The organism is Sorangium sp. So ce131 (assembly GCF_051519095.1).
Taxonomy (GTDB): domain Bacteria; phylum Myxococcota_A; class Polyangia; order Polyangiales; family Polyangiaceae; genus Sorangium.
Window position 1 is genome coordinate 12,126,888 of record NZ_CP150455.1, and the last position, 461,373, is coordinate 12,588,260.

At 72.3% G+C, this 461,373-nt stretch carries 375 protein-coding genes and 3 tRNA genes (2 of these 378 running past the window's edge); 168 read left to right on the top strand and 210 right to left on the bottom strand.

What is annotated here, in order from left to right:
• Together WMF43_RS43990 and rho are read right to left on the bottom strand one after the other, a co-directional pair.
• Positions 1–357 carry the 5' portion of a GAF domain-containing protein gene (locus WMF43_RS43990; protein ID WP_437674290.1) on the bottom strand. The gene continues 1,731 nt to the left of window position 1, outside the view, so the window shows 357 of its 2,088 coding nt (coding positions 1–357); the start codon lies at positions 355–357; its stop codon lies beyond the left edge, outside the window.
• A 114-nt stretch (positions 358–471) separates the two neighbouring features.
• Complete coding sequence (rho, locus tag WMF43_RS43995; protein WP_012240541.1) at positions 472–1,719, bottom strand: transcription termination factor Rho; 1,248 nt, start codon at positions 1,717–1,719, stop codon at positions 472–474.
• A gap of 375 nt (positions 1,720–2,094) precedes the next feature.
• Here rho and yccX point away from each other — a divergent pair, with 375 nt between their 5' ends.
• Positions 2,095–2,373, top strand: a complete 279-nt coding sequence (gene yccX, locus WMF43_RS44000) for an acylphosphatase (RefSeq protein WP_104985806.1) — start codon at positions 2,095–2,097, stop codon at positions 2,371–2,373.
• Positions 2,374–2,501: 128 nt separating this feature from the next.
• Positions 2,502–4,577, top strand: coding sequence for a hypothetical protein (locus WMF43_RS44005; protein ID WP_437674292.1), 2,076 nt, complete (start codon positions 2,502–2,504; stop codon positions 4,575–4,577).
• 111 nt (positions 4,578–4,688) lie between these two features.
• On the opposite strand, the gene rplQ is transcribed toward WMF43_RS44005, so the two are convergent.
• The 24 genes from rplQ to rplV form a co-directional block, all read right to left on the bottom strand.
• Positions 4,689–5,207, bottom strand: coding sequence for a 50S ribosomal protein L17 (gene rplQ / locus WMF43_RS44010; protein WP_437674294.1), 519 nt, complete (start codon positions 5,205–5,207; stop codon positions 4,689–4,691).
• Between the two features lie 20 nt (positions 5,208–5,227).
• The gene (locus WMF43_RS44015; protein WP_437674296.1) at positions 5,228–6,268 is read right to left on the bottom strand and encodes a DNA-directed RNA polymerase subunit alpha; all 1,041 of its coding nucleotides are present in this window, start codon (positions 6,266–6,268) and stop codon (positions 5,228–5,230) included.
• A 206-nt stretch (positions 6,269–6,474) separates the two neighbouring features.
• Positions 6,475–7,104 carry a 30S ribosomal protein S4 gene (gene rpsD / locus WMF43_RS44020; RefSeq protein WP_437674298.1) on the bottom strand — a complete coding sequence of 210 codons (630 nt, stop codon included), beginning with the start codon at positions 7,102–7,104 and terminating at the stop codon, positions 6,475–6,477.
• Between the two features lie 11 nt (positions 7,105–7,115).
• Positions 7,116–7,526: a 30S ribosomal protein S11 gene (rpsK, locus tag WMF43_RS44025; protein WP_437674300.1), complete on the bottom strand. Its 411-nt coding sequence runs from the start codon at positions 7,524–7,526 to the stop codon at positions 7,116–7,118.
• A gap of 20 nt (positions 7,527–7,546) precedes the next feature.
• Positions 7,547–7,927 carry a 30S ribosomal protein S13 gene (gene rpsM, locus WMF43_RS44030; RefSeq protein WP_104985812.1) on the bottom strand — a complete coding sequence of 127 codons (381 nt, stop codon included), beginning with the start codon at positions 7,925–7,927 and terminating at the stop codon, positions 7,547–7,549.
• 42 nt (positions 7,928–7,969) lie between these two features.
• A complete protein-coding gene (gene rpmJ / locus WMF43_RS44035) occupies positions 7,970–8,086 on the bottom strand; it encodes a 50S ribosomal protein L36 (RefSeq protein ID WP_012240549.1) in 117 nt (38 codons plus the stop codon).
• 28 nt (positions 8,087–8,114) lie between these two features.
• Positions 8,115–8,366 carry a translation initiation factor IF-1 gene (gene infA / locus WMF43_RS44040; RefSeq protein WP_104985813.1) on the bottom strand — a complete coding sequence of 84 codons (252 nt, stop codon included), beginning with the start codon at positions 8,364–8,366 and terminating at the stop codon, positions 8,115–8,117.
• Entirely contained in the window at positions 8,363–9,004 is a 642-nt protein-coding gene (locus WMF43_RS44045; protein WP_437684209.1) for an adenylate kinase, read from the bottom strand. Before WMF43_RS44045 ends, infA begins: the two co-directional genes overlap by 4 nt.
• Before the next feature lie 10 nt (positions 9,005–9,014).
• Positions 9,015–10,343 (bottom strand): preprotein translocase subunit SecY, encoded by a 1,329-nt coding sequence (secY, locus tag WMF43_RS44050; protein WP_437674303.1) that lies wholly within the window; start codon positions 10,341–10,343, stop codon positions 9,015–9,017.
• Between the two features lie 45 nt (positions 10,344–10,388).
• Entirely contained in the window at positions 10,389–10,880 is a 492-nt protein-coding gene (rplO, locus tag WMF43_RS44055; protein WP_437674304.1) for a 50S ribosomal protein L15, read from the bottom strand.
• Positions 10,881–10,930: 50 nt separating this feature from the next.
• Positions 10,931–11,134 (bottom strand): 50S ribosomal protein L30, encoded by a 204-nt coding sequence (rpmD, locus tag WMF43_RS44060; protein ID WP_437674306.1) that lies wholly within the window; start codon positions 11,132–11,134, stop codon positions 10,931–10,933.
• Entirely contained in the window at positions 11,131–11,730 is a 600-nt protein-coding gene (rpsE, locus tag WMF43_RS44065) for a 30S ribosomal protein S5 (RefSeq protein WP_437674308.1), read from the bottom strand. Before rpsE ends, rpmD begins: the two co-directional genes overlap by 4 nt.
• Before the next feature lie 79 nt (positions 11,731–11,809).
• Positions 11,810–12,169: a 50S ribosomal protein L18 gene (gene rplR, locus WMF43_RS44070; protein WP_104985818.1), complete on the bottom strand. Its 360-nt coding sequence runs from the start codon at positions 12,167–12,169 to the stop codon at positions 11,810–11,812.
• A gap of 47 nt (positions 12,170–12,216) precedes the next feature.
• Entirely contained in the window at positions 12,217–12,834 is a 618-nt protein-coding gene (gene rplF / locus WMF43_RS44075; protein WP_437674310.1) for a 50S ribosomal protein L6, read from the bottom strand.
• Positions 12,834–13,229, bottom strand: a complete 396-nt coding sequence (gene rpsH, locus WMF43_RS44080) for a 30S ribosomal protein S8 (protein ID WP_061609602.1) — start codon at positions 13,227–13,229, stop codon at positions 12,834–12,836. Before rpsH ends, rplF begins: the two co-directional genes overlap by 1 nt.
• Positions 13,230–13,233: 4 nt before the next feature.
• The gene (locus WMF43_RS44085; RefSeq protein WP_104985820.1) at positions 13,234–13,419 is read right to left on the bottom strand and encodes a type Z 30S ribosomal protein S14; all 186 of its coding nucleotides are present in this window, start codon (positions 13,417–13,419) and stop codon (positions 13,234–13,236) included.
• A 10-nt stretch (positions 13,420–13,429) separates the two neighbouring features.
• Positions 13,430–14,158 (bottom strand): 50S ribosomal protein L5, encoded by a 729-nt coding sequence (gene rplE / locus WMF43_RS44090; protein ID WP_437674312.1) that lies wholly within the window; start codon positions 14,156–14,158, stop codon positions 13,430–13,432.
• A gap of 2 nt (positions 14,159–14,160) precedes the next feature.
• The gene (gene rplX / locus WMF43_RS44095) at positions 14,161–14,478 is read right to left on the bottom strand and encodes a 50S ribosomal protein L24 (protein WP_437674314.1); all 318 of its coding nucleotides are present in this window, start codon (positions 14,476–14,478) and stop codon (positions 14,161–14,163) included.
• Positions 14,478–14,846: a 50S ribosomal protein L14 gene (gene rplN / locus WMF43_RS44100; protein WP_104985822.1), complete on the bottom strand. Its 369-nt coding sequence runs from the start codon at positions 14,844–14,846 to the stop codon at positions 14,478–14,480. The genes rplX and rplN overlap by 1 nt, the downstream gene beginning before the upstream one ends.
• 4 nt (positions 14,847–14,850) lie before the next feature.
• Positions 14,851–15,150 carry a 30S ribosomal protein S17 gene (gene rpsQ, locus WMF43_RS44105; protein ID WP_104987841.1) on the bottom strand — a complete coding sequence of 100 codons (300 nt, stop codon included), beginning with the start codon at positions 15,148–15,150 and terminating at the stop codon, positions 14,851–14,853.
• A gap of 53 nt (positions 15,151–15,203) precedes the next feature.
• The gene (gene rpmC, locus WMF43_RS44110) at positions 15,204–15,407 is read right to left on the bottom strand and encodes a 50S ribosomal protein L29 (protein ID WP_012240564.1); all 204 of its coding nucleotides are present in this window, start codon (positions 15,405–15,407) and stop codon (positions 15,204–15,206) included.
• Between the two features lie 8 nt (positions 15,408–15,415).
• The gene (gene rplP / locus WMF43_RS44115; RefSeq protein ID WP_104985823.1) at positions 15,416–15,829 is read right to left on the bottom strand and encodes a 50S ribosomal protein L16; all 414 of its coding nucleotides are present in this window, start codon (positions 15,827–15,829) and stop codon (positions 15,416–15,418) included.
• A gap of 12 nt (positions 15,830–15,841) precedes the next feature.
• Positions 15,842–16,534 carry a 30S ribosomal protein S3 gene (rpsC, locus tag WMF43_RS44120; protein WP_104985824.1) on the bottom strand — a complete coding sequence of 231 codons (693 nt, stop codon included), beginning with the start codon at positions 16,532–16,534 and terminating at the stop codon, positions 15,842–15,844.
• Positions 16,535–16,551: 17 nt separating this feature from the next.
• Complete coding sequence (gene rplV / locus WMF43_RS44125) at positions 16,552–16,890, bottom strand: 50S ribosomal protein L22 (RefSeq protein ID WP_012240567.1); 339 nt, start codon at positions 16,888–16,890, stop codon at positions 16,552–16,554.
• A gap of 628 nt (positions 16,891–17,518) precedes the next feature.
• Between rplV and WMF43_RS44130 the strand changes: the two genes are divergently transcribed.
• The 3 genes from WMF43_RS44130 (at position 17,519) to WMF43_RS44140 (ending at position 20,953) form a co-directional block, all read left to right on the top strand.
• Positions 17,519–18,256, top strand: coding sequence for a hypothetical protein (locus WMF43_RS44130; protein WP_437674317.1), 738 nt, complete (start codon positions 17,519–17,521; stop codon positions 18,254–18,256).
• A 203-nt stretch (positions 18,257–18,459) separates the two neighbouring features.
• Positions 18,460–19,482: an SUMF1/EgtB/PvdO family nonheme iron enzyme gene (locus tag WMF43_RS44135; protein WP_437674319.1), complete on the top strand. Its 1,023-nt coding sequence runs from the start codon at positions 18,460–18,462 to the stop codon at positions 19,480–19,482.
• 49 nt (positions 19,483–19,531) lie between these two features.
• Positions 19,532–20,953: a hypothetical protein gene (locus WMF43_RS44140; protein ID WP_437674321.1), complete on the top strand. Its 1,422-nt coding sequence runs from the start codon at positions 19,532–19,534 to the stop codon at positions 20,951–20,953.
• 88 nt (positions 20,954–21,041) lie between these two features.
• Here the strand turns inward: WMF43_RS44140 and WMF43_RS44145 are convergent, their stop codons facing one another.
• Positions 21,042–21,614: a hypothetical protein gene (locus WMF43_RS44145; protein ID WP_437674323.1), complete on the bottom strand. Its 573-nt coding sequence runs from the start codon at positions 21,612–21,614 to the stop codon at positions 21,042–21,044.
• 1,072 nt (positions 21,615–22,686) lie between these two features.
• Between WMF43_RS44145 and WMF43_RS44150 the strand changes: the two genes are divergently transcribed.
• The gene (locus tag WMF43_RS44150) at positions 22,687–23,352 is read left to right on the top strand and encodes a class I SAM-dependent methyltransferase (protein ID WP_437674324.1); all 666 of its coding nucleotides are present in this window, start codon (positions 22,687–22,689) and stop codon (positions 23,350–23,352) included.
• A gap of 79 nt (positions 23,353–23,431) precedes the next feature.
• A complete protein-coding gene (locus WMF43_RS44155; RefSeq protein ID WP_437674326.1) occupies positions 23,432–24,058 on the top strand; it encodes a hypothetical protein in 627 nt (208 codons plus the stop codon).
• Between the two features lie 64 nt (positions 24,059–24,122).
• Here the strand turns inward: WMF43_RS44155 and WMF43_RS44160 are convergent, their stop codons facing one another.
• Positions 24,123–25,223 (bottom strand): PhoH family protein, encoded by a 1,101-nt coding sequence (locus tag WMF43_RS44160; RefSeq protein WP_437674328.1) that lies wholly within the window; start codon positions 25,221–25,223, stop codon positions 24,123–24,125.
• A 242-nt stretch (positions 25,224–25,465) separates the two neighbouring features.
• On the opposite strand from WMF43_RS44160, the gene WMF43_RS44165 reads away from it, so the two are divergent.
• The 4 genes from WMF43_RS44165 to WMF43_RS44180 all read left to right on the top strand — a co-directional run bounded on the left by WMF43_RS44165 (position 25,466) and on the right by WMF43_RS44180 (position 29,799).
• Positions 25,466–27,217 carry a porin gene (locus WMF43_RS44165; protein WP_437674330.1) on the top strand — a complete coding sequence of 584 codons (1,752 nt, stop codon included), beginning with the start codon at positions 25,466–25,468 and terminating at the stop codon, positions 27,215–27,217.
• 205 nt (positions 27,218–27,422) lie between these two features.
• Positions 27,423–28,706, top strand: coding sequence for a penicillin-binding transpeptidase domain-containing protein (locus WMF43_RS44170; protein WP_437674332.1), 1,284 nt, complete (start codon positions 27,423–27,425; stop codon positions 28,704–28,706).
• A gap of 435 nt (positions 28,707–29,141) precedes the next feature.
• Entirely contained in the window at positions 29,142–29,393 is a 252-nt protein-coding gene (locus WMF43_RS44175) for a hypothetical protein (protein ID WP_159397938.1), read from the top strand.
• A 226-nt stretch (positions 29,394–29,619) separates the two neighbouring features.
• Positions 29,620–29,799: a hypothetical protein gene (locus tag WMF43_RS44180; protein WP_437674334.1), complete on the top strand. Its 180-nt coding sequence runs from the start codon at positions 29,620–29,622 to the stop codon at positions 29,797–29,799.
• 183 nt (positions 29,800–29,982) lie between these two features.
• Here the strand turns inward: WMF43_RS44180 and WMF43_RS44185 are convergent, their stop codons facing one another.
• The 4 genes from WMF43_RS44185 to WMF43_RS44200 form a co-directional block, all read right to left on the bottom strand.
• Positions 29,983–30,396 carry a hypothetical protein gene (locus WMF43_RS44185; RefSeq protein WP_437674336.1) on the bottom strand — a complete coding sequence of 138 codons (414 nt, stop codon included), beginning with the start codon at positions 30,394–30,396 and terminating at the stop codon, positions 29,983–29,985.
• 155 nt (positions 30,397–30,551) lie between these two features.
• The gene (locus tag WMF43_RS44190) at positions 30,552–33,608 is read right to left on the bottom strand and encodes a BamA/TamA family outer membrane protein (RefSeq protein ID WP_437674338.1); all 3,057 of its coding nucleotides are present in this window, start codon (positions 33,606–33,608) and stop codon (positions 30,552–30,554) included.
• A gap of 23 nt (positions 33,609–33,631) precedes the next feature.
• A complete protein-coding gene (locus WMF43_RS44195; protein WP_437674340.1) occupies positions 33,632–34,846 on the bottom strand; it encodes a hypothetical protein in 1,215 nt (404 codons plus the stop codon).
• 128 nt (positions 34,847–34,974) lie between these two features.
• Positions 34,975–35,829 (bottom strand): methionyl-tRNA formyltransferase, encoded by an 855-nt coding sequence (locus WMF43_RS44200; RefSeq protein ID WP_437674342.1) that lies wholly within the window; start codon positions 35,827–35,829, stop codon positions 34,975–34,977.
• Positions 35,830–35,933: 104 nt separating this feature from the next.
• Here WMF43_RS44200 and WMF43_RS44205 point away from each other — a divergent pair, with 104 nt between their 5' ends.
• The 9 genes from WMF43_RS44205 to WMF43_RS44245 all read left to right on the top strand — a co-directional run bounded on the left by WMF43_RS44205 (position 35,934) and on the right by WMF43_RS44245 (position 42,739).
• Positions 35,934–36,767: a cell division ATP-binding protein FtsE gene (locus WMF43_RS44205; protein WP_437674344.1), complete on the top strand. Its 834-nt coding sequence runs from the start codon at positions 35,934–35,936 to the stop codon at positions 36,765–36,767.
• Between the two features lie 38 nt (positions 36,768–36,805).
• Complete coding sequence (locus WMF43_RS44210; RefSeq protein ID WP_437674346.1) at positions 36,806–37,699, top strand: cell division protein FtsX; 894 nt, start codon at positions 36,806–36,808, stop codon at positions 37,697–37,699.
• Positions 37,696–38,721 (top strand): murein hydrolase activator EnvC family protein, encoded by a 1,026-nt coding sequence (locus WMF43_RS44215; protein ID WP_437674348.1) that lies wholly within the window; start codon positions 37,696–37,698, stop codon positions 38,719–38,721. The genes WMF43_RS44210 and WMF43_RS44215 overlap by 4 nt, the downstream gene beginning before the upstream one ends.
• A gap of 83 nt (positions 38,722–38,804) precedes the next feature.
• Positions 38,805–39,578, top strand: a complete 774-nt coding sequence (gene rph, locus WMF43_RS44220; protein ID WP_437674350.1) for a ribonuclease PH — start codon at positions 38,805–38,807, stop codon at positions 39,576–39,578.
• On the top strand, positions 39,575–40,213 hold the full coding sequence (rdgB, locus tag WMF43_RS44225; RefSeq protein WP_437674352.1) for an RdgB/HAM1 family non-canonical purine NTP pyrophosphatase: 639 nt from the start codon (positions 39,575–39,577) through the stop codon (positions 40,211–40,213). Before rph ends, rdgB begins: the two co-directional genes overlap by 4 nt.
• Before the next feature lie 110 nt (positions 40,214–40,323).
• The gene (locus WMF43_RS44230; protein ID WP_437674354.1) at positions 40,324–40,692 is read left to right on the top strand and encodes an AtpZ/AtpI family protein; all 369 of its coding nucleotides are present in this window, start codon (positions 40,324–40,326) and stop codon (positions 40,690–40,692) included.
• A complete protein-coding gene (locus tag WMF43_RS44235) occupies positions 40,682–41,125 on the top strand; it encodes an ATP synthase subunit I (protein ID WP_437674356.1) in 444 nt (147 codons plus the stop codon). The genes WMF43_RS44230 and WMF43_RS44235 overlap by 11 nt, the downstream gene beginning before the upstream one ends.
• 209 nt (positions 41,126–41,334) lie before the next feature.
• Positions 41,335–42,105, top strand: coding sequence for a F0F1 ATP synthase subunit A (atpB, locus tag WMF43_RS44240; protein ID WP_437674358.1), 771 nt, complete (start codon positions 41,335–41,337; stop codon positions 42,103–42,105).
• Between the two features lie 298 nt (positions 42,106–42,403).
• A complete protein-coding gene (locus WMF43_RS44245; protein WP_104985843.1) occupies positions 42,404–42,739 on the top strand; it encodes an ATP synthase F0 subunit C in 336 nt (111 codons plus the stop codon).
• Positions 42,740–42,934: 195 nt separating this feature from the next.
• Here the strand turns inward: WMF43_RS44245 and WMF43_RS44250 are convergent, their stop codons facing one another.
• The 3 genes from WMF43_RS44250 to WMF43_RS44260 all read right to left on the bottom strand — a co-directional run bounded on the left by WMF43_RS44250 (position 42,935) and on the right by WMF43_RS44260 (position 47,138).
• Positions 42,935–44,278 carry a L,D-transpeptidase gene (locus WMF43_RS44250; protein ID WP_437674360.1) on the bottom strand — a complete coding sequence of 448 codons (1,344 nt, stop codon included), beginning with the start codon at positions 44,276–44,278 and terminating at the stop codon, positions 42,935–42,937.
• Between the two features lie 72 nt (positions 44,279–44,350).
• Complete coding sequence (locus WMF43_RS44255) at positions 44,351–45,424, bottom strand: FHA domain-containing protein (RefSeq protein WP_437674362.1); 1,074 nt, start codon at positions 45,422–45,424, stop codon at positions 44,351–44,353.
• A 178-nt stretch (positions 45,425–45,602) separates the two neighbouring features.
• Positions 45,603–47,138, bottom strand: coding sequence for a hypothetical protein (locus WMF43_RS44260; protein WP_437674364.1), 1,536 nt, complete (start codon positions 47,136–47,138; stop codon positions 45,603–45,605).
• Between the two features lie 420 nt (positions 47,139–47,558).
• Between WMF43_RS44260 and WMF43_RS44265 the strand changes: the two genes are divergently transcribed.
• Positions 47,559–50,960 (top strand): DNA translocase FtsK 4TM domain-containing protein, encoded by a 3,402-nt coding sequence (locus WMF43_RS44265; protein WP_437674366.1) that lies wholly within the window; start codon positions 47,559–47,561, stop codon positions 50,958–50,960.
• Positions 50,961–51,141: 181 nt separating this feature from the next.
• Complete coding sequence (locus tag WMF43_RS44270; protein ID WP_437674368.1) at positions 51,142–51,369, top strand: hypothetical protein; 228 nt, start codon at positions 51,142–51,144, stop codon at positions 51,367–51,369.
• A gap of 1,453 nt (positions 51,370–52,822) precedes the next feature.
• Here WMF43_RS44270 and WMF43_RS44275 read toward each other — a convergent pair.
• Positions 52,823–53,560, bottom strand: coding sequence for a hypothetical protein (locus WMF43_RS44275; RefSeq protein WP_437674370.1), 738 nt, complete (start codon positions 53,558–53,560; stop codon positions 52,823–52,825).
• 516 nt (positions 53,561–54,076) lie between these two features.
• Positions 54,077–54,490: a hypothetical protein gene (locus tag WMF43_RS44280; RefSeq protein ID WP_437674371.1), complete on the bottom strand. Its 414-nt coding sequence runs from the start codon at positions 54,488–54,490 to the stop codon at positions 54,077–54,079.
• Positions 54,491–54,614: 124 nt separating this feature from the next.
• Here WMF43_RS44280 and WMF43_RS44285 point away from each other — a divergent pair, with 124 nt between their 5' ends.
• The gene (locus WMF43_RS44285) at positions 54,615–56,369 is read left to right on the top strand and encodes a hypothetical protein (RefSeq protein WP_437674373.1); all 1,755 of its coding nucleotides are present in this window, start codon (positions 54,615–54,617) and stop codon (positions 56,367–56,369) included.
• 83 nt (positions 56,370–56,452) lie between these two features.
• Here WMF43_RS44285 and WMF43_RS44290 read toward each other — a convergent pair whose 3' ends face one another.
• The 4 genes from WMF43_RS44290 to WMF43_RS44305 form a co-directional block, all read right to left on the bottom strand.
• Complete coding sequence (locus WMF43_RS44290; RefSeq protein ID WP_437674375.1) at positions 56,453–57,178, bottom strand: hypothetical protein; 726 nt, start codon at positions 57,176–57,178, stop codon at positions 56,453–56,455.
• Positions 57,179–57,282: 104 nt separating this feature from the next.
• A complete protein-coding gene (locus WMF43_RS44295; protein WP_437674376.1) occupies positions 57,283–58,278 on the bottom strand; it encodes a hypothetical protein in 996 nt (331 codons plus the stop codon).
• 10 nt (positions 58,279–58,288) lie between these two features.
• Positions 58,289–59,395, bottom strand: a complete 1,107-nt coding sequence (locus tag WMF43_RS44300; RefSeq protein ID WP_437674378.1) for a M50 family metallopeptidase — start codon at positions 59,393–59,395, stop codon at positions 58,289–58,291.
• A 227-nt stretch (positions 59,396–59,622) separates the two neighbouring features.
• The gene (locus WMF43_RS44305; protein ID WP_437674380.1) at positions 59,623–60,180 is read right to left on the bottom strand and encodes a hypothetical protein; all 558 of its coding nucleotides are present in this window, start codon (positions 60,178–60,180) and stop codon (positions 59,623–59,625) included.
• Between the two features lie 285 nt (positions 60,181–60,465).
• Here WMF43_RS44305 and WMF43_RS44310 point away from each other — a divergent pair, with 285 nt between their 5' ends.
• The 5 genes from WMF43_RS44310 (at position 60,466) to WMF43_RS44330 (ending at position 67,376) form a co-directional block, all read left to right on the top strand.
• On the top strand, positions 60,466–62,283 hold the full coding sequence (locus WMF43_RS44310; protein ID WP_437674382.1) for a right-handed parallel beta-helix repeat-containing protein: 1,818 nt from the start codon (positions 60,466–60,468) through the stop codon (positions 62,281–62,283).
• A gap of 231 nt (positions 62,284–62,514) precedes the next feature.
• On the top strand, positions 62,515–63,222 hold the full coding sequence (locus tag WMF43_RS44315; protein WP_437674384.1) for a hypothetical protein: 708 nt from the start codon (positions 62,515–62,517) through the stop codon (positions 63,220–63,222).
• Positions 63,223–63,433: 211 nt separating this feature from the next.
• On the top strand, positions 63,434–64,507 hold the full coding sequence (locus WMF43_RS44320; protein ID WP_437674386.1) for an SUMF1/EgtB/PvdO family nonheme iron enzyme: 1,074 nt from the start codon (positions 63,434–63,436) through the stop codon (positions 64,505–64,507).
• 131 nt (positions 64,508–64,638) lie between these two features.
• Positions 64,639–65,745 (top strand): PEGA domain-containing protein, encoded by a 1,107-nt coding sequence (locus tag WMF43_RS44325; RefSeq protein ID WP_437674388.1) that lies wholly within the window; start codon positions 64,639–64,641, stop codon positions 65,743–65,745.
• An 11-nt stretch (positions 65,746–65,756) separates the two neighbouring features.
• Positions 65,757–67,376 carry a hypothetical protein gene (locus tag WMF43_RS44330; RefSeq protein ID WP_437674390.1) on the top strand — a complete coding sequence of 540 codons (1,620 nt, stop codon included), beginning with the start codon at positions 65,757–65,759 and terminating at the stop codon, positions 67,374–67,376.
• A gap of 93 nt (positions 67,377–67,469) precedes the next feature.
• On the opposite strand, the gene WMF43_RS44335 is transcribed toward WMF43_RS44330, so the two are convergent.
• A complete protein-coding gene (locus WMF43_RS44335; protein WP_437674392.1) occupies positions 67,470–68,651 on the bottom strand; it encodes an RNA polymerase sigma factor in 1,182 nt (393 codons plus the stop codon).
• Positions 68,652–68,891: 240 nt separating this feature from the next.
• On the opposite strand from WMF43_RS44335, the gene WMF43_RS44340 reads away from it, so the two are divergent.
• From WMF43_RS44340 to WMF43_RS44355, 4 genes are all read left to right on the top strand, one after another.
• Positions 68,892–69,854, top strand: coding sequence for an Rpn family recombination-promoting nuclease/putative transposase (locus WMF43_RS44340; RefSeq protein WP_437674393.1), 963 nt, complete (start codon positions 68,892–68,894; stop codon positions 69,852–69,854).
• 70 nt (positions 69,855–69,924) lie between these two features.
• Positions 69,925–70,956, top strand: coding sequence for a M28 family peptidase (locus WMF43_RS44345; RefSeq protein ID WP_437674395.1), 1,032 nt, complete (start codon positions 69,925–69,927; stop codon positions 70,954–70,956).
• Positions 70,957–71,245: 289 nt separating this feature from the next.
• Positions 71,246–72,112 carry a hypothetical protein gene (locus WMF43_RS44350; protein WP_437674397.1) on the top strand — a complete coding sequence of 289 codons (867 nt, stop codon included), beginning with the start codon at positions 71,246–71,248 and terminating at the stop codon, positions 72,110–72,112.
• A gap of 718 nt (positions 72,113–72,830) precedes the next feature.
• Positions 72,831–73,511 carry a hypothetical protein gene (locus tag WMF43_RS44355; RefSeq protein ID WP_437674399.1) on the top strand — a complete coding sequence of 227 codons (681 nt, stop codon included), beginning with the start codon at positions 72,831–72,833 and terminating at the stop codon, positions 73,509–73,511.
• A 160-nt stretch (positions 73,512–73,671) separates the two neighbouring features.
• On the opposite strand, the gene WMF43_RS44360 is transcribed toward WMF43_RS44355, so the two are convergent.
• From WMF43_RS44360 to WMF43_RS44375, 4 genes are all read right to left on the bottom strand, one after another.
• A complete protein-coding gene (locus WMF43_RS44360) occupies positions 73,672–74,604 on the bottom strand; it encodes an NAD(P)-binding domain-containing protein (protein WP_437674401.1) in 933 nt (310 codons plus the stop codon).
• Positions 74,601–76,370, bottom strand: coding sequence for a 1-acyl-sn-glycerol-3-phosphate acyltransferase (locus tag WMF43_RS44365; RefSeq protein ID WP_437674403.1), 1,770 nt, complete (start codon positions 76,368–76,370; stop codon positions 74,601–74,603). The genes WMF43_RS44360 and WMF43_RS44365 overlap by 4 nt, the downstream gene beginning before the upstream one ends.
• A 76-nt stretch (positions 76,371–76,446) precedes the next feature.
• On the bottom strand, positions 76,447–77,202 hold the full coding sequence (gene gloB, locus WMF43_RS44370; protein WP_437674405.1) for a hydroxyacylglutathione hydrolase: 756 nt from the start codon (positions 77,200–77,202) through the stop codon (positions 76,447–76,449).
• A 136-nt stretch (positions 77,203–77,338) separates the two neighbouring features.
• Complete coding sequence (locus WMF43_RS44375; protein WP_437674406.1) at positions 77,339–78,607, bottom strand: hypothetical protein; 1,269 nt, start codon at positions 78,605–78,607, stop codon at positions 77,339–77,341.
• 266 nt (positions 78,608–78,873) lie between these two features.
• On the opposite strand from WMF43_RS44375, the gene WMF43_RS44380 reads away from it, so the two are divergent.
• The gene (locus tag WMF43_RS44380; protein ID WP_437674407.1) at positions 78,874–79,869 is read left to right on the top strand and encodes a hypothetical protein; all 996 of its coding nucleotides are present in this window, start codon (positions 78,874–78,876) and stop codon (positions 79,867–79,869) included.
• A gap of 275 nt (positions 79,870–80,144) precedes the next feature.
• Positions 80,145–81,185 carry a bifunctional methionine sulfoxide reductase B/A protein gene (locus WMF43_RS44385; protein WP_437674409.1) on the top strand — a complete coding sequence of 347 codons (1,041 nt, stop codon included), beginning with the start codon at positions 80,145–80,147 and terminating at the stop codon, positions 81,183–81,185.
• 230 nt (positions 81,186–81,415) lie between these two features.
• Here the strand turns inward: WMF43_RS44385 and lpdA are convergent, their stop codons facing one another.
• The 6 genes from lpdA to WMF43_RS44415 all read right to left on the bottom strand — a co-directional run bounded on the left by lpdA (position 81,416) and on the right by WMF43_RS44415 (position 87,103).
• Entirely contained in the window at positions 81,416–82,822 is a 1,407-nt protein-coding gene (gene lpdA / locus WMF43_RS44390; protein WP_437674410.1) for a dihydrolipoyl dehydrogenase, read from the bottom strand.
• Between the two features lie 171 nt (positions 82,823–82,993).
• Entirely contained in the window at positions 82,994–84,187 is a 1,194-nt protein-coding gene (locus WMF43_RS44395; protein WP_437674412.1) for a thiamine pyrophosphate-dependent dehydrogenase E1 component subunit alpha, read from the bottom strand.
• A gap of 156 nt (positions 84,188–84,343) precedes the next feature.
• On the bottom strand, positions 84,344–84,619 hold the full coding sequence (locus WMF43_RS44400) for a hypothetical protein (RefSeq protein WP_437674414.1): 276 nt from the start codon (positions 84,617–84,619) through the stop codon (positions 84,344–84,346).
• 16 nt (positions 84,620–84,635) lie between these two features.
• Positions 84,636–85,244 carry a DUF4149 domain-containing protein gene (locus WMF43_RS44405; protein WP_437674416.1) on the bottom strand — a complete coding sequence of 203 codons (609 nt, stop codon included), beginning with the start codon at positions 85,242–85,244 and terminating at the stop codon, positions 84,636–84,638.
• Between the two features lie 14 nt (positions 85,245–85,258).
• Positions 85,259–86,245, bottom strand: a complete 987-nt coding sequence (locus WMF43_RS44410) for a HEAT repeat domain-containing protein (RefSeq protein ID WP_437674418.1) — start codon at positions 86,243–86,245, stop codon at positions 85,259–85,261.
• Positions 86,246–86,371: 126 nt separating this feature from the next.
• Positions 86,372–87,103 (bottom strand): hypothetical protein, encoded by a 732-nt coding sequence (locus WMF43_RS44415; protein ID WP_437674420.1) that lies wholly within the window; start codon positions 87,101–87,103, stop codon positions 86,372–86,374.
• 159 nt (positions 87,104–87,262) lie between these two features.
• Here WMF43_RS44415 and WMF43_RS44420 point away from each other — a divergent pair, with 159 nt between their 5' ends.
• The 4 genes from WMF43_RS44420 to WMF43_RS44435 all read left to right on the top strand — a co-directional run bounded on the left by WMF43_RS44420 (position 87,263) and on the right by WMF43_RS44435 (position 91,711).
• A complete protein-coding gene (locus tag WMF43_RS44420) occupies positions 87,263–87,568 on the top strand; it encodes a YfhL family 4Fe-4S dicluster ferredoxin (RefSeq protein ID WP_104985869.1) in 306 nt (101 codons plus the stop codon).
• A 91-nt stretch (positions 87,569–87,659) separates the two neighbouring features.
• Positions 87,660–88,436, top strand: coding sequence for a hypothetical protein (locus WMF43_RS44425; protein ID WP_437674422.1), 777 nt, complete (start codon positions 87,660–87,662; stop codon positions 88,434–88,436).
• A gap of 229 nt (positions 88,437–88,665) precedes the next feature.
• Positions 88,666–89,535, top strand: a complete 870-nt coding sequence (locus WMF43_RS44430) for a hypothetical protein (protein ID WP_437674424.1) — start codon at positions 88,666–88,668, stop codon at positions 89,533–89,535.
• A 4-nt stretch (positions 89,536–89,539) separates the two neighbouring features.
• On the top strand, positions 89,540–91,711 hold the full coding sequence (locus tag WMF43_RS44435) for a protein kinase domain-containing protein (protein ID WP_437674426.1): 2,172 nt from the start codon (positions 89,540–89,542) through the stop codon (positions 91,709–91,711).
• 33 nt (positions 91,712–91,744) lie between these two features.
• On the opposite strand, the gene WMF43_RS44440 is transcribed toward WMF43_RS44435, so the two are convergent.
• Positions 91,745–92,032 carry a hypothetical protein gene (locus tag WMF43_RS44440; RefSeq protein WP_437674427.1) on the bottom strand — a complete coding sequence of 96 codons (288 nt, stop codon included), beginning with the start codon at positions 92,030–92,032 and terminating at the stop codon, positions 91,745–91,747.
• Positions 92,033–92,223: 191 nt separating this feature from the next.
• Between WMF43_RS44440 and hutU the strand changes: the two genes are divergently transcribed.
• Positions 92,224–93,903, top strand: a complete 1,680-nt coding sequence (gene hutU, locus WMF43_RS44445) for a urocanate hydratase (protein WP_437674429.1) — start codon at positions 92,224–92,226, stop codon at positions 93,901–93,903.
• A gap of 3 nt (positions 93,904–93,906) precedes the next feature.
• On the opposite strand, the gene WMF43_RS44450 is transcribed toward hutU, so the two are convergent.
• Entirely contained in the window at positions 93,907–94,839 is a 933-nt protein-coding gene (locus WMF43_RS44450; protein WP_437674431.1) for a deoxyribonuclease IV, read from the bottom strand.
• A 271-nt stretch (positions 94,840–95,110) separates the two neighbouring features.
• On the opposite strand from WMF43_RS44450, the gene WMF43_RS44455 reads away from it, so the two are divergent.
• The 5 genes from WMF43_RS44455 (at position 95,111) to WMF43_RS44475 (ending at position 104,168) form a co-directional block, all read left to right on the top strand.
• Complete coding sequence (locus WMF43_RS44455; protein WP_437674433.1) at positions 95,111–99,697, top strand: AMP-binding protein; 4,587 nt, start codon at positions 95,111–95,113, stop codon at positions 99,695–99,697.
• The gene (locus tag WMF43_RS44460) at positions 99,694–100,695 is read left to right on the top strand and encodes an NAD-dependent epimerase/dehydratase family protein (protein WP_437674435.1); all 1,002 of its coding nucleotides are present in this window, start codon (positions 99,694–99,696) and stop codon (positions 100,693–100,695) included. The genes WMF43_RS44455 and WMF43_RS44460 overlap by 4 nt, the downstream gene beginning before the upstream one ends.
• Before the next feature lie 472 nt (positions 100,696–101,167).
• Complete coding sequence (locus WMF43_RS44465) at positions 101,168–102,250, top strand: sensor histidine kinase (RefSeq protein ID WP_437674437.1); 1,083 nt, start codon at positions 101,168–101,170, stop codon at positions 102,248–102,250.
• Positions 102,247–103,791 (top strand): RAD55 family ATPase, encoded by a 1,545-nt coding sequence (locus WMF43_RS44470; protein WP_437674439.1) that lies wholly within the window; start codon positions 102,247–102,249, stop codon positions 103,789–103,791. The genes WMF43_RS44465 and WMF43_RS44470 overlap by 4 nt, the downstream gene beginning before the upstream one ends.
• Positions 103,788–104,168: a response regulator gene (locus tag WMF43_RS44475; protein WP_437674441.1), complete on the top strand. Its 381-nt coding sequence runs from the start codon at positions 103,788–103,790 to the stop codon at positions 104,166–104,168. Before WMF43_RS44470 ends, WMF43_RS44475 begins: the two co-directional genes overlap by 4 nt.
• Before the next feature lie 81 nt (positions 104,169–104,249).
• On the opposite strand, the gene WMF43_RS44480 is transcribed toward WMF43_RS44475, so the two are convergent.
• The 4 genes from WMF43_RS44480 to WMF43_RS44495 all read right to left on the bottom strand — a co-directional run bounded on the left by WMF43_RS44480 (position 104,250) and on the right by WMF43_RS44495 (position 111,212).
• On the bottom strand, positions 104,250–105,170 hold the full coding sequence (locus tag WMF43_RS44480) for a DUF2267 domain-containing protein (RefSeq protein ID WP_437674443.1): 921 nt from the start codon (positions 105,168–105,170) through the stop codon (positions 104,250–104,252).
• Between the two features lie 218 nt (positions 105,171–105,388).
• Positions 105,389–106,342, bottom strand: a complete 954-nt coding sequence (locus WMF43_RS44485) for a quinone oxidoreductase family protein (protein ID WP_437674445.1) — start codon at positions 106,340–106,342, stop codon at positions 105,389–105,391.
• Positions 106,343–106,498: 156 nt separating this feature from the next.
• Positions 106,499–107,113, bottom strand: coding sequence for a LysE family translocator (locus tag WMF43_RS44490; RefSeq protein WP_437674447.1), 615 nt, complete (start codon positions 107,111–107,113; stop codon positions 106,499–106,501).
• Between the two features lie 136 nt (positions 107,114–107,249).
• The gene (locus tag WMF43_RS44495) at positions 107,250–111,212 is read right to left on the bottom strand and encodes a transglutaminase domain-containing protein (RefSeq protein ID WP_437674449.1); all 3,963 of its coding nucleotides are present in this window, start codon (positions 111,210–111,212) and stop codon (positions 107,250–107,252) included.
• A 311-nt stretch (positions 111,213–111,523) separates the two neighbouring features.
• Between WMF43_RS44495 and WMF43_RS44500 the strand changes: the two genes are divergently transcribed.
• The 6 genes from WMF43_RS44500 to WMF43_RS44525 all read left to right on the top strand — a co-directional run bounded on the left by WMF43_RS44500 (position 111,524) and on the right by WMF43_RS44525 (position 119,741).
• Positions 111,524–111,973 (top strand): hypothetical protein, encoded by a 450-nt coding sequence (locus WMF43_RS44500; protein ID WP_437674451.1) that lies wholly within the window; start codon positions 111,524–111,526, stop codon positions 111,971–111,973.
• 58 nt (positions 111,974–112,031) lie between these two features.
• A complete protein-coding gene (locus WMF43_RS44505) occupies positions 112,032–112,463 on the top strand; it encodes a hemerythrin domain-containing protein (protein ID WP_437674453.1) in 432 nt (143 codons plus the stop codon).
• Between the two features lie 54 nt (positions 112,464–112,517).
• Positions 112,518–115,253 (top strand): protein kinase domain-containing protein, encoded by a 2,736-nt coding sequence (locus WMF43_RS44510; RefSeq protein WP_437674455.1) that lies wholly within the window; start codon positions 112,518–112,520, stop codon positions 115,251–115,253.
• 6 nt (positions 115,254–115,259) lie between these two features.
• Positions 115,260–116,003, top strand: coding sequence for a class I SAM-dependent methyltransferase (locus WMF43_RS44515; protein ID WP_437674457.1), 744 nt, complete (start codon positions 115,260–115,262; stop codon positions 116,001–116,003).
• Positions 116,004–116,072: 69 nt separating this feature from the next.
• Positions 116,073–117,143: a lysylphosphatidylglycerol synthase domain-containing protein gene (locus WMF43_RS44520; RefSeq protein WP_437674459.1), complete on the top strand. Its 1,071-nt coding sequence runs from the start codon at positions 116,073–116,075 to the stop codon at positions 117,141–117,143.
• A gap of 15 nt (positions 117,144–117,158) precedes the next feature.
• Positions 117,159–119,741, top strand: a complete 2,583-nt coding sequence (locus WMF43_RS44525) for a hypothetical protein (RefSeq protein ID WP_437674461.1) — start codon at positions 117,159–117,161, stop codon at positions 119,739–119,741.
• A gap of 179 nt (positions 119,742–119,920) precedes the next feature.
• On the opposite strand, the gene WMF43_RS44530 is transcribed toward WMF43_RS44525, so the two are convergent.
• From WMF43_RS44530 to WMF43_RS44555, 6 genes are all read right to left on the bottom strand, one after another.
• Positions 119,921–120,517 (bottom strand): class I SAM-dependent methyltransferase, encoded by a 597-nt coding sequence (locus WMF43_RS44530; protein ID WP_437674463.1) that lies wholly within the window; start codon positions 120,515–120,517, stop codon positions 119,921–119,923.
• Positions 120,518–120,522: 5 nt separating this feature from the next.
• Positions 120,523–121,557, bottom strand: a complete 1,035-nt coding sequence (locus tag WMF43_RS44535; protein WP_437674465.1) for a glycosyltransferase family 2 protein — start codon at positions 121,555–121,557, stop codon at positions 120,523–120,525.
• Positions 121,558–121,727: 170 nt separating this feature from the next.
• A complete protein-coding gene (locus WMF43_RS44540) occupies positions 121,728–121,973 on the bottom strand; it encodes a hypothetical protein (protein ID WP_104985891.1) in 246 nt (81 codons plus the stop codon).
• Between the two features lie 216 nt (positions 121,974–122,189).
• Complete coding sequence (gene nuoK / locus WMF43_RS44545) at positions 122,190–122,498, bottom strand: NADH-quinone oxidoreductase subunit NuoK (protein WP_437674467.1); 309 nt, start codon at positions 122,496–122,498, stop codon at positions 122,190–122,192.
• Positions 122,499–122,503: 5 nt separating this feature from the next.
• The gene (locus tag WMF43_RS44550) at positions 122,504–123,019 is read right to left on the bottom strand and encodes an NADH-quinone oxidoreductase subunit J family protein (RefSeq protein ID WP_437674468.1); all 516 of its coding nucleotides are present in this window, start codon (positions 123,017–123,019) and stop codon (positions 122,504–122,506) included.
• Positions 123,020–123,078: 59 nt separating this feature from the next.
• Positions 123,079–123,831, bottom strand: coding sequence for a NuoI/complex I 23 kDa subunit family protein (locus WMF43_RS44555; RefSeq protein WP_437674470.1), 753 nt, complete (start codon positions 123,829–123,831; stop codon positions 123,079–123,081).
• 360 nt (positions 123,832–124,191) lie between these two features.
• On the opposite strand from WMF43_RS44555, the gene dapA reads away from it, so the two are divergent.
• From dapA to glyS, 4 genes are all read left to right on the top strand, one after another.
• Positions 124,192–125,097 carry a 4-hydroxy-tetrahydrodipicolinate synthase gene (gene dapA / locus WMF43_RS44560; RefSeq protein ID WP_437674472.1) on the top strand — a complete coding sequence of 302 codons (906 nt, stop codon included), beginning with the start codon at positions 124,192–124,194 and terminating at the stop codon, positions 125,095–125,097.
• A 71-nt stretch (positions 125,098–125,168) separates the two neighbouring features.
• Complete coding sequence (dapB, locus tag WMF43_RS44565) at positions 125,169–125,981, top strand: 4-hydroxy-tetrahydrodipicolinate reductase (RefSeq protein ID WP_437684211.1); 813 nt, start codon at positions 125,169–125,171, stop codon at positions 125,979–125,981.
• Between the two features lie 113 nt (positions 125,982–126,094).
• On the top strand, positions 126,095–128,365 hold the full coding sequence (locus WMF43_RS44570; RefSeq protein WP_437674474.1) for a hypothetical protein: 2,271 nt from the start codon (positions 126,095–126,097) through the stop codon (positions 128,363–128,365).
• Between the two features lie 168 nt (positions 128,366–128,533).
• A complete protein-coding gene (gene glyS, locus WMF43_RS44575) occupies positions 128,534–130,636 on the top strand; it encodes a glycine--tRNA ligase subunit beta (protein WP_437674475.1) in 2,103 nt (700 codons plus the stop codon).
• A gap of 5 nt (positions 130,637–130,641) precedes the next feature.
• On the opposite strand, the gene WMF43_RS44580 is transcribed toward glyS, so the two are convergent.
• Positions 130,642–131,532, bottom strand: a complete 891-nt coding sequence (locus tag WMF43_RS44580) for a hypothetical protein (protein WP_437674477.1) — start codon at positions 131,530–131,532, stop codon at positions 130,642–130,644.
• A 763-nt stretch (positions 131,533–132,295) separates the two neighbouring features.
• On the opposite strand from WMF43_RS44580, the gene WMF43_RS44585 reads away from it, so the two are divergent.
• Both WMF43_RS44585 and WMF43_RS44590 read left to right on the top strand, forming a co-directional pair.
• Positions 132,296–132,727 (top strand): ester cyclase, encoded by a 432-nt coding sequence (locus WMF43_RS44585; protein ID WP_437674479.1) that lies wholly within the window; start codon positions 132,296–132,298, stop codon positions 132,725–132,727.
• Between the two features lie 187 nt (positions 132,728–132,914).
• The gene (locus WMF43_RS44590; protein ID WP_437674481.1) at positions 132,915–139,367 is read left to right on the top strand and encodes an SIR2 family protein; all 6,453 of its coding nucleotides are present in this window, start codon (positions 132,915–132,917) and stop codon (positions 139,365–139,367) included.
• A gap of 108 nt (positions 139,368–139,475) precedes the next feature.
• Here the strand turns inward: WMF43_RS44590 and WMF43_RS44595 are convergent, their stop codons facing one another.
• The 4 genes from WMF43_RS44595 to WMF43_RS44610 all read right to left on the bottom strand — a co-directional run bounded on the left by WMF43_RS44595 (position 139,476) and on the right by WMF43_RS44610 (position 143,798).
• Positions 139,476–140,387 (bottom strand): Rpn family recombination-promoting nuclease/putative transposase, encoded by a 912-nt coding sequence (locus WMF43_RS44595; RefSeq protein WP_437674483.1) that lies wholly within the window; start codon positions 140,385–140,387, stop codon positions 139,476–139,478.
• 98 nt (positions 140,388–140,485) lie between these two features.
• Positions 140,486–141,835 carry a twin-arginine translocation signal domain-containing protein gene (locus WMF43_RS44600; protein WP_437674485.1) on the bottom strand — a complete coding sequence of 450 codons (1,350 nt, stop codon included), beginning with the start codon at positions 141,833–141,835 and terminating at the stop codon, positions 140,486–140,488.
• 298 nt (positions 141,836–142,133) lie between these two features.
• Positions 142,134–142,628, bottom strand: a complete 495-nt coding sequence (locus tag WMF43_RS44605) for a hypothetical protein (protein ID WP_437674487.1) — start codon at positions 142,626–142,628, stop codon at positions 142,134–142,136.
• A gap of 285 nt (positions 142,629–142,913) precedes the next feature.
• Complete coding sequence (locus tag WMF43_RS44610; protein ID WP_437674489.1) at positions 142,914–143,798, bottom strand: zinc metalloprotease HtpX; 885 nt, start codon at positions 143,796–143,798, stop codon at positions 142,914–142,916.
• Between the two features lie 641 nt (positions 143,799–144,439).
• Between WMF43_RS44610 and WMF43_RS44615 the strand changes: the two genes are divergently transcribed.
• Complete coding sequence (locus tag WMF43_RS44615; protein ID WP_437674491.1) at positions 144,440–145,480, top strand: Gfo/Idh/MocA family protein; 1,041 nt, start codon at positions 144,440–144,442, stop codon at positions 145,478–145,480.
• 214 nt (positions 145,481–145,694) lie between these two features.
• Here WMF43_RS44615 and WMF43_RS44620 read toward each other — a convergent pair whose 3' ends face one another.
• From WMF43_RS44620 to WMF43_RS44640, 5 genes are all read right to left on the bottom strand, one after another.
• On the bottom strand, positions 145,695–147,257 hold the full coding sequence (locus WMF43_RS44620) for an endo-1,4-beta-xylanase (protein ID WP_437674493.1): 1,563 nt from the start codon (positions 147,255–147,257) through the stop codon (positions 145,695–145,697).
• A 592-nt stretch (positions 147,258–147,849) separates the two neighbouring features.
• Positions 147,850–148,650, bottom strand: a complete 801-nt coding sequence (locus tag WMF43_RS44625; protein WP_437674495.1) for a hypothetical protein — start codon at positions 148,648–148,650, stop codon at positions 147,850–147,852.
• A gap of 516 nt (positions 148,651–149,166) precedes the next feature.
• Positions 149,167–149,820, bottom strand: a complete 654-nt coding sequence (locus WMF43_RS44630; RefSeq protein WP_437674497.1) for a hypothetical protein — start codon at positions 149,818–149,820, stop codon at positions 149,167–149,169.
• Positions 149,817–150,749: an ABC transporter permease gene (locus tag WMF43_RS44635; RefSeq protein ID WP_437674499.1), complete on the bottom strand. Its 933-nt coding sequence runs from the start codon at positions 150,747–150,749 to the stop codon at positions 149,817–149,819. Before WMF43_RS44635 ends, WMF43_RS44630 begins: the two co-directional genes overlap by 4 nt.
• A gap of 49 nt (positions 150,750–150,798) precedes the next feature.
• Complete coding sequence (locus tag WMF43_RS44640; protein WP_437674501.1) at positions 150,799–153,021, bottom strand: MopE-related protein; 2,223 nt, start codon at positions 153,019–153,021, stop codon at positions 150,799–150,801.
• 111 nt (positions 153,022–153,132) lie between these two features.
• On the opposite strand from WMF43_RS44640, the gene WMF43_RS44645 reads away from it, so the two are divergent.
• Complete coding sequence (locus WMF43_RS44645; RefSeq protein WP_437674503.1) at positions 153,133–154,554, top strand: sensor histidine kinase; 1,422 nt, start codon at positions 153,133–153,135, stop codon at positions 154,552–154,554.
• A 327-nt stretch (positions 154,555–154,881) separates the two neighbouring features.
• Here WMF43_RS44645 and WMF43_RS44650 read toward each other — a convergent pair whose 3' ends face one another.
• The 3 genes from WMF43_RS44650 to WMF43_RS44660 form a co-directional block, all read right to left on the bottom strand.
• A complete protein-coding gene (locus WMF43_RS44650) occupies positions 154,882–155,652 on the bottom strand; it encodes an SDR family NAD(P)-dependent oxidoreductase (RefSeq protein ID WP_437674505.1) in 771 nt (256 codons plus the stop codon).
• A 252-nt stretch (positions 155,653–155,904) separates the two neighbouring features.
• Positions 155,905–156,753 (bottom strand): ergot alkaloid biosynthesis protein, encoded by an 849-nt coding sequence (locus WMF43_RS44655; RefSeq protein WP_437674507.1) that lies wholly within the window; start codon positions 156,751–156,753, stop codon positions 155,905–155,907.
• Between the two features lies 1 nt (position 156,754).
• On the bottom strand, positions 156,755–157,219 hold the full coding sequence (locus WMF43_RS44660; RefSeq protein ID WP_437674509.1) for a nuclear transport factor 2 family protein: 465 nt from the start codon (positions 157,217–157,219) through the stop codon (positions 156,755–156,757).
• 107 nt (positions 157,220–157,326) lie between these two features.
• On the opposite strand from WMF43_RS44660, the gene WMF43_RS44665 reads away from it, so the two are divergent.
• Positions 157,327–157,941 carry a TetR/AcrR family transcriptional regulator gene (locus tag WMF43_RS44665; RefSeq protein ID WP_437674511.1) on the top strand — a complete coding sequence of 205 codons (615 nt, stop codon included), beginning with the start codon at positions 157,327–157,329 and terminating at the stop codon, positions 157,939–157,941.
• A gap of 9 nt (positions 157,942–157,950) precedes the next feature.
• Here the strand turns inward: WMF43_RS44665 and WMF43_RS44670 are convergent, their stop codons facing one another.
• Complete coding sequence (locus WMF43_RS44670; protein WP_437674513.1) at positions 157,951–158,976, bottom strand: NAD-dependent epimerase/dehydratase family protein; 1,026 nt, start codon at positions 158,974–158,976, stop codon at positions 157,951–157,953.
• 443 nt (positions 158,977–159,419) lie between these two features.
• Here WMF43_RS44670 and WMF43_RS44675 point away from each other — a divergent pair, with 443 nt between their 5' ends.
• A complete protein-coding gene (locus tag WMF43_RS44675; RefSeq protein ID WP_437674514.1) occupies positions 159,420–160,859 on the top strand; it encodes an FAD-binding oxidoreductase in 1,440 nt (479 codons plus the stop codon).
• Positions 160,856–161,455 carry an SRPBCC family protein gene (locus WMF43_RS44680; protein ID WP_437674516.1) on the top strand — a complete coding sequence of 200 codons (600 nt, stop codon included), beginning with the start codon at positions 160,856–160,858 and terminating at the stop codon, positions 161,453–161,455. The genes WMF43_RS44675 and WMF43_RS44680 overlap by 4 nt, the downstream gene beginning before the upstream one ends.
• Positions 161,456–161,550: 95 nt before the next feature.
• Here WMF43_RS44680 and WMF43_RS44685 read toward each other — a convergent pair whose 3' ends face one another.
• The gene (locus WMF43_RS44685) at positions 161,551–162,768 is read right to left on the bottom strand and encodes an alpha/beta hydrolase (RefSeq protein ID WP_437674518.1); all 1,218 of its coding nucleotides are present in this window, start codon (positions 162,766–162,768) and stop codon (positions 161,551–161,553) included.
• 570 nt (positions 162,769–163,338) lie between these two features.
• Here WMF43_RS44685 and WMF43_RS44690 point away from each other — a divergent pair.
• From WMF43_RS44690 to WMF43_RS44730, 9 genes are all read left to right on the top strand, one after another.
• On the top strand, positions 163,339–165,624 hold the full coding sequence (locus WMF43_RS44690; RefSeq protein ID WP_437674520.1) for a GMC oxidoreductase: 2,286 nt from the start codon (positions 163,339–163,341) through the stop codon (positions 165,622–165,624).
• A gap of 96 nt (positions 165,625–165,720) precedes the next feature.
• Complete coding sequence (locus tag WMF43_RS44695) at positions 165,721–166,920, top strand: esterase/lipase family protein (protein ID WP_437674522.1); 1,200 nt, start codon at positions 165,721–165,723, stop codon at positions 166,918–166,920.
• Positions 166,921–167,027: 107 nt separating this feature from the next.
• Complete coding sequence (locus WMF43_RS44700; protein ID WP_437674524.1) at positions 167,028–167,999, top strand: Rpn family recombination-promoting nuclease/putative transposase; 972 nt, start codon at positions 167,028–167,030, stop codon at positions 167,997–167,999.
• Between the two features lie 307 nt (positions 168,000–168,306).
• Positions 168,307–168,666 (top strand): ArsR/SmtB family transcription factor, encoded by a 360-nt coding sequence (locus WMF43_RS44705; RefSeq protein ID WP_437674525.1) that lies wholly within the window; start codon positions 168,307–168,309, stop codon positions 168,664–168,666.
• The gene (locus WMF43_RS44710; protein ID WP_437674527.1) at positions 168,641–169,141 is read left to right on the top strand and encodes an SRPBCC family protein; all 501 of its coding nucleotides are present in this window, start codon (positions 168,641–168,643) and stop codon (positions 169,139–169,141) included. Before WMF43_RS44705 ends, WMF43_RS44710 begins: the two co-directional genes overlap by 26 nt.
• A 209-nt stretch (positions 169,142–169,350) precedes the next feature.
• Entirely contained in the window at positions 169,351–169,752 is a 402-nt protein-coding gene (locus WMF43_RS44715; RefSeq protein ID WP_437674529.1) for a YciI family protein, read from the top strand.
• The gene (locus tag WMF43_RS44720) at positions 169,749–171,011 is read left to right on the top strand and encodes an RNA polymerase sigma factor (protein WP_437674531.1); all 1,263 of its coding nucleotides are present in this window, start codon (positions 169,749–169,751) and stop codon (positions 171,009–171,011) included. The genes WMF43_RS44715 and WMF43_RS44720 overlap by 4 nt, the downstream gene beginning before the upstream one ends.
• A gap of 433 nt (positions 171,012–171,444) precedes the next feature.
• Positions 171,445–172,785 (top strand): fibronectin type III domain-containing protein, encoded by a 1,341-nt coding sequence (locus WMF43_RS44725; protein ID WP_437674533.1) that lies wholly within the window; start codon positions 171,445–171,447, stop codon positions 172,783–172,785.
• A 150-nt stretch (positions 172,786–172,935) separates the two neighbouring features.
• Positions 172,936–174,081 (top strand): DUF5050 domain-containing protein, encoded by a 1,146-nt coding sequence (locus tag WMF43_RS44730; RefSeq protein ID WP_437674535.1) that lies wholly within the window; start codon positions 172,936–172,938, stop codon positions 174,079–174,081.
• Positions 174,082–174,109: 28 nt separating this feature from the next.
• Here the strand turns inward: WMF43_RS44730 and WMF43_RS44735 are convergent, their stop codons facing one another.
• The 4 genes from WMF43_RS44735 to WMF43_RS44750 form a co-directional block, all read right to left on the bottom strand.
• Positions 174,110–175,459 (bottom strand): MATE family efflux transporter, encoded by a 1,350-nt coding sequence (locus tag WMF43_RS44735; RefSeq protein WP_437674537.1) that lies wholly within the window; start codon positions 175,457–175,459, stop codon positions 174,110–174,112.
• The gene (locus WMF43_RS44740) at positions 175,456–176,091 is read right to left on the bottom strand and encodes a DUF2239 family protein (RefSeq protein WP_437674538.1); all 636 of its coding nucleotides are present in this window, start codon (positions 176,089–176,091) and stop codon (positions 175,456–175,458) included. Before WMF43_RS44740 ends, WMF43_RS44735 begins: the two co-directional genes overlap by 4 nt.
• A gap of 184 nt (positions 176,092–176,275) precedes the next feature.
• Positions 176,276–177,859 carry an MSCRAMM family protein gene (locus tag WMF43_RS44745; protein WP_437674540.1) on the bottom strand — a complete coding sequence of 528 codons (1,584 nt, stop codon included), beginning with the start codon at positions 177,857–177,859 and terminating at the stop codon, positions 176,276–176,278.
• 280 nt (positions 177,860–178,139) lie between these two features.
• Positions 178,140–178,634 carry a hypothetical protein gene (locus tag WMF43_RS44750; RefSeq protein ID WP_437674542.1) on the bottom strand — a complete coding sequence of 165 codons (495 nt, stop codon included), beginning with the start codon at positions 178,632–178,634 and terminating at the stop codon, positions 178,140–178,142.
• Positions 178,635–179,520: 886 nt separating this feature from the next.
• Here WMF43_RS44750 and WMF43_RS44755 point away from each other — a divergent pair.
• Positions 179,521–180,648, top strand: coding sequence for an anion permease (locus tag WMF43_RS44755; protein ID WP_437674544.1), 1,128 nt, complete (start codon positions 179,521–179,523; stop codon positions 180,646–180,648).
• A gap of 268 nt (positions 180,649–180,916) precedes the next feature.
• Here the strand turns inward: WMF43_RS44755 and WMF43_RS44760 are convergent, their stop codons facing one another.
• Both WMF43_RS44760 and WMF43_RS44765 read right to left on the bottom strand, forming a co-directional pair.
• Entirely contained in the window at positions 180,917–182,506 is a 1,590-nt protein-coding gene (locus WMF43_RS44760; protein WP_437674546.1) for a S28 family serine protease, read from the bottom strand.
• 40 nt (positions 182,507–182,546) lie between these two features.
• On the bottom strand, positions 182,547–183,461 hold the full coding sequence (locus WMF43_RS44765; protein WP_437674547.1) for a LysR family transcriptional regulator: 915 nt from the start codon (positions 183,459–183,461) through the stop codon (positions 182,547–182,549).
• 105 nt (positions 183,462–183,566) lie between these two features.
• Between WMF43_RS44765 and WMF43_RS44770 the strand changes: the two genes are divergently transcribed.
• The 5 genes from WMF43_RS44770 to WMF43_RS44790 all read left to right on the top strand — a co-directional run bounded on the left by WMF43_RS44770 (position 183,567) and on the right by WMF43_RS44790 (position 187,216).
• Positions 183,567–185,021, top strand: a complete 1,455-nt coding sequence (locus WMF43_RS44770; RefSeq protein ID WP_437674549.1) for an alpha/beta fold hydrolase — start codon at positions 183,567–183,569, stop codon at positions 185,019–185,021.
• 97 nt (positions 185,022–185,118) lie between these two features.
• Positions 185,119–185,748: a TetR/AcrR family transcriptional regulator gene (locus tag WMF43_RS44775; protein ID WP_437674551.1), complete on the top strand. Its 630-nt coding sequence runs from the start codon at positions 185,119–185,121 to the stop codon at positions 185,746–185,748.
• A gap of 195 nt (positions 185,749–185,943) precedes the next feature.
• Positions 185,944–186,348, top strand: coding sequence for a RidA family protein (locus WMF43_RS44780; protein WP_437674553.1), 405 nt, complete (start codon positions 185,944–185,946; stop codon positions 186,346–186,348).
• A 24-nt stretch (positions 186,349–186,372) separates the two neighbouring features.
• Positions 186,373–186,570, top strand: coding sequence for a hypothetical protein (locus WMF43_RS44785; RefSeq protein ID WP_437674555.1), 198 nt, complete (start codon positions 186,373–186,375; stop codon positions 186,568–186,570).
• 10 nt (positions 186,571–186,580) lie between these two features.
• Positions 186,581–187,216 carry a TetR/AcrR family transcriptional regulator gene (locus WMF43_RS44790; protein ID WP_437674557.1) on the top strand — a complete coding sequence of 212 codons (636 nt, stop codon included), beginning with the start codon at positions 186,581–186,583 and terminating at the stop codon, positions 187,214–187,216.
• A 245-nt stretch (positions 187,217–187,461) separates the two neighbouring features.
• Here WMF43_RS44790 and WMF43_RS44795 read toward each other — a convergent pair whose 3' ends face one another.
• The 4 genes from WMF43_RS44795 to WMF43_RS44810 form a co-directional block, all read right to left on the bottom strand.
• The gene (locus WMF43_RS44795) at positions 187,462–188,358 is read right to left on the bottom strand and encodes an alpha/beta fold hydrolase (protein ID WP_437674559.1); all 897 of its coding nucleotides are present in this window, start codon (positions 188,356–188,358) and stop codon (positions 187,462–187,464) included.
• Positions 188,359–188,438: 80 nt separating this feature from the next.
• Positions 188,439–188,876, bottom strand: a complete 438-nt coding sequence (locus WMF43_RS44800; RefSeq protein ID WP_437674561.1) for a hypothetical protein — start codon at positions 188,874–188,876, stop codon at positions 188,439–188,441.
• A gap of 38 nt (positions 188,877–188,914) precedes the next feature.
• Positions 188,915–189,340: a hypothetical protein gene (locus WMF43_RS44805; RefSeq protein ID WP_437674563.1), complete on the bottom strand. Its 426-nt coding sequence runs from the start codon at positions 189,338–189,340 to the stop codon at positions 188,915–188,917.
• A 129-nt stretch (positions 189,341–189,469) separates the two neighbouring features.
• Positions 189,470–190,603: a site-2 protease family protein gene (locus WMF43_RS44810; RefSeq protein ID WP_437674565.1), complete on the bottom strand. Its 1,134-nt coding sequence runs from the start codon at positions 190,601–190,603 to the stop codon at positions 189,470–189,472.
• A gap of 221 nt (positions 190,604–190,824) precedes the next feature.
• On the opposite strand from WMF43_RS44810, the gene WMF43_RS44815 reads away from it, so the two are divergent.
• On the top strand, positions 190,825–192,948 hold the full coding sequence (locus WMF43_RS44815; protein WP_437674566.1) for a carotenoid oxygenase family protein: 2,124 nt from the start codon (positions 190,825–190,827) through the stop codon (positions 192,946–192,948).
• A gap of 122 nt (positions 192,949–193,070) precedes the next feature.
• Here WMF43_RS44815 and WMF43_RS44820 read toward each other — a convergent pair whose 3' ends face one another.
• Positions 193,071–194,069, bottom strand: coding sequence for a 3-oxoacyl-[acyl-carrier-protein] synthase III C-terminal domain-containing protein (locus tag WMF43_RS44820; protein ID WP_437674567.1), 999 nt, complete (start codon positions 194,067–194,069; stop codon positions 193,071–193,073).
• Between the two features lie 441 nt (positions 194,070–194,510).
• Positions 194,511–195,737 carry an RCC1 domain-containing protein gene (locus tag WMF43_RS44825; protein ID WP_437674569.1) on the bottom strand — a complete coding sequence of 409 codons (1,227 nt, stop codon included), beginning with the start codon at positions 195,735–195,737 and terminating at the stop codon, positions 194,511–194,513.
• 759 nt (positions 195,738–196,496) lie between these two features.
• Here WMF43_RS44825 and WMF43_RS44830 point away from each other — a divergent pair.
• On the top strand, positions 196,497–197,225 hold the full coding sequence (locus WMF43_RS44830; RefSeq protein ID WP_437674571.1) for a hypothetical protein: 729 nt from the start codon (positions 196,497–196,499) through the stop codon (positions 197,223–197,225).
• Between the two features lie 255 nt (positions 197,226–197,480).
• Here the strand turns inward: WMF43_RS44830 and WMF43_RS44835 are convergent, their stop codons facing one another.
• The 8 genes from WMF43_RS44835 to WMF43_RS44870 form a co-directional block, all read right to left on the bottom strand.
• Positions 197,481–199,307 carry a glycoside hydrolase family 15 protein gene (locus WMF43_RS44835; protein ID WP_437674573.1) on the bottom strand — a complete coding sequence of 609 codons (1,827 nt, stop codon included), beginning with the start codon at positions 199,305–199,307 and terminating at the stop codon, positions 197,481–197,483.
• Positions 199,308–199,818: 511 nt separating this feature from the next.
• Positions 199,819–200,808, bottom strand: a complete 990-nt coding sequence (locus WMF43_RS44840) for a hypothetical protein (RefSeq protein ID WP_437674575.1) — start codon at positions 200,806–200,808, stop codon at positions 199,819–199,821.
• Between the two features lie 104 nt (positions 200,809–200,912).
• Positions 200,913–202,466, bottom strand: a complete 1,554-nt coding sequence (locus WMF43_RS44845) for an AAA family ATPase (RefSeq protein WP_437674577.1) — start codon at positions 202,464–202,466, stop codon at positions 200,913–200,915.
• A 122-nt stretch (positions 202,467–202,588) separates the two neighbouring features.
• The gene (locus WMF43_RS44850; protein ID WP_437674579.1) at positions 202,589–203,092 is read right to left on the bottom strand and encodes a beta-class carbonic anhydrase; all 504 of its coding nucleotides are present in this window, start codon (positions 203,090–203,092) and stop codon (positions 202,589–202,591) included.
• 133 nt (positions 203,093–203,225) lie between these two features.
• Entirely contained in the window at positions 203,226–204,980 is a 1,755-nt protein-coding gene (locus WMF43_RS44855; protein WP_437674580.1) for an N-acyl-D-amino-acid deacylase family protein, read from the bottom strand.
• A gap of 96 nt (positions 204,981–205,076) precedes the next feature.
• Entirely contained in the window at positions 205,077–205,637 is a 561-nt protein-coding gene (locus tag WMF43_RS44860) for a Uma2 family endonuclease (protein WP_437674582.1), read from the bottom strand.
• Between the two features lie 258 nt (positions 205,638–205,895).
• Complete coding sequence (locus WMF43_RS44865) at positions 205,896–206,444, bottom strand: response regulator transcription factor (RefSeq protein ID WP_437674584.1); 549 nt, start codon at positions 206,442–206,444, stop codon at positions 205,896–205,898.
• Positions 206,441–207,751, bottom strand: coding sequence for an ATP-binding protein (locus tag WMF43_RS44870; RefSeq protein WP_437684213.1), 1,311 nt, complete (start codon positions 207,749–207,751; stop codon positions 206,441–206,443). The genes WMF43_RS44865 and WMF43_RS44870 overlap by 4 nt, the downstream gene beginning before the upstream one ends.
• Positions 207,752–208,699: 948 nt before the next feature.
• Between WMF43_RS44870 and WMF43_RS44875 the strand changes: the two genes are divergently transcribed.
• Positions 208,700–209,989: an endo-1,4-beta-xylanase gene (locus tag WMF43_RS44875; RefSeq protein ID WP_437674586.1), complete on the top strand. Its 1,290-nt coding sequence runs from the start codon at positions 208,700–208,702 to the stop codon at positions 209,987–209,989.
• Positions 209,990–210,030: 41 nt separating this feature from the next.
• Here WMF43_RS44875 and WMF43_RS44880 read toward each other — a convergent pair whose 3' ends face one another.
• Positions 210,031–210,636, bottom strand: a complete 606-nt coding sequence (locus tag WMF43_RS44880) for a class I SAM-dependent methyltransferase (protein WP_437674587.1) — start codon at positions 210,634–210,636, stop codon at positions 210,031–210,033.
• A gap of 252 nt (positions 210,637–210,888) precedes the next feature.
• Here WMF43_RS44880 and WMF43_RS44885 point away from each other — a divergent pair, with 252 nt between their 5' ends.
• Both WMF43_RS44885 and WMF43_RS44890 read left to right on the top strand, forming a co-directional pair.
• A complete protein-coding gene (locus tag WMF43_RS44885; RefSeq protein ID WP_437674589.1) occupies positions 210,889–213,150 on the top strand; it encodes a bifunctional salicylyl-CoA 5-hydroxylase/oxidoreductase in 2,262 nt (753 codons plus the stop codon).
• A gap of 157 nt (positions 213,151–213,307) precedes the next feature.
• Positions 213,308–214,027, top strand: coding sequence for a MerR family transcriptional regulator (locus WMF43_RS44890; protein WP_437674591.1), 720 nt, complete (start codon positions 213,308–213,310; stop codon positions 214,025–214,027).
• A 210-nt stretch (positions 214,028–214,237) separates the two neighbouring features.
• Here WMF43_RS44890 and WMF43_RS44895 read toward each other — a convergent pair whose 3' ends face one another.
• From WMF43_RS44895 to WMF43_RS44925, 7 genes are all read right to left on the bottom strand, one after another.
• Positions 214,238–215,092, bottom strand: coding sequence for a ThiF family adenylyltransferase (locus tag WMF43_RS44895; protein WP_437674593.1), 855 nt, complete (start codon positions 215,090–215,092; stop codon positions 214,238–214,240).
• A gap of 17 nt (positions 215,093–215,109) precedes the next feature.
• Complete coding sequence (locus tag WMF43_RS44900) at positions 215,110–216,321, bottom strand: phenylacetate--CoA ligase family protein (protein ID WP_437674595.1); 1,212 nt, start codon at positions 216,319–216,321, stop codon at positions 215,110–215,112.
• A complete protein-coding gene (locus tag WMF43_RS44905) occupies positions 216,318–217,082 on the bottom strand; it encodes an amidohydrolase family protein (RefSeq protein ID WP_437674597.1) in 765 nt (254 codons plus the stop codon). The genes WMF43_RS44900 and WMF43_RS44905 overlap by 4 nt, the downstream gene beginning before the upstream one ends.
• Positions 217,079–218,437 (bottom strand): phenylacetate--CoA ligase family protein, encoded by a 1,359-nt coding sequence (locus tag WMF43_RS44910; protein WP_437674599.1) that lies wholly within the window; start codon positions 218,435–218,437, stop codon positions 217,079–217,081. Before WMF43_RS44910 ends, WMF43_RS44905 begins: the two co-directional genes overlap by 4 nt.
• A 16-nt stretch (positions 218,438–218,453) precedes the next feature.
• The gene (locus WMF43_RS44915) at positions 218,454–218,621 is read right to left on the bottom strand and encodes a hypothetical protein (protein WP_437674600.1); all 168 of its coding nucleotides are present in this window, start codon (positions 218,619–218,621) and stop codon (positions 218,454–218,456) included.
• 74 nt (positions 218,622–218,695) lie between these two features.
• Positions 218,696–219,844 carry a 3-dehydroquinate synthase II gene (locus WMF43_RS44920; protein ID WP_437674602.1) on the bottom strand — a complete coding sequence of 383 codons (1,149 nt, stop codon included), beginning with the start codon at positions 219,842–219,844 and terminating at the stop codon, positions 218,696–218,698.
• Positions 219,841–220,647: a 2-amino-3,7-dideoxy-D-threo-hept-6-ulosonate synthase gene (locus tag WMF43_RS44925; protein WP_437674604.1), complete on the bottom strand. Its 807-nt coding sequence runs from the start codon at positions 220,645–220,647 to the stop codon at positions 219,841–219,843. The genes WMF43_RS44920 and WMF43_RS44925 overlap by 4 nt, the downstream gene beginning before the upstream one ends.
• Positions 220,648–221,708: 1,061 nt before the next feature.
• Between WMF43_RS44925 and WMF43_RS44930 the strand changes: the two genes are divergently transcribed.
• From WMF43_RS44930 to WMF43_RS44980, 11 genes are all read left to right on the top strand, one after another.
• On the top strand, positions 221,709–222,716 hold the full coding sequence (locus WMF43_RS44930) for a YihY/virulence factor BrkB family protein (RefSeq protein ID WP_437674606.1): 1,008 nt from the start codon (positions 221,709–221,711) through the stop codon (positions 222,714–222,716).
• 45 nt (positions 222,717–222,761) lie between these two features.
• A complete protein-coding gene (locus WMF43_RS44935; protein ID WP_437674607.1) occupies positions 222,762–223,130 on the top strand; it encodes a hypothetical protein in 369 nt (122 codons plus the stop codon).
• 166 nt (positions 223,131–223,296) lie between these two features.
• Positions 223,297–224,247, top strand: a complete 951-nt coding sequence (locus tag WMF43_RS44940) for a diacylglycerol/lipid kinase family protein (protein WP_437674609.1) — start codon at positions 223,297–223,299, stop codon at positions 224,245–224,247.
• A gap of 279 nt (positions 224,248–224,526) precedes the next feature.
• Positions 224,527–224,601 (top strand) — tRNA-Gly (locus tag WMF43_RS44945).
• A gap of 193 nt (positions 224,602–224,794) precedes the next feature.
• Positions 224,795–225,967 carry an AAA family ATPase gene (locus tag WMF43_RS44950; RefSeq protein ID WP_437674611.1) on the top strand — a complete coding sequence of 391 codons (1,173 nt, stop codon included), beginning with the start codon at positions 224,795–224,797 and terminating at the stop codon, positions 225,965–225,967.
• Complete coding sequence (locus tag WMF43_RS44955) at positions 225,964–226,665, top strand: hypothetical protein (protein ID WP_437674613.1); 702 nt, start codon at positions 225,964–225,966, stop codon at positions 226,663–226,665. Before WMF43_RS44950 ends, WMF43_RS44955 begins: the two co-directional genes overlap by 4 nt.
• Before the next feature lie 231 nt (positions 226,666–226,896).
• Positions 226,897–228,135, top strand: a complete 1,239-nt coding sequence (locus WMF43_RS44960) for a ketopantoate reductase family protein (RefSeq protein ID WP_437674614.1) — start codon at positions 226,897–226,899, stop codon at positions 228,133–228,135.
• Between the two features lie 74 nt (positions 228,136–228,209).
• Positions 228,210–230,141: a hypothetical protein gene (locus WMF43_RS44965; RefSeq protein WP_437674616.1), complete on the top strand. Its 1,932-nt coding sequence runs from the start codon at positions 228,210–228,212 to the stop codon at positions 230,139–230,141.
• A gap of 2 nt (positions 230,142–230,143) precedes the next feature.
• Positions 230,144–231,982, top strand: coding sequence for an acetyltransferase (locus tag WMF43_RS44970; RefSeq protein WP_437674618.1), 1,839 nt, complete (start codon positions 230,144–230,146; stop codon positions 231,980–231,982).
• 29 nt (positions 231,983–232,011) lie between these two features.
• Positions 232,012–233,490: an OmpP1/FadL family transporter gene (locus tag WMF43_RS44975; protein ID WP_437674620.1), complete on the top strand. Its 1,479-nt coding sequence runs from the start codon at positions 232,012–232,014 to the stop codon at positions 233,488–233,490.
• Positions 233,491–233,586: 96 nt separating this feature from the next.
• The gene (locus tag WMF43_RS44980) at positions 233,587–234,069 is read left to right on the top strand and encodes a DUF1348 family protein (protein ID WP_437674622.1); all 483 of its coding nucleotides are present in this window, start codon (positions 233,587–233,589) and stop codon (positions 234,067–234,069) included.
• A 158-nt stretch (positions 234,070–234,227) separates the two neighbouring features.
• On the opposite strand, the gene WMF43_RS44985 is transcribed toward WMF43_RS44980, so the two are convergent.
• From WMF43_RS44985 to WMF43_RS44995, 3 genes are all read right to left on the bottom strand, one after another.
• Positions 234,228–235,175, bottom strand: a complete 948-nt coding sequence (locus tag WMF43_RS44985) for a DUF979 domain-containing protein (RefSeq protein WP_437674624.1) — start codon at positions 235,173–235,175, stop codon at positions 234,228–234,230.
• Positions 235,172–235,864, bottom strand: a complete 693-nt coding sequence (locus tag WMF43_RS44990) for a DUF969 domain-containing protein (protein ID WP_437674626.1) — start codon at positions 235,862–235,864, stop codon at positions 235,172–235,174. Before WMF43_RS44990 ends, WMF43_RS44985 begins: the two co-directional genes overlap by 4 nt.
• Before the next feature lie 89 nt (positions 235,865–235,953).
• The gene (locus tag WMF43_RS44995; protein WP_437674628.1) at positions 235,954–236,670 is read right to left on the bottom strand and encodes a transcriptional regulator; all 717 of its coding nucleotides are present in this window, start codon (positions 236,668–236,670) and stop codon (positions 235,954–235,956) included.
• A gap of 614 nt (positions 236,671–237,284) precedes the next feature.
• Here WMF43_RS44995 and WMF43_RS45000 point away from each other — a divergent pair.
• The 5 genes from WMF43_RS45000 to WMF43_RS45020 all read left to right on the top strand — a co-directional run bounded on the left by WMF43_RS45000 (position 237,285) and on the right by WMF43_RS45020 (position 245,958).
• Complete coding sequence (locus WMF43_RS45000; protein WP_437674630.1) at positions 237,285–239,792, top strand: MopE-related protein; 2,508 nt, start codon at positions 237,285–237,287, stop codon at positions 239,790–239,792.
• Positions 239,793–239,919: 127 nt separating this feature from the next.
• On the top strand, positions 239,920–240,666 hold the full coding sequence (locus WMF43_RS45005) for an ABC transporter ATP-binding protein (protein ID WP_437674632.1): 747 nt from the start codon (positions 239,920–239,922) through the stop codon (positions 240,664–240,666).
• A complete protein-coding gene (locus WMF43_RS45010) occupies positions 240,666–242,783 on the top strand; it encodes an FtsX-like permease family protein (protein WP_437674634.1) in 2,118 nt (705 codons plus the stop codon). The genes WMF43_RS45005 and WMF43_RS45010 overlap by 1 nt, the downstream gene beginning before the upstream one ends.
• Positions 242,784–243,065: 282 nt before the next feature.
• A complete protein-coding gene (locus tag WMF43_RS45015) occupies positions 243,066–244,091 on the top strand; it encodes a sulfate ABC transporter substrate-binding protein (RefSeq protein ID WP_437674636.1) in 1,026 nt (341 codons plus the stop codon).
• Between the two features lie 106 nt (positions 244,092–244,197).
• Positions 244,198–245,958, top strand: coding sequence for a SulP family inorganic anion transporter (locus tag WMF43_RS45020; protein WP_437674638.1), 1,761 nt, complete (start codon positions 244,198–244,200; stop codon positions 245,956–245,958).
• A gap of 5 nt (positions 245,959–245,963) precedes the next feature.
• Here the strand turns inward: WMF43_RS45020 and WMF43_RS45025 are convergent, their stop codons facing one another.
• Positions 245,964–246,740, bottom strand: a complete 777-nt coding sequence (locus WMF43_RS45025; protein WP_437674640.1) for an RNA polymerase sigma factor — start codon at positions 246,738–246,740, stop codon at positions 245,964–245,966.
• 470 nt (positions 246,741–247,210) lie between these two features.
• Between WMF43_RS45025 and WMF43_RS45030 the strand changes: the two genes are divergently transcribed.
• The 4 genes from WMF43_RS45030 (at position 247,211) to WMF43_RS45045 (ending at position 252,533) form a co-directional block, all read left to right on the top strand.
• Positions 247,211–249,157, top strand: coding sequence for a YgiQ family radical SAM protein (locus tag WMF43_RS45030; RefSeq protein WP_437674642.1), 1,947 nt, complete (start codon positions 247,211–247,213; stop codon positions 249,155–249,157).
• A complete protein-coding gene (locus tag WMF43_RS45035) occupies positions 249,132–250,358 on the top strand; it encodes an aminotransferase class V-fold PLP-dependent enzyme (RefSeq protein ID WP_437674644.1) in 1,227 nt (408 codons plus the stop codon). The genes WMF43_RS45030 and WMF43_RS45035 overlap by 26 nt, the downstream gene beginning before the upstream one ends.
• A 290-nt stretch (positions 250,359–250,648) precedes the next feature.
• Positions 250,649–252,106: a serine hydrolase domain-containing protein gene (locus WMF43_RS45040; protein WP_437674646.1), complete on the top strand. Its 1,458-nt coding sequence runs from the start codon at positions 250,649–250,651 to the stop codon at positions 252,104–252,106.
• A 124-nt stretch (positions 252,107–252,230) separates the two neighbouring features.
• Positions 252,231–252,533 (top strand): DUF3817 domain-containing protein, encoded by a 303-nt coding sequence (locus WMF43_RS45045; protein WP_437674648.1) that lies wholly within the window; start codon positions 252,231–252,233, stop codon positions 252,531–252,533.
• 81 nt (positions 252,534–252,614) lie between these two features.
• Here WMF43_RS45045 and WMF43_RS45050 read toward each other — a convergent pair whose 3' ends face one another.
• Both WMF43_RS45050 and WMF43_RS45055 read right to left on the bottom strand, forming a co-directional pair.
• Entirely contained in the window at positions 252,615–253,196 is a 582-nt protein-coding gene (locus WMF43_RS45050) for a hypothetical protein (protein WP_437674650.1), read from the bottom strand.
• 51 nt (positions 253,197–253,247) lie between these two features.
• On the bottom strand, positions 253,248–254,153 hold the full coding sequence (locus tag WMF43_RS45055; protein ID WP_437674652.1) for a hypothetical protein: 906 nt from the start codon (positions 254,151–254,153) through the stop codon (positions 253,248–253,250).
• Between the two features lie 107 nt (positions 254,154–254,260).
• Here WMF43_RS45055 and WMF43_RS45060 point away from each other — a divergent pair, with 107 nt between their 5' ends.
• The 4 genes from WMF43_RS45060 to WMF43_RS45075 all read left to right on the top strand — a co-directional run bounded on the left by WMF43_RS45060 (position 254,261) and on the right by WMF43_RS45075 (position 260,763).
• Positions 254,261–256,135 (top strand): bifunctional homocysteine S-methyltransferase/methylenetetrahydrofolate reductase, encoded by a 1,875-nt coding sequence (locus WMF43_RS45060; RefSeq protein ID WP_437674654.1) that lies wholly within the window; start codon positions 254,261–254,263, stop codon positions 256,133–256,135.
• 98 nt (positions 256,136–256,233) lie between these two features.
• The gene (locus tag WMF43_RS45065) at positions 256,234–258,891 is read left to right on the top strand and encodes a M1 family aminopeptidase (protein WP_437674656.1); all 2,658 of its coding nucleotides are present in this window, start codon (positions 256,234–256,236) and stop codon (positions 258,889–258,891) included.
• Between the two features lie 44 nt (positions 258,892–258,935).
• Positions 258,936–259,724, top strand: a complete 789-nt coding sequence (locus tag WMF43_RS45070) for an enoyl-CoA hydratase-related protein (protein ID WP_437674657.1) — start codon at positions 258,936–258,938, stop codon at positions 259,722–259,724.
• 115 nt (positions 259,725–259,839) lie between these two features.
• On the top strand, positions 259,840–260,763 hold the full coding sequence (locus WMF43_RS45075; protein ID WP_437674659.1) for a DUF4351 domain-containing protein: 924 nt from the start codon (positions 259,840–259,842) through the stop codon (positions 260,761–260,763).
• Positions 260,764–260,880: 117 nt separating this feature from the next.
• Here the strand turns inward: WMF43_RS45075 and WMF43_RS45080 are convergent, their stop codons facing one another.
• Positions 260,881–262,035: an FAD:protein FMN transferase gene (locus tag WMF43_RS45080; protein WP_437674660.1), complete on the bottom strand. Its 1,155-nt coding sequence runs from the start codon at positions 262,033–262,035 to the stop codon at positions 260,881–260,883.
• A 105-nt stretch (positions 262,036–262,140) separates the two neighbouring features.
• Between WMF43_RS45080 and WMF43_RS45085 the strand changes: the two genes are divergently transcribed.
• Positions 262,141–263,328: an amidohydrolase gene (locus WMF43_RS45085; protein ID WP_437674662.1), complete on the top strand. Its 1,188-nt coding sequence runs from the start codon at positions 262,141–262,143 to the stop codon at positions 263,326–263,328.
• A 110-nt stretch (positions 263,329–263,438) separates the two neighbouring features.
• On the opposite strand, the gene WMF43_RS45090 is transcribed toward WMF43_RS45085, so the two are convergent.
• Positions 263,439–264,023, bottom strand: coding sequence for a hypothetical protein (locus WMF43_RS45090; protein WP_437674664.1), 585 nt, complete (start codon positions 264,021–264,023; stop codon positions 263,439–263,441).
• Positions 264,024–264,304: 281 nt separating this feature from the next.
• On the opposite strand from WMF43_RS45090, the gene hemE reads away from it, so the two are divergent.
• The 7 genes from hemE (at position 264,305) to WMF43_RS45125 (ending at position 273,722) form a co-directional block, all read left to right on the top strand.
• Positions 264,305–265,354 carry a uroporphyrinogen decarboxylase gene (gene hemE, locus WMF43_RS45095; protein ID WP_437674666.1) on the top strand — a complete coding sequence of 350 codons (1,050 nt, stop codon included), beginning with the start codon at positions 264,305–264,307 and terminating at the stop codon, positions 265,352–265,354.
• Between the two features lie 129 nt (positions 265,355–265,483).
• On the top strand, positions 265,484–266,269 hold the full coding sequence (locus WMF43_RS45100; protein ID WP_437674668.1) for a class II glutamine amidotransferase: 786 nt from the start codon (positions 265,484–265,486) through the stop codon (positions 266,267–266,269).
• 1,022 nt (positions 266,270–267,291) lie between these two features.
• Positions 267,292–268,191: a GGDEF domain-containing protein gene (locus WMF43_RS45105; RefSeq protein ID WP_104986242.1), complete on the top strand. Its 900-nt coding sequence runs from the start codon at positions 267,292–267,294 to the stop codon at positions 268,189–268,191.
• Between the two features lie 41 nt (positions 268,192–268,232).
• On the top strand, positions 268,233–269,618 hold the full coding sequence (locus WMF43_RS45110) for an aspartate aminotransferase family protein (RefSeq protein WP_437674670.1): 1,386 nt from the start codon (positions 268,233–268,235) through the stop codon (positions 269,616–269,618).
• A gap of 95 nt (positions 269,619–269,713) precedes the next feature.
• Positions 269,714–270,958: an acyl-protein synthetase gene (locus tag WMF43_RS45115; RefSeq protein WP_437674672.1), complete on the top strand. Its 1,245-nt coding sequence runs from the start codon at positions 269,714–269,716 to the stop codon at positions 270,956–270,958.
• Entirely contained in the window at positions 270,958–272,100 is a 1,143-nt protein-coding gene (locus WMF43_RS45120) for an acyl-CoA reductase (protein WP_437684215.1), read from the top strand. Before WMF43_RS45115 ends, WMF43_RS45120 begins: the two co-directional genes overlap by 1 nt.
• 68 nt (positions 272,101–272,168) lie before the next feature.
• Positions 272,169–273,722: a GAF domain-containing protein gene (locus tag WMF43_RS45125; RefSeq protein WP_437674673.1), complete on the top strand. Its 1,554-nt coding sequence runs from the start codon at positions 272,169–272,171 to the stop codon at positions 273,720–273,722.
• 27 nt (positions 273,723–273,749) lie between these two features.
• On the opposite strand, the gene WMF43_RS45130 is transcribed toward WMF43_RS45125, so the two are convergent.
• Positions 273,750–273,893, bottom strand: coding sequence for a hypothetical protein (locus tag WMF43_RS45130; protein ID WP_437674675.1), 144 nt, complete (start codon positions 273,891–273,893; stop codon positions 273,750–273,752).
• 102 nt (positions 273,894–273,995) lie between these two features.
• On the opposite strand from WMF43_RS45130, the gene WMF43_RS45135 reads away from it, so the two are divergent.
• On the top strand, positions 273,996–274,283 hold the full coding sequence (locus tag WMF43_RS45135) for a (2Fe-2S)-binding protein (RefSeq protein WP_437674677.1): 288 nt from the start codon (positions 273,996–273,998) through the stop codon (positions 274,281–274,283).
• 18 nt (positions 274,284–274,301) lie between these two features.
• On the opposite strand, the gene WMF43_RS45140 is transcribed toward WMF43_RS45135, so the two are convergent.
• Together WMF43_RS45140 and WMF43_RS45145 are read right to left on the bottom strand one after the other, a co-directional pair.
• Positions 274,302–275,129 (bottom strand): class I SAM-dependent methyltransferase, encoded by an 828-nt coding sequence (locus WMF43_RS45140; RefSeq protein ID WP_437674679.1) that lies wholly within the window; start codon positions 275,127–275,129, stop codon positions 274,302–274,304.
• Positions 275,129–275,800, bottom strand: coding sequence for a HEAT repeat domain-containing protein (locus WMF43_RS45145; protein ID WP_437674681.1), 672 nt, complete (start codon positions 275,798–275,800; stop codon positions 275,129–275,131). Before WMF43_RS45145 ends, WMF43_RS45140 begins: the two co-directional genes overlap by 1 nt.
• Before the next feature lie 252 nt (positions 275,801–276,052).
• Between WMF43_RS45145 and WMF43_RS45150 the strand changes: the two genes are divergently transcribed.
• Positions 276,053–276,979 (top strand): M23 family metallopeptidase, encoded by a 927-nt coding sequence (locus WMF43_RS45150; protein ID WP_437674683.1) that lies wholly within the window; start codon positions 276,053–276,055, stop codon positions 276,977–276,979.
• A 3-nt stretch (positions 276,980–276,982) separates the two neighbouring features.
• Here the strand turns inward: WMF43_RS45150 and WMF43_RS45155 are convergent, their stop codons facing one another.
• Both WMF43_RS45155 and WMF43_RS45160 read right to left on the bottom strand, forming a co-directional pair.
• Positions 276,983–277,675 (bottom strand): response regulator transcription factor, encoded by a 693-nt coding sequence (locus WMF43_RS45155; RefSeq protein ID WP_437674685.1) that lies wholly within the window; start codon positions 277,673–277,675, stop codon positions 276,983–276,985.
• 135 nt (positions 277,676–277,810) lie between these two features.
• Entirely contained in the window at positions 277,811–280,249 is a 2,439-nt protein-coding gene (locus WMF43_RS45160; RefSeq protein ID WP_437674687.1) for a hypothetical protein, read from the bottom strand.
• 387 nt (positions 280,250–280,636) lie between these two features.
• Here WMF43_RS45160 and mgtE point away from each other — a divergent pair, with 387 nt between their 5' ends.
• The gene (gene mgtE / locus WMF43_RS45165; RefSeq protein WP_437674689.1) at positions 280,637–282,022 is read left to right on the top strand and encodes a magnesium transporter; all 1,386 of its coding nucleotides are present in this window, start codon (positions 280,637–280,639) and stop codon (positions 282,020–282,022) included.
• A 260-nt stretch (positions 282,023–282,282) separates the two neighbouring features.
• Positions 282,283–282,924, top strand: coding sequence for a single-stranded DNA-binding protein (locus tag WMF43_RS45170; RefSeq protein ID WP_437674690.1), 642 nt, complete (start codon positions 282,283–282,285; stop codon positions 282,922–282,924).
• 171 nt (positions 282,925–283,095) lie between these two features.
• Here WMF43_RS45170 and WMF43_RS45175 read toward each other — a convergent pair whose 3' ends face one another.
• The 4 genes from WMF43_RS45175 to WMF43_RS45190 form a co-directional block, all read right to left on the bottom strand.
• Positions 283,096–283,824 carry a hypothetical protein gene (locus WMF43_RS45175; protein WP_437674692.1) on the bottom strand — a complete coding sequence of 243 codons (729 nt, stop codon included), beginning with the start codon at positions 283,822–283,824 and terminating at the stop codon, positions 283,096–283,098.
• Positions 283,805–284,170 carry a MerR family transcriptional regulator gene (locus WMF43_RS45180; RefSeq protein ID WP_437674694.1) on the bottom strand — a complete coding sequence of 122 codons (366 nt, stop codon included), beginning with the start codon at positions 284,168–284,170 and terminating at the stop codon, positions 283,805–283,807. The genes WMF43_RS45175 and WMF43_RS45180 overlap by 20 nt, the downstream gene beginning before the upstream one ends.
• A gap of 11 nt (positions 284,171–284,181) precedes the next feature.
• Entirely contained in the window at positions 284,182–284,487 is a 306-nt protein-coding gene (locus WMF43_RS45185; protein WP_012241218.1) for an integration host factor subunit alpha, read from the bottom strand.
• A gap of 244 nt (positions 284,488–284,731) precedes the next feature.
• Positions 284,732–286,279 carry a glycosyltransferase family 2 protein gene (locus WMF43_RS45190; RefSeq protein ID WP_437674696.1) on the bottom strand — a complete coding sequence of 516 codons (1,548 nt, stop codon included), beginning with the start codon at positions 286,277–286,279 and terminating at the stop codon, positions 284,732–284,734.
• A 494-nt stretch (positions 286,280–286,773) separates the two neighbouring features.
• On the opposite strand from WMF43_RS45190, the gene WMF43_RS45195 reads away from it, so the two are divergent.
• Positions 286,774–287,826 carry a hypothetical protein gene (locus tag WMF43_RS45195; RefSeq protein WP_437674698.1) on the top strand — a complete coding sequence of 351 codons (1,053 nt, stop codon included), beginning with the start codon at positions 286,774–286,776 and terminating at the stop codon, positions 287,824–287,826.
• Positions 287,827–287,901: 75 nt separating this feature from the next.
• Here the strand turns inward: WMF43_RS45195 and WMF43_RS45200 are convergent, their stop codons facing one another.
• From WMF43_RS45200 to WMF43_RS45280, 17 genes are all read right to left on the bottom strand, one after another.
• The gene (locus WMF43_RS45200) at positions 287,902–288,276 is read right to left on the bottom strand and encodes a response regulator (RefSeq protein ID WP_437674700.1); all 375 of its coding nucleotides are present in this window, start codon (positions 288,274–288,276) and stop codon (positions 287,902–287,904) included.
• A gap of 200 nt (positions 288,277–288,476) precedes the next feature.
• Entirely contained in the window at positions 288,477–289,235 is a 759-nt protein-coding gene (locus WMF43_RS45205) for an ABC transporter ATP-binding protein (protein WP_437674701.1), read from the bottom strand.
• Positions 289,232–290,050, bottom strand: coding sequence for an ABC transporter ATP-binding protein (locus tag WMF43_RS45210; protein ID WP_437674703.1), 819 nt, complete (start codon positions 290,048–290,050; stop codon positions 289,232–289,234). The genes WMF43_RS45205 and WMF43_RS45210 overlap by 4 nt, the downstream gene beginning before the upstream one ends.
• The gene (locus WMF43_RS45215) at positions 290,047–291,273 is read right to left on the bottom strand and encodes a branched-chain amino acid ABC transporter permease (protein ID WP_437674705.1); all 1,227 of its coding nucleotides are present in this window, start codon (positions 291,271–291,273) and stop codon (positions 290,047–290,049) included. The genes WMF43_RS45210 and WMF43_RS45215 overlap by 4 nt, the downstream gene beginning before the upstream one ends.
• A gap of 47 nt (positions 291,274–291,320) precedes the next feature.
• The gene (locus WMF43_RS45220; protein ID WP_437674707.1) at positions 291,321–292,034 is read right to left on the bottom strand and encodes a ClpXP protease specificity-enhancing factor SspB; all 714 of its coding nucleotides are present in this window, start codon (positions 292,032–292,034) and stop codon (positions 291,321–291,323) included.
• A gap of 122 nt (positions 292,035–292,156) precedes the next feature.
• Positions 292,157–293,476: a phenylacetate--CoA ligase family protein gene (locus tag WMF43_RS45225; RefSeq protein ID WP_437674709.1), complete on the bottom strand. Its 1,320-nt coding sequence runs from the start codon at positions 293,474–293,476 to the stop codon at positions 292,157–292,159.
• Between the two features lie 115 nt (positions 293,477–293,591).
• The gene (locus WMF43_RS45230; protein WP_437674711.1) at positions 293,592–294,482 is read right to left on the bottom strand and encodes a DMT family transporter; all 891 of its coding nucleotides are present in this window, start codon (positions 294,480–294,482) and stop codon (positions 293,592–293,594) included.
• 75 nt (positions 294,483–294,557) lie between these two features.
• Entirely contained in the window at positions 294,558–296,270 is a 1,713-nt protein-coding gene (locus WMF43_RS45235; RefSeq protein WP_437674712.1) for an IgGFc-binding protein, read from the bottom strand.
• A 326-nt stretch (positions 296,271–296,596) separates the two neighbouring features.
• Positions 296,597–299,632 (bottom strand): excinuclease ABC subunit UvrA, encoded by a 3,036-nt coding sequence (gene uvrA / locus WMF43_RS45240; RefSeq protein ID WP_437674714.1) that lies wholly within the window; start codon positions 299,630–299,632, stop codon positions 296,597–296,599.
• A gap of 129 nt (positions 299,633–299,761) precedes the next feature.
• Positions 299,762–300,580 (bottom strand): Stp1/IreP family PP2C-type Ser/Thr phosphatase, encoded by an 819-nt coding sequence (locus WMF43_RS45245; RefSeq protein WP_437674716.1) that lies wholly within the window; start codon positions 300,578–300,580, stop codon positions 299,762–299,764.
• 20 nt (positions 300,581–300,600) lie between these two features.
• A complete protein-coding gene (locus WMF43_RS45250) occupies positions 300,601–300,804 on the bottom strand; it encodes a hypothetical protein (RefSeq protein WP_437674718.1) in 204 nt (67 codons plus the stop codon).
• A gap of 233 nt (positions 300,805–301,037) precedes the next feature.
• Positions 301,038–301,481: a hypothetical protein gene (locus WMF43_RS45255; RefSeq protein WP_437674720.1), complete on the bottom strand. Its 444-nt coding sequence runs from the start codon at positions 301,479–301,481 to the stop codon at positions 301,038–301,040.
• A gap of 13 nt (positions 301,482–301,494) precedes the next feature.
• A complete protein-coding gene (locus tag WMF43_RS45260) occupies positions 301,495–302,574 on the bottom strand; it encodes a DUF2894 domain-containing protein (RefSeq protein WP_437674722.1) in 1,080 nt (359 codons plus the stop codon).
• 62 nt (positions 302,575–302,636) lie between these two features.
• On the bottom strand, positions 302,637–303,269 hold the full coding sequence (locus WMF43_RS45265) for an OmpA family protein (protein WP_437674724.1): 633 nt from the start codon (positions 303,267–303,269) through the stop codon (positions 302,637–302,639).
• A gap of 100 nt (positions 303,270–303,369) precedes the next feature.
• The gene (locus WMF43_RS45270; RefSeq protein WP_437674726.1) at positions 303,370–306,729 is read right to left on the bottom strand and encodes a hypothetical protein; all 3,360 of its coding nucleotides are present in this window, start codon (positions 306,727–306,729) and stop codon (positions 303,370–303,372) included.
• A gap of 16 nt (positions 306,730–306,745) precedes the next feature.
• Positions 306,746–307,543, bottom strand: a complete 798-nt coding sequence (locus tag WMF43_RS45275) for a hypothetical protein (protein WP_437674727.1) — start codon at positions 307,541–307,543, stop codon at positions 306,746–306,748.
• A 216-nt stretch (positions 307,544–307,759) separates the two neighbouring features.
• Positions 307,760–309,895 (bottom strand): prolyl oligopeptidase family serine peptidase, encoded by a 2,136-nt coding sequence (locus tag WMF43_RS45280; protein ID WP_437684217.1) that lies wholly within the window; start codon positions 309,893–309,895, stop codon positions 307,760–307,762.
• A 657-nt stretch (positions 309,896–310,552) separates the two neighbouring features.
• Here WMF43_RS45280 and WMF43_RS45285 point away from each other — a divergent pair.
• Positions 310,553–311,323, top strand: a complete 771-nt coding sequence (locus WMF43_RS45285; protein ID WP_437674729.1) for a hypothetical protein — start codon at positions 310,553–310,555, stop codon at positions 311,321–311,323.
• 211 nt (positions 311,324–311,534) lie between these two features.
• Here WMF43_RS45285 and WMF43_RS45290 read toward each other — a convergent pair whose 3' ends face one another.
• From WMF43_RS45290 to WMF43_RS45305, 4 genes are all read right to left on the bottom strand, one after another.
• On the bottom strand, positions 311,535–311,999 hold the full coding sequence (locus WMF43_RS45290; protein WP_437674731.1) for a hypothetical protein: 465 nt from the start codon (positions 311,997–311,999) through the stop codon (positions 311,535–311,537).
• Positions 311,996–312,379 (bottom strand): phage holin family protein, encoded by a 384-nt coding sequence (locus WMF43_RS45295; protein ID WP_437674733.1) that lies wholly within the window; start codon positions 312,377–312,379, stop codon positions 311,996–311,998. Before WMF43_RS45295 ends, WMF43_RS45290 begins: the two co-directional genes overlap by 4 nt.
• Before the next feature lie 216 nt (positions 312,380–312,595).
• Positions 312,596–313,480 carry a peptide chain release factor N(5)-glutamine methyltransferase gene (prmC, locus tag WMF43_RS45300; RefSeq protein WP_437674734.1) on the bottom strand — a complete coding sequence of 295 codons (885 nt, stop codon included), beginning with the start codon at positions 313,478–313,480 and terminating at the stop codon, positions 312,596–312,598.
• A complete protein-coding gene (locus tag WMF43_RS45305) occupies positions 313,477–314,928 on the bottom strand; it encodes a phosphomannomutase/phosphoglucomutase (protein WP_437674736.1) in 1,452 nt (483 codons plus the stop codon). Before WMF43_RS45305 ends, prmC begins: the two co-directional genes overlap by 4 nt.
• A 210-nt stretch (positions 314,929–315,138) precedes the next feature.
• Here WMF43_RS45305 and WMF43_RS45310 point away from each other — a divergent pair, with 210 nt between their 5' ends.
• From WMF43_RS45310 to WMF43_RS45335, 6 genes are all read left to right on the top strand, one after another.
• Positions 315,139–316,257 carry a PEGA domain-containing protein gene (locus tag WMF43_RS45310; RefSeq protein ID WP_437674738.1) on the top strand — a complete coding sequence of 373 codons (1,119 nt, stop codon included), beginning with the start codon at positions 315,139–315,141 and terminating at the stop codon, positions 316,255–316,257.
• A 37-nt stretch (positions 316,258–316,294) separates the two neighbouring features.
• The gene (gene rsmD, locus WMF43_RS45315) at positions 316,295–316,840 is read left to right on the top strand and encodes a 16S rRNA (guanine(966)-N(2))-methyltransferase RsmD (RefSeq protein WP_437674740.1); all 546 of its coding nucleotides are present in this window, start codon (positions 316,295–316,297) and stop codon (positions 316,838–316,840) included.
• 331 nt (positions 316,841–317,171) lie between these two features.
• A complete protein-coding gene (locus WMF43_RS45320; protein WP_437674742.1) occupies positions 317,172–317,774 on the top strand; it encodes an AgmX/PglI C-terminal domain-containing protein in 603 nt (200 codons plus the stop codon).
• Between the two features lie 10 nt (positions 317,775–317,784).
• Positions 317,785–318,213 (top strand): hypothetical protein, encoded by a 429-nt coding sequence (locus tag WMF43_RS45325; RefSeq protein WP_437674744.1) that lies wholly within the window; start codon positions 317,785–317,787, stop codon positions 318,211–318,213.
• A 20-nt stretch (positions 318,214–318,233) separates the two neighbouring features.
• Entirely contained in the window at positions 318,234–319,124 is an 891-nt protein-coding gene (gene truA, locus WMF43_RS45330) for a tRNA pseudouridine(38-40) synthase TruA (RefSeq protein WP_437674746.1), read from the top strand.
• Positions 319,125–319,213: 89 nt separating this feature from the next.
• A complete protein-coding gene (locus tag WMF43_RS45335) occupies positions 319,214–320,416 on the top strand; it encodes an exo-beta-N-acetylmuramidase NamZ family protein (protein WP_437674748.1) in 1,203 nt (400 codons plus the stop codon).
• Positions 320,417–320,432: 16 nt separating this feature from the next.
• Here the strand turns inward: WMF43_RS45335 and WMF43_RS45340 are convergent, their stop codons facing one another.
• Together WMF43_RS45340 and WMF43_RS45345 are read right to left on the bottom strand one after the other, a co-directional pair.
• On the bottom strand, positions 320,433–320,819 hold the full coding sequence (locus tag WMF43_RS45340) for an SPW repeat domain-containing protein (RefSeq protein ID WP_437674750.1): 387 nt from the start codon (positions 320,817–320,819) through the stop codon (positions 320,433–320,435).
• 228 nt (positions 320,820–321,047) lie between these two features.
• A complete protein-coding gene (locus WMF43_RS45345; protein WP_437674751.1) occupies positions 321,048–321,596 on the bottom strand; it encodes an HD domain-containing protein in 549 nt (182 codons plus the stop codon).
• 529 nt (positions 321,597–322,125) lie between these two features.
• Here WMF43_RS45345 and WMF43_RS45350 point away from each other — a divergent pair.
• From WMF43_RS45350 to WMF43_RS45360, 3 genes are all read left to right on the top strand, one after another.
• The gene (locus WMF43_RS45350) at positions 322,126–323,859 is read left to right on the top strand and encodes an OmpA family protein (protein WP_437674753.1); all 1,734 of its coding nucleotides are present in this window, start codon (positions 322,126–322,128) and stop codon (positions 323,857–323,859) included.
• Positions 323,856–325,586 carry a DUF3344 domain-containing protein gene (locus WMF43_RS45355; protein WP_437674755.1) on the top strand — a complete coding sequence of 577 codons (1,731 nt, stop codon included), beginning with the start codon at positions 323,856–323,858 and terminating at the stop codon, positions 325,584–325,586. The genes WMF43_RS45350 and WMF43_RS45355 overlap by 4 nt, the downstream gene beginning before the upstream one ends.
• A gap of 148 nt (positions 325,587–325,734) precedes the next feature.
• Positions 325,735–328,494, top strand: a complete 2,760-nt coding sequence (locus WMF43_RS45360; protein WP_437674757.1) for an nSTAND1 domain-containing NTPase — start codon at positions 325,735–325,737, stop codon at positions 328,492–328,494.
• Positions 328,495–329,153: 659 nt separating this feature from the next.
• Here WMF43_RS45360 and WMF43_RS45365 read toward each other — a convergent pair.
• Positions 329,154–330,152: an Rpn family recombination-promoting nuclease/putative transposase gene (locus WMF43_RS45365; protein ID WP_437674759.1), complete on the bottom strand. Its 999-nt coding sequence runs from the start codon at positions 330,150–330,152 to the stop codon at positions 329,154–329,156.
• On the bottom strand, positions 330,149–331,147 hold the full coding sequence (locus WMF43_RS45370) for a hypothetical protein (protein WP_437674761.1): 999 nt from the start codon (positions 331,145–331,147) through the stop codon (positions 330,149–330,151). Before WMF43_RS45370 ends, WMF43_RS45365 begins: the two co-directional genes overlap by 4 nt.
• 464 nt (positions 331,148–331,611) lie before the next feature.
• Between WMF43_RS45370 and WMF43_RS45375 the strand changes: the two genes are divergently transcribed.
• The 8 genes from WMF43_RS45375 (at position 331,612) to WMF43_RS45410 (ending at position 337,462) form a co-directional block, all read left to right on the top strand.
• Positions 331,612–332,043, top strand: coding sequence for a hypothetical protein (locus tag WMF43_RS45375; RefSeq protein WP_437674763.1), 432 nt, complete (start codon positions 331,612–331,614; stop codon positions 332,041–332,043).
• A gap of 126 nt (positions 332,044–332,169) precedes the next feature.
• Positions 332,170–332,430, top strand: a complete 261-nt coding sequence (locus WMF43_RS45380) for a hypothetical protein (protein ID WP_437674765.1) — start codon at positions 332,170–332,172, stop codon at positions 332,428–332,430.
• 33 nt (positions 332,431–332,463) lie between these two features.
• Positions 332,464–332,622: a hypothetical protein gene (locus WMF43_RS45385; RefSeq protein ID WP_437674766.1), complete on the top strand. Its 159-nt coding sequence runs from the start codon at positions 332,464–332,466 to the stop codon at positions 332,620–332,622.
• 88 nt (positions 332,623–332,710) lie between these two features.
• Positions 332,711–334,198 (top strand): IS21 family transposase, encoded by a 1,488-nt coding sequence (gene istA / locus WMF43_RS45390; RefSeq protein ID WP_437668776.1) that lies wholly within the window; start codon positions 332,711–332,713, stop codon positions 334,196–334,198.
• On the top strand, positions 334,195–334,983 hold the full coding sequence (gene istB, locus WMF43_RS45395) for an IS21-like element helper ATPase IstB (RefSeq protein ID WP_437671251.1): 789 nt from the start codon (positions 334,195–334,197) through the stop codon (positions 334,981–334,983). The genes istA and istB overlap by 4 nt, the downstream gene beginning before the upstream one ends.
• 531 nt (positions 334,984–335,514) lie before the next feature.
• On the top strand, positions 335,515–336,396 hold the full coding sequence (locus WMF43_RS45400; protein WP_437674768.1) for a DDE-type integrase/transposase/recombinase: 882 nt from the start codon (positions 335,515–335,517) through the stop codon (positions 336,394–336,396).
• 2 nt (positions 336,397–336,398) lie between these two features.
• A complete protein-coding gene (locus WMF43_RS45405; RefSeq protein ID WP_437674770.1) occupies positions 336,399–337,208 on the top strand; it encodes an ExeA family protein in 810 nt (269 codons plus the stop codon).
• Entirely contained in the window at positions 337,205–337,462 is a 258-nt protein-coding gene (locus tag WMF43_RS45410; protein WP_437674772.1) for a hypothetical protein, read from the top strand. The genes WMF43_RS45405 and WMF43_RS45410 overlap by 4 nt, the downstream gene beginning before the upstream one ends.
• Positions 337,463–337,579: 117 nt before the next feature.
• Here the strand turns inward: WMF43_RS45410 and WMF43_RS45415 are convergent, their stop codons facing one another.
• Positions 337,580–338,362 (bottom strand): hypothetical protein, encoded by a 783-nt coding sequence (locus tag WMF43_RS45415; protein WP_437674774.1) that lies wholly within the window; start codon positions 338,360–338,362, stop codon positions 337,580–337,582.
• 425 nt (positions 338,363–338,787) lie between these two features.
• Here WMF43_RS45415 and WMF43_RS45420 point away from each other — a divergent pair, with 425 nt between their 5' ends.
• Positions 338,788–339,825, top strand: coding sequence for an FRG domain-containing protein (locus tag WMF43_RS45420; RefSeq protein ID WP_437674776.1), 1,038 nt, complete (start codon positions 338,788–338,790; stop codon positions 339,823–339,825).
• A 39-nt stretch (positions 339,826–339,864) separates the two neighbouring features.
• On the opposite strand, the gene WMF43_RS45425 is transcribed toward WMF43_RS45420, so the two are convergent.
• From WMF43_RS45425 to WMF43_RS45435, 3 genes are all read right to left on the bottom strand, one after another.
• Complete coding sequence (locus tag WMF43_RS45425; RefSeq protein ID WP_437674778.1) at positions 339,865–342,015, bottom strand: serine/threonine-protein kinase; 2,151 nt, start codon at positions 342,013–342,015, stop codon at positions 339,865–339,867.
• Between the two features lie 594 nt (positions 342,016–342,609).
• Positions 342,610–344,556 carry a zinc-ribbon domain-containing protein gene (locus WMF43_RS45430; RefSeq protein WP_437674780.1) on the bottom strand — a complete coding sequence of 649 codons (1,947 nt, stop codon included), beginning with the start codon at positions 344,554–344,556 and terminating at the stop codon, positions 342,610–342,612.
• A 338-nt stretch (positions 344,557–344,894) separates the two neighbouring features.
• The gene (locus WMF43_RS45435) at positions 344,895–346,313 is read right to left on the bottom strand and encodes a hypothetical protein (protein WP_437674782.1); all 1,419 of its coding nucleotides are present in this window, start codon (positions 346,311–346,313) and stop codon (positions 344,895–344,897) included.
• 951 nt (positions 346,314–347,264) lie between these two features.
• Between WMF43_RS45435 and WMF43_RS45440 the strand changes: the two genes are divergently transcribed.
• Both WMF43_RS45440 and WMF43_RS45445 read left to right on the top strand, forming a co-directional pair.
• The gene (locus WMF43_RS45440; RefSeq protein WP_437674784.1) at positions 347,265–349,526 is read left to right on the top strand and encodes an SdrD B-like domain-containing protein; all 2,262 of its coding nucleotides are present in this window, start codon (positions 347,265–347,267) and stop codon (positions 349,524–349,526) included.
• A gap of 479 nt (positions 349,527–350,005) precedes the next feature.
• On the top strand, positions 350,006–350,500 hold the full coding sequence (locus tag WMF43_RS45445; RefSeq protein ID WP_437674785.1) for a response regulator: 495 nt from the start codon (positions 350,006–350,008) through the stop codon (positions 350,498–350,500).
• A 129-nt stretch (positions 350,501–350,629) separates the two neighbouring features.
• On the opposite strand, the gene WMF43_RS45450 is transcribed toward WMF43_RS45445, so the two are convergent.
• On the bottom strand, positions 350,630–353,371 hold the full coding sequence (locus tag WMF43_RS45450) for an Eco57I restriction-modification methylase domain-containing protein (RefSeq protein WP_437674787.1): 2,742 nt from the start codon (positions 353,369–353,371) through the stop codon (positions 350,630–350,632).
• Positions 353,372–353,793: 422 nt separating this feature from the next.
• Here WMF43_RS45450 and WMF43_RS45455 point away from each other — a divergent pair, with 422 nt between their 5' ends.
• Positions 353,794–354,543: a DsbA family protein gene (locus WMF43_RS45455; RefSeq protein WP_437674789.1), complete on the top strand. Its 750-nt coding sequence runs from the start codon at positions 353,794–353,796 to the stop codon at positions 354,541–354,543.
• 107 nt (positions 354,544–354,650) lie between these two features.
• Positions 354,651–355,730, top strand: a complete 1,080-nt coding sequence (locus WMF43_RS45460) for a hypothetical protein (RefSeq protein WP_437674791.1) — start codon at positions 354,651–354,653, stop codon at positions 355,728–355,730.
• On the opposite strand, the gene WMF43_RS45465 is transcribed toward WMF43_RS45460, so the two are convergent.
• Positions 355,708–356,643 (bottom strand): LysR family transcriptional regulator, encoded by a 936-nt coding sequence (locus WMF43_RS45465; protein ID WP_437674792.1) that lies wholly within the window; start codon positions 356,641–356,643, stop codon positions 355,708–355,710. The genes WMF43_RS45460 and WMF43_RS45465 overlap by 23 nt on opposite strands.
• A 212-nt stretch (positions 356,644–356,855) precedes the next feature.
• A complete protein-coding gene (locus tag WMF43_RS45470) occupies positions 356,856–358,250 on the bottom strand; it encodes a glycoside hydrolase family 6 protein (RefSeq protein WP_437674794.1) in 1,395 nt (464 codons plus the stop codon).
• A 645-nt stretch (positions 358,251–358,895) separates the two neighbouring features.
• On the opposite strand from WMF43_RS45470, the gene WMF43_RS45475 reads away from it, so the two are divergent.
• A complete protein-coding gene (locus tag WMF43_RS45475) occupies positions 358,896–360,248 on the top strand; it encodes a metallophosphoesterase (protein WP_437674796.1) in 1,353 nt (450 codons plus the stop codon).
• A 1,168-nt stretch (positions 360,249–361,416) separates the two neighbouring features.
• Here WMF43_RS45475 and WMF43_RS45480 read toward each other — a convergent pair.
• From WMF43_RS45480 to WMF43_RS45500, 5 genes are all read right to left on the bottom strand, one after another.
• Positions 361,417–362,706 (bottom strand): Hsp70 family protein, encoded by a 1,290-nt coding sequence (locus WMF43_RS45480; protein WP_437674798.1) that lies wholly within the window; start codon positions 362,704–362,706, stop codon positions 361,417–361,419.
• A 275-nt stretch (positions 362,707–362,981) separates the two neighbouring features.
• Positions 362,982–364,586, bottom strand: coding sequence for a serine/threonine-protein kinase (locus WMF43_RS45485; RefSeq protein ID WP_437674800.1), 1,605 nt, complete (start codon positions 364,584–364,586; stop codon positions 362,982–362,984).
• A gap of 157 nt (positions 364,587–364,743) precedes the next feature.
• On the bottom strand, positions 364,744–366,327 hold the full coding sequence (locus WMF43_RS45490; RefSeq protein ID WP_437674802.1) for an ATP-binding protein: 1,584 nt from the start codon (positions 366,325–366,327) through the stop codon (positions 364,744–364,746).
• A 264-nt stretch (positions 366,328–366,591) separates the two neighbouring features.
• On the bottom strand, positions 366,592–367,602 hold the full coding sequence (locus WMF43_RS45495; RefSeq protein ID WP_437674804.1) for a hypothetical protein: 1,011 nt from the start codon (positions 367,600–367,602) through the stop codon (positions 366,592–366,594).
• 445 nt (positions 367,603–368,047) lie between these two features.
• Positions 368,048–368,266, bottom strand: coding sequence for a heavy-metal-associated domain-containing protein (locus WMF43_RS45500; RefSeq protein WP_437674806.1), 219 nt, complete (start codon positions 368,264–368,266; stop codon positions 368,048–368,050).
• Positions 368,267–368,566: 300 nt separating this feature from the next.
• Here WMF43_RS45500 and WMF43_RS45505 point away from each other — a divergent pair, with 300 nt between their 5' ends.
• The gene (locus tag WMF43_RS45505; RefSeq protein ID WP_437674808.1) at positions 368,567–369,898 is read left to right on the top strand and encodes a heavy metal translocating P-type ATPase; all 1,332 of its coding nucleotides are present in this window, start codon (positions 368,567–368,569) and stop codon (positions 369,896–369,898) included.
• Positions 369,899–370,118: 220 nt separating this feature from the next.
• Positions 370,119–370,475: an HAD-IC family P-type ATPase gene (locus WMF43_RS45510; protein ID WP_437674810.1), complete on the top strand. Its 357-nt coding sequence runs from the start codon at positions 370,119–370,121 to the stop codon at positions 370,473–370,475.
• A gap of 60 nt (positions 370,476–370,535) precedes the next feature.
• Here the strand turns inward: WMF43_RS45510 and WMF43_RS45515 are convergent, their stop codons facing one another.
• The 19 genes from WMF43_RS45515 to WMF43_RS45605 form a co-directional block, all read right to left on the bottom strand.
• Entirely contained in the window at positions 370,536–371,732 is a 1,197-nt protein-coding gene (locus WMF43_RS45515; protein ID WP_437674812.1) for a cytochrome P450, read from the bottom strand.
• A 158-nt stretch (positions 371,733–371,890) separates the two neighbouring features.
• Positions 371,891–372,817: a DUF6734 family protein gene (locus WMF43_RS45520; RefSeq protein ID WP_437674814.1), complete on the bottom strand. Its 927-nt coding sequence runs from the start codon at positions 372,815–372,817 to the stop codon at positions 371,891–371,893.
• A 10-nt stretch (positions 372,818–372,827) separates the two neighbouring features.
• Complete coding sequence (locus WMF43_RS45525) at positions 372,828–374,357, bottom strand: DUF6519 domain-containing protein (protein ID WP_437674816.1); 1,530 nt, start codon at positions 374,355–374,357, stop codon at positions 372,828–372,830.
• Between the two features lie 14 nt (positions 374,358–374,371).
• Positions 374,372–376,672, bottom strand: a complete 2,301-nt coding sequence (locus tag WMF43_RS45530) for a hypothetical protein (RefSeq protein ID WP_437674817.1) — start codon at positions 376,670–376,672, stop codon at positions 374,372–374,374.
• Positions 376,669–379,623: a putative baseplate assembly protein gene (locus WMF43_RS45535; protein WP_437674819.1), complete on the bottom strand. Its 2,955-nt coding sequence runs from the start codon at positions 379,621–379,623 to the stop codon at positions 376,669–376,671. Before WMF43_RS45535 ends, WMF43_RS45530 begins: the two co-directional genes overlap by 4 nt.
• Positions 379,620–382,229 carry a putative baseplate assembly protein gene (locus tag WMF43_RS45540; protein ID WP_437674821.1) on the bottom strand — a complete coding sequence of 870 codons (2,610 nt, stop codon included), beginning with the start codon at positions 382,227–382,229 and terminating at the stop codon, positions 379,620–379,622. Before WMF43_RS45540 ends, WMF43_RS45535 begins: the two co-directional genes overlap by 4 nt.
• The gene (locus tag WMF43_RS45545) at positions 382,229–382,588 is read right to left on the bottom strand and encodes a GPW/gp25 family protein (RefSeq protein ID WP_437674823.1); all 360 of its coding nucleotides are present in this window, start codon (positions 382,586–382,588) and stop codon (positions 382,229–382,231) included. Before WMF43_RS45545 ends, WMF43_RS45540 begins: the two co-directional genes overlap by 1 nt.
• Positions 382,589–382,595: 7 nt before the next feature.
• Positions 382,596–382,856 carry a hypothetical protein gene (locus tag WMF43_RS45550; RefSeq protein ID WP_437674825.1) on the bottom strand — a complete coding sequence of 87 codons (261 nt, stop codon included), beginning with the start codon at positions 382,854–382,856 and terminating at the stop codon, positions 382,596–382,598.
• A 77-nt stretch (positions 382,857–382,933) separates the two neighbouring features.
• The gene (locus WMF43_RS45555; RefSeq protein WP_437674827.1) at positions 382,934–383,458 is read right to left on the bottom strand and encodes a phage baseplate assembly protein V; all 525 of its coding nucleotides are present in this window, start codon (positions 383,456–383,458) and stop codon (positions 382,934–382,936) included.
• Positions 383,455–384,582: a hypothetical protein gene (locus WMF43_RS45560; protein ID WP_437674829.1), complete on the bottom strand. Its 1,128-nt coding sequence runs from the start codon at positions 384,580–384,582 to the stop codon at positions 383,455–383,457. The genes WMF43_RS45555 and WMF43_RS45560 overlap by 4 nt, the downstream gene beginning before the upstream one ends.
• Positions 384,579–384,935 carry a LysM domain-containing protein gene (locus WMF43_RS45565; protein WP_437674831.1) on the bottom strand — a complete coding sequence of 119 codons (357 nt, stop codon included), beginning with the start codon at positions 384,933–384,935 and terminating at the stop codon, positions 384,579–384,581. Before WMF43_RS45565 ends, WMF43_RS45560 begins: the two co-directional genes overlap by 4 nt.
• The gene (locus WMF43_RS45570; protein WP_437674833.1) at positions 384,935–385,576 is read right to left on the bottom strand and encodes a hypothetical protein; all 642 of its coding nucleotides are present in this window, start codon (positions 385,574–385,576) and stop codon (positions 384,935–384,937) included. The genes WMF43_RS45565 and WMF43_RS45570 overlap by 1 nt, the downstream gene beginning before the upstream one ends.
• 9 nt (positions 385,577–385,585) lie before the next feature.
• Complete coding sequence (locus tag WMF43_RS45575; RefSeq protein ID WP_437674835.1) at positions 385,586–385,963, bottom strand: hypothetical protein; 378 nt, start codon at positions 385,961–385,963, stop codon at positions 385,586–385,588.
• Complete coding sequence (locus WMF43_RS45580) at positions 385,960–388,107, bottom strand: ATP-binding protein (RefSeq protein ID WP_437674837.1); 2,148 nt, start codon at positions 388,105–388,107, stop codon at positions 385,960–385,962. The genes WMF43_RS45575 and WMF43_RS45580 overlap by 4 nt, the downstream gene beginning before the upstream one ends.
• Positions 388,104–389,351 carry a Pvc16 family protein gene (locus tag WMF43_RS45585; RefSeq protein ID WP_437674839.1) on the bottom strand — a complete coding sequence of 416 codons (1,248 nt, stop codon included), beginning with the start codon at positions 389,349–389,351 and terminating at the stop codon, positions 388,104–388,106. Before WMF43_RS45585 ends, WMF43_RS45580 begins: the two co-directional genes overlap by 4 nt.
• Positions 389,348–390,271, bottom strand: coding sequence for a hypothetical protein (locus WMF43_RS45590; protein ID WP_437674841.1), 924 nt, complete (start codon positions 390,269–390,271; stop codon positions 389,348–389,350). The genes WMF43_RS45585 and WMF43_RS45590 overlap by 4 nt, the downstream gene beginning before the upstream one ends.
• Positions 390,268–391,002 carry a phage baseplate protein gene (locus WMF43_RS45595; protein ID WP_437674842.1) on the bottom strand — a complete coding sequence of 245 codons (735 nt, stop codon included), beginning with the start codon at positions 391,000–391,002 and terminating at the stop codon, positions 390,268–390,270. The genes WMF43_RS45590 and WMF43_RS45595 overlap by 4 nt, the downstream gene beginning before the upstream one ends.
• 6 nt (positions 391,003–391,008) lie before the next feature.
• Positions 391,009–391,536 (bottom strand): phage tail protein, encoded by a 528-nt coding sequence (locus WMF43_RS45600; RefSeq protein WP_437674844.1) that lies wholly within the window; start codon positions 391,534–391,536, stop codon positions 391,009–391,011.
• A gap of 12 nt (positions 391,537–391,548) precedes the next feature.
• Positions 391,549–393,096 (bottom strand): phage tail sheath family protein, encoded by a 1,548-nt coding sequence (locus WMF43_RS45605; protein ID WP_437674845.1) that lies wholly within the window; start codon positions 393,094–393,096, stop codon positions 391,549–391,551.
• 1,028 nt (positions 393,097–394,124) lie between these two features.
• Here WMF43_RS45605 and WMF43_RS45610 point away from each other — a divergent pair.
• Entirely contained in the window at positions 394,125–394,865 is a 741-nt protein-coding gene (locus WMF43_RS45610) for a hypothetical protein (protein ID WP_437674847.1), read from the top strand.
• 39 nt (positions 394,866–394,904) lie between these two features.
• On the opposite strand, the gene WMF43_RS45615 is transcribed toward WMF43_RS45610, so the two are convergent.
• Both WMF43_RS45615 and WMF43_RS45620 read right to left on the bottom strand, forming a co-directional pair.
• The gene (locus tag WMF43_RS45615; protein ID WP_437674849.1) at positions 394,905–395,429 is read right to left on the bottom strand and encodes a hypothetical protein; all 525 of its coding nucleotides are present in this window, start codon (positions 395,427–395,429) and stop codon (positions 394,905–394,907) included.
• Entirely contained in the window at positions 395,426–396,433 is a 1,008-nt protein-coding gene (locus WMF43_RS45620) for a hypothetical protein (RefSeq protein ID WP_437674851.1), read from the bottom strand. Before WMF43_RS45620 ends, WMF43_RS45615 begins: the two co-directional genes overlap by 4 nt.
• Positions 396,434–396,752: 319 nt before the next feature.
• Here WMF43_RS45620 and WMF43_RS45625 point away from each other — a divergent pair, with 319 nt between their 5' ends.
• Entirely contained in the window at positions 396,753–397,298 is a 546-nt protein-coding gene (locus WMF43_RS45625) for a hypothetical protein (RefSeq protein ID WP_437674853.1), read from the top strand.
• 137 nt (positions 397,299–397,435) lie between these two features.
• Here WMF43_RS45625 and WMF43_RS45630 read toward each other — a convergent pair whose 3' ends face one another.
• Positions 397,436–398,422 carry a LysR family transcriptional regulator gene (locus tag WMF43_RS45630; RefSeq protein WP_437674854.1) on the bottom strand — a complete coding sequence of 329 codons (987 nt, stop codon included), beginning with the start codon at positions 398,420–398,422 and terminating at the stop codon, positions 397,436–397,438.
• Positions 398,423–398,499: 77 nt separating this feature from the next.
• Between WMF43_RS45630 and WMF43_RS45635 the strand changes: the two genes are divergently transcribed.
• Positions 398,500–398,928, top strand: a complete 429-nt coding sequence (locus WMF43_RS45635) for a DoxX family protein (RefSeq protein ID WP_437674856.1) — start codon at positions 398,500–398,502, stop codon at positions 398,926–398,928.
• A gap of 58 nt (positions 398,929–398,986) precedes the next feature.
• Positions 398,987–399,571, top strand: a complete 585-nt coding sequence (locus tag WMF43_RS45640) for a malonic semialdehyde reductase (protein WP_437674858.1) — start codon at positions 398,987–398,989, stop codon at positions 399,569–399,571.
• 10 nt (positions 399,572–399,581) lie between these two features.
• On the opposite strand, the gene WMF43_RS45645 is transcribed toward WMF43_RS45640, so the two are convergent.
• Positions 399,582–400,325 (bottom strand): SDR family oxidoreductase, encoded by a 744-nt coding sequence (locus WMF43_RS45645; RefSeq protein ID WP_437674860.1) that lies wholly within the window; start codon positions 400,323–400,325, stop codon positions 399,582–399,584.
• Positions 400,326–400,391: 66 nt separating this feature from the next.
• On the opposite strand from WMF43_RS45645, the gene sigJ reads away from it, so the two are divergent.
• Positions 400,392–401,294: an RNA polymerase sigma factor SigJ gene (gene sigJ, locus WMF43_RS45650; protein WP_437674862.1), complete on the top strand. Its 903-nt coding sequence runs from the start codon at positions 400,392–400,394 to the stop codon at positions 401,292–401,294.
• Between the two features lie 22 nt (positions 401,295–401,316).
• Here the strand turns inward: sigJ and WMF43_RS45655 are convergent, their stop codons facing one another.
• Entirely contained in the window at positions 401,317–402,264 is a 948-nt protein-coding gene (locus WMF43_RS45655) for a threonine/serine dehydratase (RefSeq protein WP_437674864.1), read from the bottom strand.
• Between the two features lie 281 nt (positions 402,265–402,545).
• Here WMF43_RS45655 and WMF43_RS45660 point away from each other — a divergent pair, with 281 nt between their 5' ends.
• The 4 genes from WMF43_RS45660 to WMF43_RS45675 all read left to right on the top strand — a co-directional run bounded on the left by WMF43_RS45660 (position 402,546) and on the right by WMF43_RS45675 (position 410,863).
• Complete coding sequence (locus WMF43_RS45660) at positions 402,546–404,159, top strand: hypothetical protein (RefSeq protein ID WP_437674865.1); 1,614 nt, start codon at positions 402,546–402,548, stop codon at positions 404,157–404,159.
• A 175-nt stretch (positions 404,160–404,334) separates the two neighbouring features.
• Complete coding sequence (locus tag WMF43_RS45665) at positions 404,335–406,122, top strand: thiamine pyrophosphate-requiring protein (RefSeq protein WP_437674867.1); 1,788 nt, start codon at positions 404,335–404,337, stop codon at positions 406,120–406,122.
• 2 nt (positions 406,123–406,124) lie between these two features.
• The gene (locus tag WMF43_RS45670) at positions 406,125–407,231 is read left to right on the top strand and encodes an enolase C-terminal domain-like protein (protein ID WP_437674869.1); all 1,107 of its coding nucleotides are present in this window, start codon (positions 406,125–406,127) and stop codon (positions 407,229–407,231) included.
• A 23-nt stretch (positions 407,232–407,254) separates the two neighbouring features.
• Positions 407,255–410,863 carry an FAD-binding and (Fe-S)-binding domain-containing protein gene (locus WMF43_RS45675; RefSeq protein WP_437674871.1) on the top strand — a complete coding sequence of 1,203 codons (3,609 nt, stop codon included), beginning with the start codon at positions 407,255–407,257 and terminating at the stop codon, positions 410,861–410,863.
• A gap of 291 nt (positions 410,864–411,154) precedes the next feature.
• Here WMF43_RS45675 and WMF43_RS45680 read toward each other — a convergent pair whose 3' ends face one another.
• Positions 411,155–412,072: a cation diffusion facilitator family transporter gene (locus WMF43_RS45680; protein ID WP_437674873.1), complete on the bottom strand. Its 918-nt coding sequence runs from the start codon at positions 412,070–412,072 to the stop codon at positions 411,155–411,157.
• Between the two features lie 394 nt (positions 412,073–412,466).
• On the opposite strand from WMF43_RS45680, the gene WMF43_RS45685 reads away from it, so the two are divergent.
• Positions 412,467–412,847 carry a sensory rhodopsin transducer gene (locus tag WMF43_RS45685; RefSeq protein ID WP_437674875.1) on the top strand — a complete coding sequence of 127 codons (381 nt, stop codon included), beginning with the start codon at positions 412,467–412,469 and terminating at the stop codon, positions 412,845–412,847.
• Between the two features lie 506 nt (positions 412,848–413,353).
• On the opposite strand, the gene WMF43_RS45690 is transcribed toward WMF43_RS45685, so the two are convergent.
• Both WMF43_RS45690 and WMF43_RS45695 read right to left on the bottom strand, forming a co-directional pair.
• Positions 413,354–413,429, bottom strand: a tRNA-Lys gene (locus tag WMF43_RS45690).
• A gap of 81 nt (positions 413,430–413,510) precedes the next feature.
• A tRNA-Arg gene (locus WMF43_RS45695) sits at positions 413,511–413,584 on the bottom strand.
• A 299-nt stretch (positions 413,585–413,883) separates the two neighbouring features.
• On the opposite strand from WMF43_RS45695, the gene WMF43_RS45700 reads away from it, so the two are divergent.
• Positions 413,884–414,993, top strand: a complete 1,110-nt coding sequence (locus WMF43_RS45700) for a penicillin-insensitive murein endopeptidase (protein ID WP_437674877.1) — start codon at positions 413,884–413,886, stop codon at positions 414,991–414,993.
• 103 nt (positions 414,994–415,096) lie between these two features.
• Here WMF43_RS45700 and xth read toward each other — a convergent pair whose 3' ends face one another.
• Both xth and WMF43_RS45710 read right to left on the bottom strand, forming a co-directional pair.
• Positions 415,097–415,906, bottom strand: coding sequence for an exodeoxyribonuclease III (xth, locus tag WMF43_RS45705; protein ID WP_437674879.1), 810 nt, complete (start codon positions 415,904–415,906; stop codon positions 415,097–415,099).
• A gap of 72 nt (positions 415,907–415,978) precedes the next feature.
• Complete coding sequence (locus WMF43_RS45710; RefSeq protein ID WP_437674881.1) at positions 415,979–416,848, bottom strand: alpha/beta fold hydrolase; 870 nt, start codon at positions 416,846–416,848, stop codon at positions 415,979–415,981.
• Between the two features lie 53 nt (positions 416,849–416,901).
• On the opposite strand from WMF43_RS45710, the gene WMF43_RS45715 reads away from it, so the two are divergent.
• Positions 416,902–417,537, top strand: a complete 636-nt coding sequence (locus tag WMF43_RS45715; protein WP_437674883.1) for a pentapeptide repeat-containing protein — start codon at positions 416,902–416,904, stop codon at positions 417,535–417,537.
• A 33-nt stretch (positions 417,538–417,570) separates the two neighbouring features.
• On the opposite strand, the gene WMF43_RS45720 is transcribed toward WMF43_RS45715, so the two are convergent.
• Positions 417,571–418,233, bottom strand: coding sequence for a response regulator (locus WMF43_RS45720; protein ID WP_044970202.1), 663 nt, complete (start codon positions 418,231–418,233; stop codon positions 417,571–417,573).
• A 329-nt stretch (positions 418,234–418,562) separates the two neighbouring features.
• Here WMF43_RS45720 and WMF43_RS45725 point away from each other — a divergent pair, with 329 nt between their 5' ends.
• From WMF43_RS45725 to WMF43_RS45745, 5 genes are all read left to right on the top strand, one after another.
• Positions 418,563–418,967: a response regulator gene (locus tag WMF43_RS45725; protein ID WP_437674885.1), complete on the top strand. Its 405-nt coding sequence runs from the start codon at positions 418,563–418,565 to the stop codon at positions 418,965–418,967.
• A gap of 140 nt (positions 418,968–419,107) precedes the next feature.
• Positions 419,108–421,471 carry a Lon protease family protein gene (locus tag WMF43_RS45730; RefSeq protein ID WP_437674887.1) on the top strand — a complete coding sequence of 788 codons (2,364 nt, stop codon included), beginning with the start codon at positions 419,108–419,110 and terminating at the stop codon, positions 421,469–421,471.
• A gap of 9 nt (positions 421,472–421,480) precedes the next feature.
• Positions 421,481–422,533, top strand: coding sequence for a chromosome partitioning protein ParB (locus WMF43_RS45735; protein WP_437674888.1), 1,053 nt, complete (start codon positions 421,481–421,483; stop codon positions 422,531–422,533).
• A gap of 61 nt (positions 422,534–422,594) precedes the next feature.
• Complete coding sequence (locus tag WMF43_RS45740) at positions 422,595–423,440, top strand: hypothetical protein (RefSeq protein ID WP_437674890.1); 846 nt, start codon at positions 422,595–422,597, stop codon at positions 423,438–423,440.
• Positions 423,441–424,036: 596 nt separating this feature from the next.
• On the top strand, positions 424,037–426,103 hold the full coding sequence (locus tag WMF43_RS45745) for an ATP-binding protein (RefSeq protein ID WP_437674891.1): 2,067 nt from the start codon (positions 424,037–424,039) through the stop codon (positions 426,101–426,103).
• A 34-nt stretch (positions 426,104–426,137) separates the two neighbouring features.
• Here the strand turns inward: WMF43_RS45745 and WMF43_RS45750 are convergent, their stop codons facing one another.
• A complete protein-coding gene (locus tag WMF43_RS45750; RefSeq protein WP_104986174.1) occupies positions 426,138–426,659 on the bottom strand; it encodes a M17 family peptidase N-terminal domain-containing protein in 522 nt (173 codons plus the stop codon).
• A gap of 4 nt (positions 426,660–426,663) precedes the next feature.
• On the bottom strand, positions 426,664–428,286 hold the full coding sequence (locus tag WMF43_RS45755) for a thiamine pyrophosphate-binding protein (RefSeq protein ID WP_437674894.1): 1,623 nt from the start codon (positions 428,284–428,286) through the stop codon (positions 426,664–426,666).
• 1,466 nt (positions 428,287–429,752) lie between these two features.
• Between WMF43_RS45755 and WMF43_RS45760 the strand changes: the two genes are divergently transcribed.
• Entirely contained in the window at positions 429,753–430,073 is a 321-nt protein-coding gene (locus WMF43_RS45760; protein WP_234023123.1) for a hypothetical protein, read from the top strand.
• Positions 430,074–430,133: 60 nt separating this feature from the next.
• Here WMF43_RS45760 and WMF43_RS45765 read toward each other — a convergent pair whose 3' ends face one another.
• The gene (locus WMF43_RS45765; protein WP_437674896.1) at positions 430,134–431,330 is read right to left on the bottom strand and encodes an aminotransferase class V-fold PLP-dependent enzyme; all 1,197 of its coding nucleotides are present in this window, start codon (positions 431,328–431,330) and stop codon (positions 430,134–430,136) included.
• A 264-nt stretch (positions 431,331–431,594) separates the two neighbouring features.
• The gene (locus WMF43_RS45770) at positions 431,595–433,094 is read right to left on the bottom strand and encodes a vWA domain-containing protein (protein WP_437674898.1); all 1,500 of its coding nucleotides are present in this window, start codon (positions 433,092–433,094) and stop codon (positions 431,595–431,597) included.
• A 276-nt stretch (positions 433,095–433,370) separates the two neighbouring features.
• On the opposite strand from WMF43_RS45770, the gene WMF43_RS45775 reads away from it, so the two are divergent.
• Positions 433,371–433,913, top strand: a complete 543-nt coding sequence (locus WMF43_RS45775) for a chalcone isomerase family protein (RefSeq protein ID WP_437674899.1) — start codon at positions 433,371–433,373, stop codon at positions 433,911–433,913.
• 15 nt (positions 433,914–433,928) lie between these two features.
• Here WMF43_RS45775 and WMF43_RS45780 read toward each other — a convergent pair whose 3' ends face one another.
• The 5 genes from WMF43_RS45780 to acnA form a co-directional block, all read right to left on the bottom strand.
• Positions 433,929–434,378 carry a universal stress protein gene (locus tag WMF43_RS45780; protein WP_437674901.1) on the bottom strand — a complete coding sequence of 150 codons (450 nt, stop codon included), beginning with the start codon at positions 434,376–434,378 and terminating at the stop codon, positions 433,929–433,931.
• Between the two features lie 53 nt (positions 434,379–434,431).
• Positions 434,432–435,460, bottom strand: a complete 1,029-nt coding sequence (locus tag WMF43_RS45785) for a hypothetical protein (RefSeq protein WP_437674902.1) — start codon at positions 435,458–435,460, stop codon at positions 434,432–434,434.
• Complete coding sequence (locus WMF43_RS45790; protein WP_437674904.1) at positions 435,460–437,541, bottom strand: hybrid sensor histidine kinase/response regulator; 2,082 nt, start codon at positions 437,539–437,541, stop codon at positions 435,460–435,462. The genes WMF43_RS45785 and WMF43_RS45790 overlap by 1 nt, the downstream gene beginning before the upstream one ends.
• A 6-nt stretch (positions 437,542–437,547) precedes the next feature.
• Positions 437,548–438,849 carry a serine--tRNA ligase gene (serS, locus tag WMF43_RS45795; RefSeq protein WP_437674906.1) on the bottom strand — a complete coding sequence of 434 codons (1,302 nt, stop codon included), beginning with the start codon at positions 438,847–438,849 and terminating at the stop codon, positions 437,548–437,550.
• Positions 438,850–438,981: 132 nt separating this feature from the next.
• Positions 438,982–441,735, bottom strand: coding sequence for an aconitate hydratase AcnA (gene acnA, locus WMF43_RS45800; RefSeq protein ID WP_437674907.1), 2,754 nt, complete (start codon positions 441,733–441,735; stop codon positions 438,982–438,984).
• Between the two features lie 61 nt (positions 441,736–441,796).
• On the opposite strand from acnA, the gene WMF43_RS45805 reads away from it, so the two are divergent.
• Positions 441,797–442,687, top strand: coding sequence for an SOS response-associated peptidase (locus WMF43_RS45805; protein WP_437674910.1), 891 nt, complete (start codon positions 441,797–441,799; stop codon positions 442,685–442,687).
• A 3-nt stretch (positions 442,688–442,690) separates the two neighbouring features.
• Here the strand turns inward: WMF43_RS45805 and WMF43_RS45810 are convergent, their stop codons facing one another.
• The 9 genes from WMF43_RS45810 to WMF43_RS45850 all read right to left on the bottom strand — a co-directional run bounded on the left by WMF43_RS45810 (position 442,691) and on the right by WMF43_RS45850 (position 457,482).
• Positions 442,691–443,557, bottom strand: coding sequence for a hemerythrin domain-containing protein (locus tag WMF43_RS45810; RefSeq protein ID WP_437674912.1), 867 nt, complete (start codon positions 443,555–443,557; stop codon positions 442,691–442,693).
• A gap of 441 nt (positions 443,558–443,998) precedes the next feature.
• Entirely contained in the window at positions 443,999–446,305 is a 2,307-nt protein-coding gene (locus WMF43_RS45815) for a sulfatase-like hydrolase/transferase (protein ID WP_437674914.1), read from the bottom strand.
• Positions 446,306–446,414: 109 nt separating this feature from the next.
• The gene (locus WMF43_RS45820) at positions 446,415–450,158 is read right to left on the bottom strand and encodes a response regulator (RefSeq protein ID WP_437674916.1); all 3,744 of its coding nucleotides are present in this window, start codon (positions 450,156–450,158) and stop codon (positions 446,415–446,417) included.
• 292 nt (positions 450,159–450,450) lie between these two features.
• Positions 450,451–451,533, bottom strand: coding sequence for an isocitrate/isopropylmalate dehydrogenase family protein (locus tag WMF43_RS45825; protein ID WP_437674917.1), 1,083 nt, complete (start codon positions 451,531–451,533; stop codon positions 450,451–450,453).
• A 19-nt stretch (positions 451,534–451,552) separates the two neighbouring features.
• On the bottom strand, positions 451,553–452,665 hold the full coding sequence (gene ald, locus WMF43_RS45830) for an alanine dehydrogenase (RefSeq protein WP_437674919.1): 1,113 nt from the start codon (positions 452,663–452,665) through the stop codon (positions 451,553–451,555).
• A 155-nt stretch (positions 452,666–452,820) separates the two neighbouring features.
• Positions 452,821–454,413: a DUF4388 domain-containing protein gene (locus WMF43_RS45835; protein ID WP_437674921.1), complete on the bottom strand. Its 1,593-nt coding sequence runs from the start codon at positions 454,411–454,413 to the stop codon at positions 452,821–452,823.
• 50 nt (positions 454,414–454,463) lie between these two features.
• A complete protein-coding gene (locus tag WMF43_RS45840; RefSeq protein WP_437674923.1) occupies positions 454,464–456,353 on the bottom strand; it encodes a diguanylate cyclase domain-containing protein in 1,890 nt (629 codons plus the stop codon).
• Complete coding sequence (gene dapF / locus WMF43_RS45845) at positions 456,350–457,147, bottom strand: diaminopimelate epimerase (RefSeq protein ID WP_437674925.1); 798 nt, start codon at positions 457,145–457,147, stop codon at positions 456,350–456,352. Before dapF ends, WMF43_RS45840 begins: the two co-directional genes overlap by 4 nt.
• Complete coding sequence (locus tag WMF43_RS45850) at positions 457,144–457,482, bottom strand: DUF167 domain-containing protein (RefSeq protein ID WP_437674927.1); 339 nt, start codon at positions 457,480–457,482, stop codon at positions 457,144–457,146. Before WMF43_RS45850 ends, dapF begins: the two co-directional genes overlap by 4 nt.
• A gap of 253 nt (positions 457,483–457,735) precedes the next feature.
• On the opposite strand from WMF43_RS45850, the gene WMF43_RS45855 reads away from it, so the two are divergent.
• On the top strand, positions 457,736–458,503 hold the full coding sequence (locus WMF43_RS45855) for a hypothetical protein (RefSeq protein ID WP_437674929.1): 768 nt from the start codon (positions 457,736–457,738) through the stop codon (positions 458,501–458,503).
• Positions 458,504–458,540: 37 nt separating this feature from the next.
• Here WMF43_RS45855 and WMF43_RS45860 read toward each other — a convergent pair whose 3' ends face one another.
• On the bottom strand, positions 458,541–459,155 hold the full coding sequence (locus WMF43_RS45860) for a hypothetical protein (protein WP_437674930.1): 615 nt from the start codon (positions 459,153–459,155) through the stop codon (positions 458,541–458,543).
• Positions 459,156–459,340: 185 nt separating this feature from the next.
• Here WMF43_RS45860 and zapA point away from each other — a divergent pair, with 185 nt between their 5' ends.
• The 3 genes from zapA to bioD all read left to right on the top strand — a co-directional run.
• Entirely contained in the window at positions 459,341–459,673 is a 333-nt protein-coding gene (gene zapA, locus WMF43_RS45865) for a cell division protein ZapA (protein WP_437674932.1), read from the top strand.
• Between the two features lie 183 nt (positions 459,674–459,856).
• The gene (locus tag WMF43_RS45870; protein ID WP_437674934.1) at positions 459,857–460,906 is read left to right on the top strand and encodes an aminotransferase class I/II-fold pyridoxal phosphate-dependent enzyme; all 1,050 of its coding nucleotides are present in this window, start codon (positions 459,857–459,859) and stop codon (positions 460,904–460,906) included.
• Positions 460,903–461,373, top strand: partial view of an ATP-dependent dethiobiotin synthetase BioD gene (gene bioD, locus WMF43_RS45875; protein ID WP_437674936.1) — the 5' portion only. The gene runs 225 nt beyond the window's last position; 471 of the gene's 696 nt are visible here — the first part of the coding sequence; the start codon lies at positions 460,903–460,905; its stop codon lies beyond the right edge, outside the window. The genes WMF43_RS45870 and bioD overlap by 4 nt, the downstream gene beginning before the upstream one ends.

Genomic DNA, 461,373 nt, shown 5'->3' on the forward strand with positions numbered 1-461,373 from the left:
GCGGTCCCGGTAGGCGTCCTTCACGCGGATGGTGCGCCCGATCTTGGCGACGTGCCCGGCGATCCCGGCGCCGACGGGCAGCTCGATGGCGCGCGCCTCGTCGCCGATGACGATGCGCGAGAAGAGCCGCTGGCGCTGCTCGTCGAGGAGGTACAGGGTGGCCCTGTCCGCGTCGAGCAGCTCGGTGATCTTGTTCAGGATGAGCGCGAGCAGCTGATCGAGATCCAGGGTGCTGCCGAGCGCGAGCCCGACGTCCCGGAGCGCCTGCACGGTCTTGTCAGCCTGGGCGAGCCGCGCCTCCAGCTCTTCGATGCGAGCCTGCAGCGCCCTCGTGCGTTGCTCCGCCTTCGCGGTCACCAGGGGACGCTAACACGACTTCGCCCGCGGAAGCGCGCGCGCGGCCGCTGCTCGACGCCTCGATCCGGAGGGAGCGCTCCCTGGGCGTACCGGGAGCGCCCCTAGGACGAGCGACTACTGGTTCATGCTCTCGAGGAATTCCTGGTTGGTCTCGGTGCGGCTGACCTTGTCCAGGAGGAATTCCATCGAGTCGATGACGTTGAGGGGGTGCAGGAGCTGGCGGAGCAGCCACACGCGCTGGAGGATCCACTCCGGGAGGAGCAGCTCTTCCTTGCGGGTCGCGCTCTTGTTGATGTCGAGGCAGGGGAAGATCCGCTTCTCCATCAGCTTGCGATCGAGGTGGATCTCGCTGTTACCGGTCCCCTTGAACTCCTCGAAGATGACCTCGTCCATGCGGGAGCCCGTGTCGACGAGCGCCGTCGCGACGATGGTCAGCGAGCCGCCCTCCTCGACGTTGCGCGCGGCGCCGAAGAACCGCTTCGGCTTGTGCAGCGCGTTCGAGTCCACGCCGCCGGAGAGGATCTTGCCGCTCGGGGGGACGACCGTGTTGTAGGCGCGGGCCAGGCGGGTGATCGAGTCGAGCAGGATCACGACGTCGTGCTTGTGCTCGACGAGGCGCTTGGCCTTCTCGATCACCATCTCGGCGACCTGCACGTGCCGCGTGGGCGGCTCGTCGAAGGTCGAGCTGATCACCTCGCCCTTCACGGTCCGCTGCATGTCGGTCACCTCTTCCGGGCGCTCGTCGATGAGCAGCACGATCAGCGTCGTGTCCGGGTGGTTCGCGGAGATCGCGTTGGCGATCTGCTGGAGCAGGACCGTCTTGCCCGCGCGGGGGGGCGAGACGATGAGGCAGCGCTGCCCTTTGCCGATCGGGCAGAGCATGTCGATGATGCGCGTCGAGAAGCTCTTCGTCCCGTTCTCGATGTTGAACTTCTGCTGCGGGTAGAGCGGCGTCAGGTTGTCGAACAGGATCTTGTCGCGGGCGACCTCGGGGGGCTCGCCGTTGATCTTGTCGACCTTGAGCAGCGCGAAGTACGCCTCGCGCTCCTTGGGCGGCCGGATGGAGCCGCTGACGCTGTCGCCGGTGCGGAGGTTGAAGCGCCGGATCTGCGAGGGCGAGACGTAGATGTCGTCCGGACCCGGCAGGTAGTTGTAGTCCGGGGCGCGCAGGAAGCCGAAGCCGTCCGGCAGGCATTCGAGGACGCCCTCGCCGTAGACGGGCTGGTCCTGGGCCGCGTGGGCCTGCAGGAGCGCGAAGATGACCTCCTGCTTGCGCAGCCCGGCAGCGCCCTCGATGTTGAGCCCCTTCGCCATCTGAACGAGCTCGGCCATCGGTTTCTGCTTCAGTTCCCTGAGGTGCATGAGTCGGAAAGCTCCAGGATACGACGGGCGCGCCCTGTCAAGGGCGCGGTGGCCGTCGGTCGATGGTTTCTGGTTGGGGGGGTCTAGCGGGTCGGGCCCGAGGCGGGGCCGACCATGTCGTCGATGTCGGCGGGTCGCCAGGGGGAAGAGGGCTCGCCTCGCGGCCGGCGCCCCTCGAGTTCATGTCGTTCGATCGGCGGGCTGCTCTTGCCGATGGGCGGCGACTCTATCAAGCGCGTTTGCTCTGTCAATGCGCGGGGAGACATGTCGCCCGGGCCGCGGCCGTGCGGAACGGCGGGGGCGAACCCCCCGGCGCCCCCGGGCGTTCCCCGAAGTTGCCTCCCTCGGGATGCGCGGCTAAGTCAAGCTGGTTCCATGGGGCTCAAACAGGTTCAGCTGTTCGTCCGCGGTCGCGTCCAGGGCGTCTTCTTTCGTGCCTCCACGCAGCGCGAGGCCAAGCGGCTCGGCCTCACCGGGTGGGTGAAGAACCGCACCGATGGCAGCGTCGAGGTCCTTGCCGAGGGGGAGGAGGACGAGCTCAAGGAGCTCATCGCCTGGGCGAACCGCGGCCCGAGCGCGGCGCGCGTCGAGCGCGTCGACGTCCGGTGGCGCGGCTTCTCCGGCGACTTCTTCGACTTCCGCATCACGGATTGAGGGACTTGGGACGCAGCCCGTTGGAACCGAGGGGCGCTGGCGCGCTGCGTTCGCGGCGAGGCACAGCGGCCAGCGCGTCGCTCGTATGGCTGAGCCTGCTGGCGGCGACGTCGCTCGCGCCGTCTCCGGTGCACGCCGCGGGAGAGCGCGCCGCGAGCGCCACGGTGAACGCGAGCGCCACGGCGAGCGCGAGCGCCGCGGGCGCTGCGACCGGCGCGGCAGCCGCCGGCGCTGCGGCGTCCGCTGCGCTCCCGCCGCTCCCGCGGCTCGCTCCGATCACCCGTCCAGAGCCTGACATCACCGCGATCCGCGAGCTCGATCGCGTGCTCGACCAGATCACCTCCCAGGACACCCGCGCGCGCGAGAGCGCCCGCGCAGCGCTCGACGAGCCGATCCCCGGCATCGTCGACGCGGTGCGGCTTCGCGTGCAGGACATCCGTGGCTCGCTCGATCGGGACGCGGCGCCGCGCGTGCTCGCCGAGGCGCGCCGCGAGGCGCGGAAGGCGCAGAAGGCGGACAAGGGCGACGACGAACGCGACGGCAAGAAGAAGGCGGCGGACGCGAAGGCCGACAGGGGGGCGAAGAAAGACGCCAAGGCCGATGGCGCCAAGAAGGACGCCAAGGCCGGCGACGCGAAGAAAGACGCCAAGGCCGATGGCGCCAAGAAGGACGCCAAGGCCGGCGACGCGAAGAAAGACGCCAAGGCCGGCGACGCGAGGAAAGACGCCAAGGCCGACGAGAAGGACGAGTCCGAGGGCGACTGGCTGGACTTCATGCTGGCGATGCCGCGGCCGCGCGACAGCGCGTGGCGCGACGTCGTGAAGCTGCTCGCCATGGAGCGGATGCTCGTCGCCGCGGGTACCACGCCGGCCGTGCGCGAGCTCATCGCGCTGCACGCCTACTTCGGCGAGCTGCTCCGCATCGACCTGCAGCGGCAGATCGCCAAGCTGCGCGACAAGGCCGTCCCGGCGTTGATCGAGGCGCGGCAGCACGACGCGAAGATCGTCCAGCGATGGGCGAGCAAGCAGCTCGACCTCCTCGGCCGGGCGATCCCCGGCGAGGCGATCGCGTCGAACGACACGCAGATCCTGGCCGACGTCCTCCGCGCTTACGGCCGCGTCCGCGATGTCGACGCCATGCGCGTGATCCTGAGCTTCTGCAACAGCGACCGCTCGCGGCTGCGAGACGCTGCCCGCGAGGCCATCTCGGCGATCGGGGAGCCCGGCATCTGGCAGCTCCGAGACGCCTACCTGAACCTGACCGGCGAGAAGCCGCCGCGCGACTGGACGTGGGACCGCGTCGCGCGCGAGCTCTTCGCGACGTACGACCGCGCGCGCCTCGCGGAGGTCTACAAGCTGATGGACGAGGGTGTCGCCGCGGCGAGCGCGGACAAGCTCGCCGAGGCGACCGACGCGTTCGACAAGGTGCTCGCGCGCGCGCCGCTCTTCGACAGGCGCAAAGAGATGGTCGGCGTCTACGTCGAGCGAGCGAGGTCGCTCGGCGCGGACCGGCGCGACGACGCGCTCGCGATGATGCGCAAGGCGTTGCGCCTCGACCCCACCGGCGAGCAGGCGAAGCAAATCGAGGCCGAGATCGCGTACCTCGAGGGCGTGCTCCTCATCGAGCGCGGCGCGCCGGACAAGTTCGTGCTCGAGCGCGCGCTGGAGCTCGACCCGACCCACGCCGGCGCGAGGGAGGCGCTGGCGTCGCTGGCGGACAAGGTCGCCGAGCGGAAGAGCCAGACCAACCGCCACGTCGCTGCAGGAGCGGTGGGCCTCGCGGCGCTGCTGGCGATGGTCTTCATCGCCCGCCGCCGGAGCGACCCTGCGTCCTCTGCAAGGCAGGCCAGCACCGCCCCCGCCAATCCACCGGCGTCTCCCGGACCGCTGCTGCCGGCGTCTCCCGGACCGCTGCCGGTCGCTGCGCCGGCGCCTCCCCTGCCAAGCGACGGCTCCGCCCCCGCAGCGCCGCACGCGGCGGCCGCGCCCACGCCGGCGCTCGACGTGCCGACCCGCCACGCCGCCACGGCCGAGCCGCCCGCGAACGCCGCGCCGGCAGAGCCGTCAACGAGCGCCGCGCCGGCAGAGCCGTCAACGAACGCCGCGCCGGCAGAGCCGCCGACAAACGCCGCACCGGCAGAGCCGCCGGTGCCTTCTGTGCCCGCGCCCGCGCCCGAACCTCCGAGGCAGGACGGCGCCTCCTGAGGGCGCGACGCACAAGGTGCGCGCACAAAAGCAAACACGCCGGGGGAGCACAGTGCTCTCCCGGCGTGTCTTCACACAGGCTGGCGCTACGGAGCGCCCGCCTGCGTCAGCTCAGCCAGCCGTGGTCGCCGGGGTGGCCGGCTCCGCCGCGGCGACCGGCTCTGCGGCCTGTGCGGGCTCGTCCGCCAGCGGAGGCGCGTCGATGAACTCGATGAGGCTCATCGGCGCGCTGTCGCCCCGACGCGGTCCGAGCTTGATGATCCGCGTGTAACCACCCGGCCGTCCCTCGAAGCGCTTGGAGAGGTCGATCATCACCTTGGCGATGATGTCGACCTTCTTGCCGTCGGTCGCGACCCCCCAGCGAGGGATGTAGCTGCCCACGAGCCGCTCGGCGTGGAGCCGGCGCGCGCGGTCGCTGGGGCTCAGCTCCCCGTGCTGGGTGTACGCGACCTTGCCGAGCCGCGTCGCCTTCGTGATGAGCCGCTCGGCGACGCGACGCAGCTCCTTCGCCTTGGCGTCGGTCGTCTCGATCCGCTCGTGGGTGATCAGGTTCGCCGTCAGGTTGCGAAGCATCGCCCTGCGGCTGGAGGTATCCCGACCAAACTGCCTGCCCGCTTTCTTGTGACGCATGACGTTCCCTCAGTACCGACTCACGCCTGCGCCTGCTGCGCCTTCCAGCGCTCGAGGAGCTGCGGCCAGTTGTCGATCTTCATCCCGAGCGAGAGCCCCATGTTCGCGAGGATCTCTTTGATTTCCTTCAGCGACTTGCGACCGAAGTTCTTGGTCTTGAGCATGTCCTGCTCCGTCCGCTGCACGAGCTCGCCGATGAGCGTGATGTTCGCGTTCTGCAGGCAGTTCGCGGAGCGGACGCTGAGCTCGAGCTCCTCGACGGAACGGAAGAGGTTCTCGTTGAGCGGCTCGTCGTCGCTCATCACCGCCTGGTAGCTCGTCTCCTCGCTCTCCTCGAAGTTGACCCAGATGGAGAGCTGCTCCTTCAAGATCTTCGCGGCGAAGGCGACGGCATCCGCCGGCGAGACGGAGCCGTTGGTCCAGACCTCGAGCGTGAGCTTGTCGTAGTCGGTCACCTGCCCGACGCGGGCGTTCTGCACGGTGTAGTTCACCTTGCGGATGGGCGAGAACAGCGCGTCGATGGGGATCGTCCCGATCGGCATCGTCGGCGTCTTGTTCCGCTCGGCGGGCACGTAGCCGCGGCCCACGTTGACCGTGAGCTCCATCGCGAGCGGCCCCTTCTTGTCGAGCACCGCGATGAGGTGGTCGGGGTTGAGCACCGACAGCCCGTCGACCAGCTGGATGTCGCGCGCGTACACGGGCCCGGGCCCCTCTTTGTCGATCCGCACCGAGTACGTCTTCGGCGTGGCCGCCTTGAAGACGACCTCCTTCACGTTGAGGATGATGTCGCTCACGTCCTCGACGACATCGGGCACGGTCGTGAACTCGTGGAGCGCGCCCTCGATGCGGATGGCCGTCGCGGCCGCCCCCTGGAGGGAGGAGAGCAGCACCCGGCGCAGCGAGTTGCCGATGGTGATGCCGAAGCCGCGCTCAAGCGGCTCGCACGTGAACTTGGCGTAGAACTGGGTCCCGCTCTCCGCGTCGACCGAGATGCCCTTGGGGCGGATGAGATCGCGCCAGTTCCGGGCGATCATCGTCAGGTTCGGGTTGCTCATCGTCATGACGATCTCCTTCCTTCATGAGGTTTGCGCGGAGGTCTCACGCCGCGGCCGCACTCGACCGGTCCGGCGCCGCCTCCTGCCCGCATCCTTGGCTCCCAACGCCTGCGCCGAGCGCAGGCCAGCGACGCAGAGGGGGAGCCCGCAACGAGCGAGCGCACCCCGAGAGGTGCGCCCGCGCGCCGCGGTCCTCCGCGCCGCCCTCGCGCTCAGCGCGAGTAGTACTCGACGACGAGCTGCTCGCGGATCTCCGGCTCGTTCAGATCCTCGCGGATCGGAGCGCCCTTGACCGCGCCAGTGAACGCCTGGCGATCCACGTCGATCCAGCTCGCGACCGGGCGCTTGTCTGCGCCCCCGACCGACGCGAGGACGCTCTTGAACTTGCGCGCCCCCTCGGTCAGCTCGACCCTGTCGCCGGTCCGAACCACGTAGCTCGGGATGTCCAGCCGCTTGCCGTTCACGTGGACGTGACCGTGCCGGACGAGCTGGCGCGCCTCGGCGCGGGACGAGCCGAAGCCCATCCGGTGCACCACGTTGTCGAGGCGCCGCTCGAGCAGCGCGAGCATCTCCTCGCCCGTCCGGCCCTTGCGCCGGTTGGCTTCCTGGAAGTACCCGCTGAACTGCCGCTCAAGCACGCCGTAGATGCGGCGCACCTTCTGCTTCTCGCGCAGGCGCACCGCGTACTCGCTCAGCTTGATGCGACCCTGGCCGTGCTGGCCGGGCGGATACGGGCGCCGCGTGTACGCGCACTTCTCGGTGTAGCAGCGCTCCCCCTTGAGGTAGAGCTTCATCCCCTCGCGGCGGCAGAGCTTGCAGACCGGACCAATGTAGCGAGCCATCGTGAATTACCTCAAACCCTGCGCCGCTTCGGCGGCCGGCAACCATTGTGGGGGATCGGCGTGACGTCGCGGATCAGCGTCACCTTGAAGCCAGCGGTCTGGAGCGCGCGCAGCGCGCTCTCGCGCCCGGCGCCTGGCCCCTTCACGAACACGGCGACCGAGCGCATCCCGTGCTCCTGAGCGCGCCGCGCCGCCTCTTCCGCGGCCAGCTGCGCGGCGAACGGCGTGGACTTGCGCGACCCCTTGAAGCCGCGGGCGCCAGCCGACGACCACGCGATCGCGTTGCCGTTGATGTCCGTGATCGTCACGACCGTGTTGTTGAAGGTCGACTGAATGTGCGCGATGCCCGCGGCGACATTCTTCTTGACCTTCTTCTTCTGCTTGGCCTTGGTGTTGGTGGCAGCCGTCTTCGCTTGCGCCATGGCGTCCTAATCCCCGCTCGTCACTTCGTCGCGGCTGGACGCCGCTGCAACATGCCCTTGCGCGGTCCCTTCCGGGTGCGCGCGTTCGTATGCGTCCTCTGCCCGTTCGCCGGGAGGCCGCGCCGGTGCCGGAGCCCCCGGTAGCAGCCGAGGTCCATGAGCCGCTTGATGTTGAGCTGCACCTCGCGCCGCAGGTCACCTTCGACCTTGTACTCGGTGTCCAGGAGGTCGCGGATCGCCTTCACCTCAGCGTCGCTGAGCTCCTCGACCCGCTTGTTCTCCGGGATGTTGGCCCGCTCGCAGATTTGCAAGGCGAGCGTGCGCCCGATGCCGTACAGGTACGGCAGGGCATAGGCGATATGCTTCCGACGCGGGAGATCGACACCAGCGATACGAGCCATGGTTACTCCAAACCAAACGGGGGCGGGCTTCCGCCGAAAGAGCTAGTTCCCCTGGCGCTGCTTGTGGCGGGGGTTCTCGCAGATGATCCGAACGACACCACGCCGCCGCACCACCTTGCACTTGTCGCAGATCTTCTTGACGCTCGGGCGCACCTTCACGGGGAGCCTCCAGATTCCTCTAAAGATGTTACTTGTGCCGGTACGTGATCCGGCCTCGGCTCGGGTCGTACGGCGAGACCTCGACGGTCACGCGATCGCCCGGCAGGATCTTGATGTAGTACTGCCGCATCCGGCCGCTGATGGTAGCGAGGACGCCCAGGCCGTTGTCCGCCTTGACGCGGAACATCGCATTCGGCAGGGCTTCCTGAACCACGCCGTCGAACTCGAGCTTGTCGCCCTTCGGTTCTTTCGGCGGTCTGGTCTGTTTCGTTCGCCTCATTCTCCACCCGAGCTCGGTCGGCCGAGGACCGACAGCACCCTCTGCGTGACTTCTTCCGGCTTCCCGACGCCGTCGACACGAAGGAGAAGCTTCTTCTCCTCGTAGAACGGCAGCAGGGCGGCCGTCATGGCCTCGTACGCGTCGAGACGCATGCCGACAGCTTCGGGCCGGTCGTCGGCCCGATGCTCAAGCTCCGCACCGGGGGGCGGGGGATTATAGACAAGGTGATAGATCTGTCCACTGCCTTTGTCGGTCCGGCGGTGGATCAGCCGCTCCTCGAGGAGCGAGCGCGGGACATCCAGCTGGATCACCGCGTCGATGCGCTTTCCGCCCTGGCTGGCAAGCAGCTGGTCGAGCGCCTCTGCCTGGGGCACGGTCCTTGGAAATCCGTCCAGAAGGAACCCGCGGCTGCAGTCGGGCTCGACCGTGCGACGGGCGATGAGCCCGATAACGGCCTCATCCGGCAGCAGCCCGCCGGAGTCCATGATGTCCAGGTACCGCTTCTCGAGCGTGCCGGCCCGCTTGGCGGCGCGCAGCATGTCACCGGTCGAGATCTGCGGGATGCCGTAGCGGTCGCACAGCAGCTTCGCCTGCGTACCCTTCCCGGCGCCAGGAGGACCCACGAGAACCAAGATCATCATGCCCTCCTCACGCCTCCGGAAGCCGGCGTCCCCGGATGCGGCTGGCGCCGGGGCCGGTCAGCCCCTCGTAGCTCCGCGTGATCAGGTGCGCCTCCAGCTGGTTCACGGTGTCGAGCGCGACGCCGACGACGATCATGAGCGACGTCCCTCCGAAGCCGAACGGAACCCGCAGCAGGTTGCCGACGATCGAGGGGACCACACACACCGCGGCGACGTAGAGCGCGCCGCCGAACGTGATCCGCTGGATCACCCGGTGGATGTAGTCCGCCGTCTGCTTGCCTGGGCGAATCCCGGGGATGTTTGCCTGCTGCTTCTTCAGGTTCTCCGCGACGTCCACCGGCTGGAACGTGACGTTCGTGTAGAAGAAGCAGAAGAAGACGATGAGCAGCGCGTAGCCGGTGTTGAAGACCCAGTCGCCGCGGTTGATGATCGCCTGGAGCTTGTCGGCGCCGGGCACCTCCATGTTCGCCAGCGTCGCCGGGAACATCAGGAGCGACGACGCGAAGATGGGCGGGATGGTCCCGGCGGTGTTCACCTTGAGCGGCAGGTGCGCGGTCTGGCCGCCGTAGACCCGGCGGCCGACCTGACGCCGAGAGTACACGATCGGGATCTGACGCCTGCCGTTCTCGAAGAACGCGATGACCCCGATGATGAGCACGATGAACGCGGCGATCGCGGCCATGTTGAGCGGCTGCAGATCGCCAGCGTTCGTCGAGAAGTAGTTCCCGACCTGCTGCGGGATGCCCGTGATGATGCTCGCGAAGATCAGGAGCGAGACGCCGTTCGAGACGCCGCGCTCGGTGATCTGCTCGCCGACCCACATCAGGAACGCGGTCCCGGTCGTCAGCGTGATGACCGTCATCAGCTGGAAGCCGATGCCGGGCGTGTTCACGATGCCGGCCCCCGTCTCACTGCTCGACAGGCCTTCCAGCATCTTCGCGATCGAGAAGGCCTGGAACAGGGACAGCGCGACCGTCCCGTACCGCGTGTACTGGTCGAGCCGGCGGCGCCCCTGCTCGCCTTCCTTCCGCAGCTCGTCGATGGGCTTATAGACCATGCCCATCAGCTGCATGATGATCGACGCCGAGATGTACGGCATGATCCCGAGCGCGAAGATCGACAGGTTCTCGAGCGCGCCGCCCGAGAACATGTTCAGGAAGCTCAGGAGCCCGCCCGACTGCTTCGCGACGTACTGTCGCATCGCGTTCCGGTCGACGCCGGGCGTCGTCACGAAGACTCCGACCCGGTAGACGGCGAGCATCACCAGCGTGAAGATCACGCGCCGCCGGAGCTCGGGGATCTTGTGGAAGTTGGTGATTCCCGCGAGGCTGGCCATGAGCGATCCTGGACTTTGGCTTGGGGGGGTGCGCCTGCGCGCTGGCTAGGACGACGAGGAGCCGGTCGAGCTGTCCTGAGCAGCGGGCGCCGTGAGCACGACCGCCTTGCCGCCCGCCTTCTCGATCTTCTCGATCGCTCCCTTGGAGAAGCGATGCGCGGTCACCGTGAGCTTCTTCGTGAGCTCGCCGCTGCCGAGGACCTTCAGGACGTCGAAGCGCCCCTGCACGAGGCGGCTCTCCCGGAGCGAGGTCACGTCGACCTGAGCGCCGTCGTCGAACGCCTCGAGGTCGCCGACGTTGACGTTGACCACAACGTCCGCGAGCGGGTTGCGGAAGCCGCGCTTCGGGAGGCGCCGCTGGATCGGCGTCTGTCCACCCTGGAAGTGCTTCTTGTTGATGTTGCCGCCCGCCCGCGCCTTCTGCCCTTTTTGTCCGCGTCCAGCGGTCTTGCCGACGCCGGACCCCACGCCGCGGCCAACGCGGAGTCTCTTCGTGACGGCGCCTTCGGGGGCCTGAAGCTTAGAGAGGATGTCCATGTTTCACACTTCCGTACGCGGCAACTCCGCTGGAATGACAGTCTTGCGTCTCAGGACTTGGCCGAGGCGGCCTCGTCGGCGACCTCCTCCACCTCGACGAGGTGGAGGACCTTCTTCACCATGCCACGGAACGAGGGCGTGTTCGCGACGACCACCTCGGAGCCCGGGCCGCGGAGGCCGAGCCCCTTGATGATCTTGCGCGTGTGCTCGACCGTGCCGATGGTGCTGGCCTTCTGGCGAACGCGGAGCTTCACTGCGAGCCTCCTTCACCGCCGCCCTGCGCGGCGCCGGGCGCCGGCGGAGCCACGCTCGCGCGCCGGCGGCCCGCGGTGATCGTGCCGCCGCGGCGCTGGTAGTCGAGCGAGTCGAGCTGCATCGACCGCTTGCCCGCGACGCTCTCCGGGCTCTTGAGGCCGCGGAGCGCCGCGACGGTCGCGTGCACGACGTTGTGCGGGTTGCTCGTGCCGAGCGACTTCGACAGCACGTCGTGGATCCCCGCCGACTCGACGACGGCGCGCACCGCGCCGCCGGCGATGACGCCCGTCCCGGGGCTGGCCGGCTTCAGCAGGACCTTGCCCGCCCCGACGTGGCCGAACGACTCGTGCGGGATGGTCACCCCGTCGAGCGGGATGCGGAACAGGTTCTTGCGAGCCTGATCGTTCCCCTTGCGGATCGCCTCCGGCACCTCGTTGGCCTTGCCCAGGCCCACGCCCACGTGCCCGGCTTCGTCGCCCACCACGACCAGCGCCGAGAAGCTGAAACGCCGGCCGCCCTTGACGACCTTGGCGACGCGGTTGATGTGGATGACTCGCTCTTTCAGCTTCTCTTCGTCGACATGATCGAACGCCATAACCGTCCTCTATCACGTTCTCCGCCGCGGCAGTTGACCGCGCCCGCCGCCCTCCCCTCGAGGGCCGCGGCTGTGGGAGTCAGAAATCGAGACCTGCCTCGCGCGCGGCCTGGGCCAGGGCGCTCACGCGCCCGTGATACAGGTAGCCGTTGCGATCGAAGACCACCTTGTCGATCTGCTTCGACTTGCAGATCTTCGCGATGAGCACCCCGACCTTCTTCGCCGCTTCGACCTTGTTGTCCTCGTCGAGCGAGCCCTTGAGGTCCTTCGACAGCGTCGAGGCGTGGGCGAGCGTCTGACCGCTCACGTCGTCGATGACCTGCGCGTAGATGTGCTTCGTGCTGCGGAAGACGCTGAGGCGCGGGCGCTCCGGCGTCCCCGAGACCTTCTTGCGGATGCGGAGCTTCCGGCGCTCCCGACCGACGATTTTCATGCCCATGACCGTCTCGTCCCTCAGTGCAGCGGCGCACCCGCCGCCGCCTGCCTTTACTTCTTGCCGCCCTTGCCGGCCTTGCCAGCCTTCTCCCGCACGCGCTCGCCGCGGTACCGGACGCCCTTGCCGCCGTACGGCTCCGGCGGCCGGAAGCCGCGGATGGTCGCGGCCGTCTGCCCGATGAGCTCCTTGTCGGCGCCGGTCAGGATCAGGACCGTGCCCTTCGAGTCCGCCGGGATCGTCGCGGTGAGGCCCGTGGGCACGGCGAACGTCACCGGATGGGAGAAGCCGAGCGCGAAGTTCAGCGTCGTCCCCTTGAGCTCGACGCGATAGCCGGTCCCCTTGAGCTCGAGCGTCCGCTCGTAGCCCTCGGCGACGCCCTTCACCATCGCGGCCACCAGGGCCCGCGTGAGCCCCTGGAGGCGCGACCCGTCGCGGCCGGGCGCGGCCGAGCTGACGTGGAGCTTCCCCGCGTCGAGCTTGAGCTCCACCTTGTCGGTGATCGCGCGGGACAGCTGGCCCTTCGGGCCCTTGATGTCGATCTTCCGCCCGTTGATCGTCGCGGTGACCCCCTTCGGGAGGTCGATCGGCCGCTTGCCGACGCGCGACGTCTTCGGCGCGAGCCGGCTGTCGCCGCCCGCGGTCTGCGCTGCGTTCGCCTGAGCTTCCATCACCACACCTCGCAGAGCAGCTCGCCGCCCACCTTCAGACGGCGCGCATCCCTGTCGCTCATGAGCCCGCGGGACGTGCTCAGGATCGAGATCCCGAGCCCGCTGAAGACGCGCGGGATCCTGTCGTGGCGCACGTACACGCGGCGCCCGGGGCGGGAGACGCGGCGCACGCCGTCGATCGCGCTCTGCCGGTCGCGCCCGTACTTGAGCACGATGGTGAGCTTCTTGGGACCCTCGCCCTCGGTCTCGCGCACGTCGGCGATGAAGCCCTCAGATTTGAGGATCTCCGCGACGGCCGCCTTGATGCGGCTGGCGGGGACCTCGGTCCGGTCGTGCCGCGCGAGCGCCGCGTTGCGAATGCGGGTCAGCATGTCGGCGATGGGATCGGTCATCATAGAATCACCAGCTGGCCTTGATCACACCAGGGAGCTCACCACGGAGCGCGAACAACCGAAGGCAGACGCGGCAGAGCTCGAAGTCGCGGTAGTAAGCGCGCGAGCGCCCGCACACCTTGCAACGGTTCTTGAGCCGCGTGGAAAACTTCGGCGGACGGTTCAGCTTCGCAAACTCTTTTGCACGGGCCATCGAAAATCCCTCAATGCCGGAACGGGATGCCAAGCTCGGTGAGGAGCGCGCGCCCTTCCTCGTCCGTCTTCGCGGTGGTCACGAACGAGATGTTGAGCCCCTTCACGACGTCGATCTTGTCGTAGTCGATCTCGGGGAAGATGATCTGCTCGCGCAGGCCCATCGTGAAGTTGCCCTTGCCGTCGAAGCCCTTCGGGCTGACGCCCTTGAAGTCGCGGACGCGCGGCAGGGAGAACGAGATCAGGCGATCCACGAACTCCCACATCCGCTCGGCGCGCAGGGTCACCATCACCCCGATGGGGAGGTTCTCGCGCAGCTTGAACGTCGCGATCGACTTCCGGGCCCGGGTCACCACCGGCTTCTGGCCGGAGATCGCCCGCATGTCCTCGACCGCCGAGTCGATGATCTTCGGGTTCTGCACCGCGGCGCCGAGCCCCATGTTGATCACCACCTTCTGCAGGCGGGGCACCATCATCGGGTTCTTGTAGCCGAACCGCTTCGACAGCGCGGCCGTGACGGACTTCTGGTAGTGCGTCCGGAGCCGCGGCGTGTAGTTCGGGTCGCGCGGGCGCGCCTCGGTCGGCTCGGAAGCCTCGGCCTCGGCGCCCTTCTTGGCGCCCCGGGCTTCCTTGCTCTTGGCGGGCGCCTGCGGCTTGGCCTGCTGCGGCTTGGGCTTGTCGGACTTCTCCTTGCCCTTGCCGTCCTTGGCCGCCTTGTCCTTGTCCTTCTTGTCCGCCATGGCTAGCCCACACCGATCGCGCTGCCGCTCTTGCCGACGCGCGTCTTCTTGCCGTCCTCACCGACGCGGACCTTCACGCGCGTCGGCTTGCCCGTCGCCGGATCGACCGGCATGACCTTCGAGGCGTGGATCGGCGCCTCCTTGGTGATCTTCCCACCCTCCTGGTTGCGCGGCGTGGGCCGCTGGTGGCGGGTCACCTGGTTCAGGCCTTCCACGACCACGCGGTCCTCGTCCGCGATGATCTTGGTGATCCGGCCCTGCTTGCCCTGCTCCTTGCCGCTGATGACCTGCACGAGGTCACCGACCTTGAGGCGCTTCATCAGAGGACCTCCGGCGCGAGCGAGATGATCTTCATGAACTTCTTGGCGCGGAGCTCACGGGCGACCGGCCCGAAGATGCGGGTGCCGATCGGCTCCTTCTCCTTGTTGATGAGGACCGCGCTGTTGCCGTCGAACTTGATGTAGCTGCCGTCCGAGCGGAGGTACTCGCGGGCGGTGCGGACGACGACGGCGCGCGCCGTCTCGCCCTTCTTCACCTTCGTCCCCGGGAGCGCCTCCTTGATCGACACGACGATGATGTCGCCGAGGCCGGCGTACTTGCGGCGCGAGCCGCCGAGCACCTTGATGCACTTCACGATGCGGGCGCCGGAGTTGTCCGCGACCTCGAGATGCGTCGACACCTGGATCATGGCGCTACTCCTCCACCGGCCGGGCAACGAGCTTCGTCACGAGCCACCGCTTGTCGCGGGAGATCGGCCGATGCTCCGTGATCTCGACGCGGTCGCCCACCTTGTACTGGTTCGTCTCGTCGTGCGCCTTGTAGCGCTCCCGCTGACGGACGTACTTCTTGTACACAGGGTCGAGCGCGTTCCGGATGACCTCGACGGTGACCGTCTTGTTCATCTTGTCGCTGGTCACCTTGCCGACCAGCTTGCGCCGGAAGCCGTGCGCCTTCGCCTCGGTCTCGGCCGCAGCAGGCGCAGCGGCCGCCAGCTCGGGCGCCGCAGCGACCGGCTGCTGGGGTTCTGCCTTCTTCTTCGCCATGGCTACGCCTTCTCCTCGGCACGCGCGCGCTGCGTGAGGATCGTCTTCACCCGCGCGAGATCCCGCTTCGCCTTGCGGATCGTCGCCGTGTCGTTCAGCCGATTCGTGAAATTCTTGAACCGCGCCTCGAACAGGCCCGCCGCCAGCGACTTCTCGAGCTCGCGCAGGTGCTCGGTGGTGCGTTCACGCAAATCCTTCGCCTTCATCGCTTACCTCACGTCAGCCCGCGGGCGAGGAACTTGCACTGCATCGGGAGCTTGTGCGCCGCGAGCCGGAAGGCCTCCTTGGCGGTCTCCTCGCTCACGCCGCTGATCTCGTACATCACGCGGCCGGGCAGCACGAGCGCGCACCACTCCTCGGGCGCGCCCTTGCCCCCGCCCATGCGGACCTCGAGCGGCTTCTTGGTCACCGGACGATCCGGGAAGATGCGGATCCAGAGCTTGCCGGCGCGCTTCACGTGCCGCTGGATCGCCATACGGGCCGCCTCGATCTGCCGGGCGGTCACGCGGGCAGGCTCGACGCACTGGAGCGCGAAGTCGCCGAAGGAGACGTCGCTGCCCGTCGTGGCCAGGCCGCGGTTGTTCCCCTTCTGCATCTTGCGGAACTTGGTTCGCTTCGGAGACAGCATTCTGCAATCCCTCTACTGGATCCGGCGCGCCTTACGCTGCAGGACCTCGCCCTTGAACATCCAGACCTTCACGCCGATGATGCCGACCTTCGTCCGCGCCTCGGCCAGGCCGAACTCGATGTCGGCGCGGAGCGTGTGCAGCGGCACCCGGCCCTCGCGGTAGGTCTCGACGCGGCTCATCTCGCTGCCGCCGAGCCTGCCGGCGCAGCGCACGCGGATGCCCTTCGCGCCGAACTTCATCGCGGTGGCGACCGCCTTCTTCATCGCCCGGCGGAACGCGATCCGGCGCTCGAGCTGCGTCGCGATGTTCTCGGCGACGAGCTGCGCGTTGGTCTCGGCCTTCCGGACCTCCTGCACGTCGATGAACACCTCGTTGTCGGTGAACGACGACACGCCGGGGAAGAGCGTCTCGCCCTTCGACGCGGTGCCGATGTTGCCGCTCTTCAGCGTCTCGATCCCCTTGCCGCCCTTGCCGATCACCATCCCCGGGCGAGCGGTGAAGACGATGACCTTCGCGCGGTTCGCCGCGCGCTCGATCTCCACGCCGGCGATGTTCGCGTTGTAGAGGTACTGCTTGATCGCCCGCTTGATGCGGATGTCCTGGTGGAGCCACTTCTGATACGCGGCGCCGTCCTCGTACCACTTGCTGCTCCACGTCTTGATGACACCGACGCGGAAGCCATACGGATGGGTCTTTTGTCCCATAGCGGCAGGTCCTCTACTTACTTTCTCTCGTCGACTTCGATGACGATGTGCGACACGCCCTTGGTGATCCGGGTCGCACGGCCCATCGCGCGCGGCCGCCAGCGGCGGTTGAACTTGTTCGGCCCCTTGTCGACGGTGGCCTTGCTGATGAAGAGCGCGTCGATGTCGGCGCCCGCCTGCTGGGCGTTCGCGACCGCGCTCTCGATGATCTTCCGCAGCACGGGGGCGCCGCTCTTCTGCGTGAACGAGAGCAGCTGGATCGCCTCGTCCGCGTCGCGACCCCGGACGAGATCGGCGATCATGCGTGCCTTCCGCGGGGCGATCCGCGAAAACATCGCACTGGCTTTGCTTACCATTCGAGACACCTCGCGACACCGGCGGGCGGAGTTTCTCCGTACCGGGTTTCGGTTCACTGCGAACCGGTTGCACCGTCGTACGCTTCCGGTCACAGCCCGACGTCCACGGGACGAGAACCTCCCCCGCGTCACCGGGGGGGTTCCCACGGCGGCCGAAGGAGCGGAGCTGAGATCGAAGCGCCGTTACGGCTCTTCTACTGGGAGACCGGGAGGACACCCGATCGCCCGGGAAAACGGAGCGCGGTGCTTACCAGCGGGGGCCACGGCACGCAAGCGCGATCCTTCCGGTACCTTTCAGTTTCTACGCCTGAGCCCGCTTCCCCTGCGCAGCTTTTCAGATTGTCCTGAACGCGCGTCGGGATCCCAGAGCGAGCTGGTCTCTCGCCCCGAGGCGCCCCGAGACCCGCGCGGGTTCCCGACATTTCGCTTGACACGCAGAAAAGCCTTTAGCAACGGCCACTTCCGAGCACGGCGGCGACGCGGCGCGCTCGCCGCACGGGGCGGGACGGGCCCCTCGCCGGCGCGCCGTGGAAAAGAACAGGATTGCGGCAGGAATAGGAGCGGCCCAGGTTCAGTCGAACGGTTCAAGCTGGGGAGCTCTCCCCGACATGTAGGAGGTAACGACACCATGCTTGCTCGTCATCGTCTTCTCGCGCTCACCTTGATCTTCCCGGCGGCGGCCTACGGCGGCTGCGTCATCACGTCCGACGGCCCCGACGACCCGATCGACCGGCCCACCACCAGCAGCACCACCTCCAGCGGCGGCGACGACGGCGACGGCGGCGACGACGGCGACGGCGACGGCGGTGACGATGGCAACGGCGGCTGGGGCGGCGACGACGGCGGCGACGGCGGCGGCGGCAGCGACGGCGGGGCATGTGTCGACGCGCGGGACAGCACCAACGTGGACGTGAGGGCGTGCGAGGATCTCGCCGTCGCGCCGGCGAGCGGCGCCCACAGCCAGTGCGGCGAAGACCGCGACGAGGAGCCCATCGGCTACCGGCTCTGCAAGCGCGCGTTCACCCTGTTCGCCCCGAGCCACGCGGCGGATCTCGCGGCCTGCCTGAGCGGCATCGGCGTGCAGTACGAGTGCGACATCGATCCCGTCCAGGAGTGCCTCAACGAGATGTACGAGAACGCCTGCCCCAACCAGGCGAATGACCTCTGCAACGGGATCACCGAGGAGTGCATCGCGCAGGAGGACGAGTCGTTCAACCCCGGGCAGTGCTCTGTCGATCTGAACCCCTTCAGCGAGGCCGGCGTGACCGAGCTCGCCGACTGCATGAACGAGGGCTTCGCGGCGGATAACAACCTCACCTGCCGCGCGGCCTACAGCGCGTGCTACCAGACCGTCATGAGCTTCTGAGCAGGTCCCACCCACGGAGGCAGGATGATGGGCGCAGCCAGCGCCCTCTCTGCTCTCGCGGTTCTTTTACCCTGACATCCGACCCGCTCCAGAGGAAGTCTGGGCTTCGCTGAAGCCGCCGCGCACCTCCAGCGCCACGGGGCGTGCGCGCCCTCTCCTGGGCGCGCATTCGGGGGATCCCTGAGCGCGGTATTCGGTTGCATTTGAGATGGCAGAAAGGGATCCTCGGCTCCTCCGTGGCCAAGGACCTCTCCCGACCGCCCCTGGCGACCTCCCGTCCCCGTTCGTCGGGGGCGCCTTCGTGCCGGGGCGGCGTCCTGCTTGGCCTGCTCGTCGCGTCGGCCGGCTGCGCGCCGGGCTCGTCGACGGCGGAGCAGGTCACGCCGCGGCTCCTGGTGCGCGCCTCGCTCGAGGCGGACGTCGCCGCCCTCGTGGAGCGGCCGCTGAAGGCCAAGGCGAGCGCGCTCGCCGCGATCAAGGACGACGTCACGCCCGAGCCCGCGGTACGCCGCGACGTCAACGCGGGCCAGGTGTTCGCCTCGACCGGCGGCAGCACGCGGTGCCCCGCCGAGATGGCCCTCGTCGAAGATCGCGTGTGCGTCGATCGCTGGGAGAGCTCCCTCGTCGAGCGGACCCCCGGCGGCGAGCGCCCCTGGTCGCCCTTCGAGCCGATCGACGGCCAGGAGCGCCGCGTGCGCGCGGTGTCCTGGCCGGGCGTGATCCCGCAGGGGTACATCAGCGGACGACAGGCCAAGATGGCGTGCGCGGCGTCGGGCAAGCGCCTCTGCTCCACCGACGAGTGGGTGAGCGCCTGCCGCGGGCCGGAGGACACGACGTTCCCCTACGGCGCGCTCCGCGAGCGCGCCGTGTGCAACGACGACGAGCGCCCCGTGCACCCCGTCGCCGAGATCGCGGCGCTGCTCGACTTGAAGTCCGAGGCGCTCTGGACGACGGCCATGAACAACCCGCTCGTCAACCAGCTGTCCCACGCGCTGCTGCCGACGGGCGAGCGGGAGCGCTGCACCAACGCCTACGGCGTGTACGACATGGTCGGCAACCTCCACGAGTGGGTCGACGACCCGAGCGGCACGTTCCGCGGCGGCTACTTCATGGACACGACGCGCAACGGCGAGGGCTGCAAGTATGCCACGACGGCGCACTCCTTCGGCTACCACGACTACTCGACGGGCTTCCGTTGCTGCATGGATCCGGAGCCGATCGAGTAACGGGCGCGCCTGTCCAGGGGAGCCCGACAACGCAGCGCAGGAGTCCAGGGTGGCACGAGCCAAGGGGGCGTCGATGCTCCGCGCCGGCGTGAGCGCGACCGCGATCGCACTGGCCGCATTGCTGTCGGTCGGGTGCAAGAAGAGGGAAAAAGAAGCGCCCATCCATGTCCCGCCGCCCCAGGGGGCGGCGTCCGCGGATGAGCTCACCACCGCCGTCGGCCAGGCGCGCGGCCTGAACTCGGCGCTCGCGCCGACGTCGACCCGGTGGCGCCGGGTGTTCGTGCTCGACGAGAAGCGCGCCGTCGTGGCGGGCGAGATCGAGACCGAGGCGATCGCGCTCGTGACCGAGAACGCGGGGAGGACCTGGCGCGCGCTGCGGCGCCCGCGCGAAGGGTGGTCCACCTGGTCGGTCGGACAGGACGGCACCACCGTGCTCGCCGTCGGACCGCGCCCTCCCGCCGCCCCCGCGGCGCGCGGCGCCGCCGGAGCGCAGCCCGCGATCGAGCCGCCGAGCCTGCTCTTCGCGCCGGTCGAGGCGGCCGACCTCCTGGCGCCGTCGCCGGTCGCGCTGCCCGCGCAGAGCCGCGGCGCGCGGCCGCCGGTGGACGCCGTGCCCGCGGTGCTGTCGGCCGAGAGCGCCGCGCTCCTCATCGAGCCGAAGCCCCGGCAAGCAGCCCTCGTCTACGCCGGCCCCCCCGGGGCCGCGCCGGCGCCGGTCGTCGCGCTCCCCCCGCAGGAGCAGGCGCTGCCCATACCGTATGGCCGCCCGCCGGCGCTGCTCTCCGTGCGCGGTCGCAACCTCCTCGCGCGCCCCGTACCCGCGCCGGGCAAGCCGCTCGAGGCACCTCGAAACATCGCCGGTCTCGTGATGAGCCCGGCCGTGACGGCGGCGCTCTCCGCGACACCGGCGTGTGATGTCGCCGAGTGGTCGATCCAGCTCGTGCCTCAGCCGCCGGACAGGAACGTCCTCGTCGCCGTCTCCGCGCAGCAGACCACCGTGATCAAGCTCCCGGCGAAGCTCGCCCCGCGGGCGGCGATCGGCTGTGGCGCCGACCGAGTCACGGTGGAAGTCATCTCACCCACAAATGGAGAGACCACCCTCGCCACGTGTGGTCTCGATGGCGCTTGCATCCTCGCCGAGAAAGCGCCGTTCCGCCCCTGGCTGGAGCCGCACGAGCGGTGGGTCGCCTCGGTCCCCACACGGACGGGGGTCGCGGCCGTGATGACCGCCCGCACCGCAACGCGGTGGGGCCTCTATCTCACGCACTCGACGGACGGGGGCAAGCTGTACGAGTTCCAGAGGACCATCGGCGAAGGTCAGAGCGAGCGCGGCCGGATCGAGCTGGGCGCACTCCTCTCTTTTGGAAATCGGCTCTTGATGCTGCTCCAGGCAGACGTCACCGGGACATCGCGTCGCGGCTGGTATGTGACCGTCTCGGAGGATAGCGGGCTCACATGGAGCCCGCCGTGATCTCCGTCTTGAACGGGACAGCGACGTAGGACGGAACGCACGACATCGCCTGTCCATGTGACCCTGGCGCGCAGAGTGGTTGCCAGACCTACTTCGCCGGCGCGGCAGCCTGAACGGCGCGCTTCTTTCCCCCCTTGGCGCTCGGCTTCTTGACGGGCGCGGGCCCCGCCGCGTTCTTGCGTGCGTTCGCGCTCGCCTGCTCGGCGGTCTTCGCGTCGCCCGCATAACGCGCAAAGCGACGGTCGCCCCCCTGAAAAATCCGCTTCTCCAGCTTGAGCTCCTTCAGCGCTGCGGCGGCGCGCGTCTGCGGGATACCCGCCTGCTTCGCCACCTCGCTCGCGCTCATGCCAGAGCTCGCTTTGACGAGGCGCTCGACGGCCTCGAGCGTCTCCTGCCGCTCCGCCGACGCGGCGGGCGACTTGCGCGGGCGACCAGGCCGACGCTTCGGCGCGGCGCCGCGCTTGGCCGCGACGGAAGACGTCTTGGACTGGACCGCTCCAGCGCGGGCGCGCGAACGGCTGCGGCGCGGCGCCGGAGGAGGAACCAACGGCGTCTCCCCGGTCACGGCGCCCAGCTGATTCTTGACGAGCGCGAGGATCGCCTCGTCCGGCATCTTCCGCACGAGGTTTACAATCTGCTGTGAAAAGGCGTCCGTTGCCATGTGCTCTCCCTGGTCGCCGAATCCAGCTCGGCGGCTCGATACGACTATGCCGTTGCCACTTGTCCGGTCAAGCGAATTGAGGCCGGAGGACCGTCTTTTCTTTCAATAGGCGCTGCGGGCGGGCTCAATCGGAGAGCTCATTGGACGGCCGCGAACGGCTGGGCTGCTTTGCTCGACAGGGGTCGAGCCGCCGAGAAAAGGCCCGGCGCGCCGGCGATCGTTGATTGATGGCCGAGACCCCTCCCCCGCACAGGACGGCCCGAGCCGAGTCAATCCCCCTCTCCGCTCCCGCTCACGCTGCACTGCGGCAATGGTTGTCTGGGGTGTTCGCTGCTCCGGTCGGGTAAGAGCTGTATGGAACCGAGCGGCCCCGCTCCCGGGATAAGCGCCCGTCGCGGGCGGCAATGAGAGCGCGCGCACAGCGGCGAGGAGCGTCGTCCCTCCCTCGCTGGGCCCGCCCAAACCATTGATGCACGCGGCCCAGGGGGTGAGAGCGCCCGGCCACCGCACACAGGCGGCCAGGCCCTGGCTACATTGCACGCCCTGGGCACACGACAGGCCCGCCGACGAGCGTCATAGGACGCCCCCTGGCAGGAGGAGACAGCCGGGGATCGCAGATATCGGCGCCCGACGGGCGGCGCGCGGCGGCGACTCGAGAGCGCTTCACGCGTCGCGCACCTCAAAGGCAGGGCGGCCGCGGGCGTCCGGCGCGGCTGCCCGCCACGACGCATGCATCCGGCGTTATTCCCGCGTCTCGGGGCAGGCCGTGGCCCGAGGCGGCGCCGGCAGGCGCGCGGCGGCGCGCGGTGGCCGCCGCGCCGCTGCGCGCCGCCGGTCGAGATCTCCGCATGTCATCCGATGCTCTGCCCGGGATTGCGCGGGCGTCTGCTCCGATGCTCCCCGGGCGGGCGCGGCGGCCGCCGAGCTCTTCGGAATCGCGGCGCCGGCGCTCACCCGCGCGCCTCGACGACCTCGGCTGCGACGACCTCATGGACAGCGGCCTGGCGGCCGGGAATGCCCTGAGATCGACTCCCCGTTGACACGCGCCTCGGGCGCGCCGAAGGATGCGCGCATGTCGCTGGCGCGCGCGCTCGAGCCGGAGGTCATGGATACCGAAGAGGACGCGCGCGCCTACGACAGCATGGATCACGCCGCGGTCAACGCGGCGTTCTGTGACGATCTGCTCTCCCACGCCCCTGATCTCGCGTACGCCCTCGACGTCGGCTCAGGGACGTGCCTGTTGCCCATCGCGCTTTGCATGCGCGTGTCCACGGCGCGGATCAAGGCGATCGACCTCTCGGCGTCGATGCTCGAGCTCGGGCGCAGCCACGTCGAGCGGGCCGGCCTCGCGGGCGCCATCGAGCTCGCGCTCGAGGACGCCAAGGCGCTGCCCGTGCCTGACAAGACGTTTTCCGCCGTCGTGTCGAACAGCGTCGTCCACCACATCCCGGAGCCCGCGGCGGTGCTGCGCGAGATGGTGCGCGTCCTCCGGCCCGGCGGGCTCCTGTTCGTGCGCGACCTGGTTCGCCCAGAGGACGAGGCGACGCTCGCGGCCCTCGTCCACACGTATGCTGCGAGCGACACCGCGTACCAGCGATCCCTCTTCGATGCGTCGTTACGGGCCGCGCTGTCGCTGGACGAGCTGCGGGAGATGCTGCGCTCGCTCGGAGTTCCCCCCGAATGCGCGCAGAAGACGAGCGACCGGCACTGGACCCTCGCGTTCCGCGAGCCCTCGTGACCGGGGCCGCCGGGCGTCGACGCCGCCGCCCCGTCAAATCGACGCGACGACGAGCCCGGCACGTAATAAAAGCCTTCGCGTGAATCCCACCAGAACACGAGCTCGCCGGGCGCGCGGCGGCGCCCGAGCGCTCCTCCTGTCCTTCGCCTTCGCCCTCGTCGCGGGGTGCGAGGAGGGACCGCCGCGCCCGAGTGAGCCGGAGCGGCCCGAGCCCCCGCCGCCTCAGCCCAGCGCCGCGGCCGCGCCGCCCCCGGAAGGCTCGGCCGCCGCGGGCGCGTCGAGCGCGGCCGCGCCCGCAGACGCGGGAGAGCCGCACGCGGCGGCGCCATGGCAGGGGACATGGGAGGGGAGCTACGACGCCAAGAAAGGGAACGTCGTGCTGCCGCCCAAGGTCAAGGACGCCGTGCGCACGAAGGACGACGGAAAGCTCGCCGCCGGCGCCGGGACGGTGACGCTGACGGTCGCGCCGAGCGGTGAGCTGAAGGGCACCGCGAAGGGGGCGCTCGGCGACGCGACCCTCGTCGGCAAGGTCGAAGACGGCATGGTCCGCGCCTCCGTCTTCCCGGAAGATCCACGCGCGCCGAACGCGATGACCGGCATTCTGGTCGGCGAGCTCAAGGAAAACGTGATCCAGGGGAAGATCCGGGTGACCGGGCCGGACGCGACGCTCGTGCGCGAGTCCCCCGTGGCGCTGCGAAAGAAATGACCGCGCGCTGAGAGGGCGCCGCGCGCCGGGCGAGGCGGCGGCGCCCCGACGGGCCGCCGCCGCGTCAGCGGTCCCCGCCGGTCTGTCCCGGCTCGCCCGCCTCCGCGCGCGCCGGCGCAGCTGCCTCGGCCTCGACGCCCGCGCCGCCGCGCGCGCCGCGCCCCGCCTCGCCGCGCCGCTCCTCGCGCTGGCGCGCCACGTCCGCGTCCCGCCGCTCGTACGCGACGATGATCCGCTGCACGAGCGGGTGGCGCACGACGTCGACCTCGGTGAACGAGCAGATCGCGATCCCCTCGATGCCGGCGAGCAGCTCGCGCGCCTCCGCGAGGCCGCTGCGCGCGCCGTGCGGGAGATCGACCTGCGTGACGTCGCCCGTCACCACGGCGCGGGACGCGTACCCGAGGCGGGTGAGGAACATGCGCATCTGATCGCTCGTCGCGTTCTGCGCCTCGTCGAGGATGACGAAGCAATCGTTGAGCGTGCGGCCGCGCATGAACGCGAGCGGCGCGACCTCGATCTGACCGCGCGTCACCAGGCCTTGCGCCTTGTCGGCGTCCATCATGTCGTGGAGCGCGTCGTAGAGCGGCCGCAGGTAGGGGTTCACCTTCTCGGCGAGATCGCCGGGCAGGAAGCCGAGCCGCTCCCCGGCCTCGACCGCCGGGCGCGTCAGGATGATCCGCTTCACGCGGCGCTCGAGCAGCGCGTGGACCGCCATCGCCATCGCGAGGTACGTCTTGCCGGTGCCCGCCGGGCCGATGCCGAACGTCAGGTCGTGGGATCGGATCGCCTGGATGTAACGCTTCTGCGCGAGCCCCTTCGCCGAGATCGGCCGGCGGCGCGCCGAGATGAGGACGACGTCCTCGAAGAGCTCACGCAGGGTCATCGCCGGGTCGTCGCGCAGCGCCTGCACCCCGCGCACGTAGTCCTGCGGGTCGAGGGTCACGCCGCTCCTCAACATCTGCGCGGCCTCGGCGAGGCAGCGCTCGGCGAGCGCGACCTTGTCCGCGTCCCCGGCGAGCCGGATGGTGTTGCCCCGGACGCCCGACTCGATGCCAAGCGTACGCGCAATCAGCTTGAGGTTCTCGTTCCCTGGCCCGGCGAGAGCCACCAAGGTGCCGCTGTCAAGCACCTCGACGTCCGCCGAGATCCGCACGCTGCTCGTCATCCAGCCGCCCTTCCGAGGTCTCGTCCCCCTGCTGCTCCGGCAACACTAGCCGGCCGCCTGCAAGAAGGACCTTGGTGCCGCTCACGTCGCATGCGACTGTCCCGCCCGCTCGTCCTGTGACCTACACGGGTCCGTAACGTCTTGGTCATAATTCTGCGATGGAATGCGTGGCGGAATGAACCACGCGGGCGTGCCGCGCAAGGGAGAGATGCATGAGGATAGCTACATCGGCGCTGGTGGGCATGACTGTTACGCTGTCGAGCCTGTCGGCGCTAGCACAGCCAGCGCCGCAAGGCCCGGCGCAGCCGCCTCCGGCGCAGCCCCCGGCTGCCGCCCCGGCGCCCGCGGGCGCGACGCCGCCCGCCGCCCCGGCGCCCGCGGGTGCGGCCGCGACTCCGCCCGCCGCCCCGGCGCCTGCGCCCGCTGACCCGCTGCTGCCGCCTGCGGAGCAGGTGCCCGCGCCGCCTCCCGCCGGAGCGGCCGCGACCACGGCAGCGCCGCCGCCGCCGGAGCAGGTCTTCGCGCCGACGGGCGAGGCCGCCGCGGTGACCGAGCAGCTGCCCCTCGCCGGCTGGCACGGCGGGTTCTTCCTCCGGGACGCCAACGACTACTTCCGGCTCTACCCGAAGGGGAGGATGAACCTCGACTTCTACAGCAGCTTCGGCGCCGGGGTATCGGACGTGACGGCGGTGAACGGCGGGAGCGCGCTCCAGCCGCGCTTCTTCGTCCGCCGCGCGCGGCTGGAGCTCGCCGGCGAGTTCCTGAAGAAGTGGTCGTTCGACCTCGACGTCGAGTTCGGCGGCCAGGGGCTCGCGAACACGAACGGCAGGACGCAGAACTCCGCCGGGGCGGTGGGCCAGGCGCCGACGGCCGGGAGCGCGCGCTTCGCCCCGGTCGAGGCCACGACCGCGAACGCCGTGCTTGTGGACGTCTGGATCAACTACTCGGTGCTGCCGGCGCTGAACTTCCTGTTCGGTCAGCACTCGCCGTTCTTCTCGCTGGAGAACCAGACGAGCGACACCAGCGCGACGTTCATGGAGCGCAGCATCGGCGTCCGGAGCTTCGCGTTCCCGGAGGGCAAGGACATCGGCCTGGCGATCTGGGGCGACGTCGCCGACAGGGCGCTCGTCTACGGCGTCGGCGTGCTCACCGGCGACGGGCAGAATCGGCCGGGCGTCGACGCCCCGCCGGACTTCGTCGCCCGCGTGGCCGCCCGTCCCTTCGCCTTCGGCGGCGACAAGAAGGCGCTGCTCGCGAAGGCGCACATCGGCCTCAGCGCGCGCCACGGGGAGCGCGACCAGGAGTTCGTGGGCTACGACTACACGCCCATCAGGACGGGGCAGGGCTACACGCTCTGGGGCGCCAGCTATACGGACTCGCAGGGTCGGCCGATCCACGTCATCCCGTCGGGCGCGCAGAACGCGATCGGCGGCGAGCTCCGGCTGCCCATCAGCATCGTCGAGCTGCGGGCCGAGGCGTACTACGTCGCGAACAACACCCGCGAGGCCGTCGAGGGGTATCAGCTCACCAACACCGAGCGGCTCGGTCAGGTGAAGGGTCTCGGCTGGTACGTGCAGCTCTCGGCGTGGCCGCTGGGTGACGCCTACGTCAACGGCGACCCCGGGTTCACCCCGCGCCCCACGAAGATCGATCTGTCGAAGCCGGTCGACAAGCCGAAGTCGGGGCTCGAGGTGGCGGCGCTGCTCTCGGGGATCAACGCGACGTACGACGGCGCGTCCCGCGAGGGCGCGTACGACGAGAAGACGCCGGGCGCCGACACCGGGCCGGGCACCGACATCGACGCTCTGCAGATCGGCCTCGCCGCCAACTACTGGCACACGAGAAACGTCCGGCTCGGCGTGAATTACAACGCCTACGTGACGCCGGGCAGCGGCTCCAACGAGAACATCCTCCGCGTGCCGGGCAACACCGTGCAGAGGGCCGAGGCGCACTCGCTCCACGAGCTCGGCGCCCGGCTCCACGTGGCCTTCTAGCTCCGGCGCTCGCCGCGCGCGTCCCCGGCGCGCGTCCCTCGTCGTCCCGGCCGGCGACCCGGCCGCGCCTCACGATCGTTTGCCCTCCAACGAACCGAACGCCTGCGTTGCTCCCGGTGGGCGCGCCGCGCCGCGGCCCGCGGGGAGCGAGCCAGGCGCGCCTCAATTTTGGCCCAGGACGCCGCGGCGGGGTACCCGTCGGGCCATGCGCGACATGCGTCAGTGGATCGCCGTCGGTGCAGCCGTGGGGCTCGTGGCCGTGACCCTCCCCATGCTGCGCGAGCACGACGTCCAGCTCGGGGGGCTGCTCGCCAAGAAGACGACCGCCGGCGGGCCGACGATCACGCGGACCGTGACGCCGCCGCCGCTCACGGACCTCGACCTCACGCGCATCGACGACCGCCGGGAGCCGCCGACCGCGCCGGCGCACGGCGACCGGATCGCGGAGCTGACCGTCAACCCGAAGTACCAGCGCGCGGCGCTCGGGTATCTCCGGGCAGGCCAGGTCCCGGAGGGCGCGGTCGTAATGACCGACATCCGCACCGGCAAGGTGCTGGTCTGGGCGAGCTACGTGAACGAGGGCGCGCTGCACGACGTCGCCGCCGAGGCCACCGCGCCGTCGGCGAGCATCTTCAAGGTCGTGACCGGGACCGCCCTGGTCGAGGCCGGCCTGAGCCCGAACACCAAGCAGTGCTACTCGGGCGGCGAGCACTCGATCCGGCCGGCCGATATGGTCGACAACAAGCGGCGCGACAAGTACTGCGCCACGCTCGCGCAGGCGATGGGCCGGAGCATCAACACCGTGTTCGCGCGGCTCGCCGCAAAGAACCTCGATCACGAGAAGCTCGGCGCCGTGGCCGCGAAGCTCGGCTGGGGGCAGGACACGCCGTTCGACGTGAAGGTCGCGCCGAGCACGATCTCGCTGCCCGAGGACGATCTCGGCTTCGCGCGCACCGCGGCGGGCTTCTGGAATACGACGCTGTCGCCGTTCCAGGGGGCGAACCTGGCGACCACGATCGCCAACGGCGGCGAGATGATCCGGCTCCACGTCGTCTCGAGCGTGAAGGACGAGCTCGGAGAGATCTACACGGGGGCGACGGAGCGGCAGGTGCTGAAGCGCGTGATGGATGAGAGCACGGCCAGCGCGGTGACCTCGATGATGGAGGCGACGGTGGATAACGGCACGAGCTACCGCTCGTTCCACGATCGCAACGGCCGCTCCTACCTCCCGGATATCCGCGTCGCCGGCAAGACGGGGACGCTCACGAAGCCGACGCCCGAGGGGCCGTTCTACACCTGGTTCGTCGGCTTCGCCCCGAGCCGGAAGCCGGAGGTCGCGATCTCGGTGATGGTCGCCAACGGCGCGAAGTGGCGGGTGAAGGCGACCAACGTCGCGTGCGACATGCTCCGCACCTATTTCGCCGACCAGGGCGCGCCCGGCGTGACCGATCCCAACGACCGGAGCGGCGCGACGGCCAAGCGCCGCTGACGCCGGGCGAGGCGCACGACACGCGCGCGCTGCACGTCACGAAGCGCCGCCGCGCCGGATCGCACTCGCCGGCAGGGGCAGGGCGGAGGGTCGACCCGACCGCGAGGAGGGGGGCGACGCTCGCCCACCCGCTGAGCGCGCCCGCCCATGGCTCCGGCCGTCCGGCGCTCCGGGCCGCCCGGCGCTCCAGCGCTGACGACGCACCGGGTCGATGGACTTGCATTGTAGGGCGAAGGACGCACTGCTGAAACAACGTATTTACAGAACTTTTCCGCCCTGGAGCAAGCGCCGCGCTGGCTGCGGCCGTCCGCGGCGCCGGAGGTCTGGACCGCTCCGAGGCAGCCGGACACCCTGGGCCGGGGTGGGACCTAGTTGCTCGAGGCCCTGCTTGTGCAGCTTGTGCTCGGCCGAGTTCTGCGTGCTAGCATCTCTGCTGTGCAGGTTGTGCTCCGCAAGCTCGGCCGGGGATCGCGCGCAGTCGTTGGCCGGCTCGTCCGTGCACCACGGAAAGGCTCGGTCATCGTCATCGAGTTTTCCGACGGAATGCATGAATACGTGACGACGCCGGTCAAGCGCGTGTTGCGTCTCGCTGGGCGCGAGATCTTCTACATCGAGACCGTCAACTCGCGGTACCGGCTGGAGGTGCGCGGCCGGGAGGTCGCGCTGGACGGCGCCGTCGGCGGCTGAGCTCATCGATACAACCGGAACAACCGGATACTGCGCACACGTCTAGGGCGAGAACTGCGCTTCCCAGCGCATTGGCCCTTGCGCTTCCCCCCGCTCTTGGGCACATTGCGCCTCCCTTTGAGGGGCCCCGCGGTAGGCCATCCACCGGTGCAGGATGGGGCTCGCCTGGCGAGCTGGTCTTCATCATGCCGCGCCCGCGCCCCTGACCTCGAGGAGATTGAAGCACATGGGCAAGCGCGATCGTCGCCAGTCGATGAAGATGAGGCGCCGCAAGGCGCAGGCTGCCAAGAAGGAGCGCGCGAAGCGCAACAAGGCGGCGAAGGCCACGCCGGAGGTCGCCGGCAAGACGAAGAAGCCGCGGGCGCCCAAGAGCGCCGCGCCGGCGAGCGCCGCGCCGGCTGCTTGACCGGGGTCGCGGCCGGCCCACCGGCCGGCTCGGGGGTCGCCGCGATGGCGCGGCCCCCGCCCTCACCGGCCCGGCGCTCGCCGCGGCTCGTCCGGTCGTGCGCCGCGCCCTGAGCGCACCTGCGCCGCGGCGCGGCCCCCCACACGCATCACGCGCGCTGCGCGCGGCCGCCTCTGGCCGCGTTCATTCATCCCGGATAACGCGCGTCTGGAAGCCCAGGCCGGGCTGCCGGACGCCGTCGCCCGCGCTCGCCGCCTCTCCTGCGGACTTTTCCGCGTCGGGCGGAGGCTCGCCGAGCAACCCCGTGTCGCCGTCGCGCCGCTCCTCGCCGACGAGCTGCCAGTGGCCACGTTCGTCGCGCCATCGCTGGGCGATCCTGGTGGCGCGCACCGTGGCCTCGTCCTGCCGCAACCAGAGGACGTCCAGATAGACGTCGGCCTCGTCGCGCTTCAGCATCTCGAAGCCGCCGAACTCCACATCGACGACGCGGAGGCGCGTGCCCCAGCCCTGGTGGCGGCGCATGAAATCCTGGCGCGCGCCCGAGCCGACGCGCTCCATCGCGACATCCATGCGGCCGAACCGCGCCGCCGTGTTCATTTCGAGCGCCGCCTCCGTGAGGCGCTGGGAGTTGCTCGGCGCGAGGCCGCAGCCGGCGAGGGCGAGGAGGCACGGGGCGAGGAGGGCGCGGCGCATGGCCGAGCACCCTCGACGATGCGCCGCGCGAGGGCAAAATTTCCGGCAGGAGAGCGCGGTCAAAACGAGTTCGTCGCGACGAAGTAGAGTTGGCCGCCGGGGAGCGCCAGCGGGCTCAGGCCGTAGGCATACCCGAAGCGCAGCTGCGACGAGAGGACGTAGCCGAGGTTCAGGCTCAGCCACAGCTCGCCGCCGATCGACGTGTGCAGCTGGGGCGAGTAGAGCAGGCTGCCGTTCTTGAAGAGCGCGACGTCGTCCGTATCGAAGCGGTTGAATGCGCCGCCGTGGTCGAGGAAGACGCTCGCGTCGACGCGGCGCAGGTAGATCGGCAGCGTCGAGAGGCCGCGATCGGGCTGCGCGATCGGCACGCGGTACTCGAATGTCTGCGTGAAATAGGAGCGGCCGGCGACGACCCCCGGCGCGTAGCCGCGGAGCGTGAACGAGCTGTTGGTGACGCCCGTGAGCAGGGTATCGGCGAGCGTGAGGCTCTCGAGATCGTACCCGCCGACCGCGTAGCTGGCGCCCCGCGGGTAACGGCCGCCGGAGACCGCCCCGGCGACGCGGTACGCGAGCGTGTGGTGGCCCGACCAGGGCATCGCGGCGTACGCGGTGAGGCCCGAGGAGAACGCATAAGTCGAGTAGCTGCTGCCCGTCTCCCGGCCGGCGTAATCGAGGCCGGCGCTCACCGAGATCCCGCGCGCCGCGCCGGCCGCGTCGGCCGAGCCCTCGGCGTTCGAGAACGCGTAGCCGATGTGCGCGACGTTCAGCGTGCCCTGCGGCGGGAGGACGGTCCGGGGCGCGTACGGATCGAGGCCGGCGCCGATGGGGAGCTTCCCTTTGAAGGCGATGGCGCTGAACGACGCGCTCAGGGTGTGCCGCGCGAACTCGCCGCGGATCGGGTACGAGATCCCGGAGACGATCCCGAGGGTGCGCTCGTCGTAGGGGACGTCGCGGCCGCCGATGCGATAGCCCCGGCGCGGCGCGATCGCGTGGTACGCGCGGAGGCCGAGATCGATCGGCAGGCGGCCGTAGTTGTACCCGAAGAGGATGTCCGGCGCCGGCGCGTCGGGCTGCACCGTTATCACCCCGTAAACCGCGTGGCGGCCGACGATGTCGGCGCCGCTCACGGACACGGTCAGCGCGTTCGATCCGTAGGTCCCAGGGGCGTAGTCGAGCGTGAGCGCGCGCGGCGCGAGCGTGGGAAGCGGGTTGTAGGGGTAGCGCTGCATGCGCGCCGGCGGGGCCGCGGCCGCGGGATCGGGGCGGTCGCTCGGGGGCGGCGGCGCCGGAAGGAAGCGCGCGCGATCGAGCGGCATGACGAAGAGGTCGTGGCCTAGCGAGGTGTATCCGACATAAATCAGAGTCTTCCCATCGGGGCTGATCGCCGGGTGGAAGGCCCCGAGTTTCACGTTCGTGACCTGCTGGAGCGTGCCCGCCGCGAGGTCGTGGGCGTAGACGTTGGAGATGCCGGTGCGATCGGAGCAGAAGTAGAGGGTGCCGCCGTCGGGCGACCAGACCGGGTTGGTGTCGAGGGCCCGGTCGCGGGTGATCTGGCGGAAGCTGCCGGTCGCGACGTCGACCACGCGGATGTCGCGGTAGCCGCCGGCGGTCCAGGCGCTGTACGCGAGGAGCTTGCCGTCGGGAGAGAACGACGGGGAGTACGCCTGCTCGAAGCGGGCGCTCGGCACGAGATCGCGCTGGTCGGAGAGGGCGCCGCCCGGGGAGAGCCGCGCGATCTCGAGGTAGCGGGTCCCCTTGCTGTTGAGCGAGAAGGCGATGTGGTCGCCGGTCGGGCTCACGTCCGGCGCCGAGGCCCTGAGGCCGCGCGTCATCCGGCGCCGCGCGGGCTCGTCGCCGTCCGGCGCCGCCTCGCCGCGCGGCAGGAAGACGAGGTCGTCGCGGTAGTACTCGTTGCGCCACGGCATGAGCGCCGTGAAGACCAGATCGCCGGCCGGCGTGAACGCCGGCCTCGAGGCCGAGCTGGTCCGCGCGACCAGCTCTTCCTCACGCTCGCGGCCGGGCGCGGGCGCGGCGAGCGAGAGGCGGTAGATGCCGCGGCGGTCGTGGCCGTCGTCGCGGAAGTAGACGATCTCGTCGCCGCCGCGCGCGGCCCCGCGCGCGGCGGGCGGGACGAACCGCGGGTAGAGGACGGTGCGGCCGTGGTGGGTGAGCCGCGCGCCCTCGCGGAGCCCGCGCGCCTCGACGGCCGCGATCTGCTCGGCGTAGAGCCGGCGGATGTGGTCCTTCCAGCCCTCGTACAGCGCGACGTACGTCTTGCCGGTCGCGCGGCGGATGGCGCGGTTGATCCCCCAGGGGACGAGCGACGCGCCGTAGTCCGCGGAGACGGCGCGCAGGGTGTCGGGGCCGTAGACGTCGAGGATCCAGCCGAGGAACCGCGATCCGTAGAGGTACCAGAGGTTGCCGTTCGGCCAGCGGAACGGGACGCTGGAGATCTGATCGAGCCCGGCGATGTTGTCCTCGAGGACGTCGGCGCGCAGGTACATGTCGAACATGCTCGAGCGCATGCGGCCCCCGCTCGAGTGGCGGCTCTCGCTCACGACGGCGAGCCCCTCGATGATCCACCGCGGCTGCACCTGGTTCGGCGCGAACGACTTGCCCACGATCGCGTTCAGGAGCGCGGGGATCCCGGAGGTGTTGTCGATGTGCGCGATGTGCGTGAACTCGTGCGTGACGAGGTCGAGGTACCAGTCGTCGTAGTCGCCGAGCGTCGACGTGTCCTCGGGCGCCGAGACGAGCAGGCGCATCGCGTTGTAGGGGAGCGTGCTGGCGGACCCGTTCGCGATCTCGGAGTCGTCGGTGATCACGATCTCGGTGCGCTCCGACGGGGCGTAGCCGAGCGAGTGCTCGACGCGCCCGTAGATCGCCTCGGCGAGCGAGGCGACGCGCGCCGCGATGGGCGCGAGGCCCTGCGGGTGGTGCACGCGGAAGTGATCGGTCTCGAAGGTCCAGAAGGCGAGGTCCGGGTCGCCGGTCGCCCGGGCGGGACGCGGCGCGAGGAGCGCCAGGAGGGCCAGGGAGACGGCCGCGACGAGGGGCGCGGCGCGATGGAGCGGCCGGCTCGCTCGCGAGCCGGCGCGCGCGGGGGGCAGGTTCACCGGGTGATGCGATGCTGAAGATGTCAGAGGTCGTCGTAAAAGAGCGGCTCCCGGTTGCGCGTGAACCGGGAGACGAGCTGGCGGCCCGCCGCCGAGATCTGCGTGATGCGGGCGCCGAAGCCGGGCTCCGCCGAGTCTCTGGAGCCGCCGGCCTCGCGCGTCCACCGGACCGTCGCCGACGCGGTGAACTCGTAGTTGCCCGGCAAACGGACGCGCAGGGTCACGGCGGAGCCGATCGGCGGGATCTTGTAGGTCGCGACGAAGATGCCCCCGTTGTCGATGACGTCGTTGCCAGCGAGCCCTTTGTAGAAATTCGATGGAGTCAAAGCGCCGAGCTCGACGTCGATGACCGTGGCGGGCGCGCGGTTCTCGCCGGCCTGCGGCGCGGCGTGGTGGGCCGCCGCGGGCGCCTCCGCGACCGGGAACGGCGCGGCGGGGTGCACGGGCTGCGCCGGCGCAGGTGCCGGTGCAGCCGGCGGGTGCTGGGGCGCGTGCTGCACCTGCGGGAAGGGCGGAGGGGCCGCCGCCGCCGGAGCGGGCGCGGCTGGGTGCTGCGGCGAGCGTTGCGTCTGCTGGAAGGCCGCGGGGGTCGCCGACGCGATGGGCGCGGCCACGGCGACCGGAGCGGGCGCGGCCACGGCGACCGGAGCGGGCGCGGCCACCGGAGCGGGCGCGGCCATCGGAGCGGGCGCGGCCATCAGAGCGGGCGCCGCAACAGCGACCCGAGCGGGCGCCGCTACGGCGACAGGCGCGGGCGCCGCAACAGGCGCGGGCGCCGCTACGGCGACAGGCGCGGGCGCCGCAACCGCGACAGGCGCGGGCGCCGCAACCGCGACAGGCGCGGGCGCCGCAACCGCGACCGGAGCGGGCGCCGCAACAGGCGCCGCCACCGCCACCGCCACGGGCGCGGTGGCGACGGAGGCCTGCATCCTGGTAAGCGCGTGCACTTTGCTCAGCGAGCTGGCGACGTGCTCCATCAGCACGTCGACCACCGGGTCGGGCACGGTGATCCTCTGCAGGCGGTTCAGGACGTCGCGCACGTGGCCCAGCGCGATGTCGCTGCCGTCGAGGGTCTGCCCCCCGGCGCGCTCGATGCGGTGCATGATGCCCATCGCCTGCGCTATCGGCTCGGCGAGCGCCTCGATCTCAGGCGACACAACCCCGTTCGACTGGAGCGCGTTGAGCGCCGCCGCGAGCAGTTCGCGGGCGCTTTTCGCAAGCTGCGCGGGTTCCGACATGAATCCTCCGAGGGGCGCATCCTACGCGGTCGCGCGCGCAGAGGTGCAGGATTCGATGGCCCACAAGCCGGCCAGGCGGCCGCGCCGGCGGCGCCACCCGGGACGCCGAGCGCGCCCCGACGCCTCGGTCACGCGCCGGCGGCGCGCGCGCCCGACGCCACCAGGGCCGCGAGCGCGCCCGCCGACGCCGGCTCGCCCTCGATCTCGCCCTCCAGCAGCACGATCGCGGCGTCGCCGGTCCGCACGAGGGCCACCCCGCCCTCCGCCACCGCCTCGCCCGGCGCGAGCGCCGAAGGGAAGCTCGCCGCCGGCGTCGCCCGCAGCACGATGACGCAGGCGCCCTCGATCTCGGTCCACGCCCCCGGCGCCGGCGCGAGGGCGCGGATGTGCCGGAGGACACGCTCCGTCGGCCACGACCAGCAGATGGCGCACGCCTCGTCGTCCGGCGCGGGCGCGCTCGTCGCGAGCGCCGGATCCTGGGCGGTGCCCGCCACCTCCTCGCCGCGCGCGAAACGCGCGACCGTGCGCCGGAGGACACGCAGGCTCGGGCGGTCCAGGGCGCGGGCGAGCTGCCAGGCGGTCCACCCCGGATCGATGGGCAGCCGCTCCTGATCCAGGATGTCCCCGGTGTCGTACTCCGCCTCGATGCGGTGCGCCGTCACGCCGCTCTCGACGTCGCCCGACGCGATCGCCCAGTACGTCGGGTCCGGCCCGCGGTGGCGCGGCAGCAGCGAGGGGTGCACGCCGATCCCCCCGAGCCGCGCCGCCTTGACGAGCGACATCGGCAGGCGCGTCGTCCAGAACCAGCTCACCAGCAGGTCGGGCGCGAGCGCCTCGACCCGGGACCTGAGCGCGGCGCTCCGGACGTCGGGCCGCAGCGCGAGGCGCTCGCCGAAGACGCGGCGGGCCCGCCGGAGCCCCGCCGCGTCGGCGCGCGAGATCGCGGCGAAGGCGATCTCGTGGCCGTCGTGGTGGAGCAGCAACGCCGCCAGCGGGAGGCCGAAGAAGGCGATCCGGAGCGGGCGCTCGCCCCGGCCTCGGCCGAAAAGTTTTCCGTGTCCGCGCGGGCTGATAGGTGAAGGGTCCGATGGCGGCGCCCCCCCCGCAAGGCACATTTCGTCCGGCGCTCCGGCCCGGTCACCGCTACGACGCGTCCGCCGCGCGCCGGCCGATCCTCGTGTTCGAGGACGTATATAAGTCGTACCGCGCGGACCAGCCGGTGCTCCGCGGCATGTCGCTCTCCATAGAGCGCGGGGAGTTCGTGTTCATCACCGGGCCGAGCGGCTCCGGCAAGAGCACGCTCCTCCGGCTCGTGCACCGCACCGAGCGCGTCGACGACGGCCGGATCCTGTTCCTCGGCCGGGACATCGCGCGCCTGACGGACACGTCGATCCCCGCGCTCCGGCGCAACATCGGCTTCGTGTTCCAGGATTTCAAGCTGGTCCCGAGCTGGACGGTGTTCGACAACGTGGCGATCGCGCTGGAGGTGCTCGGCCTGCCGTCGCGCCTGCTCCGGACCCGGGTCGGCGAGGCGCTCGAGCGCGTCGGCCTCTCCGGGCGCGGCGGCGACCGGGCGCAGGTGCTGAGCGGCGGCGAGCAGCAGCGCGTCGCGATCGCGCGGGCGATCGTCGGCGAGCCGGCGCTCATCCTCGCGGACGAGCCCACGGGCAACCTCGACCCGCAGCTCGCGATCGATCTGCTGGGGCTCTTCGAGGACATCCACGAGACCGGCACGACGGTCCTGTTCGCGACGCACGATCGGACGCTGCTCGACGTGCGCCCGCGGCGGGTGGTGGTGCTCGACGACGGCAAGGCGACCGACGTGCCCCACGGGCTCGGCCACGGCCCGCTCGAGGACGAGGGCGGCGTCGACGTGGACCTCGGCGACGACATGGACAGCGGCGTGCGCGGCGCGGCGTAGCGCCGGGCGCGGCCTCAAGGGACGGATGAGGGAAGCGGATGCAGACGAGCGAGCGTGACGATCGGCGGAGGTGGCTTCGCACCTGGCGGGCCGGGAGGAGCGACTGGCGCCTGCAGGCGCTGTCGATCTTCTCGCTCGCCGTGGCGTTCGTGTGCCTCGCCTCGGCCCTCCTCGTGGTCACGAACCTCGTGACGGTGCGCGATCGCTGGTCGCGCGCCGGCCGCGCCACGATCTACCTGCGCGACGACGCGACCGAGGCCGAGACCGCGGAGCTCACCCGCGCGCTCGAGGGCACGGCGGGCGTGAAGAAGGTCCGGCTCGTGACGAGCGCCGAGGCGCGCCGCGAGGTGGTCCGCGACGACGGCGACAAGGCCCTCGCCGCGCTCCCGCCGAGCGCGTTCCCCGCGTCGCTCGAGGTCGGCTTCACCGACGAGATCTCCGACGACGCCCTCGCCTCGATGACCGTGAAGCTGCGCGCCCTGCCGGCCGTGGACACGGTGGAGACCTACGAGCGCTGGACGGAGCGGCTCTCGTCGCTCCTCGGCGGCGGCGTGGCCGCGAGCGCCTGCCTCGCCGCGATCGTCCTCTGCGCGGTCGTCAGCGTCATCGGCTCGACGATGCGCCTCCTCTTGCACCGGCGGAAGATCGAGGTCGAGGTGCTGAAGCTGGTCGGCGCGACCGACGGCTTCGTGCGCCGGCCGTTCATCGTCGAGGGCGCCACGCAGGGCGCCGCCGGCGCGGCCGCGGCGCTGCTCATGCTGGGCGCCCTCTTCCTGATCGTGCGCGGCCGCTTCGATCACGAGCTCGCCAACCTGCTCGGCGTCTCGCCCTCGTTCCTGCCGTGGCCGGTCGCGCTGGGGATGGTCACCCTCGGCGCCGCGCTCGGCGCCGCGACCGCGCTGCTCACGCTGCGCAAGATGGTGGCGGTGTGAGGCGCCGCGCCCGGATCGCGCCGCTCGCGCTGGCGCTGCTCACCGGCGCCGCCACGAGCGGCGCGGAGGTCCCGGCGCTCGGCCCGACGCCCCCGCCGGCGCCGGCCTCGCCGGACGGACGCGCCGCGCGCGCCCCGGCGTCGCGCCCGAGCTCCGCCCTGGCGGAGAACGATCTCGATCGGCTGCTCGCGAAGCTCGACGCCGAGGAGAAGGCGCTGCGCGCGGAGATCGAGTCCATCGGCCCCGCGCTCGAGCTGACCCGCCGGCGCATGCTCGCGCGCGGCCGCGCGTACTACCGCCACGTCCGGGCCGGCTTCCTCCCGGTGGGCGGCGGCTTCGACGCGCTCGTGGATCACGCCGCCCGGGTCGAGCGCACCCGGCTCGCCCTGGAGCGCGACCTCGCCCGCGAGGCGGAGCTGACCCGGCGCAGCGCCGAGCTCGCGGACCGCCTCACGCGCCTCGGCGCGGAGCGCGCGCCGCTCGAGGTGCACCGCGAGGCGATGAACCGCGCCCGGATCGCGCTGGCCCAGGAGGAGGAGCGCCGCGCCGCGTTCTCGCGCGCGTTCGAGACGAGCGTGCGCCCCGACTACCTCGCGATCTACGGCGCGGACGTGGGGCCCGCCGAGCTCGACCGCCGCGCCGGCTTCCGCTCGCTCCTCGGGCGGCTCCCCTTCCCGATCGCCGGGCGCGCCGAGGTGCGCAAGGTGTCGCGCCGCGGCGCCGGCGGGCCCGGCGTCGAGCTCACCGCGCTCGCGGGCGCGCCGGTCCGCAGCGTGGCCGCCGGGCGGGTGGCGTTCGCCGACACCTACGCGGACTACGGGCTCACCGTGATCGTCGACCACGGCGAGCGGCACTACTCGGTGTACGCGAACCTCGGCGCCGCGGACGTGCGCGCCGGCGATCAGCTCGCGGGCGGGGCGCGGGTGGGCACGGCCGCGAGCGGGCCGGACGGCGCGAAGCTCTACTTCGAGCTGCGGCGCGGCGCCGAGGTGATCGACCCGGGCCCCTGGTTCGGCATGTAGCGGCGGCGCCGCGCGCGGCCTCGCGGGCGCGCAGCCTCGCGGCGCCGCGCGTGCCACGCCCGAGTTGTGCTAAGGCGGCGCTCGTGAGTCGCCCTGACGGCCGCGCGCTCGACGCCCACCGCCCGGTGGAGATGATCCCCGGGTTCCACCGCAACGCAGAGGGCTCCGTCCTCTACCGGGCCGGCAGGACGGTCGTGCTCTGCACGGCGTCGGTCGACCCCACCGTGCCCGCCTGGATGGTGGGCAAGGGCGCGGGCTGGCTCACGGCCGAGTACCAGATGCACCCGCGGTCGAGCCCGGCGCGCCGGGAGGCGCGCGACGGGCGCGGCAAGGCCCCGAGCGGCCGCACGCAGGAGATCCAGCGGCTCATCGGGCGCGCGCTCCGGGCGGCGGTCGACCTGAAGCAGCTCGGCGAGCAGACGATCGCGATCGACTGCGACGTGCTCGAGGCGGACGGGGGCACGCGGACCGCGTCGATCACGGCCGGGTTCGTGGCGCTCGCGCTGGCGCTCGACCGGCTGCGCGCGGCCGGGGCGCTCCGGGCGCCGGTGCTCCGCGACCAGGTCGCGGCGATCAGCGTGGGGCACCTCGAAGGCGGGCTCGCCCTCGACCTCGTCTACACGGAGGACAGCGCGGCGCGCGTCGACATGAACGTCGTGGCGACCGCGGCCGGCGCGATCGTCGAGGTCCAGGCGACCGCCGAGGACGAGGCGATCCCCCGGGCGGAGCTCGATCGCATGGTCGACCTCGCGCTCGCGGGCGTCTCGTCGCTCGCGCGCGCGCAGGAGCGGGCGCTCTCCGACGCCGGCGTGGACCTCGCCGGGCTCTTCCAGCCGGGCCGATGGAGGGCGGCATGAGCGGGGATCCGCTGCGCCTGCTCGCCGCGACCTCGAACCGGGGGAAACTCGTGGAGCTGCGCTCGCTGCTCGCGGATCTCCCGATCGAGGTGCGCTCGCTCGCGGAGGTGCTGCCGACCGCGCCGCCGGTCGTCGAGGACGGCGCGACGTTCCTGGACAACGCGCTCCTCAAGGCGCGCGCCGGGGTGCTCCGGTCGGCGATGGTGACGCTGGCCGAGGACTCGGGGCTCGAGGTGGACGTGCTCGGCGGCCGGCCGGGCGTTTACTCCGCCCGCTTCGCGGGCGAGGGCGCGACCGACGCCGAGAACAACGCGGCGCTGCTCGCGGCCCTCGAGCAGGTGCCGGACGACCGGCCGCGGGCGCGCTTCCGCTGCGTGATGGTGCTGCTCGACCCGCGATCCGGCGGCGAGCCGATCGTCACGGAGGGGCGCTGCGAGGGCTGGATCAGCAGGCAGGCCAAGGGCACGGGCGGCTTCGGCTATGACCCGCTGTTCGTCGTGGGCGCCTACGGGCGGACAATGGCTGAGCTCGCCGAGGCCGAGAAGAACCGCGTGAGCCACCGCGGCAAGGCCATGCTGGCGATGCGGGCCTCGCTGGAGGCGCTGATCGCGCGCCGCGGCGCGGCGGAACCGTAGGGAGCGCCGGGAGCGCCGGAATCGTCGGCGCGCGGCGGTTGACCCCGTCGAGGACCGCTTGTAATCGCGACCCGAGGCACCCAGGTAACGCGGGGTGACTGGATCCCCTGATGAAGCAGGAATGGAAGGCCGTCGGGAGCTACGGGACCGTCGGTCTCGAGGTGGTGCTGAGCATCCTGGTCGGCCTGTTCATCGGCCGATGGCTCGATGCGAAGCTGGGGACGGATCCGTACCTCTCCGTGCTCTGGTTCTTCTTCGGCCTCGGGGCCGCAGGCAAGGCGGTCCACCGGTCGTGGAAGGAGATGCAGGCGGTCGCCGCGCGGGAGGAGCGCGAGCAGGGCAACCCCGCGCCGCTCTACGACGAGCGGAGGCCGCGGCAGGACGAGCGCGCGCCGGAGGACGACCGCCGGCTCGACACCGGCCGCGCCCCGCAGGGCGGCGGCGAGCGGCAACCCGCGGAGGAGCACGATGAGCGCTGATCGATCGGAGTCGTCCGGCAGCCGGCAGAAGGGGCCCGAGGGGCTCGACGCGACCCTGCGCGCGGTGCTCCGGTGGGTGGCCGGCACGGCCGTGGCCCTGAGCGTGGCCGGGCTGCTCGCGTACGGCGCGCGCGCGGCGCTCGGCGTGGCCCTCGGCGGCGCCATCGCCACGGCGAACCTCTACGTCTTCGCCCGCATCGTCGACGCGTTCCTCTCGCGCCGGGGGCGCACCGCGTCCTGGACGCTCATCGCCATCGTGAAGCTCACCGGCCTCATGGGCGGCGTGTGGCTGATCCTGAAGAGCGGGACCGTGTCGGGCCTCGCCCTGATGGTCGGCTACGCCTCGCTCGTCGTCGGCATCACCCTGGGGACCTTGTTCGGGCCGAAGCCGCCGGAGGACGAGGGCGGCACCCCGCCGGGCGCGTCCGGCTGACCGCCCGCCGGCCGCGGTGCCGCGGCGCGGGACGGGCGCGCGACGCGCGGTCGACCCGGCGCGCTCCAGGGTGCCCATCGTAAACGAGTTGTGGTAGAGGCGAGGCCCCCTCGTCCGAGGGCGAATCCCCCCCTAAGCTCGCCAGCGCCCGCGACCGTGCCGGCACAGCTGCGCGGCGCAGCGCATCGACGACGAAGACGACGAAAGCCATGCCTGAGCATACAGGGTTTCTCACGTATCTCCTGGCGCAGCTCCCCGGCCTCCGGGAGAACGCTCGCAACATCGGCAAGACGTTCCTTGGCCACCACACGGTGGACTACCGCGGGACCGAGCCGATCTTCATGAGCCTCCTGGTCATCGTGCTCTTCGTGCTGCTCGCCAGCGAGGTGCGCGGGCAGTACCGGCGCCTGAACGAGTCCGTGGTCCCCGAGGACAAGCTCACGCTGCGCACGTTCTTCGAGGCGTTCTTCGGCTACTTCTACACGATGGCCAAGGACGTCATGGGGCCCGAGAGCGCGAAGAAGTACTTCCCGATCGTCGGGGCCTCGGCGGCGTTCATCTTCTTCTCGAACGCGTCGGCGCTGATCCCCGGCGTGAACCCGCCGACCTCGAACCTCAACATCACGCTCGGCTGCGCGATCGTCGTGTTCGTCGCCTTCAACTATTACGGGCTGAAGGAGAACGGATTCGGCTACATCGCCCACCTCGCCGGGCCGAAGTGGTACCTGGCGCCGCTCATCTTCCCGATCGAGCTCATCTCCACCTGCGTCCGCCCGGTGACCCTCGCGATCCGGCTCATGCTCAACATCGGGGTCGACCACCTCGTGGCGAGCATCTTCCTCGGGCTCATCGCGCTGTTCGTCCCGGTGCCGCTGATGTTCCTCGCGATCATCGTCATCGTCGTGCAGACGCTCGTGTTCACCCTGCTGACCTGCATCTACATCGGGCTCGCGACGGAGAAGGCGGACCATCACCACTGAGGTCCTGCCTGGCCGCCCGTGCAGGGTTGAGCTCGGCTCCCTGCAGGAACAGCGCCCAGGATGAAGAGAAGGCTAGCCAACCCTCGAAATTCGGATTAGAGGGGCCCCGCTGTCGATGGGTCGCCCCGAAGGTCGGTGGTGGACTGCGGAGACGCATCCACGACGTAGCAGAGCAGAAGGGGCCGCGAACGCGATCCCAGATCCACGCAGGGGGACCGCCGACGCGGCCCCCGACCCAGGCAGAAGATACGCATACGGCCCCCACGCGGGCTGTGTGGCTTGAAAGGAGCAGATTCGGATGTCGCTGAAGAGCAAGCTGTCGCTGTCCGCCGTTGTCGCCACCGCGCTGGCACTGGTTCCCGCTATGGCGCTGGCGCAGGAGGGCGCGGCGTCGAACAAGTTCGACTCGAACTCGTGGCTCGCCGTCGCTGCCGGATTCGCGATCGGCATCGCTGCCCTCGGCGGCACCATGGGTCAGGGCCGCGCCGCGGCGGCCGCCCTCGAGGGCATCTCGCGGAACCCGGGCGCCGCCGCCCGCATCCAGACCCCGATGATCCTCGGCCTGGCGCTCATCGAGTCGCTCGTGCTCCTCTCCTGGGTCATCGCGTTCTTCCTCCAGAACAAGATCGGCTGAGCTGCGCTCGCCAGGCCCGCCGGGCCCGGCGCCGCTGTCCTGCCCCCGATCACCACGCCGCGGCGAGATCCGCCCACGCCGCGGCCGACTGCCGCCCTCGCCTCACCGCCCCCTGCACCCACGCCGCGGCGCCCTGCGCCCCACGCCGCGGTGCGCTCTCCGCCCGCGCCGCGGCGCTCTACCCGCGCCGCAGCGTCATCGCACCCGCACCACGGTGCCCGGCTCGTGCGCCGTGGGGAGGACGGCCGTCCATCCGGCGGGGAGCCGGGGCGATGTCCACCAGAACAGCCGCTGCGCGTCGAGGGGCGAAAGGTTCACGCAGCCGTGGCTGCGCACCTGACCGAACGAGCGATGCCAGAACGCGCCGTGCAGCCCGACCCCCTTGGAGAAGTACTGCACGTAGGGGACGTCCTCCATGCGGTAGGCGCGCTCGGCGCCCTCGTCCTCGAGGTTGTCCATGTCCGAGGTGAGCAGCTTGGCCCAGATGCGGTAGGTGCCGGCCGGCGTGACGCGCGTCGACCCGGGCGCGCCCTTGCCCGTCGAGACGAGCGCCGCGAACACGGGGCGCCGCCCCTCGTAGGCCACCAGCGTCTGCGTCGCGCGGTCGACGTCGATCCAGCGCTCGCCCGCCTCGACGTCGACCTCGGGCGGCGGCGCCGACGCCGACGGCCGCCGGAGATCGCGCGCCGAGATCCACGCCGCGCCGTCGCCCTCCGCGATGCGCGCGAGCTTCCCGGCGGAGCCCTGCGCCTCCTCGAGGTAGGGGACGAGCTCGAACCGCGCCTTGCTCTCCGCGGTGCGCGCGAAGCCCGCCCCCGTCCGCGCGAAGAGCGGCGCCCGCTCGGACACGACCCACGCGGTCCCGATCTGCGCCGCGCCCGCGGGGATCTCCGCCCCGCGGAAGGCGAAGGCGTGCACCGGGCCGAGATCGCGCATCGGCACCCAGAAGCCGCTGTTCGTGCGGCCGTAACGCGACCCGCCCTCGACCCGCTCCTCGACGATCGCGACCGCGAAGCCGGGCTCGAGCTGCACGTCCGGCTCCTCGATGTCGGCCGCCTCGGCCCGGCGGTAACCGAACGACCCGTCCGGCCCGACGAAGTAGTACCGGTAGGGGAGCCCGTCCGGCATCTCGCGCCACGTCCGCACGAGCGGGTTGATCGGGCCCGCCGCGGAGAGCTCCACGGCGTCGTCGCAGACCCAGGCCGTGGCGCCCACCTCGAGCCAGCGCCCGCGGCACCCGTCGGCGCGCCGCGCCGCGAAGACGGGCAGCTGCACGTTGCGGTCGACGGAGCCGCGGCGCCGAGGGCTCTCGCCCGGCGCCTCGAACAGCGGCTGGTCCCGCTTGAGCACGCGCGCGCTCCGCACCCAGGCCGGCAGCGGCGCGTCGCCCGCCGGAACCCACGGCGGCAGCTGCGAGGCGGAGACCACCCCGCCCCAGATCGCCGCGCCGAGCACGGCCGCCGCCGCGCCGCCCCGCAGCGCGCGGCGGCGCAGTCCCCGCGGGCCGGCCGCGGCGCCTCCACGCTTCGCCATCGCCATCGTGGCGCGTGATCCTAGGTCGACGCCCGCGCGCGAGCCAAGCTCCCGGCGGAGATCACGGCGCGGCCGCCGTCAGCGGTACGAGAAGCGCACCTCGTGGTCGCAGATCCGGAACAGATCGCCCTCCACGATGGCCTTCCGGGCGATGCGCTGGCCGTTGTACTCGACGCCGTTCGTCGAGCCCATGTCGACCATGTAGTACTGGCCGTTCAGGAACTCGACCATCGCGTGCTGGCGCGACACGTTCGGGTCCTTGATCGTCAGATCGCTCGACTGCTTGCCGCGCCCGATGATGAACCGGTCCTTGTTCACGACGAAGCGCTGCCCCGCGTAGAACGCCGCGAGCGCCGGCCCCGGCGGGGCCGCGCTCGGCATCATCGGCGGGGGCCCCGGGATGCTGCCGGACGCCTGCGGCGGGGCGTACGGCGGCGGGGGCGGCGGCGGCGCCATCGGCGCGTACCCGGTCGCGCTGCTGATCGGCGGCGGCGGGGGCGGCGGCGGCGGACCGGAGCGGCTCGCGCTCGGGCCGGGCATGCTCTGGCGCCCGCCCGGGTTCGTGACCTGCGACGGCAGGGGCGGCGGCGCGCCGAGCGGCGGCGGACCGCCGAGGCGCGTCACGCTGTGCGGCGGCGGCGGGCCGCCGACGCGGCCCGGGATGGGCGGCGGAACGGGGAGGCTGGGCCGCTTCCCGCCGGAGGCGGTGTTGCCGGGCGGCGGCGGCGGCGGCGGCGCGCCGCGGACCTGCCCCGGCGGCGGCGGCGTGACCGCCGGGACCGGCGTCGGGATCGGCGCCGGCCCCACGGGCGGCACGCCGTACGGGGGCGAGGGCGCGCCATAGGCCGGCGCGCCGGCCCCGCCGTAGGCCGCCCCGCCCGCGGGCTGCTGCAGGCCGCCGGCCATCGGAGAGACGGCGCCGCCGAACGGCGGCGGCGAGCCCGGCGCGACCAGCCCGGGCGGCGCGGGCGTCGCGTTGGGAGGGAGCGCGCCGGGCTGCGCGAGCGCGGACGCCTGCGCGGCGCCGGGAGGTCCGTCGACCCTGGCGGGCGGCGGGAAGGGCGTGCGCGGACTGTAGCTTCGCTGCCGCGCGTACTGCTTCATCGACTCGTTGATGAGGTAGTCGATGGAGCACTCGAGCTCGCGCGCCATCTGCTCGAACGTCTCCCAAAGGACATCGCGACACTGGAACGTCCGTGCGCTTTTCTTGTTCGGATCCGCGCTCATCTCTACCCAACGATAACGGAGGATGAATTGCGCTGGGAAGCCTCCTCCCGGCCTCTTCCCTGCAAGCACCTGATCGCGCTCGGCCTCGCCGCCGGCGTTCGCGTCACTTCTTTTCGCCCTTCTCGCGCTCCGGCTGCCGCTGCTGCATCGCCGGCACGACGCAGAGCTGGACGAACTCGCCGATGGTCTTCACGTCGCGGACCTCGCGCTCGTTCGACCCCTCTTTTGCCACCTCGCACGCCCACTTGCAGTCCGGGTCGGCGTCGCAGACCGGCGCCCGCGTGGTGTCGCCCTCGAGCGGCTTGACGGCCGGGAGATCGGCGGCCGTGCCGTACGTGAAGTAGTAGGCGATCGCGCTGGCCCGCGCCGGCGCCGGGCCCGCGGTGAAATGCTTCTTCAGCGCCTCGAGGGGGGAGCCCTCCTTCAGGTCGCCGAAATACGCCCCGTAGGTGAGCGCCTCGGGCATCGCGAACCCCTTCGGGTCGGGGAGCCTGCTCATGAACTCGTCCACGTGCTTCACGGTCGACATCTTCAGGATCGTCGTGGCGGCCGTGCGGCGGATCTTCCACTTGTCGGTCTTGAAGAGCCCGTAGAGCTTCTCGACGACGAGCTCGCGCGGCATCTCGCTGACGCGGCGGAAGGCCTGATCGAGGACCACGTCGGGCGCGTCGGCGGTCGCGATCTCGAGGATGCGCTGGATGTCGCTCGGGTTGTTCCGGTCGAGCCGGCCCTCGAGCGCGGCGAGGGCGGCCTGGCGGCGCTTCTCGGGCTGGTCCTTGTTCGCGGCGAAGCCGAGGAGGAAGTCCACGGACGGGCGGCCGCCGAGCTTCTTCATCGAGCCGAAGACGCGGAAGAGCTCCTCCTCCTGGTACTGCGCGAGCTGCGCCTCGAACTGCTTCTCGGTGGGCGTGAGCTTCGACGCGGCGTTCGCCGCCTCGAGCTCGGGCTTCTTGAGCTTGATCCAGTCGTCCGAGGAGACGAACCTCGCGATCGCGACCAGGTTCGCCGAGGCGGCCTCCTTCGTCGCGGCGTCGCCGAGCTCGGCGACGAGCGACGCCATCTGGTCGAGCCGGGCCGCCTCGCGGGTCATGAGCTTCGGCAGGCCGGCCACCGCGGTGGGGCCGATGAGCCGGAGCAGCTGCTCCATGCCGTACGCCTGCGAGCGGTCGACGAGCCGGTGCTCGAAGTCCGCCATCGCCCAGTCGATGAGGGCGGCCTTCAGCCCCTCCTTCAGCCCCTCGTCGGCGATGATCGCGGTCCGATCCGACGTGAGCATCGCGTACGCGGCGTCCTTGTACGGGAACGAGGTGTCCGGCGGGGCCGGCTTCCCCGGCTCGGCGACCGGCGGCGGCTTCCTGAGCTCGGCGATGATCGACGGCACGAGCGCCGCCACGATGGGCTGCCGGGACTCGGGCGCGATGCTCGCGAGCGTCTCGACGAGGAGGCCGATGCCCACGCGCCGCCCCTGCCGCGGCTTCATGCGGATGAGCGAGGTGGCCGCCTCGACGCGCAGCGCGGTGTCGTACTTGTCGTGGAACAACACGGCCCGGAGCTTGTCCGGCCCGTGCGCCGTGGACTCCCAGCGATGGATGTCGTTCTCGTTGACGCGGCACCCGCTCGTCGCGAGCCCCGCGCTCACGGTCGCGAGGCACAGCAAAAGTAGGCCCGCAGCGCCAACGCGCCGCCCTGCTCGTTCGACAGTTTCCATGCACGTCCCAGGAGGGCCGCGATGGTACCGCTCGCCGCCCCCTGTTTGAAAGAATTTCACGGCCGAGATCAAGTGAACTCAGGCAGATTCGCGCGAAATGCGGCCACAACTTCACCGCGGCGTCCACCCTCTCGCCCGCGCCGCCGCGGCCCCCGCGCGCCGGCGACGCCCGCTCCTGGCGAGCTCATGCGCGGCGCCCCGGTGCAACACGCTCCGCCGGTTCCAGTCTGCCCAGACTTCTTGCCCCCGGGTGCGAGTACGCATATGTGAGCAAAGTAGGTTCAGGTAGGCATGCACGTCCCCTTGTTCGCTCCTCGCCGTGCCCAGCCCGCTGTCGGTCTTGGCGAGCCCTTGCGGTCCGAGGCCCGCGGCGCTGCGCGTACCGTCCCGGCGGCCGGCGCGGGCCCTGCCGGGCCGCGGGGGCACAGCTACGCCCGGGATGCGGCGGCGCTGGTCCTCCTCGTGTCGGCCCTGTACAGCGCGCTGGCGCTGGCCTCGTTCCGTGCGGATCCGTTGCGGCCGGAGGTCTCGGGCGCGGACTGGGTCGGCCCTGTGGGCGCCGCGCTCGCGGGGGCGGCGGTCGAGGCGGTCGGGGTCATCGCGTGGTTCGTCCCGCTCGAGCTCGCGGTGCTGGCGATGCCGCTGCTCGGGTCGAAGCGCTCGAACGCCGGCCTGTTCCGGCTGAGCGGCGACGTGGTGGTGGTGATCGTCCTGGCGGCGCTCGCGCACGTGGCCTTCCCGCTGGCGGTCGCGTTCGGCGCGATGCCGCTCGGCGGGGCGGTGGGCGAGCTGTTCGGGGAGGTGCTGCGGTCGCTCTTCTCGAACATCGGCTCGTACATCATCGGGCTCACGATCGTCGCGCTCATCCTCATGGGCCGCGCGACGTTCTCGTTCATCGAGCTCGCGCAGCGGTCGGAGCAGATCGCGATCGCGGCCCTGCTGCGCATCGCGGGCTGGGTGCGCGCGCTCTTCGGGGCGTGGGCCGCGGCGCGGGATCTGGAGCGGCGCGCGGGGGCGCCGGGGCCGGAGGCGCCGCCGATCATCGCGCGCAACTCGAGCCCCGACGCGATCATCGCCGCGCTGGCCGACGACGCCGACGAGCCGCTCTCGGATCCCGCCGCGAGGACCACGCCCGTCGAGCCGGCGGGCGCCGCGGCGCCGGCGCTCGACCTGTGGAAGAGCGCGCCGGGCAGCGCCGCCGCCGAGGAGCCGGCGGCCCCGGCGAAGCCGCGGCGCGGGCGCAAGGCGCAGGTGCGGGAGCCGCGCGAGCCGCGCGAGCCGGCGCAGCAGGGCGCCGAGGCGCACGAGGTGGTCATCCACGGCGCCGAGCCGCGCGAGCCGGCGCAGCAGGACGCCGAGGCGCACGAGGTGGTCATCCACGGCGCCGAGCCGCGCGAGGTGGTCATCCACGGCGCCGAGCCGCGCGAGGTGATCATCCACAGCGCCGAGCCGCGCGAGGTGATCATCCACAGCATCGAGGAGCCGCGCGACGAGGCGGAGCAGGACGCCGACGAGCGCGAGGTGGACCTCCGCGGCGCCGAGCCGCGCGAGCCGGCGCGCCAGGACGCCGCGCCGCGCAGGCCGGCGCAGCGCAGCGCCTCGGCGCGCGAGCCGGCGCCGCGCAAGGCGACGCGGCGCGCCGCTGCGCGCCCGGCGGAGCCGGCGGCGTTCGCGGCCCTGGACGAGGGCGAGGCGCGCCTCGACGAGGAAGCGCACCTCGACGAGGACGGCGCGGCCGAGCTCGAGGATCCCGCCCCGGGGGACGAGGAGATCGCGACCAGGTTCGTGGAGCTGGAGGTGTTCGATGTGCCGACGCCGTCGCCCATCCTGCCCGTGCGTGAGGCGCGCGAGCCCGCGCGCGACGTGCCGACGCCGTCGCCCATCCTGCCCGTGCGTGAGGCGCGCGAGCCCGCGCGCGTCGTGCGTGAGGCGCGCGAGCCGCGCGAGCCCCTGCGCGACGTGAGCGAGGAGCGCGCGCCCGCGCGCGAAGCGCGTGAGCCCCTCCGCGAGGCGCGTGAGCCCCTCCGCGAGACGCGCGAGCCCCTGCGCGACGTGAGCGAGGCGCGCGAGCCCCTGCGCGAGGCGCGCGAGCCGGAGGCCAGGACGGCGCCGCGCGAGGCGGCGGCCGGCGCCCCGGAGCGCCCGCGGGCCGAGAAGCCGGCCGGGCCGACGATCGTCGACACGAGCCGCGCGCTCATGAGCGAGAAGGCGAGCGTGACGCGCGTCGTCCCGGCGGTCGGGGCGGGCTTCCGGCTGCCGACGACGGACATGCTCGACGCCGCGGCGGGCGGGCGCCGGGAGCTCGACGCGGATCAGCTCAAGGGGACCGCGCAGCTCCTCGAGAAGACGCTCGCCGACTACGGCGTCAGCGGCAAGGTCGAGGAGATCCACCCGGGGCCGACCGTGACGACGTTCGAGGTCTCCCCCGCCGCCGGCACCAAGGTCTCGAAGGTGGCGGGGCTGGCGGACGACCTCGCGCTCGGCCTCTCGCGCAAGGTCCGCATCGTCGCCCCCATCCCCGGGAAGAACCGGATCGGCTTCGAGATCCCGAACGAGCACCGCGTCCCCGTCAACCTGCGCGAGCTCGTCGAGGATCGCCGCTTCCTCGAGATGAAGGCGCCGCTGCCGTGCGTGCTCGGCCGCGACATCATCGGGACGCCGTACTTCGCCGACCTCGCGTCGATGCCGCACGTCATCGTCGCGGGCGCGACCGGCGCCGGCAAGAGCGTCGGGCTCAACGTGATGCTGGTGAGCCTCCTCTTCCGCAAGACGCCGGAGGAGCTCCGGCTCCTGATGATCGATCCCAAGGTCGTCGAGCTCGCGCCGTTCGATCGCATCCCGCACCTGCTCCTGCCGGTCGTGACGGACATGAAGCAGGCGGCGAACGCGCTCAAGTGGGCCGTCGACGAGATGGAGCGCCGCTACCAGCTGTTCGCGAACGCGGGGACGAAGAACATCACGACGTACAACGCGTGGATCGAGCGCGTGCAGCGCGGCGAGGCGCGCCCGCCGAAGCCGCCGGCCAAGGTGACCGCGATCGGCGCGGACGGGACCGAGGTGGAGGTCGACGCGGCGAAGGACGGGTCGGACGCGGCGCTGCCGGAGAAGATCCCCTTCATCGTGATCGTGGTCGACGAGTTCGCCGACCTGATGATGCAGCAGGGCAAGGACGTGGAGGCGAGCGTCGCCCGGCTCGCCCAGAAGGCGCGCGCCGCCGGCATGCACGTGATCCTCGCGACGCAGCGGCCGAGCGTCGACGTGATCACCGGCATGATCAAGGCGAACTTCCCGACGCGCGTCGCCTTCCGCGTCGCGCAGAAGGTGGACAGCCGAACGATCCTCGACGAGCAGGGCGCCGAGCACCTGCTCGGCCGCGGCGACATGCTGATCAAGATGAACGGATCGAACGAGACGCGCCGCGTGCAGTGCCCGTTCTGCTCCGAGGAGGAGGTGCAGCGCATCACCGACTTCCTGCGGCTCCAGGGGGAGCCGGTCTACGACGAGGCGATCCTCCGGCCGCGGGACGAGGACGGCGAGGAGCCCGACACGTCCGACGCGGAGGCCGATCCCATGTACGACGCCGCGGTGCGGATCGTGGCCGACACGCGGCGCTGCTCGACCTCGTGGCTGCAGCGCAAGCTCGGCGTCGGCTACAACCGCGCCGCCAAGCTGGTGGAGGCGATGGAGAAGCGCGGGCTCGTCGGGCCGGCGAACGGCGCCAAGGATCGCGAGGTCCTGATCGCGCCGATCTGAGCCCGTCGTTTTTTACTTGACGCCGCCGTGCGGCGCGTGTTGGTGCCCATCGATGCGAGCAGGCGAGCCGGGATGTGATGTCGGAGCGGCCATGGCACCGCCCTCTCCGCCGCCGGGGCCCGCGCTCGAGCATGGCGGTTGTTTTGACTTTCCCGCTGGAATGCTTCATGGAGCACGCAGGATGGCGCCTGAGGAAACGCGCACGCGTCTGATCGCCCAGATCGCGAGCCTCCTGAACGAAGGGACGATGCCCGCAGACGCCCGCGCGGCGGGGCTCACGCTCATCGGCTGGCTCGCGAGGCGCATGCCCGGCGAGGAGGCGTCGCGCGACGGCGTCGACGAGATGTGCCGGCGGGCGGCGGTGCTCGGCTGCGGCCCCCGGCGCGTGAACGGGCGGCGGTCCACCTGAGCCGAGCGGGGCGCGCGCCGCGGGTGCGCGCGCCGCGGGTGAAGAAGCGGCGGGTCTAAGAAGCGGCGGGTCAAGGAGCGGCGGCGCGCCGGGCCGCGCTGACGCGCCGGGTAGGCCTGGCGCGCCGGGCCGCGTCGGCGGCGGGCCCGAGCGGCGGTGGACGGCGAGGCGGGGCCGAAAGGCTGCCGCCGGTGCCGTAATTTGTACGAGCCGTATCGAGGGCGGTTAAGCTCCTGGTGGCGCGGCTTTTCCGCGCCGTGGGCTCGCGCGACGCTCGAATCGGGACGTCGGCTCGCCCGGTACGATGGGGCAAACGGCCGCTGTGGGGCCTGTGATAGGTGGTGTTGCTCATGGCGAACCGCGTGGTCGCCCTCCCCGAACCGCACCCTGATGACGATGAAGATGTCGTGTGGGGGATCTCCACGGCCACCGCGCTGTGGGCGCGAGGCGAGCGGCGCGACGCCATCGTGTGGCTGCGGCGCGCGGCCGAGGCGGCCGGGGTAGCCGGGCAGCCGTTCCGCGCCTCCGAGATCGGCCTCTGCGCGACGGCGCTCGAGGAGGTGATGGCCTCGGAGCTCGGGCAGCCGAGTGATCCTGACCTGCTGGAGACGATCGCCAGCGAGACCGCCGACGAGGACCCGCCTGCCGACGAGGAGGATGGGCCGCCCTCGGACGAGCAGACCTGGCGCCGCCGCCGGTCGCTCACCGAGGAGCTGCGCGCCTCGATGCCCTCGATCGAGATCGATCTGTTCGAGCCGATCTCGGAGCCGGAGCTGACCGCGGGCGCGGAGCGCCTGCCGCCGCCGGTGCCGCCGGTGCCGCCGGTGCCGCCGGCGCGCATCCTGCCGCCGCCCCCCCCGGGCGCAGCGGGCGCGCCGGGCGCCGTCGCCCGGATCGCGCCGTATCCCTCCGCGCCGACCGGCGTCTCGCCGGGCAGCGCCTCGCAGCCTGCGCCGTCCCCGCCGCCGTTCACGCCGCCGCTCACGCCGCCCGTAGCGCAGCAGCCTCCGGGCGCCCCGGTCGCGCGGCCCGCGCCGTCGGCTCCGCCGCCGCCGTTCCCGCCGGGCGCGCAGCCCGTCGCGCCGCGCTCGTATCCTCCGCCGGCCGCGCCGCCCCAGCAGCCAGGGGCGCCGTACTATCCGCCGCCGGTCGCGCCCTCCGCGCCGCCGCTGGCGGTGCCTGCCGCCCAGACCGGGGTGACTTACCGGAGCCAGCCGCCGCCCGCGTCTCCGTTCGCGCCGACGCCGTCGGCGAGCGGGCTTCATGGGTCGCAGCCGCCGGCGCCGCCGTCGTTCCGCGCTCCCATGGTCACGGAGCCGCTGCTGTCGCTGGAGGAGTACGCGTACTACACGCCGCCGCTCGCCCCGGTCGCGCCGCCGACCCCACCGACAGCAGCGCCGGCCGTACCGTACGTGTCCTCGCCGCCACCGCTGTCGCGGTCGTCGGCTCCGCCTCACCCGTCTCCCTCGTCGGTGCCGCCGGAGCCGCTGGGCGTGCTGCCCCCCTTGCCGGAGCGGGGGCGCTCGGACTCCGCGCGCCCTCCGCAGCCCCTGGGAGCGCGCCCCCTGAGCGAGCCGCCGCTCGGCGCGCTGCTGCCTCCGCTGGCGCCGTCGGCGATGCGATCTCCGCCGCTGCCGAGGTTCATCGCAGAGCCGCCCCCGTCAGGACCGTCCGCACTGCCGGCGCCGCCGCAGCCGCCGTCCTTCGGACCGGCGTCGCAGCCGCCGTCCTTCGGACCGGCTTCGCAGCCTCCGTCCTTCGGGCTGGCGCCGCCGCAGCCGCCGTCCTTCGGACCGGCGTCGGCGCCGCCGCAGTCGCCCTCCTTCGGGCAGGCCCCGCCGCAACCGCCGTCCTTCGGACCGGCGTCGGCGCCACCGCAGCCTCCGTCCTTCGGGCAGGCCCCGCCGCAGCCGCCGTCTTTCGGACACGCGTCGGCGCCGCCGCAGCCGCCGCCTTTCGGACACGCGTCGGCGCCGCCGCAGCCGCCGCCTTTCGGACCGGCGTCGGCGCCGCCGCAGCAGCCGTCCTTCGGGCTGGCGCCGGCCCCCACATCGCAGCCACCGTCCTTCGGGCCGGTGCCGGCGCCCCACCCGCCGTCCTTCGCATCCGCGCGGCCGCAACCCCCGGCGCCGCCGTTCTCGCCCGCTGCGCCTCCGCGCCCGCAGCCGCTGTCTCCGCCGGCCGCGATCATGCCTTCGCCGCCGCAGCCGCTGCCTCCGCCGGCGCCGCCTCCGCGTCCGCAGCCGCTGCCTCCGCCGGCCTCCGCTGCACCGCCGCTGCCTCCGCCGGTGGCCCCTGCGGCAACGACGCCGGCGTCCGCCCCGCCGCCGCCCTACACATCTCTGCCACAGCCGCTGCCTCCGCCGGCGGCCCCTGCCCCACCGATGCCGGCGTCCGCGCCGCCGCCGCCACATTACGCGCCGCCGCCGCCACATTACGCGCCGCCGCCGCCACATTACGCGCCGCCGCCACAGCCGCTGCCTCCGCCGGTGGCCCCTGCTCCACTGGCGTCCGCGCCGCCGCCACATTACGCGCCTCCGCCGCAGCCGCTGCCTCCGCCGCAGCCGCTGCCTCCGCCGGTGGCCCCTGCCCCACCGACGCCGGCGTCCGCCCCACCGCCGCCACATTATGCGCCTCCGCCGCAGCCGCTGCCTCCGCCGGCGTCCCCTGCCCCAGCGACGCTGACGTCCGCCGCACCGCCGCCGCCCTATGCGCCGCCGCAGCCGCTGCCTCCGCCGGCACCTCCTGCGCCGTCGTTGTCGGCGTCAGCCGCGCCTCCGCCCCCACCCGCCGCGCCTCCGCCCCCGCAGGCTCCACCTCCGGCGGCGCCGCCGCTGCCCTCGTCGGCGCCCGCTGCGCCGCCCGTGCCGACCCCGGCGATCTCTTCAGCGCTCCCACTCCCGCCCGCTGCGCCGCCGCCTGCGGCGACGGCGCCGTCATCGCCGCCCGCTGCGCCGCCGTCTGCGGCGACGGCGCCGTCATCGCCGCCCGCTGCGCCGCCGCCTGTCGCGACGGCGCCGTCATCGCCGCCCGCTGCGCCACCGCCTGCGGCGTCGACGCTCCCGTCGCCGCCCGCTGCGCCGCCGCCTGCGGCGTCGACGCCCCCGTCGCCGCCCTCCACCTCGGCAGCGCCCAGCGAGCAGCAGCCGCAAGACGAGGACGGGGGCGCGATCGTCGTCGAGGATCAGGGCGCGACGCCCGCCCCGGCCCGCACAGGCGCGGCCGCCCCGGCAGCGAGGACCGGCGTGTCGAGGCGGAAGCCGCGCGAGCCGATCCTCGATCCCTGGTCCGACGACGCGGAGACCGCCGGGCCACCCCGGCCGGCGCAGGCGACCATGACGCCGAGCGGCGACACCTACCTGGTGGCGCGCCGGCCGCCCTCCTCGCCGCAGGTCGGCGATGAGGACGAGGTCATCACCTCGGCTGCGCCGCTCGATCTCACGCTCAAGCGCAAGCCGATCTCGGCGCGCCCCCCGGTGCCCCCCGCGACGCGGCCTCGGCCCGCGACACAGCCAGGCAACGAGCCGCCCGGACACCTCGGGACCTCCGCCACCAGCATCCCGGCGAAGAACACCGCCGTCCCCGCGAGCAGGGACGACAAGATCGAGCTCCCGGCGGCCGCAGAAGCGTCGTCGCCGACGCCCGCGCCGACGCCCGCGCCGACGTCCGCGGGGACCGTCGTCGTCGAGCTCTCCGACCCGGAGATCGAAGCCCTGCCGCCGTCGCGATCGCTGCGCGAGGTCGCGGCGCTCGCGCCGCAGACGGCCCACCAGGACGACGCTGGGCCGACGCAGCCGCCGGGCGTGCCCGCGTCCGAGGCCGTGGAGGACCCGGCGCTGCGCCCGCAAGCGTCGACGCAGCCGACGGCCGAGCCTGTGGTCGATGCCGAGGTGCTCGACGATGCGGACATCGCGCTCGACGAGGAGCCCGCCTCCGTGGAGCCCGCCTCCGACGAACCTGCCTCGTCGGAGCCCGCCACCGCGCCGCTGCCGTCGCGCGCCGCTGCGGCCGGCGCGCAAGGCGACCGCGACGCGCTGCTCGAGGAGATCGCCGCGGGCCCGCCCGAGCCGACCGCGGCGGCGCTGCCCGCGCCGGACGCTGGCGAGGACCTCACGCTGCTCGCGAGCGCGCTCGATCTGTCGTCCGAGCCGCCGCCCGAGCCGAGGGCCGTCGAGGCGCCCGACCTCGCCCCGGAGAGCGTGCCGGGGCTCGCCGCGGCGAGCGGCGAGCGCGCCGCCGCGATCACCGGCCGCGACCTCGAGCAGATCGAGGCGTTCGCCGACCTGCCCGAGGAAATGCACGACGAGCTCGCGCGCGCCGCGCACGTGGGCGACCTCGCGCCCGACGAGGAGCTCGCCGTCTCCGGGGCGGCGCTGGTGCTCCACGGCAAGGCCTCCGTGTGCGCGAACATCGTCGATACGCCGGCCGCGCGCGCCGCCATCAGGACGCTCGTGCCGTCGCGCGGGACGCTCGACGACGGGATCCCGCTGCGCGTCGTCGCCGGCGCGGGCGGCGCGCGGGTGGCGATCTGGGACCAGGCGACCATCGACGACGCGCTCCGGTCCTGCCCGTGGGTGCTCGAGGAGCTGCGCGCCGTCGCCGACCGCCTCCAGGCCCTCGCCGGCGCCACCATGGGGCCGCTCGGCGAGCTCGAGGAGACGCTGCTCCGCCGGATCCTCGGCCGGCTGCGCCTGCGCAACCTGGAGCCCGGCGAGCAGCTCATCCACGCGGGCAACCCCATACCCGGGCTGGTGCTCGTCGGGGCCGGCGCGCTCGAGCTGGTCGACGAGCGATCCCAGGAGGTCGCCGGCGGGGCGAGGCCCGGGGAGCTCCTGTTCGCCCCCGAGCTGCTCGCGGGCCAGCCGGCGCCGTCGATCGCCCGCGCGGCCGCCGGCGGCGCGCTCGTGCTCATCGCCGACCACCCCGTGCTGCGCGAGCTCTTCGAGAGCACGCCGGAGCTGCTCTCCATCCTCGCGCAGGCCGTCTCGCTGCGCGCCTGAGCGCGCGTGAGCGCGCCTGACCCCTGACGCCCGCGACGCGCGACGCGCCGCTCGCCGCGCTCAGCCCGGCGCGGGCCGGCCGCTCATCGGTCGGCGACCGTGCGCACCGGGCGCGGCCGCCGCGCGGCCTCCTGGTCCACGTCGACGGGCTCGGCGGGCTCCTCGTCCTCGTTGAGCTGCCACACGAGCTCGCTGTTGCCCTGCGCCCCCGCGAAGCGGAGCCCGAACCACTTCGCGTTCGGCGAGATCGTCGGCCGGCCCTGCGCGGTCTCGCGCGGGAAGCGGATCCGGAACGCGCGCCGCCACACCGTGTTGTACGGGAAGTACGTCCGCTCGAGCGCGTTCGGCTTCGTGATCGCGATGATCTCCTCGGGCGCCGTCTCGTTGCCGGTGTCGTCGATCAGGCGGACGATCCACGCGCTGTCCTGCGTCGCGAGGTCGTTGTACTTGCGCTCGCCCCCGAAGATCGCGACGAAGAACTGGTGGCGCTGGTGCGTCTCCTCCAGCGTCTTCTCGAGGAGCTTCTGGCGCTGCTCGATCGTGAGCCGGTAGTCCTGCGCGTAGCGGACCACGTAGGCCCAGCGGAAGTCCCACGACTCGAACGTGGCGGTGGCCGTGAGGAAGTTGTCGAGCTCGGAGAGCGCGATCAGGTGCTCCGTGCGCGTCCAGGCGCGCAGCACGTACTCGTAGTCCGTCGCCACGTACTCGCGAGGGCCCTCGTTCAAGCTCACGAGCTGGGTCGAGCAGCCGGCCTGCCCGACGAGCGCCGCGAGGACCAGACCGCGCCAGATCCATGCCGAAGTGACCACGCGCCCAGGGTACCCACCCGCCGCCCTGGATGCACGCGCTCGGAGGAGATCGCCGCGCCTTATCCCCTCCGCCGGCCGGCTCGGCCGCGCGGGGGCGCTCGCGCTCACCGGGGCGGCGCCGGCCGGAGCGCGCCCGGCAGGAACGAGAAGCTGACGTTCAGGCGCGCCGCGTAGTACGAGTCGACGTCGCCCCGCAGCGGCGTCGCGATCGGGAGCAGCACGCTCAGCGCCGGCTGCACGTTGCTCGCCAGGATGAGCCGGATGCTCGGCGAGATCGCGAACGTCGCGCGCCTGCTGTCCGGCAGGCCCTCGGTCAGCTGGTAGACCTCCCAGAGCTCCAGCCCGAGGCCGACCGGCCGCGCGAGCCGGTAGCCGAAGTAGAAGGCGGTGTGCGCCCGGATGTCGGTGCGGCGCTCCCGGGAGAACAGGCCGCGCGCGACCAGCGACCAGTCGAGGCCCTGCCGGAGCTGGAAGATGAACGGCCCCGTGATGTGCCGCATGTCGAACCACGGGCGGAACGTGATCGTCAGATCCCGGAAGCGCGTCTCGTCCCACGGCCGCACCACCCGCGCCGTCCTGAGCACCTCCTCCTCGGCCGGCGAGACCTCGCGCGGCGTCGGGATCACGACGCCGAAGCCCCCGCCGGACGAGAGCCCGCGCACGCTCGACCAGACGCCGCGCGCGTAGAGCTCGGGGCTCCCGAGCTGGATCGAGCGCTCGACCCCCGGGACGCTCGCGGCGGCGGAGTCGTGCACCACGCCGACGAACCACTTGCGCGGGACGACCGGCATCTCGAGCTCGCCGTGCGAGTACCAGGCGAAGGCGCTCTTGCCGCCGCCCGCGCTGCCCTGGTCGGGCTCGATCACGGCCGCCGTGTACTCGAAGGTGAAGGTGGGATCGCGCCGCGTGAGCGCGGGGAGCGTCGGCGGCGCGGGGACGTCGAAGACCGCCTCGTCGTCGTCGGACCACGAGCCGGAGCCCGGCGGCGCCGCCAGCGCGGCGGTAGGCCGCGCGGCCAGGAACAGGAGCGGGACCCAGGGCGCCGCGCGAGCGAGGCGCCCGGCCGGCGCCGGACCCCGCGCGGGCGGCGTCGGCGTCACGCGCGGGATGTTACTTCGAGCCGAGGCCGAAGTCGTTCGCCGTGACGTAGAGCATCAGCCCGATCAGCATGAACACGCCCACGAGGTGGATGTGCGCCTCGATGCGGGCGTTGGGCCGGCGCCGCGTCGTGGCCTCGTAGAACAGGAACATCAGCCGGCCGCCGTCCAGCGCCGGGAACGGGATCAGGTTGAACGCGCCGAGGTAGGCCGAGAGCATGCCGAGGAACTCGAGCCCGTCGGCCCAGCCGCGCTTGGCCGCGTGCGCGGTCTCCTCGATCATCCGCTTCGGGCCCCCGAGCTCGCCGTCGACCTTGCCCGTGATGACCTGGCCGAGCCCGACGATCAGGCCCTGCACGACCTTCGGCGGCTTCGTCAGCGCGAGCACCGCGGCCTCCTTGGCGGTCACCGGCGCCCGCTGGATCGGGCCGATCGCCGTCACGCCGATCCGGCCCGCGCCCTTGTCGTTCGCGGGCGTGATCGTGACCGGGATCCGCTCGCTGCCGCGCTCGACGACGAGGTCGAGCGGCCGCCCCGGGCTGCTGGAGATGATCTCCGCCATCTTCTCCCAGTCCTGCACCGGCGTCCCGTCGATCTCGACGATGCGATCGCCGTCCTTCAGGTTGGCCGCCGCCGCCGGCATCCCGGCGACCACGCCGATCTCGGTCTGGCGGTAGTGCTTGCCGCCCGTCATCAGGCTCGCGAAGAAGAGCACCGAGGCGAACACGTAGTTCGCGAGCGGACCGGCGAAGATCGCGGCGATCCGGCCCACCAGGCTCGCGTTCGCGTAGCTGCCCTTGTCCTCGGGATCGACCTCCTCCATCGGGTTCATCCCGGCGATCTGGACGTACGCGAGGAAGGGGATCATCGCGACCTGGAACACGGTGGGGCCGTGCTTCACCGGGTCGTGACGCCAGAGCCGCACGCGGATCTTGTCCGCCGCGGTCGTGAACCAGAAGTACCCGTCTTTCGGGACGACCTTGAAGAAGGTGGGTCCGAAGCCGATCGAGAACTTCAGGACGCGCATGCCGTAGGCGCGCGCGGCGAAGTAGTGCCCCGCCTCGTGAACCACCATCAGCAGGGCGAGACCGAGGACGCCAACGAAATACCAGCCGACCATCTCAGGCTAGTCTAACCAGGGTGCGGCGCGTCCGCACGTGCGTCATGCCCGCCCCGCACGCCTGCGGCGCGGAGGCGCGCGCAGGCCGCCGCCTGGCCGCGCCGCGCCGCCGCCTGCTCATCCTGGCCGCGCGCCGCCGCCGCCCCATCCTGGCCGCGCGCCGCCGCCGGGCGGCCAGCGCAGCGCCCCGGGCGGCGCGGCGCGCCGCAGAGTCCGCCGGGAGCGGCTCAGCCGGTGAAGAACGAGACGCCGACGCTGACGAACGGGTACCCGACGCGCATCGTCAGCGCGACATCGTCGTTGAAGTGGTACCGGCCGCCGATCATGGTGGCGAAGTCGAGCCACACGTCCCGGTAGAAGCCGTCGCTCCGGAGGAGCAAACCGAGATCGGCGAAGGCGCTCCACTTGTCGGTGAAGAAGAAATTCCACTGCAGGGTGACCGGGCTCATCAGCGTGAAGTCCTCGTAGCAGCCCCGGCAGTTCGTGATATCCAGGCCGAACGAGATGCCGACCGTGTTGTTGATCTTCGGGACGAACGCCGGATCGCCGAGCTCGATCGTCGCCCTGAAGCCGACGCCGAACTCGGTGTCGAAGTCCCGGTACCTGCGGTAACGGGGCAAGCCGTAGTCGCGGCGCCAGAACGCGAGGTTGCCGTGCGGCTCGAGCTCGGCCGTGTAGTCGGGATGGTCGTTCGGATTCTTGATGTTCGCCTGCGCCTCGGGCGCGAATGCGACGAGGGCGGCGCCAGCAAGAGCAACACCCACGAGCGAGGGGAGCGCTTTCATGGGCCCTTCGTACCAAAGGAACGGCAGCGAAGGAAGCAAACGGACGCGGCGCGCCTCCGCGGCGGCCGCCGCTGGACGGCGGTGTCGCACCTCGTACTACGCGCCGCCTGGACGGAGCGCGCCCTCGCGCGCCCCCGCGGGGCGAGCTCGGCCGCCCCGCGCGTGGCGGGCTCGTCTGGCTGAGGTGTGCGCTTCGCGGTAAACAGGGACAGCCGCCGCAGAGCCCGCGCGCCGCGGAGGGGCGGCCTTCGCCGGAGCGTCGAGATGAGGGGACCGACACGCGTCATGCTTCTGGCCCGCCGCTGCCCGCGCGTGCGCTCGCTGGTCGGCGGCGCGCTCGTCGCGCTCGCCGCGCCCGCCTGCGGCCCCACCATCCAGGTCGCGGCGCCGCCGCCCGAGGAGGCAGCGCAGCCCGCGCCGCCGGCGAAGAAGCCCGGCGCTCCGGCCCCGGCCCCGACGTCCGCGCCGCCGGGGCCGCCGGCGCCCACGGCCGCCGAGCCGTTCGTGACGACGCGGGACTCCGACGTGTGGGTGAGCCAGTCGCTCAAGCTGCAGCGGCGCTACGAGCGCGTCCTCGTGGTCGGCGCGCCCGCCCCCGCCACGATCCGCGTCGCCCCGCTCGACCTGAACGCGCGCGGCGCGGCGGCCGAGGCGCAGGAGGTCCCGGTCACGCGCGCCTTCGCGACGCTCCAGCAGGCCGCGGACGCGGCCCGCGGCGGCGACCTCGTCGCCGTGCTGCCCGGCACCTACGCGGGGTTCTCGGTCGGCGACAAGCCGAGCGCCGGCCAGGAGCGGTTCATCCACTTCAAGGCGATGGGGAGGCCGGGCGAGGTCGTGATCAACCAGGCGTGCGCCCTCGACCCGAGCTGGATGATCTACCTCAAGGCGGCGCACCACGTGGTGATCGAGGGGTTCAACCTCGCCGGGAGCAGCGAGCCGGGCCGGCAGAGCGCGGGCGCGCCGCGCGCGGGCATCATGGTCGACGGCGCGTTCGGCGAGACCGGCAAGCTCGCGCACCACATCGCCGTCGTGGGCAGCTTCTCGCATCACCATCGGATGTGGGGGTTCCACGCGACCGACAGCCACACCGTCCTCTTGCAGGACAACCTGTTCGCCTTCTCGGCGCGCGAGCACGGAGCCTACGTGTCCGACGGCTCGGACAACTACGTGGTCCGGCGCAACGTGTTCTTCGGCAACAACGCCGGGGGGTTCCAGGCGAACCTCGATCCGAAGGTGTCGCTCGAGGAGGTGATGAAGCACCCGTCGTTCCGGAGCTACCCACCGCAGGAGCCGACGCGCGCCTGGGCCGCGGGGCTGATGAAGCTCGCGGCCGAGCGCTTCGGCGAGCACGGGTTTCCGGACGGCCGCGGCGTCAATTTCATCATCGAGCAGAACGTGATGAACGGCAACGGCCGCGCCGGCGGCGGGGCGATCAACCTCGCCGGGCTGTCGGACTCCCTCATCCAGAACAACCTCCTCTATGGCAACCTCGCGGGCGGGATCGCGCAGTGGGACGACGCGAACCCGTTCGACAAGGCGTACGTGGAGCCCGGCCCCAGCGCGCCGGAGCAGGTGAGCGGCCCCGAGGCGCTGCCCCTCTTCGGGTGCCGCAACAACCTGATCCGCAACAACACCGTGATCATGAACAACGGCGGCCGGGCCGCGCTCCAGTGCGGCAACGGCAGCTGGGGCTGCCGGCTCAGGAACAACGTGTTCATCAACGACGCCTCGGCCTCGATCGAGGTGCTGAGCACGGGCATCTACCGGTTCGACGCGGGCCACAACGTGGTGAACCAGGTGAGCTACGGCGGGATGCCGCCCGCGCTGAAGCGCCTCGCGACGTCGCTCGCGGAGACGCGGGCGGTCACGGGCATCACGCGCGCGCGGTTCGCGGCGGAGGTGGTCCGCGCGAGCGACGAGCCGTGGGTGATCCTCGAGGGGGGCTGGTGGAAGCTCAACCCGAACCGGCCGGATTTCAGGCCGAAGCGGACGTCGAAGATGCTGCTCGGGCAGGGCGACGCCCGCGAGGTGCCGGCGCACGATCTGCTCGGGAGCAAGCGCGGCGGCGCGGACCTCGGGGCGCTGTCGCCGGCATCCGACTGAGGGGCGCGGCGGCGCGTCGACGCGCCGGCGGGGAGCACACCGGGCGTCGCCGGCGGGCGTGAGCGCGCCGAGGCGCGCCGGACGCGGGCGCTCTCGGGGCGCGGACGTTCACCTCGGGCCATGCGCCCGCCGGAGAAAAATCTTGCCGGGGGTGGGAAGTAGGCGAACGATCGCGCCGCGTTGGGGGCATTCTACGTGGACCACCCGCGGCGTGCCCAAAGGAGAGCGGAGATGCGCGGACGTACTTCTTCTCTGGTGTGCGTGATCTGTGTCGCGGCGGCCGCGGCGTTCACGGCGTGCTCGGACGACACGCCGGAGAACCCCGGCGGGGGCGGTGGAAACGGCGGCGGGGGGACGACGAGCGGCACGACGTCGGGCGCGTCGACGACGACCTCGGCCGCGACCACGACGTCGAGCAGCGCGAGCGGAGGCGGCGGCGGGGGCGGCGGCGGGGGCGAGACCGTGTGTGATCAGGCCTGCACGAAGGCCGCGGAGTGCGACGTCCCCATATGCAGCCTCGTCCCTTACGACTGCTCGGATCCGGCGGCGGAGTGCGCCGCCGAGTGCGTGAACGGGGCGTCGTGCGAGCAGATCCAGACGCTGACGGGGGAGAACGTGGACCCGGAGCTCGCCGGTTGCCTGAGCGCGTGCCAGGGCGGCGAGGGTGGAGGCTCGGGCAGCGGCACGCAGTGCCTGAGCTGCGCGGCGCAGAACGGCTGTATGACGGCCTGCGCGCTCAACGCGACCTGCCGGGTCTGGCTCGAGTGCGCCCGGACCTGCATGGAGAGCGATCCGCAGCCGGAGTGCTTCACCGCCTGCAACGAGGCCCATCCTGACGCCCAGAGCAGGTACGAGGCCGTGTACGAGTGCACCTGCACGAGCTGCGAGGCGAGCTGCGGCGCCGTCGCCGATCCGTGCGCTCAGCCGGGGGGCATGTAGAGCGGCTGGTCGGGCGTCTGCTCGCGCTCGTCGTGGGGAACAGCGGGGGTCGACAGCGTCGTCTTCGATGCAAGGGCCGGGCGCGTGTACACTCCCCCTCGTGCCGACCGCGCCGCCCCGCGCTCCTCGCCGGGCCCTCCTATCGGACAGACCTACGCTCCCCGGACGCCGCCTGGCGGGTGTCGCCCCCACAGGCTGGCTCGCTGCCCTGATGGGGCTCACCGCGTGCGCCGCGCCGGGCGACGGCGGCGGCAGCGCTGCGAGCAGGGCGGGCGCCTCCGCCGAGGCCGCCCCTGCTGCCCTGCCGACGGCCCTCGCCGCGGCCGCGTTGCCCGCGTCCGCCGCGCCGGCGCCCGCGTCGGCTGCGCCCGCTGGCAGCGCCCACGCCGGCGCGGCCATCCTGGGCGGCGCCCCCGTCGGGCCGGCGTCGGTCGGGAGCCGGGCGAGCGCGGCGCCTTCCGGGGCGCCCCCGCCCAGCTCGGCCAGCGCCGGGCTGCCCGCCCTGCCGCTCCAGGCGCCCGGAGCGTGCCCTGCCGACATGGCCGCCGTGGGCGGCTTCTGCATCGATCGGTACGAGGCGCACCTCGTCACCGACGCCGGCGGCGAGCTCGCCGTGCACCCGCACTACAAGCGGCCGGAGCCGGGGGTCCTCTACGTCGCCCGCAGCGGGCCCGGCGTGTTTCCGCAGGCGTACATCAGCCGCGTCGAGGCCAAGGCCGCGTGTGTCGCCGCCGGCAAGCGCCTTTGCACGCGGCGGGAGTGGCAGCGCGCCTGCCGCGGCAACGGGGTCCACCGCTACCCGTACGGGCCCCGCGGCGAGCGCGGGCGGTGCAACACGGGGAAAGCGCACCTCCTGCGGGAGGTCTTCGGCGAGCACCCGCCGGGCGGGTGGAGCTACGAGAGGCACTTCAACAGCCCCGAGCTCGACCAGAAGCCCGGATTCCTGGCGAGGAGCGGCGACCACGCCGGGTGCGCGAGCGAGCTCGGGGTCCACGACATGATCGGGAACCTGCATGAGTGGGTGAGCGACATGGTCGATCACGATCTCGTGATGCGCCTCGCGGTCGAGGGCGTCGAGCGCCGCGACCAGCCGTGGCACGAGGGCAACGGCGTGTTCATGGGAGGCTTCTTCAGCACGACCAGCGAGCTCGGTCCGGGCTGCTACTTCACCACGATCGCCCACGAGCCGACTTATCACGACTACTCCACGGGATTCCGCTGCTGCGACGGCCCCACGTTGCCCGCGGCCCCGGCCGGAGCGGGCGCGAAGAAGCAGGACGGCTGACGACGACAGCTCGCGGTGGAGCGCCAGGACGCCGCGCGGTGGCCTGTCGGGGGCTGGGTCCGAGTCCGAGACCCGGCGGCTCTCCGAGCGAGGAGCACACGGCGCACGCGACGCTGGATTAGGATGGCGCCATGTCGCGTCGACGGCGGTCCGTGCCGCTTGCCCTCAGCGCCGCGCTCGCGCTGTCGTCCCTGGCCGCGTCGGCGGAGCCGGGCGCGTCCGGTCGCGTTCGCGCGCCGGCGCCCGCCGCCCCGACCACGTCGGCGGCCGACGCCGGCGCGCGCGACGCCATCCGGCGCGGCGACGAGGCGCGGCGCGCCGCCCGGTGGGGCGAAGCCGCCCTGGCCTACCGCGCTGCCCTGGAAGAGCGCCGCGGCCCGCCGCTCTCGCCCGCGACCCGCGCCGAGGTGGCCGGGGAGCTCGGCCTGTGCGAGCTCGCGCTCGGCGCGCACCGGGACGCCGCGGAGCACCTGCGCTTCAGCCTCGATCATCGGAGCGCGCTCCCCGTCGAGCAGCAACGGCGGTTCGAGGCTGGACAGGCGCAGGCGGAGCGCGAGGTCGGCGCGCTGTTCCTCGCCGTGAGCCCCCGCGACGCCGAGGTGCTCCTCGACGGCAGATCGCTCGGCGCGCCGCGTCCGGTGCACGTGGTCTTCGTCGAGCCCGGACCGCACACGGTGCGCGCGAGGCTCGCGGGGTACGCCGACGCGGTGGCCGGCATCGAGGCGGTGCGCGGCGCCTCGTCGAGCGTGACGCTCGCGCTCGCCGCGAGCACGCCGGTCCCGGCGCCGTCGGCCCGCGTGAACGCGCTCCAGCTCCACCCCGGGCCCGCGCAGCCCGCGGACCCAGGCGACGGGGCCGACGTGCTGCGGCGCATCGCCCTCGGGACCGCCGCGGCGGGCGCCGTCCTCGGCGCCGGGTTCTGGGTCGCCGCGGAGGTGCTCGACGGCGTCGTCGACGAGCGCGCCGCAGAGGTCCGCGAGCGCGGGGGACGCGGCGCGTGCAACGGCGCGGGCTTCTCCGGGGCGTGCAGGCACCAGGAGGCGCTCATCGCGCGGCGCGACGGCGTGGGCGCGGCGGCCGTCGCGGTCCTCGTCGCGAGCGGCGCGCTCGGGGCGCTCTCGGTGTCGTCGTACTGGTGGGCCCCGGCGGCGCCGCCGCGCGCGACGGCCGGCTTCACGCCGATGACCGCGGGGGCGACGGGGCTGTCGCCCGGCGTGACCCTCCAGGCGGTGTGGTAGGCTGCCCCGCGATGGGGGACGCCCGCGCGAGGTGGGGGGCTGCCGCGCGCTGCGCGCTCGTCGCCGCGACGTGGGTGATGCTCGGGTGCGGCAGCGCGGTCAGCGTGTGCGGGTGTTACCCGTACGACTGCGCCGAGCACATCGCGTGCGGCGAGCCCGGCGCGCCGGAGGGCGAGGTGGCTCCCGAGGCGCCGGGCGCGCCGCCGAGCGCGCCGGACAGCCCCGGCGGCGCTCCTTGCGGAGACGATCCGATCGACGCCGCGCCGACGGACGGCTGCGGCGTGTTCGCGAGCAGCAGCCTCGGGGACGACGCGAACCCGGGCACGCGGGCGCTGCCGGTGCGCACGATGCGCCGGGCGATCGAGCGCTCGCGCCAGGGCGCGCGGCGCGTCTATGCCTGCGCGGAGACGTTCCCGGAGGCCGTCGAGATCCCGGCTGGCGCGGAGATCCGGGGCGGCCTCGACTGCGCGCGCGGGTGGACCTTCATCGGGGACCACACGAAGACCGTGCTCGCGCCGGAGCCGGACCTGATCCCGCTGCGCCTCGAGGGCGGCAGCGGCGCGTCGGTCGTCGCCGACGTGCTCGCCCAGGCCGCCGACGCGGCGCAGCCGGGCGGCTCGTCGATCGCAGCGCTGGTGCTCCCCGGCGCGACCGTGACGTTCCTCCGCAGCGCGCTCGTCGCGGGGCGCGGCGCGCCTGGCGAGGACGGCGAGGACGGCGGCGACGGCGCCGCCGCGAGCGGCGCGGACGGGCACAGGGGGGGCGACGCCTGCTCTGCGGATGTCGTCGCGGGCGCGCCGGCCGCGGCAACGACCTGCGACGACGGCGACACCATCGGCGGCGCCGGAGGCGACGGCGCGGTCAGCAGCGGCGACGATGGGCGCGGCGGACTGCCGGAGCCGATCTCGAACGCGATGGGATGGGGGCAAGCAGGAGAAGGCCAGACGGCCGGCGCCGACTGCACCGATGGAAGGCAGGGCAACTCGGGCAGCCACGGCGCGCAGGGCCGCGGCGCCGCCGGGCGCGGCATGATCACGCGCGCGGGCTGGGAAGGGATCCGTGGCACGGACGGCGCGGGGGGGCTCTTCGGTCAGGGCGGCGGCGGCGGCGGCGGGACGCTGGGCGGGGTGATGTTCTGCGGCATGTCGCCGGCGCTGCCGAAGGGCGGCGCGAGCGGCGGCTCGGGGGGCGGCGGCGGCTGCGGCGGCCGCGGTGGCCGAGGAGGCGGCTACGGCGGTGCGAGCATCGCGTTGATCAGCCTGAGCGACGGCGTGACGCTGCACGACACGACGCTCGCTGCTGCGGACGGGGGTGACGGCGGCCGCGGCGGTGCTGGCCAGATCGGCGGGGAGGGCGGCAGCCGTGGCACCGGCGGCGCGGCGAGGAGCGGCTCGCTGCGGGGCTGTGACGGCGGCCGCGGCGGCCAGGGCGGGAACGGCGGCCACGGCGGCGGGGGGCTGGGCGGCCCGTCGATCGGGATCGCGTACCTGCTCGATCCTCCGAAGGTCCTGGGGACGTTGTCGCTCGGCGTCGGTGAACCGGGCAAGGGGGGCGCCGGCGGGCGAGCAGACCTGCCGGAGCTGGCAGGGCAGGCCGGCGCGGGCGCGGAGATGCTCGGCTTCGTCCAGTAGAAGCCCGGCAGCAGGACGGCAGGAGCGGGCAGCATGCGCCGAGCTCGGGCGCAGCGTGGGCTCAGGGCAGCGCGGGCTCGATCCTCGGCGGCGTCACGGGGTGTTGTCTCCGGTGGCGTGTTCGATGTCGCTTCCGGCGTTGAGCTCGCGCAGGAGCACCTCCCGCCGTCCGGCGAGCTGTCCGCGCGGAAACTGCCGCGTGTGATGCTCGAGCATCTCGGATGCCTCGGCGAGGTGACCGGCCCGGAGCATGACGGCGGCCTTCTCGATGAGCCGGCGCTCCTCGGCGAGGCGGGCCGCTCCGTCGCCGGGGCGCTCGCGCATGCGACGGGCGCCTGAGCCGGCCGGCGGCGCCGGAGGAGGCGCGGCGCTGGCCTCCGCGTCCGCCGCTGCTGCGGCGTCGCGAGGGCGAGGCGCGGGCGGCGCGCTGGGTGGAGCACGCCGGGTGACCGCCGCGTGTACGCCCGCCTGCGCGAGCACCGGCGCCGGCTCCGCGGGCGCGGTCGCAACGCCGGCCGCGACGGCGGCCGCTGCGGCAGCGATGCAGACGGGCTTCGCGATGCCGAGGGCGGACGCGCCCCAGGTCCCTGCCCTCGCGGGTGTGCCGAGGCCCAGGTCTCCGAGGCGGTGGAGCAGCCAGTCTCCCAGGCGGTCGCGCAGCCCATCGCGGAGAGGTGCCGCCGGCCGCCCGACTTCGAGGCAGCCAGGCAGAACGAGGCTCCCCTCGTCCCATCCGCGGCTGCGGGTGCGGCAGCGCGCTCGCCGTCGCGCGACCGCGGCGTCGAGGTCCCTGCGCGCGAGGCGGAGGCGGCTCCACGCCGTCTGGACCGGGATGGCCAGCGCCTGGGCGATCTCGCCCATGTCGATCTCCAGGATCGTGTGCGCGACGAGGATGGCGCGTCGCTCCGGAAGCACCTCGGCGAGCAGCTCGGCGAGCGCCTCGCGCTCGTCGCTGGCCACGGCGAGCGCATCCAGGCTCGGCGATTCGTCGACGAGGGGCTCGAACCATCCGGGCGACCAGGGCACCTCGCGGCGGCGATGGGCTCTGTCCCGGTAGTGCGTGAAGTGGTGCGTGGCGATGCCGATGAGCCAGCTGCGCATCGTGCCCAGCGCGGGATCGAACCGGCTCAGCCCGAGGTAGACGCCGTGGAGCACCTCCTGCAACACGTCCTCCAGATCCTGCCGTTTCACGCCGAGGTACAGCAGGTACGTGGCGAGCATCTCCCGATGGTCTCGCCAGATTGCCTCGAAGAGCACCTTCTCCGGTTCCAACACCACCTCACCTCGGCGCGCGATAGGCCTCCGCGCGCCCCCGCACCGCCGCGTCTCGCAACCCTCACTTCATGAATTGCGTTCGGGCGGCCCGGCTCGTCACGGAATCGACAGCCCTGCTCCTTCGCCGCACGCCGCGGCTGGGCTCGTCCTCGGCGCGGGCTGCCGGGTCGCCGCGGAGGAACCAGACGGCGCGGCGTGCTGCCCCTTGCCTCGCCGCCAGCGCGCCGGCCAAGCTTGGGCATGGCCTTCGCAGACCTGAAGAACGACTTCGTCTTCCGGCGCATCTTCGCGACCCAGCCGGACATCCTCCGGGGTCTGCTCAACGACCTGCTCGAGCGTCAGGGCGACCGGACCATCGATGCCATCGAGTACCTGCCGAGCGAACAGGCGCCGCTCGTCGCCGGGGCGAAGCTGTCGATCCTGGACGTCAAGTGCAAGGACCGATCGGGCGCCACGTTCGTTGTGCAGATGCAGCTCATCCATGTTCCCGGCTTCATCAACCGCGTCGTGTACAACGCGTGCAAGGCCTACGTGGGTCAGCTCAAGATGGGCAGGCCGTACACGGATCTGGCGGACGTGGTGGCGATCTCGATCTGCGACTTCGCGATATGGCCGGACGCCGAGCAGGACGCCGCGAAGCTGCCCCGCGTCCCGATGCTGAGCCGCTGGAACATGACCGAGCGGCGCTCCGGCAACCACGGCTTGCTCCAGGTCCAGTATGCCTTCCTGGAGCTGCCCAAGCTGCCCAGGCGGCGTCCGGAGACGGGGGCGGAGCTGTGGGCGTGGCTGTTCGTCCACTCGCCCGAGCTGACCGAGGTGCCGCCCGACCTGCCAGATGGCCCGCACAGGGAGGCGCTGGAGCTCGCCAACGAGGCGACGTTCACCGAGGCCGAGCTCGAGGCCTACCGCAAGGTGATGGATGAGATCCAGCAGGTGCGCGAGCTCGTCGCCGCCAAGCGCGCCGAGGGCGAGGCCGCCGGGTTTGCCCGGGGGGAGAGCGCCGGGTTTGCCCGCGGGGAGAGCGCCGGGCTTGCGAGGGGCAAGGCCGAGGCGGTCCTGGCGATCCTCGAGGCGCGCGGGATCGCCGTCGACGACGCCGTCCGCGCGCGCGTCGTGGAATGCACGGAGGCGGCCACGCTCGCGCGCTGGCTTGCCCGCGCGGTGACCGCGACCTCCGCCGAGGACGTCCTCGCCGAATCGTGAGTCGCCCACCGATTCGCACGCCACGACAGGAACCGGGGACATCCTCCAGCTGTCCGCCCTCTCGTTGACCATGAACGCGGCGACGACCCTGGAAGAGGCGCGCTCCATTACAAGACTTCGTCCCCGCTACGGCCGGCGTCTCGCGGCCGCCGCAGCGCTGCTCCTCGCCGGCCTCGGCGTCATTGGAGCCTGCGTCAGCCAGCCCTTCGTCGCGGCGCGCCCGCCGTCCGCACCGGAGCTCTCCGCGGATCCGGCCCGGCTGGAGCGCGATGTCCACAAGCTCGTCGAGACGTTCCACCCGCGGGGCCATCGTCACATCGAGCAGCTGGACCGCGCTGCGGCGTACCTCGGCGACGAGCTCAGGGCCGCCGGAGGGCGCGTCACCGAGCAGCTCTACGACGTGGAGGGGCGGACCTACCGCAACGTGCTCGCCCGGTTCGGCCCGGCCTCGCCCGCGCGCGTCGTGGTCGGCGCCCACTATGACGCGGCGAACGACCTGCCCGGCGCCGACGACAACGCGAGCGGCGTGGCGGGGCTGCTCGAGCTCGGGCGGATGCTCGGCCGGGCGCCGCTCCGCAGCGACGTCGAGCTCGTGGCGTTCACGCTGGAGGAGCCGCCGTACTTCCGCTCGGCGCACATGGGCAGCGCCCACCATGCGGGCGCGCTGCGCGCGGCCGGCGTGGCGGTCCGGGCGATGATCAGCCTGGAGATGATCGGGTATTTCACCGACGAGGAGGGCAGCCAGGCGTTCCCGCTGGCGCCGCTCGCGATGCTCTATCCCACGAAGGGAAACTTCGTGGCCGTGGTGGGCAATCTGGAGGGGCTCTCGCTCGTGCGCCTCGTCAAGGGGGCCATGCGCGGCGCGACCGACCTGCCCGTCCATTCGCTGAGCGCCCCGGCGCTCGTCCAGGGTGTGGACTGGTCCGACCACCGGAGCTACTGGGACGCTGGCTACCCGGCGGTCATGGTCACGGACACGGCGTTCCTGCGGAACCGGCGTTACCACACCGACAAGGACACGCCGGACACGCTCGATTACGCGCGCGCTGCGAAGGTCGTCACGGGCGTGGCGCAGGCCGTCCTCGCGCTCGCGAACGAGTGAGCGCGTCGGCGCGTCGCTCAGCTCCTCCAGTCGGCGCGTCGCTCGGCGGCTCCAGTAGCCGCGTCGCTCGGCTCCTCCAGCGGAGGAGAAGGCCTGTGAGCGAACGCGTGTCCAGGAGCGCGCGAAGCGCGCCGAGGCAATAATCCGTCGCGCGATGCCCGTGCCTGGCTGTTGACGGGCTTCCGGCGGCTCCGGGTAGCATGCCCGTTCGACAAACTGCCGTGGGGGAGCTGGCTTGGACATCGGATGTCCGTGCTGTGCAAACCGCCTCGACCACAAGGGAGGAATCGTGGCAAGACCGAGACCGAAGAAGTCAGCGCCGGCCAGACCGAGCGCGCCCAACGAGGCTGCGGAGGCGTTCGCGCAGATCGAGCCGGAGCTCGAGCGAATCGAGAAGGTCGTCCCCATCAACGTCGACATCCCGCGCGCGGTCGCCGTCGCGGTGGGCGCCGTCCCGCACCTCAAGGCGCTGCGCGCCCGCTTCGTGGACGAGCTGCCCAGGTTCCCGATCGAGGCGCTGGACAAGCTGATGAGCTACGCGCTCGCCGCCTGGTACGCGCACCTCCTGGCGCTGCCCGCCGGTCCGGGGCAGGACGGGCTGAAGCCGCTGCTCGACGAGGCGTCCGCGCTGCGCGCGGACCTGCTCGTCGCGGCGGAGGCCCTCGCGCACAAGGGCTTCGTCGACGCGGGCCGCGTCGCGGAGATCCGGAGCGGCAACGGCCACCTCGACACGGCGAACGATCTGGTCGCGCTGGCCGCGCTCTTCGGGGAGGCGTGGGACACCGTGAAGAACAGGACCACGGTGGAGTGGCCCGAGGTCGAGCGCGCGTCGAAGCTCGGTCCGGAGCTGCTCGTGGCCCTCGGCGCCCGGAATCAGCCGGGGCTGCCGACGCCCAAGGCCGTCGATCCGGCCGAGCGACGCGCGCGGGCGTTCACGTTGCTCGTGCGGGCGTATGACCAGTGCCGCCGCGGCGTCACGTACCTGCGCTGGGCCGAGGGGGACTACGACGCGATCGCGCCGTCGCTCTTCGCGGGGCGCGGCGGGGCGCGGCGCGCCGGGCCGGTCAAGGATGGCGCGACGGACCAGGCGGTGGAGGGAGAGCCCGCGGGAGAAAACGGGCTGGGCCTCGAAGACGGCGGAGCGCCGGTGGAGTAACGCGGCGGGAGGGCTGCGGCTCGCGGCGGGGTGGAGGTGAGGGCCGGCCGCCTCGGGTCCGAGACCACGCACGCGACGAGAACGGTCTGGAACGGCCGTTCCCGTCGGCCTCGCCGCTCCCCGGATCCGCGGACCGCGCACATAACGTACACGCCGACCGGTCTGACCGGTCCGATTCCACTGGAGGCACGCCCTTCGAGCGCTCGGACCGCCCCTCCTGGCGACAGCGCAGCGCCGGCGAGCCGCTCGGACCGCCGCCTCACTGTCAGGATCGTCATCCAGAAGGCGGTCCGACCGCCTTCCCGGTGTCGAGATCGATGCCGGACGGGCGGTCCGACCGCCCCGCCGCTATCGAGATCGGTACCGGACGGGCGGTCCGACCGCCCCGCCGCTATCGAGATCGATGCCGGACGGGCGGTCCGACCGCCCCGCCGCTATCGAGATCGATACCGGACGGGCGGTCCGACCGCCCCGCCGCTATCGAGATCGATACCGGACGAGCGGTCCGAGTTCCTGCTACGGAGACTTGATGGCCGCCAGCCAGCCAATTGCCGCTCTACCCTATCCGCGATGCCCAGTTCACAGGACTCAAGGACGCCCGCGAGCCCCCTTATGCTGGGCTCGCGCCCGTGACCGACCTGCGCCGGCTCATCGAGAGCGGCGCCGGTTCCCGCACGGCACCGCCTACCGCAACCCCATCGTCGCCGAGGCTGCGAAGGTGCTGGGGTTCGTCAACCGGTTCGGGCGCGGCATCGCGGTCGCGCAGGCCCAGCTGGCCGCGAACGGCTCTCCACCCGCGACCTTCGAGCCCGCCAACTTGTGGCGCTCGCTCTCGCTCGTCCCGGGCGACCTCGGCCTCGGCCTCTTCGAGGACCGGCTCGCCGAGGCCTGGGACAAGTGCCTGAGCGACCGCCCGGACGAGGCGGCGGACGCGTTCCGGATCATGAGCGCCTTCCACCGGCCGACGCTCGCAGCCTGGCGGCGCGGCTGGGAGAGGCGCCTCGACAACAAGGCGCGCCCGGAAGAGCTCTCCGTACCCAGGGGCGAGATGCGCCCCCTCGGGTACGTCATCCTGCAGCACGCCGCGCGCGAGGCGTATCCCGCGAGGGCACACCAGCGATGGATCCCCAAGATCCCCAAAGTCTACCGCCAGACGCTCCTCGACGAGGAGGGGGACGTGCCCAGCCCTGATCCGTACCAGCTCGCGATCCTGCGGTATTACCGCAGCCTCATGCCCATGGCGCAGGAGGCGCGGAAGCCGATGTTCCTGCTCACGCCCGCCGACGGCGCCATCGGCAGCAGCGCCGCCGCCGTGCAGGACTGCCGGCGCGACTTCGAGTCGCTTGCGCGCCGCATCGCCGCCGCCGCCGGCAGCCCGCTGGCCCCGCGTCCGGCCTGATCCCCCTCACCGCCCTGGTACATGCGCCACAGAGCGGCGTTCACCCGCACAGGAGACGGGTCCAACTCGGCGTTTTCGGCGCGGAAGCGCACTCCTGTGCGCTGAGCACCGAAAACGTCGAGATGGGCCCGTCTCCGAAGCGGGTGAGCGCCGCTCCAGCTCACGCCGCGAACATCCGGTCGAGCACCGCCCTCGGCTCGGCGCCTCGCAGGATCGTATCGAGCGCCTCGAACACCCCCCCGTCCACCTTCCGCTCCTTCGCGAACGCCACGATCCGCGGGATCAGCGGGATCGCCTCCACGCGCAGCCGCGCCTCCGCCACCGCCTCGTCGAGCGTGCGCCCGCGCGCGAGGGCCTTGCCGAGCAGCACCTCGGGGCGGCCCTCGAGCGCGATCGAGGCGAGCAGGTCGCCGTAGCCGCCGAGCCCGAGCACCGTCCGCTCCTCCGCGCCCGCCGCGACGGCGATGCGGGCCGCGCTGTCCACCGCCCGCGAGATCAGCGCCGCGAGCAGCCCCGGCCCGGCGCCCGCCTGCTCGGCGAAGCCGACGCCGATCGCCAGGCAGCCCACCAGCGCCGACGCCCACTCCAGGCCCTGGAGATCCGGCGTCGTGTAGACGCGGAGCGCGTCGGACTGGAACGCCGCCGTCACCGCGGCGTGCACCTCCGGGAACCGCGAGCCGCACACCATCGCCGACGGGCGCCCCTCGGTGAGCTCATCCGCCTGCACCGGGCCGCCGAGCGCGCCCACCCGGCGCGCCGGCGTCTCCTCGCGGACCAGATCCGAGACCGTCTTCAGCGCCTCGCCCTCGAGGCCACGCACGCCGTGGATCACGAGGTGCGAGCCGTCCATGTGATCGCCCAGCGCGCGCAGCGCCGTCCGCGCCGCGTTCGACGGCACCGCGATCACGAGCAGCCGCGCCCGGGCCACCTCGGCGTAGTCCCGCACGATCCGCGGGCCGTCGTTGATCTGCGGGTGCTCCCGGCGGGAGAACAGGAGGACCTCGGCCCCGGTGCGGCTCGCCGAGAGCGCCAGCGCCACCCCCCAGAACCCGCCGCCGATGACCCCGACCGAAGGCGCCGGACGCGCGCTCACCGAGCACCTCCCGCGCCGTTCGCCGACCCCGCGCCCGCAGCGCCGGCCGCAGCGCCGGCGCGGGGCGCTCCCGCGCCGCCGTCGGCGCCCCGCGGCGCCGCCGGCGACGGCGTCGCCAGCTGCGGCAAGGGCGGCTGGACCTGCAGCCCGGTGGGCACCCCCGGCGGGGCGATCACGTCCCAGGCCACCCCGTGGGCGGCGAGGCGGTTCTGGTAATAAAAGAGCAGGTTCGTGTCGCAGATCGCGACGCCGTCCGGCCGCGAGTCGAGCACCGGCGCCGAGTGGTAGCCGGCGAAGGCGCGCATCGCGCGCTCGACGATGTCGCCGCCCGAGCCGAGCCGGACGTCCTCGCCCAGCACGATCAATCCCTGCTGCTCGAGGGCGCGCAGCCGATCACACAGGGCGACCACGTCCGCCGCGAGGTCGTCGCGGGGCACCGTGAGCACGTCGCGCTGGCGCAGCACCGTGAAGAGATCCGCGGCGGGCGACTGGCTGCGCAGCCGGGCGAAGCTCGCGGCCGCGACGACGTGCGTCGCCATCACGACCGTGTCGCGCGCGTACGCCCGGCAGATCTCCTCGCCGAGCTCCCGGGCGTACTGGGCGTCCCGCGCCGGGTCGATGACCACCTTGCCGTGCTGGTCCTTCATGTAGCTCGCCGGATCCACCTCGCGGCCGCGGGCGTCGAAGGAGCGGCCCAGCTCGTCCACCCGGTTGCCGAACGGATCGACCGGATCGGAGAAGCGGATGACCACCGCGGCGTTCATCGCGAGGAGCTTGCGGAGGAACGACGCGACCCGGCCGATCCGGCTCGACTCGTCGTCCTCGATGATGAAGCGCCCCTTGCCCGCCTCGGAGAGGAAATCGGCGATGAGCGTCTCGGCCTCGAGCGTGATGAGGTAGTTGATCGTCGCCGGGACGAAGAAGATGCGGCGCTCGCGGCCGCTCTGCAGCGTCCGCGCGTAGGCCTCGAACGCGCTGCCGACCAGGCCGAGCTTCAGCCGCCGCTCCACGCCGCCCGAGCGCGACCGCGTGCCCCCGGGGAAGAACAGCGAGTGGTAGCCGCGCTCGAGCAGCACGCCCGAGTACGTCTTCAGCACGTCCTTGTAAAGGTTGTGCCGGATGCGCCGATCCACGCGGTAGGCGCCGAGGTTGTGCATGAAGAACGAGAGGACCGGGTTCGTGAAGAGGTTCTTCCCGGCGCCGTACGTGGCGGGCGGCAGGCCGGCGCGCTCGAGGGCGTAGCCGAAGACGATCGAGTCCATGTTCGACAGGTGCGTCGGGACATAGACGGCCGTGCCGCGGCGCACGAGCGATCGGAGCTTCGCGAGCGGGCCCTCGACGAGCACCCGGTCGGCGAGCAGCTCGAGGCTGATGAGCTTGCGCGGGTCGCGGACCACCGTCATGAGCTTCCGCGGCGCGAGCAGGGCGCTGACGACCGGCGGCAGCAGCCGGGACGACAGCTGGTAGACCCGCCGGTCGAAGTTCCCCGCGATGTCCCACGCGTACTCCTCCGAGAGCTCCCGCAGCCGGCGGCGGCGCTCGGCGTCCTCCATGCGGCCGAGCGAGCGGGCGAGCTTCTGCCACTCGGCGAGCTCGCGCACGTCCTGCGGCTTCCGGGAGCCCTCGAGCCGCTTCGCCTCCTGGTACGCCGCCTCGTTCATGGCGAGCAGCGGATCCTTCGTGGCGCTGACGACCCGTTCGACCACGGTGCGCACGATCGCGTCGCGCGCGTCGTTGAACCCGAAGATGGGAGCGCGGGAGTCCATGGGCCTAGTCGTATAGAAATCAGGCGGCGGGCGCGAGCGGAATACGAGTCGAATGGCCCGGCCGCGACGCCGTGAGTCAGCGGTAATTGTCCTTCGCGCGCCGCACGGCGGCGAACACGTCGGGCGGCGTCTGGCCGGGGAATCGGTCCCGCACGGACGGCTCGCTGCACCGCAGGAACGGGTTCGTCGCGAGCTCCTCGGCGATCGTGCTCCCCACCGTGGGCTCGCCGCGCTCGCGCGCCGCGCGGGCCGCGGCGAGCTTGTCGCGGACAGCCTGGTTGTCCGGCTCGACCGTCTCCGCGAAACGGAGGTTGTTCACGGTGTACTCGTGACCGCAGAAGACACGCGTGTGCCCCGGGAGCGCGGCGAGCTTGGAGAGCGAGGCGTGCATGACCTCCGGTGTGCCCTCGAACATGCGGCCACATCCGGCGATGAAGAGCGTGTCTCCGGTGAACACCGCGTCCTCGACGCAATAGGACACGGCGCCGAGCGTGTGGCCGGGCACGTGCAGCGGCTGGAGCGTGAGGCCGGCGACCTCGACCGGCTTTCCCTCCTCGACCCGCACCGTCTGCGCCGGGACGCGCCCGACGTCGCTCGCGTGCGCGAAGACGGGGACGTCGCCGTAGCGCTCGCGGAGCGCCTCGTTGCCGCCGACGTGATCGTGGTGGTGGTGCGTGTTGACGATGGCGGAGAGGCCGAGCCCCGCGCGCTCGAGCGCCGCGACGACCGGCGCGGCCTCCGACGGGTCGATGACGATCGCCTCACGCCGCCCGTCCGCGGCCACGAGGTAGGCGTAGTTGTCGCTGAGGCAGGGCACCGGGAGGATGAGCATCGGGCGATGACTATAATGCGACGCACGCGCGGGAGCCGGAGAAAAGGCGCGCGGCGCGGGCGCTCGCTCTGGGCGCGGCGCGCGGCGCGGGCGCTCGCTCTGGGCGCGGCGCGCGGCGCGGGCGCGGGCGTTCGCCCTAGAGCAGGAACGTCGCCGCGTAGCCCAGAAGGAGGAGCCCGAGGGCCGCGTACGCCACGCGGCGAAGCCCGGGCACGTCGAACAGGAACGCCAGCCGCAGCACCGCGACGATCGCGGACGGGCCGAGCACGCCGAAGCGATCGAGCACGCCGGCGGGCCAGAGCAGGAGCGCCGCGGCGACGGCCGCGCTGCTCAGCACGCTGCCGAGGACCAGGGACCGGCTCCGGTACGACTTGGCGAAATAGAAGCACAGCGGATCCGAGATGGCCGGCACCACGACGGACACGAGGAACGTGGACGGGAGATCGTCCCGCGCGCTGCCCGTGAAGGGCAGGAACGGCACGTGGATGACGAAGAGGAGATAGATCGCGACCCCGATCCCGAGCGTGAACGGCACCGTCCGTACCCACGCCGAGAGCGCCTTCGCGCGCCGCTCGGCCTCGCTGCCGACCCCGCTGAGCGCGCCGGACGTGATGGCGCGGCTCGCGAACGATTGAGAGCTCGTCGTGAGGAGCGGCATGATCGACCAGCAGAGCACCTGGGTACCGACCCGCGACTCGCCGAGCAGCGGGATGGCCTTGTGCAGGGCGAGCGGGTAGACGGCGACCGTGGAGAGGTTGACGAGCGAGGGCCACACCGCGTGGCGCACGAGCAGGAACGCCAGGCGGATCGCGCGCCGGATCTGCACGCGCCCGATCATCGCGAGGACGGGCACGGCGACGCCCGCGCCCACGAGCACCGCGCTCAGCCGGGGCATCCCGAGCAGCGCCGCGCCGAAGCAGAGCCCGACCGAGATCGCGGCGGTGATCGAGAGGAGCAGGAGGAAGCGGCCCCGGATCTGCCAGATCGGCCACACGACGGGGTTCGCGCAGGCGAGCAGCGAGGCGAAGGCGAACGCCGCGGCGCTCAGCGCGGCCACCGGCCCGAGCCCGCTCGCGAGATCCAGCGCCGCCGTGAGCGCGCCGGCCGCGACGCCGAGCACCGAAAGCGCGCTGGCCACGGCCGCGCGGCCGCGTGGCCGGTCGAACAGCCTGGCGCGGCTCGCGAGCGACGCGGCGAGCCCCACGGCCACGAGCGCGACGACGGTGCTCGCGTGGGTCGTCGTGAGCACGTACGCCGTCACGGCGGTGGGGCCGACCACGGCCGACAGGATCCACTGGGTGGTGAGCGAGGCGGCGCGGGACAGGAGCAGGGCGCCCACCACCCCGAGCCCGCCGTACGCGATCCGGTGGAGCAGCTTCTTCAGGGAGCGGGCAACCTCTCTCATCGTGCTCCCCCGAAGGGCGCGCAGCCTAGACGAAGCGCGCTTCGTCGACCACACGGTTGTCGCGGCGGCCTCGGGCGCGCGGGGTGTCGTCCGTGAGCGCGTGCGCGGTCCGCGCGCCGCGGAGCAGGCTCTGCCCTGCCCTGCGCTGCCCTGCCCCCGCGCGCAGCCCCGGGGCCGCACAGCCCCGGGGCCGCCTGGAAGCCGGCGGACCGCCTGCTGGAGAGACGCGCGATGACAGCGGCGGCGCCGTGTGGCAAGGGGCCGGCATGCCGTCCGGCGAGCCCTCCGTCCGCTACCGCATCGGCGTCGATGAGAACGGCCTCGGCCCGCGCCTCGGCCCGATGGTGGTGACCGCGGTCCTCTCGCGCGTCACGGAGGCCGGCTGGCAGACCGCGGGCCGCGCGCCGCGCGGCGCGCTCGCGCAGCGGCTCGGCGACTCGAAGCAGCTCGTGGCCCACGGCGACGTCTCGCTCGGCGAGGCCTGGGCGCGCGCGCTGGTCGCGCGGGGCTGCGGCCGCGCCGGGCCCGTGTCGTCGGTGGGCGAGCTCCTCCACGCCGTCTCGCTCGAGGACGGCGCCGCGCTGCGCGCGCCGTGCCCCAGCCACGTCGAGGAGCAGTGCTGGTCCGAGGACGGCGAGGCGTTCGCCGCGCCCGACAAGCTGCTCCGCGCGATCGGCCGCGACCTCGACAAGCTCGCCGAGAAGGGGGTCGAGATCGTCGCCGTGCGCTCGATCCTGATCTGCGCCAAGCGGATGAACGACGGCGCGCGCGCGGGCAAGAACCGGTTCGTGCTGGATCTTCACGCCATGGAGCGGCTCATCCTCGAGCTGCGCGCCCTCGCCGGCGTCGACGTGTTCGCGGTGTGCGGCAAGGTCGGCGGCTTCGGCAAGTACGGGGCCGCGTTCGGCCCGCTCGCGGGGAGGCTGCACCTCGTCGTCGAGGAGAGCCGCGCCCGCAGCGCCTACCGCTTCCCCGGCCTCGGCGAGATCGCCTTCGTCCGCGACAGCGACGCCTCGGATCTCTGCGTCGCGATGGCGTCGATGGTGGGCAAGTACGTCCGCGAGGCGATGATGGGGCGCGTCGCCCGCCATTATCAGCGCGCCGTCCCCGGCCTGCACGGCGCGAGCGGCTACCACGACCCGATCACGTCGGCGTTCATCAAGGCGACCCGGCTGATCCGCAGCGCGCGCGAGATCCCCGACGACTGCTTCGAGCGGCGCGCCGCCGAGGGCGAGGCCTCCCTGGAGAGCGGCGGCCCGTAGCCCGGCGCCGGCGGGCGCGGCGGGCGCCGGAGCGCGGCCGCGCGCGCGGCGGCCACGCGCGCGCGGCGCGCCAGCCGGCGCGAAACCGGCGGCGCCGTCCGGCGTAGGGAAGGTGTGTGCGCTACGCTCGACCGGCCAGGTGGACCATGAAGTTTCCCCGCGTTGCTCGTCTTTTCGCGCTCGTGCTGCTCGCGTGCGCCGCCCTCGCGTGCCGTCGCGCGCGCGAGACGCACCACGCGAGCGAGGCCGCTCAGGAGTCCAAGGAGGCTGTAACGATGTCGGACAAGACCTATCGCAAACCGTCGGATGAGGAGCTGCGAAAGAGGCTCACGCCGCTCGCGTACGAGGTGACCCAGCGCGACGCGACCGAGCCGCCGTTCCGCAACGCGTTCTGGAACAACCACGACGCGGGGCTCTACGTGGATGTGGCGAGCGGCGAGCCGCTGTTCACCTCGCTCGACAAGTTCGATTCGGGCACGGGGTGGCCGAGCTTCACGCGCCCCGTCGAGCCGGAGCGGGTGGTGTCCCGCGTCGACCGTGCCCACGGGATGGTCCGCACGGAGGTGCGATCCCGGAGCGGCAACTCGCACCTCGGTCACGTCTTCGAGGACGGCCCCGCGCCCGCCGGGCTGCGGTACTGCATCAACTCCGCGTCGCTCCGGTTCATCCCGGTGGATCGCCTGGAGGCCGAGGGCTACGGCGCCTACGTCGCCCTGTTCAAGGGCCGTGGCGGCGCGCCGCGCGAGGCCGCCGGGGCGCCGTCGCAGGCCGCCGGGGCGAACGCCTGCGCGATGCCTTCGGCGGGAGAGCCGGCCGGCTGCAAGGCGACGCTCGAGACGGCCATCCTCGCCGGCGGCTGCTTCTGGGGCATGGAGGAGATCCTCCGGGGGATCCCTGGCGTCCTCGAGACGGAGGTCGGTTACACCGGCGGCCGGACGAGGGCGCCGACCTACGAGGACGTGAAGACCGGCAGCACCGGCCACGCCGAGTCGGTGCGCATCGTCTTCGATCCCTCGAAGCTCTCGTACGCCGAGTTGCTCGAGAAGTGGTTCTTCCGCATGCACGATCCCACGACGCGCGATCGCCAGGGCAACGACGTCGGCACGCAGTACCGCTCGGCCATCTTCGTCACGACCCCGGACCAGCGCCGCGTCGCCGAGGAGGTGAAGGCGCGCGTCGACCGGAGCGGCAAGTGGCGCGCCCCCATCGTCACCGAGATCGTCGAGGCCGGTCAGTTCACCCGCGCCGAGGAGTACCACCAGAAGTACCTGGAGAAGCAGCCCGGCGGCTACACCTGCCACTTCCTCCGCGACTGACACAGCGGCGTCTCCTGTCCCGGAAGCTCCCCTTCCGCGACGCGAAGCCGCCCCGAGCAGGCCGCTCTCCCCCCTTGAGCGGCCTTCCCCCGCCCCTCGCGACTGAGAGCGACGGTCACCCGCACAGGAGACGGGCCCAGATCGGCGTTTTCGGCGCGCAGGCGTACTCCTGTACGCCGAGCACCGAAAACGCCGAGGTGGGCCCGTATCCGCAGCGGGTGACCGCCGCTCTAGCGATTTGCGATGTGGATGGCGGCGCCCATCGCGTGGGCGGCGGCCTCCATCAGCGACTCGCCGAGGGTCGGGTGGGGGTGGATCGTGAGCGAGAGGTCCTCGAGGAAGGCGGCCATCTCGAGCGAGAGCGACGCCTCGCTGATCATCGTGCTCGCCTCGGGGCCGACGATGTGCACGCCGAGCACCTGCTTCGTCTTCTTGTCGGCGACGACCTTCGCGAACCCCTCGGTCTCGTTCATGGCCATGGCCTTGCCGAGCACCGAGAACGGGAACTTGCCGACGGTGACCTCGAGGCCCTTGGCCTTCGCCTCCGCCTCGGTGAGCCCCACCGTCGCGATCTCCGGATCGGTGAAGATGGCGCCCGGGATCGCGACCCAGTCCTTCTCGGCCTTGTGGCCCGCGATGACCTCGGCGACGATCTCGCCCTCCTTCGACGCCTTGTGCGCGAGCAGGGGCGGGCCGCTCACGTCGCCCACGGAGTAGATCGACGGGATGTTCGTGCGGCCCGCCTTGTCCGCCGGGACGAACCCGCGCTGGTCGACCGTCACGCCGACCTTCTCGAGGCCGAGCCCCTTCGAGTTGGGCCGCATGCCGACGGCGACCAGCACCGTGTCGACGACGATCGTCTGCTCCTTGCCGTCGACCTGGATCTTCACGCCGACCGAGCCGTCCTTCTGCTTCTCGTACCCGAGCGCCTTCGCCCCCTTGTAGATCTTGCCGCCGCGCTTCTCGATCTTGCGCTCGACGACCTTGGTGCAGTCGGGGTCGACGCCCGTGAGCAGCTCCGGCAGCGCCTCGACCACGGTGAGCTCCGAGCCGAACGCCTGGTAGACCATGCCGAGCTCGAGGCCGATGACGCCGCCGCCGATCACGAGCAGCCGCTTCGGGATGCGGCGCAGGCTCACCGCCTCCTTCGCGCCGATGATCGCGTCGCCGTCGAACTTGAACGTCGGGATCTCGATGGTGGTCGCCCCGGTCGCGATGACGATCGCCTTGGTCGCCTCGATCTGCTCCACCGAGCCGTCCGGGAGCGTCACGTCGACGCGCTTCGGCCCGACGATCGTGGCGGTGCCGGTGAGCAGGTCGGCCCCGTTGCCCTTGAGCAGCGACCGGACGCCGCCGGTGAGCTTCTTGACGATGCCCTCCTTCCAGTCCTGCATCTGGTTGGGGTCGAGCTCGACGCCGCTCACCTTGATGCCCATCGAGCTGCCCGCCTTCGACTTCTCGTAGAGGTGGGCGGCGGAGATCAGCGCCTTGGAGGGGATACAGCCCCAGTTGAGGCAGACCCCGCCGGGCTGCTCCTTCTCGATGCAGAGCGTCTTCTGCTTGAGCTGGGCAAGCCGGATGGCGCAGGGATAACCGCCGGGGCCGGCGCCGATGACGATTGCGTCGTAGGTCTTCATCCTTGTCCTTTTGTGCGCTTCGGAGACTGGGATAGGGGCGCTGGGGTCCGTCCGGCAAGCCCCTGGTTGACCAGCCCTGAGGCCGCGCCCGCGACCGCGAGCCGTACCCTGGGTGCTGCCGGGCTTACACGACCTCGCCCCGAGGGGAAATCCTCTCCGGTCGGCGTCGCGTCAGCGCCCGCCGCCGTGCGCGGGCGCTTTCGGGCAGCGCAGGAGCTCCGCGCGCTGCTCGCGCAGGTGCCAGGGCAGCTCCGCGTAGACGTCGTCGAACAACGTCTCGCGCGCCGGCGGGGCCATCGCCTCCACGTCCGCGACGGCGGCGGCGATCTCGGCGTTGAGCTCCTCCTCGAGGGTGGCCTCCGCCGCGTCGTCCACGAGGCCGCGGGCCGCGAGGTGGCGCCTGAGCCGCAGCAGCGGGTCGCGCTTGGTCCAGCGGTCGACCTCCTCCTGGGACCGGTAGCGGCTCGGGTCGTCGCTCGAGGAGTGCGCGCCGACGCGGTAGGTCAGCGCCTCGATGAAGCTCGGCCCGCCGCCCGCCCGGGCCCGCGCGACCGCCTCCGAGACGGCGCGGTAGACGGCGAGCACGTCGTTGCCGTCGACCCGCGCCGACGGGACGCCGTACGCCCGCCCCTTCACGGCGATGGTCGTGGAGGCCGTCTGCCGGGACGTCGGCACGCTGATCGCCCAGTGGTTGTTCTGGCAGATGAGGACGCAGGGCACCTTGAAGACGGCCGCGAAGTTCATGGCGTTGTGGAAGTCGGGCTCGCTGGTCGCGCCGTCGCCCATGAACGCCGCGACCACCGTGCGGTCGCGGCGCAGCTTCGCGGCCCACGCGGCGCCGACCGCCTGCGGGAGCTGCGGCCCGATGCAGCTCGACCAGGAGACCTGGTTCACCTGCCGCCCGCTCATGTGCGACGGCATCTGGCGCCCCTTGAGGAGATCGCCCGAGTTGCCGAAGACCTGGGCGACGTATGCGCGGAGCGGGAAGCCGCGCACCAGCATCATCACGCTCTCGCGCAGCGCGGGGAAGATCCAGTCCGACGGCTCGAGCGCGAGCGCCGCCGCGATCGGCGTCGCCTCCTGGCCGGTGCACGCGCCGTAGAAGCCGACCCGCCCCTGGCGCTGGAGCAGGAGCATCCGCGCGTCGAGCAGCCGGAGCCGCTTGATCTCCCGGTAGGCGCGCACCAGCAGCGCGTCGCCGACGCCGGGGTCGGTCGCGGGGTCCAGGGATCCGTCGTCGCCGAGGACGCTGAGCAAGCCTTCGTCGTCCAGCTCCCTGGTCCGGAGCGGCGGGTCGTGAGGCGGAGGGACGTCGGCGGCGGGCGTCGTCGAGGCGCCGGGCGGCGCGGCTTCCAGCTCGCTCATGGGCGGACCATACCGCGAAACGGCGGCGGTCGCGGCGCCTTCGCCGCGCGCGGCGAGCGCCCCCGCCGCGCGGCGAGCGCCCCCCGCCGCGCGGCGCGAGCGCCTCCGCCCGGCCGCCGCGTCACCTTCAACCGCCGCCGCGCCGGCGCGCCGCCTTCAACCGAGGAGGACGCGGAACATTCGCTTGCTGTCGGACAGGTAGTAGTAGGCGGCGCGGTCCGCGTCGCCCATCAGCTCGAGGATCGCCTGCTCCATCTGGTCCGGGCTCAGCGTGTTGGACACCTCCCATGTATGGAGCGTCACCTCGTCGCCTTGCCACGGTCCGGCGCAGAGCGCGACGAGGCGCGCCCGGTTCGCCTCGTCGGCGATCGAGAACGTGAGGATGTAGTCGTGGCTCACGAAGCCGCTGTAGAGCTTGTTGTCGCGCGGCACCTGGTCTCTCCCTGGTTCACCGCGGGCCGGGCGGCAGCGGCGCGTCCGCTTCCTCGTCGTCCAGCTCGGGGCGTCGCGCGCCGAGCGTGAACACGTGCAGCACGACCAGGCTCGCGCCCAGGAACACCTCCGCCCTGCCGGCGAGCTCGGCGCGGCGGTGGGCGCGCTCGAGCTCCATGCCGAGCTCCCCCTCGCCGCGCCGGGCGCCGTCGCGGTGGAGCGCCGCGATGCGCGGGGTGAGCGCCAGGCCGACGTACGCGGCGCAGCCTGCGATCACCATGGCGAGCACCCGGCGCACGCGGGCCGCGGGGCCCACGCCGCGGCGTCCGGCGGCCCAGGTGCGCACCACCTCGGCGCCGAGGAGGATCACCGCGGCGCCGAGCGCGAGCTGATCGAAGCGGGCAAACGCCGCGGTCATCGCGTCGCCGGAGTACGGGGCCGGGGTGAGCCGGAAGACGAACGGGGCGGCGCAGGCGCCGAGCGCCACCATCCCGCCGGCCCAGGCGCCTGCCGCGAGCGCGGCCGTGCTCGCGGCGGCGCGATCGATCAGGAGGCGGCGCGACGCGGCGCGCTCTTCGGGGCTCGGCGCGAGGTCGGCCTCGCTGAACTGGGGTTCGTCGTTCATGGATCCACCTTGCCTTACTTGGCCGGGGGCGACGGCGAGCCCGGCGCGCTCGCGGCGGCGGACGTGATGGCGGCGAGCGCCTCCTCGACGGCCCCCTGGTCGGCCTTGCGTTCGTCGCCGCGCATCGCCGCGATCGGCTGGCGGGCCGCCTCGAGGCGGGCGCGCCCGGCGGCCGCGACGGCGAGCGTGCGGCGGTGGCGGTCCCACGCGCCGAGGTCGCTGAGGATCTCGCGGACCGCGCGCTCGTTCCCCATCCGCGCGAGCGCGACGCGCGCGTGCCAGCGCAGCGGATCGCGCCCGAAGCCGAGCCTGAGCCCGAAGGCGCGCCGCTCCAGGGCGCTCCGGGCGGCGGCGAGGCCGAGCTCGCCGCAGAGCTCGATGGCCGCGGCCTCGTCCTCGTGGTCGATGCCGCGCAGCTTTCCCTCCGCGACATCGACGAGCACGGGGTGCCCCGCCGGATCGCCGAAGCGCGCGAGGACGACCGCGGCCGCTGCCCGGACGAGCGGCGAGGGGTGCTCGAGCAGCGCCCGCGCGCGCGAGAGGCCCGACGGGGGCAGGTCGCCGTGCGTCTCCCCGAGCTCCTCGAACACGCGCAGGGCGACGTGGCAGACGAGCGGGTCGTCGTCGTGCGTGGCCTGGACGACCGCCTCGATCGCGTCCTCCCGCTGGGTGCAGACGCGTGGAAACGCGATCACCGCCTGGAACCTGACCTCGGGCCGCTCGTCCGCGAGGGCGCGCCGGAGTCGGCCCGTGGCGCGCGTATCGCCGATCTCCCCGAGCGCGGTGATCGCCATCTGCCGGACGTGGGCGTCGGCGTCCTCGACGGCGAGGAGGAGGGCGGGCAGCGCCTCGCCGGCCTTCGTGTCGGCGAGCGCGATGGCGGCGGCCGCGCGCACGGACGGGTGCACGTCGTCGCGCAGCGCGCCCTCGACGGCGCGCAGGACCTGCTCCCGCGCCGTGTCGACGTACGAGACGAGGTCCCCCACCGCCTCCGCGCGCACGGCTGGCTTCGATGAAGCGACGTCGCGCAGCGCAGCCTGGAGCGTCCTCTTCGCTGGGGCAGGTCCGAACACGCGACGAACGCTAGCACGGCGGACGCGCGAAGCCGGATCGCTCCCGAGGAGCGCTCAGCTTCCGCCGGCGCCGCCCGCGCCCTCCGCGCCTCCGGCACCCCCACCGCCTCCGGCGCCCTCCGGACCGCCGCCCGCGCCCTCCGGACCGCCGCCGCCGCCTTCGTTACCAGCGCCGCCGGAGCCGCCCTCGCCACCGGCGCCGCCTTCAGCGCCCGCACCACCCGCACCGCCGGCGCCGCCCTCACCGCCGGCGCCGCCTTCACCCGGAGCGGGCCCACAGACGCCGGGCACCTCGTCGGGCTCGCGCGGCGGCTCGCTGGTCTGGCTCGAAGCGCCTCGCCTGGCCAGGCACGCCTTCGAGGCCTCCGGCTCGGCGTCGACGATGACGGCGCTGCGCTCGCCCGGCTGGATCTCGGCGAGGTCCCGGAGCTTGTGCAGCGCCTCGCAGGCGTAGCCGTCGCGGCAGTCGTCGTCGTCGTCGCAGGTGGCCATGCAGAACGTGCGCTCGAAGCGCGGCCAGCGAGCGCTCTCGAGCGCGCCGCACGCCTGATCCAGCACCGGATTGAACGCCACGCAGACGCTGCTCCCGCTGCAGCTGTCGGGCGAGCAGTTGAAGGCCGTGCAGTAGCCCCCCGGCTGGGTGCTGTCGCAGAAGAGCTCCTGCTCCTGCTGGGCGCAGTCGATCGACGACGCGCATGCGTCGCCGATCTGCGGGCCGCACGCGGCGAGCAGCGGGGCGGCGCCGACGATCACGACGAGGAGCACAGACCCGGTGAGGCGGAGCATCAGGAGGGCCGCTTAGTACCGGCAGGGGCGCCCGCGCGCAAGCGCGCCGCGGCTCTGCCGCGCCGATCCGGCGCGTGGGTCCGCCCGAATTGACACCCTGCGGTCAGGCCTCTACAAACGAGCGGACCGGGGTTGACCCCGGAGAATGAAGCGAAGGCCATGGCGACTTACATCACTGAAGACTGCATCAACTGCGGCGCCTGCGAGCCGGAATGCCCGAACGAGGCCATCAGCGAGGGCGATGAGATCTACGTGATTGATCCCGAGCTGTGCACGGAGTGCGTCGGGTTCTATGACCACGAAGCTTGCCAGGCCGTGTGCCCGGTCGAGTGCTGCCTGCCCAACCCGCAGATCGTGGAGACCGAGGAGACCCTCATCGCGCGCGCGCTCAAACTGCACCCCGACGATGCCGATCTCCAGAAGAGGGCCGCCGCCAACAACTACCCGTCGCGCTTCCGGAAGTAGCGCGCCTCCTCGAACAGCGCGCCGCCTCTCGGGCCGCGCTTTGCATGGCTCCGCCGGCTTCGTCGAATCAACGTGGCGTCCGGGTCGCGACGTGACCCGACGCTGGGCCGTATTGCTCCTCGCGGGCGCTTGCGCCGGCTGCCATGGCAGCGGCCCGCTGCTCCATCCTGCCCATCCCCTGCGCCCTGGCTTCATGAGCTTCGGCGGCGGCGTCTCCGGCGAGACGGTCGTCGCAGGAGCGACGGCCGCTCCGCCGGGCGCCGGCGCTGGCGCCGAGGGCGCCCCGGCGGAGGACGCCGCCCCGCGGCGCCTCTCCGAGCTCACGGTCGCGCCGGGGGTTGCCCCCTGGGTCAGCGCGCGCGTCGGCATCGAGGGCGACAACGAGGCCGGCCTGACGTACACCGGCCGAGCGCTCCGGCTCGACGGGCGCCACGCGTTCTCGCTGGGCGAGCCGACGCTGTCGATCGGGCTCGGCGCCTCGGCGCTCTTCGCCCGCGGGGCCGGCGCCGGCGCCGAGGGGAGCCGCGCTCACGGCGCGGGGATCGACGTTCCGATCCTGCTCGGCTTCCAGTCGGACGCGGACCTCTACGCGTTGTGGTTCGGGCCGCGGCTCGGGCTCGAGCTCCTCGGCGGCGAGGTGCGCTTGCCCGCCGCCGGATCGGCGGCCGAGGGCCCCCTCGCCGACGTGTCAGGCCGGCACCTGGAGGTCGGGTTCGTGCTGGGGGTGCGCGGCGGGTTCCGTCACGTGCATGTCGCCCTGGAGGTCACAGCGGCCTACCACCACGTCGCTGGCGAGCTCGCCGGCGCCCAGGTCGCGCTCGACCAGGCGACCTTCACCCCGGGCGGCGGCCTCACGGTCACCTTCTGACCTGGCCGGAGCCGAGTCCAGGGCGCCCGGAACAAAGCCGCAAGAACGTGAAATCTTTCATTTTTTTACGAGCTCGTGCAGGCGCTTGCCCGCCCGGAGGACCGGCCTTAGACTCGGATCTATGCGTCCCAATGGCGCCCTCTCCAGTGCATGCCTCGTCCTGGCCGGTGCGGCTCTCGTCGGCTGTTCGGCGCCCGTCGCGGGCGACGCGGCCGATGCGAACGGGGCGATGACCCAGGGCGTCGTTCTCGTCGAGCGCGCGATCAACCTGAGCCGGGACGTGGACTCGACCTCCTCTCCCGTCGAGGCGGACGAGGCGGCCCTCCCGAGCGCGGCCGCCGAGGGCGCAGGGTCGGTCACCAACGTCTCCGCGAAGTTCATGCGCCTCTCCTCGGCGGTCGACCCCGAGCTCGCCGAGCGGGTGGTCGGCTCGCCGCTCGATCTCCCGGCCGCCGGCAGCTGCATGGTCCTGTCGCCCGCGGCCGACGACGAGTCCGCGATCAGCCTGAGCTCGCTGGGGTCGATCGAGCTGCTCGACGCGGGCGACGTGACGATGAAGACCGAGAGCACCGAGATGCCGCTCGCCGCCCGCGCCTTCCCCGACGTGGGCGACCTCGTCTTCGGGGTGTTCTACACGTCGCGCGACGCCACGAGCGACCTGCCGGCGCCGGCCCGGTACGTCTTCGAGAGCTCCGGCTCGGCGCTGCTCGACCGGTTCGCCTTCGAGGCCGACGCTCCTGCAGGCCCCGAGGAGGTGCGGATCGGGGACGTGGAGCTGGCCGACGGCGTCGCGCTCGACGCGGGGGTCGGCGCGGTCGTGCAGTGGCGCGCGGACGAGGACGGCAGGGCGCAGGACCTCATCTATGTCGACGTGACCTCGGCGCGCGGCGCGGCCGTCCGGTGCTCGTTCAAGGACGCGGGGAGGGGCGTGATCCCGGGCTCCCTGCTCGATCCGTCGACGCTCGGGCCGCTGCCGGCGAACGTGACCGTCGCCGTGCACCGCACGCGGCAGGCGCCGTTCAGCGCGTCGGGGGTCGACCTCGGCGAGGTGCGCTTCGACCTCTCCGTGATCGGCCGCGCGCGCATCGCCGCTCACTGACCGTTTGCCGACCGACGTCAGGGTGGCGTACGACGACCTGCGACGGCGCGCGGCCGAGCTCGCTGCGATCGGACAGCGCGGCCGCGGCGCGGCCCTCCTCGCGGCGGCCGGCGATCACGCCGGCGCGTCCGAGCTGCTCGAGCGGGCCTGCGACTTCGCCGGCGCCGCCCGGGAAGCGCTGGCGGCCGAGGACCCGGCCCGCGCGGCGCTCATGGCCGCGATCGGCGGGGACGACGCGCTCGCCGGCGAGGCGCTCGATCTGCTCTCCGCCGCCGCGCCGCGCGAGGCCGCGCTGCGCGTCGCCGCCGATCTCGCGGCGCGCGGGTTCACCCGCCACGCCGGCGCGCTGTTCGCCGGGCTGGGCGCCCACGCCGCGGCCGCGGAGGCCTTCACCGCCGCCCAGGACGCGTGCCGCGCCGCCGAGAGCTTCGAGCTGGCCGGCCGCCCCGCCGACGGCGCGCGGGTGCTCGAGGCCGCGCTCCGCCGCCGCCCGGACGACGCGGCGGCCCGCCTCGCCCTCGGCGAGCTCCTCGCGCGCCACGGCCGCACCGAGGCGGCGGTGCGGGCGCTGCAGCAGCTGCCGCCCCGGAGCGGGGAGCGCGCCCGCTCGCTGCCGCTGCTCAGCCGCTGCCTGAGCGAGCTCGGTCTCGAGGATGCCGCGCGGACCGTGCGCGACGAGCTCGCCCAGCTCGCCGCGCACGGGCCGGGCGACGAGGCGCTCGCGCCGCGGGGCCACGTGGCGCGCCGCCCTGCCTCGGCGCCTTCCCCCGCCGCGGCGCCCTCCCCCGCCGCGGCGCCCTCCCCCACCGCGGCGCCCTCCCCCACCGCGGCGCCTCCCCCCGCGGGCCCGGCGCGCGGCCCGTCGACCGCGCCGCTCCTCTTCGGGCGCTACGAGACCCTGCGCGAGATCATGGCCACCCCGCACGCACGCGTGGTGGAGGCGCGCGACCGGATCACGGCGGAGCGCGTCGCCGTGAAGATCTTCGCCGGCGCGGCGTTCGGATCGGGGCGCGACGCGCTGCTCCGGTTCGAGCGCGAGGCGCGCGCCCTCGCGCAGCTCCGGCACCCGAACGTCGTCGCGCTGCGCGCGTACCACCCCGAGGGCCCGGCGATGGTGCTCGCCTGGATGGCGGGCGGCTCGCTGCTCGATCGGCTGTGCGGGGAGCCGGTCGCGCCCGCGCGCGCCGTCGAGATCGCGGTCGCGGTGCTGTCCGCGCTCGGCGAGGCGCACCGGCTCGGCATCCTCCACCGCGACGTGAAGCCGAGCAACGTGCTCTTCGACGAGGTCGGGACGGCGCACCTCGCGGACTTCGGGGCGGCGCACCTCGGCGATCTCTCCACCACCGCCACCGCCGGGGCGATCGGGACCTTCGCGTACATGTCGCCGGAGCAGCGCATGGGCCGGCCGGCGACGCTGGCGAGCGATCTGTACGGCGCCGGCGCGGTGCTCGCCGAGCTGCTCACGGGCGAGCCGCCGGCGCCCGCCGTGCGCGGGCGGCTGGATCCGGCGCCGAGCGAGATCCACCCGGACCTCACGCCGGCGCACGACGAGATCGTGGCGGCGCTGCTCGCCGAGGACCCCGCCGCGCGGCCCGCCGACGCGTTCGAGGCGCGCCGCGCGCTCACCGCGCTCGCCTGGCCCGCGCGCGCGCGGCCGGCGAGGTCGCGCGCGAGCGCCCGGCCCCGGGCGAGCGACGCCCCGCCCGCCGCGACCGCGCGGCTCGGCGCGACCCTCGAGGCCGGCGACGGCCGCGACGTCGAAGGGCGGTGGCGCGACCTCTGGCTCGACCGCGACGTCCTCGTGCTGCAGCTCGACGACGCGACGCTCGCGCGGGCCCGCGCGTTCGCGCGCGCGGGCCACGCGGCCCTGCCGGTCGTCCTGCGGGTCGACCTCGACGCCGGCGAGGTCTGGGTGGCGCCGCCGCTCGGCCGCGCGCTCGCGGACGAGCCGCGCGCCCTCGCGCGGGGGCACCACGCGCGGCTCGGCGAGGCGGTCGCCGCGCTCCACGCGGCGGGGGGCGCGCACGGGTGCATCGACGGCCAGCACGTCTACCTCCACGATGGCGAGGTCGCGCTGGCCTACCCGCGCGAGCCTCCCGGCGACGTCGAGGAGATGGCCGCGCGGGATCTCGCGGCGCTGCGGGAGCTCGACGGCGGCGCGCCGGACGAGGCCTAGCTGTCCCGGGGCGCGCGCCCGGCGCGGCGATGGCTACAGGCAGGGGATTTCGTAGTAGTCCCCGTCGCCCTTCGTGATGTCGTAACAGCAGTAGCCGCTGTCGTACTCGGGCTCGCTGTCGACGGACTCGACCTCGCCTCCACACTCGGAGCCGAAGTAGGCGAGCGCTTCCTCCTGGGAGGGGCACTCCCCCTCGATTTCAGTCCACTCGAAGCACCCGACCTTACTGCACCCCGCGCTCGCGACGGCGAGCGCCAGGGCTGCGAGCGAAGGGGCCCCGATCGGGCAACGTGCAAGAGCCGAACGGATCGTCGAGATCATGGATTCTCCCGGACACGGACGCAGCGCGCGCCCGGGGCGAGCATACCCCGGTTCGGACGGGGCCGGCTGTCCTGGAGAGGCGCCGTCCGGGCGGAGCAGGCTTACAGCACGCCCGCGGCCGCGGGGCGTCCGGGCGACGCCGCGGCGGCCGGTCTGCTGGTCGATCCGGATCGGCTAGGGTAGACGACAGCATGGCGACCGGAGAGCAGGGGGCCCGGGTGGTGCGCGCGCCGCGCGGGAGCGAGCGGAGCTGCAAGGGGTGGATCCAGGAGGCCGCGCTCCGGATGATCCACAACAACCTGGATCCGGAGGTCGCCGAGCGGCCCGAGGATCTCGTGGTCTACGGCGGCACCGGCAAGGCCGCGCGATCGTGGGAGGCGTTCGACGTGATCGTCCGCGAGCTCAGGGAGCTCGCGGACGACGAGACGCTGCTCGTGCAGTCGGGCAAGGCGGTGGGCCGCTTCCGCACCCACCCGGACGCGCCGCGCGTGCTGCTCGCGAACTCGAACCTCGTCGGGCGGTGGGCGACGTGGGACGAGTTCCGGCGGCTCGAGGCGCTCGGCCTGACCATGTACGGGCAGATGACCGCGGGCTCCTGGATCTACATCGGCTCGCAGGGCATCGTGCAGGGCACCTACGAGACGTTCGTCGCCGCGCGCAAGGCGCACGCCGCGCGCGTCCCGGGCGGCGGGCGCTGGGTCCTCACCGCGGGCCTCGGCGGCATGGGCGGCGCGCAGCCGCTCGCCGCGACCATGGCGGGCATGGCCTGCCTCGGCGTCGAGATCGATCCCGCGCGCATCGAGAAGCGGCTGCGCACCCGCTACGTCGACGAGCGCATCGACGACCTCGACCGGGCCCTCGACGTGGTCCTCGAGAGCGCCCGGCGCGGGGCGCCGCGCTCCGTCGCGCTCTGCGGCAACGCCGCCGACGTCTACCCGGAGCTCGTCCGCCGCGGCGTCACGCCGGACCTCGTCACCGAGCAGACCGCGGCGCACGACCCGCTCGTCGGGTACGTCCCGCCGGGCCTCACGCTGGAGCAGGCGGCGGCGCTCCGCGCCCGCGATCCGGAGGGGTACGTCGCGCGCGCGAAGGCGGGGATGCGGCTCGAGGTCGAGGCGATGCGCGCGATGCAGCGGCGCGGGGCCGAGGTCTTCGACTACGGCAACAACATCCGCACCTGCGCGATGGAGGCGGGCTGCCAGGACGCCTTCGAGATCCCCGGCTTCGTGCCGGCGTACGTGCGCGAGCTGTTCTGCCAGGGCAAGGGCCCGTTCCGCTGGGTCGCGCTCTCGGGGGACCCCGAGGACATCCTCGCCACGGACCGCGCCGTGCTCGAGGCCGTCCCGGGCGATCCCGACCTCCGGCGCTGGATCGAGCTCGCGGAGCAGCGGATCGCGTTCCAGGGGCTCCCGGCCCGGATCTGCTGGCTCGGCTACGGCGACCGCGCGAAGGTCGGGCTCGCCTTCAACGAGCTCGTGCGCACCGGCCGGGTGAAGGCGCCGCTCGTGATCGGGCGCGACCACCTCGACTGCGGCTCGGTCGCGTCGCCGTTCCGCGAGACGGAGGCGATGAAGGACGGCTCGGACGCCATCGCCGACTGGGCCCTGCTCAACGCCCTCGCGAACACCGCCGGCGGCGCGTCCTGGGTGAGCTTCCACCACGGCGGCGGCGTCGGGATCGGCAACTCGCTGCACGCGGGCATGGTCATCGTCGCCGACGGCACCGAGGCCGCCGCCCGCAGGCTCGAGCGGGTGCTCACCATCGACCCCGGGATGGGGATCATCCGCCACGCCGACGCGGGCTACGAGACGGCCGCCCGCGTGGCCGACGAGAAGGGCGTCCGGGTGCCGCACCGGGTGCCGCGCCCGTGAGCCTCACGCGCGCGGCGCGCGGGCCCTCCGCTTCGCCGGCCGCGGCGGCTCCGGCGCTTCTGCCGGCCGCGGCGGCTCCGCCGCGCCGTTGAGCGCGCGCAGCCGCTCGAGCTCCTCCGCGTAGCCGCGCCGCTCCTTCGAGAGCGGCGGCAGCTCGACCACCGCCGGCACACGCGCGAGCCGCGGGTCGTTCACGAGCCGCCAGAACGGCGCGAGGCCCATCTCTCCGTCGCCGATCCGCTCGTGCCGATCGAGCCGCTGGCCGAGGGCGGCCTTCGAGTCGTTCACGTGCATGCACCGCAGCCGGTCCAGGCCGAGCAGCCGGCCGAAGTCGCCCCAGAACCGCTCGTACCCGGCCTCGCTCCGCAGGTCGTGCCCCGCCGCGAAGGCGTGCTGCGTGTCGATGCAGACGCCGAGCCGCGCCCCCTCCGGCCCGGCGCGCTCGATCATCGCGGCGATCTGATCGACGCGGTCGCCGAGCGTCGACCCCTGCCCGGCCATGTTCTCGATGCACAGCTGCGCGGTCAGCCCCTTCGCCCGCGACAGCACGATCGCGAGGCTCTCGCCGATGCGATCGAGCCCGGCCTCCTCGCCGAGGCCGCGGTGCGCGCCCGGGTGGAACACGACGAAGTCGATCCCCAGCGCGTCGCACCGGGCGAGCTCCTGGAACAGCGCCTCCCGCGAGCGCTCGAGGATCGCGGCGTCGTCCGCGCACAGGTTGATGAGGTAGCTCGCGTGCGCGAGCGCCCGGCCCGCGCCGGCCCACGACGCGCGCGCGGCGCGGAACGCCGCGATCTGGTCCGCGCTCAGCGCGGGCTCCCGCCACTGGCCCGAGACCTTGGTGAAGATCTGCACCGCCTCGCAGCGATCCTCCCCCGCCAGCGCGACCGCGCGATGAAGGCCGCCCGCGACGGACTGGTGCGCTCCGAAGATCATGCGGCGCAGTGATTGAGCCGCCCGCCCTGAACCGGCAAGCGTTACGCTGAGCGTGCCCGGCTTGTCACGCCGGCCGGCAGATCGACGTGCGCCTGGTCAGCGCTGGGGTCCGCGCCCGGCGCCACCTCGCCGAGCCGCCGCCGGGGCGCCGGTCGGGGAGGCAAATGACGAGCACTCGGCGTGCCCGGACGGCGCGAATCCGGGTTCGCGGCACCTCACCCTTGACGCGTTCTGGCCCAGGCGCGAATTGAGCGGCCTTCCTGGAGTCTCGATGAGCCAACTCGGTGTTACGAACGGGGCGGGAGCCAAAGGGGTGGAGCTGACGCCGCCGGGCGGAGCGCGCGGCGATGAGCTCGCGGCGGTCCCGCCGCTGGTTCCCTCCCATGTGTTCTCGGGCAAACAGCTCGTGGTGGTCGGCGGGACCGGGTTCCTCGGCAAGGTCTGGCTGGCCATGCTGCTCGCCCGGTTCCCCGAGATCGCCCACATCTACCTGCTCGTCCGGGCCAAGGAGAACCAGTCGCCCGAGGAGCGCTTCTGGTCGCAGATCGCGACCTCGCCGGTCTTCGATCCGATCCGCGAGCAGCACCCCGGGCCCGCCTTCGAGGAGTACCTCCGGCAGAAGGTGACCCCCATGAACGGCAACGTCGGCCAGCCGCTGCTCGGGCTCGGCGACCGCGTGGGGGAGCTCACCGGCAAGATCGCCGCCGTCGTGAACGTGGCCGGCGTCGTCGACTTCAACCCCCCGCTCGACGAGGCGCTCGAGGTCAACGCGTTCGGCATCAGCAACCTCGTCGAGCTCGCGCGGACCCTGGGCGCGAAGGTGATGCACACGAGCACGTGCTTCGTCGCCGGGTACCGCTCCGGGCTCATCGAGGAGAACCACCCGGCCGAGATCCCCTTCCCCCGCGCCGCGGGCGAGACGTGGTTCGGCGCCGCCTGCCCGAAGCGGACGCTCGATCGATCCCACTGGGACCCGCAGCGCGAGATCGGCGAGTGCCTCGACCTCGTGAAGCAGGCGCGGCAGCGGTGCGAGGACGCCTTCCGGCAGAGCGCCTTCCTCGACGAGGCCAAGGCCAACCTGACCTCGCGCGGCGAGCCGTGCCGCGGCGCCGCGCTCGAGAACGAGCTCGCCAGGGTGAAGCGCAAGTTCATCAAGGACCGGCTCGTCGAGGCCGGCAAGGAGCGCGCGCTCTTCTGGGGGTGGACCAACATCTACACCTACACGAAGAGCATCGGCGAGCAGGTGCTCGCGAGCTCCGGGCTGCCCTTCACCATCGTCCGGCCCGCGGTCGTCGAGACCGCCGTCGAGTTCCCGTTCACCGGCTGGAACGAGGGGATCAACACCTCGGCGCCGTACCTCTACCTCGCCTCGAAGGGCCAGGTGCAGTTCCCGGGCGACCACGACGTGCGGCTCGACATCATCCCGGTCGACATGGTCGCGAGCGGCATGATCGCCTCGCTCTGCGAGCTCATCGAGGGGCGCGCGCCCGCCGTGTACCAGTACGGGACCACCGACACGAACGGCTGTCGGGTGACGCGCTACCTGGAGCTCGCCGGGCTCTACAAGCGGCGGCAGGTGTTCGAGGGGAAGAAGACCGCGATCTTCGACATCGTCTCGTCCCGCTTCGAGCCGCGCGGGCTGAGCCGGCAGCAGTACAACGCGCACGGGGCGCGCACCATCGAGGGCGCGCTCCGCGGCCTGGGCGGCCTGCTCAAGACGGCGGGCGTCGGCCCCGCCGCGGCCCTCCTCAAGCCGGCGGCCGCCGCGCTGGAGGGCGCCGCCAGGGCCGAGCAGAAGACCGCCGCCCTGCTCGAGGTCTTCCTGCCGTTCGTCGCCGAGGCGGACTGGGTCTTCTCCTGCGCCAACACCCGCGCGGCGATGGCCCGCATGCCGGCCGAGGAGCGCGCGCGCTTCATCTGGGCGCCGGAGGCGATCGACTGGCGGGAGTGGATGTGGACCGTCCACCTGCCCGGCCTGGAGAAGTGGGCCTTCCCGCTCATGGAGAACCTCCTCCGCCGCGAGATCAAGCCGCTCCGGGCCTACGACAGCCTCGTGGATCTGCTCGACGAGATCGCCGAGCGCCACGACCACGCGCTCTCCCTCCAGCAGCTCGAGCAGGACGGGCTGTCGCGCACGAGCTACCGCGAGCTCCGCGACGCCGCGTGCAAGACGGCCGCGCGCCTCGCCGCGCTCGGCGTGCGCCGCGGCGACCGCGTCGCGCTCTCCGGCGCGAACCAGCCGGCGTGGCCCGTCACCTACTTCGGCATCCTCCGCGCCGGCGCCGTCGCCGTCCCGATCGACCCGGGGCTCGACGCGAAGGCGTTCGCCGACATCGTCCGCTCGTCGACGGCGAAGGTCGTCCTCTGGGACCGCGGCGTGGAGGCGAAGCTCGGCGCCGCCGTGCGGGCGGCGCTGCCGAACCTGGCCGCCTTCGATCTCGCCGGCTTCGCCGAGGGCCGCGCGGCCGACCTCGGCCCGGCCTCCGGCGAGGGGCTCGCGCCTCCGGACGTGCGCCTGGGCAGCGAGGACGTCGCGAGCGTCGTCTACACGAGCGGCACGACCGGCGAGCCGAAGGGCGTCCTGCTCACCCACGGCAACTTCACCGCGCTGCTCGCCTCCCTCGCCCCGGTGTTCCCGCTCAAGGCGAGCGACCGCGTGCTCAGCGTGCTGCCGCTCCACCACACCTTCGAGGTCACCTGCGGCCTGCTCCTGCCCCTGTCGCAGGGCGCGCGGATCATCTACCTCGACGAGCCGTCGGCCGACCGGCTGAGCGAGGCGCTGAAGAAGGCGCGCGTCACGGCGATGGTCGGCGTGCCGGCGCTCTGGCAGATGCTGGAGCGCCGGATCGTCGCCCGGGTGAAGGAGCAGGGGCCCGCCGCGGCCACCGCCTTCAACTGGGCGATGGAGCTGAACCGCATGCTCGGGAGGCGCCTCGGGCTCAACGCGGGGCGGCTCTTCTTCGGCAGCGTCCACGACGCGCTCGGCGGCAACGTCCGCTTCCTCATCTCCGGCGGCGCGGCGCTCCCCAAGAACACGGCCTCGCTGTTCCGAGGGCTCGGCCTGCCGCTCACCGAGGGCTACGGCCTGACCGAGGCGGCGCCGCTCCTCACCCTCGCCAAGGCCTCGCCGTCGGGCGCCCCGGGCAACGTCGGCAAGCCGATCCCCGGCGTGCAGATCAAGATCGCGAGCCCGGACGCGAGCGGCGTCGGCGAGGTGCTCGCGCGCGGCCCCAACGTCATGAAGGGCTACGCCGACGACCCCCGCGCCACCGAGCAGGCGCTCGACGCGGACGGGTGGCTGCACACCGGCGACCTCGGCAAGCTCGACAAGCAGGGGCGGCTCGTCCTCGTCGGCCGCCAGCAGGAGGTCATCACGCCGGCGAAGGGCGAGCCCGTGTACCCGGCCGACGTCGAGCGCCAGCTCGGCAAGGTCCAGCACGTCCGGGAGCTCGCGATCGTGGGCGTCGACGTCGGCCGCGGCGAGCAGGTCGCCTGCCTCGCCGTCCCCGAGGCGCCGCCCGCGCCGCCGGACGGCGACGAGGCGCTCGCGCGGGCGGCGCAGCACGAGCGCGCGCTCGACGCGCTCCGGACGGCGATCCAGGCGCTGCCGAAGCCGAGCCAGGCCACGATCGTGCACCTCCACGACGCCGACCTGCCGCGCGCCGCGTCCGGCCAGGTGAAGCGCGCCGAGGTGAAGGCGATCGTCGCGCGCCTCGCCGCGGAGGCCGCGTCGGTCGAGGGCGCCGGCGCGGCGGCCCTCGCGCACGACGCCGGCGCCGCGGCCGCCGAGCCGACGAAGCACAAGCCGGGCGAGGAGCCGATCCATATCCCCCGCCCCGTCGCCGACTTCGCCAAGCACTGGATGAACAAGGTCCAGTCCGGCTTCTACGGGAACGTGATGCGCCCGAAGGTCTACGGCCGCGCGTTCATCCCGTACAACCGCCACACGATCGTCGTCTCGAACCACGCGAGCCACCTCGACATGGGGCTCGTGAAGTACGCGCTGGGCAGCTACGGCGACGGCATCGTCTCGCTGGCCGCGCAGGACTACTTCTTCGAGGGCAACCGCTGGCGGCGCGCCTACTTCGAGAACCTCACCAACCTGGCGCCGTTCGACCGCAAGGGCGGCCTCCGCACGGCGCTGCGCCAGACGGGCGAGATCCTCGACCGCGGGCGGACCGTGCTGCTCTTCCCCGAGGGCACGCGCAGCCCCGACGGCAGCATCCTGGAGTTCAAGCCGGCGATCGGGCACCTCGCGCTCACGCACGGCGTGGACATCCTGCCCCTCTACCTCGGCGGCACCTTCGAGGCGCTCCCCAAGGGGCGCAGCATCCCGATCCGCCGCGACGTCGTCGCGCGCATCGGGCCGCCGCTCGAGATCGCCGACCTCCGCCGGCTCACCGCCGGGATGAAGTACGCGATGGCCTGCCGCAAGGTCGCGGAGCTCACGCAGCTCGCCGTGATCCGGCTGCGGGAAGGGGGCGCCCTCGACCTGCGCCGGCTCGAGAACATCGAGCAGGCCGCCGGGACGAAGGAGCACCCGCTCACGGTCCTGTTCCGCGAGCTCGAGACGAAATACGTCGCGGGGCGGGTCACCCAGCCGATCACCTACTACGTCACGCTCGGGACGGAGGAGGAGGCGAAGTGGACGTTGCGGATCGATCCGGCCGGCTGCGAGGCGCGGCTCGGCAAGCCGAGCCAGCAGGCGGACTGCGTCCTCAAGACGACGCCGGAGATCTTCACGAAGATCGTGCGCGAGGCCTACACACCGAGCCCGATGGAGTTCATGACGGGCCTCGTGAAATCGAACGACATCTCCCTCCTCCAGACCTTCCAGAAGGTGTTCGACCTCGCATGAGCCGCTACCTCGTCACCGGCGCGACCGGGTTCCTGGGTTCGCACCTCGTCACGGAGCTGCGCGGGGCGGGCCACGACGTGGTGGCGCTCTGCCGTGGGGAGGCGGGCGCGCTCGCCGCGCAAGGCGTCGCGGTCCGCCGCGGCGACGTGCTCGACGCGGCGTCGGTCCGCGCCGCCGCCGAGGGCTGCGAGGCGCTCTTCCACTGCGCCGGGCGCGTGTCGCGGCGCCGCGAGGACGCCGAGGTGCTGTACCGGACCCACGTCGAGGGGACCAAGATCACCCTCGACGCCTGCCGCGACGCGGGGGTGAAGCGCGTGGTCCTCGCGAGCACGAGCGGCGTCGTCGCGGTGAGCAGGAGGCCGGACGACATCCGCGACGAGACGGCGCCGCCGCCGGTGGACCTCATCGCCGGCTGGCCGTACTACCGCTCGAAGCTCTACGCCGAGCGCGCGGCGTTCGATCGCAACGGGCCGGGCTTCGAGGTCGTCGCGGTGAACCCGAGCATCCTGCTCGGCCCGGGCGACGTCCACGGCGCCTCGACCGGCGACGTGGTGAGCTTCCTCGAGCGCCGGATCCCCTTCATCCCGGCCGGCGGCCTCTCCTTCGTCGACGCCCGCGACGCCGCGCACGGCATGGTGCTCGCCATGGAGAAGGGCCGCCCCGGCGAGCGCTACCTGCTCGGCGCCGCGAACATGAGCCTGGATGTATTTTTCCACCGCCTCTCGCGCGTCTCGGGCGTCCCGGCCCCTGCGCTGCGGCTGCCGCGCAGCATCGCGCTCGCGAAGGCGGGCGCGCACCTCATCGAGCGGGCGCGGAAGCGGCTGCCGATCGACCTGCCGGTCGATCCGGTGTCGGCCGAGATGAGCCAGCACTTCTGGTACCTCGACGCGACCAAGGCCCGGCGCGAGCTCGGATGGACCCCGCGCGACCCGGTGGAGACGCTGTCGGATATGGTCGCCGATCTGCGCGCGCGCGGCGTCGTCTGGCCGCAAGTGTAGGACGACGTAGAACGCCCCCCGGGCGCAGCACGACGCCCGGGACCCAGGGTGACGCCCGGGCGCAGCACGACGGCGGGACGCAGCACGACGCCCGGGGACTGGGACGACGCCCGGGCGCCGCCGGGGGGCCGGCCTCTCGACGCCGGCACGCGGCGCTGGCCTGCTCGCGGCGGGGAAGACGGCGCCCAGATCGGCGCTTCCACGGCGGTCTGAGCGAGCCGCTCGCCCAAAGCTGCCTCGCCAATGGCGTTACGCCACAGCCGTGCTTCGACGCCCTCGCAGACTCATCCTTTCTCCTCGAGCGAGAGGCCGGTCCGGCGATTGCAAGCGCCTGGAGCAGGCATCACACGACAACGCCAAACACGAACGCCGAACGTGACGAGGAGCGGACGCGCGGGGGCGCCGACGTGGACCTCCGACGTCGGACGAAAGCCGCGCAACAGCGAGGGGAATGAACTTGGTGAGAGCACCCATGTCCTTCGAAAGCCCGACCCCGGAGGCGCTCCGGGTCGGGCTCGTCTTGATGGAGGTCGGCCGGAACGCGCGGGTGATCTTCGCCAACGAGCCGGCCCTCGAGGTCGCGTTCGCCTTCGAGGACCTCGACGGACAGACCCCGCACGTCGTGGACGCCGACGGCAAGCCGCTCGCGCCGCACGAGCGGCCGCGGGCCCGCGCCGCGCGGGGCGAGTCGTTCGGCCCGTCGCTGACGCGCTGGAAGTTCGAGGGCGGCGACGTCGCGATCGTCGTCCGGTGCGACTCCATCGCGCAGGACCGCAGGCTCGCCGCGCTCACCCTCGTCGACGTGACCGCCTTCTCGCGATCGGCGGAAAACTCGCGCGCGGCGCTCGCGGCGCGCGACGAGTTCCTCTCCATCGCGGCGCACGAGCTGAGGTCGCCCCTCAACGCCCTGCTCCTCACGATCCACCGGCTCCGGCTGCGCGTGCCCGCGGACGGCGTGGCCTCCGAGCTCGGGAAGCTGATCGACATCTCCGAGCGCCAGATCGATCGGCTGACCAGCCTGGTCCAGAACCTCCTCGACGTGACCCGGATCCGCGCCGGCCGGCTCGATCTCGAGCTCGAGCCGCAGGACCTCTGCCAGATCGTGCACGACGCCGCGGAGTCGATGGCCGACCAGGCCCGCGCCGCCGGGGCGCAGGTCTCGATCCTCCCCTGCGATCCGCTGCACGGCCTCTGGGACGGCGCGCGCATCGAGCAGGTCGTGCACAACCTGCTCACGAACGCGCTGAAATATGGCGGAGGCGGCCGGATCGAGATCTCGCTCGCGCGCGAGGGGAAGGCGGCGAGGCTCTCGGTGCGCGACCACGGGCCGGGGGTCGCCGAGGAGGACCGGGAGCGGATCTTCGAGCCGTTCAAGCGGGTCGCGTCGACCTACAAATCGCAGAGCCTCGGCCTCGGCCTCTACATCGTGCGGGAGATCGTCCGGGCCCACGGCGGCGACATCGCCATCGAGGCGCCCGAGGGCGGCGGCGCGGCGTTCGTCGTGCGCCTGCCCGTCACGCAGGAGGCGTCCGCCGCGGCGTCGGAGCAGCCATGACGAGAGGACACGACGACACGCCCGGCGCAGAGGGGCGCCCGTCCGGGGGCGAGGGGGACCAGGGCGGCGGCGCCGGCGTCCCGAGGCTCGAATCCGGCATCCCGCGGCTCGATTACATCCTGAAGGGCGGGTTCCTCCAGAACGGCACCTACGCCCTGATGGGGCCGCCGGGGAGCGGGAAGACCATCTTCGGCAACCAGCTCTGCTTCGAGCACGTGCGCAGGAGCCCGACCGGGCGGTGCGTCTACGTGACGCTGCTCGTCGAGTCGCACAGCAAGATGATCCGCCACCTGGGCGGGATGAAGTTCTTCGACGCCGCCGCGATCCCCGACCGGATCTACTACATCAGCGGCTACCCGGCGCTCCGCGACCAGGGCCTGTCCGGGCTGCTCGACCTCCTGCGCCGCACCCTGCGCGAGCGGCGCGGCACCGACGTGCTCGTGATCGACGGGCTGGAGAGCGTCGAGCAGCGCGCGCTGAGCGCGCTCGCGTTCCGCGAGTTCATCCACGAGATCCAGGGGCTCTCGTCGTTCAGCGCCTGCACGACGTTCCTGCTCTCGAGCGTCCGGGAGCGGACGCACCCCGAGAACGCGCTCGTCGACGGCATCATCGAGCTCACCGATCAGCTCATCGGGCCGCGCGCCGTCCGGGAGCTCACGGTGCACAAGTTCCGCGGGAGCGACTGCCTGCGCGGCAAGCACGAGGTCGAGATCGACACGTCCGGGATAGTCATCCACCCGCGCGTCGAGATCCAGTTCGACAGCCCGCGGGAGAGCGCGACCGAGGAGCGCCAGCGGATGAGCTTCGGGATCGAGACCTTCGACGCGATGATCGAGGGCGGCGTGCTCTCGGGCTCGGCGACGGCGCTGCTCGGCGCGCCCGGCACCGGCAAGACGCTGCTCGGCCTGTCGTTCCTGGTCGAGGGCGCGCGGCGGGGTGAGGAGGGGGTCTACTTCGGCTTCTACGAGCCGCCGCCGCGGCTGTGTGAGAAGGCGCGCCGGGTCGGCATCGACCTGGAGACGCACGTCAAGAAGGGCACGATCCGGCTCATCTGGCAGCCGCCGCTCGAGCACATGATGGACTCGCTGGCCGAACAGCTGATCGAGCTCCTGCGCCAGGCCCCGAAGCCGCGGCGCCGGCTGTTCATCGACGGCATCGAGGGGTTCCGCGCCGCGTCCGTCTATCCGGACCGGATGCCGCGGTTCCTGTCGGCGTTCACCAACCAGCTCCGGATGCTCGACGTGACGACGCTCGTGAGCGAGGAGCTCGATCTGTTCACGCCCCTCATCAGGATGCCCAACGCCGAGCTCGGGAACGTCGTCGAGAACGTCATCCTGCTCCGCTACGTCGAGCTCAGGTCGCAGATCCATCGCCTCATCTCCGTCATGAAGATGCGGGAGAGCCTCTACGACCGGTCGATCCGGGAGTTCGTCATCACCGGTCACGGGATCGAGGTGGCGAACTCGTTCCGGTCGGCGGAGCAGATCCTCTCGGGGCAGGCGCGCGTTGCCGGCGGGCTGAACGGCGAGGAGGAACCGTGACGACGGTGCTCGTGGTGGACGACGAGTCGGATCTCCTCGCGTGCATCGAGGGGCTGCTCGAGGACGAGGGGTACACGGTGGTGACGTTCCCCGACGGCAAGCAGGCGCTCGAGTACCTGCGCGACGCCCGCCCGGATCTCGCCCTCGTGGACCTGATGATGCCGATCATGAACGGGTTCGACCTCGTGGCCGCCGTGAGCCAGGAGCAGCGGCTCGACGGCATGCCGGTCGTGATCATGAGCGCGGTGGAGCAGCGCCAGGAGCTGCTCCAGAAGCTCGGCGGCAGGGCGCAGACCGTCCTCAAGAAGCCGTTCACGGCCGACAAGCTCCTCAGCGTCGTCGGCAAGGTGCTCGCGGCGCCCGCGCCGGTCGCCTGACGCGCCCCGCGCGGGACGACGCGCCGGCGGCGGGCCGACGCGCCGCCGGCGGCACGTCGTACCGCGCGCGGCGGGCCGCGCTCAACCGGCGCGGCGGAGCGGGGTCGGCGGGAAGAGGTCCTTCATGTCGAGCGGGAGCTGGCCGCGGAACCCCTCGATCTCGCCGGCGGACACGCTGTCCGCGATCGCCTCGCAGATCGCCTGCATCACGAAGCCGGCCGCCTCGCGGTCCATGTGCAGCTCGCGCGCGAGGTCGCCCTCGATGGTGTCCGCGGTGATGTGCTTGTCGGGTCCGTCGAGGAACGGGGCGAGCGACGGGTGGAGCTTGGAAGGGAGCTGCGCGATGAGGTGCCGCGCCTCCTGGGGCGTGACCCGTCGGCAGAGGCTGCCGAGGACGATCTGCAGCGCGAGCTCCGCGTGCTCTCGGGTCTGGAGGCCGCTGTGCCGCTCGACGGCATGGAGCAGCCGGCCGTACGCGCTGTCGGCGCGCGCCTTGCGCCGGGTGAGGGCGCGCATGCGCCGGCGGGAGTGCTCCGGGCGCGCGGGCTCCTCCGGGTGCAGGGCGCCCTCCGGCTTGAAGCGGGCGGCCACCTCGAGCTGCGCCTTCACGATGGAGCCGGCGGTCTCGGCGTCGATGGCGCCGTCGGCGAGCAGGTCGTCGAGCGTCACGAGGCCGACCGGCCGACCGTGCTCGGTGAGCGGCACGCGCCGGCACGCATGATCGCGCATGGCGCGCACGGCGTCGTCGATCGACGCGCCGATCTCGAGCGTCGCGACCTCGTCGGACATGATGTCGTGCAGCGGCGTGCTGTGGGCGTCGAGGTCGCCTGCCACGACCTCGAGCGCGACGTCGCGGTCGGTCACGAGGCCGACGATGTGCTGGTCATCGTGGACCAGGACGGCGCCGACGTGGTTGTCGGCCATCGCCCGCGCGGCCTCGTAGGCGGTCGAGCGCGGGCGCAGAACGATCATTCGCGGGCGTCGGTAGTCTTCGAGCGACATGGCGAGGGCCCCTCCCCTGGGCAGCCTGTGGCGCGGATGCGCATGCGCGCGTGCGTGCGTGCGTTGACGACATGCGGCTAGCCAGAACGGTACCAACCGCGACGGCGCAACGCGGCTGTCTCCGGCCGGCGGGCGCCGCGCCGGCGCTCGGCCTGGTCCCTGCGCGATCGGGGTCCTCGCCGTCGAGGAGCGAGCGCTTCACCAGAATGGCGTCCACATCAGCCCGCCACGCGGAGCGCGAGCTTGCCGAGGTGGTGGCGCTCGAGGGCGAGGTGGGCGTCGGCGGCCTGAGCCAGCGGGAAAGTCCGGGCGACGTGGACCTCGAAGGGGCCGGGCTCGATGAGGCGATTGAGCTTCTCGATGATCTCCGCATCAGGCTCACCGTTGTAGTTGCTGAGCCGAACGGTCGAGCGCGCCCGGGGCTCCGGCTGGACGCCGCTCGGGTAAGCGACGCGCCCGCCGTCGCGTACCGCGCTCAGCGCCGCTTCGCCCGCCTCGCCGAAGGCGGCGAGCAGGGCGGCGTCGAGCCCCTCGGGCGCGAACGCACGGGCGGCGGCGGCCACGTCCTCTCTGCGCCCGTCGACGGCGGCGTCGGCCCCCAGCCGGTCGGCCAGCGCCACGCCGTCGTCGCCCGAGGCCACCGCGAGCACCCGGGCGCCCATCCGCTTGGCGAGCTGTACCGCCATGTGCCCGACGCCGCCGCTCGCGCCGAAGATCATCAGGGATTCCCCCTGCTTCAGCCCGAGCGTGTCGTCCAGGCCGCGCAGCGCGGTGATCCCGACACCCCCCATCACCGCCGCCTGCTCGACGGTCAGCTTGCCAGGGAGGAAGGAGACGAGATCCGCGCGCACCGCGGCGTACTCGGCGTAAAACCCGCCCTTGGGGTTGAGGAAGCCGAGCGCGTAGACCCGGTCCCCCTCGCGGAAGCGGCGGACTCGCTCGCCGACCGCGACGACCGTCCCCGCCCCTTCGGAGCCAAGCACATACGGAAACTGGGGTGCAACCCCGAGCATCTGGGCGTATCCCCCTTCGCGCTCGAAGGGATCCCACTCGCCCACCCCCGCGACCTCGACGCGAAGGAGGACCTCGTCCGGGCCGACGGTCGGCACGGGGAGCGTTCGTCGCACGAGCGTCTCGGGACCGCCGAACCGGTCGATTGCAATCGCCTGCATCGTGTTCCGCGTCGCATGTTCCATGGCTGGCCTCCCGGAGAGGTTAGCGGCTCATCGCCTGACGCGCTGGCCATTCAGCATCCGTGCCGACGGCGAGGAGACGAGCCCTCCACCGCCGTCTGCACGGCCGGCGTTCAGGCCACCGCTGGACATGAGCTATCCTCGCAGCAGCAGGTAGATGCCGGTCCCGATCATGACGGCACCAGCAGCGATGTTCATCCGCCGCCTCGCCCTGGCGTTCTCGAAGAACACCGCGGCTCTCTCCGCAGCGTACGCGTAGCCGATCTTCACCCCGCCGACGACGACGGTGGCGATCGACATCACGAGGGCCGTGTCGGCCAGGGACACCCTGGACATGTCCATGAACGCGGGGAACAGGCCCATGTAGAAGAGGATCGCCTTCGGATCCGCGAGCGTGATGGACAGGCCGCCGAGGAAGCTGGACCAGCGGGCAGCTTTGGATGCCTGTCCAAAGGCGACGCCCTCGGGCTTGGCCCTCCACAGGCCGACGCCTAGCCAGATGAGGTACGCCGCGCAGGCAACTTTCGTCAGGGCAAACAGGCTGCCCGTGAGCTCGGTGATGGCCGCCATGCTGTAAACGGCCAGCACGATGAACAGGAGGTCGGCGACGACGATCCCGCCGACCATGAACAGCGCGTGCGTGAACCCGGAGGCCGCGGACCTGGCGACCACCGCGACATCGCTGGGCCCAGGGACCACAGCCAGCACCAACATGGTTCCGAACAGCGCGATGATCTTGTCAGGAGCCACGGTCGTCCTCGAGCGCACGCGGCGCGCACCAGCTCTCTATCACCTCGTCCTTGATCGAAGACCTCAGGCCCCCAGGGAGGGAGCCCGCCGCGCGGCGCCACCTCGAGCCGACGGCTCCTCCCCCCACGCGCCTCGCTCACCGCGCCGGCTTGTTCGCCGCCGAAAGAGGCACGAGCCGCACCATCTGGTGCAGCAGCCCGTCGACACGCTGCAGCCAGCCGCGCCACGCGGCGTAACGCGCCACCGGGATCGTCGACTGGTCCACGATGACCCGCTCCTTCACGAGCACCGCGTTCTTGCCCGGCACCTTCGCGAACGAGATCGTCGCGCGCCCGAACTCGCCGCCGTTCTCGTCGCCCCCCGGCGGGAGCTCGGCGAACGTGTACCCCGGGGGCGCGACGATCGTGATCGTCCGGTGGTGGTGCCGCGGCGCGAGGCTCGGCGGGAGCACCACGGGGAGCGTGCGCTTCACGAGCGGCGCGAGCTGCGACGTCAGCGTGGTCGTGCCCGAGAGCGGCACCGCGAGCTCCGCGCCCTCGCGGCGCGCGAGCCCCTCGGAGACCGCCTCGTACTCGAGCGACGCCGCGCCGCTCGGGAGGTCGGCCTGGAACGACACCTTCGGCTTCACGTCGACCGTCGGGAACCAGCCGTAGGCGAGGTATTGCTCGACCCACTGCGCCCGCGCGTCGGCCTCGGCCAGGTTCGACCGCAGCTCGAACGCCGCGTCGCCGATGTGCCGCTCCTTCGCCGCGAGCTCGCCCGCGCCCGAGGGCGAGAGCGCGATCGTCCACGCGGCGTCGACGCCGTGATCCGCGGGCGAGCTCGCCGGCGTCTCGACGATCTTCGGGGGCCCGTCGTCCACGAACAGGGCCAGCGTGCGCGCATCCATCGCCGGCAGCGGCCCGAGCCGGCTCTGCGGGCTCGTCGCGTCGAGCCACAGGCCCGGCGCGCCGCCCTGGCCCGGGAGGTACGCGATGCCGTGATCGAAGACGGGGATCGCCGCGACCTCGCTCCGGAGCAGCGACGGCTGGCCCGTGTAGCGCGTCTGCACGAGCACCTCCGTCGCCTCGATGCCGATCGACTTGAGCAGCGTGATCAGCAGCATCGCCTTGTCGTCGCAGTCGCCCTGGCGCCGCGCGAGGAGCTCCTGCGGGCGGTTCGGCAGCCACCACTCGCCCGACACGAAGTTCACGTAACGGATGTCGTCGGCCACGAAATCGAAGAGCGCCCGCAGCTTCTCCTCGCGCGTCGCCTTGCCCTTCGTGAGCTCGGCCGCGAGCCTCCGGACCTGGTCGTCGGGCTCGGTGAAGCCCGCGACCGCGCCCCGGTACCACTCGCGGAAATCGTGCCAGCCGTGGAACGTCGACCCAACGACCACCGGCAGCACCTCCGCGAGGTGCGGCGCGAGCGGCTCCTCGGGCACCTCGGGCGGGTCGTCCCAGATGAACCGCGTCACCTCGCGGCCCTCCTTCTCGGACTTGAGCACCCGCTCGGCCTTGCCGTTCAGCACGTCGATCGCCAGAGGATCACTCTTCGGCGAGTCGACGACGACCTCGTTGTAGAGGATCGGCCGCGTGTCGGTCGAGCCGACGTAGTCGATGAAATAGAACGGCGCGTCGCCCCGGCGGCCGACCGGGCCCGCGGTCCAGGAGCGCACCGCGACCTCGACGACGTCCCCCGTCGTGAGCTTGGGCCAGCGCACGAAGGGCCGCGCCCCGCCCGAGCCCTGCTCGTCGGGCTGCGCCACCGTGCCGTCCTTGCGGTGGACGCGCGCGAAGAGCAGCTCGTTGTCCTCGCCCTCGACGGGGATGTCGCGCTCGTAGAGATCCTGATCGGTGCGCGGCTCGATGACGATCTCGCGCGCGTAGTGCATGAGCTGCGAGACGCGCTTGTCCGGGTGGTACGTCACGACGCGCACCCAGTGGAGCTGCCGATCGGCCACCTCGCCCTTCTTCGCCGGGCTCTTCCGCGCCCGCGCGAGGAACACCTCGGGCGCGACGACGTGCTGCTCGTCGCGCATGCGCTGTCGACCCGCCGCGCCCGGCGCGCCGGACGGGCCCGCGCCGGCCGAGCCCTCGCCGAGGCGGAGCGCGAGCTCGGCCCGGAGGTAGGGGTCGCCGGGGGTGAGGTCGCGCGCCCGCGCGAGCGCGGCGTTCGCCGCGGCGGTCGCGAACGTCGACGGCGCGGCCGCGCCCTGCCGGGCCGCGGCGAGCGCCTGGAACGCGGCGGGCTGGTTCGGCGCGACCTGCGTGGCGTAGAACAGCACCTCGCGCGCCCATGCGGGGCGGCCGGCGTCGTGGAGCGCGCGGCCGATGCGGATCACGTCGTCGGCCGACGTCTGCAGCGCGAGCGCGCCGGCCGCGGCCACCTCCATCGCGGCGCCGCCCTGGGGCTCGAACGCGAGCACGTAGCCCGCGCCCCGAGACTCCGGGGCGATCTCGGCGAGCCTGCGCGCGGCGCGGAGCGCGAGCGCGGGGTCGCGCCGGGCGGCGTCCGCGATCTCCTGCCAGACGACGACCGGGGTCCGGTCCTTCTGCTCGCGCTCGACCGCGAGCAGCTCCTCGAGCGCCGCCTGCGCGAGCCCCGCGGGCCCGAGCTTGCGCTTGGCGAGCGCGCGGAGCACGCGCGCCTCGGGGTCGCGCGCCGCGCGCAGCGGGTCCTCGCGCAGCGCCGCGAACGCCCAGTCCACCCGGCCCGAGCCGAGGTGGGCGGCGACGAGCCGGCGCTGCGCGAACGACGCGGAGGCCCGGTCCTTCTCGGCGAGGCCGCGGGCGCGCGCGGCCTCGAGCCAGCCGCTGCGGTTCGCGCCGAACGGGGACACCCACCCCGCGAGGGCGAGCGCGTCGGAGGAGATCCCCGGCGCCTGCGTCACGCGGTCGAGCAGCCCGGGCGCCCGCGGCGATCGCTGGTCGTCCGCGCCCGCCAGCGTGCGCACCACGACGGCCGTGAGGGTCTGATCCAGCGTGGGCGACGCGCCGGCGTCGAGCGCCCGGTCGAGCGTCGTCTTCACGACGGCCGCGCTCGAGGGCGCCGGCGGCGGCAGGCGCAGCGGCGTGAGGTCCGACGAGGTCGCGAGCGCCACCGGCCGGCGCTGCTCGTCGGTGAAGCGCACGCGGACCCGGCCCGCGTCGGCGACCGCGCCGGTGCACACCTTCAGGGCGAGCAGGTGATCGCCCGCGGGGGCCTCGATGCGCGCGGCGATGCGGTCGAGCACGAGGCGCTGGTGCGCCGCCTCGCTCGCGGCGACGTCTGCGCCGTCCCACACGAGGCGCACCGCGCCGGTCGCGGCGACGTGGGCGAGGAGAGGCTTGTGATCCAGCGCGGCGGGGACGGTGACGCGGGAGGCGAGGAACGTGCAGCTCTCGCCGCGGGGATGGATGTAGAGGTCGAGCGGCACGCCGCGCGCGGTCGCCGCCGAGGGCAGCACCCGGCGCCAGGCGACGTCGTAGACGCCCCAGGAGTAGCGCGCGCTCATGTCGGAGAAGCGCTGGCCTTCCGCCTCGGGCCCCTCGCGGCGCGCGAGCCCGCCGCCGGAGTTGTCCTGGAACGGCCCGAGGATGGCGAACGCCTTCACGAGCCCCGACGTGTCCGGGGGCGCGTCGTACGAGACGGCGCGTACGCCGGGCCACGCTTGCGGCTGCGGCTCGGGGGCGAGCGCGGCGGCGAGCCAGCGCGCGTCGTCGGCGACCGGCGCGTCCGACGCCGCGATCTGCGCGAGCCCCTCGGCGGCGCGGCCGCGCGCCGCGCGATCGGCGAGCGAGGCCGCGATGACGAGCCCGGCGCCGGCGTCGTCGCCGCCCCGGCGCGCCCGGGCCAGCGCGGCGCCGAGCATCTCGTCGGGCGTCGCGGCGGTCCACCGGTACACCGGCACGAGGGGGGCGCGCTTCTCGGGCGCGCCCGCGGCGGCGGACGGCGTCCTCGCGGCGGCGGACGGCGGCGTCTTGGCGGCCCCGGCGGCTGGCGTGCCCGCGGCGCTGCCGGCGGGCGCCTTCGCGGCGCTGCCGGCGGGCGCCTTCGCGGCGCTGCCGGTGGGCGCCTTCGCGGCGCCGGCCTCGGCTCCGCCAGGCCGCGGCGCCTGCGCGAGGGCCGGAGCGGGCAACGCCGCGAGGGCGAGCAGCGCCGCGATCCCTCCACGCCGCCCACACCAGCGCGCCGCGCGAGCGCGCGCACGTCCCTCCCGTCGATCTCCCCCAGGCGAGCTCCGCTCCATCGGTCCTCGTTTCCAGCCCACGGCATAGCGCGGGCCCGATCGGGGCGCGAGCGCGGCGATGGCCGCGGCAGAGCCCGCGATCGCCGCGCAGGCCCCGGCGATCGCCGCTCCGGGAGGCCGCCCCGCGCCGGAGGGGCGCGCCGCGCGAGGCCCGGCGCGAGAACTTGGCCGGCGATCGCGCGGCCCACTAGCGTGCCGGCATGTGGTACGCGCCGAGATGGTTGCTGTCGGCGGTGGTGGCCCTCACCACGCTGGCGGCTTCGCCAACGCTGGCCCTCGCCCGCGAGACCAAGGTCGAGTGGAAGAGCGTCGATGTGCCCGCGGGCGAAGGCCAGGCCCAGCGGGCCCGCGCGCTGCGCGGGCTGCTCACCAGCGCCTCGAAGAAGGCCGACTTCGGCAAGGCGAAGTCGGTCGTGCTGAGCGCGCGGATCGTCGAGTTCACCTCGTCGACGCGCGGCGATGTCCACCGCGTGAGCTGCACCGTGGTCGGCCGCGTCGTCGGCGGCCCCACCGCCCGCTCGCGCATCTCGTTCGGCGGGCGGCCGAGCGAGCGGCAGGCGCTGGAGAAGCAGGTGCTCACGATGGTCGCGAACGGCGTCGTCGGCCGGCTCGCCTCGATCGTCCGCGCCCGGTCCGAGCCGCGCGACTGACCCGCGCCGCGGCGCGCTCGACCCCTCCCCGGATCTGCGTTACGGGGGCGCGCACGTCATGGAGCTGGACCGGAGGGTGGCCGAGCTCTTCCAGGAGGAAGACCGCGCTCGGGAGATGGCCGCGGCGCTGATCGCGCTGGCGCAGCGCTCCCCCGAGGCAGCGACCGCCGAACGCGAGAGCCTGCTCGTGTTCCTCCGCGGCCCCCTGGAGCGGCACATGCACTACGAGGAGGCGGCGCTGTTCCCGCATTTCCAGGCCTGCGGCCTCGCCGAGGAAGTCCAGGTCGCGCTGAAACACCACACGGCGCTGCGCGAGGCGACCGAGGCCCTCGCGAACGCCGCGCAGGGCGGCGACGTCGCGGGGAACATCGTCCGCGTCGCCCGGCTCCTCTTGCACCATACAAATTTCGAGGGCGACTATATTTATCCAGAGCTCACCCATGACGAGTGGCGCGCGTTGATGCAGGAAACGGTTCGTCCGGCCGTCTGACCAGGGCGCAGGAACTCGACACAGATGTTCCACTCGACGTAGGCTTTTGCCGCCGTGTCGATCGCAGCAGGTCAGGTGCTGAGCGAGCGCTACCGCCTCATCCGACCCGTGGGGCAGGGCGCGCAAGCTTCGGTGTGGGTGGCCGAGCACCTCGCCCTCAGCACGCACGTCGCCGTCAAGCTGATCGACCCCGAGCTCGCGAAGCAGGAGGAGGCGCGCGAGCGGTTCCGCCGCGAGGCGACGGCCGCGGCCCAGCTGCGCAGCGCGCACGTCGTCCAGATCATCGATCACGGCATCGAGGGGGAGCAGCCGTTCATCGTGATGGAGCTGCTCGAGGGCGAGGACCTCTTCGAGCGGCTCGCGCGCCGCCAGCGCCTCACGCTCCAGGAGACGTCGAAGATCGTGACCCAGGTCGCGCGCGCGCTCACCCGCGCGCACGGGGCCGGCATCGTGCACCGCGACCTCAAGCCCGAGAACTTCTTCATCTCCGCGAACGAGGACGAGGAGGTCGTCAAGATCCTCGACTTCGGCATCGCCAAGGTGAAGGGGCAGGGCAAGCGGGCGATCCAGCGCACCACCGTCGGGACGCTGATGGGAACGCCGCACTACATGAGCCCGGAGCAGGTGAAGGGGCTCCGCGAGGTCGACTACCGCGCCGACCTGTGGGCGCTCGGCGTGATCGTCTACCAGTGCGTGACGGGCCAGCTCCCGTTCGACAGCGAGGGGGTGGGCGACCTGCTGATCAAGATCTCGCTCGGCGAGATCCCGGTCCCCTCGCGGGTGAACCCGGAGCTGCCGCCGAGCTTCGACGCGTGGTTCGCGCGCGCCTGCGACCGCGACCCGGAGCGCCGGTTCGACAGCGCGCGCGAGCTCGCCGAGTCGCTCGCGCGCATCGCCGATCTGTCGACCGAGACCTCGTCCGCCGTGAGCTCGCCGCGGCCGCCGCCGATGCCGACGGCGCCCCGGCCCGCGCCGACCCGGCCGCCGCCGGCCCCGCCGCGGCCGGCGACGGGCTCGGCGATCCCGAAGGCGCCGCCGCTGCCCCGGCTGGCCGATCCCGCCGGCGCGGACGCGGCGCGGCCGCCCGAGCCGGGGCCGGCCGAGCGGCCCGCGGAGAGGGCGGCGGCTCCGTTGCCCGCGCGGCCGAGCGCGAGGCCTCCGGCGCGGCCCAGCGAGCGGCCGCCGCTCCCGGCGCAGCGCAGCGAGCGCCCCTCGGCGCGACCTCCGCCCAGCGAGGGCGCGCCGCTGTCGGCGCGGCTCGGCGATCGCCCGCCGCTGCCGCCGCGCCCCACGGGCGCGCCGCCCTCTGCGGCGCCGCCGCTGCCCACCGGTGCGCCGCGCCCCACGGGCGCGCCGCTCTCCGCCGCGCCGCCGCTGCCCGCGGGGAGCCCGCGCCCCACGGGCGTGCCGCCCTCGGCCAAGCCGCCGCTGCCCCCGAGGGCGCCACGCGGCACGGGCGTGCCGCCGTCCGCCGCACCACCACTTCCCGCCGGAGCGCCGCGCCCCACGGACACGCCGCTCTCGACCGCGGCGCCGCGCTCCGCTCAGCCGGTGGCTGTGCCCCCTGCGGCGGTCGACGTCGGCCTCGCGAGCGCGCCGCCGCGGGCGAACGGCGCCGAGCTTGCGCCGGGCTCCGGCAGCGCACCCTCGCTCGAGATCGACGTCGAGGATTTCGAGGGCGACCTGGTCCACGATACGGAGGAGGCGCCCGCGCCCTCGGCGCTCGCCCCCGAGGCGCCCGCGACGCTCACCCTGCAGGGCTCCGCAGCGCCCGCAGCCGCAGCGCCCGCGACGCTCGCCCCGCAGGACTCCGCGGCGCTCGCCTCCGCCGCGCTCGCCTCCGCGGCGCCCGCAGCCGCAGCGCCCGCGACGCTCACCCCGCAGGGCTCCGCAGCGCTCGCCCCCGCGGCGCCCGCGACGTTCACCCCGCAGGTCCCCTCGGCGCCCGCGCAGCCGGCGCTCGCGGCGCCGACGCCCCTCGACGCCGCGCCCGCCGCGCCGGACGCACCGGCAGACCCCTCGCCCGCGGCGCAGGCGCCCTCGGCAGCGCAGCCGCCCTCGATGCGGTCGCCCGAGCCGCCCGCGCCGGCGCTCGCCCCCGACGCGCCGCCGGCCCACGCGCCGATGGAGCCGCCGCGCGACGCCGCCGCGCGGGCGCCCGCGGTCGACGCCGGGATCGCCGCGGCCCCGGCCTCGCTGCGCGCGGGGCCGTCGCGCCCCCAGGTCGCCCCGGCCGTGACCTCGCCGGAGCGCGCGCTGCCCTCCAGCGGAACGCCGGACCAGTGGGTGAAGTCGTCGAGCGTGAGCGGGATGGCGCACGAGGGCGCGCACCCCGAGTTCGACGCAGGCTCGCGCCGGCGCCGGCTCGTCCGCTGGGGCGCGTTCCTGCTGATCGCCCTGACCGGCGCCGTCGTCTGGCAGGTCGTCCGCTCGCAGCTCCCGCCGCGGGACACGCCGACGTCCGCGAGCGCCTCCGCCGCCCCCGCCCCGGCGCAGCCCGAGCCGGCGCCGTCGCCGCCTGCGCCGACCGGCGCCGCGTCGGCCGCGCCGGCGGTCGACCCTGGCCAGCCTGCCGCCAGCGCGACCGCCTCGGCGCCGCCCAAGAAGCGGCGCGCGCCCCCGCCGCCGAAGAGGCCGCGCAAGCAGCAGCAGCCCAAGGTGGACGACCTGACGCTCGAGGGGTCCGGCACGCCGGCGGAGCCGGCCGCCGACGAGCCGACGCCCGCAGAAACATCTCCCGAGCCGGGGTCAGCTCCGCAGGAAGCGCCGACCCCGCAACCAGAACAGTAGACGTGGATGGAAACGACAGCGTACGAGCAGTACTCCGAGGAATCCGGGGATTGGTTGAGGAAGGGGCGGGCCCGGTTGCTGTCCCATCTGGTGCGTGAGTTCAGCCCGGCGCGGCGGCCCATCGAGCTCTTGGAGGTCGGCGCCGGCGTCGGCCAGAACCTGAGTGTTCTCACGGAATTCGGGGCCGTCGACGCGATCGAGGTGAGCCCGCTCGGACAGGAGGCCATCGCCAGGTCGGGCGTCGCGCGGACGCTCTACAGCGCGGGGATCCCGTTCGAGCTCGACCGGCGCTACGACGTGATCTGCGCGCTCGACGTGATCGAGCACATCGAGGACGACCGCGCCGCGCTCCTCTGGATCCACGACCACCTGCGCCCTGGCGGCATCTTCGTCGCCACCGTGCCGGCGTACCCGTGGCTGTTCAGCGATCACGACCGCGCGCTGCAGCACTTCCGCCGGTACACCGCCGGCAGCTTCCGCGCCGCCCTGCCGCCCGCCTTCCACGTCGAGGCGTGCGCCTACTTCAACCAGCTGCTCTTCCCCGCCGCGGTCGGCTCGCGCGCCGTGTGGAGCGCCGCGCGCAAGCTGCGCCCGGGCAAGAGCAGCCCGAAGCAGCCCTCGCCGAAGTCGGGCCTCGCCGCGTCCGCGCTCGGCGCCGTGCTGGGCGCCGAGGTCGACCTGATCGCGCGCGGGTACCGGCCGCGCTTCGGGCTGTCGGTCTTCTGCGTGGCGAGGCGCGCTCCGGCGTGACGGCCGGTCCGCCGCGCTCGTCGATCCCGCGACGCCTCGCCCGCCACCTCACCCGCACGCTCGATGACCATGACGTCGGCTGATCCGCCCGACCTCGCGCCTGGTCCACCCGACCTCGCGCCCGGCGCGCCCGACCTCGCGCCCGGCGCGCCCGACCTCGCGCCCGGTCCACCCAACCTCGCGCCCGGCGCGCCCGATCCGATGCGGGGCGCCGCCGGCCCGCTCGCCAAGGTGCGCCGCGCGCTGCGCCCCGTCATGGTGGTCGCGGCGGCGCTGTTCATCGGGCTCGCCGCGCGGGACCTCGCGCGCAGGTGGGAGAGCGGCGAGGCCATCGAGGTCCGCCCGGCGTTCGTGGCCCTCTCGCTCCTGCCCCTCGCGGCGGGCACCGTCGTGCTGGGGCTCGCGTGGGCGCGGCTCCTGGAGGAGCTGACCGGCCGGGCCATCCCCCGCTGGCCGGCGATCGCCTTGCACGTCGAGTCGCAGGCGGCGCGGTACATCCCCGGCAAGGTCGGCGTGCCGCTGATCCGCATGCTCGGCGCGCCGCGCATCGGCACGACCAGCGCCGTGGTCGGGTCGTCGTTCGCGGTCGAGCTGGTCAGCTTCGTCGCGGTCGGCGCGATCGTGGGGCTCGGCCTGCTCGCGGCGGGCGGCGAGCAGGTCGCGGGCGCGCTCGCGTTCATCGGCCGGTGGAGCCTGCCGGTGCTGCTCGCGCTGGGCGCGCTGCTCGTCGCCCTGATGACGGTGGATCGCGCCCGCGCGCCCGCGCGCCTGCGCAAGCTGCTCGCGGCCGAGGGGCGCGGGCCGCTCATGCCGGCGGGGCTGCCGCTCCTGCACGCGGCGTACTGGCTGACCTGGGCCGCGCACGGCGCCTGCGCCGCGCTCGCGGTCGGCGCCCCCCCGGGCGCGGCGCTCGGCGGCTCCGGCCTCTTCGTGCTCGCCCCGATCGTCGGTTTCCTCGCGCTCGCCACGCCGGGCGGCATCGGCGTGCGCGAGGCGCTGCTCTCCGTCGGCCTCGCTCCCGCCGTGGGCCCCGCCGCGGCGCTGGGCGCCGCCGTCCTCTCGCGCGCGACGTCGCTCGCCGTCGACGTGGGCGGCTGGCTCCTGGCGCGGCTGCTTTGCGGGCGCGCCCCTCCTCGCTAGGATGCGCGCCCCCTCATGCTGGCCCGCCTGCGTGCTGCCCTGACGCCCGGTTCACCCCTCGCCCGCTTGCGCGCCGCCCTGACCTCGGACGCGCCCCGGCCGCGCCTCCTGCGCGGCGCCTTCGCGGCGGTCGTGTGCCTCGCGGGCCTCGCCGTCTACGCGATCACCGTCCACGGGCACATCCCGGTGCAGCGCTGGCTGCTGTGGCGCCTCGCGCCGCTCTGGGGCTACTCGCTGTTCTTCCTGCTCTCGAGCCTCGGCGTCGGCCTCGTGCTGCTGCGCCGCGCGCTCCGCCTCGTGCACCTGCCGCCCGTCGAGGAGGGCCTGTTCGGCGCGACGCTCGGCATCATCGCCTTCGTGTTCGGCGTCTACCTCGCCGGCGCGGCGGGCTGGATCCGCCCCTGGTACGGGATCGTGATGCCCGCGGCGCTGCTCGCGGTCGGCGCCCTGGAGCTGCCGGGCTGGCTCGCGCGGCTGAAGGGCGACCTCGACGCCGCGAGGACGCCGCGAGGGGCCATGCGCTGGCTGTGGCTCGCCGCGACCGGCGCGGGCGCCTTGTGCCTCGTTCTCCTCTACCTGGAGTCGCTGACGCCCGAGGCCATCAACTTCGACGCGAGCTGGTACCACCTGCCGATCGGGCAGGACTACGCGCGCGCCGGCCGCATCATCCCGTTCTACGGGGACGTGAACCGCGCCTTCCCGCACCTCGCCAGCATGCTCTACGCCTGGGGCTTCAGCGTCCCGGGCATGATCGTGGAGCAGCGGTGGATGATGGCGCTCCACCTGGAGCTCGTGTTCGTCCTGTGGAAGGTGATCGGCGTCGCGGCGCTGGCGCGGTACCTGCTGCACGGCGAGCGCGTCCCGGGCCTGTGGGCGGCGTTCTTCCTGTTCCCGTCGCTGTTCGTCTACGACCAGAACCCCGGCGGCTCGGCAGACCATTTCCTGGGCTTCTTCGCGGCGCCGGTCGTGCTCGCGGCGATGCGCTTCCGCGAGCGCTTCGACCGGCGGTACGCGGTGCTGCTCGGCGCCTCGCTCGGGGGCGCGATGCTGGTGAAGTACCAGGCCGTCTACCACCTCGGCATGGCCGCGGCCGTCGTCGTGCCGCGCGCCGCGCACCTGCTCGGGCGCGCGGCCTACCGCGCGGCGAAGCGGCGCGCGGCGCGAGGACGGCCGCTCCTCTCGGCGCGCCGCGTGCTCGTGGCGGGGCTCATCGTCTCGGGCGTGGCGCTCGGCACGGCCGCGCCGCACTTCGTGAAGAACACGATCTATTACAACAACCCCGTTTACCCGATGGCGCAGCGCGTGTTCACGCGGTCGTACCCGCAGCACGCGCGCTCCGCGGAGTTCATGGAGAAGGGGTATCCCAACGCGCCTTACCTGCCCAAGGGCAAGGGCGTCGAGCGGCAGCTCATCGCGGTCAAGAACTTCTTCACGTTCTCGTTCTCTCCGCATTACTCGTTCACGCGGTTCGTGCCCTCGATGGGCTCGCTCTTCACGCTGCTCCTGCCGACGCTGCTGATCATCCGCGGGCGGCGCCGGCCCGCGCTCGCGGCCTTCGCGACGTTCGCGGGCATCTGGGTGTGGGGCAACACCTACACCGCGGACCGGTACCTGCAGGCGCTGCTCGCCGTGCCGATCGCCGCCGCGGCGGCGATGCTCGTGCGCACGTGGCAGCTCGGGACGGTCGCGCGGCTCGGGCTCGTGCCGCTCGTGTTGTTCCAGGTCCTGTGGAGCGGGGACGTGCCGTTCTACTCCGGCGCCGAGCGGCTGGAGAGCGCGGTCAAGATGATCAGCTCGACGTACGAGAAGCGCTGGAGCGACGCGCAGCGGTTCAAGTTCCGCTCGGATCACCGCGCGATCACCCAGGCGACGCCGCCGGACGCGCGCATCCTCGCGCGCAATTACCGCACGACGCTCGGCATCGAGCGCGAGATCATCTTCGACATCCAGGCGTGGCAGTCGCTCATCTTCTATGAGCCGGTGCGGGGGCCGCGCGAGCTCTACGACCATTACCGCAGCGTCGGCATCACCCACATCCTGTACCCGCCGAACCAGCGCCCGCCGGACACGCTCCAGGCCGCCGTGCTCTTCAACGAGCTCGTGCACCGCTCGGCGACGCAGAAGCGCCGCTTCGGCACGCTGGAGCTCGTGACCATGCCGAAGGAGCCGCCGCCCCCCGACCAGCTACCGTATCAGGTGCTGGCGCTCAACGCGCCGGGTTACACGGACGGCCTCTACCCGGTGGAGGCGCTGCACATCCTCCCCAAGCTGCAGCCGCCCAAGGGCCAGGGGCCGAAGCCCGCGCAGCCGTGGCCGAGCGACAAGGACGCGCAGGCCGCGCTCCTCGACGCCGCCGACGCGGTGGTGCTCGGAAAGGACGCGAGCCGCCGCGGCAAGGCGCCGAAGCTGGACGCCGCGTTCTTCTCGGCCGAGCGCTTCAAGACCTACACGGTCTACCTCCGGAAGCAGCCGCGCAGCGGCGCCCCGGCAGCTGCGCCGCCCCCCGCGCCAGGCGACGCGCCGGCCACGGACGACCCGCCCCCCGCGGAGCCACCGGACTCCATCCCGGACGACGACCAAGAGGACACCGAAGGCTGATCCCGCCCGCCCGAAGCTACAGCGGTTCCCCCCGGCCCCTCGTGCGCGCATCGCAGAGCGGCGGTCACCCGCACAGGAGACGGGCCCAGATCGGCGTTTTCGGCGCGGAAGCGCACTCCAGTGCGCTGAGCACCGAAAGCGCCGAGGTGGGCCCGTATCCGAAGCGGGTGACCGCCGCTCTACTGCTGCTCGGCCAGCAGGACGGTCCAGGGGACCGGGTTCCTCACCTCGCGCACGGCGAGCTCGCTTCCGACGAGCGCGACGAGGTCGCGGCGGCCGAAGTGCTGGATGTGGCCGGGCGTGTTGCCGAGATCGGCGAGGTACCGGCCCCGCACCATGTTCAGCGCGCGCCACAGCGGCTCGCGCGGCGTGCTCACGATCACCCAGCGGCCCGCGACGCGCCGGAGCTCGCGCAGCGCGCGCGCCGGATCCTCCAGGTGCTCGAGCACCTCGCAGCACACGATCAGATCGAACTCGCGATCCTCGAACGGCAGCGCGTAGACGGACGCCTCGCGGAACTGGATGAGCGGGTCCACGTCGGGCGCGGCGCGCTCCAGCGAGACGTCGGTGGCCACGAACCGCTCGGCCCGCGGCGCGTAGGTCGCGAGGTGGTGCGCGAGCCTGCCTTCCCCGCACCCGACCTCCAGCACGCTGCGCGGCGCCGCCTTCCGGTAGAGATCCGTGACGGTGTCGAGGAAGCCGCTCATCAGCAGCCGCGCGACAGGGTTCTTCGTGCCGTATTTGTCGTAATGGTTGCCGACGATGTTCTCCGGCATGGCCGTCACCTCGCGCGCGCCTGCGCGCCCTCGTTGCGCCACGGCGCCGCGCCCGTGGTCTGGATGCCCTCTAGCCCGAGGCCCGGCCCCCGCTGCGCGAGCTCGGTCTCGATCCGGCGCACGCGCATCAGCACCTCCTCGACGAGGCGGCGATTGGCGGCGATGAGCTCCGCGAGCAGCGCCACGGCGACCAGGATACACGCCACGACGACAGCGCCCGTGCCGACAATCAGCGATTGCGTGTAACCGCTGTAATCCGGGTTGAGCAGGTAGAAGTACAGAAAACGCACGCCGAGCGCGAGGCCGAACACGAGCAGGACCGCGGCCACCCAGCCCACGAGCTGCACCGGCCGGTACATGGCGTAAGCCCGGAACATGACAGGACCGGCGCGGCGCAGGTAATCGGGGATCGAGCGGAAGAGACGCGACTCGCGCGTCTTCGGGTTCGTGGTGATCTTCACGTTCTCCACGGCGAGGCCGCGGCGGCCCGCCTGGATCACCGTCTCCAGGGTGTACGTGAAGCGGTTGTGCACGAAGAGCTGCAGCGCGGCCTTCCGGCTCACCGCCCGGAAGCCGCTCGGCGAGTCGGCGACCTCGGTGGCCGACAGGCGCCGGATGACCCGGGAGCCCCACCGCTGGAGGACCTTCTTGATCGGCGAGAAGTGCTCGATCCTGTCCGTCTGCCGGTCGCCGATCACCAGGTCGGCCCGGCCCGCGAGGATGGGGGCGACGAGCTTCGGGATCTCCACGCCGCGATACTGGTTGTCCGCGTCGGTGTTGACGATGATGTCGGCGCCGAGCCGCAGGCACGCGTCGATGCCCGCCATGAATCCGGCCGCGAGCCCGCGATTCCTGGCGAAACGGACAATGTGGTGGATCCCGAGCTGCTCGGCGAGCGAGCTCGTCCCGTCCGTGCTGCCGTCGTCGATGATCAGGACCTCGATCTCGTCCACGCCGTCGATCGATCGCGGCAGGTCCGCGAAGGTCTGCGCGAGCGTATCGCGCTCGTTCAAGCAAGGGATCTGGATGATGAGCTTCACGGGTGATTTCGCGGCGCAGCGTAGCACGATGTGCGCCCCGAAATTCACCTCGGATGTCGCGCGCGCCTCCGTCGCCCAGCCTCGGAGAGCTCCGGTGCCCGCGGCGCCGCACGACGCGGACCAACGCCCCGCAGCCCGTCGTGCCTGGGCCGCGGAACCGCCGCTCCGCGCTAGTTGAGCAGCTTCTTCGACAGATGTTTCACCGCCTCCTGCGCCGCGTTGCGCAGCGCGACCTCGACCGCCTTCGAGGACGTGTCGCCCCGCACGAGGATGGCGCAGTTGTCCCCTTCTGCCTCGAATGATGCCAGCGGGAGTTCGGTCGCCGCCGCGGCGGCGCGGATCGGCACCTGCACGGCGAGCGACCCGACCTCGAGCTCCACGAACCCCACCAGCTCCGACTTGGATAGGTTCTGCATGATTCGAACGTGGGTCGTCCACAGGGCCTTAGCAAGGCGGGGTCAGGTCAGGTTTTTCCTGCTTGTCGGTGCGCTTGAGCTCCACCGGGCGACGCGGATCGCTGCCGTGTCAAGTGTGTCCCCAGGTGGGCGGCCGGGTGCGCGGCGCGCCCGGCGCGCCGCGTTGCGCGCCCGCGCTGCGGCGCGGCGCCCTCCGCGCGCAGCGCCGCTTTCGCTTCAGTTCTTCAGCGATGTCAGCCGGTCGGCCATGATGCTGCGGTGGCTCCGGTAGACCTGGAGCACGATGGCCAGGGCGATCGCGGCCTCGCTCGCGGCGAGGACGATGATGAAGATCGTGAACACCTGGCCCGACACGCCGCCCGCCACGAAGTGCTCGAACGCGACGAAGTTCAGCGCGGCGGCGTTGAGGATGAGCTCGACGCCGAGGAGGATGCCCACCGCGTGCTTCCGCGTCATCACGGTGAGCAGGCCGAGGCCGAAGAGCGCGGCGGAGACGCTGAGGTAGTGGACGAGCCCGATCTCCACGGCGCCTACTCCCTCTCCCAGGAGCGCCGGACGGCCCGCCGCGCGAGCACGACCGCGCCGATCATCGCGGCGAGCAGGATGATGGAGCCGAGCTCGAACGGGAACAGGTACTCGCCGAGGAACGCGTGGCCGAGCTTGGCCGTCGACGGCATGGCCGGCCTGCTCTCGGCGGGCCAGGGGGTGCGGGTCGCCACCCTGCCGAGCACGAGGAGCACGGCGGTCACCAGGACGAACGCCACGGCGAGGCCGCCGCGCGGGTTCGAGACCTTCATGTCCTCGATGCGGCTCGTGAGCATCACCGCGAACAGGATGAGCGTCAGCGTGCCGCCGACGTACACGAGCACCTGCGCCGCCGCGATGAAGTCGGCCGAGAGCGTGACGTAGAGCCCGGCGATGCCGAGGAAGGTGCCGAGCAGGGCCAGCGCGGCGTGGATGATGTTCCTGGAGAACGCCACGATGCCGGCGGAGCCGAGCGTCAGCGCGGCGAGCCCGAGGAAGACCAGTGCGCTCAAGGGGGGCATGTGGGTGGACCGGGACGTTAGACCGCTGCCTACCCCCCATCAAGGGGAACGCCTTGAGCTCAGGCGTCCGCTCCGGCCGCGGCGCCGCCCGCCGCAGCGCCCCCCGCGGCGGCGCCCTCGGCCGAAGCGCCGCCGGCCACGCCGCCCTCCGCCGCGGCGCTCTTGGCGGCGGCGCCCTCCGCCGCGGCGCCCTCCGCCGCGGGGCCCTCGGCGGCCTTCTTCCTGGCGTTCTCCCGGCGCCAGATGGCGCGCAGCTCCTCCAGCACGGCGGGGTTGTCGCGCATCGCGCGCTCGCGGGCCTCGCGGGCGTGGGGGCCGTACTCGCCGACGGGCACCTCGCCGAGGTCCTTCGGCGCCTTGTACAGCGGCACCAGCCCGTCCGGGATGAAGCGGAACGTGAGGTGGTCGAGCGTCGGCGCGGCCCCCTCGAACTCGCGCGTGTGGCGGATCGCGCCGGTCGACTCGGTCTTGCACGCCTCGACGCAGAGGCCGCAGTACATGCACTTGCCCATGTCGATGTCGAAGCGGCTCATCGCCTGCTTCTTCGTCGCCGGATCCTTCTCCAGGTCGATCGCGATGCACTCGATGGGGCACGCGCGCTCGCAGCGCTTGCAGCCGGTGCAGATGTCCATCTGCACCTCGAGGAAGCCGCGGTAACGCGGGGGGAGCATCTCGCTGACAGGGCGGTCCGTCTTGTCGGGATACTGGACGGTGATGGGCTCCCGGAACAGGTGGGAAAACGTGACCGCCATTCCTTCCAGGATGGCATTGGCCGCGCTCGAAATGCTCTTGATGTACTGGCTGAGATCCATTGCGGAGGCCTCTTCAGGGGCCTGGCTCAGGCGCCCGGGAGCGCCCGGATACGCCCTCCGGGAGAGCGAGGCGCCACACAGGCAGGATAGCAGATCCGCGCAGGCCGTTCAGGGGCCGGCCCACGCGCGTCCGGCCCGCCGGGCTTCCGTCGGCGCGCGCCGCCTTCGTCCACGGCCCGGTCCGATCGCCGCCGGGCGGCGGCGGGTGACGGGAGGCGGCGGCGGGCGGCGGCGGGTGACGGGAGGCGGCGGCGGGCGTCGCACCGGCGCCGGATGGAGCGCGCGAAATGAGTGGAGTCCACGGGTTGCATGGCCTCCCCTGTTGACGCGCCCCCCGGGTGGCGATCATGGTCGTCCATCATGACGCAGCTCCCCTTGTCGGGAACGATCACCGCCATCGTCACGCCGTTCACGCCCGATGGCGAGACCGTCGACGTCGACGCGCTGGACGCGCTCGTCGAAGCGCAAATCGCCGGGGGCGTCAGCGCGCTCGTGCCGTGCGGGACCACCGGCGAGTCGCCGACGCTGACCGAGGCCGAGGCGGGCGTGGTCGTCCAGCGCGTGGTCGCGGCGGCCCGCGGGCGCGTGCCGGTGATCGCCGGGACGGGCTCGTTCTCGACGAAGAAGACCATCGCGGCCTCGCGCGCCGCGCTCGCCGCGGGCGCGAGCGGCGTGATGGTCGTGATGCCGTACTACAGCAAGCCCTCGCAGGACGGGCTGCGCGAGCACACGCTCGCGGTGGCCAAGGCGATCTCGGGGCCGATCGTGCTCTACAACGTGCCCGGGCGGACCGCGAGCGACCTGTCCGCCGAGACGACCGAGCGCATCTGCGCGGCCGCGCCGAACGTCGTGGCGATCAAGGACGCCTCGGGCAACGTGCTCCGCTGCCAGGAGCTCGCGCGCCGCCTCGGCGACCGGCTCACGATCCTCTGCGGCGACGACGCGCTGACGGTCGCGATGATGGCGCTCGGCGCGCAGGGCGTCATCAGCGTCACGTCGAACGTGCTGCCGCGCGAGGTCAGCGCGGTGCCCCGGAAGTTCCTGGCCGGTGATCTCGCGGGCGCGCGGGCGGCGCACCTCGCGCTCCTGGAGCTGCACGGGCTCATGTTCGTCGAGCCGAGCCCGGCGCCGGCGAAGGCCGCGCTCGCCGCCATGGGCCGCATGAGCGACGCCGTCCGGCTGCCGCTCCTGCCGGCCGGCGAGGCGACGCGGCAGCAGATCGCCGAGGCGATGAAGCGGATCGAGGCGAGGCGCGAGGCGTTGTGAAATCAAACGGAGATCATCGAGGCGTCCCGGTGGGCGCGCTGGTGGAGACCGCCGCGGCCGAGGGCGAGCGCCTGCTGCGCGTGGCGGTGCACGGCGCGAGCGGCAAGATGGGGCAGGCGATCGTCCGGCTGGCCGCGCACGAGCGCGCGCAGATCGTGGGCGCGATCGTGTCGCGCGGGTCCTCCCGCATCGGCCGCGACGTCGGGGAGCTCGCGGGCACGGGCAACGTCGGCGTCGCGATGAGCGACGACATCAGCGCCGGGCTGCTCGGCGCCGACGTGGTGATCGACTTCTCGCGGCCCGAGGCGCTGCCGCGGCTCCTGCACCTCGCCGCGCGGGCGAAGGTCGCCGTGGTCAGCGGCACGACGCGCCTCGACACGACGTGCGAGCGGCTGCTCGAGGAGACGGCGCAGCACGTGCCCGTGCTCTGGTCGCCGAACACGAGCATCGGCATCCACGTGCTCGCGGAGCTCGCGGCGAGCGCGGCGCGGCGGCTCGGGCCCGGCTACGACATCGAGATCGTCGAGGTGCACCACCGCGCCAAGGTGGACGCCCCGAGCGGGACGGCCGTGCGGCTGGCCGACGCGGTGCGCGCGGCGCGCGCCGGGGCCGACGAGCCCGCGGCGAAGGCGCTGGCCGACGTGCACGGCCGCGAGGGCAACGTCGGGCCCCGCCGGGCCGACGAGCTCGGGGTGTTCGCGGTGCGCGGCGGCGACGTGATCGGCGACCACACGGTGCACCTGCTCGGCCCCGGCGAGCGGCTCGAGCTCACGCACCGCGCCACGAGCCGCGACCTGTTCGCGCGCGGCGCGCTGCGCGCGGCGTGGCACCTGCACGGCAAGCCGCCCGGCCGCTACTCGATGGCGGACGTGATCGAAGGGTGACGGCGGCCCGGCGCGCACTGGCCGCAAGCGGCGGGCGGCCCGCGATCGGGCGCGCGGCGCGACAGCCACAATGTGGTCCGCGGCCGGGCGCCGCATTAGGCTGACGCGCCCGTATGGAGACGCTCGCTGCCCGGATCGCTCGCGCCGGTCCTTTGCCGGACAGGGACGCGACGGGCTGGGTCGTGCGCCTGGCGAAGCGCATCGAGAACATGCACGCGCGCGGGACCGTGCACGGCCGGCTGTCGGCCGCGTGCGTGATCCTGGAGGACGAGCCGTGCACGTCCCGGGGGTGGCTCTCCGATCCGCTCGCGACGCCGGTCTTCGTGAGCTACCGCTCGCCGGAGCGGGCCGCCGGCGAGGGGCCGTCGCGCCGGGACGACACGTGGGCGCTCGCGGTCACCCTGTACGCGGCGCTCTCCGGGACGCTCCCCTTCCCCGCCGAGAGCGACGGGGAGCTGCGCCGGAAGATCGGCGCCGGCGCGCCGCCGCGGATCATCACGTTGTCCGGCAGGCTGGACGACGCGCTCTGGCGCGTGCTCGAGCGGGCGTTCGAGCGCAATCCGGCGCAGCGGATCGTGGAGATCGCCGAGCTGCGCCGCGCGATCGAGGCGGCGCGGCCGGGCGCCGGCCTGGATCAGCTGCCGCCGCTCGACGAGCACGCGCTCGCCGCCCCGCCGAGGACCGTGCCCGCGCCGCGCCCGTCGAGCAGCGGCGCGAGGACCTCGTCGAGCGCGCCGCCGCGCCCGAGGTCGAGCGCGCCGCCGGCGCGGAGCAGCCCGCTGCCGCACGGGCGCACGAGCTCGCTGCCGCCGCCCAGCCCGGGCCCCGCGGCGCGCCGGACGGCGGCGCCGCTCCACGGGCTCGCGACCCTCGGGCTCCGGGCGTCGCTCCCGGGCATCCCGATCTCGCCGCTGCCCGACGCGCCGGAGCGCCCCTCGGACGCTCCGCCGGGAGCATCGGCGCTGCCGGGAGCACCCGCGCTGCCGGGAGCACCAGCGCTGCCGGGAGCACCAGCGCTGCCGGGAGCACCAGCGCTGCCGGGAGCACCGGCGCTGCCGGGAGCACCAGCGCTGCCGGGAGCGCCGCCGGGACGGCCGTCGGGCCTGCGCGATCTCGCCACCGCGGCGTCGGCGGAGGGCGGCAGCGAGCCACCCCCGCCGGCAGAGCCGCCGGTCATGGGAGGGCCGCGCGCGCAGGCGGAGCAGACGCGGCTCCTCGCCGCACGGGCGTTCGCGCCGGAACGGGACGAGCCGAGGAGGCCGCGGCCGCCGGTCGGGCGGGTGCCGTTGCTGGGGGACGAAGAGCTCGACGCGGAGCCGTTGGAGCTGTTCGCCATCACGTCCAGCGGGGCCGCGCCCATCAGCTCCGCCGCGCCCACCAGATCGGGCGAGTCCACGAGATCCGGCCCGCCCGCCCGATCGGCCGCGCACGTACGCTCTGCCGCACACGCCCGGTTGGCCGCACACGCCCGGTCGGCCGTACCCGCCCGATCGACCGCGCCCGCTGGCACGTTCAACCGAGACGCGCCGCCGCGAGATCCGGCCATCGCGCCGGCGCCCGGCGCGCGCCGCGAGGCGACGTCCGCTGCGCACCGGAAGGCAGGGCTGGCCCTGTATGCCGTTGCCATGCTCGCCGCAGGCGCCCTCACGGCGGCCGTGCTCTGGTGGCGCCATCACCGCACCGAGGCGCCGCAGCCGCCCAGCCCCGCGCTCGCTTCCGGGTCGGCCGCCGCCCCGGCCGCGTGCGCGGCGCCGGAGCAGCCGGGCGCCCCGGCGGCGGAGGACGCAGCCGCCGGAGACGCCGGCGCGGCGGACGCGGCCGCTGCGGACGCAGCCGCGGAGGGCGCCGGCGCGGCGGCCGCGGGCGAGATCGCCGCATGTTTGGCGCCGCTCTTTCCCAAGGCGAGCGTCGACGAGGCGACCGCGGGGCAGCTGTCGTTCGTCTGCGGCGAGGTCGACCCGATGAAAGGCGTCGCGGCGCTCAAGGCCCGCCTCGCGCAAGCGGCCGAGAGCGGCGACGGGCGGGCCTCGGACGCCGTGAAGGAGTGGGCCGTGCTCGGCTGGTACGACATGGCCACCCTCGCCGTCCTGCGCGCCCGCTGCTGCCCCGCGCCGCCGCCCCTCGAGCTGCCCAGCGCGCCCGAGGCCTGCCCCCCGATCGACAAGACGCTGAACGAGCTCGCAGCGGCCGTCTCGGCGTCGTCCGGCCCGGGCGACCGGACCGTGGCGAAGGCGGCCCGGCGGTACACGCGGGCGGTCCAGTGCGTCGTCCGGGTCGGCTCGGCGAGCCGCTTCGGGCGCAAGGGCAAGCCGAACGGGGGCGAGGCGGACGCCTTCAAGAAGGTGCTCGCACGCGCGCTGCAGGACGCGGCGAAGGCGCGCTGACGCGCGGCGAGGCGCAGCGCGCCGCGGACGGAGGCGGGGCGGGCGGGACGGGGGGCGCGGGGCGGGATGGCGCGACGCGGGGCGGGGCGGGGCCGGACGACGTGGGGTCGATGGCCCGCCTCGACCGCCTCGCCGGACGGGCGGTTCTGGGGTAGCGTCCGCGGTCCCATGTCCAAAGAAGCGAGCGATCTGCTGCTCGAAATCGGCGTCGAAGAGCTCCCCTCATCGTTTGTCGAGGCCGCGCTCCGCGCGCTCCCGGAGCTCGCGACGAAGCGCCTCGCCGACCTCAGGCTCCGCCACGGCGCGATCCGCGCGCTCGGCACCCCGCGGCGGCTCGCGCTGCTCGTCGCCGACGTCGCGGCGCGCCAGCCGGACCTCGAAGAGGAGGTCACGGGCCCGCCCGTGAAGGCGGCCTTCAAGGACGGCGCGCCCACCAAGGCGGCCGAGGCGTTCGCGCAGAAGCTCGGCTGCGCCGTCGCGGATCTGCGCCGCGTCGAGGGGCCCAAGGGCGAGTACCTCGCGGGCACCCGGCGCGAGGCCGGCAAGCCGTCGGCCGAGCTCCTGCCCGGCGTCCTGACCTCGCTCGTCGCGGCCATCCCCTTCCGCAAGTCGATGCGCTGGGGGGACGGGGACTTCGCGTTCGGCCGCCCGATCCAGTGGCTGATCGCGCTCTCCGGCGGCGACGTCATCCCCGTCGAGATCGCCGGCATCCGGAGCGGGCGCGTGAGCCGCGGCCACCGCTTCCTCTCGACGGGCGAGATCGCGATCGGCTCGGCGAAGGAGTACGTCGAGGCGATGCGCGCGGCGCACGTGATCGTCGAGCCCGAGGCGCGGGCGAGCCTGATGCGCGAGCGCCTGGTCGCCGCGGCGCGGGACGCCGGCGGCGTGCTCATCGAGGACGAGTTCCTGATCGGCGAGAACCTCTCGCTGGTCGAGGAGCCGCACGTGATCGTGGGCGGGTTCGGCGAGCAGTTCCTCGAGCTGCCGGAGCGGGTGATCCTCGAGGTCGCGCGCGGGCACCAGCGGTACTTCGGCGTGCGCGACGCGAAGAGCGGCAAGCTGCTCCCGCGGTACCTCGCGGTGGTCAACACCGCGGAGTCGCCGGAGAAGATCCGGCGCGGCAACGACACGACGATGCGCGCGCGCCTGTCGGACGCGCAGTTCTTCTACCGGGAGGACGTGAAGATCCCGCTCGCGAACCGCCGCGAGAAGCTCGGCGGGATCGTGTTCCAGAAGCGGCTCGGGACCGTGCTGGCGAAGGCGGAGCGCGTCGAGCGGCTCGCCCGCGAGCTCGGCCTGCTGCTGATGCTGCCCGAGCCGACGCTCATGGCCGCCGCCTCGGGGGCGCACCTCGCGAAGTGCGACCTCGTGGCGCTGATGGTGGGCGAGTTCCCCGAGCTCCAGGGCGAGATGGGCCGCACCTACGCGCTGGCCCAGGGGGTGAGCCCCGAGGTGGCCGACGTGATCCGCGATCATTACCTCCCGAAGGGCGCCGCGGACGCGACCGCGCCGACGCACGCGGGCGCGCTGGTGGCGATCGCCGATCGGCTCGACACGCTGGTCGGCTGCTTCGCGGTGGGGCTCATCCCGACGGGGACCGCCGATCCGTACGGGCTGCGGCGCGCCTGCCTCGGCGTGCTGCGCACGCTCCTGGATCGCGATCTCGATCTGCGCCTCAGCGCGGCGTTCAGCGCCGCGTACGACGGCTACGCGGGCGTCGCGCTCGACGTCGCGCGCGAGGAGCTCGCCGCCCGCCTCGGCGAGTTCTTCGCCGAGCGGCTGCGCGGGCTGCTCTCGGACCGGCTCCCGCAGGACGCGGTCGCCGCGTGTCTGCCGGTCGCGGCGGATCGGCCGCTCGATCTGAGGGCGCGGGTGCGGGCCATCGAGGCGCTCAGCCCGGAGGTGCGCGCGCGGGTGGGCGAGGTCTTCAAGCGGGCCACGAACATCGCCGACAAGGCGCCTTCGGGCGAGCCGGTCGCGCCGTTCGGCGGCGAGGTGCACGCGAGCGAGACGGCGCTCTTCGAGGGCTACCTCAAGCTGCGCGAGCGGATCGCGGCCGACGTGAAGGGCGGCGCGTACGACGCGGCGTTCAAGGCGGTGGCGGATTTCGCGCCGCTGCTCCACCAGTACTTCATCGACGTGTTCGTGATGACCGACGACGCGGCGGTGCGGGACAACCGGCTGCGGCTGATGCGGGCGCTGTCGGAGACCTGCGGGAGCCTTGCGCGGCTCGAGCTGCTCGGGGAGGCGCCGCGCGCGGCGGCTTCGTAGCTAGGTCAGATCGGCGTCCCCGCCGGCTCGTCGGCCAGCGGCTCTTCCGGAGCCGGCTTTCCGGGCGGGGCTGGCGCGGGCGCCGGCGCGGCCGCGGAGGCGCCGCGGCGCCTCGGGCGGAGGCGGCGCAGGGCGTTGCGGAACGAGGCCGCCTCGAAGCGGCGCTTCGCCTCGGGGCTGTCCCAGCAGGCATTGATGCCGGCGGCGCGCGCCTCGCTCCCGAGCAGCGTGGCGTAGGTAACGATGGTGTTCCGGAGCACGAGCGCCTCTTCCCGGTTCCTCAGGCCGAGGATGCCGAGCAGGTCGCGGCCGCTGGCCTCGTCGAGCAATACGCCCCCTTCCCGGAGGAATTCCTCGGTGAGGCCGACCGGGGCGAGGCGCGCGCGGTGCTGGGTCGCGAGCCGGAGCAACATGCCGAGATCGCTGACTTCCTCCTCGATGGTGCCGCTCGTGTTGACGTCGGCGAACTGCTCGGCGAGCTCCGGCTCGAAGACGAACGCCTGCTCCGCGTAGGCCTTGAGCCGCGCTCGCCAGGGCCGGCTCGCCTTGAGGACGTGCTCGACGGTCCGCACCTGGTAAGCGCCGGTGCGCTTGCCCTCGCCGAACCAGAGGTTCGCGGTGTCGAGCAGCTGAATGGCGCCGCGGAACAGCGCGCGCCGCTCGGGGCCGTAAGCCCTCGTCGCGAGCGCGGCCTCGTGATGGACCACGGCCAGGTAGAGATCGCGGAGCTCGATCAACGTGGTTGAAGCGGGCTGACTCGGCTCCATGACCTCGCGGACGACTCGGTCCATCTCGGAGCGCGCCGCATCCAGGAGGGCCTGGAACTCCGCGGGGGTCGCGACCGCCCTCGTCTCCTTCAGGATTGCCAGTTGCTCTTTCGAGAGTTCGATTCCCATCCCCTACCTCCAGACATGTGGTGGCCAGCGCGCCGTCGTAGCATGAGCCGTCGAGACGCCACGACCCGAGAGCACGAACAGCGCGTTGTGGGGCGACCCGAGAGCACGAACAGCGCGTTGTGGGAGGAGCCTTTGGTGCAGAATTGCCGGGGAGCTGCCGCAGCATGTCGGGGGAGCTGCCCGGCAGCGCCGCGGACCGGCGCGGCGGAGGTAGGGCGCGCGGCCAGCACTTCCGGGGAGGGTGACCAGCGCGCCGGCGAGCGGCGCCAGCAGGCCGGGGAACGATGCCAGCAGGCCGGGGAGCTGTGGACAGCAGGGCCGAGGCGTTGTGCCAGCGTGTCCGGGGCAGAGCCCAGCAAGGGGGCGACGGACGCCAGCGGGTGCTGGCGCGATGCCTGGGCTCGCCGGGGCGGCGCCCTGGGCCGCTGGGATCCGGCCTTCGCCTGCTGTCCCGGGTTCCTGGCGCTGGGGGCCGTGGGCGCCGGCGTCGTCCTGGAGGCGCGGCCCTCCAGATCGGTGGTGGCGGGCGGCATCAGGGCCGGTCGCGCAGGCGGGCGCGTCGAGCGCGACGCTGCGCAGGGAGGGCGCTTCCTGGCTGGGGCGACGGGCTGCGGCGTCCGGCACCGCACCTGCATCAGGGGGGCATCGGACGCGATGCCCGCCTGCGACAATCCCCGGCGGCACATGGGCCAGGATGTAAGGAGCCGGCTCGGCCCGGCCCGGCGGCGATTCACTGTCAGCGTGACAAGAGGAGAGTGCAGCCATGTCTTCCATCGAGAGCAACAAGGCGATCGCGCGGCGGTTTCTCGAGCTCGTGAGCGAACACAAGATCGAGGAGCTCTGCGAGATGATCTCCCCGTCCTGGAGGATGCACGGCGGGCCGCCCGCGCTCCCCGCGGGGCCGGAGGGGATCCGCACGCTCTTCGGGACCTTCGGCGCCATCCAGCAGGAATGGACGATCGAGGACGTGATCGCCGAAGGGGACAAGGTGGTCGTGCGCGCCACGAACACGTGCGCCCAGGAGAGCTTCCTGGGCATACCGAGCCACGGCCGGCCGCAGCGGTTCACGGCGATGTTCATTCACCAGATCGCGGACGGGAAGATCGTCGAGACCTGGCGGAACGCCGATGATCTCGGCCGGCTCCTGCAGCTCGGGGCGCGGTTCGAGCCGGGGAAGCCTCAGGCTTCGGCGTGAGAAGCGCGGCAGTATCTCTTGCCTCGCGGTCACAGCCTAAGGGTGGCCTCGATCCGGGCCGACCTCGGCGCGGCGTCGGGATGCTCCCGGCGGGTAGCCGCTGATCTCGCCGAGCGATCCCGCACATCGGCCGCTCGGCAGCTGAAGGATGGAGGCTCAGCGGCAGGATGACGTATCCTCGCCTGCCGTGGAGGGAGATCCGGCGCTGGACGACCTGCGAGCGGCATGCGACGGCGGGAACCTCGTCGTGCTCGCGGGCGCCGGCGTGTCGATGGCGGCGGGGCTGCCCGGGCGCAAGCGGCTCGTGGAGCTGGTCGCCGAGCGGGCAAGGCTGCGCGGGGGCGACCCGGCGACGCTGGCGGAGATCACCGAGCTCGCGGCCCAGGCGAAGTACATCGACGCCCTGTCCGCGGCGAAGCTTTCGCTCGGGGAGGTCGAGTTCAACAGGACGATCGAGCGCCACCTGGCCGACGAGGTCGCGGATGAGCCGGAGCTCGCGAGGGCGATCGCCGCGCTCGCGCCGAGGCTCCGTGCGGTGCTGACGACCAGCATCGACCGCGTGCTGGAGAGAGCCTTCGGCGGCCGGTGGCCGGTGCTCGCGCAGGCGACGGGGGATATCGCCACGAGGCGGGGCTTCGTCCTGAAGCTGCACGGGACGCTGCCCGAGTGGTCGACATGGGTGCTCACGCGGGAGCAGTACGAGCGCGCGATGTACGCGGACCCGAGGCTCAAGGCCGCGTTCGGGGCGCTCTTCAACACCTGCCCGATCCTGTTCGTCGGGTATGGGCTCGCGGACGACGACTTCGCGGCGATCCTCGGCCAGGTGCGCGCGCTCTCCGGGGGCCAGCCGCCGCAGCACTTCGCGCTGGCGCCGGCCCAGGAGCTGACCCCCTACCGCAGACGCACGCTCCAAGATGCGGGGATACGGCTGATTGCGTATGCCAACCCGGACGGCGGGCACGGGGAGCTCGTGCGGATCCTGCGGGACCTCGGGGCGGCGCCGCAGGCGAAGGCCACAAGCGCTGCGGCCGGGCTTGCGCGGACGCCGGACGAGGTGCTCCAGCAGCTCGCGGCGCAGCGCATCCTCAATCCAATGCGCCTGCGGGACGGACATGGACAGCCGCCCGAGCCAGGTCCTGATGCCAGGTTGATAGCGCGCTACCTGGAGCTCACGGGATGCCGGTGCGGACTCGCAAAGGTCAACCAGCTCTACCGTGGCACCGCAGGAGGGGCGCGGATCGTGGATGTCGTCCTGGGGGTTGCTGGAGACGGCTCCTTCGTCGTCGCGTTCGGCCCTGAGGCCGGGGCGCGGCAGGACTCATGCCTCGGCGACATCGCCCGCGCGCTCGGTCCTCTCGGGGGCGCCCTCCACCTGTTCGACCCGGTGGACGGCTCCATGGCGGCGCATCCCGGAGCCGAGGTCGTAGAGCTCCGCGCCGCGGTGGACACCCTGGTTCGCGACCCGCTGCGCGCGCACGCGCAGCAGTGCATCGCGGAGTGGACCGACGACCGCGAGCGCCGCTTCGTCGCGGGCCGGGCGCGGCTCGCCTCGGGGGAGGAGCTCTCGGTGGCAGAGGCGATCGAGCACGTGCTCGCGGCGAACCGCCGCGCGCTCTTGCTCGGGGACTTCGGCACGGGCAAGTCGACCCAGATGGCGCGACGGGCTGCGACCCTGGCGCGGGCCTACCTGGAGCACGGGCACAGGCGGCCGGCGCCGGTGCTGCTGCCGCTGCGCGGGATGCGGCCGGACCTCGCGACCCTGGCGGGGCGGCACCTGCCCGAGCTGCCGGTGGAGGCGCTGCGGCTCGCGGTGGACCTCGGGATGGCGATACCGCTGCTCGATGGGGTCGACGAGATGCAGATTGCACCGCACGAGGCCGAGGGGCTGGTCGCCGCGCTGACGGGGGCATTTCGCGGGGAGCGCGCGCGGATGGTGCTGTCGACGAGGAGCACGCTGTTCCGCTCGGTGGAGCAGAGGGACGCGGCGCTCCGCGCCGTGCCGTCGCTGGAGGTCGTGAGCTTGCAGGAGCTCGATCGCGCGGAGGTGGTCGAGTATGTCGGCAAGGCGGCGCCCTCCCGGACCGAGGCCGAGGCCACGCTCGGGCGCATCGCGAAGGTGCACGACCTGGAGAGCCTCGCCAGGCGACCGGCGCTGCTCGAGCTCATCGTCCAGCACCGCGACAAGCTGTCGTCCGAGGGGATGAGCGCAACCCGGCTCTACGAGATGGCTGCCGAGGAGTGGCTCGGCAGCCGGCGGGAGCAGGAGCGCGAGGTCAAGCACCCGGAGCGCCTCGCGTTCGCGCGCTCGCTGGCCCGGGAGCTCTTCGCCTCGGGGCGGGAGGCCGCGACGTACAAGGAGGTCGCGCGCGTCATGCTCGACGTGCTGAGCGGCGAGGCGCCGGCCCTCGATCCGGCCGGGGACGAGATCCGGAAGACGGTCTTTCTGGCGTTCGACGCGGATGGACGGCGGCTCCGCTTCGCGCACCGGTCGTTCCTCGAGTACTTCCTTGCGGTCGACATCGCCGAGCGGCTCGACGCAGGCCGGGAGGACGCCCTCGACCTGCCGCGGCTCACGCCGGAGGTGGTCGCGTTCCTCTCCGGTCTCGAGGGCTGGGCGCGCAGCAAAGAAGCGATGCGGGCGGTGCTCGCCTCGGGTTACCGGCGGCGCGTCAGCGAGAATGCCTTGCTGGCCATCTACCATGCGGCACGTGGCGAGGTGGGCGAGGGAGAAGCGCTGGGCGAGGCGCTGGACAAGGACCTACCGGGCGGGTGCGAGCTGGCCGGCGCGGAGCTCGCCGGGGTCGAGCTACCATGGATCTCGCTCGCCGGAGCCGATCTCACGGGGGCGAACCTCTCGCAGGCAAGGCTTCGATGCGCTGACCTCCGCGGGGCGCGGCTCGACCGCGCGAAGGCCGATCACACGGTGCTCGACGGCGCTGCGCTCGATGGGGCATCCGCTCGTGACGCCGATCTCTTCGGCGCCTCGCTCGTGGATGCGTCGACCGCAGGCGTCCGGTGGGACGGCGCGGACTGCGAGGGGGTGATCGTGCTGGACGATGCGCACGTGCCAGGGGGGCTCGCAGGGAACGACCGCGGGTCCGATACCTTGCTCACCGCGGTGTACCAGTGCCACGGTGGAGGCGCGGCGATCGCTTGGTCCCCGGATCGCAGGTGGTTGGCGCGCACCTCATACCGCATGATCCACCTGCTCGATGCGGTGACCGGCAGCGTCCGGCTCATTCTCCACGGCCATCAGCACATGGTGAACGCGGTTGCGTTTTCACCTGATGGCACGACGCTCGCGTCCGGTTCGGACGACAACTCCGTTCGCCTCTGGGACGCGCGCACAGGCGAGCTCCGAAAGACTCTCTCGGGGCATCAAAATGCGGTCTATTCCGTTGCCTTTTCTCCCGACGGCACCGCGCTCGCGTCCGGTTCGGACGACAACTCCGTTCGCCTCTGGGACGCGCGCACAGGCGAGCTCCGAAAGACTCTCTCGGGGCATCAAAATGCGGTCTTGTCCGTTGCCTTTTCTCCCGATGGCACCGCGCTCGCGTCCGGTTCGAACGACCACTCCGTTCGCCTCTGGGACGCGCGCACAGGCGAGCTCCGAAAGACTCTCTCGGGGCATCAAGACCCGGTCTATTCCGTTGCCTTTTCTCCCGATGGCACGACGCTCGCGTCCGGTTCGAACGACCACTCCGTTCGCCTCTGGGACGCGCGCACAGGCGAGCTCCGAAAGACGCTCTCGGGGCATCCAAATACGGTCTATTCCGTTGCCTTTTCTCCCGACGGCACCGCGCTCGCGTCCGGTTCGGGCGACCAGTCGGTTCGCCTCTGGGACGCGCGCACAGGCGAGCTCCGAAAGACTCTCTCGGGGCATCAAGATGCGGTCTTGTCCGTTGCCTTTTCTCCCGATGGCACCGCGCTCGCGTCCGGTTCGGGCGACCAATCGATTTGCCTCTGGGACGCGCGCACAGGCGAGCTCCGAAAGGCTCTCTCGGGGCATCGAAATGCGGTCTTCTCCGTTGTCTTTTCTCCCGACGGCACCGCGCTCGCGTCCGGTTCGTACGACCACTCCATTCGCCTCTGGGACGCGCGCACAGGCGAGCTCCGAAAGACTCTCTCGGGGCATCAAGCTTCGGTCAGGCCCGTTGTCTTTTCTCCCGACGGCACCACGCTCGCGTCCGGCTCGGACGACCACTCCGTTCGCCTCTGGGACGCGCGCACAGGCGAGCTCCGAAAGACTCTCTCGGGGCACCAAGAGTCGGTCTATTTCGTTGCCTTTTCTCCCGACGGCACCACGCTCGCGTCCGGTTCGGACGACCACTCCGTTCGCCTCTGGGACGCGCGCACAGGCGAGCTCCGAAAGACTCTCTCGGGGCATCGAAATGCGGTCGATTCCGTTGCCTTTTCTCCCGATGGCACCACGCTCGCGTCCGGTTCGGACGACCACTCCGTTCGCCTCTGGGACGCGCGCACAGGCGAGCTCCGAAAGACTCTCTCGGGGCATCAAGATCCGGTCTATTCCGTTGCCTTTTCTCCCGATGGCACCACACTCGCGTCCGGTTCGGACGACCACTCCGTTCGCCTCTGGGACGCGCGCACAGGCGAGCTCCGAAAGACTCTCTCGGGGCATCAAGGTTCGGTCTGGCCCGTCGCCTTTTCTCCCGACGGCACCACGCTCGCGTCCGGTTCGTACGACGACTCGGTTTGCCTCTGGGACGCGCGCACAGGCGAGCTCCGAAAGACTCTCTCGGGGCATCAAGGTTCGGTCTGGCCCGTTGCCTTTTCTCCCGATGGCACCACGCTCGCGTTCGGTTCGTCCGGCTACTCCGTTCGCCTCTGGGATGCACGCACAGGCGAGCTCCGAAAGACTCTCTCGGGGTATCGACGTTCGGTCGGTTCCGTCGTCTTTTCTCCCGACGGCACCACGCTCGCGTCCGGTTCGGACGACCACTCCGTTCGCCTCTGGGATGCGCGCACCGGCATGTGCATCGCGGCGCTCTATGCCGTCGGAGACGCTGCTCTCGCCTACGTCGAAGGAACGCCGTTCTTCACCGGCAGCGGCGACATCTCCCCCCTCGTACGCTTGGTCGCCGACCTTCGCGTCATGCCGCCGGACCTCTGGGCTCCGCTCTTCGAGCGCCCGGACCTCGTGCAGCGCGCCCTCGCCGGTGAGCCACCCGATCTCGCAGCGCTCGGCCTCGCGACCTACGCCGACTGCGCCGCCGCGCTTGCCGCGGAGCGCGCCCGCCGTGGCCTGGTCCGCCGGCGGCGCCCCCGCGCCACGATCGCGCGCGAGCCGCACGCTCCCGAGGCGCTCGAGCACACGATCACGCTCACCCGGCTCCAGGTGACGCTGGCCGTCCAGGTGGGCGGCAAGCGACCTTCCGCCATGCTCCCGGTCCGCATCGACGGGCTTCCCCCCGGCGCCTCGATCTCCGCGGAGCTGCACCTCGGCTCGGGGCACCGCCATCCTGCCCAGGTGGCGCACCTCCACCGCGATGACCGAGCCGACGCCACGTTCGCGGAAATCCGCGCCGACGTGCCGATGCCCGGCACCGCCGTCCTCTCGATCACGGTGACCTCGCCGGACGGCAGCTCGCGCACGGATCCATTCAGCGTCACGTTCGTGCCTGACAACCCGTACATCGCCGGCCCACCCATCCACCACCCCGCTCAGTTCTATGGGCGCGACGCGGAGATCGCCTGGATTGTCCGCGATCTCGACCGCAGCTCCATCGCACTCCTGGGGGCCATGCGGATCGGCAAGAGCTCGCTGCTCCACCAGCTCGCGCACCGCTTCAGCGGCACCGCTGTCTACCTCTCGCTCCAGCAGTACGCCGGCAGGCTGGACAGGTTGCTGCCGGACCTCGCGCACCTCATCGCTCCCGGCGAGCCCACCGAGGGCGACCCGTACGCCTGCGTGGATCGGACCATCCTCCGCCGGCTCGAGCAGCTCCGCGCGCGTGGGCCCGAGCCGCGCTACGTGCTCCTGCTGGACGATGCCCAGGTTCTGGCCGGCGCGCCCGAGCTGCGCCGCCAGCTCGGCGCGCTGTTCCAGTCACGCCACCACGACGGGCTCCGCGGCGTCATCGCGGGATCACCTGCCGCCCTGCGCGAGCTCGCGGCCGACGTGTCACACGCGTCGCCCCCGGCCTTGCTCGCCACGTTCCAGCCCGTTCGCCTGGGCCCCATGACGGCCGCCGAGATCGCGCGGCTCGTCACCACGCCCCTCGGCGACGAGATCACCCTCACGGACGAGGCGGTCGCCCGGGTCGTCGCGCTCTCGGGCGGACAGCCGCTCATCGCGCAGCTCCTCTGCCACGACGCGCTGGACGCGCTCCGGGCCGAGGGCCGCTACCGCATGGAGGCCGACGACATCGAGCAGGCGCTCCGCGACAAGGTGCTCGACAGCGTGGCCGACCTCTTCACTTACCAGGCCCGCTGGGCGGCCCTCCCGGACGAGGTGCGCGAGCTCCTGCGCAAGCTGGCGGCGATGCCGCCTGAGGAGCGGGGGACGCTCGACGCGCACAGCGCGCGCCTCCTCTCGGACCACCACCTCGCGGACAAGGCAAAGCGGCGGCTTGAGCTGGAACCCACGTTCTTCGTGTGGTTGCAGGAGGTGGAGCCATGATCAGCTTCGGACAGATGTCCCTGGGATCATGGCTCCTCCCAGGGACTGCAGACTACGCCGAGCAGATCTTCCGCTGGGCTCGTTCCACGCCTCGACGGTTCGTGGCCATCAAGGTGGATCGACGACATCCTTCGCGGCCTTTGCCGTGACGGCCCTGGCGAGCCACCGATCGAGCACGGCTGCGTCCGAGCACCCGAGGATGCGCGCGCGTGTCGCCTGGTCCGCAGGGATGCCACGCGTCGCGAGCACCGCCAAGATGGCCTCCGCCTTGCCGGCCGTGTGCCCCTCCTGGCGCGCCACCGCGAGCGCGCCGCGCGCGTCCTGCTCGGCCATCTTCGCCCGCTCGTAGGCGTCCCACTCCTCGGGAGAGAACGTCGCTGTCCGGGCGACCTCGAGCGCATCCCGGAACGGCTCCTCCGACAGCGCGGGCGGCACCACGTTCAGGTTCTTCGCCTCACGGAAGAAGTAAGCCCACTTGTCGATGAGCGTCTCCGGCGCATCGCCGGCCGCATACTTGGGAAGCTCGAGGAAGGCATACTGCACCTGCGACAGCCCTCGCTCGCCGCCGTGCTGCTCCTGCATGCGCCACCGGCTCAGCATCGGGACCTTGAACCGGCCGCCCTCGTCCCTGTCCGGCCAGAGATTGAAGTTGCAGATCGTCACGCCGACGACGTCGCACAGGGCCGGATACTCATCGGCGCTGCGGAGCTGCATGACATACGCCTTGCTGGCGTTGTACACGACGCGCTTCTCGAACCCCTCGACCTTGAGGACCTGCATCTCCACCACGAATCGCCGTCCGGTCCCGTCCGTGCACTTGACGTCCACGATCGACAGCTTCAGCTCCGCGACGCCGACGTGCTGGTCGCCGCTGAGGTGCTGCACGTCGAGGATGCGGCGCTCGCCGTCGAGCTCGAGCACGTGGTTCAGCAGGGCGACGAGCAGAGGCTTGCGCGTCTCGGCGCCGAAGATCCGCTTGAACACAAAGTCGGTCTTGGGGTCGGCGAAGACGGGCTGCACGGAGAGGTTCTACGCCCGCCGAGCGCGGGAGGCAACGGCGCGCCTGCGCGCCGTCGAGGCGAGAGCGGAGGAGCTCGGCGCGGCGTCCCGCAGCGAACCTAGAGGCGGAACACCTTCGGCGAGCCCGAGAGCTCCGCGTTCGCGTCGCCCGTCGCGTCGAGGCCGAAGGCGTGCAGCCTGTACTCGGTTCCGTTGCGCATATCGTCCGGGATCCGGAACGAGAACCCGTGGTGTCCCGCCATGTTGAGGTGCTGATTGACGTCCAGCCTCGGCACGTCCGCGCCCGCGCCGCCGACGAACCGGAGGCCGGAGATGCCCGGTCCGCTCGCGTAGAAGTGGACACCCACGCTGGCCGGCGTGTCGGGGTCGGCCGCCCACCCGGAAGCGACGCCGGTGCCCGGATCGATCGCGTCGAACCAGCCGATCGGCGTCCTCCGCGTCCTCCCCGCGTTCACCCGCCGCGCGTAGGCCGAGTCCCCGTCCCCGTAATACGCCGCGGCCCTGTCGCCGGGGGCAGGGTTGCCGCCGTGATCGAGGTTGAGGTGAAAGTAGCAGGATCCCCAGACGTTCCACGGGAGGACAGGGTTGCTCTCGTTATAGTGCAGGAGCCCCGCCATGCGCTCTCCCTTCTGCGCCCGCGACTCGTCGGTGTGCAGACCCACCTCGGTCAGGATCCACGACTTCGTGGGCGCGTAGCTGCCGTAGAGCCTGAGCACCAGCGGTAGATCGTAGCCATGGTACCAGCTCTCACCCGGCCCGTTGTAGGCGTGCAACGCGACGTAGTCGGCCGTGAGGAGCGGACTGTCGGCGCCCTCCCGGTAGATCTGCAAGAACCACTCGATGTCCAGGAAGTCGCGCGGGGCGAGCGAACAGGTGACGATCTTGGCCAGCGGGAACTGCCGCCGGCAGCGGGCGATCGCCTGCGTCAGGTAATATCTGTTGTCCCAGATGAACTGCTCCTTCCACGGGCGGCTCTGGCCGCGCCAGAAATCGCCTGTCCCGCCCGGATCGTTCACCGTGTTGGGCTCGTTGCCCAGCTCGATGATGAGATCCCGCTTCTTCGCCTTCGCCGCGTACCACGGGGCGATCTCCGCCTCGACCTGGTTCGGGTCGACGTGGCCCCTGTCGCCGGTCACCGTCCGGACGAGGGTGATGGGCGTCAGCGAGCAGACCTCCGAGATGGTCGCCGGATCGGTCATCGAGCGGCCGTGCAGCCCCCACCCGGTGACCACCTTCAGCATCTGATAGCCGCCCAGGCTGATGGAATTCCTGAGCTGGTCCATCGTCGCGGCCGTGAGCGTGATGCCGCCGACGCGCGGCTTGTACGCCGCCTGCGCCTCGGCTTCACCCTCGATCCCGGTCACGACACCCGCCACGCCGGCCGCCGTGGCCGAGATGAACGCGCGCCGCGACAGCGCGAGCGCTGTACCCTTCTCGATAGTGCTCATGACAACCCTCTCCAGTCGTGTTGGTCCGAATCGAACACACGCCTCCCTCGACGGCCGCTGTCGATCGCGGCCGGCGGAGCGCGCGTTCGTTGAGTGCACGCGCTTGGTGCACGCGCTGGACCAGCAGGGAGATCCACCTGCGCGCGGGGCGCGGGCGCGCCGCCGGCGCAGGGCGTGGGTTGCGGGCTGTAGGCGGGGGCCAACACCTGTGGGCGGGCACCTACGGCGGCGTGCGCGGCTGCGCAGGCGCGCCGTGTGCCCGAGAGCTCGCGCGAGCGTCGGACGGCGTCCGGTGGGGCTATACGGATATGATCCGGCCCCTGGCCGGCCGCTTCTTCCCGCCCTTCTCGCGCTTCTCTTTCTTGTCGTGCTTCTTCTCGAGCCCGAGCTGCTCCGCGATCGCCTTGCGCGCCGCGCGCGTGATCTCGCGGACCTGCTTCGCCTCGTCGTGGGTGATCACGCCGTCCTTGGCGGCCCGGTCGACCGCCGCGCGCACCTTGCCCTGGAGGTCGTCGAGCGCCTTCCGGACCTCGGCGCGGCGCGGGGCGGGGACGCCGCGCTTCTCCATCTTCGCCTCGACCTTCGCGCGCTGCTTCGCGATCCGCTCGTCAACGCGCTTGCTGAACCTGGCCGCCTCCATCGGGAAGTGCGGTCGCGCCTTGCCGCGACCGTGGTGCGCCGCGTCCGCGGCCGCCGCCGGGGTCTCCCTGGCAGCGGCGGCGGCCGGAGCGGCGGCGGCCGTGAGGGCGGCGAGCGCGGCGAACGCCGAGGTGATGAGAGCGAGCTTCTTCATGTCTGATCCTGCCTCTCGAGGTGACGCGATGCGGTGGCGATCCGTGCAGCGCGAAGCGAGCCGAGGCGCTCCAGAGCGCCCCGCGCTCGGCCGGTCTGACGTCGACCGGGTGGCTCGTATTCCTTCTTCGCAGCGCGTCACGCATGCGTCACGCACGCACCTCGGGGAGCGCACGCGGCGGCCCACACGCCGCGGCGAGATGGCGCGGGAACGCCCGAGCTCGCTCGCTACAGCAGGCTACGGCAGGACCAGCGTTCGGCCATTGCGGGCGGGCGATGCCCGCGGTCAGGCGATCGCCCGCGTCCAGCCCCGCGCCGTCCCGACGCTCGCCGCCATCGAGAGCAGCCGGCTCACGCGCTCCTCGGTCGTCGGGTGCGTCGAGAACCACCGCAGCAGGGAGCCCGCACCGGTGAGAGGGTTCACGATGAAGAGGCTCGCCGTCGCCGGGCGCGCGGCCTCCGAGGGGATGATCTCGGCGCCGCGCTCCAGCTTCGAGAGCGCGCTGGCCAGCGCCTCGGGGTCGCCGCTCAGCTTCGCGCCGGTCTCGTCGGCCATGAGCTCGCGCGAGCGCGAGATGCCGAGTTGCACGAGCGTGGCCGCGATGGGGGCGACGATCGCCAGCGCGAGGCCGGACAGGGGGCTCGCGCCCTCGTCGTCGTCCGAGCCGCCGCCGAACACCCCGGCGAAGCTCACCGCGTGGGCGACCCACGTGATGCCCGACGCGAACGCCGCCGCGATGGTGGATACCAGGATGTCGCGGTTCTTGATGTGCGCGATCTCGTGCGCGAGCACGCCGCGCAGCTCACGCTCGCTGAGGAGCCGCAGGATGCCCTCGGTCACCGCCACGACGCCGTGCTCCGGGTTCCGGCCGGTGGCAAAGGCGTTCGGCTGGGCGTCGGGGATGACGAAGACGCGAGGCTTCGGGATGCCCGCGCGACGCGAGAGCTCCTCCACCATCCGGTGCAGGCCCGGCGCCTCGAAGGGCGAGACCTCGGCGGCCCGGTGCATCGCGAGGACGATGCGATCCGACATGAAATACGCGCCCAGGTTCATCGCGAGCGCGAGCACACCGAACAAGACGAGGTACCCCGGGCCGAGCGACCCGCCGATGGCAATGAGGATCGCCGACAGCACGCCTAGCAAGAGGATCGTCTTGATCTGATTCTTCATGAACTTCGTTACCTCCAGAACGGAGCGCTGACATCGCTGCTCCGGGGATTGGGTCCATCGAGATCGATGTGTCGCGCCCCGCGTCTTGCAATGCCGCACCGCGGGTCCCCGAGATCAGCAGGCGCCGCGCACCGCAGATTCCCGCGGCGTGCGCGGCCCTCCTCCTGCGCGGTGCGTCAACCTGGAACCAGGAGGCGGACCAGCATGGAAACAATGGAATTAACGCAATTTCTCTGGCTGAACACCGATGCCGGGGGCCGCGGCGATCGGTCCGGGATGGAAGCGCTCAGAGACCGAGGACGCCGATCATCGTCTCGGCGTGGCGGGTGCCCAGGGTGACCTGTGCGTCGTGCCCGAAGTGGAGATTCCAGGTGTGAGAACATCGACGTCTACTTTTCATGAGCGGATTTCTCCGACAGCTGTAGCCAGCTACTGGAAAGTGTGAGGTCCGTCTCGAAGCAGCCACTTTCAGCGGCGGCCCCGGTCCTGGGCACGCCGAGACGGTCGCCCCGAGGGGGACTGTGAACGCTCACGCGGCTCGGTTCAATTCCGACAAGCGAAGGCTTCCCGCCGCTGTCGACTCACGTCGAGCGTTTACAGGCGTTCCGTCGGCCGCTAGCGTCGCGAGCAGCGAGGTGCCCATGTCCACATCTGCCCAGGATCCGAAGTCCAACGAAAACCTCACCCCCGTGCGCTGGGGCGTCCTCGGGGCGAGCAACTTCGCGTTGAAGGTCAGCCTGCCCGGCATGAAGCGGGGGCCCCTGACCCAGCTCGCCGCGCTGGCGTCGCGCGACATCGGCAAGGCGCGCGCCGCCGCGCAGTCGCTCGGGATCCCGAGGGCGTACGGCAGCTATGACGAGCTGCTCGACGATCCGGAGATCGAGGCCATCTACAACCCGCTGCCCAACCACCTGCACGTGGAGTGGACGGCGCGCGCCGCCCGCGCCGGCAAGCACGTCCTGTGCGAAAAGCCGATCGCGCTCGGCGCCGCGGACGCCGAGACGCTGGTCGCCGTCCAGCGGGAGACGGGCAAGCTGATCGCCGAAGCGTTCATGATCCGCAACCATCCGCAGTGGCAGCAGGCCAGGGAATGGGTGCGAAGCGGCCAGATCGGCGACCTCGTCAGCGTCCAGGCGGCGTTCTCGTATTTCAACCGCGACGCCGCCGACATCCGCAACAGGAAGGAAGTCGGGGGCGGCGCGCTCTACGACATCGGCTGCTACGCGGTGAACACGTCGCGTTTCCTGTTCGGGCGCGAGCCCGCGCGGGCGATGGCGCTCGTCGAGCGCGATCCCGAGTTCGGCACCGACCGCCTCACCTCGGGCCTGCTCGACTACGGCGGCGCGCACCTGACGTTCTCGTGCACCACGCAGGCGGTGGCCTACCAGCGCGTGAACGCGCTCGGCACCAAGGGTCGGATCGAGATCGAGATCCCGCTCAACGCCCCCGCCGACCAGCCGTGCAAGATCTTCCTCGATGACGGCTCGGCGCTGAACTGCAGCTCGGCCAAGGTCGTCTCGTTCCCCGTCGTCGACCAGTACCAGCTGCAGAGCGAGGCGTTCTCGCGCGCCGTCCGCACGGGCGGCCCCGTCGAGAACCCGATCGAGGTCGCGGTCGGCAACATGCGGGTCATCGACGCGCTCTTCCGGTCCGCCGAGAGCGGGCGCTGGGAGAAGATCTGACCAGGCGAACACGAATCGGCGACGGACGAGCGTGCTGAACCGCCGTGAGGTGGCTGGTCCGAAAGCACGGGTCGCGTGGAAATACCGAGATAATCAGCAGATGTGCAGAGGACCGCAGGGCGCAACGGACGCGAGGGGAAGAGGGGCACAGAGTGGTTCTCTGTTCCCTCGCGCCCCTCGCGCCCTTGCGGTCTCTCTCCTTCCCGCCGGCCCGTCAGCGGCCGAGGAAGCTCATGAGCCAGCTCATGGCCGGCCGCATCCTGCCATCCGAATACTGGAGGCCGGTGTTGTCCCGCCACGTGGCGCCGACGATGTACCCCCAGAGGGTGATGCCTTTGACGGAGGGGTGGTTCCAGTACATCGTGAACTGCTCCTCCATCACCCGCTTCTGCTGGTTGTCGTCCGCGAGGCCGATGTCGTACTCGGTGATGTACACGGGCTTGCCCAGGGAGGCGAGCCTGTCGATGTACCCCTTCACGGTGGTGGTGTTCAGCTTGTAGGCGTCGTGGGCCTGCGCGCCGAGGGCGTCGACCGGGGCGCCCGCGTTGATCACCGCCCTCGCGATCCTCATGAAGTTGTTGTGGTCGTTCTCGTACTCGATGTTGTTGTAGTCGTTGAGGATCAGGACCGCGTTCGGGCAGTACTCGCGAGCCCACTTGAAGGAGTTGACGATCCAGTCGTAGCCGCTGGCGCCGTCGCCGCCGATGCCGTTCTTGTACGAGGGCGTGGTGTGGGGCGGCGGCTCGTTGACGACGTCGATGTACTTCGTCTCGGGGTAACGCGCGCAGTACGACCGCATCCAGTCCTTCACGGCGGCCTGCTGCTCCGACGCGGAGAGGCTCGCGATCCAGCTGGGTTGCTGGGCACCCCACACGAAGGTGTGCGCCTTCATCTGGATGTTGTTCGACCTCGCGTAGTTGTAGATCGCGTCGAGCCTGCTCCAGTTCTTCGAGCCGCGGGTCCTCTCGACCTCGCCCCACTTGCCCTCGTTCTCGGGCGTGATCTGGTTCCAGTACCTCGAGAAGCCGTCGCGCACGGCGCCGCTCGTCGTGATGTTGCCGACGAACTTGCCGCCAGCACTGGAGCCGCCGCCACCACCGGTCCCGCCGGACCCGCCGCCACCACCGGTGCCGCCAGTGCCGCCGGTGCCGCCAGTGCCGCCAGAACCGCCGGTGCCGCCGGACCCGCCGGTGCCGCCGGTGCCAGTGCTGGTCCCCACGACCCTGAGCGAGAACTTCTGGTTGGCGCCGTTCGCCCAGCTCCACTGCTGGAGGCCGGTGCCGTCGGCCGTCGCCAGGCCCATGACGTCGAGCGCCTTGCCGCTGCTGCGGACCATGATGCGCTGGACGTTGGTGGCGACATCGACGAACTGAAATTGCTGGCTGCCGGCAGTGCCACAGCCGGACTGGACGATGGTGGCGCCGTCGGCGTTCGAGCCCCCGTTCGTCCCGAGACAGAGGCCGCTGTTCACGTTCTTGAGGCGGAAATAACCGCCGCCCATGGACTCCGCGCGGAACTGCTGTCGCGTCGTGCCGTTGCAGGTGGCGATTTGCGCCGCCGCCGAGCTCGACGTGCTCCCGCCCCGGATCTCAACGCACTTGTTGCTCTGGGTGCCGACGATCGTATAGACCGCGCTCGTATCGACCGTGATGGCGTCGTCGACCGAAGCACCCTCCTCGGTCTCGGCGTCGTACGCCTCATCGGGGTCGATGACACACGACACGGCGACCATGCCCATCGCCGCCGCAAGCAAGGCCTGCTTGGTTCCGAATCTCATCGTGTTCTCCTCGTCTTGCTAAGTAAGTAAAAATCGAGTCTGCCTGATGCTCGACGCTGCCCTTGCTCAGGTCGGGGTCGCTCGCCGCACGCTGAAGGCTCCCGAGGGGCCGCCACACTGGCCATTGCCGCTGCGGATGAATCTCGAACGAGATGCGCGCGGAGCGGATAAGTTCGTTCTGCGCGTCAGGGCGCGACCGCCGCCCCCGCGAGCGCGCCGTCACCACACACGCCCGCGACGATCGGGCGAACGGAGCCGATACCGGGGACGAAGGTCCCGGTGCGCATGACGACCTACTCAGAGCAACGCCGAAGGATGTATCGATTGTGAGCGCTCACATCGAGGATGTCAATTCGAATCCGCCCGCTCGCGATGAACCGTCAGCTCGATCACCACTCGAGCTCGGTGTCGCAGGCGCTCGCACAGGGCGCTCACGGACGCTCGGTGTGCTCAGCATGGATACGATGTCGGCGCCGGGCCCCCAGCCTCGGTCGGGCGGCGATCGCCTCCTGGCCCAGCGGACCTGCTGCGGCTCGTCCGGGTGAGCCCGCTAATTTTGCAGCCCTGGCGAACGCCGCGCCGCGCGCGGCCGTCAGGCCGGCGTGAACTCTATCTCATACCGCGTGACGGTCCCGCCCGCGCGCTTCGCCCCGGCCTCGTCGAGGATTCGATACCTCGGCCTCTGCCGCGAGAACGCGCGCGAGATCCCCGCAATGACGCCCTCGTTGAGGTGGCATGGGTACGGCGTGTCGTCGTCGAGCACCATGGACGTCGGCGTCTCGCGCACGACGCGCCAGCAACCTGCAAGCCACCGGGGCGCCCTGAGGTGCGACTCGAAGTACGCCGTCTCGGTGAACCGCAAGGCGTCGGCGATCGTGCTGACCTGCGGCGGCCAAGGCATCGTCGAGTAGATCTTCTCCCCCGCGTGCCGCGCGGCGCTCTCGCCGATGCGCGCCTTCACGAGATAGAACGCGCCAACGAGCTTCCACATGGGCCACTCGGTCCCCTCGACGTACCTCAAACGGTCGAAGAGGTCCGTGACGAGGCCAGGGAAGACATCGAACCCGGCCCGGAAAATCCTCGAGTTCTGGGGCGACGCCCGCACCCGCGCAGGCAACCGATCACGAAACTGGGACGGAAGCGCAGCATAGACCCCGGGGTGCTCGGACTCCATCTCTTGCCGCGTGACGTACCTGATGCTGGAAGCAGGCTCTGGACAGCGGTTCGACGAAGGTTCCTTGGACGCCGCGGATCCGTCGTGGCCGACATCGAGCGCCATCCGGCGAGCCTCGCGCGATACGTTGCAGTAAGGACGGGCGCTGAGCTCCGGCGTCCCGTCCACGAAGATCCCCTTGCGATCGATCCTGATCCTGCCGTCATCCAGCATCGCCATCTCGCCCCCTTGCCAGCGTGGGAAGCCGGTGTGGCGCTCGGACCCGCCATCAGGGCTCGAGCGGTCGACCGGTCATGGTCCGCACGCTCTTTCACGAACGTGCGAATTATCCTGCGGATGCGGACGCGTGGCAGCAATCCCGAAGTTCCACAAAACTGCTCGGGAAGAGCCTGACTTCATCTACTCCCCTTCCGTATCTCTTCCGTATCTCGCCCGTTCTTCGCCACCTTCATCACACCTTCCGCAAAGGATATCGCAGACCTGGCGCTCCCCGGCCGCCGAGCGCCTGTTCCTTGGTACCGAGAGACTCAGGGACTCATGATGACGCCACATCGCGGGATGTCGGAGCGCTTCGTTCCATCGGGGACGCTCATGGGCCGTCGCAGGCACAACACCACGTCATCGGCAGGGGAGATGCCGCGCCAGACAGAACACCGCACTTCTCGCTGGTTCGCGCCCGTCAGCGGTCCTGCTCGCGCCAAGGCACGTCCGGCTGCGCTGGCGCCGCGGCCGGCGTCACGCCTGCCAGATCGCCAGCAGCCAAACCGCGACCCCGACCGCACACACCGCCAGGCCCGGCAACGCCCGCGGCCAGAGCCACTGCCCGGTCACCGTGACCGCGCGCCGGACCACCCACACCGCGCCAGCCACCCAGGCCGCGAAGGCGGCGACCAGCGCGACCACCCAGCCCGTCCGCGGGGCGTCGTCCCGCGCGAGCGCCTCGAGGTGCTCCCGCGCGACCTCGGCGGCGGGCTCCGTCCGGGTCCCCGGCGGGCGCGGCGCGGCCGCCGAGAGCCGCGCGATCGCCGCGTTGGCCTGCTCCAGATCCTCGGCGTGCGGCGTCGTCAGCCACCGCGTCTCCAGGGCGGCCGTGCGCACCGCGCGCCACGCGAAGAGCGCCGTGTCGGCCTGGCCAAGCCCCTCCGCCGCCGTCGCGAGCGCGATCAGCCGCTCGTAGGCGACGCGGACGTGCGGCGCGCCGGGCGCATACCAGCCCGCCGCCCGCCGGGCGTGCAGCGCCGCCGCGTGAGGGTCCCCCGCGCGCAGCGCGGCCGTGCTCTCCGCGATCTCCCGCTCGCCGGCGGCGACCACGCGCAGCGACGCCGCGCCGACGAGGAAGCCGGCGACGGCGAAGCCGCGCAGGACGGCGAGCACGAGCGAGAGCCTCACAGAAAGTCGCGCTTCTTGAAGACGAACGCGGCCACCGCGAGCAGGCCGAGCGCCCAGCCGACGCTGGTGACCGCCGCCCAGCCGAGGTAGATGGCGAGGTTCGCGTCGAGCGCCTCGCCCGCGAGCAGCGGGCGGGGCGGCACGTAGATCTGCAGGTTCGGCACGACCCGGGAGAGGGCGCGCCCCGCGGCGCTGAGGTGCGGGCCGAAGTACTTCACCGGCATCTGCGCGAGCGAGTCGGCGTTGCGCCCGACCAGGAAGACCCCCAGCGTGAGCAAGGACGACAGGAACGGCGTCGAGAACGAGGAGAACAACGTCGCCCAGGCCGCCACGATGCCCACCTCGAGGAAGGTGAGCGCGCTCCCGCCGAGCACGACGCGCCGCTCCGTCGGGGCAACGGACGAGAAGATCACGCCGAGGGCGAGGAAGACCACCGACCACGGGATGAACCCGTACGTGCGCGCCAGCGGAGAGCGCCACGCGGCGACGCCGAGCACCACGAGCGAGGCGACGCCCGCGCCCGCCACGAGCGCCACCGGGCGGCCCCCCAGCACGGCGCTGATGAGCAACACCAGCCCGGCGTCGGCGAGGATGAACACCGCGAGCGTGAGCAACGTGCCAAGGTACTTGCCCACGAGGTACTCGCCGCGGCGGATGGGGCGGGCGAGGATCGGGAAGATCGTCTTCTGCTCGAGCTCGCGGTAGAGCGACGTCGCCCCGATGATCACCGCGACCGCGATGCTGAACAGCGAGAGCGACGCGACGCCGAGGTCGCTGACCACACGCGCCCCGTTGCGGAGCGTGTAGGCGCCGACGATGATGGAGTAGAAGGCCACCGCGAACGCGACGCCCGAAAGGCCGATGAGGATGCGCGCCCGAAGCGATTCCCGGTACGTGTTGAGGGCGATCGCGGAGATGCGGCCGAACATCACGGCGACGTTAGCAAGGGACAGGGGGAGCTTGTAAAGGGCCGCGGGGTCAGGGATCGACCACGCGCACGTCGAGGAACCACAGGCCGCGCGCCATGGCGTGGCCGTCGATCTGGAGATAATAGACGCCCGGATCGAGCGAGAGATCGAGGAAGCTCCGCTGGGGATCCGTGCCGATGGTGCAGGAGAGCGGCATCTCGACGCCGGGGCAGCTCGGGCCGCGGCGGACGGAGAGCAACGTCTCGTAGCTCGATCCGGCCATGTCGAGCACCACCCGCCGGGGCGCCGTGAGCGTGAGCTTGAGCAGCTGGTCCGGGGCGCCCCGGTCCTCCGTGCCGGCGCGGTCGCAGCCGGCGTCGAAGTCCGCGGCGGCGTTCGTGGTGTTGCCCTGGAAGAAGCCGCCGGACTCCGGGATCTCCAGCGCGCCCTCACACACGTCCGAGAAGGGCACCAGCGTGGGCGCGACCGCGGGCCGGACGAACGCCGTGACGCTCACCGGCTGGCCGAGCTGGGCCTCGGCCACCACGCGGTACGAGCCCGGCGGGACGTTGTGCCGCGCGCTCCGGAGCGGGGTGACCGCGCCCTCGCCGCACGCGAGCACGTCGCCTTCGCCCCCGCACGCCGGGGCCGACAGGGCGATCGCGCCGGTGTCGCCGCTCGAGAGCCGCTCGACCAGCAGCACGTCGGAGGCGACCCCGAGCTCGAGCGTGTACGCGGCGTCGACCGCCCGAGGCCCGCAGCCGAGGTCGATGTCGTCCTGATGCGAGGCGAGCGAGACGTTCGTGGTGCGGTTCGGCTCGAGCACCGCCGCGCCCTCGCAGCCCTCGTCCGGGGGCGGCTCGGTCGGCGGCGAGAGCTCCAGCGTCACGAGCGCCGACGTCGGCGCGCTCGCGGAGACCGCGACGGCGTACGTGCCCGCGGGCAGCGCGCGCCGGAAGAGGTGCGGCGCGGGCGCCGTCTGGCACGCGAGCTCGTCCTCCGGCAACGCGCACCCGCCCGTCCGCAGCGACAGCGAGGGCGCGCCGTCGCCGTCCGTCGAGACCGCGTACACGTCGACGTCCCGGGGCTCTGCGAGCTCGAACGAGTAGACGAGCTCCCCGAGCTCCGTCTCGCAGGCCGACCCGAGATCGCGCGCGGCGTCGAGGATCGTCGCCAGGACCGGCACGCCCGGCTCGAGGGGCGCCGCCGTGCCGCAGGTCTCGTTGTCGGGCAGCGGCGCCGGCGGCAGGTACGCGACGTCGAGCACGACGGGCGCGCCCTCCGCCGTCGTCACGTAGACCGGGAGCGCCGTGGGCCGCGCCGGATCCCCGAGGCCGCGGCCCCGGAGCTTCGCGACCTTGCCGCCGCCCGCCGCGGGGAACGGCCCCCCGCACGCGAGCTCCGTCGACGCGTCGCCGCACTGGCCAGCGAGCGTCACCGCCACGTCGGTGCCCTCCGTCCGCGCTGTCACCTCGACGTCGACCAGCGGCCCCGGCGGCACAATCACCGCGGCCACGACGTCGCGGGTGGTCAGGGGGCGGGGCAGGCCGCACGAGCTCGCGTAGTGGAAGGCGGCGCCCGCCGTGGTCATCGCGTACGCGCCCGGCGCCGAGATCTCCAGCGCCTCGGCGCAGACGTCGTGCTCCGGGGAGACGCAGTCGCCCTCGTCGGCGTCGCCGTCGCAGTCGTCGTCGCGCTCGTTCCCGCAGACCTCGGGCTGCGCCGACGAGACCGCGGGGTCGAGGTCGTCGCAGTCGCCCCCGCCGCAGTGGCCGTCGGGGTCGCCGTCGAGATCGGCGTCGCGGGGCGCCGTCGTGCACGTCTGCGACGGTTCGTCGCAGGCGTCGATCGTGCACGAGTTCTCGTCGCCGCAGCCGATGGGCTCGCCCGGCGTGCAGCCGAGCTGGGCGCTGCAGCGCTCGACCCCGTCGCAGTAGACGTCGTTCTGGCAAACGGTGTCGTCCGGGGTGAAGCGGCACCGGCCGACGGTGGCGTCGCAGGCGTCGAAGGTGCACGGGAAGTCGTCTTCGCACTGGCCGTCGTCGACGCAGGGGCCGCCCAGCGTCGGGTCCGCCGGGGCCAGCTCACCGCCCTCGCCGCCGTCGCCGCCGCCGGCCCCGCCCGACCCGCCGGCGGACGACGGAAAGGGGTTCGGGGCGCTCGTCGTACAGGCGGCGCCCGTCAGGGCGAGGGCCGCGGCCGCCGCGCCGGCGCGGCGCAGGCTGCGCGCGCCACACAAACGAGCGAGGCGCGTCACGAAGAAGGAGGACGAGGAGGAAGAACGAAGCGGCATCGGACGAAGTGAACGGGAATGAGCGTAGCAGGGCACGGCCACGTCTGGCATCATGGCGCGCGATTCCGCGGAACGCGCGGACAGAGGGCCATCAGGGTGACGAGCGACAGATTGACGCGACCCGAGCTGACGTGGCTGCTGGCGCAGGAGGCGCGGAGCGCCGCCCAGAAGCTCCGCCAGGGCGTGGGGATGATCGCGACCGAGGCGACGCCTCCGCCGCCGTCGACGGACGACGGCTCGGGCGGCGTCGAGGGCACGCTCAACCGGCTGGACGAGGCGGTGAGCATGCTCGCCTCGCTCCACGGCCGGCCCATGCCGCGCGGGCGGCGCGGGCGCGTCGACCTGACGGCGCTGCTCTGGGAGGTCGCGCCCGAGGCGCGCGTGCAGATCGAGATGGGCGAAGGGACGACGGTGTTCGGCGACGAGACCGAGCTCCGGCGGATGCTCCAGGTGCTCATCGCCCAGGGCGGCGATCCGACGAGCATCACCGGGGCGCCCGAGCTGAGCATCCGCCGCGTCGGCGACGAGGTGAGCGTGCGGGTGAACCTCGGCCCGGAGACGCCGGTGAACTTCGAGACCGAGCGGGTGTGGCTGTCGCGCATGGCGGTGCGTTACGGCGGGAAGCTCGAGCTCGACGGGCTGATGCAGACGTTGACCCTGCCGGCCGAGGTCGATCTCCAGCGCCTGGAGGTCGAGAGCCTGAAGAAGGAGCTGGCCGCGGCGCAGGCCCAGGGCGAGGCCTACGCGCGCGAGCTCGCGGCGGTGTTCTCGCGGGCCGAGGGCGAGCGCGAGCGCGAGCGCGGCACGCTGGCCGGCGTCGTCGCGCGGCTCAGCGGCAGCGATCCGGTGTCGCACCTGCCGCCGAGCGGCGAGAGCGTCGCGGTGCTCGTGGCGGCGCTGCGGGTGCTCGGGACCCAGCTGCGGGGGATCCTGTCGGCGATCGGGCGCGACATCGCGCCGCTCCGGGGGCAAGGCGGCGACGTCGGGGAGACGGCCTCGTCCGTGGGGCGCCACGTGACGGCGGCCTCGGAGATCGTGAGCGATCTCGCGCGGCTCGGGGCGTGCCCGCTCCACGAGTTCCCGCGCCACGGCGACGTGGCCGACGTCCTGCGCGACGTCGTGAAGGACGACATGGCGCGCGCGGCCCGCCACGACGTGCGGGTCGTGGTCGAGTCGCCGGAGGCGGCGCACGAGGTGGTGCCCCAGGGGGCGCTCACCGTGCTGCTGCACGCGCTGCTCGACCACGCGATCAGCGCGTCGCCGCCGGGGAGCGAGGTGGTGGTCACGCTCGTCGACGGGGCGAACGGGATCGACATCTCGTTCGACGACGCGGGGCCGCCGCTGCCGGCGGCGGCGCGGAGCGTGGTGCTGAGCCGGGACTTCGAGGCGGTGGCGCAGGGGCGGCCGCCGGCGCTGCAGCTCATCGCGGCGCACGCGATCGCGGCGCACGCGGGGTGCGGGATCGCCATCGAGGACGGGCCGCGCGGGGAGACGCGGGTGCGGCTCACGATTCCGCGGTCGACCGGGGGGTGACGGGGGCTCCACCGGGGGGGCGCCTCGACGGCGGGGCGCCAGCGGGTGGGGGCGGGCTCGCCGGCGTGGCGCGGGCGGGCGCTGGCCATCCGCCTAGGCGGGGGCGAGGGCGCTTGCGCTTGAGACACCGCCCGGCATGTCTCGCTTCGGGCCATGCTGGCTGAGACGTTATGGTGCGCGCCACACAAGGCGCGCCTGAGACGTGGAGCCCGCTGAAAGGTTATGGCACCTCGCTCGGTGCTCCAGCGCGCCCGCCCGCGCCACGCCGGCGAGCCCGCCCCCACCCGCTGGCGCGGTGGTCGTGGGGAGCGCTCGCACGGGGGGCGGTCACATGAGCTCGGTGCCGCCGGTCATGGCCAGCGCAGGTCCGATGACGAAGGAGGCCTGATCGGAACAGAGCCAGACGATCGCCTCGCCGACCTCCTCGGGCTCCGCAATGCGGTCGACCAGGTGCATCGACGCGACCGCCGCCTCGTTTCCGGCGTACTTTACGCCAGGCTCGATCATCGGCGTGCGGACGGCGCCCAGACACAGCGATTTGACCAGGATACCCGCCTTCGCGTACTCCGCGGCGGCCACCCTGGTCATCGCGAGCATCCCCGCCTTGCTCGCCGAGTAGGCCGACAGGTAGGGGTAGGTCCGCAGGTTCGCCGACGAGGCCACATTGACGATGATCCCACGCCGCTGCCGCACCATCGCGGGGATCGCGTACTTCATGCACATCCAGGCGCCCTTGAGGTTGATGTCCATCACCTCATCCCACTGCTCCTCGGTGACATCGGCGGTCAGCGCCATCTGCCCGAGGACGCCGGCGTTGTTGATGAGGATGTCGATCCTGTCGTAACGCGCCAGCGCGGCCTCGATGAGGCCCTGCACGGACTCACGGCGGGAGACGTCGGTCTGCACGTAGAGCGCCTCCCCGCCGAGCGCCTCGATCTCCGCCACCACGGCCTGGCCCGCGTCGGACCGGCGGTTGGCCACAACCACCCTGGCCCCCTCCCGGGCGAAGGCCAGCGCGGTGGCCCTCCCGACGCCCGTACCTGCCCCCGTCACGATCGCCGCCCTGCCCTCGAATCTCCGAGAACCTGCTTCCGACATCGCTCCTCCGTGCCTGCGTCGGCCCGCCGGGCGTGAGCGCCCGCGCAAGGTCGCGCCGGATCGTGAAGCATATCACCCCGCCATCGTCCCTGCCGCCGCCGGTTGTCCCTCGCGACGCGCAGCTCCGGTCGTTTACAGGCTTCACGGATATCGCACCACGGCGCAGAGACGCGGTGACTCGACCCCATCGACCTCGCGGCCACGCCGAGCGGCGACTCGACCCATCACCCTCGCGATCACGCCGCGGCGCGGTCAGCGCTGCCACGCCGCCGCGGCGGCGCGCACGAACTCTTTGAATGAGCGCGGCGGGCGGCCCGTCACCCGCGCGACCGTGTCGGTCGTCCGGTCCTCGGAGCCGCCGGCGATCGCGGTATCCATGCTCGCGAGGAGCCTCGCGTAGGCCGGCTCCATGCCGAGGCCGGCATAACGCTCCGCCAGCGCGTCTTCCGAGAGGTCGACGTGCCGCACCGGCCGCCCGAGCACCTCGGCGATGACGTCGGCGACCTGGCCGTAACTCAACACCTCCGGGCCGGTGATCACGTGATCGGTGTCGTGCGCTCGCTCGTCGGCGAGGGCGCGCACGCCGACCTCGGCGATGTCGTCGGCGTCGACGAACGGCACGCGGCCTCGCCCGGTTGCGGAATAGATCCGCCCCTCGTCCCGGATCGTCGCCCGGTGCTGCTGCTCGGAGAAGTTCTGCATGAACCACGTCGGCCGCAGCACCGCCCACTCCGGCGCGACCTGCCGCAGCAGGTGATGCACCGCCCCCATGGCAGGCCCGCCCTCGGGCAGGGACGAGGCGCTGAGGAGCACGAAGCGGCGGACGCCCGATTTCAAGGCGCGATCGATGAACTCGGCCATCACAGGATAAGGGTCCGGCGCGCCCACGGGCGCCACCAGGTAAACGCGGCCCACCCCGGCCAGCGCCGGGCCGTGGGTGGCGGCGTCGTTCCAGTCGAAGCGCGCGGCGCCGGCGCCCTGTGCCGCCTGGCCCGACCGGCTCGCGAGCCTCACCGGATGGCCCAGCTGGGCGAGGCGCTGGACGATACGCCGGCCCGTCTTGCCCGTGCCGCCCGTCACGAGGATCGTCGGCTGGTCCATCTCAGCGCGCCTCCTGGGCGAAGGCGGACACCATCGCCTCGGCGCCGCCGAGCGCGGCCGCGGCGACAAGAGGGTTCCAGTAATCACGGTAGTTGACGATCTCGCCGCCGCGCATCGTGATCACGCCGACGTACCGCATCGTATAGGGCCGGTTCGTAGGGATCGCGCGCCCGCTCGTGGAGAACTCGACGATGACGACGTCCGGGTTCACCGTCTGGTGAAACGCCTCGACGTGAAACGAGGCGAGATCGACGATGTCAGGGTAGCCGCGCATGTACTCCGCGATCGCCGCCCTCCCCTCCAGCCGCTCTGGATAGCCGGGCGGCGCGAAGGGGAACTCCATGGCGCCGTCCTCGGCGAACATGGAGACCCAGCCGGCCGTGTCCTTGTTGACGAGTCGCTCCAGCCCGCGCCTGAACGTGGCGGCGAACGGGGTGTCGTGTCCGGTGCGTGATGCTTCGGCCATGGGAGAGCCCTCCGTGGGGTGCGACGATGGAACGGGTTCGTTCCGTCGTATGAACCATAACCCCTCCACGATGGAACGCAACCGTATCGACGTGCTAAGGGGGAGAAATGAACGAGAAAGCCCGCCGGGTCCCTGCCGGTGCCGCGGTGCTGCAGGAGGACGTCACGGCGGCGATCACGGCCGCCTTCTTCCGGGAGTGGGCGCGCGTCGGGTACGCCGCCCTGAGCATCGAGGCCGTGGCGAGGCGCGCCGGCGTCGGGAAGGCGGCGGTCTACCGCCGGTGGCCTTCCAAGCTGGCGATGGCGTCCGAGCTGCTCCTGAAGAGCGGGATCCGCGTGGCGCAGGTGCCGGACACCGGCTCGCTGGAGGGAGACGTCCGCGCGCTGCTCGAGGGCGCGTACAGGCTCCTGCGGCGCCCGCTGGTGCGCCGGATCCTGCCCGATCTGCACTCGGAGATGCGGCGGTCCGCGCCGCTCGCCCGGGCGATCCGCGGGACCCTGCAGGTCGAGCGCCGCGCGATGGGGGAAGCGCTCGTGCGGCGGGCGATCGCGCGCGGCGAGCTGCCGGCGACGATCGACGTGGACCTCGTCCTCGACCTGCTCCCCGCGGTGCTCTACTGGAGGCTCGTCGTGACCGGCATGGAGACGCCGCCGGGCTACCTCGACGACCTCCAGGCGCTCACGATGGGCGCGCTGCGCGGCCTCGCGGCGGCGCGGGCGTGACCGCGCGCTTCACGCCGCGGCGACCGGCGCCTGGTTCGCCTCGGCCCTGCTCGCCCCGGCCGCCCTCGCCCCGGCCATCTCCTCGAGCCCGGCTTCGCGCGAGACGGTGCCCCGATAACCGAGCTCGCGGCGCGCCTTCTCGTCATTGACGGTGACCTCTTCCCCGAAGAGCCGCACGACCGTGCGGGTGAGCGGCGGCGCGCCCTTCAGGCGCAGGCCTGCCCACGTCCACTCGGCCAGCTGCGCGAACGCCGCCGCGAGCCATTTCGGGACGCTGCGCGACCCCGCGTCGACCCCCTGCGTGGCGAGCATCCTGGTGACGAACTCCCGGGTCTCGATCGGCGGCCCGTCGGTAAGGAAATAGATCTCCCCGCCGCGGCCCCGCTCCGCCGCGAGGATCATCCCCTCGCACAGGTTCCTGACATGGCAGGTCGACGTCAGGGCGTGGCCGCCGTCGATCCACATGAACTTGCCTGCGCGGACGGCCTCCACGAACTGGGGCAGCAACGACGTGTCCCCGAGCCCCCAGATGAGCCGCGGGCGCACGATGACGGTGGTGAGCTCCGGAGAGCTCGCGGCGAGCACGCGCTCCTCGGCGAGGCCCTTCGTGAGCGGATAGAGCCCGACCGGGCTCGGCGGGCGCGGCCGGCGCTCGTCCACGTTCACGAGCGGCTCCCCGCCGAGGAGGACGGCCTCGGTGCTGACATGCACGAACCGCCCGACGCCGGCGGCCCTGGCCGCGGCGAGAGCGTGCTCCGTACCGGCGACGTTGGCCCGCAGGTAATCCTCCTTGGGCCCCCAGTCCTGCACCAGCGCGGCCGCGTGATAGACCACCTGCGCGCCCTGCATGCCTCCCCGGAGCGCCTCCACGTCGTCGAGGTCGCCGCGCACGGGCTCCGCGCCCGACCTGCTCACGGCCGCCGCCGCGGCGTCCGAACGCGCGAGCGCGCGCACCCCATCTCCGCGCGCGCGGAGCGCCGCGATCAGATTACGTCCAACGAAACCGGACCCGCCCGTCACAAAGGCTATCGGCATAAAGATCCTCCCTCCACTGCTCAAATGCAGTGCTCCATTGCCCCGTTCCGCCGCGGGCGGATAGCATTGAGCACGGTAGCGCACAAAGGATACATTGACACCTGCGCAATGCGTCTTGTACTCTCTTTATCAGAGACGCGGAAGGAAGAAGCCTTGCGGCGTCGATGACACGACCGCAGGCAGGGGGAACGTTGAAAGCCTGCTGTCATGGCGGCGGCTACCCGGGGGGAGCTCGGGGATAGCCGTGGAGCGTCCTTCACCGGGACGCGAGCAGCGGGGCAGCGGCGGAGGTGCGGCACGGCGCGGTCGGCGACGTCCGCATCGGCTCGTCAGCGGCTGGTCGAGAAGGACCGTGCCCTGACTCAGAACGTGGGGATTCGTAGAGCGAGATCGAGGTTCGAGGCTCGGGGACCGAGGCTCGAACCAAGGGCGGAGGCGTGTCCATGTCCCAACCGTACAAGCACACGAGCCACGAAGGTTTCAGCCATGATAGCCTCGATAGCCTCGGCTATGACTGGGAGCGGGTCGGCGCCCCGCAGATCAAGCCCAAGTACCCGTTCAAGATCTACCTGCCGATGACGACCGACGACATCGTGCGCGCCGTCAAGGAGACACGAGCGCTCGGCCAGAAGCTGATGATCCGCAGCAAGGGGCACTCGAGCAACGATCTGGTGCTCGCCGACCGCGGGTGTGTCCTGGTCGTCGAGAAGCTCGACCGGATCCTCGAGCTGAACGAGGCCGAGCAGACGGTCACCGTCCAGTCGGGCGTCGTGCTCGCCGAGCTCGACCTCCACCTCACGGGCAAGGGGTACGGCCTCCCGATCATCGGAGACCACAACCACATCACCGCGGGCGGCTTCGCCTCGGTCGGCGGGATCAGCCCCGCGTCGCACCGCTTCGGCATGTTCGTCGACAACGTCCGGCGGCTCGAGTACGTGAACCACGAGGGCGAGGTCGTCTCCTGCGGCCGGACCGAGCGCCCCGACGAGTTTTACCGCGTGCTGGCCGGCGCTGGCCAGCACGGCGTCATCGCGACGCTCACGCTCGACGTCATCCGGATCGACAAGTTCAACGTCATCCTGAAGAACCAGAGGTCGCTCCATACCGACCTCAAGAAGTTCCTCGACGAGGCCGGACAGCTCATCCGCGACCCCGGCCAGGCGCTCATGGAGCGCGGCGTCTGGCTGGATTATGCCGTGTTCGGCACGTCCGTCCGGATCGGCCAGTTCTCGAGCTACCACGAGGTGCCCCAGAGCCCCGTGAAATCCCTCTGGAACAAGGCTGCCTACGGCTACCTGCAGACCCTCGGGCTGTACGCGGGGCGCCTCCCGACCGGCCTCGACGTGGCCGTGAAGTACCTCGGAATGGCGGGCGTCGTCCTCAGCCCGCGCTACGCCTCGACCAAGAACATCGAGACGTTCACCGACCGGATCCTCGACTCGTCGGTCGGCGATCCGACCCGCATGTTCATCGTCCTGGGTCCGGCGGAGAGGTTCGAGCCGCTCTTCAACCGGCTTTACTCCATCTTCCTGGAGCATCGCGACAAATCCGGGTGCTTCACCTTCATCGCCATCTACGTGAAGGCGATCCGGTCCGATTACCTCGCGCAAGGGGACCCGAGCAAGCGCTTCTGCGAGCTGATGTTCTACTGCGGCATGGATCCGGACAAGATGACGGAGCCCGTGCTGGAGGAGATCGTCTCCCAGGTCGACGACGTGTGCATCGCGCAGGGGGCGTACCGCTACATGCACACGAAGACCGTGAAGGACGAGAAGCGGCGCAGCCGGATCGACCCCAACGCGGTCCGCGCGTCCGCTGCCCTGTCGCGCAGCGCCGGCACGAACGGAGCCCGCTCGTCGGCCCAGGCGGACGCCGGCGAATGACGGCGACGCTCGGGGACGTCGCGCCGCACGCCGGCCGGTCCACGCCCTCCCCTGCCCGCTCGCCCGCGAGGGGTCCGAGGCGCGCCCTCCGTCCGGTCTGGTTCGAGCTCGCGCCCGCGGATCTAGATTTCACGCGCCGCGCGCCGTTCCGCATCGAGGTGGCGTCCTTGCTCCAGGCCCGGCCGGACCGGGTCTTCGAGATCTTCGCCAGGCCGGAAGGCATGCGCGACTGGATCACAGGCTTCGTCGACTGCAGGTGGACGAGCCCGCAGCCCCACGGCGTCGGCTCCACACGCGAGCTCGAGCTCCACGCCGTCACCTTCCGGGAGCATTTCATCGACTGGCAGCCGGGCAGCCGCTTCTGCTTTGTGATCGACGCGATGACGTTGCCGCTGATGCGGAGGATGGTGGAGGACATCCAGCTCCAGCCGTTCGGCGCGAGCGCGACCCTGCTGCGGTGGAGCGTGCACTACGAGCCGCGGCTCCTCGTCCGGGCGGTGCACCCGATCGCGCGCCGCCTGATCTACGAGGGGTACCGCGCGTCGGCGGAACGACTCTCGCGCTACATCCTGAAGAACGCAGCCACCCCCGCCTGAGGCGCGGTCCTCGGGGCGGCGGCCGGCTCCGGCCGCCGCCGCCCTGTCGTGGTCTGCCCCGGATCCCGGGCCCCGGGGCAGACCGACAGGAATGACTACCGCCGATGCTCGCGGAAGTACTCGACGAACGTCGGGAAGATATCCCTGTCGCAGTTCTTCCCCATGAAGACGTCCTGGTGCCCGTAGCCCGGGAACACGTGCAGCCGGTGCCTGCCCGGCACGACCTTCTCGAGCCGCTGGTGGCAGAGGACGTTCGAGTCGGTGAAGACCCGGTTGTTCGCGCCGGTGACGAAGAGCACCGGCGTCCGGATCTCCGGCGCCCTCGACAGGTAATCGTCCGGCAAGGCCCTGTACTTCGGGTCCTTCGGGTCGAACTTGACCGCCCGGCTGTCGTTCTGGACCATCTTGTAGACGTGGCGGTAGTAATTCATGCTGGTGCCGCCATACAGATCACCGCCGCGGCGGTGGGTGACCTCGTGGAGGTTCTCGTGGCTGTAGAGGGCCGGCCACCCGGTGCCCCACATCATGCTGAGCATGTGGCACGCGGGGACGTCGCATTCCCGGTGGAACGCCGAGATGATCTTGGAGAAGATCTTCCCGCGGCTCAGGACCGGGTCGTTGCTCCACTGCGGGCTCAGGTGGGGGAAGCTCAGGACCGATTCCACCAAGAACGGCGCGAGCCTGAGCTTGATCTTCGACCACCCCGGCACCCGCGGCGTCAGCCCCACGCTGTTGGCGATCACGCTGGTGACCCCCTGGATCGAGCCGCCGAACAGGCCCATCATGAACGAGACCGAGCCGAGGCAGTGGCAGATCACGTGGATGCGCCGATCGCCGATGTGCTCGCGCATCGTCGCGATCGCGGCGGGGAAATCGAAGAGCGCGATGTCGTCGAAGCTGTACCGGTGCGGCGTCAGGTTGTACGGGAGGCGGTTGCTCATCCGGAAATCCACCGACCAGACGTCGGTGAAGTCGTGGTCGTGCAGGTAGCGGACCAGGTTGTAGTGCTCCGGCATGATGAACATGTCCGTCGACGTCGTGAGGCCGTGGATCAGGAGCACGACATCATCGCTCTCGGCGCGCTTGAACCGCGCGAGCCTCAGGCCGAGCTTGTCGCCCGTGGAGAAGGAGTGCTCGGAGATCTCGGCGTCCGGCACCCCCTCGTGGGTGAAGAGCGCGATCTCGCGCTGGAAACCACGGTCCGTGCGAGCGCCCGAGACGTACGGCGCTGCCCGGGGGCGCGCCGCTGCCGTCGCGCCGCTCGCGGCGTGAGCGCCCAGCTCTGTCCTGTTGACCTGCACCTGCATGGACATGAGATCGTACCTCCTCCGGGGATTCGCCCTCGACGGTATCGGCTCGTGCTCGAGGGCACCCTCGCCCTGGAGCTGTCGTGCTGGCGGACCGCCAGCGACGCGCGCATCGGACCGCGGCGTCCGGAGCAACGGCGCGCGCTCCCCATTCAAGCGCGCCTGCTCCAGCTTCGTCTGAGGCGATGATGCCGCCCTCGCGGCGAACCGTCAACCGTTCACCACATCACGACGAAAGGCGCGCCTCGGTCCTCCTCAAGAGCGCGGCGCGCGCAGCGAGCTCGCTGGCGGCCCATCGTGCGCGCCAGTCCGGCGGGGCGCGCCCGCGCTCGATCCAGTGTGGATAAACGTCATGGCAACATCGCGACGCTGAGCGGCTGAGCGGCTGAGAGGCGGCGCACAGCGCGTTGTCAGGATCCTGCCGCGTGTTGTTTTATGCTTTTGATGCAAGGTCGACCATGGTAATCCATGGTGGGCTGGATGGGGTTGGCCTAAGCCATGACGACGGGCGCGGCCCGGTCGTCCTCCTCATGCTGGCGCGCCGAGCACCACCGGGTGCAGGGAGGGGCGTTGGGTATGCATTACGATTCCGTGGTCATCGGATCGGGATTCGGTGGCGCCGTGGCCTCGTGCAGGCTCGCCCAGGCGGGTCAACGTGTGGCCATCCTCGAGCGAGGGCGCCGTTACCCGATGCACAGCTTCCCCCGCGACTGGGGGAACCTGTCGAAAGGGTGGCTCTGGCGGGAGGGTCAGGGCCTGTTCGACGTGAAGCCCATCAACGAGATGCTGGTGGTCCAGGGGGCCGGCTACGGCGGCGGCTCCCTCATCTACGCCAACGTCCATCTCCGGCCGGAACCGGACGTCTTCGCCAAGGGCTGGCCGAAGGGCGTCGATCGCGAGGCGCTCGACCCGTACTTCGATCTCGTCGGCTACATGCTCGACATCAAGCCGATCGGCGCGGCCGGCGGCGCGCTGCCGGCCAAGGCCCTGCTCATGAAGAAGGTCGCGAAGGCCCTGAAGCGCGAGGACCAGTTCTTCTATCCGAACATCGCCGTCGACCTCGGCGAGCCGGGCGTCGTCCACCGGAACAAGTTCGGCGTGCCGCAGAGCGGCTGCAATCACTGCGGTGAATGTGACGTCGGCTGCAACATTCACGCCAAAAATACGCTGGACCACAACTACCTTGCCCTCGCGGAGCGTCACGGCGCGGACGTCTACACGCAATGCGAGGTCGTCCGCATCGCGCCGACCGCCTCCGGCTACGCGGTCACCTACAAGGATCAGCGCCAGGGCGGCCTGCTTGCGGGCGTCGAGGCGACGAGCGTGTTCGTCTGCGCGGGGGCGGTGAACTCCACGGAGCTCCTGCTCCGCTGCCGCGACGATCACCGGACGCTGCCGCGGATCAGCGCGCGCCTCGGCCACGGCTACTCCGCCAACGGCGATTTCCTGGCGCTCGCGGTGTGCCCGGAGGAGATCGTCAAGCCGACGAGCGGTCCGACCATCACGACCGGCATCGTGTTCTCCCGGGGCACGGGCGAGGACAAGATCTGGTTCGTCCTCGAGGAGGGCGGCTTCCCGCGCGCCGTCGCCCAGCTCCTCGGGCTCATCGAGAGCAAAGCCCGCCAGCTCCGCGGAGCCGGGGATCTGCTCCGCGACGACATCGAGCGGCGGGTGCTGGAGGCGATGCGCGGCCATCTGGGCGTGACGGGCTCGAACGCCGCCGTCCTCCTGGCCATGGGGCGCGACCGGGCCGACGGGCAGATCAAGCTCCGGCCGATCGATCGCGGGCTGTGCGTGAAGTGGAACTCCCTCGCGAACCTGGGCCTCTACTCCATGGAAGAGCGGCTGTGCAAGGACGTGGCCAGGGCCCTCGGCGGCAAGCTCGTGAGCAGCCCGTTCTGGGAGGTGCTGCACCAGCCCGTCGCCGTCCACAACCTGGGCGGCTGCATCATGAGCGACGACCCCGAGCAGGGCGTCACGGATCCGACCGGGCAGGTCTGGGGCTACGAGAACCTCTACGTGCTGGACGGCGCCCTCCTGCCGGCGTCGACCGGGGTCAATCCATCGTCGACCATCGCGGCCGTCGCGGAGCGCAACATCGAGGCCATCATCCGTCGCCTCCCGGGCAAATCGAGCTGGCAGGCCCCGGAGCGCGCCGCCGCCCGCCCCATCGAGGATCCGCTGAGGCGCGTCGTGATCCCCGCCGGCGGCACGGCGCTGCCGGAGACGAAGGCGCTCACGCTGAGCTTCACCGAGACGATGAAGGGGTTCTTCCACTTCAGCCATGCGCCGACGGACGATTACCGGGGCGCCGAGTCGATCGGCCGGCGGGTGCGCTCGTCGATGCAGTTCACGCTGACCATCACCATTCCTGATCTCGATCACTTCATCTCGGAGAGCACACACGCGGGCGTCGCGAACGGCCGGCTGCACGTCGACGGGATCACGGACCATGACGGCGCCGAGGTCGTCAACGGGGTGTTCAACCTGTTCGTGAAGGGAGACGACCCCCGCGAGCGCAAGATGCTCTATGCCCTGCCGTTCGTGGGCGCGGACGGCAAGCAGTACCTGCTCGACGGCACCAAGGAGGTGCTGGACGATCCGGGGTTCGACGTCTGGTCCGACACGACGACGCTCTTCACCGTGATCCGCGAGGGGCACAGCCGGTCGGATCCGGTGGTCGCCACAGGGGTCCTGCACATCCTTCTCCCCGACTTCCTCGCGCAGCTCACCACGTTCAGGGTGGACGGGACCGACGACCGGCTCGAGAAGCTCTCCGCGCTCGGGCGGTTCGGGAGGATGTTCATGGGGGATCTCTGGGAGGTGTTCGCGAAGTCGAAGCTGCCGAGTCTCCCGTTCTGAGCCTCGCGTCCGCGCTGCGCAGCGGCGGGCGCGCCGTGCCGCGCTCGGCCGCCGGAGGCGGAGACAACTTGCGTTCGTCGTGGAGGAGGTCCAAGCATGTCGACACAAACAGCGGACGTCGTCGTCCTGGTGCCCGGCTTCCTGGGCTTCGGCCGGGTCGGCGAGTTCTATTATTTCGCGGAGCGGGTCATCTCGGTCATCCGCGGGGCGCTCGAGATGCGCCTCGGCCGCCCGGTGCCGGTGGTCCCGTGCTGCACGTTGCCCATGGGTCGCCTCGCCCACCGGCAGGAGTTCCTGCTGCGCTGGCTCACCTCGCTGGACGCGCAGTTCGACGGGGCGCGGCGCATTCACCTGGTCGGCCACAGCGCGGGCGGCGTCGACGCCGAGCTCCTCACCTGCGCCGAGGCGATCTCCAACGACGGCGGCTCGTGGGGCGACGCCGCGCGGGTGCGCGGCAAGATCGCGTCGGTGACGGCGATCGCGTCGCCCTTTCACGGGACGTACCTCGCCACCAGCGAGGTGGCGAGGTTCGTCCGGTCGCCGAAGCAGAACCTGCGCTCTGCCGTGTCCGTGGCGCGGATGTTGTTGATCCTCGCCGACCTCGTGGTGCGCACCCCGGGCAGCGTGGATATCGCGCGAGGCATGCTGTCGTCCAAGCCCGAGACGGCGAAGTTCCTGTTCCAGCTCTGGCAGAACCGCGACCTGATCGACGATCTCTCGCCGGCTTCGATGGCGCGGCTGCGGCAGAGCTGTCGTTCCGAGGGGCGGGTGCCCGTGACCTGCTTCGTCACGACCACCCTCGCGACGGAGCAGGCGTCCCGAGACGCGGACGCGTTCTTCCTCGAGCTCCGCCGCTTCACCGCGGAGCACGGCGCGGCGGAGGCGACGTCATCCATGAAGGCGTCGCTCGCGCTCCTCACGAAGCACGCAGACGCGGCGATCCGGTGCCCCGACGTGGACGTGCCGAGCTTCGATCTCGGGGCGAGCGACGGGGTGGTCAACAGCGCCTGCCAGATCCTGGATCCGGCGAGCCCTGGCGGTCTCGGGGGCATCTGCGTCGCGGATCACGCCGACGTGCTCGGCCACTACGACCGCAAGGACGAGCTCATCCCCGGCCCGCCGCTCAACGCGGGCCTCTTTCACAGCGGCTCCAGGTTCGGAGACGACCAGTTCTTCGAGCTCTACAAACGTGTCGCGTCGGCCATCGCGCGCGCGATCGAGCCGAGGGAGCCTGCTGCGGCCCACGTCGGCGCGGAAGGATCCCAGCGTTTCCAGCTGCCGCCGTCGTCGGCGTAGCGTTCGCTCGACCTCGGGAAAACGGCGCTGCAGACGGGCAATGCGTGTCGCGCCCAGCCCACCTGCGCCTCGTTGCACCCCGCACCGGGCGGGCGTAGAACCTCTCCGTGCAGCCCGTCTTCGCCGACCCCAAGACCGACTTCGTCTTCAAGCGGATCTTTGGAGCCGAGGCACGCAAGCCCCTGCTCATCGCGCTGCTGAACCACCTGCTCGAGCTCGACGGCGAGCGCCGCATCCTCGACGTGCAGCACCTCAGCAGCGACCAGCACGTCGGCGTGGCGGAGCTGAAGCTCTCGATTGTGGACGTCAAGTGCACGGACGCGACCGGACGGCGGTTCGTCGTGGAGATGCAGGTCCTCAAGGTCGAGGGGTTCGAGAAGCGCGTCGTCTACAACGCCAGCAAGGCCTATGTCATGCAGCTCCGCAACGCCGATGAGTATCCGGCGCTGTGCGACGTCGTCGGCGTGACGATCTGCAATTTCAACCTCTGGACCGACAGGGACGAGCGCGGCCGGCTCAAGGTGCCGATGCTGAGCCGGTGGCGCATGCAGGAGCAGCACAGCGGCGGGCGAGGGCTGTCGCAGGTGCAGTATGCTTTCCTCGAGCTGCCCAAGTATGCGGCCGGCGATGCGCCGGAGACGCTCGTCGACAAGTGGGCTTACTTCTTCCGGGAAGCGAAGAACCTGAACGTGGTGCCGCCCGCGCTGTCGGAGGGACCGTTCCGGGATGCGCTCGAGGTCGCCCGGACCGCGACCTTCTCACCCGAGGAGTGGGAGGCGTACGAGCGAGCGAAGATGGCCGAGCAGGACGCGCGCGGCGCGCTCGCGGTGGCGCGCCAGGAGGGCGTCGCGGAGGGGCACAGGTCCGGGCTCGCGGAGGGGCACAGGTCCGGGCTCGCGGAGGGGCACAAGTCCGGCAAGGCGGAGGCGATCCTGGCGGTGCTCGCGACGCGTGGCATCCCTGCGGACGAGGCGACGCGCGCACGCATCCTCGGGTGCTCGGACGCAGCCGTGCTCGATCGGTGGCTCGCCAGGGCCGTCACGGCGAACGCCGCAAAGGACGTCACGGATCCGCCTTGATGACTCCAGGACCGGCACGACACAACACGCTGCGACCATCGACATCGCGCCGCGCCGCGCCGCGGCGGACCAGCAAAGCGCTGGCCAGCCGACCCCCTTGCCGCCTCTGCGTGGTTGCCCACGCCTGAGCCGCTGCGGGGCTCATCCCGGCGTGTGATGGCTCAGCGCGGCCCGTGCCCCGTGGAACCCGCAAACGCACGCAGACCCGAGCCCCATGGCCGCGCCGCTCGGGGGAGTTCCTCCTTGACAAGCTCAAGCCGGCGATGTACTCAACCATCAGGTTAATTAACCTGATGGTTTATAGCGTATGCCCGCCGACCCGTTGAGCGCCACGTTTGCAGCCTTGGCGGACCCGACGCGCCGGGCCATCCTGGCCCGTCTCGTCTCGGGTGAATGCGCGGTGACCGAGCTCGCCGGGCCCTTCGGCATGAGCATGTCCGCCGTGTCGAAGCACCTCCGGGTGCTCGAGCGCGCAGGGCTGATCACGCGGAGGCGTGACGCGCAGTGGCGGCGGTGCCGGCTCGAAGCGGGCCCGTTGAAGGAAGTGGCCGACTGGACCGAGCACTACCGGCACCTCTGGGAAGCGCGGGTCGAGCGGCTGGACAGGTATCTACAGGAAGTGCAAGCGAAGGAGGAGAGCCATGGTCGCAAGCAGCGCGGCGAATAGGGACAGCTTCAAGGTCACGACCCCATCGGAGCAGGAGATCTGCATCACGCGCCTGTTCGACGCGCCGAGGCACCTCGTGTTCGAGGCGATGACGAAACCCGAGCACGTGAAGCGGTGGTGGGGCTGCCTGAGCGAGGGCTACTCGGTGCCCGTCTGCGAGATCGATCTTCGCCCAGGCGGCGCGTGGCGCTTCGTCAACCGCTTTCCCGGAGGTGAGGCCGCCTTCCACGGGGAGTACCGGGAGATCACGCCGCCGAGCCGGCTCGTGTACACCGAGATCTTCGAGCAGTTCCCGGACACCCTCTCGGTGGTGACGTCGGTCCTCACCGAGGAGGGCAGCAAGACGCGGCTCACGGTCACGACGCAGTATCCGTCGGTCGAAGTGCGCGACGCGGTCCTCGCTTCCGGCATGGAGGAGGGCGCGGGCCTCAGCTACGACCGCCTCGAAGAGCTCGTCGCGAAGCTCCAGCGCTGAGGAAACCTCCCGGCGGCCGTTCGAGGGCTGCGCCAGCACCACACTCCTGCCGGCCTGGCACACCTACATCCGCCCACTTTCGTCCACGGTCCCGGTCCAAAAAATTCTTCGCTATCGTCGCCCGGGATGTCGAGAACCCGCCTTCGGCCACGACCTAGCCGTGAAAGCGCGCCCCGCCCCGGGGCGCCTGCGATGAGAGGGAGCCGACCATGAAATACATGATGATGATGCACACCCCGTGCGGGGGCCCGTACCAGATCGCCAGCTGGCCGGAGAAGGACCTCCACGCGCACATCGCGTTCATGAAGCGCTTTCACAAGAAGCTCAGCGCGTCGGGCGAGCTGGTCGCGGCCGAAGGCCTGGCTGGGCCGGAGCAGGCCAAGGTCGTGCGCGCGGGGAAGGACGGCAAGCCGGTCACCGACGGCGTCTTCCCGGAGACGAAGGAGTTCCTCGCCGGGTACTGGATCGTGGACGTCGACAGCCCGGAGCGCGCCTACGAGCTGGCCGCCGAGGCGTCCGCCGCGCCCGGGCCCGGCGGCGCGCCGCTCAACCTGGCCATCGAGGTGCGCGAGGTGATGAGCGCGCCGCCGCCCACCAAAGACCTCGTGTGACCTCGACGCCCCGCGACGCCCGGGCCGAGCACCTGCTGCGCGACCTCGCGCCGCAGGTGCTCGCCGCCGTCCTCCGGCGGTTCCGCGACTTCGCCGCCTCGGAGGACGCGGTCCAGGAGGCGCTGCTCGCGGCGGCCACGCAGTGGCCCCGCGACGGCGTGCCCGACGAGCCGCGCGCCTGGCTCATCCAGGTGGCGTCGCGGCGCACCACCGATCACGTCCGGAGCGAGGCGGCCCGCCGCCGCCGCGAGCAGTTCGTGGTCAGCCTGGCGCCGCCCGAGCTGCAGGTCGCCCTCGCCCCCGACAGCGACGAGACGCCCGAGCAGGACGACACGCTCGCGCTGCTCTTCATGTGCTGCCACCCGGCGCTCTCGACGTCCTCCGCGATCGCGCTGACGCTGCGCGCGGTCGGCGGCCTGACGACCGCCGAGATCGCGAAGGCGTTCCTGGTCCCGGAGGCGACGATGGCCCAGCGGATCAGCCGGGCCAAGCAGACCATCAAGGCGTCCGGCGTGCCGTTCCAGATGCCCACGCTCGAGGAGCGCGACGCGCGGCTCGGCGCCGTGCTGCACGTGCTCTACCTGATCTTCAACGAGGGCTACACGACGAGCTCCGGGCCCGAGCTGCAGAGGACCGACCTGTCGAGCGAGGCGATCCGGCTGACGCGGGCGGTGCACGCGCTCCTGCCGGAGAGCGGCGAGGTGACGGGGCTGCTGGCGCTCATGCTGCTGACCGACGCGCGGCGCGCGGCGCGGACAGGGCCGGCGGGGGAGCTGATCCCGCTCGCGGAGCAGGACCGGAGCCTGTGGGATCAGGCCGCGATCGCCGAGGGCGTGGCGCTCGTGAGCGCGGCGCTGCAGGGAGGACCGGTCGGGGAGTACCAGCTCCAGGCGGCGATCGCGGCCGTGCATGACGAGGCGGCGCGCGCCGAGGACACGGACTGGCCGCAGATCCTGGCGCTGTATGACGTGCTGATGCAGATGACGGACAATCCGATGGTGACGCTCAGCCACGCGATCGCCACGGCCATGGTGCACGGGCCGACGGCGGGGCTCGAGCTCTTGAAGGCGCTCGATGAGGACGCGCGGCTCGCGGGGAATCACCGGCTCGACGCGGCGCGGGCGCACCTGCTGGAGCGGGCGGGAGATCGCGAGGGGGCGATCGCGGACTACCGGAGGGCGGCGAGCCGGACGACGAGCATCCCGGAGCGGGATTACCTCGCGGCGCAGGCGGCGCGGCTCGGCGAGGCGCGGAAGTAGGGCGCTGTCGTCTATCCGGCGAGGCTTCCCCCGGGGCAACCCCGCTGTCGCTCGTTCAACCGTCGTCTTTTTTTAACATCCCTGCGTCTCGGCGTCTTTCCGTGGGCATCCGAGCTTCGCGACCGTGTCGCCGGCAGGCGAGGAGACGGCTGCTCCACAGGATCGCGAACCAGACAGCCGCGTCCGCCGCGTCGACTCGTGTCATCATGCGAGCCGCCCCGCCGCCGAGCGGTGCAGTACCGATGTCCCCGTCCAGCGACGATTTCCCGAAGGCGAGGCGTCCGCGCCGGCATTCACCCTGGGGACCAGGTGCGCTCGACGAAGGGGCCATGTCGGCGCGCCCTGTGCATGAACGCGTCAATCGCGGCCAGTCTGCCGACACGGTTTCTTTCCAAGAGCAGGAGTACATCCTTAAGAAGAAGAGGAGCGCTTGATGAAATCGCGATCGAAGTTTCCGCAGGGCGACCAGCAGAAGGAGCGAACGGGCGAGTGCGCGCGTTCGGCGCCCCCTGGCAGGAGGGCGGGCCTCTCGCGGGGCCGCGGCGCCCACCTCGCGCAGCTGGGCCTCGTCGTCGTGATGTCCATCGCGTGCCATCCGGGCGAGAGCTCCGCCGGCTCCGCGCCCACGGGCGATGTGCGCGGCGGGACGTCGCCGAGCGACGCCGGCGTGCCCGCCGTGTCGCGGCCCGCGGCGCCGACGTCGCTCGCGGCCACGGCGGCGGGTTCGAGCGCCATCTCCCTGCGCTGGTCCGCAAGCAGCAGCGCGGCGAGCTACAACGTCTACCGGTCGACCACGCCGGGCTTCACGCCGGGGACTGCCAACCGGATCGCCGCCGGCGTGACCTCGACCAGCTACACCAGCGCCGGCCTCTCGGCGTCCACCACATACTATTTCAAGGTCACGGCCGCGAACACGGGCGGCGAGTCGCCCGCGTCGAACCAGGCGAGCGCGACGACGACCGCCGGGAGCGCCGTCGCGGCCGAGTTCTTCGACGACTTCAGCTACACGAGCACCAGCGACAGCCGCTTCCTCGCCTGGTGGTCGCTGCGGAGCTGGTCGGGCGGGCCCGGCGTGGACGGCGCGCAGTGGCTGCCGTCCAACATCTCCCTGCTCAACGACCCTTCGAGCGCCGCGAACAAGCTGCTGCGGCTCACCGCGACCACGAACGGCAGCCCCACCGGCAGCTCGCACGCCGAGATCATGTCGGCCGACCGCAAGTTCGGCCTCGGCACCTACGCCGCCAGGATGAAGTTCTACGACACGCCGCTCTCCGGCTCGCGCTTCCTCGGCGACAAGCCGATCGAGACATTCTTCACGATCACCGACTACGTCGACAACGACCCGAACTACTCGGAGCAAGACTTCGAGTACATGCCCAACGGCGGCTGGGGACAGGGCAATAACAGCACGATGTGGCTGACCTCGTGGGAGACGACGACCGACAAGGTGTCGGACCACGTCTCCGCGAGCTACGCGGGCTGGCACACGCTCGTGCTCCAGGTCACCAGCTCGTCGATCACCTACACCATCGACGGGGTACAGGTGGCGACACACGCGGCCAGGTTCGTCCCGGAAGCGGGCCAGTACCTGAGCTTCCAGCTCTGGTTCGACGAGCTCGACACGTCCCAGCGCAGCGCGCGCACGTACTACGAAGAGGCCGACTGGGTGTACTTCGCCGAGGGTGCGATCCTGTCGCCCGCCGAGGTCGACGCCAAGATCTCCGCCCTGCGCGCCGCGTCGGTCGGCCGCAGGGACACGGTGCCGGACCGCTGAGGCCGCGGCGTGAAGGTGGCCCCTCCGGACGTGGGCTGCCGGCGGCGCGCTCGCCGGCAGCGCCCGCCGACGCAAGGCGCGCGAGGCGCCCCGCGGCGGGCGGGGTGCGCGCGGCCCGCGCCGGAGAGGTGTTCGGTGTACAATGCCCGCATGAAGCGCTTTTTCCTGATGAGCACGTTAACCTTGGCCGTCGCGTGTAACCCCGAAGTGCGGGACTTCACCGCTTCGAGCACCAATGCCACGAGCGCGGGTACCTCCGGCTCAGGCGGGGGCGCCGGAGGAGGTGGGGGCGAGGGCGCGACCGCGAGCGCGGCCGTGAGCGCGAGCGCGGGCACGGGCGGCTCGTCCGGCTGCGACGAAGGCCAGACCTCCTGCTCCGGAGTCTGCGTGGACACGAGCTCCGATCCGGAGCACTGCGGCGCTTGCAAGCATTACTGCCTTGGACAGCCGTGCGTGCAGTCGCGCTGCGAGCCCCTGGTGCTGGCGTCGGGCGGGGTCGAGCCGTTGGACGTCGCGGTCGACGACGCCGTCGTCTACTGGGTCGATTCCGTCGCCCGGAAGGTGATGACGGTGCCGGTCGGCGGCGGCAACACGGCCTTCCTCTTCGAAGGAGACCCCCCGTTCTCCCCCCGGAGCATCACGCTGGTCGGCGACTCGATTTACTTCACGGACTCCGGCCTCGAGATCATCGTGAGGGCGTCGCTCGACGGCGACTTCGACATCCTCGCGGACGGGCAGACGTACCCCCTCGGCATCGCGGCCGACGCCGCGAACGTCTACTGGACGAGCCAGGACCAGGGCACGGTCATGAAGGTGTCGGTCGACGGCGGCGAGGTCGTCGCGGTCGCGACGGGGCAAGACTCCCCGCGCGGCATCGCGGTCGACGCGACCCACGTCTACTGGGTGAACGAGGGAGGCTCCGTGATGAAGGCGCCGATCGCCGGCGGCGAGCTCGTCATGATCGCGGACGGACAGGCCAAGCCGCGGGACATCGCGGTCGACGCCGAGAGCGTCTACTGGACCAACGACGGAGGCACCGTGGTGAAGGCGCCGATCGCCGGCGGCGAGCTCGTCGCGCTCGCCGCGGAGCAACGCAATCCGCGGAACATCGCGATCGACGCCGTCCACGTCTACTGGACCAACGACGACGGCACCGTGAAGAGGGTGCCGCTCGGCGGCGGCCAGCCCGAGACGCTCGCGCGCGGGCAGGACCACCCGCTGGGCATCACGCTGGACGCCGAACACGTCTACTGGACGAACAGCGCCGGTGGCACCGTAATGAAGCTCCCGAAGTGACGTCGCCGCCCCTCCCGCTCGGCCCGCCTCAGACCATCCGACGGATCGCCCGCTTCTGCCACACCTGCCGGTAGTAGATCGCCTGCATGGCGAGGATCGCCCCGAAGGCGGCCGGGTAGGCGAGCCAGACGCCGTCGATGCCGATCCGGCGGCTCACGAGGTACGCGACGGGCAACTCGACGGCCAGGATGCCGGAGATCGAGATGGCCGTTGGGGCGAGCACCGTCCCGCTGGCCCGCATCACGCCGGCGAGCACGCCGGCCATGCCGAGGAGGATGGAGCTCCAGAGGACGATGTGGAGCAAGCGCTGGGCGAGCTCGAGGACCGACGGGCTCGTGATGAAGAGGCCGATGATCGCCCGCGAGCACAGGAGCGTGAGCGCGACCAGGCCGCTCGTGATCAGGAGGTTGAGCACGAGGCCGGCGCGGGTGATCTCACCGAGCCGGTCGGCGTGGCCGGCGCCGATCGCCTGGGCCCCGAGGATGGAGGCGGTGATGGCGATGGACATCGCGGGGAACTGGACGTAACTCAGGACCTGGGTCACGACGCCATACGCCGCCGTCGCGTCCGAGCCGAAGCCGTTGACGAGCGACAACACGGCGACCTCGGACAGGGCGATCACGACGATCTGCACGCCCGACGGCACCCCGATGCGCAGCACGGCGCGGAGGAGCCTCCAGTCGACCCACAACGCGCGGAGGAGGGCGGCGTCGGGCGCGAGCGGGTGCCCGCGCCGGCGCAGGTGAACGGCGAGCCAGGCCAGGCTCACGAAGAGGGAGCCCAGCGACGCCCAGGCGCCGCTCGTCACGCCGAGGGCCGGGAGCCCGGCCCAGCCGCGGATGAGCGCCGGCGTGACGAGGAGCCCCACCGCGGTGGATACGGCGAGCGAAAGGAGCGGCGTCACGGTGTCGCCCACGCCGCGCATCATCGCCGTCGCGAGCAGGAACGCGAACAACCCGGGGAGGGTGAGCAGCATCACGCGCGCGTACGCCGCCGCGTCGAGGAGGATGTCGGCGGGCGTGCCGAGCAGCGCGAGCAGGGTCTGGGTGAAGGCGCCGCCGAAGAGCGACACCGCGAGGCCCCCGACGAGCGCCACCGACAGCGCCGTGCCGGCGATCGCCTTGACGTTCCCGAGATCCCTGGCGCCGTAAGCCTGCCCGATCAGCACCGAGGCGCCGGTGCCGAGCCCCAGGATGAACGAGATGAAGAAGAACAGGACCGGGAAGAAGGCGGACACCGCCGCGAGCGCCCGGACCCCGATCATCTGCCCGAGATAGACGTTGTTGATGGTGCCGGAGAGGGACTGGAGGATGTTGCTCAGCATCAGCGGCCCGAGGAAGACGAGGAACGCCTTCCACGGCGTCGGGCGCGGGGTCATGGCGCACCTTCCGGCGGGCCTTCGCCCTGGAACGCGGCGGCGGCCAGCTGCCTCGCGTAATCGCGGACGTCGGCGGGCCAGCACCTCATGGACGCGTCGAAGTCGGCCTGCTTCCCCGCGAACAGGGCCCGGGCCGCCTCCTCGAAGCCGGCCTGGTTGCCGGCCACGACGGACATGAACCGGTACGCCGCCTCCTGCGCGCGCCGCACGCGGTCCCTGCCGGCGCTGACGCGCCGCGCGTCGTCCACGAGCCGGCGGAGCGCGGCGGACGCGCCGCCGGGCTGGGCGTTCAGCCAGTCCCAGTGCCGCGGCAGCAGCGTGACCTCGCGCGCCACGACACCCAGCCTCGGCCGGCCCGGGCCGCGCGGCGCGTCGGCGGGCGCAGGGCCGGGGTCGTCCTGGAGCCGTTCCTTGCCCGCGTTCTTTGCGAGTCGCTTCAGCACGTCGTCGGCCGTGCCGCGAAAGCTCACGTCGACCTGCTCGCCTGTCCTGTCGTCGAAGATCAGGACGGGGGCGTGACCGCCCTCGTCGAGCAGCGCCCTCGCCGTCCGCAACACGCACGAAAGCTCGCCCGCCGCGACCCGGCGGGCGCCCGCAAAGGCGGTGAAATGGGGTTGATGAATCCCAGCCATGCCGCACGCCCTCCTCCGGCGCGATGGCCGAGGTATTTACCCGGGTAATATCCAGCCGTCAATATTACCCGGACAAAATCTGTGGGCGCGTGGTCTATTCAGAGGCTGGCGGGAGCCGTGGCTCGCCGCCTTCGAGGCGGGTCGTCGCGCGGGGATGGGGATCGAGGCGCGCTGGGCGGGCCGTTCAGTTCCTGGTGACGTGCGCCGGGACCACCGCGGCGTCGGCGGGCCTGGGCAACTCGGCCACGTCGAGATCCGCTTCCGCGACGCCGCCGCCGCGCACGTGGGCCGCCATGGCGCGACCGGCCGAGGTGACCATGACCATGTAGGCGCCGTCCGGCAGAGCCGTGGCCCGGTAGGTCCCGTCGCTGTCCGTCGTCGGAGAACGGATGTCGAGCCCGCCCTCGCCCTGGTTGCAGGCCACCTGGACCTGGATCCCCTGCAGCGGCTTCCCGCCGGACGTGATGCGCCCGCGGATCTCGCCCGACCCCTTCGGGAAGAGCGCGAGGTTCCGCTCGACGGCTTGCCCTTCCTTCACGCCCACGTGCACCACGGTGTGCTGCGCCGTGTCGAGCAGCTCCAGGCGCGCCACGACCGGCGGGAGCTGCTCGAAGCGATAATGCCCCTGGGCGTCGGTGACGGTGTTCACGAAGCCGATGCTCCGGTGAGAGGCCACGAGCCTCGCGCCGGCGAGCGGCTTGCCGTCGCTCCCGCGGACCACGCCGACGATGCTGCCGCCCGTGGACATCGCGAGCTCGATCGGCGCCAGCTCGTCGCACACGGAGACGTGGACGCCCGTTGTCGTCGCGGCGTAGCCGGCGGCGTAGCCGCGCACCAGGATCTCGCCGGGAGGGACGTGCTCCAGCCGGAAGCGGCCATCGAGGTCGCTCTGCGCCTGGCTCGCGGCGTCCATCGACCCCTGGCTCGCGGCGCCCGCGGCGTCGCGCGTCTCCGCGTCGAGGAACGCCCCCGCGAGCGGCGCGCCTTTCTCGTCGCGAACCGTCCCCGTCAGCGTGCACCCGCCCGAGAGCGTCAGATCGACGTCGTGCGTCTCGCCGGCCTTGGCGTGGACGAGCGAGGAGAACGCGGGCGCGTGGCCTTGCGCCGTGACCCTGAGGATCACCGGCCAGCCAGGCATCTGGTCGAGGCGGAAGGCGCCGTCCGGCCCCTCGAAGCGCTTCGACAGGAGGGGCGCAGGCGCCGCCGTGCTGTCGGGGGCCATCGTGATGACGTCGACCGTGAACCGCGCGATCGGCTCCTTGCGCTCGTTGTAGACATGCCCCTCGACGATCCCGCTCCTCGGGAGCATGAGGGAGACTTCGTCGCCGCTATGCGCGATGGCGAGCGACGGGCCGTATCCCTCCTTGTTGCCGATGACGTTGTACGTGCCGTTCGGGACGCGGAGCTCGAAGCGCCCGTGTTCGTCGCTCTGGACCGAGGCCGCCGTGGTCGGGAAGTTGCCGGCGACCTCGTACGTGGTCGCGGCGACGGCGGCCCCGGCGAGCGGGGCGCCGGTCAGGTCGTACACCGTCCCGGAGAGCGACGAGAGCTCGGGGACCTGCTCGGCAGGGCGCGCGGCGGGGAGCCTCCACTGCGCGCGGTTGACGTAGGCCGAGCGCTTCGCCGCGGCCGCCGGCTCGCGTCGCGCGGCGTGGGGCGCTTCGTGCTTCGGCCGGAAGAACAGGACGGCGACGACGGCGAGCGCCGCGAGCATGCACCAGAGCGGCCATCGTCGGGGAGCGTCGTGAGGCAAAGCAGGGGGTTGCATGAGAATGTCTCCATCGGGTCATGTGTGGGGAGCTGCGGCGCTCGCAGCGATGTCACAACGGCGAGGAGCGGGGCGCTCCACAGCGGCTCCCGCTCGCCCCCGGGCGCGAGGCAACCGCGGACACGGGCAGCGATCACCGGCGCATCGAGGAGGCCTCCGGGACCCGGCTCCGCCCGGCCCCGGAAGCCCCCTCATCCGACGCCGGCGCGGCGCGCGCGGCGTCAAGCAAACGTGATGGACTGGGCGCCGAGTCAAGCAAACGTGTTTACTGGGCGCCGAGTCAAGCAAACGTGATGGACTGGGCGCCGAAGAACGGGAAGACTGGAATCTGAATGATGCCGTTCACGGACGGCGTCCCCTGCGACTCGCCGAGGACCATGATGGCGTTGGAGAAGGCGGTGGCGGGGAACGGCGGGAATGGGCCCCGGAAGCCGCTACAGATGGGGGTGAAGCCATCGCCGGCGTACATGACGCTGGTGATGTCCGTCGTCATGTTGACCATGCAATTCGGGAAGGTCATGGTCACGGCCTCCAGAACCACGCAGACGCGGGTGGCCGTCGAGGGAGGGGGGGCCGTCCAGATCAGGTTGTACACGCATGTCCCGTTCGGGGCCAGCACGGGATCGGAGCCGTCAATGCCCGAGAAGAGGAACTGCCCTGTGCCGGACGGCACCCCTTCGATGAGGATCTGGCGCCCCGCCGTAGGCGCTATCGCCATGGCGCTGCCCGACATCGAGAGCACGGCGAGCGACGCCAGGATGGTGAGCTTCTTCATGAGATGAACTCCTTGTGCTTCATTCCTTGTGGGACGTGCGCGCCCGAGAGGAGCGCGCGGCGACGACCCTGCCGAGAGCGGCAGACGCGCTCGCTCCGCGCAGGCCTGCGCTATCTGAAGGACGGACGCGCGCCGCCGATCCCCAGCGAGGAGCTCACGCGAACGCGATCAGGCCTCGCCCTCTCGCCCTCTCGCCGTCGACGCTGCGGCGCGCTGCGCCCTCCGGAGGGAGCTCGGCGCAGCCGGGCTCTCTCCGCGATACGCCCCGATTCAACGCGGATCTCCTGTCGGGTTGAACAGGATCTCCTCGAATCGGAGTCGTGTGACGGTACCTCGTAATTTCTCAACGAGCAAGTCCCGGAGAAGCAAAGAATCCTTCGAACAACCGAGAAACGCGCGGACGGCCCACCACGGCCCGGGCGTTCATGGCTTCTGCCTCGAAACAGCACATTCCTAGAACTTCCACAAAGGCACCCTGGGTCGTCCGACCGAGATTGCGCCCGTGCGTCACGAGCACGCCCATCATGTTCCTCGTGGCGCCCGCGCGGCGCCGGGCGGACCCAGGCTCGTCCGGCGTGACCTGTCCTGGGTCGGCTCGTGTCCAGCCTCCGTAGGCTATGTCACGGCCGCAGGGCGCACCGGCGCCCGATCACGGGGCGCGATCTGTCCCGTACGGGCCAGGCTCGCGCGGGGAGGGCTCGTCGCCGATGCGTGGCCACGGCGTGATCCGGGCGTCGTTCCGGGTGCCTCCATGGATGAGCGGCCCGCCGAGCAACTTGTACACGTCGCTCGGGGACACGTACGGTACGGACAGCGATCCCGCGCTGCGCCCGGAGAGGCAAACGTCTTTGCGGCGCTGGCAGCTCGTCACGGTGGGAGAGTCACGATGGTCTTCGTCCTGTTGGTGTTCGTGTGTGTGCTCGCGTTCGCGAACGGGGCGAACGACAATTGCAAGGGGGTCGCCACGCTCGTGGGCTTCGGCGCGGCGAGGCCGAGGCAGGCGCTGATCTGGGCCGCCGTGACCACGGCGTGCGGCGCCGTGGTGTCCTACTGGATCTCCGGGGCGCTCGTGGACAAGTTCAGCCGCAGCCTGTTCGAGGCGGGCATTGCGCTCGACCACGGGTTCTTCGTCGCGGTCCTCTTCGGGGCGCTCGGCTGGGTCCTCATCGCCACGAAGTCCGGATTGCCGGTCTCGACGACACACGCGATCACGGGCGCGCTCCTCGGCGCGGGGCTGGTCGCGTTCTCGGGCGCGGGGATCCGGTGGGGTTTCCTCGTCGACAAGTTCGCCAAGCCCCTGGCGCTCAGCCCGGTCCTCTCGCTGGCGGTCGTCTTCCTGCTCGCCTGGCCGGTCACCCGCCTCGTCCGGCGCTACTCCAGCGCCTGCGTCTGCGTGGTCCCTGCGCAGCAGCCCGCGCAGCTCGGGGGCGCGGCGGGCGCGCTGACCATGAGCGCGGCCGCGCCGGCCGGGGCGACGATCGTCACCGGGTACGGCGGCGCGTGCGAGGCGCAGCCCGCCATCGCCGCGGCGACCGGCTCCATGGTCGCCAGCGCGATCCACTGGTTCAGCAGCGGCATGGTGGGCTTCGCCCGCGGCTGGAACGACGCCCCGAAGATCGCCGCGCTGGGCACGGTGGCGGCGGCGGCGGTCGCGCCGGAGAGCGGGCGGCCGCTCGTCTTTCTGCTCGTCACGGCGGCGATGGCCGCGGGCGGGCTCGTGGCGGGCGCGTCGGTCCTGGAGACGCTCGCCCGGAAGGTCACCCCGCTCCCTCTGGCCGAGTCGCTCGCGGCGAGCGCGGTCACGTCGACGCTCGTCAGCCTCGCGTCGTGGCACGGTCTTCCCGTGTCGACGACCCACGTGTCCACCGGGGCCATCATCGGGGCGGGTCTGAAGAACAACGCGCGCGAGGTGCGGTGGGGGAAGGTCGGGGAGATCGTGCTGTCTTGGCTGATCACGCTCCCTGTATCCGGAGTCCTCGCGAGCGGGGCGAAGCTCCTGCTCGGTTGGCTCTGAGCCTGCGCGGGGGGAGCGCGCCGCGCCCGGGTTAGCCTGGCTGCCCGGCCCCCGGCGAGTCCCCAAGGTGGTCGGGCGATCGGGGGCGAAGCTGGGGAGGAGGTATCTAGACCGGTCTTCCTCCGCCCCTGCTACATGCGTCCCAGAGCGGCGGTCACCCGCACAGGAGACGGGCCCAGATCGGCGTTTTCGGCGCGGAGGCGCACTCCTGTGCGCTGAGCACCGAAAACGTCGAGATGGGCCCGTATCCGAAGCGGGTGCCCGCCGCTCAGCGCGTGAGCCAGCGACGGTCGCGGCGCAGCGTGCGGGGGGCGCGCCCGCGATCGAGCTGAATCGACGGGACGCCCGCCCAGGCCGCGAGCGAGGCGAAGGCGACGTCGCGATCGGGCGGCGGGAGATCGGCGAGGAGGGAGCCGTGGTTGCCATTCGGCACCACGAAGCGGTGCGCGTCGCGGGCGGCCCCGATGTCGAAGGCGGCCGCCGTGTACGGGTCGTTCTCGCCGTAAAGGAACATCATCCGTTCGCCCTCGGCCGCGAGCCAGCCGGAGATGTCCGGCATCGCCTCGGGATCGAACACCGGCGTCTTGCCAGGCCCGGGGACGATGAACGACGCGGCCGTGTCGGCGTCAGGGTACACGAGGAGATCGGCGATGTGATCCCTCGCGATGGCCGGATAACCGAGCTGCACCGCGGCTTGCCAGTAGTACGGCTCGAACTCGGGGATGGAGGGATCGGCGTAGAACGCGGGTTGGCTCACCTCGTCGAGGAAGGCCCAGACCTCGTTGTCATCCGACGCCGGGGTCGGGACAACATCGCAGAGGCTCGCGTCCTTGTACTGCCAGAAGGCGAAGACGGCGTCGACCACCGCGGTCTCCAGGGCCCGCTCGACGCCGAGCGCATCGTAGGAGAAGCCCTCGTCCGCGGCCTCGGCCTCCATGCGCGCAAGCATCGCCGGGCGCCGCAGCAGCACCTCGCGCTGGAACTCCCGGAGGGCGGCCTGGCAGGCCGGGTCGCCGCGCTCGGCCAGGAACTCGAGGTAACGCGCGTCGGGGTTGCCCATGCTGTGCGGCGCCACGTAAGCCACGGTGCCGTCCACGTCGGCGGGATAGAAGCGGCGATGGTACACCGAGGCCATCCCGCTCTTGCTCGCGCCGGTGGAGATCCATTTGCCCTCGTAGAAGGGCCGCAGCGACGCGACGACGCGGTGAAGATCCGCGGCGGCCTGCTCGATGGTGAGCTTCGACCAGTCCGCAGGCTCCGGGCGCGAAGGGGTGAAGAAGCGGTGCTCGACGCGGATCTGGTTGCCGTCGAGAAGCGCGGCGGGCTCGTCGAGCCACTGGTACTCCGGCCAGATCATGTATCCCTCGGTCACGAGCACCGTGGGCGCGGCGGCGTCCCGGTGGTGGAGCACCAGGCGCTGACGGAACCGCGCCCCGTCCGGATCGCCGTGATCCGCAGGCTGGTCGATCTCCAGGACGAAGTAGCGATAGCCCGGAATCTCCGAGTCCTGCTCCTCGACCGTGACGCCCTCGACGGTCTGGAGCTGCTCGAGGATGTCGTCCGCGCTCTGGGGGTCCGCGCCGCCCGCGCCGCCGCCGCCTTCGGCTCCCGCGCCGCCGCCGCCCGTGGCCTGGGGGTCTGCGCCGCCCGCGCCGCCGCCGCCCGCGGCTCCAGCGCCGCCGCCGCCCGCGGCTCCAGCGCCGCCGCCGCCCGCGGCTCCAGCGCCGCCGCCGCCCGCGGCTCCAGCGCCGCCGCCGCCTGAGGCCAGAGGATCAGCGTCGGTATCATCGCCGCAGGCAATAAGCGACAACAAGGCGGCCGAGGTGAAGGCCAGCACGATTCGGTGACGGGTGCGCATAACGGCGGACCCTACATCAAATGGGCGCTCGGGGTACCCGTCAGGAAGCTGCCTTCACGATTTGGTCTCGCAGCCACCGTTGTGCGGGATCGTTCTGCGTGCGCCGGTGCCAGATCAGCGCGAACGAGAAGCTGGCGAGCTCGAGGGGCGGCGGCAGCACCGAGAGCCCGAGCGGCGCCGCCGTGGCGTCGACGATGCGCGCGCCGAGGGTGGCCACGAGGTCGGTGGACGCGATGACGTGTGGGGCCACCAGGAAGTGCGGGACCGCCGCCGCGACGCGCCGGCTGCGCCCGAGCGCCGCGAGCGCGTCGTCGACGAAGCTGCCCGGCGTGCCCCGCGGCGTCACCAGGAGGTGCGAGAGCGCGCAGTAGCGGTCCAGGGTGAGGCGGCCGCGCGCCGCCGGGTGGCCGCGCCGCAGGACGCAGCGGAAGCGCTCCTCGAAGAGCGCGCGGATGTGGAGGCCGTCGGGCCAGCTGCCGCGAGGGGGGCCGATCGCGACGTCGGCGGCGCCCGACGCGAGCTGCGCCACCACCCCCTCCCGCGTCAGCGAGAGCGGCACCATCCAGACGTCGATGCCAGGCGCCTCGCGGGCCAGGATCGACAGGAGCGGCGGCAGCAGCACCAGCTCGGCGTAGTCGCCGGCCGCGATCCGGAAGCGGCGCCGCGCGGTGGCAGGATCGAAGCGCGCCTCGCCGCGCAGCGCGGTGGCCAGGCCTTGCAGCGCGGCGCGCAGGCCCGGCGCCAGCGCCTCGGCGCGCGGCGTGAGCAGCATCGCGCCGCGCGTCCCGCGGACCAGCAGCGGATCGCCGAGCGCGCGCCGCAGCCGGCCCAGCGCGTGGCTGCACGCCGGCTGGGTCATGCCGACACGCGCCGCCGCGCGCGTGACGTGGCGCTCCGCGAGCAGGGCGTCGAGCACCACCAGCAGGTTGAGGTCCAGGGCGGCCAGCTCCTGCATGTCATGTCCATCCTGCATGATGCAGATGAATACCATGTATTGGACGCATGATGAGGTGGCGCGCATGGTGGGCTCATCAGCGCAGCGGCGCTGAAGGAGAAAGCCATGACCGAAGATCGAGCGACTCCACCCGAGACGAGGACCACGCGACGGACCGGCGTGAACGCCCTCCGCGTGCTGCGGTCCGGGCTCACCGCGTCCGCCATCGTCGTTTTGCTGGCCACGGCGGCCGTCCTCGCGGCGCCGCACGCGCGCGGCATCGCCTTCTTTCCCGCGCTCCGGTACGCGGTCGTCGCCCCCGCGTGTGGGCTCGTCGCGGTCGCCGCCGCGTTCCTCTACCGCGCCCTCGCCGAGCGCTTCGCGCGGCCGCGCCCGATGCTGGCGGCCGTGCTCGCCGGGCTCGCGGCGGGCGTCCTCCTGGCGATGGCCGCGGCGGGCCCTCGCGGCCTCGCCGCCGCCGCGCTCCCGGCCGTGCTCGGCGTCGCTGCCGCGCTGGCCTTGCTCGTCCCTCGCCTCCTCGAGCGCCCGCGGCCGCGACGCGCGGGACGCCCGCGGCCTTTCCGCGCGGGCACGGCCGCGATCGTGCTCCTGGGCGCGCTCGAGCTCGTCGGCCTCTTCGGCGCGCTCTCCAGCGAACGCGCCGCGCCGCGGGGCGCCCAGGGCCTCGCCTTCGAGATCCCGCGCGCCATGTTCGACGCCGATCACAGGTTCGTCGAGCTCCCGGGCGGCGCGCGCATCCATTACGTGGACGAGGGCGAGGGCGAGACCCTCCTCTTCCTGCACGGCAACCCGGCGTGGTCGTTCCAGTGGCGCGATCTCGTCCGCGGGCTCCGGGGCTCGCACCGGTGCGTCGCGCTCGACTACCCGGGCTTCGGCCTGTCCGACGCGCCGGCCGGGTTCGGCTTCACCCCGCGCGAGCAGAGCCTCGTCGTCGAGGAGTTCGTCGACCGGCTCGGCCTCCGCGACGTGACCCTGGTCATGCAGGACTGGGGCGGCCCCATCGGCCTCGGGCTCGCCGGCCGCCGTCCCGAGCTCGTGCGCCGCGTCGTCCTCGGGAGCACGTGGGCGTGGCCGACGAGCACGAGCACGCCCCGCGGCAAGTTCTCGATCCTCGTGGGCGGCCCCCTCGGCGAGTTCGCGCAGGTGAACTTCAACGCGTTCGCCTCGCTGGGGATCAAGAACGGAATCGTCCGGGAGCTGCCCGCCGAGGTCGCCGACGTCTATCTTCATCCCTTCCGCCCGCTCGACCGCCGCGGCATCGCGGCCTTCTATCCGGGGCAGATCACCGCCGCGACCGCGTACTTCGCCGAGGTCGAGGCGGGCCTGCCTCGGCTCGCGGACAAGGAGGCGCTCCTCTTCTGGGCGCTCAAGGACGTCGGCTTTCCCCGCGACGATCTCGCGCGCTTCGAGGAGGCGTTCCCGCACCACCGGACGATCGAGCTCCCCGACGCGGATCACTTCTTCTTCGAGGACGCGGCGGACGTGATGATCCCGGAGATCCGCGCGTTCGTGTCCTCGGCCAGCGCCCGGGCGACGACCGCGCGCGGCGACGTCCGGTGACGCCCGCGGCGCCCCTTTGCGAGCGCGGCGCGGCCGCCGCGCTCGGAAGCGAGGTTTCCTCCGCGTACATCCCGAGGTATCCTCCGGTGTGCAGGGAATGGCCAAGACCCCGAAGGATCCTCGTGACGACGCGCCCCGGCGCGAGCTCCGCGCCGACGCGCAGCGGAACCGCGACAAGCTGCTCGCGGCGGCGGACGCCGTGTTCTCCGAGCGGGGCGCGGCCGCGTCGCTGGAGGACGTCGCGCGGCGCGCGAAGGTCGGCATCGGCACGTTATACCGCCACTTCCCGACGCGCGAGGCGCTCCTCGCCGCCGCGTGTGACGACGGCCTGCTCGCGCTCACGAACAAGAGCAGCTCGCTCGCGGCCTCCGCGGCGCCGGCCGAGGCGCTCGGCGCCTTCATCGAGGAGCTCGTGCGCCACGTGAGCCGGTACGAGGGCCTCGCCGCGTCGTTCGGCGTCGTCCTCCAGAGCTGTTCGCCGGGCTGTCAGGCGGCGACGGAGGAGGGGCGGCGGCTCGTCGCGCGCGCGCAGCTCACCGGCGAGGTCCGCCGCGACGTCGAGTTCGACGACGTCGTGTGCATGGTGACCGCGATCTCCCTCGCCGCGACGCAGAGCGCCGACGCGACCCGCCGCATCCCTCGCCTCGTGTCGATGTTCATCGATGGACTCCGCGCGCGCGACCGCGACGCGGCCTCGCGACCCGAGACCCGACCCGCGCTGGGCTAGTTCCGCGCCTCTCAGGGTCGGCCAGGGAGTCCGAGAGATTTCAACGCAAAGGCGCAAAGGCGCAAAGGCGCAAAGGCGCAAAGGCGCAAACCAGAATTTTCTTTGTATTTTTGCGCCTTTGCGTTGAAATCTCTCTTCTTTCACCGTGATCCCTGCCAAGCCTTCTGACAGGCCGAACTGGTATCCCTATTCCCCATGCGCATCGACAAGATCAATCCGCCCGACGTCCACCAGACTCCCGGCTATCACCACGTCACGATCGTCGAGGCCGGCAGGCTGGCCTTCCTCGCCGGCCAGTGCCCCCTCGACCCCGACGGCAACCTGGTCGGCCCGGGGGACCACCTCGCGCAGGCCGACCAGGTGGCGGCGAACGCCCTGGCCGTCCTGAGCGCGGCCGGGGCGCAGCCCGCCGACGTGGTGCGCTCGGTGATCTACGTGGTCAGCGACGACAACCAGGTGCTGGGCGCGGTGTGGCAGCGACTGAACGACTCGGCGCTGGGCCCGGCCTTCGCCACCGCCAGCACCCTGCTCGGGGTCGCCTCGCTCGGCTTCACCGGTCAGCTGGTCGAGCTGGACCTGACCGCCGCCCTCCCCGGCTGATCCAGCAGCGCCCGGACCAGCCGGTTGAAGACCCAGATCGAGACGGCGACCCCGCCGGTCGTGGGATTGCTCGGCCTGTTCAATATCTCGTACCGGTGCGCGATGGCCGCAGAAGCCGCGGGCAAACCGGATCTCCCCGTCGTCGCCTTCGACTTCGATCCGAAGACCGTCGACTACATGCGCCAGGCGCGATCTGAATGGTCGAGCTCGAGCTGCGCGTAGAATGCGGGTCATGGTCCTCACCCCGAAGCAGCGCGCGAAGCGCCCGTACCACCACGGCGATCTGCGCCGCGCGCTCCTCGACGCCACGCTCGGCTTGATTGCGGAGGGGGACGTGGCCGGCGTCTCGCTGCGCGAGGCGGCGCGCCGGGCCGGCGTCACCTACGGCGCGCCATACCACCACTTCCAGGACAAGGCCGAGCTGCTCGCGGCCGTGGCCGAGGAGGGGTTTCGCAAGCTGCTCGACGTCGTGACCGCGGCGGCGGCGGGCGATCTGTCGCCCGAGGCGCGCGTCGCCGCGTGGGGCGCGGCGCACATGCGGTTCGCCACCGCGCAGGCGGCGCATTACCGCGTCATGTTTCTCACCGAGATCGGCGATCGGGAGCGCTTTCGCTCGCTGCACGACGTCGCGGGGGAGCTGCTCGCGGCGCTCGCGGCGCTCATCGGGGCGGCGCGGCCCGAGGCGTTGTCGCAGCGCCGGCTGGAGCTGGCGGTCATGGCGTGGTCCGCGTGGCACGGCCTGGCCTCGCTGCACAACGAGCACGTGATCGAGAACAGGCCCGAGCTGCCCGGGCTGGATCGCCTGGTGGCCGTGCTCTCCCGCGACGTCGCCAGGGCGATATGCCAGAGAGACACAGGAGCTGCGTAGGACGATGACGCTCTACATCCCGGAACGACACGTCGCGCCGCCGCCCGAGGCCTGGGACCCCGGGCGGGCGCGAGCCTGGCTGCGGCGGTGGGCCGCGGAGGCGCTGGCGGTCCGGGCCAGGCAGGACTGGCCGGTGCACCCGCGCGACGTCGACGACCTCGAGGAGCCGGCGCCGGCCGACGGGTTCAAGGGCCTGTACTTCGGCGCGAGCGGCGTCTGGCTCGCCCTCGCCCGCGCCGCTCCGGCTACACGGGCGATAGGCCCTGTTTCTCCTGCGTGCGCTCCAGCAGCGAGCGCAGGATCTCCTCGGCGTGTGTCCACAAGAGCGCCCCTCCCGCCTCCGGGAGGAGCCGCCGCCGCGCCGCAGGCAGGCGCGCGGCCAAGGAAGCACCGAAGTCCGGCGAGTGGACCGTGCTCGTGTCCCGCGCGCCGTACCACAGGTCGACCGGCGCGCGCAGGTTCGCCGGGTCGAACGGCCAGGGGCTCATCGTCAGCACCGTGTCGCGCGCGTAGCCGGCCGGGCCCTGGGAGAACGCCTCATCCATGGCGCGCCGGTAGACGCGCTCGAACACCGGGTCGGTGTACACGGCGCGGTCCACGTCCGCGAGCGTGGGAATCACGAAGTTCCACATGGCCTCGGCGCTGAACCCGGCGAAGAACTCCTCCGCGCGCCCCGGGTCGGACGCCGCCATCTCCACGAGCCGCCGCACGTCCGGCGCCAGCAGCGCCGCGAGCGCCGGGCTCGCCAGCTCGTCGGTCCCCGCGACCACGGCCACGCCGCGCACCACGCCGGCCGCCGCACACGCCAGGGCGAACGGCGCGCCCGCCGAGAACCCGACCGCCGCCGCGCCGGACAGCCGCCGCGCCTCGACGAGCTGCCCGATGTCCCGCGCAAAGGCGTCGAGGGTGCGCCCAGGGGCCGGGTCCGACGCCCCGAGCCCCGGGCGATCCACGGAGATCAGCCTCACGCCGAGCCGGCCGACCACGTCGCCCCCGAACCCCATCGACCGGCTCGTCGCGCCCCCGGGGCACAGCAGCACGGGGACGCCATCCTCCGGCCCCCACTCCGCCCAACCCAACCGCCGACCGTCCGGAAGCACCACCTGCCCGAGCCGGGCCGGCTCCACCACACCGCGGATCATGGCGCCACGGTACCTGACCGGCGCCGCGGAAGCCACGCCGCGCGCCGCCCCAGCCGCGCTGCTCGCGCAACGTCGGAGGCTCAACGTCGGAGGAACGACGTCGCCGGAAAGTCGACATCCACGTTGAGCGCCGCGCCCCTCACGATGTCGATCTCCTCCAGCGGCAGCGTCGTCGTCACCGGGCGATCGCTCCCCCGCTCCACCAGCGTCACATACGCCTTGTACTCGTCCGGCGGCAAATCCACCGTCAGGCTGAAGTCCTCGCAGCGCGCGAACTCTCTCGCCACCTCGCGGTCGCCCCGGTAGACGATGATCTCGACCTCGGTGTCGCCGGCGCCCTCACGAACACAGGCCCGCGCGTCGCTCCGGCGGCCCACGGTCCAGTCCACCGTGAGGCTCCCGAGCCGGTCCGGCGCGGGGCGGGGGCGATCGTCTCTCACGTCGAGGATACAGCCCGCGGCGAGCAGGCTCGACAGCGCCATGCTGCAGATCGGAAACACCCTGTTCTCCTGATTCATCCTGGACCCCCCCTTTCGCGTCTGCCTCGCCGCCCCCGTCATCGCGGCGTGTAGTAACGGTTCCCCCGCTCGCGCGGATAACTGAGCTCGCGCTCCGGCACGTAACGCGGCGAGGACCGGTACGTCTGCCGGTAGCGCCGGAGCTGGTCCGGCTCCTCCTGGAAGACGACCCAGCCGCGGTTCGTCGGGTAGTACCAGGCGCCGTCGACCAGGTACGCGTACGCCCCGCGGAAGTACACGCGCGGATAGGCCGTGATCTGCACCGGGACGACCTCGGCGCGGACCGCCGGGTGGCCGGAGACGACGAACCCCTCGGCCCCCGCGGTGCCGAAACATCCCATCAGCAGCCAGGCGCTCGCCCCGAGCGCCGCCGCCCTCAGCGCGGACCTCATCGCGGCTCCGGCGTGGACCCGTGTTCGCCCCCGCGCGAGCGCGCGTGAAGGCACGTTGTTGCTCTGTTTCACGTCATTGCTCCTCGGGGCCCGGCTCAGCAACGCGAGTGCCAGCGCACGCCGCGTCGATTCGAGCGCTCCGGTGACGGGCGCGCCCGGCGACCCGCCTCAGCGGCTCCCCTCTCGCCGCCCCCTCGCCTCTCACCCGAGCGGCCCGCGCGCCACGCCGAGCGCCCCGGCCAGCGCGAGCGCGCGCTGGATCTCCGCGGGCGTCACCAGGCCGATCACGTGCTCTCCCTCGTCGAGCACGGCGACCGCGCTCGCCTCCCCGCTCGCCAGCGCCTCGATCGATCGGGTCGCGTCGTCGCCCACCCGCGCGCGGAGCACGTCCACCGGCATCACCGCGCCGATCGTCGCGGGCGTCGCGCCGCGCTCCAGCCGGCGCGCGAGATCCCAGAACGTGACGACGCCGATCTCCCGGCGATCCTGGCCGTCCCTGGGGTCGTCGAGCACCCGCGCGCCGACGAGGTTCTGGCGCAGCAGCCGCTCGGCCACCGCGCGAGGGTCCTCGTCCGCGTACGCCTCGCCGAGCCGGTCGGTCATGAACCGCGCGACCGGGAGGCCGCGGAGGAGATCGCGCGCGCTCGTGCGCGCCTGCTCGGCGGAGGCGCCCATGTAAACGAACGCCGCGATCAGGACCAGGATCAGGTTCCACGAGAGCAGGCCCAGGATCCCGAACACCACCGCCATCGCCCGGCCGGTCGTGGTCGCGACGCGCGTCGCGCGCGCCGGGCCCAGGCGGCGGAGCAGCAGCCCGCGCAGCACCCGGCCGCCATCCATCGGGAACGCCGGGAGCAAGTTGAACGCGCCGAGGATCCCGTTCGTGATCGCGAACGCCAGGAGCGCCACGCGCACCTCCGCCGGCGCCGGGAGCACGCGATAGGCAACGTAGCTGACGGCCCCGATACCGAAGCTCATCAGCGGCCCGGCGAACGCCATCCACGCCTCGTGCTCGGGGCGCTCGCGCTCGATGAGCGAGACCCCCCCGAGCATCATCAGCGTGATCGAGCGCACCCGCATCCCGTTCCGGAGCGCCACCGCGCAGTGGGCGAGCTCGTGCGCCAGGATGGCGACGAACAGGCCGACCGCGAGCACCGCGCCCCAGGCGAGCGGCGGCAGGCGCATCGCCTCGCGTGTTATCCCGAGCGACCGCGCGACCAGCGAGAACTGCGACGCCGCCGCATACGCGACGTACGGCAGGAAAATCAGCAAGGTGATGTGCAACCGGACCGGAATCCCCCGGATCCGCAGTACGGTCAGGCCCTGATCGAACATGTGCCTCCTTGCACGTGTACAGATGGAGGCCGAGTTGCATCTCCGCAAGCCGCAGCGCGCCGCCGTCACACCATGGAAATCAGAGGCAATCGCGCGGGCCGTGCGGCAATGCAGCGCCACGCCCGGCATCCGTCCCAGGCGGGAGCCGTCCCGCACGAACGGTCGACTTCGGCGGTGTGCATCACGGTCGTACCCCCGCCGCGCTCGGATTGGCGTACGGTGTGATCACCACCACCGAGGTCGTCATGCGACAGCGCGTCCCCGATGCATTGTTGGCAGCGAGCGCGGAGGAGCTCACGAATGTCGCGCTCACGGAGCTCGACGCCTCGCACGCGTCCCCTCGGGGCGGCGTGCCCCGGGACCTCACGGGGCATGTATTCGTCACCGGGCCGGTCGGCTCGGTGGTCAGCGCGTCGCCGCGGGGCGACGGCGCGCCGGTCCTCAACGGCAATGGCATGATTTACCGGCTCGATTTCGCCGACGGCGGGCCGGTCCGGATCACCTCGAGGCTCGCGCGCACGCCGTGTTATCACGCGGACGCGGCCTCGCGCCCGGGCACGCGCTTCGAGGAGCTCGGCTTCCGCGACGCCGGGCTGCTCCGCTTCTCGCGCCACCTCGGATTGCGCAACCACCTGAGCGCGGCGCTCGTGCCGATGCACGCGCGCCGCGCGCCCGCGCGGCTCCTCGTCACGTCCGACGCGGGCCGGCCGTACGAGATCGACCCGGCGACGCTCGAGCTCGTCACGCCGGTCGGGCGCAACACGGCGTGGTATCCCGCGGCGCCCGTCGATCACCCGTTCCCCATGACGCTGACGACCTCGCACCCGTGCTTCGACGCGGAGCGGGGCGAGCTCCTCTGCGTCAATTACGGCCGCTCGCTCGTGAACCTCTTCGTCGCGTCGCTGCCGCTGAGCGACGAGCGCGGCGCGGTCCCGCGCTCCGTGGACCGGCTCGCGTCGGCGGCCGCGTCGATGCTCGAGCAGCAGCGGCTCCGGCCCGGCGCGGACCGGCTCGATCTGCTCGCGAAGCGCGCGATCGAGCTCCTGCCCGCGCGCTTCCGCCCCGGCGCGCCGCGCGATGCCGGCGGCGCGGTCGCGCGGCAGGCGGCGCGCTTCGGCGGGGTCCCGCTCACCGAGGCGGCGGGCGACTTCGTGCACCTCCTGCGCTGGGACGGCCACAACGAGCCGGAGCGGCACGAGCTCGTCCTGCCGGGCGGCGCGCCGGTGCGGATCGAGCAGAGCGTGCACCAGCTCGGGCTGACGCGGCGCTGGATCGTGCTCGCGGACACGGCGCTGCGGATCGGCCTCGAGAGCGTGGCGATCCAGCACTTCCCGGACAGCCCCGGGGTCGAGCGCCTCCTCCGGGCGCTGCTCACGCTGCCGCAGGAGCCGGCGACGACCTTCTACCTGGTGCGGCGCGACGCGCTGCGGCCCGGCGGCGGGCAGGTCGTCGTGAAGAAGATCGTCGTCCCGCTCGAGACGTTGCACTTCCTCGTCGATTACGAGGACGCGAGAGACCACATCACGGTGCACGCCGCGCACAACTGCGCGACCGAGTACGGCGACTGGATCCGCGCCTTCGACCGGCACGCGGACGGCCGGGCGCCGGCGGCGCAGCGGCTGCGGGGGCTGCTCCCGGTCGGGCCGGCGGACGTGAACCGCATCGGCCGGTACGTGCTCGACGCGGCGGCCGAGCGGGTGGTGGATCAGGCGGTGTTCGCCGACGCGGAGCGCGCGATGCGCGTCGGCCTCTACGCGCACCGGGAGGCGGGCGCGTCGTGGATGCCGCCGGATCGCGTCGAGAACGTCTACTGGCACGGCGGCGGGATCTGGGACGAGCTCTCCACCGAGTTCGTCGATCGGCTCTACGCGGATCACCCGCACCGCGCGCTCCCGCTGCCTTCGCTCCGGCGGGCGCGCGAGGAGGGCGGGCGCCCGGACAGCCTGTTCCGGTTCAACCACCGCGCGATGCGGATCGAGGATCGCTACGAGTTCCCGCGGCAGCGTGTGGGCTCCTGGCTCAGCTCGCTCCAGTTCGTCCCGCGGCGGGGCGGCAGCGGGGCGGACACGGACGGCTACGTGGTCGCGCTCGTGACCACGGCGCGCCGGGCCGAGGTCTGGATCTTCGACGCCGCGAACCTGGCGCGCGGCCCGCTCTGCAAGCTGGGGCACCCGGCGTTCCGGCCGGGGATCACCCAGCACACGGCGTGGCTCAACGCGGTCGCGCCGTGGCGGGGGAGCTACAAGGTGCCGGTGCGCGAGGACTACGCGGAGTTCGTGGCCGAGGCCCCCTCGGACCGGGTGAAGGCGCTGTTCGAGGAGGAGATTTACCCGCGGTTCGGCTGAGGAGCCCCAACCTGGGTCGGCTCAACCTGGGTCGGCTCAACCTGGGTCGGCTCAACCTGGGTCGGCTCAACCTGCGGTCGGCTCAACCTCGGTCGGCTCGACCTCGGCCGCCGCATTCCTGCTCAGCTCGCGATCGGGCTTGCGCCGTAGCGCAGCACGTGCGCGTTGGCGGAGCCGGCGCCCATGCCGAGCAGCAGGATGCGGTCGCCCTGCTGGAGCGCCCCCGTCTCGACGAGCTCGGTCAGGCAGAGCGGGAGCGACGCGGACGCGGTGTCGCCGTACCGCTCGACGTTGCTGTAGTGCTGGTCCGCGGACACGCCCAGCTCCTCGCAGAGGAGCTTCCGCAGCGGGAGCCACGGCTGGTGCGCGACCAGCCACCGGACCGCGTCCATGCCGATGCCGGCCTCCGCGAGCGCGCGCTGGCTCACGTCGATCGACAGCCGGTGCACGCCGCTGAACGGCCAGCGCCCGTCCTCCCCCTGCGCCACGTCGCACGCGGCCGCCGCGCCGCCCCGCGCCGCGCCCTCGCTCCCCGGCGCGCCGGGCGCCCCCGGCAGCCCGGCGCCGCGCGCCGACGCCTCCACCCCGAGCCCGCCGCCCGGCTCGAGCAGCACGCCGGCCGCGCCGTCGCCGAGCAGCGCCGCGAGGTCCTGCCCGGCCCACGCCGGCCGCGCCCGCAGCCGCGACGACCGCACCTCGCTCGACACGATGAGCACGCGCCGGGCGCCGCCGTCGAGGTGCCGGTTCGCGGTGTCGAGGGCCGCCGCGAAGCCGCCGTGCGCGGAGCACACGTCGAGCGCCACCTCGGGCGCGAGGCCGGCCATCGACGCGGCGAGCGCCGCCCCGCTCGCCTCCCCGCGCGCGCAGTCGTCGCCCGTCATGATCAGCGCGTCCACGAACGGATCGCGCAGCTGGCCCGCCTCGATGAGCTGCCGCAGCACCACCGCCGCCATCGACAGCGTGGTCTCCGTCGGATCGGCGAAGCGCCGCTCCCGGACGCCGGTCGTCCGCTGCAGCCAGTCCGCAGAGCACGACAGATGATACCGCGCGACGAGCTCACCGTTCGTGACGACGCGCTCCGGAAGATACTTTGCGACCGCCGTGATGCGACCCTGGGTCATGTTCCCGCTCGATCCCGGCGCCCGCGGACCGCGGCGCGCCGGCACTGCAACCGTGTGTGAAAGGCGACTCGATCCGGCGCGTCGCCGGTCGGCCAACGCCCATCGCGCTGGTCAGCCAGCGTCCCGGACGACACCAAAGGCCTACCGCCCCGGCTCATTCGGAGCCGTGCGACAACTTACAGTTACAGAAGTTCCCTCCCCATCTCCGACAACGAGGCGCACTGGAGCATCAAGGAAGGTCCAGCGCAAGGGGTACGACATCCATTTTAGATAGCTGGCATACCAATAGAGGCGGATAGCACGATCGTCGACGTGCCGAGAGCGCCAAGGGGTGTTCTTCACCTCCTGGCGCTCTCCACGCGCGGCGCGGCGGTCGACGGCGCCGCCGGGCGGCGCGGGCGCCCGGGATCCGCGGCCGAGGGCGCGCGCCGCGCTCGAAGCTCAATGGCAGTCGCGGGTCGTCAGGCCGCTGATCGCGGCGGGGGTGGCGCCGTGGCTGATCGCGCCCCAGCACCGCACCGACGCGTCCGCGAGCCGGGCGCAGCTGTAGTGCTTCCCGGCCGACAGGGCGACCGCGTTCGAAATGCCCGCGACGGGCGTCAGCCGGCCCATGTCGAGCCCCGCCCCCTCCGACTGGCCGCCGCTCGAGCACTGGACCTGCCCGCTCGACAGGAGCACGCAGACGTGGAACTGCCCGCCGACCACCGCGACCGCCCCCGACTCGACGAGCGTGACGCCCGGGTCGGACGACGCGCCGAGGCCGCCGAGCTGCTTGTTCCAGTCCTGGCCCCAGCACTGGACCTTGCCGCCCTCGAAGACCGCGCACATGTGATCTTGCCCGGGGCCGGCGTAGATCGCCCTGCCCGGGACCGTCCTCGGCGCGGTGGGCGTCGTGTGCGCCGTCGTGTCGCCGGTGCCGTGCATGCCGCCGTTGTTCTCGCCCCAGCAGGTCAGCTTGCCGGCGTCGGTCACGGCGCAACAGCCGTGGTAGTAGCAGGCCACCTGCACGGGCGCCTCGCCGCTGAAGGTCACGTCGGCGGGCACGCTCTCGCCCCAGCACTTGATGGCGCTGCCGACGATCGCGCAGGCGTGGTTCAGGCCGCCCGAGACCATCGTCGCCCCGGAGGCGACCACCGGCGTCCTCGAGATCTGGGCGTGCCGGCCGCAGTGCACCGCGCCCGTCTCGAGCAGCACACACGCCTCCTCGGTGAAGCCCTTCGCCGAGACCTGGGCGACGCCGGTCACGTCGGTGCCGTCGTCGTACTTGAGCGTCGTCGGCGTGGTCGATCCGAAACACACCGCCTTGCCGTCAGCCGTCGTCGCGCACGGGATGGTCGTGCCCGAGCCGTTGTTCAGCCCGGCGCACGCCGGCGACTCCCCGGCGCCGGGATCCGGATCCCCGCCGCCGGTCGTGCTGCTCGTCGTGTCGCCGCCGCCGGTCGTGCTGCTCGCCGCGTCGCCGCCGGTCCCGCTGCTCGTCGCGTCGCCGCCGCCGGTCGTGCTGCTCGCCGCGTCGCCGCCGCCGGTCGTGCTGCTCGTCGTGCTGCTCGTCGTGGTGCCGGCGTAGGTCCCGGTGCTGCCGCTGACGGAGCTGCCGCTCCCCCCGGACGCCGCCGAGCCTCCGGCGCCGCCCGCGCGGTCGTCCCCGCCCGCGGGCCCGCAAGCCACGAGCCCAGACGCCAAGAAGCCGAAGAATGCCAAGGAACGTGTCGATATCATGGGAAGACCTCGCTGGCCGATCTAGCGCAGTTCGGCCCGCGCAGGGTACCAGTGCAATACCAGCGTAAAAGTTGAGGTGGACGTTACGTCCCCGATGGGAGGCCCCCGCGCTGTCGCGGACAGGTGACCCGGCCGGACGTGCGGGCGCAGGGACGGAGGCGGGCGCCGCAGCGGACGGGCGCGGGCACGGCGGCGGCGCGGTTATGTCGCGGAGGATTCGAGTCCAGCGGAAGCGGATGGTTCTGGCCAGAGTCGATGTTTCCGCGCCGGCGGACGCGCCGATGCACAAACGTGCCGGCCTGGGCTTCGCTGAGCAGGCCGGGCGCAGCGCGCGAGTCTCCCCAGGACGGCGCGCGCGGCGCGGCGACGCCGCGGGCGGCGTTCGGTCTTTCTTGGTCCGGCGGGCGTTTCCATCGATCGGGAGGACACCTGCGCTCGCGCGCGGCGCCGCGCGCGGCCGCGCCGGGCGCGCACTCCGCTTCATGCAGCGCGCGCGGCGCGCCGCGCCTGGATTGGCCGCGCGGCGATCGCGGAGAAGTCCCAAGGGGGCGCAGATCCGAGGAGCGCCTATTTCGCGGACGCAGACGCGAATTCGCGCCGGCTCGGAGCGGCAGCCTCTGCACAGCAGCGCAAGGCACACAGCCTGCTCTTCGGTGAGCCAAGGTGTTCGGGGGCCGCAAGGCTCATGAGGGACACCGGGGAGGATCAATGATCTCGATTCACGGCAAGATGATGGGTCTCGCGATGGTTCTGGCGCTCGGGGCCGGGTGCGCGGTCGACGCGGCCGACGAGGACCTCGACACGGACGCGATGGCGCTCGACGAGGAGTCCATCGACTCCGCGTCCGCTGCGCTGGAAGACGCCGAGCGGGGCGGGTTCGCGGCCCAGGCGCAAGCCCAGATCGGCCAGCAGGGACCCAGCAAGCTCGGTCTGCCGCCGAGCAAGGGCCTGCCGCCCTCGAAGGGTGTCGTCGGCAAGGGTCCGATGGAGCCCCTCGGCAAGGGCCCGATGTACGGCCAGATGGCGCCCAGCAAGGGCGAGCTCCCGAGCAAGTACCCGACCAAGGGCGAGCTCCCGAGCAAGTACCCGAGCAAGGGCGGCGACGTGGGGCAGCACGGCCCGGCGCAGATCGGCCAGGTCGGGCAGACCGGGCCTGCGCAGATCGGCCAGGTCGGCCAGGTCGGGCAGACGGGCGCCATCACGCAGTCGGGCGTGGCGCAGGACACGAGCCAGGTGCGTGACGGCTCGCGCTGCTTCGGCGGCGGCCTCGGCTGGGGCGGCGGCCTCGGCTTCGGCGGCCTCGGCTTCGGCGGCCTCGGCTGCGGCTTCGGCGGCGGCGCCGTGGTGTCGTCGTTCACGAGCTGCACCACGGCCATCATCCCCACCTTCGGCGGCTTCGGCGGCTTCGGCTGCGGCGGCCTCGGCGGGTTCTGGTGATCCTGAGCTGATCGCACCGCGCCGGCCCGCGCCGGAGGCTCCCCGCCTCCGGCTCCCGCGGCGCCGCTCCAGCCCTCCTCGCTGCGCTGGAGCTCCGGACCGCCGGCAGCCTGGGGTTGGATATCCCAGGCTGCCGGCGCCCCTCTCCGCCCCTCCCGCCGCTCGTCCGTGAGCGGTCCCCGCCGGCGCCGGCGGGGACCGCGCGCGGGTCGCTGCGGAGCCCGCCGTCAGCCGCCCTGGCCGAGGGCGATCCCGTCAGCCGCCCTGGCCGAGGGCGCGATCCAGGTAGAACGCCGCGCTCACGAGGCCGAGGTGGGTGAACGCCTGCGGGAAGTTGCCGAGCAGCTCCCCGCTCGAGCCGATCTGCTCGGAGTACAGGCCGAGGTGGTTGGCGTACGTGAGCATCTTCTCGAAGATGAAGCGCGCGTCGTCGAGGCGGCCGGCGCGCGCGAGGGCCTCGACCAGCCAGAAGGTGCAGATGCTGAACGTGCCCTCCTTGCCGGTCAGGCCGTCGCCGGCGCCCTTGCCGATCTCGTAGCGGTGGACGAGCGTGTCGCTCGCGAGCTCGGCGAGCGTGCGGTCGATGGTGCCGACGATGCGCGGATCGGTGGGCGAGATGAAGCGCATGAGCGACATGAGCAGGTTGCTCGCGTCGAGCGCCTCGGAGCCGAAGGCCTGCACGAACGTCTTGCGCTTCGCGTCCCAGCCGTGGGCCATGATCGCCTCGTAGATGTCGTCGCGCGCCCGGGCGATCCGCGGCCGGTCGAGCGGCAGAGAGCGCTTGTCGGCGAGCCGGAGCGTGCGGTCGAGGGCGACCCAGCACTGCAGCTTCGAGTAGACGAACTGCCGCTTTCCGCCCCGCACCTCCCAGATGCTCTCGTCCGCCTGCTCCCAGTTCTCGCAGACCCAGTAGGCCATGCGCCGGTGCTCGCGCCAGAAATCGTAGGAGATGGGAGAGCCGTACTTGTCGAAGAGGTATACGGAGTCGATGAGCTCGCCGTAGATGTCGAGCTGGAGCTGCGATGTCGCCCCGTTGCCGACCCGGACGGGCTTTGAGCCGCGGTAGCCTTCGAGGTGGGTCAGGGCGACCTCGGGCAGCTCGTGGCGCCCGTCGACGCCGTACATGAGCTGGAGCGGCCCGGTGGGGCCGTCCCGCTCGGAGACGCGGGCGCTCAGCCATTCCATGAAACGCGCGGCCTCTTCCGTGTAGCCGAGCCGGAGGAACCCGTAGAGGGTGAAGGCGGCGTCGCGCACCCAGACGTAGCGGTAGTCCCAGTTGCGCACGCCGCCGATCGCCTCGGGCAGGCTGGTCGTCGCCGCGGCGACGATCGCGCCGGTCGGCTCGAACGTGAGCAGCTTGAGGACGAGGGCCGACCGGTCGACCATCTCGCGCCACCGGCCCCGGTAGCGCGACTTGCCGAGCCACTTCCGCCAGAAGTCGACGGTGCGCCGCAGGGCGTCTTCGCCGTTGATCGGCCTCCCGAGCAGGTCGGCGTTCGCGGTCCAGTCCTCGACCTGGCGGAGCGCGAACGTGGCCGACTGGCCGGGCTCCAGGACGAACTCGGCGACGACCCCGCCGTCGCCGTCGCTCTTCAGGGGGACCGGGCTGATCAGCGCGAGGTCGAGGCCATCGGAGTCGAAGACGGCGCCGCGCGGGTCGTCGAGGAGGACGCGGTGGGGGCGGCGGGCGAAGTCGATGGCCGGGCGGCAGGAGAGCCGGAAGCGCACCGCGCCGCGGACGGCGCGCGCGACGCGGACGATCTGGTGCATGCCGCGGCGGTAGGCGCCGTACGTGTCCCGGTGGATCGGCATGAAGTCGCACACCTCGCCGACGCCGTCCGCGTCGAGGAACCGCGTGAGCAGCACGTTGGTGTCGGGCATGTACATCTGCTTGCGCGACGCCTCGTGCGCCGCCGCGAGCAGGAAGCTGCCGCCCTTCTTGTCGTCGAGGATGGCGGCAAACACGCTCGGCGAGTCGAAGTGGGGGAGGCAGCACCAGTCGATGGATCCATCCATCCCGACCAGCGCGATCGAGTGCATGTCGCCGATGACGCCGTAGGACTCGATGGGCTTGTAGGGCATCGCTTTCCCTTAGCGCACGGCGCGCGTCGATGCCCTGGTCGGATCGGATCGCGGGAGCGGCCGCGGCGCCTCCGCCGCGACGGCGGAGGAGGGCGGGTCGGCGGCGCCGCGGCCCGCCCGCCCACCGGGGGCGACCAGGCGGCCGACGCGATGGCGGGCTCGGCGGTATCGGCCTCGCGCCCTTCGAGCGCTCGGCGGCGGCGCGCGGTGCCGGCGGCGTCGGCGCGCTTCGTGATCGGCGGCGTCCGGGGGGGCCGTGGAGGTCTCCTGGCGCGTTCAACGTCGAGGATGGCCTCGCCACCACGGAATGGTGGCCTCGCCACCACGGAATGATGGGCCGGCCATCAATCCATGGTGGCGAGGCCACCATCAAAGCCTGCGCGGTCACCCCCGGAGGACGGTCCGGCCAACCTCCAGCGTGGGTTCGACGAATGCCATCCAGCGCGGTTGCTGCAAATCGCAGCCACACATCAGCGGACAGGAGCGCCGAGAGCTCTCCTCCTGCCGGACGTCACGAGCGGCGAATCGGCTCCGCCAGCCAACGAACCAGCGCCTCGCCCTCGAGATCGAGCAAGGCGTCCTCGACCTCGCCCGCGCCGATCGCGCGGGCTCGCTCGACGATCGACCGCTCTTCTTCGGCCGTCGGTCGCCGCCCGATCCGTCGCGCGAAGAGGCGACCGAGCAACGCGACGATCGCCTTCTGCTCGCCGCGCTCCTCTCCTCGTTGCTCCCCGCGAAGCTCCCCGCGAAGCTCTCCGCGAAGCTCCCCCCGTTGCTCTCCTCGTCGCTCGGCCTCGAGGATCATCTCCCCGATGATCGGCGTACGCCGGAGCAGCCCCTCTTCTTTGTCCTCCACCATGCTGACGAGCTCCTTCCTCAGATTATGCCCCCAGGGATCGATGGTCGCCATCACCAGGAGCGCCGCGTACAGCTCGGCCCGCTCCTCGGCCGTCGCCGCCCCCGCGTGGATCTCCGCGACGACCTCCCGCAGCGCCGCCGCGGTCGCGTTGCGCGCGAGCGGCGCGAACACCAGCCAGAGCAAGCTGCCCCGCGCCCGCAGCTCGCCGACGGAGCGCTGGTAGACGGCGTCGACGCGAAAATGCGCGCCGCTGAACGGCCGCCCCGGCCAGGCGATGCGGCGCCTGCCCGTCGCCGGCAAGCGCCGCCTGCGGCCCGACAAAACGACGGCGACGCTCTCGAGCGGCGGCACCGGCTCTCCGGGGGTTTCTAGCCGGAGCGCGGCGAAGAGGAAGCCGAGGTACTCGAAGATGCGATCCGGAACGTCGTCACGGAGCGTGAAGCAGAACTCGACGTGCAGCACCCGCGGCTCGCCGTCGATCGTCAGGCGCAGGGCCTTGTCGAGGCGACGCTCGATGTTCGTGACCTGGCTGTCGACCAGGCCGAGGATCTCGACGGAGCGCCCCGCAGGGACGAGGGCGCGCACCAGGTCCTCGGGGCGCCTCCGGACGAGGTGGCGCAAGGTGATATCGGCTTCTCCCATGCGCGGCGCTCATGGCAGATCGCGTACCAGGGGTCCGGGAGGCCGAAACCAACGGGTCCCGGGGAGGCGGGCGGGTCGGGCGGGTGGCGGCGCCATGGCGGACATCAGCACCCCACGAGCCGCACGGTCTTCCCCTCGTGCGCCACCTCCCGCACGAACAGCTTCTCTGCCCACGACCGCTCCTTGCGCAGGTCGAACATCACGAGCCACCCCTCGCCGAGCCCCGCGTGGTCGAGGTACCGCGCCACCTGATCGAGCGCGTCGGCTTCTGTCTCCGTGTCGCGGCGGACCTTCACCTCGATGGCGTGGCGCTCCTCACGCCAGCAGATCAGCAGATCGAGCGCCCCGCGCCCGAGCCCGTACTCGCGCTCCACGCGTCCACCGCCGTTCACGATCCGCTGCAAGAACGCCATCAGCATCAGGTGCGGGCCGGCCTCGCGGTAGCCGAACCCCTCCGCGGCGAGGTGGCCGTCCTTGCGCCAGAATGCCTGCCAATCGGTGATGAGCTTGTCCATGTCGAGCGAGCCGTCCGAGCGGACGTATGCGGCGGGCTCGGCCGGGATCTGCGCCTGGCGTATGAACGTCAGCGCGCGGGGGACGACCTCGCGGTAAATGGGATTCGCGATCTCGAAGCGCCCGCCGTGGAAGCGGATGAGGCCCAGGCCGAGGACGTAGGAGAAATCGTCGTCGAGCACGTCGCTCTCCGTCTGGCCGCCGGCCAGCATGGGATCGAGCACGCGCCGCACCCGGGGCTCGCGCAGGCGGGCGACGAGCGAGTCGATGTGAGAACGGCGCTCCAGGATGAGGGTCTCCTTGGCCGCATCCACGTGAGCGGGCGTGATCGGGACGGCACGATCCCGCACGTCGCGGCGGACGATCTGGTCGGCCATGGCGTTGGTCAGCCACGGATGCCCCTGTCCAAGCTCCCAGATCCGTCGCGTTGCCTCGGGCTCGAAGCGCTGTCCGGTCGCGGTGGTGTGCTGCGCGAGCAGCTCGGCGACCTCGGCCTCGCTGAAGGGGCCGAGCGTCATCGCCTCGGCGGTGATGTTGAAGGGCGACGTCGTGCCCAGCCATGCGACGGTGCGCCGCTCCTCCATGGCGAGCGCGTAGTCGCGCACCTGGCGCTGGCCGATGAGCGCGACGCTGGACGGAAACGGGATCCGGCTCCGGTCGAGGTAGCCTTGCCGGAGCTGCGTCAGGAACGAGACCATCGTCGCGCCCACAAGCCCGTCCGCCTCATCGAAGAGCACGACCAGCGGCTCGTCGCTGCGCGCCGCGAGATCCCGCAGGTAGCGCAGGAGGAAGGTGCTCGCGGGATCGACGTGGCGGACGTCGTCCGCGGGGCGACCGAGGTCGGGCAGGTCGCGGTCCACCGCGGTGTCCAGCGCGTAGAGGACGGCCTCGAAGGCCTTTGCCGGATCGGGCTCCTCGCGGGCGATCTGGACGTCGACCCAGGCGGCGCGGAAGCTGCTTCCGCGGTTCAGGTGCTCGACGAGCCAGCGGGCGCTGGTGGTCTTGCCTGTCTGGCGGCCGGCGTGGAGCGTGAAGTACTTGCGCTCCTCGATCAGGTCGAGGACCGGCCCGAGGCGGCGTTCGGGCGGGAGCATGTAATGCTCGCCGGGGACGCAGGGGCCGGCGGTGTTGAACGAGAGGTTCACGGGGGGAAGCTACCACGCGAGGGGCGGCCCCGCGGTCAGAGCGCTCCACCGCGCCCCGATCGGGCCGCGCGGCCTCCGCTCACCCGCCTGGCCGCTGCCCCCTGGACCACCCCTTGTCGAGCCTACCCGCGGCTCGCTTCGACCTCGCGCAGCCGCCCGGTGCGGACGTCGTAGATGAACCCGCGGACGGGGACGTCCTTTCGCACGAGCGGCGAGCTCCGGTAGATCGCGATGTCGTCGCGGACCGATGCGTCCAGGTCCGAGAACGGCAGGAAGGCCACGTGATCGGCGTCCGCGGAGTGGGTCTGCCGCAGCTTTCGACGGATGCCCTCGTCGGTGAACGTGAGCATCCCGCAGTCGGTATGGTGGACGATGACCACCGCCTCCGTGCCGAGGAGGGTCTGGCTGATGGCGAGGCTCCGCAGCGCCTCCACGACGCGCCCGCCCGCATTGCGGATGACGTGGGCGTCACCCTCCTCGAGCCCGAGCGCGCGCGCCGGGTCGAGGCGCGCGTCCATGCACGCGACGATCGCGACCTTGCGGCCTGGCGGCAGGGGCAAGGAGCCCTTGGTGAACTGGGAAGCGTAGGCCTCGTTGGCGCGGAGCAGCTCGTCGATGACCGTCATGGAGGCATTGTCGACGACCCGGGGGGGAGCCTGTCAAGCGAATCATCCGTTATAACGGACGTCCGGTGCGGAGAGCGCGGGGGAGTCATCACGCTCGAACGGCTCATCACCCTTTGAGAGGTTCGTCGCCACGTCAGCCCCTCGCCCGCAGCAGCCGCCCGTAGCCCCGGGTCGTGCCCACCTCGGGCAGCACCTGCCCGTCCCGGACCGCGAGGCGCCCGTTCACCAGCACCGCCCGCACCGCGCGCTCGTTCCTGCGCACCATGCGCACGACGCCCGCGAAGCCCTCGACCGGCGCCTCGGCCACCCGGTCCACGTCGCCGTCGATGCCGCCGGGATCGAGCACCACCACGTCCGCCTGCGCGCCGACCTCCAGCCTGCCCGCGTCGATCCCGAGCCAGTCGCCGATCTCCGCGGTGAGGCGCTGGACGGCCCGCTCGACCGGCATGATCTCGCGGCCCTCCCGGGCTGCGTCCTTGACCAGCCGGAGCATGCGCAATGGAAAATTGTAATGGGCCATTTGGCGGAGGTGCGCTCCGGCATCGGAGAAGCCGATGATCGCGTCGGGGTGACGGATGATGTCTTCCAGCGGCCCGCGCCGATCATTGCCCATGATCGTGTACCAGCGGAGCGCCGCCCCGTGCTGCGCCACCAGATCGAGGAAGACGTCGACCACGTCGCGCCCCTCCTCCTCGGCGATGCGCGCGAACGACTTGCCGACGAGGCGCTCGTCGGGACAGCTCAGGATCTCCGAATGGTTGAAGTCGCGGTGAAAGACCTTGGGCAGGAGCTTCGACCGCCATTGCGAGCGGAATTTCGCCCGGTACGCGGGGTCGCGGAGCAGCCGGGCGCGCTCCGCCGGGTCGGTGAGGTGCAGCGCCGCCGCGCCGGCGCCGAACTCCTCGAACACGACGAGATCGATGCCGTCGGCCCAGAGATCGAACACCTCCGGCAGCGTCTGGAGCCGGAAGTCGGCCCCGAGCCAGGTGTTCGCGATCCGCGCGCCGAGGCCGGCGAGGCGGTAGAGCAGCCGGTCCGCGCGCAGGTCCATGAGCGAGATGATCGTCGTCTTGAGCGGCTTGCGCGCGAGACCGACGCTCTCCAGCATGAACAGGACGATGTTCACCTTGGTCGCGGCGTCGGGCACGCCCTGGAAGATGCGCCCGCGCTCGCGGAGCAGGCGGCAGAGCCGGCGGTACTCCGACCACGGCGCGTAGGTCGACGGCAGCGGGCGGCTGCGGATCGGCCGGCTGCCCCCGATCTTGTCCCACTTGAGCGTCATCACGCTCATCCCGAGATAACCCGCGTCGAGCGCCTCCCGCAGGATCTCCTCCATGCGCGCGAGCTCGCCCTCCGTCGCCCGCACGCCCCGGTCGAGCGAGCGCTCGATGCCCATCACGTGCGCTCGCACGGCCGAGTGCCCGAGGAAGGAGCTCACGTTGGGCCCGAGCGGCAAGGTGTCGAGGTGCTCGAAGTACTCGGTGACCGTGCTCCAGGTCTTCCGCTGATCGAGCATCGGCCGGACCACCTCGTACGGGATCGCCTCCACACGGCAGAACTGGTCCGCGAGATCCTCCGGCGTGCCGATCGCGAGGCTCAGGCTGCAGCTCCCGAAGACCACGGTGGTGACGCCGTGGCGCAGCGACTCGGACAGAGACGGGGCGAGCTCGACCTCCGCGTCGTAATGGGTGTGCAGATCGATGAACCCCGGCGTCACCCAGCACCCGCGGGCGTCGAGCACCCGAGTCCCGGGCCCGCGCGGCAGCGGCGCCTCGCTGATCGCTGCCACCTTCCCGCCCCGGAGGCCGAGGTGCCGCGCCGCGGGCGGGGAGCCCTTGCCGTCAAAGAAGAGACCGTTCTCGATCGTGACGTCGAAGGGCGCGTCCATGGCAGCGATGATAGGACAGAGCGCGCCAGACGAGCCGCCGGAAAGGCGCTGTGTCGCGACAGGGTATTTGTCCGGGACGCCGCGCTCCGCGGCACCTCACTCGAAGAGCGCTGCCACCGCGCACCGGAAGTCCGGCAACGCCTCCCCGCCCTCCAGCACCTCGCCGGCGCCCAGCACGCGCACGTGATCCGGCGGCGTCAGCACCACGACGACCTCGGTCTCGCCGTCGACGACCCACACCATGCGGGCCCCGGCCGCGAGGTACTCGGTCGCCTTCTTCATCAGCTTCGCCATGGGCTGCGCGTCGCCGACGATCTCCACGGCCAGCTCCGGCGCTCCCTCGAGCCAGCCCGCCTCACCGCGCCCAGCGGGCTTGCGCTCGGCGCGCACCATGGCGACGTCCGGACCGCGCAGCACGTCGGGGCGATGCCGCAGCTTCGTGCCGGGATCGCCGACGGCGACGCTCCACCCGGGGTGCTCGGCGGCGTACCGCGCCAGCACCATGCCCGCCTTGAGCATCAGCTCGCCGTGCCGCCACGTGTTCTTCGTCATCGGAACCCACTTCCCCTCCTCCAGCTCGCCCGGGTGGCGGTCCGGATCGAGCGCAGCTGCCTCGGCGAACGTCATCTCCTTCAGCTCCAGCGCTCGCTCCGACATGGGTTCCACCGCGGAGGATAGCACTCGGCCGCCTTCCCCCATGCCGCTCCGTAGGATCTGGCCCCGCGCTCGCTCCACCTCCGTGGAGGGGCCCGGGGCCGTGGCTGCTTCGTTCATGCGAAACCTCATCGTGAGCCGCGGCCGTCCAATCGGTCGCCGACCTCCCTGAAGTTCCGGGGACGGACCGGCTCTGATCGCGGAAAGCGCTCACGGCGACGCGCGGCGCGGCGCGCCCCGCTCAGGCGCGGCGCGCCCCGCTCACGACCGCGGCGGCCGCTTCGAGAGCTTCCGCTGGAGCGAGCGCCGGTGCATCCGGAGCTTGCGCGCCGCCTCGGAGATGTTCCCCTCGCAGTCCGCGAGCACGCGCTGGAGGTACTCCCACTCCACCCGCTCCAGCGACGGCAGGTCCTCGCCCTTCCCCTCGACCTCGGCCGGGGCGAAGCCGAGGAGCGACTGCACGCACCGGGCCACATCCACCGGCTTCGTCAGGTAATCGACGGCCCCCGCACGGATCGCCGCCACCGCGTTCGCGATGGTGCCGTACCCGGTGAACACGACGATGCGGATGCCGTCATCCATGCTCCGCAGCGCCCCCACGAGGTCGATCCCGCTCTGGCCCGGCATGCGGACGTCGACGAGCGCGTACTCGAACTCCTGGCCGCGGGCGAGCGCCGCGGCCTCCTCGGCGCTGCCGGCGAGCGACACCGCGAACCCGCGCTTGCCGAGCGCCTCGCCGAGCGCGCAACGGAACGTCGCGTCGTCGTCGACGAGCAGCAGCGTCGGGTCGCCCGCGAGCTCCGCGGTCATGGATCCACCGGCGCGAGCCGCAGCGCCACCCGCGTGCCGCGCGCGGCGCCCGCGCCGCCCGGCTCCGGAGCCTGCCGCGCCGACACCGTGAGGCGCCCGCCGACCTGCTCGATCAACGTCCGCACGAGGTACAGCCCGAGGCCCATCCCCTCGCCGGGGGCCTTGGTCGTCACGAACGGCTCGCCGAGCCGCCCCTCGAGGCCCGCCGGGACGCCCGGCCCGCCGTCCTCGACGCCGATCACCGGCGCCCCGCCCTCGTCCCCGACCGTCACCACGATCGGCTCGGCGGCCGCGGGGCCGGCGCCGCTCGCGTGGAGCGCGTTGTCGAGCAGCGCGCACAGCGCCGCCTCGATGTCGGCCGCGTCGAGCGGGACCATCCGGCGCCGCGCCAGCTCGCCGCGCACCTCGACCGGGACGCCGGGGTGCGCCGCCCGCCACGCCTGCACGGCGCGCACGGCGGCCTCCCCGACCTCGACCCCGGCGCGCAGCTCGTCCGCACGGACGTCCGCCCGCATCCGCGCGATCACCACCCGGCAGCGCTCGACCTGCTCCGCGATCGTCCGGGCGCGGCGCCGCGCCTCGTCGCTCGACGCGGGTTCGCGGAGGCTCTCCTCGGCGAGCACCGCGATCGTGCCGAGCGGGGTGCCGAGCTCGTGCGCGGTGCCGGCCGCGAGCGCGCCGAGCGCCTGGAAGCGCGAGGCCTCCTCCGCGCGCCGGCGCAGCGCCGCGTTCTCGGCCGCGCTCGCGTCGAGCGCGCGGCGGACCTTCAGGAGGAAGTAGGCGACGAGCGACGCGCTCAGCACGAAGGCGAGCAGCATCCCGTAGAGGTGGGCCGAGAAGGCGCCGTGCTCCGGGTGGCTCGGGCAACACGCGCCCGACGGGAGCGCGAAGAGCGCCGCGAACAGGCAGGCCGCGAGCGCCGCGAGCGCGAACGTCGTGCGCGCGGGCAGGAGCGCCGCGGCGAGCGCGACGTGCACGAAGAAGAGGGCGCTGAACGGGTTGCCCGCGCCGCCCGAGGCGGCGAGCACCCCCGCGATCGCGACGAGGTCGAGGGCGACCACCCCGGCGACGAGCGAGCGCTGCGCCCCCTGCTCGGAGCGCACGCGCCGGGCGAGGACGAGGTTGAGCCCCGCCGCCAGCGCCAGGATGGGCACGGCGATGCCGTAGCGGACGTGGTAGCCGAACAGCGCCTCGCTGGCCGCCAGCGTCGCCGCGAGCAGCGCGAACACCGCCCAGCGCAGGCCCACGAGCCACCGGAGGACGATCCCGCCCGCCGGCGCCTGATCCAGGGACGCCGCCTCGTGCATCACGGGGGAACTATAACGTGAACGCGCCGCGGCCTCAGCCTGCTCGGACGCTGCCTCCTCGCCGGGCGCGGCGCCCGCGCGGCCGGCCGCCGCCTGCGCCCTGCCGTTACGGGAGGGTCGGGGCCGTCCAGTCCACCCACTTGTTCTTGTCGAGCTCGTACCTCGGCTTCCCGCGCGGCCGAAAGGCTCGATCGCCGCGCTGAACCACTGCTGCTCGCTGCACGTCCTGCTGAGGGTCTGGACGCCGCCGTTGGTCCTGCCCATGTCGTCGACCTCGGAGACCCGCCACGCCGTGGAGGAGCGACCCCATCCGTCGGAATGACCCGTCGACGCCGGTGTCTTCGATGAGCTGAGCGCCGGCCATCAACGACCCTGCGACCGGTCGGCTGGCCATGTGTTCTTCTGCTTATCGAGCGCCAGCGGCGCTGCGCAAGACACGTGCCTTGTTTCGTCAGCTTGTGCTGGTGCTCGGGGATGGAACGACGGGCATCTGGCGCGCGGCAGCACGCATCCGGGCGAGCTGGTGCAGGCTGGAGGTGGCGTGCCGCCACGCCAGGTTGCGGCGCAAAGGCCAAGCGCAGCATCGATGAGGCGATCGGCGCGCCGTAACGAACATTGCTCACACCCGTGTTTTTCACATTCACGACGATCCCACGGCGAATGCTTCATCTTACGGCGCGACCATGAAAGTGTGGCGTGTCCTACCGATTCGCCCCTGGACACACGTTGCCGCCGAAGCGGAATTTTAGAACAACCCCGAAATTTTTGCCTCGGAGACCCATGTCTCTCGAGCCCGCGTTCGTAAACCTGTAGGCTGGGGGTCGGCGGTCGCGCTACTGCCGCTCGGCACCACCTCGGTGCCGCCCGTGCGCGAGGTGGATCCAGCGATGATCAAGGCACCACGCTGCGGGAGTTCGTAAAGACTCTTTCCATTCGGAGGACGCGAGCATGAGGTCAACACCCCTTACCCTTCTACTCTCTGCATTCCTGTGTGCTACCGGCTGCTCGGACGGCGGTGGCGGAGGGGGAGGGGAGACCGGCGGCGCGGGAACGACGGGCGGCACCGGCGGCGCGACCGGCGGCACCGGCGGCGCGACCGGCGGCACGAGCGGCGTCACGAGCGGCACGAGCGGCGTCACGAGCGGCACCGGCGGCGCGACGGGCGGCACCGGCGGCGGCGACGCGACCGGCACCAGCGGCACCGGCGGCAATGACGGCCCTGCCGTCAGGACTCCTGCCGCGAGCGCCAGCACGCTGAGGGAGGCCGGCGAGAAGGCGAACCCTCCGATCCTGATCGGCGCGGCCATCTCCGGCTCCGGCCTCAATGATAACGGCTACAAGAGCGTCGCCGCCGCCGAGCACAATTACGTGACAGCAGAGAACGAGATGAAGTGGAACGCGCTGGAGCCCAACCCGGGGAGCTTCAGCTGGGGTTCTGCGGACAACATCGTGAACTGGGCTGTCCAGAACGGGATGCAGATCAAGGGCCACACGCTGGTGTGGCACAACCAATTGCCGGGATGGGCGAGCTCTCTGAGCGGGGCGACGCAGGTGGAGCAAGCCATCCGCCGGCACATCGAGAACGTCATGGGGCACTTCAAGGACCGGGTCCACACCTGGGACGTGGTCAACGAAGCGGTCATCACCGACAGCGACACCGGCGTCGGCAACCCCCGCATGAGGCCCTCGGTGTTCTTCAACGCGCTGGGGGAGAGGTTCCTCGACCTCGCCTTCCAGATTGCGAGAGAGCAAGACCCGACCGCCAAGCTCTATTACAACGACTACAGCATCGACGCGCGGAACGAGAAGGCCGACTTCGTCTACGAGATGGTGAGGGGCATGGTGGAGCGCGGGGTCCCGATCGACGGCGTCGGGTTCCAGATGCACATCGGACCGCCGAACAACGAGGCCGGCGGAGCGGACGTGGCGGCGAACCTGAGGCGCTTCGCCGATCTGGGCCTGGAGGTGCTGATCTCCGAGATGGACATCAACCGCTGCAGCAATCAGGTCACCGCGGAGGAGCAGCTCACGTACTACCACGACATCGTCGAGGCCTGCTTCTTGATGCCCGAGTGCGTCGGCATCACGTTCTGGGGGATCAACGACGGCAGGTCGTGGCTCAACAGCTGGAGCGGGGCGCTGTGCAACGGGCAGAGCTCTCAGTCTCTGCTCTTCAATGACCAGTATCAGAAGAAGGAGACCTACAACAGGGTGATGGACGCCCTGCTGGGCCGCTAGCGCCCTGCTCATGCGGCGGGGCGCCGGACGCCCCGCCGCGCTCACCGCGGCTTCAGCGCGACGAACAGCGCGCGAGGGAGCGAGTCCAGGGTGCCCTGGTAGACCGTCTCGTGCACGGAGAGGACCTCGAAGCGCTCCCCGAAGACCTCGCGGATGTCCTCGGGCGAGAACCGGTAAGGCCCGCCGTCCCACGGCTCGAGCACGCTGAAGCACTTGAGGAAGAACATCCCTCCGGGCGCGACCAGCCGCCCCAGCGTGCGCGCGTAGTCGGCCCTCCGCTCGGGCGGGAGGCAATGGAAGCAGCCGCGGTCGAAGACCACATCGAACCGCTCGGCGAGCCGGCTGTCCAGGATGTCGTCCTGCACGAAGCGGACGGAGGCGCCGCGCTCCGCGGCCAGCGCGGCCGCCTTCTCGACGGCGGCATGGGAGAGATCGCTGCCGGTGACCTCGAACCCGCGGCCGGCCAGGGCGAGCGCCTGCGTGCCGGGGCCCGTGCCGAGGTCGAGCGCCCGCCCGGACGCGACATGCCACCGCTCGAGCGCCTGCTCGAGATCGGCGTCCAGGCGCTCGTGGTACCAGGGCAGGCTCTCGTTCGGGGTGGTCCGATACAGCTCCTGCCAGTCCGGGAAGTTCCGCTCTGCGTTCATGTCATCCTCTCCTGTCTCTTCCTGTCCCCTGCCGGGACGGCGCGCTCGGATTATCCCCTCCGCGATGCCGCCGCGCCGCCGCGGCGTGCGGTTACGCTACACGCCCGCCCGGGCGAGCGGGAGCGAGCGGGAGCCCGACGTGCGCGGCGGCCCGACGTGCGCGGCGCGCGCCGGCGCTCGGCCCCCGCGTTCTCGTGTAGGCTCCGGCGCGGATCACAGGGACGTCCGCGGGGACGGAGGAGGGCAAGGGCGGTGAGGATCACGTGTGTGGGCGGCGGACCGGCGGGCCTCTACTTCGCGCTCCTGGCGAAGCAGCGGGACCCCCGGCGCGAGATCGTCGTGGTGGAGCGGAACCGGCCCGACGACACCTTTGGTTTCGGGGTCGTGTTCTCCGACGCGACGCTCGATCACCTGGCCGACGCCGATCGCCCGACCTACGACGCGATCCGGGCGAGCCTCGCCCACTGGAACGAGCTCCACGCGCACTTCGGCGGGCGCGTGCTCGTCTCGACGGGGCACGGCTTCAGCGGCCTGTCGCGGCAGCGGCTGCTCGCGATCCTCCAGGGGCGCGCGCGGGAGCTCGGCGTCGTCCTCCGCTTCGAGGAGGAGGTGACCGACGTGGACGCCCACGTCGCCGCGAGCGACCTCGTGGTCGCGGCCGACGGGGTGAACAGCCGGATCCGCGAGCGTTACGAAGGCCGCTTCGGGCCGCGCGTCGACGTCCGCCCGAACCGGTTCGTGTGGCTCGGCACGACGTTCCCCTTCGAGGCGTTCACCTTCTACTTCGAGCAGAACCGCCACGGCCTCTTCCGGGTGCACGCGTACCGGTACGAGCCGGAGCGCTCCACGTTCATCGTCGAGTGCCGGGAGGAGACGTTCCTGCGCGCGGGCCTGGATCGCGCGGACGAGGACGGGACCATCGCGTACTTCGAGGAGCTGTTCGCGGACAAGCTCCGGGGCCACCGGCTGCTCAAGAACCGGAGCGTCTGGCGGAGCTTCCCGACGGTGCACAACGAGCGCTGGAGCCACGGCAACGTGGTGCTGCTCGGGGACGCCGCGCACACCGCGCACTTCTCGATCGGCTCGGGCACGAAGCTCGCGCTCGAGGACGCGATCGCGCTGTCCGAGAGCCTCGGCCGGCACGCGGGCGTGCCCGAGGCGCTCGCCGCCTACGAGGCGGAGCGCAAGCCCAAGGTGCTCGCGTTCCAGCGGGCCGCGCAGGTGAGCCTCCTGTGGTTCGAGAACACCGAGCGCTACATGGCGCTCGATCCGGTGGAGTTCACGTTCAGCCTGCTCACGCGGAGCCTGCGCGTGACGCACGAGGGCCTGAAGGCGCGCGATCCCGCGTTCGTGCGCGAGGTCGACGCGCACGTGGCCCGCAAGGCGGAGGCGCAGTCGGGCGCGCGCGTCGTGGCCGAGGGCGCCGCCCCGCCGCCGCCGATGTTCACGCCGCTCAGGCTGCGGTCGCTGGTGCTGGAGAACCGCGTCGTGGTGTCGCCGATGTGCCAGTACTCGGCGGAGGACGGGCGGATCGACGACTGGCACCTCGTGCACCTGGGCAGCCGCGCGCTCGGCGGCGCGGGGCTCGTGATGACCGAGATGACCGACGTGAGCGCCGAGGCGCGCATCACGCCCGGCTGCGCGGGGCTCTACCGGCCCGACCATGCGGCGGCGTGGCGGCGCGTGGTCGACTTCGTGCACGCGCGCTGCCGGGCCCGGATCGGCGTCCAGCTGGCCCACGCGGGGCGCAAGGGCGCGACGAAGCGGATGTGGGAGGGAATGGACCAACCGCTCGAGCGCGGCGCCTGGCCCTTGCTCAGCGCCTCGGCCATCCCGTACCTCCCCGGGAGCCAGGTCCCGAAGGTGATGGATCGCGCGGACATGGACCAGGTGACGTCGGACTTCGTGCAGGCGGCGAGGTGGGCCGACGAGGCCGGGTTCGACCTGCTCGAGCTGCACTGCGCGCACGGCTACCTGCTCGCGAGCTTCATCTCGCCGCTCACGAACCGGCGCACGGACGAGTACGGCGGCCCGATCGAGGGCCGGATGCGTTACCCGCTCGAGGTGTTCGACGCGGTGCGGGCCGCGTGGCCGGCGGACAAACCCATGAGCGTCCGCGTCTCGGCGACCGACTGGGCGCCGGGCGGGCTCACGACGGACGACCTCGTCGCGCTCGCCGTGATGTTCCGGGAGCACGGCGCCGACATCCTCGATGTCTCGGCGGGGCAGACCGACCCGTCCAGCAAGCCGGTCTACGGCCGCCTGTTCCAGACGCCGCTCTCCGAGCTCGTGCGGCTCGAGGCCAAGGTGCCGACGATCGCGGTGGGCAACATCCAGAGCTACGCGGACGTGAACAGCATCATCGCCGCCGGGCGGGCGGACCTGTGCGCGCTCGCGCGGGCGCACCTCTTCGACCCGTACTGGACGCGGCACGCCGCCGCGGAGCAGGGCTTCGACATGGAGTGGCCGCCCCAGTACCGGTCGGTCGAGAGGTACACGCTGCGCATGCGGTGACCTCCGCCGGCGAGGCCTCCGGACCGGGCCGCGCCGGGCGACGCCGCGGCGCGGGCGAAAAAAAAAGTGGAGGTCTGGCCTTGATCCTCACGTTACGTGAGGACCTAGCCTCCGGGGCATGGACGTCCTCCCCCGCCCCGGAAACAGGGGAAGCACCATGCGTTCAGCACCGTTGAAAGTCGGCGACCTCGCCAGGCAGACCGGCCTCTCCGTCCGCACGCTCCACTATTACGAGGAGATCGGGCTGCTGTCCCCGTCGCATCGCACCGCGTCGGGGCACCGGATGTACTCGGCGGGCGACGTCGCCAGGCTCCAGCAGATCAAGTCGTTGCGCGAGCTCGGCTTCAGCCTGGAGCAGATCAGCGGGTGTCTGGGCAAGGAGGGTTTCTCTCCGCTCCAGACCATCGAGCTGCACCTGTCGCGGCTGCGCGAGCAGATCGCGCTGGAGCAGAAGCTCTGCGCGCGGCTCGAGGGGCTGGCCCGCGTGCTCCGGGCGGGGGAGGACGTCTCTGTGGAGCAGCTCCTTCAGACCATCGAGGTGATGACCATGATCGAGAAGTACTACACCCCAGAGCAGCTCGCGGAGCTCAAGCAGCGCGCGGACGCGCTCGGGCCGGAGAAGATGCGCGAGGCGGAGAACGCGTGGACGACGATCTACGATGACATGCGGGCGGAGATGCAGAAGGGCTCCGATCCGAAGAGCGAGCCGGTGCAGCAGATCGTGCGGCGCATGCGGGAGCTCATCGACGCGTTCACGGGGAAGAACCCCGAGATCGAGAGATCGCTGAACCGGATGTACCAGGAGGAGCCGTCGATGAAGCACCAGCACGGCGTCGATCCAGCGTTGCACGAGTTCATCGGGAAGGCGATGAGCTAGTTCCGAGCATCACAAGTCTGGCCAGGGATCCCGAGAGATTTCAACGCAAAGACGCAAAGGCGCAAAGACGCAAACCAGAATTTCTCTGTATTTTTGCGCCTTTGCGCCTTTGCGTTAAAATCTCTCTTCTCTCGCCGTGATCCCTGCCAAGACTTCTGACAGGCGGAATCAGTACCGCGTCGCCTCGGGCCGCCGTGATTGCCTCGGGGTTCAGACGTGGGCCGCCGGCTGCTCGAGGCTCTCTCGGGCGGCGAAGCCCACGTCCCGCACCGACCAGGGCGCTCCGGTGAGCAGGTCGAGGGCCAGGTAGTGGGGGAACGCGAAGATGCGGCCTCGCTGCAGCAGGACCTTCGCCAGCTCGGCGACGGCCAGGCACGAGGTGAGGTTGACCACCGGGGCGAGCGTCACGATGGGCGCCGACAAGTCCCGCATCCGCTCCCCCATCTCCCTGGTGAAGCCCTTCGTATGCAGCAAGAACTCCCGCTGGAAGCGATCGACCTCCCGGGCGACGTCGTCCGTCATCGGGCGGCCAGCCGAGGGAGCGCCGATCGTCTTTTCGTAGTCGGGGCCGTCGGGCATGACGGTGGTGACGAAGCACTTCCATCCGAAGGGACCGGTGACGATCGCCGGGATGCCCTCGACGCGCGCGGCTCGCGTGGCGCGCACGACCGTCGAGAGGTTGTCCGCGGCCACCACGAGCACGTCGAGACCGCCGAAGGCTCGGCGCATCGCCTCCTCGTCGCGCAGGCGCTCGACGTGCGCCCTCGCGGACACCGCCGGGGCGTGCTGGGCCAGGGCGGCTCCAGCCACCTCGGCCTTCGGCATGCCGAGGGTCGCGGTGGTGGCCAGGATCTGCCGGTTGAGGTTGGATGCTTCGTACCGATCGTCGTCGTAGAGGACGATCTCGCCGCACCCCATCTTGGCCATCAGCACCGCGCTCATGCCGCCGACGCCGCCGACGCCCAGCAACCCGACGCGCGAGCGTCGGAGCTTGTCTTGCTCGGCGGCCGAGAGGACCCCGAGGTTGCGCGCCACCATTTCTTCGTACGATATGTCCATGGACATTCTGCGCGTTCCTTCCTTCAGTGACAGTACTTGGGCTTCTGCACCAGCTCGGTCGTCGACAGCGACGCCATGTCCACGAGGGAGCCTGGGCGGACCGAGAGGAGCTCGACGTCCACGCCGAGGCGCTGCTCCAGCCAGCGCTCGGCCACCGGATCCGGGGCCTCCGACTCCAAGCGGATGACCAGACGCTCGCCCATCCGCTCGCAGCGGAAGAACGGCGATGTTCCCCGCTCCAGAGCGAGCCCGTAGATCGCTTCTTTGACGCTCGTGTGGAGGATCCGGAGCGCGCCGTCCTTCCCGCCAGGGGGAGCGAAGTCGTAATGCTCCCCTCGGCGGCCCAGGATCTCGAGCACCGCGTGAGCGTCGCCGCACCCGCAGGCCTCGGCGGGGTTCAACGTCGCCCAGTCTTCGGTGTCGTATTTCAAGAGCGGCAGGGCCTCCTTGCGCAAGGTGGTGAGGACCAACGTCCCCGGCCGCCCTTCCGGTCGCGCCGATCGACCGGGCTCGTCGACGATGGTCGCTCGGAAGAACGGCTCGGCGAGGTGCAAGCTCCCCCGGCCACACGAATAGGCGACGTTGCCTGCCTCCGTGGACCCGTAGAATTGATGGACCGGCGCTCCCCAGAGCGACTCGATGTACCGCCGCATCGCCGGTCCGAGCACCTCGCCGGCCGTGCAGACGGCGCGGAGGGTCCGGAAGTGCTTTCCCGGCTCGTAACCCTGCCAGCGAGCGAAATGCGCGAGCCGGACGGCCTCGAAGGGCAAGCAGGCGAGCACCGTGGCGCCCAGCTGCTCCACGAGCCGCAGCACCCGCGCCGGTGGGCTGATGGCGCTGTAGCTGCTCGCGGCCACGACGGCTGCTCCCCTCGCGTGGGCGGCGCGGTGGAACAGGTGAGCGGGGACCGAGATCGCATAGGGAAAACGGACGAGGACGAGGTCCCCCCGGCCGAGGTCGAACGGCGTCAGGAGGATCTGCTCGACGTAGGCCTCGAGATCCTCGCGCGTGAGCGGGCTCGCGATCGGGACGCCCGTGGTGCCGAACGACTCGTGGTACTGGTGCACGCGCTCCTTCGGAACGCAGAGCAGACCCCACGGGTAGTTGCGTCGCAGGTCGTCCTTGGTCAGGACGATCGGCAGGCGCTCGAGGTCTTCGGCCGACGCGAAGCGAGCCGACAGCTTGCCGCGGTGCTCGAGGTACGCCGCGATCGCCGACCGGCGTTCGGCGTTCACGACCAGCCCTCGAGCCGCGGGATGGCCCGCCGAGCATTGCCGTCCACGATGGCCTCGCGAAACGCCGCGGGGAGCTCGCGGACCTTGAACAGCTCGATCTTCGGGGTGCTGAGCGGGTATTCGGAGCCGTAAATCAGCTTGTGGGCTCCGGCGCGACGGACCGCCTCGGAGAGCGCCAGGGGGTTGGCGAGCGACGACTCGAGGAACAGGTTGGGCAGGTCGCGGGCGAGGTCCATCGCATGGACGTCGGCAGGACCGAACCCCAGGTGCCCGAGGATGAACCTCGTGTTCGGGTGGCGCCTGGCGAAGGCGCCGTACCGCTTGGTGCTGGCGCCCGGATCGAACAGCGAGTGCGAGTAGATCGTCAGGGCGTTCACCGCGCAATGCTCGGCGATGGCGTCCATGACGTCGCCCGAGAACGAGAACTTGTGGGCCAGCGGGTTGAGCTTCACCCCGACCACGGGCAGGCTCCTGGCCCTCTCGAGGGCGGCGAACGCCTCGTCTTCGTCCAGAGGGTTGACCCCCACGAAGCCCCGGAAGCGCTCGGGATAGGCGGCGAGCGCGTCCCACACGGCTTCGTTGGGGATCCGCTGCTCGGCTTCGAGCTCCCCGGTGACATAGAGGGTCATCTTCCGGACGTCCATGGTGCCGCCCGGGAACACCAGCGCGCCCCTCACGTCGGCCTCGTCGAGCATCGAGACCAGGAGGTCGGCGTTGCCGTAGTCACTCTTCGACACGTGGGCATGGCAGTCGATGATCATGTGTGGTCTCCGCGTTCGTACTGGTAAAACACGCGCGTGGTCTTCCCCCCGCTCCGCTCGATGCGATCTCTCGGCACCACCGCCTTCACGGCCCCGAAGTGGCAGTCGAGCCGGCTGCGGATCTTCTCGGCCACCCTCGCCGGGTCGCCGCTGCCCGGGCGCAGCTCGACCTCCACCGTCAGGCCGTCGCGATCGACGAGCAGCCGATAGTTGTTCCCCACCTCGGGGATCCGGTAGAGCATCTCTTCGACGTGGTACGGCGAATAACTCCGTTCGCCGAGCTGGATCTGGTCCCCCTGCCGGCCGCGCAGCACCAGGCGCTGTCGTTCGACGCAGCACGGGCAGGGCTCGGTCTCGATGTAGCCGAGGTCGCCGACCCGATACCGGATCAACGGCGCGGCCCGCCGGTAGAGCACGGTGACGCACAGCTCGCCCACCGTGCCCGGCGGCAAGACGCGACCGGTGTCCGGCTCCACGATCTCGACGTACACGTGCCCTTCGGCGAGGTGGTAGCCGTCCTGGAACGTGCACTCCACGCCGATGGGCCCGCACTCGAGCGAGCCGTAGTATGCCAGCGCGGGGCAGCCCCAGATGTCCTCGAGGCGACGCCGGTAGGCGTGCGAGCAGCCTTCCCCGGTGAGCCACAGGAGCTTCGGCCGCAGGTCGCGGCGGACGTCGAGCCCGTGCTCGACGGCCACCTCCGCGAGCTGGAGCGCGTACGACGGCGTGGTGAGCAACACGCGCGCCTCGAGGTCGCGCACGGCCAAGACGGTCTTCAGCGGGTCGGAGTAGAAGCCTCCCTTGCCGACGTTGATCACGCCCGCCCCGCAGTTGTGCTGGAAAGAACGGTGGAAGGCCATACCGGCCGAGCTCATCTCGTAGGGCAACGCGTTGGCGATCAGGTCGCCGATCCGCCACGGCACCATGACGGGCATCTCGATGGCGAGCTCGTTCACGTAGATGTCGTCCCAGCTATAGAGCGTGTAGATGTGATCGCCGATGGACCTCTGCGTGGTGCCGGTCGACAGGTGCGCCTGGCAGACCTGGTCCCTGGGCACGGCGAGCAGCGCATAGGGTTTGCCGCGCAGCTCGTCCTTGAAGGTGAAAGGGAGCTTGGCGAGGTCCCGAGGACTCCGGAGATCGCCCGGACCGACGCCCGCCCGGTCGAACTTCTCGCGATAGAACGGGGCGTTGAGGTAGGCGTGCTCGACGACTTCGGACAGGACATCCCGGTGGTACTCGGCGAGGCGGGCCTCGTCCCACAAGTCGACGGGGACCCGGAGGTCGGCCGGGAAGTGCCGGCCGATGGCGGCGGACTTCGGGAGGTAGTCCAGGTACTTGTTCTTCTTGATCATGGCCTCTGCCTCGCCTTCAAGGGCAGAACAACGCCAGGATGTGCAGCAGCCTCGCCTCGTTCTCCGGCTGGATGCCGTACGAGCGGAGCGTTTGCCGGGGGTCTCGAAGATAACGAGCGACCCAGTCGGGGTCGTTCACCAGATCGAGGTAGATGCGTCGAACGATCTCTTTCTGATCGAGCATGGATCCTCCGTGGAGATCGAAGCAGTCAGGTCACGCGCACGATTGCGCACGGCTCGTCGAGCTCGCCGGGGCGCTCACAGCTCCTTGATGGTCTCGCGGATGCGCAGGCCGACATGCCGGCCAGGCTGGTCGACGTACCCGAGCAGGCGATCTCCCGGGCGGATCTCGCTCGACGGCCGGATCTCGGCGCCGGCGCCGAAGAGACGCACGTGCCAGTCGTCCTGCACGAACACGTTGACGGGCGTGTCGCGCACCGTGGCCTGTACGAGGAGCAGCGGGCGCCGCTCGATCTTGAGCCTCCCGATGGTCACCGGCCGCCCTCGGCCCTTGCCGTCGAACACGAGGACCTGGTCGCCGGCGCGGAGATCCGACAGGTACACGGCGCGCTGGTCGGGGCCCCAGACGTAGAGGTGCAGCGCCCCGGCGTTCACCCGGAACGGGCGGAGGTTCATGTAAGGCAGGTAGTGGGTCTCGCTGCAGACCATCAGGCCGCCCGAGGACGTCGAGCCGAGCAGCATGCCCTCGTCGGGGAACAGCTCCGACGTGGTGTCGACGCACACGCGATCTCCCATGCCGGCGTGCTGCACCTTGGTGACGACGGCATCCTCGAAGGCGTACTGGACCGTCATCGCCTGCTCGCGAGCACCGCCGAGGCGCACGATTTCATCGATCTCGTCCGAGCGGAGCACGATGCCGTCGCTGCCTCTCTCCATCGTGAGGAGGCTCACTTCGCCGTCCTCGGCGGTCGCGACCTTCTTCAGCACCCTCGTTCCCCGCGGCTCCGCCCTGGCGAGGACGAGCTCGAGCGGGATGTTCGTCGGATCGGCGAACTGCACGACGAGGACACCGCCCCGAGCGGCCAGCTCCGCCGCGCGATCCAGGCTCTGACGATCGTCGACGTTCGACCAGAGGCCCACGGTCACGTCGCGGCGGGAGATCCACGCTTCGAGGTGCTCGGGACGCCGGGTGAAGATGTACTTCAGCTTCTGTCGCAGCGCGGGTCGGGCCAGCAGCTCGGCCTGCGGATCCACGTCGTCGCACACCACCGCGAGCTGGACCCGTTGTGGCAGGGTGACACTCTCGATCTTCGGCAGCAGCTCGGCTGGAACGACGATGGCGTCGTAAGGTAGATTGAACACCTTGTCCAGCGTGGAGGTGGTGGTGTGGGGCCCGACTTCGAACCACAGCTCTTTGTTCGCGGCGACGTCTCGTGTCTCGTTCATGCTGCAATCCCTGCCTCTCGCCTGGCTTCGTCGACGGTTCCGTTCTCGTGGACCAGCCGGTGCAGCCCACGGAGGACGGCCGCCGGCGTCTTCGACTGGAAGATGGCCCGGCCCACGGCCACGCCCGACGCCCCTGCGTCGAGGGCGGCGCGGACCATCTCGAACAGCTCGCCGGGGGTTTCCTTCCGCTCTCCACCCGCGATCAGCACGGGCACCGTCACGCCGGAGAGCACGCGGCGGAACGACTCGGCGCTGCCCGTGTAGTTCACCTTCACGAGGTCCGCGCCGAGCTCTTGCCCCACCCGCGCGGCGAGCGCGACCTCTGCTTCTCCGAACTCGCGCACGCCCGGGCCGCGGGGGTACATCATGGCGAGCAGCGGCAGATCGTAGCGATCGCAGCCTTCGGCCACCCTTCCGAGGGTCTCCAGCATCGCGTGATCGCCGTCCGTGCCCAGGTTCACGTGGACGGAGACCGCGTCGGCGCCGAGCCGCAGCGCCTCCTCGACGGTGGCCACTTGCACTTTGTAGTCGGCCCGCGGGCTCATCCGCACGGACGCGCTGACGTGGAGGATCACCGACAGCTGTCGCTGCTCGCAGAGCAGGTCGTGGGTCCACTTGATTGCGCCCTTGTGGAGCACGACGGCGTCCACCTCTTGTCCGCGGAGACCGTCGAGCGCAGCCCGCATGTCTTCCAGCCCGGCGAGCGGCCCCTGCGTCGCCCCGTGGTCCATCGGCAGGATCAGGGTGCGGCGCAGCCCGTGTCGCAGCAGGCGTCGAAGTCGCAGCTTTCTCTCGCTTTGCATCGTGGATCCTGTGGCAGCGGCGTGCCGGCAGCGGCAACCGAGCGGGTTGCCGGTCGCGAACCTTGACGCGTCGTTTCGACGAGCCCGTGCTCCGCGGCCTGACGACGAGCCGAGGGCAGGGGCAGCCCTCGAGCTCCAGCCTCCTCTCGGCCGGCCTCTGTTACAACGCTAGGCTGCGTCGGAACATTCTCGAGGGTCGTCGTCGACGACGACCTGTGGCAAAGAATCTTCGTGAGCGGACCGTGGAGGCGTGTTCGCCTGACTCCTACCGATTCAAATGATTCTGCTCATCTGGAGCGCGTGAGCCGCGGCGTTCCCCGGGGCTCGCCTCTCTCCTCCTGAATGCGGCCGGACCACCGGCCCTTCACCGAACCGTGCGCGCGAATCGTGCTCGCCTGTGTCCCGTGTCGCCTGCGAGGGACTGAGACGCTCCGCGCATCGGCGACGGCGACGACCTGCCCGGCAAGCGCATCTCCGAGGTCTACGCCGACGGGGAGGGCGAGCTCTCCGGCGTCGTGCAGCAGTGCCTCCATCACCGCTCGTGGCGAGGGCCCCTGAGCATGACGCAGCCCGACGGGGGCACCATCCCCATGCCAGGTCTCGATGATCGCGCTCGCATCGCGCTCGCGTCGCGCTCGCCGCCGAGCAGGGGCGGCCCCCGGCCCTCGCCGCCATCGACCGCGACCTGACCCCGATCCACGACGCCGAGCGCGGCGCGCCGGCGCCTACCCGGGGCAGCGCGCCGGCGCCTGCCCTGGGCAGGGAGCCCCAGCCAGGCGGCGGCCGGCGGCCAGCCCACGATCGGCCTCGGCGTGATGTGGCCTTTGTGCCGCGTGGGGCAATTCGCGCCACACGCGGAGGTGACCCCGGCGAACACCCGGCGCGTGCGGGACCCCCTGGCCTGGTCCCGGGCCAGGACCGGCGGCCATCCTGGCGCGTCCGTTGTCGCCGCGCTCGGCCTGGCACTCGCGTTGCTCTCTTACAGGCGGCCACCACCCCGGCGTATGCCGCCCAGGAAGAACGCAACGGCGCCCCGCGCGCCCCTGCAGTGAAGGTCCGTCATGCACCTGCCCGGAAAAGAGATCCCCTGGAAGGATTTTCTGAACGACATCAAGCAGGAGTGGGTCAAGGACAAGGTCGACACCGTCGCTGCTGCGCTGACCTTCTTCGGTGTCCTCTCGATCTTCCCGTTCCTGCTCTTCGCGGTCGCCCTCGCCGGCCTGGTCATCGATCCGGCCGAGTCCGCGAGGCTGATCCGCGAGCTCTACCAGGTCGCTCCGCCGGCCGTGGCCAACATCCTCAGCGAGCGGCTTCAGGCCCTCACCGAGGGCCAGAGCCCGGCGCTCTTGACGGTCGGCGCCCTCGGCGCGGTCTGGGCCGCCTCGGGCGGCGTCATCGCGCTGATGGACGCGCTCAACGCGGCCTACGGCGTCGAGGACAGCCGCTCTTTCATGAAGCGCCGCGGCATCGCCCTGCTGGTCACCCTGGGCGGCGCCGTCCTGCTGACGATCGCCTCGGCGCTCGCGGTCGCCACGCCGGCGGTCGCCGAGCACCTCGGCCCGCTCGGCACCGTGGTGCTCTGGCTGCGCATGCCGGTCTCGGCGCTCATCGTGATGGGCGTCCTGGCGGCGCTGTATTACGTGCTGCCCGACGTCGAGCAGAAGTTCAAGTTCATCACCCCCGGCTCCGTCGTGGCCGTCGTGCTCTGGGCGATCGCGTCGCTCGGGTTCTCGTTCTACGTCAGCCGCTTCGGCAGCTACGAGGTGAGCTACGGCACGCTGGGCGGCGTGATCATCCTGCTCCTCTGGATGTGGATCTCCTCGATGGCGGTGCTCCTCGGGGCGGAGATCAACGCGATCATCGAGCACCGGTCGCCCGACGGGAAGCGCACGGGCGCCAAGTCGTCCGAGGACACGGGGGCCGACGTGCCGAAGACCGAGAAGGAGCAGAACGGGGGCGCCGCGCTCCCGGCGACCGCCGGGGCCGCGAGGACGGCGCGCGACAAGGGCCCTTCCGACATCGCGCTCCCGCACGGCATCCGCTCGAGCCACTCGGGGATGCACGGGTGAGCGCGCCCGGGCGCCGCTGACCTCTACCAGCCGGAGACCCCCCTCATGCGACACCAGCTTCTCTCTTCTGCAACGTGGCTCGTGCTGATCGGCTCGCTCGCCGCGGGCTGCCAGAGCTCCCCGGCCGGCGCGCCCATCACGCCTCCGCCGGCCGACACCGCGCGAAGCGGAGAGGAGGGCAGCGCGCCGGCCCTGGAGGACGCGGGCGTGCGCGGCAACGTGGGCGTCAGCGGCGACATGGACGCGGGCGGCGCGCCGGGTACGGTCAGCCAGCCGGGCTGCGGGACGGACAGCACGCTCGCCAAGTATGTCGGGAAGAGCGCGGACGAGTGCGCCCGGATCCGCTTCGTCTGCGAGCCCGGGTGGACCTACTTCAGCGACGACTGCGGCTGCGGCTGCACGAAGCAGCTCTGACCGGCGCGGCCCCAGGCCCGCCGGCGCGCCGGGGGATGCCCGCGGCGCGCCGGGCGCGGCCCCTCCGCGGGCTGCGGGCGCGCGGGCCTCGCCGGCGGAGGCGCGGCGGTCGGCCACAAAAACACCTCGCCCTGGGCTGCCCGCGGCATCTAGCATCGGTGCGCGCATGCGCCCCCTCCTGATCGTGAACCCGCAGTCGAGCGGCGGAAAGACCGGCAAGATCTTCGACGGCATGCTCGCGCCCATCCGGCGCATCCTCGGCGAGGTCGACGTGGCGCGCACCGAGCGCGCGCGCCACGCCGTCGACCTCGCGCGCGAGGCCGCGCTCGACGGCCGCGAGACCGTCGTCGCGGTCGGCGGAGACGGCAGCATCCACGAGGTGGTGAACGGCCTCATGCAGGCGCGCGACCGGGGCGCCACCGGCACGCGGCTCGGGATCATCGGCGCGGGTACCGGCGGCGATCTCTGCCGGACGCTGAAGCTGAACCGCCGGCTCGACCGCTTCTGCACGGCGATCGCGAGCGGCAGCGCGCGCCCGCTGGACGTCGGCCGCATCTCGTACGAGACGCACGGCGGCGAGCGCGCGGAGGCGTTCTTCATCAACGTCCTGTCCGCGGGCATGGGCGGCCTGGTCGACCAGATCGTCAGCCAGACGTCGAGGGCGCTCGGCAACACGCTCGCGTACACGATGGCGTCGCTCCGGGGCCTGGTCCGGAGCCGCGTCGGCCGCGTGCGCTGTGTCGCGGCGCTGCGCGGGGAGACCCGCGAGCTGGAGCTCGCGACGCGCAACGTCGCCATCTGCAACGGCCGCTTCTTCGGCAGCGGCATGCAGGTCGCGCCGATGGCGAGGGCCGACGACGGCGTGTTCGACGTCATCGACCTGGGCGGCGCGCCCCCCGTCCGCTTCGCGGCCGTGTCGACCGGCATGTACACGGGGTCGCACATCCGCCACCCGGACGTCCGCCACTTCCAGTGCGACCGCATCGAGCTCACGCTGCTGAACCGCGACGTCGAGCCCGTGTTCCTGCTCGACGTGGACGGCGAGCCGCTCGGGCGCCTGCCGCTCACGGTGACGCTGGAGCCGAGGGCGATCCAGGTGCTCGCGCCGGCCGACTGAGGGAGCGGCGGGACAGGAGGGGGCCCCGCGCGGCGACGGAGCGCGACGCGCACGGCCCGGGAGCGGGGGGCCGACGCGGGCAGCTTGGGAACGCCCGGGTCGCGCCGTCCGTCGGGAGGGCTTCGGATCGTGCGCTTCCGTGCTTGACTGGGGCAACGCCGGTTGGTAGTCACCCGCCACGCATCGGCGGAGGCGACCTCCGCGGGTGCCTCGGCGCAGGCCCGGGATCCCGGGCAAGCGCCGAAAGACGTGGTTTCCCGGTTCGCGGGGACGGCGTCTGCGGGAGTAACTCAGTGGTAGAGTGCAACCTTGCCAAGGTTGACGTCGCGGGTTCAAATCCCGTCTCCCGCTCCACAATCTAGGCGCTGGTACGCCCGCGGACACAGAGAGGGCAAGCTCGGGCTCCGAGAGCGCTGGGCCGACCCGTCAGGCGGGGGGAAAAGCGTCGGGGCGAACCGACAAGCCGAGGGACGTGCTCCGCCCGCGGGAATCCCGGCAGGGCTCCCGGGTTGGCCGGGATGGGACGAGCGCGTAGACTCCTCGCTGCATGAGGATCCTGACCTTCGAGCTCCAGGGCGCGCAGCATGGCTGGACGCTCGAACCAATGGCGCTCGAGCCGTTCAACCTGCTGGTCGGCGTGTCCGGAGCGGGCAAGACGCGGATTGTACGGGCAATCGAGCAGGTCTGCGCGGTCGCGCTCGGAGACAAAGAAGCGGGTGAACACATCGAGGCCATTCGCGGGGCGAGCTTCGCGATCGGCTTCGAGCACGAAGGCGTGACGTACCGCTGGGAAGCCGAGCTGGAGCCGCGTGTATGGATAGGCTCGGAAGACCAAGGCGCCTTGCATGCCGCCGAGCCCCCGCTCGTCAGGAGTGAGCGGATCCACCAGGGAGAGCGGCCGCTCGTGGAGCGTACGCCAGAGCGCTTTCTTCTGAACGCGCAAGCAATTCCAAAGCTGGACCGGGCGAAGAGCGCGATCGCCGTCCTCAAGGAGGACCCGGTGATGCAACCGCTCTACGTGGCGTTCTCCCGCTGCATTTATCGAGCGCTCGAGACGTTACCGAGCCACGGAGTGCAGCTCAGATCTTCATTCGAGCATCAGAAGCAACGTTATCCCTCCGCTGCCGATCTCGGCGCGGACTTCTCGTTGCCCCTGCACCACAAGGCCGAGCTTCTCCAGGAGGTGTTTCCAGGGACGTTCGCCGGGATTGAGGAGGCGTTCCTGGACGCGTTCCCGACCGTCGAGCGGCTCGCAGTCCGACGCTATTACGCCCTCGGGCCGGATTTCGCGGAGGGAAAAATTTACAGCGTTGCCCTCGCCGTGAAGGAGTCCGGCGTCGACGAGTGGGTCTACTTCGCCGACATGTCCTCCGGCATGCAGCGCTATCTATCCTTCCTCGTCCACCTGTCGTTCGCTCCTCCCGGCACGGTGGTGCTCATCGACGAGCTGGAGTCGAGCCTTGGCGTCAACTGCCTGCCTGCCGTGACGCGCTTCCTCCTGAGCCGGGCGCCGGACCTCCAGCTCATCCTCACCAGCCACCACCCCTACATCATCGAGCAGATCCCGCCGAGCCACTGGAAGATCGTCACCCGGAAGGGGAGCCGCGTGCGGGTGCTCGACGCAGGCAGGATCCCGGCGATGGCCGAGGAGCGCTCGCACCTGGATCGCTTCACGCGTCTCATCAACCTGCCGGAGTACGAGCACGGGGTCCAGGGATGAACCTCGTCCTCCTCGTCGAGGGCGCCGAGACCGAGCCGAGGGTCTACGAGGCCTGGCTCCGCCACCGGCTCCCAGCGCTGCGTCGCGAGCCCAACGTGGCGGACTTGACCGCCGATGGATACGTCCTTGTGAGCGGGAAGGGCTATCCCTCGTGTTACCGCAGGATCGCGGGCCTCCTCCGGGACATCGACGGGCACCCGGGCCTCGTCCAGGAGTTCTGGATCTGCATCGATTCGGACGAGGATACGTACGAGGCCCGCTACGCCGAGGTCGACCGCGCCGTGCAGGAGGAGCTCCGAGGCACTCGCATGGCGAGGACCAATCCATCTCTCACAATTCGCATCATCGTCCAGCACTGCTGCATCGAGACCTGGTTCCTGGGACACGACGGATTCCTGCGCGCAGGCCCGCAATCGCGTCAACTCGTCGAGTTCAAGCGCTTCTATGACGTGAGCGCAGAGGATCCCGAACAGATGCCGGCTTATGCTGGCTACGTCACGCGGGCCAGCTTCCACCTGGCGTATCTCAAGGCGATGCTCACCGAGCGCAGCTACCGCTACTCGAAGCAGCGCCCGGGCGTGGTGATCGAGCCCTCCTACTTCGAGGCGTTGCGGTCGCGCTGCGCGCGCACCGGCCACATCCCGAGCTTCCAGCGCCTGCTCGAGGCGCTCCAGGCAGCGGGGGACACCGGAGCGTGATGTCTTCGTGAGCTGCCGCGAAAAGCGCCCGACACCACCTCCTCCACACGCCTGACGCGCTGCGGACGCTTGTAGGCTCTCTCGAGCTGCCACCGCACATCCCCGGCGCTCCCGGTGGACCCGCCCCCTTCGCCGTCCACTCCCCTCACACTTTTCCGCCCACCTTGTCCCCTTCCCCCCTCCCCTGCACCCCCGTCGAGCCCGCCCCGCCGCAGTGGTAAGGCCTCCTCCATGAGCTTCACCGATTCCCTTCCCGCCTCTGCGCCCTCCCCCTCCGACCTCCCCCCGGGCTCCTCCCCTGCCCGTTCCTCCTCTGCGCCCCGGCTGCTCGTGGTCGGCTGCGGCGGCATCGGCGGCATCATCGCCGCGCACCTGTTCGAGCAGGGCCACGACGTCACCGCGTTCACGACGAACCCGCTCATCGCGGACGCCATCAACGCCGCCGGCTTCCGGGTGCGCGGCGAGGCGAGCCCGGGCACGGTGCGCGGCCGCGCCCTGCGCGAGCTCGGCCCGGGCGAGCGGCCGTTCGACTACATCCTGCTCGCCACGCAGCCGCCGCAGGTCGAGGAGGCCGCGCGCAGCGTCGTCGCGCACCTCGCCCCCGCGGGCGCGATGATCTGCCTCCAGAACGGCCTCTGCGAGGAGCGCATCGCCCGGATCGCCGGCCCGGAGCGCACCTTCGGGGGGATCATCGCGTGGGGCGCCTCGATGGTCGAGCCCGGCGTGTACGACCGCACCTCGAGCGGCGGCTTCGTCCTCGGCCGGCTCGACGGCGCGAGCGACGCGCGCCTCCACGAGCTCGCCCGCATCCTCGAGGCGATCGGCCCGACCACCGTCACGGACAACCTCGCCGGCGCGCGCTGGTCGAAGCTCGCCATCAACTGCGCCATCTCCTCGCTCGGCACCGTCGGCGGCGACCGCCTCGGCGCGCTCCTCCGGCACCGCTTCGTCCGCCGGCTCGCGCTCGAGGTCATGACCGAGACCGTGCAGGTCGCGCGCGCGGCCAGCGTGCGCCTCGAGAAGGTCGCGGGGACGATCGACCTCGACTGGATCGCCCTCACCGACGCCGAGCGCACCGCCGTGGGCTCGCCGGGGCTCTTCGCGAAGCACGCGCTGCTCCTCGCCGTGGGCGCGCGGTACCGCCGCATGCGCTCCTCGATGCTCGCCGCCATCGAGCGCGGCCGCCCGCCCGCGGTCGACTTCCTGAACGGCGAGGTCGTCGCGCGCGGCGCCGCCCTCGACATCGCCACCCCGATCAACGCCGCGGTCCGCGAGGAGGTCCTCGCCATCGCGGCGCGCAAGCGCAAGCCGAGCCTCGAGCTGCTGCGCGCGCTGTTCGACCGGACGCGCGGTCTCGTGGGTGCGCCTGCGTCCGCCCCTTCACCACCTGTCGCAGCACCGAACGAGCCGTCCGTGCCGTCCGAGGCAGCAGGAAACGCGCAGGACGATCTCGAAGGCAGAGTGGGCTAGCGCGTCGAAGTCCGGTAGCATCGGGCGTCTCTTCCAGCGGATCTCGAGCAGATCCCTCGACGAGGAGCCCTCGCATGACGCACTCCCCGCCCGCACTCGCCTCCCGGCGCGGCGCCGCGCGCCGCGGCCTCGTTCCCCTCCTCTTGCTCGCGGCGCTCGCCGCGTGCGGCGATGACGGCGGCCAGGGCGGCGCCGGCGGCGCCGGCGGCGAGGGCGGCCAGGGCGGCGGCCCGGTCATCGAGGAGCCGAACCGGTTCCGCATGCGCATCGACGACGCGGAGATCCCGTCGGTCCAGATCAAGCTGAACAAACAGACGGCGATGCAGGTCTTCGGGGAGGAGGGCGCCAAGCGGATCACGGCCCTCGAGGTCGACACGACCGGGCTGCTGCGAAACGCGCTCGAGCAGATCCGGGACGCGTGCGGCCCCTCGTGGAACCACGACGACCCGGACCCTCAGCATGACTGCGCGCTGACCCCGCTCGGCCAGAGCTTCGGGCCGGAGTGGCGGACATCACCCGCGTTCGCGCTCGTTCGCCTGCTCGGCATGACCCCCGCCAACGCGAACGTGACCGGGACGTCGCTCGAAGGACTGCAGCAGATCTTCGAGGAGAACCCGGGCACCTTCGCGTTCGACTTCGCCGACGTCCTCGCCGACAGCATCACCCTCGATCTGGCCGAGCAGCCCCCGCCGACGGCCACACGCGACAACCGGACGGCCCCGGTCGTGCCGCTCGACAAGCTCATCCTCGCGCTCCAGCAGCAGCTGCTCGCCACGCACCCGGCCATCTCCGATCCGGACGGCGTGACGTTGTCCGTCAGCCTCTACGAGGCCCTGCACGACCTCCAGCCGCTCTCCGAGAGGCTCGGGCGCTCCGACGATCATCCCGGCGTGCTCGTCCGCGACGACGACACGTTCACGACGAAGAGCGACGTCCTCCTGCCCGACTTCGAGATGAAGGTCATCGCCGAGTCCGGCCTGCGCCGGGTCGCGGGGGTCGACCTCTCGAAGGGCGCCGGCGACATGTTTCTCCGCGAGGGTGAGGCCCCGCTCCGCTTCGACTTCGAAGATGCGGAGAAGCTTCAGATCAGCGGCATCGCCCCGATGCCGACGATCGATATCCGGATCTCGCTGGGCGAGCTGCCGACCACCGTGCCGCCGTGCACGGAGACGCCCGCCTGCAAGGCCAACTCCCCCGACATGCCGGTCGGCGCGAACACGGTGTGGACCACCCCCCCGTTCTCGCTCGAGCACATCGTGGGCAAGGCGGCCTACCTCACGTACGGTGAGCGCGCGCCGTTCACCGGGTGTTACTTCCGCTTGGGCGGGATGTGCAAGGTGGGCGTGACCATCGGCCAGGGCGGTGATCCGCGCGGCTGGACGGTCTTCACCGGCAACATCTCCGACCCGCCGCCGCCGATACCGGATCCGCAGTTCTTCTGGGAGCTGCTCACCGAGGTCGCCCAGGTCGCCATCCACGATCCCACCGGCGACGGCAACGCCGAGATCCTCGATGGCAAAGTCCAGCCCACCTACGCGCTCGACGACGTGGGCCTCGGCTACAGCGCCGACCAGATCATCACCGGCCTCCGCCACACCCTGCAGCGCCAATCCAAGGAGATCGCGGAGATCATCCTCGGCCGTTACTGGGTCAACAGCGACGCCCTCGACTTCTTCTATGACCGCGGCGCCCCGGGCGGCGCGCCGACCCTGTTCTTCGTCTCCGAGGACGACCTCCGGCCCCCGGAGCAGGGCGCGGAGGCCCCGCGCCCCTACGGCTACGCCAAGCCCGGCTTCTACACGAGCCCCGATCTCAGCGAGGCGAGCAAGGTCTCGACGAAGGCGCTCGACGGCGTCGCCGACACCACACGCGAGAAATACCGGCTGCCGCCGGGCGATACGACGCTGTACATGGAGGACGACGAGGCCGCCGTCTACGAGGTCCACTTCCACGTGCCCGACAGCAGCGATCCGGTGGAGATCACCGCCGACGTGAAGAGGCTCTGATCATGCCCGTCCCGCAAGCCCGCGCCGCCGCCCGCCCCGCCCTGCCCGCCCGCCGCCGGCTCTCCCGGCCCGGCGTCCTGCTCGCGGCCGCGCTCTCGTGCGCCGTGCCCGGCTGCGTCGACGCGGTCACCGTGGAGCAGGAGGCGCCCCCGCCGGCGCTCGGCGTGAACGAGAGCCGCGCCCTCACGCTCGAGTTCCTGCGGTTCGACGCGAAGAACTTCTCCAAGAAGCTCACGCTCGAGGAGCTCAAGGCCCTGCCGCGGCCCACGCTCGAGGGCATCTGGCTGCTCGATCTCGACATCTCGGCGCTCATCGAGAACGCCCTGCTCCGGGTCATGTACATGCCGCCCGCGGAGGTCGACGCGCTCTCCCCGGCGGCGCGGAACCTCGTCGGGCTCCTCAACATGACGCCGGAGAGCGCCGACCTCCGCGGCACGAGCCTCGAGTACCTGCTCGGCGTCGGCAACGCCGTCGGGATCCCGACCTCGAAGATCCTCGCCGACCTCGTGGGGGCGGACGAGAACGAGCGGATCATCCCGGTCGAGATCACCGCCCAGGCCGTCCTGGAGAACCTGGTCAGCACGCACCCGAACACCCAGCTGCGGAAAGGGCTGCCCACGAGCGAGCACCCGGACGGGGTCTACCCCGTCGCGCCAAACGCAATCCCCGTCACGCTGTACGACGTCGTCACCGACTTCGCCGGCCTCGCCGCGCAGTTCGGCCCGGCGCCGCTCGACCCGGACGACCCCGACGGGCCGAAGCACCCCGGCTTCATCAAGGCGACCTCCGGCGTGAAGGCCGCCCTCGACGACTTCACGATGACGGTCCAGGTCAACGTCCAGGCGCTGCCCTACAAGGGGGTCGACGCGACGGCGGCCGCGGTGGCGAGCGTCAACAGCACCCCTGGCCAGGTCGCGTCGATGTTCGACTTCAGCAAGCCGGACTGGCTGGAGCTGAACGGCCTGGCGAAGCACCTCGCGATCGGCGAGCTGACCATGGCCATCCCCGAGAGCCCGATGCACCTGCCGGGCGGCACGAGCGAGGAGCCGGCGCCGCGCGGCGACTCGCCCGTATGGGAGCAGCCGCCCTGGGAGTTCGAGCACATCCTCGCCCGCGCCGGCGAGCTCCGGGCGGCGCAGATCGAGGACCACTGCACGAAGTACGGGCCCCAGGGCTCCTCCACGGGCGAGTTCGAGCCGGTGGCGGTCTGCATCGACGAGCGCGGCTGGACCACGATCGCCGTCGAGGAGAGCATCGTCGTGCCGGAAGAGAGCCGCCCGGCGCCGTCCTACTTCTGGGACATCCTCGTCGAGGTGGCCCAGGCGCGCCTGCACGACGGCGGCCTCGCCGAGGGCGAAGCCGACCTCGAGGTGACGGTCCGCGACGTGCCGGTCGGCGTGAAGACGTCCGATCTCGTCGCGAGCATCAAGGAGAACCTCGCGAAGGACGCGCTGCTCCTCAAGGACATGGCGATCGAGCTGAACGACAACGCCGCGGGCGACGCGGACTTCTACCTCTACCAGCGGAGCACGGAGAGCGGCGTCGCCGGCCAGCGCGACTACCTCTACTTCGTCGCGCCCGACGACATCCGCAGGGACGCGGAGGGCGCGCCCGTGCGCGAGTACGCCTACAAGAACCCGGGGTTCTTCGCGGACGCCGCGCTCGCCGAGAAGCGGTCGACGACGGAGGAGATCGACGGCGACGTGCTCCACGAGAAGGTGGAGGTCAAGCCGGGCGACGCGCTCTACTTCGAGGACGACGAGGGGCGCCGCTACCAGATCGCCGTCGGCGACAAGCCGAGCCCGCATCGCCTCTCTCTCACCCTCACCCGGATCCAGTAGCCGGCCCACCCACCGTGAGGACCCGTCGCATGTCAGGAGCTCTGCCCACCCCGCGGACCCGCCGCCGGACAGGACGTGAACTCGCCGCGCTCGCGCTCGCGACAGGCCTCGTCGGCCTGACGGCGGGCGAGGCGCGCGCCTCGGGCATCGACGCGCCCTGGGTCACGAGCGGCGCCTCGGGCCCCACGTCGGCCGACGCCGCCGCGGTGTTCTGGAACCCGGCCGCGCTCGCGGGCGTGAAGCGGCCAGAGCTCCTCCTCGGCGCGGGCCTCATCGTCGGCCACGCGACCTACCAGCGCGAGCGGCGCGGCGCCTACCAGACCCCGGACACCCTGCAGTTCAAGCTCCCGCTCGACCCGGCGAACGCCGATCCGGGCAAGGCCGGCCGCGCCGAGGCGGTCTCGACGACCCCGGTGGCGCCGACGGGCAACGCGTTCCTGGCGATCCCGGCCATCCCGAACCGCCTCACGGTGGGCGTCGGCCTCTACGTCCCCTACGCCGCGGCGCTCAGCTTCCCCGAGGACGGCGCGCAGCGCTGGCAGCTCCGGCAGGCGTTCATCGTGGCGAGCTCGCTCACCGCCGCCGCCGGCCTCACGTTGACCGAGCAGCTCGCGCTCGGCGCCGGCGTCTCGTACGTCGGCGGCCTCGCCGAGCTCTCGAAGGTGCAGGACTTCGCCGGATTGAACGAGTTCCGCGACGGCCTCGCCTACCTCAACCAGGACAACGACTTCGGCCCGGACGCATCGTCCGAGCTGCGCGAGCTCGACGTGCTCGCGCGCTCCATCTCGCTGAAGCAGGCGATCTCCCACGGCGCCTCGTTCCACGTCGGGCTCGCCTTCACCCCGAGCAAGGATCTCCGCTTCGGCCTGACCTACCAGCACAGCGCGGCCATGCGGTACAAAGGCAAGTTCGCCATCGACATGAACCACCCGTTCTTCACGCAGGACCTGAGCGAGCAGGGCCTGCGTTACAAGCCGCTGGTCGAGGGCGACGCCGTGCTCTCGTTCACGCTCCCGAAGCGCCTCACCGCCGGCGTCGGTTACCGGGTGAACGACCGGCTCAGCATCGATGGCCTGCTCTCCTACGTGCTCTACTCGGACATCAAGGCCTTCGTCGTCGAGGCGACCTCGCCGGACCTCGCCCAGCCCAAGCTCGGGATCACCGACCGGGTCACGGTCACCCTGCCGCGTCGCTGGAATGATACCGTGTGGGTGGAGGCCGGCGCCAAGGTGGCGTTGACCGACGGGGTGACTGCGACCGCGTCGGTCGGGTATCAGTCGGCCGCTTCGCCGGACACCACGATCGACGTGGCGTCCCCGGACGGGCACCGGCTGATCGGCGACGTCGGCGGCATCTTCAAGCTGAGCGATCGCGTGTCGCTCTCGGGCGACGTCCGGGTGCAGGGGATCTTGCCGCGCACGGTGACGGAGTCGGAGCACGACCTGGGCAACGGCGCGTACACGCTGGTGCTCACGACGGTGGGCGGGCACCTCAAGGCCGTGTTCTGAGCGAGGCGGGGCGCGGCGCTCCGCGGGGCCACCGGGGGCTGCGAGCAAGGGGTTGCCATCGTCGGCGGATTCGACGAACTTTGGTCGAGGTGCCCCATGAGCCAGGAAGCTACCGGTTCACGCCCGCCGCTCCCCCCGTTCACCGCCGAGACCGCCGCTCGCAAGGCGAGGATGGCCGAGGATGCCTGGAACAGCCGGGATCCCGCGCGCGTCGCGCAGGCGTACACCGTCGACAGCCGCTGGCGCAACCGCGCGGAGTTCTTCGAGGGCCGCGCGTCGATCGAGGCGTTTTTGCACCGCAAGTGGCAGCGCGAGCTCGACTACCGCCTGATCAAGGAGGTCTGGGCGTTCACGGGCAACCGGATCGCGGTGCGTTTCGCCTACGAGTGGCATGACGACAGCGGCAACTGGTACCGCTCCCACGGCAACGAGCAGTGGGAGTTCGACGATCACGGCCTGATGCGCCGCCGCGAAGCGAGCATCAACGACGTGCAGATTCCGGAGCAAGCCCGGAAGTTCCACTGGCCGCTAGGCCGCCGGCCAGACGATCACCCCGGCCTGACCGATCTCGGCCTCTAGCGCGGTCCTCATCCGTCTCCAGCAATGCGTCCCAGAGCGGCGGTCACCCGCACAGGAGACGGGCCCAGATCGGCGTTTTCGGCGCGGAGGCGCACTCCTGTGCGCTGAGCACCGAAAACGTCGATCTGGGCCCGTATCCGAAGCGGGTGACCGCCGCTCTAAGTGAGCAGGTAGAGGAGGAGGGTGTTCCCGGCCAGGAGGAGCAGCGCGGTGGGGAGCTGGGCCTTGATCACGGCGTCGCGATCGGGCAGCCCGAGCAGCGCGGCGGGCACGAGGTTGAAGTTCGCGGCCATGGGCGTCATCAGCGTCCCACAGAAGCCGGACAACATGCCGATGGCGCTCACGATGGCCGGGTCGCCGCCGAAGCGGCGCACGATGAGGGGCAACCCCACGGCCGCGGTCATGACGGGAAACGCCGCGAACGCGTTCCCCATGATCACGGTGAACACCGCCATGCCCACCGTGTAGGCCGCCACCGCGGCGAGGCGGCTGCCGAGCGGGAGCACGTTCCCGGTCAACTCCCCCACCACGTCGCCCAGGCCGGCGGCCGCGAACACGACGCCGAGCGCGGCCAGCATCTGGGGCAGGATCGCCGCCCAGCCCACCGCGTCGAGCAGGCGCCGGCCTTCCTGCAACGGGGCGAGCAGCGGCGGTCGCAGCCACGCCATCGAGGCCGCGAGCGCCAGCGCGACGCCGAGGGTGAGCGAGATCAACGTGGCCTGCCCGGGCTCGAGCAAGGGGGCTCCGTGGATCTCGATCCTCTTCAGGACCAGCGTGCCGAGGAGGGCGGTCGCCGGGATGAGCAGCGCCGGGAGGAAGAGGTGGTCTCCGCGGCGCTCGGCGTCGGCGAGCCGCTGCTCGCGCGTCGTGGTGGCGGCGCGCCCTTGCCCGAGGCCCCCGAGGCCGGCCAGGAGCACGAGCGCGATCACGAGCACCCCGTTCCCGAGGTCGCCCAGGCGTGAACCGAAGAGGAAGCTCGCCGCCAGGAGGCCCCAGAAGAGGCTGTTCCTCCAGCGCGTCGGGTGCTCGCGGTCGAGCGCGCTCAGGATCGCCGACGCCGCGAAGAACAGCCCTGCCACGGCGTAGCCGAGATCGAGCGTGATCATTCGCGCGCCTCCCCGGCGTCCCTGCGGGCGAGCTCGCGCTGGAGCCGCCGGTCGAGCAGGAGCAGCCGTGTCCCGTGGACGAGGAGCGCCATGACCGCCGTGGGGATGGCCCAGACCGACACCTGGAGCGGCTCGACGATGATCCCGTTCTGCTCGAGAAACCCCTTGATCAGCAGGATGGACGCGATGGCGATGAAGATGTCCTCGCCGAAGAACAGCGCCACGTTGTCGGCCGCCGCCGACCAGGCGCGGATACGAAAGCGCGCGCTGTCCGGCAGCGGCCCGTACCGGTTCTCGGACGCGCCCTCGGCCATGGGCGCGATCAGCGGCCGGACCATCTGCGCGTGGCCGCCCAGCGAGGTCAGGCCGAGGGCGGCGCTGAGCTGTCGCAGGACGAAGTAGACCAGCAGCAGGCGTCCGGTCGTGGCCGTCTTCACCCGCGAGACCAGCGCGCGCGCGCGCTCCTGGAGGCCCGAGCGCTCCAGGAGACCGATGACCGGCAGGACGAGCCAGACCAGGCTCACGTAACGGTTGTCGTTGAACGCCTTGCCGAAGGCGGAGATCCCCTGGACCGGGCTCATCCCCGCCGCGAGGCTGGTCACGACGGCCGCCGCCGCGACGACCAGGAGCGGATTGATCCGGGCGACGAAGCCGGCGACCACGACCGCGACCCCGAGGAGCGTGAGCATGCGTCCTCCCTCGTGCTCGCGCGCAAGGTCCCACGCTGGCGCCCAGGTGGCCAGGGCGCCCTTCGGCGACGTGGCGCCGGCGGCGCCGCTCAGGGCTGGTTCGCGCAGGTGGTCCTGAGGGCGCGGGCCTTGTCGATGCACGTGGCGAGCGCGCTCTCGGGCGGGTCGTCGGGGCACTCGGCCTCGAAGGCGCGGACAGCGCCGAGGAGGCCGCGCGGGGCGGAGCCGGCGGAGCCCAGGTCGAGCTTGCGCTTCTGGGCGTCATCATCGTCGTCGCCGCCGGCGAGCAGGAGCACGCCGGCCACCGCGCCCGCGACGACGACGCTGGTGACGACGCCCGCCACGATCACCCCGGTCTTGCCGTCCACCTCCGGCGGCTCGGCGTCGGGGAGCGACGGCGCGTCCGCCGGGATCGGCTTCGCCTCGAGGCCCGCCGAGAGCGCGGTGGTGACGAGGCCGCCCGCGAGCCCCAGGCCGCCGATGACGAGGCTCCCCACGGTGAGCGCGCTCGGCCCCGCGTCGGCGCTCGCGCGCACGTCGGCGCTCGCGCGCACGTCGGCGGAGAGGCGCGCTTGCGCCGCGTTGCACACCGCGTAGGCGTCGAGCCGGTGGAGCTCGAGCGCCACGCGAGGCGCGGTGTCGGGCGACAGCTTCGCTGCGAGGAGGACATCGTCCGCGGACCGCCTCGGCGTGAAGGCCTCGGGCGCAGCCGCAGGTCGCGTGGAGGACTTCCCGCAGCCGGAGAGGCCACACGCGAGGAGCAAGATCAACGTGCTGGAGAGGACACGATCGCGTCGCAGGATCATGCAGATACGCTACGCCGATCGCTCGCGGCTCCGTCGAACGAAATTGCCAGAGCTCCGCTCCCGGCGAGCAGGCGGGGTGAGCGTAGGGTGGAGGCATGGCGTATCCGACCTGTGGCGGCGTCAAGCCACCTCGTCACGCGCGTTGACTGCCGGGCTGCTCCTCCGAGAGCGACAGCAGACATCGACTCATCTTCCTGGTACCGTGTCGCCCAGGGACGAGCCAGCAGGGCCGGCGTTGCGGACGCCACGCGCCCATGATGGCTTCTCGACGACACGCCCGAGCGCGCCGCCTGCCCGGGCGTCTGCCTGGCCAGCTTGGATCCGGTGGCAATGGCTCCTCCTGCCGGGACCACCACACAGGGACCGAGGCCGCAAGGCGAGAGGGACATCCGTGCAGCTCCCCGTGGCCTCGCCGGCTGCGGTCGGAGCGGAGCGGCGCGGCCTGGAGCCACGGCGCTTTGTTCGTGATGGTCCGGAGGCTCAACGCGCTGAACGAGGAGCGCGTCTAGCGCATCCTAGGGCGCATGCGTGCGAGCAAAGGTCTCCTGGTTCGTTCGAGCAACGTGGCTGCTGCATTCCAGCGGCGTCTCTGGCTGCTATTCCTGCTCAGCTCGATGGCGGGATGTCGACCGGTCAGCGACGGCGGCGACGGCGGCGACGGCGGTGCGGGCGGCGGCGGCGACGGCGGTGCGGGCGGCGGCGGGACGACCTCCAGCTCGAGCGGCACCGTCTGTGAACCCGGCGCCCGGATCGCGTGTTACTCCGGCCCGGCGGGCACCGAGGGCATCGGGGACTGCACGGCCGGGCAGCGGACGTGCAACGAGTCCGGCACCGACTACGGCCCCTGCGAGGGCGAGGTGCTGCCGTCGCCCGAGCGCTGCTCCACCCCGGGCGACGAGGACTGCAACGGCACGTCGGACGAGGGCGACCCCAGCTGCGTCTGCATCCCGGGGACGGAGGTCCTCTGCTACGGCGGCAGCATCGAGACGGTCGGCGTCGGTGCATGTCAGGCCGGCAAGTCCCGTTGCAACGAGGACGGCAGCGGCTTCGGCCCGTGTCTCGGCCAGGTCCTGCCGGCGGCCGAGACGTGCGCGACCCCGGTCGACGACGACTGCGACGGCGCCGTCAACGAGGAGGGCGCCGGCTGCGTGTGCCTGCCAGGCGAGGTTGTCCCCTGCTACTCCGGCCCGCCGGACACCGCGGGCGTCGGCCTCTGCGCCGCCGGGACTGCGACCTGCAACGCCCTGGGCACGGCCCTCGGCCCGTGTGAAGGGGAGGTCCTGCCGGCGGCCGAGACGTGCGCGACCCCGGTCGACGATGACTGCGACGGCGCCGTCAACGAGGAGGGCGCCGGCTGCGTGTGCCTGCCAGGCGAGGTTGTCCCCTGCTACTCCGGCCCGCCGGGCACCGCGGGTGTCGGCCTCTGCGCCGCCGGGACCGCGACCTGCGACGCCCTGGGCACGGCCCTCGGCCCGTGTGAAGGGGAGGTCCTGCCGGCGGCCGAGACGTGCGCGACCCCGGTCGACGACGACTGCGACGGCGCCGTCAACGAGGAAGGCGCCGGCTGCGCCTGCCTGCCGGACCAGGTTGTCCCCTGCTACTCCGGCCCGCCGGGCACCGCGGGCGTCGGCCTCTGCGCCGCCGGGGTCGCGACCTGCGACGCCCTGGGCACGGCCCTGGGCCCGTGTGAGGGAGAGATCCTGCCGTCGGTGGAGACCTGCGACACGCCGGTCGACGACGACTGCGACGGCGAGGTGAACGAGGGCGGCACCGGCTGCGCGGCCGGCGAGATCTCCGTGCATTGGGCCAAGCGGCTCGCCGGCGTCACGATCAGCAGCGTGGCCGTGGACGCGATGGACAACACGATCGTCACCGGCCGCTTCTCTACCCCTGTCGACTTCGGCGCCGGCGTGCTCGTCCCCGAGGTGAGCGATGATCCCGAGTGGCCCGACTTTCCCGAGGCGTTCGTCGCCAAGTACGATCCGAGCGGCCATCTCGTCTTCGCGAAGACGTTCCCGGGCCGAGAGACCGCCGCGTACAGAATCGACACGGACGCTTCCGGGAACATCGTCCTCCTCGGGTCGTACGGCGATACCTCCGTGGACTTCGGGGACGGCTTGCGCGTCTCCGGAGGGCCCTACATGTCGTTCAACTACCTGGTCAAGCTCAATCCGTCGGGCAACAGCATCTGGGTCCAGGGCTTCCTCAGCGTAACCCGCTCGATCTCCGACACGGGCCACATCTTCAGCGCGAACGACATCGCGGTGGACGGCGCGGGCGACGTGATCCTGGTGGGCTCGTTCCGCGGCACGTACGACCTCGGCGGGGCAGCGCCGCTCTCCGCCGAGATCTCGATGTTCGGTGAGTTCGACGCCTTCGCCGCGAAGCTCTCGGGCGCGACCGGAGACACCGTCTGGAGCATGGATACCGGAGGTCCCTTGAACGACGGCCTGAGCGGCGTCGACGTGGGTCCTGCGGGCGAGATCGCGGCCGTCGGCGACATGAGCCGCTACGTCGGACCTCCGAGCGACGATGTCATGGCTCGCTGCCTCGTGGCGCTGAAGCTCGGCCCTGCAGGCGACGAGCTCTCCCGCCAGGAGTACTGCAATACCGAGTACGGCGACCATGGCGCTCAGGTCGCGCTCGATGCCATGGGCGACATGGTGTTCTCAGGAACGGTCGTGGTCGGCACGGACCTCGGCGGCGGGCCGGTCACCCCGCCGCCCACCCACGGGACGAGCCGGACGATCCCCGTCGTCGCGAAGTTCGATGATGCCGGCAACTATCTCTGGCACAGGCCGCTCTGGCCGCGCCTCGGCGTCGACGCGGCGCGGAACATCACGGTCGCGGACTCCCTGTCGGGCACGCTCGACTTCGGCGTCGGCACGCTCTCGAGCGCCGGCTCCTCGGACGTGTGTCTGGTCAAGCTGGATCCCGGCGGCAATCTCCTCGCTTCCGGGTGCTACGGCGACGCGAGCAGCCAGACCGTCAGCGATCTCGCCGTCTCTGCCGGAGGCAGCGCGGTGCTTGCCGGCAGCTTCGCCGGCACGCTCACCTTCGGGTCGGCGACGCTGGTGAGCGAGACAGGGCAGGACGCCTTCCTCGTGAAGGTCGAGCACTGACGGGGCGCTCGCCGCCGCGGCGCCGCGGCGGCGAGCGCCCTCGCGCGGCCGCCCGCGCCGCCGGACCGCCCCCCGATCGTGATGAACGCCGCGCGGAGATCCTGTAGACCATTTCGCTATCCCTCCCGTGAGCTCCGCCGAACCCGTCCTCCGCGTCCGCAACCTCCACAAGTCCCACGCGCTCGGCGCCACGCCCATCGAGGTGCTCCGCGGCGTCGACCTGGACATCCACGCCGGCGAGATGTGCGCCATCATGGGCCCCTCCGGCGTCGGCAAGAGCACGCTGCTCTCGTGCGTCGCCGGCCTCGAGGGCCCCGACCGCGGCGAGGTCCGCGTCCTCGGCGAGGACATGGCCGCCCTCGACGAGGACGGCCGCACGCTCCTGCGCCGCCGGCGCATCGGCATCATCTACCAGTTCTTCAACCTCGTCCCGACGCTCACCGGCTACGAGAACATCGTCCTGCCGTACCTCATCGACGGCGCCGCGCCGGACCACGACGCCGCCTCGCGCATGCTCGATCGCGTCGGCATGCGCGCCCGCGCCGAGCACCTGCCCTCGCAGATGAGCGGCGGCGAGATGCAGCTCATCTCCATCGCGCGCGCGCTCGTCCGCCGCCCCGCGCTCGTGCTCGCCGACGAGCCCACCGGCAACGTCAACATCGCGACCGGCCGCCGCATCATGGCCCTGCTCGCCGACGCGCTCAGCGACGCCGGCAGCGCGATGCTCCTCGTCACGCACAACGCCGAGGACGCCGCCCGCGCCCACCGCGTCGTCTTCATGCGCGACGGCCTGCTCCTGCACGACGCCGCCCTCGCCGGCCCCGCCGTCACCTCGGCCGCCGTCCACGACCGCCTGAAGGAGCTCGGGATCTGATGCTCCTCCTCCGCGCGCTCTTCCAGCCGCTCGTCCGCCTCCTCGCCCTGCGCAACCTGCGCGCCGACCGCTTCGGCGCCATGGCCGCCCTGCTCGGCGTCGCCCTCGGCACCGCCACCGTCAACGTCGTCCTCATCCTCGACGTCGGCACGCGCGCCGTCGAGGCGAGGAGCTACATCACGAACCCCGACCTCCCCGTCCTCGGCGATCAGACCATCACCCTGCGCGGCCTCCGCCCCGACGGCCAGCTCATCGCCGCGGCCGACGCCCAGGAGGAGACCCACGAGGACTACGAGATCATGCGGTCCGCGATCCGCCTCGGGTCGCTCTCCGCGTTCCTCGTCGGCGCCCTCATCGTCTTCTTCACGTTCAACGTCGCCGTCGAGCGCCGGCGCCGCGAGATCGCGCTCCTGCGCAGCGCCGGCGCGCTGCCCCCGCAGGTCGCCGCGGTCTTCGTGTTCGAGGCCCTCTTGCTCGGCCTCGGCGGCGCGGCGCTCGGCCTGCTCGCGTCGATCCCGCTCGCGTACCTCGCCGCGAAGGCGGGCATCACGACGACCGGCCGCGCCCGCATCCCGCTCCACGCCATCCGCCTCCCCTGGACGGCGATGCTGCTCGTCTGCGCGACGGGCGCCCTCACCGCGCTGCTCGGCGTGCTCCGCCCGGTGCGCGACGCGCTCCGCCTCGACATCGCCCGCACCCTGCGCCCGCGCTTCCTCGAGGGCGGCGCCGGCCTCCGGCGCCGCATGCGCGGCGTCACGCTGCTCGCCCTGCCGTTCATGGTGCTCGTCTACGGCCTGCTCCGCCCCTTCTTCCGGCAGTCCTTCGGGTCGTTCGCGTTCTTCGTCATCGAGGCGGGCCTCGTCTGCGCCGCGTTCCTCGCCGCGATCGTCTTCGTCCCCGATCTCGTCGCGCGCCTCGGCGCGCTCGCCGTCCGCCTCGCGCCGCGCCGCTGGGCGGCCGAGCGCCTGCTGCTGGAGCGCCGCGTCCAGCACAGCGGCCACGAGCTCTCCTGGAGCATCGGCGGCGTGATGATGGTCTTCGCCCTCCTGCTCGCGCTGCACATCGCCACGGCGGCCCTGAAGGAGGAGGTCTCCGCCTGGGCCGGCCGCGCCATCGCCCCGTACACGTTCCTCTACCCCGACGCGCCGATGGGCCACGCCGAGAGCTTCCTCCCGAACGTGCCCGATCGCCTCGTCGCGGCGCGCTTCTCCAGCCGCACCCCGTGGCCCAACGTCGCTTACGCCGTCCCGTCCGCCGAGCTCCGCGCGCTCGCCGAGGCCGCCGGCCGCGAGGACGCGATCGCCGTCAGCCGCCGCTTCGGCCCGGGCAAGGTGATCGTCTCCACGATGATGGCCCGCCGCTTCGACGTCGGCGTCGGCGACCTGCTCGAGGTGAGCGGCCGCGCCGGCGCGCGCCGCCTCGAGATCGTCGGCGTCACCGACGACATCGGCTACGTGCACGCCCCCGGCGCCTACCGCAACCTGCGCACCTACGCGGTCATCGACGCGGCCGACTACCCGGTCATCTCGCCCTACGCGAGCGCGATCGGCCACACGATCGCGCTCGCCGACCCCGTGACCGGCGCGGCGGTCGGGCGCGGCGGCCCCGTGACGCCGCCGTGGGACGAGATCCTCGCCGGCGTGCCGCGCGTGTTCGACGTCAGGATGCAGACGGGGACCGAGATCGAGGCGATCCGCAAGAAGGCCACCGGGCGCGACTTCGTCATCTTCGACATGATCCTCGGCTTCACGACGGTGCTCGCCGCGATCGGCGTGGCGAACCAGATGGTCCTGGCGCTGCACGCGCGCCGCCGCGAGCTCGCGCTGAACCGCGTGCTCGGCATGACGGCCGGCCAGGTCCGGCGGATGGTCCTGATGGAGGGCGCGCTCGTGGGCGCGATGGGCGGCGCGCTCGCGGTCGTGCTCGGCATCCCGATGGGCTCCGCGGCGCTCGGCGCCCTGCGCACGGTGTCGAGCTTCGAGGTCGAGTTCAGCATCCCGCCCGAGTACGGGCTGCTCACGGCGCTCGGCGCGACGGCGGTGGCGCTCGCCGCCTCGCTCTACCCGGCGCTCGGCGCGGGGCGGAGCAACGCGGCGGAGTCGGTCCAGTACGAGTAGGGCCGGCGGGCGAGGCTCACCGGGGTCTCCCCGGTCCGCCATGGCGAGCTCATCCCTCACCGTGCGTCGGTCGAGGCCGAGCAGGCCGAGACTCCCCGCAAGCGCTCTGGATCTCGCCCCAGAGAGGCGCGTGCAGGTGCGTCACATGGCCGCGACGAACACATGACGATCACGCTGGAGCCCCTCGGAATCGTCCGCTATAAAAGATGAAACATCCGCTATAGAAGACATTCCCTTCTCCTCGTCGCTGGGTTCCCGGCCGCGAGCCCTGGGGTTCCCGTGGTGACGAACCGCGCGCTCAACATCTTCTCGATCGTGCTCGTCGTCCTGGCGGTCGGCGCGATCGCGGCGAAGAACGTCGAGCGAAGGGCCCCCGTCGAGCTGTTGAATGTCTCCTACGACCCTACGCGGGAGCTCTACGCGCGCATCAACCCGCTGTTCGAAGCCAGGTACGAGGAGGCGGTCGGGAAGCGAATCTCGATCAAGCAGTCCCACGGCGGTTCGTCCCAGCAGGCTCGGTCGGTGATCGCCGGGCGGCACGCCGCCGACGTGGTGACGCTCGGGCTGCCTTCGGACGTCGACTCGCTGCGCAAGCACGGCCTGATCGCCGACCGCTGGTCCCAGCGCCTGCCGAACAACGCGCAGCCCTACTACTCGACGATCGTGTTCGTCGTCCGGCGCGGGAACCCGCTGGGCATCCGCGACTGGCCCGACCTCGTCAAGCCTGGGGTCGAGGTGATCACGCCGGATCCCAAGACCTCCGGGAACGGCAAGCTGAGCGCGCTCGCGGGCTGGGGAGCGACGCTGCAGCGCGGCGGGACCGAGGCGGACGCGAGGGCCTACCTGAAGGCCCTGTACGAGCACGCCCCGTTCCTCGAGGCCGGCGCGCGGGCCGCCGCCGTCGCCTTCGCCGTCGAGAAGCTCGGCAACGTCCACCTCGCTTGGGAGAACGAAGCGCTCCGCGAGGTCGCCGAGGCGAGCGGCGAGCTCGAGCTCGTCTACCCTCCTATCAGCATCCTCGCGGAGCCGGCCGTCGCGTGGGTCGACGTGAACGTCGCCAAGCACGACCTGAAGTCGCCAGCCGAAGCCTATCTCGCCTTCCTGTTCACGGACGAGGCGCAGGAGATCATCGCGCAGAGCGGCTACCGGCCCTTCAAGCAACAGGTGCTCGAGAAGCACGGGGCTCGATTCCCTCGGGTAAACCTGTTTCCGATCACGGCAATCGCAGAGAGTTGGGACGATGCGCAGCACAAATTCTTCGCCGAGAACGGGATCATCGAGACCGTCTACGAGCCCAAGCCCAGGTAGCCCCACGGACCCGGGCCGCGCGCCTGGGCTCGCGCGCCTCGGCGAGAGCCCAGGCGAGCGCCGCGCGAGCGACCAGGAGAGCCCGCGCCGCGCCGCGCGCTACGGCGTGAGCGAAGCGCGCCGCGATCTGCAAGCGGCCGTCACGGTCGCGGTGATCTCCCTCCCGCAGAGCATGGCCTACGCGCTGGTGGCGGGCGTCGACCCCCGCTTCGGGCTCTACACGGCCATCGTCTTCACGGCGGTCGCGTCGATCCTCGGGTCCTCGTCCCACCTCATCAACGGGCCCACGGGGGCGGTGTCGCTCGTCACCTTCAGCGCGCTGTCGTTCATCGACCCCGAAGCTCGCCTGGACGCGTACGAGGCGATGTTCCTGCTGAGCGCGATGATCGGCGTCATCCAGATCGCGATCTCGCTGCTCAGGTTCGGGGATCTGACGCGGTACATCTCCGAGTCGGTGATCACCGGCTTCATGAGCGGCGCCGCGATCCTGACGATCGTCGGGCAGATCGCCAGCGCGCTCGGGCTCCGGAGCCAGGGCACGGGCCACCAGCACGTGTTCCATCGGCTGTGGCTGACGCTGACCCAGGGCGGGGCCATCAGCGGCAAAGCGCTGGCGATCTCCGCCGGGAGCGTCGTCCTCTCGGTGATCGCTCGCAAGCTGGTCAGGCGCTACAAGCTGCCGCAGCTCGACACGTTCTTGGTCCTGCTCGCGGTGTGCGTGTGCGCCTACCTCCTCGGGTGGTCGCGGCCCGGCGCGACGGGCAAGGCCGCTGTGGCGCTGATCGAGGAGGTGCCCGCGAGCCTCCCGCGACCTCACATCCCGGAGATCGAGTGGACCTGGCTCGGCAAGTTGTCCTCCGGCGCCTTCGCCATCGCGCTCCTGGGTCTGCTCGAGACCCTGGCGATCGCCAAGGCCATCGCGCACAAGACCCGGGAGACGCTCGATCTCAACCGGCAGTGCCTCGCGGAGGGCGTCGGCAACCTGACGGGCGCGTTCTTTCGCTGCCAACCGGGCGCCGGGTCGCTCTCCCGGTCGGCGATCAACTACCAGGCAGGCGCGGCCACGAAGCTCTCGGGGGTGTACACCGCCGGGTTCGTCGCGGTGATGGTCCTGCTGCTCGCCCCGCTCACCCACTACATCCCCAAGGCCGCGCTGGCCGGCCTCCTCGTCGTCGCCGCTGCGCGTCTCATCGACGTCGAGCGCCTGCGCTACGTCGTCCGCGCGTCTCGTTACGACGCCGCGCTCTTGGCCTTGACCTGGCTTTCAGCGCTCGTCATCGGCGTCGAGTTCGCGATCCTCATCGGCGTCGGCTTCTCGCTCGTGTTGTTCGTGCCGCGCGCGGCGAAGCTGAAGCGCGCCGAGCTGGTCGTGACCGACGAGCGCGTCGTGCGCGAGAGGACGCGCTCGGACCCGAGGTGCACCGCCGTGAGCATCCACGATCTCGAAGGCGAGCTCTTCTTCGGCGCCGCCCCGGAGCTCGAGCGGCACCTCGATCACGCCCTGCGGCTCGCGCGCTCGCAGGGCACGCGCTGCCTCGTGATGAGGCTCAAGCGGCTGCGCAATCCCGACGCGGTCTGCCTCGAGCTCTTGGAGCGCTTCCTCCGGGGTACGTCGACCGAGGGCGTCGCGGTCTTCCTGGCGGGCGTGCGGCCCGACCTCCTGAGCGGGATGCAGCGCTTGCGGTTCGGCGACTGGTTCCCGATGGAGCGCTGCTTCATGGAGGCCGACGACGACGAGGACTCCGCGACGCTCAAGGCCGTTCGCAAGGCCTACGATCTGCTCGGCCCCGCGAACACCTGCGAGCACTGCGCCGCGCTCGCCCTCTCGGAGAGGCCCGTGGGCGCGGCGGCTTACTACCTCGTGTAAGGTCATCACCGCTTCGGCGCCGGCCGCCGCGGCGTCGTCGCCTCGCCGGCGAACGGCGTCTCGCCGATGCGCAGCGCCCTCCGCTGCTCCTCGCTGAGCCGCTTCACGGCCGCCCGGAAGTCCTCGCGGGCGAGGCGGATCCGGTTCTGGGCCGTGTTCTCGTTGATCCCGAGCTCGCGCGCGATGTCCACGACCGGGATGCCGAGCATGTCGTGCATGACCAGCACGACGCGCCGCTGCGGGACGAGGCTGGCGAGCAGCCTGTCCACGACCTGGGCCCGCTCCGCCTCGGCGATGTGGTGCTCGACGCCGGGCCGCATGTCGACGGCGGCGAAGACCACGTTGCCGTGCAGGCCCGCCGGGACCTCGCGGCGACGATAGGCCCGGTCGCGGTAGCGGCTCAGCTGCCGCCAGGCGATCCCGAAGATCCAGCCGTGCAGCGGCCCCCACGCCCGCCGCGAGCGCAGCGCGCTGATCCGCAGGAGCGCCTCCTCGAGCGACACCTCCTCGCTCTCCACAGGCTCGTCCTCGTCGAGCTCGTCGAGCTCATCGCGCTCGATCTCCTCGCGCGCCGCCGGGGTCGCGTTCAGGAGGCGGCTCACGTCGAAGGTATTCAGCCTTTTGTAAACCGCCATGAGGATTTCCTGCAGCGCATCCTCGAGATCGTTCGGTCCGACGCCGGAGCTGCGGACCAACCGGCGGAGAAAGGAGACGCTCGCCTCGTGAACCAAGTTGAAGCTCTGACGCTTGTCGCTGCGCGCATGATCGGATTGAGATCCCACATATATTTTTGCCCTTGGTCACTCCAGGTCGTTTGGGAACCGGCCCCCCGCGCGCGGATCACCCTTGTTTTGAAGGCTTTTTGTTCTCCGGGGCGACTCGCTGCGTGGGCGGCGGCCGCGGCCCCGCGGCGCGCCAGCCCTCATGTCCCGTCATGAGTTCGCCGGCGCGCCTCATGTCGGAATTCAGACGCAACTCGCGAGGCACCGAGTAATTTGTGCGAATTCGCCGCGGAAAACGCCTACAGCGCCCCTCGCCCGGCCCGGCGGGCGCCGCCCTCTCGGGCGCCGACGACCGGTCGCGCCGGCCCCCGCAGGGCGCCGGGAGCGGCGGCTTTCCCGCGCCCAGGTCCTCGGCCGTGCCTCCTCCCGCCGGTCCCGAGCCGGCGGGCGCCCTCCGCCGCGCGGCCGGCCGGGGCCGTCCCCTTGCCGACCTTGCCGACCGCCCCCCCGGCCCGTAGGGTGACGGCGCCGTGCCCCTCCTCCAGCTCCGCCGCAGCGCCGGCGCCGCCCCCCGCGACCTCACCGCCTTCCTGCCGACGACCCGGGAGGAGATGCGCGCGCGGGGGTGGGACGCGCTGGACATCCTGATCGTCAACGGCGACGCCTACGTCGACCACCCGGCCTTCGGCGCGGCCATCATCGGGCGCTTCCTGGAAGGCCGCGGCTTCCGTGTCGGGATCATCTCCCAGCCGGGCTACCAGGACACGGGCGACCTCCTCCGCATGGGCGTCCCCCGGCTCATGGTCGGGGTCACCGCGGGCAACCTCGACTCGATGCTGAACAAGCTCACCGCGCAGAAGAAGGTCCGCAGCGAGGACCAGTACTCGCCGGGCGGGCAGGTGGGGCTCCGCCCGAACCGGGCCTCGATCGTCTACGCCAACCTCTGCCGGCAGGCGTTCCCCGGCGTCCCCATCGTGCTCGGCGGCATCGAGGCCTCGCTCCGCCGCATCGCGCACTACGACTACTGGTCCGACCAGGTGCGCCGGTCGGTCCTGCTCGACGCCAAGGCCGACCTGCTCATCTTCGGCATGGGCGAGAAGGCCGTCTGGGAGGTCGCCGACCGGCTCCGGCGCGGCGAGCCCGTCCGGTCGATCCGCGACGTCCGGGGCACCGCCTTCCCGATGCGCAAGGGCGAGTGGGAGCAGATCGAGGGCTCCCGCTACGTCGCCGACGGGAAGCCGGTGCTCCTCCCGAGCTACGAGGAGGTCGCCGCGGACAAGCGCGCCTTCGCGGAGATGTCGCGCGCGTTCCAGTTCGAGACGAACCCCGGCAACGCCCGCCCGCTGCTCCAGCCGCACGGCGCCGAGGCCGTCTACTTCAACCCGCCCGCCTTCCCCCTCGAGACGGGGCAGATGGACGCGCTCTACGACCTGCCCTTCACCCGGGTGCCGCACTGGTCGTACGACGCGCCCATCCCCGCCTACGAGACGGTGAAGCACTCGGTCGTGACGATGCGCGGCTGCTTCGGCGGCTGCACGTTCTGCTCGATCACGGAGCACGAGGGCCGGGTCATCCAGTCGCGCTCGGCGGAGAGCATCCTGCGCGAGGTGCGCGCGCTCCGGCGCATGGACGGCTTCCGCGGCGTGCTCAGCGACCTCGGCGGGCCGACCGCGAACATGTACCAGATGCGGTGCAAGGACGAGGCGATCGAGAACGCCTGCCGCCGGCTCTCGTGCGTCCACCCCGAGGTCTGCGAGAACCTGAACGCCGACCACGGCCCGCTGCTCGATCTGATGAAGGCGGTGCGCGAGGAGGAGGGGATCAAGAAGGTCTTCATCGCCTCCGGCGTGCGCTACGACCTCGCCGAGCGGTCGCCCGAGTTCATCGAGGAGCTCGCCGCGCACCACACGGGGGGCCAGCTCTCCGTCGCCCCGGAGCACAACAAGAAGGACGTGCTCGACAAGATGAAGAAGCCCGGCATCGAGAGCTACGAGCGCTTCGCCGAGCGGTTCCGGTGCGCGAGCGAGGAGGCCGGCAAGAACCAGTTCCTCGTCCCGTACTTCATCTCGGGGCACCCCGGCTCGACGCTGCGGGACATGGTCGACCTCGCCGTGTACCTGAAGAAGAACGGGATGAGGCCGCGCCAGGTGCAGGACTTCATCCCGACGCCGATGTCGATGGCCGCGTGCATGTACCACACCGGGATCGACCCGCTCACGCGCGAGCCGGTGTACACGGCGAAGGATCTCCGGGAGAAGAAGCTCCAGAAGGCGCTGCTGCTCTACTGGGATCCGGCGCACCACGACGAGGCGCGGGAGGCGCTCGTCAAGGCGGGCCGCGCGGACCTCATCGGCACGAAGCCGCACTGCCTCGTGCCGCCGGCGGCCGGCAAGGGGGCGCCGCCCCGCTACCTGGCCAAGGTGCGCGGCGAGCGCCGGGGGAGACCAGCCGATGCGACACACCGCCGAAGTCGATAAGGATCGCGCCTTCGCCGCGAAGCTCGGCGACCGCGGGCTGTTCCCGCACCTCGCGCCGCTCGTCTACGTGAACCACGCGGGGATCTCGCCCCCGTCGCGGCCGGTGCGCCTCGCGATGATCGCGCTGCTCGACGACTACGCCGCGCAGGGGGCGGCCGCGTTCCCCGCGTGGTACGCGCAGCGCGCCCGCCTGCGCGAGAAGCTCGGCCGGCTGATCGGCGCCGCGGGCGAGGACATCGCGCTCGTCCAGAGCACGACGCGCGGCCTCTCCGACGTCGCGCTCTGCTTCCCGTGGCGGCCGCGCGACCGGGTGATCCTCTTCGAGGGCGAGTTCCCCGCGAACGTGACGCCCTGGCAGCGCGCGGCCGCGCTCTTCGACCTCGACGTCGTCTTCCTCCCGCTCGGCGGCTTCGCGGACGGGAGCGGCGCGGGCCTCGCCCGGCTCGAGGACGAGCTCCGGCGCGGCGCGCGGCTCGTCGCGGTGAGCGCGGTGCAGTTCCAGACGGGCCTCCGGATGCCGCTCGCGCCCATCGGCGCGCTCTGCCGAGCGCACGGCGCGGAGCTCTGCGTGGACGCGGTCCAGGCGGCCGGCGCGACGCCGCTCGACGTCGAGGCGGCGGGGATCGACTACCTCGCGTGCGGCGGCCACAAGTGGCTGATGGGCCTGGAGGGCACGGGCTTTTTGTACATCCGCCGCGAGCGCCTGCCGGCGCTCCGCCCCGTGGTCGCGGGCTGGCTGAGCCACGAGGACGGCGTGAGTTTCCTGCTCGAGGGCCCCGGCAAGCTCCGCTACGACCGGCCGATCCGGCAGCGCGCCGACTTCGTCGAGGGCGGCAACCTCAACGCCGCCGGGTTCGCGGGGCTCGAGGCCGCGGTGGACTTGATCCTCGGGCTCGGCGTCGACGTGATCCACGCGCACGCGAACCGCTTCAACGATCCGCTCGAGGAGGGGCTCCGCGCGCGCGGCTTCGAGAGCCTGCGCGCGGAGGAGCCGGCGCTGCGATCGTGCTCGCTCGGGGTGAGGCCGCCGGGCGGCGCCTCCGTGGTGGAGCTCTACCGCGAGCTCACGCGGCTCGGCGTCGCGTGCGCGATCCCGGACGGCGTGCTGCGCTTCTCGCCGCACTGGCCGAACGCGCTCGACGAGACCGAGCAGGTGCTGCTCTCGGTCGACGAGGCGATGGCGCGGCTCCAGAAGCAGTAATCCGCCGCGCGGCGCAGGCGCGGCGAGGAGCGCGCGCCGGTGCACACGCATGGCACAGGCACGCGTGCCACCGCGGGTGCCATCATGACTTCGCCGCACCTGTCATGAGCGCGCGGCGCAAGTGCGCGTGACGTCGTCCGTCGGCGGATGGCACGAGAGATGGATAAGGCCCAGTCGGGGGCGCGAGCCGGGAGCGCATCCACCCCAGCCGAGACGACCCGTGATCCCCGCATCGTGCGAGGTGGCGCGCGAGGTTCGGCGACAGCACCCGGCGAGGAGTGATCCATCCCATGAAATCGAAGAGCTTGGCTTTGCTCGCGGCGGCGTCCGTCGCTTACCTGTCGTCGACGCCCTCTGCTCACGCGCAACCAGTGATTGACATCCCATCGATTGATTTGCCCCCGTTCAGCAGCCTCGTCTACGGCAGTCCATCGTCGGTGGGCATGGACCGCGCCGCCCTGCAAAGCGCGGTCGACGAGCTCGAGGACGCGGTGCTCGACGACCACATCAAGGGCGCGGTCATCCTGGTCGCCCGCCACGGCAAGATCGTGCTCCACCAGGCGGTGGGGCAGAGGGACGGCCTGAACGAAGCAGTCCCCGGGATGTCATGGAAGCCGATGCCGGCGGACGGGATGTTCGATCTCGAATCCATGACGAAGCCGTTCACCGCCTTCCTGGCGATGAAGATGCAGGAGTCCGGTGATTTCCCGGGCTTCAACATCAACAACACGGTCATCTCGTACTTCCCGGAGTTCGCGATGTCGTCGGACCCCGAGGGGAGCACCGCGACCGTCCGGGACCTCATGCGGTACGCCTCGGGCGAGGACATGGACTACTTCGGCGACCCCGAGAACGGCGTCCTCGACGACGCGGATCCGTGGCACACGCTGCTCGATACGCCGCTCTACTACAGCCCGAACCAGAAGGTCCTCTACAGCGATCTCGGCTACCGCATCCTGGGCCACGTCCTGGAGAAGGTCGGCAATAGCTCGCTCCAGAAGCTGATGAAGAAGTACATCTTCGATCCGCTCGAGATGTACGACACGACCTTTAGGCCGTCGGAGTACATGCCGGAGAAGCAGGCTCGCTTCGTCGGCACGGCCTACTCGGCCATCCGGGGGCGCTACCTGCGGGGCGAGGTCCAGGACGAGACCGACTACCACCTCGAGTCGACCACGCAGATCCCGACCCCGGCCTCGGGCCTCCGCGATCAGCTCACCGGGTGCGACGGCCTGTTCTCGACCGCGTGGGATCTCGCGAAGTTCGCCCAGATGCTCCTCGACCGGGGCGACTACAGGACCTGGTGCCTAGACTCTCCCTTGTCCCCGGAGAAGAAGAAGCGCTGCACGAGGAGCCTGCTCTCGCCGACCGCCATCGACGCGATGGCCACGAACCAGACGGATGGAGTCGGGCTCTCGACGGCGAGCCTCACGTACGCCGAGAACCTGTTCTACGCGAACAAGGGGTACGGCTGGGAGCTCTGGAACGCGGGCGCGTGGCCCGGCGGCTCGTTCACCTCGACGTCCGCCTACAGCAAGACGGGCGGCGCCGGGACGCTCATGGTCATCGATCCCGATCCGGCGCGCGATCTCTTCATGATCCTGCTCACGAACCACGGGTTGCCGAAGTTCGACAACTTCGGCCGCGACAGCGCGGGCAACCTGTACTGGGGCGAGTTCGACGACATGCTCACTAACATCCGCGCCGAGACGATCAGCCAGATCGTCTTCTCGTCGGCCGCGCCCTGACCGTCGCCCCCGGGACGTGCCCAAGAGGCGGCGCCCCGCCGCCGGCAACGGGGAGGAGCATGCACCTCGACGACCGTGCGGTGGATCGCGTGCTCCTTCCGCCCGGCTGGTCTACGGTCTCGTCATGACCGCGCTGCGCCAGCTCCGCCTCGTCGCGATCCTCGAAGGCCTGTCCTATCTCGTCCTCCTCTTCATCGCGATGCCGCTCAAGTACCTCGCCGGGCTGCCCCTCGCCGTCCGCGTCGTCGGCAGCGCCCACGGCCTCCTCTTCGTGCTGTTCCTCGCCGCGCTGCTCCGCGCCGCCGCCAAGCACCGCTGGCCGCTCAGCCGCTCGACGCTGGCTTTCGTCTCGTCGATCGTCCCCTTCGGGACGTTCTTCTTCGATCGCTCGCTGCGGCGCGAGATCGCGGCGGCGCCGCGGCCCTAGTTCCACCTGTCATGAAGTCTTGGCAGGGATCACCATAGTAAAAACTGTTGACAAACAAAGCGACCTGGCAAAGGGCCCGTGTCAGCGCGCCCGCTCGTAATCGAGCGCGGCCTTCTCCACCACGTCCCAGTCCCTCGCGGCCCGCTCGGCCTCGGCCACGAGCTCCGCCGTGAACAGCGTGAGCCCCCAGATCCCGTTGTCGCGCCGGCGGAACGCGTACCGCGTGCCGCGGGCGGTCTCGACCGTCGCCCGCTCGCCGGTCACCTCCACCTTGGCGATGCCGGACAGGTCGCGCCGGAGGCGCGCGAGGAAGCCCTGCTTGACGGCCATGTCGACCCACACGTCCGCCCCGTCCTCGGCCATCGCGTGCGCCCGGTACTCCTCGAGCAGGCGCGAGCGCTCCGGCTCCGGGTAGCTCGCCTCGATGCGCTCGCTCGCCTTCCGCCGGTAGTCCCGGATCGTGTAGGCCGCGTGCTGCGCCCGGTCCTCGAGGTACGCGAAGCACGCGCGCGGATCGTTCACGCCGAGGCTGTAGGCGATCCGGAGGTAGGCGCCCGCCGGCGTCGTGTCCGGCGGGAACTCGTTGAGCTTGCGCCAGCAGAGCCAGAGCGCGATCAGGGCGGCGGCGGCGGCGCCCCAGGCGATGGCGCGGCGACGGGTCATGCGCGGGTCACTTTCACGGCGCGAGGAGGACGACCCCGACGTGGCGCCCCGTCAGTCGATGTGCCCGCCGAACTGGAGGTAGAACGACGCCACGCCGCGCCGGTCGAACCGCCCCCGGTCGAACGCCGGCCCGAGCGGCTCGTCCAGCGCGAGCAGCAGGCCGGCGCGCATGAAGAAGCTCTTCTGGCTGTCGTACACGAAGTACGGCATCAGGGAGACCTGGCCCCGGTCGTCGTAGATCGACGACGGGACCCACACGGTCCTGAGCGAGAGCCCGCCGCCGAAGCCCGCGCGGCTCTGGAGCTCGGGCTCGACCTTCGCCTGGAACACCACGTCGAGGTCGTCCGAGTCGTCGATGCCGTCGATGCCCACGCGCGCGCCGCGGTCCCGCATCGGGAGGAAGAACGTGAGGTCGCCGCCCGCCCTGAGCACGAAGGCGCGGCCGAAGCGGTACTCGATGCCCCCGAGGCCCCCGAACGGGAGCGAGTCCCGCGCCCAGAGGTGCAGGTCGTAGTAGGCCATCGCCTCGGACCCGCGCGCGAGGGACCAGCGCCAGTCGTAGTCGTCGACCATGCCGAGCGGCAGCCCGGCGCGGCCGCCCGCGTACCACGTGAGCTTCCCTTTGATGTCCGAGTAATAGATCGTGAACGTCGGGTTCCCGAGCCCCGCGCGCGACTGGTCGCGCGGGTCGTCCAGGTCGCCCGGGCCGTCGAGCGAGAGCGCCAGCGGGAACTTCAGGTTGATGAACAGGTCCGGCGTCGGCTCGAACTGGACGAACGGCACCGCGGCGACCGCCGTGCCCCAGTAGCTGGCGCTCCACAGGTGGAGGTCGACGCCCGCGTCCGAGGTGTGCACGGGCGGGTGCCATGCGAGCGCCTCCGAGGGCGCGGAGAGCAGGGGGGCAGCGGCGGAGACCGCCAGGGCCAGCGCGTGGAGCCATCGTCGGGGCGTGCTCATCTCGCGATCTGCGTACCGAGATCCTGGGCGCGCCGTCAACCGGGCCGCGCCGGAAGCTGCGTCAGGACCCCTTCCTGGCCGGCCCCGGCGTCCCTAGGATGCCGCGCATGTCCCCCACGAGACCGGCGGCACCGTTCCTCGACGCGATCCAGCGCTCGATCCTCGTGTTCGACGGGGCGATGGGCTCGCTGCTCTACGAGCGCGGGGTGTTCGTCACCCAGAACTTCGAGCAGCTCAACGTCGCGCGCCCCGAGCTCGTCAAGAAGGTCCACGCCGACTACCTCGCGGCGGGCGCGAACGTCATCGAGACGAACACCTTCGGCGCGAACAGGTTCCGCCTCGAGCGCTACGGGCTCGTCGACGAGGTGCGCCGGTTCAACCTCGCCGGCGCGCGGATCGCCCGCGAGGTCGCGGGCGACGACGCGTACGTGGCCGGCTCGATCGGCCCGACCGGGCTCGTGCCCGGCGTGGCCGCGCGCCACGACCTCACCGCCGCGTCCGCCACCTTCGCCGAGCAGGCCGGCGCGCTCGCCGAGGGGGGCGCCGACCTCCTGGTCCTCGAGACGTTCCGCCACCTCGACGAGATCAAGCTCGCCATCGAGGCGGCGCGCGAGGCCGCGCCGGGGCTCCCGATCCTCGCGTCGATGACGTTCGACACGAACGGCGCCGTGGCCGACGGCAGCGAGCCGGAGCGCGTCGCCCAGACGCTGCGCGACTGGGGCATCAGCCTGCTCGGCGTCAACTGCGGCGACGGCCCGCAGCTCTCGCTCGCGATGGCCGAGCGCATGGCGGCGGCGGGGCTCCCGCTCTGCGTGCAGCCGAACGCGGGCCTGCCCCGCACGGTCGACGGCCGCCTCCTGTACATGGCGACGCCCGAGTACTTCGACGTCTTCGCCCGCCGCATGATCCAGGCGGGCGCCACGATGATCGGCGGCTGCTGCGGCACCACGCCGGAGCACGTGCGGTGGATGGCCAAGTCGGCCCGGATGCTCCGCGGCGCCGCCGCGCGCGACGACGCGTGGCCCGCCGCGCGCCCGCGGATCACGATCGACACGCCCGCCGGGCTCGAGCCCACGCCGCTCGCCGAGCGGAGCCCCCTCGCGGCGAAGATCGCGGCGGGCAAGTTCGTCGTGTCCGTCGAGGTGAACCCCGCGCCCGGGCTCGACCCCGAGGGCGCGCTGAGCGCCGCCAAGATGCTCATCGACAGCGGCGTCGACGTCGTGAACGTCGCCGACGGCCCGCGCGCCACCGCGCGGATGACGAACCTCGCCTTCTGCTCGCTCCTGCTCCAGCGCTACGGCATCGAGCCGATCCTCCACGTCTGCGGCCGCGACCGGAACCTCATCGGCCAGATGGCGCACCTGCTCGGCGCGCACGCGATCGGCATCAAGAACCTCGTCGTCATCACGGGCGACCCGCCGAAGGTCGGCGACTACCCGGAGGCGACGGCGGTCTACGATCTCGACTCGATCGGCCTGCTCCACATGGCGAGCACGATGAACCGCGGCCTCGACCCGGCCGGCAAGCCGATCCCGGGCGGCAAGACGTCGTTCCTGCTCGCGACCGGCATGGAGCCCGGCGCCCCGGACCTCGACAAGGAGATCGCGCGCCTGGAGCGCAAGCGGGCCGCCGGCGCCGACATCATCATGACGCAGCCGGTCTTCCACCAGGATCTGCTCGAGAAGGTGCTGCGGCGGATCGAGCACCTGAAGATGCCGGTGCTCGTCGGCGTGCTGCCGCTCGTCAGCCACAAGAACGCCGAGTTCCTCCACAACGAGGTGCCCGGCATGCAGATCCCCGAGGAGATCCGCGAGCGGATGCGCAAGGTGCCGGCCGGGCCGGAGGCCCGCAAGGAGGGGGTGAGGATCGCCCGCGAGATGCTCTTCGCGGTGCGCGACCGGGTGCAGGGGGCGTACCTGATGCCCCCGCTCGGCAAATACGAGCTCGCGCTCGAGGTGCTCGACGGGCTGAAAGCGAGCTGAGCGGCGCCGCGCGCGCCCCCCGCCCGGGCGCGCCGCCCGCCCAGGCGCGCCAGTTCTTGCTTGCAGGCGCGGGCGCGGCCCGACGAAACTCCGCGGAGATGTCCCTAGAGTACCGGCTTCACGCGCGCTGCGCCTGCGGCTCCGCGCTGTCATCGTCCGAGTTCGGCGCCGCGTCCCGTCCCTTCACGCTCGCCGGCACGAAGCGCGTCTACGAGCGCGCCCGCCCCTTCACGATCCGGCACATCGCCCTGGATCTCGCGCTCGACGTCGCGGAGCGCTCGATCCGCGGCGCGGCGCGGCTCGAGGCGGTCCGCGTGGACCCCGCCGCGCGCGAGATCGCGCTCGACGCGATCGGCTTCGAGATCGAGGCGGTCGAGATCAGCGCCGGCGCCGCGCGCGGCGGCAAGCCCCGGCGCGGCGCCGGCAAGGCGGGCGGCGGCGCGCTCCAGCCGGCCGAGCACACGTACGACGGCGAGACGCTCCGCGTCGCCGTGCCGCTCGAGGAGGCCGAGGCCTCGATCCTGGTCCGCTACCGGGCGACGCCGCGGCGGGGGCTGTATTTCCTCGCGCCGGACGAGCACGTCCCCGACCGCCCGCGCCAGGTGTGGACGCAGTGTCAGGACGAGGACGCGCGCCACATCTTCCCATGCATCGACAAGCCCCACGTCAAGCAGACGACGGAGCTCCGCGCGGAGGTGCCGCCCGGCTGGACGTGCCTGTCGAACGGCGAGCTCCTGAGCGACGCGAAGTCGCACAAGGCGGGCGTCTTCCAGTACCGGCTCGACGAGCCGCACCCGAGCTACCTGTTCACGCTGGTCGCGGGCGAGTTCGCCCGCATCGAGGACGCGGCGGGCGACGTCCCGCTCGCCTACCTCGTGCCGAAGGGCCGCGAGGAGGACGGCCGCCGCACCTTCGCGCGGACCCCGGACATGATCCGCCATTTCGCCGAGAAGCTCGGCGTCCCGTACCCCTACCGCCGGTACACGCAGGCGGTGGTGAGCGACTTCATCTTCGGCGGGATGGAGAACACGACCGCCACGACGATGTACGAGCACATCCTGCTCGACGAGCGGGCGGCGCTCGACATCTCGTCGGACGATCTCATCGCCCACGAGCTGGCGCACCAGTGGTTCGGGGACCTCGTGACCTGCCGCGACTGGTCGCACGGCTGGCTCAACGAGGGGTTCGCGACGTTCATGGAGCACGTCTACCGGGAGCACCACCGCGGCGCCGACGAGTACGATCACGGCCTGAAGGTCGATCTCGACGCCTACCTGGGCGAGGCGCGCGGGCGCTACCGGCGGCCCATCGTCTGTCAGGACTACGACGCGCCGCTCGACGTCTTCGATCGGCACCTCTACGAGAAGGGCGGGCTCGTGCTGCACCTGCTCCGCCGCGAGCTCGGGGACGAGCTCTTCTGGCGCGGGGTGAACACGTACCTGACGCGCCACGCGCGCGGGGTCGCGGAGACGCGGGATCTCGCCCGGGCGCTCGAGGACGTCAGCGGCAGGTCGCTGGAGCGGTTCTTCGAGCAGTGGGTCTTCCGCGCCGGCCACCCCGAGCTCGACGTGAAGATCGAGATCGAGGGGGACCAGTGCGTCGTGACCGTGAAGCAGACGCAGTCGACCGGGCAGCACAGCCGCGAGCACGCGCTCCAGGCGGACGCGTCGACCCCCGTCTTCGCGTTCGACCTGGTGCTCGATCTCGGCTTCGCGGACGGCAAGGGATCGGCCGTGCGCCGCGAGGTGCGGCGGGTGGATCAGCAGGCGCACACGTTCGCGATCCCGATCGCGCGGCGCCCGCGCTTCGTGATCGTCGATCCGGATTTCAGGATCCTGGGCGAGATCAAGGTCGACGCGCCCGGCGATCTCCTGCGGGCCCAGCTCGCGCACGCGCCGACCGCGCGCGGCCGCATGCTCGCCGCGAAGCCGCTCTCGCGGCGCGACGACCCGCCCACGACCCGGGCGCTCGGGCAGTCGCTCGCGGACGCGCGCGAGTTCTGGGGGGTGCGCGCGGCCGCCGCGGGCGCGCTCGGCGCGCTCCAGTCGAGCGCGGCGCTCGCGCTGCTCGAGGCGAACGTGGGCGCGGAGCACCCCAAGGTGCGCCGCGCGGTCGCGGGCGCGCTCGGCCAGTTCCGGTCGGCCAAGGCGGCGGAGGCGCTCGCCAAGCTCGCCCTGCGCGACGCGAGTTACCTCGTCGAGGCCGAGGCGGCGCGGGCGCTCGGCGCGACGCGGCAGAGCTCGGCGTTCGACACGCTGATCGACATCCTCGATCGCCCGTCGTGGGGCGAGGTCATCCGCTGCGGCGCGATCGACGGGCTCGCCAACCTGCGCGACGAGCGCGCCGTGCCCCACCTGACCGCCCGGACGCGCTACGGCGTCCCGACGCGCGGGCGCCGCGCGGCGATCCTGGCGCTGCCGAAGCTCTCGGGGGATCGGCGGACGCGCGAGATCCTCGAGGATCTGCTCGACCAGCCGGATCCGTACCTCCGGGTCGACGTGGCGCGCGCGCTCGGCGATCTCGGCGACGGCCGCTCGCGCGGCGCGCTCCAGCGGCAGCTCGACCGCGATCTCGACGGCCGGGTGCGCCGCCGGATCCGCGAGGTGCTGCGCGACCTCGGCGGGTCGGGCAAGCGCGAGATCGACCGGCTGCGGGACGAGCTCGAGGCGCTCCGGCGGGACAACGCCGAGATCAGGACGCGGCTGGGCAAGCTCGAGGCTGGGGCGAGCAAGGGCAAGAAGGCCGACGGGAAGTGACCGGGCGCCTTGGCGGCGCCGCGGCGGTCGGCTAGGCAGGCTCCATGTCGGAAGCCTCCCCGGTGAAGCTCGAGCGGCGCGGCGCGGTGGCGGTGCTCACCATCGATCGCGCGGATCGCCGCAACGCCCTCTCCCGCGACGCGCTGCTCGCCTTCGGGCGCCTCGGGCGCGAGCTCGTGGCCGATCCGGAGGTGCGCGCGCTCGTGATCACGGGCGCCGGGGACAAGGCGTTCTGCGCGGGCGCCGACCTGAAGGAGCGGCAGGGCATGAGCCCGGACGACGTGCGCCGGCAGGTGGGCCTCTACCGCACCGAGCTCGGGGTGCTGGCGCGGAGCCCGAAGCCCGTGGTGGCGGCGATCAACGGGGTCGCCTTCGGCGGCGGCCTGGAGCTCGCGCTGCTCTGCGATCTGCGGGTCGCGGCCCCGCACGCGGAGCTCGCGCTGCCGGAGACGTCGCTCGGCATCATCCCTGGCGCCGGCGGCACGCAGCGGCTGCCGCGGGTCGTGGGCGAGGCGCGGGCGAAGGAGATGATCCTGCTCGGCCGGAAGCTCGCGGCCTCCGAGGCGCTCGCCTGGGGGCTCGTGAACCGGGTGTCCCCCGAGGGGACGCCGGTGGTCGACGACGCCATCGCGTGGATCGAGCCCATCGCGAGCGGAGCGCCCATCGCGCAGGCCGCGGCGCTCAGGGCGATCGAGGATGGCTACGACGTGCCGCTGGAGCTCGGGCTGGAGATCGAGCGGGTGCACTACGACGAGACGCTGCGCAGCGAGGACCGGCTCGAGGCGCTGCGCGCCTTCGCCGAGAAGCGGAGGCCCGTGTACAAGGGCCGGTGAGGCGGCGAGCGCTGCGCACCGCGGGGCGCCCCGCGGCGCTCCGGGGAAGATCCCTGCGTCGCGCGCGCCGGCACGCCGCCGCCTCTCGCGACGTCGTCGTGCTACCCTTCTCGCCATGGATCCCAAGCCGAATGGCGCCACGCTCCTGCTCGCCCCGGCCGCCCGGGGCGGCGCGAGCGCCCGGCTCCCGCCTTCGGATTCGCAGCGCGCCCGCTTCCCGCCGGTGGACGAGCACCTCGTGAAGCCGGAGGTCACGCGCGACGAGATGATCCGCGGGCGCAAGGTCGTCGCGGCGCCGTCGCTCGAGCCGCACGCCGAGCAGCAGGTGCGGCTGGATTTCCTGATCGCACCGCACCTCCAGCCCGGTTTCATCGGCGCGGCCGACCTCATTACCCGCGTCGACGAGGGCTCGGATTTCGCCACCGACCTCTCCGTCCGGAGGGCGGGGACGGACCCGGTGACCGGGCGCCGTTACCTGGAGGAGCTCTCGTTCGAGATCGTCAACGAGCAGTCGATGCGGGACGTGCGCGAGAAGGCGGAGGATCTCATCGCCCGGGGCGTGCGCCGCGTCTTCGCCATCTTCGTGAAGCGCGGTGAGGTCGCGGAGTGGTCCGCGGCCGAGGCGCGGTTCATTCCGCTCGCACCCGACGCGACGATCGAGGATCCGTGCCTGGTGCGTGCGGTCCCTGTCCGTGCGTTGCTCGACGGAGCGACGGCCGAACGCGAGGTGATCCGCGCGCTGGAGCGCAAAGGCAACCCGGAGCTCGAGGCCATCAAGGCCCGCGAACGCCAGGCGGCGCTCGACGAGGGCCGGCGCTCCGGCCTCGACGACGGCAGGCGCTCCGGCCTCGACGAGGGCCGGCGCTCCGGCCTCGACGAGGGCCAACGCGCCGTGCTGCTGCGCCAGCTGCGGGTGCGCTTCGGAGAGGTGCCCGAGGCGGCGCGGACGCAGGTCCTCGCTGCGTCCGGGGAGCGGCTCGAGGTGTGGGCCGAGCGGATCCTCGTCGCCAGGACGCTGGACGAGCTCTTCGAGAAATGAAGCGCCGCCGCGCGACCAGCCCCGGCGCCTGAACCACCGCCTCGCGCGCGCCGGCCGCCTCGCGCGCGCCGGCCACCTCGCGCGCGCCGGCCACCTCGCGTGCGCCGGCCGCCCCGCCTATAACCCGTCCGTCGGCTGGCGGAGCACCTCGACCTTCCCGCCGAGCCGCTTCGACACCCACACCTTGTTGTTCCGGTCGACGATGACCGCCCCGCAGTCGTCGATCGACTCGACGAGCTCGAGCCCCTTCTCGGGCCCGAGGATGAACACCGCGTCGTCGACGGCGTCCGCGGTCAGCGCGTCCTTCGCCCAGATGGTCACGCTCCGGCTCTCGGACGCCGGGAACCCCGTCCGCGGATCGATGATGTGGTGGTAGCGCCTGCCCTCCTTGATGAAGCTCCGCTCGTAGTCGCCCGCCGTGGAGAACGCGTGATCCTCGACCTCGATCATCGCGAAGTAGTCGTTCGTGTCCTTGCCGCGCGGGTCCCGGATACCCGCCCGCCACGGCGACCCGTCCGGCTTCTTCCCGGCGATGTAGAGATCGCCGCCCGCCTGGACCAGGAACGACGAGAGCCCCTCCGCCCTCAGCACGCCCGCCGCGGCGTCCACGGCGTAGCCCTTCGCGATGCCGCCGAGGCTCATCCGCATCCCCGGCTTGCCCAGCATCACCGTGCGCTGCGCCCGATCGATCTTGATCTGCCGGTAGTCGATGAGCGCCCGCGCCCGCTCGACGTCGTCCCGGCGCGGCACGTTGTCGTCGATGTCCTCGTCGAACTTCCAGAGCCCGTGCATCGCCTCGAAGGTGATGTCGAAGACCCCCCCGGAGCGCTCGCTGATCCAGAGGCTCTTCTCGATGACGGCGAGCGACTCCGGGCTCACCGGGACCGCGCCCTTCCCAGCCGACGTGTTGACCCGCGACAGCTCGCTGTCCGGCCGCCAGGTCGTCATGAGCGCCTCGAGCCTCCGGATCTCGCCGATCGCCTTCTCCAGCCTGGACCTCACCGCCGCCTCGTCCATCGCCGCGCTCGTGTAAGCGGCGAGCACGAGGCTCGTGCCCATCGCCCGCGCGTCGACCGCGACGCGCGCCGGGCTCGCCGGGGGCGACGCGGCGCTCGCGGCTGGTGACGCGGCGCCGGTGGCCGGCCCTGCCGCCGCGGCCGTGGAGGCCGCCGGCGCGCCCTCCTTGTGCGCGCGCCCGGGCGCGTCACACGCCGCGGGCGCGAGGAGCGCCGCGAGGGAGAGGAGGAGCGAAGAGCAGCGCGGTCCGTTCATTCGAGGATCCTGACTCCGTGGGAGGGCTGGCGGCGGCGACGCCCGCCCGCCGGAGCCACCATGGCCCAGGCGGGCCGCGGGGATCCAGGGTAGTATCGCCCGCCCATGAACCTCGATCCGAGCCGTATCCAGCGGGACATCGACGACCTCTCCCCCGAGCTCCGCGAGGTCGCCGCGCGCATCCACGCGAACCCCGAGCTCCGGTTCGAGGAGCACAAGGCCGCGGCGTGGCTCGCCGAGGCCGTCGAGAAGAAGGGCATCCAGGTCGAGCGCGGGCTCGCCGGCATGCCCACCTCGCTGCGCGCGCGCGTCGGGCGGGGCGAGGGCCCGCACCTCGCCATCCTGGCCGAGTACGACGCCCTCCCGGAGATCGGCCACGCCTGCGGGCACAACCTGATCGCCGCGGGGGCGCTCGGCGCGTTCCTCGCGCTGGCGCGGCAGAAGGACGCCCTGGCCGGCACGATCGATCTGGTCGGGACGCCCGCCGAGGAGGGCGGCGGCGGCAAGATCCGGCTGCTCGAGGCCGGGGCGTTCGAGGGCGTCGACGCCGCGATGATGTTCCACCCGTTCGACCGCGACCTGCTCGCCCACGACACGCTGGCGAGCACCTGGCTGGAGCTCCAGTTCCGCGGCAAGCCGTCGCACGCCGCGCTCGCGCCGTGGGACGGGAACAGCGCGCTCACCGCCTGCCTCGACACCTTCCGGCTGATCGACGGCCAGCGCGTCCACTTCCGCGACGGCGTCCGGGTGCACGGGTTCATCAAGAACGGCGGGCAGGCGGTCAACATCATCCCGGAGGTCGCGGTGGCCGAGTTCTCGGTCCGGGCCCTCGACACCGAGGAGCTCGCCCGCGTGCAGGCGATCGTCGAGCGCTGCGCCCGCGGCGCGGCCATGGCGAGCGGCGTGGAGCTCGCGATCGTCGTTCAGGGTGGGTACAAGAACATGGTCAACAACCGGCAGATGGCGCGCCGCTTCGGCGAGCACCTGCGCGCCCTCGGCCGCTCGCCGGTCGACATGGACCCCGCGGTCGGCACCGGCTCGACCGACATGGGCGACGTGTCCCACGCGCTCCCCGCGATCCACCCCTGGATCGCGATCTGCGGGAAGGGCGAGACGACCTGCCACCAGCACGCGTTCGCCGCGTGCGCCGCGAGCCCCGCCGGCCAGGACGCGATGCTGATCGCCGCCAAGGCGATGGCGCTGACGTGCGCGGATCTCCTGCTCGATCCCGAGCTCCGGAGGGGCGTGCGCGAGGAGTTCGCGCGGCGCAGGCCCGGCGCCGGCGCCGCCTGAGCCGCCGGCGCGTCGGCTCTCGCCTGAGCCGCCGGCGCGTCGGCTCTCGCCTGAGCCGCCGGCGCGTCGGCTCCCGCCTGAGCCGCCGGCGCGCGGCGGCCCCTGCGCGCTCAGCCGTCGTCCTGCAGCGGGTTGCCGAGGTCGTCGAGCATCCCGGTGCCGCCCTCGATCGGGATCGCCCGCGCCAGGGCCACCCGCTCCAGCACCATCGACAGCGCGAGCTTGTCCCCCACGTCCGGCAGCCACGTGCGGGACCCGTCCCAGAGGTCCAGCCGGATGCCGCTCGACGGCTTGTCCTGCTTCGCGGCGCCCCTGCCGCTCCCGCCCGCCTGTGCGGGCGGCACCGACATCCGATCGATCTGCGACCACGCGAAGCGCCGCACGCGCGGCAGCCCGAACCCGAGCAGCTCGCGCAGCTCGATCCCGTCGGGGTGCACGACGACGCCGCGCATCTGCTCGCGCAGCACCGCCGCGAGCGCGCTCACGAACAGGATGATGGCGCAGACGCTCGAGGACACGAGCCGGTGGCGATCGCCCTCGACCACGTACTGGAACACCGCGGAGTTCGACGGAGCGTTCTGGCCGTAGACGATCACCGCCGAGACCGCGATCGCGAAGGTGAAGTAGAGCAGCGCGGGCAGGCGCTCCTTCAGCGGCGGCCCGAACGCGATGCGCTTCTCGGGCCTGTAGGTCATGTCAAAACCGGGAGGTCTGGAAGGACGCGCCATGGTCCTAGTCTACACGGCGGAGGCGCTGGCGCTTGGGTCCCCCCCGGCCGCCCGCCGCGGCGCGTCGCCAGCTGCCGCAGGCGCTTCGCCAGCTGCCGCGGGCGCTTCGCCAGCTGCCGCAGGCGTGTCGCCCGCTGCCGCAGGCGGTTCAACCGATTGCCGCGCTCCCAGAAACCGATTGCCGGGCGGTGGCCGAACGGACATGAAGGTACGCCCCGACGCGACCCTCGACCCTTCCGGAGCCTTCCATGCACGATCGCTTCCTGCGCGCCTGCCGGCGTGAGCCGACCGATGTCACGCCCGTCTGGTTCATGCGCCAGGCGGGCCGCTACATGGCCGAGTACCGGGAGCTCCGGAAAAAGTACACGCTGCTCGAAATCTGCAAGACGCCCGAGCTCGCCCTCGAGGTGACGCTCCAGCCGCTGCGGCTCGGGATGGACGCGGCGATCCTCTTCGCCGACATCCTGCTGCCGCTCGAGCCGATGGGCGCGCCGTTCGAGTTCGCGAAGGGCGAGGGCCCGGTGATCCACGAGCCCGTGCGCGACCGGGCCGGCATCGAGCGGCTGCGCGTCTTCGAGCCCGAGGAGGGCCTCGGCTACGTGCTCGAGGCGGTGCGGCTCATCCGCAAGGAGCTCGACGGCAAGACCCCGCTCATCGGCTTCGCCGGCGCCCCGTTCACGATGGCGAGCTACCTCGTCGAGGGGGGCAAATCGAGCGACTACCGCCTCACGAAGCAGCTGATGTGGAGCGATCCCGAGGCGTGGTCGGCGCTGATGGGCAAGATCTCGGAGGTCGTCCGCCGCCTGCTCCGCGCGCAGGTCGCCGCGGGCGCGCAGGCGGTGCAGCTGTTCGACTCGTGGGTCGGCTCGCTCTCGATCGAGGACTACCGCGAGCACGTGCAGCCGCACGTGCGGCACATCCTCAAGGATCTCGAGTCCACCGGGGTGCCGGTCATCCACTTCGGCACGAACACCGGGTCGCTGCTCGAGGCGCAGCGCGACGCCGGCGGCACGGTGATCGGCGTCGACTGGCGCACGCCGCTCGATCAGGCGTGGCGGCGGATCGGACACGATCGCGCCATCCAGGGCAACCTGGATCCGCTGCTGCTCTGCGCGCCGCGCGAGGTGGCCGAGCGCCGCGCGCGCGCGGTGCTCGCCGAGGCCGGCGGGCGCGCGGGGCACATCTTCAACCTCGGCCACGGCATCATCCCGGAGACGCCGGTCGACACGGTGAAGGCGGTCATCGACCTCGTCCACAGCGTCCCGCGCGCGTCGCTGCAGGGCGACCCCGCGCGGTAGGGCCGCGGCGCTGCGGCGTCGCTCGACGAGCGCGACCAGCGCGACGCGCCGCGGCGCGGTCGCGCCGGCGCCTCGCGATCGCTCGGCGCCCTCGGTCCCCCTCCGTGGTGATATCGTACAGCGGCGAGCATGTGCGAGCTCCTCGGCATGGAGTGCAACGTCCCGACCGACATCGTCTTTTCTTTCAACGGGCTCAGGCACCGGGGCGGCCGCACCGGGCCCCACGCCGACGGGTGGGGGCTCGCGTTCTTCGAGGGGCGCGCCGCGCGCGTGTTCCTCGACCCGAGCCCCGCTGCGGAGAGCCCGCTGGCGCGGTTCCTGAGCGAGACGCCGATCAAGACGCTGCTCGCGATCGGCCACATCCGGCGCCGCACGCGCGGCGACGTGCTCCTCGCCAACACGCACCCGTTCGTGCGGGAGCTCTGGGGACGCCACTGGGTCTTCGCGCACAACGGCACGCTGCCTCGCGTCCGGCGGCGCGCGCTGGGCCGCTTCAACCCCATCGGCACGACCGACAGCGAGCACGCGTTCTGCTACCTGCTGGAAGGGCTCCGCAGCGCGTTCCCCGGCTATCCGCGCCGGACCAGCGAGCTCTGGGAGGCGATCGCGGCGCTCGGCGGCGAGCTCGGCAAAGACGGCACGTTCAACTTCCTGCTCGGCGACGGGCGCCACCTCTTCGCCCGTTGCGCCACCCGGCTCTGTCACATCGTGCGCAAGGCCCCGTTCGGCGTCGCAACGCTCGTGGACGACGACGTGCGCGTCGACTTCTCGACCGTCACGAGCCCGAACGACCGCGTCGCCGTGGTCGCGACCACCCCGCTCACCGCCAACGAGACATGGATCCCAGGGCGCCCCGGCGAGCTCTGGGTATTCGACCGCGGAGAGCTGCGCGCGACGCTCCCCTCGCTCGCGTGACCCGCTCCAATCCAGGCTCGGGAGCTTCGCCGCGGATTTCAGCGAAGACGGAGCATCTCCACATCTCGTGGAGCATGACTTCGCAGGAGCCATCTCTCGCGAACGCAGGACGCCCGCCCCAGCGGCGGCGCTGCGCAACCTGAAATGGAAAAACGTCGCGGCGGACCTGGGGGGGGAAGGTCTCCGCCGCGACGCCTGACTATCCTACGCACCTCGTGTGCCAAGTCAACCAACCGGCGCTGCTCGGCCAATGGCCAGCGCGCGTCGCCGGGCGGCGCAGCGGCGTGCGGCGACGTCTGCCGACGTCCGCGGACATGCACCGGCGTCCGCCGGCGTCCGCCGACGTCCGCCGACGTCCGCCGACGTCCGCCGACGTCCGCCGACGTCCGCTTGCGGCGCGCGCATCGCCCTGCGCGCAGCGCTCAGTTCAGCGTTGTGATGCGCCCTGGTTTTGAGGCAGAACTCGTGGACGATCCTCGCGCAAGAGCGCGGGCATGTCAGCCGAACAGACACATCGTGCCCCAGCGAACTATTCTTTGTCCTGCCGGCTCAACGGTCTGCCGGATGGGTGGCGGCGCGCCCGGAGAACGCATAGAGAGAGCCGCGTCGTCGGTGACGCGGGTTGCGCGTGGCAACGCGGCGGCGCGTTCACCGCGACGCGGGCGCACAATGCCCCACAGGGCGCACGAGCGAGCACAGGGGATGTGGGGCCTAGCAAGCGGCGGCGGGGGTGGGACGGCGTGTGGGGAACAAGCCGAGAGCGTGGAAGGGGACAGCGGAGCGCAGAGGACGACGTACGCCGCTGTCGGTGTGGGGGGGCGGAAGAAGCACCGAAGACGGCTCCGCCCGGATGGCCGTCTTGACGGGAGTCGGGGCATGTCAGTAGCCTTTGATGTTGGGCGAGCTAAGGCATTTCGAGCCGTCGGATCGCGACCGAAGAGCCGCGCCCGGGCAGGTTCCGTCTCGGAGAGTGCTCGCAAGGTGGCGAGGCTAGGTCGCACGACGGGTTGGGCTGAGCGCGCGTGAACGACTTCGACGAAAAGACTCGTGTAACGCAGGTGGTCCAGCCCCCACCGGGCGGCGGCAGCAAGAACACGACCGACTGCCTGGTCGTGATCTACACGAAGGAGCCCACGCTGCTCGGCAAGCGGTTCGTGCTGGAGCACAACCCGACGCGCGTCGGCCGAGGGGCGGACAACCACATCGTGCTCGACGGCGACTCCGTGTCACGACGGCACGCCCATTTCGAGCAGCGGCCGAGCGCCTGGATGGTCGTCGACGACGGGAGCACCAACGGGACGTACTGCAACGACGAGCAGATCTCCCGCGAGGTGGTGCTCAAGAACGGAGACCGGGTGAAGATCGGCCCCACGATCTTCAAGTTCCTGTCCGGCGCCGACGTGGAGGCGCAATACCACGAAGAGATCTACCGGATGACCATCATCGATGGTCTCACGCAGATCCACAACAAGCGCTACCTCTACGAGGCGCTGGAGCGCGAGATCATCCGCGGCCGCCGCCACGAGCGGGACCTCGCGATCCTCCTGTTCGACATCGACCACTTCAAGCGCATCAACGACGTCCACGGCCACCTGGCCGGCGACTTCGTGCTGAAGGAGGTCGCGCGCATCGTGCAGAGCCGCATCCGCCGCGATGAGGTCTTTGCGCGGTACGGCGGCGAGGAGTTCGCCATCATCCTGCCGGAGACCTCGATCGAGGGCGCGGCGGCGCTCGGCGAGACCCTGCGGCAGAAGGTCGCCGAGCACCTCTTCGTCTTCCAGGCCGACAGCATCCGCGTGACGATCAGCGTCGGCGTGGCGCTGCTGCAGGAGGGCGATCGCACCGCGAACGACCTGATCAAGCGCGCCGACGAGCGCCTCTATCACGCGAAGAACAGCGGGCGAAACCGGGTGTGCGCCTGAGCGCGGGGCCCCCGGCTCACCGCGACCTGCAGAGGGACACGATGCCGAACAGCGACGCGCCGCTGCCGGCGGCGCCGGGCGAGAGCGACCAGGGCCACGAGCTGGACGAGCGCGCGGAGCTGCCCGAGATCGTGGCGCCGCCGCCGGGCCCCCGGTCGCGGAGCGCCCTCGAGCGGCTCGAGCGCGTCGAGTGCCCGGCGTTCGGGCGCCGCCGCGAGGCGCGGGCGCAGAAGAGCGGCGCCGAGATGCTGCCCATCGTGCTCGCGCACGGGCGCGGCTCGAACATCCACGACGTCGACGGGAACCGCTACGTCGACCTCTGCGCGGGCTTCGGCGCGCTGCTGCTCGGCCACGCGGCGGCGCCGGTGCGGCGCGCGGCGGAGGCGCAGCTGTCCCGGCTGACGCTCGCCCTCGGCGACGTGTACTCGGCCGACGTGAAGGTCGCGCTCCTGGAGCGGCTCGCCGCGCTGCACCCCGGGCCCTCGCCGATGGCGCTGCTCGGCCAGAGCGGCAGCGACGCCGTCACGGCGGCCATCAAGACGGCGGCGCTCGCGACGGGGCGGCCGGGGCTCGTCGCCTTCGAGGGCGCGTACCACGGCCTCGGGTACGCGCCGCTCGCGGCCTGCGGGCTGCGCGAGAGCTACCGGGCGCCCTTCGCCGAGCAGCTCAACCGGCGCGTGACGTTCGCGCCGTACCCCCGGGACGAGGCGGGCGCCGCGCGGTCGATCGACGCGGTCGAGGCGGCGCTCCGCGGCGGCGACGTCGGCGCGGTGCTGCTCGAGCCGATCCTCGGGCGCGGCGGCTGCGTCGTCCCGCCGGACGGGTTCGTGCGCGCGATCTGCGACGCGGCGCACCGGCGCGGCGCGCTCGTGATCGCCGACGAGATCTGGACCGGCCTCGGGCGGTCCGGGGCCGTGACGCGCACGGGCGCGATCGGCGCGCCCGCGGACATCCTCTGCTTCGGCAAGGGGCTCGGCGGCGGGCTCCCGATCTCCGCGTGCGTGGCGCCCGAGCCGATCATGCGGGCGTGGGCGCGCGAGGCCGAGGTGGTGCACACGTCGACGCACTCCGGGTCCCCCCTCGCGTCGAGCGCCGCGCTCGCGACGCTCGACGCGCTCGACGCGGGCCAGCTGACCGCGCGCTCGCGCGACGTGGGCGCGCGCTTCCAGGCGACGCTGCGGGGGTCGCTCGCGGGCGCCGCCGGCGTCGTCGAGGTGCGCGGCGCCGGGCTCATGGTCGGCGTCGAGCTCGCGAGCCCCGAGCTCGGGCTGCGGGTGATGCGCGGCATGCTGGCCGAGGGCTACCTGGTCCTCACCGGCGGGGCGCGCGGCGAGACGCTGACGCTCACGCCGGCGCTCACCATCCCCGAGCCGCTGCTCTCGGCCGCAGCCGAGGCGCTCGCGCGGGTGCTCGCGGCGCCAACGTAGGCGCGAGCGCGCGCCTGCACCCACGGCGCCAGCGCCAGCGCCAACATAGCGCGCGCGCGCCTACGCCCAGGCCGGCGCGTGCTATCCCCGTCGCCGTGGGACCGACAGACCAGGGCGAGGCGCAGCAAGCGAGCGAGGCGCTGCACCGCCGCGCGCGGGCGTTCATCGAGGCATCGCTCCTGCCGGGCGCGCCGGGCCCGCCCGGAGGCGGCGGCGCGGCCCCCGCGGCCTCGCGGGAAAGCGCGGCGGACGCGCGCGGCGCGCCGGACGCGCCGCGCGACACGCCGGAGACGTTCGACGCGCTCGCCCTCGCCCTCGCCCGACACCAGGCGGCGCGCTGCGCGCCGGTCGCCCGCCTGTTCCGGGCGCGCGGGGTGGACGTGGACGCGCTGCAGCGCGCCGAGCAGATCCCGGCGGTGCCGTGCGACGTCTTCCGGTTCGCGCGCGTCGCGGTCCACCCGCCGGAGGCGGACGAGCGCGTCTTCCGCACGAGCGGCACCTCGCTCGGCGCGGCGTCCCGCGGCGAGCACGCGTTCCGCACCACCGCGACCTACGAGCTCGCCGCGCTCGCGTGGGGCGAGCGCCTGCTGTGGCCCGATGGAGATCGGCTCCGGGCGCTCATCCTCGCGCCGCCGCTCGACGAGGTGCCGGACTCGTCGCTCGGCTTCATGATCGATCGCTTCGCCGCGCGCCTCTCGGGGCCGGCGAGCTGGCACGTGCGCGGCGGCGAGCTCGACGCCGCGGGGTTCGCCCGCGCGTGCGGCGAGGCGCGCGCCGCGGGCGAGCCGGCGATCGTGCTCGGCACCTCGTTCGCGTTCGTGCACCTGCTCGAGGCGCTGCCGCCCGGCGGCGCGGCGCTGCTGCCGGAGGGGAGCCGGGTCATGCAGACCGGCGGCTACAAGGGCCGCTCGCGCGAGGTGCCCGCGGAGGAGCTGCGGGCGTCGATCGCGCGGGCGCTGGGGGTGCCGCCCTCGCACATCGTGGGGGAGTACGGCATGACGGAGCTCTCCAGCCAGCTCTACGAGGGCACGCTCGCCGCGGCGCTCGCGCGCGCCGGCGGCGCCGGGGCGGCCGCGCGCGAGGCGCCCCGGCGCTACCTCGCGCCGCCGTGGGCGCGCGTCACCGCGGTGGACCCGGAGACGCTCGCGCCGCTGCCCGCCGGGGCCGTCGGGCTCGCGCGGATCGTGGATCTGGCGAACGTCGACTCGGCCGTCGCCATCCAGACCGCCGACCGCGTGCGCGTGACCGACGAGGGCGTCGAGCTCCTCGGCCGCGCGTCCGGAGCGCCGCCGCGCGGCTGCTCCATCGCGCTCGACCAGATGCTCGGCGGCGGCCCGTGATGGACGCCGGCGCGGCGCGGCGCGCCCGGGTCGAGCGCGCGATCGCCGCCGGCGCGCGGATCGCCGACCCGCGCGACCCGCTGGGCGAGGAGGCGCGCCGCCGGCTGCCGCTCACGAGCGGCCTCTCCCCCGAGGGCGTCGCGCTGGCGCTCGGACGCCACCTCGAGGTCGACCCGACGCGCGGCGAGCTCGACGCCCTCGTCGCGGCGTCGGGGCGCGCGCGCCGCTGTCATGTGGTGCTGGCCGCCAACGTCTGCACGGCGCCGCTGCGGGCCATCGCGGTCGCGACCGCGACGGCGCCGGAGGTCTTCGTGCGCCCGTCCCGCCGCGACCCCGTCGTCGCGGAGCTCCTCGTGCGTGCGCTGCAGGCCGACGAGGCCTTCGCCCGCGCCGGCGGCGCCGTCGCGCTCGTCGCCGACCTCGATCTCGGCGGCGCGGCGCCGCGCGCGCCCGGCGACGCCGGCGAGGGCGCCCTCGGCGACGCAGAGCGCGCCGAGGCGCTCGCCGAGCTCCACATCTACGGGACGGACCAGACCGTCGCCGCGCTGCGGGCGAAGGCCGGCCCCGGCGTCATCGTGCGCGGGCACGGCGCCGGCCTCGGGATCGCCGTCGTCGGCCCCGGCGCGGCGCTCGCCGAGGCGGCGCGGGACATCGCCGGCGACGTCGTGCCGTTCGATCAGCGCGGCTGCCTTTCGCCGCGCTTCGTCCTGGTCGAGGGGCCGGCCGAGCGCGCGGAGGCGCTCGCGCGCGCCCTGCACGAAGCGCTCGGAGAGGCCGGCGCGCGGATCCCGCGCGGGCCGCTCGACGGCGCCGCGCGCGCCGAGATCGCCATGTACCGTGCGACGCTCGAGGCCGTGGGCTCGTTCCTGGAGGGCGACGGGCACGGCGTCGGGCTGGATCCTGCGCCGCGCTCGCTGCTGCTGCCGCCCGCGGCGCGCGTCGTCCACGTGGCGGCGAGCAGCGCCCAGGCCGCCCCTTCGCTGCTCGCGCCGCTCCGCGGGGCGATCACCGCCATCGGCGCGGGCGGCGGCGGGCAGCTCGCGGCCGCCGCTTCCGCCGTGGCCCCGCGGGCCCGCGTCTCGGCGCTGGGCGCGATGCAGCGTCCGCCCCTGGACGGACCCGTCGACCTGCGGACGCTCTGATCCCGGCACGCCGGCCGACGGCGCGCGGAAAGTGCGCTCCAGAGGCCGTGTATGATAGCGATCGTCGTATGTCGTCGCGCACCGATCCGAAGGCGACCCATCCGCCCACGGAGCTCGAGGCGATCGCGAGCCCGCCCGAGGCGCCGCTCGACGCGGAGCGCTCCCCGGGGACACCTCGGGACAGCGCGCCGGACGGGCCCGGCGCGGGCCGCGGCCCCTCCGCGCCGCGCGCTCCGGGCGACGGCGCGGATCCGGGCGACGGGGCGCCGCCCTCGGTCGCCTCGGCGAGGATCCAGGTGCGCCGCGAAGAGCGCCTGGATCTCGTCCTGGAGTACCTCGCCTTCGTGGCGAAGCCGATGCCCCTGTCGCTCCTGCTCGACGAGGCGCCGCAGCGGATCGCCGCGATCCTCGGCGCCGACGTGGCCTCGCTCTACCTGCTCGAGGGCGACGGCGACGAGCTCGTGCTGCGCGGCAACGTCGGCTTCCCGCGCGAGGCGCGCGGCACGGTGCGGCTCCCGGTGGGGCAGGGCATCACCGGCATGGCGGTCGAGTGCCTGCGCCCCATCTCGGTCGTCCAGGCGACGGAGCACGAGCGCTACCGCGGGTTCCCCGAGCTCCAGGAGGAGCGGTTCCCCGTGTTCCTGGCCGCCCCCATCCTGGGCAGCGGCCGCCCGCTCGGCGCGCTCGTCGTCCAGCGGGCGGGGGATCAAGCCTTCACCGCGCGCGACGTCGAGCTCGTCATGGCCCTGACGGCGCCGATCGCGGCCGGCGCGCGCCACGCGCAGGTGCTCGACGAGCTGCGCGACCGCCGGCGGCGCACCGGCGGGGGCACACGCAAGGTCACGCTGCCGGGGCTGCCCGTCGTCCCGGGGCGCGCGCTCGGCGCGATCGCGGCCCTGCGGCGGCCAGCCAGCTCGTCGCTCGGCTCCCAGCAAGGCCGCGGGGATCCGAAGCTCCTGCGGCTCGCCTTCGACATCGCGGAGAAGGCGCTCATCGACCTCAACGCCCGCGCGGCGCGGCGCGGGCTCGCGCAGGAGGCGGCGTTCCTCTCGACGTACCTCCTCATGATCGGGGACGGTCGCCTGCGCGCGCGCGCCTTCGAGCTCACGGCGAGCGGGCGCAGCGTCGCGCAGGCGCTCGGGACCGTCGCCCGCGAGGTCGCGCGGGCAGCGAACGGCATCGTCGGCGACCCGTTCCTGCAGGACCGCGCCCGCGACATCGAGGACCTCTGCGACGCGATCCTGATGCTGGCGACCCCGGACGCGCGGGCCGAGCTCCCCTCGAAGGCGGTGCTCGTGGGCGACCAGCTGACGGTCTTCGACCTGCTGATCTCCGCCCGGGCCAACCCGGTCGGCGTCGCGCTGAGCGACCGGTCCGGGCCGCGCTCGGTCGTGCTGCTCCAGCTCCTCGGCGTCCCGTCGATCGTGGAGGTGGCGGGCGCATTCCGCTGGGCGTCGCCCGGCGACGTCGCGCTCCTCGACGCCGACCATGGATTCCTGGTGATCAACCCGTCCCGGGCCGAGGTCGCGACCGTGCGCGCGGCGCGGCGCAAGGGTCCCCCCGCGCCGGCGCGCGTCGACGAGGACCAGGACGACGACGAGGAGGACGAGCCGGCGAACTGAGCGCCGGGCTCCGCCGGCGCTCGCGGCTCAGCTGCGGGGCTGCGCGCCTGCGGCCGGCTCGGCGGCCGGCGTCTGCTGGGCGCTCGCCAGCTCCTTCTTGGCGCGCCAGTTCGCCAGGCGCTTGGTGTCGCGTCGCTTCTTCTTGGCTCTCACTGCGGGTTTCTGCGGCATGTGGGGCATATAGCCGCTCGCGTCCCCCGGGGGAACCCCGTACCGGCGGCGCGCCGGCGCCTTCGCTGCGGCGACGGCGGCGCGGCCGACTAAGCTAGGCGCATGAAGACACTCGTCTGCCGCTGCGAGGACGTCACCTTGCACGAGCTCGAGGCCGCGATGGACCGCGGCTACAAGGACATCGAGTCCGTGAAGCGCTACACGGGCTTCGGCACCGGCTGGTGCCAGGGCAAGTGGTGCCTCGCGCTCTGCGCTCGGCTCATCGAGGAGCGCGGGGGCGACGTGCAGAAGCCGATCACGCCGCGCCCCCCCTACCACCCCGTGTCGCTCGCCGCGCTCGCCGGGCTCGACGAGCTCGGCCTCCGCGGCGGCGGAGGGCACGACCGCTAGAGACCCGGCCGCGCCTGCCTAGCCGAGCGGGCGCCGCGCGCTCGCGCACCCGACGTTCACGGTCAGCTCGAAGACGCCCTCGGACCAGTACTTCGAGACCGCGTGGTGCAGGTACTTGAGCATCGAGTCGATGATCTGCGGCTCGAGGTCGAGCATCGCCGTCGCCTCGGGGAGCACCATCAGCTTCGAGATGGGATCCTCGAGGAACTCGCGCCCGCTGTCGAACGACACCGCGATGAGCTGCACGTCCACCTCGACCTCGTCGAGCCCCGCGTCCTCGATCTCCTCGGCGATGGTCTCGATCGTCGGCCGGCTCGCCGCGGCGGCGTCGACCGCGGCGCCGAGCTCCGAGAGGTCCTGCTTGAGCGCGCACTCCCGCGCGATGTCCGCGATCTCCGGGAACGAGCCGCGCAGCGGCAGCGCGATGAGCGCCTGGCCGCCGGGGACCAGGACCCGGCGCAGCTCGGCGAGGAGCTGCGCCCGCTCGCTGGAGCGGCACACCGGGTGCAGCGTGAACGCGTGCGAGAAGCTCGCGTCCGGCAGCGGCGTGGGCAGGCCGTCGGCGAGCACGTAGCTCGCGTTCATCCCGGAGAGCAGCGCGGCCTTGGCGCGCGCGAGCTCGAGCGCGGCGGCGGAGCCGTCGACGCCCACGAGCGTCGCGCCGGGCAGCTTGTCGGCGACGATCGGGTCGGGGAAGCCGGTCCGGCAGCCGAAATGGACCACGCGGGCGGCTTCGGAGGGCAGCATCATCTCGATCGCCAGCGAGGCGAAGAACGAGACGTAGCGCGGGACGACCGCGTTCTCGAACAACACGGCGTCCGCCGGGCTCAGCGGCGGGCCGATCATTACGCGACCCCGTCCTCCTCCTCGTACGGCGCGAGCAGGCCGAGCGCCTCCTCGGCGAGCTCGCCGATCGTGACCTCCGACGTCGCCTCGCCGCCGTCGTCCGCGAGCTCCACCGTCCGCTTGTCGCCGACGAGCGGCTCGATCAGCGGCGCGTTCGTCGGGTCGCCGATCTCGACCAGCGTCTCGATCGCCGCCGCGACCGCGTCCGGATCCTTGTGGCTCAGGAACTGGCCGATCAGCTTCGGGACGCCCGGCTCCGGCACCTCGGCGATGAGGTACGGCAGCTCCGGCAGCGCCGAGGATCCGACCGGCAGCCGCTTCAGCGCCCGCTCGATCCCCTGGGCGACCTCCTTGAAGCGGTCGTAGGCGAGCGACTCGATCTCCTCGCCGGCCGCCTGCCGCGCCTCCGGTTGCTCCGAGGCCAGCACATCGATGAGCGCGTCGATCGCGCGCGGGCCCTCGTGCTCGCCGAGCAGCGACGCGATCCGCACGAGCCGCAGCGCCGCCTCGTCGTCGTCGCCCTCGCGCCCCGCGGCCGCGATCGCGTCGGTGAGGACGTCCAGCAGCACATCGCCGGGCATGGCCGCCAGGTCGTCGTGGAGCCGTCGCGCGGTGCGCTCCGCGTCGAACAGCTTGTTCAGGGTCGTCTCGATGGCTTGGCGATTTTGCACGAAGAGGAGCTATCAACAGCGCGCCGCCTCCGCAAGCCGGCAGGCAGCGACGGTCTGTTTCCCCCGAATTCCCGTCCACGGCGGGCGTGGCCCCGGGGACCTCGGCTGAACGCGCGAGCCCCGGGCCGCTCGCGCCGGCGCCGGCGCGCTCAAGCGCGGCGGCGCCGGCGTACGGGCGCGCGCGACGTGCGACGGAGGAGCCGCCGCGCCGCGCTCGCCAGGGCTCGCCAGCTGCGCCCGATGCGGTAGACCGTGGAGGACATGCGCGCGCCCGGCTCACCGCAGGACCGCCCGGCGAGGGCGGCCCTCTCCCCGTCCCCGCTCGTGCGCGGCGCCGCGGCGTCCGCCCTCCTCCTTGCGCTCGGCGGGCTCGCGGACCCCGCGCCGCCGGCGCCCTCGGTCGTCCCTCAGGCCGCGGCCCGCGGCGCCGCCGGCGCGGCGGCGCCCTGCGGCCCGCGCACCGTGCCGGAGGGGGCCGCGTGCATCCCGCTGCCCGCGCCCGGCGCGCCGCTCGCCGCGGGAGGCGCGGCCGCGCTCTCCGGCCTCGCCGGCGCCGGCGCGCGCGGCCAGGCGCAGGCTCAGGCCGGGACGGTCGAGCACATCCCGCGCCGCCCGGAACGCCCGGCGAGCGCCGCGGCCTACATGTTCCCGGTCGGCGCGCCGGAGCAGCCGCCGGGGTTCCTCCTGGTCGAGGACGGCGCGCCCCAGGCAGGCGCGCCGCCGCAAGGGGCACCCGTCGCGGCGATCGGCGCCGCGCGGCCCGAGCCGCCGTCGTGGGCCGGCGGGGTCGATCTCGCCGCCGCGCGGGGCGAGCGGGTGGTGTCCGTCCAGCTCGACGGCCAGGAGGGCAAGGCCGAGGTCCTCTTCGTCGGCGAGCTGGCCGGGATCACGGTCGCCACGGTGCACGCCGTGCGCGAGGGCGATCGGGCGCGCAGGTACGTCGTGCTCCACGGCCACCTCGACCGCCCTGGCCCCGGCGTCGTGGCGGGCGCGCGCCTCGATCCGGGCGACGTGGTCGGGTACGCCGGCGACACCGGCAGCCCGGGCCTCGTGCGGCTCCACCTCGAGGCGCGGCAGCTCCGCGAGAGCGCGCGCCCCTCGGACCTCGATCCGAAGCGCGTCACCGACGCCGCCGTGACGGTGCCCTGCGACCTGCGCAACGTGCTGCCGCGCCGCTAGCCGCTACGGCGCGAGCTTGTAGCCGAAGCCGTAGACCGTGAGGATGTGCTCCGGCTTGTCGGGCGACCGCTCGATCTTCTTGCGCAGCTTCACGATGAAGTTGTCGACCGTGCGGTTCGACGGCCCGGCCTCGATCCCCCAGATTTTCTGGAGGATCTCCTCGCGCGAGACCGGCTGGCCCAGCCGCTCGTGCAGGAGGCGCAGGAGCTCGACCTCGTAGAACGACAGCTGCTCCGACCGCGAGCCGCGCGTGACGGTGTGCGCGGTCGTGTTGATCTGCACGTTGCCGATGGTGAACACCTCGACGGCCGCCTCGGCGGGCCGGGCGGCGCGGCGGAACAGCGCCCGCAGCCGGGCGATCAGCTCGCCGACGCTGAACGGCTTGGTCACGTAGTCGTCGGCGCCCGCGTCGAGGCCGCGGATCTTGTCGATCTCCTGGCCGCGGGCCGTCAGCATGATGATGGGCACGAACGCGTCCCAGCGCCTCAGGTCCTCGCAGACCTTGAAGCCGTTCGTGTCGGGGAGCATGAGGTCGAGGAGGATCGCGTCCGGCTTCTCCTGCCGCGCGAGCAGCACGCCGTCCTTCCCCTTCGACGCGGACGCCACCGAGAAGCCCTCGAACTCGAGGGCGTCCGTCAGCCCGAGCACGATGTGGGGCTCGTCCTCGATGATGAGAATCTTCTTGCGTGCCGCCACGACGGAGCCCGGTACTTAGCACAAAACCCGGGCGGCCCCCCCATCGCCCCGCCGGTCGGCGCTCCGGGGGCACAAAAGCGCGGCGGGGCGCGATCTTGCGATCGCGCCCCGCGCGCCGAGCCGTTCAGCCGTCGGCTACTCGCCGGAGCAGGTGATGAACAGCGTCGCCCCCTGCTGGGCCTCGCCCTCGTTCGTGAACCGGATGATGCGCTGCTCGGTCGGCGGGCAGCTGGCCACGATCTCCGCGTTGCCGACCCTGATCGACGGGTCGACGTAGCACCACCCGTGGACCGGTCCGTTGGGACCCTGGACGTTATCGCCGGCGTCGTTCCTGCACGCCTCGGCTTCCTCGTTCTCGAGCTGCAGGATCTCGCACACGCAGTCCCAGCCCGCCGGCTCCGCGAGCGGGTCTTCGAGCACCTTGTCCTTCGCCGCCTTGTGCGGCGAATCATCCGGCACCGCGATGCGCGCCGGCTTGTCCTCGCAATTGCACTGGCCCTGCGAGTTGCGCGCCTCGAGGATCAGGCAGGAGACCTGCTTCGACTGCGGATCGGGGGTCAAGGTGCGCGGCAGGCACTGCCCGCGGAGCGCCAGCTTCAGGCGATCGATGATGGAGCCGATCGCCGGCCGGTAGCCGTAGTCGCGCTCGTTGGCGTTGTTGAGCTGCCTCGGGCACACCGAGCCGACGATGCCCTGGGGCCCGAGTTCCCGGATGAGCTGCAGCTCGCGGAGGCCCGGGTAGGCCTTGGCCTTGACCTGCGTCGTCGTCCGGTCGGCCGGCTGCGCCTGATCGTTCCCCTCCGCCGGCTTGCACAGCGGGTTGTCGTTGGTGTCGGTGCTCATCTCCGGCTCCCGGCAGTCGCAGCTCTGGTTCGTCCCCTCGCAGGAGTGCTCCTCGATGAGGTCGAAGATGCAGGCGTACTGGAGGTCGCCGGTGCTCGACGCCGGGATCGTGTACTCGCGGCCGTTGATGTTGTTCCACCCCGTGTCGGCGGGCTGGACGATCGCGTCGCCGGTGATCGGGTTCGTGCCCGACCGGGGCGCCATCGACTCCCTCATGAAGGGATCCGCCGGCGGCACGTTGTTCGCGGGGTCGCCGAGGATGACGTCCCAGGCGCTGCCGACGCCGTCGTTGATCTTGAGGCCGAGCTCATCGGCGTTCTTGAACCCGCCGACCGGATTGCCGTCCTTGTCGAGGCCGCGCAGGAGGTCGGGCACGCCCTCGGCGGTCTGGCGCGCGATGTCCTGCCACGGCACGCCGACGATCCCGGCGAAGAACACGAGCCCGGGATCGCGGACGTTGGTGTCCTGATCGTTCGGGAGCAGGTCGCTGAAGATCGGGTTCTGGAACGTGTGGCCCGCGTGGTCCGTGAGCTGCACCTCGGTGAACGCCTTGGTGTAGCGGTCGATCTCGTAGAGGAAGTCGAAGCCGAACCGCCGCTTCTGATCCCAGCAGCGCGAGTTCACCGGGTCCTCCTCGGCGGTCAGCTTCGCGGCCTTCCCGTCCGGCCCGACGCACGTCGGATCCTCCGGGCAGCCCTCGGGGGGGTCCTGGTTGCACGACCTGCAGCACTTGTCGTTCGGGTTGGCGGCGCACTCCGAGCGCGGCCGCCACAGGCGGAAGTTGTTCCTGGTCTCGGCGACGAGGTAGTTGCGGCTCTCCTCGCGGATCGAGCAGTCGTTCTCGTCCGTGAGCATGATGATCGCGAGCAGGGAGCTCGGCCGGAGGAAGTCCTTGCGCTGCTGGAGGACGGTCTCGTCCCGGCCCTTCCGCACGGCGAGGTTGTTCTCGACGACGATCTCCTGGTACGGCTCCGGGTCGACGAGGAAGCGGTACACGCTCTCCAGCTGGGCCTCGAAGCCGCAGCCGGACTGCCCCGTGCCCTTGACCATCGCGGTCAGCTGGCCGACGAGCGACGTGTCGTTGAGGTCATTGGCCGAGTCCCGCTCGATGTCCGCCTCGCCGTCGTTCGCGTCCGGCACCTCGGGCATGCCGGCGAGCTTCTGATCCGGATCCCAGGCCAGGAAGCCGAGGCCGAGGTAGGTCGGGAGATCGTTGACCGCGGAGGTCTCCGTCTCGCGCGCGAGGAGCCGCCCGAAGTCGTTGTTCGAGATGTTCGCGCTGACCGGGCAGGAGCTCGCGCCGTGGCCGCCGAGGCTCGAGCTGATGATGCCGATGTGGATGTCCTTGATCGGCTCGAACTCGCGCTTGTAGTTCGCCGGGCAGTCGTCGTTCGGCGAGTCGACCTCCTGAACCGGCTGCGAGGGGTCCTCGGCGTGGACGCAGACCGGGTTCACGAGGCCCGAGACGAGGTCGGGGATCGCGAGGGCGAGGATGTCCTGCTTGTCGGCCATCGAGCCCGAGTTGTCGATGGCCAGGACGAGATCGATCTTGTCGACCGAGCTCTGCGTCAGCCGCTCGACGATCGTCGCCGTCGTGCGGGGCTCGTTCGGGGCGATCGGGCGGTCCAGACACCCGAAGACGCTCCCCGTGCCCCCGATCAGGAGGCTCGCCGTGGCGAGCCTCGCCGCGCCCCACCACGGGCGCCTCCTCTCACGCTCTATCCGCGTCATTGTTCGACTTTCCTTTCGACCACCGATCCGGTTGCGCGGCGATCAAGCTACCGACCAGGCCCGCCGACGGCGGGCCAATGCTCGTAGGCGATCCGCGGCTCGACGGGAGCCCGATGCTAGGGACCTGAGCGGAACGCTGTCAATTCGGCCTGGCGGCCCCGCTCGGTCTGGCCTGTGGCCCATAAGCAACCCACATGCCATCAACGCCCGGGCGCTCCGCGGGGTTGGAAAGCTGCGGCATCTGTCACCACGGTTGCGGCGTCGCCAACTGAGTTGGCACTGGACCCGGGGTGGCCCCGACGTCGATCGAGCCGCCTCGGCCTCGGTCGGCGCGCCGGTCGGAGCAGCCGCTTCCCAGCAGGGCGGAGTTGTGGTGAGTGCCCGAGCATGATGCGCGTCGCTCTCGCCATGGTCCCGGAGGTCCGGCAGCTCCTCGCCGAGGACCCGGCGCAGCTCTCCGAGCTGCTGGACGAGATCCACGACGAGGACCTCGCCGACCTGATCGGCCTGCTGGACGACGCCGAGGCCGCGAAGGTCCTCATGGCGCTGAAGGCCGAGGAGGCCGCCCCGATCTTCGAGCGCCTCGACGGCGAGACCCAGGAGGCGCTGGTCGAGCACATCGGCGTCCAGAGCATCGCGCCGATCGTCTCCGAGATGGCGGCCGACGATCGCACGGATCTCATCGAGGCCCTCCCGGATCAGGTCAGCGGCACGCTGCTCTCGACGCTCGAGCAGGTCGACCCCGAGGCCGCCGCCGAGGTCGAGGAGCTCGCCAAGTGGCCCGAGGACAGCGCCGGCGGGCTCATGACGACCGACTACGTCTCGGTCGGCATCCACCACACGGTCGCCGACGTGATCGAGCGCATCCGCGCCGTCGGCGAGCACGCCGAGACGATCTACTACGTCTACGTCGTCACCGATCGGGGCCACCTCATCGGGGTCGTGTCGCTGCGCGATCTGCTGCTCGCCTCGCCCTCCGAGAAGCTCGCGAACGTGATGACCGAGAACGTCTTCGCCGTCAGCCCCGAGACCGATCAGGAGGAGGTCGCGCGGACGATGGCCAAGTACGACTTCAACGCGCTGCCCGTGCTCTCCGCGGACCGCAAGCTGCTCGGCGTCATCACGGTCGACGACGTGATGGATGTCCTCACGGAGGAGCAGACCGAGGACGTGCAGCGGCTCGGCGCCGTCGATCCCATCGAGGACAGCTACTTCAAGACGAGCTTCTGGACGTTCATCCAGAAGCGGGCCCCCTGGCTCGCCGTGCTGTTCATCGGCGAGTTCTTCACCGGCGAGGCGCTCCGGCACTACGAGCGGGACCTGGAGGCCGTCGCGACGCTCGCCTATTACGTGCCCCTGCTCATCTCCACGGGCGGCAACTCCGGCTCGCAGTCGTCGTCGCTCATCATCCGCAGCCTTGCCATCGGCGACCTGCGCACCGGCGACTGGGCGAAGGTCCTCGTCCGCGAGCTCGGGCAGGGCGTCGTGCTCGGCCTCATCCTCGCGTTGGTCGGCATGCTCCGGGTCTGGCTCTGGGGCGACGGCACCGGCTTCGTCCTGACGGTCGGCGCGACGCTGATGGCGATCGTCCTCATGGGCTGCACCGTGGGCGCGATGCTCCCCCTCCTCCTCCGTCGCCTCGGCCTGGACCCGGCGACCAGCTCCACGCCGTTCATCGCGAGCCTCGTGGACGTGCTCGGGATCATCCTTTACTTCACGATCGCCCGGCTGCTCCTGTCCGACCTCCTCGCGCAGGCGGGTGTGGGCGGGTGACCCAACGGGGGAACGGACGGGCGCGGGCGGGGAATCAGGTAGGGCGGTGAGGCAGGTTGAGGAACGGGCGCCGAACGGGCGGGAGCGACGCCGGCCCGGGCGGGCCGCCGCCGAGGTGGCGCCGGCGCTGCCGCCCGGGCGCGCAGCGCGCCTCGGGGCGCGCCGCGACCCTTGACGCGTCGGCTCCCATGGGGGAGTGAAACGGGCGCTGTCCGGACAGCGCGAGGTGCGCTGCCCCCCCGTGGAGGGAAGGAGTCAAGATGGCCGAAGGCTTGAATCGCGTGATGCTGCTCGGCAACCTGGGCGCCGACCCTGAGCTCCGCTTTACCCAGGGAGGCCAGGCCGTCTTGAACCTGCGGCTCGCGACGACCGAATCGTACCTCGATCGCGACAAGGTCCGGAAGGAGCGGACCGACTGGCACAATGTCGTGATCTGGGGAAAGCGCGCCGAGGCCCTGGGCAAGATCCTCAGCAAGGGCTCCTCGATCTTCGTCGAGGGCTCGCTCCGCACCTCGAGCTACGACGACCGGGACGGCAACAAGCGCTACAAGACCGAGGTCATCGCGAACAACGTCCTCTTGACGGGCGGCGGCCGCGGCCGCGGCGGCGGCGTCGCTGACGACGCCGGCGCGTTCGGCGGCGGCGGCTACAGCGGCGAGGGTGCCGGCTACGGCGGCGGCGCCCCCAGCGGCGGTTACGGCGGCGGCGGCGGCGGTGGCGGTGGTGGTGGTTATGGCGGCGGTGGCGGCGGTGGCGGCGGCGCCCCCGGGGGTGGTCGTCCGGCCGGCGGCGGCTACAACCGCGGCGGCGGTCGCCCCGCGGCGCCCGCCGACCCCGGCCCCCCCGCGGACGACTTCGGCGGCGGCTACGGCGGCGGCAACGACGACGACATCCCGTTCTGATCCCCTCCCCCATCCAAAGCGTTCCTCCGCGTCTGTACGCGCGTCGCAGAGCGTCGGTCGCCCGCACAGGAGACGGGCCCAGATCGGCGTTTTCGGCGCGCAAGCGCACTCCTGTGCGCTGAGCACCGAAAACGTCGAGATGGGCCCGTCTCCGAAGCGGGCGACCGACGCTCAAGGGCGGGGGCGGCGGGCGAGGAGGACGGTGACGGCTGCGGCCGCGAGCAGGCCGAACGACGCGGTCGCGGGGAGCGGATGCTCGGCGGCGTAGAGGATCGTCCGGACGAGCAAGTCCGGGTCGGGCGGGCCCACGAGCGCGCCCTCGAGCGCCGCGGCGTCGAGCAGCGGCCCGCAGCGGGCGCCCGCCTCCAGCGCCGGCTCCACGCACACGATGCTGCAGAGCGCCGCGTCGTGCTCGCTCCCGGTGAAGCCGAGCACGTGCCGGCCGCGGACCGCCACGGCGCGCGCGCCCGCCCGGCCTGCCGCCTCGAACGGCTGCTCGAACCGCTGCGCCGTCGCGCGGATCGGGCCTGCATCCCACCGCTCGATCGAGACCCCGAGCGCCCCGCGGGTGATCCCCGAGGCCCGGTCGAGCACCAGCTCCTCGACCCCGGTCGCCCACCGGCGCGACGGCGCCGTCGCGCAGACCGCGCGCAGCGAGAGCCCGTCCGCCTCGACGCCGCGCCGGAGCGTCACCTTCGCCCCGGGGATCGCCGACACGTCGATCGCGGGAAGCGCCTCCGGCGGCGCCTCGCGCGCCCCTGCGGGCAGCGCGAGGCGCAGCTCCAGGCCCGGCGCGACGTCGTGGCGCTCCCCCGGCGCGACGCCGTGGCGCTCCGCCGGGGCGACGTCGTGGCGCTCCGCCGACGCTGCGCCGTGGGGCTCAGCAGCGCTCGAGCTCATCCATCAACGCCACCAGCTCGGTGCGGATCTCGACGAGCGCCGCGCGCATCCGCTGCACCTCCTCGCTGCTCGCGGCCGCGTCGGGGCCCGGCGGCTCGATGCCGCCCTCGCGCAGCTTGCGGCGCGCGCCCGCGATCGTGAAGCGGTGGGAGTAGAGCAGCTCCTTCACCTTGAGGAGCGTCTCGACGTCGCGCCGGCTGTAGACCCGCTGCCCCTTCGCCGACTTCTGCGGGCGGATCGAGCGGAACTCCGTCTCCCAGTACCGGAGCACGTGCGGCTCGACCCCCACGATGCCGGCCACCTCGCCGATCCGGTAGTACAGCTTCGCCGGAAGCTGCTGGCGCACCGCCAAGCGGTCTACTCCTCGGCCGCCGAGGCCGTCTCGCGCGGATTCAGGGCCTGCTTGAGGATCTGGCTCGCCTTGAAGTTCAGGACGCGGCGCTCCGTGATCAGGATCGGATCGCCGGTCTGAGGATTGCGGCCCTGCCGCTGGCGCTTGTCGCGCAGCACAAAGTTGCCGAACCCAGAGATCTTGATCTTCTCCCCGCGGCCCAGGGTCTCCTTCATGGTCTCGAACACCAGATCGACCAGATCGGCGGATTCCTTCTTCGAGAACCCCCCTAGTCGGGAGTAGACCGCCTGAACAATTTCGGCTTTCGTCATGACACCCCCATGGCCCCTTGCCGGCGGGGGACGCGCCGCAACCCCTGAAGACCGTTCAGGAACGGCCGCGTGCGGGTCCCCGACCGGCTCGAGGCAGGATGCCAGCGCGCGTCGGGGAGGTCTAGGGGGTATGCAGGCTTCGCCCGACTGGATGGGCTCGGTGGTCGCGCGCCGCTCAGGCGGCGGGGCGCGCGACGCTCAGGCGGCAAGACGCGCGCCGCGCAGGCGGCGGGGCGCGATCCGCTCAGGCGGCGACGTCGCCGAGAGGACGATCCTTCGTCCCCTGCCGGGACCAGGCCCCGACGACGGGCGCGTCGCTCGAGACGGCGGGCGCGCTCGAGGTCGCCTCGCGCCCGCGCGCGATCTGCTCCTGACCGACCAGGAACGCCACGTAGAGGTAGCCGACCGCGAAGAGCACCGCGAACGGCGTGGCGAAGTAGTGCCCGGTCTCGATCGACGCGACCACCGCGCCGCACGAGAGCAGCGCGAGCAACCCCTCGGTGATCGGAAGGTCCGTGCGCACCTTGTACCGACCCTTGTTGTCGCCCTGCTTGGGCGTCCGCACGAACTCGCCGGCCATGCTGCGGAGGCCCTCGATCACCGCCTTCGAGAGGTGCGGCGCGAGCCCCGTCCCGAGCGCGATCAGCATCGGCAGGCGCGCGACCGCGCCCCAGCGCGAGCGGCCCTGCGCCGTCTCGGCCAGCATGTAGAAGGCCGCGAGCGACCCCGTCGTCGCCGTGCAGAGCGGCAGATCGATCGCGAGCATCGTCAGCGTGTCGGCGGCGGGGAACAGGACGAGCGCCGGCAGGAGGAGCACGCTCAGGACGACCAGGAGCGGGTAGGCGAAGTGCGGCGTGAGGTGGAAGAACGCCTCGAACCGCTGCCCGCGCGAGAGCTCGGCCGTGAGCACCCGCGCCATCAGCTTGCGCGCGGTCTGCACCGTCCCCTTGGCCCAGCGGTACTGCTGCGCGCGCAGCGCCGAGATGTCCTCGGGCAGCTCGGCCGGCGAGACCACGTCCTCGCGGTAGATGAAGCGGTAGCCCGCGAGCTGCGCCCGGTACGACAGGTCGAGGTCCTCGGTCAGCGTGTCGTGCTGCCAGCCGCCGGCCTTCAGGATGGCGTCCTTGCGCCACATCCCGCCGGTGCCGGAGAAGTTGAACAGGAGGTCGGCGCCGAAGCGCGCGCGGTTCTCGACGAGGTGGTGGCCGTCGAGCATCAGGGCCTGCACCTTGGTCAGGATCGAGACGTCGCGGTTCAGGTGGCCCCACCGCGTCTGCACCATGCCGATCGACGGATCCTCGAAGTGGCCGACGATGGCGCGGACGAAGCCCGGCTGCGGGATGAAGTCGGCGTCGAAGATCGCGACGAGCTCGCCCTTCGCGACCTTGAGGCCCGCGTCGAGCGCCCCCGCCTTGTAGCCGACGCGGTTCGTGCGGTGCAGGTACACCGCGTCGATCCCCTGCGCGCGGAGCCGCTCGACGTGGGCCCGCACGAGGCCCTGCGTCTCGTCCGTCGAGTCGTCGAGGACCTGGATCTCGAGCTTGTCGGCCGGGTAGTCCATCCGCGCGACCGCGTCGAGCAGCCGCGCCGCGACCGTCGACTCGTTGAAGAGCGGCAGCTGGATGGTCACGGCCGGGAGGTCGCGATCCGTCAGGGCCGCGACCTCCGGCGCGCGCGAGAGCTTCGCGCGGTGGAGACGACAGAGGATCACGAGGTGCAGCCGGTGCAGGCCGTAGGCGCTGAGACCGAGCAGCACACCGAAGTAGAGCACGCAGAGCAGCAGGGAGAGCATCAGGCGCACCTCCCGCCAGCGGGTGCCGGGCAGTCGTGTGATCCGGCGGGATAGCCGGTCTTCACTCCTGCGGAGGCTGACGGGTGCCCAACGCGTACCACCCGCCGAATCCGAAGTTGTCATGCACTTGTAATTCGTTGCAACTCTCTGTCATGCGCTCCGTAAATTTGACTGTTTCCCTGCCGCTCCTCTCCCCGCCATGACAACCGCAGACAACGCGGCGCCCCCCGCGGGCGCGGCGTTTTGCCGCGTTTCATGGCGGGCTCATGCATGCGAGCGACGCTTCGAGTAAGCAATTCCCTGATACGAACGCTCTGAGTAAAGAGCCCTTCGTAAGGGGTTTTCCCTAGATACACCCTCTCAGTAGGGCGCTTGCCGAACAGGCATCGATCACAGTGTGGCGCGACGTGGAGGTTCTTCCAGGAACGCCGCGCCCGCGCCGCCGGTCCCACCTGAGCCTGGCGCCCGCGCGGGCGTGGGGCTATCCGTTCCCGGTGAGTTCCCCGGTGAGCCGCGCGCTGTTCCAGGAGCTGAAGGCCCGTCAGATCGCGTTCCTCGAGGCGCGGCTCGTGTCGGAGGCCGCCGCGCGGGACTGGCGCGAGCGCCTGCCGGCCGGCTTCGCGGCGCTGCTCGCGACGCCGCTCGGAGAGCTCGCCGACGCGGCGGCGATCGCGCGCGCGCTCGACGCGCTGGCGGCGGAGGAGCCGCTCCGGCGCGCGGTCCGGCCGGCGGCGGCCGCGGCGCTCGCGGCGCTGCTCGATGCGGGGCGCGCCGAGCGGCGGCGCGCGAGCGAGCTCATGCCGGAGGGCGGGCAGGACAAGCTCGACCGCATCCTGGAGCAGCCGAAGCTCGTGCCGGAGCGGCTGGTGCGCGAGGTGCTGGAGAGCCAGGCGCTCGACGCGGTGATGCGCGACGTCCTCTACGACACGCTGAAGGAGTTCTCGGAGAAGGTGAACCCGTTCTTCGCCGAGTGGGGCCTGCCGGCGCTCCTCAAGCGGGTCGCCCCCTTCGGCCTCGGCGGGGTCGGCAAGACGATGGGCGCGCTGCGCGGCGATTTCGAGCGGCGGCTCGAGCCGGAGATCCGGCGGTTCCTCCAGGGCTTCTCGCGCACGGCGATGCGGCAGGTGCAGGACACGCTCATCGCCAAGGGCGACACGCCCCCGTTCATCGCCCTGCGCAAGCACGTCGCGGCGTGGGCGCTCGACCAGGAGCTCAGCGCGCTCCTCGGCCAGCTCGACGCGAAGAGCGCCGCGCTCGCGGAGGAGCTCGGGGCCGACGTCGCCGCGCAGCTCTTGCGCGACGGGCCGCTCCGGCGGCGGCTCCACGAGGCGACCGCGGCGTTCGTCGCGGCCCACGCGCGCGAGCCGCTCGGCGAGGTGCTGGCGCGCTTCGGCGTCGCGCCCGCGCTCGACTTCGACGCGCTCGCGGCCGCGACCTGGCCGGTCGTGCGGAGCCTGTGCGCGAGCGCGCCGGTGCGCGCCTTCCTCGCGTCGATGGTGGAGGAGTTCTTCGACGGGCTGCCGGACGAGCTCGCCCCGACCGCGTGAGGCGGCGGGCGCCGTCGGGGCGGGGCGAGGCGCCGGCGCGCGGCGGGGCGCCGCGCGCGCCTCCGACGGCGCCGGTCAGGCCATCGCGGACGCTTCCGCCACCGCCGACTCGATGTACGCGAGGCCGCGCGACGGGCACGCGGGCACCGTGGGCGCGAACGCCTCCATGTCGAGGATCAGCTCGGGGCCGTCCGCGAGCGTGAGCACCACGACGGGCACGCGCGGGGACATGCGGCGCAGCTCCTCGATCTCGTCGTGGAGCGCGGCCTCCACCCGGGGCACGAGGACCATCACGTGAGGGCGCCAGCGGGCGAGCACGTCACGCGCATGGCCGAGCCCGCAGCACGTCTCCACCGTGTAGTCCCGGGACGAGAGGAAGTGGACGAGCGGCTGGGAGTTGCTGGCGTCGTCGTCGATCACCAGAACGCGGGTCGTACTCTGAATCTCCATGGGTATCCCCCGTTGGCGGCAAGGTCTGAACGCGGACGCGAGAAACGGATCATCTCGCCTGGTCCTGCGAACCATACCCCATCGAGGGCAAAGCGCGATATCAATCGCGCTTGAGCGGATCACGCGACGCGTTGATACGCGCCCGAAACACCGGCGCTTTACATTCGCCTTGCCCCGGATCCGCGGCGGATCCGGGGCGCTCAGCCGCCGAGGTAGGCGGCTCGGATCTCCTCGTTCGCGGCCAGATCCCTGGAGTCGCCGCTCATGGCGATCTGCCCAGTACGGAGCACGTAGGCGCGCGTCGAGTACTTGAGCGCGAGTCGGGTGTTCTGCTCAACGAGGAGTACGGTGGTCCCTGACGCCGCGATCTTGGCGATGGACTCGAAGATGTCGGCGACGAGGCGCGGCGCGATGCCGAGCGAGGGCTCGTCGAGCAGCAGCATGGCGGGGCGGGCCATCATGGCGCGGCCGATCGCGAGCATCTGCTGCTCGCCGCCGGAGAGCGTGCCGCCCTGCTGGTGCATGCGCTCGCCGAGGCGCGGGAAGAGGCGCACGACGTCCTCGAGCGTCTCCGCCATGGTCGGACCGTGTTTGTGGGACCAGGCGCCGAGCTCGAGGTTCTCGCGGACGGTCAGGTTCGAGAAGATGGCGCGGCCCTCCGGCACGAGCGAGACGCCGGCGGAGACGAGCTCCTCGGTCGAGACGGCCGCGAGGTCCTTGCCGTCGTAGCGGATGCGGCCGGCGGCGATCGGCAGGAGGCGGACGATCGTCTTCAGCGTGGTCGTCTTGCCGGCGCCGTTCGCGCCGATCATCGCGACGATCTCGCCGCGCCGCACCTCGAGGCTGACGCCCTTGAGCGCCTTGATGCCGCCGTAGCTGACCGCGAGGTCCTCGATGACGAGCAGGGGCTCGCCCAGCGCGGCGGCGGGGGGCTGTCGGGTGGGGTGGGACGTCTTCATGCGGGCTCCTCTGCCGCCCGGCCGGGCGTCGGGCCGGGCTCGGCCGCCTCGCCTTCGACCTCTTCGCCGAGGTACGCCGCGAGGACCTTCGGGTCCCTGCGCACGACCTCGGGCGTGCCGTGCGAGATCGTCTCGCCGTGGTCGAGGACGTGGATCTCCTCGCACACGCCCATGACGACCTGCATGTTGTGCTCGACGAGCACGACCGTGATCTCGAAGGTGTCGCGGAGCCAGCGGATCTGCTGCTTGAGCCCCTCGGCCTCGCCGTAGTTCATGCCGGCGGCGGGCTCGTCGAGCAGGAGCAGCTTCGGCTTGAGCATCATCGCCCGGGCGATCTCGAGGCGGCGCTGGTTGCCGTACGAGAGCGACGTCGAGATCTCGTCCGCCATGTCCTCGAGCTTGAAGACCGAGAGCAGGGAGAGCGCGCGCTCGGTCATCTCCTGCTCGTCCTTGTAGAAGAACGGCGAGCGGAGCACGGCCGAGGCGAGCGTCGACCGGCGGAGGTTCTCGCAGGCGACGAGCACGTTCTCGAGCACCGTGAGCTGGCCGAAGAGGCGGATGTTCTGGAACGTGCGGGCGATGCCGAGGCGCGCGATCTGGCTCGGCTTGAGCGGCGCGAGGTCGGCGCCGCCGAAGTGGATCGAGCCCTCGTCGTGCTTGTAGACGCCGGTGATCAGGTTGAACACCGTGGTCTTGCCGGCGCCGTTCGGGCCGATCAGCCCGAAGATCGAGCGCTCTGGCACCGAGAAGGAGACGTCGCCGACGGCCTTGAGGCCGCCGAACCGCTTGGTCACGTGCTTCAGGTCGAGGTTCACTCGAGCTCCTCCCTGCCGGTGGGCTTGATCTCGCGCTCCACGGCGGTGCCGGTCATCGCCCCGCCGGCGCGCCCTGCGGCCGCCTCGGGCCCGGTCGTGGCCGGGACGGGCTCGGCCGGCGCCCCGGGCAGGAGGGGCTTCTTGCGCCCGCGGCGCCAGCCGACGATCTCGCGCTCGCCGAAGAGCCCCTCGGGGCGGAGGATCATCAGCCCGATGAGGATGCTCGCGTAGAGCACCATCCGGAGCGCGTTGAGGTCGAGCGCGGGGTAGGCGGCCTTCAGCGCGAGCACGCTGTCGAGGCCCTGGAGCTGCTCGATGAGCTTCACCGTGAAGGTGACGAGCACGCCGCCGACGATGGAGCCGCTCACGCTGCCCGATCCGCCGAGGATCACCATGGTGATGGCGTCGAACGAGTAGTTGAACGTGAACTGGTCGGGCTGGACCGTGGGGTTGCCGTCGCGCATCGAGGAGAGCAGGCCGCCGGCGATGCCGCCGCCGGCCGCGGAGATGACGAACGAGGTGACCTTGTAGCGGGTGGGGTCGACGCCCACCGCGGCGGAGGCGATCTCGTCCTCGCGGAGCGCGCGCAGCGCGCGGCCCCAGCCGGAGAACTTGAGCCGCCAGGCGAGGATCGTCGCGACCACGACGGCGCCGAAGATCCAGAACGGGCCGGCGTACTGCGGGACGCCGGTGTCGTCGGGGCCGGCGTAGCCGATCGGGCCGCCGAGGGCGCCGAGCGCCTTGCCGATCACCCCCTGGTCGGCGCCGAGGTTGTTCGAGGTGGCGATCGTGAGGCGGAAGATCTCGGCGAAGCCGAGGGTGACGATGGCGAGGTAGTCGCCGCGCAGCCGGAGGCTGGGCAGGCCGACCACGAGGCCGAAGAGGGCCGCGACGAGCCCGGCCGCGAGCAGCGCGGCCGGCATCACGAGGAACGAGTTGCCGAAGCCCGGGTCGCCGCCGCCGAGGTGCTGGTGGAGGTTGCCGGCGACGATCGCCCCGGTGTACGCGCCGATCCCGACGAAGCCGGCGTGGCCGATCGAGAACTGGCCGGCCATGCCGTTGATGACATTGAGCGAGAGCGCCGCGATGACGTTGACCATCGCGAAGAGGGCGAGCTGCCGCCAGGCGGCGTCGGGCAGGAGGGTCTCGAAGCCGAACTCGAGGGCGACCACGGCGGCGAGGAGACCGAGCGCCGTGAGGACGCGCTTCACTGGTCGAGGCATGGCGGGCCACAGTTGATTTGGCCGCGCCGTACCGTCAAGCGATAGCGTTACTTGATGACGCGCAAATAGGGGGGCAGCTCCCGCTTCGGCTTGCCCGGCTCTCGGTTCGGCCTGGGATCGGGCTCACCGGAGCTGCCAGATTCACTGTCTTCGCCGTCCTCGGTGGACCGCACCGGCGCGAGGGCGGGGACGGGCGAGAGAGCGCGCAACGGCGCGCCGGCCTCCCGGCGGTCGGCGGGCGAGGCCTCGTCGGCGCCGCGGCGGTCGGCGGGCGAGGCCTCGCGGCCCCGCGCGGGCGCGTCGTCCGGCGCGGCCTCGGCGCTGCGGTCGTCGTCGCTGGGGGGCGCGACCGCGGCGAGCCGGGGGCGCGACCTCTTCGTGGGCTTCTGCGGGGCGCCGACGGGGGGCCGCTGCTGCTTCTGGGCGGCGAGATCGGCCGGGATGTCCTCGGGCCACACCATGCCGCGCTGGTCCTCGCTCACGAGCGCCCAGATCGCGTGCCACGGCAGGCGGCACCAGAAGGGCGCGCGGTTGAACGAGAGGGTGCAGCTGATGCCCTCGTCGTCGACCTTGAGGTCGGGGATGGGGATCGCCATGTTCAGGCCGACCTGCAGGATGAGCTGCGGCTGTCCCGTGAACCACTTGGGGACGGAGACGCCGGGCCTGCGCGGGTCGAGGTGGATGAACACGCTCGGCTCTCGCTCGAGGAGGGCCAGCGCGACGTCCTTTTTCGGCGGGAGCGGTCGCTGCACGTCGGACATCGTACTGCTCTGCCCAATACCCCGGACCGCGCGGCTCCGCCAGCGCTTCGGGGCGCCGAGGGCGCGGGCGCCGCCCGGTCCTGGACGGTTCCGCTGCCGGTGCCATGGCGCCGCGCCGCCGTTCAGCCCGAGGTGCCCCTGTTCAGCTCGACCGGGACCTCGGAGAGGGTGACCCGGTGCTTGCCGCTGCTCGTCAGGGGGATCCGGTCGACGATCTGGATCCGGACCTCGGCGCGCTCGCCCAGGTGCCGCCGGACGGTGCGCTCGATGAGCGTCGCGGTCTCGGGCTGGAAGCCCTTGCCGGGCACGAGCCTGACCGTGATCGCGCGCCGCCGGTCCTGGTAGACCTGGTAACGGGCGATCGTCGGCTGGTCCTTGATGAGCTGCGGAAAGAGCTCCCCGGCGAGCAGCTGCCCGTCAGGGCCGACGAGCAGGTCGAGGACCCGGCCCTCGACCGAGGCGAGCATCGGCAACCCGCGGCCGCACGCGCACGGCGCCGCGGCGGCGACCGCGACGTCCTGGTTCTTGTAGCGGATGAGCGGCATCGACCGGCAGAGCAGGTCGGTCACGACGACCTCTCCCGCCTCGCCCGGCAGGGCGTGGCGCCCGTCGCGGAGCAGCTCGATGAACACGCCCTCGGCGTTGATGTGCTTGCCCGCGTGCCGCTCGCACTCCGACGCGAGCAGCATCATTTCCCGGCAGCCGTACCGGTCGAACACAGGCGCGCCGAACGCGCGCTCGATCGTCGCGCGCTGGTGCACGAACAGGCGCTCTGCGCTGCTGACGACGCCGCGCGGGGCGGGGAGCGCGCGCCCCGACGCGAGCGCGTAACGCGCCGCCTGGTACAGCGCGTTCGTGTACCCGATGATGAGCGCCGGCCGGTAACGGGCGATCTCGTCGAGCGCCGCGGCGAGCCGCCGCTCGGACAGATCGTACGCGCAGATCAGCTTCTTGCGGAGGACGGCCTCGTGCAGGGAGCGCTTGGCCCGCTTCGCGAGCGTCTCCCCGAACGACGTCCCCCACAGGTGGACCTCCCTGTCGCCGAGCCGGCCTCCCGCCCACCCGTCGGATCGCATGGCGGCCGCGACGCGGCGCTCGTAGGTGGGGTGATCGAACTGGAACTGCACCGGCTCCCCCGTGGAGCCCCCCGTCCCGCTCGCGTGCAGGCGGCCGACGAAGCCCTCGGCCACGAGCTCCCGGCCGTGCGCGCGGAGGTCCGCCCTCGTGAGCACGGGGAACCGCAGGAGGTCGTCCGGAGACTGGACCAAGGCGGCCCGCACGCCGTACTCGGCGAACCGCGCCCGATAAAACGGGACGTTCTGCTCGGCGAAGTGGAGCGCGGCGAGCATCCGCCGCCAGCCGAGCTCGCGGAGCTGCTCCGCGGAGCGCCACTGAGAGAGCTCGATCTCCGCGAGCGCGGGCAGGGTCTCTCTGCCACGCAACCGGGTCTCGTAGAGTGGAAACAGGATGTTTCGAAGCAGCCCCCCGTACATGCGGAGAGCCTCCCTTCGAATCATCGACAGTCAAGCTCCGAGGGCGGGTGTCCCGAATTCCTCCCTATCGCGATCCGAGGATGGCGACGACGGCTCCGACGAGGATGATCGCGGCGCCCGCGACCTCCGTGGCGCTGGGGACGGCGCCGAGCCACAGGGCGCCGATGACGATGCCGCCCAGCGTCTCGCCGGGGGACACCAGCGCGACGATGGCCGGCGACATGCGGCGGGCCGCGGCCTGGACCGCGGTGTGGCCGACGAGGGTGGGGATGAGCGCGAGCCCCGCGACGGCGACGACGGCGTGCCGGGGCGGCGGGGCGACGCCCTCGAGCGCGCCGGGCGCCACGGGGAGCGCCGCGGCGAGGAAGAGCGCCGCGCTCGCGTAGACGAGGGCCGCGTAGCTGCGCGCCGGCAGGGCGTCCCGGAGCGCCCTGGCGAAGGACACGTAGAGCCCGTAAAGCAGGGTGGAGGCGACCACCATGAGGTCGCCCGAGAGCCGGTGATCCCCGGCGCCGGCGCCGCGCGCGACGAGGACCGCGCCGGCGGTGGCGAGGAGCACGCCGGCCTGCTCGGATCGCGTGGGGCGGACGCCGAAGAACACCCACGCGCAGAGCACGACCGCGAGCGGCTCGAGGGAGATGAGCGAGACCGCCGCCGGGACCGACGTGCGGTCGAGCCCCCACAGGAACAGCGCGAAATGCACGGCGAGCAGCAGGCCGGCGCAGAGCACGGCCGCGCGCTCGCGCATGGACAGGCGCACGGCCGAGCGGGCGAGGCCGCGCACGTCGAGCAGGGAGAGCGCGGCCGCCGCGAGGGCGACCCGGCCGAAGGCGACGAAGAGCGGGTGGAGCGGGCGAGCGGAACGGGCGAGCGGGCCGCTCACGGCGAACGCGGTGCTGGCCAGGACCACGAACAGCGCGGCGCTCCGGGCGGTGACGCGCTGTCGGGCCGTCATGCGGGCGGTGCTAGAACAGGCGGCCGGGAAAGACAATCTCGGCCGCCGGCGCGGGGCTCCGGCGAACGCCCGGGATCAGCGGGGCGGCGGCGGCGGCGGCGCGATCGCGACGAGGTTGAGGCCGCCCGGGTACTGGTAGCTCGTGTAGGCGCCGTAGCCGATCACCTGGATGCCGACGGGCGCCGAGGCGGTCAGCACGTGCGCGCCGCCGTTGCCGGGGCCGAGCGGGACGCGCGTGATGCCGAAGCCGGAGCTGATCTGGGTCGGCCGCTCGGCGACCGGCTCGCCGTCGAGCGTGATCGTCGCATCCACCGGCTGGACGATGTCGACGTAGCTCTCGTCGTAATCGCTGGGAGCCAGGAAGACGTATTTGGTGCGGTACTGCTCGACCGCGGTGGCGAGGCTCTGCGAGGGATCCCCCTTCTGCTGGGAGACCGTGGCGTTCGGGTCGGCGAGCGCGGCGCCCAGCATGAACGAGCTGACCGCGAACTCGTGGTCCCCGGAGATCTCGAAATCCCTGCGCACCACGGTGAGGTCGACGACCTGCCCGGCGTTGAGCGTGGTCGGCGCGCCGTCCGGTCGACCGGAGGGGTAACTCAGGCGCGTGCCGTCCACGTTGCCGTAGAGGCGCACGACGTGGCCGATGACCTGGCCGCCGGGGGAGGTGGGGACCGTGACGAAGTAGTTCTTGCCGAGGGTCTCGGCGGGGAACACCGACTCTTCGATGTGGTCGCACGCGAAGACGCCGTACGGCGACTGCGTGCACGACATGCCGGTCAGCACCTGGATCGGCTTCGTGGCGGTGACCAGGCTGCCGCTGAGGTCCGAGTACGGATCCGACAGGATCTCGACCACATCGCCCTCGCCGAGCTCGAACGTGAAGATGCCGCCCCCGCCCGTCTCGGGGATGCCCCCGCCGGCGAGCACCCAGCCGTCTTCGGCCACCTGCACGGTGACCGTGGTGTCGTCCTTGGTGCCGGTGATCGTCATGTAACCGCCGATCTCGGCGTTGACCCAGCCCTCCTTGCCGGTGATGCGGTAATTGCCGGTCATCGCCGTGCTCGGGAGGAGCAGCGAGGCGTCGTTGCTGAAGGAGAAGCAGCCGATCGCGGCGCCGTCGCTCGGGCAGACGCTGTTCCCGGGGCAGGAGGACCAGCTCTTCCCGGTGGGGCCGCCCTCGCCTTTGTACTCGAGCGCGTTGAACTGATAGACGGTGACCGGCCGCGTCGAGACGAGGTGATACGCGCCGCCGTTCACGCGGACGGAGCTCGTCATCGGCACGGAGCTGCTGCACTTGTCCATGTCCGGGCCCTTCAGCTCGGGGACCCAGGGGAGGTAGATCTTGCCCAGGCTGTTGGGCGCGATCTCGGCCTGCGCCACGGCGGAGCCGTCGCGCATCACCTCGATCTCGGCGGCCTCCTCTCCCGCGTTCGCGACGACGACCGCGTAGTCGAAGATCGACCAGACGTTGTTCGCGGTGACCGTCGGCCAGAAGTCGCACCCGATGTAGGATTTGAGCGAGGCGGCCTCCGCGCACGTCTTCGGGTCGGCCGCGGGGTCCGGCTGGGGCTCGCCGGGGTCGCTCGCGCCGGCGCCGAGGATACCGTCATCGCCGCCGAGGCCGCCCGTGCTGCCGTTGCCCGCGCCGGAGCCGCCGTCGCCGGCGCCGCTCGACGGGCCTCCGGGGCCGGCGGGCGCCGCGGCGCCGCTCGCGGAACATGCCCCCGCGGAGGCGGCGCCCAGCGACAGGCTCAGGCCGAGATAAAGAGAATGCTTCGTGAATCGCATGGGCCCTCCCGGTGACGGACGTCGAGCACGGCGGCGTGTGTGGTAGCCCGGTCGACGTGGGAATTTGCAGTGGATCTATGAAGGAGCCAGTGGGGTGCTCGCGCACCTCAGGGAACGATGGCGTTCATGATCCCCGCGGTGGTTCCTCGACGCAAGCGCATCGAACAAATCCGTCAGCAGCGCTATCGCGCCGGGCGGCGGAGAGCCTGGAGGGAGAGACAGAAATGAAGTTTTAGTTACCAGCGACAATCACAGCGCGACGGAGACGCCCGCCGGAGACGCCGCGGGGAACGCCGCTCGCGGTCGCCGCGCGCGGTCGGGTTGCCTCAACCCCGGCCGGGTTCACGCAGCAGGGGGCGCAGGAATTGACCGGTGTACGAGGCCGCCACCTTCGCGACGTCCTCGGGCGTCCCCTCGGCGATGACGCGGCCGCCGCCGGCGCCGCCCTCCGGGCCGAGGTCGATCACCCAATCTGCGCACTTGATGACGTCGAGGCTGTGCTCGATGACCACCACCGTATTGCCCGCCTCGACCAGCCGGTGGAGCACCCCGAGGAGCTTGCGGATGTCCTCGAAATGCAGGCCCGTCGTGGGCTCGTCCAGCACGTAGAGCGTCCGGCCCGTCTGGCTCTTGCCGAGCTCGCGGCTCAGCTTCACCCGCTGCGCCTCGCCGCCGCTCATCGTCGGCGCGCTCTGGCCGATCTTCATGTACCCGAGCCCGACCTCGACCAGCGTCTCGAGCACGCGCCGCAGCGCGGTGTGGTGCTCGAAGAGCTTCAGGCAATCCTCGATGCTGGTGTCCAGGATGTCGGCGATGCTCTTGCCCTTGTAGCGCACCGCGAGCGTCTGCGCGCTGTACCGCTTGCCGGCGCACACGTCGCACGGGACGTACACGTCGGCGAGGAAGTGCATCTCGACCTTCACCATGCCGTCGCCGCTGCACGCCTCGCAGCGGCCGCCCTTCACGTTGAAGCTGAACCGCCCCGGGCCATAGCCGCGCGCGCGCGACTCCGGCAGCTCGGCGAAGAGGTCGCGGATCTGATCGAACGCCTTCGTGTACGTCCCCGGGTTCGACCGCGGCGTGCGGCCGATCGGCTTCTGGTCGATCGCGATCACCTTGTCGAGCGCCTTGAGGCCCTTGATGGCGCGGTGCGCGCCGACGGGCTCGGTGCTGTTGTGCAGCGCCCGGCCGAGCGCCGGCAAGAGGATCCCGTTCACCAGCGAGCTCTTGCCGGCGCCGCTCACCCCCGTCACCGCGAGCAGCACCCCGAGCGGGAACCGCACGTCGATGTCCTTCAGGTTGTGCTCGGACGCGCCCAGGATCTCCAGCCAGCCGCGCGGCGCGCGCCGCGCCGCCGGCACCTCGATGCGCGTGCGCCCCGCGAGGTACGCGCCCGTCAGGCTCTCCGGGTCGCGCTCGATCTCCTCCGGCGTGCCCGCGGCGATCACCCGGCCGCCGAGGTGGCCCGCGCCGGGGCCGAAATCCACCACGTAATCGGCGGCGCGGATCGTCTCCTCGTCGTGCTCGACCACGAGCACCGTGTTGCCGAGGTCGCGCAGGCGGCGCAGCGTCTCGATGAGGCGCTGGTTGTCGCGCTGGTGCAGGCCGATGCTCGGCTCGTCGAGCACGTACATCACGCCGGAGAGCTCGCTGCCGAGCTGGCTCGCCAGCCGGATGCGCTGCGCCTCGCCGCCGCTCAGCGTGGGCCCGGCGCGGTCGAGCGTCAGGTAATCGAGGCCGACGTTGAGCAGGAAGCTCAGCCGGGTCGAGATCTCGCGCCGCACGCCCTCCGTGATCTTCTGGCGGCTGCCCGGCAGCTCCATCCGCGCGAAATGCTCGTACGCGTCCCGGACCGTCATCCCGGTGACGTCGGCGATGCCCTTGCCCGCGACGCGCACCGCGAGCGACTCCGGGCGCATCCGCCGGGCGCCGCAGGCGTCGCACGGGCGGTCGCTCATGAACTTGCGGTACGAGTCCCGCGCCGAGTCGGACGCGGCCTGCTGGAACCGGCGCATCAGGCTGGGGATCACCCCCTCGAAGCGCATCCCCCAGGTGCCGTGGGTCTCGGTCCCCTCCTTGCCCCACGTCACCGCGATGCGCTTGCCCGAGAGGCCGTAGAGCACCATCTCCTGCTTCTTCGCCCCGAGCTTGCGCCACGGGGTGTCCAGGTCGACGGAGCACGCCTTCGACACGGCGTCGATGATGCGGAACGTCCAGCCCTCCCCGCGCGCCATGGCCGAGGCCCAGGGGGCGATCGCGCCGTCCCGGATCGACAGCGACGGGTCCGGGATCACGAGCGCCGGATCCACCTCCAGGCGGGTGCCGAGGCCGTTGCACGCGCCGCACATGCCGAGGGGGCTGTTGAACGAGAAGCTCTGCGGCGAGAGCTCGGGGAAGCTCTGGCCGCAGCACGAGCGCGCCGCGCTGAACAGGAGCGGCGCCTCGGGGCGGCGCCGGCGCGCGCCCGCCCCGTCGTCGGCCTGGGGCTCGACCCGCAGCTCGCCGCGCCCCTCCTGGAGCGCGAGCTCGACGCCCTCGGTGATGCGCTGCCGCTCGTCGGCCCGCACGACCAGGCGGTCGACCACGAGCGCGATCGTGTGCTTGAGCTTCTTGTCGAGGCGCGGGAGGTCGTCGAGGCGGTGCTGCGCCCCGTCGATCTCGACCCGCACGAAGCCGCGGCCCCGGAGCTCCTCGAAGAGGTCCTTGAACTCGCCCTTGCGGTGCGTCACGAGCGGCGCGAGCAGCACGAACCGCGTGCCCTCCGGCATCGCGAAGAGCTCCTCGACGATCTGCTCCGAGCTCTGCGCCTTCACCGGCTTGCCGCAGAGGTGGCAATGCTGCTCGCCGGCGCGCGCATAGAGCACGCGCAGGTAATCGTAGACCTCGGTGATCGTGCCGACCGTGGAGCGCGGGTTGCTCGAGGCGCTCTTCTGCTCGATGGCGATCGTCGGCGACAGGCCGCGCAGGTGCTCGACCTGCGGGCGCTCGAGCTGCCCGAGGAACTGCCGGGCGTAGGAGCTCAGCGTCTCGACGTAACGCCGCTGCCCCTCGGCGTAGAGCGTGTCGAACGCCAAGCTCGATTTGCCCGAGCCGCTCACCCCCGTGAACACCACGAGCTTGCGCTTCGGCACCTCCAGCCGGTCGATCCGGAGGTTGTGCTCGCGCGATCCGAGCACCTCGATGAAGTCCGGCTCGCGCGCCGCCTCGAGGAGCCGGGGCGCCGGCCGGGGCTCCGCCGGCTGCTGCGGGGGCGCGGCCGGCCTGCCCCGCCGCGCGCCCGCGCCCGGCCTGGCCGCCACCGCGCTCGTGGAGGTGGACGCCATGGATTGCAGCCCCGAGGATCCGTTCGTTCGCGCGCCCATCGTGATGCCCCGCCGGCATTAACACGGTGGCGCGCCTTCCGGCATATGATGTTCTATGGAAAAGCGGGCAACCCGCGCGCAATGCGCGCAGGACGACATGGGCGTCGCCGCGCGCCGCGCCGCGCCCGCTCAGCGCCGGGCGGCGCCGCCAGGGCCGGAGCGCCAGCGCGCGACGACACACGTGACGTTATCGGGGCCGCCGTTCTCATTGGCGCGCGCGACGAGCCGCGACGCCGCGTTGCGCGGGTCGGGGTGCTCCTCCAGGATACTGGCGATATCTTGCGCCGACACCACGCCGGACAGGCCGTCCGAGCAGAGCAGCAGGACGTCGCCGCTCTCGATGGAGTCGATCCGCGTCTCCACCTCGACCGCCTCGTCGGTGCCGAGCGCGCGGGTGATCACGTGCTGGAGCGGGAACGAGCTCGCCTGCTCCGGGAGGAGGTGGCCCAGCCGGATGCACTCGTTGACCAGCGAATGGTCGCGGGTGAGCAGCTCGAGGCGGCGATCGCGGAGGCGGTAGGCGCGGCTGTCGCCCACGTGCGCGATGGCGACGTGGCTGTCGCGCGCGAGGGCGGCGACGAACGTGGTGCCCATGCCGCGCTTCTCGCGATCGCGCCGGGCCGCGGCGTAGATGCGGCCGTTCGCCAGCTGGATGCCCGCGACGAGCAAGGGGAGCCCCTGGTCGACGTAACGCGCCTCGGAGCTCCGCACCGTGGGCGGGCCGACGCCGACGGCGACAGGCCAGGTCGAGTCCGGGTCGTCGAAGAAGTCGCGCACCGTGTCGATCGCCATCCGCGAGGCGACCTCCCCGGCGGCGCGCCCGCCCATGCCGTCGGCCACGAGGAACAGCCCGCGCGACTCCAGGATCGCGAAGCTGTCCTCGTTCGTGTCCCGGACCATGCCCGGGTGGGTGAGCCCCGCGGACTCGACGACGAGGTGCGGCTGCATGGCGTTTGCCCCGGGTTTGCTCACGGGCACGCTCTGCCGGGCGACCGGCGCTCGTCTACCACCGGCCGCACCGCCGGCCGCACCGCCGGCCGCACCGCCGGCCGCACCGCCGGCCGCACCGCCGGAGGTCCCGCCGGCGGCGCGGCCGGCGGCGCTGTCGACGAGGCTTCTTCCGGCGCCTGGCTCGAGTCGACCGCGCGAAACAGGAGGCTTCGTCTGCTCATGTCGATGCCCGCTCCGATGCCTTGGGAGCCTACGCGCCAAGGATCGGTCGCGTCTACCAGATCAGGCTCCGGCCTGCACCCGCCCGTGGCTGCCCGAGCAAAGGCCGGCGGCGGCGCGGGGCGCGCGCAGGTCGCGGTTCCGTTGCCGCCGTCACCGTCCTCCTGCGCCGCCGCGCCGTCGGGAGCACCTCCCGGCGGTCGGCCGGCGGCCGGGTCGCCCGGCGGCGCGCTCGTCACGGGACCGCGAACCGGTCCGCGCCGCCGCCGGCGCAGGCGCTCAGCGCGAAGCCGAACCGGTTCTCGGTGCCGTCCTGCGCGATGCGCTCCAGGTTGCGGCACGTGTGGCGGAAGGTCCCCTGCTGGGCGTAGCGATCCTTGCTGTTCACGACGACGACGACCCCGGTGAGCGTGACCTCGAGGCGGTAGGTGATGGGGTCGCCCTCGATGGTGTACCGGGTGGTGGTGAACACGGCGGGCTCGCGGTCCTTGTAGGCCTGCCAGATGCACTCGCGCGCGGCCCCGTCGTAGCCGTCGCCGCGCCTGACGACCTCGGTGCCGCACGGCTTCAGCGGCGGCTCCGGCGGCGCGCTCTCGACCTTGTCGGAGGTGGACGCGCAGGAAGAGGCGAGCAAGACGAAGGCGGGGGCGGCGAGCGAACGGCGCGGCAAGCGAGGCATGGGGATTACCTACCTATCGCGATCCGCGGACGAGTGATGCTTTTTTTGGGGAGGCCGGGCGGCGGGAACGGGGCTCGCCGCCGGAGCGCGGCGCGGCCTTCTTCCGGGCGGGGCGCTCGGGCTCCGGCTCGAGCGCGGCGGCGAGGGCGCCGAGATCCTGGAGGCCGGCCACGAGGGCGCGCAGGTAGTGGTCGGAGAGCCGCTCCGCGGCGCAGAGGGCGCGGGCGGCGAGGACCTGGGCGTTGTAGGGGCCGGCGTCCTCCGGGAGGTTGTCGGCTGCGCGGGCGACGGCGAGCGTCGCGCGGGCGCTCACGAGCGACTCGTGGAAGAGCGCCGAGGAGAGCGCGCTGGTGAGCGCCTGCGCCTTTCGCTTGACCCGGCGCTCGACGACGTCGCCGTCGCAGGGGAGCTCGGCGAGGTCGCGCGCGAGCGGCTCCGGCAGGCGCACGTCGCGCGCGGCCACCTCGCCGCGCAGCCGCGCGAGCCAGGGCACGGTCGTCGTCTGCCGCTCGGCCACGCGCTCGCGGAGGCGGCGGCGCGCGGCCCGGACGACGGCCGCGAGCTCGCCGCGATCGAGCGCCGCGGCGAGCGCGCCGTCGTCCGGGACGCCGGCGTCGGCGAGGGCACGGAGCTCGGCCAGCGCCTCGGCGCGCGCGTGGTGGAAGGCGGCCTCGAGCGCCGCGAGCCGGGCCGAGGCGCGGTCGTCGAGGCGGGCCCGGGCGCCGCCGTCGAGGGCGCGGGCGCGCTCGAGGAGGGCCTCGACGAACCGGTAGCCCGGCGGGTCGAAGCGGTCGGCGCCAGCCTGGCGGAGCGCCGCGAGGCGCGCGGCCGCCGCGGCGCCGGCCGACCCGGGTTGCGGCGGGGCCGACCCGGGTTGCGGCGGGGCCGACCCGGGTTGCGCCGAAACCGACCCGGGTTGCGCCGAAACCGACCCGGGTTGCGCCGAAACCGACCCGGGTTGCGGCGGGGCCGACCCCGGCGGGGCCGACCCAGGTTGCGGCGGGGCCGACCCAGGTTGCGCCGAAACCGACCCAGGTTGCGGCGGGGCCGACCCAGGTTGCGGCGGGGCCGACCCGGGTTGCGCCGAAACCAACCCAGGTTGCGGTGGGACCGACCCGGGTTGCGGAGTCCCAAGCGAAAAATCCAACACGGACGTCATCGCGAACCCTGCCGGGGGATCGGCGAGATCTCCACACGGCGGTTCTTCGCCCGGTTCTCGCTCGTGTCGTTGGGCGCCACCGGGTGCCTCTCGCCGAAGCCGGCAGCGAACAGCGCCTCGTCGGGGACCCCCGCGGCCGCAAGCGCACGGGTCACCGTGAGCGCTCGCTGGGCCGAGAGCTCCCAGTTGTCCGCGTAGCCACGGGAAGAGCCCGTCAGCGGGCGATCATCGGTGAAGCCGCTCACCATGATGAGCTCGTCGTGGTGCTCCAGGTATGCCTTGAGCGGGTCGGCCAGCGCGTCGAGCAACGCGACGCCCTCCGGCTGGAGCTCGGCCGAGTTGAGCTCGAACAAGATGCTGCCGCGGATCCCGATGCGCCCCTCGGTCAGCGTGATCCGGCCCTCGGCGAGCGGTCCGGCCAGCGCGCGCTCCAGCGCCTCCAGGCGCACGCGCTCGGCCGCACGGGTGGCGCGCTCGGCCGCGAGATCGCGGGTCAGGTCGACCTGGAACGAGATCGCCCAGACGAAGAAGAGCACGAACAGGCCGAAGAGGCAGGCCATGAGGTCGCCGAAGACCGGCCAGACCGCCGCCTGCTCCGAGGCGTCGTCCTCCGCGGGCATCAGCGACATCGGCGGGCTCTCCCGGCAGGCCGCGCGAGGACGAACACGCGGCGCGGTTGGCGCGGGCGGCGCGGGGTTCGAGTTGCGGGCGAAGGCCCGAAGCGGCGCATCAGCTCGACCTGCTCCTCAGCGCCCGCAGCTCGGAGAAGAGCTCGCGCTGGAACTGCAGCGAGTGGTCGAAGACCTCGCGGGTCTGGTCGAGGTAAGCGCCGAGCAGATCCGTGGCCTCGCCATGCTCCCGGCGCTCGATCGCGTCCTCGATGGCGCCGAGGTTGTTCAGCCAGCGATCGCTGGCGTCGCGGTAGCGGTCGACCGCGGCCGTGAACATCTCGGCGACGGCCGTCATCTCGGCGCCGCCGGCCCGCACGAGCTCCGAGGCCTCGCGCACCACCGCCGCGGTCGCCGCGAGGCTCTCGCCCAGGCCGCGCGCATGCGCGCTGAGCCGCTCGGCCAGCCCGTCGGCCGCCTCCCGCCGCGCCCCCTCCAGCCGCTCCTCGAACGCCGCGAGCCGCGACGCCTGCTCCGCAAGCAGCTCCCGCGCTGCCTCCGCCATCGCCTGCATCCGCGCCTCGGCACGCGCGTCCCGCTCCGCCGCGCTCCGCTCCGCCGACTCCGCGAGCGCCGCCACCCGCTCCGCCTGCGCTCGCGTGCTCCCACCCATCGCCGCCGTCGCCTCCGACAGCCGCTCCAGCAGCACATCCAGCCGCACGTCGCGCTCCCGGTCCGCCTCCGCGCGCGACGACAATCGCCCCGACGCCTCCTCGATCAGCCGCGCCGCCGCCTCGGGCGCCGCCTGCGCCGCACGCGCCGCCTCCGTCAGCGGCCCTGCCAGCGCCTCGCCCAGCGCCGTCAGGTGCGCCGCGCGCGCCGCGTCCAGCTCCGCCTGCCGCTCCGCCGCCTCCGCAGCCCGCGCCGCCTGCGCCTGCTCCAGCCGCTCGATCGCGCCGCGAACCACCCCGGCCAGCCGCTCCGCCTGCCCTTCCAGCCGCGCCGACGACTCCGCCTCCAGCTCGCGCCGCCGCGACGCAGCCTCCCAGTCGAGCTGCTCCAGCCGCTTCGCCGCCCGCTCTTCCAGCCGCTCCAGCCGCGATGCGACACCGCCCTCCAGCTGCTCCAGCCGCGACGCGACACCGCCCTCCAGCCGCTCCAGGCCTTCGCCCAGGCCGCGCGCGTGCGCGCTGAGCCGCTCGGCCAGCCCGTCGGCCGCCTCCCGCCGCGCCCCCTCCAGCCGCTCCTCGAACGCCGCGAGCCGCGACGCCTGCTCCGCAAGCAGCTCCCGCGCCGCCTCCGCCACCGCCTGCATCCGCGCCTCGGCACGCGCGTCCCGCTCCGCCGCGCTCCGCTCCGCCGACTCCGCGAGCGCCGCCACCCGCTCCGCCTGCGCTCGCGTGCTCCCACCCATCGCCGCCGTCGCCTCCGACAGCCGCTCCAGCAGCACATCCAGCCGCACGTCGCGCTCCCGGTCCGCCTCCGCGCGCGACGACAATCGCCCTGACGCCTCCTCGATCAGCCGCGCCGCCGCCTCGGGCGCCGCCTGCGCCGCACGCGCCGCCTCCGTCAGCGGCCCTGCCAGCGCCTCGCCCAGCGCCGTCAGGTGCGCCGCGCGCGCCGCGTCCAGCTCCGCCTGCCGCTCCGCCGCCTCCGCAGCCCGCGCCGCCTGCGCCTGCTCCAGCCGCTCGATCGCGCCGCGAACCACCCCGGCCAGCCGCTCCGCCTGCCCTTCCAGCCGCGCCGACGACTCCGCCTCCAGCTCGCGCCGCCGCGACGCAGCCTCCCGGTCGAGCTGCTCCAGCCGCTTCGCCGCCCGCTCTTCCAGCCGCTCCAGCCGCGACGCGACACCGCCCTCCAGCTGCTCCAGCCGCGACGCGACACCGCCCTCCAGCCGCTCCAGGCCCTCGCCCAGGCCGCGCGCGTGCGCGCTGAGCCGCTCGGCCAGCCCGTCGGCCGCCTCCCGCCGCGCCCCCTCCAGCCGCTCCTCGAACGCCGCGAGCCGCGACGCCTGCTCCGCAAGCAGCTCCCGCGCCGCCTCCGCCATCGCCTGCATCCGCGCCTCGGCACGCGCGTCCCGCTCCGCCGCGCTCCGCTCCGCCGACTCCGCGAGCGCCGTCACCCGCTCCGCCTGCGCTCGCGTGCTCCCACCCATCGCCGCCGTCGCCTCCGACAGCCGCTCCAGCAGCACATCCAGCCGCACGTCGCGCTCCCGGTCCGCCTCCGCGCGCGACGACAATCGCCCCGACGCCTCCTCGATCAGCCGCGCCGCCGCCTCGGGCGCAGCCTGCGCCGCACGCGCCGCCTCCGTCAGCGGGCCCGCCAGCGCCTCGCCCAGCGCCGTCAGGTGCGCCGCGCGCGCCGCGTCCAGCTCCGCCTGCCGCTCCGCCGCTTCCGCAGCCCGCGCCGCCTGCGCCTGCTCCAGCCGCTCGATCGCGCCGCGCACCACCCCGGCCAGCCGCTCCGCCTGCCCCTCCAGCCGCGCCGCGGACGCGGCGTCCGCCGCCTGCCGCGCGAGCGCCTCCTCCTCCAGGCGCCGCGCGAGCGCCTCCAGCGACCCGGACGCGACCGCGCCGGCGCGCTCCACCGCCTGCGAGAGGAGCGGCTTCACCACGCCCGCCGCGACGTCGGCGGTCTGCCGAAGTCCCGCCGCGATGTCGGCGCGGATCTCGGTCGCGGCGCCCGCAAACGAGGCGGCGGCCTGGCGCGCACCCTCGACCTGGACGGCGAGCAGCCGCTCCTCGAGGCGCTCGAGCCTCGAGGTCGCCTCGCCCAGCGACGCCGCCGCGGCGGGGAGCGCCTCGCCCTGCCGCGCGAGCGCCTCCAGCGCCGCGAGCTGCCGCCCCGCGACCGTCAGCCCCGCGAGCGGACCCGCCGCGTAGGCGTGGAGCGCCGCCGCCGCCCCCGCCTCGGCGCGGCGCACGAGCACCGCGCCGAGCCCGAGCATCGCCGACGCCGCCACGCCCGCCGCCGACGTGCCGAACGCGCGCGACAGGCCCTGCATCGGCGCGGCCAGGCTCTCGCGCAGCGCGCCGACGTCGGCGCTCAGCGTCAGCGCCTCGCGCGCCCCCCGCAGCGTCTCGAACAGGCCGAGGAACGTGCCGAGCAGCCCGATCATCACGAGCAGGCCGATGAGGTACGAGGCGAACGAGGCGACCGCCGGGGACAGCGGCACCCCGGCGATCCGCGCCTCGAGCATCGCGCGGAGCGGCGCGCTGCTCCGCTCGACGGCGGCCCGCGTCGCCGGACGCGGCAGCGCCGCGAGCTCGCGCCCGAGCCGGGCGGCGCGGCCCGCGCGCACGACGAGCTCGAGCGTGCCGAGCACGAGCCCCAGCGCGATCAGGAGCACGAGGCCGTACGCGAGCGGGTCCGCCCCGCGGTACACGAGCGCCGCGCGCGCGACGAGCGCGAGGCCGACGGCCCCCGTGAGGAGCACGAGGAGCCGCGTCGTCCACTGCCGCGCCGTCGCCAGCCACATCATGAGCGCCCCCGGCAGGCTACGCGGGCGCGCCCGCCGCGGCCCCGTCCACCAGCGCGAGCAGCCTGCCCGCCTCGTGCGCGAGCACCGCCTGCACGACGAGCTCCATCCGCTGGACCTCCCGCCCGAGCCACTGATCCCGCCCGAACCAGCCCGCGACGTGATCGATCTCCACCGCCTCCGGGAGCGCCAGCACCGCCGCCCTGAAGCCGCGCGCGAAGCAGCGCGAGAGGCCCGGGACGAGCTCGCCGAGCGCGCGCTCGCGCCGCTTCTGGGTGGCGCTCGCGATCGCCGCGTCGAGCCGCTCGAGCCGCGCCGCGGCCGGGCCGAGCGCCCGCAGCGACGGCGCGAGCTCCTCGCGCAGGGCGCGCGTCTCCTGGCGGACGCGGTTGAGGGCGCGGGTCACGAGCTCGCCGAACGGCTCCCAGAGCTGGCCGGCCGCGGACGCGAGCGCCCCCCGCCCGCGGGGGGGCACGAGCGCCCCGGTCTGCTCCAGGGTCGCGAGCACCGCCGGCGCGTCCGGCAGCTTGTTCCGCCGCTGGAACGGGGCCGAGAACAGCTGATCCAGCGCCGCCGTCAGCTCGCCCAGCCGATCGGCGGCGAGCGCCCGGACCGCCGCGCGCGCGCCCTCCGTCGCCGCCGGCGCGGAGGGCGCGGGCGGGCGGTCGAGGAGCGAGAGCTCGCGCGCGAGCGAGATGCTCCCGTGCAGATCCATGAGCCGCGCCAGGACCGCCGCGGGATCCGAGAACTCCGCCGCCGGCGCGCGCGGATCCCCCGCCACCGCCGCCGCGGCGGCTGCGAGGGGGCGCGAGGTCAAAGGCCCGCGCCGCGACGACCCGGCTCCGGGGTGAAGCATCCGCACAGCGGCGCGTTGTTAGCCGTCGCGGCGCGATGCCGCAAGCCCGTCCGTCACCGCGCGGCGACACGGGCCCGTCCGTCACCGCGCAGCGCCGTGAGCCCGTCCGTCACCGCGCAGCGACGCGGGCCCGCGCCGCTTCGCCATCGCGCGCCGCATCGGGCGCGCCGCCGCAGCTCATCTGCTCGCCGGCGCCGGCGCCGGCGCGCTCGTGGCCGCGAGCGCAAACGCGATCTGATCGGCGCCCTTCTCGACGGCCGCCCGGATGAGATCCGCCCCGGCGTGCCCGGCGTTCCGCTCGATGCGGAGCAGGACCGGACCGCCCGCGCTCGCCGCCTGGAGGGCCGCGGCGAGCTTGCGCGCATGCATGGGATCGACCCGATCGTCGCTGTCGGCCGACAGGAACAGGACCGACGGGTACCGCGTCCCCGGCTTGACGTGGTGGTAGGGGGAGTAGGCGTAAAGCGCCTTGAACTGCTCCGGATCGTCGGCGGACCCGTACTCGCTGATCCACGTCTTGCCGGATCCGAAGAGGTGGTATCTCACCATATCGAGCAGGGGGACGCTGCAGAGGGCCGCGCCGAACAGGTCCGGCCGCTGCGTGATCGCGGCGCCCACGAGCAGGCCGCCGTTCGAGCCGCCCTGGATCGCGAGCCCCTCGGGCCGCGTGTACCCCTCGCGGATCAGGTGCTCCGCGGCGGCGATGAAGTCGTCGAAGACGTTCTGCTTCTTGAGCAGCATCCCGTCCCGGTGCCACGCCTCCCCGTACTCGCCGCCGCCGCGCAGGTTCGCCACCGCGTACACGCCGCCCCGCTCGAGCCACGGGTGGATCGACCCCGTGAACGAGGGAGTCTGCGAGATCTGGAACCCGCCGTATCCATAGAGCAGCGCGCGGGCGCTCCCGTCCTTCTTCAGGTCCTTGCGGCGCACGATGAACATCGACACCCGCGTGCCGTCCCGGGACGGGAAGAAGGCCTGCTCGACGGTGTAGGGCGACGGGTCGACAGGCACCTCGATGCGCGCGTAGAGCTCGGTCTTGCCGGTCTTGATCGAGGTCGCGTGGATCTCCTGCGGCGAGGTGAAGGACTCGAACGAGAAATACGCCTCGTCCTCGTCGGGCAGCCCGTACGGGCCGCCGACGGTGCCGATGCCGGGCAGCGGGACCTCGCGGGTCAACTTGCCGTCGAGCGTGCGGATCTCGACGCGGCTCGAGGCGTCCTTGAGGTAGCCGAGCGCGAGGTGCCCGCCCACGACGGAGACGCTGTCGAGCGTGGCGTCGGCGCGCTCCGGGACGATCTCCTTCCACGCCGCGCGCTCCGGCCTGTCCGGGTCGACCTCGAAGAGGCGGTAATGAGGCGCGCCCTCGTCGGTGTGCACATAGAAACGGTCCTTGTAGACCTCGACGTTGTAATGGGCGTCGCTCCCGACGACGAGCGGCCGGTCCGCGGCCTGCCCGCCCGGCCTGCGGAGGTCGCGGAAGTAGACGTCCGTCGACGTCCACCCGTGGGCCACGGTGAGCACCAGGAAGCGGCCGTCCTTGGAGAGGCTCGCGCCGAGGAAGGTCCTCGGGTCGCTGTTCCTGCCGCGCACGACCCGATCCTTTTGCGGGTCCTGGCCGAGGCGATGGAAGCGCACCTCGGCGTATCCGGGCCGGTCGGCGACGGCGATCGACGGGTCGGTGGGGAGCCAGACGTAATAGAAGCCGTCGCCGGACGGCGTCCACGAGGGATAGGCGTACTTGCTCCCTTCGATGACGTCGACCTCGGAGCGCTTGCCGGAGGCGACATCCATCACATAGAGGGTCGCCTCGTCGGAGTTGTTCTTCTGGACCTTGTAGGCGACGTTCTTGCCGTCCCACGACGCCTCCCAGCCGCCCAGCGAGACGCTGCCGTCGTCCGACCAGGTGTTCGGGTCGAGCAGCGCGCGCTCCTCGCCGCCCTTCTCCTGCTTCCAGTACACGATCGACTTCTCCTTCGTCGCGTGCCGCCGGCTCAGGAAGTACCGGCCCCGCCGGTGGCGCGGCGCGGAGACCGCATCGATGTAGAAGAGCTGCTTGAGCCGCGACGCGATCGCGCCCCGCTCGGGGAGCTTGTCGAGCTCGGCGCGCGTGAACGCCTGCTGCGCCTTCATCCACGCTTGCACCTCGGCCGAGGCGTCGTCCTCGAGCCAGCGGTACGGGTCGGCGACATCCACCCCGTGCAGGGTGTATTTCACCGGATCGACGCGGGTCGGCGGGTACGCGGGGCGGTCGCGGTCCGCGGGGGTGGGCGCGGCGCTGGTCGCGCCAGGGGACGGTGAGGAGTTCGCGGTCATCGTGGGAACCGGTCGGTGTGCCTCCGCACCTCCGCACGCGCCGGCGAGGAGCGCCGCGAGGAGCAGGCAGGGAGAGTACTTCATGAGCGGCGCAGCATAGCGCGCTCGGGCCAGCCTGAGCAGCGGATGCGGCCGCGCCGGGAAGCGAGCGGCATGGGAGCGCGGCGGGCAGGTCGACGTTGAGCCGTACGAAGCAGGAGAGCACTGAGCGGGGCGAACGACAGCCCCGCGTGGGTCTTCTGCGAGTTCGGTCTGCTCGCGACAAGGAAGGGCGAAGGGTCATCCGGACAGGCGCGGTCGTGACCCGCGGACATAGAACCGCTTCACGATGTCCGGATAATCCTCGCCCTTGTCCAGATGGCCTCCGCCCTGTCCAGATGACCTCCGCCCCTGTCCAGATGACCTCCGCCCTGTCCAGATGACCTCCGCCCCTGTCCAGATGGCCTCCGCCCTGTCCAGATGACCTCCGCCCCTGTCCAGATGACCTCCGCCCCTGTCCAGATGACCTCCGCCCCTGTCCGTGTACCAGCAAGGGACGACTGCCGGCGCTGGGAAGGGCAAGGTCGACGCCAGCGGGCGAGGCCCCGCGCGCCGGCCGGCGAGCGCTCGCCGGATTGCGATGCCCGGGGCCCCCGTCATCGACTAGGAAGGGAGCTCATGGCGACGCCTCTCCACCTCGGACGAGCGACCGCGCTGCCGGCGCTCCTCGGCATCGGCCTGCTCCAGTCCACCGCGGCCGCGCAGCAGACCGCACCCGCGACGCCCTCCACGACGGAGAGATCACCTGCCGACGCAGCGGACAAGCCGGCCAGCGATGCCTCGACGGTGTCCGGCGAACCACGCGCGCCCGCCGCCGACCCCCTGCTCGCGCCGAGGCCGGCGGCGCGGCGCGGCGGGCTCGCCGTGGGGATCTCCGCCGGCGTCGCGCTCGGGAGCGCCGCCGGCTTCCCGAACGACGTCCAGAAGATCGGATACGAGCGCTACTACACCGCGACCGGCGTCGGGATCGGCGGGGGAGGCTACGTCTGGATCGGCGGCGCGCTCGCGGACTGGCTCACGTTCGGCGGCGCCTTCGGCGGGCACCTCCTGAGCTCCGCGGACCATGGCTCCCTCGCCGGCGGCTTCATGTTCCACACCGAGGTCTTCCCGCTCTTCTCGCTCGGAGGGCCCTGGCGAGACGCGGGCGTCGCCCTCGACGCGGGCACCGGCGTGGCCTACACGACCGCCGACGACGCCGGCGACGACGACGCGGACGCCATCGACGGCGCCCTGCCGGCCCGCATCGGCATCGGAGCGTTCTACGAAGGGATACGGCTCTGGAAGGTGTCGATGGGGCCGTGGCTCTACGCCGATTACACGTGGAGCTCGTCGGTGCGCCAGACGGGGGTCTACCTCGGGTGGCGGACCGCGCTCTATACCGACCCCTGAGCCGCGCGCCAGCGCCGGCCTGCCCCGCCCTGCTGCGGGAAGTCTGGCTGGGGATGTGAACCGTCACGACGCCAAGAGCGCCAGGAAACCGGAGACGTGACGAGGGGAGCCAATGCCGGGAAGGCCCTTCCCCTCCCCTCTTGGCGTCCTTGGCGCCCTTGGCGTTCTTGGCGTTCTTTCTCCTGATCCGAGCCAATCCCCCGCAGCAGGCCTAGGCCCGGAGCTCGGGCGGCTTCCCGCGCGGCAGCGCCTCACCGCCCGGCGTCGCCAGCGTGAGCCGGATGCCGCGGCGGATGAGCTGCATCGCCAGGAACGACGCCGCGCCGATCAGGATCTTCCGCCCGATCTCGCGCGGCACGCTCGGCTTGCCCTGCGCCGCCACCCAGTCCGGGTGCCGCCACGAGCGCACCAGCGCCCGGATGCGCTCGCCGCGCAGCCGCTCGCCCCGCGCGCCCGCGCGTACGTCCTGCACCAGCGCGATCACCGCCGCGCCGCCCATGACCGCGAGCAAGAGCCCCCCGACGACCACCCCCGGGCCGCTCCGGCGCACCTCGGCCCCCACGTCGAGCAGCTCGTGCCGCCGCTGATCGATCGCCTCGATCGTGTGCATCAGCCGCTCGCGCAGCTCGTCCGCCTTGCGCTCGAACGCCTCGCGCTGGCCGTTCATCCGCTTCATGCGACGTGCTCCCGCAGCACCCGGACGTCCGCCGCGACGCGCTCCTGGGTCCTCTCGAGCGGCCGCTTCGGGGCCCGCGTGTACCCGACCAGGCCCACCACCACGGCCAGCACCACGAACCCGAGCCCGAGCAGGAGCGCCGGGATCGGGGACGGCGAGATCGAGAGCGCGAGCGCGACGAGCACCAGCGCGAGCCCGATCAGCGCCGCGGCCACCGCCACGCCCAGCGCGATGCCCGACCTCTTCGCCCACGCGATCTCCTCGCTGATCTCGTCGCGCGCCAGCGCGACCTCGACCTGCATCAGCTCCTTGGCCTCGGCGATCGCCTCCTTCACGAGATCGGCCGTCGAGCTCTCGGGCCTGGGATCCACCTGCCTCATGAAACACCTCTCCGCCTGACGGGGTGAACACGCGCGGAGGAACGGAGCAGACAGCCGCCAGCGCGCCCGGCGCGCCACGGAGCGTCCGCCCCCGCCGCCGCGCCAGGCGGTGCAACCGGCACGCCAGCCACCGCGCCGCACAGGCGCGCGCGCGCTGCGCGGCCCGGCCCCACCCCCGCGCCCCGGCGCCGCGAGGATCCAGGGCGCGGCAGGCGATCAGGGCAAGGCGCCGGCGACGACGCGCTCGTGCCCGCCGTAGTCGAGGCTCTTCACGACGTCGCGGAACCCCGCCCGGGCGAAGAGCTCGGCCACCGCGCCCGCCTTGCCCGCCTCGACCTCGACCGCCAGCACGCCGCCGCCGGCGAGCAGCGCCGGCGCGCCCGCGACGAGCCGGCGCGTGACGTCGAGCCCGTCCGCGCCGCCCGCGAGCGCGAGGTGCGGCTCGTAGCCGCGGATGTCGACCTGCAGCGAGCCCACGTCGCCGTCGGGGATGTACGGCGGGTTCGCGGTGATCAGGTCGAAGCGGAGGCCGGGCGGCAGGCCGGCGAAGAGATCCGCGCGCAAAAACCCCGCGTTCACCGCGCCGAGGCGGAGCGCGTTCTCGCGGGCGACGGCGAGCGCGCCGGCCGAGATGTCCACGCCGAGCACGCGGCTGGTGGGCCGCTCGCACGCGAGGCTGATGGCGACGCAGCCCGACCCGGTGCACAGATCGAGCACGCGCGCGGCGAGGGCGATGCGCCGCGTCCGGGCGAGGCCGACCTCGACCAGGATCTCGGTGTCCGGGCGCGGGATGAGCACGCGCGGATCGACCCGGAACGGGCGGCCGTAGAACTCCCGCACACCGAGCAGGTAAGCGACCGGCTCGCCGGCGCGGCGGCGCTGGTGCAGGTCCCGGTACGCGGCGAGCTCGGCCTTGTCGAGCGGCCGGTCGGCGTCGATCAGCAGGCCGACCCGGTCGATGCCCAGCACCTTGCCGAGCAGGAGCTCGGCGTCGAGGCGCGCCGAGGACGCGCCGCGCTTCTTGAGATCACCCGAGGCCCAGGTGATCACGCGGCGGATGGTCCAGGCTTCGTTCTGCGGCTCGACGTCGGGCTTGGTCACGGGGCGGGGGCGGCGAGGGACTCGCGGACAGCGGCGGCGACGACGGCCTCGACCTCGGCGCGGATCTCGTCGCGCCGCGCGACCGAGCGGGCCTCGAAACGCAGCACCAGGATCGGGCCGGTGTTCGAGGCGCGGCAGAGGCCCCAGGCGCCGCCGCCGAAGTCGACGCGCGCCCCGTCGATGTCCACCACCGGGCGGACGCCTCGGAAATGGTCGGTCACGCGGCGGACGACCTCGAACTTCACCGCGTCGGGGCAGTCGACGCGGATCTCGGGCGTGGCGAACGTCTCCGGGACGTCCGCGAGCAGCGCGCTGAGCGGCCGGCCCTCGCGGGCCACGATCTCGAGCAGGCGGACCGACGCGTACACCGCGTCGTCGAACCCGAACCACCGGTCGGCGAAGAACATGTGCCCGCTCATCTCCCCGGCGAGCAGCGCGCCCTCCTCCTTCATCTTCGTCTTGATGAGGGAGTGGCCCGTCTTCCAGAGGACCGGGCGCCCGCCGCGCGCGGCGATGTCGGCGTAGAGGGTCTCGGAGCACTTCACCTCCCCGAGCACGGCCGAGCCGGGGCGCTCGGCGAGCAGCGACCGGGCGAAGAGCAGCAGCAGCTTGTCCCCCCAGAGCACCTCGCCGCGCTCGTCGACCACGCCGAGCCGGTCGCCGTCGCCGTCCCACGCGATGCCGAGCGCGGCGCCGGTCGCGAGCACGCGGTCCCGCAGCGCCGCGAGGTTCGCGGGCACCGTCGGGTCGGGGTGGTGGTTCGGGAAGCGGCCGTCGATGTCGCAGAAGAGCGCGTCCGGCGAGAAGCCGAGCGCCGCGAGCGTGCGGGTGCCCAGCGGGCCGGCCGCGCCGTTGCCGGCGTCGACCACGAAGCGGACGTCGGTGCTCGACAGGCGGGACGCCGCGCGCACCGCCGCGATGTAGTCGGCCTCGAGGTCGACCTCGGAGAACGAGCCGGGCGGCGAGGGCGCGGCGCCGGCGCCGCCGTCGCTGCCCTGCTCGATGAGGTCGGCGAGCGCCTGGATTTCCTTGCCGAAGAACGAGGCCTTGCCGCGCATCAGCTTGAACCCGTTGTCGGGCGCCGGGTTGTGGCTCGCCGTCACCATGATCGCGCCGTCCGCATGCAGGTGATGGGCCGCGAAGTAGAGCAGCGGCGTCGGGCCGACGCCGGCGGAGATCACGTCGGCGCCGCCGGCGCGCAGGCCGTCCGTGAGCGCGGAGAACAGGCGGTCGCTGGAGAGGCGGCCGTCGCGGCAGACCGCGACCCGGGGCGCCGCGGCCGCCGCCCCGCCCTGGCTGTTCACCGCGCCCGCCGCCGCGCCCGCCGCCTCGCGGCGGAGGAGCTGGGCGAACGCGGCGCCGAGCGCGCGCGCGAGCTCGCTCGTGAGGTCGCGCTCGGCGTCGCCGCGGATGTCGTACTCGCGAAAGATGTGTCGGGGGACTCTCATGGACCGGCCCAATGCGTGCTGCAGGCCTCGCTGCGGCGCGGGCCAGCGCTGCAAAAGCTCTGACACAGCGCGATCGTGGGCGAAACGAAAAACGCGCGCGCTGCGCGCGGGCCCAGTGAGATTGCGTTCCCGGCCGCCGGCCGGGTAACTTGGGCGCGTGGAGCTCAGGACCGCAGGATGACGCGCGCACAGAGAACCGGTCTCGCAGCCGTGCTGACCCTCTCCGCCTGCCTCTCCCGCGGCGGCGCCGCGCGGGCGGCAGAGCCGTCGGCGTCGGCCCTGCCGATCACCGTCATCGCCCTCCGGACCGACGACGCCTACGACCAGGCGGACGCGCTCACCAAGGCGCTCCGCTCGGCCATCAAGGATACCCCGGGCTGGTCGGTCGGCGAGGGCGACTTCTCGCTCGAGGTCCTGACGCTCAGCCTGCAGTGCAGCGACGTGCCCGACGCGGCGTGCCAGAGCCGCATCGCCGACCAGATCAAGAGCGACCGCTACCTCTGGGGCGTGGTCCGCAAGGAGGGCACCAGCGTCGTGGGCGAGCTGCACCTGTGGAGCCGCGGGAAGCCGGCCGCGAACGTGCCGGTGAAGCACAGCGCGAACCTCACCGAGGGCAACGACGAGACGCTCCGCAAGATCGCGGCCGACGCCGTGGCGGCGCTGACCGGCGGGCCGCCGAAGGGCTCCCTCCGCGTGAGGACGGGCGCGGCGCAGGCGAGCGTGCTCATCGACGGCAAGCCGGCGGGCGCGGTGCAGAACGGCGAGGCGACGTTCACGGTCGTGACCGGGCCCCACCGGGTGCTCGTCAAATCGCCGGGGTTCCTCGACGCCGAGGCGTCGGTCGTGGTCCAGCCCGTCGCCACCACGGACGTGGCGCTCAGCCAGATGCCCGTGGAGTCGTCGCAGCCCAGCTGGAAGCGGGTGGGCGGCTTCGTCGGCCTCGGCGCGGGGGCGGTGTTCGGGACCGTGGCCGTCATCAGCTCGATCCAGGTCGCGACCGTGCCGAGCGACCCGCGGTTCAAGGCCTACCGCGCGCTGTTCGACCGGAAGGTCGAGGACGTCTGCGCGCGCGAGCAACGCCAGGCCATCCGGGGCGACGTCACCGCGGACACGCGGACGGTCGAGGCCGGCATCGGGCTGTGCGAGCGCGCGGACACCCACACGGCGCTCCAGATCGTGCTCTACCCGCTGGCGGCGATCTCCGCGGGCGTCGGCGCCTACCTGCTCGTGACGAGCGGCGAGGGCCGGTCGACGGTGCGCCCCGGCTTGACCGTGCAGCCGAGCGTCAGCCTCGACGCGGGCGGCCTCGACGTGACCTACCGCTGGTGACCGGCGCGCCGGGGCCCGCGGCGGCGGGGCGACGACCATGCGGGTGATCGCCGGCCGGCTCGGCGGGCGGCGGCTCGCCGCGCCGCGCGGCGAGGGCACGCGGCCGACCGCGGACCGCGTGCGCGAGGCGCTCTTCTCCTCGCTCGGCGACGTCACCGACGCGCTCGTCTGCGACCTCTACGCCGGCACCGGCGCGCTCGGCATCGAGGCGCTCTCGCGCGGCGCGCGGCGCGCGGTCTTCGTCGACAGCGGCCGGCCCGCGCTCGCCGCGCTCCGCGAGAACCTCGCCGCGCTCGGCCTCGGCGAGGCCGCGCGGGTCGTCCCCCTCCCGGTCGAGCGCGCGCTCGACCTGCTCCACGACGAGCCCCCCTTCGACCTCGTCCTGCTCGATCCGCCGTACGCCGCCCTGGCGAAGGCCGTCGCCGCGGCGGCGCGCCTCGCCGGGCCCCTCGGCCTGCTCGCCCCGGCGGGGCGCCTCGTCCTCGAGCACGCCCGGCGCGACCCCTCCCCGGAGATCGCCGGGCTCACGCGCGACGCGGTCCGCACGTACGGCGACACCGCCGTGTCGTTTTACACCCGCTGACCTGCCGCGCAGGCGCCCGCGGAGCTGCCGCGCAGGCGCCCGCGGAGCTGCCGCGCAGGCGCCCGCGGATCTGCCGCGCAGGCGCCGCGGAACCTGCCGCACCCGCCGACCCGCCGCGGAGCTGCCGCCGAGCTACCGCGGACCTGCCCGCCGCGCGGCCCCGCGCGTTCGTCCCGCGCGCATCCAGTTTCCTGGCGCGCTCCCCTGCCCTCCCTTGTAGACTCGGCCCCGCCGGACGCGCCCGCGTCTCGGCTCCGGCGCACGGAGGACCCGGCCCACGCGGCCGCCCCCCGCGCGCTCCTCCGGGAGGACTTCTCACGTGTCCGCATCGATGCCTCCGCCGTCTCAGCAGATTCCAGGAAAATCCAGCAACACTGGGCTCTACATCGCGGGAATGGTCGTGCTGGCCGCGCTCATCGCGGGCCTTTTGTACTGGAGGCTGCGCCCGGAGCCGGCGCCGACGGCCGCCGCGCCGACGGCCGCCACGCCGGCCGAGGCCAAGCCGGCGGACCCGCCGCCCTTCGCGCCGCCGCCGCCCCCGCCGCCCGTCGACGAGGTCGAGGACGCCGGCGTGGACGCCGGCAAGGTCGCGACGGGACAACCGTCGACGACCGGCAAGGGGCCTTGCACCGGCAAGTGCGGTGACGGGGTGGGCTCGCCCGCGCTCGACTCGGCGGTGCTCGGGCTCGCTCGTTCCGCGCAGGGTTGTTACAACCGCGCGCTGCGCACCTCGGAGGTCTCGGGAAAGCTGACGGTCAGCGTGCAGGTCGGCTCGTCAGGCGCGGTGTGCAACGCCTCGATCGTCAACGACTCGGTCGGCTCGAACGAGATTGCGTCTTGCGTCCTGGGCCGTTTCCGCGGCAAATCACTGCCTCCGCCGCAGAGCGGATGCGTCGTGGTGAACGTGCCGATCAACTTCACCATCAAGCAATAGGAAGCCGCCGATGCGAACGCTCTCCCTCCGGATGGCCAGCCTGCTCCTCCTCGCGCTCGCGCCGCTCGCCTCGCAGGGCGCCGCGTGCACCGTGGAGGACGGGACCACGCCGACCTGCACCAACAACGTCGACCCCGAGACGGGGATCCTGAACAACAACGACGCGGACGCGTGCCACCAGTTCCCGTCCTGCGTCGTGAACGGCAAGCTGTCGCCCCCCGAGGAGTGCTGCAAGAACAGCGAGGGCCTCGTCAACCGGGAGTGCGTGAGGGGGTACGCGCCCCTGAGCGGCGCGGCCTCCACGACGTCGGCGTCCGGCTCCGGAGGCGGCGGCGGGGGCGGCAGCTCGGGCGACGGCGGCGGGGGCAGCTCGGGCGACGGCGGCGGGGGCAGCTCGGGCGACGGCGGCGGGGGCGGCGGCGGGGGGAGCGGCGGCTAGCCCGCGGCCATCATCGGGCAGTGGCGAGAATCGCTGCATCGGGCCGCGGGATCCTGCTCTCGGTCGCCTACGACGGGCGCCCCTTCGCGGGCTACGCGCGCCAGCGCGACCAGCGCACGGTGGCGGGGGAGCTGCTCGGCGCGCTGCGCGCGATCGACCCCGCCATCCGCGAGGTCCGCGGCGCGAGCCGCACCGACGCGGGCGTGCACGCGCGCGACCAGCGCGTCGCGTTCGACACCGCGGCGCCGCTGCCGCCGCGCGGCTGGGTCCTCGCGACCGCGCGCCACCTCCCGGACGAGATCGTGATCCGGCGCGCCTCGGTCGTGCGCGTCGGGTTCTCGCCGCGCTTCGAGAGTCTCCGCAAGCGCTACCGCTACCTGATCCTCCGCGACCAGGTGCGCGACCCGTTCCTCATCCGGCGCGCCTGGCGCGTCGAGGGCCTCACGGACGACGCGATCGAGCGGGCGCGCGCCGAGGCGGCCGCCGCGAAGGGCACCCACGACTTCGCCGCGTTCCGGACGAGCGTGGACGAGCGCACCTCCACCCAGCGGACGATCTACGACGTGGCGCTGTCGCTCGACCCCGCGGACCCGCGCGTCGTCCGGTTCGACATCGAGGGGAACGCGTTCCTGCACAACATGGTGCGCATCCTGGTCGGCACCCTGATCGACGTGGCGCGCGGCCACCTCGCGCCCGGCGCGATCGCCCGCGCGATCGCCTCGGGCGACCGGCGCGACGCGGGGATCACGGCGCCGCCGGACGGGCTCTACCTGGAGCAGATCCACCTGCGCGACGACGGCAAGGATCCGTGGCCGGCGGGGCCTTCGGACGGATCTTCGGGCGACGACGCCGCCCTGGAAGCGCCCGAGCTCGAGGTCGAGCCGGACGCGCCGCCCTTGCCCGAGCCTTGAGCCGCGGTTTCCGCGCCGCGCCGCCCCCCTCCCGGAGAATCCGGCGCGGACAAATGGACTGCCCGCGCGCGCCTTGGTAGGTCGTGGTCGTGCACGTCGGACTCGACCGTCTCCCGGAGCTCCCGCTCCTCCAGCGCCTCCGGTCGGCTCGCCTCGGGGTGCTCGCGCACCCCGCGAGCGTCGACCGCGAGCTCACCCACATCGCCGCCGTGCTCGAGCGGCTCGGCGTGCGCCCGCGCGTCTTCTTCGGCCCCGAGCACGGCTACGGCGGCGAGGCCCAGGACATGGCGGCGGTCAGCAGCGCCGTCGACGCCCGCTCCGGCGCCCGCATCGTCAGCCTGTACGGCGACCGCTTCGAGGATCTCTCGCCCTCCGCGGCGGATCTCGCGGAGATCGACGTGCTCCTCGTCGATCTCGCCGACGTCGGCGCGCGGTACTACACGTTCGTCTGGACGGCGCTGCTCGCGCTGCGGGCGGCGCAGGCCGCGGGCGTGCACGTCGTGGTGCTCGACCGGCCGAACCCGATCGGCGGCGCGGCCGAGGGCGTCGAGGGCGCGACGCAGGCGCCGGGGTTCCTCTCGTTCGTGGGCCTCGAGCCCGTGCCCATCCGCCACGCGCTCACGGTGGGCGAGCTGCTCGCGCTCTTCGCGCGGCGCGAGGGCATCCCGCTCGGCGACGTCGCCTGCGGCCTTTCGGTCGTGGCCGTCCAGGGCCTGCGCCGCGAGGCACTCGCGGCCGAGTGGGACCGGCCGTTCGTCCTCCCCTCCCCCAACATGCCGACGGCGGACACCGCGCTCGTTTATCCCGGCGGCTGCCTGCTGGAGGGGACGAACCTGTCCGAGGGGCGCGGCACGACGCGCCCGTTCGAGATCGTCGGCGCCCCGTGGCTCGACGGCCGCGATCTCGCCGCGCGCCTCGCGTCCACGGCGCTCCCGGGCTTCGTGGCGCGGCCGCTCACGTTCCGGCCGACGTTCCAGAAGCACGCCGGCGCGATCTGCGGGGGCGTCCAGATCCACGTCACGGACCCGCGCGCCTTCCGCCCCGTGGCGACCTACGTCGCGCTCACGGCCTTCGCCCGGCGGCAGCAGCCGGAGCAGTTCCGCTTCCGCACCGAGCGGTACGAGTACGTCGACACGATCCCGGCCTTCGACCTGCTCACCGGGTCCTCCGCCGCGCGCCTCGCGATCGAGGCCGGCGAGGATCCGCTGGCGATCGCCCTGGAGGTGTCGCGCCCGGATCCCGCCTGGCCCGAGGTGATGCGCGAGGCGCAGGCGGCGCTCTCCGCCTGCTGAGCGCCGCCCGCGCGGCTCAGCGGTCGTAGCGATCGTAACGCGACGCGCGGGCGTCCGCGCCGGCCAGGATCCTCGTGGAGACGGCGAGGGTCACGAGCGCGATCCCGGCGGCCACGAAGAAGGTCCGCGCCCGGCCGGGGGCGGCGAAGCCGAGCAGCCAGGGCGCGGCGAGCAGGCCGGCGCCGAGGACGAGCTCGAGCGCGCCGTGCACCGCGAGCGGGATCTTGCCGGAGGCGCCGAGCGGGTGGTCGGACAGCAGCGACACGATGAAGTGCCCGAGGGCCGCGACATAACAGGCCGACGCCGGCACCGGATCGAGGCGGAGCGTCAGCGGCGCGAGCGCGAGCAGGACGACGACCGTGTAATCGACGTAGCCGTGGAGGCGGGGAGACAGGAGCTTCATCGGTCCCTCCTTGGAGGAGCGCTGTCTCCGGTGGTGCATCGGATGTGCCGGGGAGAGGGCCTCATCCACCGTGCAAGATGCGTTGGAACGCCGCGCAGACCGGGAAATCAGGCGGGAGCGGCCTTGCCCGGGACGGAGCCGAGGTGCCTGCCCTGCTCACCATGGTTGACGGATCCCCGCGGCGTGGGTCGATGTCGTCGCTCGATCGGCGCGGGGCCGGCGCGGGGCTCAGCGGAGCGAGAGCAGCTCGTCGAGCACGGCCTCGTACTCGTCGATGAGGGGGTGCGGTGGCAGCGCCCGCGACATCGCCCGCAGCTCCTCGAACCGGGCGACCTGGATTTCCTTGCCGCGCTTGAACATCGGCCATGGGTCGCCGTGCTCGCGCGAGCAGACGATGATGGACTGGAAGTTATCTATCTTGTCCGCCAGCGAGATGGCCTGAGCGTCCCAGGGCTTCTTGGGGAACGCCTCGAGATACAGGCGCTTCCGGTCTTCCCAGGGCAGCGACCTGTCCTGCTCGGTGACGTGGAGGACGAGCGTGGCGACCCGCTCGCCGAAGCGCTGGCGCAGCTCGTCGAACGTGACCCCCTGATCTTCCATCGCGTCGTGCAGGGCGCCGGCCGCGACGACCTCCTCGTCGAAGCCGTGGCGCGCGAGCAGGACCGCCACCCCGGCGAGGTGGCTGATGTAGGGGACGTCCGCGTTCGGATACTTGCGTTTCTGTGCCCGGTGCCAGACCGCCGCCTGGTCGAGCGCGCGCTTGAGGAGGGTGCCCATCGCGGTGTGCAGCCACCATAGCCGCTCGGCGCCCCGAGCGCAGGCGTTCAGAGGCGCCCCGACGCAGGCGAGCCGCGGCGCGGTCCGGCGCCGCCCGCAGCGCGCTCGGGGATCACCCCCGGGTCGCGCGGCGGAGCGCACTGCAGCGCGCTCCGGCCGCCCGCGTGTCGGCGCGCCCGAGCGGACCGGCCGGCCGCGCGCCGAGCGGGTCGATGGCGAGGTGCGCCGAGCGGGTCGATGGCGAACTTGCGCCGAGCGGGTCGGCGGCGAACGTGCGCCGAGCGGGTCGACAGGCGCGCGCGCCGAGCGGGTCGGCGGCGCGGCCGGGGCGAGCTGCGATGAAGCGACGAGCGCGCGGCGAGACAACCTCTCGTTCGTTCAGAGGGTCCGGGGAGGTGCGCAGAGGTCCTACGAAGATGGAGACCATGTCGCTCGTCGCCGGCGACGACGCTATTTCCGACCTGTATACTCGTCGGCGACAGCGTCTTATATCGTCATGCGAAACCCGCCGATGCAGGGTGCCACCTCGATGAGACCTTGGTCTTTCGTTCCATTCGCCGCCGCCCTGGCCGCCCTCGCCGCCGCGCCGACCCCTGCCCGCGCGCAGGAGGCGCCGCTCGAGCCTGAAGGCCTGGCCCTGAACCGCTTCGTCCCGGCGCCGGCCGGGGACCGCTTGTTCAGCGTGCCGTCCGCGTTCTCGGCGGGCCACCTGACGCCGCACGTGATGCTCATGGCCGACTATGCGAGCAATCCGCTCGTCCTCCGGCGCGAGCGCGACGGGGCGGACCTCGGCGCGGTGGTCAGCGACCAGCTCACGTTCCGGCTCAACGCGTCGCTGCCGCTCTGGAACAAGGTGGTCTTCAACCTCGACGCGCCGCTCACCGCCCTCCAGTCGGGCGAGAGCCCGAGCGGCGGCGGCCGGGCGTTCGCCTCCCCGAGCGGCGCGGAGCTCGGCGACCTGCGGCTCGGCGCGCGGGTGCAGCTCTACGGCGCCTACCACGACCCGCTCCAGGTCGCGGTGGGGGCGTACCTCTGGCTGCCCACGGGCGCGGACGACTCGTTCGTGAGCGACGGGAGCGTCCGCGGGATGCCGTTCGTCGTCGCCGGCGGCCGGATCGAGCGGCTCGTGTGGTCGGCCGCGGTGGGCGCCGAGCTCCGTCGCTCCCAGTCGTTCGGCGGCGTGGCGCAGGGGACGATGCTCACCCTGGGCGGCGGCGTCGGCTTCCTCGCCGCCGACGACCGGCTCCAGGTCGGGCCGGAGCTCAGCACCGCGATGGTGCTCGAGGACGTGAGCGATCGCTCGATCAACGCCGAGCTGCTCGTGGGCGCGCGGTACCGCTTCCTCCCCTTCATGGAGGCGGGGCTCGGTGTGGGTCCGGGGCTCACCTCGGGCATCGGCACGCCGGATCTGCGCGTGGTCGCGATGGTCGGCTTCACGCCGGAGCAGCCCCCGCCGGCCCCGGATCGGGACGGCGACGGCATCGCCGACGTGGTCGACGCTTGCCCGCAGGTGGCGGGCGTGCGCAGCGACGACCCGAAGAAGAACGGCTGCCCGCCGCCGCCCGACCGGGACAACGACGGCATCCTCGACGCGGACGACGCCTGCCCGCTCGAGCCCGGCGTGCGCAGCGACGACCCGAAGAAGAACGGCTGCCCGCCGCCGCTCGACCGGGACAACGACGGCATCCTCGACGCCGTCGACGCCTGCCCGCTCGCGGCCGGCCTGCCGAGCGACGATCCGACGAAGCACGGCTGCCCGCCGGACACGGACGGCGACACGTTCCGCGACGACACGGACGCCTGCCCGAGGGAGAAGGGCCACGCGAACCCGGACCCGCAGAAGCACGGCTGCCCGAAGGCGGTGCGGGTGACCGAGAAGCAGGTCGTGATCCTCCAGCAGGTGCAGTTCGACACGGACAAGGCCACGATCAAGCCGGAGAGCGATCCGCTGCTCGACGAGGTCGCGCAGGTCCTCCTGGAGCACCCGGAGATCATCCTCATCGAGATCCAGGGGCACACGGACGACCGCGGCACCGACGAGCACAACCGGGTGCTGTCGCAGAACCGCGCCAACTCGGTCCTGGCGGCGCTGGTCCGCCGCGGCATCGACTCGACCCGGCTGACGGCCCAGGGCTACGGACGGGACCAGCCCCTCGACAACAACGCCACCGATGAAGGGCGACAGAGGAATCGACGCGTCCAGTTCAACATCATCAAGAAGGCCGCATACAAGCCGCAGGCCGGAACCGGAGAGAATCGATGAGAAAGCAGTTGAGCATCACGGGCCTCTCTTCGCTCGCGCTGATCGGCCTCACGTCCGCGAGCGCGACGGCCGAGCCCAAGCTGCGCGTGCAGGTCGATCAGCCGGGCGACTTTGCCCTCATCGGGAGCTCGCTCGGGCAGGAGTGCCGCTCGTCGACGCCGGCGCCCGCGGCGGGCACGCTCGGCGACTGCGGCCAGTCGACCGTCGAGTCCGGGCCTGACCTCTTCTGGCGCTCCGACTCCCCCGAGGACGGCAGGGCGGAGGCGAACCTCGACATCTCGCCGGAGATGGCGCGCACGACCGCGGTGCTGGAGCTCCCCGACGGCGCGACGGTGACGCACGCGTTCCTGTACTGGGCGGCGCGCAACACCGCCGGCGTCGACACCGAGGTCGAGCTCCACCACGAGGGCGGGTTCGACGGCCCGATCACCGCGATCGACTCGGTCGAGACGGTGATCAACAAGGGCAAGCCCGACGAGACGCACAATTACCAGTCGGTCGCCGACGTCACCGCGATCGTCAAGGAGAGCGGCCCGGGGGCGTACCGGGTGGGCGGCGTGGATGTCGTCGACGTCAGGAACGCCGACGACGACGTGGTGTTCGTGGCGTGGTGGATGGTGGTGTTCTACGAGGCGCCGAACTCGCCGCCGCGCAACCTGGCGCTGTTCGACGGGCTCGATCGGGTCTCGACGGGCAACTCGCAGCGGGTCGAGCTGTCGGGCTTCAAGGCGCCCGACAGCGGCTTCGCCGCGAAGCTCGGCATCATCGCGTTCGAGGGCGACAACACGAACTCGGGCGACAGCGTCTTCTTCAACCCTGCGAACCCGGCGAGGCCCGACGTGGCCGAGGCGCTGAGCGACGCGATGAACCCCGCGGACAACTTCTTCAACGGCACCCGCTCGGCGCTCGGCCAGCCGGTGTCGGTGGAGGGCGATCTCCCGAGGATCAAGGGCACGCCGCAGAGCATGTCGGGCATGGACATCGACATCGTGGACGTGAGCGCGAAGCTGAAGGCCGGGCAGGAGCGGGCCACGATCATCGCCACGAGCAGCCAGGAGCTCTATTTCCTCGCGGGCTGGGTGACGTCGATCTCGAACTTCGGCCCCGATTTCAGCAAGTCGACCAAGGTGGCCACGGACGTGAGCGGGCCGCCGACGTTCCGCGGCGACGTCATCGAGTACCGCATCAAGGCCTTGAACAGCGGCAATGACGACGCGGTGGACGTGGTGTTGACCGATCCGCTGCCCGCGGGCGTGACGTTCGTGCCGGGATCGCTGGAGATCGTCGACGGGCCCGGCGCGGGGAAGCAGACGGACACGGTGGGCGACGACCTCGGCGAGTACGATGCGCAGACGCGGACGGTCCGGTTCCGGCTCGGCGACGGGGCAGAGCCGGAGAAGGGCGGCGGCATCACGTCGGGCAAGAGCGTCACGGTGCGCTTCTCGGTCACGGTCGACGAGGACGCGCCGAACACGGTCGCGAACCAGGCGAAGATCGCGGCGGCGGGCGCGCTCGGCGCCCCGCTCAGCGACGACCCGACGGACGGCAACGGCGACGGGCCGGGCGCGCCGCCGACCGAGGTTGCGGTGGAGCCCGAGAAGTTCTTCGCGGTCGGGAGCGGCGTGATCGGGCCCTGCGCGGCCAGGCCGGGGGGGCAGGAGGGGAGCGCCGGGTGGCTCGCCGGCTTGGCGCTGGCGGGGCTGCTCTGCCGGCGGCGCCGGGCGTAGCGCGCGGGGAGGTTGGGGAGCTGGCCGAGCTTCTCATCCGGCTTCCTCTGCACCCGAGCCGGCGTGAGCGGCGCTGTCGGGAGGCGCGCTGCCGGTCGCTTCAGGACTCCGGCGCCGCGCTCTCGGCCGCGCACCGGAGCGACTCAACATGATCCACGCTGACCGCGACCGACGCAAGCCGCTCGAGCGCCTGCTCGACCGAGCGAATCCAGGTCGACTCGGTCCCTTCCACCTCGTGAGGGAGCTGGGCAAGGGCGGGTTCGCGCCCGTGGTGCTCGCCCGGGAGATCTACCGCGACGGCGACGTGGAGATCGAGGTTCGCCGGGTGGCCATCAAGCTGTTCGCGCCCGACGAAGCGCGGCAGCCGAGGGCGCAGGTGATCGAGGAGGCGAGGCTGTTGTGCCAGGTCGAGCACCCCAACATCGTCCGGTTCCACCGCCTGGTCGAGGATCCGGAGCATCCGCGGGTCGTGGGCCTCGTGATGGAGCTCGTGGAAGGCGACTCGCTCGCCAAGCGCGTCCGGAGGGGCGAGACGATCCCGCTCGCTCGGGTGCTGTCCATCGGCGCCGCCGTGGCATCGGCGCTGTCGGCCGTGCATCGGGCCGGCCTCGTGCACCGCGACGTCAAGCCGGACAACATCCTCGAGGCGCACGGTCAGGTAAAGCTCATCGATTTCGGCATCGCCTTCGGCGGTGGGCGGAGGCGGCGTGGCAAGGAGCAGAGCGGCATGCGCGTGCGGCTCAGCCACCTGCCGCCCGAGGCGCTCGGCACCGACATGTCGACGCTAAGCATGGCCACGGTCGAGGGCGCCGAGGGGCCTGGAAGGAGCAGCGGGGAGATCTTCCCGAGCGGGACGGTGGGGTACATCGATCCGGCGTGTGTGGGCGAGGGATTGCCCGCGACGCCCGCGAGCGATCTGTACGCGCTCGGGGCGACGCTCTTCGAGTGCATCACCGGCAAGCTGCCGGCCGTGCTGGCGACGGGCGAGCGGGGCGGCCTGCGCGGGGAGGTGCTGGACGGCAGCGAGGCGGCGCCGCGGCTCGGCGACGTCGCGCCCGGCGTGCCGCCGGGGGTCGCGAAGCTGGTGGATGCGCTGCTCTCGCCCGCGCGCGAGGGGCGCCCGCGCTCGGCGGAGATCGTCGCCGTCGCGCTCGAGCGGCTGCGGGGGGAGATCGGCGGACGGGCGCGCAGCCTGCCGCCGGAGGAGGCAGGGCCGTTCCGCGGGCTCGGGCGCTTCGAGAAGGACGACCGCGACGTGTTCTTCGGCCGGTCGGCCGATGTCGCCGCCGCGGTGGAGATGCTGCGCAGCCGGGGGCTCGTGGCGATCGTGGGGCCCTCGGGCAGCGGCAAGAGCAGCCTGGCGCGCGCGGGGGTCGCGCCCGTCGCGGCGGACGGCAGGCTCGGCGGGTGGATGCAGCAGTGGGACGTGCGGGTCGCGTCGCCCGGCGCGGACCCGCGCGCCGCGATCGCGGCGGCGCTGAGCGAGATTGTGCCGGAGGCGGCGGCGCGCTCGCCCGAGCAGGCGGCGGCGGCGCTCGCGCTGCGCGCCGAGACGGAGTCGCGCGGGACGCTGCTCGTCGTCGATCAGCTCGAAGAGCTCGTCACGGTGAGCGGCGGGGACTCGGCCGCGTGGGCGGCGAGGCTGCTCGCGGCCATCGCGGAGCCGCCCGTGCCGGGCGTGCGCGCGCTGGTTGCGGCGCGGCGGGATCTGCTCGATCCGCTGCTGGCGCTGCCGGAGCTCGGGCGGGTATTGCCGCGGGGGTTGCTTCAGATCGCGCCCGTCGGCGACAAGGCGTGGGGGGAGATCATCGAGCAGGCGCTGGAGGCGTACGGGGTTACGTTCGAGGATGAGGCGCTGCGCGAGGAGGTGTCGAGGCAGCTCAGGGAAGCGCGCGCGGCGATGCCGCTCGTGCAGTTCGCGCTGACGGAGCTGTGGAAGAAGCGCGATCGGGAGAGGAAGAAGATCACGCGCGCGGGGCTGACGGCGATCGGCGGGATCGGGGGTGCGCTGGAGCGGCATGCGGACGCGACGGCGCAGGCGCTGTCGGCCAGGGTACCGGAGCATCGCGTGCGCGCGGTGCTGCTCGCCATGACCACGGTCCAGGGGACACGCGCGGAGCGGACGCTGGAGGCGCTGGCGCGCGAGGTGGGGCCGGCGGCGCTGGAGGTGGTCGCGGCGCTGGAGCAGGCGAGGATCGTGGTGCGCGCGGAGTCGGGGCTGACGCTGGCGCACGAGACGCTGCTGTCGCAATGGGGGACGCTGCGCGGATGGGTGAACGAGGCGCGGGGGGATCGCGCGCTGGCCGAGGAGCTGGAGCAGGCTGCGGAGCGGTATGCGGCGGAGCGGGACGACTCGCTGCTCTGGAAGAAGCGGCGGCTGATCGCGGCGGAGGACCTCGCGCGCGCGGGGCGGGTCGCGCTGTCGGAGCGGGCGCAGGCGTTCGTCCGGCGGGGCCGCGTGGTCGAGCGGCGGAGCAGGATGCAGATGCTGATGGGGGCTGCGGGGCCGGTCGTTATGGCGTTCGCTTTTACAGTGGGCTGGAAGTACACACAGGACATCAAGGCCAAGGAGGCGGCGGCGAACGCGCAGGCCGCGCTGGCCAGGAAGAGCGAGGCCAGGGCCACGGAGAGTGAGGCCAGGGCCAAGGAGAGTGAAGCCAGGGCCAAGGGGAGTGAGGATGAAGCGCGGGAGGCCGAGCGCGCCGCCGCGGCGGCGCGCGATCAGTTCAAGAAGGATCTTGACGAGCTGGAGGGTCGTCTGAAGCGAGTGAAGTTTAAGGCGGAGGTCGAAGCCATCCAGGAGAGCATCCGCAGGAAACGAAACGTGCCAATGGATCCGAGGGGGCGGACGAGCGCATCTCAGACGGAAGCGTCGGCGCTGGGCACGGCGGCTGGGGATCCACCGTGAGGACCAGGGTGTCTGGGTTGCTCGCCGAGCTTGCTGATTTGGCGTTCACTACATCCAAGCCGGCGGACCGGGACCATAACCGTCCCGTGGCACGCGACGGGGTGCGTCAATGCTCCGATACGGCATCCTTGGCCACGCACAGGATCGGGTCGGCGTCGTACTACGGCTCACCATAGAAAGTGTAGCAAGTCGGCTGCCCCCGGAGGCGCGGCCGCCGAAGAGCACCATGCAGCTGTCGACGCCAGCTGACGCAAGGACATCGACATCCGGCGGAATGCCACCGAAACCACCGCGTCGGTGGACACCTCGAGCGTCTCGAGCAGGGCACCCGTACGCGCTTTCCACAGTCTCGAGACCCGAGGCGAGCGGCTTGCCCTCCGGCGAGAACGCCAGCCATCTGGCGAGAACACCACCGCTGTCACCCCGCCGGTGTGCCCCTGCACATCCGGCGCATCTCCGCCTTTGCCTCGTCCGTCTCGGCATAACTCCGGTCGAGCCGCGCGCTCTTCGCCATCGCCGCCCTCGCCGCCCGCCTGACGTACGCAACGCACGTCGCACCGCGCCAGGCTATCACCACCGCCTCAGCGTGAGCGTGCGACCTAGGCGTCAGGCGCAGCGCGGTCGCTGGCACCGGCGGCATCACACGCGAAGAATCCGCATCAGCGCTCGTTGAAGACGTCGTCGAGCGTGGGCGTCGTGAGCACGCGCTTGAGCCAGCCATCGATCTGCACGGCATCGGCTGCGCCGATGCGCGCCTCGATCGGCTCCGGCAGCTCGCCGAAGCGCAGCCCGAGCAGCTTCAGCAACGCGCTCCGCTGCCCCTCGAGGTGGCCCGCCAGCCGGCCTTCTCGCTCGCCCGCCAGGCGCCCCTGCTCGTGAAGGTAGTCTGCAATGGTCACCATCTCCTCCTTGAACTCCGGTCCCGCCGCCACGAGCAGCCTCCGCAGCAGCTCCTCGGGCCGGGGCGGGTTGACGACGATGAAAATATAGTGCCACACGCGCTTGAGCGCAGTTACTCCGTCGGGTGCCCGACGCACCTCGCGGAGCACCTCCCGCCACGCCGACAGACGGGCCACCAGCTCGTCAGGATCGCGCGCGTGCCGGAAGCACCACAGCACCAGCCGCCCCAGCGCCGTCATCGACCGCGCTCGCAGCGCGTCGTCCTCCTCCTTGCTGATGTCGTCCAGCACGAACCGGAACTGCGGCACATGCTCGGCCATCAGCGCCAGCGCTCCCGACGGCGCGTCCAGCAGATCCTGGAACGAAACCGCAGCGCTCCAGCCGGTCTCGTCGTGGTGCAGCACCACCGGCAAGATCGCCGGGAGGTGCGTCGCGTTCGGGTGGCGCTCCAGGTAGCCCTGCCAGATCCGCACCATGTACGCGAGCAGCCGAAACGCCATCAGCGGGTGCGTCGTGCTCTGGTGCTCGAACAGCACGTAGAGGACCCGCGACGCTCCATCCAGCCTGGCGGTGAAGAGCAGGTCGCTGTGGCTCGCCGCGAGCGCTTCATCGATGAAGCTGCTGGGCTGCAGCGTTAGCGACGCGAAGTCGATGCGGGCGGCCAACGCCGCCGGCAGCGCCTGCTGGAGCGCCCCGGCCGCGTGCGCCGGCTGGCTGAACGTCGACTTGAACAGGGCGTCATGAGGGGTGGGCGTCATCGATGCTCACTCCCCCTGCCGGCGCGAACCTTGGCGGCGAGCTCACCGAGCTCGCGCATCGCCCGCTCGTCACGACCGATGCCGATCGCGTAGGCCCGGAGCTCCGCGTTTTCGAGGAAGGCGCGGCAGACCTGCGATGCGTGCAGCTCGCTGATGCGCAGGCTGACGAGCGCGATCCGCCACGCAATGACCTCTGCCTCGCTCTCCGCGAGGATACCCTCCCACGCGTCCTCGGTGAGCACCGGGGGCTGCTCGGCCAGCATCCGTACGAGCAAATGCTTCCCCTGCGCCGCGTCGTCGAGGCCCTCCGCCATCTTTGGATTCCCGTCACGGAAGTGCACGAGCTCCGTCATCACGCGCCATGCCATCGCCTGCACCCAGGTCCGCTGTTTCGGGCCCATCGCGTCCGCGGAGCGGAGCACCGCGAGCGCATCCGTGTCGTCACGGGCAACATCGCCAGCCTCCGCAAGGAGGGTCTTCAGGACGTCCGCGTGCTCGCGGAGCTGCGCCTCGATCTTAGCACTCTCCTCGCGCAGCTGCTCCGCGAGCGCGGAACCTCGATCGCCGAAGACCGCAGAGAGGTCAGCGGCGAGCGCGGCTGGCTCGATGTGAATGCGGAGGCGCCGTCCCATCGCGATCAGGTCGAGGAAGAAAGAAGCCAACAGCGATGCGACGGTGTGCGGCGCCCCCGGCGGCTTGCACAACGCGGCGAGCGGCTCGCGCGCGGGAGGCGGCACTGCGACCCACGTCCACGCGAGGGCCGCGACGAAATCCTCAGGGGAGAAACGCGGGCCCTCCGGCGCGAGGCATGCGAGCCGGCACGCGTCACGCAGACCGCGCCCCGTGTTGAGCCAGGCGATGTTACTGAGCACCGTCGTTGATGCCGATGGTGCGCTGGTCGACCCAGCTCTTTGATGGCGGGGCGGCCGGCCCACCGCAGCGCGCCATCGCGGAGGCGGATCATGCTCGATGGCGGCGATGTCCGGGGGCGGCAAGCTGTCAGGACGTCCCCTGGTCACGCATTGCGCTGGGCAAGATAAAATTCTCAGCGTAGCTCCTGCTGAAACGACAGCAGCGGCGAGTGGCGGCTCCCATGCCGTAGCGGGCGTGGCGCATTCCGTTCACCCATCAAAAATTGCCAACACGACTCTTCACCCGTCCGCGTAACCAACGAGGTAGGTCAGCGGCAGGAGCAGAGCATCGGCGCGGCGCCGGCCACAAAATAGGCGACGGGAGGAGCTCGTTTTGGCCGCGTGCCCCCTCCCGTCGTGCTCCGAATCGCTTGAAAGAGCGGAGCCCTCAACAGATCGTCCATTTGGACCTCGATGTCAAAGGCTGGCTCGCTTCACCGCCCACCGTAGAGCGCGCGCGGCCAGCCCGCTGCCCGCGTTGCGGCGCCGCGGCTTGCCCGCTGGGGGCCGGGTTGGGGCTGTGGGGTCACGGAACGCGGTCGCGGCAGGTGCGCGGGCCGCTGGCTGCCGGCGAGCGCGGCGGGCTCGTCACGATCGAGACGCGCCGCTATCGATGCCGCCGCTGCGGCGCCACGATCACGGTCGTACCGCGGGGCGTCGCACCACGACGGCACTTCGCCGCGACGGCGATCGGTCTGGCCCTGCTGCTCGTCGGCGCCGCCGGTGCAGCGCTCAGCGAGGTGCGGCGACGAGTCAGCCCCTGGTCTGCCAGCTTCGATGCCGACAGCTGGGCGACCGTGCGGCGCTGGTTGCTCGCCATCGACCAGGGGCGCCTCTTTCCGTCGGTCCGCCCCAGTCCCCTCGCTGCGTCACTGCGGCAGCGGGCCGAGCGGGCCGCGATGACGCTCGTCGCGATGGCGCCTTGTGCGGCCGAGTTCCCCGAGGCCGCCGTCATGGCCGGCGCCGCGCGGGCTGCGTGATGGCGAGCGGCGTGCTTGCCGGACTCATGTCGGGCCCCACCCGGTTGGATCCTCGGTCGGCGGGACGCCTTGCGCTTGGATGGCTGTGCGGCCGGTGCGGTGTCACCGGCGCGGAAAGGACACGACGTGCAAGACCCCCTCACGCCGAAGGACCACGCGGAAGCGGTGGCGCTCTACCGCAGTGAGATCATCGGCTCGCTCATGCACCGCGAGCTCGACCGCGGAGAGCTCGCCGAAGCGCTCGCCGACCTGAGCAAACAGCGGTTTCGCCCCCCGCGCGCCCACTCTCCGCGCACCTACTCGGTGCCCACGCTCGAGCGCTGGTACTACGCGTACAAGGCCGAAGGTCTCGAAGGCTTGCGCCCCCAGCCCCGCAAGGACAAGTGACGGGCGCGCGAGCTCACCCCCGAGCAACGGCAGATGCTGCTCGACATTCGAGAAGAGCACCCGAGCGCCTCGGTCTCGCTCATCCTCGACACCCTGATCGCGGCGGGCCGGATCGACAAGGACGCCATCTCCGCCACCACGGTGCGACGCCTTGATCAGCGACAATTACTTCTGCCGCCTGGCGACAACTAGATTTGCCGGTGTGGCGGCCGTGCGGACGGCCTGTGCGACGGTGCGGAGCTGAGGGCTCCGGCCGGGTGCCGGGGCTCGAGGAGCCCGGATGGTCAGCGACAGGCAGGTCCGCGTGCTGAGAAAGAAGCGGATGGAAGGCAAGACGTTGGAGGCGGCCGCTGCGGCGGCCGGGATGAGCGAGAGGACGGCGCGGACGTGGCAGCGCGGGCCGCTGCCCTCGGAGACGAAGCAACCGCGGACATGGCGCACGCGACCGGACCCGTTCGTCGAGGTGTGGGCGACGGAGATCGAGCCGCTGTTGGTCGCGGACAAGGAGGGGGAGCTGGAGGCGAAGACGATTTTCGAGGAGCTTGCGCGCAGAAAGCCGGGCGTGTTCGAGCCAGGGCAGCTACGCACGCTCCAGCGGCGCGTACGGGAGTGGCGTGCGCAGCACGGGCCGGAGAAGGAAGTCTACTTCCCGCAGGAGCACACGCCGGGGCGCATGGCATCGATGGACTTCACCCACGCCACCGAGCTCGGCGTCACCATCGCCGGCGAGCTGTTCGTGCACCTGTTCTTCCAGCTCGTGCTCGCCTACAGCGGCTGGCGCTTCGTCGAGCTCGCGTTCGGCGAGACGTTCGAGGCGCTCGTGAAGGGCCTGCAGGGCGGGCTGTGGGCGCTCGGCGGAGTGCCCGAGAGGGTTCGTCTGGACAACCTCTCGGCGGCGACGCACGAGCTGGTGAAGACGGGTGGTCGCACGTTGACACGGCGGTTCGCCGAGGTGGTCGAGCACTACGGCCTTCAGGCCTCGCGCATCCAGCCCGGCGAGTCGCATGAGAATGGAGTCGTGGAGAAGGCGCACCACCTGCTCAAGAGCGCGCTGGAGCAGGCGCTCTTGTTACGTGGCAGCCGCGACTTCCTGACCGTCGAGGCGTACATGGCATTTGTCGGGCGCGTCGTCGAGGAGAAGTTTCACCGAGGCCGTGAGGCGCGGCTGGCCGAGGAGCGTGCGGCGCTCAGGCCACTGCCCTCCAGCCGCGTGCCCGAGTACACGCGGGTAGTCGTCGCAGTGCGCAAGTGGAGCACCATCCCGGTCGCGGGTCGGATCTACTCGGTGCCCTCGCGGCTCATCGGGCACGAGGTCGAGGCGCGGCTGTTCGCCGATGTCGTCGAGGTCCGGTACGCCGGCAAGCTGGTCGAGACGATGCCGCGGCTGCGCGGCGAGTACGGCCATCGCATCGACTACCGGCACGTGATCTGGTCGCTGGTGCGCAAGCCCGGCGCCTTCGCGGCGTATCGCTACCGCGAGGACCTGTTCCCGTCGCTCGTGTTCCGGCGGGCCTACGACGCGCTTCGCGAGCGGCGTGGCGACCGCGCCGACGTGGAGTATGTGCGCGTGCTGCACCTGGCTGCGAGCACGGGGGAGCGGGCGGTGGAACAGGCGCTCTCGGCGCTGCTTGAGCGGGGCGAAGCGTTTGACTACGCTGCGGTCAAGGCGCTGGCGCAGCCGGAGACACCGGCGGTGCCCGCGCTGCGCATCGGCGCGCCCGACCTCGGTCAGTACGACGCGCTGCTCGCGGCCGGAGGCGCGTCATGAGCGCCCTGACGTACACGCCCGAGATGGGGGCTCGGATCACGGCGCTGCTGTCGGAGTGGAAGCTGCCGACGGCGGCCGGCGAGCTGGTGCGGCGGCTTGTGGCCGGCGGCCACGGTGAGGCGCTCGGGGTGGTCGCCGAGGTGCTGGAGCTCGAGGCCGCAGGGCGCAAGGAGCGGCGCACCGACAGGCTGCGACGCGCCTCGAAGCTGCCGCCGGGCAAGACCTTCGACACGCTCGACAAGACGCGCGTGCCGCAGTCGGCGCTGCTGCGGGTGCAGGAGCTGTCGCGAGGCGACTTCGTGGACCACGCCGGCAACGTGCTGCTCTTCGGGATGCCCGGCGTGGGCAAGAGCCATCTGGCCTGCGCGCTCGGCCACGCGCTCATCGATACGGGCAGGAGCGTGCTGTTTACGCCGACCTACCAGCTGGTGCAGCACCTTCTGGCAGCCCGGCGCGACTTGAGCTTGCCGCGCGCGCTGCGGGCGCTGGACGTCTTCGACGCGATCTTGCTCGACGACCTGGGGTACGTGCAGCAGACGGCGGAGGAGGCGGAGGTGCTCTTCACGCTGATGGCCGAGAGGTACGAGCGCCGAAGCTTGATCATCACGAGCAACCTGGTCTTCAGCGAGTGGGACCGGATCTTCAAGACGCCGATGGCGACCGCGGCGGCGGTCGACAGGATCGTGCACCACGCGACGATCATCGAGATCGAGCGAAAGAGCGTGCGGGCAGAGGAGGCGAAGAAGCGCAACGCAGGCAAGAGGAACAGCGAGGACGAGGGATGAGAGAGACCGCGGCGATGCGCTGCGACGGGGTGGGGGCGCGGGGCGCGTCGGGCACCGTGCCGCCACGGGGGGCGCACGGCCGAGGTTTCGATGGCGTGGGCGCGGGAGGACGAGCGATGCGAGTGGCAAAGGAGGGCGGATGAACGGAATGGCCGTGGCGCGCTGGGACGGCGGTGGGGGCGCGGGGGCGCGTCGGGGCACCGCGTCGCCACTGCGGGCGCGCGGCCGAGGCCTCGATGGCGTGGGCGCGAGGGAATGTGAGGCCGACGGAACGACAACTACACGAGGAGGAAGTGCGCGAGGAAGCGGCGGGAGCAGGGCGGGGAACGCGACGACAACTACGGCGGAGGTGACGACAACTACACGAACGAGAGCGAGGGGGGCGAAGTGGGACGGCGACGAGAGGAAGGACCTGGCTGCGGCCGGCAAAAATAGTTGTCGCTGACCGGCAAGAGTAGTTGACGTCGATCACGCCTGTACGCCGAACACCACCTCGACCGCGTCGCGCTGCGCGATCGCACGGGCGGGAAGGTGCGGCTGCGTTGGCAGGCCGAGCACCCGGGCGCACTGTGGCACGGCGACGTGTGTCACGCGTCACCGATACTCGTCAACGGCAGCCCGGCGCCGGTGCGGATCCACGCGCTGCTCGACGATGCCTCGCGGTACATCCTCGCGATCGAGGCGATGAGCGCCGAGCGGGAGGTCGACATGCTGGCGCTCTTCATCCGGGCGCTGCGCAAGCACGGCGCTCCCGACGCCCTCTACCTGGACAACGGCTCGACCTACCGCGGGCACACCTTGCACCTTGCGTGCGAGCGACTCGGCACCACCCTGATCCACGCCCGTCCCTACGACGCCCCCGCGCGCGGCAAGATGGAGCGCTTCTGGAGGACGTTGCGAGAGAGGTGCGTGGACTTCACCGGCGCGCTCGGCTCGCTGCACGACCTCAACGTCCGACTCTACGCCTGGGTCGACGAGCACTACCACCGCACCCCGCACGCGGCGCTCTTCGGCAAATCCCCTGCGCAGGTGTACGAGGAGTATTCCCGCGTCACCGACGATCTCGACGAGCGAAAGCTCCGCGACGCGCTCACGACCCAAGCCCGTCGGCGCGTCCGGCGTGACAGCACGCTCTCGATGGACGGAGAGGACTGGGAGACCGACCTCGGCTTCCTCGCCGGCCACCTCGTCACGGTATCGCGGTGCCTCGTCACGCCGAACGAGCCGCCCTGGATCGAGCACGAGGGCAAACGCTTCGCCCTGCACCGAGTGGATCCGGTGAAGAACGCCCGTCGCCCGCGGCCGGCTTGCAACCTCGACGTCGCTCACGAGGCACGCGTCCCGTTTGACCCGCCGAAAACGCTCCTCGACAAGGCGCTCGGCCGAACGCCCCACGATGATGAGGAGGGGTGAGCATGGACTTCTGCAGCTACTTCAGCTTCAGCGCAGAGCCATTTTCCAAGGAGGTCGAGGACGGCGAGCTCTGGCTCCCCCCGTCCAAGCAGATGATCCTCGAGATGCTCATCGAGGCGGTGCACGCTCGAAAGAGCGTGCTCCTCGCCGGTGACCCAGGCGTCGGCAAGACGTGTCTGCTCCGCGCGCTCCGTCATGCCCTTTCGCCGCAGACGTTTCGCTTGACCTACTGCGCCAACGTGACGCTTGGACGCCGGGACTTCTATCGACAGCTCTGTCTGGCGCTCGGTCTGGCTCGCTGCAGCACCGCGGGAGACGTCTTCTACGCGGTCAGCACGCACGTCGAGGAACTCGCGAAGGAGCGCGTATTCCCGGTCTTCGTCCTTGATGAGGCCCACCTGCTTCATCAGGACACGCTCGACCATCTCCACATACTCTTGAATTATGCGTGGGATAGCCGCTCACTGCTTTCGCTCGTCTTGCTTGGACTGCCCGAGCTCGGCGAGCGACTGCGCGTGCGGCGCAATCGGTCCCTGTATTCGCGCCTCCACTACCGATTGACCATCGACCCGCTCACGCCGGACGACACGGCCGACTACCTGCGTGTACGTCTCGGCCGGGTCGGCTGCACGAAAGAGCTCTTCACCTCGGACGCGATCGCGATGCTGCACGAGGCCGCCGCCGGTAGCCTGCGCGACACCGACCGGCTCGCCACGGCCGCGCTCCGCGCTGCTGCGCGCAAGAAGCGCAAGCTCGTCGAGCGCGATGTCCTCAGCCGCATCCTGCAACTGGACGCCGAGGAGGCCGGATGAACCCCGTCCCCTTGGCCGAGGGGGACACACGGCGGACCGACGTCGAGGGCAGCGCAGTCGCCGCCCTCGTCGTTGCCCTCGCGCTCGCCCGCGACGCGCTCACCGTGAGCTACCCGGACGACCCCGATCCGCTGTGCCCTCGCCTCTACGCTGTCGACGTCGTGCTCCACCACATCGACGGGCTATGCGACTCCCTCGCTCGCCACCGCGCCGTCCTCGACGGCGACGACCGCCTCCCCACCCACCTCGACTGAGGGCCTCGACGCTCCGCGAGCACCGAAGTCACCCGACCCCTCGCCCCGCTGCAGCCGCGGTGAGCGGAGATCCGGGTCGACGATGGCCATCACGGAGCCGGATCTTCCGGCCATCAACTAGCCTGCTCGGTAACAGGCGATCACCAGGCGGGTGGCTTCGGGCGAGGTCGGCGACTTCGACTCGGCGAGCTCACGCCGCCATTCGCGCGCGCCGTCCTCGCCCGGAAACGCGCCCAGCATGGCGTCGAGCTTCTCGTCCACCTCACCGAGGAACACACGCAGGAACGCGCCGGTCAACGCGTCGGCTTCGTAGCGAGCGCGCAAGCGCTCGATTAACCGCGAGGCGTCGACGCGCACGGGCAGCGACAGCTCACGGCCGAGGATCGGCGCCGAAAGCCGCCTGGCCTCCTCCGCCTGCCCGCGATCGATGTCGCCCCATACCATCGCGTGCCGCGGAAAACGCTCTTCCACGAGCATCGCCGCCGCGAGCAAGGCGAAATGGTACGGGCAGCCCTGCGTCTTGCCGCCGAAGACGCGCACGGGGCCGCTGGTGTCAGCTCGGTCCGGCATGGCGGCGGTGACGACGATGTCATCGTCCGGGCATGGATCCCGGCGCGCCGCGTACCGGCCGAGGTCGTGGAAGAACGACTGGCACTCCGCCATTTGCAGGCTGTCGCGGTCGCCAGCCACGGACCAGTGCGCCAGCTTGGGATCGTCGACATCACCACGAAGTGAGCGCGTGTACATCGGCACGCGCACGCCGTCGATCGTGCGCCAGCCCCGGCCCAGGAGGCGCGGCTGCCATGCCGAAAGGAGCGCGAGCGTCTCCTCGCAGACGGCTGCCCACTCGGCCTCGTCGATGCCTCGCGGATCGATGTCGAGAATCACGTGCACGCCCATGGACGCTCCTCCTGGTCGGCCGGTGCGGCCGGCCGTCGTGACGGCGTAGATCCTCCGCGGCGCGGAGGGACAAGCTGCGGCCAGGCCTGACCGAGCACGGGCTCGGCGGCGCTTCGCCTGCGAGGCCGATTCGCTAGCAGGCCACAGACAGGTTGGCCATGGGAAAGACAGTCAATTCAAGATGCGATTCGTGTGATGAGATCGGCCGATGCCAAGCAATTACGACAACGGAAGCATTCTCATTTCTCAATCGCACTTCACACGCGCGCCTGTGCTGCTCGTCGACCTGGAGCGAATCGTCTCGGGGCGGGTTACGCCGGGCCAACTGGAGAAATGCGCGACATCGATGGCTTCCCACGGGCGCTGCGCGCGGACGACGGGGCTCCGCCGATGAATTACGGGGACTCTGCCGATGTGATCTGAAATTGCGCTCAACAGGCGCTTTCCTCGCCGTGCCTGGGAATGGTCCCCCCTGGGTCGCGCCGGGCTGCCTCCCGAACCGCTCCGGCTTAGCTAGAGCCGTTCTCACCCGCCCCTGGTACGAGCGCCGCACCTGCCGTACCATCTCGTCGGTGCAGACGGTCCAGATCACCCGCCTCTCGGAGCTTATGGCGCTCCTCGAGTCCGCGCCCGGCGCGCGGTTCTGCTACCGAGGCCACGCGAGCGCCGCGTGGAGCCTCGTGCCGACGCTCTACCGCGACGTGGAGCGCACCTCGCCTCCGCTCGCCCCCGCCGACGGTGAGTGGCTCGGCCAGCTCGAACGCGACATCGCGCGCCGCTTTCGCCTGGCGGCGCGCGGCGAGCCGGATATCCTCGCCGACGAATGGCGCGCCCTGTGCCTCGCTCAGCACCACGGCGTCCCGACCCGCCTGCTCGACTGGACCTATAACCCGCTCGTCGCCGCGTTCTTCGCGCTCTCGGAGCGCTCGCCCGACGACGCGGCCATCTTTCGACTCAACCTCTCGGATTACCCATTTCTCGCGACGCTCGGCCGGCGTCTCCCGGAAGGCGCCTTCCGCATCGAGAACCTCCGCTCTTTCCTCGGCGGCAGGCCGCCGCCGTTCTTCACGCCGGTGTCGAACCTCTTGCCCCGCGACGACGCCGCGGCCACCCCAGCCGCAGCCGAGTCCGCGCTCGTCGTGTTCCGGGCTCCGCTCGACGTGGCGCGCATCGAGCGGCAGCATGGCATCTTCTCGGTCTATCTCTCACGAAACGACCACGACTTCGCGCTCGATCACCTGGCGCCGATCCTCGCCGCCGAGGCCTCGTCCGGAAGAGAGCTCCTCACCAAGGTGATCATCCCCCGCGCCGCGGCGGACGGCATCCGCAGGCAGCTCGCGAGCCAGGGGATGACCGCGAGCGTGCTCTTCCCCGACCTGACCGGGGTCGGCCTGGAGCTCAAGGCGAAACTGCGCGACGAGCTCGAAGCGGAGCTGGAAGGCCGGCGCGAGCGCGCGGACTGAGCCCGCATGCGCGGCTCACGGCGGTGATCGAAACCCCCTTCACCCCTGGAGCGGCCACGTCGCCGCGAAATCCGCCGGCCGCAGCACCACCCCGCCGCCGACCGCGTCGACGACCCGCACCCCGGTAGGATGAAACCCGATCGCCACCAGCGCGGGCTCGCCCTCGGCCTGCGCGTGGTAGCGCTTCCAGATGGGCACCCCCGCGCCGTGCCGCCGCAGCACCTCGCGCTCGGTCACGAGCCACGGCACCCCCTCCTCGTCGAGCCCCATGGCCACCGGCCGGCCGCCCCCCTCCGACGTCTCGACCGCAGCGCCGCTCTGGTCGAAGCGCATCACCACCCCCGCCCCCGCGGCCCATGCCCCGCGATCGGCGCCCGCGACGGCCACCTCCAGCGGAGGCTTCCCGTTCGCCGCGAACACTTGCGTGTTGCCGTCGTAGCCCAGCCAGATCGCCCGGGCGCCCCTGCCCTGGAAGCCGCCCGCCACGAAGAAGCCGAGCGGCCCTGACGAAACGGCGTGCGCCTCGCCGTTGAGCAGCAGCAGGGACGGCTCGCTCCACCGCTCCCCATCCTGCGACAGCCAGAGCTCCGGCCCGCCTTCGCCGCTGTCCGCCGTCACGACACCGAACGCACGGCCATCACCCAGCACGGCGACAATGGGCCCGACCGCGCCTCCTCCCGCGCGGCGCGGCAGGGGCGCGAGCGCAAAATCAGCGCCGCGAAACAGGACCACGTGCGCCGAGCCGATCAGCGCCACGCCGCCGCCCGGCCCGCGCGCGAGCCACCGCGTCGCGGCCAGGTGCGGGAGCACCTCCTCGGGCACCGCCACCTCGAACAGCTGCGGCTCGCGCTGAGAAAAGCAGTACAGCCTGCCGCCGCTGCACGCGAAGGCGAAGCTCCCCGGCTGAAAGACGACCTCGCCCGGCGCGAGCTGCAGCGCGCGCCCGCCCGTGATCGGAGGCGGCGGGATCACCTCGAGGGCGGCCTGCGCCCCTTCGTTCGAGGGGACCATCCGGGTTCGCCGGAACTGCGTCACCGGCCGCTGCGCCTTGCTCTCAGCCTCGACCCATCCTGCCGCCATGGCCTCGAGCCGCGGCAAGACCGCTGCGGCGAGTTCCTCGACGGTCGCATGCCGCGCCGGCGCGTCGCCGAACATCGACGCGCCGAAGAGCTGCCGCGCGCGCTTCTCGTAGAAGCCCGCTCCCTCTCGATCCCAGGTCCCCGGCGGCAGCTTCGGCGACGCGCCCGCGCGGAGCGCCGTGTCGAGCGCGTCGAGCAGGTCGTCCGCCGCGACGAACCCTTTGTGCAGCCGCCGCGAGGTGCGCAGGCTGCGACGCTCGCCGGCGTTCCAGGCCGGCTCCGAGCGGCACCAGTCCTCGCCTGCGATGACGAAGAAGAGGGTCGCGGCCAGCGCGTGCACGTCGCTCCACGGACCGACCAGCGGGTTCCGTTCGTTCGGCCGCAGCGCCGAGAGCATCTGCTCGGGCGCGCCGTAGCCCGGGGTCATCGCCTGCACCGTGGCGAGCCGCAACCCCTCGACCCGCGCGATGCCGCAGTCGGCGATCTTCGGGGTCTCGACGTCCACGGGGCCGGCGACGAACACGTTGTTGGGCTTCAGATCGCGGTGGATGACGCCGAGCCGGTGCAGCACACGCACGCCCTCGATCATCCCGCGCGCCAGCCGGTGAGCCCGCACCGGGTCGACGCCGCCCTCCCCGGCGCACTCGATCCGCTCGGCGAGGGTCGTCCCCGCGCTCGATCCCTCGACGTGCTCGAGCGCGATCCAGGGCAGAGCGAGGGCCGAATCGTTCTCGGGCTGGACGAGCGCGCTGCCGCTGCCATACAGGCCGATCACGAACTCGCTCGGAGGGCGCAGGTTCCTCACCCGCACGAGCGCCTCGACCTCACGGAGGGCGAGGTCGGCGCTGCTCATTCCGAGCCGAGCGAGCCCGTGCGCCGTCTCGGGTTTGACGATCTTCACGGCCAGGAGCATCGGCGCGATGTCCGAGAGGTGGCTCGACGCGACGGTCGGATCCCGCTCGGCGAGGAACACCGCCGACATGCCGCCCGCGCCGATCCACCGCACGAGGCGCAGCCCGGAGGGCACGCCGGTGCGGGCGTCGGCGAGCGCCGGCCGGCCCTGGGCGAGATCGCGAAGGTCAGGATCGCTGCTCCGGAGGACGAGCGTCATGGAGAACGATGCTACGCGGAAGGAGCCGCGAGCGGGAGCCCGGCCACACCGTACGCGCACTGTCGGCGGCAGCCTCATCGCCCACCAGAGCTTCCAGGAGCGCCGCGGGTAAGCCCGCCGGCAGTTCAGTTCATCGAGGTGGCACGTGCCCGAGCCGTTCGGAGCAACAATTCGCGTTCTTGAGTTCTCGATGGAGTCCCCTTCCAGGCAACATCGTTGCATTCCTATTCCGCGAGTGCCTTCGTGGTGATGGCATTGACAGGCCCGAGCTCCTCGGGAGCACCGGTCGTCGGCGTTGGATCCGACCGCATGCTCGCCGGCGGATCTACGGAGACGTCGCTCTCCCGATGTACCGGGCGAAACTCCAGCTCACAGATCAGGCGTTATCAGCACGCACCCGTACGGTCATGGAGCCTGGGCTCGGCGACTTCCCTTGCCTGGACGAGACGGATCCGGACCGCACGGGGACAAGCCCGCCAGGCTGCGGCTTGGCCGTCGCGCCCCCGGGCGGACGACGCCCTCCGGCGCACGGCCGGGGCCTCTCGCGCGGTCGCGCCGGCTCCGGCCGTGTGGCGCGGGTTCAGTGGATGGCGTTCAGTTGATGGAGAAGGACTTCGTGACCGTGACCGGGGCGCCGGAGAAGGCAGGCACCCGCGCCCCGCGGAACACCCTGGCGACGCAGCCGCCGACGCTCGTGCCGGCGAACGGCGCGCCCTGCACCTCGGCCGAGGTCACGCTGCCGCTCGGCGCGAAGGTGACCTTGACCCGGCCGGTCCCGGTCGGGCCGCCGGCCTTCTTGCAGCTCTTGGCCGACGACGCCGCGCCGCCGAGGGCCGAGGTCGCCGCGCCGCGGCTGAACTCGCCGCCGCCGCCGGACGGGGCCGCGGGCTTCTCCGCCGCGGGCTTCTCCGCCGCGGGGGCGGGGGCCGCCGGCGCCGGCGCCGGCTCAGGCTCAGGCTTGTCCGCCGGTTTGGCCCCGGCGCCGTGGGACGCCGGGCCCGGCGCCGGCGTGGCGGCGGCGGCCGCGGGCTCGCTCGACGGCGCCGCCGTCTCGGCGGGCGGCGCGGTCTCCGCTGCGGACGGCGTGGCGGCGGCCGCGGGCTCGCTCGGCGGCGGCGTCGCGGGCTCGGCCGGCTTCGGCGCCTCGGTGGGGGCGGTGTTCGTTTGCTCCGGCGTCGCCGCCGCGGGCACCTCCTCCGCCGGCTTCTGCATGAAGAAGAAGGCCACGCCGCCGATCACCAGGAGCGCGGCGAGCGCGCCGACGATCAGGCCGGTGCGGCTGCTCTTCGCGGGCGGGGCCTCCGGCATCGCGAGGGGCGAGAGCGGGGCCGGCGGCACGGACGACTTGGCGGGCGCCGGCACGGACTGGGACGACGGCCGCGACTCCGCCACCGGCGCGAGCAGGGGCGGCGGCGCGAGCATCGGCGAGGCGATGGCGCCGCCGCCGAGGTTCAGCAGATCGTCGACGCCGGTGCGCCCGTTGTTCCTCGCGGGGGGGCGGTTCGAGGGGCGGCGGCCGGGGGGGCCGTCGTCCTGCTTCGCCGACTTTGCCGTGTCCTTGGGCGAGGTGAGCGCCGACAGCGAGAAGAGGACGGAGTTCTCGTTGCGCTCGCCCACGTGCCGGTCCGCGGCCGGCTGCGGGGCGGGCTGGGCCGGCTCGGCCGCGCGTTCGGCGGCGCTGAAGACGTCGACCGCGGCCGGGCCGGCGGCGCGCCGCGCGGCCCGGGCGGGCGCCGGGGCCGGGGCTGGCTCGGCACCCACCGCAGCAGCCGTCGCTGCCGCGGCGGCAGGCGCGGCGGCGGCGATCGGAGACGACGCCGCCGCGGGCGAAGGCGCGGGCACGCCCGCGGCCGGCAACGGGCCGCGTCGCGGCTCCTTCATCCCGTCCTTCATGACGACGGTCCCTTCCGGGCCGAACTTGAGCCCGCCCGCAGCCGGAGCCACCGGGACCGGCGCGGCCGCTGCCGCAGGCACAGCCGCCGCTGCCGCGGCCGGCGCCGCTGCCGCGGCCGGCGCCGCTGCCGCGGCCGGCGCCGCTGCCGCAGGCACAGCCGCCGCCGCAGGCACAGCCGCCGCCGCAGGCACAGCCGCCGCTGCCGCGACCGGCGCAGCCGCTGCCGCCGCTGCAGGGGCCGCGTTCCTCTGCGCGGCGACCTGCTGGAGCTCGGGGACGCTGGCGATCGGCAGCCAGTCGCTCATCCCGTCCTTCCAGACGTACGTGTCGTTGCTGAGGGCGCCCCGCGCGTATTCGGCCGCGAGCTGGGCCGTCGTCATGGTCCGCTCGTCGCCGTCGGCCACGTTGACGGTCCACTCGTCGGACTCGGCCGGCGACGCCCCGCCGGCGTCGGCGTCCTCCGCGAGGTCGCCCTGCTGGCCCAAGGTGGCGTCCTGCGACGCGGTTGGAGCCGGAGCAGCCTCATTCACGCCATGGACGACCATCGCGTGGTTGCATTTTTTGCATTTGATCTTGACCGTCTTGCCGGCGACCTTCTCGTCGGCAATCGTGTACTTCGCCTGGCACGACTCACATGTAATCTTCATGCGACTGTCGCCCTTCCCGTTCCGGCTTGCGGGCTTGGGTCCAATGACCACACACGCGCATGCTCGTCGCGGCCTGGTCGTCCGACGGAGGATAGCGGCACCGCGCGAGACCGATCAAGGAGACGTCCTTTTTTCGTGATCGCGACCGGCGCCGGCGCCCCTCTCGCGACGCGGCGTCGCGGGATGACGCAGCGCGCGTCGGCGTCATCACCGCAGCGCGGCGCGCGGCGGGCAGCGCGCGGCCGGCGAGCAGCGCGCGGCCGGCGAGCAGCGCGCGGCCGGCGAGCAGCGAATGCGGCCGGTGAGGCGCGAATGCGCCCGGCTCGAGACGACGTGCCTCAGTTGAGCGGCACGAGCTGCGTGCCGTCTTTCCCGCAGAACATCGCTGCGCCCGGGTAATGCTCACCGCAGGTAGGGCAGATCTTTCCACGCTCCTGCGATGCTGGCCGGACCGGCGCGGCCGCCGTCGCTGCGCCGCGCGCGGCCGCGGCCTCGGTCGCGGCCCCGGAGGACTCCGGCCCTTCCTCCACGCCCGCGCCGTCGCGCTCCCCGGCGACGTCGTCCGCGCCCGCGCCGCCCGTGCCGGTCGAGGTCGGGCCTTCCAGATCACCGGCCGCGGGGCGGCGGCCGCGGCGCAGCAGGATGAGGCCCACGAACCCCAGGCAGGCCGCGACGCCGCCCACGATGGCGACGAACAGGTTCTTGCGCTGGCGCGCCACGTCCTCGCCTGCGGTCGTGCGCCCGCCGATGGTGCCGGCCGCGATCACCGCGATGGCCGCCTGGTCGCTCTCGCCGGCATCGTTCAGTCCGCTCGTCGCGAGGAGCGCGTCGTAGCGATCGGGGCTGGTCACCTCGATCGCGACGGTCACCCCCTTGCCGGCGACGGACGCGACCAGGCCGAGCTTCCCCTCGCCCGCGTCCGCGCCGAGCGAGAGCGCGCCGGTCGCGTCGACCGTCGCGGCTGAGACGAGCGGCCCCGGCGCGATCGACCACGTCGGTCTGGTCGGGAGCGCGCAGCCCTCGGCGTCCATGACCAGCGCCCGGAACTGGAAGCGCTCGCCCGGCCGCATGAGCTTGCGCGACGGCGTGACCTCGAGCCGCGCCGGCTCGCCGGGAGCGTCGCAGGCGCGCGGGGCGGCGGGCCTCGCCTCAGACGCAGCGGGCGCGGCCCGCGGCGCGCTCGCGGCGGGCGGCGCGCTCGCGGCGGGCGGCGCGCTCGCGGCGGGCGGCGCTTCGCCTTCGCGCTGGACGAGCGTGTAGGTCCGCGTCCTCGTCACGGAGGCGCTGCACGTCGTGTCCTGGATGATGAACTGGTACTGCCCCGTCTCGGTCATGGTGATGCGGGCGTCGGTCGCCTGCGTGGAGGTGGTGACGGTCGCCCGGCGGGGGTCCTTGGGCGGGGTCGTGCAGCGCGTCTGCCAGGCCCGCGCGTTGCCCGAGGCCGAGTGGGTGCTCCGCGCGAGCCCGGGCATCTGCTCCCAGCACTCGGTGGTGCTCCACGAGCGCCCGGCGCCCGAGATCGAGAGCTCGGACCCCTGCTGCCGGATCTGCACCGCGCCGCCCGGCGCGCCCTGCGGCTGCGGCCGCGGCCCGCACGCGTCCCCCCACGCGGCGATCGACCACTGCTCCGTGAGCGCGCTCGCGGTCCACGACCCGCTCAGGGTCGGCGGCTCCTGGGCAGCGCCCGTGCGCGGCGTGGCGCCAGCGACGAGGAGCGCGAGGAGCAGGGCCGGCGAGGCGAGCAGCGAGCGTGCCACGGCCGAACCCTAGCAGCGCCCGCGCGAGGGCGGCAGGCGGCTGCGAGGTCGCGCGGCCGCCGTGAAGGCAGCCGCTCCGCGGGCGTCGCGCGCCCCCTCGTCCAGGGCGGCGAGCGCGCGGGCGCGCGCCCGCGCGCCCGCGCGGCGGCGCCCGTGCCCATGCCCATGGCCCACGCCCTTGGAAAGAGCGACGCAGACGGGCAGGCCACACGGACGAGATGGACGAGACGGACGAGGGCGACAGCCGCCCGAGGGGACCCGGGTAGTCCGCGGGGACACACCGGGCCGGCGCACCGCAGACCGCAAAAAACCGCGCGCCTCGAAAAAGGATCTAGACACGCGAAACCTGGATTCGTTATCTTGAAAAATGGTCCCGTGCGCACTCAGCATCAAATCTCGTCAGGCACACCTGCGTGCTTGATCGTATCCCGTTCAGCCCTGTCGCCTCGCGGAGGCTCGGAGAGGGCTCGGGAGCCTCGCAGTGCGCTGCCACACCTGCCGTCCGATGCTGCCTGCGCGCTCGCCCCTTGCGCTCCCTGCCTGCCAGCGCGAGCGCGCCGCGACTGCGCCGCGAGTGCGCCGCGAGTGCGCCGCGAGTGCGCCGCGAGTGCGCCGCGAGTGCGCCGCGAGTGCGCCCAAAAGCGTCACTCATGCGCCGCTCGAGCGCCCAGAACTGTCACGGCAGACATCGATGTTTTCTCGCGTCTCCCATCAAATAATTCTGGACACTTTAAACTCTGAGTTGCTATCTTAAACACTGTCACCTTGCGCATCCGCTCTCCGTTCGAAGCCAAGGCGCCCGCGTACCTGATCTGATCCCGATCAGCCCCGCGGGGCCCAGTCCGACCGGAGCCCGCGAAACCGACCTCGCCTGACCCATGCGTCATGGCGCCTGCCCTTCGGATGACGCTCCAGCAGTGGTTCACTCGTGAGGACCTCAAGGAGCTACCCATGAAGCAGATTGCAATCGCCTCCTCCGCCGCGCTCGCCACCCTGTTCATCACCGCCACGAGCCTCGCCAACACGTCTGCGCCGTCCCCCACGTGCACCGTGATCAAGCGGGGCACCCTGGGCAACGTCTACAACGCCGAGATCTGGAGCTTCTACCCGAAATACGCCGTCAACCAACCGCATGAGGTGAACACCGGGTACTCCAGCACGGTCGGCGAGAAGCGCGCGCTGTTCAGCTTCGATCTGAGCCCCATCCCGGCCGGCTCTCTCGTCACGTCCGCCAAGTTCTACGCCCTGACCTACACGAGCACCGCCCAGACGGTGCGCGTCCACGAGGTGCTCGCCCCCTGGAGCGAGAACACCGTCACCTGGAACAACCTCGGCGGCATCGATCCCGTCGCGCTGACCTCGTTCGTGCCGAACGTCACCGGGTGGAGCGAGGTGAACCTCACCGGGATCGTACAAGAGTGGGTGAGCGGCGTGTCGCCGAACTACGGCGTCCTCCTCGAGGAGGACGCCTTCGGGGTCACCTCGTACAAGGGCGCCGCCCACACCAACCTCGCCTATCGACCGTTCCTCGAGGTCTGTTACACGACGCCGAAGGGCTCGATCGGCGACCAGGTGTGGTTCGACGCGGACGCCGACGGCCTGCAAGACGCCTCCGAGCTCGGCATCTCCGGCGTCGTCGTCGACCTCTTCGGCGACGCGAGCTGCGACGGCACCCCCGACGGCGCCCCCCTCAAGACGACCGCGACCGACGCGGCCGGCGCCTACCGCTTCGGCGAGCTCGAGGCGGGCTGTTACGTCGTCAGCGTCGATGACGCGACGCTCCCGCTCGGGCACCTCCTCACCACCGGCGCCGAGCCGCTCGGGGTCTCCCTCGACGCGGGGGAGAACGTGACCGACGCCGACTTCGGCTACGTGACGTACTCGTCGATCGGCGACACGGTCTGGCTCGACAGCGACGCGGACGGGCTCTACGAGCCGGAGACCGGCGAGCTCGGCGTCAACGGCGTGCGCGTCGAGCTGTTCCAGGGCGGCCAGATGATCGACTTCACGGTCACCGGCTTCAGCCCCTACACCGGCCAGCCTGGCTTCTACCTCTTCGACACGATCCCGGCGGGCACCTACTCGGTGGTCATCACCGCCGACAACTTCATGACGAGCGGTCCGCTCGCCGGACAGGAGCCCACCGCGGACCCTGACGGCGTCCTCGACAACGCGGGCACGGTCTCGCTCGGCTGGGCCCAGGACCTCCTCACCGTGGACTTCGGTTACCAGCTCTCCTGCGGCAACGGCGTCTGCGGCGGCGACGAGAGCTGCTCCACGTGCGCGGTCGACTGCGGCGTCTGCCCGCCGGTCTGCGGCAACGGCACCTGCGAGGCCGGCGAGGACTGCGGCTCCTGCTCCGCCGACTGCGGCGCCTGCCCCGCCTCCTGCGGCAACGGCACCTGCGAGGCCGGCGAGGACTGCGGCTCCTGCTCCGCCGACTGCGGCGCCTGCCCGCCGGTCTGCGGCAACGGCACCTGCGAGGCCGGCGAGGACTGCAGCGCGTGCTCCGAGGACTGCGGCGCTTGCCCCGCGGTCTGCGGCAACAACGTGTGCGAGAGCGGCGAGAACTGCTCGACCTGCGCCGGCGACTGCGGCGCCTGCCCCGCGGTCTGCGGCAACGACACCTGCGAGGCCGGCGAGAACTGCCTCGAGTGCCCGAGCGACTGCGGCATCTGCCCGCCGGTCTGCGGCAGCGGCGTCTGCGAGGCCGGCGAGACCTGCTCGACCTGCAGCGCCGATTGCGGCGCCTGCCCGCCGGTCTGCGGCGACGGCACCTGCACCGCGGGCACCGAGGACTGCGCGAGCTGCAGCGCGGACTGCGGCGCCTGCCCGGTCGCGGCGCCCGGCACCGGCACCCCCGGCTACTGGAAGAACCACCCCGGCGCCTGGCGCGTCGATCAGCTGACCATCGGCGGCAGGACGTACACGAAGGCCCAGCTCCTCGACATCATCAGCCGCGCGACCAAGGGCGACGTGACGTACATCATCGCGAAGCACCTCATCGTGGCCAAGCTCAACGTCGGTGTCGGCAACCAGTCGAGCTGCATCGAGGGCACCATCGCCGCGGCCGACGCGTGGCTCCAGAAGTACCCGCTGGGCACGAACGTGAAGGAGAGCGGCAAGAACACCCCGTGGGTGACCGGCGAGCCGCTCAGCAAGACGCTCGACAACTACAACAACGGCCTGCTCTGCGCGCCGCACCGCGACTGACCCGCACGGGCCGGTACCCGCACGGACCGGTACCCGCACGGACCGGTAAACGATAGCGCCCCCCGGGCCAGCGCACGCGCCGAGCGACCCGCCTCGATGGCCGACAGCGCTGGCCCTACCCTCCGCCCTCTCCACGCTCCGTGGAACCCCACCGCGCGACCGCATCCCGCGCACAATCCATTACATATCGCACCTATCACCCGCCGGGATACGAGACGGAATTGCCCCACCACGTGGGCGTAATCTGCCCCTCGCGCGGCAAATTGCCCCTGTTGGCACGGGCGCGGTGCCTGCCCGCGCGGCGCTGCGCTGCTCACAGGCGGGTCCCGGGCGCGCGTCCCCACTGTGTCGAGTCCGCCTGCCAGCAGGCCGCCGCGAGCGTGGCACGCGCGCTGCAAAATTCTACCGGAATGCGCTCCGATGGCCGTGGTGAACGGCCGGAGAGACGAGAGCCAGACGCGAAGTAAGGAGAGGTTGCCATGAACCTGACGGAAAGCTGGATTGGCGATAAGCCCCTGGTTCCGCCTTGCGGCTTGTTCGGCAAAGGCCAGCATCTCGTCCTGGCGGAAGACGACGACGACATGCGGCTCACCCTCGCCATGGCGCTCCGCAAGGACGGGTTCGAGGTGTCCGAGGCGCGCAACGGGCTCGAGCTGCTCGACAAGGTCGCCCCCTGGCTCGGCGGGAAGGAGCCGCCGACGCCGATCGACGTGATCGTCAGCGATATCCAGATGCCCTGCTTCTCGGGCATGGAGATCCTGGAAGGGCTCGCCGAGGTGCGGCGGCGCCCGCCGGTCATCCTGATCACGGCCTTCGGCGACCCTTACCTCCACGCGGCGGCGCGCAGCCTGGGCGCGTCGGCGGTCTTCGAGAAGCCGTTCGATCTGGATGATCTCCGGAGCGTGCTGTTCAACCTGAACCACAAGGAAGCGCCGGACCTGAAGGAAGCGCCCGGCTTCAACGGCGGATTCTGATTCAACGGCGGATTCTTCGGAGGCTCGCCGGCGCGCGCCCCGGTGCCATGACGAGAGGAGGCGCGTCGCCGCGCGCGCCCGGCGCAGGGAGGAGGCGCGTCGCCGCGCGCGCCCCCGGCGGCGCGGCGGCTATCCCTCCGGCCGCGGCAGCGGGGTCGCCGCCGCCCAGCGCGCGACACATCGCCGCTCCTCGTCGGTCATTTCCAGCATGTCCGCCACCAGGCCGTCGAGGTGGCGCCGGGCGTCGGGGGGCAGGCCCGCGTTGGCCGGGCCGAGCTCCCGCCCGAGCGCGTCGAGCGCGGCGATCAGGCCCGCCTGCGAGGGCGGGGGCGCGGGGATCGCGCGCAGGTGCGCGATCTTCACCTGCGGCATGCCCTCGCGCGCGTCCCGGTGACGGGTGTAATGCCACCACCGGACCGGCGAGGCGTTGAGATAACAGAGCAGCGCGAACTCGCTCCAGGTCGCGTCGCAGAAGCCGGCCAGGATCGAGTTGCGGAACGGGAGGCCGTCGCTCAGCGCCGCGATCGGGTAACGGGCGGTCTGGCGGATGAGCAGGCGCACCGCCTTCCAGTCCTCGTCCTTGCGGAAGCGGCCCCTCACGCCGTCGCGATCGACGTGGTGGCGCGGCGCGCGCGCGATGAGCTCGCCGACGTCGGCGCCCTCCCGGATCGGGCAGGTGTAGGGCGGCGCGGGGGCGTCCGAGCGCCGGATGCGCTCGGCGTCCTCGGCGCTGGTCTGGAACCCGCGCTCCCCGAACAGGGCGGCCGGGAGCGGGGGGAGCGCGCCGAGCCGCTCGAGGAGCCGGCGGGACACGGCGTCGAGGTCCGAGCGCGCGAGCGGCCACGCGGCGGGCGCGGCGGCGCGGGGCGGCGCGGCCCCGGGCGGCGAGGGCGCGGCGCGGGTCGAGAGCAGGCCCATGCACGGCTGGAACACCCCCTCGAACGCGTCGCTGCCGAAGCTCGGAAGGTCGGGGTCGACGGCGCAGAGCGCGTCGTGGGCGCGCCGCGTGGGCGCGTAGCCCTCGAGGTCCGACACCGACGTCGGGACGACGAGGCCGAGCCGCCCGCCGGGCCGCAGCAGCGACGCGGCCCGGCGCACGAACAGCCCGTGCAGCGAGCGGTAGCCGTGGAAGGCCGGGTTCCTGCGGAGGTAGACGTTGAAGACCGCGGGCTCGATCGGCTGCGCCGCCCGGCCGACGTACGCGACCCAGGGCGGGTTGCCGATCACGGCGTCGAAGCCCGGCGCCGGGCGGTCGAAGACGCCGGGGAACGCGAGCTCCCAGTGCAGGAACCGGCGCTCCTCGGCGATGCGGCGCGACAGGGCGCCGCGCCGGTCGGCGGGGTCGCGGGCGGCAGCCATGTGGTCCGCGAACGTGTCCGGCGTCGGCGAAAGCAGAGCGAATTCGCCCTCTTGCGGCCAGAACCACAGGGCCATCCAGGCGTCGAGCGCCGCCTGGTCCGCGGCCGCGGCGCGCTCCCCGTCCGCCGCCGGCGCCGCCGCGGGAGCCCGCCGCGACGCCTGCCGCGCCCGCCGCTCCCCGGCGGCGCCGCCGCGCGACGACGCCCTGGCCGGGAACACGCCCACCTCCGCGCGCTCGGCGCCGAGCAGGCTGTCGCCGCAGAGCAGCTTCCGATCGAGGAAGCTCAGCGGGAGGCGCTCGTCCTGCACGACGAGCCAGAGCGAGAGCCGCGCGAGATCGACCGCGAGCGGGTCGAGGTCGACGCCGTGGAGGCAGCGCTCCGCCACGAGCGCCATCGCGCGGCAGAGCGGCGGCTCGCCGGGGGCGAGCAGCGGCGTCGCGCCGGCGCGCTCCCAGGAGGCGGCGAGGTGCGCGGCGAGCTGGCGGCACGCCTCCACCAGGAACGCGCCGGAGCCCATCGCGGGATCACACACCGCGAGCGCGAGGATCTCGCCGGGGAGCGGCGGCCGGCCGCCCCGCTCGAGCAGCGGCGAGAGCGCGCGCTCGACGACGCGCCGGGCGATCTCCCGCGGCGTGTAGTACGAGCCCGCGCGGCGCCGGAGCTGCCCCGGCTGGAGGTAGAGCGCGCCGCGCGCGATCCGGCCCGGGAGCCGCGGGGACGCGCGGCGCGCGAGCGCCTGCGCGAGCTCGTCCACGGCGCCGGCCGCGGCGACGCTGGCGGCGAGGCGCGCGCCGAGCCTCAGATCGAGCGCCTCCTCGAGCCGCGCGACCCGCTCCCCCCCGGGGAGCGCGAGCAGCGCCTCCAGATCGACGACCGCGTGGGACGGCAGCACGGCCATCGACTCGCCCGCGGCGATCTCGAGGTCGAAGGCGATCAGGCCCTCGTAGAGCGTGCCGATGTGCTCGACCTCGAGCGCGCCGTAATCGACGGGCGCGCCGTCCTGCACGAGGAGCGCCGAGAGCAGCCGGTGGACGAGGCCGTCGCTGAGCCAGCGCCCGCCCTCGATCGAGGCGCAGGCGTCGGGGTCGAGGAGGCCGCCGCGCGCGCCGCGGGGCTCCCGGTCGACGAGCGCGCGGCCGATCGCGGCGACGTGCGCCCACGCGCCGTGGCGACGATCGAGATCGCCGCCCCACCGCCGCGCCTCCTCGAGCTCCGCGAAGAGCCGCGCGAGCGGCGCGCCGCCGCCGCACACGCCGGAGAGCAGGCCGCGCGCCTCCGCGTACAGCAGGACGATCAGCCGCATCAGCGCGGCCACGAGCCCGGCGTGGAGGCGCCGCCGCGCCGCGGGGGAGCCGTCGCCGACGAGGTCGCCGCCGGGCAGAGCGGCCTCCTGGAGGCCGCGGAGCAGCTCGTAGAGCGCGCCCTGCGCCTGCTCCCTCAGCTGCCTGGCCGCCGCCTCGGGCGGCCGTGCGGGCTCATCCAGGGGCGCGCCCGCGCGGCCGTCCGACACGCCGCCGCGCGAGCTGGAAGGGTCGACCCGTTCACGGTCGCACCGTGGCGCCTGAGGACTCGCGCGCAGCTGAGGACATTCCGAGGACACGCAGGGACCGCACGAGCATTGCGGATGACATGGGGGGCACGCAAGTGCCCCGACGCCGAGGCGCGCTCGGCCTCGGGTCGCCCTCTCCTGCGCCGTCGAGGGCGCGGCGCCCCGCCTCGCCTGGAGGACGTCGCGCAGCGTGGGTTACGGACAGGCTCGCGAAGTCGCGCGCTCTTCTGCCGGTGAGACCGCAGGGCGACGGGGAGACACGGAGTTCTCCAGGGGGTTTCTCCCTGCCTCTCGGCCTCTCCGGCCAACTCAGGGCGCCGCGCGCGCGAGCGCGTCCGGGGCGCGCAGCCCGCCGGGGTACGGTTCATGCCGTGTGGGCTGACATGAAGCCTGAGCCGATCAAACGACACGAACTCTCTCATGCATCCAGCTCCCACCGTGGCTCCGCGGCGCGGCGCGGCGCGTGGCTCGCGGCGGCCCTGCTCGGGATCTCGGCCTGCCAGGGCGTGGACGAGGCGCCTTCGCAGGAGGGGACCGGCGCCGCCAGCGAGCACCTCGGCCTCTATTCCGGCATTCCCCAGGACGGCAACGTCCTCGGGGATCCGGGCGCGCCGCTCACGCTGTTCGAGTTCTCCGATCTCCGCTGCTCGCATTGCCGGGACGCGGCGCTCGAGGTGCTGCCCGCGATCGTCGAGCGGCACGTGCGGCCGGGCCACGTGAAGGTCGTGTTCATGAACGTCACGTTCCTCGGGCCGGGCTCCGTGCGGGCCGCGCGCATGGCCGCGGCCGTGGGCATGCAGGACCAGCTCTGGGACTTCGTCGACCACTACTTCCGGCTCCAGGCGCGCGAGCGCCCGGCGGCGATCACCGACGACCTCCTCGTGCGCGTGCTCGCCGAGCTGCCGGACGTGGACGCCGCGCGGGCGCTGGCCCAGCGGGGCAGCGCGGAGGTCGATGCGCAGCTCGAGGCGGCGCGCTCGGAGGCGACCCGCCTCCAGATCCGCGGCGTACCGGCGTTCTTCCTCGGCCGGCCTGGAGAGGAGCCCCGCCGGATCCGCCTCACGTCGATGTCCCCCGAGCCGATCTCCCACGCGATCGCGCAGCTTTTGCGGGAGACGTCGGCGACCCCGTAAAGCGCGGCGGCGCCACCGCAGAGCGCGGCGGCGACCCCGCAAAGCGCGGCGGCGACCCCGCAAAGCGCGGCGGCGCCTCGCGCGCATTTTGGTACGCTCGCGCGGGGATGGCCGCCTCGCCGCTCGTGTTCCCTCCCCGCCCTCCCTCGCTGCGCGGCAGGAGCCGCGAGCTCGCCACGCTCGCGGCGACCGCGCGCGCCTCGCGCCCGGCGCGCATCGCGCTCGTCGGCACGGGCGGCAGCGGCAAGTCGACGCTCGCGTGCGCGCTCGGGCATCAGCTCGCGCGCGAGCTCCCGGGCGGCATCCACTGGTTCCGGGTCGGCGCCTGGGACACCCGCACGCTGCTCGGCATGCTCTCGATCCGCTTCGGGGTCGGGGCCTCGCCGTCGGTGCCGGCCCTGCGGCGCCGCCTGAAGGCGCTCGGCGACATGCTCATCGTGCTCGACAACCACGAGCACGACCGCGCCGTGGCCGAGCTGCTCGACGCCCTCCGGGGCGAGGCGGTGACCTGGGTCATCACGGCGCGGCGCTGCCTCGTGGCCGGCGTCTCGATCTTTCCCGTGATCGCGCCGCTCGTGACCTCGGGGCGCAGCCCCTTCCCCGCGGTCGCCTCGCTGACCCGCCTGCTCCGCTGGAACCCCGTGTCGCTCGAGCTCGCGAACGCGATCGTCGAGAGCGGCGAGGCCGGCGTCGACGAGCTCCGCCGCTGGCTCGTGGCCGGGGGCGTCGACCGCGTGCGGGTCATCGACCACGAGGACGACCTGCCCGAGGTCGGCCTGCTCGTCGCCTGGGCCTTCCGCAGGCTCGCGCCGCCCGCGCGCCGGATGCTCGCCGTGCTGGCGCACTCGAGCGGCGACCACATCGACGAGCCGTCCCTCGCGGCGCTCTCGCGGGCGGGGCGGAGCGCCGGCGACGCGCTCGCGTCGCTGCGCCGCCTCAGCCTCGTGCAGGAGCCGCTCGCGGGCCGCCTCGCGCTGCACGCGACGGTGCGGCACGCCGTGCTCAAGCGGACGACGTTCGATCCGCGGCGCTTCTTCGAGCACTACGTGGCGCTGCTCGAGCGCTCCCCGGAGCGGCTCGACCTCGAGCAGACGCACCTGTTCGCGGCCATGGACTACGCGCACGACACGGGGAGCGTCGCGGCGGCGATCCGCGTGAACGAGCTCATGGCGCGGCTCGCGCTCTGACGCCGCGCCCGACATGGTCGCGGCAGAGCTCGACGAGGCGCGCCAGCACCCACCGCCCCGCGGGGCCCATGGCGAGCCCCGGCCGGTGGACCACGGCGAGCGGCAGGACAAACTCGTCGTCCCCCCACGCGTCCGGCCGGATGTGGACCAGGCGCCCGGCGTCGAGATCGTCGCGGGCCATGTGCTCCGGCAGGTTGCCCCAGCCGAGCCCCGCGCAGAGCAGCTCCCGCTTGGTCTGGAGGTCGACGACGCGCCAGGTGCGCGGGGACAGGACGGCCTGCTCCGGGGAGCGCGCGTCGCCGCGCTCGCCCAGCACGATCTGCACGTGCTCGCGCAGCCGCTCGGTCGGGACGCGCCCCTCGGCCGCCGCGAGCGGGTGGCCCTTGCCGACGACGGGGAGCATGCGCACCGACGTGACGTGCCGGCGCTCGAGCGGCTGCGCCGCCGCGGCCGCGGCCGGCCCCACGACCCCGATCTGGCACGTGCCGTCGAGGACCCGATCGGCCACGGCGGCCATGGTCTCGGTATGCACGACGAGCTCCACGGTGGGGTAGGCGCGCGCGAACTCGACGCAGAGCTCGACCAGCGCGGAGAGCGGGAAGACCGCGTCGACGCACAGCGAGACGCGCGGGTCGAGGCCGCCGGCGAGCCGCTGCGCCGCGCTGCTGAGCGCGTCGGCGTCGGCGCACACCCGCCGCGCGGCGTCGAGCAGGACGCGGCCGTGCTCGGTGAGCGCCGGGATCCGCGTCGAGCGGTCCCAGAGCACGACCCCGAGCTGGCCCTCGAGGTTCGCCATCGCGTGGCTCACGGCCGACTGGACGCGGCGGAGCTTCCGGGCCGCGGCCGAGAAGCTGCCCTCGTCGGCGACCGCGATGAACGTGCGCAGCTGGTCGAGCGTGATCGAGTCGAGCACCGCGCGCCACCATGCCACAGCGAGGCGCGCGCAGCCCCCGCCCGGCGGGGCGTGCCCGCCCGGCGGGGCGGGGTCTCGGTTGACGCGTTTGGGCGACGTCTTTGGGCGACGCGTCTGGGCGAGGTGTTCGGTAGGGTCGAGGGGGGCGGCCGGCGCGGAGCGCGCTCACCGGAGCGCGCTCGTCACAGCCCGGCGCGGGAGGGGGGCGCCGATCAGAGCGGCGGGTTGGCGTTCTTCACGCACTCCACGAAGTACTCGTGGAACCACACGCCCGCTTCCGGCGCGCGCTGATCCGCGTTCTCGTAGCCGCAGAAGAGGTCGTAGCGCACGGCGTTCTTGTCGGCGGTGCCGTCGGAGTCACCCGGCGGCTTGACCCAGTAGAAGGCGTCGAGGCGCGGCGCCCCGCCCGGGTTCGCCTTGGGCCGCTCGCCCATGCCCGCGCCGATGTTGTTGCACCAGTAGCCCCAGTCCTCGCGGATGCCGCCGCGGCCGTTGCGGCTCGTGTCGATGATGAAGTGCTTGTCCCCGAGGCCCACCGCCGAGAGCGCCTCGCCGAACTGCGTGACGTAGTCGTACTCGCCGAAGCAGGGGTTGAACTGCTGGTCGTAGGTCTCCTCGCCCTCGGAGTAACGGAGGACGGTGTAGTTCGCGACGTTGGTCGCGAAGCCGCGGACGCTCGGCGGATTGCCGGCGGCGGTGATGACCTCCGAGAAGATCTGGGCGCCCTTCTCCTGGTTGTCCGGCCAGCCGAGCCAGCCCGAGTGCGCCGCGTCGATGTACTGGTACACGTGCGGCATGTCGAGCTCCTTGAGCGCGAACGCGACGTTCTCGCGGTACGCCTGCTCCGTCTCCGGGGTGCAGTCCTTCATCCCCAGGTTCGTCGCGATGTTGGGGAGCGAATCGGGCTCGATGATCGCCACGATGCGCTGGTTCGGGTGCGCGGCCAGGATCGCCTTGATCGGGTTGATGAACTCGTTCCTGTACCGCTCGACGCCGCCGTTCTCGACGCGGAGCTCGCCGTTCGACGCCTCGGCGAAGCAGTCGCGGTTCGGCAGGTCGTACACGACGATGACCGAAGTGACCGGCCTGCAGAGCTGATTCTGGAGCGAGAGCGCGGCGTCGAGGTGCGCCGACAGGCCGCTGACGGCCTCGATCCGGTCGAGCCAGAACGCCGTCGAGATCGACTGGACCTTCTTCATCTTCTCGATGAGGGCCGTGTCGGTCGTCTTGTCGATGGACGACTGGACCTTGGCGACATAACCCGGGTCCACGAACAGCTCCGCGCCCTCGAAGGGGTTGCCGTTCGGGGTCGCGATGTCGACCGGCGAGGTGCAGTTCCCGGGGTCGACGACGCCCGTGCTCGTCGAGCCGCTCGGCAGGCCGGCGCCAGCGCCCGTGCCCGGGCCGGTCGGCTGACCGGCGCCAGCGCCCGTGCCGCTCGGCTGACCGGCGCCAGCGCCCGTGCCGCTCGGCTGACCGGCGCCCGAGCCGCCGTCTCCGTTGTTGCCCCCGTTATCGCCCGAACAGGCCGCCGCGGAGACGGTCGCAAGGAGGAGGACCGAAGCCCACTTCGCCAGTCCCAGCTGATGCGCATTCGTTCTCAGCATATTAAGCCTTTCATTACAGCATCTACAACACAGGCCAATTCAACAGTTCAGCAGCACGAACTCAAGAGTTCAATTTTGCGGGCAGACTCTAGACCAACGCCTCCGGAGGGGCAAGAACAAACGACCGCTGCGCCGCCCCCGCGCAACCTCGTTACAATCTGCTGAGCGGTGATTTTTTCACGCCGATAAAACGACCGTGTCCCTCGATCGCGCCCCCCGCGCATCCGGCCCGACGTTGCGGAGCTTCCCGACTTGTGATGACGCGCCGGCGCCGGAGGACAGGCTCTGCCCTGCGAGCGCAGCGGCCGATCGCTGCGGTATCCAGGCGAGTGGGCAGCGCGACCGCTTCGTAAACCGAACTGACCATTTCGTTAAGAGTCTTTATCATGTGGTATTCGGCGCTCCGGGGCCCGCGCGCCGGCGGCGAGGGCGCTCTCCCTGCGCCGCGGCGCGCTCCGGAGGCGCACTCCGGAGCCCTCCCGGATCGCCGCTGACGCGAGGAGGCGCCGCACGACGCGCGGCGCCATGAGCCACGCCGGGCCGCCGCGGGGCCGCCGTCGCCGCCGGGCCGCCGCGGGGCGGCCTTCTGGCCGGCCGCCGCAGATCGATTAGGCTTCGGCCTTTCACCTACCCGCAGAGCTCGCCATGCGCTTCGCCGCCTTCTTTCTGGTCATCCTCGTCGTCCTCGCCGCGCTCGGGCTGTACGTGCACCGGCGCGCCTCCGGGCTGCTCGGCCTGGACCGGCGAGGGCGGCGCATCCTCGCCGGGGTGCTCGCCGCCGGGGCGATCGCGATGATCGCCGCGCGGGTCGGCCGCGGCGCGCTGCCGGACGGCGCGCTCCGCGGGCTGGGGATCACCGGCAGCGTGGTGTCGCTGAGCATCGTGATCTCCGCGGTCCTGCTCGCCGTGGTGGACCTCGGGCGGCTGCTCGCCTGGAGCGGGCGCACCGCGCTCGCCCGCGCCGGCGCGGCCGGCCGCACGGCGGACGGCGGGACGCCGGCGGCGGACGACGCGCGGGAAGAGCCCGGCGCGCCCCAACCGGCGCTCGCGGCGCTTGAACCGGCGCCTCCGCCGCGTGAACCGGCGCCCGCGGCGCGTGAGCCGGCACCGCCGCCGCGTGAACCGGCGCCCGCGGCGCGCGAGCCGGCGCTCCCCCGCCGCGCGTTCCTCGCGCACGCGGCCGCTGGCTCGGCGTTCCTCATCGGCAGCGGCAGCTCGGTCTACGGGGCGCTGCTCGGACGACACGATTACGTCATCGAGGAGATCGCCATCCCGATTCCAGGCCTGCCCCGCAGCCTCGACGGCTTCTCCATCGTGCAGCTATCGGATATCCACCTCGGGCTGTTCGTGGGTGAGCCGGAGATGCGCGCCGCCGAGGATCTCGTGCGCAAGGCCCGCGCCGACCTGATCGTGATGACGGGCGATCTCATCGACCACGATCCGCGCTACGCGGAGCACCTCGGGCGGCTCACCCGCAGGCTCGGCCCGCTCGCCCGGGAAGGGGTCGCGGCCATCCCGGGCAACCACGACCATTTCGCCGGCATCCACCAGGCGCTCGACGCGCTGCAGCGCGGCGGCGCCCACGTGCTGCGCAACCGCGGGCGCGTCGTGGGCGACGCCGGCGGCGCCTTCGCGCTGCTCGGCGTGGACGACGTGTGGGCCGCGCGGATGCGGCTGCCCGGCGGCGGCCCCGACCTCGGCAAGGCGATCGCCGACGTGCCCCGCGACCTGCCCCGCGTGCTGCTCTGCCACAACCCCGTCTTCTTCCCGGAGGCGGCCGGCGAGGTGGCCTTGCAGCTCAGCGGCCACACCCACGGCGGCCAGGTCAACCTGGTCGTCCGGCCCGCCGACCTGGTGCTCCCGCACGGCTACGTGGCCGGGCTGTACCAGCGCGGCGGCGCGCACCTCTACATCAACCGCGGCTTCGGCACCGCGGGGCCCCCCGCGCGCATCGGCGCGCCGCCGGAGGTGAGCCGCATCGTGCTCGTCTCGGCCTGACGTCGCGGGCGACGCGACAGCCGACGTCGCGCGACGCGAGAGCCGACGTCGCGCGCGACGCGAACAGGTGGGCGACTGTCCCCCTTGGCCCACCCTTCCCCTCCAAGGCAATGTCTCACGTTGTGGCTCGCGCTCGATCTGCCTCGAGGCGCCGCGAGCTGCCGCGAGCCCGCGAAGGTGCTCGATGTATTTCGGGATAGGGCATCTGCTGCTCAGCTTGATTCTCGTGCTCGCGGCGTTCAGCTTCTGACGCGCCATGAGCCGACGAGAGCTGCCGCTCTGCGGCCCGCGCGGGCCGCTCCTCCTCGCGATCGCGATCGTCGCCGCGGGGTGCGCGCGCGCGACGCTCGCCGACCCCGTCGGCCGCAGCGCGGCGTCGCTCGACGCGCCGGAGGATCGGCCCGAGCCCGAGCCGGAGCCGCCGCCGCCCGCGGAGGAGCCGGCGTTCGTCCATCTCGAGGTCCCCGGCTTCAGGCCCGCGGTGGTGGTGCCCCCGCGCGGCGACGGCCCGCGGCCGGTGATCGTGGTCGCGCACGGCGCGGGCGACCGGCCGGAGTGGCACTGCGACATGTGGCGCGTGATGGTGCGGGGCGCGGGGTACGTGCTCTGCCCGCGCGGCAAGCCCATCGACACCAGGACGCCGGACGGCGGCCAGATCTTCTTCTACCCGGACCATTACGCGCTGGGCCGCGAGGTCGCGGCGGCGGTCTCGGCGCTCTCGCAGCGCTTCGGCGATCGCGTGGACCTCCGCGGTCCCATCTACGCGGGCTTCTCGCAGGGGGCGATCATGGGCGCGCTGCTCTTGCCCGGACACCCCGCCGGCTTCGCGCGGGCGGCGCTCATCGAGGGCGGCTACGGCGGCTTCGGCGAGTGGACCCTCGGAACCGCCAGACGCTTCCGCGGCGGCGGGGGCGCGCGGGTGCTGCTCGCGTGCGGGCGCGCGGACTGCGCGGCCCAGGCGCGCAAGACGCAGGAGACGCTCGAGCGCGGCGGCGTGACCGCGCGTGTCCTCCACGCCGAAGGGGCCGGGCACAGCTACGGCGGCCTGATGGAGCGCGCGCTCCGGGAGGCGTTCCCGTGGATCATCGAGGGTGATCCCCGGTGGCGCGGCGGCGACGAGGCCGGCACGGCGAGCACGGCGGCGGCATCGCCGGGCGCGGCCGCGCGCTCAGGCGGACGCGGCGGCGACGCCGCGCGCGCGCTCGGCCAGGCCCTGCACGACCGAGTGGAAGCTCCGCAGCTGCCTCACCTTGCCCTCGCCGAAGCGGTGCGCGATCGCGCGCCGCAGCGCCGGCACCCTGGCCGTCCCGCCGGTGCAGCACACGACGTCGATGCCCTCGAACGAGAGGCCGGCGTCCTCGACCGTCTGGTCCAGGGCGCGGAGGACGGCGTCGATCTGCCGCTCGCTCGCGGCCTCGAACTCGCCCCGCGTGACGCGCTCGCGGATGTGCATTGACGGGTAATCGAAGGAAAACTCCGCCTCCGGCGCGCCGGACAGCGCGCATTTGCTGCGCTCGATCTCGTCGAACACCCGGAAAGCGAGCGAGTCCTCCACGAGGCAGAGCAGGTTGTCCATGCGCTGCCGGTCCTCGGCCCCGAGCGACCACGCCTTGACGTCGCGCAGGAAGGCGAGGACGTCGCGGTGCTGGAGCACGGTCATGTCGGCCGGCGAGCAGAGCTTCTCGACGATGGGGCGGGGCATCGTCAGCTGGTTCGCGCCGAGGGGGACGCGGTAGGTGACCTCGGCGCCGAAATGGCGCGCGATCTTGTGGCGCATGAGGCTGCCGTCGAGCGCGTCGCCCGCGACCGAGACGCCGCCGAGCGAGAGCACGTCGGACGCCGCGAACCCCTCGGGCCGCATCCGCACGATCGTGTAATCGGACGTGCCGCCGCCGAAATCGGCGACGAGGACCGTCGCGCCGCGGCCGAGCTCGAGGCGGAAGTCGTGCGCGGCCGCGACGGGCTCGGGGCAGAAGTGGACCTCGCGAAAGCCGGCGAGGCGCGCCGCCCGCCCGAGCCGCTCCTCGGCGAGGCGATCGTCCTCCGGATCGGTCGAGAACTTCGCCGGCCTGCCCAGCACGACACGCGCGACGTCCGCCTCGAAATGGCGGTTCGCCTGCTCGCGCATCTCCCGCAGGAAACGGCCGATCAGGTCCTCGATCGCGACGAGCCGGTGGCCGATCTGCGTGCCCGAGAAGCTCCGGTCGGGGAGGTATTTCTTGATCGAGCGGATGAAGCGGCCCTGCATGCCGTTCGCGACGAAGTCGCTGATCGCCGCGGCGCCGCAGGAGAAGCGCTCCTGTCCGAAGAAGAGCAGGCTCCGGAGGACGGTGGGATCGGCCGCCGCGCCGTCGAGCGGGATCGGCGGACACGTGGCCTCGGCGCTCGCCGCCGAGAGCAGCGAGTTGGAGGTACCGAAATCGATGGCGTACACCTCGGGCTTGAATCGCGCGGTCATGATCTCGCCTCCTCGTGGGGTCCCTCGCGGGTCGCCCGGAGAGCTCATCTCGCCTATCGAAGCACCTATTTACAAGCTGTCGAAACCATGGCAGAATGTTGACGCGCTCGCGGGATGAGCAGATTTCGGGAGCCCTCTCGCGAGGCGCGGGCGAGGCGAGGCGCAGCGGCGGCGAAGCGCGGTGAAGCGCGACGGCGGCGAGCGCGGTGAGGCGTCGCGGACGCGCGGCGTCCGGCACGTCGAGGCGCCTCGATCGGCGGGGCGAGGCGGCGGCGCTACGACACGCGCGTCACCCGCCGCAGCGCGAGGAGCAGCGCGACGAGGGCGACCAGGGTCGGCAGCGCGACCACGCCCACGTTGATCCAGCCGAGCCAGTCGGTCGGGGCGAGCCACTGGGCAGGGAGCGGCAGGGCGAACGCGTTGTAGGCGGCGACGCCGAGCGCGAGCACGCCGCACGAGACGAAGAGCCACAGGAGCGCGGACATCAGGCCCTGGCCGAGGCGCTCCATGGCCGGCGCGCTGCGCCAGCGGCCGAAGAGGACCTGGAACGTGGCGATGAAGGTGAGCAGCGTCAGCCCGCCCGCGATGCCCGCGACGATGACGAGCTCGGTCGGGCCGAGCGGCTGCCGCTCGGCGATGCGGTAGATCATGCGGATCACCATCGCGGCGCTCGTGAGCACGGCCGCGCCGGCGGCGAGGCTGATGCCGACGGCGAGCAGCACCGCGACGGGCCGGGCGCGCCGCGCCTTGCGCGTCACGTCGTCCGCCCCCTGGGACTGGGGGTTCGGGACGACGACCGTGGCGATCTCGTCGTTCGCGCCGCTCTCGCGCATCGCGTTCGTCAGGCCGAGCGCGCGCGCGGCGCCGAACGGGTCCTGCACGTCGAAGTCGGCGAGCAGGCGATCGAGCTCCTGCGCGGACTGGGGCCGGTCCTCCCGCGTGCGGGCCATCGCGCGCTGGATGAGCGCCTCTAGGCCTTCCGGGATCGTCTTGTCGAGGTCGCGCGGGCGCCGCGGGTCCTCGGTGAGCAGGCGGGTCAACGTCCGGGCCGGCTCCTCCTCGGGGAACGGCCGCTCGCCGGTGAGCATGCGGTAGAGCACGGCGCCGACCGCGTAGATGTCGGCGCGCGAGTCGACCTCGGCCGAGCCGCGCGCCTGCTCCGGGGCCATGTACTGCGGCGTGCCGACCACCGAGCCGGTGCGGGTGAGATCGGCGCCGTCGATCACCTTGGCGACCCCGAAGTCGAGGATCTTCACGTGCACGCTTCCCCCGTCGCGGCGGAGCAGGAACAGGTTCGACGGCTTGAGGTCGCGGTGGACGACGCCGGCGGCGTGCGCGGCGGCGAGGCCGCGGCAGACCTGGCGCGAGATGGTGATGGCGGTCGGGAGCGGGAGCTTGCCGACCTGATCGAGCAGGCTGCCGAGGTCCTCGCCCTTGAGCAGCTCGGTCACCATGCACGGCCGGCCGTCCTTGAGGCGCACGACGTCGACGACGTCGATCACGTGCTCGTTGCCGACGCGCGCGATGGTCTGCGCCTCGCGCTCGAAGCGCGCCATCGCCTCGCGGTGGCTGGCGAAGTGCTCGTGCGGCACCTTGACGGCGAAGCGCTTCGGGAGCCGGATGTGCTCGGCCACGTAGACGCGGCCCATGCCGCCCGCGCCGATGACGCCCGTGATGCAGAAGCTGCCGGCGAGCAGCTCGCCGACCATCGGGTCGCTGGCGGTGACCCCCTGGAGCTCCAGCGCCGTCGCGTCGATGGGACAGACGAGGAAGTCGAGCGGGTACCGGACGCCGCACACGGGGCAGCGGCGGGCAGGTCTCTCCGGGAGGGCCTGCCGCGCCTGGTCCGGCGCGGCGTGCCTGGCTAGCTCGGCGGCCATCGAGCGGCAGTCTAGACGAGAAGCGACGTCCGGGCGCGACGGATCGGCCGCGCCGGCGCATGGGGCGGGAGGGGCGAGCGCTGCCCTCGCCCACCAGGGCCGCTGCGCCGGCTCGCCCCGACGGCGGCCCCGCCCGTCACGGCCCGCCCGCGCCCCCTCACCCCCACAGCAGCGTCACCCGCCTCCCCGACGGCGTCTCCGCCTCCTCGAACCGCGTCCGCTCCTCGATCTCACCCGCCGCGCTCCTGCGGTCGAAGATCACGAGCACCCCCTCGTCGAGCCCGAGCTGGGCGAGGTACCCGTCGAGCTGCGCGAGGCCCTTCGGCAGCGGGCTCTTCTCCCCCTCGCGCCAGACCTTGAGCTCCAGCGCGGCGCGCTGCACCGCGCGTGTCCCGTCCGCGGCCACATGGGGCCAGCGCACGAGCAGGTCGATCCGCCCCCGCCCCACCCCGTACTCCCGGTCCACGTAGCCGCCGCCGTTCACGACGCGCTGCAGGTACGCCATCAGCACGAGTTGCGGCGCGACCTCGTGGTACGGCATGCCCGCCGCGAGCACCTCACCGTGCTCTCGCCAGAACTCGGCAAACTCGCGCAGGATGCGCAGCAGATCCAGCCGCCCGTCGGGCAGCATGAACGCCCGCGCCGGCGGGGCGGGCACCCTCGCCTCGGCGGGCGAGGCCAGCACGCGCACGATCACCTCGCGGTAGATCGGGTTGGCGATCCGAAGCAGGTTGTCCGGCGCCACCAGCCCGAGGTCGCGCACGTACGACAGGTCGTCGTCGTAGGTATCCCCCCCGCCCTCGTAGGTGCCGGCCAGAACGGGCTCCAATACCCGCCGCACGCGCGGCTCCATGAGCCGGTGCACGAGCGAGTCGAGGTGCGTCGCGCGCGCCAGGATGAGCCGCTCCTTCGCCGCCTCGACATGAGCCGCGGTGATCGGCTCGTCCGCGGGCACGGCCATCTCTTCGACGATCTCACGGCCGAGCGCGTTGACCAGCCAGGGCTGGCCGGCCGTCAACGCAACAGCGCGCTCGATGGCCTCCTCGGTGAAGGCCTGACCACTCTCCGCGCTGTGCTGCGCATAGAGCTCGCGCACCTCATCGGGATCGAAGCTGCCGAGCTTGAGCGACTTGATCTTGATGTTGAACGGGCTCGCCGTGCCGAGCCGGCCCGGGTCCCCCCCGCTCGCGGCCTTGTACTCGCGCACGTCGCGCAGGCCACACAGCGCCACCGAAGCGGGGAAGTCCACTGGACGGCTCGCGAAACCGGCCCGGAGCTGGCGCAGCACGCTGATCAGGCTCTGGCCGCGCAGCGCATCGACCTCGTCGAAGAACAGCGCCAGCGGCCGCGGACACGCGCGCGCCCAGGCCGATAGCTTCGCCCGGAGCAACCCCTCGTCCCCCGCGAGCGACATCGCGGGCGGCCTGAGCTCCGCGGGCAGCTCCACCTCGGCTTGCAGATCCATCTCCCGCAGGATCGCCCGCTGCGCCGAGCCGATGTCGTCGCCCCACGCCTCCCCCTCCTCGCACGAGAAGAGCAGCGCCGCGAAGCGTCCAGAGGCCGTCAGCCGCTGCGCCAGCGCCCGCAGCGCCGTGGTCTTGCCCGTCTGCCGCGGCGCATGCACCACGAAGTAGCCCATCTGCTCCACCAGGCCGGGCGCTTCGGGCAGGCGCCTCTCCGCGGGGATCATGTAGTGCCAGTCCGGGCGGCACGGCCCGGCCGTGTTGAAGCGACGCGCCATGCGTGGAGCTTGCGATCCGGCGCCGCCCGGCCGCAAGACCCGACCGCAACGCGCCGGGAGCCGACCGCCCCGCGCCTTCGTCGCTCCTGGCGGACGCCCACGTCGCGTCGCCCTCAGCAACACGCTCTGCGCCTCGATCGCCAGCTGGCCTCAGGTGTGGCGCGCCTGCGCGCCGAGGCACGCTCGCTCGAAGAGAACGGGATGGCGTGGACGCTGCACGGCCGAGGCGGCCGTCGCCGGCGCGCCGATCTCGCGCCGCTCGCCTCAGAGAACGGGATCGATGCGGTAAACGCGGCTCGACAGCACGTCGACGAAGTAGAGCTTGCCGTCCGGCCCGAAGGTGATCCCGGCGAGCGAGCCCGCGGGCAGGCCCGTATCCAGGGTGCGCACCAGCTGGCCGGTCAGGTCGAAGGCGTAGAGACGGCTGGTCGCGTGATCCGAGACGTAGACGAGGTCTTCGTGGATCTCGATGCCGCTCGGCGCCTCGAGCGTGCCGGGGGGGACGAGCTCGACCAGCGTGGCACCGTCGATGTGCTGGCGCGCCCGGACGTGCTCGCTTCCATCGAAGCTGCTTCCAGGGGTCCCGCTCGTGGTGTCGAGCTTCAGCAGCCGCTTGTGCCCGGTGTCGGCGACGTAGAGGTGGCGGTCCTCGGGCCTGTAGAAGAGGTGGCTCGGCGCGTCCTCGATCCCGAGCACCTCGCCCGGTACATAACGGTAGATCTCGCCGTCGGCGTGGTCGTCGTTCCCCGGGCCGTGGTCGTGGGCGAAGTTGTACCTGTCGAGCGAGTGATCGTTGTCGTTGAAGACCCAGTAGACGTTGGCGTGCTCGTGAGCGATTCCCTTGCAGAAAGAGGTCGAGTGGAGCATGTCGAGGTGCGACCCGAGGCCGTCGGGGGTCGGCTCCGCGAAGATCGCGAGGTCCGATGAGAAGAGCGAAGGACCCATGAAGTAATCGCCGCCGTTGTTGTTGTCGCCGCAGGCGCCGAACGTGCCCGGGGCGCCGAAGGCGAGCGCCGGCGGCCGATCCATGAAATGCGAGGCGGCAGGGTCACGGAGCCGGACCGACTCGCTGCCGGGCGCGCCGGGGTTCGTGATGATGATCACGCTGTCGTCCCGGCGGTTGACGACCCAGAGCTCCTCGGGGCGATCGGGGTTGAACGCAAGATCGGTCGGCTCACGTTGCCTGTCCGGCTCGTAGACAGGCACGAGCGCGACCGAGGACGGACTGCCATCCTTCACGCCGATGGGGGAGCCGGGCGGGAGCGCGACACACACGCCGCCCTCCATGTCGCACAGCGGCGTGTCGGGCGTGGAACCGCAGTCCGGGGATGCCTGACAGGACGGCGCGGACGCCGTAGGGACCTCTGAATCCACCCCGGAGCAGGCCGACGAAAGCCCCAGGCTGGACAAGATGAACACCCTCTGAAGATTCACTTCTACCTCCAGGTACGAGGACAGTGTGACCTCGCTGGTCAGGCCGGCCATCCCTTTGTGATGCGCGGGGTGTGACGTGCGGGACGCGCAGATCCGAGGAAAACAGCGGCGCGCGTCAGGCCCCCTCGACCGCATCACACGCGAGCTCTGCGGCGCGGATGCGCGCGCCGCGCCGATCCGTCGTCCGCCAGCGAGAATGAGCGTGAAGACTTCCTGCGAGGGTGGACGCGCCGGAGCTCGTGACCTGGTCTTCATCGGGCCACGAGCCCCGGGCGACACGTGCGGTTCAGGCGGCGCGGGGGCGCACGTCGTAGCCGGCCCGGCGCACGGCCTCGGCGAGGGCGGCAGCGGGCGCGCTCTCCGGATCGTGGCGCACCACGACGGTGCCCTCGCGCAGGCGCACGTCGACCTTGTCGACGCCGTCGAGCTCGCGCAGCGCGCTGTTGATGTGGCGAATGCAGGACGGGCAGCTCATCCCGTCCACCTGGAGCAGGGTCTCTTTCATGACGTCTTCCTTTCGGCGACCCACGGGCCGCTCACCCCGCAGACGCAGCCATCGGGGTTCATTACACCGCGCCGCCGCGCCGCCGCCTTGACCCCGGCTTCCGCTCGGGGCCGCCTGAAGAGGCCGACCGCGCCGCCGAGCCCGCCGTGCGCTCCCTCCTTCGCGCTGTAATCCGCGGGGTGTCCCTGCGTCTGCACCGTCGACAAGCGAGGTGATCATGTCGACCGCATCCGTCTCCATCCCCGCCCCCAGGACACCGGCGAGGGCGCCGTCCGCCGCATCGACCTGCCCGTCGAGGGCATGACCTGCGCCGCCTGCGTCCGCCGCATCGAGCGCGCGCTGCTCGCGACCGCCGGCGTAAGCGACGCGAAGGCCAACCTCGTGACCCGTACGGCCACGGTCGCGTTCGACCGGGCCGCCACGTCCAGGGAGGCCCTCGTCGCCGCGATCGAAGGCGCGGGCTACAACGTGCCGGAGAGCAGCGCCTCGCAGGGCAGCACCGCCGCCCTGCCGGCGGCGCGAGCAGCGGCCGCCGAGGAGAGCCTCGACGGCGAGCGGCGCGTCCTCTTTCGGGACTTCGTGGTATCGCTCGCCCTGTCGGTCCCGCTGCTCGTCCTCGGGATGTCGCACGGCCGCATCCCGGGCGCGGACGGCACGATCGGCCGGTTCGTCCAGCTCGCCCTCGCGACCGCGGTCGTCGTCGGCCCCGGCCGCAGGTTCTTCCGGCTCGCCTGGATCGCGCTCCGGCACCGGGCGGCCGACATGAACACGCTCGTCGGGCTCGGGACCGGCGCCGCGTGGGTCTACTCCGCGGTCGCGGTCGTCGCGCCGCAGCTCTTCCCCCACGCCGAGCACGGCGCGCGGCCCCACGTCTACTTCGAGGCGGTCGGGGCGATCATCAGCTTCGTCCTGCTCGGCAAGCTGCTCGAGACGCGCGCCCGCAAGCGGCTCACCGACGCCGTGCGCGGGCTCGTCGCGCTCCAGCCCAGGACGGCGCGACGCCTGCGCGGCGATCGGGAAGAGGAGATCCCCGCCGCCGATCTCGCGCCCGGCGATCTCGTCCGCGTCCGCCCCGGAGAGCGGATCCCGAGCGACGGTGAGGTCGTCTCCGGCGCCTCGGCCGTGGATGAATCGATGCTCACGGGCGAGAGCCTCCCCGTCGACAAACGCGCCGGAGCGGCCGTGTTCGGCGGCACGCTCAACCAGAGCGGGCAGCTCACGGCGCGGATCACGAAGACCGGCGCCGACACCGCGCTCGCCCACATCGTCGAGGCCGTCGAGCAGGCGCAGGGCTCGAAGGCGCCGATCGCGCGCCTCGCCGACACGGTGAGCGGCATCTTCGTCCCGGTGGTCCTCGGCATCGCCACGATCGCGTTCGTCGCGTGGGTCGCGGTGGATCCGAGCGCGGCGGGGCTCGCCGCCGCGGTCGAGCGGTTCGTCGCCGTCCTGGTCATCGCCTGCCCCTGCGCGCTGGGCCTCGCGACGCCCGCCGCCGTGGCCGTGGGCACGGGCCGCGGCGCGGAGCTCGGCGTGCTCGTGAAAGGCGGCACGGCGCTCGAGGCCGCGAGCCGCGTCGATACCGTCCTCGTCGACAAGACGGGCACACTCACGGCGGGGCGGCCGCGGCGGTGAAGGCGCTGGGCGACGTCCCGGAGGACGAGCTCCTGCGGCTCGTCGGGTCGGCGGAGCTCGGCAGCGAGCACCCCGTGGCGAAGGCGCTGGTCGAGGGCGCGCGCGCGCGTGCCAGGAGCCTCCCGCTCGCCGCGCCCGAGGACTTCCGCGCCGACGCCGGTCGCGGCGTGGTCGCCCGCATCGACGGGCGGGAGGTGCACATCGGCACGGCCCGGTACCGATGGTCGGCGACGGCATCAACGACGCGCCCGCCCTCGCCGGCGCCCACGTGGGGATCGCCGTCGCGAGCGGCGCCGACATCGCGGTCGCCGCGGCCGACGTGGCGCTGCTCCGCGGCGGCATCGCCGCCCTGCCCACCGCGCTCGGGCTCGCGCGCGCGACGCTGCGGACCATCCGCCAGAACCTCTTCTGGGCGTTCATCTACAACGTGGTCGGCATCCCGGTCGCCGCCGGGGCGCTCTACCCGCTGACCGGCTGGCTCCTGTCGCCGGTCCTCGCGAGCGCCGCCATGAGCCTGTCGAGCGTCTCGGTGCTCCTCAGCTCCCTCCGGCTCCGTCGCTTCCGGCACACGAGCTGACCTCCGCGCCCGACCGTGATGCGGAGGAGGCCGGTGGGTCAGCGGTCGGCGGAGCGCCGCTCAGGCCGGGTGCAACACGATGGGCAACGAGCCGACGCCGCGCACCACGAGCGTGCGGTGCCACGTCATCGGCTCGGCGCCGCGCGACAGCCCGCCCACCCGATCGAACAGCACGTCCAGGGCCAGCCGCGCCTCCATCCGCGCCAGCGGCGCGCCCAGGCAGAAGTGGACGCCGTGGCCGAACGGCAGGTGCTTCGGGCCGGTCCGCTCCAGGTCGAACCGATCGCCGTCCGGGAAGTGGGCCTCGTCCCGGGTGGCCGAGCCCAGCAGCACGAGGAGCGGCGCGCCCCTGGGCAGCGTCACGCCCCCGAGCTCCACCTCCTGCGTCGTCGTGCGCGGCGCGGCGTGCACGGGCGGCTCGTAGCGCAGCACCTCCTCGATGAAGGCAGGGATCAGGGAGCGGTCCGCGCGCAGCCGCGCCCAGAGCTCCGGCCGCTCCAGCAGCACGAGGAGCGCGGCGCCCAGCGCGTGCACCACGGTCTCGATGCCGCCCACGAGCAGCAGGGCCATGAAGGCGATCAGCTCGCCCTGGGTCAGGGCCTCGCCGTCCACCTCGGCCTGCAGCAGGTCGCTCACGAGATCCTCGGCGGGCTCGCGCCGCCGCGCCTCCAGGACCTCGCCGAAACAGCCCCGCAGCTCCGCCACGGCGTCCCGCGCGAGCTGCTTGCGATCGTGCTCGTCCGGCCGGACGGTGGTGACGCCGCCGGTGATGAGGTCCGCCCACCGCTTGAGGCGCGCGTGCAGCGACGGGGAGAGCCCCATCATGTCGCCGATGACGCTGGTCGGGATGCGCAGGGCGTAAGGAGGCATGATGTCCACGGGCTCGCCGAGGGGCAGCTCGGCCACGGTCTGCTCGGCGAAGGCCCGCACGCGCGGCTCCATCCGCGCCATGGCCGAGGCGCCGAACGCCCGCGAGATGAGCCCGCGCAGCCGCCCGTGCTGGGGCGGGTCCAGGGTGATCATCGATTCGGAGAACGGATTGCCGCCGAGCCACGGCGGGTTGGTCGCCGCGCCGAAGCCCCGCGACGAGAAGAGCTGCGGATTCTTGAGCACGAACAGGGCGTCGTCCAGCCGCGTGACAGCCCACATGCCGCCCGGGTCCACCTGACACACGGGCGCGCTCCGGCGCATCTCCGCGTACGCCGGGTAGGGGTTGGTCTTCAGCTCGGGCGACAGCAGGTTGTAGCGGGCGGTCATGGTCGGGCTCGCAAGGTGAAGCGCGGCGGCGCCGGCATGACAACATGCCGGGACGTCGCGGAACAGCGGAACTTCGCTCCCGGGAGGGCACGCCCGGACACGGCCGGGCTCAGGCGTGAGGTGCTCTCTACGGATCCCGGCGCGGGTGGCCGCAGGGGCTAAGCGAAACCCTTGCGACGCGCGCCGGGTTGGACCGGCGCAGCGCGCTGGCAGCGCTCGAAGTGGGCGGGATGGTCGCGCGCCACGCGCACCTCGAGGCGCCTCGCCAGCTCCGGGTTCCGCTTCGCGTCGGCGATCAGATGCGTGTAGCCGGCTCGCGCGGCGACGTCAGCGTTGAACGCCGCGGCCATCGACGGAAACACATAGTCGATGGCGACGCCCCGGTACCCTGACGCCTCGTGGGCACGGTGGTACTCGATGCACGCCGAGAGCAGGTACTGCTCGAACAGGATGTTGTGGGAGATCTTGTCGGTGAGCGTCGCCCACGCGGGCTGGTTCTCGGCTCGCTCGATGAGGTGGATGGCCCGCTCGGCGTAGTGCTGGACGAAGGAGACGTGCCGGCCGCCGAACACGCCGCAGCACTCCGCCCGCTGGGGCAGTCCGCTCTCGCGGAACCACCGCCACTCCTCGGGGAGCCACGCGCCGGCGGTTCGGCCGAGCGCGCGCTCGAAGACCCCCGGCTGATAGTACGACCGGCCGACGACGAACGGCTCAGGGTTCTGCGCGATGAGGTCGGCGGCGTCGAGCCGACTCGGCAGGGGCTGCCACAGGAACACGTCGCTGTCGATGTGGACGAACGGCTGGGACTGGGCGCGGTAGGCGTAGAGCTTGCCGAGCGCCCACCACTCCGGATCGACCTCGGCGATGGCGTTCAGCGTCGTATGGACCTCGTCGAACTCGAGCCCCGCCCCGTCCACGAGCATGCGCGCGCCGGCGTCGTCCGTGTAGAGGGCCGTCGGACGATAGTGACGCATCGCCGTCCGCACCGACAGCACCCAGGAGAGCAGATGATGCCGCGGGCTCGCCCACGAGCGATGGTAGTGGGCCAGGAACGGCTTGCTCCAGAACGACCATACCGCGCGCACGCTCAACCCCTCAGAGGTTGTCCCCGCCGACGGCCTGCCCGGAGAAGGCGTACGGGTAACAAGGCAATGAGTTGATGCGGCAGCGGCAGTCCGTCGGGATCCGGGCGCCGGATTCGGATTCGGATCCGGACTCGTCGCGCGCGCGAGGCAGGAGCATGAGGGGCGCGAAGTAGTGACGCGGGCCGTTCGCCTCCCGCGCCTTGCTCAGAGGATTGCCGTCCTCGTCGACGACGGGCGCGCCGTCCGCGTCGGTCTCGCGGGGCCACTCCACGTCGCCCGTCGCCGTACGCGCCGGGATCAGCCAGTAGTCGCCGACGCGGTACGCGCCGCCCTTCGCGAACCAGATCTGCACGCCGTCCTCCAGGTCGAGCCAGTCCTTCTTCTTTCCCTCGTCGTTATCGGGCTGCTCGACGACCGGGAGCGCCCCGCCGAACTCCGGCTTGCCCGCGTGGTCCCAGCGGCGGAGCAGCGCGTGCTTCTTGACGGCATCCGCCTCGGAGTAGCTCGGGAGCGCCGGCGCGCCGGCCGGCGTCCTGAGCGTCACCTTGAACGTGTCGCGATCGACGGTCTCCACCTGCGCCAGGGGTCCGGCCGCCTCCCCGAAGACGACCGAGTCGTCGATCACTTCCACCCAGTCGCCCGGGGCGAGGCTCGAATGCCTGTCCCGGCCGAGGCTCCCCAGGACCGCGGTCGTCCCCGCGAGCGACGTGATCGCGAAGATCGCGGATCCGTTGTCGCGAGACCATTTGAAGGTCGCGCCGGATCCGTCCGCGGTGCCCGCGCCGGCCTTGTGGATCTCCACGCGGTACAGCTGGTTCTCTGCGCCACGGTACCTCGACTCCGAGGGGATCACGCACAGGTCGGTGGACGGCTTGTCGCGCCGGGCGCGCGCGCGGAGCCGCCCGGTCCCGAGCGACGAGAGGCTCTTCACCGCGTCGCAGCTGAACACCCGCTCGTCGGGAACCTGCGAGTCGCGCAGCACCTTGACCTGCCAGACGACCTGCGCCCGCGCGCAGGTGTCAGGCCCCCCCAGCGCCACCTCCCGGATCGAGTCGTCCTCGACGGACGTCACGAATCGCTCCCAGACATCGAGGTAAACGAGGATGCTCCCCCTGAACTCGCCGAGCGCCTCTATCGTCGTCTCGTTGTTGAACGGGTACCCCAGCTGCTCGGTATAGAGCATCGGCCGGTCGCACTCGACGAGGATCCCCTGCACGTAGTATCGGCCGGGGGCGATGATCGCGTCGCCGCCGTTGTTGATCGCCTTCAAGAGCACGTTTCGCCGGGCCTCGTCGGGCTCCATGGCCGAGAGCCGGGCTTGCAGGTTCGCCGTTCCGTTCGTGAGCAGCTCGAAGCCGAGGCTCGAGGCGGGGCCGGCGTGTGGACCGAGGATGTCCGCGGCCAGCGTGCGGATGTAATGGAGAAGGATGGCCGTCTGCTCGTTCGCGTCGGCATCGAGCTCTACCCGGCCCTGCTGCCTGAGCACGCGGCTGAAATGCTTCTTGGCGTCGAAAGTGTCACGCGTAAAGTCGCCTTTCATGGTCCTCTCCTCGATCAATCCGCGAATAGAATACGAGCTTCCATGCCCGCAGGCGTGTACTCGTCCAGGCGCACGCGCAAGTTCGCCTCACGTTGTGGCTGAAACAGGTCGTGGAACACGCCCATCTCCGACTCGTCGTCCGCGCCGCGCTTGATCTCGTCCGCGCAATCGGAGGCCAGCTGGCAGTACGTCGGCACGCCGTAACGCAGGCTGCTCCAGCGCGGGCGCACCCTCGCCTCTTCCCGCTCCTTCGCGGCGGGCCTCTCGCCCTCTGGAATCGGAGGATCGGCGCCGTCCACCGCCGCGCGCGCCAGATCCGGCTGGCAATGGTGACGGCGCGGCGTCCGCGAGCCGGCGGGGACGTAGCAGAACCGCACGCAGCCGATCTGGCGCCGCGCGACGAGGACGCGGCTCGTGAAGATCGAGTTCTCGGCGAGCAGTACCGCGTGGGCGCTCACCGTGCCGATCACCGTGCTGCGCAGGATCGAGAGGCTGGCGAAGGCGAGCGCCCCGCCCTCCGCGCCGACGGCGGATCGCGTCGCGCTCGTGGCATCGACGATGCTGTCGGAGATCCGGATCGCGACCGGATCGGTCTGCACCTCGTCCGCCGCGACCACGATGGATCCGATGATGCTGTGCTCGACGACCACCTTGGCCCCCGAGCCGAGGAGCTCGAGGCTCGGCTCGTTGGGGCGCTTCGGCTTGCAGTCGCTCTCGAGCCCCCACCCGGGGACGAGCGTCACGTGGCGCAGCGTGACGTCGCACAGATCCCCTTCGGCGAGCCGCTCGCCGTCGCCCCGGTCCGGCCCCACGATCTGCATCCCGCGGCCCGTGACCAGGATGCCGTCGAGCGTGAAACGGCTCGCGCGCTTGCCGGAGATCCGCAGCGCGTCGGGCTGGTCCGCGACGAAGTCGAGCATGCGGATCACCGGGCGCTTCCGGTTCGCCGCGCGGATCTGCAGGCTCTCGCCCGCGTCGAGCTCGATCCGGAGCCGCTCGCTGTAGGCGCTGCTGTCCTCGATCTCGATCACGGCCGCCCTGAGCCGCGCGCGCCGGTCGTTCCACTCGCGCCGCTCTGCCTCGCCGGGCGGCTCGGGGCCCAGGGCCTCCTGGTCTTTGCGCCACTGGAGGAGCGCGCCCGTGATGCTGTCGAAGCCGGCCCCCGCCTCCTTGATTTTGGCGACCCGGTACAGCGTGAAGCTCAATGGTTGGGAGAGCGGCCGGTCGTACTCGCCACCGCCGATGTCTGCGCTGAACCCGTAGTGGTACGTGACCCAGACGCCGGCTTTGGGCAGCTGCGTCGCGGGGAACACGATGCGCCCCGTCGCCGGATCCAGCCCCACGTGATCGCGCCGCGCACGGTATTGCCCGCTCGAGAGGTCGGCCGGGACGATGCGCTCGCGGGGGATGGGCTGAGGGGCCCCCTTGGTCGGCCATCCCGGAGCGTAGATCGCGATGCTCTTGCCCTCGCCATAGTACGCCGCCGAGGCCTGCGTCTTGAGCGGCCGATCCGCCACCCGCTCCTCGAGCGCGCGGCGGCGGATCGGGACCGGCAGGTTGATCGGCTGGGCGATCTGGCTGCGGTCGCGCTCCGGCTCCGGCCTCGTGAAGAGCGGCGTGTCGTGGCCGAGGACGTTGAACATGAAGAACTGCGGTCCCTCGGCCTCGAGGCAATACGCGGGGGCCAGCGTCACCGAGTACTGCTTGAGCCGCCACACGAACACGCCGACGCTCGGGATGTTGTGGAGCCCGACGCTTCGATGCGACGCGATCCGCCGCACGTCGACGAGGTGCGCGGCGGGATCGAACGGGCCGCCGAGGTGATCGAGCGCCGCGGCGTCGCGCAGGTCCACCGTGCGCCCGCGCGAGGGAACCACGTGGTCCAGGTGCTGCGTCCGGGCGAGCAGCTGGTAAAGCTCGACCGCCCGCGCTGGCCAGCCCGCGACTTGCATGGCCAGATCCTCGAGGAGCGCGATCGTCCCCTTGCGGCGCCGGTTGGTCAGCGTGCTCGCCACGTCGCGCCGCGGGATCAGGATCTTGTCGCGGGCCGCGCCCGACGCGGGCCCCTCGTCGGACGGGCGGCCCGGGTCGTGCACGGGATTGTACCCGATGAGATCACCGATGAAGGGGACGACCCAGTCCTGGCACGTCTCGATGAACCAGTTGTCGTAGACGCGCGCGATGTCGTCCTCGACGACGTTCACCTGCTCCGTGATGACGCTGAGCAGCGCCCGCAGAGGATACCCTTGCTCCGCGTCGCGGGCGCGGTGCACGGCGGGCAAGAGCTCGTACAAGCGATGGATCGAGCGGGTCATGACTTCAGCTCCTGGAGGATGAGCGTCTCCGGCACGTCGCTCGCGATGTAGGCGATCTCGGCCGGAGTTATGCCGCCGCTCGTCCGCCTGGCGCCCCATACCGTGATCCGGTCGAGGAGCCTGAGGACGAGCCCTGGCTCGTCGGGCGCGGCGTCGAAGCCCTTGATCAGCTGCTGCTCCGAGAGCGTGTCGAACACGTCCACATCGACGTAGTCGACGCCGGGCACCGCCTGGATGACCGCGATCGCGTCGGCCAGGTGCAGATCCTGGCCGAGCTCGACGTGCTTGAACCCGAACCTCTCGAGCAGCGCCGCGCGGACCTGCGGCTCGACGTGCTCCCAGGCGAAGTCGGCCGCGACCTTCACCTTGGCGCTCAGCACCAGGGCCAGCCGCCTGCGCAGGCCCAGGCGGATCGGCAGGTTCGGATCGCCGAAGCGGCGCAGCGACAGGCCCAGGTTGCGGAACAGATCGGACGTCGGCTCGACGGGGGCGTCGCCGGCGCCGGCGATGGTGACGTGCACGAGCTGCGTGCTCCCATCGCTGAGCCGCGCCGCGGACGCCTTGCCGACGCCTGCGTACGTGCGCGCGAAGCTCTCGTAGTCCTGGACAGACACCAGCCGATCCAGCGCGTGGAGGGGCAGCGGGATGTTCTTGCGCGCGTCGTCGCGATCTTCCTTGTTGGCGCCGCCGGACGCCCGGATAGGGTTGATGACCTCCTTGACGCCGAGCGGCTTGTCCGTCGGGAGCGAGATCTGCCCGGCTTTCACGTTGCCTCGCTCGCCGATGCCCGTGCGGTAGGTGGCCTTCACGTTCTCCACGCCGGTGGGGAGGCGGGCGCCGTGCGCGCCGTCTCCGAACACGACCGTGGTGTTGGCGTCGTCGTCGGCCCGCGTGACGTAGCTCCTGTCGTTCGGCCCGAGCGCCGCGAGGCTGTCGACCTCGTGCCAGGCCACCTGGTTCACCCGGATCTCCAGCGTGGTCTCGACGCCCGACGCCGTGGGGGCGGAGACGTAGGTGAGCGGCGGCTGCTTCAGCGCGAACTGCTGCAGCCTCGTCGCCGCCTTGCCGCTGCCCAGCACTTCCTTGCGGGTCTCGCCGTGCGTCGCGCGCACGACGTTCCCGAAGATCCTCACCGAGCTGCGCTCGTACTCGTACGCGAGCGGCTCCGCCAGCGTGATGAACGTGTGAATGGTGTCGCCCTCGACCGGCCTCGGCCCGTTGTACGATTTCGACCAGCTGCCCAGCCTCGTCTTCTGCTCCACCGCGGCGAGCATCACGAGCTCCGCGGCCCTGACGCCCTTCACCGGGTCTCCGTTGGCGTCCAGGATGTCGCTGCGCTCGCCGGTCACGATCAGCCAGCGCCCTGGATCGAGGTCTTCGTACACGTCGGCGAGCTCGATCGTCGCGCCCTTCACGGGCTCGGTGATGGGGACATCGCCGAGCGTGAGCCGCTCGCTGCCCGCGTAGATCCGGGTGCTCCGCACCGGCGTGAAATCGTCGTCGCTGAGGACCCACCTCAGGTGGTCGGGCAGCTTGATCTGCACGGTCTTGCCGCTCAGGCCGTAAGCGGCGAGCGATCGTCGCACGAGGGTAGCCCTGCCTGGCTCGACGATGATCGGGGCCGCCCCGGACTTCTCGATGGCGATCCACGTCCCCTGCTGCAGGTCGTAGTCGTTGTCGAGATACAGGGAGTTCGGCGTGTGATAATCGACCGCCGTCATCGAGGCGGGGGCAACTCCGATGATGACCCCCGACGTCTCGTTCCACGGATCGTTCAACTTCCACTCGTGAAAGACCGGTACCCCTCCGCTCACAGCGGTCAGCCGCAAGGGCGCGTTGTGGCCGAACGGCGCCGCAGAGACGCGGAGGGCGTGCGCCTCGATCGACACGTCCGCCTCGGCCGGGAGGTTCCTCAGCGTGGCGTAGAACGAGCCTTGCAGCCGCGGCTCCAGCGAGGCGAGGAGCTTCGGGCGCGCATCGGCCTTCTTGGCGAGCGCCTTCGTGACGTCGCGCTCGAGCTGCTGCGCGTTCGGCGGCTGCAGCGACGGCGGCAACGTCAGGCTCTTGACGACGCCGGCGAACCCTCCCCACTCGGGCGTGGATTCCGGGCCCTCCTCGTCGTCCTCCGGGCCCTCCTCCGGGTCCTCCGGGCCCTCTTCGTCGTCCTCCGGGGCAGCGTCGGGGTCCGACGTGGAGGCGTCGTCCGACGGAAGGCGGTGCAGCAGGATCGTGGTGAGTTTGTTCTCGTGGTCGACCGCGACCTCTCGCACCCGCCTCAGCTCGAAGGTGCCATACCGCCTGACGAGTATCGGGTCGTTCGCCTTGAGGCTCGTGACCGCGCCGCTCACGAAGAGGCCCTTCTCGACGACGGACGAGGCGGTCTGGGGCTCCGTGAGCCGGGGCCTGAGCTCGTTCCAGGCGACCTTCGCTTCCAAGGCGTCTGCCGTCTCGAAGGTCTCGAGCTGCTCGCCGGGCTCGGGCACGCTGCTCGCGCGTGTCCCGGGCGGGATCTCCACGGGCGCCGCGCCCTTCTCGAGCGTGTACGCGAGGTAGACGCTCGCGGACACGCCCGGCTTCAGCGTGTACCCGACGAGCCGCGAGAGCTCGAGCACGGAGCGGCGCTCCGTCGCCGTGCGCAGGTAGCCTTCACTGACGATGCGCTCTTGATAGAAGGTGAGCACGTCGCCGACGACGGCCCACGCGTCGAGCAGCGCCACCCCCGGATCCCAGAGCTCACGCGTCTTCAGCCCCGCGAGCTCCGGGAGGTCTGCGCTCGAGAGCCGCGCCAGCATCGTCTCCAGGAACGTCGCGTGTGTCCCGACACGGTAGGTGAGGCGGCTCGGGACCTGCCCGGCGGGGATCCCGGCCGGCAGCTCTCCGGGCCAGCGGTTCGCCGTGCTGACCGGCGTGAGGACCTCCGTGCCCTCGCAGCAACCGCAGGGGAGTATCATCGTCCACCTCGCATCGTGAGCCTGATCGAGCCGTTCTCCGGCAGGCTCGGATCGTCGTCCAGCTGGGCTACTTCCATCGGCCCGATCGGCAGGATGCCGTCCTCGATCTCGCGGCCTTGGGGCTCGCCGAAGCGCCTGAGCTCGGTGACCTTCACGTTCTCCACGCCTCCCACCGCCTTCACGGCGGCCACCAGGCGCGACAGACGGAGAGGCTCGCCGAAGCTCAGGTTGTCGGGGTGGAAGAACCCCAGCTTGCCGCCGGCGAGGGGCCGGTTGCTGAGCACCTTGAGCACCTCCGCCTTCACGTGGCCGCGGTCGAAGCTCGGCAGGACGCAGATGTCCATCGCGAGCGCCAGGGGCACGAGCCGGGCCGGCACCACCGCGAGGTCGTGCCCCATGCGCCGGTACCGGAGCAGGTTGGCCTCGATCTCCCCGAGCAGACGCGCGTCGGCCTCGGTCGCGTGCAGCGGATCGACGGCCACCCGCGCCTCGTACCAGCTCCCCGTCCACCTGAGCTCCGCCGCGGCGCGATGGACCTTCGCGCTCCGCTGGGCCAGCTCCACGTAGTCCTCCGCGGTGATCGCGCGCTCGAGCCGGCTCCGGAACGCCCTCGGCGCGATCAGCTTGACCTCGTCGGTGGGCTCCGGCGCGGTACCGCCGCGCGCGGGCAAGGGATTGCGCGGCTCGATCCTGTCGGCGCTCAGCTTGATCTTCCGCGGCACCAGGAAGCGTATCGAGTCCCGGCCGACGTTGCCGCTCGGGCCGTTGCCCACGCGGTAGGCCGCGCGGAACCGCGATCCGCCGTCCGGGGCGCGCCCGAGCTCGCCGTCGCCGAAGCGCAGGTCGGCGTTGCCGGCGTCGTCCGTCTCGACGACGAAATGCCGATCGTCCGCGCCGCTGGCCAGGAGATCGCGGCGCGGCGACCAGGCCGGCCCGCTCGCCGTGCCCTCGTCGCCGACCTGCTCGGTCAGCGAGATCTGGGGCGACGAGCGCCGGACATCCTGCGTCAGCAGATGAGCGGCCGGGCCGGTCCCGGGCAGCGGCTCGGCGAACGTCAGCGGGCCGCGGCTCAACCTGGGCGCGAAGCGGGCCGGCGCGCGGGAGGCGCTGATCACCGCGCCATCACAGGCGCACTGCTCGAACTTCTCCACGAACTCGACCGGTCCGAGCGGCTCGCCCAACGTCCGCCCGTGATCGACGAGCACGACATTGCCCCGCGCCACGCTCACATCGCCGATGCGCCGGCAATCCGGCGTCGGCAGCCGCGACGACAGGCAGAGCGGGAACGGCAGGGCGTCTTCCTCTCCCCATTCGATCTCGAGGATCCGCCTCCCGAGCAGCCCGTCGACGCCCGGCGTCACCCGGGTGAGGCGCACCGGGTGACGGTGCGTGGGATCGGCGTCCGCCGGGTTTCCCGTCCTCGGGCCGACGATCTCCTCGAAGATCAGCACATCGCCGACCCTGAGGTCGAGGACGCGCGCGGTGCCGGGGGCCTTGAGGCCGGCCTCGGAGACCTCGTCGGCGCCCGGCGCCTCGGCCTCGTCCGCCCTGGCGTCGTCGAGCAGCGTGGCCCGCCTCGCGCCGGCGGGCAGGCAGCACTCGTGATCACCCCACGTGTAGAAGCGAATCTCGCTGTGGGCCGCCCGGAACGTCAGCTCCTCCTCCGGGTCGGCCACCAGCGGCTCGAAGACCTCGTAGCGATCGCGCGGCACGAGCTCGAGTGATGCTTCGTCGACGACGCCGCCGCTGACAGGCGTTATGCCGCGAAACCCGGTGATGAAGTAGAAGTCCTTCGCCCTGAGCGGCGCCAGATCCGTGCTGGTCCACACCGTGATGAACGCGCGGGCGTTCGATCCCTCGTGCATCGCGTAATCCACCAGCCGGACGTGGCGCCTGACCGACGTGCGCAGCCTGGCGGTGTCGAGGTACGCCTCGGTCGCCACGGCGTCCTGGTAGTAACTCAGGTGATCGGCCACGTAGGCGAGGATCTCCACCAGCGTGACGCCGAGATCGGGGGCGTGCCGCTCCTGCCAGTCGGGCAGGGTGAGCGCCAGCCGGTCGAACATCAGCTGCCGGAAGCTCGCGTAGTCCTTCGCGAGGTAATTGATCTCCGGCGCAGGGCGGACCGGGGGCGGGCACGGCGGCTTCGTCTTGCAGTCGAGCTCGCTCGGGCAATCGATCTTGAAGCTGAAGTCGATGCAGGCGTAGCGCGGATCGATCCCCGACAGCGGACGCCAAGGCGCCTCCTCGCCGGAGCCGCCCTCGCCCTCGCCTCGCTGGGCAGGGTCGACGCGCTCGACCAGGCACAGGCGATAGACGGAGAAGTCGCCGGCCCGGTCCAGCGTGATCCGCAAGCAGTCATCGCGCTCTGGGTCGTGCGAGCGGTCGATCTCCACGCTCACGGCGCGCACGTCGCGGATGCGGCGCCCACCCTCGATACGGACGTTCGACGTGGTGACGTTCTCGGGCGGCTTCCCGAAGAAATGCACGCAGAGCGACCTCTGGTCGTCGGAGACGTCCAGGAAATCGATCCCGTTCCAGTCGGCGTTGCCGAACAGACGTTTACGCCGCTCGTCGACACGGCAGGAGAGCGCGTCGAGCTCCATCACACGACCCCTCGCGCGAACGTCTCGCGGCGCGCCTCGCCGGTCTTCTTCACGGTGTACGCCACGACGACGTTCAGCGTGCCGTCCGTGCTCGTCACGTCCAGCCCCGCGACGTCGATCACGTCGCCGAGCCAGCGCGCCAGGGCCGCCTGTAGCGCGAACTGCAGCGCCGCGGAGAGCTCTGCGCTGTTCGGCGAGAACACCATCTGCAGGAGGCCGGCCCCGAAATCGGGGCGGTTCACGCGCTCGCCCGGGCTCGTGAACAAGAGCTGCTCGATCATGTCGCGGACATGGTCGTCGTCAGCGGCCGCCGCGGTGCGGCCCTTGTCGTCGAAGTGAAGCGGGAAATCAATGTTCATGATACCCTCACATCGCGGAGACGCGCGGCTGCGTCGTGGTGACGAGGAGTGGCGTCCCGGTGGGTACGCAGGTCGCGACGCTGTCCTGGAGGACCACCGGCTGGCCCATCGACGTGACGCGCGTCGCCGCCGTCGTCCACTGGGCCGTGGCGCAGGGCGGCTGAGCCCCGCTCGTCATCGCCGGGAACGTGCAGCCCGCGACGGTGTACGTGCTGGCCATCGTCACGACGGGTTGGCCCGAGACCGTCACCCGCGGACTCGCGGTCACCGGCTGAGCCACCCCGGCATGGACGCACTGCACCACGGCACCCGCATGAAGAATGAAACCCGGCATACCATTCTCCTTCAAGTCACCTTCAAAGCGCCCTGGTTCACGTCAGTGACGCCGGTCAGGTTGATCGTGGCCGCGGTGATCTCGACCTTCGGCGCGATCAGCGAGATCCCCGTCTGGTTGATGAGCACCGACGAGCCGCCCACGCGCAGCATGATGCCGCCGGCCGGCCCGGGAATGTCGCTGATCACGATGGAGTTCTGACCGGTGGTCTGCAGTACGATGCTCGGGCTCGCCGGGTTGCCGGCGAGCGCCATCGTGGGCACCTCCGCGGCCGATCCCCACCACCCGCCGATCCAGACCGGATAATCCGGGTCGCCCTTCTCGAACTGGATCCACACGCCCGCGCCGATCGTCGGCACGACGTACACGCCGGATTGAGTCCCCGCGAACGGCATGCAGGGCATCGCCCACGTCGACGGGAGAGGGCCGCCTGGACCCAGGACGATGACCTGGATCCGGCCCTTTTGCAGCGGGTCGACGTTGTTGACCACCGTCGCGCGGTAGAGCCCGTAGTACCTGGGACCGTCTTCCGTCATGTGTCCACCGTCGAGATAGAGGAGACGACGCCGTCGCGCTTCAGAGAAAAGCTCTGCTTGTACTCGCCCCGCTTGATGTTATGCGTGACGCTCGTGACGTTGTATAACCCGTCGTAGTAAATCCCAGCCCCGCGGACGGCCACCTTCTTCCTGACGGCCAGGACGTGCCCATAGCGGAGCACGTCGAGCTGCCCGTTGCCGCTGACCGCATCGGCGGACGCGGTCAGCTTGGACAGCACCATGAGCGCCGCCTCGGCGACCGGCCGGTTGCTGAGCTCGCCGGCGAGCTCGCTCTTGAGCGGCGTCGGGGCCTTCCGGGCGAGAGACGTCTTCAGGATATCGATGTTCGGGATCGGTACGGGTATGGGGACCTTGCTGTTCTCTTCCAGGATGGTGGCGATGTACTGCCTCGCGACGAGGCCGTCGTACGAGAAAGACAGGGAATCGACGTTCGAGGCCGCGTCCAGGTCGATGGACTGCGCGGGCTGCGTCGGGAAGAAGCTCCCGAGCTCCGGCCCCCAGTACGCGAGGCTCTGCCCGGGCTCGGGCCCCGGGATCAGGTAGAACACGTGCCCGTACCGCCTCGCCAGCAGGGTCACATAGGAGTAATCCGTCCCCTGGTGCTTCATGAACCGCTCGATGGGGTTCGAGACCAGGTCGATCACGTTGGGGATCACGGCCGGGATCACGCCGAGCACCGCGTACTTGGCCAGGATGAGGTTGACGACGGCGAACAGCGGCATGGCCGGGTACGGGATCCCGGTCAGATCGATGAAATCCATGAGCGCCGTCAGATCGAGGCCCGTGATGGTGAGGGTCGACTGGCCGGGGACGTTGCTGGGGGTCACGTCCTGCTTGGTGATGATCCCATCCATGAGGACCGAGGGCGTCCCCTGGACGACCACGGAGATGATCACCCGGCGCCGCGGATCGAAATAGCCGGACGGCAGCAGGGTCGTGGTGATGAGCGATCTCCTCCCCAGCGTGAACTTCAACTGAAAGCCGCTTTGCGCCCCCACCGAGGACGAGACCTGGACCTCCGTGAGCGCTTCGATCACCTCTTGCGGCGCTGGGTCGGCGGCGAACGAGCCGACGCGGAGGGACAGGTAGAACCCTCGGTTCATAACGCCGGTCCGACCATCCCTCGAGGCATGGTGATGCGCAGCTTGCTGCCGACCGCCTCCAGGAGCGCGTCGGGGCGCGTCGCCCTGTTCGCGTCGCAGATCCGCCAGAACTGCTCCGGGTCCCCGAGGTACCTGGCGGTGACGTTGTCGAGGCGCTCGCCCTGCTTGACCACGTGCTCCTGCAGGAGGCCGAAGCCTTCGGGCGGCGGCACGAAGCGCCGCCGGAGGTGGACGATGACCCTGCCGTCCGGCGCCGTGTACGTGCTCGTCCCGACGGAGGCGTAGCGGCTCTGGGGCGGGAAGATCGCGGTGGGCGGCAGGCCGGCGCTCAGGAAGTCCTGAATGGAATTCATCACGTGATCCCTCCGATCCCGAGCGCCCGGAACGTGCCGCTCGGCACGAGGCTCGCGAGCCTTTCCTTGGTTTGCAGGTACGTCATGAACAGGCTGCCCCCCTTGTGCTGGAACCCGAGGTCGTGGACGTTGAGGACGCGCATCCCGAGGCTCACCTTGGCGCGAATCGGGTTCAGCTCCGGATCGAAGGCCTCCTCGGTGATCGAGAAATCGGTGAACCGCACCGGGACCACGCGGTGTTTGCTCCACACGAACACCGGGAGCGGCGCCTCCATCGGCATGATCTCGAGCGTGCCTGCCTGCGCGAGCGCGTTGTTCGCGCTCAGCTGCGCGCTGGTCGGATACACCATGGTCTCCAGGGCCGCGAGCTGCGCGTGCAGGCCGTTCTGGCCTGCCCCGGCCTCGAGCTGGTCGGTGAGGTCGAGCTCCGCGTCCAGCTTGATCGTCTCCACCGGCGGTCCCTTCAGCCGCAGGGCCTCCGAGTGGTCGGCTTGCTCCGACGCCCCCTGGACCTGCAGCGTGCGGGTCACCGTGTCAGGGTTGTACTGGAGCACGATCAGGCGCACCACCGCCGCCGTGATCGGATCGAGCAAGACGATGCCACCCTTGGTCAGACGAGGAGAACCGGGGAAAGTGCTCATGGTAGAGGCTCAGGGGCTGGGCGAGTTCGCCTGAAGTGGGCTCGTGCGCTGCGCGCTCGTGGCGTCTCGCGCTTCTGGCGACGGGTCGTGGACCACATCGCTCCTCCCCGGCGGCGCGCCTTCCGGCGCAGGAGATCCCAGGGAGGCGTAGACCGCCGCGGCGATCTGTCGACCCCACCGCCGCGCGCCGTCGTCGCGCCCGAGGCGGAGCTCCGGCCCCGTGACCGAGGACAGGCTGCGTGCTTCCGGGATCCCGGCCTCCAGGCCGCCGCTGGCCAGCAAGCGCGCCAGCTCTTGCTGCAAGGCAGCTCTCAGGCGGTGGGGCTCCTGGCCCTCCATGTCGAGCCCCTCCACCACCAGCTGCTCGATATGAACGTTGAGCCTCATACCCCGCTCCCGGCGGCCTCGACGTATCGAAAGTCGGCCTCGTTGATCGGCTTGTCCAGCTTGCGCAGCTCGATGCGCGCGGCCTCGAGCACGAGCGGCATCGACACCGGGGTGCCCGCCTGGGCCGCCAGGAACGCCGCGTTGACCGCGATGTTGTGGATGCTGCCGCCCGCGAGGTTGAAGCGCGCGAGGCGCTGGAAATCGAGCCCGCTGACGGGCGTCTCGGCCGGGAACGCCCTGCGCCAGATCGCCGTGCGCTCGACCTGGGTCGGAAACGGGAAGTTGACGATGAAACGCAGCCTCCGCACGAAGGCGCCGTCGAGCGCCGACCTCATGTTGGTGGCGAGGATCGCGAGGCCGCGGTACGCCTCCATGCGCTGCAGCAGGTAATTGATCTCGATGTTCGCGTAGCGGTCGTGGCTGTCCTTGATCTCGCTCCTCTTGCCGAAGAGCGCGTCCGCCTCGTCGAAGAAGAGGATGGATCCGCCGTCCTCCGCGGCGTCGAACAGGCGGCGCAGGTTCTTCTCGGTCTCGCCGATGTACTTGCTCACGACGGCCGACAGGTCGATGCGATGGAGCCATAGGCCGAGGTCGTTGGCGATGACCTCGGCCGCCATCGTCTTGCCGGTGCCGCTCTCGCCCGCGAAGAGGACGCTGATCCCGAACCCTCGGTTCATCCGCTGTCGGAAGCCCCAGCCGTCGTAGACGACCCGGCGCGCCTTCACCTGACCGGCGATCTGGCGGAGCAACGACTGCTCCGCCGCCGGCAGCGCGAGATCGTCCCACGTGGCCTTGGGCTCGAGCGGCTGGGCGAGCTGGTCGAGCGCAGGGCGCGCGCGGCGCAGGCTCTCCGCCCAGAGCCTCTCAGGGAGCCCCTCGCGACCGTCGCGCAGGCGCGCGCCCGTCGCTGCGGCGATGCTCTCGATCGTCTGCAGATCGAAGCTGAACTGCCCTGCGAGCTGGGCGGCGCTCGCGCTGCCCTCGCCGCCCAGCGCGGCCGCCCAGGCGACCTCCTGCTCGAGCGGCGTGGGTTTGACCACGTCCACCTGGACGCCCTCGCGGCCGACGTCGTGCCAGGCGTCGCGGACGTCGAGGAAGACCACGCCTTCTTGACGCATCAAGAACCGCCGGACGATCGCGGCCTGCGGGCTGCCGGCGCGATCCAGGTCGCGGGCATCGACGTAGAGCGCGAGCGGCAAGATCATGCACTCCCGCTGCCAGATACGGACGAACGTCTCGTGGTCGCCGGTCGGCGCGGGGATCGCGTCGGCCGAGATCCTGTAGAGGGTCAGCCCGAGGCGGGCGGCAGCCTGGTTCGCGATGAGGAGCTTGCTCGGGCCGTCGGCGCCGAGGAGCTGGACCACGGGCGCCGGCGCGCCGTCGCCCAAGCGCTGGAGGTGGTTGGCGATGCCCTCGACGACGACCAGCTGCGATGGCGGCGACAGCGTCGTCCCGGTCCGCACCGGCATGAGGAGCGGCGCCAGCCGATCGTCCAGGTAGTTGAGCCCCTTCAGGTAGTTGACGATCCGCTCGTCGGCCTTGATTGCGCTCGTCAGCAGCGGCTGCGCGCCCGGCTGGTTGATCTCGATGAGGCGAAAGTGGCGGAGCGGCCGCTCGGGCGAGACGATCTCCCAGGCCGGGTCGTCGAAGAGCGCGAGCGCCAGCGCGAACGTCGGGAACGGCTTGGTCGCGTCTTGCTGGGCCCGGGCGCAGAGCGGACCGATCCGCGTGTCGAGCTCCATCGCGGCGCAGAGCAGGAGGGTGAAGCGCTCGAAATCGGTCAGCCCCAGGCGGCGCGCCAGCACGACCAGCGCGGGCGGCGCTTCCGCCCGCTCGGCGTCGGCCATCGAGGCCGGCATCGGGATGTGCCGATCGGGAGCCCGCGCGCCCTCGGTCCGTCCCTCGGCCGCGGTCTCCGCCGGCAGCGCGTCGCGGACGCTGTCGATCGCGTCCAGCAGGCGCCCGCGCAGCGAGCGGGGACGAGCCGGGGGCACCGGCCGAGGCACGAGGTTCGGCGGCGCTTCAGGCGGAGCTTCCGGCGGCTTCCCTTGCGGCTCGAGGTGCTCCAGGCGCGCTCGGAGCCAGGCCAGCGCGTCCGACAAGTACACGTCGTTGAACGAGTGCCAGCGCTCGAGGTCGTTCATGCCACGGTCACCCTTTGCGCTGGATCAAACGAGGGCAGAGGCGGGGTGCCCGCGTGGATCACGGGGATGCTGTCCACCCCATCGACCCTGAGGCGCACGACGTAGGCGCCAGCCGCGACGCCCGGCAGGCTGAACGCGAGCGTGGAGGGCTGCGCCGTGTCGGCGGGCGTGCTGATCGACGTGGGCTCCACTTGCCGGTCGCCGAACAGGAGGAGCACGCGCTGGCCGGGGACGACGCGCGGCCGGCACGTGATCGTGAGGTTGACCGTCCCTGGGGCCGCGGTCGCCGGGGCGACGGTGATCCGCGGCGCGAGCGCGAAGGCCAGCTCGTTGCTGCTCACGGTCGGCGCGCCCGGCGCCCTCAGCACGAGCGCCGCGGTGTACCCTCCCGGAGCCCAGCGAGAGAGCGCGGCGGCGTCCTCGGCCTCGTCGGGGAGGTGCACGCTCAGCTCGCCGCCGGCGCTCGCGGCGGGGGCGAGCTCGATCGGCGCCTCGAGCCGCGAGCTGGTGAAGCGAACCACGGCGTCGCCGGTCGCGAGCCGCTCGCCGAGCAGGACGACCTCCTCGCCGAGCCGCGCCGCCGGCTGCGATCGCGGCAGGCGCAGCCCGGTGAGCGCAGGCGCGGCTGTGGCCGACGCGACCGGACCTTGATCCGCAGGTCCGCGCTTGAGCACCGGGAGCGGGGCCCTCACCGGCGAGCGGCTGTCGATCAAGAGCACCGTGACCTCGTACGCGACCGAGACGCGGTACTGGCTCTGGAACATCGTCCAGAGCTTGGACATGTCCTCGAGGGTCAGCGGGAGCGGCGTGATCTTCAGCCGCTCGAACTGCTCGCCGAGATCGTTGCCCGCGAGCGCACCGCCGATCTCGCCCGGCATGAGCACGGGACGGTCATGGAGCGCGCTCATCGCGCTGCCCAGGACGCGATGGCTGACGGAATCGTTATCGGATTCGCCCCTGCCGTAGGCCGTGATCAGGTAATGGAGGTCCAGGGCGAGCGGCGGAGCCCCCATCTCACCCGGGCGAACCTGCCGCGGCAGGTCGAGGTTGCGCCAGGCCGCGTTCCGCGTAGTCAGGTACAGGAACAGGTTCAGCTGCGCCTTGGTGACCCCTTTGCGGGCCAGATCGGGCGGGCTGGTCGTGACCTCGAGGTCGGAGAGATCGGCGTCGAGCAGCGGGACCTGCGTGAGCAGGAGGTTGCGCAGGGTCGCCGTCGTGGCCGCGATGGCGAGGGAGTTGCTCATCGCGCACCTGCTCGTCCCTTCAGATAGTCCTCGAGACTCATCGGCTGAGGTCCTCGCTGCTCCGTACGGGGCGCCTTGCGCGGCTCCTGGACGGCGCGCACCTCGAGGCGTCCGATCGTGACATTCACCACGGGCTCCCGGTCGATCGGCGCGCTCTCCGGGAGCGCAGCGGACCGGGGCTGGCGGTCCGGGGGGAGCGCGTGCGCGACGGCGCGGCGCAGGGAGGGCGTCGCGTGGGGCACGAGCGCCCCGCCCGCGTCGATGACCGGGCTCGCCGCGCGCGAGGCCCGCTGGCGCGGCGCGCCCTGCGACGGCTGCCCCGGTGTCCGCGGCTCACCGCCCCGCGCGCCTCGATCCGCGCCCGGCGCCGCCATCCTCTGCGCCAGGAGGGCCGACGGGCCGGCGCGTCGAGGGTCTGGGAGTAAACCGAGCCGATCCGGCGTCGAGGCGCTCGGCGCGGCGGGCGCGGGCGCGCCGAGCTCGGGGATCTCTCGAGTCTCTCCACCCAGGCCCGGGTCGGACGCAAGGTGAAGCGGCGGCCCGGGCCGAGCGCGCGACGAGCCGCGCTGGAGGTCGTCTCCGGCGCGGGCGTCCAGCACACCTCCTCCGGCGTACGCGCCCGGGGCCGACCGTGTTCTCTCGACGCCCTCGCGCGGCTCGGGCCGCGGCGCGAGGGCCTCCGCCCAGGGGACGGGGCGAGGCTCGCTCGCGCGCGGTGCGCCGGCCGCCTGAGGCGGGCCGAAGGCCTCACTCGCTCCGTGCGGCTCTTCGCCGTGGCGCAGCGCGGAGCCGCTCGAGAACCCCTGCGCCGGCTCGAACAAGGAGGGCACACGCGGCTCGACGACCGTCGCTGTGCCCGCCGCGCTGTCGAGCAGACGATCGAGGAAATCACCCTCGGCGGGCGCGGAAGGCGGGTTCATGCCTGGCAGAGCTCCATGTAGATCTGTCGGCGGGTGGGGCTGAGCGAGAGCACGTCGGCCTCGCGCCAGCCGAAGGCGCGGGCGAGGCAGGTCACGTCGCGCAGCAGCCGCTGCGCCCAGGCGTCGAGCTCCTGCCAGAGGAACATGGCGACGTCGAAGCGCGCGCCCCAGCCGTGCTGGCACCCCGAGCACGTGAACCGAAGCTGCACGTCCGCCTGGGGGTCCGCGGCGGCCATGCGGGCGCTCAGCGCCTGCCTCACCGGCGCGGGCAGCGCGTCGACGCGCAGGGCCTCCCCGCCCGCGCCGCGGATCTCGATCAAGCAGCGCTGGAGCAGCCTCGCGTGGCGCTCGGATCGGGACGCACCGACGACGGCCAGGAGGTCGCCGCTCGTCGGCACGCGGAACACGATCCGGTGTCCGTCGACCTCGAGGTCGTTCGCGAGCGACGCCGCGTCGTCGGGCCGGAGCCGGATGTCTGCGACGGTGAGCCCCGCCTCCAGCCGCTCGCCGCACGCTGGGCACGTCACCGTCGCGGTGAGCTGCGGGCCGAAGAGCCGCTCACGGAGGTCCAGGAGCCGCCGGTCGCGCTCTCCGAGGGGGAGCTCGGAGAGCTCGTCGAAGGTCTCGTCAGGGCACGCGCCGGCGAGGAGCAAGAGCGCGCGGACGACCGGCGGCTGGTTCAGGCCGCGCTCCCACGCGTCGAGTAGCTCGTGAGCGTCGGGCACTCGCATCACACGTCATCCGGCGGGTACGGTGAACGTGGGCTCGCTCGGCTCCGGGACCTCGACGTCGCGCTCCCACCCCTCGTTCTCGAGCTTGAGGGTCTGGATGGCGACCGCGTTGGCGTTGGCGTCCAGATCGGGCAGCGCCTGGTACTCCGACGCCCAGCACCGGTAGAGCTTGTAGGCGAGCGCGAGCTGCCCCGCCTCGTTGTAGACCTCGAGGATGATGTCCTTGCGGAAGTCTTTCAGCGAGACCTCGGAGCCGAGCCCTGCCCTGAAGTTCCAGACCTTGTTCGCCCACCGCTCGAACTCGGTGTCATGGGTGACGCCGCGCTCCAGCGTGATCGCCTCGTACTCGGTGCGCCCGGGCGACTTGCGGCTGCTGGAAGGATCGCCGCCTTCGCGGTGCTTGACGACCTCCGTCGTGCGCTTGAGCCCGGAGACCTTGGACACGCCCGCCACGTACCGGCCGTCCCATTTGATCCGGAATTTGAAGTTCTTGTACGGGTCGAAGCGCAACGCGTTGACGCTGAACTGAGCCATGACATGCCTCCGTCAAGTCTGGATCTGTCCAGCCATCTGCTGGAGCTTGAGGACGACGAACTCCGCCGGCTTCAGGGGCGCGAACCCGACGACGATGTTGACGATGCCGAGGTTGATGTCGTTCTGGGTCGTCGTCTCCTTGTCGCATTTCACGAAATAGGCCTCCTGCGGCGTCTTGCCCTGGAAGGCGCCCTGCCGGAACAGGTTCTGCATGAACGCCCCCACGTTCAGCCGGATCTGCGCCCAGAGCGGGTCGTCGTTCGGCTCGAAGACGACCCACTGGAGCGCCCGGTACAGGCTCTCCTCGATGAAGAGCGCCGTGCGGCGCACCGGGATGTATTTCCACTCCGAGCCCCGCTCGTCGTTGCCCTGCAGGGTGCGCGCTCCCCAGACGATCGTGCCGTATACCGGGAAGTTGCGGATGCAGTTGATCGCCTTCGGGTTCAGCACGCCGTTCTCGGCGTTCGTGAGCGGCGTGTGGACGCCGAGCACTCCGGTGAGGCTCGCCTCGGTGCCGGCCGGCGCCTTCCAGACCCCCCGGGCGGCGTCGGTGCGGGCGTAGAGCCCGGCGACGTAGCCCGAGGGAGGGAATTTGGACGGGCGGTTCTCCTGGAGCGGATCGGGCGCGACGAGCCACGGGAAATAGAGGGCGGCGTTGATCGCGTTGTCCCCCGTCAGGCTGGCGTCGGGCCCGTTCTCCAGCGAGGTGACGGAGGCGTCGGCGGCGGCGTCTGCGATCAGGAAGGCGCGCCGATCACGGCAGAACTTCTCCAGCGTCGAGAGCGCCGCCGCGTTGGTCTCTCCGGGCACACACAGCAGGTTGAAGAGATCCACGCGGTCCAGGAGGAAGACGCCGCCGGTGCCGCTCACCGGTTGGAGGGCGGTCTCGAAGGCCGCGTCGTTCGGCTCGAGCACCTTGCCGTCCTTGCCGTCGATGAGCTTGGCAGCCGCCGGGATCTCGCCCGACGCGGGGATGACCGTATCCGCCGGCGGGTCGGTCGCGGCGCCGACCACGGCGGCTCCGACGAGGCTCGACTCGTTCTTCAGGACATTGGTGACGAACCGCTTGTCGGTCGGTTTCATCGAGAGGTTCTCGAAGACCTCGACCGTGACGCCCTTCTTGTCCTCCTTGAGGCTCACCACCTTCAGCTGGAAGCGCGCCTGATCGTTGGCTTGCTTCTTGGTGACGATGGCGTAGTCGTTCGCCCACGCGCCAGGGTTCTTGGCCGTGACGGTCAGCTTCCCGTCCAGGGTGACGGCCCCCGCCTGCGCGTTGTCCGCCGCGGCCAGGCCGGACGCCGCCAGGCGAACGATGTAAGCTCGTTGTCCGCCGTTCGCGAAGAAGTGGTAAACGGCGTAGCCCAGGTAGCTCTGCGGGTTCAGCCCGCCGAACTTTCGCTCGAAGTCGGGCCAGCTCAACACGAGCTCTGCCTTGTCGACCGGCCCCTTCGCCGCCCAGCCCACGAAGGCGGTGATCGACGTGGCGACGCCGGTGATCGTACGCACACCACTCGGGAGCTCCTCGATGTAGACCCCCGGATAACTGACAGCGGCTGGCATGATCCCTCCTCCTTGGCTTGCCGTCTTGATCGTTCGAAGCAGAGCTCCGCTCGGCGCCCTCGCTCGTCATCACCCCAGGACGAGGGGCGTCACGCGACCGTCACGACCACCCCAGCACGGCCGCTGGCGCAACGCACTACGTAGAGCTGTCAAGCGGAGAAGACGTTAACTCGCGACACCGGACCGAATCGGGGAGCAGAGGCTACCTCGCGAAGAGACCAGACTGACGCCGACTACCCGTGATGCGGAGGCACTACGCCGAGCTACTCCGATGTGGTATTCACGTCAGATACCTGACCGTTCTTCTTTCTGTCAAGAACAAAAAGGGAAGCGAAATGGCTCCAGCGCGCTCAAGTCATTGGATGCGCGCGACGAGCACGATCGCGTCGCCCCCGGTCCGGGGCCTGGGGAACCTCGCGTGAGCCCGCGCCATCGCTATGGTTTTTTCGAGGCAAATACTCGAATTTGTTGATCTTCGTGCGCGTCGCTCGCGTCCGCTGGGCGCGGCGCGATGAGGCCCCGCCCTCGCGGCGGCGTCACCTCGGCGGCGACCCCGCGAACCTGGACTCGCCCGCCGTCGAAGCGCTCTCTTTCTGCCCGATTTCATTACGATTTTGTCGAATCGATGGGCTCCGGGCGCGCCCAGGCGCCGTCGGAGAGCTCGACGACGGCGCGGTCCTCCGGTCGCCCCCTCGGGCGCGACGCCTCGCATGAGCTCTGGATTCCGGGTCGTACAGGAAGCACATCCATTCTGAATGGCGTGGGCGAGCTCGTGGCCCGAGAGCATGCTGCCGGACCTCGTCCCTGGCCCATCTTCCGCGGCTTCGGCTCGTAAACCAGCGGACTCATTGCGGCTTCGGCTTATGGACAGAGCCCTCTGACGTCCATCGACTCGCGTCCTATCGCTGCGGGTGGATCGGGCTCCGCACGCGGCATGTGGTTCAGGCTACCGTACGGACAGATCCATGCATCTTGAGGGGCACGGGGTGCGCGATCTATACTGAGGCATGAGGACTCGGAGCTCTCGAATGCTTGCGGTCGAGCCTTGCGCTCGGGTCGCCCTCGTGCTCGCCGCCGCGGCCGTGAGCGCCGGCTGCGGCCGACCGGACTCGGACCTCTTCGGAGATATCATCGGGGCAACCTCGACGAGCGCCGGCACACAAGGTGGCGGCGACGGCTCGGGAGCTGCCGGCGGCGGCGGCTCGGGGGCTGCCGGCGGCGGCGGCTCGGGGGCTGCCGGCGGCGGGGGCTCGGGAGCTGCCGGCGGCGGGGCTGGCGGGGACCCGGCGGGCAGCGGTGGAGCGGGGGGCAGCGGGTGCGACGAGATCGCCTGGTACTGCGACGCCGACTCCGACGCTCACGGCGACCGGAATGCCGTTGTCGAGGCGTGCAATGCGCCACCAGGGGGCGATGAGGCGTGCGCGGGTCCCTACGTCACCTCGAGCGACGACTGTGGTCCCAACGAAGCGACCGCTCACCCCGGCGCGGAGGCCTACCATGCCGAGCCGATGGCGCCTCCCGCCCATGGCGGCTCGACGTTCGACTATAACTGCGACGGTGCCGCGACGCCGGATCCCGAGCAGCTCTTCGATGGAACGGGCACCCTGGACTGTAACGCGCTCGATTGTCTGGGCTCCGATCCGCCGGAAGGCTACGGCGTCGACGCCGAGTGCGGCGCCACGAGCGAGTACTATCGGTGTGAGCAGTCGTTCGGGCAGCGGTGCGGCCCCATCGCGGCGGAGGCACCCGAACCGCTGCGCTGCAGGTGAGGCAGCGCCCGCGAGGTTCGGCCTGCGGGCTTCCGAGGCTCACGGCTTGGCCGCGCCGATGTCCGGGAAAGCTGCTCCCCTCTGCGCATCGAGCACCGCTCGACCGACGCCGTTCTGCGCATCGAGGGCGGCGGCGAGCGCGTCGATGACCGCCGCGGCGGTCTGACGATCGAGGAGCGCTTCGGCGGAGATCGAGCCGAGCCGCGAGTCGCGCAGCGCTGCCATGAGCGAGAGGGCCGCGGATGCGGCGTCGCTGCGGCCGAGGGCGTCCCCCATCGCCGAGAGGGCCGCGACGATGCCTTTCATCTCCCGCGGAGAAACGGTGAAGTTGAGCAGCGCCGTCGTGTCGTTCTCGTAGCGGAGCCCGTCGGTCTGCAGGTCGAGAAACCAGTCCAGCACGGCCAGGTGGTGCGTCGTCATGATGACGACGCTGGGCACGGGCTTCTTCTGCGAGCCGACATAGGTGAGCTTGATCTGCAGGCTCCGCAGATCGCGTTCGTCCCCGCTCGCCAGCGCGGCGAGCGCCTCGGACGGGGGGGCGCGGCCGGCTGCCTGCGGCTTCATGTGCGCTCCGTCGGCGCGGCCTGGTCGCCCTTGCGTCGGTTGCTGAAGGCGCCGGCCGCCGCGGCGATGCCGACGCCGATCCCGGCGGCGCCGGCGAGCGAGCCGAGCACGATGCCGAGGGTGGCGAGCGTGCCCAGCCCGCCCTTGCCCGGCATCGTGAAGCCATGATTGCTGTTGAACAGGCTGACCGCGGCGTCGAACTTCGCTCCGGGCGCCCCGGAGGCGGTGCCCGTCACGGCCGTCGCTTCCGGCTTGCCCTTCTCCTTGGTGTAGGTCCAGTCGGCGTAGCCGTAATACGTCCCGGCGTCCTCGCCGGCGGCGCTGAACGCCGCGGTCCGGAACTCGTAGAGGAGCGTCGAGCTGGTCCCCGGAAACCCTGCGTCGTCATAGTGCGGCGTATCGTTCGTCGAGGCGGCCGTGCCTGTGAGCGCGTTTCCTTGCGGGCCGAAGTCCGAGGTGTCATCGCCGTTGTAGTAAGGGTCCTTCTCCCCGGCGACGTAGTCGACATGGTAGAAGTCGCCGGTGGTGTCGGCGTCCTGGTAGGAGAAGTCCACGTCGCTCTCGGATGGCTTGGCAGGCTTGCCGTCGAGCAGCTCGCGCATGACCTGGATGAACACGATCTTCGTGCTCTTGTCCTTGCCTTCAGGCGTGTACGTCGTGGTCACCGTGCCGGCGCCCGACGCGGAGATCGCCTTCGTGTTGGCGGTGCGGGACGCGCCCCAGCCCGAGTGGGCCTGCATCTCGACCTTCTTCTGCGACGGCGTCTGGTCGAGAGCAGCCGCCCCGGAGCCGGCGCCTGTCTGGGCGCTCACCGCCGGTACGCGGCTGAAATCGCGACCGGGGAGCGGCTCGCCGGCGGGGCGCTTCGCGCTCTCCGCCAGTGTCGCCTGCGGCGGCGCGACGTCGGTCTCCACGATGGCGGGCCGGCGGAGCAGCGCGTTGTCACTCGATGCGCTGGACGCCCGGGTCTCGCTCTTCCTCTGAAGCGCGGCGTGCTGGCTCATGCATCCCTCTTTTCGGTGGAATGCTCGAGGCTCGCAAGAGCTATCGCGGATGTCAAGCCATCCGTGCGTTCTTCCGGCAATCTCAAATCGACGCGGTCGCCCTTTTTCGGAATCGTTGGCATTCCCTCACCCTCGCGGAGCTCGTAATTTTGCAGATTGCAGGTCCGACCCAAACCCTCGCGCACGAGCCGGGTCGCCGAAGGCTTCGTGGGCGGCCTATCCAGTCTATTCGCAGAGCGCAGGACGTCCTTGCTCCGGCGGCCGTGGCGTGGGATGGTCCTAAGTACCTGCCTCGACGCTCTCGATACGACGGATCATCATGGACGTTCGTCATGCACGGTTCGCAGTCGCCACAGGGGTCGCCAGCGCCGCCCTGGTCATGGGCTGCCCGCACGCGAAGCCCGGGACGGAATCGCGCGTCGCGGGCTCGATGTCCGCCGCGTCGGTGCAGGCTGCGTCCAGCGACGCGGCGCCCTCGGCCGTCACGGTGACGAACCTCGCACAGCCGGGCGCCTTCGAGGTGGCCAATGCCGGCAGCACGTCGGTCGAGCTCGCGTCGACCGTGACGATCGAATCGCAGGCGTCGGGCGCCTGGGGGCCGGGCCCGGCGTCGCGCGTCGCGCTGATCGAGGCCTGCGGGCGGCCGGCTCCGAAATGCGTGCGGCTCGAGCCGGGCGCGCGGCTGCGCCCGCCGGCGTGGAGCGGGTGGCTCTGCTCCGCGCAGTGTCCCGAGACGACGAACTGCAAGAAGAATCCTTATGCGTCCGGCACGCACCGCTTCGTCGTGACGACCTGTGACGGCACCCAGCGCTTCGCCGGGGCTGCGTTCACGAATCCGGACGAGCCCCCGCCGCTCAAGCCCTGAGCGGAGACATACTTCCCTGGACTCGGGATCGTCGAAATGGATCTGCTCGTGGAGCGCCACACACCGGCGCGCGGCCGGGAAGCGCCAATGCGCTTCAATCGGGACCTATCCCGCACCCCCCAGCCTGCGGTGCGAGGTCATTTGGAGGCGCGCCGGGTGTCGCCGGGCGATCTCGCGCGCGGGCGCAGGCCGCTCTTCGCCGCCCGCTTCGGCTTCGGCGCGCCCGCCGGCGGGAGGAGATCCCCCCCGCCCCACGCCATCACCGCGTCGATGAAGGCGCGGAGCTGCGGCGGCATGAACTCCCGCTCTACGTAGACCACCGCGATGTGCGAGTCCGCTTCGACCGCGCCTTTCAGCACGTGCACGAGGGCGCCGCTCTCGAGGTGCGGGCGCACGACCCGCTCCGGCAAGAGCGCAATGCCGAGCCCCTTCAGCGCGGCGTCGCAGAGCAGGTCCATATCGTTCGTGGAGAACACGCCCTCGACCTGGAACTTGCCGCCGGAGGACGGCCAGTGCGTCTGCGGCAGCTCCCCCCGGGCGAAGCCCATCATGCAGCGGTGGCTCCGCAGATCGCGGCGCGTGCGCGGCGTGCCGCGGGCCTCGAGGTACGCGGGCGAGGCGACCACGAGGAGCGGCATGTGCACCAGCGTCCGGGCGACGAGGCCGGGCTCGAGCGCGGTGCTCGCGCGGAGCGCGACGTCGTAGCCGCCGCGCTGGAGGTCGGCGTGCTGGGTCGTGCTGTGGACGTGGAGGCGGACCTCGGGGTACCGGCGCGCAAAATCGCAGATCATGGCGCTGAAGCTCGCGCCCATCGTCGGCGGCACCGAGACGCGCAGCTCGCCGCGCACGACGTTATCGGATTTGCGCACGCTCGCCTCGGCGTGGCGGACGGCGTCGAGCACGATGCGGGCGTGGCGGTAGAGCGCCTCGCCCGCGTCGGTGAGGGCGAGGCTGCGCGTCGTCCGGCGGAGCAAGCGCACCCCGAGCCGCTCCTCCAGCCGCGCGAGGCGGCGGCTGATGGTGGCGCGAGGGACGCCGAGCTCGGCGGCGGCGCGAGACAACGATCGGGCCTCCACGGTCTTCGAGAAGGCGAGGAGCTCGGAGGTCTCGAGGGGGTCGTCCATCTGGATCAAATCCTGGCAGGTGCTTCCAACTGTTGATGCATTGTTACAGGCGTGGCCACGCCTCAGAATGCTCGCTCATGAACGACAAGGCACGCACCATCGGTTACTGGATCGCGACGGGTCTCCTCGGCTTCGGCGTCGCCGCGGGCGGGCTCGCCGATCTCACTCGCTCTCCCCAGGTCGTCGAGGTCATGACGCGCCTCGGCTATCCGGCCTACCTCGCCACCCTCCTCGGCGTATGGAAGGTGCTCGGCGCCGTCGCCCTCTTCGCCCCGCGCTTCCCGCGCCTCAAGGAGTGGGCGTACGCCGGCATCTTCTTCGATCTCACCGGCGCCGCCGCCTCCCACGCCGCCGTGGGCGACCCCGCCGGCCAGGTGATGACGCCCCTCGTCCTCGTCGCCGTCGCCGCCGCCTCCTGGGCGCTGCGCCCCGAGAGCCGCAGGCTCGCGAGCGCCCCGAAGCCCGAGGCCGAGGCCCGCGCCGGCGAGCCCGCGCTCGCGGCCTGACGCCGGATGTCACGAAGCGACTCGCCCCACCTCGACCACGCACCACGGAGCAAACCTCATGAGCGACCAACTCCTCCAGCAGATCCTCCTCGAAGCGCGCACCCACAACGGCTGGCTCGCCGAGCCCATCGACGACGCGACCCTGCACCGCCTCTATGAGGCCCTGCGCCTCGGGCCGACCGCGGCCAACAGCGTTCCGGCGCGGGTCGTCTTCGTGAAGAGCCCCGAGGCCAAGGAGCGCCTGCGCCCCTGCCTCGCGCCGGGCAACGTCGAGAAGACCATGAGCGCGCCCGTCACCGCGATCATCGCCTACGACGCGCGCTTTCACGAGAAGATGCCGAAGCTCTTCCCGGCGCGCCCGACGATGGGCGAGGCCCTCGCCGGCATGCCGCCGGAGCAGCGCGAGTTCTTCCTCCTGCAGAACGCCTCGCTCCAGGCCGGCTACCTGATCCTCGCGGCCCGCGCGCTCGGGCTCGACTGCGGGCCCATGGGCGGCTTCGACCGGGAGAAGGTCGACGCCGCGTTCCTCGCCGACGTGCCGTGGCGCTCGATCCTCCTCATCAACCTGGGCCACGGCGATCCGGCGAAGCTCTACCCGCGCAACCCCCGCCTCGATTTCGAAGAGGCCTGCCGTATCGCGTAGCCCACCGCGCTCACGCGCTCGCCAGCCACTCCTCGAGCCGCGTCGCGCCGAGGTGCGGATTGGCGCCCGGCGTGAGCGAGGCGTCGTCGAGCAACGCGCCGAAATATGGCGCTTGCCGGTCGGAGACGACGCGGCGGGGATCCTTCTTCGCGCCGAGGTAGCGGCGGACGAAATCGTCGAGGCCCGAGGCTTCGGGGCCGGCGAGCTCGACGATGCCGTTCGCGGGCGGGGCGGCGGCGAGCGTGGCGAGCGTGGCGGCGACGTCGGCGGCGGCGACGGGCTGGAAACGCGCGCTGGTGACGCGGATGGTGTCGCCTTCGGCGCCGCTGTTCGCGATGGCGCCGATGAACTCGAAGAACTGCGTCGCGCGGAGGATGGTGTGGGGGACGGAGCTGGACTGGATGGCCCGCTCCTGGGCGACCTTCGCGCGCATGTAGCCGCTCTCGGGCAGGCGATCGGCGCCGACGACGGAGAGGGCGAGGTGATGGCGGACGCCGGCGGCCGCCTCGGCGGGGAGGATGTGCCGGGCGGCCGTCTCGAAGAAGCGGAGGACGGCGGCGTCCTCGAAGGAGGGCGAGTTGACGACGTCGACGACGACGTCGGCGCTGCGCAGCACCTCGGGGAGCCCGGCGCCGGTGAGGATGTCCACCCCCGTCGACGGCGACGCCGGTATAACGTGGTGGCCCTGCGCGGCGAGCCGCGCGTGGAGCTTCTTTCCGATGAGACCTGTGCCGCCGAGGATGACGATGTTCATGGGCAACCTGCCTTTCGCACCCCAGGACCGGGCACCCGATCACCCTGTGACAGGGGTCGCGAAGAAATGATCGCGCCGCCGACAGCGGCCGGGGGAAACGAGCTCGCGGGCGCGGCGGCGGCCTTCACGGGGGTGCGGGGCAAGCTCTTCGGCATCGCGTATCGGATGCTCGGCACGGTGGCCGAGGCCGAGGACGTGCTGCAGGAGGCGTGGATCCGGTGGCAGGCGGCCGATCGGAGCGCTGTGCTCGATCACGAGGCGTTCCTGGTGACGACCACGACGCGCCTGGCGATCAACGTGGTGCAGTCGGCGCGCGTGCGGCGGGAGACGTACGTGGGGCCGTGGCTGCCGGAGCCGGTGGACACGCGCGTCGATCCGGCGCTCGGGGCGGAGCGGCGCGAGGCGCTCGCGCTCGCGGTGCTCGTCTTGCTCGAGAAGCTCACCCCGGCCGAGCGCGCGGCGTACGTCCTGCGCGAGGCGTTCGACTACCCCTACGAGCGCATCGGCGAGATCCTGGACCTGACGGAGGTGAACGTCCGCCAGCACGTCTCGCGCGCGCGGAAGCACCTCGCCGAAGAGCGGCGGGCGCCCGTGAAGGAGGCGGATCAGCGGAGGCTGCTCGAGGCGCTCGTGGCGGCTGCGCAGCGCGGGGATCACGCGGCGCTCGAGGCGCTGTTCGCGGCGGACGTCGCCTCGGTGAGCGACGGCGGCGGCGCGGCGCGGTTGGCGGCGCGCGCGCCGGTGGTCGGGCGCGAGCGGGTCGCGCGGTTCCTCGCCGGATTCGCGGCGCGCTTCTGGGCCGACACGACGCTCACGTGGCTCGAGACGAACGGCCAGCCCTCGGTGCTCGTCTCGCGCGGCGACGAGCGGGTGGCCCTCGCCACGATCGACGCCTCGGCGGACGGGATCGAGCGCATTTTCTGGGTGATGAGCCCCGCGAAGCTCGCGGGCGTGCCGTGCGCCGTCTGACGCCTCGCCTCGAGGGCCGCGATCACAGGGCGCCCGCGAGCTTGCTCAACTCGACATTGGCCCCGCAAAGCAGCACGCCGACCCGCTCGCCGGACCGCGCCCGATAGGCCCCGCCGAGGAGCGCGCCCAGGGCCGCCGCGCCGCCGGGCTCGGCGGCGATCCGGTAGTCGCGCCACAACGTCCGCTGCGCGTCGCGGATGGCGGCGTCGGTCACCAGCGCCACGTGGTCCACGGCCTCGCGAGCAATGGCGTATACGAGGGGGCCCGTGTTGCGCGCGCCGAGCGAATCGGCCGCGATCGACTCCACGGTCACGTCCACGGCGCGCCCGGCCTCGAGCGAGGCGTGGAGCGCCCGCGATCCCTCCGGCTCGACGCCCACCACCTTGATGCCGCGCCCGGCCCAGTAGCTCGCGATGCCGGCGACGAGCCCGCCGCCCCCCACGGCCACGAGGACCGTATCGAGCCCGGGGCCGTCCTCTTCCCATTCGAGGGCGACCGTGCCCTGGCCCTGGATGGTGGGGAGGGCGTCGTAAGCGTGAATGGACAGGGCGCCGGTGGCGGCGACGTAAACGTCGCAGGCGACGAGCGCGTCGGCATAACGCTGGCCGCCGATGACCACCTCGGCGCCGAAGCGGCGGATGGCCTCGACCTTGGCGGGGCTCGAGATCTCGGGCACGAAGATGCGAGCAGGGACGCCGAGCTTGCGGGCCGCGTACGCGACGGCCACGCCGTGGTTGCCCCCCGACGCGGCGGCGACGCCCGCGGGCGGGATCTCGGCCGTGAGCAGGGCATTGAAGGCCCCGCGCGGCTTGAAGGTGCCCGCGTGCTGGAGAAACTCGAGCTTGAGGCTGACCGGGCCGTCGTGGCCGAAGGCGCCGTCCGGCACGGAAAGAACCGGGGTTCGGCGGATGTACGGGCGGATGCGCGCGTGGGCGGCACGGATGTCGTCGCGAGAGACGGGCAGGGGCATGGCGGGCGCGGTCTAGCGCTCGGGACGGGGCGGGGCAACGCGGCCAGACGCGGCCAAATCATGGAGACCGCCGCCCTCGACGACGCGGATCGTCGGCCGCCGTCACTCCTGGATGCCGTGCCGTCGCGCAGCGCAGCCGCGCAGCGCGGTGCGCTCTGTGTCGAGCGCGTGACGCCGGAGAATACACGCGCTCGCTCGGCGCTATGAAAATGGCGGATATCCATTTATCATGCGAATTCTGCCCGCGCCTGCTTACAACCCTGAAAAATTACAGGACGTGTATGTACGCAAGATCAATTCGATTCGTCTGCATCGGGGCGCTGCTCGCGACGACCGGGGTCGCCGCGTGTTTCGTCGAGGAGGCGCCGTCGGCGCCCGAGCCGCCTACGGGCGAGCTCGCGGAGGGTCTGACCTTGCCGATCGATCCCCTCCGGTCCCTGGCCGTCACCGAGGAGGAGATCGTCCGACACTTTCCGCTGGAGGAGGTGCTCGGACAGCTCATCGCGCAGTCCGGCGCGCCGACCACACCCACGGATCTGTTCAACCAGTGGTTCGATACCTTCAACGATCAGCCGAGCGGCGTCGTGCCGTGGTCGCCCCATTGCGACGACGAGCTCACGGGCGGGGTGGCCTCCTTCAACCAGTTCCCCTGGGATTGCCCGCGCGCCGAGGGGACCGAGGCGCTCACCGACCCGTTCAAGGACGCCGGGGAGCCCGAGGCGTACATCCCGATCGGGCTGTTCAACCGCTTCGACCTGGCGCCGAGGAGCGGCGAGACGTGCGGCGAGTACCGCATCGTGTATGCCCGTCAGTCCGGGGTGCCGAGGTTCGGCGGGGACCCGCGCAACCTGCTCATCTTCGAGGCGGTCCTGCCCAACCCGCACCCCGAGTGCGGGGTCGAGGCCTGCCGTCCCGTCGCCGAGTTCTGGTCGGACCTGACCGCGATCGACGACGTGGAGGCGCGCGCCAAGAGGCTGCGCGAGTTCTACTTCGACGGACTACCGGGGTTCGCGCCGGTGGTCCACATCGACCACTACGGCGCCAACCTGAGCTCCGGCGGGTACGGCAACTCGATGGGGCAGATCCGCACCAACTCGTTCATCGAGCGCAAGTGGATGCTCCGCGAGTTCAAGCTGGTGAACGACTGCCGGTGCGAGGACGCCGCGCGGGGAGCCTGCCGCCTCGCGATGCTCCCCATCACGACGAAGGCGAACCCCTATCCCGAGCTCTGGTCGTCGTCCTTCGGCGATCCGCGCCAGCCCGCGTTCCAGAGCAGCCTCACCGCGCAGGTGGCGTCGCTCGCGATCGCGGACATCAACGGGTTCACCTACGACGTCCCCGACGAGTTCAACTCGGGGCAGAGCGTCGCGCAAGGCGGTTTTCCCGACACGAACGATTACGCCGCGTTCATGGACCCTTCGTTCCGGAATGACGTCCAGACGGCGCTGACGGCGATCGGGAGCGCGCTGCTCCCCGAGCACATCGCCGACCGCGCGACGGCGCAGTCGTGCGGCGGGTGCCACGAGCTCTCGAACGGGGACGACCTCGGCGACGGGATCACCTGGCCGTTCTCGCGTCGGTTCGTTCACGTCGACGAATCGTCGGGCCTGGAGCCCGGCCCCGACGGGCCGCGCTGGCCGATCTCGCAGGCGCTCACCGATGTATTCCTGCCGTTCCGCCAGAAGATCCTGGAGGGCTTCCTCACGACCAGGCCGAGGAGGTGCGAGGAGGCGAAGGAGGTGGTGGATCCGCGCAGGCGCCTGCCGCTCGACTGCGGTGATCCTCGCGTCCAGCGGGCGGTGCGCGAGGGCGCCGTGCTCGTGACCGAGGAGGACCTCAGGAAGCTGGAGCTGAGGATCCGCGAGGCGCCGTTCAACCGGCACGCCGTCCACTGACGGTCGCGCCCGGCGCGCCGCGGAATGCATCCCTTGCGCCCGCGCGCGCAGCGGCCGCTCGCACGCGCAGCCGTGGCACGTACCGCGCACGCAGCGCGCAGCGCGGCGAGGCGGCACGGATGTCGCACGCCTCGCCGGGCCGGGCTCACGTTCGAGCTCGCGGGGGGGAAGACTCATGGCCCAGACCGTCGGCGAGTTCCTGCTGAGGCGCCTCGTCGCGTGGGGCGTCCGGCGCGTCTACGCCTATCCGGGCGACGGCATCAACGGCATCGTGGGCGCGTTTCACCGCGTTCCGGACCTCCGGTTCATCCAGGTGCGGCACGAGGAGATGGGCGCGTTCATGGCGTGCGCCCACGCGAAGTTCACCGGCGAGGTCGGCGTGTGCCTGGCGACCTCGGGGCCCGGCGCGATCCATCTCCTGAACGGGCTCTACGACGCGAAGCTGGACCACCAGCCGGTCGTGGCCATCGTCGGCCAGCAGGACCGCGCCGCGCTCGGGGGGCATTATCAGCAGGAGGTCGATCTCGTCACGCTCTTCAAGGACGTCGCGCACGAGTACGTGCAGATGGCGTCCTCTCCCGCGCAGATCCGGCACCTCATCGACCGCGCGATGCGCATCGCGCGGGCGGAGCGCACGGTCACGTGTGTCATCGTCCCGAAGGACGTCCAGGAGATGGACGCGGTCGAGGAGCCCCCGCACACGCACGGCACCGTGCACACCGGCCTCGGCTACTGCTCGCCGCGCGTGGTGCCGAAGGAGGAGGATCTGAGGCGCGCGGCCGACGTGCTCAACGCCGGCAAGCGGGTCGCCATGCTCATCGGACAGGGGGCCCTCGGCGCCGCGCCCGAGGTCGCGCGTGTCGCCGAGATCCTCGGGTGCGGCGTGGCCAAGGCGCTGCTCGGCAAGGCGGCGCTCCCCGACGACCTGCCCTGGGTCACCGGCGCGATCGGCCTGCTCGGCACCAAGCCGAGCTGGGACATGATGGCGAACTGCGACACGCTCTTCATGGTCGGCTCGAGCTTCCCCTATCCGGAGTTCCTGCCGCAGGAGGGCCAGGCGCGCGGCGTCCAGATCGACATCGACGGCCGCATGCTCGGCCTGCGCTACCCGATGGAGGTCAACCTGATCGGCGACAGCGCCGAGACGCTGCGGGCGCTCATCCCCTACCTCAAGCTCAAGACCGACCGCTCGTGGCGGCGCCGGCTCGAGGAGAGCGTCGCCGACTGGTGGAAGGTGCTCGAGGCGCGGGCGATGAACGACGCCAACCCGCTGAACCCGCAGCGGGTCTACTGGGAGCTGTCGCCGCGGCTGCCCGACCGGTGCATCCTGACCGCCGACTCCGGCTCGTCGGCGAACTGGTACGCGCGCGACATCAAGATCCGCGAGGGCATGATGGCGTCGCTCTCGGGGACGCTGGCGACGATGGGCCCCGGGATGCCGTACGCGGTCGCGGCCAAGTTCGCCTACCCCGACCGCCCGGTCGTCGCGATGGTCGGCGACGGCGCGATGCAGATGAACGGCATCAACGTGCTCGTCACCGTGGCGAAGTACTGGCGCGAGTGGAAGGACCCGCGCCTCGTCGTGCTGGTGCTCAACAACCGCGACCTCAACCAGGTCACCTGGGAGCTCCGCGTGATGAGCGGCGACCCGAAGCTCGAGGCGTCCCAGACGCTGCCGGACTTCCCGTACGCGGCCTACGCCGAGGCGCTCGGGCTCGCGGGCGTGCGGGTCGACCGCCCGGACCAGGTCGCGCGCACCTGGGACGAGGCCTTCCGGGTCGACCGGCCGGTGGTGGTCGAGGCGGTCACCGACCCGGAGGTCCCGCCGCTGCCGCCGCACATCACGGTGAAGCAGGCGAGGATGCTCACGACGGCGCTGCTGCGGGGCGACCCGGGCGCGCGCGGGATCATCCGCCAGGCGTACCGGGACATGATCGAGAGCTGGATCCCGCACCGGGGTTGACGATGGCCGACCCCAGGCAGCACGCGGCGGTCCCGGTCGAGCGGATCGAGGTGGCCGCGTACGTCGTCCCGACCGACCGGCCGGAGTCCGACGGCACGCTCGAGTGGCGCGAGACGACGCTGGTCGTCGTGCACGCGTCCGCCGGGAGCGAGCGCGGGCTCGGTTACACGTACGCCGACGTCGCGGCGGCGCGGCTCGTGGCCGACAAACTCGCGGGCGTCGTGCGCGGGCGCGACGCGATGGCGGTGCCGGGCGCGTGGGCCGCAATGGTGCGCAGCATCCGCAACCTCGGCCGGCCCGGGATCGCGCAGATGGCGATCGCGGCGGTCGACGCCGCGCTGTGGGACCTGAAGGCCCGCCTGCTCGGGGTGCCGCTCGTGGTGCTGCTCGGCACGGCGCGCGACCGGGTGCCCATCTACGGCAGCGGCGGGTTCACCTCGTACACGGAGGCCGAGCTCGCGGAGCAGCTCGTCGGCTGGGTCGCCGCGGGCATCCCGCGCGTGAAGATGAAGGTGGGGCGCGACCCCGCGATGGACCTCGCGCGCGTCCGCGCGGCGCGCCGCGCCATCGGCCCGGACGCCGAGCTGTTCGTCGACGCGAACGGCGCCTACGCGCGCAAGCAGGCGCTCGCCTTCGCCGAGCGGTTCGCCGGCGAGGGCGTCCGCTGGTTCGAGGAGCCCGTGACCTCGGACGACCTCGACGGGCTGCGCCTCCTGCGCGACCGGGCGCCCGCCGGCATGGACGTCGCGGCGGGCGAGTACGGCTACGATCTCGTCTACTTCCGCCGCATGCTCGACGCCGGCGCCGTCGACGTCCTGCAGGCGGACGCGAGCCGCTGCGGGATCACCGGCTTCCTCGCCGCCGCGGCGCTGTGCGAGGCGCGCTCGCTCGACCTGTCGGGCCACTGCGCGCCGTCGCTGCACCTGCACCCCGCGTGCGCGGTGCAGCGGCTCGCGCACCTCGAGTTCTTTCACGATCACGTCCGCATCGAGCGGATGCTCTTCGACGGCGCGGCGGCGCCCGCGGGCGGCGCGCTCGCCCCGGACCTGTCGCGCCCCGGGATGGGCCTCTCGCTCCGGCGCGCGGACGCCGAGCGCTTCGCGGTGTGAGCCCGCGGTGTGAGGGGGAAATCATGCAACACGTCGAGCAGGAGACAGGGAGATCCGCGGCGGAGGGCAGGCCCTCCGAGCCCGTGCAGCGCGAGATCGATCGCGGCGTCATCCGCTTGCCTGGCGAGCAGCGCGTGCGGCTCGCGCCCGCGGCCGGGCCCGAGGTGGAGGCGCTCGCCGCCGAGCTCTCGCGCTCCATCGAGGGGGAGGTCCGCTTCACCGCGGGCGACCGCGCGCTCTACGCGACCGACGGGTCGAACTACCGGCAGCTGCCCATCGGCGTCGTCGTGCCGCGCCACAAACACGACGTGATCGCCGCCGTGGCCGCGTGCCGCCGCCACGGCGCGCCCATCCTCGCGCGCGGGGGCGGCACGAGCCTCGCCGGGCAGACGTGCAACGTGGCGGTCGTGCTCGACTTCTCGAAGTACATGCGCGGCGTCCTCGCGCTCGACCGCGCGAGCAAGCGCGCCCGGGTCCTGCCGGGCACGGTGCTCGACGCGCTGCGCAAGGCCGCGAACGAGCTCGACCTGACGTTCGCGCCCGACCCCTCGACCCACGAGTACTGCACGCTCGGCGGGATGATCGGCAACAACTCCTGCGGCGTGCACTCGGTCCTCGGCGGGCGCACCGTCGACAACGTGCACGAGCTCGAGGTGCTGACCTACGACGGCCTGCGGCTGCGCGTGGGGCCGACCAGCGAGGAGGAGCTCGACGCCATCGTCCGCGAGGGCGGCCGGCGCGGGCGCATCTACGCCGCGCTGCGCGCCATCCGCGACCGGTACGCGGAGCTCATCCGCGCCCGCTACCCGCGCATCCCGCGCCGCGTATCGGGCTACAACCTGGACGAGCTGCTCCCGGAGAACGGCTTCCACGTGGCGCGCGCCCTGGTCGGCACCGAGGGCACGTGCGTCACGGTGCTCGAGGCCACGCTGCGCCTCGTCGACTGGCCCAGGTTCCGGTCGCTCGTCGTGCTCGGCTACCCGGACGTGTTCTCCGCGGGCGACCACGTGCCCGAGGTGCTGCGCTCGGGCCCGATCGCGCTCGAGGGGATCGACCACTGCCTCATCGCGGACATGCACAAGAAGGGGCTGAACGAGCGCTACCTGCGCTACCTGCCGGACGGCCGCGGCTTCCTCCTGGTCGAGTTCGGGGGCGACACGCGGGAGCAGGCCGACGCGCGGGCGCACGCTGCCATGGACGCCCTCGCGCGCGGGCCGAACCCGCCGTCGATGAAGCTGTACGACGACCCCGACCAGGAGCAGGCGCTCTGGGAGGTGCGCAGGGCAGGGCTCGGCGCGACCTCGCGCGTCCCGGGCGAGCCCGACACGTGGCCCGGCTGGGAGGACTCGGCCGTGCACCCGGACAACCTGGGCGGTTACCTCCGCGACCTGCGCGCGCTGTTCGATCGCCACGGCTACCACCCCGCGCTCTACGGCCACTTCGGGCAGGCGTGTGTGCACTGCCGCGTGGACTTCGACGTGGTGACGGCCGAGGGCATCCGCAACTGGAAGCGCTTCCTCGACGAGGCGACCGAGCTCGTGGTCCGCTACGGCGGCTCGTTCTCCGGGGAGCACGGTGACGGCCAGGCGCGCGCGCAGTACCTGCCGAAGATGTACGGCGAGGAGCTCATCGAGGCGTTCCGCCAGTTCAAGGCCGCCTGGGACCCCGACGGGCGCATGAACCCCGGCAAGGTCGTCGACCCGTACCGCGTCGACGAGAACCTGCGCCTCGGCGCCGGCTTCCGCTCCGCGGCCGTGGAGACGCACTTCCGCTTCCCGGACGACGACGGCGACTTCACGCGCGCGGCCCTGCGCTGCGTGGGCGTCGGCCAGTGCCGACGCCACGGCGGCGGCACGATGTGCCCGAGCTACATGGTGACGCACGAGGAGGAGCACGCGACGCGCGGCCGGGCGCGCCTGCTCTTCGAGATGCTGGAGGGGAGCGAGCTCCGGGGCTTCCGCGACGACGCGGTGAAGGAGTCGCTCGACCTGTGCCTGGCCTGCAAGGGGTGCAAGGGCGAGTGCCCGGTCCACGTCGACATGGCCACGTACAAGGCCGAGTTCCTGTCGCACTACTACGCGGGGCGGCTCAGGCCGCGCGCCGCGTACTCGATGGGGCTCATCCACTGGTGGGCGCGCCTCGGGCAGCGCGTGCCCGGGCTCGCCAACCTCGTCACGCAGACGCCGGCGCTCGCCGCGATCGCCAAGAAGCTCGCCGGCATCGCGCCCGAGCGGAGCATCCCGCCGTTCGCGCGGACGTCGTTCCGGCAGTGGTTCCACGGCCGGCCGCGCCGCAACGCCGGCGCCCCGCAGGTGCTGCTCTGGCCGGACACGTTCAACGATCACTTCTTCCCGGACACCGCGATCGCCGCGACCGAGGTGCTCGAGTGGGCGGGCTACGAGGTGATCGTCCCGGAGCAGAAGCTCTGCTGCGGCCGGCCGCTCTACGACTTCGGCTTCCTGAAGACGGCCCGGCGCATGCTGCGCGACGTGATGAGCGCGCTGCGCGATCCGATCGCGCGCGGCGTGCCGGTGGTCGGCCTGGAGCCGAGCTGCGTCTCGGTCTTCCGCGACGAGCTGCACGGGCTCTTCCCCGACGACCCGTTGGCGTCGAGGCTCCGGGAGCTGACGCACCTGTTCGGCGACTTCCTGAAGGGGGCGCCGGACGGCGATCCCGGCCGGCCTTTGCTCGGTCCGCGCGGGCGCGAGCTGCCGCGGCTCGACCGGCGCGCCGTGGTGCACGGCCACTGCCACCACAAGGCGATCCTGGGGATGGACGGCGAGCGCGACGTGCTCCGCGGCATGGGCCTCGACGCCGAGCTCCTCGACTCGGGCTGCTGCGGCATGGCAGGCGCCTTCGGCTTCGAGGAGGGCGACAAGTACGAGGTCTCGATCCAGTGCGGCGAGCGCGTGCTCCTGCCCGCAGTCCGCTCGGCGCCGAAGGACACGCTCGTCGTGGCCGACGGCTTCAGCTGCCGCGAGCAGATCCAGCAGACGACCGACCGGCGGGCGCTGCACCTGGCCGAGGTCGTGCGCATGGCGACGCTGCACGGCCCCGAGGGGCCGGCGGGCGACTACCCCGAGCGTGTGTACCTGCCGGCGCCCGAGGAGGTTTACGTGCTGCCGCCCGCGAAGGCGGCGGCGCTCGCCGCGGCGCCGGCCGGCGCGGCGCTCCTCTGGGCCGCCGGGCGGTGGCTCGCGGCCGAGCGGCGGCGCGCACGGCGCGGCCGGTGGCTCCCGGCGGCGGGCGTGGCCGCGGCGGCGCTCGCGGCGGCCGGCCTTCTCGGGCGTGCGCAGGCGGGGAATAGCCCTTGCAGCACGAGACCCATGGATCCATCCAGCGCAATCCGGTTCGATACGGAGAGGGTCGCCCGCCCCCTCAGCGAGCGAGGTCACGTCAGCGCCGACGCAGGTTCCGCGGCGCCCGCGGGGCCTGCCGAGCAGATCGAGCACAGCAAGGAGCGGCTCGCGCGCGACCTGGTCGCGGCCAAGGCGAGGTGGGGCGGCATCGAGGGCGAGGCAGAGCACACGGCCCGGCGCGTCGCCGTCGCGGCGGCCGCCGTGATCGCCGTGGGGGCCATGGCGGCCGTGGCGATACGCTCCCGCCGCAAACACCGGCGACTCTGGTGGTGACGCCGCGTCGCTCCCGAGGAGCTCGTCCTTCAGCGCCAGGAGCCGCGGGGTGGGCTCGATCCATGTACCGCGTGCCCACCGCGCTCGCGCAGTGAAGAGGGAGGTCATGGCGTCCAGGATGTCCTGGATCGACAGGGCAGGAGGCGGCTTGTCCGGGCTGTCGAGGGCTCGATCCACGTAGTGCCCGAGGCACTCGGTCGTGACGAACGCTGTAATCGCGTTGGTGGCCGCGCCGGCGAGCGGGATCAGCCCCAGGGTCAAGTCGAGCATAGCGGCCTCTCCGCAAACGCGTCACGTCCCCGCGCGCTGGTGGAGCGACCTGGCCTCGACGTAGATGTGCTTCACGTCGGGCCGCTCGCTCCGTATCCGCGTCTCGATGCGCTCGATCGCCTCCGCCACCCCGGAAGCCGTGAGCGCGGCGTCGAACTCGATGCGCAGCACGACGAGGACATCGTGCGGACCGAAGTGCATCGTCAGGGGCCGCCCCACCGCCGACACGCCAGGATCTGCCGTGGCGAGCGCGCGGATCGCGGCGAGGAGCTCCCTGTCCGCGCTCTCCCCTACGAGGAGTCCACGGCTCTGGCTGGCGAGGAAGACCGCGACCGCGGCGAGCACGAGGCCGATGCCGATCGACGCCGCGCCGTCGAGGTAGGGGTTTCCCAGGCGGTGTCCGAGCCAGACGCCGAGGAAGGCGATGGCGAGCCCGGCGAGCGCCGCGGAGTCCTCCAGGACGATCGTGAACGTCGTCGGGTCCTTGCTGGACCGCATCGCCGCGAGGTAGCCCTGTCCGTCTTTCTTCTTGAACTCGTGGATCGAGATGGCGAGCGACGTTCCCTCGAAGACGGCCGCTGCGCCGAGGACAACGAAGTTCCACGTCGGATCCTCGATCGGGCGCGGGTGCAAGAGGTGCAAGATCCCCTCGTAAATCGAGACGCCGCCGCCCGCGGCGAAGATCATGATGGCGACGATCAGCGTCCAGAAGTAGAGCTCCTTGCCGTGGCCGAACGGATGCTCGGCGTCGGGCGGGCGGGCGCTCCGGTGCTTGCCGAGCAGGAGGAGGAGCCCGTCTGCGGTATCGACGAGGGAGTGCACGCCCTCGGAGAGCATCGCCGAGCTGCCGGTCACGGCGGCGGCGATGAATTTTACCGCCGCGATCGCCACGTTGGCGCCGATGGCGCCGTAGATCGCGATCCTCGATTCTTTCTCCATGCTCCGCCGATCCTTCCAGCGATGCGCAGGCCGCGCCAGGACGCCCTCCCGTCGTGCGGGGAGAGCCGCGCCGGCGCGGCGGTTGCGTCGACGCGGCCATCGCTGGAGGAGTGCGCAGGGATGATGGGGAAGGCCATCGAGGCAGGGCTCTGGGGCCTGCTGGCGGGCTCAGCGCTGCTGATCGGCGCTGGGATCGGATACCCCGTGAAGCTCCCGAGGCGGCAGGTCGCGGCCGTCATGGCGTTCGGCGCCGGGGTGCTCATCTCGGCGCTGTCGCTCGATCTGATGAGCCAGGCCTACGAGCGCGGAGGCATGGACTCGATCTCGTGGCCCGGCGATCGAATAGCTCGACGTTGGCATGCGGCGCCGGAAGAGGAGCCAGGATGGAGGGCACATGAACAAGCCGATCGGGCGGACGCGCTGGGCAATCGCAGAGGGCTACATCCCAGGCCGGAGCAATGGGCCTGAGCCGCAGATGACGAGCCATGAGACGGCCTGCCTGTTGAATACATCGGACCGGGAGGCGCAGGTCGCCATCACCGTCTACTTCAGCGACCGCGACCCCGCCGGGCCATACCGGGTGACCGTTCCAGCGAGGCGCACCCGGCACGTCCGGTTCAACGATCTGACCGACCCCAAGCCGATCCCGCGCGATACGGACTATGCCAGCGTGATCGAATCGGACGTTCCCATCGTCGTGCAGCATACCCGGCTCGACTCGCGTCAGGCGGAGAACGCGCTGATCAGCACGATCGCCTACACGGACCGGGAGTGACGATCGCCGGCAGAGCCTTTAGGAAACGTCTGCCCTCGATCTCTTCTGTCCATGCACGAAGCGCAGGGCCTCACCTCGGTCAGCTCCGACCGCTCGCGCCTCAGGGCTTACGTGCTGCCAGCGCTCGGCGACCTCGAGAGGGCGAAGGTCACGCGTGAGCCCATTGAGGAGCTCGTCGAGCAGCGCGATCTCGGCGTGCCGGCGTCACGCAGCCCGACCTGTTCGCGAACGACAGAACGCGGAAGCAGATCACGTTCTACGACCTGCGCGCGACGGGCATCACCTGGATGGCCGTACGCGGGGACGACCCGCTCAAGCTCAGGAGCCGGGCCGGCCACACGTCGTGCACGACGACGGAGGGCTACATCCGCGAGGCCGAGCAGGTGTGCGACGGCTTCGGCGAAGTGTTCGCCTGGACTACCGACCAGGTTGATCGGTCCGCTCGACGAATCGTCCAGCGGAGCAACTCGGTCTTGATGAGGATCGCGAGATCCTCAGCGTATCCTTGGTGGGCCATGAAGGACTTGAACCTTCAGCCAATGGATTAAGAGTCCACTGCTCTACCAATTGAGCTAATGGCCCGAACAAATTGTCAACTTAACCGAACCCGTACCACATTCCCGGAATCTCGCCGGATCGTTCGCATCCGCCCGTTGAGCCCGGCACGCCCGGCCTGATTCGAACAGGCGACTTTCGGATTCGAAGTCCGACGCTCTATCCAGCTGAGCTACGGGCGCTCCTGCGTTCCCCGCGGGGCACGCGGCACGCTTTTAACCGCACCGGAGCGGTTGTGTCAAGGCGTCGTCGACATGCCGTGCTCGATTCCCGGGCCGCTCCCGTTGCCGCCATTTCGCTGAGCTCGTCCCGCCGTCGGCCGCCCGGAGGCGCTCGCGGCCCGCGGCCCGCGGCCCGCAGCGCGCTCGCGGCGCGGCGCGGCGCGGCGCGGCGGACGCGCCCTGGGCGGCCGAGCCCTGCCGGAGAAGCCAGGAAAAGAAGTTCTCAGCCCTCGACGCCGCGCGGTAGGGTCCGCCCCCGCATGCCGCTGCTCCGCGCTTTCCGCGATCGCCTCCTCGCCTCCCGCGCCCCGGTCGCCGCCGCCCTCCTGGTCGCGCTCTCGGCCGCAACGCCCGCCCAGGGCGCCTCGCCCGGCAAGGCGCCAGACCAGGCGGAGCAGCCGGGCAAGACCTCCCAGGGCAACCAGCGCGGCGCGCGACAGGGCTCGGCGTCCGCCGACGACGCAGCCCCGTCGGCCCGGAGCGCCGGCGCCAAGGTGAAGGCCGCGCAGGACCCGCGCCCGTCCAAGAGGCGCGCGGCGAAGCGGGTCGAGAGCACCCGCACAGCGCGCGGCGGCACCGCCGCCGAGACCGACGAGCGCAAGCCGCTGTCGAAGGGCGCCCCCAACCGGGGACGCCTGACCGGCGCCGTGCGGCTCCGGTCGTCGAGGCACCTCAAGACGCGCGACGGCGCCAGGACGTGGGGGCTGCCCGTGCTGGTCAAGGCCCTGCGGCGTGCCTCCTTCCAGGTCGCCAAGAAGCACGGCGACTCGGCGCTGCTCGTCGGAGACCTCTCCGCGAGGACGGGCGGCGCGCTCGACGGGCACAACTCCCACCAGACCGGGCGCGACGCCGACGTCGGCTTCTACGTCGTGAACTCGAAGGGCAAGACGCTGCGCACCGAGCGGTTCGTGGCGTTCGACGACAAGGGCAACGCCATCGGCCTCCCCGGGGCGCGGTTCGACGACATGCGCAACTGGGCGCTCGTCGAGGCGCTGCTCCAGGACAAGCAGGCGGGGGTCAAGTACCTGTTCGTCACCGACGCGCTGAAGGCGCGGCTGCTCGCCTACGCCGCGAAGAAGCGCGTGCCGGAGGAGCTCCGGCTCCGCGCCGCGGTCGCCATGATGAGCCCCAGGGACGCCGACCTGCACAACGATCACTTCCACATCCGCGTGATGTGCCCCCCGTCGATGCGCGGCGCGTGCGTCGAGGAGTCGGTCGCCCGACCTGCGTGCGCCGCCGGCGCGACCAGCGCGGCCGGCGCGGCCAGCCCGACGGCGGGGACGCCGGAGCCCGCCGCGCATGCGAGCACGGTGGACGACGGAGCCCTCGCGCCGGCCGCGCCCGCGACGCAGGCCGAAGACCCGCGCTGACGGCCGGGCGCGCCCACGACGCCGCCGGGGGCGTCGCGCTGCCGACCGCCCCGCGCCCGCCGCCCGGCGCCGCCGGCCGCCCCGCGCTGACCGCCGCCCGCGCTCAGACCGCCGACGCGGCTCCGGGCGGCGCCGCGCCGTCCGCGAGCTCGACCACGACGGGCGCGTGATCGGACGGGCGCTGGAGCTCCCGCGGGCGGGTGTCGATCGCCACGTCGGTGCAGCGCGCGGCGAGCGGGCGCGTCATCAGCGCGAGGTCGATGCGAAGCCCCTTGTTGCGCCGGAACGCGCCCATCCGGTAATCCCACCAGCTGTAGGCCGCCTTGGCCGGGTGAACCGCGCGGAAGGCGTCCACGAGCCCCCACTCCATCACCCGGCGCAGGGCGGCCCGCTCGTCCGGGTGGAAGAGCACCTGGCCCTCCCACCTCTTCGGCTCGGCGACGTCGATCGGCTCGGGCGCCACGTTGAAGTCGCCGCAGATGAAGAGCTCCTGATCCGGGCGGTACCGCGCGTCGAGCTCGCGCCGGAGCCGCTCCAGCCAGGCCAGCTTGTACACGAACGCCGGCGTGCCCACCGCCTGGCCGTTGGGCACGTAGACGTTGATGACCCGGACCCCCTCGACCGTGGCCGCGATCATCCGCCGGGCGACGTCCTCCTCGTCGCCGTCGAGGCCCTTCTTCACGTCGTCGATCGAGAGGCCGTGGCGCGCGGCGATCGCGACGCCGTTGTACGTCTTCTGGCCGAAGAAGACCGAGCGATACCCCACCTCCGCGAGCGCCGCCTCGGGGAAGCTGCCGTCCTCGACCTTCGTCTCCTGGAAGCAGACGACATCGGGCGCGGCGCGGACCAGCCAGCCCGTGAGCTGCTCGAGGCGGGTGCGGATGGAGTTCACGTTCCAAGTCGCGATGCGCATAGGTCGACCCAGCGGATAGCGGAGGGAGAGCAGGGCGGAAAGCCTGGATCGCGGCCGCGCGCGGCCGGTCTCCTAGAGCGCCGCCCGGAGCACCTCGAACAGGCCGTCCGGATCGTCGGCGTGCACCCAGTGGCCGGCGCCCGGGAGGACGTGCACCGAGAGCCACGGCGCCCGCGCCGCGAGCGCCTCGAAGCGGTCGCGCGACGCGGGCGGGATCGCCGTGGACCGGCCGCCGAGCACCACGTGGACGCGCCGCCCCTCGCGGCCCGCGCCGGGCGGCTTCGGCGGGGCCTCCAGGGCGCGCCACAGGTCGCGCGCGAAGTAGTCGGCGAGCAGATCGCTCATGACGTCGAGGTCGAGCCGGATGCGGAAGCCGTCGCCCTCGCGGCGGACGTTCATCGCCAGCCACTCCGCGATCCCGCGGCTGAACCCGGCCGATCGCACGGCCTCGAGGAACACCTCGCGCGACGGGATCGGCTGCGGGATCGAGCGGAGCAGATCGAGCACGCTCGCGCTCTCCGAGGCGCCGGCGCTCGCCTCCCGGGGGCTCGGATCGGAGTCGAGGAGGAACACGCGCTCGAGCTCGTCGAGCCGGCGCTCGAGGTAGGCGAGCGCCACCTTGCCCCCGAACGAGTGGCCCATCACGCCGCGCACGTCGACGCCGAGCCGGTCGCCCAGCCGGAGCAGATCCTCGGCGGCGGCCGCGACGGTGTGCGGCGCCGGCGGGCTCTGCGACATGCCGTGGGCCCGCAGGTCGACCAGGAGGAAGCCCCACGGCCGGGGGGCGCCTTCGGCCTGCGACTCGGCGAGGCGCCGGACGAAGGTGCGCCAGTTGGCGCCCGAGCCGAAGATGCCGTGCAGCACGAGCATCCAGCGGGCAGGCGCCGCGGACGGCGCGGTGACGAGGGCGTGGTGGGGGACGAAGCCTTCGTGTGCGTTCATGGCTCTCCGGGCCGCGCGAGCGCGCGGCCTGCGGCTAGCGCTAGCATGGCCCCATGGCCAGGAAGCCCCCGATCGCGCAGCCCGGCGCGGACGCCGCCGACGACCACGCCCGGAAGCCCGCGGAGCGCGCGCGCTTCCTCGGATCGGCGCTCGCCGGGGCCGAGCTCGACGACGTGGACCTACGCGGCGCCCGCTTCCACAACACCACCCTCGCCGGCGCCTCCCTCGACGACGTGGACCTGCGCGACGCGCGCCTCCACAACGCCACCCTCGCCGGCGCCACCCTCGACGACGTCTCGCTCGCCGGCGCCCGCCTCCACAACGCCGCGCTCACCGAGGCCGAGCTCGACGACGTGGACCTGCGCGGCGCGCGCCTCCACAACGCCACCCTCGCCGGCGCCTCCCTCGACGACGTCTCGCTCGCCGGCGCCCGCGTCCACGACGCCGACGCCGCGGACACCCGGTGGTCCGACGTGGACCTCCGCCGCGCCCGCTTCGAGGCGTCGGACCTCCGCGAGGTGGAGATCGTCGGCTGCACGATCGAGGGGCTCACCATCGACGGCGTGCGGATCGATCGGCTCCTCGAAAAAGCGAAGCGCCGCGCGAGCGCGAGCCCGGCGCCGGAGGCGCCCCCGAAGACCAAGCCGCAGAGGAAGTCGACGAAGAAGAAGCGCGCCGCCGCCGGGTGAGCGGCCGGCGCCACACCGCGCGCGGCGACCGCGTTACGCCTCGATCAGCCCGGTGCGGACCGCGATCCGGGTCAGCTCGACGGCGCTCTTGCAGCCGAGCTTCGCGTAGATGCGCACGCGGTGGGTCTCGACCGTCTTCGGGCTGATCGTGAGCCGCGCGGCCGTCTCCCGGGTCGACACGCCGGCCGCGAGCAGCCGCAGGACCTGGCGCTCGCGCGGGGTCAGCGCGTCGAGGCCGCCGGAGCCCTCGCTCGCCGGCTTGCGCATCGCGCGCACCACCGCGCCCGCGATGCTCGACGACAGCGGCGCGCCGCCCGTCGCGATCCGGCGGATCCCCTCGATGACCTCCTCGAGCTTCGAGGTCTTCACGAGGTACCCCTGCGCGCCGGCGCGCAGCGCCTCCGCGACGCGGAACTCGTCGTCGTACCCGCTGAGCACGAGGAGCTTCGCCTGCGGCAGCTGCGCTCTCAGCGCACCGAGCAGCTCGATGCCGTCCCGGTCGGGGATGTTGAGGTCGACGAGCACGACGTCTGGCTTGCAGCTCGCCGTCTCGCGCAGCGCATCGGCCGCTGTCCCAGCCTGGCCGACGACGACCATGTCCGGCTCGTCCGAGAGCGCTCGAGCGAAGCCTTCGCGAACGACGGGGTGATCGTCGATCAGATAAATGTGCAGCTTGCTAGCAGGGGTTTCCGCCATGATGACCACAGGGGGATTGGGATGTCCTTCGGACCACAATTCGATACCCGTGAGCGATCCAAGTCAAGCCGCTCGGGTCGTCCTGGGAGGAACCTTACAGGGGTATCAGGTGCTCGACGATCTGCAAGCAGCGGCGCGGCGGCAAGCCCATTTCCTCGGGAAAACTCCGTCCTGAGCGAGCTTCGGCCTTCTGCCGAGATGTGCGGTGCGCCAGGCTCTCTGCAGCGGTCAGCGCGGCCAGCGCGGCGCGGCGCATGCCGGCGCGGCGGCCGTCTGGTATGATTTGCGGGCCCCATGCGCGGAAAAGGCCAGCGATCAAGGGAAATGAGATGAGCTCGCCGAGCTCGACCTCCCTGGCCGGCGCCGCGTCGCTCTCGCGGGCCGAGATCTTCGTGGTCGACGACGACGCCGCGGTGGTCGACTCGCTGATGGACCTGCTCTCCGACGAGGGCTACCGCGTGCAGGGCTTCACGCGGCCGCTGGAGGCGCTCGATCGCCTGGCGTGCGGCGCGCGGCCTCGGGCGGTGCTGCTCGACTACGTGATGCCCGAGATGACGGGCGACGAGTTCCTCTCGGCGCTCGCCTCCGCGGGCGTCGACGTGCCCGTCCTCCTGCTCTCGGGCGTGAACGAGCCGAACATCCGCGGCGCCGTGGCCGGCGTGCTCGCGAAGCCGTTCGACGTCGACCGCCTCCTCGTCGTGCTCGATCGGCTGACCGGCGGAGCGAAGGCCTGACGCGCGGGCGCCGCGAGCCCCGCCCAGAGAGCCCAAGGGCGGCGCGGCGGCGCGCCCAAGGGCGGCGCGGCGGCGCGACGTGGACCGCGCCGAGCGCGCTCCGCGCCAGCGGGCGGCGAAAGGCGCTATGGTGCGCCGCCATGGTCGCCCGCAAGCTGTCCGCCAGCGAGTGCCGCAAGATCGTCGACCCCCAGAGCTTCCGCTTCTCCAGCACGGATGAGGTCGCGCCGCTGTCGGCCGGCATCGGCTCGCAGGAGCGCGCCCTCGCCGCCCTCGCCTTCGGGCTCGACATCCGCCAGCCCCGGTTCCACGTCGTCGTCGTCGGCGCGCCCGGCACCGGCCGCACGTTCTGCGCGCGCGCCGTCGCGAAGCGCATCGCGGCGAGCCGCCCCACGCCCGACGACATCCTCCTCCTGCCGAACCCCCACCGCCCGAGCGAGCCGACGGTGCTGTCGCTCCCCCCGGGCGAGGGGCGCCCCTTCGTCGAGGCGATGGAGGAGCTCCACGAGAAGCTCGTCGACGCCCTGCGCGGCGCCACCGAGGGCGAGCGCTTCAAGCAGGCGCGCGCCAAGATCCAGCGCCGCGTCAACGCCGAGGAGCGGCGGCTCGAGGAGCAGCTCAAGAGCGCCGCGCGCGAGCTCGGCCTCGACCTCGTGCGCGGCGACGACGAGGTGCAGATCACCTCGCTCGAGGACGCCTCGAGCGCGCCCGACAGCGAGGCCCTGCTGACCATCGCCGGCTCCGTCGAGGAGTTCGAGATCCGGCTCGCCACGGTGCAGGACGAGGCGGACGTCGAGCTGCGCGGCGTCGTCAAGCAGCTGCTCAGCGACGGCGTGAAGGGCTGCTTCCAGCCGGTGCGCGCGCGCTTCGAGGGGCGCGACGACATCAGCGCCTTCCTCGCGGACGTCGAGACCGTCGTCTCGAAGGAGTTCCGCCGGCTCGTCGACGAGGCCCGCGGCGAGGAGGGCGGCGCCACGCTCCCGCGCGGCGTCGTCGTCCCGACCCTGCTCACCGAGCACACCCCCGACTCCGGCGCCCCCGTCGTCGAGGTCCCCTACCCCACGCTGAGCGCCCTGTTCGGCCGCACCCACGCCCCGCCCGACTCGGGCTTCCCCCCGGAGCCCGGCTTCGCCGTCGCGGGCGCGCTCCACGAGGCGGCCGGCGGCTTCCTCATCCTGCCCGCCGGCGCGCTCCTCAAGAACGAGGCGCTCTACGAGCAGCTCAAGGCCTGCCTGCTCGCCGGCAAGTTCATCGTGCCCGAGCACAACCCGTCGTACTTCCGCGGCACCGCCGAGGAGCTGCTCTTCCCGCCGATCTCGATCGACGTGAAGGTCGTCCTCGTCACGAACCCGCAGCTCTACCAGGACCTGCACGAGGCCGACCCGGAGTTCTCGCAGCTCTTCAAGGTGCAGGCGCGCTTCGAGACCACGATCTCGCTCGACCAGGCGCTCGTCACGTACCCCTCGTTCCTGGCCGGCTTCACGCACGATCGCGGCCTGCCGCCGCTCACCGCCGACGGCGTGACCGCGCTCCTCTTCCACGGCGGCCGCCTCGCGGAGAGCCAGACCAAGGTGAGCGCCCAGCTCGGCCTCATCGCCGAGGTCGCGACCGAGGCCGGCTACCGGGCCCAGCGCCGGGGCCGCAAGGTCGTCGACGGCCCCGAGGTGAACGAGGCGCTCGAGTCGGCCCGCCGGCGCGGGAGCCACTTCCGCGACCACGTGCACGAGATGCTCTCCGACGGGACGATCCGCATCGACGTGACCGGCCGGCACGTCGGCCAGGTCAACGCGATCTCGGTGCTGTCCGACGGCCCGCAGACGTTCGGCCGCCCCTGCCGGGTCACGGCGGTCGTCTACCCCGGCCGCGAGGGGCCGGTGAACATCGCGCGCGAGGTCGAGATGTCCGGCCCGCTGCACAGCAAGGGCGTGCTCGTCCTGAACGGCTTCCTCGCGGCCCGGTTCGCCCAGCACCGCCCGCTGTCGTTCGGCGCCTCGCTCGTCTTCGAGCAGACCTACGAGCCCATCGAGGGCGACAGCGCCTCCTCGAGCGAGCTGTACGCGCTCCTCTCGGCGCTCTCCGGCGTCCCGATCCGGCAGGAGCTCGCCGCCACGGGCAGCGTCGATCAGCAGGGCAGCGTGCAGCCCGTCGGCGGCATCAACGAGAAGATCGAGGCGTTCTTCGACCTGTGCGCCGCCAAGGGCCTGACGGGCGAGCAGGGCGTCCTCATCCCGAGCGCGAACCGCGACGCGCTCATGCTGCGCGCCGACGTCATCGCCGCGATCGAGGCCGGCCGCTTCCGCGTGTTCGAGGTGAGCTCCGTCGAGGAGGGCATCGAGATCCTCACCGGCGTCCCCGCGGGCGTCGCCGACGCGGACGGCAGGTACCCGGACGGGACCGTGTTCCACGCGGTCGATCAGCGGCTCGATCGCTTCCATCAGGCGATCGCGGACACGATGAGAGGGCCGACGAGCGTCGATCCCAGGATCATGCTCAGGGACCGCTGAGGAGGACCGATGGCCGCGAAGCGCACAGCCAAGCCGCGGGCGCCGAAGGAGCCGGGCGCCGCGCCCGCCCCGCGCGCGCGGCGGAAGAAGGCCGCGGCCGCCGCGGGCGCGCGTGGCCTCGACGCCCGCGAGCTCGCCGCGGGCGCGCCGCCGCCGGACGTCGCCGCCCTCGCCGAGGCGATCCGGAGCGACGGCGGCGCGGTGCTCGCGACCTACCGCGAGCCCGTCGGCGGCGCGTGGGCGATCCTCGCCGGCCTGCCGCTCGACCGGGTGGAGCCGACGCCGTTCCAGCGCGACCTCTCCGAGGCGCACGTCGCGCGCCTCGGCGAGGTCATCGACAAGCTCGACTGCTTCCTCGATCCCATCATCGCGGTGCGGACGCCGCTCTCGTCCGGGAGGGGCCGGGCCGCGCCGGCCGCGCCCGGCGAGGGGCGGTACTGGACGCCGAACGGCAACCACCGGCGCGCCGCGCTCGCGCGCCTCGGCGCGAAGAGCGCCGTCGCGCTGGTGCTTCCGGACGAGCGGATCGCCTACCGCATCCTCGCCCTCAACACCGAGAAGGCGCACAACATCCGCGAGAAGGCGCTCGAGGTCACGCGGATGGCGCGCTCCCTCGCCGACCTCGACCCGCGGCCGGAGCAGGAGTTCCGCCTCGAGTTCGAGGAGCCGAGCCTGCTGACGCTCGGCCTCTGTTACGAGCAGCGCCCCCGCTTCTCGGGCGGCGCTTACCAGTCGGTCCTCCGGCACATCGATCACTTCCTCGACGAGCCGCTCCCGGAGGCGCTCGAGACCCGCAAGGCGCGCGCCGATCTCCTCCTCGAGCTCGACGACGCGGTGGCGCAGGCGATCGAGGGGCTCAAGGCGCGCGGCTTCGAGAGCCCTTACCTGCGGGCGTTCGTCGTGGCCCGCATCAACCCGCTCCGCTTCAAGCGCACGCCGGACGCGCCGTTCGAGCCCACGCTCGCCAAGATGCTGGCCGCCGCGCAGCGCTTCGACCCGGCCGCGGTCCGCCCCGATCAGGTCGCGCGCGCCGCCGGCCCGCCCGAGGAGAGCGCCGGGTGACCCCGCGCCCGGCCCGCCGAGCCCGCCGCGCGCCCGCGCCGATCCGGGCTGGAGCGCGCCCGTGACGAGCGCCGTGAGGCCGGTCCTGACCGCCGCGCTGCTCGCGGCGTCCGGGGCGGCGTCGGTGGGGCTCGCGGAGGGCGCGCTCCCCGGGTGGCGCGCCAGCCCGCTCGCGCTCGGCGCCGCGAGCGGGCTCGCCGCCGGGGCCGCGCTGCTGCTCCTCGGCGGCGAGCTCCGCCGGGCGCGGCGCGCGCGGCCGGCCGTCGGAGAGGCCGCGCGCGCCGCGGAGGAGGCCGTCGCGCCCCCGCCCGCGCGGCCTCTCCGGCGGCCGGGGCGCCCGGCCGCGGGCGCCGCGCTGGCCCCGCCGGCGCGCCGCGACGATCCCCGGGCGATCTACGCCTACGCCGCGCAGATCATCGGCCAGTCGCTCGCGTGGGAGGGGAACTACAAGGCGGCCGCCGCCTCGCTGCGCGACGTGCCGCCCGAGTGGATCCCTCCGCGCATGCGCATGCTCGCCTGGAGCCACCTCGCGCAGTGGCAGCTCTGCGCCGGCGACATCGAGGGCGCCCGGCGCCTGCTCGCGGTCCTGGACGAGGCGCGCGCGCCCGCGGAGGTGCGTCCGCTCGTCCGGGGGGCGCGCGCCGCGGTGCTCGTGCGCACGGGCGCCGGCGAGGAGGCGCTCGCGCTGGTCGGCCGCACCGACGGCCAGCGGGGCGAGCCGCCGGAGGTGCGCCAGCGTTACCGCATCACCCGCGCGCACGCGCTCGCCGCGCGGGGCGACCTCGCCGCCGCGCGCGCGGAGCTCCGCCGCGTGGTCGACGACGTAGGGGTCGACGAGCTCTGCCGTTGGCTCCCCGCCGGCGGCCCCGCGCGCGCCGCGATGATCGAGGTCATCGACGAGGGGTGAGCGACTCGCGGCCTCCGTGATCTCCCGACTCCACGCCGCCGCGCAACCACGTTCAGCCGGTCAGCCGCCGGTCGACACGGGCCGGTCGACGCGGCAAGAGCTCCGCAGCGCCGCGCCATCACGCCTCTCTCGGCATCACCGAGACAGCCCCTGTCGCGCGGCGCCACGGGCCAAACGCAGCTCCCGCCCGGCCGACAGCCTGTGACGCCTATCGAAAAACTGCTCCAGCTGTCAATCGTGAAGTCCCTGATTCAGCTGTGGGTCTGTCCTGGTCCTCACCCGGGCGCTCCCCGATCACTTGAGCGCGGCAGGCGTGGTGGTCGCTTGAATTCCTGGATTCCCGGGCACCGGTGCGGGTCGCAACGTTGCACGCGGCGGACGTCTGGTAAGACAAGGATGCTGTACGCAAAGTCCAACGGGCCAGGTAGGCTTCTCGTGTCGGCGGGGGGGAGAACACATGGCAACCTGCACGGGTGGCCAATGAGGGTCGTGGCGCCACGGGGGCTCGTCGTGCCCTGCTGCGCCGGCTCGGCCAGGGTCGCGCCCCACGTCGTGATGGCTGTGTTCGCTCGCCGGAGCCTGCGCGGGAGGCGCCCATGAACCGCCCCTCGGATGCGCCGACGCAGCGCATTCTCATCGTCGACGACAGCCCCACGTACCTGCACCAGGTGGCCGCGGCGATGCGCGAGGAGGGCTACCTGCCGGTGCTCGCCCAGTCGGGCGAGGAGGCGCTCGCCCGGCTCACGGCGGCGCGCGTCGACGGCATCCTGCTCGACATGGTCATGCCGGGCCTCTCCGGGCCGGCCACCTGCCTCCGGATCAAGGCGAACGCCGCGTGGCGCCCGATCCCGCTCCTCATGCTCACCGGCCGCGACGACCACAAGGCGATCCTCGACGCCCTCTCGGCCGGCGCCGACGATTTCGTCACGAAGTCCGGCGAGCTCACGGTGCTCAAGGCGCGCCTGCGCGCCCAGCTGCGCCGCAAGCACTACGAGGACGAGAACCGCAGGATGCGCGAGCTCCTCCTCCGCCGGGAGATGGAGGCGGCCGAGGCGCGCGCCGACCGGCGCCTCAAGCAGAGCGAGGAGCGGTTCCGCCTCATCGTCGAGGGCGTCCAGGACTACGCCATCTTCATGCTCGACCCCGCGGGCCGCATCGCCAGCTGGAACCCGGGCGCCGAGCGCATCAACGGCTACCGCGCCGACGAGATCGTCGGCCGCCACTGCTCGGTCCTCTTCACGCCCGAGGACGTCGAGCTCGGCAGGCCGGCCGCGGAGCTCGAGGCCACGGTGGAGACCGGCCGATCGGTCCAGGAGGGCTACCGCGTCCGCAAGGACGGCATGCGTTACTGGGCGAACGAGGTGATCAGCGTCCTCTTCGACGAGGCCGGCCGCCTCCGCGGCTTCGCGAAGGTCACCCGCGACGTCACGGAGCGCCGCCGCGTCCACGAGGCCCAGCGCATCCTCGTCTCGGCCGGGCAGATCCTCGGCGAGTCGCTCGACTTCGAGGAGACGCTGCGGCGCGTGGTCCGCGTCGCGCTCCCCGACTTCGCCTCGATCTGCGTGCTCCTCCTCAAGGACGAGTCCGGCGCGATCGAGCGGCAGGTGACCGCCCACGCCGATCCCGCCATGGCGGCCGCGACCGAGCTCCTTGGCAAGATCACGGCCGACTCCGCCGGGCGCGGCATCGGCAAGGTCCTGCGCACGGCCGAGCCCGAGCTCATCCCCAAGGTGACCGACTCGTTCGTCCGGGCGATCTCGTTCGACGAGGCGCACTACGAGGCGCTGCGCGCGCTCGCGCTCGCCTCGCACCTCACGGTCCCGCTCACCGCGCGCGGCCGCACGCTCGGCACGCTCTCGTTCGCGTCGACGCACCGCCGCTACGACGCGGTGGATCTCGACCTCGCGCAGGATCTCGCGCGGCGCGCGGCGCTGGCGGTCGACAACGCCCGGCTCTACCGCGAGGCGCAGCTCGCGGTGCGCGCGCGCGACGACTTCCTCACGATCGCCTCCCACGAGCTCCGCACGCCGCTCACGCCGATGCAGCTCCAGATCGACGGCCTCTTGCGCGCCGGCAAGCGCGGCGGCCTCACCGCCGAGCGCGCGACGCCGCGGCTGGAGATGATCAAGCGCCAGGTCGAGCGGCTCGCGCGGCTCATCGCGAACCTGCTCGACATCTCGCGCATCTCCGCGGGCCGCCTGCAGCTCGAGCTCGAGGACGTCGATCTCACGGCCGTGGTGAACGAGGCGCTGGAGCGCTTCCGCGAGGAGCTCTCCGCCGCGGCCTGCCCTGTCGTCCTGTCCGCGCCCCCCGCGCTCACCGGCCGGTGGGATCGCCTCCGGCTCGACCAGATCGTCACGAACCTCCTCTCGAACGCCGTCAAGTACGGCGCCGGCAAGCCCATCGACCTCGAGGTGGAGGATCTCGGCGACCGCGCCCGCCTGACGGTGCGCGACCGCGGCATCGGCGTCGCGCCGGACCAGCAGGCCCGCATCTTCGAGCGCTTCGAGCGCGCCGTCTCCAGCGAGAACTACAGCGGCTTCGGCATGGGGCTGTGGATCGTGCGGCAGATCGCCGACGCCCTCGGCGCGACGATCCAGGTCGAGAGCCGCCCCGGCGAGGGGGCGACGTTCACCCTCGAGCTCCCGAAGCAGCCCGCCTGACGTCGCCGTCGCTAGGGCGCCCGCCGCTGCTCGATCACAACGCTCGCCGCACGCGCCGGCGCTGCTCGATCATGTGCTGGGTGATCTGCTGCCGGCCCTCGGCGCGCTCCACGAGGGTCCACACGTTGTCGCCGCGGTCCCTGCCCGCGCAGTCGAGGAGCGCGTCCGCCGCCTGCTCGGCCGGGATGAGCCCGTCGTGCCGCCCCGGCAGCTCCACCACGGCGACGCGCGTGCAGAGCCCGCCCATGGTCGCGAGCATCCGGCGCACCACGTCGCGGAAGACCGCCTCGTCGAACGCCGCGCGCGGGCCGGCGCCGAACAGGACGAGCTTGTCGAACGCCATGCGCGGCTTGCACGGGATCATCACGATCTCGCCGAGCTCGCCGGTGATCAGGCCTTGCCGCTGGAGGTCCGAGATCCGGCCGCCGAGCCGCCAGTCGCAGAGCCCGGCCACGCCGTGGGCGGGCAGCGCGTCGCTGAACGGGGCGCACGCGAGCACCTCGGAGTCGAGCCCGTCGAGGCTCTGCAGATCGGGGGGGACGAACCGGAGCTCCACGATGTCAGACGCTGATCGCGCCCTTGCGGAAGTCGCTCTTCGCGATCTTCACGTTGACGCACGCCGGCTTGCCGCACCGGAACGCCTCGTCCAGCGCGGGCCCGAGCTCCTCCGTGCGCTCCACGTAGGCCCCGAAGCCGCCGAGCGCCTCCACCACGCGGTCGTACCGGGTGAGGGCGAGCGACGTCGCCGGCGCGCGCCCCTCGCCGTAGAGCTCCACCTGCCCGCGCCGGATCTGCGTCCAGGCCGCGTCGTTGCCGATGACACTCACGACCGCGATCCCCTGGCGCGCCATCGCCTCGAACTCGAGCGCGTGGAACCCGAACGAGCCGTCGCCGTAGACGAGGACCACGTTCGCCTCGGGCCGGGCGAGCTTCGCGGCCATGGCGTAGCCCGGCCCCACCCCGAGGGTCCCGAGCGGCCCGGGGTCCATCCACAGCTGGGGCCACGAGAGCTTCAGCACGTTCGCCGCCGTGGCCACGAAGTCGCCTCCGTCGCCGATCACGATGTCGTCCTTGCCGAGCCGCTTGCCGACCTCGGCGCAGACGCGCAGCGGGTTCGGCGGATCGCCCTCGCTCTCGATCTCCGCCTGCATCTTCGCCCGCGACTTCTCCTCGGCCTGGCGCACGGCGAGCAGCCACGCCTCCGCGTTCTTCTCGGGCACCTCCGCGAGCAGCTGCTCCAGCACGACGCCGCTGTCCCCGTGGATCCCGAGGTCGACGCGGCGGTTCCTGCCGAGCTCGCCGCCGTCGAGGTCGATCTGGACGACCTTCGCGGCCGGGCTGATCGCGCGGCCGTACTCGAGGCGGAAGTCGAAGGGCGTCCCGAGCACGACGCAGAGGTCGGCCTGCGAGAGCGCGAAGCGGCGCGAGCGGCTCATGAGCCCCGGGTGCGCGTGGGGGAGCGCGCCGCGGGCCATGCCGTTCAGGTAGAAGGGGGCCTTCACCGCGTCGGCGAAGCGGCGCAGCGCGTCCGGCCGCGGCGACCAGCGGAGCTGGCTCCCCACGAGGAACATCGGCCGCTCCGCCTCGCGCAGCATCGCCGCGGCCCGCGCCACGGCGGCCGTATCCCCGCCGGGGCGGGGCGGGGCCATGGGCGCGGTCGCCGGCGCCTCGTCGCCCGCGAAGTTCATCAGGAGGTCGAGCGGGAGCTCGAGGAAGACCGGCCCCGGCACGTTCGCCTGGGCGACGCGGAACGCCGAGTCCACGTACTCCTGGATGCGGTCGGTCGAGGGGACGGCGGCGCTCCACTTGGTGATGGGCCGCATCAGCTCGACGTGGTTCATGTCCTGGAGCGAGCCCATGTCGGCGAGGGCGCGCGGCCCGGCCCCGCCGAGGACCACCATCGGGATCCCCGCCCGCTGCGCGTTGGCCACCGCGGTCACCACGTCCGTGACGCCCGGCCCCGCGGTGACCGCGCACACCCCGGGCCGCCCGGTCACCCGCGCCATCCCGTCGGCGGCGTGGCCGGCGGTCTGCTCGTGCCGCACGTCGACGACCCGGATCCCGTCGTCCAGGCACCCGTCGTAGATCGCCTGGATGTGCCCGCCGCAGAGGGTGAACAGGTGCGTCACCCCGTGCCTCGCCAGGGCCTTCGAGACGAGCCTGCCGCCGTGCACCTGCGCCATGGGGCCGGCATATACCACGCGCGCCCCAGCGTCCGCCCCGCGAGCAGCCCGCCCGGCCAGCCCCGCGTGGCCGGAGCGACGCCATCGCCGAGGGCCGCTCGTCCGGGCGGCAGGCCGCGCGTCCGGGCGGCAGGCCGCGCGTCCGGGCGGCAGGCCGCGCGTCCGGGCGGCAGGCCGCGCGTCCGGGCGGCAGGCCGCGCGTCCGGGCGGCAGGCCGCGCGTCCGGGTGGCCCCGAGGACAACTGCGCGTCCAGGCCGCACCCGAGGCCACTGGACTCCACCTCTCATCGGTAGTGCTGGAAAAATCCGCCTTTACTTCAGATTCGTAGGGCCATGCCTCCGAGTCGTCGTGACATCGGCGTACCGGCGGGGATGCAACCACTCTCGCTGCCCTGTTCAAGCGAGGTGATGAAATGATAGGGTGCAGTCCTTAATTGCAGCCACCAGCTCGACACCATCCTCTCTCTCGCCTCCTCCCGGCCGCTCCTCTGCAGCTGCCGCCGGCTTTCGCGAGGGATCCGGGCCCGCCGGAGCGGGCCGAGCCGCGCCGGCTCGGCGCCGCCTTCGCCGCTCGTTCCACCGGGACGCGCGGGAACACGCCGGCCGGCGCCGCGCCGGGCGCGCTCGCGAGCCGCTGTGAGGCACATGACCCGATCACCGTCGCCGGAGAAACCCGAGGGCTCAGCGCGCTCGACGCCGTGGTGCAGGGTTGGCCGTCGGCCGGGAGGCGCGGCGCGCGACTGGACATTTTGATGTCCAGGCCGGCTGGGACACGCATTGTGACCGGACGGTTGCGCGAGCGTGTCCGCGCGCGATCGACTCGCCCCTGGCGCGCGTGTGACACACGATCTCCTTTCACGTGGACTCGCCGACTCCCCGGCAGCAGCCCTTCCTCGGCGGACCGCAGCCACCGTCGCGCCCTTGCGATGGCGCCGACAGCACCTGTACGCAAAACCGGTTTAGCGTGTGCGCCCCTCGCGCGGCCGATGACAGCGCCCCCTACGTCCCGCGCGCCTCGGGCCTCGTCCTCGCGGCGCTCTCCAGACCTCGCGCGTCCAATCGCGCGGCCTCCGCGCTACATGTGCGGGATCCCTCAGGAATCCGCCGGGGTCGACCGGGGAACGACTCCGTCCACGGCACACCATTTCATTCAGGCTCGATCGCTGAGCGCGTCTCCAACACCTGCTTCGCCGCGGCGAGCCGCGCCCGCGACGAACGAGCCGGCCGCAGCCGTGCGCGGTAGTGCGCTGGCTCGTCCCTTCTCGCAGCGTTCATTTCAAATATCCTGCGCTCACAGAACGTTGCCTAATACACCAAAAAGACGCGTGTCTGCTTACACGGCCTGTCGATCATGTTGTTTTCCATTTCGGGAAAGCTCTGTATCGGTTATGCGGGATTAGAGGACGCGCAATCGCGCTTCGCCGGAGTAGCATCTTCCTATGTCGGAGCCCCCTAGTAGCAGTCAGTTGATCAGGATCCCCGTCGTGCTGGCGCTCGACTGCAGCCCAGGTTTTCTGGCCCGTTGCCGCAGGGTTGCAGCGCGGGCACGTTTCCTTGTCCGCTCCTGCGACGCGGCGTCTGCGTGGGGGACGGCCGTCCGCCTCCGCCCGCTCGCGATCATCTTGCCGAGCCATCTGCACGACCGCGCGCCGCAGACGTTCGAGCTCCTCGCCGAGGACGCCGGGGCGCGCCTCGTGGTGGTGGAGTCCGAGCAGCTGCCGCCGGGCGAGCTGGAAGGGCACATCACGCACGCGATCGGCGAGGCCGCGCGCGCCCGCCGCGCCTAGCGAGCGGCCTGCCGCCGGCGATACGCCCCGCGCCGCAGAGATGCGCCCCGCGCCGCAGAGTCAGACGAGCGCGCGGAGCGCGGCCGCGAGCCGCTCGTACTGCGGCCGGTCGTTGTAGACCTGGGCCGAGATCCGGATCAGCCGCCGGGGCGGCGCGGGCCAGGCCGTCACCGGCACCTCGATGCCCCACTGCGCGAAGAGCGCGTCCTGGAGCGGGTCGAGGCGCAGCGGCGAGCACGCCGCGTCGGGGAGCGGCAACGCCGCGAGCGCGCCGATCATCCCGTCGGGGCACGGCGGCGCGCAGCCGAGCGCCTCGCACAGGAGGTCGCGCGCGGCGAGCGCCGTCGCGCGGTTGTGCGCCTGGAGCGCGGGCCAGCCGCCGGGCAGGAGCGCGCCCAGGGCGCGGATCGCCTCGGGGACGCAGAGGGCCGCGGTGGGGTCGGCGGTGCCCGTCCAGTCGAACTCGAGCAGGAAGCGCGACTTGTCGGTCCGCGGCGAGTTGGCGCCGTGGCTGATGACGAGCGGCCGGACCGCGCCCTGCCTGTCCCGCCGCACGTGGAGGAACCCCACGCCCTTCGGCGCGCAGAGCCACTTGTGGCAGTTGCCAGTGTAGTAAGCCGCGCCGAGCGCGCGGAGGTCGAGCGGCACCATGCCGGGCGCGTGCGCCCCGTCGACGAGCACGTCCACGCCGCGGCGCGCGAGCTCCGCGGCGAGCGGGGCGACCGGCAGCACGAGCCCCGTCGGGCTGGTGACGTGGTCGACGAGCACGAGCCGCGTCTGCGGCCCCACGCGCGCGAGCACCGCCTCGATCACCTGCTCCGGCGCCTCGAGCGGGAACGGCACCGGCGCGACCACCACCTTCGCCCCGGCGCGCGCCGCCGCCGCGTCGAGCGCGTTGCGGCAGGCGTTGTACTCGTGATCGGTGACGCAGAGCTCGTCATCCGGCCCGAGCGCGAGCGATCGCAGCACCGTGCTCACGCCGGTCGTCGCGTTCTGCACGAACACGAGGTCCTCCGGGTCGGCGCCGACGAAGGAGGCGAGCGCCGCCCGCGCGGCGTCGAGCAGCGGCTCGAGCTCGCGGAGGAAGAAGCGGACCGGCTCGCGCTCGAGCTGGTCCCGGAAGCGCTGCTGCGCCTCGAGCACCGGGCGCGGGCAGGCCCCGTACGAGCCGTGGTTCAGGAAGGTGACGGCCGGGTCGAGCGACCAGAGCCCGCGCACGGCGGCGGCGCGCGGGTCCGGGAAGGCGTTCGGGTTCATGGACGAGGCCGGGTGCAGAGGGCGACAGCGGCGGAGGACCGGGACCATGTCGCACGGGACGCGGCGCCGTGTCGAGGGCCACGCGGCGGCCATCCATCATGCTCTATGGTGTATCTACATCATCAACGTTGATTCATTGATCAACCATACGCCGGCTCATCGATGATGGCAGGGCTCGGTCAACCCGTGCATGACGCATGCATGCGCGTGCATGATGGATGCGCGGTCGGGTGAACCGGCGCAGGCGCCGCTCGCCCGCGCGGCTCAACGGCCCAGCTGCTCCATCGCCACGTCGTTCATCTTGAGCGCCTCCATCCGGCGCGCCGCGGGCGGAGCCGCCGCGGTCGCGCGCGCGGTCTTCCGCGCGCTGGCCATCGCCGAGGCGGCGCGCGCGGCGCGATCCTTCTCCCTGGCCGACTGCGCCCGCTCGGCCTGCTTCCGGAGCCGGTCCTCGGCGGCGGCGAGCTTCGCCTCGGCCGCGCTGAAATCGCCGGCGTTCACCTGCTGGGCCGCGTCGAGCGCGATCATGCCCGTCTCGACCACCGCCGCGAGGGTCTGGGTCTGCTCGTTCTCGCGCGCGGCCACCAGGGCCGGGTCGCTCGTCACGTCGTAGCGGGCCACCACCTCCTGCACGCGCGCGACGTTGCCGTTCGCGGGGTCGTTGAAGTGCAGCCGCACGCTCGCGAGCGGGTGGGAGCCGGACGGCGGCGCGGTGACCCGCACCCGCACGAGCAGCTCGCGGTGCTGCCCGCCGAACATCGTGCCGAGCGGCACCCGGAGCGCGCGCCCGGACCGCTCCGCGCGCTCGCCCGCAACGCCGAGCAGCTCCACCCCGGGCGCCGGGACGATCTCCACGAGCGCCTCCGTCGCCGCCGTCGCCTGGAGCAGGGCGAGCTCGCGCTCGAGGACGGAGGACATCTCGCGCGCCTCGGTGAGGTGGTAGAGCCGGCCGCTGGAGGCGACCGCGAGCGCGTTGAGCGTGCGCTCGTCGTAGTCCGCGCCGACCCCGAGCGCGGTGACCTGCACCCCGCGGTCCACGCCGCGCTGGGCGAGCGCGCCGAGGACGTCGGGGGACGACGGCCCCACGTTCGCCTGGCCGTCCGAGATGAGCACCACGCGCCGGACCGCGTGTGTCGCCGGCGCCGTGACCGCGTGCCGCTCCGCGAGGCGGAGGCCGTCGAACAGGTTGGTGCTGCCGTCCGTGCCGAGCACGGCGATCGCGCGCGCGACCGCCGCCCGCGTCGCCGGGCCGAGGGCGGTGGGCGCGACGCGCTCCTCCGCGGCGTCCGAGAACGACGCGAGCGAGACGACGTCGCCGTCGGCCAGCCTGTCCACGAACGCCTGCGCCGCGGCGCGCGCGTGCTCGATCTTGGCCCCCTGCATCGATCCCGAGGTGTCCACGAGCAGCGCGACCGCCGCCGGCGCGCGCGCCGCGCGGCGGCCCGCCGGGACGTCGACCCACACGCCGAGCTGCGTCTCGCGCGTCCCCGGCAGCATGAAGTCGCTCGCGCCCGCGGCGCCGATCCAGGCGCCCCGGCGCGCCTCGTCGGCCGCCTCCGGCGCCGCCGCGGCCACCTCCGGGCGGGGCGCGGCCGCCTCCGGCGCCGCCGCGGCCACCTGCGCGCCGCCCTGCCGCGCCTCGACCGCCCGCGGCGCCGGCGCGCCCGGCGCCGCGGCGGCGCTCGCGCCGGGCGGCGCCGCGGCGCTCGCCGCGCACCCCGTGACCGCAGATCCCATCAGCAACGCCGCGAGCATCGTTCGCATCGACAAGCTCCTTCCGCCGCAAGGCAGGCGGGGCCCCACCGGCGGACCCCGTCGTCCGCCGCGCTCTCCTCGGCCCCCGCAACGCGCGACTTCTACGGACCGAGCTGGAAAAAGATCTCGGGCCTCACCGCGATCCCGCGATCCCGCGGGCCTGCGGCTCCCTGCGTCCCACCGGCCGCGGCCCGGCGCTTGCTCGTCCCTCCGCGGTGTTCCCCGGAGCGCGGCGCCCGGACCTTGCGCGCCGCACAGCCGGCCATGCCGGCGGAGGTGAGTCCAATGCTGCTCGCACAACGCAGATCTCCAGCGTTTCTCGCCGCGTTCGCCGCGATCTTCCTGGCTGTCGCGAGCCTGTTCGCGTTACCGAGCGACACGCTCACGGGCTCTTCCGTCCGCGTCCGGGCGGTCGGTCCGATCACCGTCGAGGTCTATCGGATCAGCCATTACATGGAACAGCTCCCCGCCACGAAGTCCAAGCAGGCCGTCGTCGACATGGACACGCAAAAGCGGTTCGTCTTGACGATGCTGCGCGACGTCGACCGCGAGAGCATCGTGAAGGCGCTGCGGGACGCTTACGCGGCGAACGGCTACGTCGACGAGGCGAAGGTCGGGCGGTTCATGGCGGCGTTCAAGGGCGACCTCGCCAAGGGCACGGAGGTCACCATCACGTACGACCCGGCGGCGAAGACGACCACGATCACCGCGGGCGGCGCGAGCGCGACCGTCGGCGGCGTCGATTTCATGAAGGCCACCTGGCGGATCTGGTTCGGCAAGATCGATCAGCCGCGGCTCGGCGACGAGCTCATCGCCAAGCTCCCCTGAGGCCCGCCGGGCCTGTCAGTCCGTCGGCCGCTCGCGCACGACGAGCACCGATCGCCGCGTGTGGTTCACGACCTTGGCCGCGGTCGTGCCGAGCAGCTTGTCGATGCCGGAGTAGCCGTGGGACCCGATCACGATGAGATCGGCGTTCTCCTCCTCGGCCGTCCGGCAGATCACCTCCCAGGCGACGCCGACGTGGACCACGACCTTCCCGACGAGCCCGGGGGGCGCCTCGCGCGCCTGCTGCTCCAGCTCCTCCCGGTCGTTGCGCTCCAGGATCTCCGGCACGCGGGTCGGCGACTCGTTCAGCGCCTCGACGGGGATGGCGTGGTGGAGCCCGATCGCGCGGACGAGCACGAGGCTGCCGCCGAGCTTCTGCGCGAGGTCCACGCCCTCCGCGAGGACGAGCGACGCCCTCGGAGAGCTGTCCAGCGCGACGAGGATGGTCCGGGGATGCTTCAGGCTCATGGCGTCTGTGCATGTACCAGAGACGGGGGTAATCCGCCCTAGAGCACCCCGGGTCAGGCGCGGATCGTCACGCCGTGGCCGCGGTCGTCCGTGAGGATCTCGAACGCCGCCCGCCGCGCGGTCGTCAGGGTCTCGACGCCCACCTCGCGGCCCAGGTTCTTCCGCCGCAACGTCAGGCTGCAGGCCGCGATCTTCGTGTTGAGGCAGTGCTTCACGCCGCCCGGAGGGTTCCGGTACGCGAGGCCCACGAAGTCGCCTGCGCTCGCGGAGATGCGCCCCTCCACGCTCAGCCGGTCGGTCTCGGTCCGGAACGTCCAGGTGAAGTAGTCGAACGACGCCTCGGCGCGGATCGCTCGGCCGATCGAGCTCAGCGCGATCTCCTCGCCCCCGTGCCGCAGGACCAGCGGCGTCATCCGCGGCGTCCAGAGCGGCCCGATCCTCAGGCGGGCGGTCGCGACCTCCAGGAAGCTGTCCGGGTGGCTATCGAACCCGGCGACCTGCCCCCAGGCGTACAGGTCCGTGTGTTTCGTCCCCCAGTTGTGGTTCTGGCTGCCCACCCAGCCCGAGACGTCCACGTCCCGGCCGAACGCCCGGACGACGCCGCGGTAGACGGCCAGCGGGGCGCCAACCAGGCTCTTCGCCTTCGGCAACGGCGCGTTGTAGAGCGCCGCGGGGAGCAGCAGGAGCGGCTCCCCGCCGCCCTCGTACGAGAGGTCCCAGGCGATCGCCGAGTCGCCCTCCCCCGCCGCGCCGGTGAGCTTGCCAGGGCCCAGGACGGCGCCGTCGACCGTCACCGAGAAGGTGTCGCGGGCGAACGCGCAGCGGCCGGAGAACGGCACCTCGCGCTTCGCCACCGCGTGGCGCTCCGACTCGCCGTCGAAGTAGACGGCCCAGAGCTCGCCCTCCGCGGCCTCGGGCCGCCCCGCGGGGCTGAAAAGCGTGTAGCGGATCCAGAAGGCGAGCGGGCGCGTCGGGTGGTTCGCGCGCTGGAAGAAGCTCTCGTAAAAGCCCTCGCGCTGCCCTGGCCGGAAACGCGCGAGGTTCGCGCGCGCCCGGACGGCCCTCTCCTTCGCCTCCCCCATCAGCTCCCCCGCTTCTGTCCTCCGCTCAGGAGGTCCGCGATCACCCGCTCCAGATCGTCCAGCGAGATCGGCTTCGCGATCTTGGGGTTGTCCACCCGCTCCACGAACGCCCGCGCGGCCTGCGTGAAGGCCCCGCCCGACATGAACGCCATCTTGGGCTGGAGCTGCGGGAACCGCTCGCCGATCTCGTCGTAGAGCGCCATCCCGCTCATCTGCGGCATCAGGAGATCGCACACGATCGCGTCGATCCGGCCGGCGCGGGACCGCAGGATGTCGAGCGCCTCGTGGCCGCTCTTCGCCACGAGCACCTCGTGCCGCTCCTCGAACGCGCGCGCGAACGCGTTGAGCAGCATCGGCTCGTCGTCGACGAAGAGGATCGTCCCGCGCGACGACGAGCGCGGGGGCTCCGGCGGCGGCCGCAGCGCGGGCAGATCCGCGGGGTCGAGGCCGGTCAGGCGGATCGTGAACACGGTGCCGATGCCGGGCTTGCTCGAGACCGTCATCGTCCCGTGCTGCTCCTCGACGATGTTGCGCGACACCCAGAGCCCGATCCCCGGCCGCGCGCTCTCCTCCTTCGTCGTGAAGAACGGGTCGAAGATCCGCTCGACGACCTCCGGGGTCATCCCGCGCGCGTTGTCCTCCACCTCGACGTGGTGGACCCCGGCGTCGAAGCGCGTCGTCACGCGCACCATGTTCTCGTCCCGCGGGCGGTTCGGCATCGCCTGCGCCGCGTTGATGAACAGGTTCACGAACACCTGCGAGAGCTTGCCCGGGTAGCCGACGAGCGGCGGCATCTCGCCGTACCGCCGCTCGATGCGGCAGAGCTGGCTCAGCTGCGGCCCCGTCATCCGCAGCGCGAGCTCGATCACGTCGACCAGGTCGACCCGCTCCGGCTTGCGCTCGCTGCTGCTCGAGAAGAGGTTCAGGTCCGTCACGATGTCGCGCATCCGCTCCACGCCGGCGAGCGCCTCGTGGCAGGACCGATCGATGAGATCGATCGCGCGGAGCAGATCCTCGTAGGAGCCGGACGCGACGGGGCGCGCCGCCGACACGAGCTTGTGCGCCCCGCTCCGGATCTGCTCGAGGTTCGCCATCACCCACGCCATCGGGTTGTTGAGCTCGTGGGCGACGCTCGCCGCGACCTGCCCGATCGACGCGAGCTTCTCGCTGTGCAGGATCTGCGCGCGGCGCGCCACCTCCTCGGTCACGTCGCGCATGAGCGCGAGCGACGCGTCCTCGCCGTAGAGCCGCGTGATCCTGACCGTCATCACCTTGGTCAGGCCGGCGCGCGTCGCGCAGCGGACGGTGGCCTCCCGGGGCGCCTCGGCCCGCGACGCGGACGTCACGAGCGCGCGCAGGACCGGCACGTCCGCCGCGACCGCGAGCGCGGTGATCGGCCGGCCGATCCACGCCTGCCGCGAGTGCCCGAAGAGCACCTCGAAGCGCACGTTCAGCCGCGTCAGCATCCCCTCCTGGTCGATCGTCGCGAGCACGTCGGACGAGAGCTCGACGATCTCGCGGTAGCGCTCCTCGGAGGCGAACAGCGACCGCTGGGCGTAGGCCTCGGCGAAGCGGTGCTCGAACTGGAGCAGGAGCGCGTCGACGGCGCGCAGCACGTCGAGCGTCGACGGCCCGTCCGCGTCGGCGTCGTCGTGCCGCGTGTCGAGCACGCCGGCGACGGCGGTGCGGAACTCGGAGGCCGCGATCAAAGGACCGCTGATGGAGTACCCCGTCGCGTAGCGCTGCTCGACGAGGTGCGTGATGAACTCGTCGAGCAGCTCCTCGCTGCCGTCCTCGAGGATCCGGGTGAAGGCGGCGAGCCAGGAGCGCACGTTCTCCGTCACCTCGCCCACGGGCCGATCGGTGTACCGGCCCCGCTCCGGCGGCAGCGCCAGGACGTTCTCAATCCAGTCGTCGATCAGCTCGTCCTTGTGCCGCTTGCAGAGCTCGAGCAGCCGCCGCCGCGCGAGCGCCATCGAGGTCTCCGCGGGGGTGGACGCACGGCGCTCGCCCTCCCCCCCGTCGCGCGCGCTCCTCGCCTCCGGAAGCTCGCGCTTGGTCTCCTCGTCCGCCGCTGCCATGGGCCGTTACCTGCCGCGGAGGACCTCGCACCCCATGAACGCCCGGAGCGGCTCCGGCACCACCACCGTCCCGTCCGCCTGCTGGTATTGCTCGAGGATCGCGATCACCGTCCGCCCCACCGCGAGCGCCGACCCGTTCATCGTGTGCACGAGCCGCGGCTTCGCCTTCGGCTCCGGCCGGTAGCGGATCTGCGCGCGGCGCGCCTGGAAGTCCCCGAAGTTCGAGCAGCTCGAGATCTCCCGGTAGACCCCCTGGCCCGGCAGCCACACCTCGAGGTCGTACGTCTTCTGCGAGCCGAAGCCGAGGTCACCCGTGCAGAGCGCGGACACGCGGTAGTGCAGCCCGAGGCGCTTCAGCACCTCCTCGGCGTGGGCGGTGAGCAGCTCGTGCTGGCGCGGCGAGTCCTCCGGCGTCGAGAACCGCACGAGCTCGACCTTGTCGAACTGGTGCTGCCGGATGAGCCCCCGCACGTCGCGCCCGTGGCTGCCCGCCTCGCTGCGGAAGCACGGCGTGTACGCCGTGTACGCGATCGGCAGCGACGCGCCGTCCAGGATCTCGTCGGCGTGCAGGTTCGTGACCGGCACCTCCGCGGTCGGGATCAAGTAGAGGTCGTAGGCCCGGTCCGGGTCGCTCTTGTGCGTCTTGAACAGGTCCGCCTCGAACTTGGGCAGGTTGCCCGTGCCGTAGAGGGCCGAGCCCTTGACGAGGAACGGCGGCAGCACCTCGAGGTAGCCCTGCTCGCGCGTGTGCAGGTCGAGCATGAACGAGATGAGCGCCCGCTCCAGGCGGGCCGCGGCGCCCATCAGCACCGTGAAGCGCGCGCCCGAGAGCTTCGCGGCCCGCTCGAAGTCGAGGATCCCGAGCGCCGTGCCGATGTCCCAGTGGTCCTTCGGCGCGAACGAGAAGCTCGGCTTCTCGCCCCACGTCCTGACGACGACGTTGTCGCCCTCGCCCGCGCCCACGGGCACCGATGGATCCGGCAGGTTGGGCACGCCGGAGAGCAGCTCGGTCATCCGCTTCTCGAGCTCGGAGACGACCTGCTCGGCCTCCTTGATCTTCGACGAGAGCGCCTTCAGCTCGTCGCGCTTCGCCGCGAACTCCGGCGACTTCTTGTCGAGGCGCGCCATCGCGTCGTTCGCCGCGTTGCGCTCCGCCTGCCACCGCTCGAGCTCCTGGATCTTCGACCGGCGCGAGCTCACCGTGGAGGCGAAGTCGTCTCCGAGGGCGGCGGCGGCGGCGGGCGAGCGGCGGGCGAGCGACGCGCGCACCTCGTCGAGGTGATCAGCGACGTAGCGGGGATCGAGCATGCAGCAGGGTCTAGCTGAACCCTGCACGCGCGTCAGCAGGCGCGCGAGGCTCCCGGCTCCGGGGCACGCCCGCTCCCCGCGCGGCCGCGGGGCCGGCGGCGGGGGAGCGGCGGCGGGGGGCCGAGGAGGGCGCTAGGCGCTCTGGCCCAGGCTGCGCAGCACGAACTGGAGGATGCCGCCGTGCTGGTAGTAGTCCACCTCGTTCGGCGTATCGATGCGCGCCGTGACGGTGAACGTCTTCTTCGCCCCGTCCTCGCCGGTCGCGACGACGGTGAGCTTCTTGCCCGGCGCGAGGTTGTCCGCGATGCCGTCGATCTCGTACACCTCGCGCCCGGTGAGCCCGAGCGTCGCCGCGTCCTCGCCCAGCGCGAACTCGAGCGGGAGCACGCCCATGCCGACCAGGTTCGACCGGTGGATGCGCTCGAAGCTCTTCGCGATGACCGCGCGCACGCCGAGCAGCTTCGTCCCCTTGGCCGCCCAGTCGCGCGACGATCCGGTGCCGTACTCGGCGCCGGCGATGACGAGCAGCGGCGTGTTCTCCGCCTTGTACCGCATCGCCGCGTCGTAGATGGTCGTCTTCTCGCCGTCGGGCAGGTGCACCGTGATGCCGCCCTCCTCGCCGGGGCGCAGCAGGTTCTTGAGGCGGATGTTCGCGAACGTGCCGCGCATCATCACCTCGTGGTTGCCGCGGCGGGCGCCGTACGAGTTGAAGTCGGCGGGCTTCACGCCGTGCTCGACGAGGTACTTCGCGGCCGGGCTGTTCTTCGCGATGTTGCCGGCCGGGGAGATGTGGTCGGTCGTCACCGAGTCCCCGAGCAGCGCGAGCACGCGCGCGCCCCGGATGTCGCCGAGCGGCTCGGGATCCTTGGACAGCCCCTCGAAGAACGGGGGCCGCCGCACGTACGTCGAGGCGTCGTCCCACGCGAACGTCTGGCCGCCCGGGATCGAGAGCTTCTGCCACTCCTCGTCGCCGGCGAACACGTTCTCGTACTGGGTCTGGAACTGCTCGGGCCGCACCGCGGACCGGATGGCCTCGTTCACCTCGGTCGAGCTCGGCCAGATGTCACGGAGGAACACCGGCTCGCCGTTGCGATCGTGGCCGATCGGCTCGTTGAAGAGGTCGGCGTCGACGTCGCCGCGCAGCGCGTACGCGACGACGAGCGGCGGCGAGGCGAGGAAGTTCATCCGCACGTGCTGGTTGATGCGGCCCTCGAAGTTGCGGTTGCCCGACAGGACGCTCGCCACGACGAGGTCGTTGTTCTTCACCGTGTCGCCGATCACGTCGGGCAGCGGCCCGGAGTTGCCGATGCAGGTCGTGCACCCGTAGCCGACGAGGTGGAAGCCGAGCGCCTCCAGGTACGGCAGGAGCCCCGCCTGGCGCAGGTAGTCGCTCACGACCTTGGACCCGGGCGCGAGCGACGTCTTCACCCACGGCTTCACCGAGAGCCCGCGCTCGACGGCCTTCTTCGCGAGCAGCCCCGCGCCGAGCATGACCGCCGGGTTCGAGGTGTTGGTGCAGGAGGTGATCGCGGCGATCACGACCGAGCCGTGGCGCAGCGTGTAGCGCGCGTCGCCCTCGGTGATGTCCGCCGGCCGCATGATCTTCTCGAGCGCGGGCGCGCGCGCGGCCGCCGTGCCGGTCGCCTCCTCGAGGAACGCCTTCACCGCGGGCGCGTCGGCGGCGGCGAACTCCTTCTCGAGCATGCCCTGGAGGGAGGCGCGGAAGGTGCGCTTCGCGTCGCGGAGGGGCACGCGGTCCTGCGGCCGCTTCGGGCCGGCGATCGACGGCTCGACCTGGCCGAGGTCGAGCGACAGCGTGTCGCTGAAGACCGGGTCCGGGGTGCTGTCGGTGCGGAAGAGCCCCTGCTCCTTGTAATAGGCCTCGACGAGCGCGACGAGCGCCGCGGGCCGGCCGGTGAAGCGCAGGTACGCGATCGTCTCCTCGTCGACCGGGAAGAAGCCGATCGTCGCGCCGTACTCGGGCGCCATGTTGGCGATCGTGGCGCGGTCCGGGAGCGAGAGCGCGCTCAGGCCGGGGCCGTAGAACTCCACGAACTTCCCGACCACCTTCTTCTGCCGCAGCATCTGCGTGACGGTGAGGACGAGGTCGGTCGCGGTGGCGCCCTCGGGCAGGTTGCCGTGGAGCTTGAAGCCGACGACCTCGGGGATCAGCATCGAGAGCGGCTGGCCGAGCATCGCCGCCTCGGCCTCGATGCCGCCGACGCCCCAGCCGACGACGCCGAGCCCGTTGATCATCGTGGTGTGCGAGTCGGTGCCGACGAGCGTGTCCGGGTAGATCAGCGTGCCCTGCCGCATGACGGCGCCCGCGAGGTACTCCAGGTTGACCTGGTGGCAGATGCCCTGGTCGGGCGGCACCACGCGGAAGTTCGTGAACGCCTGCGCGCCCCAGCGGAGGAAGGCGTAACGCTCCTCGTTGCGCTCGAACTCGAGCGCCGCGTTCACCTTGAGCGCGGTGGAGGACGCGAAGCGATCGACCTGGACCGAGTGGTCGATGACCAGATCGACGGGCTGGAGCGGGTTGATCTTGAGCGGGTCGCCGCCGAGCTTCGCGAGCGCCTCGCGCATGGCCGCGAGATCGACGACGGCCGGGACGCCCGTGAAGTCCTGGAGCAGCACGCGCGCCGGGTGGAAGGCGATCTCCTGGGAGGGGCGGGCCTTCGGGTCCCAGTTGAGGACGGCCTCCACGTGCTCCTTGCGCACGACGCGCCCGTCCTCGTGGCGGAGGAGGTTCTCCAGGAGGATGCGGAGCGAGAAGGGGAGCTTGTCGAGCGAAGCGCCGCCCTGCGCGAGCGAGGGGAGCTTGTAGTAGGTGTACGTATCGGCTTGAACCGTCAGCGTGCTCTTCGTGCCAAAGCTGTCGACCATGCGACCTCCTCCAACGTCCGGGCCGCCTTTGTAGGCGCGACGAACGCGCTAATCTAGTCTTATGTGCGCGCGGTTCACCCTCGCCGTCCCTGACTTTGCGGCCCTCGTGGCCATGCTGGAAGCGTCCTTCAAATCGAGCGCCGACGGGCGGCCGCCCGGCCGGGCGCTCGGCGCCGACCCGAGGGCGGCCGCGCTCTACCGGCCGCGGTACAACATCGCTCCTTCCACGGTCCACCCGGTGCTGCGCGCCGAGGACGGCGGGCGCGCGCTCGCGCCGGCGCTCTGGGGCTTCACCGGGCGCTTCGGCGGGGGCGGCGCGGGGACGTCGCTCCTCGCCAACGCGCGGGCCGAGAGCGCGCGGACGAAGCCGACGTTCCGCGGGGCGTTCGCGGCGCGCCGCTGCGTCGTGCCGGCGGACGGCTTCTACGAGTGGACCGGACCCAAGGGCGCGCGTCGCCCGACGTGGTTCCACCCTGCCTCGGGCGGGCTGCTGCGCATGGCGGGGCTGTACCAGCCGGCCAAGGACCCGGAGACGGGGCAGGTCGACCTGCGCTTCCTCATCCTCACCACCGCCGCGAGCCCCGACGTCGCGCCGGTCCACGACCGCATGCCGGTCCTCCTCGAGCCCGGGGACGTGGATCTCTGGCTCGGCGAAGGCGGCGGCGAGGACCTCGAGCGCGTCGAGGCGCTCCTCCGGCCGGCGCCTCCCGGCACCCTCGCGGCGCGCGCCGTCTCGACGCGGGTGAACTCGGTCGGCCACGACGACCCTGCCTTGCTGGAGGAGGTCGCCGCGCAGGCCGCCGCGCCCGAGAACGCCGCCTCCAAAGCGGCCGCCCTCAGGACGGCCGCCCCGAAGGCGGCTGCCCCGAAGGCGGGCGGCACACTTCCTCTCTTCGATCTCGACGCCGGCGCAGGGCCCGCCGTCCCCTCCGGACGGACCTCGCGCCGCTGATCGTCAGCGCGTCGACGCGTTGCTCGTGCGGCCGCCCTTGCGCCCCGTGCGTCCGGTGCTCGCCGGCGCCGGTCGGCTCGTCTTCCGTGCGGGCGCGGCCCGTCCGGTCTTCGCCGGCGCCGCCTCGGCCGCTTTCTTCCGTCCCCCAGCCGCCGCGCCGCCGCGCCCCGCCGCCGCGCCGCCGCGCCCCGCCGCCGCGCCGCCGCGCCCCGCCGCCGCGCCGCCGCGCCCCGCCGCCGCGCCGCCGCGCCCCGCCGCCGCGCCGCGACGGCCCTTCTGGGCGCCGCGCGCCGGCTCGGCGCGCTGCGTCGTCGCGCGCTTCGCGGCCGGGCGCTTGGCCGCTGCCGCCTTGCGCGCCGCTGGCTTCTGCGCCTGCGCGCGGCCTCGGGCGGCGGGCATGCTCCTCGCAACCGCCTGGCTCAGGATCTGCTCGACCTTGCCCTCGCGCACCTGGTCGAAGCGCGACTCCAGGCGGGTCCCGAGCTGCTCGAGGCGCTCGGCGCCCATGGCGCGCTCGACCTGGGGGAAGAGCTCCCGCTCCTCCTCCTCGACGTGGTGCTGAACGAGCTCCTTGAGCACGCCCAGCCTGGCGTGAAAGGTTTCGTCACCCGGCTCGGCGCTGAGCAATTTCTGCAACATGATGTGGACGAGGGAGTGCTCCTCGTACGAGGTCGGGATCAGGGGCGAGGCGCCGAGCGCCTCCCGGGTCTCGGGGTAGAAGATCTCCTCCTCGATGGCCGAGTGGCCGACGAGGCGCGTCACGAGCTCGTCGCGGAGCGCGCGGATGTCGTTGCCGCCGGCGCGGGAGATGCGCTCGAAGAGCTCGTCGACTTCCTGGTGCTGCTCCTTCAATAGGTCGGTCGCCTTCATGCGGGGACTCCTCTCACGGAAAGATGAAGCGCCGTCGAGGCGCTTGGCCCTGTGCGGTCAGCGGCGATTGCGCGAAGCGTGCCAGGCGCCCACCGCGCGCCGAGCGCGCGGATCACGCGCACGCCGATGCGCGCCGGGCGCGCGGATCACGCGCACGCCGATGCGCGCGCGGCGGGCGCACCCCACGCACGCGCGGGCGCGGGCATACGTCGAGCTGCGCGCGCGCCGCGCCCTGCGCTGCGCGCGCGGCGGGGCATCCTGCCTCGCAGCGAGGCAGGATGACGTTGTCGGAACGCGCGCTCGCGCGGCCTGCGCGATGTCGCGGACGCCCTCGCGCGCGCCCGGCTCCGGCGCGCCGCCGGGCGTCGTCAGCGGGCTCCGGTCGCGCCCCGGCGGCGCGCCGTCATCGCGCGCCCCTGCCCCTCATTGCGCCCGCGCCCCTCACTGCGCGCCCCAGACGTTGAGCACGGCCGCCGTTTCCGCGTCGATCGTGGCCGGCTCGCGCTGGGCCGCGGGCGCGCGCACGGACAGGTCGAACGTCACCGTCCGCCGGAATAACGACATTGCGGCGAGCGGCATCACGTCGCGGCGGTTGAACGCGCACGTCGGATCCACCTCGAGGTCGCAGAGGAACGGGGGGACGCCGAGTCGCCCCGAGAGCACGAGGTTGCCCCAGCGCGACGAGTAGCGGTCGCCGAGGGCGGCGATCTGGGGGTCGCGCTCGACGCCCTCGAGCCCGGAGGCGACCGAGGCCAGGTCCTTCCCGAGCGGCTTGCGGGCGAACGAGAGGCCGAGGGCGGCGACCGCGGTGCGCGCGATGTCGATGATCTCCGTCGGGGCGGCGACGCGCTGGCCGGCGTAGAGGTCGCCGGGAAAGTGGACATAAAGCGGGAGCGAGAGGAACGGCTCCTGGAGATCGAGGCCCTCGGCGTAGAGCGCGGCGTCGGAGCGCCCGCTCGCGAGGTCGCCGGTCACGATGAAGAGGGTCTCCTCCCACAGGCCGGCGGCCTTGAGGGTGCCGATGAGGTTCCCGAGGGCGCGGTCCTGGCCGGCGAGCGCGATGGTCGAGAGGTCGCGGATCCGGTCCCGATCGTCGGGGCTGAGGACGTCGCGGCGGCGGTTCCGGAGCCGGGCCAGCACCTGGGCGGCGCGGCGCGGCTCGATGGGCCCGGCGTACTCGGTGGGCTTGAGGGCGTGCAGCTCCTTCGGGCTGACCTCCCAGGGCGGGTGGCCGCCCCGCGCGTGGACGAACGCGAGCAGGCGGTTCCCGGCGTCCTGGCGGACGGTCTCGCTGATCCAGGCGGTCGCGGCGTCGATCGGGGTGGTGGCCGTATCGCCGCTCGTCGGCGGGTGCTCGAGGACGCGGGACCAGCCGGGCCCGAACCCGAACGCCCGGAAGGTGGTCGGGACGCCGGTGAAGAACCCGGTCCGGACGCTGCTGTCGCTCGCGATGGCGCCGATGGTGGTCATGCGGGCGGGGAGCCGGGCCCCGGTGTCGGTGACGGTGTGGGCCGGCGGCGGCAGGCCGGTGAGCAGCGACGCGATCACGGCGGCGACGACCGTGCTCGGGGCCCGGTGGTGATCGAACGTCGTCGCGGACGTCGCGAGGTCCGAGAGCGTCACCAGGCTCGGCTCGGGGCGGCCGCTCCACGGCGGCAGATCGGGCCGCTCGACGCCGTTCAGGGCGACGATCACGACGGCGCGCGCGGCCGGCACGGACGGCGGCGGCTCCGGCGCTCCGGCGAGGACCGGGTCGCCGAAGAGGATGCGGCCGCCGCGGGCTGCGGCCGTCGCGCGGAGCTCGATCGTGACGAGGGAGCCCGCGAACGGCGCGAGCGGCAGCTCCACGTCGGTCCAGGTCGCCTTGTCGCCGCCCTCGACGTGGAGGCGGTGGAGCACGAGCGGCTCTTGCCCGTCGCGCAGGATGCGGATCTCGGCGTCGCCCTCGCTGGCGCCCAGCGCGCCGACGGCGGTGCGGAGGCGGGTCAGCTTGGACGGGCGGAAGGCGCAGCGGACGGCGCCCGGGGCGCGCAGCGCGATGGACCGGTGGGGAACCCCCGAGAGCGCGGCGGCGGGCGCGACGACGTCGCGCAGGGTCGGAGGGCCGTAAGTAGCCGGATCTTCATCAGGAATGCCCACGCGGACCCAGTCGAGGTCGGCGAACGACTCCCCCTCGCGCAGCCGGCCCGAGAACCGGATCGTGAGGGTGTGCAGGCCGGGGTCGGCGGGGAGCGTGGTGGTCGGCGTCGAGGCGATGCGGATCTGGTCGCGCTGGAACCGGAGCGTGCCGAGGGGCTGGTCGTCGAGCGCGACGGTGGCGTACTTGGCGGCGAGCCCGACCGCGCGGGTGGACACGAAGATCGGGCTCGCGGACGGCAGGACGAAGGTGAGCTTGATCTGCCGCTCCGAGATGCGCGCCCAGGTGGAGCCGTCGTGTTCGACGGCGTGGATCCCGGTGGGCACGACCCCCTGCCAGGCGAAGCGCCCGATGAGGGCGCCGGCGCCGGTGTCGAGCAGCAGCCCCCGGTGCTCGAGGTCGCAGCTTGGCAGCTCGTCGACGAGGTGCACGAGCTCGCGCGCGGGCGGCAGCGGCGGCGCGGCGGCGCTCGCCGACGCTGCCGCCGCGACGGCGCCGGCGCCGGGCGGAAGATCGCGGGTCGACGTCTCGCAGCCGGTGCAGCCGGAGAGGAGCGCGGCCGCGGCGGAGAGCAGCGTGAGCCCGGCAGGGCGAGGGGGGGTTCTGGTCACGCGGGCGCGCATGGGGCGTGCTCTACCACGGTCGGCGCGCCCTGCCTGCGCCCGGGCGCCGGCGGCAGCTCCGGTCATTTCGGCTGCGGCGCGGCGCCCGGGGGGCGGCTCAGCGCCGCCACGGCGGGGACACGCGGAGCCGGGTGAGGCGGCCGGGCTTGACGAGCGCGAAGCGCACGCGCTCCTCGTCCCGGAGCTTCGCCCGGATCTCGTAGGCGCCGTCCTTGGGCGCGAGCGGCAGCTTGGCGCTGCCGGTGCCGACCTTCCGCCCGTCCACGAAGAGCGTGTCACCCGCGCCGGCGATCACCTCGAGCAGGCCGTGCCCCTCGGGCACCTTCTCCCCGGCGGGCAGCGGCAGGTCTTCCGGCAGCACGGGGCTGTCGGCCGTCTCCCCGACCGGGCCGGCGGCGGCCCGCGCCGGCGCCGCGGCGGCCGGCGCCGCGGCGGCGGCCGCCACGGGGGCGCCGGACGGCACCGCGGCGCCCGTTCCCGGCGCGACGGCGGCCGCGGGCTCCACGGCGGGCGGGCTCGGCGCGGGCGCGGGCGGCGGGGCGCTCTGCAGCTCGTGGTCGCGCGAGAGCCTCGCGCCCACCGCGAAGATGAACGCCGCCACCGCGAAGAGCACCCACATGGTCAAGCGGCTGTCCCGGGTCGGCGGCTGCGGCGTGGGCACGTAGGCGGACGGCCGGCGCACCCGGCGCGGCGTGGGCGACTCCTCGAGGGCGGGCGTCGGCGGCGGCGCCGCGACGCGCGCGGCCGGCGCGTCGGTCGCCTTGCGCGGGGCGGGCGCCGGAGCGGGCTCCTCGACGACGGGCGGCGGCGGCAGCGAGCCCAGCGTCAGCAGCCGCTCGGGCCGCGGGTACTCCAGCGCGGGCAGCGCCGCCTCCTTCCTGCGGGGCGCCGGCGCGACGCCCGGCACGGCCGGCGTCGCGCTCGCCATCGCCGCGGCCTCCGCGGGCGTGGTCCAGGTCGCCCCCGCGCTGAGCACGTCGCCCTGGAGCTCCGCGAACTCGCGCGGGATGCGGGCGCTGGCCAGCGCCCTCGCCTCGACCTCGCGCGCTCCCGCCAGCGCGTTCGTCTGGTCCTCGTCGTCCAGCGACATCGGCGCCGACGAGCCGGGCGCCGACATCACCGAGATCGGCGCCGACGAGCCGGGCGCCGACACCACCGAGATCGGCGCCGACACCACCGAGATCGGCGCCGACGAGCCGGGCGCCGGCACCCTTGCGACCGGCGCCACCGAGCCGGGCACCACGGTGACCTGGTCCTCGGCGATCTCGATCGGCTCGCGGCTCGACGGCGCGACGTCGTCGCCGTCGTCGAGCTCCGGCAGCGGCGCTGAGGCCGGCGCCGTGCGCTCCGGGGCGCGCCGCACGCCGCGGAGCGTCTCCTCCTCGTAGGCCACCGCCGGGCCGAGCAGGTCCTCGCCGTCGCGGCTGATCACGCGCCGCACGCCGCCGCGCGCCGCGACGTCGTTCAGCACGTCCTCGACCAGGCTGGACGCGAACTCCCCCGAGGTGATCACCGAGCGCGGCGACACCCCCCGGGCGAGCGCGCGCAGGAGCGATCGCGCCGGCTCCGGGGTCGCGTCCGCGGCCCCGCCCATGCCCTCCAGATCGAGGATGACGCGCTCCACCTGCATCAGGGGCGGCCCATGCAGCAGCCGCTGGGCGGCTCGGGCGGCCGCGATCGCGGGCACGAGCTGCTCCGCGAGCGTCCCCTCGAAGCCGGGGCGCGGCGGTGCCTGGAGCTCGCTCTCGGGCGCGGGCGCCACCGCGAAGCGGCCGGAGCCGACGCCGAGCAGCGCCGCGAGCACCGACGGACCGCGGTGGAACGCCCCGTCCGGCGCCGTCCGCGTCGCGCCCGCGGGCCGGCCGTCCTTGAGCAGCACCTCGTAGAGGAATGCGGCGTCGCGCACCGACACGAGCGCGTCGGGCCGGTGCGCGCAGGAGAGCGACAGCAGGGTCCGGGTCGTCATGCCGTCGAGCCGCCCGCGCACCTCGCCGCCCGCGGCGATGCGCTCGGCCACGCGCTTCCTGCCGCGCAGCACCTCGTGCACCCGCTGCACGAACGCCGCGGCGCTCGCCTCCTTGCGGAGGTAGCCGTCGGCCTGGGCGCCGAGCTCGCGGAGGCGCTGCAGCAGGTCTTCCTTCCAGGACAGCAGGATGACGGGCACGTCGCGCAGCGCCACGTCGCGCTTGAGGGCCCGGCACAGGGCGAAGCCGTCGAGGCGCGGCATGAGCACGTCGCTCACGACCAGGTCCGGCGTCGTCTGGTACGCGAGGTCGAGCGCCCGCGCCCCGTCGTGCGCCTCGTGCACGGTCGCCCCGGCGGCCCGCAGCACGCCGGCGAGGAACCACGTCACCGCCGGATCGTCGTCCGCGACCACGATGTCCATCTTGCCGAGCTCCGCGCTGCCCGGCGCTGCGGCGGACGCCCCGGCCCCGCGCGCCGGCGCCTTCGCGCGGATCTCGCTGTGCTGCCGCGCGCGCTCGCGCTCCTCCAGCGGCGCGCCCGGCGCTGCCATCCACGGCGCGAGCGGCAGCGCGCCCTCCGGGCCGCTCGGCGAGAACCGCACGCCCCCTTGCGAGCGGATCGTCACGAGGTCGCGGATGCGCGCGACCGCCCCCCAGAGCGCCGCGAGCACCTCGGCCCCGTCGCCGAGGTCCACGCGCGCGCCGCGGCTCCGCGGCTCCGCCGCGTCGCACAGCCCCCGGCGCAGCTCCTCCGCGAGCCGCGCGCCGAGCGCGTCGAGGCTCACGTCCCCGAGCGGCTCGCGCGCGGCCTCGCGGCGCACGTAGGTCGCGGCCGCTTCCGCGGCGGCGCGGCGGAGCGCGTCGGGCGACACGGGTTTCGCGAGCGCGCGCGCGGCGCCGAGCGCGACGTAGGGCGCCGCCTCCTCGGGCCGGGCGAAGCGTCCGATCGCGACGACCGGGCAGAGCTCGGTCAGCGGATCGCCCCCGAGCGCCTCGGCGAGGCCGCGCGCCCCCGGCAGATCCGCGTCGAGCAGGACCACATCCGGGGCGAACGCGCGCGCGAGATCGATGGCCGTCTCGAGGTCCTCGGTCCGCTCCACCTCGAACGAGGGCCCCACGCCGTCCGCGCCCGCGTCGAGCGCGTCCGCGAGCGGCGCCGCGCCCACGACCAGGGCCGTGAGCGGCGCGTCGATCCGCGCGACCGCCGGCGCCTCCTGCGCCGCGGCCGCCGGCGCCTCCGCTCCGCGGGGCAGCGAGCTCGAGTCCTCGACCGCGGGTTCCGGGAGCGCCGGCGCGAGCGCGCGCCCGTTGCCCACGCTGGCGATCCAGGTCGTGCCCTGCGACCTCGCCCCGGCGGCCTCCGCGGCGCCCTGCCGCGCTGCGACGTTCTGCGCGCCCTGCGCGCTCTGCGCGCTCTGCGCGCCCTGCGCGCTCTTCACGCCCTTCGCGCTCTGCACGCCCTGCGCGCTCTGCTGGCTCGCCGCGGCGTGCGCGCGCGGTGCGGCGGCGCGCTCGCCGATCGCCGACTGTCCCCAGGCGAGCGCTGGCAGCTCCTCGAGCATCTTGCGCAGCCCCGCGGCCGTCTCGCCGGTCAGCCGCGCGCCGTTCGCGGCGACGATCTGCGACTCCCCCTCGGCGATCCGCTCGGCGACCCGCACGAAGCGCAGGAGGCGCGCTCCGGCGCCGAGCGAGTGCAGGCGCCGCTGCAGCTCCTCTGCGAGCCGCGGCGCGTCCGTTTCCGCCTCGATCCGCCGGACCAGCGCGCGGAGCTCCGCGACGCGGCGGCCGAGGTTCGCCACGAACTCGGCCCGCGCCCCGCCCAGCCGTTCGTGCCGGGCCTCGCCCGCTGCGTCGCTCTCGGGTCCCCCGTGCTCCACCGCCGTCGATCCTACGCCCATTGGCGGTCCCGTATCACAGCAGGATCGAACGGCTAAATTCTCGGCGATTCGCCCCCAACCGCCCCGCCCGCTGCCCCCGGCCCTCCCGCTGACCCCGCCCCGCCCCGCGTGGAGCGTTCTCCATCCCCCTCCAGCAGCATGCGTCGCAGAGCGGCGGGCACCCGCACAGGAGACGGGCCCAGATCGGCGTTTTCGGCGCGCAAGCGCACTCCTGTGCGCTGAGCACCGAAAACGTCGAGATGGGCCCGTATCCGAAGCGGGTGCCCGCCGCTCAGAGTTCGGTGGCGATGTGGTCGCGGACCCAGGCGCCTGCGGCCCGTGTCCCGAGCGCCCCGCCGACGTCGACGGTGCACTTGCCTTCGTCGAGCGCCTGGGAGATCCAGCGCTCGATGCGGCGCTCCTCCTCGGGCCACCCGAGGTGGGCGAGCAGGAGCCCCGCGGTCAGCATGGCCGCGAACGGGTTCGCCACGTCCTTGCCGGCGAGCGGCGGCGCCGACCCGTGCACCGGCTCGAACAGCGCGACCCGCGCCGGATCGGACGCGTGCACGTTCGCACTCGCGGCCATCCCGAGCCCGCCCTGCAGCGCCGCGCCGAGGTCGGTCACGATGTCGCCGAACAGGTTGTTCGTCACGATCACCTGGAACTGCGACGGATCCTGGATGAGGTAGAGGCAGAGGGCGTCCACGTACACGTGGTTCGACTGGATCTCCGGGTACTGGGCGCGCACCTCGTGGAAGACGCGCAGCCAGAGCTCGTGCGCGTGCCGCATGGCGTTCGACTTGTCCGCCATCGTCACCCGCGTCCGCCCGGTCGCCCGCGCGTAGTCGAACGCCGCGCGGATGATCCGCTCGACGCCCTTCCTCGTGTTCACGTCCTCGTTGATCGCGACCTCGTCGGGCGTCCCGCGCTTGAACTGCCCGCCCATCCCCACGTAGATGCCCTCGGTGTTCTCGCGGAAGACGACGACGTCGATGTCCTTCGCCGTCCGGCCCTTGAGCGGGACCAGCCGGTCCGAGAGCGCCTTGATCGGCCTCACGTTCGCGTAGAGGTCGTAGCCGAAGCGCATGCCGAACAGGATGTCGCGCGCGTGCTCGAGGTTGGGCACGCGCGGGTCGCCGAGCGCGCCGAGCAGCACCGCGGAGCACTCGCGCTGGATGGCGACCTGGATCTGGTTCGGGAAGGTGGTCCCGTCGCGCAGGTACCGATCGGCGCCGAGATCCAGCTCCCAGAGGTCGATCGGCAGCCCCGCTCGAGCCTGGTAGAGCTCCAGCAGCAGCCTGGCCTCGGCGGTGACGGACGGACCAATGCCGTCCCCGCCGATAATCGCGATTTTCTTCCTTTTCCCTATCGGCACGGTGTCACGCGCTCCGGGGTCAGCCGAGCGCGCGTTCGACCGGCACGTACTCCAGCCGGTGCGCTGCCGCGATGGGGCCGTAGGTCACGTGTCCGCCGTGGGTATTGATGCCGAGCGCGACGGCCCGGTCGGCCTTGGCGGCGGCGACGATACCCTGGTTGGCGATCGCCACCGCGTACCCGATGGTCGTGTTCGTCAGCGCCCAGGTGCTCGTGTGCGAGACCGCGCCGGGCATGTTGGCGACGCAGTAGTGCACGACCCCGTGCACCTCGTACGTCGGGTTGTCGTGGGTCGTCGGGCGGCAGGTCGCGATGCAGCCCCCCTGATCCACGGCGACGTCGACGACGACCGTGCCCTTTTCCATGCGGCGGATGAGCTCCTCGGTCACGAGCAGGGGCGCCTTGGCGCCGGGCACGAGCACGGCGCCGATGACGAGGTCGGCGCGCTCGCACATCGTCTCGATGTTCTCCGCGTTGGAGTAGAGCGTCTCGATGGCGCCCCCGAACACGTCCTCGAGGTAGCTCATGGTCTCGGCGCGCACGTCGAGCACCGTGACCTGCGCCCCCATCCCGACCGCGATCGTCGCGGCGTTCCGGCCGACCACGCCGCCGCCGAGGATCACCACGCGCCCGCGCCGCGTCCCCGGCACGCCGCCGAGGAGCACGCCCTTGCCGCCCCGCTCTTTTTCGAGGCACGAGGCGCCGACCTGCACGGCCATCCGCCCGGCCACCTCGCTCATCGGCCGGAGCAGCGGCAGCGAGCCGTCCTCGAGCTGGATCGTCTCGTACGCGACGCCGGTCACGCCGCGCCTCGCGAGCTCCTTCGTGAGATCGGGCTCGGCGGCCAGGTGCAGGTACGTGTAGAGCAGGAGCCCCTGGCGGAAGTGGCCGTACTCGGAGGGGAGCGGCTCCTTCACCTTCACCACGAGATCGGCGCTCCACGCCTCCGCGGCCGACCTCACGATCAGCGCGCCTGCGCGCCCGTAGGCCTCGTCGGAGATCCCGCTGCCTTCGCCGGCGCCGGACTCCACGAGGACCTTGTGCCCGTGCCCGACCAGGGCCCGGACACCCGCGGGCGTCATGCCGACGCGGTACTCACGTGTCTTGATCTCCTTGGGGACTCCGATAAGCACGATCGCGCTCCTCTCCCCGCCGGACTTCTGAGGCGAGGCGCGGCCGACGATAGCAGAAACGCGCCCCAGCAACGCTGTAGGCGGCTCACAGCGCGACGTGTTTCCTGCGACGAGAGCCGGGAAATCCGTTCGAATCAGGCGCTCTCCGCCGCATGTTACACGCCCGCGGCGGCCTCGAGCGCCATGCGGACCAGGAGCGCGATCTGTCCTGGAGAGGCGAGATCGAGCGGACCCATCATCACCTCTGCCTCAAGCATCATGAGCTCGAGCGCCTCGCAATGCGCCGCCAGCGCGTCCGTCCCGGCGTGATCGAGCCGGACGACCGCGGCCGCGCCGTGCAGGGCGAGCGGCCATGTCGGGGCGATGTTGTCCTCGACGGGAAGGCCGATCAGGGCGAGCTCGACGCCCTCGCCGAGCCGGATCACCCCGAGCGGCCGCGGCAGCGGCGCGTGCGGCGGAGGCTCTGCCGGCACGGCGGCGTCGGCGATGCGGCGGACGGCGTGGGAGAGCGTCGTCATGCGGCGCGCGCTCGCGGCCAGGACGAGGTGCGGCGGCGGCGCGAAGCCCGGCCGGGAGAGGCGCGTCACGAGCGATCGGAGGACCGCGAACTGCTCCGGCGGGGCGAAGGGCGTCGTGAGGTCGGCGAGCGAGATGCGGCGGATCTTCCCGGCCGCCGTGAGCTCCATCAGGACCTCGAGGATCAGCAGATCCGGCGCGCTGATCTCGTCGAGCAGCTCGTCCAGGTTGTGCGGCATCTGGAGCAGCGCCGTCACCTTCGCGGCCACGAGCAGGCGCTCCGCCGGGTCTGCGCCCATCAGCAGGGCGGGCGGCGCGGCCGAGGCGCGCGTCGACTCCGGCTTGGGCGCGACCGGCTCCGCCGCGCGCAGCGTCGGCGGAGGCGGCATGGATCCGGCGCGGCCCCTCGGCGCGCTGGGGTGCAGCAGCGACGGCGGAACCGAGGGCAACCCGACGTCCGCGCCCTCCTCCGGATCCCCCGCGACGGTGTCGCCGGCGCCCTCGTCGGCGCTGCTCTGCAGAGGCGACAGGTCGATGTCGTCGCTCGGGGGCTCGGTCAGCAGGAACGCCTCGCCGTTCGGGGCGAGCTCGGCCCGCCGGCGCTGGACCTCATCGACCTGGCGGAGCGCCTCCATGAGGAGCCGCGAGGTCGGCGCCATGATCCGGCGCACGCTCGCCGGCTCGCCGGGTGAGAACGCGAAGTGCCCGTCGCGCTCGCCGAGCAGCCGGTAAAGCGCCTTCTCCCCCTCGAGGCGGCGGTAGACGGCGTCGATCACCTCGCCCCCGGAGAGCCGGAGCTCGCCCCCGCCCGCCGGCGTCGTGATGCCGAGGACGCCGCTCCGGCGGTTCATGGCGAGCAGCTGCAGCAGGTCCACGAGCGGCACCTGCTGGAGGTCGCCGCGGATCTCCTGCAGCGCGGTCGGCTTGGACCCGCGCGGGGACGCCTCGGTGATGCGCGACACGATGTGGTCGACGTCGCTGCGCAGCACGTCGTCGGGGTCGATCTTGCTGTCGGCGTCGTCCACCAGGAACAGCATCGGCGTGTCGGCGAGGTCGGGCACGGCGGCGAACGCGTCGGCGAGCGCGCTGTCCTCGTCCACGGACCGGGCGGCGAGCACGATGTCGGGCCGTCGTTTGAACGCCTGCTCGACGGCCTCGAACGCGCCGTTCGCGTTCGTCACGGTGAGCCCGCGCGCCCTCAGCGCCGACGCGAGCGCGCCGAGCGCATCCATGTCCGAGTCAACCAGCAGCACCCTGCGAGACACTGGATCGACCCTCCGAATCAGCCGAAGACCCGCAGCCCGGCCGCGCGGCCGAGCCGCTCGGCGAGGAAGTCCGCCAGCAGCGGATCGGCCGCGTGGATCCCCCGCACGAACCCCCCCTGGTTTCGCCCGACCAGCGCGTAAGCGCCGTGCTCCGCCAGCACGCAGAGCGCCTCGATGTCGTCGCAGCCCGGCGAGGACCGGAGGTCGAGCGCGTGCAGCACCACGTCCTCGCGGGACTGGCCGAGCAGCGCCCGCACCTCCGCGCCCAGGCTGAGCCTGTCGTGGTGGGCGACCAGGATGAACACGGCGCCCCCGCGGAGCGCGTTCTTGACCACCGACGTCGCGAGCAGGACGGTGTCGGCGACCGACAGATCGAGCGGGCGAGGCGCCGCGATCGCGACCGGGTCCTCGGCGGCCGGCGCCTCCCGCACGAGCATGCCGAAGATCTCGCCGAGGCTCCGCCGGTCCTGCGGGATGCGGTGGACGATGGACGACTTGGTCGCCTCGGCGCGCCGGCGGGCGACGCGGAGCAGCTGCGCGAGCCCCTGCCCGTCGTGCGGGAACGTGGCGACGCCGACGAGCAGCCCCTTCGGCAGGTACCCCGCGCGCTTCTCGCTCCCGGCGACGCGGGAGAGCATCCGGCGGTGGCAGGCGTGCGCCTCCAGCCCGGCCGTCTCGGGCATGAGAAGGTGGAACTCGTTCTCGTCGACGCGGGCCAGGATGTCGGTGTCGCGCACGGCTCGGAGCAGGTGCTCGGCGACCTGACCGGGGTTCAGCGCGCTCGAGGGCGCCGCCGGCGCGGATCTCCAGAACGCGAGGTCGCCCGGGCGCTCCGGCGCGGCCGGCGCGTCGGGCTCGATCACGATGGTCGCGATGGTGAAGCGGCGGCCGTACCGCTTCGCCTTGTCGATCTCGCGGCCGGCGACGTCGACGTAGTAGGCGAACGAGTAGGCGCTCGACGTCGGGTCCTTCATCGCGGCGCCGCCCGCCGAGCGCTCGCGCTCGGCCAGCAGCGCGAGCGCCGTCGTCGCCTGGGTGGCGAGCAGCTTGACGAGGCCGTCGAGCAGCGGCGCCCGCCGCGGCGTGGAGATGCTCCCGCTGTCGGGCCGCCGGACCGAGGGGAAGGCGGAGCTGCGGCCCGGCTCCTTCTGCAGGAGGAGGTGCCCCGCGGTCAGCTTGCGCAGGGCGAGCGGGACCACGATGAGCTGCTCCCGCCGGGCGAAGTCGAGGATGTCCGCCTCGGTCCCGTACGCCGGCGCGCGATCAAGGGGTCCGCTCAGCGCCGACCGCGCGAGCTCGTTCGACCGTTCTCCCAGGGTGAGGTACACCGCGGCCGCCGCGGCGGCGGTCGCCTCCACGAACACCTCGGCGACCTGCTGCGCCGCCGCGTTGCGGTCCCGCGCGTCGGCGAGCTCCGCGACCCGGGCGATCCACCCGGCCGCGCGCGCGCTCCGCGCCGACTCGTGCTCGAGCTGCATCCGGAGGGCCCGCTCGGCGAACCGCAGCCGCACCGAGCCGACGGCGTTCAGCACCTCGTCGCCGCCGAGCGGCAGCAGGAACAGCCCCGCGCCGCCGAGCGCGACGGCGTGGGCGCCCGACTCGAGCTCCGCCCGCGTCGCCAGCGCGAAGACCGTCGCCTCGGGCGCGATGGCCTTCAGGTGGTGCACCATGGCGAGCCCCGCGCCGTCGCCGAGGCCGACGTCGACGAACGCGACGTCCGGCGGGCCGCTCTCGGCGAGGGCGATCCCCTCCGCGAGGTCGCTCGCGAACATCAGCTCGTCCGACGGGATGACGCGCGAGAACAACGTGTGGGTCGCCTCGTCCGCGATGACCGCGAGCACCTTGAGCGAGATCTCGTGGACCGGCGCGCGGCTCGGGCTCCATACCCCCTCGGGCGAGGCGGTCACGCGATCACCACCTCGCCCGAGAACACCCGACGCGCCGGGCCCTGCATGAGCATCTCCAGCGACCCGGAGGCGACGGTCACGCGCAGCGAGCCCCCCGGCAGCACCACCCGCAGCGGCGCTCCGTACGCCGCGCGGCCCTGCGCGCACGCGGCCACGGCCACGGCGCAGGCGCCCGTGCCGCACGCCAGCGTGCGCCCCACCCCGCGCTCCCAGACGGTCACGTCGATGCGCGCGGCCTCGCCCTGCTCGGCGGGCCTCACGCGGCAGAACTCGACGTTGACGCCTTCCGCGGGCGTGGTCGCGACGATGGGCCCGAGCTCATCGATCACGTCCTCTTCGTAGGGCTCGAACGTGACCGCGTGCGGGTTGCCGACGTCCACGCTCGCGAACCGGTGCTCCGCGCCGAGCGCGCGGACCACGAGCGGCTCGGCGGTGCGGGCGCGGCCCATGTCGACGAGCACGTCGAAGCGATCGCCCGCCCGCGTGACCTCGCACCGCTTGTCGCCGGCGTCGGTCGCGATGGAGAGGGCCTTCTGCGGGGTTCCTCTGGAGACGAGGTAGGCCGCCACGCAGCGGAGCCCGTTGCCGCACATCTCGGGGCGGCTCCCGTCGGCGTTCCAGACCTGCATCCGCGGCCGTTCGCGGTCGATGACCAGCACGCCGTCGGCGCCGATGCCGAACCGGCGGTCGCAGAGGCGCCGGGCCGCCTCGGGGGTCATCGCGACCGCCTCGACGAGGATGAAGTCGTTGCCAAGACCTTCCCACTTCTCGAACCGGACGACGTTGTCCCTCATCGCTGCGCCTCGGCGAGCCGCCTTCGCGTCTCGGTCTCCTTGAGCCCACGGACGGCGACGACCTTGCTCCTGCCGCTCGCGCCGAGGGCGATTTCGACGTCGCTTCGGCGCACGTCGAGCGCGCGCGCGAGCAGCTGGACGAGCTCCGCGTTCGCGGCGCCGTCGACGGGCGGCGAGGTCAGCGCGACGTCGAGCGCTCCCTCGCGCACCCCGAGGATGGCCGAGCGCGACGATCTCGGCCGCACCTGGACCGAGATGCGGACGCCTTCCGCGCGCTCGGTGATCGCGAGGCGGCTCCACGCGCCGCGGGCCGCGCTCTCCTCGGGTTTGCTCATCGGACCGCGCTCATCGTAGCGTATCTCGGACTCACGGGTGGTCCCTGCGATGCGCGGCGGCGCCGCTTACCGAGCGGCTACCGCGAATTTGCAGCCCGGAGGGCGGACCCGCTACTCTTTTCGCCGGGTCGCGGATCCGCTCGGCAGCACGTTCAGACAGGGGCGAATCGCGCCAGCGGTCCCCCGGTCGTCGCCGCTGGAGCTTCTTTCCGCGGTGGAGGCGTTTGCCATGTCTGATCAAGGAGAAGGGTCCGTGAACGCAGCGCCCGGCGGCCTCGCGAGGAGGCTGTGCGCGCTCATGCTGGTCACGGCGTCGGGCGGCCTGCTCGCGTCCGCGTGTGCGGACAACGAGAGCAGCCTGTTCATCCGCATGCGCATCGTGCCGGATGAGTCCTGCACCACGGAGTGCAGCGCCGACGAGCCGTTCTTGACCTACGACGAGGTCGATGCCGCGTATCCGAGCGGCTACTCGCACAGCGCGGTGCTGCTCGTCGGCAACCAGATGGTGCAGCGCGGCGACTCGGACGTCCTCCGCACCGAGACCTCGCGCGTGCAGCTCTACGCCGCCGAGGTGCGCATCCTGGACAACACGGGCGGCGTGGTGGGCGAGTACGAGGTTCCGGTCTCGGGCACGGTGGATCCCGGGAATGCGAACGATCCCGGCTACAACTGCACGGAGGTCCTCATGATCGACGGCGCGACCATGGACACGCTGCGCGATCGGGTCCTGGAGGAGGGGAGCGCGATCGAGGTGGTCTCGACGGTGGTCCTGAAGGGCAGGACGCTGGGCGGTCAGGAGATGGAGACCGTCGAGTGGGCCTACCCGATCCGGGTCTGCTTCGGCTGCGGCGGGTGCATCGAGCACCCGCCGGAGTGCTGCAGCGGCGAAGGGGCGGGGTCCGACGTTTGCGAGGACCTGGACGAGTTGGCGGGCGTCTGCCCGCGTGGCCGGCCCGGCGTCGCGGACTGCCGCCAGCTGGGGAGGAGCTGCCGCGAGCACCTCGACAGCTTCACTCGCTAGGACCTGCCCGCGGGGGCGCGTCGGTCGAGGCGCGCCCTCACCGCGCGCGATCCGCGCGGCGGAGGGGGGTCGCTTCGGGTGACGGACCCTGGAGGGCGTTGACCAGCAAGACGAACGGAAGGCCCAGCACCGCAACGTCGAGCTGGGCCGCGAGGACGACGGCGGTCTCCCCGGAGGCGCCGAGCCCGAGGCGCATCTGGGCGAGCAGCCCGTTGCTCATCCCGTAACTCGAGTGGAAGTTGTGGCTGCGCAGTCCCCAGAAGACCGCCGCTGCGACGCCTGGCTCGAGCCCTCCACCGTCTTCGCTCCACCGGCCGTAGAGGCCGGCGGAGACGACCAGCGGAAACAGGTCGAAGACCGGGGCGAGCGCAGAGACGCCCGCGCCGAGCTGGATCTCGTCGAACGCATGGGTGAGCACCTCCGCGTAGGGACCGACGCCGAAGTCGTCGTTGCCTTCACGACCGAAGAGGACGTCGCCGCGCACGCCCGCGTGAAAGAGGGTCGTGTCCCAGAAGTGCCGTTCCGTGCCCGTGCCTGCGACGCCCAGGGTGAGCCCGGCGCTCGCCTGTGGCTCGGCGCGCGCCGGACCCTGCGCAAGGAAGGTCCCGAGGAACGCGGTGATCAGGGCAGCTGTGCGGCGCGCCGTGAGCATGCTGGTGCGATGCTACAGCGCGCTGCAGAGGCGCGCGCGCCATTCTGCGGTGGTGCGGGGGCGCTCCCGGGTCGTTGAACATTTCGGAAGCGCGCATTCTGCTGCGCTCACCAGCGAATCGCTCCGTTTCTGCGGTGCAGCGCGCCCTCCGCGTCGGGTGGGGTTCGTGGTAGCGTCTGGGGGCTATGGCGCGCCGCACCGTGCAGCTGCGGGTGGGTGGTCAGACCTACCGCGTGGTGACCTCCGCGAGCGATGAGGAGCTCCAGCGGCTGGCTGCCGTCGTCGATCAGAAGCTCGCTGCCGTTGTGCCCGCTGGTCGCGCCGTGACTCCCCAGGCCATGCTGCTGGCCGCGATGGCGCTTGCGCACGACCTGGAGCAGGAGCGCACGCGAGCGGCGGCGATCGCGGGGCGCGCGCGGGATGCGTTCGGCCGTATTCTGCGACGGGTGGATGCGGCGCTCGGCGCCGGCTCCGAGCCGGCGGCCTCGCCTGGCGAGGCGAACGACAGCACGCCTTGACGCCGCGCCGTCCTGCCCGTTCACCATCCCCATCCCTGCCGCCGCTCTGCTGCTCATAGGGGCGGCATGTCTGCACCCATGAAAGAAGCTCACGACCCCCCCTGCCCTACCCCGCCGGGGTTGAACCCCCTGCGCCATCTCGAGGAAGAGCTCTCGGAGCTGGAGCGCGCCGGCTTGCTTCGTGTGCCCCCGCTCGCCGCGGCGGCCGCGGAGATGCTGGTCCTGTGCTCGAACGACTACCTGGGCTACGCCGGCCTGCCCTGGCCCTCGGAGTGCCGCGCCGCGAGCGGTGCGGGCGCGTCCCGCCTGGTGAGCGGAACACACGAGGCGCACCTGGTGGCCGAGAGGGAGATCGCGAGCTGGCTCGGCGTGGAGGCGACGTTGCTGTTCTCCTCGGGGTACGCCGCCAACGTCGGTGCCGTGACCGCCCTGGCCAGACCCGGGGACGTGGTGGTGTCGGATGCGCTGAACCACGCGTCGCTCATCGATGGCTGCCGACTCTCGGGCGCGAGGATCGAGGTCGTGCGGCATCTCGACACCGAGGCGGTCGAACAAGCCCTCCTCCGGGGTGCGAGCGCTCGCCGCCGCTGGGTCGTGACCGAATCGCTCTTCAGCATGGATGGCGACACCCCCGATCTGCGCCGGCTGCGCGAGCTCTGCGACGCCCACGATGCCGCGCTGGTCGTGGACGAGGCGCATGCCCTCGGCATCTGCGGACCTCGCGGAACGGGCTTGTGCGCCGAGATGGGCGTTCGCCCCGACGTCCTCGTCGGTACACTCGGCAAGTCGCTCGGGCTGCACGGCGCCTTCGTCGCGGGCTCCTCGACATTGCGGACCTATCTCTGGAACCGCGCCAGGAGCTTCGTCTTCTCGACCGGCATCAGCCCGAAGGTGGCCCTGGCTGCGGTGGACCGGGTTCGTCGAGCAGCCGCCGACGACGCCGGACGCGCGCGGGTTGCCGCGGCAGCGCGTCAGCTCCGCTCCGGTCTGCGTGCCATGGGGGCCCCGCTGCTTCCGGGGTCGGCGGGTCCGATCCTCCCCTGGATCCTCGAGTCGGCCGGCGCTGCCGTCGAGATGTCGAAGCGCCTTGCACACGAGGGAGTCCTCGTTCAGGCGATCCGACCGCCCACGGTACCTGCCGGCACGTCGCGCCTTCGCATCACGGCCAGCGCGTTGCTCTCGGAGGCAGACGTCGACCGTGCTCTCGCAGCGTTCCGCCGGGCCGTGCGATGAGCGACCGACCTGTTTCACGTGAAACAGCGCAGCTCCGGGTCGCCGTCGTCGGAACGGGGACCGGGGTTGGCAAGACCCACACCTCGGTGGCGCTGGTCGCTGCTCTGGCAGCGCGGGGCGGCGTGGTCTGCGGCCTGAAGCCGATCGAGTCGGGCCTGGACGGGACATCCGCGTCAGACGCCGATCAGCTTGCTCAGGTCAGCTCGGTTCGGCCTGGACCAGCGCCGTTCCGTTTCAGCGAGCCGATCTCCCCTCACCTCGCCGCGCGCCGGTGTGGCCGCACGATCTCGCTGGACGTCGCGACCGGGTGGATCAGCGACCAGCCGGCGCCTGTCGTGGTGGTCGAGAGCGCCGGCGCCCTCCTCTCCCCTCTCGGACCCGGGCTGACGAACCTGGACCTCGTGCGCGCCCTGGCCCCTGCGGCCGTCGTGCTGGTCGGGCTGGACCGGCTAGGCATCCTTCACGAG

Excerpts from the sequence above, each read along its gene's own strand:
- WMF43_RS44965 (WP_437674616.1), top strand. The coding sequence starts at position 228,210 with ATGACGCACTCCCCGCCCGCACTCGCCTCCCGGCGCGGCGCCGCGCGC.
- rplO (WP_437674304.1), bottom strand. The coding sequence starts at position 10,880 with ATGGACATCCTCTCTAAGCTTCAGGCCCCCGAAGGCGCCGTCACGAAG.
- WMF43_RS45660 (WP_437674865.1), top strand. The coding sequence starts at position 402,546 with ATGTACGCAAGATCAATTCGATTCGTCTGCATCGGGGCGCTGCTCGCG.
- WMF43_RS44415 (WP_437674420.1), bottom strand. The coding sequence starts at position 87,103 with ATGCTCCGCCTCACCGGGTCTGTGCTCCTCGTCGTGATCGTCGGCGCC.
- WMF43_RS44915 (WP_437674600.1), bottom strand. The coding sequence starts at position 218,621 with ATGCTCGATCAGAAAGAGATCGTTCGACGCATCTACCTCGATCTGGTG.
- WMF43_RS45485 (WP_437674800.1), bottom strand. The coding sequence starts at position 364,586 with ATGGCCGCCGAGCTAGCCAGGCACGCCGCGCCGGACCAGGCGCGGCAG.
- WMF43_RS44250 (WP_437674360.1), bottom strand. The coding sequence starts at position 44,278 with ATGGCGATGGCGAAGCGTGGAGGCGCCGCGGCCGGCCCGCGGGGACTG.
- WMF43_RS45040 (WP_437674646.1), top strand. The coding sequence starts at position 250,649 with ATGAAATCGAAGAGCTTGGCTTTGCTCGCGGCGGCGTCCGTCGCTTAC.
- WMF43_RS45460 (WP_437674791.1), top strand. The coding sequence starts at position 354,651 with ATGGCCGCCTCGCCGCTCGTGTTCCCTCCCCGCCCTCCCTCGCTGCGC.
- WMF43_RS45135 (WP_437674677.1), top strand. The coding sequence starts at position 273,996 with ATGAAGACACTCGTCTGCCGCTGCGAGGACGTCACCTTGCACGAGCTC.
- WMF43_RS45055 (WP_437674652.1), bottom strand. The coding sequence starts at position 254,153 with ATGAGCACGCCCCGACGATGGCTCCACGCGCTGGCCCTGGCGGTCTCC.
- WMF43_RS44625 (WP_437674495.1), bottom strand. The coding sequence starts at position 148,650 with ATGGCGATGCTGGATGACGGCAGGATCAGGATCGATCGCAAGGGGATC.
- WMF43_RS44185 (WP_437674336.1), bottom strand. The coding sequence starts at position 30,396 with ATGAACACGGCGGCGCGGTTCGGCCGCATGGATGTCGCGATGGAGCGC.
- WMF43_RS44245 (WP_104985843.1), top strand. The coding sequence starts at position 42,404 with ATGTCGCTGAAGAGCAAGCTGTCGCTGTCCGCCGTTGTCGCCACCGCG.
- WMF43_RS45670 (WP_437674869.1), top strand. The coding sequence starts at position 406,125 with ATGGCCGACCCCAGGCAGCACGCGGCGGTCCCGGTCGAGCGGATCGAG.
- WMF43_RS44620 (WP_437674493.1), bottom strand. The coding sequence starts at position 147,257 with ATGAGATTCGGAACCAAGCAGGCCTTGCTTGCGGCGGCGATGGGCATG.
- WMF43_RS45595 (WP_437674842.1), bottom strand. The coding sequence starts at position 391,002 with ATGCGAGTGCCCGACGCTCACGAGCTACTCGACGCGTGGGAGCGCGGC.
- WMF43_RS45280 (WP_437684217.1), bottom strand. The coding sequence starts at position 309,895 with ATGACCGCGAACTCCTCACCGTCCCCTGGCGCGACCAGCGCCGCGCCC.
- WMF43_RS44635 (WP_437674499.1), bottom strand. The coding sequence starts at position 150,749 with ATGTTCGGCCGCATCTCCGCGATCGCCCTCAACACGTACCGGGAATCG.
- WMF43_RS44905 (WP_437674597.1), bottom strand. The coding sequence starts at position 217,082 with ATGATCATCGACTGCCATGCCCACGTGTCGAAGAGTGACTACGGCAAC.
- WMF43_RS44180 (WP_437674334.1), top strand. The coding sequence starts at position 29,620 with ATGGGCAAGCGCGATCGTCGCCAGTCGATGAAGATGAGGCGCCGCAAG.
- rho (WP_012240541.1), bottom strand. The coding sequence starts at position 1,719 with ATGCACCTCAGGGAACTGAAGCAGAAACCGATGGCCGAGCTCGTTCAG.
- atpB (WP_437674358.1), top strand. The coding sequence starts at position 41,335 with ATGCCTGAGCATACAGGGTTTCTCACGTATCTCCTGGCGCAGCTCCCC.
- rpsD (WP_437674298.1), bottom strand. The coding sequence starts at position 7,104 with ATGGCTCGCTACATTGGTCCGGTCTGCAAGCTCTGCCGCCGCGAGGGG.
- WMF43_RS44275 (WP_437674370.1), bottom strand. The coding sequence starts at position 53,560 with ATGATCGCGGCCGGCGGAGACAGCGGCTGCGGGCGCGGAGGCGCAGCG.
- WMF43_RS44865 (WP_437674584.1), bottom strand. The coding sequence starts at position 206,444 with ATGACCGCGGAGCTCGCGGGCGACCCGACGCTGCTGCTCGTCGACGAC.
- WMF43_RS44380 (WP_437674407.1), top strand. The coding sequence starts at position 78,874 with ATGCCGTCCGGCGAGCCCTCCGTCCGCTACCGCATCGGCGTCGATGAG.
- WMF43_RS45070 (WP_437674657.1), top strand. The coding sequence starts at position 258,936 with ATGTCGGAAGCCTCCCCGGTGAAGCTCGAGCGGCGCGGCGCGGTGGCG.
- WMF43_RS45535 (WP_437674819.1), bottom strand. The coding sequence starts at position 379,623 with ATGATACTCCCCTGCGGTTGCTGCGAGGGCACGGAGGTCCTCACGCCG.
- WMF43_RS45010 (WP_437674634.1), top strand. The coding sequence starts at position 240,666 with ATGCTCCTCCTCCGCGCGCTCTTCCAGCCGCTCGTCCGCCTCCTCGCC.
- WMF43_RS45415 (WP_437674774.1), bottom strand. The coding sequence starts at position 338,362 with ATGGGCGTGCACGTGATTCTCGACATCGATCCGCGAGGCATCGACGAG.
- yccX (WP_104985806.1), top strand. The coding sequence starts at position 2,095 with ATGGGGCTCAAACAGGTTCAGCTGTTCGTCCGCGGTCGCGTCCAGGGC.
- WMF43_RS45490 (WP_437674802.1), bottom strand. The coding sequence starts at position 366,327 with ATGGCGCGTCGCTTCAACACGGCCGGGCCGTGCCGCCCGGACTGGCAC.
- WMF43_RS44640 (WP_437674501.1), bottom strand. The coding sequence starts at position 153,021 with ATGCCGCTTCGTTCTTCCTCCTCGTCCTCCTTCTTCGTGACGCGCCTC.
- WMF43_RS44255 (WP_437674362.1), bottom strand. The coding sequence starts at position 45,424 with ATGGCGCGCGAGCTCGAGTGCTCCATCGACTACCTCATCAACGAGTCG.
- WMF43_RS45665 (WP_437674867.1), top strand. The coding sequence starts at position 404,335 with ATGGCCCAGACCGTCGGCGAGTTCCTGCTGAGGCGCCTCGTCGCGTGG.
- secY (WP_437674303.1), bottom strand. The coding sequence starts at position 10,343 with ATGGCCAGCCTCGCGGGAATCACCAACTTCCACAAGATCCCCGAGCTC.
- rplR (WP_104985818.1), bottom strand. The coding sequence starts at position 12,169 with ATGGGCATGAAAATCGTCGGTCGGGAGCGCCGGAAGCTCCGCATCCGC.
- WMF43_RS45430 (WP_437674780.1), bottom strand. The coding sequence starts at position 344,556 with ATGAAGATTACATGTGAGTCGTGCCAGGCGAAGTACACGATTGCCGAC.
- WMF43_RS44165 (WP_437674330.1), top strand. The coding sequence starts at position 25,466 with ATGACTGTTACGCTGTCGAGCCTGTCGGCGCTAGCACAGCCAGCGCCG.
- WMF43_RS45170 (WP_437674690.1), top strand. The coding sequence starts at position 282,283 with ATGGCCGAAGGCTTGAATCGCGTGATGCTGCTCGGCAACCTGGGCGCC.
- WMF43_RS44730 (WP_437674535.1), top strand. The coding sequence starts at position 172,936 with ATGAAGCGCTTTTTCCTGATGAGCACGTTAACCTTGGCCGTCGCGTGT.
- WMF43_RS44910 (WP_437674599.1), bottom strand. The coding sequence starts at position 218,437 with ATGATCAAGAAGAACAAGTACCTGGACTACCTCCCGAAGTCCGCCGCC.
- rplN (WP_104985822.1), bottom strand. The coding sequence starts at position 14,846 with ATGATCCAGGTGTCGACGCATCTCGAGGTCGCGGACAACTCCGGCGCC.
- WMF43_RS45545 (WP_437674823.1), bottom strand. The coding sequence starts at position 382,588 with ATGAACATTGATTTCCCGCTTCACTTCGACGACAAGGGCCGCACCGCG.
- WMF43_RS45100 (WP_437674668.1), top strand. The coding sequence starts at position 265,484 with ATGTGCGAGCTCCTCGGCATGGAGTGCAACGTCCCGACCGACATCGTC.
- WMF43_RS45085 (WP_437674662.1), top strand. The coding sequence starts at position 262,141 with ATGAACCTCGATCCGAGCCGTATCCAGCGGGACATCGACGACCTCTCC.
- rpsK (WP_437674300.1), bottom strand. The coding sequence starts at position 7,526 with ATGGCGCAAGCGAAGACGGCTGCCACCAACACCAAGGCCAAGCAGAAG.
- WMF43_RS45255 (WP_437674720.1), bottom strand. The coding sequence starts at position 301,481 with ATGCCTCGCTTGCCGCGCCGTTCGCTCGCCGCCCCCGCCTTCGTCTTG.
- WMF43_RS45360 (WP_437674757.1), top strand. The coding sequence starts at position 325,735 with ATGATCCACGCTGACCGCGACCGACGCAAGCCGCTCGAGCGCCTGCTC.
- WMF43_RS44985 (WP_437674624.1), bottom strand. The coding sequence starts at position 235,175 with ATGATCACGCTCGATCTCGGCTACGCCGTGGCAGGGCTGTTCTTCGCG.
- WMF43_RS44505 (WP_437674453.1), top strand. The coding sequence starts at position 112,032 with ATGGAGCTGGACCGGAGGGTGGCCGAGCTCTTCCAGGAGGAAGACCGC.
- WMF43_RS45185 (WP_012241218.1), bottom strand. The coding sequence starts at position 284,487 with ATGACGAAAGCCGAAATTGTTCAGGCGGTCTACTCCCGACTAGGGGGG.
- WMF43_RS44875 (WP_437674586.1), top strand. The coding sequence starts at position 208,700 with ATGAGGTCAACACCCCTTACCCTTCTACTCTCTGCATTCCTGTGTGCT.
- istA (WP_437668776.1), top strand. The coding sequence starts at position 332,711 with ATGGTCAGCGACAGGCAGGTCCGCGTGCTGAGAAAGAAGCGGATGGAA.
- WMF43_RS45205 (WP_437674701.1), bottom strand. The coding sequence starts at position 289,235 with ATGAAGACGTCCCACCCCACCCGACAGCCCCCCGCCGCCGCGCTGGGC.
- WMF43_RS45585 (WP_437674839.1), bottom strand. The coding sequence starts at position 389,351 with ATGAGCAACTCCCTCGCCATCGCGGCCACGACGGCGACCCTGCGCAAC.
- acnA (WP_437674907.1), bottom strand. The coding sequence starts at position 441,735 with ATGGTCGACAGCTTTGGCACGAAGAGCACGCTGACGGTTCAAGCCGAT.
- WMF43_RS44305 (WP_437674380.1), bottom strand. The coding sequence starts at position 60,180 with ATGAAAGCGCTCCCCTCGCTCGTGGGTGTTGCTCTTGCTGGCGCCGCC.
- WMF43_RS44210 (WP_437674346.1), top strand. The coding sequence starts at position 36,806 with ATGCAGACGAGCGAGCGTGACGATCGGCGGAGGTGGCTTCGCACCTGG.
- WMF43_RS44840 (WP_437674575.1), bottom strand. The coding sequence starts at position 200,808 with ATGGGAGAAGCCGATATCACCTTGCGCCACCTCGTCCGGAGGCGCCCC.
- WMF43_RS45850 (WP_437674927.1), bottom strand. The coding sequence starts at position 457,482 with ATGAGCAAACCCGAGGAGAGCGCGGCCCGCGGCGCGTGGAGCCGCCTC.
- WMF43_RS44810 (WP_437674565.1), bottom strand. The coding sequence starts at position 190,603 with ATGTTCGATCAGGGCCTGACCGTACTGCGGATCCGGGGGATTCCGGTC.
- glyS (WP_437674475.1), top strand. The coding sequence starts at position 128,534 with ATGTCCAAAGAAGCGAGCGATCTGCTGCTCGAAATCGGCGTCGAAGAG.
- WMF43_RS44320 (WP_437674386.1), top strand. The coding sequence starts at position 63,434 with ATGGGGCTCACCGCGTGCGCCGCGCCGGGCGACGGCGGCGGCAGCGCT.
- WMF43_RS45470 (WP_437674794.1), bottom strand. The coding sequence starts at position 358,250 with ATGCTGAGAACGAATGCGCATCAGCTGGGACTGGCGAAGTGGGCTTCG.
- WMF43_RS44710 (WP_437674527.1), top strand. The coding sequence starts at position 168,641 with ATGGTCGCAAGCAGCGCGGCGAATAGGGACAGCTTCAAGGTCACGACC.
- uvrA (WP_437674714.1), bottom strand. The coding sequence starts at position 299,632 with ATGGGCGCGCGAACGAACGGATCCTCGGGGCTGCAATCCATGGCGTCC.
- serS (WP_437674906.1), bottom strand. The coding sequence starts at position 438,849 with ATGCTCGATCCCCGCTACGTCGCTGATCACCTCGACGAGGTGCGCGCG.
- WMF43_RS45590 (WP_437674841.1), bottom strand. The coding sequence starts at position 390,271 with ATGAACCCGCCTTCCGCGCCCGCCGAGGGTGATTTCCTCGATCGTCTG.
- WMF43_RS45045 (WP_437674648.1), top strand. The coding sequence starts at position 252,231 with ATGACCGCGCTGCGCCAGCTCCGCCTCGTCGCGATCCTCGAAGGCCTG.
- WMF43_RS44830 (WP_437674571.1), top strand. The coding sequence starts at position 196,497 with ATGATCTCGATTCACGGCAAGATGATGGGTCTCGCGATGGTTCTGGCG.
- WMF43_RS45675 (WP_437674871.1), top strand. The coding sequence starts at position 407,255 with ATGCAACACGTCGAGCAGGAGACAGGGAGATCCGCGGCGGAGGGCAGG.
- WMF43_RS45245 (WP_437674716.1), bottom strand. The coding sequence starts at position 300,580 with ATGCAGCCGCACCTCGTCGTCGAGTCCGCGGGGCTCACCCACCCGGGC.
- WMF43_RS44235 (WP_437674356.1), top strand. The coding sequence starts at position 40,682 with ATGAGCGCTGATCGATCGGAGTCGTCCGGCAGCCGGCAGAAGGGGCCC.
- hutU (WP_437674429.1), top strand. The coding sequence starts at position 92,224 with ATGGCGACCGGAGAGCAGGGGGCCCGGGTGGTGCGCGCGCCGCGCGGG.
- WMF43_RS45425 (WP_437674778.1), bottom strand. The coding sequence starts at position 342,015 with ATGACGCTCGTCCTCCGGAGCAGCGATCCTGACCTTCGCGATCTCGCC.
- WMF43_RS45730 (WP_437674887.1), top strand. The coding sequence starts at position 419,108 with ATGGTCGCCCGCAAGCTGTCCGCCAGCGAGTGCCGCAAGATCGTCGAC.
- lpdA (WP_437674410.1), bottom strand. The coding sequence starts at position 82,822 with ATGAAGACCTACGACGCAATCGTCATCGGCGCCGGCCCCGGCGGTTAT.
- rplE (WP_437674312.1), bottom strand. The coding sequence starts at position 14,158 with ATGGCGGACAAGAAGGACAAGGACAAGGCGGCCAAGGACGGCAAGGGC.
- WMF43_RS44750 (WP_437674542.1), bottom strand. The coding sequence starts at position 178,634 with ATGAAGAAGCTCACCATCCTGGCGTCGCTCGCCGTGCTCTCGATGTCG.
- WMF43_RS45745 (WP_437674891.1), top strand. The coding sequence starts at position 424,037 with ATGAACCGCCCCTCGGATGCGCCGACGCAGCGCATTCTCATCGTCGAC.
- WMF43_RS44695 (WP_437674522.1), top strand. The coding sequence starts at position 165,721 with ATGTCGACACAAACAGCGGACGTCGTCGTCCTGGTGCCCGGCTTCCTG.
- rplX (WP_437674314.1), bottom strand. The coding sequence starts at position 14,478 with ATGAAGCGCCTCAAGGTCGGTGACCTCGTGCAGGTCATCAGCGGCAAG.
- WMF43_RS45175 (WP_437674692.1), bottom strand. The coding sequence starts at position 283,824 with ATGAGCTCGAGCGCTGCTGAGCCCCACGGCGCAGCGTCGGCGGAGCGC.
- WMF43_RS45710 (WP_437674881.1), bottom strand. The coding sequence starts at position 416,848 with ATGAACGCACACGAAGGCTTCGTCCCCCACCACGCCCTCGTCACCGCG.
- WMF43_RS44450 (WP_437674431.1), bottom strand. The coding sequence starts at position 94,839 with ATGATCTTCGGAGCGCACCAGTCCGTCGCGGGCGGCCTTCATCGCGCG.
- WMF43_RS44405 (WP_437674416.1), bottom strand. The coding sequence starts at position 85,244 with ATGAACGACGAACCCCAGTTCAGCGAGGCCGACCTCGCGCCGAGCCCC.
- WMF43_RS44835 (WP_437674573.1), bottom strand. The coding sequence starts at position 199,307 with ATGCCCTACAAGCCCATCGAGTCCTACGGCGTCATCGGCGACATGCAC.
- WMF43_RS44465 (WP_437674437.1), top strand. The coding sequence starts at position 101,168 with ATGTCCTTCGAAAGCCCGACCCCGGAGGCGCTCCGGGTCGGGCTCGTC.
- WMF43_RS44970 (WP_437674618.1), top strand. The coding sequence starts at position 230,144 with ATGCCCGTCCCGCAAGCCCGCGCCGCCGCCCGCCCCGCCCTGCCCGCC.
- WMF43_RS45680 (WP_437674873.1), bottom strand. The coding sequence starts at position 412,072 with ATGGAGAAAGAATCGAGGATCGCGATCTACGGCGCCATCGGCGCCAAC.
- WMF43_RS45125 (WP_437674673.1), top strand. The coding sequence starts at position 272,169 with ATGTCGTCGCGCACCGATCCGAAGGCGACCCATCCGCCCACGGAGCTC.
- WMF43_RS44725 (WP_437674533.1), top strand. The coding sequence starts at position 171,445 with ATGAAATCGCGATCGAAGTTTCCGCAGGGCGACCAGCAGAAGGAGCGA.
- rpmC (WP_012240564.1), bottom strand. The coding sequence starts at position 15,407 with ATGAAGGCGAAGGATTTGCGTGAACGCACCACCGAGCACCTGCGCGAG.
- WMF43_RS45270 (WP_437674726.1), bottom strand. The coding sequence starts at position 306,729 with ATGATGTGGCTGGCGACGGCGCGGCAGTGGACGACGCGGCTCCTCGTG.
- WMF43_RS45035 (WP_437674644.1), top strand. The coding sequence starts at position 249,132 with ATGCGACACACCGCCGAAGTCGATAAGGATCGCGCCTTCGCCGCGAAG.
- WMF43_RS44960 (WP_437674614.1), top strand. The coding sequence starts at position 226,897 with ATGAGCTTCACCGATTCCCTTCCCGCCTCTGCGCCCTCCCCCTCCGAC.
- WMF43_RS45770 (WP_437674898.1), bottom strand. The coding sequence starts at position 433,094 with ATGCGAACGATGCTCGCGGCGTTGCTGATGGGATCTGCGGTCACGGGG.
- WMF43_RS45445 (WP_437674785.1), top strand. The coding sequence starts at position 350,006 with ATGAACCTGACGGAAAGCTGGATTGGCGATAAGCCCCTGGTTCCGCCT.
- WMF43_RS45365 (WP_437674759.1), bottom strand. The coding sequence starts at position 330,152 with ATGACGCCCACCCCTCATGACGCCCTGTTCAAGTCGACGTTCAGCCAG.
- rplQ (WP_437674294.1), bottom strand. The coding sequence starts at position 5,207 with ATGCGTCACAAGAAAGCGGGCAGGCAGTTTGGTCGGGATACCTCCAGC.
- WMF43_RS44600 (WP_437674485.1), bottom strand. The coding sequence starts at position 141,835 with ATGAGCACTATCGAGAAGGGTACAGCGCTCGCGCTGTCGCGGCGCGCG.
- WMF43_RS44160 (WP_437674328.1), bottom strand. The coding sequence starts at position 25,223 with ATGACGAGCAGCGTGCGGATCTCGGCGGACGTCGAGGTGCTTGACAGC.
- WMF43_RS45000 (WP_437674630.1), top strand. The coding sequence starts at position 237,285 with ATGGCGGGATGTCGACCGGTCAGCGACGGCGGCGACGGCGGCGACGGC.
- WMF43_RS44610 (WP_437674489.1), bottom strand. The coding sequence starts at position 143,798 with ATGAAGAATCAGATCAAGACGATCCTCTTGCTAGGCGTGCTGTCGGCG.
- WMF43_RS44860 (WP_437674582.1), bottom strand. The coding sequence starts at position 205,637 with ATGTCGGAGCGAGCGCTGGAGCTGAAGGAGATGACGTTCGCCGAGGCA.
- WMF43_RS44375 (WP_437674406.1), bottom strand. The coding sequence starts at position 78,607 with ATGAGAGAGGTTGCCCGCTCCCTGAAGAAGCTGCTCCACCGGATCGCG.
- WMF43_RS44920 (WP_437674602.1), bottom strand. The coding sequence starts at position 219,844 with ATGAACGAGACACGAGACGTCGCCGCGAACAAAGAGCTGTGGTTCGAA.
- WMF43_RS45700 (WP_437674877.1), top strand. The coding sequence starts at position 413,884 with ATGCCGCTGCTCCGCGCTTTCCGCGATCGCCTCCTCGCCTCCCGCGCC.
- WMF43_RS44735 (WP_437674537.1), bottom strand. The coding sequence starts at position 175,459 with ATGACCCCGCGCCCGACGCCGTGGAAGGCGTTCCTCGTCTTCCTCGGG.
- WMF43_RS45090 (WP_437674664.1), bottom strand. The coding sequence starts at position 264,023 with ATGACCTACAGGCCCGAGAAGCGCATCGCGTTCGGGCCGCCGCTGAAG.
- WMF43_RS44800 (WP_437674561.1), bottom strand. The coding sequence starts at position 188,876 with ATGAATCAGGAGAACAGGGTGTTTCCGATCTGCAGCATGGCGCTGTCG.
- WMF43_RS45600 (WP_437674844.1), bottom strand. The coding sequence starts at position 391,536 with ATGGCTCAGTTCAGCGTCAACGCGTTGCGCTTCGACCCGTACAAGAAC.
- WMF43_RS45500 (WP_437674806.1), bottom strand. The coding sequence starts at position 368,266 with ATGAAAGAGACCCTGCTCCAGGTGGACGGGATGAGCTGCCCGTCCTGC.
- WMF43_RS44740 (WP_437674538.1), bottom strand. The coding sequence starts at position 176,091 with ATGGCTGGGATTCATCAACCCCATTTCACCGCCTTTGCGGGCGCCCGC.
- WMF43_RS45475 (WP_437674796.1), top strand. The coding sequence starts at position 358,896 with ATGCGCTTCGCCGCCTTCTTTCTGGTCATCCTCGTCGTCCTCGCCGCG.
- WMF43_RS44085 (WP_104985820.1), bottom strand. The coding sequence starts at position 13,419 with ATGGCCCGTGCAAAAGAGTTTGCGAAGCTGAACCGTCCGCCGAAGTTT.
- WMF43_RS44760 (WP_437674546.1), bottom strand. The coding sequence starts at position 182,506 with ATGCGCACCCGTCACCGAATCGTGCTGGCCTTCACCTCGGCCGCCTTG.
- WMF43_RS45120 (WP_437684215.1), top strand. The coding sequence starts at position 270,958 with ATGGACGCCGGCGCGGCGCGGCGCGCCCGGGTCGAGCGCGCGATCGCC.
- WMF43_RS44540 (WP_104985891.1), bottom strand. The coding sequence starts at position 121,973 with ATGCAGAACCTATCCAAGTCGGAGCTGGTGGGGTTCGTGGAGCTCGAG.
- WMF43_RS44310 (WP_437674382.1), top strand. The coding sequence starts at position 60,466 with ATGCTTCTGGCCCGCCGCTGCCCGCGCGTGCGCTCGCTGGTCGGCGGC.
- WMF43_RS44580 (WP_437674477.1), bottom strand. The coding sequence starts at position 131,532 with ATGGGAATCGAACTCTCGAAAGAGCAACTGGCAATCCTGAAGGAGACG.
- WMF43_RS44850 (WP_437674579.1), bottom strand. The coding sequence starts at position 203,092 with ATGACGGTCATCGACGAGCTGCTCCGCGCCAACGAGGCCTACGCTTCC.
- WMF43_RS44660 (WP_437674509.1), bottom strand. The coding sequence starts at position 157,219 with ATGGCCGAAGCATCACGCACCGGACACGACACCCCGTTCGCCGCCACG.
- WMF43_RS44480 (WP_437674443.1), bottom strand. The coding sequence starts at position 105,170 with ATGTCGCTCGAAGACTACCGACGCCCGCGAATGATCGTTCTGCGCCCG.
- gloB (WP_437674405.1), bottom strand. The coding sequence starts at position 77,202 with ATGCTCATCCTCCCGGTGCCCTGCCTCAGCGACAACTACGCCTACCTC.
- WMF43_RS44925 (WP_437674604.1), bottom strand. The coding sequence starts at position 220,647 with ATGCAAAGCGAGAGAAAGCTGCGACTTCGACGCCTGCTGCGACACGGG.
- WMF43_RS44890 (WP_437674591.1), top strand. The coding sequence starts at position 213,308 with ATGCGTTCAGCACCGTTGAAAGTCGGCGACCTCGCCAGGCAGACCGGC.
- WMF43_RS45685 (WP_437674875.1), top strand. The coding sequence starts at position 412,467 with ATGAACAAGCCGATCGGGCGGACGCGCTGGGCAATCGCAGAGGGCTAC.
- WMF43_RS44130 (WP_437674317.1), top strand. The coding sequence starts at position 17,519 with ATGCTTGCTCGTCATCGTCTTCTCGCGCTCACCTTGATCTTCCCGGCG.
- WMF43_RS44935 (WP_437674607.1), top strand. The coding sequence starts at position 222,762 with ATGCGACACCAGCTTCTCTCTTCTGCAACGTGGCTCGTGCTGATCGGC.
- WMF43_RS44485 (WP_437674445.1), bottom strand. The coding sequence starts at position 106,342 with ATGCAGGCGATTGCAATCGACCGGTTCGGCGGTCCCGAGACGCTCGTG.
- WMF43_RS45480 (WP_437674798.1), bottom strand. The coding sequence starts at position 362,706 with ATGACCGCGCGATTCAAGCCCGAGGTGTACGCCATCGATTTCGGTACC.
- WMF43_RS45385 (WP_437674766.1), top strand. The coding sequence starts at position 332,464 with ATGCTGCTCGACATTCGAGAAGAGCACCCGAGCGCCTCGGTCTCGCTC.
- WMF43_RS44780 (WP_437674553.1), top strand. The coding sequence starts at position 185,944 with ATGCGCATCGACAAGATCAATCCGCCCGACGTCCACCAGACTCCCGGC.
- istB (WP_437671251.1), top strand. The coding sequence starts at position 334,195 with ATGAGCGCCCTGACGTACACGCCCGAGATGGGGGCTCGGATCACGGCG.
- WMF43_RS44045 (WP_437684209.1), bottom strand. The coding sequence starts at position 9,004 with ATGATCTTGGTTCTCGTGGGTCCTCCTGGCGCCGGGAAGGGTACGCAG.
- WMF43_RS45295 (WP_437674733.1), bottom strand. The coding sequence starts at position 312,379 with ATGAGGCAGGTGGATCCCAGGCCCGAGAGCTCGACGGCCGATCTCGTG.
- WMF43_RS45560 (WP_437674829.1), bottom strand. The coding sequence starts at position 384,582 with ATGAACCGAGGGTTCTACCTGTCCCTCCGCGTCGGCTCGTTCGCCGCC.
- rsmD (WP_437674740.1), top strand. The coding sequence starts at position 316,295 with ATGCGGGTGATCGCCGGCCGGCTCGGCGGGCGGCGGCTCGCCGCGCCG.
- WMF43_RS45640 (WP_437674858.1), top strand. The coding sequence starts at position 398,987 with ATGAGCGACCAACTCCTCCAGCAGATCCTCCTCGAAGCGCGCACCCAC.
- WMF43_RS45620 (WP_437674851.1), bottom strand. The coding sequence starts at position 396,433 with ATGAGCCAGCACGCCGCGCTTCAGAGGAAGAGCGAGACCCGGGCGTCC.
- WMF43_RS45350 (WP_437674753.1), top strand. The coding sequence starts at position 322,126 with ATGAGACCTTGGTCTTTCGTTCCATTCGCCGCCGCCCTGGCCGCCCTC.
- WMF43_RS45625 (WP_437674853.1), top strand. The coding sequence starts at position 396,753 with ATGGACGTTCGTCATGCACGGTTCGCAGTCGCCACAGGGGTCGCCAGC.
- WMF43_RS44530 (WP_437674463.1), bottom strand. The coding sequence starts at position 120,517 with ATGCCGGAGAACATCGTCGGCAACCATTACGACAAATACGGCACGAAG.
- WMF43_RS44790 (WP_437674557.1), top strand. The coding sequence starts at position 186,581 with ATGGTCCTCACCCCGAAGCAGCGCGCGAAGCGCCCGTACCACCACGGC.
- infA (WP_104985813.1), bottom strand. The coding sequence starts at position 8,366 with ATGAGGCGAACGAAACAGACCAGACCGCCGAAAGAACCGAAGGGCGAC.
- WMF43_RS44550 (WP_437674468.1), bottom strand. The coding sequence starts at position 123,019 with ATGCCCCCCTTGAGCGCACTGGTCTTCCTCGGGCTCGCCGCGCTGACG.
- WMF43_RS44515 (WP_437674457.1), top strand. The coding sequence starts at position 115,260 with ATGGAAACGACAGCGTACGAGCAGTACTCCGAGGAATCCGGGGATTGG.
- WMF43_RS45340 (WP_437674750.1), bottom strand. The coding sequence starts at position 320,819 with ATGAAGCTCCTGTCTCCCCGCCTCCACGGCTACGTCGATTACACGGTC.
- WMF43_RS45140 (WP_437674679.1), bottom strand. The coding sequence starts at position 275,129 with ATGATCGGCCCGCCGCTGAGCCCGGCGGACGCCGTGTTGTTCGAGAAC.
- WMF43_RS45230 (WP_437674711.1), bottom strand. The coding sequence starts at position 294,482 with ATGACGGCCCGACAGCGCGTCACCGCCCGGAGCGCCGCGCTGTTCGTG.
- hemE (WP_437674666.1), top strand. The coding sequence starts at position 264,305 with ATGCACGATCGCTTCCTGCGCGCCTGCCGGCGTGAGCCGACCGATGTC.
- WMF43_RS44195 (WP_437674340.1), bottom strand. The coding sequence starts at position 34,846 with ATGTCGGAACCCGCGCAGCTTGCGAAAAGCGCCCGCGAACTGCTCGCG.
- rplV (WP_012240567.1), bottom strand. The coding sequence starts at position 16,890 with ATGGTAAGCAAAGCCAGTGCGATGTTTTCGCGGATCGCCCCGCGGAAG.
- WMF43_RS44440 (WP_437674427.1), bottom strand. The coding sequence starts at position 92,032 with ATGATCTCGACGATCCGTTCGGCTCTTGCACGTTGCCCGATCGGGGCC.
- WMF43_RS44460 (WP_437674435.1), top strand. The coding sequence starts at position 99,694 with ATGAGCCGCTACCTCGTCACCGGCGCGACCGGGTTCCTGGGTTCGCAC.
- rplF (WP_437674310.1), bottom strand. The coding sequence starts at position 12,834 with ATGGAAGCTCAGGCGAACGCAGCGCAGACCGCGGGCGGCGACAGCCGG.
- WMF43_RS44230 (WP_437674354.1), top strand. The coding sequence starts at position 40,324 with ATGAAGCAGGAATGGAAGGCCGTCGGGAGCTACGGGACCGTCGGTCTC.
- WMF43_RS45645 (WP_437674860.1), bottom strand. The coding sequence starts at position 400,325 with ATGAACATCGTCATCCTCGGCGGCACAGGTCTCATCGGAAAGAAGCTC.
- WMF43_RS45220 (WP_437674707.1), bottom strand. The coding sequence starts at position 292,034 with ATGTCCGACGTGCAGCGACCGCTCCCGCCGAAAAAGGACGTCGCGCTG.
- WMF43_RS44895 (WP_437674593.1), bottom strand. The coding sequence starts at position 215,092 with ATGTCCATGGACATATCGTACGAAGAAATGGTGGCGCGCAACCTCGGG.
- WMF43_RS45790 (WP_437674904.1), bottom strand. The coding sequence starts at position 437,541 with ATGGCAGCGGCGGACGAGGAGACCAAGCGCGAGCTTCCGGAGGCGAGG.
- WMF43_RS44670 (WP_437674513.1), bottom strand. The coding sequence starts at position 158,976 with ATGCCGATAGCCTTTGTGACGGGCGGGTCCGGTTTCGTTGGACGTAAT.
- mgtE (WP_437674689.1), top strand. The coding sequence starts at position 280,637 with ATGATGCGCGTCGCTCTCGCCATGGTCCCGGAGGTCCGGCAGCTCCTC.
- WMF43_RS45250 (WP_437674718.1), bottom strand. The coding sequence starts at position 300,804 with ATGAGCAGACGAAGCCTCCTGTTTCGCGCGGTCGACTCGAGCCAGGCG.
- rpsM (WP_104985812.1), bottom strand. The coding sequence starts at position 7,927 with ATGGCTCGTATCGCTGGTGTCGATCTCCCGCGTCGGAAGCATATCGCC.
- WMF43_RS44585 (WP_437674479.1), top strand. The coding sequence starts at position 132,296 with ATGTCTTCCATCGAGAGCAACAAGGCGATCGCGCGGCGGTTTCTCGAG.
- WMF43_RS44690 (WP_437674520.1), top strand. The coding sequence starts at position 163,339 with ATGCATTACGATTCCGTGGTCATCGGATCGGGATTCGGTGGCGCCGTG.
- WMF43_RS44940 (WP_437674609.1), top strand. The coding sequence starts at position 223,297 with ATGCGCCCCCTCCTGATCGTGAACCCGCAGTCGAGCGGCGGAAAGACC.
- WMF43_RS44680 (WP_437674516.1), top strand. The coding sequence starts at position 160,856 with ATGACGGCGACGCTCGGGGACGTCGCGCCGCACGCCGGCCGGTCCACG.
- WMF43_RS45160 (WP_437674687.1), bottom strand. The coding sequence starts at position 280,249 with ATGACGCGGATAGAGCGTGAGAGGAGGCGCCCGTGGTGGGGCGCGGCG.
- WMF43_RS44820 (WP_437674567.1), bottom strand. The coding sequence starts at position 194,069 with ATGACCCAGGGTCGCATCACGGCGGTCGCAAAGTATCTTCCGGAGCGC.
- WMF43_RS44150 (WP_437674324.1), top strand. The coding sequence starts at position 22,687 with ATGTCGCTGGCGCGCGCGCTCGAGCCGGAGGTCATGGATACCGAAGAG.
- WMF43_RS44745 (WP_437674540.1), bottom strand. The coding sequence starts at position 177,859 with ATGCAACCCCCTGCTTTGCCTCACGACGCTCCCCGACGATGGCCGCTC.
- WMF43_RS44555 (WP_437674470.1), bottom strand. The coding sequence starts at position 123,831 with ATGGATCTCAGCCAGTACATCAAGAGCATTTCGAGCGCGGCCAATGCC.
- WMF43_RS44340 (WP_437674393.1), top strand. The coding sequence starts at position 68,892 with ATGGCCTTCGCAGACCTGAAGAACGACTTCGTCTTCCGGCGCATCTTC.
- WMF43_RS45555 (WP_437674827.1), bottom strand. The coding sequence starts at position 383,458 with ATGACGGAAGACGGTCCCAGGTACTACGGGCTCTACCGCGCGACGGTG.
- WMF43_RS45515 (WP_437674812.1), bottom strand. The coding sequence starts at position 371,732 with ATGACCGCCCGCTACAACCTGCTGTCGCCCGAGCTGAAGACCAACCCC.
- WMF43_RS45325 (WP_437674744.1), top strand. The coding sequence starts at position 317,785 with ATGCGAACGCTCTCCCTCCGGATGGCCAGCCTGCTCCTCCTCGCGCTC.
- WMF43_RS44715 (WP_437674529.1), top strand. The coding sequence starts at position 169,351 with ATGAAATACATGATGATGATGCACACCCCGTGCGGGGGCCCGTACCAG.
- WMF43_RS44975 (WP_437674620.1), top strand. The coding sequence starts at position 232,012 with ATGTCAGGAGCTCTGCCCACCCCGCGGACCCGCCGCCGGACAGGACGT.
- WMF43_RS44770 (WP_437674549.1), top strand. The coding sequence starts at position 183,567 with ATGACCGAAGATCGAGCGACTCCACCCGAGACGAGGACCACGCGACGG.
- WMF43_RS44755 (WP_437674544.1), top strand. The coding sequence starts at position 179,521 with ATGGTCTTCGTCCTGTTGGTGTTCGTGTGTGTGCTCGCGTTCGCGAAC.
- WMF43_RS44300 (WP_437674378.1), bottom strand. The coding sequence starts at position 59,395 with ATGGTCGGCTGGTATTTCGTTGGCGTCCTCGGTCTCGCCCTGCTGATG.
- WMF43_RS45050 (WP_437674650.1), bottom strand. The coding sequence starts at position 253,196 with ATGACCCGTCGCCGCGCCATCGCCTGGGGCGCCGCCGCCGCCGCCCTG.
- WMF43_RS44570 (WP_437674474.1), top strand. The coding sequence starts at position 126,095 with ATGGAGACGCTCGCTGCCCGGATCGCTCGCGCCGGTCCTTTGCCGGAC.
- WMF43_RS45570 (WP_437674833.1), bottom strand. The coding sequence starts at position 385,576 with ATGAGCACTTTCCCCGGTTCTCCTCGTCTGACCAAGGGTGGCATCGTC.
- WMF43_RS44205 (WP_437674344.1), top strand. The coding sequence starts at position 35,934 with ATGGCGGCGCCCCCCCCGCAAGGCACATTTCGTCCGGCGCTCCGGCCC.
- WMF43_RS44520 (WP_437674459.1), top strand. The coding sequence starts at position 116,073 with ATGACGTCGGCTGATCCGCCCGACCTCGCGCCTGGTCCACCCGACCTC.
- WMF43_RS45320 (WP_437674742.1), top strand. The coding sequence starts at position 317,172 with ATGCCTCCGCCGTCTCAGCAGATTCCAGGAAAATCCAGCAACACTGGG.
- WMF43_RS45810 (WP_437674912.1), bottom strand. The coding sequence starts at position 443,557 with ATGAAGGCGACCGACCTATTGAAGGAGCAGCACCAGGAAGTCGACGAG.
- WMF43_RS45580 (WP_437674837.1), bottom strand. The coding sequence starts at position 388,107 with ATGAACGACCTCGAGCGCTGGCACTCGTTCAACGACGTGTACTTGTCG.
- WMF43_RS44995 (WP_437674628.1), bottom strand. The coding sequence starts at position 236,670 with ATGATCCTGCGACGCGATCGTGTCCTCTCCAGCACGTTGATCTTGCTC.
- rpsH (WP_061609602.1), bottom strand. The coding sequence starts at position 13,229 with ATGATGACCGATCCCATCGCCGACATGCTGACCCGCATTCGCAACGCG.
- WMF43_RS44795 (WP_437674559.1), bottom strand. The coding sequence starts at position 188,358 with ATGATCCGCGGTGTGGTGGAGCCGGCCCGGCTCGGGCAGGTGGTGCTT.
- WMF43_RS44420 (WP_104985869.1), top strand. The coding sequence starts at position 87,263 with ATGGCGACTTACATCACTGAAGACTGCATCAACTGCGGCGCCTGCGAG.
- WMF43_RS45775 (WP_437674899.1), top strand. The coding sequence starts at position 433,371 with ATGCTGCTCGCACAACGCAGATCTCCAGCGTTTCTCGCCGCGTTCGCC.
- WMF43_RS45605 (WP_437674845.1), bottom strand. The coding sequence starts at position 393,096 with ATGCCAGCCGCTGTCAGTTATCCGGGGGTCTACATCGAGGAGCTCCCG.
- WMF43_RS45635 (WP_437674856.1), top strand. The coding sequence starts at position 398,500 with ATGAACGACAAGGCACGCACCATCGGTTACTGGATCGCGACGGGTCTC.
- WMF43_RS44655 (WP_437674507.1), bottom strand. The coding sequence starts at position 156,753 with ATGGACCAGCCGACGATCCTCGTGACGGGCGGCACGGGCAAGACGGGC.
- WMF43_RS45130 (WP_437674675.1), bottom strand. The coding sequence starts at position 273,893 with ATGCCGCAGAAACCCGCAGTGAGAGCCAAGAAGAAGCGACGCGACACC.
- WMF43_RS44525 (WP_437674461.1), top strand. The coding sequence starts at position 117,159 with ATGCTGGCCCGCCTGCGTGCTGCCCTGACGCCCGGTTCACCCCTCGCC.
- WMF43_RS45235 (WP_437674712.1), bottom strand. The coding sequence starts at position 296,270 with ATGCGATTCACGAAGCATTCTCTTTATCTCGGCCTGAGCCTGTCGCTG.
- dapA (WP_437674472.1), top strand. The coding sequence starts at position 124,192 with ATGACGCAGCTCCCCTTGTCGGGAACGATCACCGCCATCGTCACGCCG.
- WMF43_RS45540 (WP_437674821.1), bottom strand. The coding sequence starts at position 382,229 with ATGGAGCTCGACGCGCTCTCCTGCCGTGTCGACGAGCGGCGTAAACGT.
- WMF43_RS45610 (WP_437674847.1), top strand. The coding sequence starts at position 394,125 with ATGCTTGCGGTCGAGCCTTGCGCTCGGGTCGCCCTCGTGCTCGCCGCC.
- WMF43_RS44855 (WP_437674580.1), bottom strand. The coding sequence starts at position 204,980 with ATGGACGCGCCCTTCGACGTCACGATCGAGAACGGTCTCTTCTTTGAC.
- WMF43_RS44880 (WP_437674587.1), bottom strand. The coding sequence starts at position 210,636 with ATGAACGCAGAGCGGAACTTCCCGGACTGGCAGGAGCTGTATCGGACC.
- WMF43_RS44615 (WP_437674491.1), top strand. The coding sequence starts at position 144,440 with ATGTCCACATCTGCCCAGGATCCGAAGTCCAACGAAAACCTCACCCCC.
- WMF43_RS45630 (WP_437674854.1), bottom strand. The coding sequence starts at position 398,422 with ATGGACGACCCCCTCGAGACCTCCGAGCTCCTCGCCTTCTCGAAGACC.
- rdgB (WP_437674352.1), top strand. The coding sequence starts at position 39,575 with ATGAGCGGGGATCCGCTGCGCCTGCTCGCCGCGACCTCGAACCGGGGG.
- WMF43_RS45720 (WP_044970202.1), bottom strand. The coding sequence starts at position 418,233 with ATGGCGGAAACCCCTGCTAGCAAGCTGCACATTTATCTGATCGACGAT.
- WMF43_RS45860 (WP_437674930.1), bottom strand. The coding sequence starts at position 459,155 with ATGCTCACGGCGCGCCGCACAGCTGCCCTGATCACCGCGTTCCTCGGG.
- WMF43_RS45835 (WP_437674921.1), bottom strand. The coding sequence starts at position 454,413 with ATGGATGCGCTCGGCGCGCTCGCGTCGGCGCTGAGGGCGCGCGGGCTC.
- WMF43_RS45565 (WP_437674831.1), bottom strand. The coding sequence starts at position 384,935 with ATGAATTCCATTCAGGACTTCCTGAGCGCCGGCCTGCCGCCCACCGCG.
- WMF43_RS44365 (WP_437674403.1), bottom strand. The coding sequence starts at position 76,370 with ATGGACTCCCGCGCTCCCATCTTCGGGTTCAACGACGCGCGCGACGCG.
- WMF43_RS44500 (WP_437674451.1), top strand. The coding sequence starts at position 111,524 with ATGTGGTACGCGCCGAGATGGTTGCTGTCGGCGGTGGTGGCCCTCACC.
- WMF43_RS45285 (WP_437674729.1), top strand. The coding sequence starts at position 310,553 with ATGGCGACGCCTCTCCACCTCGGACGAGCGACCGCGCTGCCGGCGCTC.
- WMF43_RS45725 (WP_437674885.1), top strand. The coding sequence starts at position 418,563 with ATGAGCTCGCCGAGCTCGACCTCCCTGGCCGGCGCCGCGTCGCTCTCG.
- WMF43_RS45755 (WP_437674894.1), bottom strand. The coding sequence starts at position 428,286 with ATGGCGCAGGTGCACGGCGGCAGGCTCGTCTCGAAGGCCCTGGCGAGG.
- WMF43_RS45575 (WP_437674835.1), bottom strand. The coding sequence starts at position 385,963 with ATGAGGCTCAACGTTCATATCGAGCAGCTGGTGGTGGAGGGGCTCGAC.
- WMF43_RS44930 (WP_437674606.1), top strand. The coding sequence starts at position 221,709 with ATGCACCTGCCCGGAAAAGAGATCCCCTGGAAGGATTTTCTGAACGAC.
- WMF43_RS45355 (WP_437674755.1), top strand. The coding sequence starts at position 323,856 with ATGAGAAAGCAGTTGAGCATCACGGGCCTCTCTTCGCTCGCGCTGATC.
- WMF43_RS44980 (WP_437674622.1), top strand. The coding sequence starts at position 233,587 with ATGAGCCAGGAAGCTACCGGTTCACGCCCGCCGCTCCCCCCGTTCACC.
- WMF43_RS44455 (WP_437674433.1), top strand. The coding sequence starts at position 95,111 with ATGAGCCAACTCGGTGTTACGAACGGGGCGGGAGCCAAAGGGGTGGAG.
- WMF43_RS44345 (WP_437674395.1), top strand. The coding sequence starts at position 69,925 with ATGAACGCGGCGACGACCCTGGAAGAGGCGCGCTCCATTACAAGACTT.
- WMF43_RS45440 (WP_437674784.1), top strand. The coding sequence starts at position 347,265 with ATGAAGCAGATTGCAATCGCCTCCTCCGCCGCGCTCGCCACCCTGTTC.
- WMF43_RS44775 (WP_437674551.1), top strand. The coding sequence starts at position 185,119 with ATGGCCAAGACCCCGAAGGATCCTCGTGACGACGCGCCCCGGCGCGAG.
- WMF43_RS45615 (WP_437674849.1), bottom strand. The coding sequence starts at position 395,429 with ATGAAGCCGCAGGCAGCCGGCCGCGCCCCCCCGTCCGAGGCGCTCGCC.
- WMF43_RS44870 (WP_437684213.1), bottom strand. The coding sequence starts at position 207,751 with ATGCACGAGGCGGCGTCCCTGGATCAGGCGCCGGCGGGCGGGATCGTC.
- WMF43_RS45510 (WP_437674810.1), top strand. The coding sequence starts at position 370,119 with ATGGTCGGCGACGGCATCAACGACGCGCCCGCCCTCGCCGGCGCCCAC.
- WMF43_RS44765 (WP_437674547.1), bottom strand. The coding sequence starts at position 183,461 with ATGCAGGAGCTGGCCGCCCTGGACCTCAACCTGCTGGTGGTGCTCGAC.
- WMF43_RS45765 (WP_437674896.1), bottom strand. The coding sequence starts at position 431,330 with ATGAACCCGAACGCCTTCCCGGACCCGCGCGCCGCCGCCGTGCGCGGG.
- WMF43_RS45655 (WP_437674864.1), bottom strand. The coding sequence starts at position 402,264 with ATGCCCCTGCCCGTCTCTCGCGACGACATCCGTGCCGCCCACGCGCGC.
- dapF (WP_437674925.1), bottom strand. The coding sequence starts at position 457,147 with ATGAGGGACAACGTCGTCCGGTTCGAGAAGTGGGAAGGTCTTGGCAAC.
- WMF43_RS45265 (WP_437674724.1), bottom strand. The coding sequence starts at position 303,269 with ATGTCGCTGATGCCCGCGGAGGACGACGCCTCGGAGCAGGCGGCGGTC.
- WMF43_RS44385 (WP_437674409.1), top strand. The coding sequence starts at position 80,145 with ATGTCGGACAAGACCTATCGCAAACCGTCGGATGAGGAGCTGCGAAAG.
- WMF43_RS45080 (WP_437674660.1), bottom strand. The coding sequence starts at position 262,035 with ATGAACGGACCGCGCTGCTCTTCGCTCCTCCTCTCCCTCGCGGCGCTC.
- WMF43_RS45290 (WP_437674731.1), bottom strand. The coding sequence starts at position 311,999 with ATGAAGCGGATGAACGGCCAGCGCGAGGCGTTCGAGCGCAAGGCGGAC.
- WMF43_RS44685 (WP_437674518.1), bottom strand. The coding sequence starts at position 162,768 with ATGTCCATGCAGGTGCAGGTCAACAGGACAGAGCTGGGCGCTCACGCC.
- WMF43_RS44015 (WP_437674296.1), bottom strand. The coding sequence starts at position 6,268 with ATGACGATGAGCAACCCGAACCTGACGATGATCGCCCGGAACTGGCGC.
- WMF43_RS44605 (WP_437674487.1), bottom strand. The coding sequence starts at position 142,628 with ATGAAGAAGCTCGCTCTCATCACCTCGGCGTTCGCCGCGCTCGCCGCC.
- WMF43_RS45735 (WP_437674888.1), top strand. The coding sequence starts at position 421,481 with ATGGCCGCGAAGCGCACAGCCAAGCCGCGGGCGCCGAAGGAGCCGGGC.
- WMF43_RS44315 (WP_437674384.1), top strand. The coding sequence starts at position 62,515 with ATGCGCGGACGTACTTCTTCTCTGGTGTGCGTGATCTGTGTCGCGGCG.
- WMF43_RS45805 (WP_437674910.1), top strand. The coding sequence starts at position 441,797 with ATGTGCGCGCGGTTCACCCTCGCCGTCCCTGACTTTGCGGCCCTCGTG.
- WMF43_RS44990 (WP_437674626.1), bottom strand. The coding sequence starts at position 235,864 with ATGCTCACGCTCCTCGGGGTCGCGGTCGTGGTCGCCGGCTTCGTCGCC.
- WMF43_RS45410 (WP_437674772.1), top strand. The coding sequence starts at position 337,205 with ATGAACCCCGTCCCCTTGGCCGAGGGGGACACACGGCGGACCGACGTC.
- rpsC (WP_104985824.1), bottom strand. The coding sequence starts at position 16,534 with ATGGGACAAAAGACCCATCCGTATGGCTTCCGCGTCGGTGTCATCAAG.
- WMF43_RS44330 (WP_437674390.1), top strand. The coding sequence starts at position 65,757 with ATGGGGGACGCCCGCGCGAGGTGGGGGGCTGCCGCGCGCTGCGCGCTC.
- WMF43_RS44430 (WP_437674424.1), top strand. The coding sequence starts at position 88,666 with ATGACCCAGGGCGTCGTTCTCGTCGAGCGCGCGATCAACCTGAGCCGG.
- WMF43_RS45110 (WP_437674670.1), top strand. The coding sequence starts at position 268,233 with ATGCCGAACAGCGACGCGCCGCTGCCGGCGGCGCCGGGCGAGAGCGAC.
- WMF43_RS45785 (WP_437674902.1), bottom strand. The coding sequence starts at position 435,460 with ATGGGGGAGGCGAAGGAGAGGGCCGTCCGGGCGCGCGCGAACCTCGCG.
- WMF43_RS44675 (WP_437674514.1), top strand. The coding sequence starts at position 159,420 with ATGTCCCAACCGTACAAGCACACGAGCCACGAAGGTTTCAGCCATGAT.
- WMF43_RS45190 (WP_437674696.1), bottom strand. The coding sequence starts at position 286,279 with ATGCTCTCCCTGCTGCTCTGCGTGCTCTACTTCGGTGTGCTGCTCGGT.
- WMF43_RS45060 (WP_437674654.1), top strand. The coding sequence starts at position 254,261 with ATGTCCCCCACGAGACCGGCGGCACCGTTCCTCGACGCGATCCAGCGC.
- WMF43_RS45780 (WP_437674901.1), bottom strand. The coding sequence starts at position 434,378 with ATGAGCCTGAAGCATCCCCGGACCATCCTCGTCGCGCTGGACAGCTCT.
- WMF43_RS44170 (WP_437674332.1), top strand. The coding sequence starts at position 27,423 with ATGCGCGACATGCGTCAGTGGATCGCCGTCGGTGCAGCCGTGGGGCTC.
- WMF43_RS45215 (WP_437674705.1), bottom strand. The coding sequence starts at position 291,273 with ATGCCTCGACCAGTGAAGCGCGTCCTCACGGCGCTCGGTCTCCTCGCC.
- WMF43_RS44470 (WP_437674439.1), top strand. The coding sequence starts at position 102,247 with ATGACGAGAGGACACGACGACACGCCCGGCGCAGAGGGGCGCCCGTCC.
- WMF43_RS45200 (WP_437674700.1), bottom strand. The coding sequence starts at position 288,276 with ATGGAGATTCAGAGTACGACCCGCGTTCTGGTGATCGACGACGACGCC.
- zapA (WP_437674932.1), top strand. The coding sequence starts at position 459,341 with ATGGCGCGCCGCACCGTGCAGCTGCGGGTGGGTGGTCAGACCTACCGC.
- WMF43_RS44650 (WP_437674505.1), bottom strand. The coding sequence starts at position 155,652 with ATGTCGGAAGCAGGTTCTCGGAGATTCGAGGGCAGGGCGGCGATCGTG.
- WMF43_RS45525 (WP_437674816.1), bottom strand. The coding sequence starts at position 374,357 with ATGAAAGGCGACTTTACGCGTGACACTTTCGACGCCAAGAAGCATTTC.
- xth (WP_437674879.1), bottom strand. The coding sequence starts at position 415,906 with ATGCGCATCGCGACTTGGAACGTGAACTCCATCCGCACCCGCCTCGAG.
- WMF43_RS44665 (WP_437674511.1), top strand. The coding sequence starts at position 157,327 with ATGAACGAGAAAGCCCGCCGGGTCCCTGCCGGTGCCGCGGTGCTGCAG.
- WMF43_RS45455 (WP_437674789.1), top strand. The coding sequence starts at position 353,794 with ATGAAGCCTGAGCCGATCAAACGACACGAACTCTCTCATGCATCCAGC.
- rplP (WP_104985823.1), bottom strand. The coding sequence starts at position 15,829 with ATGCTGTCTCCGAAGCGAACCAAGTTCCGCAAGATGCAGAAGGGGAAC.
- WMF43_RS45075 (WP_437674659.1), top strand. The coding sequence starts at position 259,840 with ATGGATCCCAAGCCGAATGGCGCCACGCTCCTGCTCGCCCCGGCCGCC.
- WMF43_RS45405 (WP_437674770.1), top strand. The coding sequence starts at position 336,399 with ATGGACTTCTGCAGCTACTTCAGCTTCAGCGCAGAGCCATTTTCCAAG.
- sigJ (WP_437674862.1), top strand. The coding sequence starts at position 400,392 with ATGATCGCGCCGCCGACAGCGGCCGGGGGAAACGAGCTCGCGGGCGCG.
- WMF43_RS44705 (WP_437674525.1), top strand. The coding sequence starts at position 168,307 with ATGCCCGCCGACCCGTTGAGCGCCACGTTTGCAGCCTTGGCGGACCCG.
- WMF43_RS45530 (WP_437674817.1), bottom strand. The coding sequence starts at position 376,672 with ATGACCCGCTCGATCCATCGCTTGTACGAGCTCTTGCCCGCCGTGCAC.
- WMF43_RS45065 (WP_437674656.1), top strand. The coding sequence starts at position 256,234 with ATGTCCCTAGAGTACCGGCTTCACGCGCGCTGCGCCTGCGGCTCCGCG.
- WMF43_RS44955 (WP_437674613.1), top strand. The coding sequence starts at position 225,964 with ATGAACCTCGTCCTCCTCGTCGAGGGCGCCGAGACCGAGCCGAGGGTC.
- WMF43_RS45715 (WP_437674883.1), top strand. The coding sequence starts at position 416,902 with ATGGCCAGGAAGCCCCCGATCGCGCAGCCCGGCGCGGACGCCGCCGAC.
- WMF43_RS45345 (WP_437674751.1), bottom strand. The coding sequence starts at position 321,596 with ATGGGCACCCTCCTCAAGCGCGCGCTCGACCAGGCGGCGGTCTGGCAC.
- WMF43_RS45505 (WP_437674808.1), top strand. The coding sequence starts at position 368,567 with ATGACCTGCGCCGCCTGCGTCCGCCGCATCGAGCGCGCGCTGCTCGCG.
- WMF43_RS44395 (WP_437674412.1), bottom strand. The coding sequence starts at position 84,187 with ATGAGCGAGCTGGAAGCCGCGCCGCCCGGCGCCTCGACGACGCCCGCC.
- WMF43_RS44270 (WP_437674368.1), top strand. The coding sequence starts at position 51,142 with ATGGCGCCTGAGGAAACGCGCACGCGTCTGATCGCCCAGATCGCGAGC.
- WMF43_RS44325 (WP_437674388.1), top strand. The coding sequence starts at position 64,639 with ATGTCGCGTCGACGGCGGTCCGTGCCGCTTGCCCTCAGCGCCGCGCTC.
- rpsE (WP_437674308.1), bottom strand. The coding sequence starts at position 11,730 with ATGGCGTTCGATCATGTCGACGAAGAGAAGCTGAAAGAGCGAGTCATC.
- WMF43_RS44145 (WP_437674323.1), bottom strand. The coding sequence starts at position 21,614 with ATGGCAACGGACGCCTTTTCACAGCAGATTGTAAACCTCGTGCGGAAG.
- WMF43_RS45305 (WP_437674736.1), bottom strand. The coding sequence starts at position 314,928 with ATGAGAGTCCCCCGACACATCTTTCGCGAGTACGACATCCGCGGCGAC.
- WMF43_RS44950 (WP_437674611.1), top strand. The coding sequence starts at position 224,795 with ATGAGGATCCTGACCTTCGAGCTCCAGGGCGCGCAGCATGGCTGGACG.